A 461,373-nucleotide genomic window follows, 5' to 3' on the forward strand; every position below is an offset into this window, starting at 1 on the left:
TGCGCATGCGCGCATCTTCCAGTACCCGTCATTCGAATGTGGCGGGCTGTTCGGCAACGGCGTTCCGGGCAACAAGTTCCGCGGTGTCGAGATCGACTGGATCGCGGCCAGGGCGGACGTGCCGACCAACAGTGCCTATCTCGCCCGTTTCGACAAGGATTGCGCGCGCGAGCGCGAACAGGCCGCGAGCGACCATGGCGCCCCCGGCGTGCTGTATCTCTATCGCAGCAGCGACGATGTCGGCGCCTTCCTGATCGCCAGTGGCATCGACGCGCGTCAATGCGGCCTGCTCGATGACGTCGTGGTCTGCTCGCGTGACATGGACCTCGCCTTCCTGCATTGAGCGCGGCGATCTCGGCATGGCAAGGGCGCCCTGATCGAGCGCATCGCCGTCGGCGCCGCTGCCCACTGCAAGGAATCACGGTGAGATGGGCGAGTCCAGCCGCATGCGGGATCGATCAGGGTGGGTGCCGGCGCCCCGGCTCCAGGCGAGCGCCATCGTCGCCGACGCCTGGCACGCCGACACGAATGTCACGTGAGAACGTCGGGCTGGCGTCGGCGGCCTTTGCCCGGTCGTTGATGCGACCGCGTTCGCGCAGGTCGGCGAGCGCCACGCCAGGCACGAGGCCGCCAAGCCGCTCCAGGTATTCCGCCAGGTATCCGGTCCGCAACAGGCGGTGGTCGAGCGGCAGGTGTCCGAAGATCGGACGGGCGAGGTGGTAGACCAGGGTCGTGCAGTTGGTCGTGATGGTGTCATAGAAGCGCGGTGTGGCAGCGAGGCGGTTGGCTTCCCCGACATAGGCAAGGAAGAGGGCGCGCCGCTGCTGGGCATCCAGTCGCAGGCGATACAGCGTGACCTCCTCGCCGCGCACATTGCTGCGCACGCGCACGATGTCGCGCTCGTCGGCGGCGATGATGCTCAGCTCGTACTGCTTGAAGAATCCGGCGATCTCGGAGAACTCCTCGTGCTTCTCGCGACGGATCTCGACCGAGAAGGCGAGATGCTCGCCATCGTCGAAACCGAACGAAACGAGCATGTGTGCGATCGAGGGACGACCCCAGGTGGACAGCAGGATGTCGGTCGAGGCGAGCCGACGCAGGTCGTATTCGCGCGTTTCCCAACGCGCCGTATAGTCCTCGCGTGTGCGCCAGTCGAAGTTGCGCACGTCATCGAGGACGATGCGGTCGCCGTCGACCTGGCCGCGCAGCGTGCGCGCGACATCATCGGCCCAGACGCGCGCGTTCGATGGTTCGAGGCTTCGCCACCAGAGGCTGACCAGGACAAAGGCCAGCACGAACGCAAGCAGGGCGAGACGCGCATCGTGGCGCAACAGGATGACCAGTACGCCGAGCGTGAACGCAAGCCACAGCGTGACCATGACGCCGCGCGCAAGCATCGGGCCCGGCGCGCGGTATGCGATCGCGAACGCAGCCCATGCCGCCATCAGGACAACCAGCACGGCGGCAACGACGAGCAGGCTCATGCGCAAGCGGCGGCGCTTCGCGTCGCCTCCGTTGGCAGGCGTGTGCAGGTCGCCATTCCTCACTGCCCGGCCGGGGTGCCGGTGCTGCGCGGCAGGTTGGCGCCCTCGGCGCGCAGCTTTTCGTCTTCGAGCAGACGCTGGCGCATGTACAGGAAGCGGATCGTGTCGTACTCGAAGGCCGAGCCGGTCTCGTAGTAACGGAAATCGATGTGCGCACGCAGATCGATCGAATTGGCCACGCCGAACATCCACGAGTTCCGCGAGCTGCGGTAGAACCCGCCTGCGTCGATGCCCCAGGCGAGGCCGAAGTCACCGCCGAGGCCGGCCGTGTCGCGCAGCGTCGACGGCCCGATCAGCGGCAGCACGATGTACGGCCCCGGGCGCATGCCCCATTTCGCCAGCGTCGTGCCGAACCCGGTCGCGGCGCGCGGCAGTTTCATTCTCTTCGCCACGTCGATCAGGCCGCCGACACCGAGTGTGCTGTTGATGGCGAAGCGGCCGAGGGCACGCAGGCCGTAAACGGGGCGGCCCTGCAGGGCGAAGTTGAGCGTGCTGCCGATCTCGCCGAGGTTGCCGAAGAAGTTGTGCACGCCAGAACGCAGCGGCCGCGGCAGGCGGCGATAGCCGTTGGCCACTGGCAGGAACACGCTCTCGTCGAAGTGTGCGTTGAAGCGGTACATGGAGCGGTTGATGCGCTCGAATGGATCGTAGGTGCGCATCGATGGCGCATCGGCCGGGGTGACCGGTGGCGCCAACGCGGTTGGTTCCTCATCCGCTCGTGGCGCTTCGGCTTCCTGCGCGGCGGCGAGTCGTGCCGCTGCCTCGATCGCCATGGCCCGGCTTTCCGCCGGGCGGTCGTCGGGCAGGTCGCGCACGCGCACGTTGCCCGTCGACGTGCAGCCGGCGAGCATGGCTGCCGCGAACACGGCCGTGTACGCGCGCCTCATCGTCCACCTCCGGTCCAGCGGCCTTCGAGCATCGCCAGCATGTCGGCTACCTGTTCGCGGCTGCCGATGTTGCCCAGGTGTCCGCCGTGTTCGTACACGGCGATGCGGCCCGCGAAACCGTGTTCCAGCCAGGCCAGCTCGTCGCGGTCGAGGATGAGGTCGTCGCGATTGGTCTGGACGTAGCAGTCGAGGTCGGTGAGCAGTGCATCGCCGAGCGAATCGAGGCGGTTGCGCGCGACCAGCGCTTCCCGCGTCGTGCCGGCGCGCTGCTTGAGGTAGTACGGGGCGAACACCTCGTTGAAGTAGTCGGCAAAGGTCTTGCCGCGCAGGGTTGCCCAGGTCTGCTCAAGCGGGTCGCCGGGGCCGGGCGGATCTTTCGGATCGACCACTGCGCCGGCGCGCGTGTAGAGGTCGCCGGCAAAGAACATGTTGGCCAGGGCAAGGCGGAAGTTCAGCGCGATCGCCGCGGAGAACTCATCATCGCTGCGCAGGATGCCGGCGGCGGCGCCGTACAGGAAGGTCTCGTCGACCTGCACGGCATCCGATACCCGGTAGAGGTTGGCCAGTTCGGCGTACAGACGCTGATAGAGGTGTTCGAGACCGCTGTCGGCCGGACCGATCGCCTGCGCGAACAGGCGGTCGAGGCGGCCGATCGAACTGAACAGGCTGACCGGTGGATTGATCATGAGCACGCGGCGGATGCCGAGCTTGTGCTCGCGTGCATCGATCAGTTTCAGCGTTGCCGCGTTGGCGCCGCCGAGGCTGTAGCCGAGCGCATCGACATGGCTGATCCGCGGCGCATCCGGCAAGTGGGCGAGGATGCGCACGACCGCGCGGTAGAGATCCTCGCCGTCCTGACCCAGATCGCCGGCGACACCGGTGGACGAGGCCGCGCTGATGAAACCCGGGTGAGTCGGTGAGGGCAGGCTCAACACGTGGTAGCCGGCGCCGTACAGCGCACCGCGCAGCAGGCGGATGTTGCCGGCATTGCCGTCGGCGCCGGTACCGGCGATGACGATCGCCAGTGGTGCTTCACCCTCTTGCGGAGAGAACCACACACGCAGGCGTTCGTTGAACCACAGCACGCGCGGCAGCGGACGCATCCACGGCATGCGCACTTCGATCTCCTTGACCGGCACACGCTGGGGTCCGTCGGCGAGCTGGTCGGGCGGCGTGCCGAACACGGTCGCACGCAGCGCCGCGGAATCGGCAAGACCGCTGGCCGGACCGCGCGTGGTCGGCAGGCCCGACTGGTCGGCGGCGACCGGCATGGCGCCGGATATGGTCAGCCATGCCGCGAGCAGGGCGCCGAGGCGATGACGCGAAAGCAGGCGGATCGGGAGTTTCATCATGCGCGGGATGCGTGCGGCAACGGCTCGGGCCTGGCAGGGTGGAAGCATACTGGATGCCCTCGCCCTGGCCAGCGCGCAGCCCGGAGCGGCGTTGCCGATCGCCGGTTCCGCGCATCGCCTTCCCCGGGCGCTACAGGTGCCCTGCGCTATGCTTCGGCCCCGTCCAACCTGTCGGAAGGTCGATGTGAAATCACTGTTGCCGTTGCGCTACTGGCCGTTCGTACTTGTCGTCGTCGCCTGCATCGCCGGCATCGTGCTTTGGAACCATGGCTGGGCCTGGCGCTGGGTTGCCGTCGTCGCGGGCGTGCTTGCCGTGGTCGGCGTGTGGGACATCGCGCAGACGCGCAAGACCCTGCGTCGCAACTTTCCGATCCTCGCCCACGGGCGCTACTTCTTCGAAGCAATCCGGCCGATGCTGCGCCAGTATGTCGTCGAGGCCGACGACGACGAGGTGCCGTTCTCGCACGACCAGCGTGCGATCGTGTACCAGCGTGCCAAGCTCGCGCTGGAGACGCGTCCATTCGGCACCGAGCGCAGCGTCTATGCGAACGATTACGAGTGGATCAACCACTCGATGATGCCGGCGCACATCGACAGCCACGACTTCCGCGTGCCGATCGGCGGGCCGCAATGCACGCAGCCGTATTCGGCCAGCGTGTTCAATATCTCGGCGATGAGCTTCGGCTCGCTGTCGCCGAATGCGATCCGCGCGCTCAACGAAGGCGCGCGACGCGGCGGCTTCTACCACGACACCGGCGAGGGCTCGCTGTCACCCTACCACCGCGAGAACGGCGGCGACGTGGTCTGGGAGCTCGGCTCCGGCTACTTCGGGGCCTGCGAGCGTGCCGGCGTGTTCAGCGAAGAACGTTTCGTCGAGCGCGCGCGGCTGGACCAGGTGAAGATGATCGAGCTGAAGCTTTCGCAGGGCGCCAAGCCGGGCCACGGCGGCATGCTGCCGGGCGCGAAGGTGACGCGCGAGATCGCCGAGACGCGCGGCGTGCCGCAGGGCGAGGACTGCATTTCCCCGGCGCGCCATTCGGCCTTCGATTCGCCGGAAGGACTGCTGCGCTTCATCGCGCGCCTGCGCGAACTCTCGGGTGGCAAGCCGACCGGCTTCAAGCTCGCCATCGGCCATCCCTGGGAATGGTTCGGCATCGCCAAGGCGATGCGGGTGACCGGGATCCGCCCGGACTTCATCGTCGTGGACGGTGGCGAGGGTGGCACCGGCGCGGCGCCGATGGAGTTCGCCGACCACGTCGGCGCCCCGCTGCGCGAGGCCCTGATGCTGGTGCACAACACCCTGGTCGGCCTCGGTCTGCGCGAGGAGATCCGCATCGGCGCGGCCGGCAAGATCATCACTGCTTTCGACCTTGCGCGCACGCTCGCGCTCGGTGCCGACTGGTGCAATGCCGCGCGCGGTTTCATGTTTGCGCTTGGCTGCATCCAGTCGCAGAGCTGCCACACCGACCATTGCCCGACCGGTATCGCCACCCAGGACCGCACGCGCTGGCGCGGCCTCGATGTGCCGGACAAGGCCGAGCGTGTGAAGAACTTCCACGCCAACACCTTGCGCGCACTGAAAGAACTGATCGCTGCCGCCGGCCTGCATCATCCCGGCGAGCTCGGCCCCGAGCACATCATCCGTCGCGTATCCGGCAACGAGGTGCGCTCACTGGCGACGCTGTATGCCTTCGTCCGTCCCGGCGAACTGCTCGAGGGTCCGGCGGCACACGCGGTGTTCCAGCGCTTCTGGGCCGATGCGCGCAGCGACAGTTTCGCTCCGCCGCCCGGTGTCGCCGAGATGCGCTGGAGCAAGCTGGTCTGAGATTCCGCTGATTGCCGGCACGCGTGGAGTTGCATGTCGGGTCGCTGGTGAACGGATTTGCATGCGCGAAATCGTGGGAGACGAATTCCGCCGTGGTGCGATTTTCCGCTGACAGGTACGCCGCCGTCGAAGCCGCTTCCGGGAGACTGCGCGACGGCAATCGTCGCGCCCAGTTCGCTCAGGGCGCTTCACCTGTTGCGGCGAACTTGGCTTGCCATTCGTTCGCCTTGGCCTGTCGGCCCCAGGCCTGGTAGAGGGCGACGTATTCCTTCATGACGTCGCGTGCGCGTGAATGGGTTGGACCGAAGGCCGGGTGCTCGACGAGGATCTTCCAGGCGCGATCAAGTTCACGTTCGCTTTCGGTGTACTTGCCTGCGGCGGTGAGCACGCGCGCATAGGCGGTGACGAAGATTGCGCGGGCCGGATTGTCCGGACCGAAGGCCTTGTCCATGTGTGCGACGCTGCGCGCCGCGTGCTGCACGGCACCGTCGAGGTCGCCGAGGTCACGCAGCAGGCGTGCGTAGTTGCTTTCGGCAGAAACGCTCAGGTAGTGGTCAGGGCCGTGCAGGCGCAGATTCGCCTCGAGCACGCGCTCGTACCAGGGCCTTGCTTCCACGAGGCGCCCCTGGTTGCGGATCGCGCTGCCGAGGTTCGACACCACGATCAACGTGTTCGCATGGTCGGGGCCGAGCAGACTTTCGGCCGTGGCCAGGGCCGGCCGCAACAGGGTTTCGGCTTCGGCATAGCGCTCTTGTTCGAGGAACATGACCGCAAGTGCGGTGGTGGCGTCGAGCGTGCGCGAGTCGGCTTCGCCGTGGCGCGCGCGCATGCGGGCCAGGGTGTCCTCGAGCAGCGGTTGGGCTTCGGCGTAGCGGTCGACGCGCGTGAGGCTCGCGGCGAGTCCGCGCTGGCTTTCCAGAGTATCGTTGTCGTCGTCACCGAAGGCGGCGCGCTGGCGTGCGAGCACGTCGCTGTAGCGCGTGATCGCCGCATCGAGCTTGCCGGCACCTCGTTCGGCCCAGGCGACATGGCTTTCGGCGAACAGGCGCGCGCGGTCGGCGGCAGGCAGGCTGCGGGCGAGCCCGAGTACGGGCTCGGCGAGCGCAAGCGCATCATCGAAGCGGCCCTGGTTGACCACCGAATCGAGTTCGCCGACGGCCAGGCGCACACGCTCGGCGACCGGCGCGGAGGCGGCCAGGGTCGACGCTGCGCGATAGTGTGTCGCGGCCAGCACGGGTTCTCCGATGGCGGCATAGCTTTGCGCGATGGTGCGCTCGATGGCCAGATGCACTTCGGGTTCCCTCGCCAGTTCCTTGCCGGCGCGCTCGGCAGCCGAGTCGAGGACGAGCCGCATCAGCGCGCGATCCATGCCCTTGGCGCGATTCGGATCGATGCCACCGAGCATGTCCTGCACGAAGCCGGCGACCGTGCGCGCCTTGTCCGCCTCGATGCGCGCCTGCGCCGCAGCCTGTTCGGCACGACGCTGGCCTTCGAGGGCGAGCAGGGCACCGGCGACGATCGCAACCAGCACGAGGCTCGCGGCGGCGAGTGCCCAACGATGACGGACGATGAACTTGCGCGCGAAATAGGCGCGACTGGCCGGCATCGCGCGCAGGGGGCGCCTTTCACGGTAGTGTTCCAGATCCTCGGCCAGGGCCGTGGCCGAGGCGTAGCGTTCTTCGCGATCGACGGCGAGCGCGCGACGCAGCACGGCGCGCAGTTCGAGCGGCAATGAACGTGCCGCGGCGAGCACGTTCTCCGGGGCGAGAACTTCCGTGTCATTGTCGATCGCGGCCAGGGTTGCCTGCAGCGTCGCCGGCCGGCCCAGCTGCGAGCGGTAGGCCTGCGACGAGGTCAGTCCCATTGCATCGGTGCCGGTCAGCACCTCGAACAGCATGACCCCGAGCGAGTAGACATCGCTGCGGGTATCGATGTCGCGCGCTTCACGGCTGGCCTGCTCCGGGCTCATGTAGACGGCCGTACCGGCACGATTCGCGTATTCGGCGGTGGCCACGGCCATCGAGCCGGTCATGTCGCCACCGACGGCGATGCCGAAGTCGATGATCTTCGGTTGCGGCGTGCCGTCGATCGCGCGCACCAGCACGTTGCCCGGTTTGAGGTCGCGATGGATCACGCCTTTCTGGTGCGCGTGCTGTACGCCGAGGCAGATGCGGATGAACAGGGCGAGGCGTTCGTCGAGCGTCAGTGCGTGCGTGCGGCACCAGTCGGTCACCGGCTCGCCTTCGACGAACTCCATGGCCAGATACGGCTGTCCCTCCGGCGTGGTGCCGGCGTCGAACACCTGGGCGATCGCCGGATGCTGCATCTGGGCAAGGGCCTGACGCTCAACCTCGAACCAGGCCAGGGCGAGCGGCCCGGCAACCTGGTTGCCCATCAGCTTCAGCGCGACCTCGCGGCGGACCGGAGCGGTTTGTTCGGCGAGGTACACCTGGCCCATGCCGCCGGCGCCGAGCGGGCGGCGGATCAGGTAGGCGCCGAGGCGCGTTTGGGGTGCGAGCGTGGCGCCATCACCGACGCTGACGGCGATGCCGTCGATTTCTGTCGCGTCGGTGGCAGAAGGATCGGTCGGCGACATCGCGGCCCCTGTTGCGGTGACGTAGCGCGCCATTATGCGCACGAAGGCTCATGATTGTGCGATCCACTTTTTCCGGCTGTGGATGATCAGGCCCACTCACTCAGGCCTTCGATCGCGTACAGGCGTGACCAGGACGGCCGTGCCTTGACGCGCGCGGCGAGGGCGGCGAGGGCGGGCCAGCGGTCGGCCGGCTTCGGCATGTTGCGTGACCAGCGCATCAGCATGGTCGCATAGAAGTCGGCGATGCTCAGCTCCGCACCGAGTACATGCGGGCCGTTGGCAGCAAGGTGTGCGTCGAGACGATCCCAGCAGGCTTCGATGCGCCGGCGCGCATAGTCGCGCAGGGTCGTGTCATCCCCGGGCGGGCCGAAGTCGCCCGGATGGAACCACTGGCGGAATGCCGGTTGCAGGGTGTTGGCGAGATGCAGCATCCATTGCAGGTAGAGGCCGCGCGTGGTCGCGCCAGGTGCGGGTGCGAGGCCCGCCTCGGGATGGCGTTCGCCGAGCAGGAGCAGCAGGGCTGCACATTCGTAGACCGCCTGGCCGTCGACGATCAGGGTCGGCACCATGCCGTTCGGGTTCAGGCGCAGGTATTCGGGATCCTTCTGTGCACGCGTGTCGAAATCGATCAGGCGCAGGCTGTGCGGCGCACCGATCTCGAGCAGAGTCAGGTGCACGGCCATGCTGGCCGCGCCGGGCGAGTAGTAGAGCGTGTACATGCTGGCTCCGTGGGCAGTGATGGGGGCGCTCCGGTTCGTTCGATCGCGGCTGAAGCCGCCCCCTCAGGATCTTGATTCTGTGCGAGAACCTTCAATCGCGGAAGGGTCCAGTCGGGGCTTCCCTTGCGTGGATCAGGGTTTGCGTGCGAGCGGGATGCGCGCGCCACCCTGCTCGAGCGTGGCTGTCTGCACGGGGCCTTCGGCAGGATCGAAGATGACGCTCGCATCGACTTCGCGCAGGAAGAACCGGCGCGGTGTCTCGGCATGCAACTCGAACGCGGGTTGGCCCGGCACCTGCACGCGCAGCGTGCCGGCATCGTCGATGAACACCTTGAACGACAGCGCATCGCCGGCATAGTCGCCGACCACGGCTTGCCTGGCTGCGAGTGGCAGATCGACCGGCGTGCGCTCGATCGGTTTTTCGTCGGTGCGCCGCCACAGCTCACCGTCCTCGCCGTCAGGAAAGAAGTGCAGGCCATCCACCTTGCCATCCTTGCCGCGTTGCATCTCGATGCGGCTGAGCGTGTCGGGGAAGAGGAATCGTCCGCCACCGATCGGCGTCAGCACCAACGGCGAACCACCACTGCGCAGCGAGGTGAGCTTGCCGTCGACGACGCGCAGCGTGCGTTTGGTGTCGGCGTCGAGCCGGTAGATGCCTTCATACTCCGCCAGTTCGGCTGCATCGACCGGCACCGCCTTATCCGCTGGATACGCATCGCCCAGGGCGAAGGCGAGCAGGCGGCGATCGATCGGGAACGGGGCTCGGCTATCGGCATTGCGCAGCGCGACCGCGGTGAGTCCGCTGTCCGGCAGGTAGATGAGATTGGACAGGAAACCATGGATGCCGCCGCTGTGCGTGATCATGGTGTGGCCGCGCAGGGTCCGGCGCTGGATGCCGAAGCCGTAGTGGCCCGGCGCTTTGGCAGCGACGCCCTGCGGCGTGGTCATGCGCGCGTAGGTCGCCGGCTTCAGCACCTTGCCGCCGTGCAGGGCAAGGTTCCAGCGCCACAGATCGTCGAGTGTCGACACCATCGCCCCGGCCGCGTGCGGCTGGCTCATGCTGAGGAAGCCGGCACGCGTGACGCTGCCGTCGGCGGCCAGCGAATAGCCCTCGACATGGCCGCGGATGATCGCCTTGCCGTCGTCGGCGCGCGTGTGGGCGAGGCCGAGCGGACGGAACAGGGACTCGTCCAGATGCGTCCCCCACGGCTTGCCGGTGATCGCCTCGATGACCGCGCCGACGAGCACATAGCCCGAGTTGTTGTAGGCCCACTTGGTGCCGGGAGCGAAGTCCGGCTTCGCATCCTTGAACACGGCGACCAAGCCATGCGTGTCGAGGTCGCGGCGCACCGGTTCGCCCATGTAGCCGGGCAGGTCGGTGTAACTGCGGATGCCCGAGGTGTGATCGAGCAGCATGGTCAGCGTGATCGCCTGGCCATTCGGAAAGTCGGGCAGGTATTTCGACAAGGGATCGTCGAGGCGCGCCTTGCCTTCGTCGACCAGCTTGAGCAGGGCTGCGGCGGCGAACTGCTTGGTCACCGAGCCGATGCGGAAGACCTGGTCCGGCGACAGGGCGACGCCGAGTTCGATGCTGGCGCGCCCGCGCGCGCCGCGGAACAACACGGTGTCGCCGCGCGCGATGAGCAGGGCGACGCCGGGGCCGTCGACGTCGGGCACCGCTTCGGCGAGCAGGCGCTCGCCTTCGGCGGAAACGGCCTCGGCCGAGACCGGTTTTGTGGATGGGATTTCGGCCTGTGCAGGCAGGCCAAGACACAGCAGGACGCCGACCAGGCAGGTGGACAGTCGGATCATCGGATCGTCTCCGGAAGCAGGCGGGCTGCCGATCGGTTGCGCCGATCGGCAGGCACAGGGGATGGCGACACGACGCCCCTCACATCTTCAACTTGCGACTCATCGCATAGTAGGCGAGGTTGCCGAGGCCGGTCGCGCCGAACAGGATGGCGATGACGGCCGGCGAGAACTCGTCCCACGAGAACGCCTCGATGGCGAAGAAGCCGAGTGCGAGCGCGACGAAGATCACACCCCAGCGCAGCGAGGCATGGCGGCGGCGGATCTCGTCGCCCTCGATGATCGAGCGCACCAGTTCCTCCGAGACGTTGGCCGACACCAGCTGCTTGCGCACCCGCGCGTCGACGATTGCCTTGACCGCATAGGTGATGCAGACGAACAGCGAGATCGGGATGAAGGGCAGTAGGAAGTCGGGATTGTTCATGGCTGAGACCGTGGTTGGGAGGGTCGGCCGAGGAGATACGGGCCGGGCGCCATTGGTTGCAACGCATGGCCCTTGCAACCGCGGGCACGTCGGGCGTATCCCTCGTGGCGATGAATGTCGGCACCCCTGTGATGGAAGAACGCGAACTCGTCGCCGCCGTGCTCGCGCGCCGCGCGGGCGCGTTCGAGCGCCTCGTGCGCGACTACGAGAGGCTGTGCTGGCACGTCATCCAGCGCATGGTCCGACATCCAGAAGACACTCGCGAGTTGTGCCAGGAAGCCCTGCTGCGCGTGCACCAATGCCTGCACCAGTACCGCCACGAGAGCCCGCTGAAGTCGTGGATCGCCCAGGTCGCCTATTCGGTGGCCAAGCGTCATCTCGAGCGCCGGCGCATCCCGCTGGCCGAGCCGGCGCTCGGCGAGGACGGCCTGGCCATGGCCTTCGACGTCGCCGACGAGGCCGATGTCGAGCGCGATCGCGGCGAGGCCGAGGTCGGTGAGCACCTGCAGCGGTCGATCGAGGCACTGCCACCGCTGCAACGGACCGTACTCATGCTGTATCACCTCGAAGAGGTGCCGATCGGCGAGATCGCGCGCATCACCGGCCTCGCCGAAGGTACGATCAAGAGCCACCTGTTCCGCAGCCGCCAGCGGCTGCGCGAAACACTCGAACGCGGCGGAGTCACCAGCGCATGAACATCGACGAACGCGAATGGGAACGCCAGGAAGCCGCCTGGCGCGCAGTGCGCAGCGGCGCCGATGCGCCTGACGCGGAGTGGTCGCGCGTCATGCGCGCCCTGCGCGAGCCGCGCGTATCCGCGCCGCCACCCGGCTTCGCCGCCGCCGTCGCCCGCCGTGCGGAAGCCCAGGCAGCCGAGGACGCGCGCTTCGAGCGGATGCTCGGTCTCGGTCTCGGTGTGGCCATCGTCGTCGCCGTGATCATCGCCGCGGCGGTGTACAACCACCTTGGCACGCCGATGGCGGGCGGCGAGTGGATCGGTTCGCTGCGATGGGTGCTGGCCGCTCTGGGCTGCGTCGGCATTGCCGCGTTGATGCCGACGGCACGGGGCAGAGGTCAGGCGTGAGCCGTGCGCCTTGCCGCGTCGAGGTGCTCGCCGCTATTGCGCCGTGCCACCTTCGTCGCCAAGGAAATGCGGCACCACTTCGCCCTTCAACTTGACCGTCATCGGCTGGCCGCGGCGGTCGCGGGCGCGGCCGGCGGCGACGCGAATCCAGCCTTCGCTGACGCAGTATTCCTCGACGTCGTGACGTTCACGGCCGTTGAAGCGCACGCCGATCGGGCGTTCGAGCAGGTCGGCGTCGTAATACGGGCTGCGCGGGTCGACGCTGAGGCGGTCGGGCAGGGTGTCGGTCATCTCGAAACGGTCGCTGCGGGCGAGCAGGCTCGCGGAGCGCGCAAGCTTAGCGTCACGCTGCCCGTGCTGCGAGTCAGGTGTTCATGAAGCCCAGGTTCGCGCTGGCGAAACGGCCGAGGTTGGGGAACACCGTGGACATCTGTGCATCGGGCACGCCATACCAGCGCGACAGCGTGGCAGCGTACTGATCGACCGCAGTAGTCGGGATGATCTGGCCCCAGCCGGCATCGTCGGGGCCTTCGATGGTGAGGTTCGGGAGGGTGCCATAGATGCGCCGGCCGGCAACTGCGCCGCCAAGCACGAGGTGATGGCCGCCCCAGCCGTGGTCGGTGCCGTCGCCGTTGATGCTCGTGGTGCGGCCGAATTCGGAGGCGGTGAACGTCGTCACCGCATCGTCGATGCCGAGTTCGACCGTGGCGGCATGGAATGCGGCGAGTGCGCCATCGAGTTCACCGAGTTGGGCGGCGTGGTCCTCGAGCTGGCGGTCATGAGTGTCGAAGCCGCCGATCCCGACGAAGAAGATCTGCCGGCGCATCTGCAGGACGCCGCGCACCTGCATGAGCCGCGCGACCATGCGCAACTGCTGGCCGAGCGGGGTGTCGGGGAAGACCGTGGCCAGCGCACCGGCGCCATCGAGCGCGGAGTTGATCAACGTTCCGTTGGCCATCGAGCGGCGCATGACGGCGGCGTACTGGCGTTGCAGTGCGTGACCGTGCGGGGCGTCGCGCAGGGCGATGAAGGCCGCGCGGCGATCGGCATTCCAGCTTTCCTCGCCGACGAACGGGATCGACTCGGCGCCGTTCTGGCCGACGAAGTACGGCACCACGTTGTCGCCGGCCTGGAACACGTTCTCGCCGTCGACCGAGATGTTCATCGACAGGTCCTGATTCGGATTCGTGGCGAAGAACATGTCGGCGAGGCGACCGCCCCAGCCACGCCGCACGGCGAGGTCTGCGGCGGGCTTGTGCCAGGTCACGCTCTGGTCGCTGTGCGAGAACAGTTGTGCCGGCACCGGCACGCTGCCGGCCTCGTACTGGGCCTTGGTGATCGGGTACAGCAGCGGACCGATGTTGGCCACGATCGCCAGCGGCGATGGCGTGGCGGTGCGGTTGAACAGGGCGGCGAGCTGCGGCATGGCGTTGTGGAAACCATAGCTGCCGCCATCACCGGGGGCCACGACCGGGTTGAGCGCATGGGTCTGGGCAACCGGCAGGGCGAGGCCGCCGCGTGCGTTCTGGTAGGCCGTGCGCGGTGCGCCGCTGCGTGGCACGAGCATGTTGAACGAGTCGTTGCCGCCGTACAGGTACACGCAGACGAGGGCTCGGTAATCGGTGCCGAGCAGGCGGTCCTCGCTGATCGCCGCGGCATGCGCGATCGACAGCTTGCCGCTGAGAGCGCCGAACAGGGCCGAGCCGGCGGTGGCGCACAGGGCGCGCTGGATGAACTGGCGTCGTTTCATGGGATCAGCGCTCGATGGCGTATTCGGGGGAACTCTGGATCAGCCAGATCGCGTTCTGCACGCGTTCGCGGCGACCACTGTTCGTGTTCGGCATCGTCGAGATGTAGCCGGTGATCGTGTCGAACATGAAAGGTGACATCGTGCGACCCATGAACAGGAGGTCGTAGCGGTCGACCAGGCGCGCTGGATTGTGGGCGAGTGCGACTTCCGGACCGAGGTCGACGACGATGTCCTCCGGCGATTGCCCACCCTGACCACGCCAGGACCAGTACACCTTGGCGCCGAGGGCGCTGGCGACGCTGGCGATTGTGGTGTCGGTGGTGATCTGGAATTCCGGTGCGTCGAGGCCAAGGTTCGACAGCTCGCCGGGTGGACGATAGTCGGGCAGGAAGAAGTTGAACACGCTCGGTGAGCGCAACGCGGCCTGGCCGAACGAATACTCGGGATTCCATTCGCGGTAGCGGCCGTCGTCGGCGCGGCCGTCGAGCGCTCGCCAGAGCTGGGTCAGGCGCAGCAGCGGCTCGCGCAGCTTGCCGCGGTTGCTGGCCAGCGTCGGCAGGATGCGCGCTTCGCTGTCCATCAGCACCGCGCGCACGGTCGCGCCGAGGTCGCCACGTGCGCCCAGCCCGTTGTTGGCGAACACCGCGGCCACGCGCCCGACGTAGGCCGGGCTCGGATTGCTGCTGACCAGGCGCTTGATCAGATGGCGGGCGATGAACGGGGCGACGTTGGGGTGGTTGAACACATTGTCGAGCGCGGCCTGCAGGTTCGATTGCGCACTGCCACCGGCTGGCAGCACGCCGTTGGGCAGGGCCACGCCCGGATAGACGAGCAGTTGCTTGGTGCCTGCGCTTGCATGGTAGGCAGCCATCGGCGCCATCGGTTGCAACCAGTACGCATCCCAGCCCGGTTCCGGCCAATCGACCGGTCCGGAAGGACACCATTCCCAGTTGTTGGTCGGGCAATTCGCCCAGTTCCAGCCGGTGAATACGTGGGCGAAGCCACGGATCGTTTCCTGGTTGTAGGTCGGCACGGGCTGGCCGCCCGAGGAGATCACCGTGCCGTCCATGTTGAGCTGGACCAGGCCGACCGAGAACAGCTGCATGATCTCGCGCGCGTAGTTTTCGTCCGGCCGGATCCCGAGCGCGGTGTCCGGCTTGCGGTTCTTGAACATCGACAGGTAGTGGCCCATGACCGGGCTCAGCGTCACCTGTTCGAGCAGGCTGCGGTAGTTGCCGAATGCGCCTTCGACGAGGAGGTCGTAGTAGTTCGCCATGGCGATCGGATTGCCCTCGATCGCACCGCTCTGGTCGGAGACGACGAGCAGCTCGCTCAGGGCAAAGGCGACGCGCTGGCGCAACTGGTCCTGGCCGCGCACGGCATGCAGCCACCAGGCTTCCTGACGACTGTTCTGGTAGACATCAAGGCCGGCGGCGGCCTGGGCTTCCAGGTAGGGGCGATGCCGGCTCGGCGTGGCCGCGGCCTGTTCGGCGAGCCAGGTGTTGTAGCCGATCGCGCGCAGGCGTGCGATTTCCGCCAGCGTGGGCCCGAAGGTCGCCTGGGTCAGGAAACGTGCCGCGTCGGCATCGGAATATGGCCCTTCGTTGCGATGGTCGAAGCCAGAATCGAAAAGGTGCTCGCCGGCGTGCGCAGTGGCGCAGGCCAGAACCGACGCGGCGACCCCTGCGGCCATCCGCAGCGTGATTCTCATCTCGACGATCCCCGCCCTTTGACCGCCCGCCGCGGCGTTGGCCACACTAGCGGCTTCCGTCGCCGCCGCGTGTGCACTCATTCACACCATGAATTCCTTTCGGGCCGGGTTTGTGACCGTTCGTCCGCTGGCGCTGCTGGTGACCCTCGCCGCTGGTCCGGCGCTGGCGCTCAACAACTGCCTCGAAGTCGATTTCGCCGATCGCCGCGGCCTTGCCGAACTGGTCGTCGCCAACGACGACCCGACCAACCCGTTCCGCTACCGCCCGCGTTGCGCGACGGTGAGCGAAGGCACGCGCATCGTGTTCCGCGCGAATCCGAACTTCGGCATGCACCCGCTCTACGGCGGCCTCGTCAGCGGCGGCATGGCCACCATCGACCCGACAAGCCCGATCGGCTCGATCACCTCGGGCACCGAAGCCGTACGGATTCCGGTCGATGCGGGCGAGTACCCGTTCTTCTGCGATTTCCACTACACGCAGGGCATGCTCGGTTCGCTGCGCGTGGTGCCGCAGTTGTTCGCCGATGGCTTCGATCCAGCGCCGTAGCCTGCCGCGCATGAGCCACGACATCGCCGCCGAATACCGCCGCACCGGCCTGGCCGAGCACGCGACCGCCATGGGTGAACTCGCGCAGGGCGATCCCTTGCGCGCCGTCACCGCCTCGTACCGCCGCCACGAACGAATCTTCGATGCCGCGCTCGCCGAATCCGGTGCGAAGCTCGATTGCCGCGCCGGCTGTGCCTGGTGCTGCCACTACAAGGTCGATGTGCGCGCCGACGAGGCGCTGGCGATTGTCGAACACGTGCGCACCCGCCTCGATGCGGCCACGCGCGAGCGCGTCATCGATGCGGCGCGGCGCAACGCGGCGACGATCCGCGCGCTCACGCCCGCGCAGCACATGACCACCAACCTGGCCTGCTGCTTCCTTGTCGAAGGCGCCTGTTCGATCTATCCGGCGCGGCCGTTCGCCTGCCGCAACCACCACTCGACCGACGTCGAGATGTGCAGGGCCGAGTACGAATCACCGGGTCGAACCGATTTGCCCGATAGCTCGGTGCCCCTGCTCAAGGCGCGCTGCGGCGGGCATCGCGAGGGGCGCCAGTCGGCCGTGCTGCACAGCGGCCTCGACGTGCGCGCCTACGACCTGACCACCGCCTTCCTCGATGTGCTCGACAACGCCAGTGCATCGAGGCGCCTGCGTCAGGGCAAGCGTGCCCTGATCGAGGCGATCGTGGTCGACTGAGCTCGGGAGCCTGCGTGGCAGAGGCCAATCGGGCCGCGCAGGCGAAGGACATTCACGCTGCAGGGAGTCTTGCACGCCGGCCCCGTTCGAGCAGCGGCCGTTCGACCAGCACGAACGACGCCTGGGCGACGATGAGCGTCGCCGGCAGCACGATGGCGAGCAACACGGCGAGCTTCGTGGCCGCACCCCATGCCGCCGGGATATGGGGCAACACCGCCAGCACGATCGGCATATGCCACAGGTAGACGCCGAAACTGACGCGACCGAGATGCCGCAGCACGCGGCTGCCGAACAGCATGACGGCGGAACGATCACCCCAGGCCGCGGCGAGCAGCACCGGCAGCAGGCTGGCGCTGAACAGGCCATGCCAGACGAACAGCAGCGGATGACCGTCCCAGTAGTCGGCACGGACCACATACAGCGCCGCGAGCAGGAGCGTGCAGCCGGCAACGCCACCCCAGAACCACAAGGCCCGGCGACGCGGCCGCCAGCCGCTCGACAACGAGGCGACGAATGCCGCGCCGGCGAGCATGCCGATGACGAACTGGTCGATGCGGCCGGGCAGACGCTCGATCTCGACCACGCGGATGGGGACCGGTTCGGCGGCGACCAGTCCATAGGCAAGCACGCGCCAGCCGAGCGTGACCGCGACCGCACCGACGAGCAGCCAAGGCCAGCGACCGCGGTCGAGCATCGGCGCGAGGAATGGCAGCAGCAGATAGAACGCGAACTCGATCGGCAGGGTGAACCAGACACCGACCAGCGGTGCCACCCAGTCGCGGCCCATGTTGAACCAGAGGAACACATGCGCGACCAACTCGCGCAGGTCGAGCAGGCGTCCCTCGCCGGTCAGCGTGGCAATGCCGAGCAGGATGCCGAGTTGCAACAGATAGGCCGGGTAGATGCGCAGCGTGCGGCGCCACAGGTAACGGCCCGTATCCGGTCTTGGTGCACCGTCGTAACGCCAACGTGCGAACGGCATCGCCAGCAGGAAGGCCGACAGGCAGAAGAACACGTCTACACCGGCCCAGCCGAGATTGAAGAACGGACCGAACGCAGGACCGCCGGACCACAGCTGCAACGCCGGCTCGCCGGCGAAGAACCACACGTGCAACAACAGCACCCAGAGCGCGGCGAAGCCACGCAGACCGGTCAACGCGGGCAGTTCGGTAGATGGAGTGCGCATGCGGCCTCGACGTGGAAGCGCGCACGATAGTGCATCCGCGCGCAGGCGTCAGGTGTGCCCATGCATGCCTGCACGACGAACCCGGTCCGTACGATCGGGTCGGCCGCATGCACGCAGCGCTGCGACGGGAGGGTTCAGAACAGCGATCCCTGCGGCGAGGCGGAATTCGGTACGCGGAAGCGGGTTGCGTCGAGGCCGAGGTCGCGCGTGCGGTTGAGGCCGAGCCGGCGGCAGGCAAGTGCGAAGCGTTGACGGATCAGGTCGGCGAACACGCCACTGCCGCGCATGCGCGTGGCGAAGTCAGGGTCGTTGTCGCGACCGCCGCGTGACTGCCGGACCAGGCTCATCACGTGTTCGGCACGTTCCGGCAGGTGCAGGTCCAGCCATTCGCGGAACAGCCCGGCGAGTTCGTGCGGCAGGCGGATCAGGGTGTAGCCGGCATGGCGTGCACCGTTGGCGGCAGCACGTTCAAGAATCTCCTCGAGGAAGGCATCGGTCACCGCCGGGATGATCGGTGCGACGAGCACGCCGCATTGCACACCGGCTTCATTGAGCCTGGCGATGGCTTCCAGGCGGCGATGCGGCGCGCTCGCGCGCGGTTCGAGCGTGCTGGCCAGGCGGTTGTCGAGCGAGGTCACGGAGAGGAACACGTGCACCAGGCATTCGCGTGCCATCGGTACGAGCAGGTCGAGATCGCGCTCGACCAGCGCGTTCTTGGTCACGATGGTCAGCGGGTGGCGATGCTCGGCCAGCACTTCGAGGATCGCGCGCGTGATGCGGAGCTTGCGCTCGATCGGCTGGTAGGGATCGGTGTTGGCGCCGAGGTTGATCGGCGAGCAGGCGTAGCCGCGGCGGCCGAGTTCCTCGCGCAGGCGTTCGGCGGCATTGGTCTTGGCGAACAGCTTCGTCTCGAAATCGAGGCCGGACGATAGATTGAGATAGCCGTGTGATGGTCGCGCATAGCAGTAGATGCAGCCGTGTTCGCAGCCGCGATAAGGATTGATCGACTGCGTGAACGGCACGTCGGGCGAGTCGTTGCGGCTGATGATCGAGCGTGCGCGTTCGAGCGTGACCTCGGTCGGTGGGCGTGGCGATGCATCGGTCTCGCGATGCCAGCCGTCGTCCTCGATCGTCTTCGCGATCGCCTCGAAGCGGCCTTCGCGGTTCGAAGCGGCGCCGCGCCCCTTGATGCGGGTCGGGCGGGTCAGGTCGTCGGGATCGTGTGCGGACATGCGCTGATTGTCGCGCCGTGCATGCAAGCCGGAAACGGGGAACAGGGAACCGGGAATGGTGAAGCCTTGCCCTTGATCTTCCCCATGCCCTGCTTCCGAGCGGCCTTGGCCGCGTAAGGCCCTATTTCAATCGACGCCGCGATGCTTGCCGCGAAACGGCGCGTAGTACGCGCGCAGGGCGGCGATATCGGCGTCCATGTCCTCGCCGGGCATCAGCGGCGGGCCGAAGCCGATGGTGCGTTCCGGATAGTGGAAATGGATCGGCACGATCGGCACCCCGGCGGCGCGGGCGATGTGCCAGAAGCCGCTCTTCCATTTCGCCACGCGCTTGCGCGTGCCCTCGGGGGCGATGCCGACCCAGAGCTTGGGCTGTTCGCGCAGGCGCGCCGCCATCTGCTCGACCAGGCCATGCGTTGCGCTGCGTTCGATCGGGATGCCGCCGAGCTTGCGCAGCACCCAGCCGAGCGGACCGACGAACAGTTCGCGCTTGGCCATGAACGAGACGTCGGCGCCGATCGCGACCTTCATCAGCAGGCCCCACACGCCGTCCCACCACGAGCTGTGCGGCGCGCCGATCATCACCGCACGCGGCAGGTCGGGAATCGTGCCAGTGAGGCGCCAGCCGGCCAGCGTAAGCACCCAGCGCGCGAGGCGGCGCCCCGCGTGCTGCGGAAACTGTGGCATCGACGGCGGCAGGGCGGCCGGGAAACGGTCCGCGCTCAATCGCCGCTCCAGTCGCGCGCGCCGCGGCCCTGCTTGATCGAGGCACGCTTCTTCTTGGCGTCGATGCGGCGTTCCTTGGAGGCACGCGTCGGCTTGGTCGCGACGCGTTTCTTCGGCACGTGCTGGGCGGCGCGGATGACCTCGGCGAGACGCACGCGCGCGTCGTCGCGGTTCTTCGCCTGGTCGCGGAAGCGATTGGCCTGGATGACCAGCACGCCTTCGTCGGTCAGGCGGCGGTCGCGGCGCGCAAGCAGGCGCGCGCGCAATGGTTCCGGCAGGCTCGGCGAACTTGCCACGTCGAAGCGCAGTTCGACCGCGCTGGCGACCTTGTTGACGTTCTGCCCGCCCGGCCCCGACGCGCGTATGAAGCGTTCGACGAGTTCCTCGTCGGGGATGGACAGGCGGGCGTCGATCTCGAGCATGACGCGGATTCTAGGGATGCTCTGATCAATCCCACAACGGCGTCACCGTCCCGTGCGGGCGCAGCTCGGCCAGGCAACCAGCCTGCACTTCGCCACGCCCACCCCGCTGCGAACCTTGCGGATGTCATGACGCCATTGCGGGATTGATCAGAGCATCCGCGGCGGCAGCTCGCGATCGCCGAGCGCGATCCGCCGCCGTCAACGATTGGTCAGTTGCAACTCGATGCGCCGGTTGCGGGCATAGGCCGCTTCGCCGTCGCCGGAATCGAGCGGCTGGAACTGGCCGAAGCCGTTGGCCGACAGGCGATGGGCCGGGATGCCCTGCACGACGAGGTACTTGACGATCGCCACCGCGCGCGCGGTCGACAGTTCCCAGTTCGACGGGAAGCGTTCGGTGTGGATCGGCCGGCGGTCGGTGTGGCCATCGATGCGCAGCACCCAGTCGATGCTCGAGGGGATTTCGGCGGCGACTTCGCGCACGGTGTCGGCGAGCATGGCAAGGCGTTCCTGTCCGGCCGGGTCGAGTTCGGCCGAGCCGGACGGAAACAGGATGTCGGTCGGCACGATGAAGCGGTCGCCCGAGACCTGCACGTCGCTGCGGTTGCCGAGCGCTTCGCGCAGGCGGCCGAAGAATTCCGAGCGGTAGCGCTCGAGTTCGCCGACGCGCTCGGCCAAGGCGAGATTGAGGCGTTGGCCGAGGTCGGCGATCGTCGCGTCCTTCGTGTCGATATCCCGGTTGGCGACGTCGAGCGCGTTTTCGAGTCTTGCCAACTGTTCACGGATCGCGCTCATCTGCCGGTTCAGCAGTTCGATCTGTGCGGTCGCCGCGGCATTGGCTTCGGTCTGCACGGCGAGGTCCTTGTTCGAGGTGTCCAGCGCCGTGGCCAGGCGCGCAACCTCGGCTTCGAGCTGCGCCTTCAGTTCGTTGAGCAGGGCGATGTCGGTGCCGAGTCGCGCCGCCTCGCCGGTCGCTGCGTCGAGTGCGCCGCGCAGCGTGTCGCGATCGTCGCTGGCCCGGCCGAGCGAGGCGGCCAGTTCGGCCACGCGCGCATCGAGCGAACGCTTCTGTTCCTCGCTCAGCGACAGCGTGCGCGCGAGTTCGGCGACCTGGGCGTTCAGTGCATCGAGTGCACGGTTCTTGCCGGCCAGTGAATCGGAGAGCACGAATTGGCCAATCGCGAAGATCAGCAGCACGAACACGAACACCATGATCAGCGAGGTCAGCGCGTCGACGAAGCCGGGCCAGATGTCGAACGTGCGCCGCCGCCGGCGTGCAAGCGTGCTCACCGACGCGGCTCGCGCGGGCCGACTGCAGCGGCGATCGTGCGCGAGAGCAGGCGCAGCTCGGCTCGCAGATCGTCTGCCAGGCGCGACTCGGTCGGCGCCTCTGCGGCGAACTGGCGCAGCAGCTTGCGCAGTTCGTTCTGCGTCTCGGTCGCCGCTTGGCGTTCGCGCACATCGCGCGACAGCAGTTCGTTGAGGCGGCCGAGCTGGGTGGCGATCTCGGCGAACTGCTCGTTGCTGCCGCGGCGCTCGCGTTCGTTCTCGACAATCGCGCGCTGCATGCGTTCGAGGCCGTCGGCGGTCTGTTCGAGCAGGGCTTGCACGTAGGCCGGCACGGAGGCGTCGGCGTCGAGCGCGTGGCCAGAGGACAGATGGGTCATGCCGGACAACCATTCCTCCAGCTCGTTGTGGAAGCGGTTCTGTGCACCGCCGGCCTGCAGGTCGAGGAAGCCGATCACCAGCGAACTGGCGAGGCCGAACAGCGAGGTCGAAAAGCTCGTCGACATGCCGCCCAGCGGTTCCTTCAAGTGCTCCTTGAGCGCACCGAACATGGTCGCCGCATCGTTGCCGACGTCCAGCGAACCAATGATCCCGGTCACCGAGGCGATCGTCACCAGCAGGCCCCAGAAGGTGCCGAGCAGGCCGAGGAAGATGGCCAGCCCGATCAGATAGCGCGAGAGGTCGCGCGATTCCTCTAGGCGCAACTGCACGCTGTCGAGCAGGGTGCGCATCGATGCCGCCGACAAGGTTGCGCGTCCACGCTCGCGACCACCGAGCATGCGAGCCATCGGTGCGAGCAGGCGCGGGTTGCCGTGCGTGCCGCGTTCAGGGTTCGAGCGGCGGAACGATTCGATCCACTCGACCTCGCGCGACAGCACGAGCACCTGGCGGACGTTGACCAGGATGCCGGCGGCGAGCACGAGCACGATCACGCCGTTGAAGAACGGGTTGGCCATGAACATCGCGGCCAGGCGCGGCGCGACGAGGAAGGCCAACGTGGCAACGCCGGCGAGGAAGGCCGACATCCAGAGCAGCGCACGTGAAGGTCGGCTCATGCCCATTCAGGTTCTCCGCAAATCTCGTTGGATGCGAGTCGCATGCGACCGGTTGCACACGCGTTTGGTTCCATGTGCGGCACGCCGATGAAGCACACGCGGGGGAATCTCCGGAATCAACCCGACCGTTCGTTCCCGCCTGCACCAGGTCGAGGACCGTGCACGGGAATCCGTGAAAGGCGCTCATTGGGCGCGCGGCTTCGCCCGATGCGTCGGCGTTGCCGTCCACGGATCGTCCGGCCAGGGATGCTTCGGATAGCGGCCCTTGAGTTCCTTCTTCACCTCCGGATACGTGCGCTCCCAGAAGCTGGCGAGATCCTGGGTGACCTGGATCGGTCGTCCGCCTGGCGAGAGCAGGTGCAGGGTCAGGGCGACGCGGCCGCCGGCGATGCGCGGCGTATCGGCAAGGCCGAACAGTTCCTGCAGCTTGACCGCGAGCACGGGCGGTCCGTCGACGCTGTAGTCGATGCGTCGCTCGAGGCCGCTCGGCACGCGCACCGTGGTCGGTGCGTGCTCGTCGAGGGCACGCCGTTGCGCATGGTCGAAGTGCGCGGCCAGCGCTTCGCCGAGCACGCCGGCGCCGATCGCGTCGAGGCGGGTGACGCCGGCCAGATACGGCGCAAGCCAATCGTCGAGGCTCGCCAGCAGGCGCTCATCGGAGAGATCGGGTAGATCGAGCTCGGGCCACCATGTGCGCAGGCGGGTCGTGCGCAGACGCAGTGCACGTGCCGGCTCGCTCCAGGGCAGGACGTCGAGGCCGAGTTCGCGTACGGCGGCGATGAGCGCAGGCACGCTGTCCTCGGGTCGTGCGGCGGCACGATGGCGTTCGAGCACGATGGCGTCGAAGCGGCGCTGCTCCCAGGCTTCCACCGTGCGCGTTTCGCGGTTCCAACGCACCACCCGCTCACGCACGAACGTGTCGGCGAAATCGCGTTCGAGCAGTGCCGGATCGAGCGGCGCGGCGAGCCGGATCAGGCTGTCACGGACATCGGCACGCAGGTCGACGACGACCAGCCAGGGTTCGCCGATAAGTGCGCTTTCATCACCCAAGTGTGCGCCGCGACCGTTGGCCAGGGTGTAGCGGCGCGGATTGGCCGGATCCTGACGGGCGATGCGGTCGGGCCAGGCATGCGCGAGCACGTCGCCAACGGCAGTCGCCGGCACGACCTCGCTTTCACCGCGCACCAGGCCGGCCCGTCGACGCCAGGTCTCGGCCGCTTGCGCGATCGCGGCCAGTGCGCCGGCGTCGGCGTCGCCCACCGGGCGGCGCGCACGCCAGGCTGCGAGCGCCTGCACGCGGGTGCGCAGGTCGTCGTTGCGCACGCCGCCGCCGCGCAATGGATCGCGCGTCTCGACCAATGCGGCGAGGTCGCAGGCGAGCGCCTTCGCCTGACCGGCGCGCAACACCGCGGCGGCCAGGCGTGGATGTGCACCGAAGGCGAGCATGTCGCGGCCGAACCTGTCGATCCGTCCGCCACGGTCGAGCGCGCCGAGACGCACCAGCAGGTCACGCGCCTGGGCCAGCGCGCCCGGCGGTGGCGGATCGAGCCACGGCAGCACGTCGGAACCCCAGGCGGCGAGTTCGAGGGCGAGTTGGGCGAGTTCGACCTGGGCGATCTCGGGTGTACGCGCCGGTTCGAGGCGCCGGCTCTGCGGCCACAGGCGATGGCAGCGACCGGCGGCGACGCGTCCGGCACGTCCGGCGCGCTGTTCGGCCGAGGCCTGCGAGATGTTGACCACCGCCAGGCGCGTGAAGCCCGAGTTCGGATCGAAACGCGGTTCGCGCGCGAGACCGCTGTCGACGACGGTACGGATGCCGGGCAGGGTCACGCTCGATTCGGCGACATTGGTCGCCAGCACGACGCGGCGCCGGCCTGGCAGCGCCGGTGCGAGCGCCGCGCGCTGTTCGGCGAGGGTGAGTTCACCATGCAGGGCGACGAGATCGACCTTGGCGTCGAGCGAGGTCGCCAGCGCGTCGCGCGCGAGATCGATCTCGCGGCGGCCGGGCAGGAACACCAGCACGTCACCGTCATTGCCGGCCAGTGCGGCCTCGACCGTGCGCCGCACGTGCTGCGGCCAACCGCGTTCGGGCCAGGCTTCGCCGGCACGTGGCGGTGGCCAGTCGATGTCGACCGCGAAGCTGCGTCCTGCACTGGTCAGGCGTGGCGCATCGAACCAGTGCGCGATGCGTTCGCCGTCCAACGTCGCCGACATGATGACCAGGCGCAGGTCGGGCCGCAGGTTGGCCTGCACGTCGAGGGCGAGGGCGGCGCCGAGGTCGCCGTGCAGGTGACGCTCGTGGAACTCGTCGAACAGGATCGCGCCGACACCGGCCAGTTCGGGATCGTCCTGCAGCAGCCGTGTGAGGATGCCCTCGGTGAGCACTTCGATGCGTGTCGCCGCCGACACGCGCGCTTCGCCGCGGATGCGGAAACCGATGGTCGCGCCGATCTCCTCGCCACGCGCATCCGCCATGAAACCGGCGGCTGCGCGTGCGGCGATGCGGCGTGGTTCGAGCATGAGGATGCGCCGGCCCTGCAGCCATGGTTCGTCGAGCAGGGCGGGCGGCACGCGCGTGGTCTTGCCCGCGCCGGGGGGCGCTTCGAGCACGAGGCGCGGATGTCGGGCGAGGCTCTCGCGCAGCGCGGGCAACACCTCGTCGATCGGAAAGCGGGTAGCGTGCAAGCGAACGGCGTCCATGGATGAATCGTGCATTCTATGTGGCAGAGAATGCCGGGAATGGGCAATCGGGAATGGTGAATGGTCAAGAGCAGGACTCCTGATCCGATCATTCCCGTTGCCCATTCCCCGACGACATCCTGGAGTCACCACGCATGCACCTGATCGACATCGGCGCCAACCTCACCCACGAATCGTTCCGGCCCGATTTCGATGCCGTGCTGGCGCGTGCCCGGGCGCATGGTGTCGCCACGATGGTGGTGACCGGCGCAAGCGCCGGCGGCAGTCGCGCCGCCCTGCATCTGGCGAGGACGCATCCTGACCTGCTGCATGCCACCGCCGGCGTGCATCCGCACCATGCGATCGACTACGACGACGCCACCGACGCCCTGCTGCGCGAGCTCGTCGCCGACGAGCGCATCAAGGCGGTCGGCGAGACCGGCCTCGACTACCACCGCAACTACTCGCCGCAGGTCGCGCAGATCGAGGCTTTCGAACGCCAGCTCGCGATTGCGGCTGATTGCGGCAAGCCATTGTTCCTGCACCAGCGTGACGCACATGCCGACTTCATGGCGACGATGCGGCAGTTCAGCGGCCGCATCGGCAAGGCTGTCGTGCATTGCTTCACCGGCACCCGCGAGGAGCTGCATGACTACCTCGACGCCGGCTGGCACATCGGCATCACCGGTTGGCTCTGCGACGAGCGTCGCGGCACCCACCTGCGTGAACTCGTGCGCGACATCCCGGCCGATCGCCTGATGATCGAAACCGATGCTCCCTACCTGCTTCCACGCAGCGTACGTCCGCCGCCCTCGCACCGCCGCAACGAGCCGATGTACCTGCGTCACATCGTCGAGGAGCTCGCACGTGACCGTGGCGAGCCGGTCGAGGCCACCGCGGCGGCGACCACGGCGACCGCGCGCGCCTTCTTCGGTATCACCTGAGCTGCATTGCCGGCCTGCGGCATTTCGTCTACGCGTTCACGCGATGGTGCGCAGGTGATCGCATCGGCGCGATTGTGCTGGCATGCTCGGGGTGCCGTCGGCGGCAAGGCCTCCTTCGGTACCTGGCAGTTCCGCATGCAGGGGTACGACGAGGCCAGTCGGCTGCGGAGCACGCCCATCCCGGTGGCGATCACGGCCTTGGTCGCGCAAAGGAAAGGACCGCATGAAACCAATCCGTCATCGCCGCCCAGCGGCAATGCTGCTGGCCATCGCCATCGGCACAATCTCCGTCGGCGCGTCGGCGCAGCCGGAAAAACGCGACCCTGCTGCCGAGTTCAGGGTCGAGCGCGCGGTCGATGGCGCACAGACGCTGGTTGGGCCACCCTTGCCGGTCGGCGAACTGATCGCGCGCCACCTGCAGGACTGGAAACCCGGCGAGCCGCTGCGCTTTGCCGAACCGTTCGCGGTATCGATCGATCCGGCCAAGGCGGGCCGCTGGACTTCGGCGGCCGATGGCATCGACTCCTGGGAGCTGCGCATCCGCGTCCCTGGCGCGGTGTCACTGAACCTCGGCTTCAAGCGCTATGCCATGCCCAAGGGCGGCAGCCTGACGATCCACAACGCCGACCGCTCCGCGCACATCCGTCCGTTCACCGAGGTCGACAATCGCGAGCACCTCGAGCTGTGGACACCACTCCTCGAAGGCGAGGAGGTCGTGCTCACGGTGTCCGTGCCGAAGGAGCGCCGCGACTCGCTGCAGCTCGAACTTGGTTCGGTCAATGCGGGCTTCACCGATTTCAACAATCCACTGGCCATCCGCTCCGGTTCCTGCAACATCGATGTGGTCTGTCCGCAAGGCGATGGCTGGCGCGACCAGATCCGTTCGGTCGGTGCCTACTCGATCAGCGGCGTCGACTATTGCTCGGGTGCCCTCGTCAACAACGTGCGCGGCGATCGCAAGTCGTACTTCCTGACCGCCAATCACTGCTCGATCTCGTCCGGCAACCAGAACTCGGTCGTGATCTACTGGAACTACCAGAACTCGACCTGCCGTCCACCCGGCTCCTCGGCCAGCGGCAGCGCCGGTGACGGCAGTCGCGCACAGTTCAGCAGTGGCGTCACCCTGCGCGCCAACAGTGCGGCCTCGGACTTCGCCCTGGTCGAGACCCAGACACCGGTCGATCCGGCCTTCAACCTGTACTGGTCGGGTCTCGACGCGACGACCACGCTGCCCACCAGTACCGTCGGCATCCACCATCCGAGAGTCGAGGAGAAGCGCATCAGCTTCGCCCACGACCCGCTGACCGTGACCAGCTATCTCGGCACGACCTCGCCCGGCAACGGCACGCACCTGCGCGTGTTCACCTGGCAGGGAGGCACGACCGAGGGCGGCTCGTCGGGCTCGCCGATCTACAACCCGGCCAACAAGCGCATCGTCGGCCAGCTCCACGGCGGCTATGCCTCATGCACGGATACGCGCTCGGACTGGTATGGCTGGACCAATATCTCGTGGAACGGTGGCGGCAGCGCATCCAGCCAGCTCAAGGCCTGGCTCGACCCCGACGACACCGGCACGAACAGCTTCGACGGCCGGGGCCTGGCGCCGTTCACGCTCGCCGTCGACCCGGCCAGCATCGGCATCTGCGCATCGGCCGGCAGCGCGACGATCGACATCGATGTCGGCGCCGAGACCGGTTTCAGCGGCGCGGTCACTCTCGCGGCCAGCGGAGCACCAACCGGCAGCACGGTTGCCTTCTCGACCAATCCGGTCACCGCGCCCGGTAGTTCCGTGCTGACGGTGGGCAATCTCGCCTCGGCGCAGGCGGGCAACCATGCGCTGCTCATTACTGGCAGTGCCGGCGGCGACAGCCTGCAGAAAATCGTGCCGTTCGGCCTCAGCGTGGTCGCACCGGGTGCAGCGACGCCGAGCCTGCCGGCAAATGGCGCGGTCGGCATCGGCTACACGCCGACCCTGAGCTGGAGTGCCGGCAGCGATGCCCAGGAATATCGCCTCGAGGTGTCGACCGACCCGTTCTTCGCCACTACCCTGATCGACCAGCTCGTCACTGGCACCAGCTACACGGTCAGCACGCCATTGGCGGCCAACACCGTGCACTACTGGCGGGTCACCCCCGGCAACTTCTGCGGCACGGCACCCACCTCGGCCGAGTGGAGCTTCAAGACCGCGGTTGCCCCGGGCCAGTGCGACGACAGCCAGGCCGCGATCACGCTGTTCAGCGACGATGTCGAAGGCGGCGACAACGGTTGGACCACGACAGGCAGTGTCGGCGCGCAGACCTGGACACGCAGCCTCGCGCGACCGAATTCGGGCACTTATGCCTGGTATGCCGAGAACATCGCCGCGGCCAGCGACCAACGCCTGATATCGCCGGCGATCATTCTGCCGGGCGACCAGAACCCGCTCACCCTGAGCTTCCACAACTGGCGCCATATCGAGCGCAGCGGCAACACGGCCTGCTATGACGGCGGCATCCTCGAAGTATCGACCGATGGTGGTGCCAGCTTCACGCAAGTGCCGGCGGCGAACATCATCGGCGGCGCTTCCTACCGTGGCCCGATCAGCTCCTCGTTCGGCAACCCGCTGGCTGGCGCGCCGGCCTGGTGCGACGATCCTGCCCTGCCGTACTCGGCTGGTCCCGTACTGGTCGACCTCGGTCCGTATGCCGGGCAGACCATCAATCTGCGCTTCCGTCTGGGCACCGACAGCTCGGTGGCAAAGGAAGGCTGGTATGTCGACGACATCACGGTGAATGCCTGCGCGACGTTGACCGACGAGATCTTCGCCGACGGGTTCGACCCGGTCGATCCGTAATCGACAGCTTGCCTCATGGACCGGAGAAGGGGTGCCTCGGCACCCCTTCTTCGTTGTGTCGACCGGCGTGCCCCCGTGAATCAATCGGCAGCGGCTTCGATCCGCCATTCGTCGGCAGTGGTGAACACCTGCCACAGGTCGCGATCGAGGCCGGCGAAGGTCGTCCGGTAGCGTTCGGCATCGGCACCCTCGCCGCTGACATCGCGGATTGCGATGGCGGCGATCTGTTGTGCATGTGCACGCGCGAGATCCGCGTAGATTTCCGGATCCGCCTCCCCCGAATCGCCGACCAACACGAAGCGCCTGCGCGGGAAGTCACGCAGCAGGGATTCGATGGCCGCATGCTTGTGCGCGCGCGAATCACTGCGCCACAGGCGGGTCAGTGACGTCGTCTCGCGCAGGTGCAGGCTGCCGACCGGAAATCCTGCTTCGGCGAGAAACGTGTCGAGCGCAGGCAACAACTGCAACGGGCTCGCCGAGACATAGTGGAAGCGTGTCGATGGCGTCGCGGCCAGTTCGCGGTAGCGCGCGGCCATGCCGGGCGCGGCAATGAACCGGCGCAGAAAGGTGTTGAGCAGCAGTTCACGGCGATCGCGCACCTGCGAGTGCTTGATCGTGTCGTCGATGTCGGAGACGATCGAAAGGCCTTCTGCCGGCACGTGCAGGACACGGCCCGCGAGCCGACGCGCATCGCCCGGCGGCATGAGAACCTCGTACTCGATCCGCCCCCGCGCATCGACGAGCGCGGCGTCGATCTCGACCTCGGCGCGACTGCGCCCATCGCCGCGCGTGCGCGGCAACGTCGCTTCGCGACCATCGGCGAAGCCCACCCGCAGCACCTTGCCGCGTTCGGAATCGACGCGGAACAACTGCGTGCGCGCGGTGAAGCGTGCGCGCTCCTCGGCGGGAAGCTCGTCAAGGTCGAGGGCGAGGTAGCGCGCGAACAGGGCCATCGCGCCACGCCGCGGCTCGTGCTCGTGTACCCAGGCATCGACCGGCACGATGATGCGACCGTCACCCGCATCACGCGCGACCGTCGGCACCAACAGCACTTCCTCGTCGAGCTTGAGCGGAGCGGCGCACAGCGGCGTGGCCAACGCCAGCAGGCCAACGAAAGCGATAATGCGGGTCACGGCCGGATGTCCAAGGCTGGGGTGATGCCCGACAACGGGATGGATCAGGGCGAGTCTAACGAGTTTTGAACAATCGCCGGGGGCGTGGCCATTACATTCGCCGCGCCCGCGGCCCGCCGCCCGGGCAGTGCCCGATTGTTCGACCCGACCCGTGAGGCCCAAGCATGCCGACACGCCGCCTTGCCACGATCATCGCCATTGTTTTCGTCGCGGCTTCCGGCCTCGCTTGGGCTTCCAGCGTGCGTGCGCTCGAGGCGTTGGCGGAGTGGCGCGTCGATCCAGGCATTGCCGGTGTGGTCGCGCCGATTCCGCAGATCGCCGACGATGCGTTGCCTTCGTTCGCGCCGCGCGCGCTGATCACCAGCTTGGCCAAGGGGCTGCGCGACATCCGCTACCGCCGAGGCGGACGCGAACCGTCGACCGGGTTCGATTGCAGTGGCTTCGTGCGTTATGTGTTCCAGCAGGGCCTCGACGTCGAGTTGCCGGCGAGCTCGGCGGCGCAGTTCCAGGCAGGCCGCAAGGTCGACCGCGACAGGCTTGTCGAGGGCGATCTGGTGTTTTTCCGCACCGAGGGCAAGCGCGTCTCGCATGTCGGCATCTACCTGGGCGATGGTCGCTTCATCCATGCGCCATCGAGCGGCAAGCGGGTCAGCGTGAGCAGCCTGGCCGAGCGCTACTGGGCGAGGCGGTACGCGGGCGCGAAGCGACCGGAAGTGCTTGTCGGCGCCGACATCGAGGATGAGCTGAACGTACGGGGGTGACCGCGCGCTGATTCGTGGTCAGGGCATCCCGGGGGCTATCGTTCACGCAGCGCGAATCACGGCCTTCCTGCCATCAGCGCTTCGATCTCGTCCGGATCGCGCGGTACCGCCCCGGTCAGCACCTCCGGGTCGCCGTGGGTGACGACGACGTCGTCCTCGATGCGGATGCCGATGCCACGCCAACGCGCGGGCACCTGCTTGAGGTCGGGGGCGATGTAGATGCCGGGCTCGACCGTGACGACCATGCCGGGCTCGAGCAGGCGGAACTCGCCGTCGATCCGGTAGTCGCCGACATCGTGCACGTCGAGGCCGAGCCAGTGGCCTGTCTTGTGCATGTAGAAACTCCGGTAGCTGTGTTCGCGCAGCACCTTGTCGAGGGGGCCCTTGAGCAGGCCGAGCGCGATCAGGCCCTTGGCGATCACGCGCACCGCAGCCTCGTGGTAGGCATCGAAGGCGTGGCCGGGACGCACCGCCGCGATCGCCGCATCCTGCGCGGCGAGCACGATGTCATACAGCGCGCGTTGCTCGGGTGAGAAGCGGCCATTGACCGGCCAGGTGCGCGTGATGTCGGAGGCGTAGCAGGCGTATTCGGCGCCGGCGTCGACCAACAGCAAGTCGCCGTCCCTGAGTTGCGCATTGTTGGCGCGATAGTGCAGCACGCAGGCGTTGGCCCCGCCGCCGACGATCGGCTCGTAGCTCGGCACGGCGCCGTGGCGGCGGAACGTATGCAGCAGTTCGGCCTCGATCTCGTGTTCGTTGAGGCCGGGCCGCGTCACCTGCATCGCTCGCACATGCGCTTCGGCGGCGATCTTCGCGGAGCGGCGCATCAGGCGCAGTTCGGCCGGCGACTTGTACAGGCGCAGGTCGTGCAGCAGGTGTGACAAAGCAACGAATTCGTGCGGCGGCTTTGCGCCTTGGCGCACCATCGCGCGCACACGGTTGACCCAGCCGATCAGCTTGAGGTCGAAATCGGTATCGCGGCCGAAGTGGTAGTAGACGCGCGAGCGTCCTTCGATCATCCCGGGCAGGATGTCGTCGATGTCGGCGATCGGGAAGGCGTCGTCGAACCCGTATCGTTCGACTGCGCCTTCCGGGCCGGCGCGCGTACCGTCCCAGCGTTCGCGCTCGGGGTCGCGTTCGCGGCAGAACAGGATGGCCTCGCCTTGCTCCCGGCCGGGGATCAGGGCGAGCACGGCCTCGGCTTCGGGGAAGCCGGTGAGGTAGTGGAAGTCGCTGTCCTGCCGGTACGGATAGTGTGCGTCGTTGCTGCGCACGCGCTCCGGTGCGGCCGGCACAACGACGATGGCATCGCGGCCGGCCATACGCATGAGCTGGCGGCGACGGCGGGTGAATTCCCTGGCCTGGATCATCGGATGCGGAGACGTACGGCGTACCGGGCGCGGCACCGGCATTCTATCGACATCGCGCGCATCAATGCAGGCGCCTGCTGCTGGCCGCGGTGACGCCGCCACGTAGTGGTTCGCGCAGTTCGGCGTGCAGCAGCAGCACGCCGACGCGCACGAATTCGAGCACTTCGATCAGGGCCGCCTCGTCGCCCTCGCTGCCGTCGTAGTCGAAACGCGATGCGGCGATCGTGCCGAGGTCGCGCAGGATTTCGCTGGCATTGTCCGACAGGGATCGCGTTGCAGTCGCACCGGCGAGGCCGATGCCGCCAAGGAAGCCACGGCACCACTCGACCAGCGCATCGCCGCGTTCGCTGAGCGGACGCTCGTCAGCGGGCAACAGGGGTTCGAAGGCGAATTCATCGTCCTCGAGTTGCTGGCGGCACAGGTGGTAAAGGCGTCCGACGATGGGGTTGCCGTTCCAGCCATCGCCGTTCGGATCGAGTTCGAGTGCTTCCGGCCAGGCGCTGGCGCCGGCATCGCCTCCAGCGCACAGATAGCCAGTCAGCGAGCCGTGCAGGTCGCTGGCGCCAACACCGATGCGCAGGCGGGTGATCGTTTCGCCGAGTTCGTCGTGGGTCAGGTGTTCGGGCATGGAGTGTGAGCGCAAGGGCCGAGCGGATTCTGGCACATCGCGATGCAGCGATGGCGACCGAGCCGACCCGTGCCAAGGTCCTGGATGTGCGCCAGTGTGGGCGGCGGTGCCGTTGCGGGACGGATCGGACCATCCCTAAACTCGGAGGCGGGCGCGTGGGCGTCTTTCGGAGCAGGGGAAGCGCGCGCTGACATGAGCGACGGGCGGTGGCTACGGGGGGTGTGGCTCGTGTCGGCGCGATGGCTGCGCTGGTTCGGTTGCGTGCTGCTCGCCAGTGCAACCCTGCCGCTTGCCGCCCACGAGCGCGCATATTACTTCGACCGACTCGGCCAGGAATCGGGCCTGCTGCAGAACTCGATACGCGCCATCCATCAGGACCGCACCGGCTTCCTCTGGGTCAGCACGCAAGGCGCACTGCACCAGTACGACGGCTATCGCTTCCGCCGCTTCGAGCACGACGTCAACCGTACCGATAGCCTGCCGCACAGCATCATCGTCGCTATCGACGAGGATGCCGATGGTCGTGTGTGGGTCGGCACGTACTCGGCCGGAGTGGCGCAATTCGATCCGCGCAGCGGCCGTTTCGAGCGGTTCAGCCTGGCCGACGGCGAGCCCTCGCGCAACGAACGCGAGTCCGTGATGGCGGTCGATTTCGAACCGGGACGCGGGCTGTGGATCGGCAGTAGTGGCGGACTGGAGCTGCTCGACCCGGCCAGCGCGACGCGCTCGCGGATCGAGCTGCGTGCGGACATTGCCGTGCGGGCGTTGTTGCGCACCTCAGACGGCAATCTGTGGGTCGGCAGCTCCGATGGCTTGTGGCGTGTAGGCAAGGGCGAAACGCGTGCCGAGCGCGTTGGCAAGGGCATGATCGGTTTGGTCAATGCCTTGACCGTCGGACACGACCAGGTGCCGTATGTGGCGACGCCGGATGCGGTGTACAGGGTCGACACCAACGGTGCGGTTCGTCGGGTCTGGATGAACAGGGGCAAGGCACGCATCACCGCACTTGCCGAGGACCGGCTGGAGCGCCTGTGGGTTGGTACCGCCGGTGAAGGCCTCGTCGTGCTCGACCCGAATCGCCCCGGCGAGTACCGCATACGCTCCAGCCGCTATCTCGCCGGCAGCTTGCAGCAAGACGATGTGACCACGCTGTTCGTCGACAACTCCGGCCTGCTCTGGGTCGGCACCGACTCGCTTGGCATCAGTCGGGTCGACCCGGCCGGCGCCACGTTCCGCTATGTCGTCGACACCAATCCCGCGCGTACATCGGCGGCCTCGAACAATGTGCGTGCGATCGTGGAGGACGGCGAGGGGCATCTCTGGCTCGCCACCGACGGTGACGGGATCAAGCGCTACGACCGACGCCGGCATGAGTTCAAGTACTTCGACGAGCCGGTTGCGCACGCTTTCGGGCTCGCGCCCGACGTCGCTCAGTCGATCGAAGCCCTGGTGCTGATGCCGGGCAACCGCATCGGTTTTGCCGGTGCCATGGGCGTCGGCCTGCTCGATCCGGCGCGTGGCACGGTGGAAGTGCTGCCGGACGAGTTCGGCGACGAATCGATGGCCGGCGGTCGACCGCGCCGCGCGCTCCTGCTCGCCCGCGACGGCAGCCTGTGGCTCGCCACCAACGACCATGGCGTGGTGCGCTATGCCGCCGGAAGCCGTGCGGCGACCCGTTGGCGCCATCGCGATGGCGACCCGACCAGCCTCAGCCACGACCGCGTGCTCTCGTTGTTCGAGGACAGCCAGGGGCGCATTTGGGCGGGCAGCGCAGGCGGCCTGAACATCATCGATCCGGTGAGTGGCAGAGTGCGCGTGCTGCGCAACATTCCCGGCGACCCGCATTCGCTGAGCAGCGATATCGTGCGTAGCGTGCACGAGACTGCCGACGGCAGCTTCTGGGTCGGCACGCACAGTGGACTCAATCACCTCGCTGGCCTGACCGACGAAGCACCACGTTTCACTCGCTTCCTGCCCGCCGATGGCCTGCCGGATGCGACCATCTACGGCATTCTCGAGGACGCGATGGGGCGGCTCTGGCTGAGCTCGAATCGCGGCATCGCCTCGTTCGATCCGGCCAACAAGCAATTCAAGGATTTCGGTCTCAAGGATGGCCTTCAGGCCCTCGAGTTCAATGGTGCCGCAGTCCGCGCCCTGCGCAGCGGGGAGCTCGCGTTCGGCGGCATCGACGGCGTCAACCTGCTGACCCCGGGCAGGGTCGTCGCCAGCCGCTTCGTGCCGCCGGTGGTCATCACCGATGTACGGGCCGGACATGAGGGAGCGTCCAGGCGCGGCATCGACGGCACGGCCGTGCTCCGTGCGAACGATCGCAGCGTGCATTTCGAGTTCGTCGCACTCGACTTTGCCGACCCCGAACGCAACCGGTTCCGCTATCGCCTGGAAGGTTTCGACGAGCACTGGATCGATGCCGGCACTCGCCATGAGGCGACCTACACCAACCTTGATGCCGGCCGCTATCTGTTCCGCGTCAAGGCCAGCAACCACGATGGCTATTGGAACGAAGAAGGCGCCTCGGTGCCGTTGATGGTCACGCCGCCGCCATGGGCCTCCGGTCTCGCCAAGCTGACCTATGCCGTCGCCGCGATGCTGGTGTGCCTGCTGGGCTGGGCGGTGCTGCGCCGCCGTCGTGCCGACCGGGAACACCACCACCGTGAACTCCAGGAGAGCGAGAACCGCTTGCGCCTGGCCCTTTGGGGATCCGGCGACCGATTCTGGGATCTCGACATGGACAGCGGCGCGCTGACAGTCCTGAACGCCGACGTGACGCGTGGCTCCCAGCGTGAACAGAAGTTCCTGATCTACGATTGGCTGCGCACGTACGTGCATGCGGACGACCAGCGCGCGATGGCGCAGCGTCTCGATGACCACATCACTGGACGCACCGCGCTGTACGAATCCGAGTTGCGCTTGCGCATCGGAAGCGACGAATGGATCTGGATGCTCGTGCGCGGCAAGATCGTCGACCGCTCCGAGGCCGGGCGGCCGCTGCGCATCTGCGGCACTGCACGCAACATCACCTCCTCGCGCGAGGCCGAGCGTGAGCGTCGCATCGCCCAGGAAGTCATCCGCAGTATCGGCGAGGCGGTCACCGTCACCGATCTCGAGTTCCGTTTCATTTCGGTCAACCCAGCCTTCACCGCGATGACCGGCTGGAGCGAGGAGGAAGTGCGCGGCCGCTCGGCTGCCCTGCTCAACTGCGCGCAGCACTCACCCGAGCATTACCAGGCCCTGCGCGACGCGATCCTGCGCGAAGGCCACTGGCGTGGCGAGCTGTGGCAGCGGCGCAAGGATGGTGAGGAATTCCTGTCCTGGCTGCAGACCACCGAAGTACGCGACGCACATGGCAACCGCACGCATTTCGTGCAGGTGCTGACCGACATCACCGAGCGCAAGCGCAACGAGCAGGAACTGCGCTACCTGGCCAACTATGACACCCTGACCGGCCTGCCCAACCGTACCCTGCTGGCCGAACGCCTCGGCCACGCCGTGGTGCGCGCACGTCGCGGGGCGCGCAAGGTCGCCGTGCTGTTCCTCGATCTCGATCGCTTCAAGCATGTCAATGATTCGATGGGGCACGCCGCCGGCGACCGCATGCTCAAGGCCGCCGGCAGCCGTCTGCGCGACAGCGTGCGCGACGGCGACACCGTGGCGCGCATCGGCGGCGACGAGTTCACCGTGGTCCTCGAGGATCTGGTCGACGCCGCCGAGGCTGAACGCGTGGCGATGAAGCTGATCAGCGCTTTCGAGCGCCCGCTCGAACTCGACGACGGCCAGGACGTGACCATCTCGCCCTCGATCGGGGTGAGCCTGTACCCGGACCACGGGCAGACGCCGACCGACCTCATCAAGTACGCCGACACCGCGATGTATCAGGCCAAGGAGCGCGGGCGAAAGACCTACATGGTCTACACCGAATCGATGGATGCCGCGGCACGCCTGCGTGCGACCATGGTCGGTGCGCTGCGCCGCGCCCTCGATCGCCAGGAGTTCAGCCTCGTCTTCCAGCCCAAGCTGTCCCTGCTCGATGGCCGCATCACCGGTGTCGAGGCGCTGCTGCGCTGGCACAGCGACGAACTCGGTCAGGTCTCTCCGGCGACGTTCATCCCGATCGCCGAGGAAACCGGCATGATCATCGAGATAGGCGACTGGGTGCTGGTACAGGCCTGTGCCCAGCTCGCCGCCTGGCATCGGGCCGGCCTGCGTGACATCTCGATGTCGGTCAACGTTTCAGTGCCGCAGCTGCTGCGCGGCCAGTTGATCCAGCGTCTGTGCGACATCCTTGCCGCCAGCGACCTCGCGCCGAGCCAGCTCGAACTCGAACTGACCGAAAGCATGGTCATGGCCAATGCCGAACAGTCGATCACCACGCTGCGCCAGCTCAAGGCGGTGGGCGTGACCTTGGCCATCGACGACTTTGGCACCGGCTATTCCTCGCTCGCCTACCTCAAGCGCCTGCCGATCGATACCCTGAAGATCGACAAGGAATTCGTCGGTGACATCACCACCGACCCCGACGACGAGGCGATCACGGCGACCATCATCAACATGGCGCATTCGCTCGGCCTCAACGTCATCGCCGAGGGCGTCGAGATCGCCGAGCAGGTCGAGTACCTGCGCGAGCAAGGCTGCGACGAGATCCAGGGCCACTGGCTGGCCCGGCCGCTGTCGGCCGCCGACTGTTTCGCCTTCCTGTGCGCACGGCGCGGCATTCCTCTCTGATGGCTGGTTCCGGTATATATTCCCCGCCATGTCCGCGCCCGGTTCCGACAACCTGCCAGTCCTCGCCGAGATCAGCGAGCGCGTCGAGCGCCTGGTCGAGCTGTGCCGGCGTCTCGGCGAGGAGAACCGCAGCCTGCGCCACAGTCAGGAACAGCTCGCCAACGAGCGCGCCAGCCTGATTGCCCGCAATGAGCAGGCGCGCACACGCGTCGAGGCCATGATCAGCCGCCTGAAATCGCTGGAGCAGAACCAGGGATGAGTGAACCCGTCTCCGTCCGCATCCTCGACCGCGAGTACCTCATCGCCTGCGCGCCGGAGGAGCGGTCAAGTCTGCTCAACGCGGCGCTCTACCTCGACCGCAAGTTGCGTGAGTTGCGTGATGCCAGCGCCAACCGTGGCGGTGGACTGGACCGCATCGCCGTGCTTGCCGCCTTGAACATCGCCCACGAACTGCTCGACCTCAAGGCCAGTGTGGCCAGCGATTCGTCCTCGTTGTCGCAGCAGCTCGAACGCCTGCGTTCAAAGCTTGATGCCGGTTTGGGGCCGTCCCTACAATAGCTCCCGGTGTCCTCGGCGGTGTGCGACAGCGCATTCCAACATATTGCCTTGTTCCTGTAGCGACCCCGGGACCGCCTCGCGCCGGTCGGTGTGCAAGTCCGCCCCGAGCGGAAAGCCTGATGACCGCGCGTTGGCACTCCCACCTGAACCCATGGTTCAAGGTCGTTAGATGTGCATCGGCACAGCGGAGGACGCCACCCCTATTCCGAAGGCGTCGCGGGCGTGGATGACGAGCGTACGATCCTGCGCAGTGAACTGCGCGAGCGCCGCCGTCGCCTCGGTGCCGGCGAGCGCATGGCTGCGGCCGAGGGCTTGGTCCGCACGCTTGAAAACCTGCCCGAGTTCCTGACCGATCCACGCATCGCCGGTTACTGGGCGATCGACGGCGAATTGCCGCTGCACCATGTCGTCAACGCGCTGCGTGCCCGCGGCCAGCAGTTCTTCCTGCCCTGCATCAGCGCGCCCCGCCAGCTGCGTTTTGCCGCCTGGCGCCCCGGCATCGCCCTGGAGCCGAACCGCTACGGCATCCCCGAACCGTCTGGTGCCGACGTGGAAATCGTCGATGGCGGTACGCTCGACGTGGTGCTGGTGCCGCTGCTCGGGTTCGACCGTCATGGTGGTCGCCTTGGCTACGGCGGCGGCTACTACGACGCGACCTTCGCGGCGTTGCGCGAACGCAGCGAGGTCACGAGTCCCGTGCTGGTCGGCATTGGCTATGCCGCGCAGGAACTCGAACGTTTCGAGCCGACCGACTGGGACGTGCGCCTTGACTACGTCGCCACCGAACGGGAACTGATCGACTGCTGGTCGCGGGAACGCGAGCCGGCCGCCGGAAGCGGCGCATGAGCAGGCGCTATTGGCTGATGAAATCGGAGCCGGACGAGTTCTCGATCGAGAATCTCGCCAGGGTTGGCGTCGAACCCTGGAGCGGTGTGCGCAACTACCAGGCGCGAAACTACATGCGTGATGGCATGCGGATCGGCGACGGCGTGCTGTTCTACCACTCCAATTGCGACGAGCCCGGTGTCGTCGGTCTTGCCGAGGTCGCCAGCGGAGCGTATCCGGATCCGACCCAGTTCGATGCGAGCAGCGACTACCACGATCCGGCCAGCACGCGCGAAGCGCCGCGCTGGCTGCTGGTCGACGTGCGCTTCAAGCGCAGGCTCAGGCGCACGATCACGCTGGCCGAACTCAAGGCGAGTGCGGAACTCGAGGATTTCGCCCTCGTCCAGCGTGGCAACCGCCTGTCGGTCCTGCCGGTGACGAAGGCGCAATGGGACTTCATCCTGGCCCTGGAAAAGCGGAGTGCGGCATGAGCAACGAGGAAGGCAAGCGTCGAGCCGCGCGCGCGGCGATGCGCTACGTCGAGAATGGCATGATCGTCGGTGTGGGCACCGGCTCGACCGTGCGCCATTTCATCGATGCACTGGCCGAACGCCGGCATGACATCGAGGGCACGGTGTCGAGTTCGGAACAGTCCACGCGCTTGCTGAAGGAGCATGGCCTGCCTGTCCTCGACCTCAACGCAACAGGCCCGCTCGCCCTCTACGTCGACGGCGCCGACGAATGCGATCCTGCCGGTTGCCTGATCAAGGGCGGTGGCGCCGCGCTGACCCGCGAGAAGATCATCGCCGCCGCATCGAAGCGTTTCGTCTGCATCATCGACCCGGGCAAGAAGGTCGACGTGCTCGGCCGCTTTCCGTTGCCGATCGAGGTGATCCCGATGGCACGCAGCCACGTTGCCCGTGCCCTGGTCGAGATCGGCGGCCAGCCGGTATGGCGCGATGGCGTGGTCACCGACAACGGCAACTGGATCCTCGACGTGCACCACCTGCGCATCACCGACCCGGTCGCACTCGAAAGCGAGCTGAACCAGATCCCCGGCATCGTCACCGTCGGCCTGTTCGCTCGTCGGCGTGCGGATGTGGTGTTGACCGGAGAGGAAACATGATGCATCCCGGCAGGAGTCCGTTCACGGGCGATACTCCTGGTTTGTGATGCCGTCGAAACAAAGCATCGCCCGTGCACGGGCTCCTACGGCGAAGGGAGAGGAATCTCGCCCGCGCGCCGCAACAACCGATGCGTCCATTCCGCCGGCAGCAGGTGCGATTCGTCGCCGAGCGCGGCGACCTTGCCGCCCGTGAACGTCGCCACCGGCACACCGTCCTCGAACAGGATGCGCGTGCCGATCATGGCCGGGACGCGCGCACCGGGGGTGACAATGCCGGCGAGATTGAGCGGATCGGTTGCTGCAACGACCACGAGACGCCCGTTGCGTGGTTCCGCGCGAGCCTTGCGCAGCAGCGGGATTGCTTCAGGCAGGGCGAACTGTTCGCCCGAGAGTCCGTGGACGAAGCGACCGCCGCGGATCTCGCCACGCGCCTCGAGCCGCCGGTAGACACGCACCAGCTCGCGCCACGGCGGCAACCAGTCGGCTTCGCGCGCGAGCAGGCGCCAGGCGATCACCCCCCAGCGGCGCAGCAATGCACGCGCAATCGTCTCGATCGCCTCGTCGTCGGCTTCGTCTGCGCGCACGCGGGCCACGTGCGTGAGCACCCAGCGGCCGGCATCGCCGATGCCGAGCAGGCTCGCGCGACGTGCACGGCGCGCATGCGGGGAAGCGCGCCGCGAGGCCGGCACCAGCAGGGCGCGCAGGCCGGCGAAGGCATCCGAGGTCACCAGGCCGCGCGCGACCAGTTCGCCGAGTGCTTCCTCGAGTTCGGGGTCGAGCAGGCGCGTGGCCGCGGCGATCTCGTCGAAGAACGAGGCGCCCTCGCTTTGCAGGTGTTCGAGCACGGCACGTGCGCGCGATGAGGTCTGCACGGTGTCGGTGCGATGCGCACGCGAGCTCCAGGCCGATACCACGCGGCGTGGCAGCAGCACGATCGGAGTCGTCCGCACCGGCCCGGCCGCGCGCCCACGACCGGCGACTTCGGCATCGACGATGCGCGTCCACGTCGCGCGACCGCTGCGGCAGAGTTCGTCGAGCCACTCGAAACTGTAGTCGCTGATGCGCGCACCGAAGATCTCACCCTCCCATGCGCCGGCCGCCGCCTCATACCCTTCCAACTGTCCCAGCACCACCTGCAGGGACTCCGGTCCGCGCATGCGCGCATCCTCGGCCACGTGCTGCCAGGTGAACAGGAAACGCATGAAGTCGCGCGGTTCGACCGGCTCGATCTCGCGGCGCAGGCGCTTCAGCGTGTAGCGATGGATGCGCGCGAGCAGGTGGCGCTCGCACCATTCCTCGTGCGTGGCGCCTGGAGTGAAACTTCCGCGCATCACGCTGCCTTCGCGTTCGAGCGTGGCGAGGGCAAAGGCGATGTCGCCGACATCGACACCGAGCGTGTCGGCCAGTGTGGCCGCGGTGACCGGGCCGAGGGCACCGAGGCGCGCACGCGCCAGCTCGACCAGGGCATCCTCTCGCGTCCACGTCACTGCGGCGTACTCCGCCGGCGCAACGATCACGGGTTCGAGTCGGGCCTGTGCGTGGATCGTGCGCAGTACCGGCAGACGCTCGGCTGCACACCAGCACACGAGCATGGCCTGCGCCGCCATGGCGACTTCGACGCGCGTCGCCCGCGCCGCGCGCGCGAGTTGTTGCAGCCAGTGTTCCCAACCGGAGCCTGCGCTCGCTTCCTCGGCCGTGATGAAGCCGAGGCCGGTCAGCACCTCGTGCATCTCGTCGGCATCGCGCGCATCGGGCCAGGCTTCCTCGCGCACCGTATCGATCGCGGCGGCATCGAGTGCGCCGAGATCATCGGCCGTTTCCGGGTCGCTCCAACGACGCATCTGCACGGCCTGGGTGCGGCGTTCCTCCAGCGGCGCATCGTCGAGGAAGGCGTAAGGTCGCGCGGTCAGGATCTCGGCGGCGAGCGGCGAGGGCTCCGGCAGGTCGCGCGCGACGATGTCGATCGTGCCGCCTTCGAGGCCGCGCAGCACGTCGAGCCAGCCCTCGGCATCCATCGCTTCGTCCAGGCAATCGCGCAGGGTCTGCTCGACCAGCGGATGATCGGGAATCTGGCGGTCGCCGACGATGTTCTCGAGGCAGGCAACCTGGTCTGGGAACACCGAAGCGAGCAAATCCTCCGCCTTCATGCGTTGCAACTGCGGCGCGGTGCGCCGCCCGCCGCTGATGCGCGGCAGGGCCAGCGCCGTGGTTGCCGCCCAGCGCCAGCGCACGCCGAACAAGGGCGCGTCGAGCAGGGCCTGCACAAGCACATCCTTTGCCGTCGCCGAATCGAGATAACGCGAGACCTCGATCAGCGGGAAGCTGTGGCTGGTCGACAGCGACAGAATGATCGCATCCTCGGTCGCCGCCGCCTGCAGTTCGAAGTTGAAAGTACGGCAGAAGCGTTTGCGCAGGGCCAGGCCCCAGGCCTTGTTGATGCGACTGCCGAACGGCGAGTGCACGACCAGCTGGGTACCGCCCGATTCATCGAAGAAGCGTTCGAGCACGATGCGCTTCTGCGTCGGCAGGGCGCCCAGCGCGTTGCGCGCGCGTGCGAGGTAGTCGACGAGCTGTTGCGCGGCGGCTTCGTCGATGCCGACTTCGCGTACCAGCCACGCGCGTGCGGCGGCGATCCCTGCGGATGTCCCTGCAGGAGCCGGTTCATCGGCGATGCTTTTCGATGTGTCGTCCAGAAGCATCGCCCGTGAACGGGCTCCTGCGGAGGTGGCAAGGGAGGGCGCGGCCAGACGTGTCTCGATTTCCGCGCGTAGACGCGACACGCTGCCTGACAGGGCGGCACTGCGGCCCGGCGCTTCGGCGATCCAGAACGGGATGCTCGGCGGTTGACCCTCGGCGTCCTCCACGCTGAGCTTGCCGCGTTCGATGCGCAGGATGCGGTACGAGATGTTGCCGAGCTGGAAGATGTCGCCGGCCATGCTCTCGACGGCGAAATCCTCGTGTACGCTGCCGACGGGCTGGCCCTGCGGTTCGAGCACGACCGCGTAGTCGGCCGTATCGGGGATCGTGCCACCCGAGGTCAGGGCGACCAGGCGCGCATTGCGCCGGCCCTTGATGCGTCCGTGCACGGCGTCGCGGTGGACGTAGCCGGCGCGGGCACCGCGGCGGGTGGTGAAACCATCGGCGAGCATGCGTACGACCGCGTCGAAACGGGTGCGCGTGAGCGCGCGATACGGCCAGGCACGGCGGAACGCGTCGTAGAGGGCGGCCTCGTCCCACTCGCCTGCTCCGGTTTCGGCGACGATCTGCTGGGCGAGCACGTCCAGCGGCGCCTCGGGCACTTCGAGCCGGTCGAGTTCGCCGCGACGTACGGCGTCGAGCATGGCGGTGCATTCGACCAGGTCATCGCGCGAGAGCGGAAACAGGCGACCCTTGGGGATCGCCCCGATCGCATGTCCGGAACGGCCGACGCGCTGCAGGAAGGTCGCGATCGCGTGAGGCGAACCGAGCTGGCAGACCAGGTCGACGTCGCCGATGTCGATGCCGAGCTCGAGCGAGGCGGTGGCGACCAGCACCTTCAGCTCGCCGCGCTTGAGGCGTTGTTCGGCGTCGAGGCGCAGTTCCTTGGCCAACGACCCGTGGTGTGCGCCGACCTGCTCCTTGCCGAGTCGTTCGCCGAGATGGCGGGCGACGCGCTCGGTCATGCGCCGCGTGTTGGCGAACACCAGCGTCGTCGAATGTGTTTCGACGAGCTGGGCGATGCGGTCGTAGATCAATTCCCAGGCAGCGCCGGACATGACCGCCTCCAGTGGCACCGGCGGCATGTCCAGGGCGAGATCGCGCGTGCGTGCGTGGCCGCTGTCGATGATGGTGCAATCCGGCACGCCGTCGCGGTCGACGTGGCTGGTGCCGACGAGGAAACGTGCGACCTCGTCGATCGGTTCCTGGGTGGCCGACAGGCCGATCCGCACGAGGCGGCGCTGGCACAGCGTTTCGAGGCGTTCGAGGGTGAGGGCGAGATGACTGCCGCGCTTGTTGCCGACCAGGGCGTGGATCTCGTCGACGATGACCGTGCGGACACCGCCGAGCATGAGCCGACCCGACTCCGAGCCGAGCAGCACGTACAGCGATTCCGGCGTCGTCACCAGGATATGCGGCGGCTCCTTGAGCATGCGCTGGCGTTCCGCAGCCGGTGTGTCGCCGGTGCGCACTGCCGTGCGCAGGTCGATGTTGAGGTGGCCACGTTGCTCGAGTTCCTCGCGAATGCCGGCAAGCGGTGCCTCGAGATTGACCGCGATATCGTTCGACAGCGCCTTCAGTGGCGACACATAGACGACGAAGGTCTGCGCCGGCAGGCCGAAGCCGAGACCCTCGCGGACGAGTTCGTCGATCGTGGCGAGGAAGGCGGCCAGGGTCTTGCCCGAGCCGGTCGGCGCCGCGACCAGGGCATGCCGCCCGGCGCGGATCGCCGGCCAGGCTTCGAGCTGGGCCGGTGTGGGCGCGGCGAACGTGCGGGTGAACCAGGCAGCAACGGCCGGGTGGAAGGCAGCGAGGGCGGCAGCGTTCATGATGGCCATGCGGGCGAGACCCCCAGTTTAGGCGCAGCCGATCCATCCGCGCATGGCGAAGGACTGTGGCTGCCCGGCGTCTCGGATCCTGAGCCAGGCCGTCGTCGCGGAACTCGGAAAACCTCCGGGGCCGCAGGGTGACCCCGGGGCGGTTCAACCGTCGAAGCCGTTGACGAACAAGGTGTCGGAGATGATCGTGATCGGACCGTTCATTGCCGCGTGGTTGCCGCAGTTGTAGTGCAGGCTGTCTGGCGCAGCCTGCGGCACGCTGAAGCTGATGACAGTCGAGCCGGTCGCGCCATTGTTGGTGACGCCGTCGTTGTAGAGGTTGGCCGAACCTGTCGTATTCATCGTGTTGATGTTGAACGGATGCGCCGCGCTCACGCCCTGCAGGGCGAAGGCATAGGTCTTGCCGCGTTCCAGGGTCAGTGGAGGATTGTCCGTGCCATCGATCCTCCAGGCACCGAAACCATTGTTGGTGACATTGAAGGTGACGTCGGCTCCGCCGGCCTGGGCGAGGCCGGCGACGCACAGTGTGGACGCCGCGGCGAGGCACAGCAGCGGATTCAGCAGGGATCTGAAGCTCGACACGGATGGTTCCTCCTTGGCAGGGATGCGCGGGGGTACGCCGGCGCATGGCCGACGTTGCAAGGACTGTGTGCCGCCAGGCCGCATCGCGGTTGCATCCCGACATTGGGAATCATGACGATGGCCGGTTCCCGGCGCCCTGCACGAACGAAAACGGCCGCTTGCGCGGCCGTTTTCGCGGGAGCATGGAGTGGCGAGGAAGGCTTACTTCGCCTCCTTCTCCATCAGTTTGTCGACGAGATTGGCCGGCACTTCCTCGTAGTGATCGAAGGTCATCGAGAAGTTGCCGCGACCGCTGGTGGCCGAGCGCAGGAAGTTGATGTAGCCGAACATCTCGGCGAGCGGCACGAAGCCCTTCACGAAAGCCTGCGGGCCGCGCTGGCCCTGCTCGCTGACCGAGCCGCGACGACGGTTCATGTCGCCGATGACATCGCCGAGATAGTCGGCTTCGGTCACCACCTCGAGGCTCATGATCGGCTCGAGCAGCTTCGGCTTCGACAGCTTCTGCGCTTCACGGAAGCAGGCGCGCCCGGCGATCTCGAAGGCGAGCGCCGAGGAGTCGACGTCGTGGTACTTGCCGTCGACCAGGCTGGCCTTGAAATCGACGACTTCGTAGCCGGCGATCTGGCCTTCACGTGCCTCGACCTGGATGGCGTGCTGCACCGCCGGGATGTACTCGCGCGGCACGCGGCCACCGACGACCTCGTCCACGAAGACCACGCCCGAACCCGGCTCGCCCGGCTCGAACACGATCTTCACCTCGGCGAACTGACCGGAACCGCCGGACTGCTTCTTGTGCGTATAGGTGTGCTCGACGCGGCCACCGAAGGCCTCGCGGAAGCTGACCTTGGGCTTGCCCATGTTCGCTTCGACACCGAGCTCGGTGCGCATGCGGTCGATGGTGATCTCCAGGTGCAGCTCGCCCATGCCCTTGAGCACGGTCTCGCCGGTTTCCTTGTCGACTTCGAGCTTGAGCGAGGGGTCGGCCTTGACCATCTTGTAGAGCGCAGTCGACATCTTGTCGATGTCGTTGCGCGACTTCGGCTCGACCGAGACGCTGATGACCGGGTCCGGGAAGCGCATGCGCTCGAGCAGCACCGGCGAGTTCGGGTCGGTCAGGGTGTCGCCGGTCTCGGTTTCCTTCAGCGAAACGAAGGCGCAGATGTCGCCGGCGCGCACTTCCTCGATTTCCTTGGTCGAATCGGCATGCACCTCGACGATGCGGCCGATGCGTTCCTTCTTGCCGCGGGTGACGTTCTGCAGGGTGTCGCCCTTCTTGATCACGCCCGAATAGACGCGGGTGAAGGTCAGCGTGCCGAACTGGTCGTTGATGACCTTGAACGCGAGCGCGCGCGCCGGCGCGTCATCGGTCACTTCCTGCACGCCGACGACGTTGCCGTCCTCGTCGACCATCGAGATGCCGCCGTTCTCGCCCGGATAGGGCATGTAGTCGATGACACCGTCGAGCAGATGCTGCACGCCCTTGTTGCGGTAGGACGAGCCGCAGAAGATCGGCACCAGCTTGCCGGCCACGCAACCCTTGCGGATGCAGGCCTTGAGCGTTTCCAGCGAGGGCGCCTCGCCGGTCGAGAGATAGGCTTCCATCACATCGTCATCCATCTCGACAGCGCCTTCGATCGTCGCTTCGCGCAGCGAGGCGAGGTTGGCGACCCATTCCTTGTCGGCAGCGGTGGTGAACTTCTGCACCTTCGGGTGGTTGGCGACCTGGTCGAGCGGGATCGTCTCCCACTTGCTGTCCTTGTCGTCGCCAAGCCAGATGTAGCCGCAGTTGGCGACGAGGTCGGCGATGCCGATGAAGTCGTCATGGCTGCCGAGCGGAACTTCGCAGATCACCGCATTGGCACCGAGGCGGTTGCGGATGCCATCGACGGCATTCTTGAAGTTCGCGCCGATGCGGTCCATCTTGTTGATGTAGCACATGCGCGGCACGTTGTACTGGTCGGCCAGGCGCCAGTTCGTCTCGGTCTGCGGTTCCACGCCGGCAACGCCGTCGAAGACGACGACCGCACCGTCGAGCACGCGCAGCGAGCGGTTCACCTCGATGGTGAAGTCGACGTGCCCCGGGGTGTCGATGACGTTGACCTGGTAGCCCTTCCATTCTGCCGAGACCGCGGCCGACTGGATCGTGATGCCGCGCTTGCGCTCCTGCTCCATGTAGTCGGTCGTGGTCGAACCCTTGCCGTCCTTGGTGTCGTGCACGTCGACGATCTGGTGCTTCTTGCCGGTGTAGTACAGGATGCGCTCGGTCGTGGTCGTCTTGCCCGCGTCGATGTGGGCAATGATCCCGATGTTGCGATAGAGCTTGAGCTCTTTCTGCCGTGCCATGTGACTTCTCTCAGCGTAGGTGAATCATTCCCGCGGGCCGGCGAGTCGAGCGCCGCCCCGCGTACGAGGTCGTGGTGTTGTCATTCGGTGCGCACACCGCATCACGCTGCTGCGCAGCGGCAGTGGGCGTCATGGGGGAGCCGGATTGGGGGAGCCGAGCCAGCCGTTCCGGGCGCCGATCCCGGTACGCGTTCAGGTTCCGCCGTTTTCGGCGCGCGGCATTTTACACGACATTGGTCTGGGAGGGGCGAGGGACTGGGGTCGGAGACCGGGGTGCAGGGATGAGGGGTGGGACGTGCGGGCTCGACAACCGGATTCGGTTGGCTCGGACAGGTGGTCCAGCCGGCTCCGGTAGCGCCATCTCATGCTTGTTCCAGTCGTCGATTCCCGCGCCCGCGCCCGTCGTCGCTATCCGGGCAGAGAGGCTCAGCGCTGGGTTGCAAGAGCGCCAGCGGCCAGATGGCCACGCAGCCATTGCGCATCCGCCGCCAGCGCCGGCACGCCCCAGATCAGCTCGACCAGTCCCACGACGACGAAAAAGGCATAGGCACCACCGACCAGGGCGCCAGCGCCCAGGAAACCTCCGCCGATGCCTGTCAGGGCGAAAACCAGCACCAGCAGGCCCACGCCGCGCTGCCCGACCGCGAACACCGGCAGGGTTGTGCCGCCGCCCGGGCGGCGCGCGAGGCGGTTGCGCAGCGCCAGGACGAAACCGGCGAATGCGCACAGCAGCGCACCGAGCCACAGCCCGTTCGCCGCCATGCTGCCGGTCAGCAGGTCGACCCCGCTGCGGCCGAGCCCCTGTGCGAACAGCACGCTCGCCGTGCCACCGGCGACGGCATCGACGCAGATGCCGAGGACCAGACTCGGGTGGCCGCTACGCGCGGGCAGGTTGCGCAGTCGCCCGCGCCGGACCGCCACGTGATGCCAGACATGCATGTCGTCGGCGGCGTCGCGGTAGCTGGCGGCGAGGCCATGGCGGCGCAAGCACCACTGGACGATGTCGACCAGCCAGCCGAGCCAGAAGCCGAGGAACAGCAGCAACGCCGCTTCCACTGCCGACCATCCGAACACGAAGAGGCCGGCAATTCCGATCACGCCGCTCGCCACCCATTCGATCCACTGGCTACGGCGCGCACGCAGGAAGGCCGCATCGCGTCGCGCGAGTGCGAGCGGTGCATGGGTTTCGAACCACGTCTGCTCAGGAGCATCGTCGGCGCCGGAAGGTTGATCGTTACGCATGTGCGGTGTTCCGCGGGGCTGGTGGACAGCGTCGATGATCGGCGCCTGCGAATCCAGTGCAGTCCCAGTCCGGCCCCATGCGGGCCGGCCTCCCTGCCAGATCAAGAATCCCGTATTGCGGAATGGATCAGGCCTTCCTTGGCCGTGCCGCTGGAATACCGGGCATGGGCCGTCGAGTCGGCCGATCTCGGCACCAGCGCGGCCAGCCCGGGGCATTTCGGGGTCATACCAGCCGATCTCGCCGGGTTCGTGGTGGCGCACCGGCGCACCGGGCACTTGGGCCGGCAGTTGTGCGCCGAGGCAGATGCCGAGCACCGGCTTGTCCCGCCACGGAGCCTGCCCGATCACGCGCGGTTCGGTGGGCGGGTGGGCGCGATGATCGATTCCTCGGCGCGCGGAGCACGACCAGGCCGCGGTGGCGGTCGATGCTCGGCAGGGCTCTCGGCTGGCGCTGGAAGTTGACGAACGTGACCCGGTGCCCCGGCGCCGGCGGATCAGCGGATCGAGCGTGCCGAGCGGTCCGGCGGCGACATGCTGGAGGACGAGGATGCGCGACATCGCAGGCGATGGCGTCTTGCCTGCGGTCAGAACGCCCAGCTCGCCGACACGGCCAGGCGCGTGCGTGGCGCGCCGTTGCCGAAGTAGTCGGCGCCGCGTCGGCTGGCGTGCACGACCAGGGCGTGCAGGTGAATATCGCCGTAGGCAAAACCGAGGCCGGCGCTGGCATACGCGTAGTCGCGCAGTTCGATTTGCGGCTGGCGGGCATAGTGGACACCGCGGATGTCGGCATGGCCGAGGCCGACATGGAGTGCGAAGCCGCTACCGAGCGGTTGGTGCCAGCCGGATTCGACCCAGGTCGCGCGTGCGCGCCGGTAGCGGCCCGGCGCCTCCACCACGGGCAGATCGGGCGCGTGGCTGGCGAGGAGCGACCAACGTCCGCGCCAGCCGAGGCCGATGCTGGCCTCGTCGTAGCGCAACTCGTCGTTCCACAGGTTCCACGGCGATTCGTAGTGGACGAGGCCGGCGCGCAGCAGCCAGTCCTCGCCGAATCGCCAGCGCCGATCGAGATCGAGGGTGAGCTGGGCGCCACGCGACTGCAACGGCGGGTGCTCGGTGACGGCGCCGAGGCCGAGCGTCCAGCGGCCATTGTCGACGCGCAAATCGCCAAACCAGCCCGGTCGGCCGTCGGTCAGGCTGCGACCGTGCAGGAGGCTGTCACTGCCCCAGCCGACGAGGCCGCTCCATTCCGCGCCGACAGCCGATGACGAAACCGCAGCGAGCATCAACGCGCGCAGGCCGGCCCCGGCGCGCTGTCGGACCCATGCCCTGCTTCCCGCTGTTGCGCCCATTGCTGCTCCGTGGCCGTCACCGGCGTATCGTCGGCGCCGCACCTTCCGGCGATTCGCCGGCAAACGCAACCTTCGTGCGCGCTGGCGGCACCCAGGATGATCCCGCAAGGCATGACGAGCGATGACGAGTCCAGAGCCGATCGAATCCCCGCTGGTCGCCGAGCACGGCGCCGACGATACCCGCGATTTCGCCTGGCTGGCTGCGGTTGCGCGTGGCGACCGTGTCGCCTTCGAGCGCTTGTACCTGCATCATCATCCGCGACTCGCTCGTTTCATCGTGCGCCAGAGCGGGCGTCACGATCTCGTCGACGAAATCGTCAACGAGGCATTCTGGATCGTCTGGAGCCAGGCGGCACGTTTCCGCGGCGAGTCGAAGCCGAGCACCTGGATCATCGGCATCGCCTGGCGCTGCCTGATGAAGAGCTTGCGTCGACCGGCCGCTTGGGCAGCCTCCGAGCGCGCCGAACGGGGGTTCGACGATGCCGTTGCCGACGTCACCGACGATGCCCGACGCGACCTGCGTGACTGGCTGCATGCCGGCCTCGCCCTCCTGCCGCCGGATCAGCGCGCGACGATCGAGCTCGCCTACTTCCTCGGTCAGTCCTGCGAGGAGATCGCGACGATCATGGAATGCCCGGTCGGTACGGTGAAGGCGCGCCTCTTCCATGCCCGCGTGCGCCTGCGCAACAACCTGCCGGTGCTTGCCGGCGACACGGTCGGGAGGGCGCCATGAACGACGACGGCATCGATGATCCCGGCCAGCGCCATCGCGAGGTCTGGCAACTGATCCCGTGGCTGGTCAACGGCACGGCAAGTGCCGCCGAGCGGCAGCGCGCGGCAGAGCATATCGCCGGCTGCGCCGATTGCCGCGACGAGGTGGCGTTGCAGGAACAAATCCGCGACGGCTTCGCTGCTGCCGGCATCGGCAGCACGCAAGCCGCGCAGACGGCCTTCGCCGGTCTCGCCGCGCGTCTCGACGAAGCGGCGTCGACGGAAGCCCCGCTCAATGTGCCGCAGCCAACCCCTGTGCGCGCTACGGCATGGACATACGCGCTCGCCGTCGCCGTCATCGTGCAGGCCATAGGGCTCGTCGTGCTCGCGGGGCAGCTTGCCGGGCGTCCCGAGCCGGCCGACTATCGCACCTACAGCGACGGCCAGACTGCGCCGGCGGGCGGGTCGATCCGTCTCGTGGTGGCGCCCGAACTCGGCATCGGCGCCCTGCAGTCCCTGCTCGCCGGGCGCGGCCTGCGCATCGTCGACACCCATGCCGAGCAGCCGATCTTCGCCCTCGCGCCGACAGGTCCGATCGACGTCGAACAAACGCTGGCGGCCTTGCGCGCGCACCCTGATGTACTCCTTGCCGAGCCGATCCTGGCCGATGACGATGCGCACTGACCTGTTCATGCAGTGCCTGCGAAGTTTGCTCGTGGTGGGTCTGGCGATCAGCGCGATGGTGCATGCACAGGTACCGGACTGGAGTAACGACGGCGCCGATGCGCGGCGCATCGTCGTCGCCGTCGCCGAGAAACCCGATCCCTCGTTCGGTGTCGGCGCCACGCCGCGAGGCTACGGCGGCATGCCGGCCTATGCAGGCAGCGAACGCGGCGCCGCGCTGGCTGCGCGTGTCGCCCGTGAACACGGCCTGCGCGAACTCACCGCCTGGTCGATTGAAAGCCTGCGCCTGCGCTGCGCGGTCTACGAACTGCCCGATGCCGCGCGCCGTGACGATGTCCTCGCGCGCCTCACCGCCGACCGCCGCGTGCGCATCGCCCAACCCCTGCAGACTTTCGAGACGTTCGGCGCAGCACGTGCGCCAGCGCGGCACTACGACGATCCCTACCTGCGCCTGCAGCACAACTTCAGCGCGCTCGACGGCAGGGGCGCGCAGCGCTGGACCCGCGGCGAGGGCATTCGCGTTGCCGTCATCGACACCGGCATCGACCTTGCCCACCCGGACCTGGCCGGGCGCATCGCGGAGCACCGCGACTTCGTCGACGCGGCGGCGGAAAATTTTCCGGCCGAGCGCCATGGCACCGGTGTCGTCGGCACGATCGCCGCGCTGGGCGACAACGGCTTCGGCATCGTCGGCATCGCCCCGGCCTCGCGCGTGTCCGCCTACCGCGCCTGCTGGAGCCTGCGCGCCGAACCCGAGCGCGCGCAGTGCAATTCGTTCACGCTTGCGCTCGCCCTCGGCGCAGCGATCGGCGCACGCGTCGAAATCATCAACCTCAGTCTTGGCGGTCCGCGCGACGCCCTGCTCGAACTGCTCGTTGCCGACGCGCTCGCGCGCGGCATCGTCGTCGTCGGTGCGGTGCCGCCATCCGGTTCGGTCGATGGCTTCCCGTTGGTGGTGGCCGGTGTGCTCGCCGTGGCCGCGGCCGAGGACCGCGCATCCTCCCAGGTGCGGCTCGCCGCGCCGGGCCGCGACATCCTCACCCTGCAACCGGGCGGCAGCGTCGACTACCGCTCGGGCAGTTCGCTTGCCACCGCCCAGGTGAGCGGCGTGGTTGCCCTGCTGCGCAGCCTGCGTCCACGCCTCGATGCCGCCGCCATCGACGGCCTGCTCTCGCGTTCGCGCAGCGATGACGGCATCATCAACGCCTGCCGCGCGCTGGCCGAACTGCGCGGCGCGGACGATTGCGCCCAGCCACAGGGAACCTCGCCATGACTTGTCGCTGGTGAGCGGCCACGGAAAGCTCTGCTTGGGATGAACTGATCAATCCCGTTCGGGATTGATCGGAGCATCCCTCGCGTCGCCGCCTCTTTCCTTCGAGGGATCCTAGTGATGGCTCATTCCCGACTCGCATCCTGCGCATCCGCCTTGACCTTGATCGTCGCCCTGGCCGGCTGCGGGCGCGCGCCCGAATCCACCGAGCCCGTCGCCAAGGCCGAGCCGACCTCCATCACGAGGCCGTCGAAGTCCTACGCGATCGAGGACTTCATCGACACCACCGGCGTCAGTGGTGCGTCGTTCTCGCCAGACGAAACCCAGATCCTGTTCTCGTCTAACCGGACCGGCGTGTGGAATGCCTACACGATGCCGGTCGGCGGCGGCGAGTGGACCCCGGTTACGCAATCGACCACCGACAACGTCAACGCGGTCGGCTGGTTCCCGGCCGATGCGCGCAAGCTCGTCACCCGCGACCAGGGTGGCAACGAGCTGAACCATCTCTACGTGATCGAGGCCGACGGCAGCGAGCGCGACCTCACGCCGGGTGACAGGCTCAAGGCCGTGTTTGCCGGATTCAACCATGCCGGTGATGCGTTCTACGTGCAGACGAACGAACGTGATCCCAAGTTCTTCGACCTCTACCGCTATTCGACCAGGGACTATGCGCGCGAGCGCCTGTTCGAGAACACCGAAGGCTGGGCGGTCGGCCCGCTGTCAGCGGACGAGCGCTGGCTCGCGCTGGCCAGGACGCGCACGACCAACGACAACGACCTGTATCTGCATGACCTGCAAACCAGGAATCGCCTGCATCTGAGCCCGCACGAAGGCGATGCGCGGTACTCGGCCGCGGATTTTTCCCCCGATTCGAAGCATCTGCTCTACCTCACCAACGAAGGTGGCGAGTTCACCGGCCTGCGTCGCTACGACATCGAATCCGGCGCGCATGCGCGCGTGCAGGACGAGCCCTGGGACATCGTCCATGCGGCGTATTCGCACGATGGCAAGTTCCGCGTAAGCGCGATCAACGACGACGGCAGCACGCGGGTCAGCATCGTCGAGGTGGCGAGTGGCGCCCCGGTTGCACTACCGGTATTGCCGTCCGGCGAGATCCGCGGGCTGGTGATCGCGCGTTCCGAACAGCGCATCGCCTTCTACGTCAACGGCGATCGCCAACCGAGCGAGCTGTACACGCTCGAACTCGGCCAGTCTGAGGCGAAGCGCCTGACCACATCATTGAGCGCGAAGCTCGACGCGGCCGACCTGGTCGATTCGAGCGTGGTGCGTTTCCGCAGCTTCGATGGCCTCGAGATTCCGAACATCTTGTGGAAGCCGCACCAGGCCACGGCCACCGCGAAGGTTCCGGCGCTGGTACTCGTGCACGGCGGACCCGGTGGCCAGACCACGCGCGCCTACAACGTGCTCGCGCAGTACCTCGCCAATCGCGGCTACGTCGTGCTCGGCATCAACAACCGCGGCAGCTCGGGCTACGGCAAGACCTTCTTCGCCGCCGACGATCGCAAGCATGGCCGCGAGCCGCTGTGGGATTGTGTCGAGGCGAAGAAGTACCTGCAGACGCTCGACTACGTCGACGCCGACCGTATCGGCATCATGGGTGGCAGCTATGGCGGTTACATGACACTCGCCGCGCTTGCTTTCCAGCCTGACGAGTTCAAGGTCGGTGTCGACATCTTCGGCGTCAGCAACTGGCTGCGCACGCTGGAGAGCATCCCACCGTACTGGGAAAGCATGCGCGAGGCGCTCTACCAGGAGATCGGCAATCCGGCGACCGAGCGCGACATGCTGATCGAGATTTCGCCGGTGTTCCACGCCGACAGGATCACCAGGCCGCTGATGGTGCTTCAGGGCAAGAACGATCCGCGCGTGATCCTTGCCGAATCCGACGACATCGTTGCCGCGGTGGAGAAGAACGGCGTGCCGGTCGAATACGTCGTGTTCGACGACGAGGGCCATGGTTTCACCAAGAAGAAGAACCAGATCGAGGGCTACGGCAGGATGCTGGCTTTTCTCGACGCCCATCTGAAACGGAACTGAGGCGCCGACCCGGGCGCCAGCGCGACGGGCGTTGCCTGACTTGAGCATCGCCGGCTCGTCCGCGCGCTGTCCGCCGCCGCGCCGCGTCTGCATGCGACGCTGACGTCGTTGCCGGATCAGTCAGGGCACCCCGGTCTGCCTGCCCCGGCCGAAATCAAGGACGGCCCCTCATTCGTTGAATAGTGCCGCGAGCTTGGCGAGGTTCGATGCGGCGACGTCCTTGCGGTGGGCTTCGTCCTGCTCGGCATCACGGCCCGACCAGTGCAGGTCGGCGGCTGGCAGTTCGCCGAGGAAGCGGCTCGGTTCGTTGGCGTGGATCTCGCCGAAGCGGCGCTTGCGCCGCGCAAAACTCACGACGAGGTGTTCCTTCGCGCGCGTGATGCCGACGTACATGAGCCGGCGTTCCTCGTCGAGGCGGCCTTCCTCGAGGCTGCCCTCGTGCGGCAGCGAGCCGTCCTCTGCGCCTACGATGAAGACGTGGCGGAATTCGAGGCCCTTGGCCGAGTGCAGGGTCATCAGGCGCACGGCGTTGCCGCCGTCGTCGCGGTCGCCATGCGCGAGCAGGGCAAGCTGGGCGGCGAGGTCGCCGATACCGGCACCCTTCTGCATGGCGCGGAACCATTCCGCCAGTTCGGCGAGGTTGCCAAGCCGGCGTTCGCGCAGGGCGGGGTCGGTGGCCTGCGCGGCGACGTGGGCGGCGTAGCCGGTGCGTTCGATCAATTCAGCGACGAGTTCGGCGGCCGGCAGGCGCTCGGCCTTCTGCACGATGCCGTTGACGAGACCGGCGAAACCGACCAGGGCGCCGGCGGGGCGCGCACCGAGCTGGTTCAACACGCCGTCGTGCTGCGCGGCGCGGAACAGCGAGAGGTGGCGCGCGCCGGCCAGTTCGCCGAGTTTCTCGAGCGTGGTCGCGCCGATCTCACGGCGCGGCACATTGACGATGCGCAGGAAGGCCGCGTCGTCGTCGGGATTGCTGACCAGGCGCAGATACGCCAGCAGGTCCTTGACCTCGGCGCGTTCGAGGAAGGCGGTGCCACCGGACAGGTGGTACGGAATGCGCGCCAGGCGCAAGGCCTTTTCCAGCGGGCGTGACTGGTGGTTGCCGCGGTAGAGCACGGCGAATTCGCTCCACGGCGCCTTGTGGCGTTCGCCGAGATGGGAGATCTCGGCGGCGACACGCTCGGCCTCGTGCTCGTCGTCGCGGCATTCGAGTACACGGATCGGTGGACCCTCGTTGCCTTCGCTCCACAGGCGCTTCTCGAACAGGTGGCTGTTGTTGGCGATCAACGCATTGGCCGCGCGCAGGATACGTCGTGCGCAACGGTAGTTCTGTTCGAGCTTGATGACCTTGAGCGATGGATAGTCGCGCGCGAGTTCGGCGAGGTTTTCCGGGTTGGCGCCGCGCCAGGCATAGATGCTCTGGTCATCGTCGCCGACCGCGGTGAACGCGCCGCGCGGACCGGCCAGGGCCTTCACCAGCCGGTATTGCCCGGAGTTGGTGTCCTGGTATTCGTCGAGCAACAGGTAGCGGATGCGCTCCTGCCAGATCGCGCGGACCTCGGCATCCTGTTCGAGGATCGCCAGCGGCAGGCGGATGAGATCGTCGAAGTCGACCGCGTTGAATGCGGCGAGGCGCCGCTGATACGCAGCATAGATCGCCGCCGCCTCACGTTCGCGCGCGCTCGTTGCACGCTCGCCGGCCTGCTCCGGGGTGAGGCCGTCGTTCTTCAGGCGTGACAGCAGCGACTGCAGGGCGAACAACGCATCGTTCTTGATGCCTTTCGGTGCGAGGTCCTTGATGATGCCCTGGCTGTCATCGGCATCGAGCACGGAAAAGCCGCGACGCAGTCCCGCACGCGCGTGTTCGATCTGCAGGAACTTGAGCCCCAGCGCATGGAAGGTGCAGACAGTCAGCTCCTCGGCCGTGGCCGCAGTGACCAGCCGAGCAACGCGCTCGCGCATCTCGCGTGCCGCCTTGTTGGTGAAGGTGATCGCGGCGATCTTCGCCGCCGGCAGGTTCCGCCGCTTGACCAGGTGCGCGATTTTTTCGGTGATCACCCGCGTCTTGCCCGACCCGGCACCGGCGAGCACGAGCAGGGGGCCGTCGCAGTAGTCGATGGCAGCGCGTTGTTGGGGGTTCAACATGAGCAGGAGGAAGCGGGGTGCAAGGAGGCGCCGCCGGTAAGCCGCGCGTGCCGGAATGATTCGGAAGCAAGGTCGCGATATGCGAGCATTCCATGATATCCCCTGGCGACCGGTTTTCGCGCCCTCGCCCCCAACCCGTGCTCCCCCATGGCCAAGCTCTATTTCTACTATTCGGCGATGAACGCCGGAAAGACCACGACGTTGCTGCAGAGCGCGTACAACTACCACGAGCGTGGCATGCGCACGCTGATCCTGACGCCGCGCCTGGACCATCGCGCCGGCGAGGGCGTGGTCGCCTCGCGCATCGGCTTGCGTGCCAACGCACGCGCCTTCGAGCGCGATGACGACCTGCTCGCGATCGTCGACGCCGACATCGCCGCGCGCGGTGCGCTCGACTGCGTCCTGGTCGACGAGGCGCAGTTCCTCTGCAAGGCCCAGGTCTGGCAACTCACCGACGTGGTCGACCGCCGGCGCATCCCGGTTCTGGCTTATGGCCTGCGTACGGACTTCCGTGGCGAGCTGTTCGAGGGCAGCCAGTATCTGCTCGCCTGGGCCGACCACCTCGACGAGATCAAGACGATCTGCCACAGCGGCAGCAAAGCGACGATGGTCGTGCGCGTCGACGAACACGGCCGCGCCGTCACCGATGGTCCACAGGTCGAGATCGGAGGCAACGAGCGCTACGTTTCAGTCAGCCGCGCCGAGTACAAGAAGATCGTCGCCGGCGAAGGCCGCATCGAGTTGCAGCAGCCGGTGTTGCCGTTGTGAGCATCGAGGAGCGCGCGCAGAGCCTGCCCCGGACTCGATCCGGGGGCGCGCTCCGGCGGCATTCCTTTCTGCAGGAGCGCCTTCGGGCGCGATGCTTTTCCGCCACCCGATCGCCCGTGAACCGGCTCCTGCGGTCTTTCTTTCGCGCCCTGTGCGCCGCCCTCATCGCTGGCAGCGCGGGCAATAGAATGTCGAACGTTGGCCCAGCGTGACAGCGCGTACCGGCGTGCCGCAGGCGCGGCAGGGTTCACCGGCTCGACCGTAGACGAACAATTCCTGTTCGAAATAGCCGGGCACGCCGTCGGGCGAGATGAAGTCGCGCAGGGTGGTGCCGCCACGCCTGATCGCATGGGCGAGGATGTGCCTGATCGCATCGGCCAGGTGCGCGTAACGCGCGCGCGCGACCGCCCCTGCCGCGCGATTCGGATGGATGCGCGCGGCGAACAGCGCTTCGGCGGCGTAGATGTTGCCGACGCCGACAACGACGCCCTGGTCCATGATGAAGGTCTTCACGGCCGCCTTGCGCCCGCGCGACAACCTCCAGAGGTGATCGCCATCGAAGGCGTCCGACAGGGGCTCTGGACCGAGGTCGGCGAGCAGCTCGTGGGTGGTGCCCGTGCTCTGCCAAAGCAGGCAGCCGAAACGGCGCGGATCGGTGTAGCGCAGGATGCGTCCCGAACCGAGCCGCCAGTCGTAGTGGTCGTGCTTGCCGACCGCGACATCCGACGCAAGCACGCGCAGGCTGCCCGACATGCCGAGGTGGGCTATCGCGCTGCCGACCGCGGTGTGCACGAGCAGATACTTGGCGCGGCGCTCGACGGCTTCGATGCGCTGGCCCGGCAAGCGTGCGACGAGTTCGGCATCGATCGGCCAGCGCAGGTGCGGCTGGCGGATCACCAGTGCCTGCACGCGCCGCCCGACCAGGTACGGGGCGATGCCGTTGCGCGTGGTTTCGACTTCGGGCAGCTCCGGCATCAGGGCGTCGCCCCGGTGTCGAAGAGCGCGGCGACAGCGCTCGCATCGAGATGGTAGTCGAGCGCGGGTGACGCGCGCCGCGCGATCCAGGCATCGCCGCTGCGCACGAGCCGCCAGGTGATCGTTTCACCATCGGCGAGCGTGGCCCGGATCATGTGTGCCGTCGCACTCTCGTCCTCGCCACCGGCAGGGGTGATCCGGCTGACCGGCATGGCATGCCATGCGGCGAGTCTGGCTGAGGCATCCGCGTCGTCGATGCGCAGGGCCGTGATCGTCGCGCCGCGCGGCACGAGGCGGCGATCGAGCTCGCTTTCGGGCGCGGCCAACAGAAACGGGCTGAATCGGTCCGGCACGCGCGCGATATGCGTGCCGTCGCGCACGTAGCGGTCGCCGCGCAGGGCATCGGTGGTACCGATTTCGATGCGCTTCGCATCGAGTTCGAGCGTCATCTGGGGTGGATCGAGGCCGAGTCTGGCGAGGTCGTGGCCTTCGGCCGGTTCGCGCAGGCGCACCGGCGCGGCGGCGATCGCGAGCAGGCGGGCGATGGCGGCCGGATCGGCGTCGAGCGCATACGGCGAATGCATGCGCCAGCCGTCCGGACCGCGCCCGAAGCGACGTTCGACACAACCCGCGCAACCAACGCGCAGACTCGTCACCGTGCTCGTGTCGAGTGCACTCAATGGCGGTTCGAGTGCGGACATCTCATTGTGTACCTGCCACCAGACCAGCGCGCCGAGCAAAGCAGCGATCACGGCGAGGGTAAGGTTGATGCGCGCGGTCCGGCGCATCAGCGTCGCCGCCTGCGGTGCCAGATGACGAGGCCGGTGCCGGCAAGCAACGCGGGCAGGCCGATGAGGAAGCCAAAGCTGATCAGCGTGAGCAGGCCGTCACCGAGCACGAGCGTGCGGTCTGGCGCGGCATGGTCGCCGACCTCGACGAGACCATCGTCGGCGAGCAGCCAGTCGAACACGCGCGTGCCGAACTCGCGGTTGCCGCCGTTGGCGAGGAAGCTGTTCGAGAGGAAATCGCCGTCGCCGATCACGACCACGCGCTGCTCGCGCGCGCCCGGCCTCGGTGAAAGCCGGGTCAGCGCGAAGGCGAGGTCGAGTGGGCCGGCGATCTCGCCATCGGTGCCGTCGTAGCGCACCTGGCCCTCGGGCTCGCCGGCCTTCGGGATGTGCCCGGTCTCGTTCCAGGATTGCGCCGAACTCCGCACCAGCGGCTCGAATTTCCAGCGCGCCGGCACCAGCGCGGCGAGTGCGACCGGCTGCGGCAGCAGGATGGCAAGGTCGAAGCCTTCAGTGATCGCTTGTGGCGGATGGCGGTTGATGGCGACGAAGCTAGGGTCTTCGATGCCGAACTGCTGGCCGCCGCCATCGACGACGATGCCGGGCAGGATGCGCAGCGACAGTGCGGCAGCCAGCGCATCGAGGCCCACCGCTTCACCGGGTTCGAGGAACCACAGCAGATGACCGCCGCGCTCGACATGGTCGACCAGTTCCTTCACGGCCGCATCGGCGAAGGCCACGCGCGGATTGGCGACGACGACGAGGTCGACGTTGTCGGCGATGCGCGGCGTCGTCGCCAGGGCGAGATTGACCGTGCGCACGCCACGAGTTTCGAGAAGTTTGCCGAACTCGCCCAGGTCGGCATTGGCCTGACCATCGATGCGGCGTTCACCTTCGCCCTCGAGAAAGGCGACGATGCGCTCGCCGGCACGCGAGAGACGCAGCAAGGCGCTGCTGAGGGTCGCCTCGTCGAGCTGGCGCAGCCGCTCGCTGCGCGCGCCGAAATGAACGTCGATTTCCCCGTCGATGCGGATGCCGGCTTCACGGGCCGCGTTCGGGTCGGCATCGGGGTCGACGAAGCGCAGCACGATGTCGGGCTTGATCTCGCGGTAGCGCTCGACGAAGGCGCGAATCGCGGCCCGCAGTTCGCCTCCCGCGCGTGCCCACGAGACGATCTCGACCGGACCATCGAGGCGTTTCAGCAGGGCGACCGAGGCACGATCGAGGCTCGCGCGCTGGCCGTGGCTGAAGTCGTGCGTGAAGCGGTAGCGCGTGCCGAGAAAACCGATCAGCAGGACGAGCGCGACCAGCAACAGGGCGTAGAGCAGGTTGTCGAGGCGTTCGCGCACGGTCAGCCTCGCGAGCGCAACGTATCGAGACGGCGCGCGGCGAGCAGCAGCGCGAGCGTCGAGATGACGACGAAGTAGACCACCGCGCTGCTGTCGAGCACGCCGCGCAGGAACGGTTCGAGATGGCTCGACATCGCCAGCCAGTTGATCAGCGCATGGTCGACCGCGCGCAGGCGCGCCCCGACATCAAGCATGACCAACACGCTGCCGATGACCAGGGTGGCCGCGGCGGCCAGTGCTGGATGCGCGGTCCAGGCCGAACAGGCGATGCCGATCGCGGTCAGAGTGCCGGCGAACAGCAGAATGCCGATGGCGGCGGTGAACAGGCGCCCGCAGTCGAGCGTCGTGCCGGCGGCCAGCGACAGCGGCATGGCCACGGCCAGCGCGACCACTAGCGCGACCACGACGAACGCGCCAAGGAACTTGCCGAGCACGATGCGCAGGCTGCCTGCATCGGCGGCGAGCAGCAGCGGCAGCGTCTGCGCGCGGCGTTCGCCGACCAGGCTCTGCATGGTCAGCAGCGGGACGACGAAGAGCAGCACCGCCGAGGCATTGCGCAGCAACGGCAGGGCGACGAGGTCGGTCACGCCGGGTGCGTTCGCCAGGGTGGCGAGTTTCGGCATCGCCTGCAGGAAGGCATCCACGGCGACGAGGAATTGCCAGGCGAACAACGCACAGACGAGCGCGAGCAGCCCCCAGGCCAGCGGTTGCACGAACTGGCGGCGCAGGTCATTGCGCGCGATCAGGCCGATCGTGCTCATGCGGCCTTGCCTGCCGCATCATCCTCCGCGGCGATGGCGACGAACAGGTTCTCGAGCGCGCCATGTTCGGGGCGCAACTCGACCAGGCCCCAACCAAGCGCGCCGACCGCAGCCGCGAGCGCGCCCGCACCACTGCCCTCGCGCAGACGCACGCGCGCACTCGTGCCGTCGAGCGCCTGTGCTTCGGCGACGAGATCGAGCGCCTGCCATTCCTCGCGACCGATCGCCTGTTCGGTACGCACGTGCAGCCATGGGTTGCCATCCAGGCTGGCCAGCGTGCCGGTATGGCGCAGGCGGCCACGATGCAGGATCGCCACTTCGCCGCAGCAGGCGAGCACGTCGGACAGCACGTGCGTCGACAGCACCACCGCGTGCGCTGCGCCGAGCCCACGCACGAGTTCGCGCAGGCGCAGCGCCTGTATCGGGTCGAGGCCGGCGGCCGGCTCGTCGAGCACGACCAGGGCCGGTTCGTGGATGATCGCCTGGGCGATGCCGGTGCGCTGCCGATAGCCCTTCGACAGCAAGCCGCATAGGCGTCGACGCATCTCGCCGAGTCCGCAGTGTTCGATCGCGCGCTCCACGGCGGCGCCGACGCGGGCCGCGGCAATGCCGTGCAGGCGCGCGCAGAAGGAGAGGTACTCGCTGACGGTCAGTTCGGCATACAGCGGCGGCTCCTCGGGCAGATAGCCGATCGCACGTCGCGCGCGGCCGCCGCGTTCGCCGAGTTCGATGCCGTCGACGCGCACCGTGCCGCTGCTCGGCGCTAGCAGGCCGGCGATCATGCGCAGCGTGGTCGACTTGCCGGCGCCGTTGACGCCGAGCAGGCCGAGCACCGAACCCCGCGCGACGCTGAGGTCGATGCCATCGACGATCGTGCGGCCGCCGAGGCGGCGACTCACGGCCTGGAGCTCGAGGGCGGGGACGCGGTGGGTCATCGCGGGGATTGTTCCGGCTTGGCGCGGGCAGGGCAAGCCGCCGTACTTCCGCGCACGGCCGGCGGACGTGATGTCGCGGGCCGGGGTCGTGGTGGTCAGGGTAACGTCGTGGGGCGTATAGTCCGCCGACGTCCACCACCCGTGTTCCGCCCATGCCTGATTCACTGATTTCCTTCGTTGCGCGCGGGTGGTTCACCGACGCTTCCTGGGGCGTCTGGATTGCCTATTTCCTCGTCGTCACCCAGTTGACCATCTTCACCGTCACCCTTTACCTGCATCGCAGCCAGACCCACCGTGGTGTCGATTTCCATCCGGTCCTGGCGCATGCGTTCCGCCTGTGGTCATGGCTCAGCACGGCGATGGTCACCAAGCAGTGGGTCGCCGTCCACCGCAAGCACCACGCGAAGTGCGAGACCGCGGACGATCCGCACAGCCCGATGATCCACGGCATCGACAAGGTGCTGTGGGAGGGTGTCGACCTTTACCGCATCGCTGCGCGTGACATGGATGAGATCGAAAAGTACGGCCGCGGCACGCCGGACGACTGGATCGAGCGCAACGTCTACGCGCGCATGCCGTCGATGGGCCCGACCCTGCTGCTGCTGATCAACTTCTTCCTGTTCGGAGCCGTTGGTGTGGCGATCTGGGCCCTGCAGATGGTGTGGATCCCGTTCTGGGCCGCCGGCGTCGTCAATGGCCTTGGCCACTGGTGGGGCTATCGCAACTTCGAGAGCGCCGACACCTCTACCAACCTGTCACCGTGGGGCGTCTTCATTGGTGGCGAGGAACTGCACAACAATCATCATGCCTTCCCGAGCTCGGCCAAGTTCGCCCTGCGCCGCTTCGAGTTCGACATCGGCTGGGCAGCGATCCGATTCTTCGCGTTCCTGCGCCTGGCCAAGGTGTTGCGCGTCGCGCCGACGCTCGACGTGCGCGCGAACGTGCCGATTCCGGACAGCGACACGATCAGGGCCGTGCTCGCGCACAAGTTCCACGTCATGAGCGACTACTTCCGCGGGGTCATCGTGCCGGCCCTGCAGGAAGACGCCGCACGCGCCGGCGCCAGCCTCAAGGCGATGCCGCGCAAGCTGCGCAAGGCACTCGGCAGTGGCGGTCGCTGGCTCGATTCAGACGCACGCGAGCGCATGGGTCATTGGATCAGCCAGGCGCCGACCGTGAAGACGGTCATGGAATACCGCCACCGCCTGCATGAGATGCTCGAGAACCGCAACGGAGAAGCCATGCTCGAAGCCCTGCGCCAGTGGTGCCATGAGGCCGAGCGGTCCGGCATCCGTGCCCTGCAGGATTTCGCGGCGCGGTTGAAGGGATATCGGTTGAGCAGCGCGGCGGCCTGATCGCCAGCTTCGCGATTGGATAGACGAAAAACCCGCCGGAAGGCGGGTTTTTTGTTGGACGCGCGGCTCGCAGGAAATGTAGGAAACGGCTTTGGCCGTGATGCTTTGTCTGTACAAGGCCGCAAGGAAACGGCATCCCGCCTGAAGGCGTTTCCCACATCGCAGGAGCCCGTTTGAGGGTGATAGGCGAAGGCGCTGAAAAACATCGCCCCTGAAGCGGCTCCTGCGGTTCGGAAATGGGAGGCAACAAAAAACCCGCCTTGCGGCGGGTTCCTTGAAGGAGCTGGACCCAGGCCTGCGCCGGGGTGAAGCATCGACGTGCCGCGCGCTGCGCGTGCGGGCCGATGTTTCACTTGATCTTCGCTTCCTTGTAGGCCACGTGCTTGCGCACGACGGGATCGTACTTCTTGATCTCCATCTTTTCGGGCGTGGTCTTCTTGTTCTTGTCGGTCGTGTAGAAATGGCCGGTGCCGGCCGAGGACACGAGACGGATCTTGTCGCGCTTGGATGCCATGGTTCGTTACTCCTCAGATCTTCTCGCCGCGCGCACGCAGCTCGGCAACGACGACGTCGATGCCCTTCTTGTCGATGGTGCGCAGGCCGTGGCTCGACACGCGCAGCTTGATCCAGCGGTTCTCGCTGGCCACCCAGAAGCGGCGGTCGTGGAGGTTCGGCAGCCAGCGGCGCCGCGTCTTGTTGTTGGCGTGGGAAACATTGTTGCCGGACTGGAAACTCTTGCCGGTGACCTGGCAGACCTTGGACATGCGAACCTCGACTGATCTGGTAACCGACCTTGGCCAGGTCGGACGCGGCCCAGCGGCGACGATGCGCCACGCGGTGCTGGAGCGCCCAGGACGACGGCAGGACGAACCGCGTAGCGCGATCTGCCGGTCCCGAAAGGGACAGTGGAGCCAAGGCGAGCCGCGCTTTATAGCGGAATCGGCGAATTCCCGCAAGCAAATCCGGCCCAGACCGGGCTCAGACCTCCTCGCTGGCCGTGCGCTTCGAGCGCCGGATCAGCCAGGCCACGCCGCGCAGGTCGGCGATGCCGACCAGGGCACGATCGAGGTTATTGTATTTCGACACCCCGGCACCGCGCGGGCGATGGTTGACCGGCACGCTTCTCACTTGCCAGCCGGCGCGCTGCATCAGAGCCGGCAGGTAGCGGTGCATGTGGTCGAAGTACGGCAGGTCGAGGAAGACCGCGCGCTCGAACAACTTGATGCCGCAGCCGCTGTCGGGGGTGTCGTCGCGCAGCAGGCGCGAGCGGATCGCGTTGGCCCATTTCGAGGCCCGGCGTTTGCTGCCGGAGTCCCTGCGCTCGACGCGCCAGCCGGCGAACAGGCGCACCTCGGCCGGCGCGGCGTCGCGCATGGCGACGAGTTTCGGGATATCGGCCGGATCGTTCTGGCCGTCGCCGTCGAGGGTGGCGATCCAAGCCGCACGCGCGGCCTTGACGCCGGTGCGGATCGCCGTGCTCTGGCCGCTTTGCGTGGCGTGGTGGATCACGCGCAGTTCGGGCATGCGCGCCTTGGCCGCGCGCAACACGGCGAGGGTGTCGTCGCGGCTGGCATCGTCGACGAAGATGGCCTCGAAGTCGAAGCGTCCGCGCAGGGCGGCGGCGATCTCGTCGAGCAGGGCGTCGACATTGCCGCTCTCGTTGAAGACGGGGACGACGACGCTCAGTTCAGGCATGGTGGTGCTTGCAGCGCAAGGTGCGTCAGCGGATCTTTTCGAGGATGCCGTCAAGCTCGTCGAGGCTGTGGTAGTGGATGACCAGCTTGCCGCGGCCGTTGCGGCCGTGGCTGATGGCGACGCGCGTGCCGAGCCTCTCCGACAGCGAGGACTCCAGTGCGCTGATGTTTGCGTCGGCACGGGCCTTGGCCGGCGTGGCCTTTTTCGTCGGCGTACCCGCACGACGGACGGCGTCCTCCAGTTCGCGCACGCTCCAGTCCTTCGCCACGGTCTCGCGCGCAAGCGCGACCGCGCGCGGCGCGGCGAGCGAGAGCAGGGCGCGTGCATGGCCCATGTCGAGCTTGCGCTCGTCGAGCAGGCTGCGGATCTCGGCCGGCAGTTCGAGCAGGCGCAGCAGGTTCGACACGCTCGCGCGCGAGCGGCCGATCGCATCGGCGATCTGCTGGTGGGTCAGCTTGAATTCCTCGATCAGGCGCGCCAGCGACTGTGCTTCCTCGAGCGCGGACAGGTCCTCGCGCTGGATGTTCTCGATCAGAGCGATGGCGACCGCGGTGCGGTCGTCGATCGTGCGCACGAGGGCGGGAATCTCGGTCAGGCCGGCGCGTTGCGCGGCGCGCCAGCGGCGCTCGCCGGCGATCAGTTCGTGGCGGCCACGGCCGAGCGCGCGCACGATGACCGGCTCGATGACGCCCTGGGTGCGGATCGAGGCGGCCAGTTCGTCGAGCTTGCCTTCGTCGAACGTGCGGCGCGGCTGGTACTTGCCCGGCGCGATCGAGGTGATCGCGAGCTGCTGCAGCTCGCCTTCGCCGGCCTTCGCGTCGCCGCTGGTTTCCGGTTCCTGCGCGCCGAGCAGGACGTCGAGTCCGCGACCAAGTCCGAGTCCGCGCTTCTTCGTCGCCATCATGCGTGTTCCTGGGTGGTGGCCGCGGTGGCCGGGGCGCGTTCTCGGCGCAGCATTTCGCCGGCGAGGCCGAGGTAGGCGATCGCGCCGCGCGATTCGCGGTCGTAGAGGTTGATCGGCTTGCCGTGGCTCGGCGCTTCGGCGAGGCGGATGTTGCGTGGGATCACCGAGCGCAGCACCTTGTCGCCGAAATGCTTGACCAGCTGGGCGGAGACTTCGTTGCCGAGGTTGTTGCGCACGTCGTACATCGTGCGCAGCAGGCCATCGACTTCGAGACCGGGATTGAGTCGCTTGCGCACGGCCTTGATCGTGTCGAGCAGGCTCGACAACCCTTCCAGCGCAAAGTATTCGCATTGCACGGGAATCAGCACGCCGTCGGCCGCGGTCAGCGCGTTGAGCGTGAGCAGGTGCAGCGACGGCGGACAGTCGATCAGGATCACGTGGTAGCGCTCGGCGACGCGCGCGAGTTGTTCCTTTAGGCGCTGCTCGCGGGCGAGCGCATCCATCAGCTTGATCTCGGCGGCGGTCAGGTCGCCGTTGCCGGGCAGCAGGTCGAAGCCGGCCTCGGTGGTGACGATGGCCTGTTCGATCGGCACTTCCTCGAGCAGCACGTCGCAGCCATTCGGCTTGGCCTCGCGCTTGTCGACGCCGGCTGCCATGGTCGCGTTGCCCTGCGGGTCGAGGTCGACCAGCAGCACCTTGCGACGCGTCTCGGCGAGCGCGGCGGCGAGGTTGACGGCGGTGGTGGTCTTGCCGACGCCGCCCTTCTGGTTGGTGATCGCGATGATGCGCGTCATGAGCTTGATCCTGCGTCCGCCGCGCGGTCGCTGCGGCGGATTGTGACGAGATGGCGCTCGGCGTCCAGTCCGGGCACCTCGATGCGCCGCACGGATTCGACCTCGAAGCCGGGTGGCAGCGCGTCGAGTTCATCCTGCGGATGACGGCCCTTCAGCGCCAGCCAGCGCCCGCCGGGAGCGAGCAGATGGCCGCCGAGGGCGAGCATGTCGGCCAGTGTGGCGAACGCGCGCGCGGTGATGCAATCGAATCGTCCCTGCACGGCCTCGACACGCGACTCGGCGACGCTGGCCTCGGCGAGGCCGAGCTGGCGTACCGCTTCGCGCAGGAAGCGAGCCTTCTTGCCGTTCGAGTCGACCAGCAACACTGCCTCGAAACGCCGCGCCAGGGCCAGCGGGATGCCGGGCAGGCCCGCGCCGCTGCCGAGGTCGGCGAGAGTCGCGCCATCGACGTACGGCAAAACGGCCAGCGAATCGAGCAGGTGGCGCGTGACCATCTCGGCCGGATCGCGCACCGCAGTCAGGTTGTAGGCCGCGTTCCAGCGCACGAGCAGATCGACGTAATCGAGCAGGCGCTCGATCGTCGACTCGGTCAGCTCGAGCGAAAGCGCCGCGACGCCCGCACCGAGCCGCTTCCGCAGCGCTTCGCGCTCGGACATGGCCGGACCCGGAAACGAAAAGGGCGCCAAGTATCGGCGCCCGGACTGCTTAAATCCAGCCACGCAGGCCCGCGGAGGGCCTGCCACTCGATGCTCGGATGGACCAGCCATCCCCCACCGTACCTATCCTGACTGAGGATCAACTTCAAAGTTGAGGTTCTGTGCAAGTGGTGTTCGGTTCGCCGTTGCGATCGAACTTCTCAACTTCATGTTTTGAGCGCGATTTCAGCGCAAGGCGGTGACACCTTTGGGAGAACGGAATCAGACATATCCTTTGGGTGTCACTGCCGGTTCGACGTGCTGGAGTTCGACGCGCGTCACCAGCAGGCCGCGCTCGCGGACGTCCTCGTTGAGTGCCCGCTTGAGCCAGTCGCGACGCTGCGCGGCATCGGCCGGCACGCCGGCGCCGGCGAGCCGGTTCGCCGCGCATTCGCGCAGCAGGGTATCGACGGTTTCGATGATGCGGTCGGCGCGTTCCGGGTCGAGCACCTGGAAGTACAGCGCGCCGCGATAGCCCTCGCCCGCGGCGTCGGTGCCATCGAAGGCGAGCGCGCTGCCGGTCAGGCTGATCTCGTGGACGACGCGCTCGATCAGCGGCACGAGGAAGTGCGTGCCGGCGCCGACGATGCGCGTCTGTCCGCCCAAGCGACGCAGCGAGTAGACCTTGCCCTCCGGGATGCGACGCACCGAAGCCAGACCGAGACCGGCCAGGCAACAGAGCATGATCCATACCAGTTGGGCAGACATTTCCTCAATTCCTGCAAGAGGTTGCGAAACAAACCTCATCTTGCGCAAAGGATAGTCGCGCAAGCGTCACATAACAAGCGCTTAACAGTCTCAGGCCTGCGTCACAAACGGAGCCTGAACCGCGGCACGTTTGCGCAGGTTTTGGCTCGTCCCATTCAGCAAAAGCGATGAGAAACCCAAGCAACAAGCGTGCCGGCGGGGCTGTCGTGTCGGAACCCGGAACGGGCGTCGAGTGAGGAGTGGGGTGCTGCTTGCCCGCGATCGGCGCCAGGTCGGTCGCTCGGCGGAGCGAGTCCGCCTGGTCCGGTCGATCGCGTCGGGCGCGTGCGCGAAACCGCGCCTACGCGAATGCCGGCCTATTCGAAGCCTGACGCGAACAGGCTGCCAATGCCTCGCAACAGGAACGTGGCGCTGCCCGGCGGCGTGTTGCCGGCGATCTCCACCGAGGCCGCGTGCAGACCATGGCTTGTCGCCTTGAATACGACGTCGATGTCGCAGTTGCTGCCGGGCGCGATCTGGAACGGTGGCACGCCGCAGGTGCCCGGAAAGATCGTGAATACTGCCGGCATCGGATTGGGGGTGGGTACGTAGGTCAGGACCTGCCACGCCGCAGTACCTGCATTGCTGAGGTTGATCGTTGCTGTCGAGCTGGTCCCGATGTCGATGTTGCCCATGTCGATCGCGCTCGGCACAACAACCGGCAATGGTGCGCCAGCGGCGGACGCATTGAGGCGGATCATCCAGGTGCCGTCGCTGTTGCCGCCGTACAGCGCGTTGCGCACGCTGGCCACGGGCTGGTTGGCCCAAGCCAGATGGGCGGGATCGACCGGTGTCACTGTCCCCGGAGCGCTTGCCCAGTTGGAGGCAATGAAGCTGTGGTCGTTGGGCGGATACGGGTTGATGTCATCGGTGCCATCCGTATCGATGCTCGCCACCTGCGGGTTGCCCGTATAGGTGATGATCGCGCCGGCAAAAATGATGTCGCCGGCCTGGAGTGTCACCGCCTGGGACAAGGCATAGCTGGTGAGCAGGTTGCTACCCGTGCCGGTCACCGTGCCGGATCCCGAGGCCACGACCACGTCGTGGTCGGGGATGCCGTCCTGGTTCGAGTCGTACCAGATGTATACCGCCAGCGGCGTGCCGTTGGGGATGTTGTTGGCTGCGAAGCTGCCGCCGAAGGCGAGGTTGACCGCGTGGATGGTTTCGTGACCGGGCCGGATCACGAAGCGATTGAGCCAAGCGAAGGAGTAGCTGTTGGGCGGGTGCAGGCCGATGCCGGCTTCCTTGACGCCGTCATCGAGTCGATATTCGTCGACTGCGTCCGCGCCGCCGCACAACGCCAGCAGCAACGGGGCGGACCACCACGCAGGGGTACGTACCGCGATGCAGGACATGATGCCCTCCCGGCGACCGGCGCCGGCTGCGGGCGACCATGCCGGGCGCCCTTTGTCCGCGGATACGCCGATCCTGGGTGCCTGTCAATACGTGACGGTGGCGGCTCGAACCGGAATCAGGCGGGGCGCCGCGGACGATGTCCGGATCTGTCCACGGTTCCGGTATTCCTCTGGGTCCGGTCGCCAACCTGCGACTTTTCCGGAGGATCTTCGATGCGTACCGTGCTTTTCCTGTCCATGTTCGCGCTGGCGAGCGGTGTTCCGGCCCATGCGCAGACCCCTGACGACAGCAAGGCCATCCTTGTGCTCGATGCCTCAGGCTCGATGTGGGGCCAGATCGGAGGGAAGTCGAAAATCGCCATCGCGCGCGAGGCCGTGGGCACGATGCTCGATGGTTGGAAAGGCGGCGACCTGGGTTTGATGGCCTATGGTCACCGGCGCAAGGGCGATTGCCAGGACATCGAGCTGTTGATCGAGCCAGGGACAGCGGGTGCCGAGGCCATCGCCCGAAAGGTCAACGCCCTCAATCCCGTGGGCATGACACCGATCTCCGCCGCCGTGCGCCAGGCCGCCGAACACCTGCGGTTCACCGAACGCAAGGCCACCGTGATCCTGGTCAGCGACGGCGAGGAAACCTGCAACGCCGATCCGTGTGCGCTGGGCGAGGAGCTGGAGCGGCTCGGCATCGACTTCAGCGCGCATGTGGTGGGTTTCGACATTGCGCCAGGCAGCGCCGCCGATGAACAGTTGCGCTGTCTGGCCGAGCGCACCGGCGGGCGTTACGTCCAGGCCCGCGACGCCGGCGAACTCAATCAGGCCCTGGGGCAGATCGCCGGGCAGGCGACGGCCACCGTCGGCGCGCGTGAAGGCGCGGACTGGATGGTCGGTCGTGCGCTGGAGGCCGAAACGGGGATCTACATGAACCCGGATGGCCAGGAGTCGGCAGGCAATCACGATTTCACCGTCGAGCAGACCGCCGCCGATTGTCAGGCCCTGTGCATGGCCGATGCCGGCTGCGCCGGCTGGCACTACGAACCGGCCGGCAGCTACTTCGTCGATCACCCGCGTTGCCAGCTCAAGGGCCATCGTTTTGCGGTGCGTGCGGTGGTGCAGGGGGAAGGTTGGGTGGCTGGCATCAAGCCGGGCGTGAAACTGATCCTCGACGAACAAGCTGCGGAGTGAGCCATGCGTACCATCACGTTTCTTGTGCCTGTGCTTCTGAGTCTGGCTGCCTGTGGCGGTCAGGAATCCGCGCCTGCGACGTCCTCGCCTGCGCAGGGCATGCGCGAGGCGGTGGATGCCGCCGCCGCCAAGCTGCCGCCGCCGGAGACGGCGTTGCAGCCCGGCCAGAGCGTGCAGGGCACGATCGAGGCCAGCGTCGGGCGCGGCCCGCAATCGTTCCGTTCGCTGTCAACCAAGGTGGCCGATGACATCGGTGCGCAGATGGACGAAAGACTGGCCAGCGGTGAAGGCCGCAAGGCCATCGACGAGGCCAATCGCGCACTCGCAACTTCGGGCACCGGGCAAAAGGTCGATGCCGATACCGTGCGCGGTGTCGTGGCGGGAATGGCCGGCAAGTCACTTCATGATTCGCAGGTGCAGCATCTGGAGATGATCGGTTCGCTGCAGGTCTCGCTGAACGGCAAGGCCGCCGACGGCGGCGCGCTGGAGATCGGCCTGAGCTTCGACGATGCCAGCCTGGGCCTGACCGATGTCTCGCTGAGCTATCGGCCCGATCCAAGGTCGATGTTCGATAGCTTTGCAACCACGAAGGATGCCCCGCCGCAGGTGACGATCGAGCGTTTCGAGAAGAATGCCGACGGCAGCTATGCGCTTGCCGGCACGTTCCGCGCCGCAAACGTGCCCGCGGCGAAGATGGCGAAGAAACTGGTCGGCCAGACCCTGCCGCAGGCCGAAGGCCGCTTCGAGTTCGCCGCCCTGCCACTGAAGGCGATGCCCCGGTTCGGCCGCTGAGCTGCGCAGGCGCGATTGACGTCCGGCCGTCTGTGGCCGGGCGGTCGAGGCGGGGGGCGCGCAAGCGCTCAGGGCGATTTCTTCGCGATCTTTTCGTGCAGCTGGTTGACCGTCATCAGCGCGGCGCTGCCGTAGTACGTGTGCAGGTCCGCAACCATCTCGCCCTTTTCGATCACAGGATCGGTGGCGACGAGACGGCGGGCCTCCTCGATGGTTGCCACGTTCAACACGAAGATGCCACGTCGGCCATCCACGCCATCCAGCGGGCCGGCGAGCACGAGTTTTCCTTCGGCCGCCAGCCGCTTCATGTTGGCAAAGTGTCCCTGGAGCATCGCGGTGCGTTCCTCACCGGCAGGCACCGGCGTGGGGCCGGTGCGCAGAATCGCCAGCACGTAGGAACGCATGCCGTAGTCGTCCGCGCCGAGCGAGCGCGCCAGGGCATCGTCGTAGTCGGGTTTCGCGGCGCCGGTGGTGCGGATGGCGGTCTCCGCAGCCAAGCCGAAGCCGCAGCACAGCCAGGCCGCGATCAGTAGAAGAATCCTGTTCATTGCAAGACTCCCGTGCAAAGCCTATGGCGCTCAGCGCGCGCGCAATGCGTCGAGTCTGGCACGAAAGGGTTCGGCCGCCACGCCGAGCTGTGCCGACAGCGCTTCGGCCTCGTCCAGCGCCTGCCGCGTGGCATCGGCCTGGCTGCGCCGCTGATGGGTTTCGGCTCGCACCAGTGCGGCGCGCAATTGCAGGGAGGTCGGCAATGCGGTGGTGTCTTCCGCCGCGTAGGCGGCAAGCGCCTCGCCGGCATCATCGACGCGTTGCAAGGCGAGCAGCGATTCCGCACGGGTGATTCGCGTGGCCTGGGTGAGCGGGCTGCCCGAACCGGCGTGCTGCTGCGCCATCACCTCGGCCTCGCCGGCGTATTCCAGAGCTTCCCCATGACGTGCCAACCCCTGCAGCACGCGGGCGTAGTTGCCGATCAGCGCTGCGGTCGCGGCCGAGGGCCCAAACAGTTGCCGACGCAGGCGCAGGGCGTCGGCAAAGGTGGTTTCGGCGGAGGCCAGATCGCCCTTGCGGAACTGCGCAGCAGCGAGATTGTTGAGCGTGTTCAGCGCATCGTTGCCGGAGCTCAGATCGAGTGCCCGCCACAGCGTCATCGCCTCCTGCGAGGCGGCGATGCCTTCATCGAGCTTTCCGGCCTGCACATAAGCCACGCCCAGATTGGTGTAGAGCGCCGCCGATTCGAAATGCTCCCGGCCGGATCGCTGCAGGCGCTGCGGCAAGGCCGACTCCAGCGTGGCCAGCGCGCCGGCGGCATCTCCACTCTCCCGCTGCAGGCGCGCCTGCAGCATGCGCGAGGCCAGCAGCACGTCGGCATGGCGATCCGGGTCGGCTTGCCAGAACGCTTGCGCTTGTTGCAGCAGTTCCGTGGCTTCTTCACGCTGGCCCATGCGCAGCACGACCTCCGCAAGGGTGGCGCGCACTTCGGCCGCAGTGAGCGGATCGCCGATCACTGCCTCGTGCGCAAGCCAACGTCGCAGCAGCGGTTCGGCGGCCGCGTAATCGCCGATGTGGAAGTGCAGTTCGCCCAGCGCGTGCAGCACCTGGGCCGTGGTGGCCGGTTCATTGCCAAAATCCGAGGCCACGCGCGCGGCCGCCTGATCCAGCACCGCCTTGGCGGTGAGCGGCGTGCCCTCGTTCGCTCGTTGGCTGGCATCGCGAAACATCAGCGACAGGTAGTCGCGCACCGCACGGTTGCGGCGTGCTTCGGCCTGCGCGATATCGCGCTCACGCACGGCCTCCTGTTGCGCCATCGAGATCGCCATCACCGCCCCGACCAGCCCGACGAACACGAACAGCAGTACACCTGCCGCCAGCCAGTAGCGCCGCAGAAAACGCCGGGCGCGATAGCCGAACGCGCTGCCCCGTGCGGCCACCGGCTCGTGCGCGAGATACCGCCGCACGTCCTGCGCCAGCGCATCGGCGGAGTCGTAGCGTGACTCCGGCTCGGGCCGCAGCGCCTTGTGGACGATGGCATCCAGATCGCCACGCAATCGGATTGCGACAGCCTTCGATGTGGCCTGTGAACTGGGCGCAGGCGGTGGCCCGGCCTGGGCACGTTGCAGCAGCGCCAGCACGCCTGCGCCTGCAATTTCACCCCAGGGCGGGTGTTCCGTGAGCAGCTCGTGCAGCAACAGGCCCAGTGCATACACATCCGTGAGCGTGCTCTGTTCGCCGCCGGCAAGCTGTTCCGGTGCGGCGTACTGTGGCGTGAGGCGCAAATCACGCGTATGGCCTTGGTCGGCATCCAGCGGACGTGCGATGCCGAAATCAAGCAGCACCGGTTCGCCATCGGCGCGCACCAGGATGTTGTCCGGTTTCAGATCGCGGTGGACGATCAGGTGCCGATGCGCAAAAGCCACTACTTCGCAGATCCTGGCGAACAGCGCCAACCGCGCCGGCAGCTCCATCCCGCGTTCACGGCAATGGCGTAGCAAAGGCATGCCTTCGATGAGTTCCATCACCATGAAGGGGGTGCCATCGGGCAGGTTGCCGGCATCGATCAGGCGCGCGATGTTGGGATGTTGCAACCTCGCCAGCAGGCGTGCCTCGCGCAGGAAGCGCGGCGCATCATCCACGCCTTGGCGCAACAGCTTCACCGCAACCTGCTGCTCGAAGCGTCCATCGGCACGTTCGCCCAGCCAGACCTCGCCCATGCCGCCGCGCCCGATGCGGCGAACCAGCGTCCATGCGCCAGCACGATGTCCTTCGAGTTCGCTTGCCGGTGTGGCCGTGGCTTCGAGAAAACCTTCGGAAGCCGAAACCGCACACAGCAGTTCCAGCACTTCGGCACGGATCGACGCATCGGGCTCCTGCGTGAGCAGGAAGGTTTTGCGTTCGATCTCAGGCTGTTCCAGTGCCGCATCGAGCAAAGCCTCGACGCGGGCAAAACGTGCCGCGTCAATCGCATTCATCGGGCGCGCCTTCCCCCAGCTCGCGGTACAGCCAGGCCCGCGCCTTGATCCAATCGCGCCGCACGGTGCGATCGGTCAGGCCCAGGGCCTGCGCGGTTTCGACGTCGCTGTAGCCGGCGAAGAATCGACACTCCACCACCTGTGCCAGGCGCGGGCTCAGCAGCGCGAGTTTTTCCAGCGCATCGTTCACCTGCACGATCTGCTCATCGGCTGCATCCGGGGCGTCCACGGCGGCATCGGCAAGGCTGATCGGTGTCTTGCCCTCGCCACGCTTGGCGGCAAAGCGTGCCTGTGCGTCGTTCACCAGCACCTGGCGCATTGCCAGCGCGGCGGTGGCAAGAAAATGCCGTTGATCCTGCCAGGCGGGCGTGCGTTGCAGCTTCAGCCAGGCTTCGTTGACCAGCGCCGTGGTGCACAGCGTGGCCCCGGCGCCGACGCGAAACCGCTCGCGCCGGGCCATGCGGCGCAGATCGCCATAGAACAGGTCCATCAGGGCGCGCAGGTCCGGATCGTCGGGCGCCGGTCGTTCGATGGTGGGCATCGGGGCTTTGGACATCATGCGCGGAAGTCTAGCAATGCGGGCCTGTCCGGATTCAGCGCTGTTTCCTGTTCGTGTTCGTCATCGCTGAACCCGCGGAGCCTTTCCATGCGTCGTTTCCGACCTGCACTCATCGTCTTCCCGCTTGCGCTGCTGCTGGCCGCACAAGCGCATGCCACCACGTTCATGGTCACCAACACGGCCGACACTGGCGCAGGCTCGCTGCGACAGGCGCTGATCAATGCCAGCAGCGACCCGGCGACACCCCACGCCATCTGGTTCGATGCGTCCTTCCCGCAAGGCGGTGTCATCGAACTGCAAACCGCGTTGCCGGCATGGTCCAACAGTGCTCTGACGATCGACGGCCGTGGCCGTGCGCCGGTGCTGGATGGTCGCAACGCGGTACGCATCCTCACGGTGGCCGCTGGCGCCGTACAGGTCACGCTGAGGGAACTCAGCTTCCGGCGCGGGCGCAGCACTAGTGGTACGGGCGGTTGCGTCTGGCACAGCTCCACCGTGGCAGACACCAGCCTGTACGTGTATGACTCGCACTTCGAAAGTTGCAGGGCGGTCGGCAATCAGATCAACGCCAATGGCGGGGCCATTTCCTGGGTGGCCCCCGGCGCGTGGGTCTTCATTCGCGACAGCACGTTCTCCGGCAACGTTGGCGGGGTGATCGGCAACAGCTCTCGGAAGGTAATGTCTGGCGGTGCGGTGCACGTGTCCGCCCACAGGATCGAAATCACCGGCAGCCGTTTCTCCGCCAATGTGTTGGAGCGTGTCGGCGGCGTGGTGCAGGGCCTGGGTGGGGCTGTCTATGCATCGGCCACGCTCTCCACGCAGCTGCGCGACGTGGAGTTTCGATCCAATCGGGTGATCGATGCCGACGCCTCCGGCGTGTTTTCCGCCGGCGGAGCGGCAGCCCTGCTGTGCCTGGAAAACAGCTGTTCGAACAACATCGACAGGTCGGGATTCATCGACAACACCATTTCCGGCGACGATGTCGGCGGTGGTGCGCTTGCCACCCAGGGCGGCACGCTGGATTTGCTCAACGCCAGCTTCAGCAGCAACCGTGCCATTGGCAACTCCAGTTTCGGTGGCGCGATGATCTTGCTGACAGCGAGTGCGGCAGGTGCCTCGCATCTGAGCTTCAAGGACAATGGCGCTGCCTTCGGTGCGCATCTGGCGATGAGTGGCGTCGACGTCACGCGATGGGTCTGGTCGCTGCACGGTCCGGTTGCCGCAGGGGCGGGCGCGGCGTGCGAACTCGACGGCATCCAGTTGACCGGATTCAGCATGGCCAACCTGTTCGAGAGCGCGTGCGCCGCGCTCTCTGCCAGCGGTGGCAGCATCGGCCCGGTGGGACCCTTGGCGTTGGATGAAACGGTCTTCCCGGCCACCCTGGCCCCTGGCAGCGGATCCGCGGCGATCGATCCGCCCGGCTCGCAGGCATGGTGCGCGAGCGTTGATGCCCGTGGCCTGGCGCGCCCGCAGGATGGCGATGATGACGGCAGCACGCGATGTGACGTAGGTGCCTACGAAGTGCCGCCGGCGAAGCTGTTCGCCGATGGGTTCGATGGCGTGCCCTGATGTGGTGATGCGGCGGCGTTCGGCCGGAGCGTTGACCATGCGCAAGTCGATCAGGCGTTCGCCGCAGCCGCCGCGTTCCCGCTCGCAACCTGCGTCGCTGCCGCGGAACGCCGTTTCGTGCGCTCGTGCCGGTGTGTGGCCGCATCGGTACTTGACGCCCACGCCGGTGCCTGCGAGCGTTCGCCGCTCCCCTCGATGAACCGGAGCGACGATGAGCGAAGCCTTGCGCGACAACGACCCCGCGCCGTTCCCGCGCAGTGCGGACTTCCTCGGACATCCCAAGCCACTTTGGCTGCTGTTCGCGACCGAATTCTGGGAGCGCTTCGCCTACTACGGGATGCGCGCCCTGCTCGCGATCTACGTCGCGCAGACATTCTTCGGCCTGTTGCCGGACGGTGAGGCGAAAGCGCAGGCAAGCCTGACCTATGGCGCCTACACGGCGTTGATCTACGCGACCGGCATCTTCGGCGGCTTCATCGCCGACCGCTATCTTGGCTACCGGCCATCGATCCTGCTCGGCGGCACGATCATGGCGCTCGGCTTGTTCCTGCTGCTGGTTCCGGATCTCACCTGGTTCCTCGTCGGTCTCGCCGTGATCGTCGTCGGCAATGGCCTGTTCAAACCGAACATCTCGACCATGGTCGGCATGCTCTATGCGAAGCACGACGCGCGCCGCGATTCCGGCTTCACCATCTTCTACATGGGTATCAACGCCGGCGCGACGCTCGCGCCGCTGGTCTGCGGCACGATCGTCGGCAAGCATTTCGGCTACCAGTGGGGCTTCTTCACCGCCGGCCTCGGCATGATTCTCGGTCTTGTGCTGTTCCAGGCGTTGGTCGGCTGGATGGCCGGCGTCGGTCGTGCGCCGGCGCCGCAGCACAATCCCATGCGCGTGCTCAAGGTGACAGCCGGCTGCATTGCCGTCGTGCCGGTCGTGTTCCTGATGCTGAGCCAGGCGCGCATCGTCGGTTGGTTGCTGATGGGCCTGATGCTCGTGCTGACCGTGTATTTCATCGCCAGCGGCGCGCGCAGCGGCGACAAGGTGCAGTTGCACCGCTACATCGCGATGCTGCTGCTGTTCCTGGCCAAGATCCTGTTCTGGGGCATGTTCGAACAGGCCGGTTCGTCACTCAATTTCTTCGCCAAGGACCACGTCGACGCGCCGTTCGACTTCACCCTGTTCCAGTCGGCGAATCCGCTCTTCATCATTCTGCTTGCACCGGTGTTTGCCTGGCTGTGGCCGCGCCTGGAGGCGCGCAAGCTCAACCCGTCGATCCCGCGCAAGTTCGCCATCGCGCTGATCCTCGTCGCCATCGGCTTCACCACCCTGGTGCTGACCATCGGCGAGGCAATGAAAGGTGATGGCCGCATCGCCTGGCAGATGCTGATGCTGGCCTACATGATCAACACGATGGGCGAGCTGTGCCTGTCGCCGATCGGCCTGTCGATGGTCACCAAGCTTGCGGCACCGAAGGAAACCGGGTTGGCAATGGGTGCCTGGTTCCTGTGCACGGCGATCGGCAACTACGTCGCCGGCGCAGTCGCCTCGGTGGCCTCGGGAGGCGGCGTGGCTTCAGGGCTCGCGCAGTACGCAGAGACCTACACGCACATCGCCTGGGCCGGCTTCGGCTTCGGCATCGCGTTCCTGCTGTTTGCGCCGCTCATCAACAAGCTCATGCACGGCGTCCGCTGAGCATCCCCGCACGGAGGCGGAAGCTGGCCGCCAGAAGCGGCATCGGCGGGACAAAAAACAAACCGGACGGCGCGATGCCGTCCGGTTCAGGGTCAATGCGCGCGCAGGCGCGCACTGCGATGGAGCGCTCGCGTCAGGCCGCGGCGTCCTTGAGCTTCTTCAGCGGACGAACCTTGACCTTGACGGTCGCCGGCTTCGCCGCGAACCACTGCTCTTCCTTGGTGAACGGGTTGATGCCCTTGCGCTTCGGCTTGGCCGGCACCTTGACCGAAGTGATCTTGAGCAGGCCCGGCAGCGTGAACGAACCGATGCCCTTGCTGCTGATCGAACCGTGCACGGCGCCCTCGAGCGCGGCGAGCATTGCACGCACGTCCTTCGCGGCGACGCCGGCGGCGTCGGCGATGTGGGCAACGAGCCCGGACTTGCTCAGGGCTTCCTTGATCGCTTTCGGAGCGGCAGGTTTCGCGGCGGCTTTCTTTGCGGGTTTCTTGGCCATAACTTTCCCGATGGTCCTGTTGGATGGTTGGATGGTTTCGCTTGGGCGCGTGCATTGCAGGAAAACGCGCGGGCATGCCAAGCGTGCGCGAGCATAGCGTGTCCGCAGCCGCGTATCGACAGTTTTTCGGCGGAAAACGCAATAAAAATTCATCGTGCGGCGAGCCCGGCGGCTACGCTGCGGACGGCGGATCGAAGCGGGTTCATGCAGGGTGAACGGAAGCGGCGCCGGCGGAGCTGTATCGCCGCTGCGGATGCGCCGAGGCGAAAGTGCCTGATTTCAGGGTCTTGGCGCAGGGACCGAAGACTTTGCCGCAAATGGAATGACCAGCGAGCTCGGATGGCGCAGGTTGTGGTGCAGGGTCACGCGCACCGTTTTCGCCTGCTCACCGGACTCCGCGGCCACCACGCCGCCGGTGTTGTAGTTCTTCTCGGTATGCAGCGAATCGACCGGAGCGACGACCAGGCGCAGGCGGCTGCCCTTCGGGATGCGCCGGGCCACGAAGTCGAAGCCGTCGAACTCGTAGCGCTCGATGCGGTTGGGTGTCACCGGTTCGGGCGTGCGTGGGTCCTTGCGGTAGCGCGCACGCTTGAGGTCGTGGCCGATCAGGATGCTGCTGCCGTCGGGGCGGACCTCGTGGATGCTGACGCTGAAGTCGGTATCGACCTGGTCGATCTCGATGTAGGCGGTGAAGCTGAAGAAACCGGCGATGTCGATGTCGTGCCGGAGCGGTGGCGAGTGATAGACGAGCTGGCTGTCGCCGCCAAGCAGCACGCCGCGCTGGTCGACCAGGTCACCCGCCGGTTCGGGCAGGTCCTCGATGGCCAGCGAGGAGGTGTCGAGCGGATCGTGGACATAGCTGTCCGGCTTGCCGCCGTCGCCGGGGCGCCGGTCGAGCAGCACTCCCGAGCCGAACACGTCGTTGGCCTGGCCGTCGCGTGAGTCCAGATGCCACACCTGCACGCGCTGGGTGACTTTTTCGAGCGACGGCGCATAGCGCCAGGCTTCCTCGCCGACCATGTAGTAGGTCACGCGGTCCTTGAGGAACTCCGGTTTTGCACCCCCCTTCAACGTCCAGTCATACCACGCCTTGTGCAGGGCGTTCATGTCGATGAGCGAAGCCGGGCCGAACTTCAGGCCACCGAACTCGGCTTTCGGCGTGCGTGTGCCGGCGTGGTCCCAGGGGCCGATGACGAGGTAATGCCTGGCCTTCGCCGTCTCGCTGCCGTGACGCATGTGCTCGCGGTACAGCGTGATCGCGCCGGGCTGGTCGCCGTCGTATTGGCCAGTGATCGACAGGATCGGCAGATCGATTTTCGCGTACTGTTCGGTGGTCGGACTCATGCTGTCCCAGTACGCGTCGGGATGGGGATGCGCGAGCCAGGTCTGGAAGTGCTTGGACGGGTTGCCGACCACCGCATCGAGCGTGTTGAACGGCGCATGCGAGACGTACCAGCGGCGGAAGGCCGCTTTCCAGTACGCCTCGTCGGCGAAGATCGCGTCTTGCGGCGTGCGGCCGCTGACCAGGGTCAGCCAGGTCATGTCGTAGCTGTAGAAGATGTTGCCGCGCATCGGGAAGTCGACGCCGGGCTTGGGTGAGGCGACCGGCACGATGGTCGCCAGCGCGGGCGGAAATTCCTTTGCCGTCGCCCACTGGTTGTAGCCCGCATAGGAGCCACCCCACATCGTGACCTTGCTATTGCAGTACGGCTGCTTCGCGAACCATTCGACCGCATCGTGGCCGTCCTTCGCTTCCTGCAGCAGTGGCGTGAACTCGCCATCCGAGTTGCCGCGCCCGCGCACGTCGACAGTGGCGAACACGTAGCCGTTGGCGCCGAAATACATGCCACGTGCGTGGTAGCTCGAAGCGAGATACGGCGTCATCGTGATGACGCAGGGTAGTGCATCCTTCTGGCCGAGCGGACGGTACAGCGTCGCCGCCAGCTCCACGCCGTCGCGCATCGGCACGCGCACGCCCCACTCCAGCCGCACTTCGCTCGGCTTCGGGGCGTCGGCTGCGGTGGCGAGGGCGGCGATGAACAGCACGGGCACGGCAAGGAAACGGGTCGACATCGGATTCACCACGTACAGGGACCGTGTCGATGATGCGGCAAGGCGGGGCCCGTGTGCACTTTCGGCATGCAAATGCTCCCGCAGGAAACGGCTGAAGCCGTTTCCTGCGGAGGTCGGTCAATCCAGGCCGCGATGCTTCAGCAGCGGCGCGACGCTTGGCTCCTTGCCACGGAATGCCTTGTACATGGCGCCGAGGTCCTCGCTGCCGCCGCGCGAGAGCACCTGGTCGCGGAAGGCCTGGCCGTTCGCGCGGGACAAGCCACCGTGCTCGACGAACCACTGGAATGCGTCGTGGTCGATCACCTCGCTCCACAGGTAGGCGTAGTAGCCGGCCGAATAGCCACCGCCCCAGATGTGCGCGAAGTACGGCGTGCGGTAGCGCGGCGGTACTTCGGCGAGGTCGACCTTGAAGCGCTGCAGCGCCTCGGCCTCGAAACTGTCGACATCCTGCCGCGGCGCCCTGACCGGCAGCGCGTGCCATGCCTGGTCGAGCAGGGCGGCGGCGAGATATTCGACGGTCGCATAGCCTTGGTTGAAGCCGCGTGCCTTGACGATCCGGTCGACCAGCGCCTGCGGCATCGGCTCGCCGGTCTCGTGGTGCTTCGCGTAGTTGGCGAACACCTTCGGGTCGAGGGCCCAGTGCTCGTTGAACTGCGAGGGGAATTCGACGAAGTCGCGCGGCACGTTGGTGCCGGCGATGCTCGGATACTTCACGTCCGAGAACATGCCGTGCAGGGCATGACCGAACTCATGGAACATCGTCGTCACCTCGTCGAAGCTGAGCAGGGCGGACTGGCCCGCCGCCGGCTTGGTGTAGTTGCAGACGTTGAACACGACCGGCTTCGTGCCGGCGAGGCCGTCCTGCTCGACGAACACGTCCATCCAGGCGCCGCCGCCCTTGCTCGGGCGCGCGTAGTAGTCGGCGTAGAACAAGGCGAGCTGCGAGCCGTCGGCATCGAACACGTCGAACACGCGCACGTCGGGGTGGTAGACCGGCAGGTCCTTGCGCTCCCTGAAGCTCAGGCCGTAGAGCTGGCTGGCGGCGAAGAACACGCCGTCGTTGAGCACGCGGTCGAGCTCGAAGTAGGGCTTGATCGTTGCCTCATCGAGGTCGAATTCGGCCTTGCGCACCTGTTCCGCGTAGAGATCCCAGTCGGCCGCGCCGAGCGTGAAGCCGCGGTTCTGCGCGTCGATGAGCGCCTGGATCTTCTTCGCCTCGCCGCGCGCCTTCGCGGTCGCCGCCGGCACCATGTCGGTCATCAGCTTGATCGCCGCGGCCGGTGTCTTCGCCATCTGGTCCTCGAGCGCATAGGCGGCATAGCTCGGATAGCCGAGCAGGCCCGCGCGCTCGGCGCGCAGTTGCGCAAGGCGCTGGACCAACGTGCGCGTGTCGTTGCCATCGCCCTTGCTCGCGCGCTTTTCCGAGGCTTCGAGCAGGGCCAGGCGCGTGCCGCGATCAGTCAGTGAACCGAGGGCGGGCTGCTGGGTGGTGTTCTGCAGGGCCAGCAGCCACCGGCCATCGAGCTTGCGTTCCTTCGCCGCATCGGCGGCGGCTGCGATGCCGGCCTCGCCGAGGCCATCGAGTTTCGCCACGTCATCGACGACGAGCGCGCCGGCGTTGCTGGCCGCGAGCAGGCGGTTCTCGAAGTCGGTCGACAGCGTGGATTCTTCCTTGTTGAGTTCGCGCAGTGTCGCCTGGTCGGCCTCGCCGAGCAGGGCACCGGCACGCACGAAATCGCGGTAGGTCTTCTCGACGAGGAAACGCTGCTGGGCGTCGAGTCCGGCCGTGTCACGCGTCTCGTGCACGGCCTTCACGCGCGCGAACAGCTTCGGATCGAGATGGATCGCGTCGCTGTGCTCGGCGAGCAACGGCGCGAGTTCGATCTGGGCTTGCTGCAAGGTGTCGTTCGTATTGGCCTGAACGATCGCGAAGAACACGCGGCTTGCACGCGTCAGCAGCTCGCCGCTGCGCTCCATCGCCTCGATCGTGTTGGCGAAGGTGGGCGCCTCCGCACTGTCGGCGATCGCGCGGATCTCGGCCAGGTGCTCGCGCATGCCCTGCTCGATCGCGGGCTGATAGTCGGTGTCGCGGATGCGATCGAATGGTGGTGCCTGCAACGGCAGCGTGCTCGCAGTCAGCAGTGGATTCACGTGCGCGGGCTCCTTGGCGGTTGCGGGTGGTGCCTCGCTCGACTTCGGCGATTCGGGGGCGGGTGCGGAACAGGCGGACAACACGGCCAGCGCGAGCGCGGCGACGACGAGGCGGGGCATGGATGGCAATTCCTGCATTCGGGGGCGCGCACGATAGCGGCCAGGGCGCGGCATTTCATGTGCCATCCGGGGTGGAAGAAGCATCGTGGCTGGTTCTCGACAGCCGAACGGCTGGCCCGCTGCTTGCGCGAAAGCCGGGAATGGGGAATGGAGGATTGGGAGTGGGGAGATAAAACGCCCTGTTTCCGACCATACCCGATTCCCTGTTCCCCATTCCCGGCTATTGCGGAAACGGCCATCGCCTCCCTACGCTGCCGCCATGCCAGCGCCGATGCACGCCACCGACAGCCTGCGCTCGATCGATTTGCCGGCCACCGACCAATGCCTGCGCGACGACGTTGATCGGGTTGGCTCACTGGTTGGCGAAATCCTTGCCGAGCAGGAAAGCCCGGCCTTCCTCGACGAGGTCGAGCGCATCCGCATCGCCGCGATCCGGCGCCGCGAATCGGGTGCGGATACCGGCGCACTCGAAGACGAGCTGGCCGGTGCAGAGGTCGCCCATGCCGGTGCGCTGGTGCGTGCGTTCGCGACCTATTTCCAGGCCGTCAACGTTGCCGAGCGCGTGCATCGCATCCGCCGGCGTCGCGACTACGAGATGGCCGGCACCGCACCGCAGCCGGGCGGTCTGCGCGATGCCGTCGCACGCCTGCGTGCGCAGGGCGTTGATGACGACGAGCTGACCGCTTGTCTGGCACGTCTGCACATCGAGCCGGTTTTCACCGCGCATCCGACCGAGGCGGTGCGTCGCGCCCTCCTGGAAAAGGAAAGCGAGGTCGTGCGTGCACTGGTTGCCGACATCGACCGCAGGCGCACGCCGGTCGAGCGGCGCGGCGACCACGAGCGCATGCGCCTCGCCCTCACTGCGGCCTGGCAGACCGCCGAACTCGCACTGGAGAAACCCACTGTCGCCGACGAACTCGAACACGTCGGCTTCTACCTGACCGACGTGCTCTACCGCGTCGTTCCGGTGTTCCACGAAGTGCTGGCCGACGCGCTTGGTGCGGATGCGCAGGCACTGCCGGCACTGCTCGGTTTCGGCACCTGGGTCGGCGGCGACATGGATGGCAATCCGAATGTCGGTGCCGAAACGATCGCGGCCACGCTGGCCAGCCAGCGCGCGCAGGTGCTTGCGTTGTACCGCCGCGAGGCGCTTCGACTGGCCAGTCTGCTCAGCCAGTCGCTGTCGCGCGTGGCTTGTTCGGCCGAGGTGCTGGCGCGCATCGATGTCTATCGTGCCTTGCTGCCCGAAGCTGCGGCGAAACTCAAGGCACGCTACGGCGACATGCCGTATCGCCAGCTCATGCTGCTGGTGGCCGAACGCCTGGGCGAATCGGAGCGTGGCCGTGCAGGGGGCTATCCCGATGCGGCGACCTTCATCGCCGACATCCACCTCGTCGCCGACAGCCTGCGCCATCATCGTGGCCGGCACGCCGGCCTGTTCGCGGTCAATCGTCTGCTGCGCCGCGCGCAGGTCTTCGGATTCCATCTCGCCACGCTCGACCTGCGCCAGGATTCGGCACAGCACGATGCCACCCTTGCGGCCCTGCTCGACGATCCGGACTGGGCGACGCGACCGGTGGCCGAGCGCATCGCGCGCCTGGACGCCTTGCTCGCCGGAGGCAGTACCGTTGCCGCGAGCAGCGACGAAACCGCGCGACGCACCTTGGCGGTGTTCCGCACCGTCGCCGAACTGCGGCTGCGTCATGGCGAACGCGCCTTCGGCCCGTACATCGTCAGCATGAGCCGCAGCGCCGCCGATGCGCTCGCCGTGCTTGCGCTGGCGCGCATCGCCGGCTGCCTCGACGCGACCGGCAACGTCCCGCTCGATGTCGCGCCGCTGTTCGAAACCGTGGACGATCTCGATGCCGCCGAAGGCGTCGTGCGCGCGCTGTTCGCCGATCCGCGTTATCGCGCCCACCTCGCCGCGCGCGGTCAACGCCAGGTCGTCATGCTCGGCTACTCCGACAGCGCCAAGGATGGTGGTCTCGCCGCGTCGCGCTGGGCCCTGCAGCAAACCCAGATCGCCTTGTCGAAGCTCGCCCGCGAGGTCGGCATCCGCATCGTGTTCTTCCACGGCCGCGGCGGCTCGGCCAGCCGCGGCGGCGGCAAGACCGAGCGCGCCGTGATCGCCTCGCCGCGTGGCTCGGTCGATGCTCATCTGCGCCTGACCGAGCAGGGCGAGGTCATCCATCGCAAGTACGGCATCCGCGCCCTGGCCCTGCGCAACCTCGAGCAGATGACCGGCGCCGTGCTGCGCGCGACGCTGCGCCCGCGCCCGCCGGAACCGCGCGAAGCGACCTGGCGAGTCGCTGCCGGCGTGATCGCCGAAGCCTCGCGGCAGGTCTATCGCACCCTCGTGCACGAGGACATGCGCTTCCCGGACTACTTCCGCGCCGCTACGCCGATCGACGTGATCGAGCGCTTGCGCATCGGTTCGCGGCCATCGCGCCGCGGCGGCGAAGGCGGCATCGAACGCCTGCGCGCGATTCCGTGGGTATTCGCCTGGTCGCAGAATCGCGCCGGCCTCACCGCCTGGTATGGCGTCGGCAGCGGCATCGCCGCGGCGATCGCGCGCTGCGGCCGCGACACGCTCGCCGAAATGACGCGCGATTGGCCGTTCTTCGCCCAGCTCGTCGACGACGTCGAGATGGTGTTGGCGAAATCAGACCTCGGCATCTTCGAGCGCTATTCTCAACTGGCCGGCGAGCTGCACGCGCCGTTCTTCGCCACGCTCCGCGACGAGTTCGAGCGCACGCGCACGGCGATCCTCGACCTCAAGAACGAAAGCGAACTGCTCGCCGGCGACCTGCGCCTGCGCCAGTCGATCCGCCTGCGCAACCCCTATGTCGACCCGATCAGTCTGCTCCAGGTCGACCTGCTGCGCCGCTGGCGCACGGCCGGCCGCGATGACGACGATTTGCTGCGCGCGCTCATCACCACCGTCAACGGCATCTCCGCCGGGATCCAGAACACGGGCTGAGAGCCGGGAATGGGGAATCGGGAATGGTCGGATCAAAAGCCGGGCAACCGACCACCCTGGGTGCGCAGGAGCCCCTGCGGGGGCGATGCTTTTCGATGCATCGCACCCCCATCGCCCGTGAATGGGCTCCTACGCAGGAATGATCACGGCTGCACCGCGTCGCGCTTCACCGCCGCGCGGTAGAGCATCCAGGCGATGAAGGCGAGCACGGCGAGGCCCAACCATTTGCCGAAGTGCAGCGATGCGGGCAGGGCGAGCACGTCGCCGGTACCCGTGACGACGATCGGGATGGCGATGAAGATGCCCATCAACGCCTCGCCGGTGATCAGGCCGGCAGCGAACAGCATGCCCTTGCGATGCACGCGCGCATGTTCCTCGTCGTTGGTCGGGCGGCCGATGCGGCCCTCGACGATCCACGACAGCAGGCCGCCGAGGAAGATCGGCACCATCAGCTCGATCGGCAGATAGATGCCGATCGCACAGGCCAGCACCGGGATGCGGAACTTCCTGCCGCTGGCCTTGAGCCAGGAATCGACGGCGATGATGACTGCACCGATGGCCGCACCGATGCCGATCGTCGTCCATGGCAACTGGCCGCCGAAGATGCCCTTCGCCACCGATGCCATCAGGTTCGCCTGCGGCGCGAGCAGGGCGTTCGGATGTTCGGCCGTGCGCTCGCCGATGCCGTAGGCGGTCAGCAACAGGTTCAGCACCGGCGCCATCACCAACGCCGACGAGACCGCGCCGATCGCCAGCATGACCTGCTGCTTCCACGGCGTCGCGCCGACGATGTGGCCGGCCTTCAGATCCTGGAGGTTGTCCCCGCCGATGCAGGCCGCACAGCAGACCACCGCGCCGATCATGATCGCGGCGACCGCGCCGATGCTCGAATCACGGCCGAGCAACAGCACCAGAACCAGTGCCGCGAACAGGATCGTCGAGATGGTGATGCCCGAAACCGGATTGTTCGACGAGCCGACCAGACCGGCCATGTAGGCCGATACCGACACGAACAGGAAGCCGGCGACGATCATGATGACCGTCATCGGAATGCTCGCCGTCCACTGGTGCACGATGCTTTGGTACAGCGCGAGCAGCGGCAGGGTGAACAGGACGAGGCCGAGCGCGATGTACTTCATCGGGATGTCGCGTTCGGTCTCGGAAATCAGGGTCGCGCCACCGGAGCGGGTTGCCGCGAAACCGCTCTTGATGCCCGAGAACAGCGACTTGCGCAGCGAAATCAGGGTCCAGATGCCACCGATCAGCATCGCGCCGACGCCGAGATAGCGCACCTGCGCCGACCAGATCGCGCCGGCCGCGCACTCGGCATCACCGCCGATACCGCCGCAGTTGGTCGCAATCGCCTGCATCAGCGCAGGGTTGTTCTCCAGGAAGAAGCTGCTGTAGACCGGGATCGCGATGTTCCAGCCGATGATGCCGCCGAGCAGCACGACGATGCCGATGTTGAGGCCGACGATGTAGCCGACGCCGAGCAGGGCCGGTGACAGGTTCGTGCCCAGGTAGGCGATGCCCTTGCCGACCCAGGCTGCTCCGGCGGCGGCATCGGTGAACAGGCGCAGGCCGCTCTCGGCGCCGAGCTTGGCGAAACCGCCGAGCAGCGCGGCAGTGCCGAGCGTCTTGATGCCTTGACCCGGGTTCTCGCCGGTCTTGAGCACCTCTGCCGCGGCCTTGCCCTCGGGAAAGGCGAGGCCCTGGTCGACGATCAGCGAACGCCGCAGCGGCACCGAGAAGATCACGCCGAGCAGGCCGCCGAGGCCGGCGATGGCCAGCACCCAGGCGTATTCGAAGGTCTGCCAGTACCCGAGGATGACCAGCGCCGGGATCGTGAAGATCACGCCCGAGGCGATCGACGAGCCGGCCGAGGCGCCGGTCTGCACGATGTTGTTCTCGAGGATCGTGCCGCCGCCGAACAGGCGCAGCACGCCCATCGACACCACCGCAGCCGGGATCGCCGAGGCGATCGTCATGCCGGCGAACAGGCCGAGATAGGTGTTCGCGGCGGCAAGGATGACGACCAGCACGATCGCCAGGATCACGGCGCGCACGGTCAATTGCGGAACGGCATTGGTACTCATCGAATCTCCCCGGAGTGTTGCCGGTCCGTCGGCGCGGTGTTTGTCGAGGCCGGATGATATGACAGAGCGGCGACTCGGGATTGGGGATGACCAGCCTGCGGCTGTCGCGGAACTTTCCGGGCCTCGGAGCGGGGCGGGGGCCGGGATGTCCTGATTCCTCCGATCGCGGTTGAAGTCGTTGCCACGAAGACAAAGCCCTTGCAAGCGGCTTCAGCCGAGATCATTCATGCCGCCGTGAATGCCCAGGCGATGTTCCGATCGATCCCGAGAGGTTCCCGCCGCGCGCCCGGCCGGGCATAGTACGGTGCAACCCCCACCAGACGGACCCGCGATGACCGCACCGACGATGCCCGCCGATGCCGGCCGCATGCCGCGCCAGATTCCCTACATCATCGGCAACGAGGCCTGCGAGCGCTTCAGCTTCTACGGCATGCGCAACATCCTCACGCCGTTCCTCATCACATCCCTGCTGCTCTACGCCCCCGAGTTCGAACGCGACGGCATCGCCAAGGACGTTTTCCACACCTTCGTCATCGGCGTGTATTTCTTTCCGCTGCTCGGTGGCTGGCTGTCGGACCGCTTCTTCGGCAAGTACAACACCGTGCTGTGGCTGTCGATCGTCTACTGCATCGGCCACGCGTGCCTGGCGATCTTCGAGGACAACCGCACCGGCTTCTACACCGGCCTGTTCCTGATCGCGCTCGGCTCCGGCGGCATCAAACCGCTGGTCTCGGCCTTCGTCGGCGACCAGTTCGACCAGAGCAACAAGGCCCGCGCCAAGGTCGTCTACGACGCCTTCTACTGGACGATCAATTTCGGCTCGTTCTTCGCCTCGCTGCTGATGCCGCGCATCCTCAATGCATGGGGACCGGCCTGGGCCTTCGGCATCCCCGGCATCCTCATGGGCATCGCCACGCTGATCTTCTGGCTCGGCCGACACAAGTACGTGATCGTGGCACCGGCACCGCCGAATCCCGATTCATTCATGAACGTCGCGCGCAGCGCGCTGTTCGGCAAAGAACGCGGCCCCGGCACCGTGATCGCCACCGTCGGCCTCGGTGCCGCCATCCTCATGTTCGCCGCATGGGCTTTCGGCTTCGCCTGGTGGCCGCAGCACTTCGGTTTCGTCATCACCGCCTGCATGGCGCTCGGCATCGTCCTGCTGCTCGGCGGCATCGGCACTGCGATGCAGCTCGACCGCGCACGCGGCCGCCACCCCGAAGCGGCCATCGAAGGCGTGCGCGCCGTGCTGCGCATCCTCATCGTGTTTGCCTTGGTCACGCCGTTCTGGTCGCTGTTCGACCAGAAGGCCTCGACCTGGGTGCTGCAGGGCAATGCCATGCAGATGCCGCACGACACATGGTGGTGGCCGAGCTGGCTGGTGACGACCCCGGCGCAGATGCAGGCCCTGAACCCGCTGCTGGTCATGCTGCTGATCCCGTTCAACAATCTCGTGCTGTACCCGCTGCTGCGCCGCCTCGGCTTCGAACCGACCGCGCTGCGCCGCATGGGCTTCGGCATCGCCATCTCCGGCCTCGCCTGGATCGCCGCCGGCGCCATCCAGGTCTACATGGACGGCGGCAATGCCACATCGATCGCCTGGCAGATCCTGCCCTACGCCCTGCTGACCTTCGGCGAAGTGCTGGTCTCCGCGACCGGCCTCGAATTCGCCTACAGCCAGTCGCCGCCGTCGATGAAGGGCGTGATCATGAGTTTCTGGATGCTCTCGGTGACTTTCGGCAACCTCTGGGTGCTGCTCACCAACGCCGCCATCCGCAACGAAACGGTGACCCGCCACATCGCCGACACGGGCTTGAGCGAACCGGCCTTCCTCATGTTCCTCTTCGCCGCCTTCGCCCTTGTCGTATCCGCCGTCTTCGCCCTCTACGCGATGCGCTACAAGGAGACTGACAACTACCGCGCCGCATGAGCGAACCGCAGACATGCGACATGCGGCAGCCGGCAATCCGGCCCTCGCCCTGCATGGCATGGGCGTTGGTCGTTCGCCAAGCGGCGCTTCGCGTCAGCCCGCCCGGTCGAGCGGGCTGAGCACTCCTCGTCCCCCGCGGTTGAGGACGTGGGTGTAGATCTGCGTGGTCGACACGTCCTTGTGGCCGAGCAGTTCCTGGATCGTGCGCAGGTCATAGCCGGCTTCGAGCAGGTGCGTGGCGAAACTGTGGCGCAGCGTGTGCGCGCTGACCGGCTTGAGGATCCGGGCCTCGCCTCGCGCACGCTTCAACGCACGCGCAAGAATGGATTCGTCGAAGTGGTGGCGCCGCATCGTGCCGTCCAGTGGGTCGGCCGAACGATTCACCGAAGCGAACACGAACTGCCAGCCGGGGTCGCGCGCCGCACGCGGATACTTGCGTGCCAACGCGTGGGGCAGGCGTGCCTCGCCGAAACCATCGGCCAGATCGCGTCGATGGACCAGCAGCGCACGTTCGATTTCGCGCTGCAATGGCTCGACAAGGGAGCGCGGCAACATCGTGTGCCGGTCGTTGCCGCCCTTGCCATCGCGCACCAGAACTTCGTTGCGCATGAAGTCGACATCCTTGACGCGCAAACGCAGGCACTCCATCAGGCGCATGCCGGTGCCGTAGAGCAAGCTGGCGATCAGCCATGGGCGCCCTTCCATCGCCGCAAGCAACGCATGAACCTCGTCGCTCGAAAGTACCACCGGCAGCTTGCGCGGCCGCTTCGCCCTCACCACGCCTTCCAGCCATGGCAAGTCGATCCGAAGGACATTGCGGTACAGGAACAGGATCGCCGACAACGCCTGGTTCTGCGTGCTCGCCGCCACGCGACCCTGCATGGCCAGTCCGCTCAGGAAGGCTTCAACCTCCGCCGCCCCCAACTCCCGAGGGTGTCGACGGCCACTGGCAAGGATGAACCTGCGGATCCATCCGGTGTACGCCCTTTCGGTGTACAAGCTGTAGTGTTTGAGCCGCAATATGCGCCGAATCTCGTCGAACAGGCGCCGAGCGGGCCGGTCCGCCGCACCACTTGCTACCCCCTCCGATCCATCGTGATATTCCATAACGCCCCGCATCCGTCGACAACGCAGGTACGTTCAGTGAAATCCGTCGCCCCTGGAATCGGACAAAGGATTGATTTCATGTAGGAAAATCGCTTGACGCGCACCGCGCCGATGCTGAACGATCCATGCTACACCTCGGATTCGGGGTCTACTTGTAGTTAGGGCCCATGAGAGTTCTTCTCGCTGCCGTGACAGTTGCCGTTGCTCTTGGCGGTTGCGCAACATTGTCGCAACCTGCGAGTGAGCATCTGTCGCTGCATGTTGACTCCTACGAAGCAGGAAGCGGCGAGTTCAAACTGACGCTTCGGAACGACTCGTCGAGAGACGTGATGTTCTTGCACTACCTTGTGGCCTTCTCTGCAGATCTCCCGGCAAATCCTGTTTCCCGGCCATCCTTCCCGCCAGATGAGCCAATGATGCTTCACGACACACGCTTGGGACCGGGAGAGACATTTGAGATTATTGGCACTTGCTCCAGCAGTGGCACCTGTCGCGAGGCAGGTGTACACGCTGGCATCTACGCCTGCTGGTTCAACTCCAGGTGGGAGTGCAAAGAGTACTTGCGCATATGGTCGGAGACAGCGATAAATGAGCCCTAACAATTCATTCAAGCCGACGCCGCTTCGCGGCGCGGCTTAATTCAGGCGTTAGCTGCTAGGAGCAAGGACATCGCCATGTCCAGACTCATCTTCTCCCTTGCCCTTGCTGTGGCGCTTCTTCAGCCCGCTGCTGCGGCGGAGAACCTGCTTGTATTTGTCGGAGAGAAGATCTCCGTTGAAGAGTTCACGCCGGACTTGGGTCCGGACGAGATACTCATGGATGGAGCCTTCAAGGCAAAGTACCGCGTCATAGACGTGGTCTACGGTGAATACTCTGGACAAACAATAGAGTTTGAGGCCTACGATCACTATGGTCGCCCAGGATTTGAGCCCCACAAAAACGTCCTGCTATTCGTCTCAAAAGACGGGGGCCGCTACTTCCATCAGAAGTACCAGTACTTCCCAGTGTTCAGAACCTTGTCAGGCGTTTGGGCTGGCTGCGGGTCTCCGTACGCTTATGAGCCCGAGGTGCATCATGGCAACCTCAAGCCTCAAAAACTCGACTTTGGGAGTGACGCGTACTTCGACATCACTGGGCTAACTCGCAGAGATGTCCGCGAACGTTTTCCGCGTGCTCACTACCTCGTGAAAGATGGCCGCGCGTACTGCACGGAGGGCAATTCGGCTACCGAGCTGTTTGAGGTAAAGAAGCAAGGTGTCCTTAAGGCTCGCGGCCTGTTCAAAAGCGCAGCTAACAATTCGTTCAAGCCGAAACTGCTTCGCTCCGGCATCGGCGTGGCAGGTTAAGCTTGCCACGCCGCTACCTGCGCTACGCAGTTCGGCTTAACTCAGGTGTTAGCTTTCATGGCAAACGCTCTCGCGAGAGTTCTTTGGGTCCTAGCGCTCGTTGCGCCGTCGCAGGCGATGGGCTGCGAAGTTCTCGAAAAGCTTCCACATCCTGGCACTTTCAAGAGAGTGTGCCCGAACTTTCCATGTCCGCCGATGTATCCCAGAACTGCGGTTCGGGAGCGCTTGGAAGGTAATGTAGTCCTGAGAGTTCGAGTGGCAGCCGATGGATCGGTGCTCGGTGCTTCAATTCTCAAGGCGTCCGCCCACTCTGTGCTTGATGAGGCTGCGGTCCAATACGTTCGGGCAAGTCACTTCCCGGTCTACACTCCGCCTGGTTCCTCCGCACCAGCCTGCTACTTGGTGCGTGTGCCAATTGCGTTCCGCTTTGAGGGTTCTGTCGATAAAAGCTAACTATGTGTTCAAGCGGACCGCGCAGGACATGGCTTCTCAATCTGGTGGTCCGCGCGTGCGCGGCCGCTTAACACGGCGTTAGACCATTGGGATGAGCTCAGTGGAAAATGTGCAGCTTGCCAAGGTTGGCCCGTGGCAATTCGATATTCCGGAGGGCTGGCGTCACAAGGACAACGAGAGCAGCGAGTCGTACTTTGAGGCGCCCGATGGAGAAAAAGGGCTGTACGTAAAGTGCATCGAGTTACCCGATCCACAGGCCTCGCCGCAAGCTGTTGCGGAGTACGTGCAAGGCATTCACTTCAAGGCGTTCACCGAGCTCAGCGGCTCAAGGTGGACCGTGATGGGGCGTACGGTCGGAGAGCAAGAAGGCATTGTCCGGTCTGTCCTCGACCTCTACGACGCCCAAGCCAATTACCGTGTGCTTTCGCTGGTAGTTTGTGGCAAGCAACGGGCAGTTCAAATCACCGTGCACGACTACTGGTGTACCGACTATGGGGCAACTTGCAACGCTTTCGGCCCGTTGGTGGCGTCAGTCCATAACACGCAGCCAATGGTCTAACAACTCGGTCAAGCGGACCGTCGTCCCGCTACGCGGTCCGTCGGCCGCTTACCTCGGGCGTTAGCCCTCTTATCGAGATTCCACATGATTCGTTACATTCTTGCCATGACTCTCGCTTTTGGTTGCCTTGCGGCTTCTGCTGATGAGTCTTTGCCAAAAGAGCTACCGCCAGACCAAGAATCTGCCGCACTACAGGCGGCTGAAACCACCGGTTTGACCATTTACCGGCACGATCAGGCCGCTGCCGTTGCTACGGATGCCGCCCTTAAGCTACGTCAGTTCAAGAAGGACAAGCGCGTTAAGGGGTGGATCACCGAGGAGCATCAAGATCAAATTGTCGTCACCTTCATTGATCAAACACCAGCCGCCCTTTATCGGACTGTCGTTTCAAAAGATGGCGCTGCTGGCCCGGTAGCGGCAATGGAAACACCGGCTCCGCTTACCCTCTACGAGGCCGGCGCCGCAACTGCTCGCGCAGCCGCCTTGGCCTCCAAGTTTCAACCCTGTTCGGAGAACTACAACCCTGTGGTGCTGCCGACTACCGATTCTGGCAGCTGGGTTGTTTACCTGATTCCTGGAACAACCAAGAACAATGTTGTTCCAATAGGCGGCACCTATCGCGTCGCAGTAAGCGGCTCAAACGTCGTCTCGCAACGCGGCTTTACTCGCACCTGCATTGCATTGCAAACCGATCCACGTGCGGCAGGCCTCATGATTACTCACCTGCTAGATCCGATCCCCACAGAAGCTCATGTGTTCTGGAGCATCTGGGCCAAGAAACCTCTGTACGTTGCAACCCCGCCAAATGGAACCATCTGGGTCGTTGAGGGCAACAAGATCCGGCTGGTTGAGCGTAAGGCGGCAGAGGGCTAACAATTCGTTCAAGCCGAAACTACTTCGCTCCGGCATCGGCGTGGCAGGTTAAGCTTGCCACGCCGCTACCTGCGCTACGCAGTTCGGCTTAACTCAGGTGTTAGGCATCTGTGACAGAGAATCGCGTCCGCATAGTCTTACCAGAGCCGCATTACACGCTCTTCGACGCTAATCGCAACGACCTGCCAGAGGTCATTGTGGTCAATGACTCGCTCCTGACCTTCCGACACACCGAAATCTTCCCCTGGCACCTCGAGGTCAACATTCAGGCCCAGGACCTTGCTGAGGAAGGCATGCCTACCCCAGAAGAAAGCAAGCTTCTCTTCGAGATCGGCGACCGAATTGAGTCGGCCATTGAGGGGAACAACGCACTGTTCCTTGCACGTAGTACTTGGAATGGTCTCAGGCAATTGTCATTCCGCGTGCACAACCCAGAACTGGCCAATGACGCCCTGCAAGGACTCCTGGCAGAAAAGCCGCACACTCGGTTCTGGGAATTTCGCATGCACCATGACCCGGACTGGCATGACGCTGGCTACATCTTCAAGCTATTCCCGCTAGCAAGTGGAGCAGATGCCTAACAATTCGTTCAAGCCGAAACTGCTTCGCTCCGGCATCGGCGTGGCAGGTTAAGCTTGCCACGCCGCTACCTGCGCTACGCAGTTCGGCTTAACTCAGGTGTTAGAGGTAAAAATGAGACATTTCCCGCTCTCAATCATTGCACTCCTGGCATCGCTCGCCGTCGGCAACGCTTCCGCCGCCGAGCCTGCGACTAGCCCCTTAGTAGGCCGCTGGGTGCTTTGCGAAGACCCGGACGGCAGCCCAAAGGACTCTCTGGAGTTTTTCGCGGAGGGGTATGGGTTCAACCGCCGGCCCAACGCCCCTATGTCACCGTTCTTGTACAAAGAGGCGGCAGGCCAGCTACTTCTTATGGTCAACGCTCGCGGCAACCTCCTCAATATTTACCTCGGCGTGCCGGAAGACCACAGCCGCCTGACACTCAAGAGTGAGCGCACCGGCAATGAAGCGTCTTATGTGCGGGCGGGCGAAGAGCAAGAGCGCGGCTGCACAATCAAGTAGCTTTACCTCTAACAATTCGTTCAAGCCGAAATTGCTTCGTGGCACCGGCTGCGTGCTTACGCTACGCTAGCACGCAGCCGGTGCCACTACGCAATTCGGCTTAACTCAGGTGTTAGGTGCCATTGGGGAGCACGCCGCATGTCATGGATTTGGTTATTCGTTCTCGTGTTGGTCGTCTTCGTCGTTCTGGCTGCGCTCAAAGGCAAGACTGGCGGCTCAGGCGCCATCGGATTTCCGTACCAACTCGGCAAACCGCTCTTCTCGGCCGCAGAGCGTTCGTTCCTCGGCGTCCTGGATCAGGCCGTTGGTCCAGAGCACCGGGTCTTTGGCAAGGTGCGAGTGGCGGATATCGCCGCGGTCAAATCGGGCTTGGGCAATTCTGCTCGCCAAGGCGCGCTCAATCGTATTGCCGCCAAACACTTTGACTTTGTCGTTTGCCGCTCCGGCGATCTGTCGGTCATTTGCGCCGTTGAGCTCAATGACAAGTCGCACACTAGCCGCAAAGCGCAGTCCCGCGACGAGCTGCTGGCCAATGTGTGCCGCGCCATCGGCCTGCCGCTTCTCACCGTTCCGGCCAAGGCTGCATACTCGCTGCAAGATGTAAGGGCTCAGTTTCTGGCGTCGGTGGAGCCCGCACCCGTTGGTGTCAGGGTTGGCACCTAACAATGCGTTCAAGCCGAACCCGCTTCGTTACGCGAACCACATGGCAAAAAAAGCTTGCCATGTGGTTCGCTCCACTACGCAGGTCGGCTTAACTTAGGTGTTAGACCAATCATGGGAATTTTCATGCAACTTGTAAAACCAGCAATGGCATTAGCCATGTTACTAACCAGCACCACCGCGTTTGCTGGCGAGCACTCCGAGCGCCTATCAAAGTGCCTCATGGCGTCAACCACTGAAGAGGACAAGACCGCTCTCGTGCGTTGGATCTTTGGCGCCATATCCCGCTACCCTGAAGTCTCTGACATCGCCAATCTGTCACCTCAGACCTGGGATGAAATAACAAAAAGCAGCGCGCATGTACTCCAAAAGCTTATTGCGGACAAATGTGCAAGCGAGTCCCGAGACGCAATCCTCAACGAGGGCATGTCGGGCTACAAGAGCGCGTTCGAGACACTTGGCTCAACCGCTGTCGGCGGACTCATGTCTGATCCGGCCGTTGTGAAGGCATTCGCTGATCTTGAAACTCATATGAGCGAAGAAAAAATCATGAAAGCGCTCATGACCGGAACATCTCAAGGCGAGTGATTGGTCTAACAATTCGTTCAAGCCGAAACTGCTTCGCTCCGGCATCGGCGTGGCAGGTTAAGCTTGCCACACCGCTACCTGCGCTACGCAGTTCGGCTTAACTCAGGTGTTAGCCGCTATGCAGACGTACCCGCTCCATGACGCCGAGAATCGACTCTTCGCCTTCGAAGTGTCGAATCTCACGCTTGGACGGCGTGGGTTGTGCCGAATCGTCGAGACCATTCCGGGCGCCTCTCTTGTGCGGCGCCCGAAGGCGTTCTCGTGGCTGCGGGAAGACTCGTTCTGCGAGTGTCTGGTCGATGGGGAGCTATTCGAGGCCGAGGAGCCTTTCGGAGACAACAGCCGTTACTGGGTGGGGCCGCATCCGCCGCGGTGGATTGCGCAAACGGAGAGGGTGCATGACGCATTTCAGCGCTGGTAGTGCGGCTAACTATGCACTCCACCGGTCCTATTCCGCGCCGTGGCGCGCGCGTCCGTCGCACTCAAAAGCTTGCGCCTGCCGCGCGCGGCGAGCTCTGCCTGCGGCCGGTGAGCTCAATCGTTAGCTCAGCAAGGAGATCCACATGGGGTTGTTTGACATCTTTCGTAAGAAGCCAAAGAGCGTACTAGACGCGCTCAATGAGAACCCTCTGTTCAAGCAGCAGAAAGAACTCTATGAAGCCATGAGCCTCATGTGCCAGGACGGCGTTGATGCTGATGAAATGCCAAATGGGTACGGCGAATTTGGTATGACGCCATCCAACCCGATTCCTTGCAAGACTGTATTCGGCAGCACGTCATATCTCGCACGACTGCGCGCCCCTGACGGTGCAAAGGTTGTTTATGACCGTATTGGCTCGTTCGGTTCAGATGTAACCCCGCACCCCGTTGATGGATACGAAATTTCGCATCCCGATGGGCAAAAACTTGCGACCATTTACATATCACCTTATCAGCAACGTATTTCTCGTCGTGCCCCAAAAGGGTTCAACCTTGTTGATACGCCGCTGAGCTAACAATTCATTCAAGCCGACCGGCAACCCGCTGCGCGGGCTGCCAGCGGCTTAATTCAAGCGTTAGGCCACACACCATGCCATGTCGTACATCAACCATCTAATCAAGGGCGTCCCATACAGCCGCAACAAGAGTCGCGGCAATCTTGGCGCTGCGGATCAATGGTCGGAGCAGGTAAAGCTCCAGACCACGCACCTTCCGCGCGTAAAAGAGGCATGTGCGCTTAAAGTCACATTCCTACTCCCGCCCGACAAGTTCCCGGCGGACTTTCCACATGGCCCGGACCTGGATAACTTGCTCAAGCGGTTCATGGACGCCCTAAATGGCACAATCTTCGCTGACACACCCGGCGGAGATTCCTGTGTGGTCATGCTCACGGTCATGAAAACCAAGGTTTCTTCGCCTGCTGAGGCCGGTGCTCACCTTGAGGTTCTCCCCGTCAGTGTGGCCTAACAATTCGTTCAAGCCGAAACTGCTTCGCTCCGGCAACGGCGTGGCAGGTTAAGCTTGCCACGCCGTTACCTGCGCTACGCAGTTCGGCTTAAATCAGGTGTTAGGCGGCACAGGGAAGATTCTATGAAGTTTGAGTATCTGTTCTGGGTGTTCTTCGTAGGCGTTATCGCTCACTTGGCGTGGCGTTACTTCCGCAGTGGTCGCAGCCTTACCGGCGCCATGCTCGGTGGTCGTATCAGTAGAGAGATTGGCGAGATCTCATTGTCTCAAGGGTCATTCACTTCTCAGGTGCTGCGTGTCTTAGACATGGAGTCGCCTGAAGGTGAGCGCTTTATTGGACTCTCTGTAGTTTCAAAAGCCCCATTGGCTGCAAGCATGGTGTCATACCGTTTGAGTCGTGCCCAAGCTCAACAGCTCGTCTCGTTGCTACAGCGTGCAACAGGGTCGCAAGGTGCCGCCTAACAATTCGTTCAAGCCGAACCCGTGATCCTTTGTCGGCTTTGCCGCTGCTACCGTCTTTGCGTTAGCTGCCACAGGACAACTTGCGTTAGGGAGCAAGGCATTGTTGGCATGGCTACTCGGCGCGTTACTTGCCTCCATGGCGGCACGTCGGCTGAGGCCTAACAATTCGTTCAAGCCGAACCCGCTTCGCTCCGGCAACGGCGTGGCAGGTTAAGCTTGCCACGCAGTTGCCTGCGCTACGCAGTTCGGCTTAACTCAAGCGCTGGGCGCCCTTCCGCCCTGCAGTCAATATTCGAGGTAGGCTGTTTTTGGGGACGGTATGAACCCGCTACCACGCGATTACTCCGTTCTCTCCGTCGGCGCGATCGTGTTCGTGTCACTCATGGCGCCGATTGCGGCGTGTGCAGCGGAGCAGGCCTTCCCCGATGCCATCGAGAGCGACCCGGCAAGGCTTGGTTGGATGGTCGGCGCGCCGCCGCCGCCCGATCGGGTAGTGCGTTTCGACGATGGCAGCTATTTCCGCTTCCCGGCGATGCGCTGGAGCGTTTCCAACTTCCGTCAGCTGATGCCGACCGTCAACGTGTCCCGTGGCATCGGGCCGCCGAAAGCGCTGCCGAGGGCGATGCGCGACGACATTGACGGCGTGACGTTCACCCCACTCGGCGCCGATCGTCAGATGACCTGGGATGAATCCCTGCTGGCGAACTACACGGACGGTATTGTCATCCTGCACAAGGGCCGAGTTGTGCACGAGCGCTACTTCGGTGTCCTCCGCCCCGACGGGCAGCACGGCGCCATGTCCGTCACGAAGACCTTTGTTGGCACGTTGGCCGCGATGATGGTTGCCGAGGGAAAGCTGGATCCGGCGCGAAATGTCGCCGACTACGTTCCGGAGCTTGGAAGCTCTGCATTCGGTGACGCCACTGTACGTCAGGTCATGGACATGACGACCGGCATACGTTTCAGCGAAGACTACTCGGACCCGACCGCGGAAGTATGGGCGCACGCCGCAGCCGGCAACCCGCTTCCGAAGCCGCAGGACTACGCTGGCCCGCGGTCGTACTACGACTTTCTAAAGACCGTCGGGCCGGAAGGCAAGCACGGCCAAGCGTTCCACTACCGAACCGCCAACACCGATGCGCTCGGCTGGATCCTGGCGCGGGTAAGCGGGCGCTCGGTCGCGCAGCTTCTGTCCGAACGGATCTGGAGCAAGCTGGGCGCGGAGCAGGACGCCTACATGTCTGTCGATTCGACCGGGACGCCCTTTGCTGGCGGCGGCCTGAACATGGGGCTGCGCGACTTGGCGCGTTTTGGCGAGATGATCCGCAACGATGGTCGATACAACGGGCAGCAGATCGTCCCGAAGTCGGCAATCGACGACATTCGGCGTGGTGGCCACCGGGAGGCGTTCGCGAAGGCCGGCTATGATCTCCTCACTGGCTGGAGCTACCGCGCCATGTGGTGGGTCACTCACGACGAGGATGGCTCGATCATGGCCCGCGGGGTTCACGGCCAGGCGCTTTACATCAATCCAACAGCGCAGGTCGTCATCGCGCGCTTCGCCAGCCATCCAGTGGCGGGCAATGCCGCGAATGACCCGACCTCGCTGCCCGCATTTCGTGCCATGGCTCGGCACCTTATGCGGGCAAGCAGGTGAGGCGTTTGCAAGCAGCGCGCCCACCGGTAGTTGCAGCGGACCGCCTCCGGCGGCGGCTGCTGAACTCCGACGTTAGGCGCCGCACGCACATCGATTGGCTTTTCGATTCACGCGAAGGAGGACTGGGTAATGACTGATACATGGCTCACCACACTCATCACCGACACGCCTCAAGCTGGCTTCGAGCTGGCCATCACCCTGAGCAGACGCGGCGTCAAGTACACACAGCCCGACGTAGCCGTGCTCAAGAAGCTCCGTCCAGAGTATGCGGAGAGTGCTGAGGCTCTTACGGCCGCATCTCAGGTCGTTGCCACCAACTTTCAGACTATCGCCGCAGCAAACAACTACTGGCGCAGCTGATGTCAGTACCTCTCGCAACCTAGCCGGGTTGGCTGTCAGTCTCCCGCGTCAGCCGGAATCCTCTGCTACGGAGGGCGCTACGGGAAGTAACCGCGGCGGCGTCGAACAATTATTTGTTCAAGCCTAACCCGCTTCGCCTCAGCAACGGCGTGGCAGGTAAAGCTTGCCATGCTGCGTGTGCTGCGCAAGTCGGCATGACCCAGTGTTAGACATGGGGGGATATATTCGGTGCGTCTTGAAGGAAAAATAGCTCTTGTCACGGGCGCTGCGCGTGGAATTGGTGAAGCTATCGCAAGGGCCTTCGTTGCCGAGGGCGCGTTTGTCTACGTTACGGACATTGACCAGGATAACGGGAAGGCTGTTGTCCAATCCCTCAGTCATTCAGCCTCATTCGTGCTTCTCGACGTCCGCAGTGAGGAAATGTGGCGCGAAACCATTGAACTCATCATCCAGAAGCATGGCAGGCTTGATATCCTGGTCAACAATGCTGGCATCACAGGATTTGAGGAAACAGATGCACTTCATGATCCAGAAAATGCCTCCCTTGACGCTTGGCGCTCGGTACACCAGACAAATCTAGACGGCGTATTTCTTGGCTGCAAATATGCTATTCGCGCAATGCGCAGTACCGGCACAGGCTCCATTATTAATATATCCTCTCGTTCTGGACTCGTCGGCATACCTACCGCTGCAGCCTATGCGTCAAGCAAAGCTGCGGTTCGCAATCACACCAAGAGCGTTGCGCTGTATTGCGCCCAGCAAGGGATGAAAGTGCGTTGCAACTCAATCCACCCTGCGGCAATAATGACCCCCATGTGGGAGCCGATGCTGGGCAGCGGCCCGGATCGAGAGTCGAATATTGCTATGCTGGTTCAGGATACGCCACTGAGACGCTTTGGAATGCCCGAGGAAGTGGCTGCCGTGGCGGTCATGCTCGCCGCCGATGAATCCAGCTACATTACCGGTGCGGAAATCAATATTGACGGTGGCATTCTTGCCGGTTCTGCTGGCACACCTTCAAAGTAGGTTAGCCTTGTGTCTAACAGTTCATCCAAGCCGAGGCCGCTTCGCGACGCAACTTAACTCATGCATTAGTCACCATGGATACAGTTCGCCATGCCTCCATTCTTTGAACAGTTGAGCTTCATTAGCGCAATCCTGGCCGGGTTCGCCTTCACTGTCGTGGTTGGCTTGCTGCCGTTGCGCTCGACATCGCGTGTATTTCCTTTGGTATTTGCAGCCGCTCTTGCGGCGGCGCTCTCACTGATGATTGCGTCCGTTGCCGCAGTCCTTACCGGCCTGGGCGTCGCGGAGAAATTCATCGATAGCCAAAAGTCTCATGAAATGCTGGAAATTGTCTCTGAGGCGTTCTTGCTTGGCATTATCTCTCTGGTGGTCACCTTTGGCTGCTGTGGCTGGTTGCACAGCAAACGCGTTGGGATTATCGCAACTACGCTGGCATCACTCGCAGCCTGCGTTTTAGCCATCGTCATTATCCCGTTCCTGAGGTCATCGTGAAGTGGCCCAACAGTTCATTCCATGGGCTGATCGAAATTCGTGGCACTTCGATCGAGCACGACGAATGCGGAGCCCTTGTTCATGGGCTTGAATTTGGCAGGCTGCATTGACAGTGGATGTTCTGATCAATCCCACAACGGCGTCACCGTCCTGTGCGGGATTGATCAGGGCATCCCGAGCGGCAGAGGTTTGGCGCGGCAAGCGACGCTGATGTACGGCAACGTGTCCGGTGCGCATGTACGGATTGACACAATGCAGGTCCGGTCCACCCGCTCCACTGATCGGACTGTGTCTGGCCGGGCAGGGATGCATCACAATATGCGCGCCCGCACGTCGAGAGCGTCGCTGACCGCATGAGAGCGGAGTCGTATTTCATCCTGTACGTCGCTGATCAACAGCGGAGCACGGCGTTCTACACATCCGTTCTCGCGCGTGCGCCGCGCTTGTTCGTTCCCGGGATGAGCGAGTTTGATCTTCCTGGCGGCGGGGTCCTTGGGCTGATGCCCGAACATGGCATTCGCAAGCTGCTTGGTGCTGGCTTGCCTGACCCGGCGGCTGCGAACGGGGTTCCGCGTTGCGAGCTGTACGTTCTGGTCGCCGAACCGGATCGCTGGCATGGGCGGGCACTGCTGGCCGGCGCGCGCGAACTCAGTCCGCTTGCGCCACGCTCCTGGGGGCACGATGCCGCCTACTCGCTGGATCCGGATGGCCACGTACTCGCGTTTGCCGCGGATTCGGACGACACGCGCGCAGCGCTCTGACTATTTCGACCGGGGCGTTCCGTGGGCGCACCGCGCCCGGTGCGGTTGCCGTCGCCGGCGGGACAGGTTCACCGACGCGCCGGTCGAGGCTGCGGCACAGGAGGGAACTCTGCACGGATCGACCAATCCAGCGAGCCGGTCGGGCTGCTCTGGATCATGCGGGTTCCGGTTGCGGCGCAGGCTCGGTCTGATTGGGAATGGCCAGTTCCACGCGTACACGGTTCTCGCCGCGGGCGTGCCGCCACGCGAAGTGCTGCGTCAGGGCGCGCACCATGGCGATGCCAACTCCGCCGATGGCGGCATCGGCGAGCGTGGCTGGCTGGTCGGGACAGGCGTGCGTGGTCGGGTCGAATGCGTCGGCTCGGTAGCGCAGCAGCGCCGCGACCATGCCGCCACGACGGCGCACGATGACGTGCACGCAGCCGCGCGCGCGAACGGCATGCATGATGACGTTGGCGAGCAGCTCGTCGAGTACGGTTGCCAGGCCGTGCCGCGCTTCGGCGGCGATGCCAGCGGCGGCGAGATCGTTGTCGAGCCGATCGGCGAAGCGGCCGACCGCACTGCGCGCGCGCGCGACTCGATAGCGCCAGCGTCGCGTCGGCCCTGCCCCTGCCATCTGCTGCTGCATGCCCCGACCCTCCCACCTGCATCGTGGAACAGGTGCGGCGGCGAGGCAACGTGTGTGCTCGTGAAGGCAGTCAAGGGCGGTTGATGCCGGCGACTGGACGGCCGAGCCGGGCGACGGGGGAGCGAGTTCGGAGGGGGAAGCGGCGCCATGGCGCCTGCGGACCCGCGCCCCTTCACGGTTTGCGTGGTGGTGCTGCTACCGCTGGCTTGGGTGGCACACTCGGGCGCGGCGGCTTCAGCAGGGGGTGCGATTCGGCCCACGGACGGGTCGGCATCTGCTTGGCCTGGAAACGCTGGAACAGCTCGCGGTACTGCGCGGTCGCGACCTTGTCGCCGAGCGTCGCCGCTTCATAGATCGCGCTGCCTTGGGTTTCCGCGGCTTCGTCCCAGCGGCCATTCGCGGCCAAGGCGAGAGCATACGTCTCGGCGACCTGCGCGAGGTTCTTTTCCGGCGCCTGCCGATAGAGGGCTTCGGCTTGGCCAAGTACGGCCTTCTTCTGCTCGGGAGTGGCTGCCGGGCAGGTGCTGACCGCGCGGATGTGCAGGTCGGCGAACAGGGGATCGCGTGCGTGTTTCCTGGCGTTGTCGGCAGCCTCGCGCAGGCCGGTCGAACACTGTCCGGCGATGAACTCGGCGGCGAGCAGGTGAGCCCAGTTCTCGGCATCGTCGGGTTGGATCGTCGTGGCCGCGCGGTAGGCGGCAATGGCATCGGCGGCGCGGCCGCTGCGCAGGGCGAGGTTGCCGAGCGCGACTTGCGGACGCGGCGCTTTTGGATCGGCCACGGTCGCGCGCTCGTAGGCGTTGCGCGCACCGGCGTCGTCACCGGCGACCTCGGCGATGAAGCCTTGCGTCAACCAGGCCAGTACGGACTTGGGGGCGGCCCGCGTCGCGGCGGTCGCGCGTGCCTTTGCAGCTTCGACGCGGCCATCGGCTGCCTCGATACGCGCATAGGTCGACAGCAGGGCGACATCGTTGGCCTGCTTGGTCAGCGCCTTGTCGAGCACGCCACGCGCTTCGGCGTACTTGCCGTTCGCGGCAAGAAAATGCGCCTCGCCGATGGCTGCTTCTCGCGGATCGGACGTCGACTGCTCGGCCGGCACTCGTGCCGGACTTGCGGCGGTGGCGGCGAGGTTGCTGATGACCGGTGCCGGCAGCAGGCGCGCGAGCAACGGATCGCGCAGGAACGGCGGAACGTCGCCGATCTTGCCTTGGGCTTCGCGTGCCGCCTTGGTGTCGCCAGCGGCTTCGTGCGCGCGCGCGAGCGCGCCGTACAGTGCGGTTGCGCGCGGATCCAGGCGCAACGCCTCCTCAAGATAGGCGACCGCTTCCTTGTAGTGCTGTTTGCGATAGGCGACATCCGCGAGCATCGCGCGCAATGCGGGTTCGCGCTCATGGTCGGCGAGTGCCGCGGCAAGCAGCTTGCCGGCGCCGTCGACGTCATCGATGCGCAGCAGTTCCCCGGCCAGGGCGATGCGCGTGGGCAGGTACATGCCATTCAGCTTGAGCGATTTCTCGAACGCCGCGCGCGCCACCTCGTGCTTGCCCTGCATGCGTGCCAGTGCGCCCTGCAGGTAGGGCCAACGATCGTCGAGCGGGGCGGCGATGGCGGCGTTGTCGATCGCCACTCGGGTGGCATCGATCAGGCGCGCGCGCGCGTAGGCTGCACCAATGTCGCCATAGAGCTCCGCCAGGGCGACTCCGGACTTGCCGACGATGGCCTTGTCGAAATTGGCGCGCGCTTCGCGCAGTTGTGCAATCTCGGCCGCGTCGAGCTTCGAGAGATCGGGTTGCGGCAACGGCGTGTAGGTCTGCGCGAACGCGATTCCACCCGACAGCGCGAGGACGACCAGGGCGGAGAGCAGTCTGTGCTTCATGCGGAACACCGTGCGGCGAATTCGTTCGGGGCGCGCAGTGTAGCGGTTGCAGACCAGAGCCGGGTCGCGACCGCGTTTCCGCGGCGAAGTTCGGTCGTTGATCCGCGGGCCGCCGCCGCATCATGGCCTGGCCCTTGTGCCGCCGCTCCGACTGTCCCTACATTGACCCGCCGTGCCGGTTGCCGGCCCAGGAGTTGCGATGAACCCGGTGGTGCGCAGTTTTCACCACGCCGAGAGTGGCAGCTGGACGCACGTCATGGTCGATCCGGCGACCCGCCGCGCCGCGGTGGTCGATCCGGTGCTCGACTTTGATGCGGCCAGCGGTCGCGTGCACCCAGCCAGTGCGCGGCGCGTTCTCGAATACGTGGGCACGGCTGGACTCGTGGTCGACTGGATCCTCGAGACGCATGCGCATGCCGACCACCTGACCGCCGCGGCGTGGATGCAGCAGGCGATCGTGCCGCGGCCGCGCCTCGGCATTGGAGCCGGCATCGCCCGCGTGCAGGCGCACTTCTCGCGCGTATTCGATGTCGAGTTCGACGATGCGTCCTTCGATGCGCGTTTCGCCGACGGCGAGCGCTTCCAGATTGGCGACCTCGTCGCGCATGCATTGGCCACGCCGGGACATACCCCGGATGGGGTGAGCTATCTGGTCGGCGATGCCGTGTTCGTCGGCGACACGTTGTTCGCACCGCGCGCAGGCAGTGCGCGCTGCGATTTCCCGGGCGGCGATGCAGCATGTTTGCATGCCTCTATCCAGCGCCTGTATGCGCTGGCGCCGACGACGCGCGTGTTCCTCGCCCACGACTATCCGGCGGCGGGCGAAGCGCCGCTCGCCGAGACCACGATCGGCGCACAGATGGCCACCAACATCCATGTGCGCGCCGACACCAGCGAAGCGGAGTTCGTCAAACTGCGCACGACGCGTGATGCGGGCCTGGCGGTGCCGAAGCTGCTGTGGCCGGCCTTGCAGGTCAACCTGCGCGGCGGTCGCCTGCCGCCGGCCGCGGCGAACGGCACACGATATCTGAGGATTCCCCTGCGTGATGACTGCTGAAACCATGGCCTGCCTGCTGGGCCTTGCACGTGCCGCCCTTGTCGTGTTCGCCGTGCAGGCGGGCACTGCCATGGCCTGGTCGGAAGCCGGACATCGCATCGTCGCGGCAATGGCCGAGGCGCGTCTGTCGCCGGGTGTCGATGCGCAGGTGCGCGCATTGCTCGCCGTCAGTGGTGCACAGTCGATGGCCGACGTGGCCGGCTGGGCCGACGATGTGCGCAAGGATCCGCAGCAGCGCGAACTGGCGCGGGCGACCACGAAGCTCCACTTCATCAATTTCGCCGATGCGCGCTGTCGCTACGATGCGGCACGTGACTGCCCAGGTGGCCAATGCATCGTCGCCGGCATCGACCACTACACGGCGGTACTCGCCGACCGCAAACGACCGGATGCCGAGCGTGCCGAAGCACTGCGTTTCCTCGTCCATTTCGTCGGCGACGTGCACCAGCCGCTGCATGCCGGCTACCGCAGTGATCGTGGCGGCAACGACCACCAACTGCAATTCGACGGCAAGGGCACCAACCTGCATGCGATCTGGGACACCCAGGTTTTGCGCAGTCGCCGGCTCGGCTGGCGTGCCTATGCCGATGCGATCCAGCCACGCCCCGACCTGCGCGCCGCTGGAACGCCGCGCGACTGGGCCGAGGAATCCTGTCGCATCAGTCGCGACGACGGCCTCTATCCACGTTCGCGCAAGCTCCGCGAGGCCTATCTGGCGCGGATGCGTCCGCTCGCCGAGCGCCGCCTGCGCCTGGCGGCGGTGCGCCTGGCGGACCGGCTGGAGGCTGCGTTGGGGCGGGATTGAGGAGCGCTTCGTGGGAGCCCGTTTGCGGGCGATGCTTCCTGTGGGTGATCGTGTGGAAAAACATCGCCCGTGAACGGGCTCCTGCCGAAGCGAAGGCAAGGCCACAAAAAAACCCGCCGGGCATTGCTGCCACGGCGGGTTCTCCCTCCCCACGAGTCGATTCGCTCGACGGCGCGATATTAATGATTCGTTACGGAATGCCACGCCGCGGCGCAGCATGTGGCGGATTCAGCGGGCGGGGATCAATGCGGGGCGGTCGGCGAACCACTCGCGTGCGCGGCGCAGGTGGAACTCGCGGCGTTTGCCGTCGAGTTCGAGGCCGAGGGCGAGCTTGCGCCAGCCGAGCAGCAGGTCGCCGCGCGGGTTCGCACGGTCGACGTGCAGGCGTGCCTTCACGTCGAAGCGATTGTTGTTGGCCGCTACGCGGTCGAGCAGCAGGCGCCGGCCGTCGATGCGCACCGCGCCCCTGGCGTCGACGCGACCGGCATCGAGCAGGCCGAGCACCCAGGCCGGGTAGTCGCGGTGGCGGGTGTACAGGGCAAGCAGCAGGCCGATGTCCTGCAGGCCGATGCGCGCTTCCGCGTCGAGCCTGAACGGCCGGGACGCCTCGATGCGCGCACGCTCGGCAACGATCTCGGCCCACCAGGTCCGCCCGGCGGCGCGCTCGTCGTCGGGCAGGCTGAGGTTGCGCAGCGTGAGCTTGCTGCCGTCGAGGTCGAAATGGCGACTCTTGAGATCGCTGCCGCCGATGCGGGCGTCGAGGTCGAAGTCGCCGCCGAGCGTGGCCGCGCCGAACCGTGCGCGCATTTTTCGCGCGGCGAGGGTGATGCGGCCGCGCGTGATGCGGCCTTCGGAGTCGAGTTCGAGATCGCTGCCGACCTGCGCATTGCCGGAGGCGATGTCGAGCGCATCGCCAGGCAGCCAGGCATTGAGCGGACGCAGGTCGGGCACGTGGGCGTCGGCGAAGCGAAGGCGGGTCTTCGCCGACTCGCGGAAGTCGCGCAGGTCGCCGCCGGCATCGAGGTCGATGCGCAGGCCCTTGCCGTGCACGAGTCTCACGCTGGGCTGGTCGGCATCGGCGATATCGTAACGGTCGAGTTCGAGGGTGACGCTGGCACGCTGGTCATCCGTGCCCTTCGTCAAGGTGCCATTGGCGTGCGCGCGACCACCGAAGCGGTAGCCGCCGACCACCGCGACGAGCTCGACCTCGGGCACGCGTGCGTGCGAGCCCGGTTCGAGCCGGCCGTTGGCGATCTTCAGCGCCGCGTCGACGCGGCCGGCGCCTTCGAGTTGCAGCCATGGGGCCTTGACCAGCAAGGGCGTGAGCCACTCGAGCGAGGCGAAGTGCCAGTCGATGTCGAGCGTGCCGGAGGTCTTCGCCAGCAGGTTCGCGGGGGCGACGAGTTCACGCAGGTCGCGTTCGGTGACGCGCATCTGCCCGCGCACCTCACCGCTGTCGCCGGGTGGCGGCGGCAGGCGCAGGTTCACGTCGAGCCCTTCCTCGACCACGCCGAGGTGCAGCACGGCTTCGTCGTCGAGCTGCGCAGCGCCGCGGGTTGCGTGCAGTGGCAGGCGCAGGTCGATGGCGCCTTGCGGGGCGAGCGCGCCGCGCGCGAACGCGAGGTTCGCGTCGAGCCGGCCGCCGGCACCGTCATCGACGATCACACCATGCCACTGCCCGCCGGCGCCGAGATCGGCGGACAGGCTCGGCGTGCGTCCGCCGAGGCGAAGTTCGCCATCGGCCAGGCCTAGCCGGGCGAGGCCGGGTGCTTCCTCGCGGCGATGGCGCGCGATCGCGAAGCGCGCATCGAGCGTGCCCTCGCGCAGCAGCACGTGTTTTCCGGCGGCGACGCGCAGGTCGGTGAGTGCCGCGGTCGAGGGCAGCACTTCGAGTGGTCCGCCGCGCAGCTGCTTGGTGAAGGCAAAGCTCGCCTGGCCGCGCAGGTCGATGTCAAAGGCGCCGGCGCGCAGGTGGCGCGGCGACGTGGTGAAGATGCGCTCGAAGCGCATCAGCCAGCCGCCTTCGCGTGCCGGCGGTGGCGTCATTTCCTCGTCAACGCGATCGATCGTTGCGCTGACCTCGTCCGCCTCCACCCAGGGCAGGCGCAACTCGCGCGAGAACAGCGGCAGGATCGTGATGCGGCCTTTTGCGCGCTTCGCCTGAGCCGACCATTGCACATGGCGCACATGGCCTTTCAGCTCGACGTTCCACAACACGACATGGCCGGGCCAGGCGGTGAAGCCGCGCGACCACTCGAGCTGAAACCGCTCCGGCTTGCGGTTGATCGCCCACGATCCGAGCGGCGTGTTGAGGAACAGGTTGCCGGCGACCAGGTAGAGCACGGCGAGCGCAAGCAGGACGCCGGCGAGGCGACGGAACAGGCGCGGCATGGAAATCCCCCGTGGAAGGCCGATGGCCCGCACGATCGGCGATCCGGCGCGGCCGCGCAAGCCGCGGGGGTATCGCGGCTTGCGGTGGGTGAACCGTAGGAAACGCCTTCAGGCGTGATACTCGTTCTACGGGAGGTTGTACAGACAGGGCATCACGGCCGAAGCCGTTTCCCACGGTTCTTGTGCGTAGGTGATGCGTGGTGTTTCCTCAATGCACGTGCATGGTCCCCGACTTCGGGCAATGGCAGGGTGCGGTCGGACCGTATTCGAGGCCATAGGTGCGGCCGTCGCGGTGGCGCTGCCAATAGAACTCGGGGGCCTTGCGCCCAAGGCCACCGACTTCAGCCATGTCGGCCTCGACATCGAAGACGCGGCCGTTGACGGCCACGTAGCGCGTGTCGATGGTGGCACGGATGTTTTCCAGCGGATTCGTGTTGAGCACCACGAAGTCGGCGCGCTTGCCGACTTCGAGCGAACCGAGTTGCCGCGACAGGCCGATCAGGTCGGCGCCGTCGATCGTCGCCGCGCGCAGCGCCTCCCAGTTGCTGAACCCGCCCTGGGTCAGCGACCAGATCTCCCAGTTCGCCGACAACCCCTGCAGCTGGCCGTGGCCGCCGACAGTGATCTTCACGCCGGCGTCGCGCAGCTTCTTCGCGGCCTTGGCCACTTCGATGTGGTGGTAGTCCCAGTCCGGCGCGGTTTCGCGGCGCACCGAGCGCGCATCGAGCGTTTCGCGTGGGAAGAAGCGGTTGAGTTTCTTGTCTTCCCAGACGTTGTCACGCGCGTACCACCAGTACTCGCCGCTGAGGCCGCCGTAGCTGACGACCAAGGTCGGCGTGTTGAACACCTTGGTCTCCTTCCATAGATTGATGACGTCGGCGTAGAGCGGCGCGACCGGGATGTTGTGTTCGACGCTGGTCACGCCGTCGAGCACCATCGGCATGTTGTGGTTGAAGGTCGAGCCGCCTTCCTCGACGACGAGCATGCCGAGTTCGCGCGCGGCCTGGTTGATCTGCTGGTGCTGGTCGCGGCGCGGCTGGTTGTAGCTCTTTACGCTGAAGGCGCCGTGGGCCTTCATGCGGCGCAGGTGCGCACGCGCGTCGTCGATCGAGTTGACCACCGCCTTGAAGTCGCCGTCGGCGCCGTACAGGATCGTGCCGGTCGAGAAGATGCGCGGGCCGACCATGGCGCCACTCCTGACCAGTTCGGCCTGCGAGAACACGGTCTCGGTGGTCGCCGACGGATCGTGCGTGGTGGTGATGCCGAAGGCGAGGTTGGTGTAGTAGGCCCAGTTCTGCTGCGGCACGACGCCGCCGTTGAAGTGGTTCACGTGGGCGTGCACGTCGATGTAGCCGGGCACGATGGTCTTGCCGGTGACGTCGATGACGGTCGCGTTGGCCGGGATAGCCACGCTGCCGGACTTGCCGATCGCCTTGATCGTGTCGCCGTCCACGACGAGCACGCCGTCCTCGATGACCTCCTGCCTCGATTCGGCATCGCCCATCGTGACCAGGCGCGCGCCGGTGAAGGCGAACATGCCGGTCGGCGTGTCGACCTTCGCGCTCAGGCCGACGTCAATGCCCTTGTCGGTGCCGGGTTTCGGCAGTTCCTTCGGCGCGCCGGGCACGAAGGCGAAGCTGTCCTTGAGGTCGCGCGAGTGGTACTCGCGGCCGACCATCCAGTGCAGTGTCGAGGAATCATTCGACCAGTGCAGGTAGGAGCCGACGTCCCTGCTGATCGCGGTGACCGGGATCGCCTTGGTGTCCTTCGACAGTTCGATGCTGGCGCCGGTTTGCGGCATCGGTGCGACATACGCATTGAACAGTTCGGTGAAGGCCACCCACTTGCCATCGGGGCTGACGCTGACGAAGTCGACGTACTTGAGGTCGAACACGTCGCGCGGCTCGCTGCCGTCGATGGCGATGCTTTGCAGCTTCTTCTTGAGGCCGCCGCCGGTGAGGAACAGCACGCGTCGGCCGTCGGTCGAGAACTGCGGATCGGCACCGGATTTCGCCACGCGTCGGGCTTCGCCGCCGCTCGCCGGCATGACGTAGATGCCGGCTTCGCCGGAATTGAGGTTGCCGGTCAGCGAGGTGCCGGCGGTTTTCGCATAAACGATGCGGGTGCCGTCGCGCGAATACTTCGGTGCGTAGTAGAAGCCGGGCTTGGTGGTCAGCGTGCGCGTCTGGCCACTGCCGAGCTCGCGTTCGACGATCGCGCCCTGCGCGGCATCCGACCAGGTCGTGTAGAGCAGCTTGCGGCCGTCGGCACTGAACGCGGGCTGGTATTCGAAGTTCGCTGCGTCGCTGGTGAGGCGTTTCGGCACGCCGTTGGGCAGCGACTTGAGCCAGAGATGGCCGAGTGCATGGAAGACCAATGTGCGCCCATCCGGGCTGGTGGCGACGTCGCGGATCATCTTCGGCTGGAAGCTGCCCCGCTCGATGGTCTGCTCGAAATGCAGCGGCTGGGCGAGGCTCTGCTCGACCTCGGCCTTGAACGCGATCGCGGCCGGCGTGCCGCTGGCGGCATCGACACGCCAGAGCTTGCCCTGCGCCCAGATCACGATGGCCTTCGAGTCGGGCGTCCACGCGTAATTAGCGTACGGACCGAAGACCGCCCAGGCTTCCTGCATGTCGTGCGAGAGGCCGTCCCACAGCGGGCGCACCTCGCCGCTGTCGAGATCCTGCACGTGCAGGACGCTTTTCTCGCGCACGCGCTTGACGAAGGCCAGCGATCTGCCGTCCGGCGATGGCTGCGGGCGTACCGCGCCACCGGGCGTGGCGACGACGGTCTCGATGTCGCCGGTTTCGCGGTCGAGGCGCTTGATCGCGTAGATCGTGCCGTGCGGATCCTTGTTGTACTGGAAGAACGGGCCGGGGCTGACGTCCTCCGAGTAGTAGACGTGACGCCCGTCAGGGCTGACCGCCGGCTCGCCGAGATCCTGCTGGTCGTTCTTCTGCTTGGTCAATTGCAGTCCGGTGCCGCCCGAGCGGTGGTACATCCACAGCTCGCCGGCGCCGAGCGAGCGCTGGCCGGTGAAGTGCTTGCGGCCGACGAGGTACTGGCCATCCGGCGTCCACGCCGGGTTGTTGAGCAGGCGGAAGTCCTCCTTGGTGACCTGCACGGCGTCGCTGCCGTCGATCTTCACGCGCCACAGGTTGTTGCCGCCGCTGCGGTCCGAGGTGAAGGCGAGCTCGCGGCCATCGGGGGAAAATCGCGGCTGCACGTCCCAGGCTGCGCCGCGGGTCACGCGCTTGGCAGTGCCGCCGGCGATTGGCAACACATAAAGGTCGCCGAGCAGGCTGAAGGCGATGGTCTTGCCATCCGGGCTGACGTCAAGATCCATCCAGGTGCCCTCGTCGACGCTGAAGCGGACGGTCTTGGCCTGCGCCCCATGCGCGGTCTGCACGTCCCACTTCGGCGGTTCCTCCTTCTTCTTTTCGGCAGCGCCGGCGAAGGACGGCAGGAGCAGGCTGGCGGCGACGGCGAGCGCGAGCGGACGGATCGACATGGACGATTCTCCCCGGATGGAAGCCGGGATCGTATCCGTGGTGTCACGGGTGTGCACGTGAGGAAAGTCCTGCAGGCGAGCCGTCTGGGGCGCTGACGTGGCAACCGACGCGGTCGCCGCGATCGAGCAAGGCGCATGGGCACGTGCGCGTGGTGGCTTGCGCGTGGCTGGGCATTCGCGGAAGACTCGCCATTCCCTGCTGCGGAACCTGACGATGAAGTGGCCGGTCCAGCGGATCCTCGCGTGTGCATGCCTCGGTCTGGCCTGCCAGCCGACCCTGTGCGCAACCGCCTGCGTGGATGCGGAGGTCGTGATCGACATGCGTGTGGCGCCGGTCTTTGCCGAGGCAGTGCTGTCCGCGACGCTGCGCGGCACGCTCGTGCAGGCGGCCTTCGGCAGCCTCGACACCGAAGTCGCCGTCGGTGCAGGCGTCGACGGGGCTTTCACTGCGGCCGGCGCGCGCGAAACGGCGTTTCTCGTGCAGGCGATCGACCCGGCGGCGACGCCAGTCGATCCGATCCGCGCCGCGCTGGTGATCGTTGCCGGCGGCAAGCCGGTGCGTGTCTTCGAGACCGGACTCGGGCAACGCCTGGGGGGGGCGTTGCCTGGCCTTGGTACGGGTGGCAACGACGCACTGGTGGTGCTTGCGGAAAGCTACGGCATGGGGCAGTCGTCGCTGCGCCTCGCTGTCGTCGAGGTCGCCAGTACTGCCCTGGTTGAACGCGCAGGGTTCGATGCGGCACGCGTTGACGCCTGCGACGACGCGCGTTTTGGCGGCTTCGTCGAAGCCATTCGCGTCAGTCGCTGCGAAGGCGAAGCCGATCCCGCGCGCTGGCAGGCCGAACGCCTGCGGGCTGCCTGCGTCGATGGCCGGGCACCGCCTGCAGCGGCGTTCGGTCCGGCGGTCAAGGGTAAACCCTAGCTCGGGAAAGTCCCGGCTTACATCGCCGTGCGCGGCGCGCAAGATCGCCGCCACTGGCAGCGTTGGAACACCATCCGATGTTGCTGATCAAAGCCAACTGAAACCAAAACTCGGAGGTGGATCATGTCTATCGGTGGCGGCGGCAATTTCCTCAGCAGCATCGGCTCGATCGTCGGCGGCATCTTCGGCGGCCCCATCGGCGCCATGGTCGGTCAGCTCGCCGGTCAGCTGCTTTCCTCGGTGGTCGACCAGGTCATCGACCAGCTCCCGGTCGACCAGGCGTTCAAGGACCTCATCAGCGCGGGTTTCAAGGCCGGCATGGGCGATGTCGGCGGGGCGATCCAGGACGCCAACCAGTTCATCGAGGATCTCGGCCGCTCGATGGGCGGTTCGCAGTCCGACATTTCTTCGATGCAGCGCTCGCTCGAGGACTTCAGGAACGAGGTCCGCGACCTGTTCACCCAGGCACTGGCGCGCGAAGCCATCGAGAAGGAAGAGGAAGGTTCGGGCCAGTGCTCGGGCAAGACCACGCAGCGTGGCGGCACGGCTGGCGGCGGCGCGGGCTGGCTGCGCGCCATGGCCGAGGCGCTCGGCAAGCAGTGTGACCAGCTCGCCGACGAGCTGCAGGAAGCGGTCGACAACATCGACAAGGAAGACCCGAGCACGATGGTCGAGTTCCAGACGATCTCGCAGCAGTTCAGCATGCTGATGAACGCGACGACGACCGCCATCAAGACGATCGGCGAAGCGATGACCGCGGTGGGCCGCAAGCAGTAAGCGGTCGTTCCACGGATACGCGGGAACGGGCCGTTCGTCGGCCCGTTCTCGTTTTCGTCGGGAGTGAACCGCGTTTTTACGGATCGGTCACGTTTCGGCAACCGCACTTCCCGCAGTCTCGGCGCCGCGCCGTCGCAAGCAGATCCGGCGCACGGCCACATCGCCAGATGGCCTGGAGGAGGATGTCATGGCGAAATCAGTCGTCACCGCTTTCCTGAGTGCCCTCATGCTTGGGCTGTGCGCCGTCCGCGCGCAGGCGCAGATGATCGACGGCGCCCACATGGCCACGCCGGTGCCCGACTACGCGCAGTCGCTGATCTATGGCCAGACTTTTTCGAAGTCCTATCGCGATCGCGTGTCCGGCAAACGCGGTGTTGCCGCGCAGCGCAAGACAGCACACGGATCGGTGCCCCCGAGCTATCCGCGCGACGATTTCCGTGTGAGCTTTGCGCCGGAGGTCTCCTCGGCGGTCCGGCATGACTACATCGCCGCAATCGCCCGCTCGACCAACCCCAGAGTCGCCAGCGAGCTCGACAACTTCTATGCACGCAATCCGGTACGTTCGCAGTTCGAGATTGCGATTCGTCCGTACGGCTTGCGCAGCGATGACCTCGCCGACATCGCCGCGGCGCACCTGGTGGTCATGTGGATGACCGCCAACGACGCGGCGTTGCCGGACGTGCGCCAGGTGCGCGGCGTGCAGGCGCAGGTGCAGCGGCAAATGGCCTCGAGCGGTGCGGCCACGCCGCACGCCGACCAGCGCCAACGCATCGCCGAGGCGCTCATGTACCAGACCGTCACCCTCATCAAGGTCCGCGAGCAGGCGCAGGCTGAGCGGGCTGTCGCGCAGCTGGCCAGCCTGGCCGACTCGGCGCAGGCGACCATGGCACGGCAGGATGTCGACCTGCGTGGCATGGTCCTGACCGACGAGGGCCTGGTGCCGCGCGGATGAACACCATGGCTGCCGAACGGTCCACCACGATGCCTGCGCCGCGCCGGCGTGAACCGCGGCGGGACTATGCCGGTGCGGTCCTGCTGCGCACGCGCCGCTTGGTCCTGCGCGGACTGTGCCTGCGCGATGCCGAGGACATCAGCGCCCTGCATGCCGAGCCGCGTGTTCGTGAACACCTGCTCGAACAGGTGCCGATCAGCTTTCTCGAGACGATTGGCTTCATCGCTCAGGCCAACCATGTCTATGCCGACACGCCGGGTCTCGGCGTTTGGCATGCGAGTGCGCCCGACGGTTTCGTCGGCCTGTTCTCGTTGATGCCAGTGGTCGGCAACGAGCATGAGATCGAACTCGGCGCACGTCTGATGCCGGCATCGTTCGGCCGGTTGTATTCTCTCGAGGGCGCACGTGCCCTGCGCGACCACGCCTTCACCCGGCTCGGCCTGGTACGCCTGCGGGGTTTCTGTCACCCGCGCAATGCAGCCGTGCCACTGATCTTCCGCCGACTTGGGTTCGCCGACGCCGGCACGACCGAACATTTCGGGCGCGAGGCGCTCGCCTTCGTGCTTGAGCGCGAAGCCTGGAGCGCGCGCGCTGCCAGTCCATCCACAGCGAACCACCTGGAGACGCCATGAATGCACAGCCCGCCCCTGCGCCGACAACCGCATGGCCGATCGGCGACGATCCGGCGCTGTCGGCCGAGGTGCGTCGCGAACTCGTCGATTCGCTGGTCGCGCGCGGCGGCGTCGGTCGAGAGCAGGCCGAAGCGGAACTCGCCGCGCGCGATGTCGCTGCGGACTTCGAACGACGGTTCGCTCCGCTTGGGCTCGACCGTCGTGAACTGCCTGACGTGCTCGCCGCGCAGATCATCGGTATGTGGAGCATCGTCCACGACGCGGCCTTTCCCTCCGCCGACATCGCACGCGCGCTGAGCCGCCAGCTCGCAAGCTCGTTGCCGGGGCGTGCCGAAGCGGTCGATCCACGCAAGCGCCAGCTCGTCGGCGAGGCACTCATTCACGAAACCGTGCTGGCCCTCGAGGCGCGCGATGCCGCGCGCGCGGCCGGGCGTCGCAGTGAACTCAAGCAGATGGCCGAATCCGCACAACGCAACATGCTCAACCGCCAGGCGATCAATCTGCGCAAGACACAGTTGACGCCGCAAGGCATGCGGCGCGGCTGAGACCCCGCGGCAGGGCATGCGCCGGTCGCGCCAGAGGCACAACGGCGTTGCGCACGCACGCGGCCGGTGCTGCGGGCTTCGGGCTTGGCTGTCGCGGTCCTCTGTCCTGTGCGGGCGCAGCTCGGCGTTGCGCCGGCTCGACAGGCGGCCTGTCTGCCTTCGCCGTCGCGCCTTGATCTGCGCCCACACAGGACGGTGACGCCGTTGCGGGATTGATCAGGACATCCCTTGCGCGACCCATGCATGACGCACCTGGAATCAAAGATCGCGTACAACCCAGCCGCGTGGCACCTGACGCGGCTCGCCTCCGGCGGCGACCGCCGCAGCGGCGATCTCGTGCGGCGCACGGTTCGCCTTCCAGTTCGCGGCGAGGACGGCGAGGCGCTCGCGCGTGCCACGCATGTAGATGCCCTCGAGCTCGGTTTGTGTGTCGGCCTCGAGCTTGAGCGGGTACAGGGTACGCGCCTCCTCGTCGGCATTGACCAGCTCGATCAGGCGGGTCAGCGCCTGCACGCAGACGTCCGCGCCGAGCCGAGTCCGTTGCGTGCCCTGTGCATGCCAGACGATCAGATACTCGATCGGACCGAACGCGCGCTGCGGTGCCGACGAACCGAACATCTGTCCGGCCAACGCGCCGCTGATCGGCGTGCCGGCCTGCCACAGACGGCTCGCGCCCCAGGCCGTGAGCTGACCGCTCGGCAGGTCGTTGCGGCGCAGGCCGATGGCCAGGGTAGCGGCGAGCGCGCGCTGTGCGCCCGGCTCATGGCTTTCGGCGATCGTCACCAGCAGCTTGAGGAAGGTTGGATAGCCCTCGACTTCGCCAAGCCGGCGCGCGACGCGCTTGAGCAGGGCGAGACGGAAATCGGGATCGGCGTTGAACACCAGCGCACCGGCCAAGCGCCCGGCCGAAGCGACGACGGGATGCGCACCGGCGGCACTCATGCGCAGGCCTCAGCGCAGGCCGGCGAGGATCGTGTCGACGGCCTGATCGAGTGCGGCCGAACCGCCGGCCGCGGACACCGCGCCGGGCATGAGATCGAGGCGGCGCGCACCGTCGGCGGCACCGTTCCAGACGTCGCTGCCGAGCAAGGTCTCGCCGGGGTCGCGGGTCGGAGCGAGGGCTTCGGCGGGAGTTGCCTCGGCTGGTGCCAGTGCACCGCCATCGGCGAGCGGGCCGAGACCAAGCCGGCCCTGCTCGAGCGCACCCAGCGATTCCGCGTCGAGCGGCTTCAGCAGGGTCGATCCGATGTTGTCCGAAGGAATCTTCATGGCCTTTTCCGCAGTCCCGCATCAGGAGCGCACATGACCGCATGCGCATCCTATCGTCGTGACCGACGGGTGACACCTGGGGTTAACCCTTGCGTCGTCCGCGCCGAGTTGCGCCGATACTGGCACAAACCCGCGCGCGGCAGGCATCCTAGAACTCCATGAGCGGCCAGAAGAACGACAGCGGCGACCGTACCGAGAAGCCGACCACCAAGCGCCTGCGCGACGCACGCAAGGACGGTGACGTCCACAAGAGCACCGAGCTCAGCAGTACCGTGATCGTGCTGGCCTGGCTGCTCGCCATCGGGCTGCTCACGCCGGCCTATTACCGCACCCTGGCTGGCCTGTTCGGCGGCATGTTCGAGGCGATGACGCGGCCGGGCCCGGTCGCCCTGAGCCAGGCCATCGAGCAGGGCGGTATCGTGCTCATCCTGTTGACCGTGCCGGTGATGTTCGTGGTCGCGGCGGTCGGCCTGTTCACCGACTACATCCAGGTCGGCACGGTGTTCGCGCCCAAGCGGGTCAAACCGGACATCTCGCGGCTCAATCCGACCGAGGGCATCAAGAAGATGTTCTCCAAGGACAATCTCGTCGAACTGCTGAAGTCGATCCTCAAGACCAGCGCGATGGTGGGCATCTTCGTGGTCGTGCTGTGGTCTCTGCTGGCTGACTACATCGCCCTACCGCTTGGCCAGGTCGGCGATATCGCCAGCGCGCACTGGCAAGGCTTGTTGCGCATGTGTGCGTGGACGGTGTTCGTGTTCTTCTTCGTCTCGGCACTCGATGCGTTCTGGCAACGGCATTCGTTCATCAAGCGCCTGCGCATGAGCCGGCGCGACATCCGCCAGGAATCGAAGGAGAGCGAAGGTGATCCGCACATCAAAGGCCGGCGCCGCCAGCTGCATCAGGAATGGGCACAGCAGAACATGCTGCATTCGGTGCGCAAGTCGAGCGTCGTCGTGACCAACCCGACCCACGTCGCCGTCGCCTTGCTGTACGAACCCGGCGAGACCGACCTGCCGGTCGTGGTCGCCAAGGGCGAGGACCACGAGGCAGCGATGATCCGCGCCGCCGCGGAGGAGGCCGGTGTGCCGATCATGCAGAACGTTCCGCTTGCGCGCGGTCTCAACGAGAAGATCGAGATCGACGACTACATCACCGGCGAGTTCTTCCAGGCCGTCGCCGAAGTGCTGCGCTGGGCCGAGAGCGTGCGTGCGCAGCGCGAGGGGCGTTAGGCCCCGACCCTGCTGCAGCTGAAACCGCTCCCGCAATGGATTGATTTCGTGGGGACGGCCTCGGCCACGAGTGGCAGAATCAGGAACTCCCTGGCTGCCTGCCCCATGGAGCCGTCCCGTGCGAGCGCAGCTCGGCGTTGCGCCGGCTCGACAGACGGCCAGCCTGCCTTCGCCGTCGCGGGATTGATCAGAACATCCCCTATCCGAAAATGCCGCGCAGCACGCCGAGCAGGGTCTTGTTGGCGACGAGGTTCTGCAGGGTGACCTGCACGAGCACGCCAAGCATGAGCAGGACGATCCAGGTGGCGATCCAGGCCTTGATCGGCAGCGCCAGCTGGAACACGTTGAGCTGCTGCGCGTAGCGGTTGATGAGACCGAAGCCGACGTCGACCAGCGCCATGATGACCAATGCAGGCGCAGCGATGAGCAGGGCCATGGTCATCATCGTGCTGAACTGGCCGATGAAGTAGGCGCCGCCGGTCGCGTCGAGCCTGGGCAGGAAATCGCTCACCGGCCAGACCTGATAGCTGGTCAGCAGCAAGTCGAGGAACACCATGAACGCGCCACTGGCCATGAACAGCCAACCGGCGAACTGGGTCAGGAATGCTCCGGTCAGCGATGTCTGGTGGCCGGCGAGCGGATCGACCACGCTGGCGATCGTGGTGCCAACCTTGGCGTCGATCATGTTGCCGGCCGCACCGATCGCCCAGAACACGATGCCGAAGGCAAAGCCGATGGCGAGGCCGATGAAGATCTCCTTGACGATCACCACGGACCAGTGGCCATCGCCCATCTGCGCGTACGGCGAAGCCGCCGCGGCGATCGGGAAGACGACGATGGCGAGGCTGACGAAGAAACTGTTGCGCACAAGTGGCGGCATGCTGCTGCTCGACAGCAGCGGCAGGGCGAGGAAGGCTGCGGTGATGCGCGGCACGGTCAGGGCGATGCCGAGCACGTTGTTGCCGAGATCCTCGAACGGCATCAGTGTCGGGCCATGTCGGGGAAGTCGGTGAAGATGCGGTCGGAGAAATGAAAGAGCGTGCCGCCAATCATCGAAGTGGTGACAAACAACACGATGACGATGACGACGAACTTCACCGTGTAGCTGAAGGTCTGCTCCTGCAGTTGCGTGGCAGCCTGCAGGAAGGCGACCAGCAACCCGATGATTGACGCGGCGATGATCGGCGGCGCCGACAGCACCAGCACCAGCCAGAGCGCGTCCTGGGTCAGCCTGATGATGTCGAAGCCCATGCTGACGCTCTCAGGTGTAGGTGGCGATCAGGCCGTGCACGAGCTTGGCCCAGCCGTCGAGGAAGACGAACAGCAGCAGCTTGAACGGCAGCGATACCGTGGTTGGCGACAGCATCATCATGCCCATCGCAAGCAGGATGTTGGAGACCACGAGATCGATGATGAGGAACGGCAGGAATATCAGGAAGCCGATCTGGAACGCCGCAGTCAGTTCACTCACGGTGTAGGCCGGCACGATGACGATGTAGTCCGTTGCACTCACGCTGGCGCGGCGTTCCTCCGGTAGCAGGCGTTGCGCACCGTTGAGGAAGAAGGCGCGCTCCTTCTCGGTCGAGTGACGCACGAGGAACTCGCGCAATGGCTCCTTGCCCGCCTCGACCAGCTCGAGCATGCGCTCGACGTTCATCGGCGCTTCCGGATGCTGTTGCATTTTCGTGGTGATCGCGTCATGCGTGCTGAGCATCACCGGGTTCATCACGTAGGCAGAGAGGATGATGGCGAGGCCGTTGATGACGACGTTTGGCGGTACCTGCTGCAACCCGAGCGCATTGCGCAGCAGGCTCAACACGACCACGATCTTGGTGAACGACGTGACCATGACCGCAACGAACGGCGCCATCGCCAGGCCGACGACGGTGACGATGACGAGGGCAGGGCTGAAGCTACTGAAGTCCATCGGACTCCCAGCCCTCCAGTTGCACGCCGAGCGTTTCGCCGATCGCGACGAGGCGGCCGCTGCCCACGCGACGACCGTTGGCGCGAATGCCGATGCGCGCGTCGTCGAGGTTGCTGGTGAGGGTAAACACGTAACCGGGTTCGAGCTGACTCAGCTTGGCCAGGGGCAGTTCGAGTTCGCCGATCGTGAAGTCGATGCGTACCGGCAGCTGGGCGAGCGGGTCGGCGGGCGCGCCGGCGTCCTCCGCGGCGGCGGGCACGGGATCGTCGCTGTCGGTCATTGTCGGGCTCCGCAGGGAATCGATGGAAGGATCAAGGGGAGTATCGATACGCACGTGACCAGGCTGCCAGCTTGCTTGCCAGGCGCCGACGTGGCCGTCGCCGACGATGCGCACGTCGAGGCGAGAGAGAGCCTGCGTGCGTGTCCCGAGCACGATCACGTCGCCGGCTTCGAGGCCGCGCAGGTCGGATGCGGCCAGGGTGGGGCCGGCCAGGCCGATGCGCACGCGTACCGGCAGGCTCGCCAGCGCCACCGGCGATCGCGCGCAGCTGCCGGTGCCGGCGTGTGCGAGCAGGCGTCGTGCGATCGCCGGAGCCACCCGCAGCACGCCTTCGTCGCTGGTTTCCTCGCCGCGACCGAGACGGAACCCGAGCGTGACCAATCCGGCGGCTTCCTCGGCATCGTCATCGAGCAGGGCCTGGGGCAGCACGATGCCGCGGAACACGCGCGCGAGGCAGGTCATCGCGCGCCGGTGGCTGAGTGTCCAGGCGGTCAGGCGCGCGGTACCGGCATAGTCACTCCAATGCAGTTCGCCGATCGATGTGCTCGGCTGCGCGTGGTGCAGGGCAAGTTCGCCAGCACGACCGTCGACGACGATGGCGACGCGCTGCGCGCAGACGCGCCGCGGCGCAACCGTCGCCTCGAACCAGAACGGGTCGCCGTCGTCGAAGGCCCAACGTCGATGCTGCACGTGCAGCGCGCAGAGGATCTCGCTTGCCTCGGCCGACAGGCGGGCGAGGCGCTGCCGGAGCGGGGCGGGCGCGACCGCCGATCTTGACTCCATGCGCTGGCGCTTCATGCGGCCTCCAATGCGAGCCGGACGAGGTCGGGCAGGTTGTGCACGCCGAGCTTGCTCATCATGTTGGCGCGGTGCAGTTCGACGGTCTTGATGCTGATGCCAAGTTCATCGGCCACGACCTTGTTGAGCTTGCCGGCAACGACGAGTTGCATGACCTGGCGCTCGCGCGGGGTCAGAGTGGCCACGCGTTCCGCTGCTTCACGCGAGCTGCGCGCGACCGGCCGGTGTGCCAGCGCCAGTCGGACGGCGTTCACGAGCGTGGCTTCGTCGAACGGCTTTTCGATGAAATCGAGCGCGCCCTTGCGCATGGCTTCGACCGCCAGCGGGATGTCGCCGTGGGCGGTGATGAAGACCAGCGGCAACGTGCATTCGCGGCGCAGCAGTTCGTCGTGCAGCTCGATGCCACTCATGCCCGGCATGCGGATGTCGCTGACGATGCAGGCAGGGCAGTTTGTGTCGCGCGTGCGCGCGAGTGCAGTCAACAACTCGTGGCCGCCAGGATAGTCACGCACGGTGAACTCGGCCGTTTCGAGCAACCACGCAGTCGAGCGGCGGAATGATTCGTTGTCGTCGACGAGATGCACGATAGGACGCATGTGCGAAACCCTCAGTCGTTTCCGGGGGGCAGGGTGAACACGAACACGCTGCCGCCATCTGGATTGCGCTCGAAGTAGAGCCGGCCGTGGTGGTATTCGACGATCGACCGGCAGATCGCCAGGCCGATGCCCATGCCGTCGCTCTTGGTGGTGAAGAATGGCGTGAACAGGCGCGCTGCTTCCGTGTCGGACATCCCGCATCCGCGATCTGCTACGCGGAATTCGACCTGGTCGTCGAAGTTGCGATCGACGCGTATTGCGAGCTGGCGCCGCGACGGCGCTGCCTCGCGCATCGATTCGATGCCGTTCTTGATGAGGTTGAGCAGCACCTGTTCGAGCATGACCCGATCGACGTGCACATCGGGCAGATCGGCGGCGGCATCGACCTCGATGCGCACGCGATGTTTCTCCGCCTCGAGGGCGAGCAGGCGCAGCACGTTGTCAACCAGGTGCGCCGGTGCCTGCGGTTCGCGACGCGGCTCACGCGCGCGCACGAACTCGCGCAGGCGGGCGATGACCTGGCTGGCGTGCTCGGCCTGGTCGCGTGCATAGCCAAGCGCTTCGGCGAGGCGTTCGCGCGCGCTCTCGCCCTTGTCGAGCAGGCGCAGGCCGACGCCGACGTAGTTGACGATCGCGGCAAGCGGCTGGTTGAGTTCGTGGGCGAGTGTCGTCGCCATTTCGCCGACCGACATCGTGCGCGAGGTGAACAGCAGCTTCTCATGACGCTGCTTGTGCTCACTGAGGGTGCGCTGGCGCTCGCTGATGTCGAGCACGGTCAACACCGAATGGACGACCTGCCGACCACGCCATTCGCCGCGGGCCAGTTCGAACCAGCGTCCGCTCGGCATGTGCAAGGCTTCGCGCGTGGTTGCCGATGTGGCGACGGCACTGGTGAACTGCGCATCGAAGTCGTCACGCGTGAAACCATCGGTGGGCGCGAACGCCGCCTTGAACGCCGCATTGGCCGCAACCAGCACGCCATCGCGGTCACGAAACAGCGCACACGCGACCGGCAAGGCATCGATGAGTGCGGCATCGGTGCTCGCTTGACTGCTCGCCGTGCGGCGAGCCGGCGTGGCACGCTTGGGTCGGATATCCGTCGAGGTCGCCATGCCGCTGGAGCCTTCGCGTCGGTGGATCGTCGTTTGCTGGCGGTCTTGCTGCGCGCTGTGCTTTTCTTAGGAATACACAAACGAGGGGCACACATGCAATCGCAGAGATCTGTTTATCGAATTCTTCACGTCCCTGTCACAGTGATCGTGGGTGGATGCTTTCCGATGCAAGCATTTGCGGAAGAGGTTCCGTCGGTCGGCGGTACGCTGCTGTCAATGCTGGTGCCGCTCGTGCTCGTCGTTGCGGCGATGTTCGGCGCGCTCGTGCTGGTGCGCCGACGTTACGGACTCACTTCGAGCGACGGGCCGATGCGCATCCGCCAGATCCTCGCCGTGGGTCCGCGCGAACGCCTGCTGATCGTCGAAGCCGAGGGCCGGCGTCTCGTTGTCGGTGTCACCGCGACGACGATCACGCGGGTCGCCGAACTCGATGGTGACGACGAGCGCGGGCGGCCCACGACCGGCGAAACGTGATCGGCTTCGCATGATCGTCGTGAAGGTTTCGTTGTCATAAAAATACGCTTGTGTCGTACGTGACGAAAGAGCTAGGCTGAAAGAAGGATTACAGATAGAGCGATAGTCGACCGGCCATCGACTGAAACCAGCAGCCACGATTCGCACAGGGGCGGACGTGGCGAGAAACGAGACGAGCGCGTGGAGACGATGATTCCCGCGAGCGTCCGTGCAATCCGGCGTGTCCGTGCCGTTGTGCGCACGGGCAGTCCGTCGCCGGAGCGCACGGGCCCGAGCCCTGATGTGTCGCTGCCGTCATCGGCACGCGACATCCGAGTGCATGGAGGTCGCGCATGAGCGCCATTGCCTCCGGCCTCGTCGGCAAGCGCAGCTACAGTGACATCGTCCTCGCCTTCGGCGTGGTCGCGATCGTCGCGTTGATGATCCTGCCGCTGCCGATCCTGCTCATCGACATTCTCGTCGCGCTCAACATCCTGATCGGCGTCGGCCTGCTGCTGCTGGCGATCTACGTGCCGAATCCGGTCGCGTTCTCGAGCTTCCCGAGTGTGCTGCTGATCACCACGCTGTTCCGCCTGTCGCTGGCGATAGCGATCACGCGCAAGATCCTGCTCGAAGCCGATGGCGGCCACATCATCGATACCTTTGGCAACATGGTCGTCGGCGGCAACCTCGTCGTCGGTATCGTCATCTTCCTCATCATCACGGTCGTGCAGTTCATCGTCGTGGCCAAGGGCGCCGAGCGCGTCGCCGAGGTCGCCGCACGCTTCACTCTTGATGCAATGCCAGGCAAGCAACTGTCGATCGACTCCGACCTGCGCTCGGGCCTGATCGACAAGGACGAGGCGCGCCGGCGCCGGCGTCTGCTGGAAACCGAGAGCCAGCTGCACGGTTCGCTCGACGGTGCAATGAAGTTCGTCAAGGGCGACGCGATCGCCGGCATCGTCATCATCATCGTAAACCTGCTCGGTGGTCTGGCCGTTGGCATCATGCAAATGGGCATGGCGGTCGGCGAGGCCGTGCACACCTACAGCATCCTCACCATCGGTGACGGCCTGGTCTCGCAGATCCCGGCGCTGCTCGCCTCGATCTCGGCCGGCCTGTTGGTCACGCGCACGACCGGCGAGGAGGACCACAAGCACCTCGGTGAGGCGATCTCCAGGCAGATCGGCAAGGAACCGCGCGTCGCCCTTATCGCAGGTTGCGTGGCCTTGTTGCTGCTGTTCGTGCCGGGCTTTCCGAAACCGGCCTTTCTCGTCCTTGCTCTGGCGTTGCTCGGTTTCGCGGCTTGGCGGATGCGCGAGCGCGTGGCTTTCCTGCGTCGTCTGTTCCGCGTGCCGGAGGCGAACAACGAACTGGCCACACGCGCGCAGTCCCTGCTCGAAGGTGACTTCGTGCCGATGCCGGGCCTGCTTCTCGAGATCGAGCGCGGCACCGGCACAGCACTTGGCCCGGCGCGCGTCCGTGACGCGCTGCAACGCCTGGTCGCCGACCTGCGCGAGGAGTTCGGTGTGCCGGTGCCGGCGCCGACGATGCGTTCAAACGAACGCCTTCAGGACGGTGGCTACCGGCTCTATGCATTCGGTGTGCGTATCGGCGCCGGCGTGATTCGCGCCGATGGGCGCTTCCTTCCTGGCGCGGTCGCGGGCGGCGACGGCGCGCTGGTGCCGGCGCAGCCGAACTTCATGCCACCGTTCGAGGGCGCTTGGGTCGGTGCCGCGGGTGATGCTGCTGCCGACACGCGCAGCTTGGCCCCGCTCGAGGCTCTGACCACGCATGTGCGAACGGCCGTCGAGCGCCACCTCGGTTTGTTCATCGGCATCCAGGAAACGTCGAACCTGTTCACGCGCATGTCGCGCGACTACCCCGATCTGGTCAAGGAGATGCTGCGCGTGCTTGCGCCGCAGCGCGTCGCCGAGGTGCTCAAGCGCCTCGTCGACGAGGGCGTGCCGATTCGCAATCTGCGCGATGTGTTCGAGGCGATCGCCGATGCGGGCAGCCGCGAGAAGGACATAGTCATGCTGACCGAGTACGTGCGCGTCGCCTTGCGTCGGCACATCAGCGACCGCCATGCCGCGGAGGACCGCACGCTGAAGGTGCTGGTCGTGCATCCCGAATTGGAAGACAAGCTGCGCAGCTCGGTGCGAGTGACCAACGCCGGCGCCCAGCTCGCCGTCGATCCCGAGCTCGCCGCGCATGTGCTCGCGCAGATCGGCGAGTGGCGGCGTGCCGAGGGTGGTTTCGCCGGGACTGCACTGCTTGGTTCGCTGGATGTGCGCCGTCACCTGCGCAAGCTGACCGAAATTGAGTACTTCGAGCTCCCGGTGCTGTCGTTCCAGGAGCTCGTTCCGGACATCAAGCTCACGCCCCTTGGGCAGGTAACGGCGTGAGCGCGATGGGGCATCACATCGAAAACAACGTACGCAACGGGGTGAAGCAATGGGGTCATCAGGGCGACAGGGGTGGTGGTTTGCAGTAGTGCTGGCTTTGGCCGTGTGCGTGCCATGGTCGGTGGCGGCGGCACCGATTCCGTTCCAGCGCACGCAGGTCAACTACGAACTCAAGGGTGAGCCACTCCGGGAGTTTCTCACGCGATTCTTCGCCGAGCAGGGCATGCAGGTCGTGTTCAGTCCGCTCGTCGATGCGCAGTCGGCCACCCTCAATGGGCCGCGCGCGGGTTCGGCCGAACAGGTCTTCCGCAGCATCGCCAGTGCCAACCAGCTGAGTGCGTACTTCGACGGTTCGGCGGTCTACGTCTACAAGCTCAACGAGCGCATCACGCGCTACTACGCGGTGCCGACCAATCGCGTCGAGGACTTCGTGCGCGCGTTCCACGAGATGCGCCTCGGTGATTCCGCCAACACGTTCAATGCACGTGCTCAGAGCGGCCTCGTCGTCGTCAGCGGCGCGCCGCGCTTCGTGGAGCAGGTCAAGGAGCTGACGGATGCGCTCCGCCACCAGCAGGCGACCGCGACGGCAACGCTGCGCGTATTCGCGCTGAAGTACGCCTGGGCCTCGGACACCACATTCACGGCGGGTGCGCGCGAGATCACCGTGCCTGGCGTGGCGACGATCCTGCAACAGCTCATGTACGGTCCGGACCAGATGCCCAACTTCAGCGGCGCGCGCGAGCGTGCGCTGAGCACGACCTCGGTGTCGCTGAAGGGCCGCGGTCTGGCAGCCGGTTCGGACGACGGCACCCGCGCGGCGGGCGAGCTGCCGCCACCCGCCCGGCCGCCGTCGGCCGACGATGGTTCGGCGACACTGTTCGTCGACGAGTTCACCACGCCGAACTTCGGCGTGCGCAACGTCCGCTCCGGTGGCGATATCCGCATCGTCGCCGATCGCTACCGCAACGCCGTCATCGTGCGCGACTCGGCCGAGTCGATGAAACTCTACGAAGAACTGATCCGTCAGCTCGACGTAGAGCCGATGATCGTCCAGCTCGAGGCGACGATCATCGATGTCGACAAGCGCAAGCTGCGCGACATCGGTATCGACTGGCGCTGGAAGAATGGTCGCCACGAGGCCATGTTCGGCGCCGACGACAGCGTGCGTCAGCAGTTTCTCAATGCGCTCGGAGCCGACAACATCGACTACTTGCCGCAACGCACGCCAGGCCTCCATCTTGGCGCGATCATCGGCGATTCGTACAGCTTCATCGCGCGCGTCAATGCGCTTGCCGATCAGGGCGTGACCCACGTCGTCTCGCGCCCCCAGGTGGTCACGCTCAACGACGTCGAGGCAGTCATCGAGAACACGCGCACGTTGTACGTGCCGGTCAACGGTGCCTACGAAGTCGATCTCTTCAATGTCGTTGCCGGTACGATCCTGCGGGTGACGCCGCATCTCGTCTTCGACGGCGAACGCCAGCGCATCCGTCTGCTGGTAGGCATCGAGGACGGAGACGTGGCGATCAGCGCGGTCAATTCGCGCAACCAGATCGTCAACTACCCGAGCGTGACGCGTGCGGCGGTGAGCACCCAGGCGCTCATCAACGAGAACGAGAGCCTGCTCCTTGGTGGCCTGGTGCGCAATCTGAGCGGCAAGGATGTCGACAAGATCCCGGGCCTCGGTGACATTCCTGGCCTCGGCGCATTGTTCCGGCGTGAAGCCAAACGACTCGAACGCGTCGAGCGCCTGTTCCTGATCACGCCGCGCCTGGTGCCGTTGCAATCGATCGCCGGCCAGACCATGCAGCCGCGCCCGGCCGAAGCGATCACGGTGGAGGATCTGCAGAAGGATGACGCGCAGCGCGAAGCCGACGAGAAGAAGGCGCGCGCCGAGGCGCGCAGGAGCCGGCGCGCGGGTTAGGTGCAATGAGTCGGCGCCGCCTCGGCGGCGCTTCGTGCATTCCGTCAACGGAGGGGTCGACATGACCGCAACGACGACAGAGCGAAATCCCGACACGCGGCCACCTGTGCTGCGCATCGTGCGCGGCCTGCACCGGCGCGCGCAACGGCGCTGCGAGGCCGGTGGCCTGCTCGTGATCGGCCGTGCCGATGACTGCGACGTGATCCTGTCCGACGAGGCCGTGCAGGCACACCACGCCGTGATCGGCGGTGGTCCTGACGCATGGTCGCTACGTGCCCTGGATGGTCCACTGCAGGTCGGCGAGCGTGTGCTCGAACCAGGTGATGCGCTGGTTCTCGATCCGTTCGAGGCAGTCGTGCTCGGCACGGCGGCTTTCGCGGTCGGCAACGATGGCGATGCGCGCTGGGACGCGCTCGACGACTACCAGCCCCCGTCCGCCGGCGTTTCGCGTAGCGCGTGGCGCCGTCACCGGCTCGCCCTTGTCGCCATTGGCCTCACCGCATCGGTGGCCACCGCGATCGCCGCGGTCAGCCTGCAACCGGCGCCGCCACCGCCAGCACCGTCGCCGCGCGCAGTGCTCGAATCGAGCGTGCGCGGAGTCGCCCTGGAGCAGGCACAGATCGGCGAGGATGCCGGAGGCCGCCTGCGTGTGGTCGGCATCGCGCCGGACCAGCCGCGCATCGAACAACTGCGCAGCGAACTCGCCGCGCACGGAGTCAGGGCCGAGGTCGACGTGCGCAGCGGCAGCGACATCGCCAACGACGTCGCCGAGGTGCTGCGCCTGTCCAACCTGCCTGCAAAGGCCGAGTACCGCGGCAACGGTGAGGTCGGCATCAGCGGCCACTTCGGTGATGGCAAGGCATTGGATGCCGTCCTCGCCTCGCGCGCCGTGCGTGACATCAGGGGCTTGTCGCGCTTTGCCGTTTTCAACCTCGACGACGGCAACCGGCCGACACCTCCGCCGACCACCGGCGACGACGCGCGCCGGATCGTAGTTGCCGTCGGCGGCAACGATCCGTACGTCGTCATGGGTGATGGCGCGCGCTACTTCATTGGTGCCGAGTTGCCGTGCGGCGGCGTGCTGCACGCGATCGAAGGCCAGCAAGTTCTGGTCACGGTCGATGGCACGGTGCGCCCCGCAGCGTGCAGCGGCGCGACCGCTGCTGTGAAGTCCACCAACCAGGGGGAGCCGGCCGTTGCGGTTCCCGCGGAATCCGCCGCCGCGCCACGCGGCTGAAGCGGTCCACGGCCGGTCCACCGCGCCGGCCACCTTGCCAGGAGTCCGACATGTCCAACATCAACAACCTCAATCCGCGTCTCAACATGCTGGGTGTCGATGCGCTCACCCAGGCGAACAACGGCGTTGGCGCGAACGGGCGCCGCACGGTCGACGAGAAGGAGGCGTCGAGCTGGTTCGAGGCAATGGCCGGTGCTTGGGGCAAGGCGCTCGACCAGCAGGCGGCGACGATCGCCTCGATGTCCGAGCAGCTCAGCGCCGGTGGCGACACGCCCTCGACGATGGTCAAGCTGAGCGCCGAGAGCATGCGTATGCAGTTCATGTCGAACAGCGCGGCGACCTCGAACAACAGCGTCGGCCAGGCGCTCGAGACGCTCGGTCGCAAGCAGTGAGGCGATGCCTTGCGCCATGGCCGCAAGGCGATGGTCCCAGTCAACCGCAACCAGGAGTCTGCCCATGAGTCTCGAGATTTCCCCCACCGTGGTCGATCTCGCCGCGAAGGCTGCGGCGGCTGCACCGACCTCGAACGCACCCGCTGCAGTCGTCGACGTCGCCCACTTCCAGGCCGCCTATGCGCAATCGCAGCAGGAGGCTGCCGCGGTCGGTGCACCGGTCGTGCAGGCTACCGATTCGGAGAGCTTCCGCGCCGTGCTCGACGCATTGAATTCACTGAACGGCCGCGCCACTCAGCTCGGCGATCTGTCGAAGACTGCGACCGGCACGGCAGATCTGACCCCCGGCGACATGCTGATGTTGTCGGTGCGCTGCCACGAGTTCATGTTCCAGTGCGAACTGACCTCGAATGTCGCCAACCGCACCTCGGATGGTGTACAGCAGCTGTTCCGTCAGCAGTCCTGATCGAGGTAGCCGTCATGTCGATGCGTTGGCGTTGCCTGGTCGTTGCCCTCGTCGCGTTCGCGTTGGCCGCATGTGGGCGCACGCCGCTGTATGCGAACCTCGACGAGCAGCAGGCCAACCAGGTGCAGGGCGCTCTGCTCGAAGCTGGCATCGATGCCGACAAGCGTCCGGCCGACAACAAGAAGGGCTGGACCATCGAGGTAGCCAAGGACGATTTTCCACAGGCCATGCAGTTGCTCAAGGCAAAGGGCTTGCCGTCGGCGCCGTTCGAGTCCATGGGCAAGGTGTTTCGCAAGGAGGGCTTCGTGTCCTCGCCGCTCGAGGAACGTGCGCGTTATCTCTATGCGATCGCCCAGGAGCTTGAGCACACCATCGAGCAGATCGATGGCGTGGTGCGCGCGCGCGTGCACATCGCGCTGCCCGAGCCCGATCCGATCGGTGACAAGGGAAAGTCCTCGTCGGCGTCGGTGGTGATCATCGAGCGCGAGGGTGCACGCCTGAGAGACCGTGAAACCGACATCAAGGCGATCGTCACCGATGCGGTCGAGGGTCTTGAGAACGTGAACAAGGTTACCGTGAAGTTCTTCGAGCGCAGTGCCGGCGATGCCGGTACCAACGCCGCGCTGCTGCCACGCAAGCCGAAGGTGCAGATGCTGCCGGCGGCGGCGATGGTCGGCCTGCCGTTGCTGCTCGTTGCCGGTGCGGGATTTGGCGTGTGGGCCTGGCGCGGTCGGCGCAACCTGCCGGTACGCATGGACGTGGATGATCGCCGTGGCTGAGGCCATCTCCTGGGCCGAATTGCAGCGCCAGGCGCTTGATGGCGCGCACGCGGCATGGTTCGACGACCTGCCGCCGCAGTTGCTCGATGCCGCGCGAGACGATGCGGCCGGGCGTCGCCTGCTGGCACGTCGTCTGGCCGGAATCGCGCCGCAGCTCTTCGCCGGCTTCCCCGCGGTACTGCCGGCTGCGCTCGCTGCGAGCGCATGGTTGCGCACGTCGCGGCATTCGCTCGACGAGCAGGCACTCGACCTCGGCGCGCTCGCTTTCGCGCCGATGCTGCGGTTGATGATCGCGCGTGACGAAGTGGTGCGCCTGCGCCGCGTGCTTGGCGCGGCACGATATGCACGCACGCTGGCTGCAGCCGATCGTGGGCCAGCACCGCCGGCGTCGGCTGCGGCCGCGCTGGCCGAAGCCTGTGGTGCCGACGAAACGCTGCATCGCCTGTTTCTCGAACAGGGTCGCGCGGAATGGGCCGCGCATGCCAACGTGGTCCATCCAGCGGCACTCGAATGGCTGCGCCTGTGCCATGCGCCGGGCACGCTCGACGCCGCTGCCGCGGCTTGGCTCGACACAGCCAGCGTCGCACGTGCGTTGGCGATTTCCGAGGAGGAATCCCGTGACGACCGCCAAAGCCGCCATCATTGATCGCACGCAGTACACGCTGGCGCTCGCCGGTACCTTGATCCGGCGCGAGGCCTGGACTGCGCTCGGCGAGGTGTCGACCCTGCTCGACGAGGCCGAGGCAATCCGTCGCGGCGCGCGCGCGGAAGTCGATGACGAACGCGCTTGCGCACGTCGAGAAGGCATCGCCGCCGGGCGCATCGAGGGCCTTGCCCAGATCGCTGACGAACTCGTGCGCGTGCACAACGAGGCGCGCGCTTTCACAGTGCGCGAGGAGGCGCGCATCGCCGATCTCGCTTGCGCGGTCGTCGCACGCATCGCTCCGCGGATCGCCGGCCTCGTGCCCGCGCTGGTCGCCGAGGCGGTGCGCGAACTGGCAGCCGACCAGTTTCTGGTGGTGCGTGTGCATCCCGAACGGCTCGCCGAGGTCGAGGCCGAGGCTGGACGGCTGCGCGAACTGCAACCGGGTGTCGCGCAGATCCAGGTCGTCGCCGATGCCGAACTGGCGCCGACAGGCTGCGTGGTCGTTTCCGAGTCGGGCAAGGTCGAGGCTGGTCTCGACGAACAGCTTGCCGCGCTGCGCATCGCCCTGCGGCGTGCCGCAGTGCAGGGTGGCGAGGTGAATGGATGAACGCGCTGCCGGCCGCTGCCGACGGCGATCCGCTGCTTGCCGCAGTAGCGCGCAGCACCGCCGTGCGCCACGTCGGCCGCGTTGCCGAAGCGCTCGGCACCCTGATTCGTGTCACCGGCATCCACGCCAGCATCGGCGAGCTGTGCGAACTGCGCACGCCGGGTCAGGCGCGACGCCTGACTGCCGAAGTCGTCGGCGTGTCCGGCGCCCACACCCTGCTCACGCCGCTCGGTCCGCTGGAAGGCATCTCGACGGCGACCGAGGTCGTTGCCATCGGCCACCAGGCCAGTGTGCGCGTCGGTCCGGGCCTGCTTGGGCGCATCCTCGATCCGCTTGGTCACCCGATGGATGGGCTGGCGCCGTTCGACGGGGATGACGAGGTGCCGGTGCACCGCGAGTCGCCGAACCCTTTGCAGCGCACCCTGATTGCGAAGCCGTTCGCCTCCGGCGTGCGCGCGATCGATGCCGCCCTGACCGTCGGCGAGGGTCAGCGCGTCGGCATCTTTGCCGTCGCCGGTGGCGGCAAGAGCACCCTGCTCGGCATGCTCGCGCGCGGTGCCGATGCTGACGTCAACGTCATCGTGCTGGTCGGTGAGCGCGGTCGCGAAGTCAACGAGTTCATTCACGACAACCTCGGCGAAGCTGGCCTCGCGCGCAGCGTGCTGGTCGTCGCTACTTCGGATCGTCCGGCCTCGGAGCGTGCGCGCGCTGCCCATCTCGGCACCGCGATCGCCGAATATTTCCGCGACCAGGGCAAGCGCGTCCTGCTGATGATGGATTCAGCCACACGCTATGCGCGCGCGTTGCGCGACATTGGGCTGGCGGTCGGCGAGCCGCCGGCGCGACGTGGCTATCCACCCTCGGTGTTTTCCGAGCTGCCGCGCCTGTTCGAGCGTGCCGGCAACAACGAGCTCGGCTCGATCACCGCGTTCTACACGGTGCTGATGGAGGAAGAGGATGGGTCCGACCCGGTCGCCGAGGAAGTACGTTCGATCCTCGATGGCCACATCATCCTCTCGCGCAAGCTCGCCGCTGCGCACCATTACCCGGCGATCGACGTGCTGACCAGCGCAAGCCGCGTGATGACGCGCGTGGTCGACGCCGACCACGCGCGCGGCGCCGGCCAACTGCGCAAGTACCTGGCCAAACACCGTGAGATCGAGCTGCTGCTGCAGCTCGGCGAGTACAAGCATGGTTCCGACCCCGACGCCGATTTCGCGATCGCGCGTATCGAGGAGATGCGCGGCCTGCTGCGTCAGCCAGCGGAAATGCTGTCGAGCTTCGATGAGGCCCTGCAGGGCCTGAGGAGACTGTTCCCGTGAGTGCGTCTTGTCCGTTCGACCCGTTGATCGTGGCGCGTCGCGCGCGCCGCGATGCCGCGATGACCGTCGTCGTCCGCTGCCGTGCGCATGTCGCCGCCGCCGAAGCCGCGCGCGATGCGGCGGCGGCGCGCCTGGACGCCATCGTCGCGGAACGCCGCAGCTGCCGTGCGCGCCTGTACGCACAGATCGGCAGCGAAGGCGCGTCGCTGCAACCGGGTCGCGTCGCCGATCGCGTCGCCCTGCTGGATATGCACATCGGTGAGGCGAGCGCAGAACTCGCCGCCGCGGAGCGCGCGCTCGAGGCGGCACAGAGCGAACTCGGCGAAGCAGTGCGCGCCTTCCTGCAGGCCGAGAAGAAGCTGGACGCGCTGCTCTCGCAGCGAAGAAGCTGGTTGGCCGATGAACGCGCGCGCGAGGATTTGCGTGAGGAAGCCACCGCCGAGGACTTGAGCATGTTCCGCATGGCGACCGGGAGGTGACGATGCGTGCGAATGCGAACGAAGCGCGCCAGGAGGTTCGCCGTGAACACGAATCGGCGCTGCGCCGCGTGCGTGAACCGGCATCGAGCGAGGACATACAGCAGTTTCGTCATCTGCTTGAGCACCCGCAGGGCGAGGTTCGCCAGTCCGGCGATGATGCGCTGACCGCGCAGCATCCCAAAGCTGCGCTCGATGTGCGCAACGACTTGGTCTCGGCCGAGATGCTTGCCCTGTTGCACAGCCACCGTCTCGCGTTCGAGCCGTCGCCGCCGGTTGCACCCTCGTTGCCGCCGGCGGCACCGGGCCTCACCGACCTGATCGAGCGCCATGTGCGCCGCCTGCTGGTCAGCGACAGTACCGCGGCGCGAGGCGACGCGCGCGTCATGCTGCGCCTGTCCGACAGCCTGTTGCCCGGCACCGACCTCACCCTGACCCGCAGTGAGTCGGGTTGGGTATTGCGCGCTGAAGTCAATGACGCAGGTTCGCGTGAAGCGCTCGAACGCTGTTCGGACGAGCTGGTCGCGCGCTTCGCAAAGGGTGGTCTCGGAGCGATCAAGCTGGAGATGGGCGGGAGCGGATAGCCGGCGTCGCGGGATGTCGGAGCGAAGCGTGGACGCAGCGCACCGCCGTTCGTGTCCATCACTTGATGCCGCATTGCCCGGCTTGGGTCCGTGCAGCCCGACCCGGTGATGGCATCCGCATCACGTGCAGGCGTGGCAGGCCGAAGCGATCCGCGAGCATGTGGCCGCGCCGGTCGATCCCGGCGCAATGCCGGACTGCGCCCACACAGGACGGTGATGCCGTTGTGGGATTGATCGGAACATCCCTAGAACAGCAACAACGCCAGTGCGGTGAGGCTGCCGGCGGATTGCGTGCCGGCGGCGACCCAGTGGGCGAGCGCGCTGCGGTTGATCCGCGGGTCGAGGCTTACGCCGTCGGCGCTGAGTTCGCGCAGGTTCGCCACGGCGCGCGCCGCGCCGTAGCCGAGCATGGCACTGGCCGCCAGCAGCAGGAACGATCCCCCCATGCCCGATGCACCGGTGGCGACGCCGGCGCCAGCGGCGGCACCGCCGAGCAGGGCGGCCATGCCGGCGAAGGCGGGTGCGACGACCTTGAACAACAGGTCGTGGGTCGACAGCTCGCCGTGGTTGGCCATCGAGACTTGATCGATCTGTTTGGACAGCGCCGGATCGAGTGCGCCGATGCCGGCGTGCTCCTGCGCGCGCGTGACGAGCTTGCCGTCGGCGCTGAACACATAGCTGCGGCCGAGGATGTCACGTATGGATTCGCGCCCGTCGATGCCCTGCTCGCGGAACAGCGCAGAACTCGCGACGCCGTGCGTTTCCTCACCGGCGATTCCGGCCTGAGGCGCGACCATCAGGGTCAGCACTGTGGCCGAAGGTGCCAGCGCCTGCACTGCGTTGCCGGCCTGACGTGAGTTGGCGCCGGCGTTGTGCGCGGTGGTTGCCTGCGCGCCATCGTTCGCGGCACCGCTCTGGCCACGCCCTGCGGCCGCATGCGCGGGATCGACATTTGCCATGCGCGCGCCATTCGCGGGACCGACCGGTGATTCGGCGTTGCCGCTGCCGCGCACGATCGTTGTCGCGGGTGCTTGCACCGGCGGGTTCGCCGACACGGCAGCATGGCTTGCACTCATCGGGCTGGTTGCTGCGTGCGCGGTGGAAGCAGACGGGCGCGGCATGGCGCCCGGCATCGTAGTGCTGGCGCCGGCGGTGTGGTTGGATGGGACATGCGGCACAGCGGTCGGTGTCGACGGGTGCTGCGAAGGCTTCGCCTCCTGGGTCGTCTGCACTGGAACCTGCGCCAGATGCGAGGCCGGCGCACCGAGCGGAATCGGCGTGGCGTGCACGAGCACGTTGCCGAGGCCGCCCTGCGGTGTGGCATTGAGCATCGCCAGCGGCGTGGCCAGCACACCACCCCTGCCGATCAGGCCATGGGCGGGGTTGCCGAGCCCCTGGCGGAGGCCGATGCCGAAACCGCTGTCCGGGCCTGGGCTGATCCAGCCGTTGCCGTGGCCGTTCCAGCCATGGCCCTGGCCGTTCCCGGGCATGTTCGAATAGCCGGTACCGGGTGTGTTGCCAGGACCGGTGCCGGGCATCGTGCCAGGTTTCTGTGCGGCGTCCGCGCCGCTGCCGGGTCCGGCCAGGCGCTGACCGGTACCTTCGCCGCCGGGTGATGGCACACCATGGCCAGGGTTGGTGCTGGTGCCGGCAGGTGTGGCGTTGCCTGGATTCGTGCCGTTGCCGGAATTGACCGGCGTGCCGCCAGGCGCGCCATGGGCTTGTTGCATGCCTTGCGCGCTGCCGCCGCGTGGCGACCAGTGCTGATGCTCGTCGACCTCGACGAGTTCCGGGCCGTCAGCCAGCCCGTGCTGCGTATCGGAACCGTCTTCGGGCAACGATACGGTCGGTGGCTGGCCACCGGATGGCGAGATCGGGAACGTGCTCATGGGCGCCTCTCGTCGACGTCATGGTTGTCCCCCTGCGATAGTTCGGACGTTAGCGTGCCTGCAAAGACGATCCAACTGGGGCTTGCCCTATAGAGGCTCTGATCAATCCCACAACGGCGTCAAAGACGCCGTTGTGGGACAAGAACATCCCCGTGTGCCGGAGAATGGCGGAGCGGGGCGCGAGCCCTGTGGGCCTGTCCCTCTCCCGCGCCGCTCAGACGATCTGTGACAGGAAGCGTCCATCGATGGCCTGCAGCCAGCCGCCCGGATTGAGGCGCAGCCAGGGGCCGCCCTCGGTGTTCTCGTAGATCGACACGCCGTCGTCGACGGCCGCATCGACGAAGCCGCCACCGATGCGGGTCTGGCTGATCTGGAGATCGCCGAGGCGGTTCTGGTCGAGGCCAGTGATGCGCATCGCCTGGTTGCCCTGGGTGATGGTCAGCGTGCTCGACAGAGTGGTGCCGTTGCCGCCGCGTTCGTACGGCGTGGTGTTGATGGTGATCTTGGTGCCATCGGCGAGGTTCAGCGTGGTCGTGCCGTAGAAGTCACCGACGTGCGAGCCATTGTGCTCGAAGTGAGGGTCGCCCCAGATGCGCGTGCGCTCACCGGTTTCCTTGTTGGTGACGATGAACTCGGAATTGCGTTCGTTGAGGTCGATCGTGTAGTTGCCGAGGTCGATGTGGGCACGGCCGTTCTCGCCACGCTCGACGGTCCACTCGCCCGGTGTGCCGCCACAGCCGCACCCCTGGGCTTGGGCGAGATAGTCGCGGATCGCGCGTGATTCGAGCAGGCTGATGCGGCCATCTGCAGCGGCGAAGCCGATCATCGACAGCAGCTTGGCGCGCTCGTTCGGGTTGAGCTTGGACAGGTCGGCCGCGTCGAGCGCGCGCGCGACTGCGTCGCCGCCGTAGGTCGATTTGGCGCAACCGTCGATCATGCCTTGCGCAGCGCCGAGGAACAGCGCGTCCTTGAAGCCTTGCACGACGCTGTCGACCAACGAGCCGAGCAGGCTGCCGAACAGTGGGTTGCCAGGGTAGTTGACCAGGCTGGCGGCGGTGAACGGCAGGAACGAACCCGAGCTGCGCAAAGAACCGAGATTGCCGCCGGTCAGCGTGTCGAGCAGCTGCCCGGTCGATTCGAAGCGATCGATCATCGCCGTGATCGCATCGGCGTCGGCATTGCTGATTGCTCCGTCGGCACCGAGCACGTCGAGCGTCGCCAGCAGGGTGTTTTTCTCCTGCGTCGACAGGTTGCGCATGTCGACCGCATCGAGCGCGGCACGGACGCGCACGCTGCCGATGCTCGGATCGACGCCGGACAGCGAACGCCCGACTTCGCCGCGGAACTGGATGTTTTCGAGCACATTGCCGGAAAACATGTGGGGGTTGCCCTGGATGCTCATCGATCTCTCCTCCACGTTCGGGTATGACACGGGTCGGGCGGAGTTTGCGAACGCGTTCACGTGTGCGCCATAGGGATTGTCCCTGTCTCGGGTTAACCCGCATCCGTGGGCACGACCTCGGGAATACCCGAGCTGGGGAACGCCCCGATGGGCGCGTGGCCGGGGTGATGCTGCAATCGCCGCGTTGCATGCCTCCGAGTGCAGGCATGCGTTCCGGAATCCTGCGTGGAGGTGTGCGATGTCCCAGGTTCAGTCCGTATCGAATGGCACCACCGCGCTGGCGGCGTCAGGCCCGCAGTTTGCCGGCTATACGGTCGAGCGCGGCGACACGCTGTCGTCGATCGCACGTGAGCATGGCGTCTCGTTGTCCGACCTGATCGCGGCGAATCCACAGATCAACAACCCGAACGTCATCTACCCCGGCCAGCACGTCAACATCCCTGCGGGCTCGCGTGGCGCGGAGCCGGCGCCAACGGCGCCCGGGGGAAGCGCGCCGGGTGGTTCGTTCGACTACAGCCGCATCACCGGCGTGGCCGGCAATCCGAATGTGACGCCGCAGTTTCTTCGCGAGGTCGAGGCGATGGCCGCGCGCCTCGGCACGAAGCCGGAATACATCCTGGCGACCATGAGCTTCGAGACCGGCGGCACGTTCTCGCCGAGCATCAAGAACCCGACCAGCTCGGCGACCGGACTGATCCAGTTCCTCGACAGCACCGCACGGGGCCTCGGTACGTCGACTGCCGAACTTGCGCGCATGTCACCGGTCGAGCAGCTCAAGTACGTCGAGAAGTACTTCGCGCCGTTCGCCGGTCGGCTCGGCACGCTCGAAGCGGTGTACACCGCCGTGCTCTCCGGTAGCCCCAAGCCGGACCCGAACACCACGCTGTTCAGTGCCGGCTCGAACGCCTACAACGCCAACCGGGGTCTCGATCTAAACGGCGATGGCCGCATCACGGCTGGCGAAGCGACCAGCAAGGTGCGGGCGCGCATCAGCGGCAGCCTCGACAACACGCCGGCACCGGCGCCGCAGCCGGGCAACGGTGGTGGCACCGGAGCACCAGCGCCGGCGGCGGGTGACTACACCGTCCATCGCGGTGACACGCTGTCGGGCATCGCACAGCGGCATGGTGTTTCGCTGTCCTCGCTGATCGCCGCGAACCCGCAGATTGCCAATCCGAACCTGATCTACCCGGGCCAGCACATCCACCTGCCGGGAAGTGCCTCGTCGGCGCCGGCTTCGACGCACACCGTGCAGCGTGGCGACACGTTGTCCGGCATCGCGCAGCAACATGGTGTTTCGCTGTCCTCGCTGATCGCGGCGAACCCGCAGATCACCAATCCGAACCTGATCCATCCGGGCCAGCAAATCCACCTGCCGGGAAGTGCCTCGTCGGCGCCGGCTTCGACGCACACCGTACAGCGTGGCGACACGTTGTCCGGCATCGCGCAGCAACATGGTGTTTCGCTGTCCTCGCTGATCGCGGCGAACCCGCAGATTGCCAATCCGAACTTGATCCATCCGGGCCAGGAAGTACGCATTCCGGGCGGCGTCACGTCAGGTGGTGGACGTGTCGACGGACCTTCGCCGACTTCGCCGACCACACCGGTGTCGGGCAACAACCCGGCGCGCATCGCCGAGCGGTTTCTCGACCGCAATGCCTCGGAGCTCAAGCGCAGCGGCGACCTGCCGATGAACCCGAACGTGCCGAGCAATCTCTGTTGCGCGAACTTTGTCTCGGCCGTGCTCGAGAAAGCCGGGCTCATCAGCCACGGCCAGCGCAGCGACTCGGTCGCTCAGCTCAACACCAACCTGCGCAACGCCGGCTGGACACCGGTCAGCCTCGCCAACGCCAGACCGGGGGATGTCGTCATCATCCAGGGAGGTGGCATGTCGCACACCGAGATCGTCGCCAGCAACGATAACGGCAAGGTGACCTTCATCGGTTCGAACAATCGCAATGCCGACGGCACCCAGCGCATCACCTACGACAACGGCCGCTGGTTCACCAGCACCTCGCACTATACGATCCTGACGCCGCCACGCTGACGTCAGGCGAGGTTCGCAGCTTGGTGGGCGTGGCGAAGTGCAGGCTGGTTGCCTGGGCGAGCCGCGCACGCCGCGCCGCGGGCCTTGCGGATGTCACCCCGTCATTGGGAATCAGGAGGTTGGGGCCGCCCTGTGCGGGCGCAGCCCGGTGTTGCGCCGGCTCGACAGACCGCCAGTCTGCCTTCGCCATCGCGCCTTGATCTGCGCCCGCACAGGACGGTGACGCCGTTGTGGGATTGATCAGAACATCCCCGGTGGAACGGGCAGCATCCTCGAAGCATCGTTTCGTGGCGCATCGGCGCATGTGCGCGGCTTGTCCGCGCAGGGCAGGGCGACTGCATCTGACGGGTGGATTCAGAAGCCGAACAGGCTCGCCGGTGCACCGTACTTGCTCGGCCAGTTTTCCCAGGCGACGTCACTCGGACCGATGGCCTGCGTGACGAGGGTCCAGGCGTCGCCGCGCAGACGCAGCAGGCCCGCATAGGCGTTCGACACGCCACCTGCGGCTGCGGCTTCCTCGAGCGGTGTGCCGAGGTAGCGATACGCACGACCGTTGTCGTCGAGCAGCGCAGCGGTTACGAAGGCCCAGTCGCCGTTGCGCGTCACGGTGTCGATGTCGACGACGACGGCCTGACCGAGCTCGGCGCGCACACCGGAGACGACGACGGCGGCGAGGGCTTTGAATTCGGCGCTGTCGCCGGCCGGACGGTACTGTTGGGCTTGCGAAGGCATGTTCATGGAAACGAGTGCGAGTCCGATGAGCAACGAAGGAAGGGAATTCATGCGGATTCTCCGCGTGGTGGCGACGCATGTGCATCGCGCCGCGGCAATCGATGGAAGCAAAACCGAGAGCCGATGTCGAGCCGGGTTCTCCCGGGGGAGGCGATGCCGGAGGGCGCATTGGGCCTGGCATCGTCGCGGCTGCAGCCGCGACCGGGGAGAACACAATCCTCAGCTGACGTCGCGCAGCTTCCAGTGTGGGCCGATGAGCAGGTCGAGGCGGTGCTTGACGATCGCATGCGGCAATGTGGTCGCAATCTGCAACTCGGCACGAAGTGCCGCCAGCGAGCCGGTAACCGTCGCTGCCGCATCGGTCGCTCCTCCCGCCGGATCGACGGCATCGGGATCGTCCTGCATGTCGCGCCAGCGCTCCCACAGCGTCGGTTCGCGCAAGGCCGCCTGCAACTGCGCCGCCAGCGTTTCCGGCGATTCGCCGTCGAAGGCAAGCGCCGGCTCGTCGCCGTGCGCGATCGGTAGATCGTCGATGGTGATGAAGAAGTGCTTGGCCATGGGCATGGGTGGCTCCGGGTGGACAAAGCTCAAGTTTACCCGCGGCAGGCGCCAAAGCCGGTATCCCATGGAGCAGGGCAAGGCCTGACAAGGGAACCTCCAAGAACCACTCAATCCGTCATCCCGGCGGTTTGTTACAGCGACGCTGGCCACGCTGTCGGCGGTGCGCTGGGATCCGGCGATGCGGGCCCACTATCAGCAGCTGCGCGCCCGCGGAAAGGTTGCAAAGGTGGCGCTGGTGGCGTGCATGAGGAAGTTGCTGGCGATCATCAACGCGCGACGTCGGGACGAGCTGCGGATGGCGAATTGTTAGACCGATGCATCGCGAAATGCACGCAACACTGCGTTGATACGAGTCTGGTAGCCGGGGCCTTGGGTCTTGAACCACTCCAGTACGTCCTGATCTACGCGCAGCGAGATCGCGGACTTAGGTGGCTGAAGTTGGAGACCTCGACGAACGACGCCACGGACGATGTGCCGGACGTCAGCCTCCAGATGGTCGGGAGCCGGTATGCCTTTGGTAGATCGCAGGCGGGCGAAGTCAGTCTTGGACTTGGCTGAAGTAGATGCGCGCTTCACGTTGGGTCGCTTTTCTGAACGAGATGATGCGGATTTCACGGGCAGTCTCCGTATGAGCCATTGAGACGGGAATCCCAGCGAGCAGGCCGAGGGTGACAAAGCGCTGCTCCTGATCGGAAAAGCGGTCGTCCTCGAAGGTGAAGGTCAACCCGGCAAAGACGGTAGGTGCGTCAACGAAGTCCAGCCCATGCTGCTTCAGGTTGAGGGAGCGCTTACGCTCTGACCAGGTGAACTTCGTGGCCGTAGTGTATATACAGAACGCAACAACCGCAAGCGATGCTTGGGCAGCGGTCTAACACCTGAATTAAGCCGCGCCGCGAAGCGGGTTCGGCTTGAATGAATTGTTAGGCGCGAACTGCCGCCGAAACTCGAAGATGATCACCGCATACACGAGCAGGAAAGCAATACGCCCCTCGATGAAGCTGGCGTCACGATGGCTTCCTTCCGTGATTGCCGGCCCTGCGCGCACAGCGCTTCGGGCGTTCGGCGGATGCGCGGGCCAATGACCCGCAAACGCATCCGCTCACCCCTCCAGGCGCGCCATCTCATGAGATACCTGTCCGATCGAGCCGGGGCACAAGCGAGGTTGCCTGCGTGTCACTGACCGCGCCTATGGAGCCATTCCAGAATCGGTTTAAAGTCGCCACCGGATGATCGGCGTAATGGCTACCGCACGCCAAAGCAGTTCAACGACGAAGAGAAGCAGCGAAATCAAGCATCAACCCACCGAGGCAGCCCCAACTGATCGGTGTCCGAAAAAGTCAGGCAGGTCACCAAAGCCCGGCGCGATTCGCTACGGTCAGCAGGTCAGTGCGGCGGCTGGTGGCGAGAACGCGAGACGGTGCCCGCAGGCCCCCGGCTCAGCGGGCGTGTCGAGAATGTGGGCGTCCTAGTCTCGGCCGGTCTCGTCCGATCGTTTCAAAACCATCCCGAAAGAGCGGGTCCGGGACCGGCATGCCGTAGACCTCGGCACTTGCCGTCACCCCGTCGCGGCCCGAACCGCCAGCAATCAGCACGCCTCCGGCCTGCAGACGGACGGCTACATGGGATAAGCGTGCCGAGTGGAGTGACGGCCCGGGCTCCCAGCCTCCCGTCGCCGGCAGATAGAATTCAGACGCTTCAGGGAACTCAAGCGAATTTAAGCCACCGGCGATCAGCGCCCGACCATTTGCCAGCAAGGTGGCGGTATGGTCGTATCGAGCGTGTGTCATATCGGCGATCGGCGACCATTGGAAGGTCACGGGGTTGAACAGCAGGCTGCTGCGGAGGGAGTCAAAATTCCAACCGCCGGCCACCAACACCTGACCGGAAGACAACAAAGTGGCGGTATGGCTGCGCCTGGGCGGAGAGATGGGAGCGAGAGTCTCCCATTGGCCGGATATGGGGGAGTAAAGCTCAACGCTGCCCAGAATAGCGTCGCCAGCCCCTATGCCGGCGACCACCAGCACCTGGCCGGAATCCAGCAGGGTGGCGGTATGACCAAAACCGTGTGCGGTCGGCATGGATCCGGCCGGCTCCCAGGTTTCGGTCAGCGGGTCATACAGCTCGGCGCTGGAGTACACCGTGTTGCAGTTGTAGTTGCAGCCACCAAGCATCAGTACCTTGCCGGAATTCAACAATACCGCGGAGTGGTAGATGCGTGGTGTGTCGGGCGCTGTGGTTGCAGTCCAGATTTCCGTTGCCGGGTCATACAGTTCGGCGCCGCCGATGCCGCCACTTTCGCCGTTGAAGCCGCCAAGCACCAGCACCTTGCCGGATGGCAGCAGGGTTGCCGTGTGGTAAAAGTGCGGTCCCTGCATCGTCCCGCTGGCGGTCCAGCTACCGCTGGTGGGGTCATACAGTTCCGTACTGGCCAGTGCGCTCGCACCGCCTTCAAAGTTTTCCCCACCCGTCACCAGCACCTTTCCCGATGCGAGTAGGGTGACGGTGTGGAATCGGCGCGGCACCGTCATAGAGTCGATTGGGACCCAGCTCTCGCCGGCATGCGCCAGAGGAATGGCCGTCAGACCGATGGCGATCAGAGTCGCACAGAGGGTGTTTTGCCGCCTCATGAATTCTCCCGTGAAAGCCGCAGTGATCATGTCCATGATATGGGGATCGGGGACAGCAGCGGCATTTTCGGACGGACTATAGGAAATTCAAAAGCTATATTCTACCGGTCTTGCCGGGAGCTGGCGGTGGTGCTGCAAAGGGGCTGTGGACTTGCTCATCAAGGGAATCTCTGAACTGAACCGCCCCGGGAAACGTGGAGGCTCCAACTCTTGAGAGAATGGAGCCATGAACACGTCGAAGAAGTTTTTCCCTGAGGTCCGCGAGCGTGCAGTCCGGATGGTGCTGGAACATCGCGGAGAGTACCCGTCGCTGTGGACGGCCGTGGAGTCGATCGCCCCCAAGATCGGCTGTGTGCCGCAGACGCTGCTGACGTGGGTGAAGCAGCACGAGGTCGATGCGGGGATGCGCGATGGCGTGACGACCGCGGACGCCAAGCGGATGAAGGAGCTGGAGCGCGAGAACAGGGAGCTGCGCCGGGCCAACGAGATCCTGAAGCTGGCGAGTGCTTTTTTCGCCCAGGCGGAGCTCGACCGCCGGCTGAAGCCCTGAGGACGTTTGTCGCCACGCACCGGAGCACGTTCGGGGTCGAGCCGATCTGCAGGGCCTTGCAGATCGCCCCGTCCGGCTACCGGCGACACGCGGCCCGCCATCGCGAGCCTGAGCGACGCCCGGCGAGGGCGAAGCGCGACGAGGCCCTGATTCCCGAGATCCACCGGGTATGGCGGGCCAACCTGCAGGTCTATGGCACCAACAAAGTGTGGCGACAGCTCGGCCGTGAGGGCATCACGGTGGCTCGATGCACGGTCGAGCGACTGATGCGCCAGCAGGGCCTGCGCGGCGTGATGCGCGGAAAAGCGGTGCGAACGACGATCAGTGATCGCAACGTGCCGTGCCCACAGGACAAGGTGAACCGGCAGTTCCGCGCCGAACGGCCGAACCAGCTGTGGGTGTCGGACTTCACCTACGTTTCGACCTGGCAGGGCTGGCTGTACGTGGCCTTCGTCATCGACGTGTTCGCCCGCCGCATCGTGGGCTGGCGGGTCAGCGACTCGATGCGGACGGACTTCGTACTCGATGCGCTGGAGCAGGCGCTGTACGCACGCCAGCCGGAGCGTGACGGCACGCTGATCCATCACAGCGATCGGGGTTCGCAATACGTGTCGATTCGCTACAGCGAGCGGCTCGCCGAAGCGGGCATCGAGCCGTCCGTTGGCAGCCGAGGAGACAGCTATGACAACGCACTGGCCGAGACCATCAACGGGCTCTACAAGGCCGAACTGATCCACCGCCGTGGCCCCTGGAAGACGAAGGCGGCGGTGGAACTGGCGACGCTGGAATGGGTGTCGTGGTTCAACACCCAACGCCTCCTCGGATCGATCGGCTATATCCCGCCGGCCGAGGCTGAGGCAAACTACTACCGGCGACTCGCAGAAGCCAAGGTCGCTGAAACCGTGTGACTTAAACCAAACAGCCTCCACGAAAGCCGGGGCGGTTCATAACCGCCTTCGCTCGTTGCCGCAATGTGCTTTCTGAGATTGACATACGAAAATTTGTCTTGCGCAGCCTAACACCTAAGTTAAGCCGACCTGCGTAGTGGAGCGAACCACATGGCAAGCTTTTTTTGCCATGTGGTTCGCGTAACGAAGCGGGTTCGGCTTGAACGCATTGTTAGGTGCCAACCCTGACACCAACGGGTGCGGGCTCCACCGACGCCAGAAACTGAGCCCTTACATCTTGCAGCGAGTATGCAGCCTTGGCCGGAACGGTGAGAAGCGGCAGGCCGATGGCGCGGCACACATTGGCCAGCAGCTCGTCGCGGGACTGCGCTTTGCGGCTAGTGTGCGACTTGTCATTGAGCTCAACGGCGCAAATGACCGACAGATCGCCGGAGCGGCAAACGACAAAGTCAAAGTGTTTGGCGGCAATACGATTGAGCGCGCCTTGGCGAGCAGAATTGCCCAAGCCCGATTTGACCGCGGCGATATCCGCCACTCGCACCTTGCCAAAGACCCGGTGCTCTGGACCAACGGCCTGATCCAGGACGCCGAGGAACGAACGCTCTGCGGCCGAGAAGAGCGGTTTGCCGAGTTGGTACGGAAATCCGATGGCGCCTGAGCCGCCAGTCTTGCCTTTGAGCGCAGCCAGAACGACGAAGACGACCAACACGAGAACGAATAACCAAATCCATGACATGCGGCGTGCTCCCCAATGGCACCTAACGTCAAGTTCAGTGGTGACCGGAACGGAGCAGGTTTTTGCGCGACAAAATGTGCGAAGCACATTGCGCAAAAATCTGCGGAGTGTAGGGCATCCACTGCAACGCCGTGTTAGGCTTGCGATGCCTGTATAGAAAGCACATTTACTCAAGCTCTTTTGGTTTAAGTTCTGGATTTGCGCTGTACAGTGGGTTCATGACTTTAAGTAGCATGGCCCCCATTATTTCGCCGATGGCCCGCCGATACTGGTTAAATTCGTGCTCGCTACTTGTTGCCTGAACGAGTGCCACAGATTCGTCGAGCTTGGCCCCAACATCAAGCATCAGCTCACTTACTCTTCTAGCCGTAGTTTTGTCTGTGATCATGATGAAGCCTAACACCTGAGTTAAGCCGAATTGCGCAGTGGCAACGGCTGCGTGCTAGCGTAGCGTAAGCACGCAGACGGTGCCACGAAGCAATTTCGGCTTGAACGAATTGTTAGGCGCGTGCCGAGAGAAAACGAGCTATTCATCAGGATAGTACCAGCCGTCCTCATCTGAACGAGCCCAGTTCTCCTGATCCTCAATCATTTCTTCAGCGATCAGCTGGCGATCATCATCATGCTCGTATTCGTAATCATCCTCGCCTGGTTCGTACTCGCTCTCACTCTCTTGAGCTTGAAAAATGTCTCTAAGTGAGGTTGGTACTAACACATCCCAGCCGGTTTGACTGCGACGCAGAGCGGTTTCTTTTCTGTGACGCGTGGCAAGAGCGCGAGCGCGATAGGATGCACTCTGGAAGTCATTGTAGTGCTCAAGAAATACAAGGTCTGACATGATTTGTCCCTGCATGATCAGAGCTGGCTATTTGCTGAGGGCTTTCCAGTTGCTAGAGGAACATTTCGGACATTCGTATCCCTTGTTCGTAACCCATTCAACGATCTGATCTTTGAACACAAGCATTCCAACGCCACCAGTAATTATTGCTGCGACTATGGGGAGTGCAAAGCCAGTACCTGCAAAGAGATAGGCAGTCCAAGCCCAAAATCCACCAATTGGTGCGGCTCCTCCAATGATTTTTACGAATAATCCGAGATTTGTGATCTCGGCATGACCGCATTTCTTGCACTGGATCTTCATGATTCCCCCTGTAGCGCCTAACACCTGAGTTAAGCCGACCTGCGTAGCGCAGGCAACGGCGTGGCAAGCTTAACCTGCCACGCCGTTGCCGGAGCGAAGCGGGTTCGGCTTGAACGAATTGTTAGGTGTCACATGCCTGGCGTAGTACTGGCTGCCATTGGCGAAAGCTTTCTGGTGAACCTGGATGCCAAGGGAAGAGCCCATCCTTATTCGGCCAAACGATTTGGTAGAGCGGAAAGTCTTCCTCCGCGTAGAACCACAGGGCTGAGTACACATAGTCGTAGTACCGGTCGCGGGGGACGCGAACAAAGACGCATGGAAAATTGTTGATTAGGTCGTAGGAATGCTGTTCGAGGTCAAGTTGCTCGCCAGCCTCAAACTTGTTCGCACAGATCGATATGATCGAATGAGCTACGCCAGGGTCCAGGCCAAAGACAATGAATTCTGGCTGCTGGAATGAGTGATAGAGACCAACGCTGTAGGAAAATGGTGGTTCGTCGTTGTTGTTGTCTTCTGACTCAAAGACACTGGTGCAGTGCCAGCCGAACTCTTCTACGTTGCGCAGTACGCTGCGCTCGTAGTCATTCATGGGTGGCAAACGAGACTCTGTCATGTGACACCTAACGCCCCGGTTCAGCGGCGGGCCGCGCAGCGGACCGTCCGCTGCAATCGGTTGTTAGGGGTCATGCTGCATGATCCTCAGACCGCAGGCCGAGCATTGACCGCCCAATTTGGATCGAGTGTAAACGCTCTCACACTCAGGGCAGATGACCTTCTGCGCATTGGCTCCAAGCCGAATGAGCGTGATGATAAAGCCAAGAAAAGCGGTTCCGATCATCCATGGGAAGGCCGTCCCGAGCGTTTCATGCAACAACACAATCAAGACCACCACCAGAACCCAGGCAAGGATTGCGCCGAGCATACGCAAAGTTCCGCGAGCCTGAGATCTTGCGTACTCCTCCCAATATGCGGTGTGCTTGCCCATGACCCCTAACGCCCGAAATCAGCGGCGCGCGTAGCGCGTCCGCTGGATTGAGTTGTTAGGCGCCAACTCGCCCAACAGCCAGGCAGCAAGCTGACGTGGCCCCCTACGATTTTGGTTTGCCTCATTGGCCGCCTCGCCACACACCGAGAGAAAGAGCTGACCGACCGAGCGGACACTTGACTCGCCAAGTTCGTCGCGGAGCATGACACTTTGCTGTGCGAGAAGCAGCAGCCTTTCGTTACCTTGGCCGATTTGGTGCGGCTGCACGTAGGCCGGGTGGAACGCGGAGTTGAAGAAAAGCGTGTCGCCATGTTGCGCGGTGTGTGGCAGCGCCTCGGTGAGCAGCGCGACAAGCTCACCCTCCGTCGCCTCAAGCTGAGCATGTAGTTTCAATTGGCGAGATGCTTTCATTGGCGCCTAACACCTGAGTTAAGCCGAATTGCGCAGTGGCAACGGCTGCGTGCTAGCGTAGCGTAAGCACGCAGACGGTGCCACGAAGCAATTTCGGCTTGAACGAATTGTTAGGCATCAATCCCACCACGCAATAAGAGCGGAATCTCTGTCTGCTTGCGGTAACGAGTCACCAAGTGCATCTGAGTCCGCAGGCCCAATCTCATCGGGCTGAAGATCCGCAATAGCTGTGCGCAACGCTTCAGGCGTCACGTTGCCTGTAACTACTACGGTATCCGAGAACGGCCATGCGTCATCGCCTGGGTCGAGCTCAGTGATTAGGGCATACACCGCCGAAACATCAGGCCGTTGCAGGAGCCCCACCAATGTATCGCGGAACAACCCAATGCCTGGGTGAGGGTAAAGATTGCAGCCGATCGAGCCTTCATCGTCGTTTCCGTCAAAGAACTTGTCTATCGGAACTAACTGGGGTTCTGGCTGGCTCTCGAGCTGCTTCTTCAAGGCGTCGCTCTTTGCTTGGTCCACGGAAATCCCTCTATTGATGCCTAACGGTTGAAGTAACGGGCGGCTGCAAGCGGCGAAGCCAGCTTGCAGACGTCCCTGTTGACTGAGATGTTATGCCTAGCTTTTATTTGGTGAAAGTTCTTGTGCATATTTTTGAAAGACTTCGAACGCCCCATCTAATGAACCTAGCGTTGCGGTTCCTTTGTTCTTTCCACGAACAACCCATGGGCGAACACGTTTTCTAATATTTTCTTCGCGAAGCTCACCATCTAACCCCATAACGATATCCGAGGCATATTCCTCGTAGTTTAACGACACGTCGGAGCCCTTAAGTGGGGTTCCGTTCTTACGTTTTCTGTGAAGAGAAATCGCGTTTTCTTCGCGGTTTACGTGCCAACCAAGTTGAGCCCATGTATCAAGATTGCTTTGGAAGACGCCATCAAGGGTTGAGTAAAGTGGTTGTTGATGTTGTTTCGGCTGCCAAGTTGGGGAGGAAGACGGAATATCGCCATCTAAGATAGTGATCTTGGAAATGACAAAGGTCTTTACCGCATTTGACGTATAGCAGCGTGCACTGACCTTATCTCCCATCACTTGAATGGGAGCGATCTCGCGCGTGGCCCCAGGGGCGCTTCCCCCGAGATAAGAAACTTTAAGAACTTCCCCCGTCTCAATCGCGGCAAGCAATCTTTCGATCGTTTCCACGTCTCACCCTCCCATTAGTTCGACCTTAGCGAGGCATAACTACAAGTAGACCCCGAATCCGAGGCATAGCATGGATCGTTCAGCATCGACGCGGTGCGCGTCAAGCGGTTTTCCTGCATGAAATCAATCCTTTGTGCGATTCCAGGGGCGACGGATTTCACTGAACGTACCTGCGTTGTCGAGGGATGCGGGGTGTTATGGAATATCACGATGGATCGGAGGGGTAGCAAGTGGTGCGGCGGACCGGCCCGCTCGGCGCCTGTTCGACGAGATTCGGCGCATATTGCGGCTCAAACACTACAGCTTGCACACCGAACGGGCGTACACCGGATGGATCCGCAGGTTCATCCTTGCCGGTGGCCGTCGACACCCTCGGGAGTTGGGGGCGGCGGAGGTTGAAGCCTTCCTGAGCGGACTGGCCGTGCAGGGTCGCGTGGCGGCGAGCACGCAGAACCAGGCGTTGTCGGCGATCCTGTTCCTGCCCGAGATGACGTTGGCCTCGGGTGAGGGGGATTGTGCATAGCCATCGGTGATAGTCCCGTAGTCCAGGACATGGGTGTTTCCGTCCTTGAACTCGAACGTGACTCGCCAGTTGCCATCGACCGTAATTGACCAGCACCCTCGCAGCTCACCGTTGAGCGGGTGAAGGCGAGCCCCCGGGATGTTCATGTCCTCGATTGTCCGAGCCGTGTCCAAGGCGGCCAATTGCATCAATGTTGCAATGTGCCAAGAATGATTCTCATGGATCGGGTGTTCTTCGCGCGTCGGCGTTGCAGGCTCCCGCTTTCAGCATCGAATGCAGCAGCGCATCCGCGAGCGTGCCGGTTTCGGCATCGTCACCGTGGCCGACGATGCCGAGCAGGGGCGCGTCTATGCATGCGCGCAGGGTGTCGATGTTGTCGTCCACGCGGTCCATGGCCGGGTCGATGCGGTTGCCGATCCAGCCGGCGAGGCGGCAGCCGTCGGCAGTGATCGCGCGTGCGGTCAGGCGAGCGTGGCTGATGCAGCCGAGGCGCAGGCCGACGACGAGGATGACGTGGAGGTCGAGCGTGCGCACGAGGTCGGCCTGATCGAGTTGCGCGCCGAGTGGTGCCGCCCAGCCGCCGACCCCTTCGACGACGACGGCATCGGCGCGCGCGGCGAGCTGCGCATGTGCGGTGGCGATGCGAGAGGTTTCGACCGGCGTGCCGGCGTCGCTGGCGGCGAGGTGCGGGGCGATCGGTTCGCGGAACGCGTACGGGTTCAGTGTCGCGTAGTCGACGTCGAGGCCCGTAGCCATGCGCAAGGCCAGCGCATCCTCGTTGCGCAGGCCGTCAGGCGTGATCGCGCAGCCGCTCGCCACCGGCTTCATGCCGGCCACGACCAGCCCGCGCGCGCGCAGCGCGGCGATCAGCCGGCAGGCGACGCGGGTCTTGCCGATGCCGGTGTCGGTGCCGGTGACGTAGAGGTTCACGGTTTCGGCCGGCAGTGCCGGCATCACGGGCCGCTGCCGGTCGCGCGGACCATGAACGCGCCCGGCAGCGGGTTCACCGGCGTGATGTTCTGCGAACCGAACGGTGCCGAGGCGAGGTCATTGATCACCGCGGCGATGTCGGGCGCGTAGAAGAACCAGGAGTTGTTGCCCGGGTTGCTGCCGTCGACGCGCGCGGGACGGTCCTGGCCACCGAGCAGTTTCGCGCTGGCGCCGACGAAGAACGCACCGCTGACACGGGTCGGCGGGATCGTGACTTCGAAAAAGGTGTTGCCGCTGACGTTCGGCGTGGCCTGCACCGATGCCAGCGCGGTGGCGTTGCGCGGGTCGCCATCGGCATCAGGATCGTCGAGCAGCCAGAACGTCACCGGGCCGCTGGCGAGAGAGGGGAAGGTCGGACCGAAGGCGACCGCGAGGCGCGTGATGACCACGCCGTTCGGATCGGTCGTGTAGTAGTTGCCCCACAGCATGTCGGGGTCGAACGAACTCGGTGGGCCCATGTTCGAGCTGGCCTCGCCGTCGTCGAGTTGATAGATCACCGGCGGGTCGAAGCCGTCGAAGTACACGCCATCGGGTTGTGGTTCGCCGATGGCGATCTCGGCAATGGCAGAGGTTGAGAGGGTGGCCAGGAGCAGGCACGACAGCATCGTGCGGTTCGGGAAGGAGGGTCTGGACATGGCAGTGTCCTCGCGTGTGGTGATGGTCGATCAGGAACGGATCGATGATGGCAGCGGTGGCGCTCATGCGCCAAGCGGCATCGCAGCGATTGGGGCGTGTAGAATGCAGGTCCGTTCATTCCGGACGCCGCGATGAGTTTCGATGCCGCGCCGGTCCGTGCCACCAGCAAGGCCGGACTCTACGCCGAGCTGCTCGCCCAAGCCGAGAGCGTGCTCGCTGGCGAACATGATCGCATCGCCAACGCGGCCAACTTCGCCGCGCTGGTGTGGCATGCGCTGCCGGAGATCAACTGGTGCGGGTTTTATTTCTTCGATGGCCGTGAGCTCGTGGTCGGTCCGTTCCAGGGCAAGCCGGCCTGCGTACGCATTGCCCTCGGCAAGGGCGTATGCGGTACCGCAGCGGCGACGCGCACGACCCAGGTCGTCGTCGATGTCGATGACTTCCCTGGCCATATTGCCTGCGATTCAGCCTCTCGTTCGGAGATCGTGGTGCCGCTGCTGGCCGACGACGGCAGCCTGATCGGTGTGTGGGATGTCGACAGCCCCGAACCGGCACGGTTCGACGATGCGGACCGCGCCGGCATGGAAGCGCTGTGCATGGTTTTTATCCGTTCCCTGCGCGGGAACGCCGAACCCAGGAGAACGAGCGCATGAGCAGGGGTGTCGTGAAGATCCGCAATGTGGGTCCGAAGTCGGCCGCGTGGCTGCGCCAGGTCGGCGTGCGCACGCACGAGGATCTGGTGCGGATCGGCCCGGTTGAGGCCTTCCTCAAGATCAAGCGCGCCGGATTCCGGCCGAGCCTGAACCTGCTCTATTCGATGGCCGGTGCACTCGACGACTGCCACTGGACCGACCTGTCCGAGGAACGCCGCAGCGCCCTCATCCTCGAACTGGAAGCCGCCGAATCCGTCAATCCGATCAAGTCGCGCTGGGACAAGGCCGCCGATCGCAGCGCGCGCAACGACGGCGACGCAGGTGTTCCCGCGCAGGAGATCGACGACGGCGACGGTTTCGGCGACGGCGACAGCGGTGTGCGCGAGCTGACCGGCACCGCGAGCGATTTTGATTGAGAGCGGGGAATAGGGAATGGGAAGCAGGGATTGATCAGAACATCCCTGTGCTTCGGTCCATTCCCTATTTCCCATTCCCGGCTCTCACCACCGCAATCTCCCGCGCATCCTCGCGCCAGCGCGGCGTCGAGCGGATCGCCGGCAGCACGTCCTCGGGTTCGGCGACCAGGCTCCACATGGCGTGGTGTTCCTCGTTCATGAAGCGCTGCGCGATGACCTGATCCATGAAGTGCTGCAGCGGTGCATAGAAACCCTGTGTGTCGAGCAGGATGATCGGATTGAAGTACAGGCCGAGGCGCTTGAGCGTGATGGCCTCGAACAGTTCCTCGAGCGTGCCGCAGCCGCCGGGCAGGGCGATGACCGCGTCCGAGCCGGTCAGCAGGCGGTGCTTGCGTTCGCGCATGTCCTCGACCAGTTCGAGGCGGGTCAGGCCCGGATGACCCCATTCGAGGTCGGCCATGAATTTCGGCAGGATGCCGATGACCTCGCCGCCCTTCGACAGCGCACCGTTTGCCACCGCGCCCATCGAACCGGCCGAACCGCCGCCGTAGACCACGGTGCAACCGGCTTCGGCGAGCAGCGCACCGAGGCGGAACGCGGCGGCGTGGTAGAGCGGATCGCATTCCTGGCTTGAGGCGCAGTAGACGCAGATGCGCATGTCCGGCTTCCGATGATGCAGGGGTCGTATTGTAGGGCTGGCGGCGTGGCGCCGGCCGATCCCGGCCACGGTTCGCACGCCCAACCCGGACGCGTGGGGTTCCGTGACGCATTTTGCACTCATGTACCATCTGCCGCGACCTGCTTCCGCAGTCCTGGGGTGGTCGCCCGTGCTTCTTCGGTCCTGGCGGATGCACTGCACATTCTCGATCACGTGATGGCGAGGATCCCGGCTTGAACGGTGTCGCACTGTCCACCGGACCGGTGCGGGCCGAGCCAGGCGTGGCGGCCGGTACCCCGTGCGCATCGGCGCCGATCGGGCGGCGGACATTGCCGGGATGGACCACCGCATCGCGTTCTGGCGCGAAACGGCCGGCCATGGACATGGCGCCATGCACCGCACCGATTCGGGCGGTCTGGTCGGAAACCGCCGCGGCAATCGTCGTGTGCCCGATGGGCACGCCATGAGCCTGCACTGCCTCGCACCGCACCGCGATGGATCTCCGGTGAACCGTCGCCTTGCCGAGCTCGAATGCCATGCAGCTGCGGGAAATGCGATGGATTGCATGGGTGCCGGGTTCCAGCAGTCGCTTCCCTGCGACCCATTGACCACATGAACGGACCAGCTTCCGCTGCATCCGGTTCGTCGAGGTCACCTCAGCGCACGAGCTTCGTGCGCTGGCGCATCCTCGCCGTGCTCGGTGCGTTGAGCGTCAGCTCGTACCTGCTGCGCGGCAACCTGTCGATCGCTGCGCCGTCGATGATCGCGGACCTTGGGATTGATCAGGGCATCCACAATGCGTTGCTGCTGGCAGCCCTCGCCGAGCACTTCGGCTGGACGCTCGCGATTGCAGTTGGCGTCGCGTTCGCGTTGGCCGGCGCGGGACTGAACTTGCTGGTGCGCGCGGACCGCACGGTGGAGCAGCCGGGCTGAGCCGGTCCGCTGATTCCGCGTGCCGAGGCGCGCCATCGACGAAAGGCCCAGGCGACGCCGGTCAACGACTTGTGCAGAATGCACAATCCTCCCAGCACACCGAACCCGATGCCGATTCGATCCTTGCGCTTGTCCGCCCTCGTCGCCCTGGTCGTGCTCTCCGCCTGCGCGGGACGGCCGGCCAGCCACAGCGATCCGAAGCGATTGGTACCGATGCTGGCGGAGTCCGGCGTCGCCCATGTCGTCGTCGCCGAAGCCTTTGTCAGCGCGGCATCGCCGGGGCATGACGTCGATTCTCCGGCGGCCTGGCGGACCGACGACGGACGCGTCCTGTTGATCGCCACGGCGAAGAAGAGCGACACCCTCAAGGTTTACGATGGCGACAGCGGTACGACGCTCGCCGAGCATGGTGGCCCCGGCCTGGACACCGGTCGCTACGCTCGACCCAACGGCATCTTCACCATCGCCGACGTCGTCTTCGTCGTCGAGCGCGACAACCGTCGCGTGCAGGTGCTGCGCCTGCCCGGATTCGAGCCGATCGGCCAGTTCGGGGATGCCGAGCTGCGTGCGCCGTATGGGCTGTGGTTGCGCGAACTGGAGCCCGCGCGTTACGAAGTCATCGTCAGCGACAGCTACATCGATGGAATCGACGCCCGCGGCGAGGCGATTCCACCTCCACTTGCCGAACTCGACGGACGACTGCGGCGCTATGAGGTCTCGCTGGCCGATGGTAGCGTCGAGGCACGCCATCTCGCTGATTTCGGCGACACCACGGCACAAGGGGCGATCCGTCTGGCCGAGTCGGTCTGGGGCGATCCGGCGCACGATCGCCTGCTGGTGTCCGAGGAAGACGTGGCCACCGGCACCGCCCTGCGCGAATACGGTTTCGACGGGCGCTATCGCCGCACATTCGGCCTCGGCCTGTTCAAGGCACAATCCGAAGGCATTGCCTTGTGGGCCTGCGACGATGGCAGCGGCTACTGGATCGCCACCGACCAGTACAAGGATCACAGCCTGTTCCACGTGTTCGATCGCGCCAGCCTCGTCCATCTCGGCGCATTTGCCGGCAACACCATCGCCAACACGGATGGCGTGTGGCTGCACCAGGCGGCGACGGCGCGCTTTCCTGCCGGTGTGTTCTACGCCGTCCACGATGACCGTGCCGTCGGCGCCTTCGACTGGCGCGACATCGCGCGAGCCTTGCAGCTGCGTGAACGCTGCGAGTGAGTTGTGATGCGTTGGCGAAGAGCATCACGGCTAAAGCCGTTTCCTGTGCGTTGATGCTGCAGGAAACGCCTTCAGGCGTGATGCTCCGGCTTCACAGCGTCAACCCTCGCGGTAGTCGCGACCGCCATGGCGCAATCGCTCGACGAGGTTGCGCAGGCCGTTGGCGCCGAGCAGGAGGACGAAGGCGATGGCGAAGGGAGGCGGGAGACTTTGATCCCTGATTTCGCGGCTGGCTTTCAACAGCCGAAGCGCTTTTCAACAGCCGAATGGCTGGTCATGGCTGGTCAGCCGCTCCCACAGAAGCCGGGAATGGGGAATAGGGAATGGGAAGATCAAACGTCCTGCTTCTGACCATTCCCTATTCCCCATGCTCTATTCCCGGCTTGAAAACGGCCCGGCGATCTCGAAGGTGATGCCGCCGTCGCGCGCGCCCTTGCTGCCGCGCTGCGAGGAGAAATACAGGCGTGAACCATCCGGCGACAGGGCCGGGCCGGCGATTTCCGAGCGCTCGTGGCCGACGAGTTGCAGCAGAGGCAGTGCGTCGCCGTCCGGGGTCAGCACGACGATCTGCATGTCATCGCCGTCCTCGGCCACGAAGATCGCGCCACCGGCATCGGCGGCGAGGTTGTCGGGCTTGCGCAGTGGCGCTTCACGGCCGGCGGCGAAGCGTGCGTCGGCGTCATAGGCGATGCGGATCGTGCCGTCCGCACAGCGGTATTCCCACACGCGGTGGTCGGCGGTGGTTGAGAACCAGGCCGAGCCGCGGTGGAAGACCATGCCTTCGCCACGCTGGAAGTGGTACGCGGCGGCGACCTGGTGGCGGCAGGGCGTGTCCTTGGCGCCGGGGTTTGGTTCCGGCACGCGATGCCAGCGCACGCGCGCACCGACGCCGGTCGGGTCGCCGATGATCTCGGCGATCTCGAGCACGCCGGCGGAAAGATCGGGCCAGCGTTTCGGGCGGTAGCGATAGAAGCCGCTGTCGCTGCCGCGATCCTCGGTCATGTAGATGGAACGTCCGCGCGGATCGACCGCGCAGGCTTCGTGGGAAAAGCTGCCCATCGCCGGACGCGCGATGCCCTGGCCGGCCTTGAACGGATCACACTCCCAGACCATGCCACCGTCGTGTTCCTCGCAGGAAAGCCAGGTGTTCCACGGCGTTGGTCCGCCCGAACAGTTGGTGCGCGTGCCGGACAGGATGCGATAGGCGTCGACGATACGGCCCCGTGCATCGAAGCGCAGCGCGCCGACGCCGCCGGTGTCGGGCGTTTCGGCATTGCAGGCATAGACCCAGCCGCCGTCCGGCGTCGCAAAGCAGGCGCCGCCATCGGGTGCGTCGTGCCAGTCGTACGACGTGCCGGCCACGCGCTCGCCGCTGCGCGCGACGATGCGGCTGCTGAACCCCGTCGGCAGGCACAGGCCATCCGTGTTCGCGGCTTGCAAGCCGCCGCGCAGCGCATCAAAGAACGCGCGCTGTGTCTTGCCGCTGCGGGCGGCAACGCCGCGCGAAGCCTCGTTGAGCCCGGCCAGCACATCGCCACCGATTGCGAACAGGCCGGCGCCGCCGGCGAACGCGGACAGCAGGCGGCGGCGGTGGAGATCGATCGGCGTGTCGTTCATGCGGGTTCGTGGCGGTTGGCGTACGGGAGTGTCACGATAAACGACGCGCCTGTCGAATGCATGACAAGGCCATTGATCCGGTCGTTCAACGGAGACAACGCTCCAGCGGTTGCGTTTTCAGGCATTGAGCAGGTCATGCGCCGCGTGCGCGGCGATCCATTCCTCGTTGGTCGGTTCGATGCCGACGCGGACCGCGCTGTCCGTCGTCGAGATGACGGCGGCATCGGCGGTGTTGGCGGCTTCGTCGATGCGCAGGCCGAGATAGTCGAACGCAGCGCAGACACGCGTACGGATGAAGGCATTGTGCTCGCCGATGCCGGCGGTGAACACGAGCAGGTCGAGACCGCCGAGCACGGCGACGAGGGCGCCGATCTCGCGCACGACGCGGCGCACGAAAAGATCGAGCGCGATGCGCGCGCGTTCGCCGCTTTCGCCGTCGTCGCCTTCATGGGTGACGATGACGCGTGGTTCGGAGGAAATGCCCGATATGCCGAGCAAGCCGGACTCGTGGTAGAGCACGCGGCCGACCTCGGCGAGGCTCAGTTTTTCGATCTCCATCAGGTACAGCACCGCGCCCGGATCGAGTGCTCCGGTGCGCGTGCCCATCATCAGGCCATCGAGCGCGGAGAAGCCCATCGTCGTAGCGACGCTTTCGAGGTTGCGCATCGCGCACAGGCTGGCGCCGCTGCCGAGGTGGGCGACGATCGTGCGCCCGCGTGCGAGTTCGCCATGGCGTTCGGCCAGCGCGATGGCCATGTAGGCGTAGGACAGCCCGTGGAAGCCGTAGCGGCGCAAGCCACGCTGCCACGCCGCGTACGGCAACGGCAGGATCTGCTCGACCTTCGGCAGGGTGTGGTGAAAGCCGGTATCGAAACAGGCGACCTGCATGATGTCGGGGCGTTCGCGCAGCAGGATCGCGATGGCTTCGAGCGCGAACGGCTGGTGCAGCGGCGCCAGCGGAACGTAGCTCTCGAGATCGGCGAGCACCTGCGTGTCGACGCGCACCGGCTCGAAGTATTTGCTGCCGCCATGCACCACGCGATGCGCAATGGCGGCGACCTTGCGGCCGTCGAGGCGGGCGAGGATGCGCTCGCGGATCAGATCGAGTGCGGCGCGATACGGATGTTGCGCATCGAGCGTGATCGGGAACGGGGTGACGCCGGTCTCGCCGAACGTCGGTGACGGGCCACCGACGCCCTGCACCTTGCCGTTCCACAAGGGCTTGCGTGGCAGTGCATGGGCCGTGGCCTCGAACACGGCGAACTTGATGCTCGACGAGCCGCAATTGAGGACGACGATGACGCCGTCATGGAGGGCAGGCGTGCTCACGGAGGCGCAGTCCGGTAGTGGTGGGCGAGCATCAGCGCGATTGCGCATGAGGCGATGCGCGATTCGCGCGAGTCGGCACGGCTGGTCAGGATCACCGGCACCTTCGCGCCGAGCACGATGCCGGCGCTGGCCGCGCCGCCGAGGTACATGAGCTGCTTGGCGAGCATGTTGCCGCTCTCGAGGTCGGGCACGACCAGCACGTCGGCCTGGCCGGCGACGTCGGAGACGATGCCCTTGGTGCGCGCGGCAGCGATCGACACGGCGTTGTCGAAGGCCAGCGGGCCATCGAGCACGCCGCCTGCGATCTGGCCGCGATCGGCCATCTTGCACAGGGCGGCCGCATCGAGCGTGGCCGGCATCGACGGTGTGACCGTCTCCACCGCAGCGAGGATCGCGACCTTGGGGACATCGACGCCGATCACATGGGCGAGATCGATCGCATTGCGGATGATGTCGGCTTTCTGTTCGAGGTCCGGAGCGAGGTTGATCGCCGCGTCGGTGACGATGAACGGGCGCGGATAGGCCGGCGTCTGCAGGAGAAAGCAGTGGCTGATGCGGCGCTTGGTGCGCAGGCCGCCGCTGGAGGAAACCACGGCCGACATCAGCTCGTCGGTGTGCAGGCTGCCCTTCATGATCGCCTCGACCTGGCCGTCACGGGCCAGTTCGACGGCACGCGCCGCGGCGGCATGGCTGTGTGGCACGTCCTCGACGGAAAAGCCGGCGAGGTCGATACCGGCCTGCGCGGCAGCGGCTTCGAGCTTGGCTCGGGGCGCGATCAGCACCGGCTCGATGAGACCGCTGCCATGCGCGTCGAGCGCACCGGCGAGACTCAGTTCATCGCAGGGATGGACGACCGCGACACGGATTGCGGCCATCGGACGGACGTGGCTGAGCAGGCGTTCGAGGCCGTCATTGCCGCGCACGTCGAGGCGGATTTCCGGCAGCGCGGTACGCGCACGCTCGATGCGTTCGGTGGGCGCGACGACCTCGGCCTCACCGTCGATGACGAGCATGCCGTGCTGATTCGTGCAGGTGCAGGCCAGGCGTACGCGATGGTGTTCCTCCCTGGCGGTCACGCTGACGCGGACGAGGACACGGTCACCGACACGCACCGGCGCGTGGAAGCGCAGCGACTGTGAACGGTAAAGCGTGCCGGGGCCGGGCAGGCGCGTGCCGAGCACGGCCGAGATCAGCGCGCCGCCCCACATGCCGTGCGCGATCACGCCCTGGAAGCGGCTGGCATTGGCGAACTCGGGATCGATGTGGGCAGGGTTCAGGTCGCCCGAGAGCGCAGCGAATATCTGGATGTCCTCGAGTGTCAGCGTGCGCTCGATGCTGGCGCTGTCGCCGACCTGGAGTTCGTCCCAGGTGCGGTTGCGCAGGATGTTGAGATCGGAACCGGAGGCGTCGTTCATGGCGTCCCGTTGGGTATGGGTGGGAAGGCGCTGAACCAAGAGCTTGAAGCACAAATGAGGTGAGGAAAAGACTGTTCTCTGCCGACCTGGCTTCGCGCAGGAGCGCACATCGTTCCCTCTCCCCGTGCAAACGGGGAGAAGGAAAGCCTGTGGCTCAGGCGTGCACGAGCAGGGTGTCGATGCTCGAGCGCAGGGCGATGCCGCGTGCGACACTGCCGATGACGAGCTCGTACAGAGCGCCGTGGCCGTGGGTGCCGCAGGCGACCAGGTCCGGATCGAAGGTGTCGCAGTACATGCGCACCAGGCGCACCGGGTCGCCGTGTTCCACCACCACTTCGACCTCGCCGAGATCATCGACGAAGGCGCGCGCTTCGTCCTGCAGGCGCAGGCGCGCGCGAGCGACGGCCTCGTCGCGCGAATCGGCATCGAAGCCGAGCCGAGGTACTTCGAAAGCATGCAGCAAGGTCAGCCGCGCCTGCGGAGCCAGCGCGCGCGCGGCTTGCAGGGCGACTTTCGACGGCGCCGAGAAATCGGTGGCTACGACGACGTGGCGATAGGCCTGATGCGCCGGCTGCCGCACGATCAGCACGCGCGCGGCCGGCATGCGCAGCAGGCGATCGAGGATCGAGCCGAGCCGCACCGGATTGAGCACGCCTTCGCGCATCGGACCGCAGACGATCATGGTGTCGGCGCGTGCGGCCTCGTGCTCGAAGGTGGCGCGCCAGCGGCCATCGTCGTCATCGTCAACCACCTGCATGCGCCAGGCGATGCCGGTTGCTGCGAGCTCGCGGTGCAGTTCACGTTCCGCGCGCACGCGCGCAGACGGCGCGTGGTACCACGATGGAGGATCCTGCATCGCGGCAACTTCCTCGGCCAACGCGGAGGACTTCTCGACGACCGACACCGCCACCGCCTCCGCGCCGAACTCGCCGGCAAGGCGGGTGGCGCGGGCAAGGGCGCGATCGCAGCGCGCGCTGCGGTCGGTGGACAGGATCACGCGCGGGGGTGCGGTGAAGGCTGGATTCATCAGGGCGTCCTCGATGACGGTGGAACGGGATCTGCGGCGCGCAATTCCTCGAACACGCCCAGCGCGCGCAGCAGGCGCTTCTCGATTTCGAGCAGTACCAACAGGGCGACGCCGACGAGCACGATGACCAGGCCATCGCGCAACGGCACGGGTCGGCTGTCGAACACCGCATGAAACCACGGCAGATAAGTAAATGCGAACTGGGCGACGACCACGGCGACGACCGCCTTGAGCACCGCCGGCGTGCCGCGCAGGCCGCGCCAGGTGAACGAACTGCCATGCAGGTAGCGTACGTTGAACAGATAGAAGATTTCGAGCACACAGAAGGCGTTGACCACCATCGTGCGCGCGGTGGCGAGGTCGTGCCCGCGCGCTTCGGCAAAGGCGAACACGCCGAATGCGCCGACGCTGAAAAGCACCGAGACGAAGAGGATGCGCCAGAGCATGAACGGCGATACCAGCGGCGCATCCCGGCGGCGCGGAGGGCGCCGCATGATGCCGTCCTCGGGCGGTTCGAAGGCGAGCACGAGGCCGAGCGTGATGGTCAGCACCATGTTGATCCAGAGAATCTGTGCTGCAGTCATCGGTAGCGTCCAGCCGCAGACGATGGCAAGGATCACCGCGAGCGCCTCGCCGCCATTTGTCGGCAGGGTCCAGGCGATGACCTTGCGGATATTGTCGTAGACCGCGCGACCCTCGTGCACGGCGGCGGCGATCGACGCGAAGTTGTCGTCGGCCAGGACCATGCCGCTGGCTTCCTTGGCCGCTTCGGTGCCCTTGCGGCCCATGGCGATGCCGATGTCGGCCTGCTTGAGCGAAGGGGCGTCGTTGACGCCGTCGCCGGTCATGGCCACGGTGTGTCCGCGCGCCTGCAGTGCGCGCACGATGCGCAGCTTGTGCTCGGGCGTGGTGCGCGCGAACACGCTGGCCTTCTCGGCGACGCTCGGCAGATTACGGTCGTCGATCGCCTCGAGTTCCGCGCCGGTCAGCACCTCCAGCGTGTCGGCGAGGGCGAGCTGACCGGCGATCGCCGCGGCGGTCGTCGCGTGATCGCCGGTGATCATCTTCACCGCGATGCCGGCGCTGCGGCATTCGGCGACTGCACGCACAGCTTCCGCGCGCGGCGGATCGATGAAGCCGACCAGGCCGAGGAAGACGAGTCCGCCGACTTCATCGATGCTGAAGCCTTGCGGCGCATGCGCGAGCTTGCGGGCGGCAAAGCCGAGCACGCGCTGGCCCTCGGCACCGGCAGCGTCGATCGCCTGCCGCCAGAACGCGGCATCGACAGGCTCGGTGCCCGCCGCGCCGGCCTGTTCGCTGCTCAGCGCCAGGATCTGTTCCGGCGCGCCCTTGACGCAGACCAGCGCACCCTCGCCATCGACCTCGGCATGCAGGGTTGCCATGAAACGGTACGCCGCATCGAACGGCACCTCGTCGAGGCGCGGGTGGGCGCTGCGCACGGCGGTGGCCTCCATGCCGGCGCGGGCTGCCAGCGCGAGCAAGGCGCCTTCCATCGGATCGCCGTCGATGTGCCAGGCATCGCCTTTCTCGATCAATCGCGCGTCATTGCACAGCAGGCCGACGCGCGCAACGCGGTCGGCCGCAGCCAGTGCGGCATCGCCGCCGCTGCGTGCATCGAGTCGGCCGGTCGGTGCATAGCCTTCGCCACTGGCCTCTACCCGACCCAGGCGCGTGATGATCGTGCGCGCGCTCATTTCGTTGCGCGTCAGCGTGCCGGTCTTGTCCGAACAGATGACCGTGGTCGCGCCGAGCGTTTCGACCGCAGCCATGCGCCGCACGATGGCGTGACGCGCTGCCATGCGCCGCACGCCGATCGCCAGAGTGATCGTGATGACCGCCGGCAATCCCTCGGGGACGAAGCCGACGGCGATGGCGACGACGATCATCAGCGCGTCGAGCCAGGCATAGTCGCGCACGGCGATGGCGAACACGAACAAGACGGCTGCGGTGCCGATTGCGGCCATCGTGACAAGCTTGCCGAAGCGCGCGATCTGACGCAGCAGCGGTGTGGCCAACGTTTCCACCTGGCCGAGCAAGGTGCCGATGCGGCCGATTTCCGTGGATGCGCCGCTGGCGACCACGACGGCGCTGCCCTGGCCGGCGCTGACCAGGGTGCCCGAGTAGAGCATCGACTGGCGTTCGCCGAGTGCGGCATCGGCGGCAACCGGGCTGGCACCCTTGTCGACCGGTACCGATTCACCGGTCAGGATCGACTCGTCCAGGCGCAGGCCGCGCCCGCGCAGGAGGCGCGCATCGGCGGGCACGCGATCGCCCGCCTCCAGCACGATGACATCGCCCGGCACGAGGTCTTCGACCGCGATCGTTGCGCGCACGCCGTGGCGCAGCACGTGCGCGACCGGGGCGAGCATCGAGCGCAACGCGGACAAGGCTTGCTCGGCCCGCCCTTCCTGCACGAAACCGACGATGGCGTTGACCGTGACCACAGCGACGATCACCGCGGCATCGACCACGTGACCGAGTGCGAACGCAACCACTGCCGCCGAGAGCAGGAACAGGATCAACGGATCGTTGAACTGGCGCAGCAGACGTCGCCAGGCGGGGATTACCGGTGGTGCCGGCAGCGCGTTAGCCCCGTACTCGCCAAGTCGCCGCGCAGCTTCGTCACCATCGAGTCCCTGCACGGACGTCGCCAGGTGTGCGAGCACCGCGTCGACGTCGAGCGCATGCCAGTCGATCGGGCGCGCCGCTGCATTCGGGGTGGCGTCGGATGGGGCCATCGGCGCTCCTCGGAGAGTGGAAGATCGTGTCGCGCGACGCTGGGCGCCGGCGGAATCGTGCCTGGATCACGCGATTCTAGACGCCGCGTGGCAGCAAGAGGAGAAAGCTTCGCAGGTACGTCGTACGGGCAGGTTGACGTCGATCAAGCCATTTGATGCCGAGGATTGCGGGAAGAGCGCGCACCGGCCACCCATCGTGCTTTCGCGCCCGGGACGGCTGAAGTCCATACATTGGCCGCCCGTTTACGGGCGATGCTTCTCCGCCGCGTGTCGAAGCGCATCGCCCCCGAAGGGGCTCCTACGTCACCGATTACTCCACCGTCACCGACTTGGCGAGGTTGCGCGGCTGGTCGACGTCGGTGCCGCGCAGCACGGCGACGTGGTAGGCGAGGAGCTGCAGCGGCACGGTGAACACGGCCGGGGCGATCAGGTTGCCGCCGGAGTCGACCTTGATGACGGCGCCACGCACGCCATCGGCCTCGAGGTCGACGGTGTGGTCGGCGAACACGAACAGCTCGCCGCCGCGTGCGCGCACCTCCTCGAGATTGGACTTGAGTTTCTCGAGCAGCTGGTTGTTCGGGGCGACGGTGATCACCGGCATGTCCTCGTCGACGAGGGCGAGCGGGCCGTGCTTGAGTTCGCCGGCCGGGTAGGCCTCGGCGTGGATGTAGGAGATCTCCTTGAGCTTGAGCGCGCCTTCCAGTGCCACCGGATAGTTGACGCCACGGCCGAGGAACAGCGCGTGGTGCTTGTTGACGAAGCGCTCGGCGAGCTGTGCGATCTGCGGCTCGAGTTCGAGCGCGTCGGCGACGCGGCGCGGCAGTTCCGCGAGGTCGTTGACGAGGCGCGTGTAGCGCTCCGCGGCGAGGCCGTTCAGGCGCGCCAGCTCGAGCACGAGCAGGGCGAGCGCGCTCAACTGGGTAGTGAAGGCCTTGGTCGAAGCGACGCCGATCTCCGGGCCGGCGCGCGTCATCAGCACGAGATCGGATTCGCGCACGAGGCTCGACTCCGGCACGTTGCACACGGCGAACGAGCCGAGGTAGCCGCGCTGCTTGCCTTCGCGCAGCGCGGCGAGCGTGTCGGCGGTTTCGCCGGACTGCGAGATTGCGACGAACAGCGAATCGGCCGGCACGACGGCATGGCGATAGCGGTATTCGCTGGCCACCTCGATGCTGCAAGGGATGCCGGCGAGGCCCTCGAGCCAGTAGCGGGCGACGAGGCCGGCATGGTAGCTCGTGCCGCAGGCGACGATCTGCACGTGGCGTACGCGCGCGAGCAGGGCTTCGGCATCGACGCCGAAGATGTTCGGCAGGATGCGCCCGCCGGCGATGCGGCCTTCGAGTGTTTCGGCGACCGCACGCGGCTGCTCGAAGATCTCCTTCAGCATGTAGTGGCGGTACTCCCCGCGTTCGACCGCGTCGGCCGACAGCTCGCTGGTATGCAGGCGGCGCTCGACCGGCGAACCGTCGGCGTCGTACACCTGCATCGTCGTGCGCGTGATCTCGACGAGGTCGCCTTCGTCGAGGTAGACGAACTGGTTGGTCACCTTGATCAGCGCCTGCACGTCGGAGCCGAGGAAGTGTTCGCCGATGCCGATGCCGACGCAGAGCGGGCTGCCGCGGCGTGCGCCGATGACGTGGCCGGGCGCGTCGCTGCTGATCACGGCGATGGCGAAGGCGCCATGCAGGCGCGCGATCGCCGCCTGCACCGCTTCGCGCAGGCCGAGCCCGCCGCGCATCAGGTGGTGCACGAGATGGGCGATCACCTCGGTGTCGGTGTCGGAGTCGAAGCGGTAGCCGAGTGCCTGCAGTTCGCTGCGCAGCGGTGCGTGGTTCTCGATGATGCCGTTGTGCACCACGCTGACCGTTCCGGCCGACAGGTGCGGGTGGGCGTTCGTCTCATTCGGCACGCCGTGCGTGGCCCAACGCGTGTGGGCGATGCCGGTGTGCCCGGCAAGCGGTGCGGAGTCCAGGCGAAGCTCGAGCTCGCGAACCTTGCCGACCGTGCGCGCGCGGTGCAGTTCGCCGCTGCTGATGACGGACAGTCCGGCCGAGTCGTAGCCACGGTATTCAAGGGCCTTCAGGCCGGCAACGAGGATCGGGACAACATCACGCTCGGCCGCGGCGGCAACGATTCCACACATGGGGACTCCCGGGAGTTGCGCCGCGTCGGATCGGCGCCTGAGGCTCGCGATGATAGACGCTCCCTGTTGGCGCTGGCAGGGCTGGCCGATGGAAATTCTCGGGCGTGATGCGTCACATCCTGCCGCATACGGTCAACTTCTCCGCGACCGGGTCGACCCGGCAACCTGGGCGGCTGCGGCGTGCAATGCCTGTTGCAATGGCTACAATCTGCGGTTTGTGGACGTCGTGATGCGTCGCTGCGGTTCGATTTCCGCGTCCTCTGGATGGTGGCACGTGATTTGCTTCACAGATTTGTGCCCATCTCCCTGATACGGCCATGAACCAAAGCGACGCTCGAGCCGATTCCACGTATGGCGTGCCGAAGGCACGTTCCGGTCATGGTGTTCCGGTGGAGGGGGCAATGCTGCGTCTGGTGCGGGAGCAGGGAGCCCGCTGGCTGGCCCTGCTCGCGATTGGCGAGTGCCTGGTGCTGGCTGCGGCGATGGTGGCCGCGATGCACGTGCGATATGCGCACAACGCGGCGGAACTGGCGCTGCATTCGGCCTACCTGTATCCGCGCGCCCTGCTGTTCGGATTCGTCCTGGTGACGGCGTTTGCCGCACTCGGCCTCTACCAGCCACGCCTGCGGGATGGCTGGTTCGGCGTGTTCGCGCGGGTCGGCATCGGTTTCGTGCTTGGCGGCACGGCGTCGGTCATTCTCTACTACCTCGTGCCGCAGGCCTATGTCGGCCGTGGTGTGCTTGGCATCGCACTCGTCATCGGTTTTCCACTCGTGCTCGCGCTGCGTGCCGCGTTCATGCGTCTGGTCAATGTCGAGGCACTCAAGCGTCGCGTGCTCGTGCTCGGCAGCGGCGAGCGAGCGGCGATGATCAACTCGCGCATGCGCCGGCGCGTGGATCGGCGCGGTTTCAGCCTTGTTGGTTTCGTGCGGGCTGCCGAGGAGGTGTCGGCCGTGGCGGCGGAGCAGACCTTCGACGACGACGAATCCCTCGTCGATCGCGTCAGCCGCCTGCAGGTCAACGAGATCGTGATTGCGCTGGATGATCGCCGCGGCCAGTTGCCGATGGGCGAATTGCTCGAATGCAAGCAGCGCGGCGTGGCGGTGACCGATCTGATCACGTTCTTCGAGCGCGAGCTCGGCAAGGTCAAGCTCAGCCTGATCGACCCGTCGTGGATGGTCTTTTCCGACGGGTTCGACGCCTCGCCGCTGCGCCGCTTCAGCAAGCGCGCGTTCGACATCGTCGCTTCGGCGCTGGTACTGGTGCTGACCTGGCCGTTGATGCTCGGGGCGGCGATCGCGATCCGCCTCGAATCGGGGCGCGCCGCACCGATCCTGTACCGCCAGGAGCGGGTCGGCGAGAACGGTCGCACGTTCTCCCTGATCAAGTTCCGCAGCATGCGCACCGATGCCGAAAAGGACGGTGTGGCGCGCTGGGCTGGCAAGGACGATGATCGTGTCACTCGCACCGGTCGCTTCATCCGCAAGGTACGCATCGACGAGCTTCCGCAGTTGTGGAACATCCTGCGCGGAGACATGAGCCTGATCGGGCCGCGTCCGGAGCGTCCGCAGTTCGTCGCCGAATTGGCGAAGAAGATCCGCTACTACGAGCTGCGCCATTGCGTGAAGCCTGGCCTTGCCGGCTGGGCCCAGCTCAACTATCCGTACGGCGCCACCGTGGAGGATGCCGCCGAAAAGCTCAAATATGATCTCTTCTACGTCAAGAACCACGATTTCCTGCTCGATCTTCTGATCCTGATCCAGACCGTCGAGGTTGTGCTGTTCCGGCGCGGGGCACGCTGAACGCTTGCTGTCGGAATGGTGTTCATTCCGTGAAGTAGCGCAAAGTCCAGCGGCCACGAGTATGCTGGACGGCAGTCCATTGCCGAGCCGGTGCCGCCGTGTCCGTTCGCTCATTCCAGGACCTGCTGCTGGTCACCCTGGTCCTTCTGTGCTCCGCCCCGTGCCTGCGCGCCGAGATTCCGGCTGACCTGCACCTTGCCCCGTTCATCAGTTCGGGCCTCAGCGATCCGTTGGCGATCCGCAGTGCGAACGATGGCAGCGGTCGACTGTTTGTCGTCGAACGTGGCGGTACGATCCGTGTCGTCGTCAACGGTGTGCTGCAATCGACGCCCTACTACTCGCGCGCAGTCGATACCAGCGACGTCGAGCGTGGTCTGCTCGGCCTCGCATTCGACCCGGACTTTCGCATCAACGGTACGTTCTACATCGTCTACACCGCGAGTGGCAGCAACGGCGAGATCCTGCGCCGCCTCGTTGCCAGCAACCCGGCGGCCAACGTGTTCGCCGGCAGCGACAGCGAGGTCATGCGCATCCCGTTGTTCTACAACCACAACGGTGGCGACATCCATTTTGGCCAGGACAACTACCTGTACTGGAGCACCGGTTCGGGCACGGGTTCGTTCGATCCGAACGATCTCGCCCAGAATCTGTGGAAGAAGACGATCAGCGGCACGACCTATTTCCTGATGGGCAAGGTGCTGCGCCTCGACGTGCGTTCGGCTACGCCATCGGCCGCGGCCAACATGTGTGGCGCAAGCGCCGGCCAGGCCGCACCCTATGCGATCCCACCCGGCAATCCGTATGCGGGTGCGGCCAATACCTGTGCCGAAATTTGGGCATACGGGTTCCGCAATCCGTGGCGCATCAGCATCGACAGGCAGACCGGTGACCTGTGGGTTGCTGATGTCGGCGAGGGTTCCTGGGAGGAAGTCAGCCTGCGTACGGCCGCTGGTGCAGGCAATCGCAACTACGGCTATCCGCAATGCGAGGGCAACCATCATGGACGTCCTTCGGCACCGGGCGGGAACTGTCCGACGACGACCGGCACGGTCGCTCCGGTCATGGAGTACTCGCATGCCAACAGCCGCTGCTCGGTCACGGGCGGCGTCCGCTATCGCGGGCCAATCACACCTTTTCGCGGCCACTACGTCTTCGCCGATGCCTGTTCGAGCGAGCTGTTCATCGGTACCGAAGGCAGCGGCGGAAGCTGGAGCTTCGTCACACGATCGTCGGGTATCGCGCCGGGTTACGGCACGCTTTCGGGTTTCGGCGAGGACCAGAATGGCGACCTCTTCGTGGTCGATCATCAAAATGGCCGCATCTGGCGCTTCGCCTCGGCAGCGTCGGACCCGATCTTCGGGAACGGCTTCGACCCCTGAGCCGTCTCAGCGGCGGCCCCGGCCGAGCAGGCGCGAGACGGCACGCCGTACGACGAGCCGGGTGACTTCGCGCGCATCGGCGCGGACCTCGGGTGCGTTCGAAGTGCGCAGCGCCTTGCCGCGCCAGTGCCAAGCCTCGCGCCAGCGGTTGGCGAACAGCCTTCCACGGGCATTGCGCAGATAGGCCATCGCCAGCGCACGCATGCGTACCTGGTCGTCGACGATGCCCACCGCCTCCGCGACCGCGCGCTCGATGACGCGCGTGTAATCGTCATAAGTACTGGCCAGTGCCGACAGGCCGTCGTGACCACGGATCGCGCGGGCGAGTGGGGCATCGACCACGCCGATCGGCCAGCGACGTGCAACGCGCAGGTGGAAGTCGAGATCCTCGGCCGTGCGCAGTGACTCGTCGAATCCGCCGACGTCGGCGAACACCTCGCGGCGGAACATCGCTGACACCGGCGCCAGTGCCGGATTGAGCAGCACGCGGTCGAGTACCCATCCGTCCTCGGGCAGGATCGCGCGCCGACCGAGGAAATCGATCGTTCGGCGTTCGGCGTCGATGCGCTCAACATCGCACAACACCATGCCGAAGTTCGGATGTGCCTCGAGGAAAGCGACCTGGCGCGCGGTCTTTTCCGGCAGCCATTCGTCGTCGCTGTCGAGCAGCGCGAGGTAGCGCCCGCGTGCCAACGCCATACCGCGGTTGCGCGCGGCCGATACTCCGGCGTTGCCCTGGCGCACTATGGCGACGCGGTCGCCGAACTCGGCGTGAAGTGCGTCGGCGGTGCCGTCGGTCGAGCCATCGTCGACGACGATGATCTCATCGACCCTGTGCGTCTGCGCGAGAACGCTGCGCACTGCGTGCAGGACGAGCTCACGCCGGTTCCAGGTCGGTATGATGGCGGAAACCTCGGGAACCAGGCTCATGTTGTCCGATCTCGCCAAGAAGGTCCTCTATGGTAGCGGCTTGCTCGGCCTCTACCATCGCCTGCGCAACCGGCGCACGCTGACCGTGATCATGTTCCACCGCGTGCTCGATCCGGTCGATCCGCGCTGGGCGTCGTGCGATCCCGACTACACGCTCGACGCTGGCCTGCTCGAACGCTGCCTCGCCTTCTTCCGCCGCCACTACCGCCTCGTCTCGGTCGACGACGTGCTCGCCGCGCGCCGCGAAGGGCGTGCGTTGCCTGCGCGCGCGCTGCTCGTGACCTTCGACGACGGCTGGTCGGACAACGTCGACTTCGCCCTGCCTCGCCTCGCGCGCGCCGGCGTGCCGGGCCTGCTGTTCGTTGTCGCCGACGTGATCGGCCGCCGCCTCGCGTTCTTCCAGGAGCGCCTGGTCGGCGCCCTGCGCCTGGGCAAACTGCGGGTGGCCGATCTCGCCGCGGCCCTGCCATCCTCCGAACCTGCCGTCGAAGGCATCGGCGGCCTGCGCCGTGTGATCGGCCGGCTCGAATCGCTCGACGAGGAAAGCCGCGAACGCGTTCTCGCACCGTTCGCCACGGCGATGGACGACGGCTTGCGCCACATGGTTGTTGCCGGGGAACTGCGCACGCTCGAAAATGGCGGCATTGCCATCGGCCTGCACGGCAAGACGCACACGCCGATGACACGCGTGAACGACCTCGATGCCGAACTCGGCGGCGCACGCAGAGCCGTCGCTCCGCATCTGAGCGACGGACGTGCTCCAGTGACGATGTCGTTCCCGCACGGCCGCTACGACGCGGCGATCGCCGCGCGAGCGCGCGAGGCCGGGTATGAGCTCGTGTTCACCAGCGACCCGGTGTTGAATCCGACCGACCCGCAACCGGGCTGGCTGCTCGGTCGGGTCGGCTTCGAGCAGGCCGGCATCGTCGATGCGCGCGGCCGGTTCCGCGCGGATCACCTGGCCTTGCTGTTGTTTCGCACACGCCGGACACGCTTGGTCAAGGACTGAAGCGCGCGCGGCATGGTCGAAGGCATCAGCAAGGACATCGCTGCGGGAAACGGTTGTGGGAAACGACTGCAGGCCACGGCTGAGGCCGATTCCTACTCGTCTTCGTCGGCGGAGGTGAGGTGGAGAGAACGTTCGCGAGTGGCGGCATCAGCGCTCCAGCGACCGTATACGGGGCGCCGCGAGCGTTCGACGAACCCGCAGGTGGACCAGCCGCTGAATGCCGCCGAGCTGCCGCTGAACTCGACCGAAAGCGCTGCGTGTCCGGCGCGCCGCGCAGCGTGTACGAGCACGTCCACATGTGCACGGGAGACCCCGGCGGTGCCATGCTCGGACCAGAAATCCCGAACGTGCAGTAAGCCGTCGCCGGACTGGCAGGCGAACCAGGCGACCAAGCCGCCATTGTCGTCCTCGACGATCAGGAAGCGTGTTTCGGCAAACGGACATGCGTCGAATCGCCAACGTGCGAAAGCGGCATCGCGCACGGTGGTGATGGAGTGCTGGTGCGGCGAGCGCGCCCACAACAAATCAAAGCGTGGATCGGTGCATTCGCTCCAGTGCCATCGCGTGCGCGCATCTTCGCGTCGACGGAGCCACGCTTTCAGCGCATCAATGCCGTCGAGCATCCGGCCGAACGGTACCGCGAGGATCGGCGGCAGGCGTCGCTGCAAGTAGCCGGCATGACGCAGTACGCGCGCATGGCGGACCATTTCAGCGAGCTGCTCGTAGCCGACGCGCTTGAATACCGGTGCCGCCTTCGGGTTCGGAAAGCCGTAGAGCAGGTCGAAGCGCCGACCACCGGCCGCAACCAGTGCCGATTGCAGCATGAGCGCCGGGCCGAGCGAGCGGTGTTCGCCACGCACGGCGAGGTCAACGAGCACACCGGCCTCGATTCCACGCTCACCGTCGATCATGCGTCGCGGCCCGGCCGTGGCAGCGCCGACGACACACTTGTCGACGTCGAAGCGCAGCAGGCGCAGCAGCGGCTCGCCGAACGGGCATTGCACGTAGAACCAGTCGTACTTGGCCCGCATGCGCGCATCGTCGCCAAGGTTGCCGCGCCAGACATCGAGCACAGTCTCGCGGTCGCGCGCGACGTCACCTTCCTCGATGGCGTAGACGGATGAATCGCCGGCCATCAGTGCGGATCGAGCTCGGCCACTTCGCCGACGAGCACCGGACGTGCGTGCAGGTAGCGCGTCGTGCGTCGCTTTGTGCGGATGTCTTCGTAGACCGCATCGGCCTGCTGCGCGGTGATGGCCAGCACGCGTGCGAGTTCGGTGGCCGGCACATCGTGGTTGAGTGCCCACAGCGCAAGGTCCATCGAGCGGTACGGCAGGGCGAAGTAGAACTCGTCCTGGCCCTGCTCGAGGCTGTAGGTGTCGGTGGTCGGCACCGCCGCGCATACGCGCTCGGGCAGGCCGAGGAAGCGCGCCATGCCGTAGACCTGGCTCTTGTAGAGGTGCGCGATCGGCTTGACGTCGGCTGAGCCGTCGCCATTCTTGACGAAGAAGCCCTGGTCGTACTCGAGCCGATTCGGCGTGCCGACCACGGCGTAGTTGAGGCGATCGGCGTGGTAGTACTCGAGGGTCTTGCGGATGCGCTGCTTGAAGTTCGTCGCGGCGACGATCTGCAGGTATTCGGACAGGCCGAGTGGACGGTCGACGTTCTCGCCGGCTGGCGACACGGCGACGAGGCGGAAGCGGTTGATGCGGCCTTCGATGCCGCCGTCGATGACGATCTTGAAGCGCCAGCCGTCGCCGTACTCTGGCAGGGCGCGGCGCACGGCGGCGTCGCGTTCGGCATAGCAGCCGATTGCGGCGAGCGCGGGGGCGATGTCGACCATCTCGACGCGCACGCCGAGGTGTCCGGCGAGGATGCGCGCACGCGCGCCGCTGTCGTCAGAGGAATCGCGCTCGGGCAGGATCAGGGCGAACACCCGCTCGGGCCCGAGCGCGCGCACGGCGAGGGCGATGCTGCACGAGGAATCGATGCCGCCCGAGATGGCGACGACGAGGCCGCGTTTGTGCAGTTCGCGTGCAGTCACTTCACGCAGCCGCGTGGCGATCCGGTCCGCCTCCGCCGCATAGTCGATGTCGAGCACGCTCCAGTCCAGTGTGGTCACGAATCCTCCCGCCTTTCGTTGCTGGCCAACAGGGACCGCCGGATTTTGCCCGAAGCCGTTTTCGGCAGCTCGGTGGCGGCTTCGATGAACTTCGGAATCTTGTACGCGGCGAGTCGCTCGCGGCAATGTGCCTTGACGCGGTCGATCGAAGTGTCGGCGTCGTCGGCAAAGACGATGAACGCCTTGATGACCTGCCCGAGCACATCGTCGTCGACGCCGACCACGGCGACCTCCTCGACTTCGTCGAGCTCGGCGATGACTTCTTCTACGTCATTCGGGTGCACACGATGCGCACCGGTCTTGATCATGTCGCTGCGTCGGCCGGACAGGTACAGGAAGCCGTCGGCATCGATGTGACCCATGTCGCCGGTGCGCAGCCAGCCATCGGTGCCGAGTACCGTTGCAGTCAGCGCGGCGTCGCGCCAGTAACCCTGCATGACGTTGGGTCCGCGCGCATACACTTCGCCGACCGTGCCGGGTGCTGCGCTCGCACCGTGCTCGTCGCGCACCTCGAGTTCGACTCCCGGGATGGCCACTCCGACCGCGCCGGGCTTGTCGTCGAAGCATTCGGGAGGAAGCCAGGCCAGGCGTGCGGTCGCTTCGGTCTGCCCGTACATGACGAACAGGCGCGCCTGCGGGATCGCCGCGCGCAGGCGCGTGGCCAGCGCGGGCGCCATGGCGCCGCCGGCCTGGGTCAGGTAACGCAACGACGAAAGGTCGTACTCGCCGAGGCGCACGCGGTTGAGCAGCAAGGCAAAGGTTGACGGCACGCCGGAAAAGCCACTGACGCGTTCACGCGCCATGGTTTCGACCATGAGGTGCGGGAACACGAGGTTCTGCTCGATGACGAGGCGGGCACCGGCGGCGAGATGTGTGTGCAGGACCGAGGCGCCGTACGAATAGTAGAACGGTAGGATCGTCACCGTGCTGTCGTCGGCACCGAGGCCGAGGTAGGTGATGATCGATTGCACGTTGGCCGTGAGGTTGGCGTGACTCAGCATCACGCCTTTCGGCTGGCCGGTCGTGCCCGATGTGTAGACGATCGCTGCCAGTGCATCGGCGGCGACGGGCATGGGTCGCTCGATGCGAGCGCCGGCCGGCAACACCTGCCAGCGTAGACTGCCCCGCGCCGCCGCGTCGTCGACGAGAATGACCTGCGGGCGTGGATCGAGCGCTTCGATCGCTGCACGCGCATCGCGGTTGGAGACCTCATGCACGACCAGACGCGCACCGGAATGACGCAGCCACGGTTCGAAGTCGCGGGCCTTTGCCTGCGCGTTCAATGGGACCACGACTGCGTCGGCACGCCAGGCTGCGTAGGTGGCGACAACGGCCTCGATCGAATTCGGCAGGATCAGGGCGACGCGCTCGCCCGCCTGGACGCCAAGCGTACGAAGCGCTGCGGCAAATTCATTGACGTGTTCATCGAGTGCTGCGTAGTCGATGCGACGCTCGCCGTCGACGAGCGCCGTGCGCTCCGGCTGCGTGTGCACATGCTCGGCGAGGCGCTCGGCGAGCCAACTCATGGCGGCGTGCCGTCGTCGACTCAGGCGGCGAGCTTGCGCGCCACGAATGCGGCGATCGCGTCTATCGTCTCAAAATTGGCCGGTACCATTTCCTCGTCGGCCACCTTGAGCTTCCAGGTCTCCTCGATATGGAAAATCAGTTCGAGCATGCCGGTTGAATCGATCGTGCCACTGCGAATCAGCGAGTCGCCGTCGGCGAGCGCCGAATCGTCATCGGTGAACAGATAGTTCTTGAGCACGAACTGCTTGATCTGGCGCTTGTGGTCCATCGTGGTGTCTGCCCCTGGTTTCGATGCGGCCTGCGTTTCGGAATGCGCGGGTGCGCACGCGCCAGTTCCGGCTGCGGATTGTGCCATGCCGGCACGTGGGATGACGACGGCGCTCCGCTCCGGCTCCATGACACCAATGTTGTTTGCCGCTATGGTCGCCATCCATTGCCATGCCTGGGAGTCGCCGCGATGCCGTGTTTCGCCGCCCGTCTGTCAACTGCCGCTCTCGCGATGGCATTTTTTCTTGCTGCCTGCGGTGCGGCGAAGAGCCCACCACCGCGCGCCCAGTCCGTCGTCGCCGAATCGGGAAAGGTGCAGGAGTATGCCGCCGAAGGTGGCCGCCTCGTGGTCGAGGAACTCGCCCACGGATTCGAGTTCCCGTGGGCTCTGGTCTTCCTGCCGGACGCACGCATGCTCGTCACCGAAAAGCCGGGACGCCTCCTCCTGCTGGGCACGGATGCGAAACCCGAAGCCGAGATCAGCGGCCTGCCGAAGATTTTTGTCGACGGCCAGGCCGGCCTGCTGGATGTCGCCCTGTCGCCGAAGTTCGCCGAGGACCGACTGGTCTACATATCGTTCGCTGAACCGAACGCGCGGGGCAACCTTGCCGGCACCGCGGTCGCACGTGGCCGTCTCGACGGCCATGCGCTGCGTGAGGTCGAGGTGATCTACCGTCAGGAGCCGAAGCTGTCGAGTGGCACGCACGTAGGTTCTCGCCTCGTCTTCGATGACGCCGGTCATCTGTTCGTCACCCAGGGCGAGAACAACAAGCGCCCGACCGCGCAGGAACTCGACAAGCTGCAGGGCAAGCTCGTGCGCATCCATGCCGACGGCAGCGTGCCGCAGGACAACCCATTCTTCGGGCGGGACGGCGTGCGCCCCGAAATCTGGTCCTACGGGCACCGCAACATGCAGGGCGCCGCGCTGCACCCGGTCACGCGCAGGCTGTGGACGAGCGAGCACGGCCCCAAGGGTGGTGACGAGATCAACATCCCCGAGGCGGGAAAGAACTATGGCTGGCCGATCATCACCTGGGGCATCAACTACTCGGGCCTCACCATCCCAGAAGCCGAGGGCACGGCGAAGGACGGCATGGAGCAGCCGCACCATTACTGGCCGGTGTCGCCGGCACTGAGCGGCATGGCCTTCTATGCGGCCGATCGCATTCCCGCCTGGCGGCGCAGCCTGTTCCTCGGGGCGCTCGCTGGCACCAGCCTGATCCGCCTCGAACTCGATGGCGACCGCATCGTCGGCGAGGAACGCCTGCTCACACAACGCAACGAACGCATCCGTGACGTGCGCGTCGGCCCGGACGGGCGCGTCTACGTGCTGACCGACGCGCCGAACGGCAAGTTGCTGCGTCTGGACCTGAGAGTCCCGTGAGCGCCCCGGCGCGTGTGCCGGGGCCCGGGGCAGCAGATGTCTGCGTTCGAGCCCGGTATCTTCGATCCTGACATCGACGTACCTGTCGGACGTTCGTCCGATCGGATCGGCAACGTCGATGAACTGTCATGTTGGCCACGCGCCATGCCGCCGACATCCTTGTGATGGGCGTGCGGCTGCGCAGGCGAATCGGTTCGTTGCACACCTCGAGGCGGGGGTCACGCCGGTGGGGTTTGATCCCGTGAGTGCACGAAATGCTCGTCGAGCAGCATCGTCGAGAGGATGCCGACGAAGGCCTGGTTGTCGGCGAAGCCGGTAGCCTTGCCGGTGCGGCATTTGTCGACGAGGCGACCGACCATGCCGGCATCGAAGTATCCAGCCTTGCGCAGTCGTTCGGCGGAGAGCAGATCGTCGACATAGTCGGGAGCCTTGCCGTCGACGAAGAAGCTCGCGCTGTCGGGGGCACGATACGGTTGCTTGGTGCGCGCGACGATGTCGGCTGGCAGCAAATCGGCCAGCGCACGGCGCAGCAGGTATTTTTCGGTCATGCCGCGCACCTTGTAGTGCTCGGGCAGACGGTTGCCGAACTCGATGACGCGATGGTCGAGGTAGGGCACGCGCCCCTCGACCGAGTTGGCAGCGGCCACGCGATCGCCTTGGGCGGCGAGCAGGTAGGCGGCGAGCAGGGACTTCGCCTCGACATACTGGTCACGCGCAAGCGGACGCCAGTCGTCGATGTCCGGTGGCAGGCGTTGCTCGTAAAACGTGAGCGGATCCCATGGGCCGAGGCTGGCACGCAGCTCGGATGAAAGAAAATTGAGCGCGCGCTGTGAAGTGGTCCACCGCGGCACATGGGCGAAGATCGGACGATCGAGGTGTTCGAGGCCCTGGCCGAAGAATGACTGCGCGAAGGCCGGGTTGCGCACCGGTGAGTTTTCGAGGTAACCGTACAGCCGACCCAGGAGCAGCGGACGGAAGCGCGATTCGCGTTGGCGTGCCCAGAAGCGACGCACCTTTGCTTCGCGGAACAGGTCGTAACCGCCGAACACCTCGTCGGCGCCTTCGCCGGTCAGTACGACCTTGTAGCCTTCCGCACGCACGCGTGCCGACAGCAGCATCATCGGCACCGGTGCCGTACGCAGCACTGGAGCCTCGGCATGGCGCACGAGGCGCGGGAACGCTTCCCCGATCTCGACGCGCGACACCGTCAGCGTGGTGTGATCGGTGCCAAGATGACGCACCATCGCCTGCTGGTGCTCGCTCTCGTCGAACTCGGCATCCTCGAAGGCAACCGAGAACGTGCGCACCGGCGTGTCGGTGAAACCGCGGATCATGGCGACGATGCCGGACGAGTCGAGGCCACCACTCAGATAGGCTCCGACCGGCACGTCGGCGCGCAACTGCAGGCGCACGGCGTCGACGAGGAGGGCGCGCAACTCGGCAGTGGCGTCCTCGACCGAGGTGAAGGCCGGCGCGGCTCCACGCGCGGGGAAGCGCCAGTCCCAGTATTGCGTGAGCGTTTCCGTGCCGTCGGCCTCAATCGCGAGGCGATGACCGGGCGGCAGGCTGTGCACGCCGCTGAAGGCGGTGTCGGGGTCGGCCGGGGCCCAGTACGTCAACGCCTCGGCGAGGCCGCGCGGGTCGAGCGTGGCGCGTTCCGGCAGCACGGCGAGCAAGGTCTTGATCTCGGAGGCGAACCAGACGCGGCCGCGCGCGTGGGTGTGGAACAGCGGTCGGATGCCGGCGCGGTCGCGCGCGAGCACGAGGCGTCGACGACGTGCGTCCCATAGGGCGATGGCGAACTGGCCATTGAGGTGGTCGACGAAGTCGTCGCCGTAGCGATCGTACAGGTGCACGATCACTTCGGTGTCGGACTGCGTGTAGAACACGTGCCCCTGGGCAACGAGTGCCTCGCGCAGCTCGATGTAGTTGAAGATCTCGCCATTGAACACGGTCCACACGTCGCCTGCTTCGTTGTGGATGGGCTGATCGCCCGTGGCAAGGTCAATGATCGACAGCCGCGCATGGGCGAGGCCAATGCCGTCCGCGGCATGGAAGCCGTAGCCATCCGGACCGCGGTGGTGCAGGGTGTGGATCATCGTGTCGAGCACAGGACGCGCGGCATCGGCGCGCACATCGGGACCGCTGAAGCCGGCTATTCCACACACGTCGGGGGTTACTCCGGCTGCAGGATGGTCGAGGATGAATGCAAGGCGTGTGCTTCGCGGCACGCGCTGAGCGTGTCGCGGGCGACGTCGTCCCAACCACGCGAGAAGCGTGCCGACAGCGCGGTTTCGTCCCAGGCGCGATCAAGCGCGTTGCCCAGGCCCGCCGCGAGCGCGAGCGTGTCACGGGGTGGCACGAGGACCCCGCAGTCGGCATCGACGACCTCGGGCACGCCGCCGACTGGGCAGGACAGCACCGGTCGCCCGCAGGCGAGTGCCTCGACGAGTACGTTTGGATGGCCTTCCGACCAGCTCGGCAGGGCGATGAGGTTGGCTGCGGCCATCCATCGGGCGACTTCGGCGGGTGGCTGCGCGCCGGCGAGACGCAGGCCGTTGGCGGGGTCGGCGGCGAGCGTTTCGAGTTCGCCGCGCAGCGGGCCGTCGCCGACCAGGACGAGCTGCGCGCATGGATGCGTCATGCGCAACGCACGCACTGCTTCGACGAGTTCGCGCAGGCCTTTCTCGGCAACGAGGCGGCCGACGTAGAGCAGGAGCTCGGCATCGTCGGCGACGCCGTTCGCGGCGCGCGCCGGCCCACGCTCGCGGCGGTGGAACACGGTTGCATCGCAACCGTTGGCGATCACGCGCACGCGCGCCGGGTCGGCACCGTAGTCGGCCACGGCGAGACGACCAAGGTCGGTGCTGACCACGAGCAGGCGGTCAGCGTCGCGCACGACGGGCTTGGTCAGCGCGCGGCTGACGGCGTCGCGCACGCGGATGTCGGAGCCGCGAGCTCCGGCGACGAAGGCCGCGCCGATGCGCCGCGCGACGCGTCGCGCAGCCCAGGCATCGGGATACAGCCAGTACGCGAGCACGACGTCGGGGTGGAAGTGCGTCGCTGGTCGCGCGATCGCGTGTGCACAAAGGCGGCCGTTGAACGGGCGGCTCAACGCGGGCAAGGCCGGGTACGTCACGAACTCGACGTCGATGCCGGGGAGTTCGATGCCGGTGCCCGGATCGCGGAACAGGTAGCTACGCGGCTGCGCCCAGCGCGGATAGCGCGCCACTGGACTCAGCACGCGCACTTCGGCGAGACGCGACAGCTCGCGTACGGTCTGCAGGATCGGTCGCCCGCGTGTCGGTTCGCCGGCGATGGGGAACTGCGAGGTGACGACGAGGATGCGCATGCTTCGGCCGGGGCTGCGGTATGCGGGATTGTATCCGTTGCGGTCGCGGTCGTTCGCCATGCCCTGGATCGGTGGTCAGACACGGTACTGCGGCGGGGTACGGGTGGCGTTGTCGTTCGCGACATCCCCCGGTGCGGTGGCGCCCATGCTCCTGCCGTAGCGCAACATGCGTATGATGCCCTCCGCGCACGCGCAACCGTCCCGGGAGAGGTTCCATGCAAACCGATCCGTCGTCCGCACCACGCATGGTCGAACTCGATGCCTTGCGCGGGCTCGCCGCGCTGGCGGTCGTCGGCTTCCACTACACGACGCTGTACGACCAGTACTACGGCCACACCGGTGGGCCGCTGCCATCGCTCGCCTTTGGCAACTACGGCGTCCATCTGTTTTTCCTGATCAGCGGCTTCGTCATCTTCATGACGCTTGAGCGCACGCGCACGGCACTCGACTTCGTCGTCTCGCGGTTCTCGCGACTGTTCCCCGCCTACTGGGTCGCGATCCTGTTGAGCGCGGCGGTCGTCTACACGATCGGCATGCCATCGCAGCGCATACCGTGGGTGGACGTGATGCTCGACTTCACGATGATCCAGGACTTCCTGGGGGGCAAACACCTCGACGGTTCGTATTGGACCCTCGAGGTCGAACTGTTCTTTTACGTGCAGATGCTGTTCTGGTTCGTCGTCGGCCTGCTTCGGCGAATTCGCTGGATCATCGTCGGCTGGCTGCTGCTTGCCACGGCTTACGGGCTGGCCATGAAACATGGGGAGCACTTCTCGTACCTCGTGCGCGAACTGCTGATCCTGCGCTACATCCCGTTCTTCGCGCTCGGCATCCTGTTCTATCGGTTGCGCGTGTATCCCTCGGAAAGGCGAGTGGATGCCGTTCTGATCGTGCTCGCCCTGGTGGCGATTGCGCTCGCCTACCAACCGGTCTTCGCTGTCGTTGCGCTGGCCTGCACGGCCGTTTTCGCGGCGTTCATCTGCGGCTGGCTGCGTTGGCTGCGTTTCGCGCCGTTTGCCTTCCTCGGCACGATTTCCTATTCGCTCTACCTGTTGCATCAGGCGATCGGATTCAGCCTGATCTGGCAGTTCGAGCGGCTGGGCCTGCACGCGGGTCCTGCCTCGGTCCTCGCCGCCCTGCTGGTCAGCGGCCTCGCTGCACTGCTCACCTTCTGCGTCGAGCGGCCGGCGATGCGCCGGATCCGCGCCTGGTGGAAACGGCATCTCTCGGTCCCGGCAGGTGCGGATGCTGGCCTCGAGTCGTCGTCCAACTGACCAGGGTGCCCCGTCTCCCGCGCCGTCACCGCTCGTGCAACAACCCGTGGGAGGCAGGGGCTCAGGAGCCGAAGGTAAGGTCGAGGCCGCGGCGCACACCCACGCGCGGTGTCCAACCGAGGCGCGAACGCGCCGCAGTGTGGTCGAAGTTCGCCAACGGCCTCAGCGAGTGCACGCGGTAGCGCGTCAGCGGCACTTCGCGGCGCAGCAACCGGCCGAGCTGCTCGACACCGAACGCCAGCAGCAGGAAAAGCCTCTTCGGCACGCGCACCAGTTTCAGTTCAGCGCCCAGCTTGCGCTTGGCACGCTCGAGGTATTCGTGCTGGGTGATTTCAACTGGATCGACAATGTTGAACAGTTCGCCGGTGACGTTGGCTTCTCCGGCGAGCAGCAGGGCGTCGACGACATCGTCGACGTAAACCAGTGGCAAGGTCTGCGTGCCTTCGCCGATGGCCAGCCAGCGCCCGGCGAGGGCGACAACCGCATTCGGTGTGACCTTTTCGGCACCGGGGCCGAAGATCTGGCCGGGTCGGATGATCACGGCAGGAAGGCCGCGATCACGGATTGCCGCGCGCACGGCTTGTTCGGCAGCTAGCTTGGTCTGTGTGTAGGCGCCACGGCGCTGTGCCTGTGGCTCGTAGGCGGAGGCTTCGGTCAGTACTGAACCTTCGACGCGGCCGGCGTGGTCGAGCACACTCATCGAGCTCACGTAGACGAGTCGTGAGGTCGCGTGGGTGAGGCAGGCTTCGATGACATTGCGCGTTCCCCAAGTGGTGCCAGCCTCGAAGTCGCGTGGGCTGCCGCGCATCGCCGCACCGACGTGATACACGATGCCGGCTCCGGCTACCGCGTGATCGACCGCGCGTGGATCGCCGAGATCGCCGACTACCATCTGGATGCCTTCGTCGCCGACCCAGGCCGCGATCGGCCTGCGTACGAGCACACGGACGCGCTGTCCGCGTGCACGCAGCGCGGTGACGACGGCGCGGCCGACGAAACCGGCAGCGCCGGTGACCAGTGCATCGGCCGGCGCGAGCGGTGCGAAGCGCGCCTCGATCTCCGCGCTGCGCTCGGCATCGGCGTCGGTGCAGACGGGTTCGAGCAGGCGCATCATGCGCAGCGCGTCGTCGCCGCTGAACGGTGGGCGTGCGTTGTCGCGTGCGGCGTGGGCGAAATCGGCTGCGCCCTTCTGGATGCCGGGCGAGGGTTTCAGCAGTCCGGTGGCGAAGCGCACCACGTTCCATGGCACGCGGAACACGTCCGCGGCTGCGCCGAGGACGGTATTCAGCACGATGCCGACGAACTTCGGTCCGGGCAGCACGCGGTGGATACGGCAGACCTGCAGGAAACGGTCCACCTCGATGTGGCCGTGCGTGCCGCGCACGACGATACGGTTCTCCATCGGTCGTGCGTTCCACGACAGCAACAGGCGACCGAAGCCGCCTTCGCCTTCGACCCGGCCTTGCCATTCATCGAAGCGCAGGTTGGGGTCGCGACCACTGGATTGATACTGCACGCTGAGGTTGCGCAGCGGTCCGAGGAAGGCTTCGAGCGTGTACAGCGCGTGCACGCCGAGGTCGCGGAACGGATACGAACCCTGCGCGACCTGGCCCGGCAGGCGACCGCCCGCATAGGCCGGATATTCCGAACTGCGCAGGATATCGACCGAAACCACCTCGCCGATTCGCCCGGCGCGCACCGCAGCGAGTGCACGCATGACCACCGGGTCGAGCAGGTCGGAATGATTGACTCCGAGGATCAGCCCCTTTTCGCGTGCCTTGTCGATCATCGCTTCGCAGTCGGCGATGCTGTCGGCCATCGGCTTCTCGACCAGCACCCCGCAACCCATGTCGAGTGCAGCGAGGGCGAGTGTTGCGTGCGTGGCAGGCGGTGTAAGCACGTAGATGGCCTGTGGTCGCTGCTCGGCAAGGCCGGCAAGATCGTGTGTGACCGTGGTGATGCCGTGGCGCTGAGCGAGCGCCTTGGCAGCCTCCAGGTTGGCATCGCACAGGCCGACCACGTCGACGAAATCGAGACGCTTCAGTGCGGCGAGGTGGTGGCCGGCGACGTAGCCGGCACCGACGAGGGCGACGCGCAGGCGTGGAGAAGAGCTGGTGTTCATTGAGAGTCCATCACAGGGAATGCGGGGTGGAGCGTTGCCCAAGACCCTGTTCGACGCGCGCGACGATGGCATCGACGCGGCGGTCCCAGGTCTGGTCGGCGACCGCGGCACGGCGTGCCCGCGCGGCGTCGATGCTGTCGGATACGAGCGCGCTTTCGAGCGCTGCGAGAAACTCCTCGCGGGTATCGGCGATGCGCACGAGGTTGCCGAAGCGCTCGATCTCGGTGTTGCGCACGCTGACCACGGGTTTTCCGGTAGCGAGGTACTCGCGCAGCTTGAGTGGATTGGCGTTGGCAACCTGGCGATTGAGTCGATACGGAATGATGGCGACGTCGAAAGCCTTCGCCCATGACGGCAGGCTCGCGTACGGCTGTGCGCCGACGAGGTGGACATTGGCAAGGGTGTCCAGGTCGCCGACATCGGCAGCGACGTGTCCAACCAGCAGGAAGTTCCATTGCGGACGCTGTCGGGCTAGCCATTCGATGAGCCCAAAGTCGATCCATTCGTGCAGCGAGCCGAAGTAGCCGATGACCGGTGCAGCGAGCCCGCGTGCGCCTTCGGCGAGCGGCGTGTCCGCCTCGGCAGCGCGCGCGAACAGCTCGACGTCGACCCCATGCGGCGAGAACTCGGTGTTCGCATTGAGCGCGCGCCTGCTTTCGACCAGGGTCGGTGGAGCTACGAATACGAGATCGGCGTGCCGGCACAGTTCTGCATCGCGGTGGCCGATGCGCTCGGCGTCGACGCCGGGATGGGCGGCATAGTCATCGATGCAGTAGTAGACGCAATAGTCCTCGCCAAGGCGGCCGGCGAGGAAACCTGGGTGCGGCACGACGAACCAGGCGATGCGCGGTCCTATACCCGCCTTGCGCAGCGCGCGGCGCACGGCCCAGGCGCCGAACAGGCGGTTGAGCGTGTCGACGCCGGGCAGGCCGCGGAACGGCAATTGCGGCACCGTGCAATGCCACAGTCCGTCGGCGATGCGCTGGGGCGGCCTCAGGCTGGCGGCGAGCTTGCGCAGCAGGCGACGCAGGTCGCGCCCGCTGGCCTGTGGTGCACGCATCCCGGGAGAGCTCACGTAGAGCAAGGGCACGTGTCGGGCGAGACGCGCGGCGATGTGGTGGCTGCTCGTGCGGTTCTCGGCGAACCAGTCGTTGCCGAAATAGACGATGCCGCGCCCGCCGAACGGCGCCCGCGCCTCAGTCATTGTGCCACCAGGCGACCAGCCACACCGTGCCGCCGTGCCAGATCCAGTCCTTGCGCAGGCCCGGAATGCGGTCCAGGTGCGGACCAACACGGCGCGCGGCTGGGGCGAAGATCGTCACCAGGCAGGCGCGGCCGATCGTCGACATGCGTGCCAGCGTGGCCTCCACGTCACCAAGGTAGTAGAGCACCTCGCAGGCGGTGACCAGGTCGAAGCGCGCGACCTCGTCGCTCCACGGCTGGCCGAAGATGTCGGCGGCGGCGAAGTGAGCCTGCGGAAGGCGCAGACGCGCGCGCTCGACCGCCTTGGGACTGACATCGAGCCCGTAGCTGCATTCAGCCAGGCGGGAGAGATGCATGCTCTGATGGCCTTCTCCGCAGCCGAGTTCGAGCAGACTGCCAACGCGGCCGAATTCACGTTCGATGATGCGGTTGGTTGCCTCGAAGCGGGCCTGTTCGGTGGGTGAATCCATGTTCCATGGATCCTCGACTGCATAGGCAAGGTCGAGACGCTCGAAGTTGTCATTGCCGCCTACGCCGCGCAGCGCGTACTTCATCCACGAGCGGCGTTTGATCTTCCTGAGCAGCGCCTTGGCCTTGCCGAACATTGCAGGATCCTTGGATGGGGGAGGGCAAACCTGCGTGACTGGCGCCAGGTCCACCCCTGCCAGGCGCCATCTTATCGTGCTGTGGACTTTGTCGCAGTTCGGCGTGCATGCTTGCACGGATTCGTGCGTGGTATCCGGCCCGATCCGGCAGGGGGAGCGGCGCACGCGACGGAGATTTCCCGACATGCACACATTGCAGGGTGACGATCGGTCGTGTGGTCGCGCGATGGTCTTGCGCCAGAGTCCGGGTCGCGCATGGCTGCGCTGATGTCGGATCGTCACCTGCGTGTGGGGCGGTCGAGCCGGCGCCGTTTCGTCGCCGACACCCTGCACGCCCTGCGCCTGCTCGGGCCGTTGTCGCGCCTGCGCCATGCCCTCGCCGGTGATCTGTGCATCGTCGCCTATCACCGCGTGCTCGACGTCGACGACGAGGATGCGTTCGACTTCGACCTCGACCTGGTCAGCGCCTCGCGCACGGGTTTCCGCGCGCAAATGCGTCTGCTGCGTGAACGCTTCAACCCGGTGCGTTTTGCCGACGTGGCCGCGGCGCTGGATGGCGGTCCGCCATTGCCGCCGCGTGCAGTTATCGTCACCTTCGACGACGGCTATGACGACAACTATCGCTGCGCGTTCCCGATCCTGCGTGAACTCGGCGTTCCGGCGATGTTCTTCGTTTCCACCGGTCACATCGAAAGCGGTCTCGCCTATGCTTACGACTGGTTCGTGCACATGCTGCTCACGGTGCCCGTCCAGAACCTGCGCATCGATGAACTCGACCTCGACATCGACCTGCCGGAAACGCGCGTTCAGCGGCGCCTGCTCGGCGCGGCCGTGCTCGACCGCATGAAGGCAGTGCCGGCTGAGGTGCAGGGGGCGGTGATCGCCCGGCTCGAAGTGCAGTGGAACATCCCACGTGCGCGTGGCCACGCCGACTGCCGGCCGATGTCTTGGGATCAACTGCGCGAAATGCACGCAGCCGGCATGGAAGTCGGATCGCACGGCGTCTGGCACCACATGCTGGCACGCCTCGACGATGCGTCGATGCGGGCCGAAGTGATTGCCTCTCGGCAGGCGATCGGTGCGGCACTCGGCGCCCCGTGCGAGGTCATTTCCTATCCGGTCGGCGGCTTCGATGCCTATGACGGACAGGTGCTCGCAGCGGTACGCGAGGCAGGCTATGCACTTGGTTGCAGCTACGTGTCCGGCACCAACAGGCTGCCACCCGCCGAACCGTTCGCGTTGCGCCGCCTTGCTGTCGAGCGGCATATGGACGAGGCCTGGTTCGCCGCGCTGGTTGGCCTGCCGGAAGCGTTCAGCTATCCATCGCGGCGACGCGTCGGTTGAGTTGTCGCCGCGCATGTACTTCTTCATCCTCGTCTACATCATCCTCGTCCTGATTCGCCCGCAGGATTACCCGGAATGGGCAGGATCGGGCATCCCGTTCCAGCCGATTGCGCTGGTTCTCGCCTTCCTGTGCTGGCTGCCGGCGCGCGACAAGGATCTGTCTGCACCACAGAATCTGCTACTGCCCGCCTTTCTGCTCGCCCAGATGGCCTCCCATCTCGTCAATGGCTGGGCGGGTGGTGCACTTGAGGAGCTGACCACGTTCGGTCCGGCCGTGCTCGCCTTCTTCGTGTTGAGCCACGTCGCAGCGGGGCGCGAACGCCTGCTGATGCTTCTGGCCGTATTCGCGCTGTGCGGCCTGGTACTCGCGGCGCACGGTATCGAGCAGGCCGAGCTTGGCGAGGGCTGGACCGGCATCGGCCTGTCGCAGGGCACGCGCATCCAGTACGTCGGCATCTTCAACGATCCCAACGACCTCGGCATGCTGTTCCTGATTGTGCTGCCGATGGCCCTGTTCCTGTCGTCGCGCGGTGGCTGGGCTGGTCTAAGGCGCCTGTTTTGGTGGGGCGCGGCGGCCGCGATCGTGTATGCGGTCTATCTGACCGCCTCGCGCGGGGCCGCGGTTGCACTGCTGGTGGTGACCGGCGTCTGGGTCTGGAGGCGCCGCGGTATCGTCTGGGCCGGTGTCATCGGCGTGGCAGCACTCGCTGCACTGGTGGCCTTGCCATCGCGCCTTGGCGAGCTCGATGCCGGTGAATCCTCCGCGGCTGGACGCGTCGACGCCTGGTACACCGGCTTGGAGATGTTCCTCTCGCATCCGTTGTTCGGCATCGGCCCGGGCCTTTTCGCCGACAACAACGCCAACCTGACCGCACACAACTCGTTCGTGCTGGTGATCGCCGAGATGGGCATTGTCGGCTACGTGATCTGGTTGGCCTTCCTTGGCTACGGCCTGATGATGTCCCTGGCCGTGCTGCGCCATTCGCCGCAACCCAGCGACGATGCGCGCGTGACGGCTGAATGGAAATCCGAACGCGCGCTGGCGATGACCATGCTGCTGTCCCAGGTCGGTTATCTCGCTACTGCGTTCTTCCTCAGTCGCAGCTACGTGATCCTGCTGTATCTTCTCGCCGCAGTGGTCGTCGGCTGGTACACCGGCATGCGTCGCCGCTGGCCCGGTCTTCCGACCTTTTCCCTCGCGCGTGACCTCGTGCGTTGGCCCGCGTTGGCGGTGGCGAGCATCGTCGGCCTCTACATCATTGTGAAGCTCCTGCTGGCGACCTCATGAATACCCGCTCCAAGGCGCTGCGCAACACCCTGTTCTCGACGATCGGCATCTATACCGAGTACGTGCTCGGTATGCTGACGTCGATCTTCATTGCGCGCCATCTCGGCCCGGCTGATTTTGGCACTTACAGCGCGATCATCTGGCTGGTCGCTATGGGCGTTGCCATGACCAATTCGGGAACGGCGAGCGCGGTCATCAAGTTCGTCGCCGAACTTCGTGGCGGTGGGCAAGAAGAGCTGATCAAGCCGACGATAGCCTATCTGCGTCGTGCGCAACGTGGCTTCCTGTTCGTCGTGCTGGCGGCCGGCGCTGTACTGTTCGGTCTCGCAGGCGGGCACTTTGCACCAGGATTCAACCACCTTCTGTTGTACGCGTTCTTCGTCATCGCGATCGCCTTGCGCGCACAGTACATGCTCAACATCGGCGTGGCCAAAGGTTTCGAGGATTTTCGCGCGACCGCGGTCATCGCGCTGGTGGCGACGCCGTTGAACCTTGCTATGGTCGTCTTCGCCTGGTGGCTCGACGCGGAGGTCATGGCCTTGCTTGTCGTGTTCCTCGTTTCGAGCTTGGTGTTCTGGGGGATGTCGCACTCCCGCACGCGGCCGCTGATTCCGTCGGCACCGGCCGGGGTGATACTGCCGCAGGAGCTGCTGCGCCGCCTGCGTCGCCACATGCGACTGGTCGCGGTGACCGTCACGGTCGGCTTCCTCGTCGCCAGCGAGGTCGAAGTGTTCTTCCTCAACCTGTATTCCGATGCGGCGGCCGCTGGCCAGTTCAAGGTCGCCTACCAGCTCGCCGCGGGGGCGGCGATGCTCGTGCCGGGAGTGATCGGTGCGCTGCTGCTGCCGATGATGGCAAACGCCTTGAGTCGGGGGCGCGACATCGCCGCGCGCCGCTTCGTCGCCTCGACCAGCTACCTGATGCTGCTGGCTGCACCACTCGCAGCGTTCGGCGCGGTGTTCAGCGGGCCGATCATCGTGCTCATGTACGGCCAGGCCTACGCACCGGCGATCCCGGTATTCGCTGTCTGTCTCGCCGCATGCGCATTGACGACGGCATCGCAAGGCGGTTCGAGCCTGCTCGTCAGCGCGGATCGCCAGGGCACGATCCTTGCCCTCGTGGTTGCCTGCGGCGTGCTCAAGATCGCCCTCGACGTGGTGCTGATCCGCGCGTGGGGACTGCGTGGCGCGACCGTGGCCTATCTCGCCGTCGCCATCGTCAACGCTGCCGCGATCTTCGTCCTCGCGATCCGCTCGGTCGGCATGTCGCTGGAGTGGTGGCGCTTGTTGCGCATCCTCGCTGCCGCCGTGATTTCTGCGGCGATGCTGGTGCCGCTGCTCGGCCACTGGCGACCCCTGCCGACCTTACTCGTCGCGGGTTCGCTGATGGCCGCCATCTATGCATTGCTGAGCCTCGTGCTGCGCTGCTGGAGCAGCGGCGACATCGAACACCTGACACAGTTGCATCAGCGCTATGCACGCGGCCGTCCACGGGCGCTCGCGCGCCTGCTCGCCTGGTCGGGGCGCGAGCCGACCAATCAGGGTGTGCCATGAGCAGCGTGTACGAAGGCCTGTTTCGTCATGTCTTGTTCCCGCTCTACGAGAGCGTACTGCGCCGACGCAGCACCCTGGCCTACCTGGCCGAGGCCGAGCGCAACCAGTGGCTCTCGGCCGACGAGCTGGGGGCATTGCGCTGGAAGAAGCTCGAGCGCCTGCTGGCGCATTGCTGGGAGGAGGTCCCGTACTATCGGCGCCGCTGGCGCGAACTCGGGCTCGAGCCGGGCGATATCCGCGACGAGGCCGCGTTCGCGCGTCTGCCGGTGCTCGGCAAAGAGGAGATCCGCGCAAATTTCGACGACCTGCACGCCCGTTCCTGGCGCGGGTGCCTGAGTTACAAGACGACCGGTGGCTCGACCGGGGAGCCACTGCGGTTCGGCTACACGCGCGAGAGCTACGAAAGGCGTATCGCGGCGATGTGGCGTGGCTATTCCTGGGCGGGTGCACGCATGGGGCGGCGCACGCTGTATCTGTGGGGCGCGCCGATCACTCACGCGTCGGCGCGACGGGCATGGAAGGACCGCCTCTACCACGCAGCGTTCAATCGTCACATGCTCAACGCGTTCCTCATGAGTGCAGACAACCTGCCCGAGTACGCGGCGGCGATCGAACGTTCGCGACCCGAAATCATCGTCGGCTACGTCGGTCCACTCGTCCGTCTTGCCGAATGGCTGCGCGCACAGGGTCGCAAGCCGCATCGTCCACACGCCGTGCTCGGTGCCGCCGAGGCCCTGCATGCGCCGCAGCGTGCCCTGCTCGAGGAAGTATTCGGAGCGCCCGTCTACGATACGTACGGCTGCCGCGAGTTCATGCTTATCGCGAGCGAATGCGCACATCGAGAAGGCCTGCACACGACGGCGGACCACCTGCACGTCGAACTGGCCAACCTGCAAGCCCGCCATGCGGGTGGCGAATCAGGCGATGTCATCGTCACCGACTTGCACAACTTCGGCATGCCGCTGCTGCGCTACGCCAACGGCGACATGGCGACGCCATCGCGACGAACCTGCGCCTGCGGACGAGGCCTGCCCCTGCTCGAGCGCATCGACGGACGCCGGCTTGATACCTTGCGCACGCCGGCTGGTCATCTGCTGCCTGGCGAATACATCGTGTATGCATTCCTGGATGTGCTTTCGGTCAAGCGCTACCAGGTCGTGCAGCGTGAATCGGACGCGCTCGACATTCGGCTTGTGCCGGGCGATGGATTCGGTGAGGCGACGCTCGAGCAGATCCGCAGGCTGCTTGAAAACGTGATCGGCGAGTCGATGAAATTGCGCTTCCATGTCGTCGACGACATCCCGGCCAGTGCGAGCGGCAAGTACCGCGTCGCCATCTGCGAACTGCGGTGAGGTGCTGCGGCGCATGAAGATCATTCACGTCGTCGAAAATCTCGAGCGCGGGGGCCTCGAGCGCGCCGTGATCGATCTCGCCACCGCCCAGGTTGCACGCGGTGATCACGTGCGGATCGTCTGCCTGTTCGAACGTGGCCAGCTCGCTGACGAGGCCGAGGCGCACGGCGCGCCGGTACACGCCTGCGGCAAGCGCGGCGGCCTCGAACTCGGCGTGCTATGGCGCCTGCGCAGGCATCTGCGCGGAGCGCATGTCCTGCATACACACAATGCCACCGCGCACTACCATGCCATGGCTGCTGCCGCCGGCCTGGGTCTGCGCTGTCGCGTCAACACGCGCCACGGCATGGGCGCGCTGGATACGGCGAGCCGGCGCGAGAGGTTGTTTCGGCGAACGATGCCATACACCGACGCGGTGGCGACGGTCTGCGAGGCGGCGCGGATCGATCTCGAACGCAGCGGCGCGTTGCCCGGATCGAAGCTCGTGGCGGTGCCCAACGGTATTCGCGTCGAGCGTTTCGCGGCACGTTCCTACGAGGCGCGTGCGGCTCTGCTCGACACGCTCGGGCTCAGCAACGGCACTCGCTTGATCGGTACGGTCGGGCGGCTCAACCCGGTCAAGGACCATGTGGGTCTGATCCATGCCTTTGCGGACATGCGGGCGGATGGTGTCGATGCAGCCCTCGTCATCGCTGGCGACGGCGCCCTGCGCGGTGAGCTCGCGGCGCTGATCGCCGAGCGACGGCTTGAAGATCGCGTGTTCCTGCTCGGTGACCGCAGCGATGTCGATGTCCTGCTGCGCGGCTTGGATGTGTTTGTCCTGCCGTCCATGACCGAGGGCTACTCGATCGCCCTGCTCGAGGCCTGTGCAAGCGCGCTGCCGATTGTGGCAACGATGGTTGGTGGCAATGGTGAGATCGTGCGTGACGGCGTCAACGGCCTGCTCGTGCCACCGGGAGACCGACCTGCGCTTGCACGGGCACTGGTGCGCCTGCTCGGAGATGTCTCCTTCGCCACTAGGCTCGGTGCAGCGGGCCGGACTTGGGCGCTCGCCGACGCGTCGGTCGCTACCATGGCTCAACGTTATGACGCGCTGTATGCGTCGGTACGCCGCTGAGGGATGCTCGGATCGATCCCGCAGTGGCGTCATGACATCGGCAAGGTTCGCAGCGGGATGGGCGTGACGAAGTGCAGACTGGTTGCCTGGACGAGCCGCGCACGCCGCGCTGCAGGCCTTGCGGATGTCACCGCGTCTTTGGGAATCAAGAGGTTGGGGCCGTCCTGTGCGGGCGCGGCTCGGCCTTGCGCCGGTTCGACAGACGGGCAGTCTGTCTTCGCCATCGCGCCTTGACCTGCGCCCGCACAGGTCAGTGACGCCGTTGTGGGGTTGATCAGGGCATCCCTGCGACGATGCGCCATCGATGCCGGGTATCCTGCACCAGCGGTTGAGGGGGCGGCACGTGGTCGGCAGACTGGGTGATGACGGGGCGACGCGTGCAGGGGATCGCGGTGCCAACAACGGAGGAGAGCGATGAATCCCAGGCCGAGGAAGATCCTGCTGCTGCGCTGGCTGCCGGGGCGCCTCATGCTGACCAGGGCCCCGGCGACTGGCCAGTCCCTGTACCTGACCTTCGACGATGGCCCAAATCCCGGGCATACCCCAGCGGTGCTCGACCTGCTCGCACGTTACAAGGCGAAGGCGACGTTCTTTGTGCTCGGCAGCCAGGCCGAGCGGAATCCCGGGCTCATGCAGCGCATCGCCGACGAGGGGCATGCCTTCGGCAACCACTCCTGGGATCATCCATCGTTCCTGCGGATTCCACCGGCGGAGCAGTGCGAGCAGATCGAGCGCACTGATCGCGTGATCGGTGCGTACAACGGCGGTCGACCGATCTCCTTCCGGCCGCCATCCGGACGCTTTCCTCCAACCTTGTTGCTGCGTTTCCTGCGCCAGCGCCGGCGCATGGCCTACTGGTCCTACGATAGCCTGGACTACCGTCGCGAACCGCTCGAGCGCATGCTGGCGACGATCCGTGCACAGCCACCCGTTGCCGGTGACGTCGTGCTGATGCACGACGACAGCGACCTGACCACTCAGGCGCTCGCCGCCCTGCTGCCCGAATGGTGCGCCGCAGGCTTCGCGCTGCGCGCGCTGCCCGATTGAATCCGTGCCGATGACAAACAAGGTGCATTGCCGATGAACCTGCTGCTGGTCACCGTCGTGACCATCCTCGTGCTCGGCCTGGCCGGCACCGTCGCACTGTGGCTGGCCGTGCGCTCGCGCAACATGCATATCTGGTTGGGTGATTACTTCAGGCGCCCCGCGCGCCCGAGGGTGACTGAACCCACCCACGTCATGTTCTGCTTCGTCGACCACTACGAGCCGATGTGGGGCAAGGCTGACCTGGAGACCCAGCGTCGCCGCGTCGATCGCTGGTGTCGCGACTACCGGGCGATGGCCGGTCGCCACCGCGATGCCGATGGCCGCCACCCGCAGCATGGATTCTTCTATCCGGAAGAAGAGTATGTCGAGGAACACCTCGACAAGATTGCCGCGCTGTGCGCCGATGGCTTCGGCGAGATCGAGATCCACCTGCACCACGACAACGACACGGCGGAGAACTTTGCTGCCTCGATGCGACGCTTCTGCACGACGCTGCATGAGCGCCACGGCGCGCTGTCGCGAGATCCGCGCAGCGGAGAAATCGCGTTCGCGTTCATCCATGGCAATTGGTCGCTCGACAACTCGCGCGCGGACGGTCGCTGGTGTGGAATCAACAACGAACTCGTCTTGCTGCGTGAACTCGGCTGCTACGCCGACTTCACCCTGCCGTCGGCGCCGAGCGACACCCAGACCAGCATGATCAACTCGATCTACTATGCCACCGACGATCCGCAGCGACCGAAATCGCACGACCGTGGTGCACCAGTGCGCGTGTGCGGAGTGCCGGAGGGCGACCTCATGATCGTGCAGGGTCCGCTCGGGCTGAACTGGCGCGAGCGCCGTTTCGGCCTGGTGCCACGAATCGAGAATGCCGACGTGCGCAGGTCGTGCCCACCTACTCCGGCTCGTGTCGACGCTTGGGTGAAGACCGGCATCCACGTCGAAGGCCGCCCGGAATGGGTGTTCGTCAAGGTCCACACGCACGGCACCCAGGAGCGTGACATCGATACCCTGCTCGGGCCGGCGATAGATGCCATGCACGATCATCTCGAGCGTGTTTACAACGATGGCACGAACTACATCTTGCACTACGTGACCGCGCGCGAGGTCTACAACATCGTCAAGGCCGCCGAAGCCGGCAAGTGCGGCAACCCGAACGACTGGCGCGACTACATCCTGCCGCCACCGCCGCATCGCACATCGCGGGCTGACGCTTGAACGCGACGCAGTCGATCGATGAAGCTGGTGCCGACCTCGTCAGTGTCGTCATGCCGGCGTGGAATGCGGAGGCGACGATCGTTGCCTCGATCGAGTCGGTTCTCGCGCAGACGCATGCGCAGGTTGAGCTCGTCGTCGTCGACGATGGTTCGCGCGATGACACCGCAGCACTCGTCGCGAAGATCGCTGCGCGCGATGCACGCGTGAAGCTGCTGCGCCAAGCCAATGCTGGCGTTGCCGCTGCGCGCAATGCCGGCATCGATGCCGCGCGCGGTGGCGTGATCGCTTTCCTCGACAGCGATGACCGCTGGCATCCACGCAAGCTCGAGTGCCAGCTCGCGCGTATGCGTGCGAGCGGCGCACGGGTCAGTTACACGACTTACCGCAGGGTCGATGAGGACGGGCGCGAGCTGTCGGTGGTACGGCCGCCGGCGCGCATCGACCATGCTGCACTCCTGCGCAGCAACCATATTGGCAACCTGACCGGACTCTATGAGCGCAGTCTTGGTGAGGTGCGGTTTCGCCGCATCGGTCACGAGGACTATGTGTTCTGGCTTGAGCTCGTGCGCCGCGCGGGCGAAGCCGTGCGGGCCGACGAAGGCGAGCCGCTTGCCGACTACCTCGTGCGTTCGGACTCGGTGTCGGCCAACAAGTGGCGCGCCGCGCGCTGGCAATGGCGCATCTACCGGGAGGTCGAGGGCTTGTCGGCATTGCGGGCGGCGGGACTCATGGTGGCCTACGTCGCCCACGCCCTGGCCAAGCGGTGCTGACCACCGACAGCCCAGGCACCCCCGCGAGCGAATATGGATGGTCCCAAGGAGTTGCTGGTCCTGCCCATCGTGGCTCAAACCGCCCCCGCGAAATCAACCTCATGTGGGGGGCTTCAGCCGCGACAAGGTTGCATCTGGCCATCCCCAACTGGCGTCCCGCTTGCAGTTCCTGCCTGGCCCGATGATCGTTTTTGCCGCTGAATTGCGCCTTGCATCACATCTGGTGGATGGCAGACGCGGATTTTCGTGACTGGTCCGCATAATTCGTGGTGGGTCTTGCCTATCGTGCCGGCCGTTGTCTGCCTTGGCGTCATCCCTGTGGCGCCGGTTCGCCCGGAACCCTGTCCCATGATCCGCTCGCGCTTCATCGCTTCGTCCGCCCTGTGTCTTGTCGCATTCACCGCTTCGACCACCGGCACCGCCGAGGCGGCCATCACCATCGACCTGTCCTACGTCGATACGCAGGGCACCGCCTATACCCGGTTCCGTAACTGGGTCAACCAGGCGCTGGCTGGCAACCCCGGATACGAGTTCTCCGCGACCGATGCGGCGATGGCGGCGCGCATCAGCGGCCAGAGCAACTACTGCACGCTGGCCGTCTCGATGATCGAGACCCAGGTCAGTGCGGCCGAGGCGCGCATAGCCGCCGGCCAGAATCCCGCCGTCGCCGGCGACTCCTATCTGCAGGCCGGGCCCATGATTGGTGACCTGGCGTTGACCTACGACTGGTGTGCGGCTCAAGTCAGCGCAAGCCAGCGTTCACGCTGGGCGAACTATGCCGAGCGCACGGTCGCCAACATCTGGAGCCCGGCGCAGGCGCAGTGGGGTGGGCGAACCGCGAGCTGGAGCGGATGGGGGACGAACGATCCGGCCAACAATTACTACTACAGCTTCCTGCGCGCGACGATGTACTGGGGATTGGCCTCGAACAGTTCGACCTGGATCAATTTCCTGCAGACGCAGAAATTGCCACCCCTGCAGGCCTATTTTGCAATGTTGCATGGTGGTGGCAGCGAGGAAGGCACCGGATACGGGACGTCCCACCACAAGCTTTTCGAGCTGTACCGCGTGTGGCGCGATTCGACCGGTACAGATCTGGCCGGGGCCAGCCCGCATCTGACCGACACGATCTCGTACTGGCTGCATGCGACCGTGCCGACTCTCAACCGTTTCGCCCCGTATGGCGACCAGGCGCGCAATTCCAACCCGGAGTTCTTCGACTACCACCGCCACCTGCTGCTTGAGGCACGGCGCATGACCGGCAGTGCCGCAGCCCGCGATCTCGCTTCGTGGTGGCTCGGAAATAGTTCCGTGCCGGCGATGACGCAGGGCTTCAACTTCCGCGACGACCTGCTGCCGGCTGGTGTTGCCCCGGCCCAGCCCGGTGGCAACGCGCCGCTGACCTACATTGCCGAGGGCGTGGGTCACCTGTTCACCCGCACAGCCTGGAGCCCGACCGCGACCTGGCTGACGTTCTCGGCCGGCTCGTACAACCAGAGCCATGCCCATCAGGACCAGGGCTCGTTCACGTTATTCGCCGGCAACTGGCTGGCGGTGACCGAGAATATCTGGAGCCACAGCGGCATCCAGCAGGGCACCGAGGTACACAACGTGGTGCGCTTCGTACGCAACAATGCGAACGTTCGCCAGCGCGAGGGCACGCGTTCGACGATGACCGTGCACCAGCTCGGCCCGGGGCCCGGTGAAGTCCACGTCAGCGGCAACCTGGGTGCGGCCTACGCCGCGGGTTCCGGCGTCAACGCGTGGACACGTCGGCTCGACTTCACCGGCAACAAGCTCGTCATCGACGACCAGTTTGCCGTGATGGCCGGGACGCGCGCGATCTTCCAGATCAATACCCCCGCGCAACCCGTTGTCAGCGGCCGCGAGGCGACCGCCGGAGCTCTGAAGATCCGCGTGGTCGAGCCGATCCAGGCAAACCTGAGCGTGGTCAACTGGCGCAACGTTGCCAGCGACTTCAACTCGGGCTGGAAGCTCGAGGTCGAGGGTCCTGCCTCGAACACCCGCTTCATCGTTGAACTGACCACGGGCGAACAGATCTTCAAAGGCAGCTTCGAGCCGCTCTGATTGCCGGTCAAGGTCGCGCGTCGGACAGTGCTCCTGCATGGTGTGTCTGGCGTGAGTCGCTCATCGGCGTGCGTTGCGCCTGCGAGCGCTGGACGCGTGACATGCCGCCTCCCCATTCGACATCTCTCAGCGCGGACGTGGTGGAATGCCGGGCGGATCGGGTTCGTCGGCAGCCTTGCGCAGCCAGGGCACGACCGCGGCGCCGCGGTTGTTCCAGTTGAAGCGGCGTGCGGTCGAGCGTGTGCGCGCGCAGCTCGGCGCATATGAAGAACTGATCGCGTCGAGGCGGGCGTCGAGCGCACGTCGTCGTGCCGCATCGGTTTCGAAATAGCGCGCGAGCGCGACCGGCAGGCCGAGTTCGACCGTATGCGCATCGCTGTAGGCGCCGTCGCTGTCCTGCAGCGCGACGAGACGGTCGAGCGGCGCCTGCGAGGATGACCAATACCAGGCGATCTGGCCATTCGCACCGCTGCAGTCGTCACGCCATGGCGTGCCAGCGCGCGCCAGCGTGGCAGGCGCGATCCAGCCATGTCGTTCCAAGTACTGGCCAAAGCCGGTGAGCATCGGCGGGATGCGCAGATCGGCGGTGACCAGCCATGCGTGCCACAGCCCGTCGACGATGTTCTCGCTCATCCACGGTGAGGCGCCGCGGATGTCACTGAACGGGTCGTAGTCCGATCCTTCATGGCGTTGCCAGCTGTGCCGCCACGCGCCATCGTTGCCAAGACCGTCCGGATTCTCACGTTGGTGCTTGTCGAGCCAGCCGATGCGCTCGTCGATTCGCCCGCGCAGTGTGCGATCGCCCGTGAGCTCATAGGCACTTACCGTGGCGAGCAGTCCGAGCCCGGCATGACGCTCGGTAAAGGCCTGGTCGGCGTGCTCGTAGGGGCCATTGAGTCCGCTCCAGCCGCCGGTCTGCCAGATTGCCATCATCTGCGTGACTAGCTGGTCGTCGTGCAAGCTGTCATCACCAGTCAAGCCGAGTGCGAGCAGGATCGGTTCGACGTAGACATACTTGGCGTCGCAAGGGTTGGCCTTGCCGAACCGCCAGCCACCCGTACAGCGCGGACCGTTGCGCACGAGTTGGGCCATGTAGAAGCGATAGCTCTCGACCGCCGCGCGCAGATGCTCGATGCGGCCACTGCGCACGTAGAGCTTGAACAGAGTGCTCGGGCGATCGAACAGCCACGCTGTCGAATCCGTGGTAGGCAGGGCGCGTGCCCATTCGAACTGGGTCTCGACATAGCGGTCATAGGCGTTGCCGCGCTCTAGCGGCTGTTGTGGGCCGGCAATCAGCGAACGCGTCAGCCATTGCGGATCGAGCGTGGCCAGCACGGCCGGGATACGCAGATGGTGCGCACCATCCGAAAGGCTGTCTGCATACGGCACGGCATCGAGCGAGGCCGTACGCGGCTTGCCGACGGCAAAACGCAGCGGTGTCGGGGCATTGGCGTCGACCTGCACGCGCACGGAGCGAATACTGTTATCGCGGAAGTGCCAGCGCAGGGTAGGCTCCACGGCCGCCGCAACTTCGTTGCCGCTGGCGTCGAGAATGCGCACGTTGGCGGCATCGACCAGTTCTCCCGGCGGAAACGGAAGGCCGAAGCTGACCCGCGTTCCGGTAGAGGGCTTCGCGCCGGTGAAGTGCAGTTCGATTCGGGTCAGGTTGTCGTCGGTGGGTGCCGCGTGGGTGGGAGTGAACGTAGTGGTCGCGGCGAAGGCCATCAGCGCAAGTCGCCAGCAGTGAGGGCGGCACGGGCGGCGGGCGGCACCACATGAGTGAAGCGGGTCTGGTTGCATCGTACGACTCCTCGAACCTTCGTTCACGTCCTCGGCTTGCGCGCGATGAAATCGACACTTGTGATGCACAAGCGTTCGGCGGGAATCGAGCGGAACTGGGCGTGCACCGGCGTGGCTGCGAGTTCGCGCAGGCGTCTCTCGCTGGCCTTGGCCGTGTCGAGTTCTATGGCGAAACCTGCGGCCCGCGCGCGCTCGACGAAGGCGTGCGCGCGTAGGCGGTTCTGGTAGAGGAAGGCGTTGTTCCAGCGTTTCCACTCGGTATCCGAGTAGCGCAAGTAATGAAGTTGATCGATGCTGTGATCGACGTACGCATAGTGGTCGCCGCAGTTGACCGAATGGAACATCACGCCACCCGGCACGAGCACGCGCATGCCCTCGGCGTAGAGCGAATCGATGACATCGGGGGGCACGTGTTCGAGCACGCTATTGGAGAACATTGTGTCGACGCTCGCGTCGGCGAGCCCGCTACGCGTCGCATCGGTCGGTGCGTGGTAGGCGATGACGCCATCGCTCAGTGCACCGAGATCGAGAGTGTGCGATGCCCTTTCGAGGAGCCGCGCGTGTCGTTCGCGAACCGTGGTGGGGTCGGTGTCGGTCGCTGCGGCGATGATAGCGACTGCACTGCCCAGTCGTTCGATACAGGCGCGTAACAATTCGGGCTTGAGATGACGATTGAGGTCGACCGTGGTCACACGTCTCGCACCCGCCAGAGCCAACGCGAGTGGAAAGGTCGGGTACCAGCCCGTGCCGACCTCGAACAGATGGCGTCCCGTGACCGGCATTCCGGCAGCACGAAGGTGGAGCACCATGATGTGCCAATCCTCGATCTTGCTGTCGAACTCACTGGCGAAATTGCCGAGACCGCCGAAGCGGCGCTGCAGGGCGTAGTGGATGGCATGGCCGCCCGGCAACACGCCGAGCACCTTCTGCACGATTCCCTTCAATTTCCAGTGCATTGCAGTTCCGTGTGTTGGAAATGACAGGCCGACGTGCGCTCAGCGCTCGTCGTGGCTGAGTTCGACGACGAAGGTGTTGCCACTGCCCTCGACGTCCACGCGCCAACCGGAGCGGAACTCCGCAGCATCGAGTGTCGACCAGTCGAGAGCGGTCAACGTGGCGTCGGCTGGCTCGACGACCTCGATGCGCAGCTTGCCCGCACGGGCCTCACGGTCTCCGATGACGGGTTTGACTGGTACGTTGACCTGGAACACGGCGCGTGTTCCGGATACGGTCCTGAAGGTGTCGTGGACGCGCAGATGGCGACCGGAAAACTTGACTCTGCGTTGCCACGCGCTGACTCCGCTGCCTTGTCCATAGGCCGGTGTCAGGTCGGCTTCGGCCTCGACCTCGCCGGTGGCGGTATCAAGCTTGACAAGTTCCAGCTTGGACACGGTGCCTTCGCGCTGGCGGATCGTCTTGCCGTCACGTTCGAAGCGTACGACGTTGTGTACCTCGGTGCCCTGCTGGATGCCGCTGTGGGTCCAGATGTTCTCGGTGACGGCGAGCCAGTCGCGGGCGAACAGGGTGAACGCGCCCTGGTCCTGATGGGCATGGCTTTCGAGGTAGGGACCTGCACCGAAGCCGAACCACATCGCGTCGCGATCCCAGCCGGTGCGCGCGAACAGGCGTCCCACACCGCGCGCATGCCAGGCGAGTTCCGCCGGCGGGGTCTTCGATTCACCGGCCGGGAGCAGGTCGTAGCGATAGTTGAAACCGTGCATCATCTGCCGGATAGAGATCGCCCCGAGCCACCACGAGGCCATCGCGCGCGCGCCCTCGTCATTGCTGGAAATACGCGCTTCGAGGACCAGACGACGGTGGTAGTCATAGAGCTCCGGTTGCGAGACACGCGACTGGTCGCCGATCGGCGCGAAGCGATCCAGCGTCGGCATGGTTGCATGGACCCAGAAGCGGATGCTGTCGGAGAGATGTGTGCTGGCGTTGGCGAGATCTTCGCCGGTCGAATCCTTCCAAAGGCGATACAGGGCAAACAGACGCATGTGCGCCGCTCCGTAGCCGGTGCCTTCCAGGCTTCCGCCGCCGGGTAGCTCGGCGTAGTAGGCCTTCAGCGGTGGCAGCTTCTCGTTGCGCAGGTAGGCGAGCCAACTTGCATTGCCGCTGGCCAGCGCCCAGTTCATCGTCGCCTCGATGAAGCTGTAGTAGTAGTTGTTGCCAGGGTTGTCGATCGACCAACCGGTCCACGCAGCGGGCGTGTCGCCCCAGCGTGCCGCCTTGGGATTCCACACGTTGGCGATCGTACGGTCAGCATACGTCGTCCATTGCGCGCGCTGTCCGTCGGAGAGGCGTTCGCCGCAGGCCGCGAAGGTCTGGGCGAGCGCACCGATGCGGGGCCCGACCTCGAGATAGGAGTCCCCAGCCACGGCAGGTCGCTGTCCGTCGGCAATCCTTGCATCCGCCTCGTCGACTTCGGCTTGCACCATGCGCACGGCGCTGTCGCAGTAGCGGCCCAGGCCAGTGATGCGGAACATCGCCACCGCATCGAGTGCGGAGAACTCGTAGCCCGGATTGCCACCGACGGCTTGGTCGACCCAACCCTTGAAGCGCTTGTAGGCAGCCGATTTTTGGTCGACGTAGCCATAATCCAGTACGAGTCCATCTGCACCCGCCGACGACACTGCAAAGGCGAGGACGCAGGCAAGCAGGCTGGTGGCGGAGCGTGGCATGTGTGTCATCGGAACTACCCGGCGAATCAGGATGGCAGCCGACGTTCCCACGCCAGCGCGGTACGGACGATGAAATCGAGGTCGTCGTGGCGGGGCTTCCAGCCGAGCAGCGCGCGCAGGCGCCCGCTGCGCGCGACGAGACTCGGCGGATCGCCGGCGCGGCGCGGCTCCTCGACGAGGGCCAATGGATGACCGCAGGCGCGCTCGACCGCAGCGATGACCTCACGCACGCTGTAGCCATGGCCATAGCCGCAGTTGAGCGTCGCCGAGGCGCCGCCGTCGCGCAGATGATCGAGAGCACGCAGGTGTGCGTCGGCGAGATCGGAGACATGAATGTAGTCACGAATGCAGGTGCCATCCGGCGTGGCATAGTCGCTGCCGAACACGGACAGCGACGCACGCTTGCCAAGTGCCTGTTCGCAGGCGACCTTGATCAGAAGGGTGGCGTTGCGCGTCGACTGACCGATACGCCCGAGAGGGTCGCCGCCAGCGACGTTGAAGTAGCGCAGGATCACGTGACGCAAAGGCGTCGCCGCCGACAGGTCGCGCAGCATGTTCTCGCTCATGAGCTTGGACATGCCGTAAGGGTTGATCGGCTGGGTCGGCGTGTCCTCGTCGGCCTCGCCTGATTCAGGCATGCCGTATACCGCAGCAGTCGACGAGAACACGAACTCGCGCACACCGGCCGCGCTGCAACTCGCCAGCAACGCGCGTGTGGCACAGGTGTTGTTGCCGTAGTACTTGAGTGGATCACGAACTGACTCGGGCACGACCGTATGCGCGGCAAAATGCATCACGGTCTTGATGCCGCGTGCGCGAAGCAACGCTTCGACGAGGTTGCGGTCGCCGACATCAGCGTGCACGAGTTCGACACCGATCAGGGCGTCGCGGAATCCGCTGCACAGGTTGTCGAGGACGACGACCTGTTCGCCGCGTTCGACCAGTTGGAGTACGACGTGGCTGCCGATGTAGCCAGCGCCGCCGGTGACGAGGATCGGATTCATGTACTCATGCGGCAGTCGGCGAGTGCGTCATCGCGTGTAGGCAAAACGCAGGTACGCGGCATTCTCGTCGAACGAATCCGCACCTGTGCCGGCATGACGTTCGTTGCGGCTGAGGTCGATACGCCAGCGCCAGTGGCGACTGAGCTGCTGGCTGAGGTAGATTCCATAGCGGTAGTCGCGGTCGGTGACGCCATCATCGACGTAGCGCCGACGCAGCGCTTCGGCGGTCGCACCAAGCGTCAGCAGCGGTCGTAGCAGATATCCCACGTTGATTCCGGCTCCAATCTCGTTGCGATCGGCGGCGAGAACCACGGCTTCCTGCTCATAGCGGAAGCGTGCGGCGTGCACGGTCGAAGCGATGTTGAAGCGCGTGCTTTGATACAGGTAGTTCCCTTCGAGGCGACGCTCGCGGTAGACATCGGCGCCGATCGCTTCGCCGCCGATGTCGATACCGCCGAGTCCGAGGTCGAAGGCCGAGCCGCCAACAGCGAGCGCGCTGACAGCATCGGAATACTGCCAAGCGAACGCCATGCCGAAAGTGCTCCTTTCGCTTGCGCGCCAGTCCAGAGATGCGCGTGCCAGCGGACCGCTGACGTCGCCACCCGCATCGAAGTCAAGTCGTGTGTAGCCCAGAGCTACGCCGAAATCGAGGTGGGCGAGCGTTGCGTCGTAGTCGAGATAGGCGGCGTGGCGTCGGTAGTCACGTGCAACCAGGTCGTCGTCGAAATCGATGTCCTGGACTTCGAGGTTGGCATTGAGGCGGCGAGTCGGTGCCAGCTGCCACTGGAAGCGCTGGGCGAGGCCGAGGCGGCGCGAATCGAACGCGCCGGTTTCCTCGGCATAGCTGTCGATCCAACGCAGTTCGGTCTGGCCCTGTACGGTCGGTCCGACGCGAAAGCGCAGGGTAGGCCCGGTCGTGAACACATTGGTCTGTTGCAGGTTCCCCGGTACATCGGGATCGCGCAGGCTGATCGGGTACAGGCCGAGGTGGTCGGCAAACGTCCAGGCGAAGCGTTCCGGCACGATGTCCCAGTTGATGTTGCCGTTGAGCGTGCCGCGGAATTCGCTGCCGAAGGTTCCGTCGAGGTAGTTGCGGTATTCGAGCACGCCGGTCACCGCCGCCTGCACGTTCGAACCGGACTCGACGAGGCTGAAGTCCAGATGGGGGATCAGTACGGTCTCATCGATCGGATCGGTCGGCGACAGGGTGATGTTGTCGCTGCGCAGGAGGCCCAGCTCGACCGTGTAGTCAAGGCGCAGCGCAAAAGCGTCGGGGCAAGCCGCGATAAGCAGTGAGGCGACGGTCAGGCGAAAAACGGTACGCATCACGGAACCTCCCGAAGCCCCTCAGGGCAGTTGGTTGAGGACGATGCCAGCCAGCTTTCCGGGATCGAAGTTGGCCATGACCTTCTGGATCGTGCCGGGTGTGTCCCGGCCGCTGCCTGCAACCAAGACGACGAAATCGACGAGGTCGGCGAGGATGCGTGCGTCGGGCGAGCCCTTCACGGCCGGGCCATCGAGGAACAGGTAGCGGTCCGGGTAACGGCTGCGTAGCGAGTCGAGCAGGGCGCGCATGCGGAAAGACGAGAAGTACTCACCGCTCATCTCGCGTTCGCGTCCGGCCGGGATCAGGCGCAGTCGCGGAATGCCTGTGTGGTGGAGAATCTTCTCCACGCCGATTGCTGGGTGGTCGAGGTAGTCGATCAGGCCACTGCCGTTGGCGTCGATGCCAAGTGCGGTGTGTTGCGAGGGATGGCGCAGGTCGCAGTCGATCAGCAGGGCGGTTTTCGCTTCGTCGAAGGCGAAGGCGGCGGCGAGGTTGCGGGCGACGAAACTGCCGCCCGATTTCGAGCTGATGGGCGCGACCATGGTGACGAAATTGCGGTCGCCGCCGAGCGCGAGCAGGCGCGTGCGGATCTCGCGGAAGGCGTCGGCGTGGCGTCGCACTGATTCCTCGCGGTGGATCAGGCGACGCTCCTCGAGTACGCGCCGTGCCAGCGCATGCGGCTCGACGATCTTCGCGATCGAGCGCGAGGCGCTCGTGCGGCGAGCGATGTCTCCGGCGGCGGCATGCAGCGCATCACCGACGTGGTCGTGCATGTCGTCCGGCGATGTCATGGTCATGAGTTGTGCAGCCTGAACCAGTAGGTGATGGCGAACGCTGCCAGCACGCCGGTCACTACGAAGAAGGCAAAGCCGATGCGCGCGCGGTCACGGATGCGCTCGCGTGCGGTGGCATAGGTCGGGACGGTGGCGAGCACACTGATGCCGGTTGCCTGCTCCAGCTGGCGCGCCGAACGCACGCGAGGGTCCAGGCGCACGAGGGCAAGCAGTAGTCCGAGCGGTGTGGCCAGCGCGAGGGCGAGACCGGCCCCGGCGAAGTGCGCGAGGCGCAGACCTGACGGACGCAGCGGCAGGATTGCCGGATCCTGAATCCGGAAGGTCAGGCCGCGCTGTTCCTGGTCGAGCACCATCGATACACGCGCGTTCTCGCGCCGCCGCAGCAGATCCTGGTAGATGTCGCGATTGACTTCGTAGTCGCGCGTTAGTTCGGCCAGCGCGCCTTCGGAGGCGGCGATACGCCGGCTGCGGTCGAGTTCCGCGTTGAGCATGCCTTCGCTGCTCGACATGCGCGAGCGCGTGGCGGCGATCTCGCGGCGGAGCTCGCCGAGGCGCAGTTTGAGTTCCTGATAAAGCGGATTGAACTGCGCGTTGTCGAACGGACTCTGGCCGTCGTTCGCGCCGGGCTGCTGACGTCGGGCTTCTTCCGCGGCGAGCTGACGCTGGACATCCTGCATTTGCATGCGTGTGCGCACCACATCGGGATACTGCTCGGTATAGGTGAGCAGGAGGCGATCGAGCTGGGACTGCAACTCGATCAATTGTGCTCGATACAGGCCGGCCCGCGTCTGCACGGCGGTGACTTCCGACTCGCCGGAAAGCTGGGCTACCAGCGCAGCTTCTCGCGATTGCTGCTCCATGAGGGTCATGCGCGCCTGCTCGACCTGAGTGCGCAGCGCGCTAATGCGCGCATTGGCGTCGGTGGCGCTGCCGGGCTGCGCGTCCGCATGCGCAGAGCGGTACTTGAGCAGGCCGTCCTCGGCATCGGTGAGCTTCTTGTGGTAGTCGTTGACTTGGCTGTCGATGAACTCGAAGGCCTCGCGACTCTCGCGCTCCTTGGCGGCCTTGCTTTCGGCGATGAACTGTTCGGCAAAGTGTTGCGTAACTTCGTAGGTACGGTGCGGTTCGGAATCACGGTAGGTGATCTGCACCAGTTCAGGTCGTGGGCTGGTGACCGTCGTGCGGTCGCGGATCTGTTCCATCAACCGGTCCTGCTCGAGGGCACTCGGGTGGGTTTCCTGCCAGCCGCCGTGCTCCAGCACGCTCCCGAGGACCTTGCGACTGAACACGACCTGGCGAGCGATGCCCGCGTGGTCGGTCACGCTGGTCGGCACGGCACGGCCTTCGAGCAGCGGCTGGATGATGTCACTGCCTTGGGCGAGGATCGTCGTCGATGCCACATAGGTGCGCGGCCAGACGATGCCGATGACGAGGCCTGCGAGGGCAATCACGGCGAACAGGATCGACATCGTCACGCCATAGCGCCGCATCTCACGGACAAAAACCGGCAGCAACTCCGTGACCGGTGCAATCTCGTTGTTCATTGCCGGGACGACCTCGTGTCGTTCTCGTTCGACGCGTTCAGAACGAACGCTCGGGGACGGTGATGACATCCCCCGGCTGGACTTCGTAGTTCGTGCCGAGGTCGCCCTTGTGCAGGATGCGGTCGAGGCGCACGGCGAAGGCCTTGGTCGACGCACCGCTCTTGCGATAGAGCTCGGTGCGGTCGGAGGCGGCAAATTCGTTGGTGCCGCCAGCGGCGAGCACGGCGTCGAGCACGGTCATGCCCTGTCGGTAAGGTACCGAGATTGGTGTGCGCACCGCCCCGGTCACGCGTACGCGTGAGAGGTATTCGTGGCTGCGCAACTGGTCGACGATGACCGTGACCTGTGGGTTGCGCACGTAGGTTTCGAGCCGCGTACGGATCTCGGCCGCGACTTCCTCCGGAGTCTTGCCCCCGGCCTCGACGTCGCCGACGAGAGGTACCGAGATCTTGCCGTCCGGACGCACAGGGACGGTCACGTTCAGGTCGGGGTTTTGCCAGACCGCGACCCGAATGCTGTCGTCGACACCGATCCGGTAGGCCTCGACCGCCTGGGCCTGAAGGTTGACGGCCGGCGCATCACCAGGCCGGGGCCCGCTGGCGCAGCCCGTGAGCAGCAGGAACAAGCCGCCGATGAGCGGCAACCACGGCGCCTTCATGCCCAACCCTCCCCAGATCGTCTAATAATGTGAAACATATCACATTTTCCAGAGGTCCCGGACCAGCCTCGACAGTCCGCGATCCCGGAAACTCCTGACTTTGCCGATCATGGCCGAAGCTACCCGTACGAAATCAAGCTCTTGCTGGAGCGGCTCCAGCCGCGAACGGGTTGGATCAGACCAGGAACGCTCGGTTCGACAATGGCGCCATGACATCGCAAGGTCCGCAGCGTTGTGCGCTGACTTGAGAGATGGCCAGTCTGCCCTCGTCGTCACGCCTTGATCCGCACTCGCACAGGGCCGTGGCGCTGTTGTGGAACAGATCAGAGCATCTCTAGGCGCCGTAGTAGTGGCGATACCAGGTGACGAAGTTTGCCACACCGGTCTCCACGCTGGTCGACGGCGCGTAGCCGGTGTCGCGGGCCAGTTCCTCGACGTCGGCGCAGGTGTCCGGCACGTCACCGGGCTGCATCGGCAGCAGGATCTTCTCGGCCTTGCGCCCGAGGCATTCTTCGATCACCTCGATGTAGCGCGCCAGTTCGATCGGCTGGTGGTTGCCGATGTTGTAGACGCGATACGGCGCCGATGACGAACCGGGGTTCGGCTCGAGCGCGTCGAAGGCCGGGTCGGGCGCCGGCACGCGGTCGAGCGTGCGGATCACGCCCTCGACGATGTCGTCGATATAGGTGAAATCGCGCGTGTGCCGACCGTGGTTGAACACCTCGATCGGTTCGCCGGCGAGGATCTTTCGCGTGAACAGGAACAGGGCCATGTCGGGGCGGCCCCACGGTCCGTAGACCGTGAAGAAGCGCAGGCCGGTGGTCGGCAACCCGAACAGGTGGCTGTAGGTGTGTGCCATCAGCTCGTTGGCCTTCTTGGTCGCGGCGTACAGGCTGACCGGATGGTCGACCGCGTCACGCACCGAGAACGGCAGCTTGCGGTTGGCGCCGTAGACCGAACTCGACGAGGCATACACCAGATGCTCGACGCCGCCGTGGCGACAGGCCTCGAGGATGTTGGTGAAACCGACGAGGTTGCTGTCGATGTAGGCCTGTGGATTCTGCAGCGAATAGCGCACGCCGGCCTGGGCGGCGAGGTTGACCACGCGCTGCGGGCGGAAGTCGGCAAACGCCGCATTCATCGCATCGCGGTCCTCGAGCGAGGCACGCACGCAGCGGAAGCCTGCATGCGGCGTCAATCGCGCGAGGCGCGCCTCCTTCAGCGTCGGGTCGTAGTAGTCGTTGAGGTTGTCGTAGCCGAGCACCTCGTCGCCGCGCGCGAGCAGGCGTGCGCTGAGGGCCGAACCGATGAAACCGGCGGCGCCGGTGACGAGGATGCGCATGGGGTTGAAGCCGTGATTGGTGATTCGTGATGGGTGATTCGGAGAAGCGGCGGTTCGAGGTGGTGCATGTTAGCGGAAGCAGTTGGCCCGTCCGCACGAACAAGGGGCGCCGGTTTGCTATCGTCGTGGGCCACTTCAAGTTTCGAGAGAAGCATGCGTGCTGGTTCTTGATCTTGGCGCTTGGGGGGCGTCGCAAGAATCACGACCTTTCACAGCCGATCATCCACCGCCTCGCGCGGCAGCACGTTCTTGACGTCGAACAGAACGCAGCCGGGTTTGCCGAGCGCGCGGATGCGGGCCACGCCCATCTCGACGAACTGGCGGTGGGCGACGGCGAGCACGATCGCGTCGTACTTGCCGTTCTCCAGCGCCGGCACGAGCGCGAGCCCGTATTCGTGCTCGGCCTCGGCGGCATTGACCCACGGGTCGTGCACGTCGACGTTGGCGTGATAGCTCCTGAACTCGTCGACGACGTCGGTCACGCGCGTGTTGCGCAGGTCCGGGCAGTTTTCCTTGAAGGCCAGGCCGAGCACGAGGATGTTGGCGCCGGCGGCGTGGATGCGCCGCTGGGTCATCAGCTTGACCACGCGCTGGGCGACATGGCTGCCCATGCCGTCGTTGATGCGCCGTCCCGACAGGATCACCTCGGGGTGGTAGCCGATCTGCTGCGCCTTGTGGGTCAGGTAATACGGATCGACGCCGATGCAATGCCCGCCGACCAGGCCCGGGCGAAACGGCAGGAAGTTCCACTTGGTGCCGGCCGCGGCCAGCACTTCGCCGGTATCGATGCCGAGGCGGTGGAAGATCAGGGCGAGTTCGTTGACCAGGGCGATGTTGAGGTCGCGCTGGGTGTTCTCGATGACCTTGGCCGCTTCGGCGACGCGGATGCTCGAGGCCTTGTGCGTGCCGGCGGTGATCACGCGCCGGTACAGCGCGTCGACGAACTCGGCAGCCTCGGGCGTCGAACCCGAGGTCACCTTGAGGATCGTCTCGAGGCGGTGCTGCTTGTCGCCCGGATTGATGCGTTCGGGGCTGTAGCCGACGAAGAAGTCCTCGTTGCAGCGCAGGCCCGACTCGCGCTCGATGATCGGCACGCAGACTTCCTCGGTCGCGCCGGGGTAGACGGTCGACTCGAAGATGGCGACGCCACCGGGGCGGATCGCGCGACCGACCGTGCGGCTGGCGGACTCGAGTGGACGCAGGTCGGGGCGCTTGGCATCGTCGATCGGCGTCGGCACGGTGACGATGAAGACATTGCAGTCGTCCAATGCGGCGGGATCGGCGCTGAAGGTGAGCATCGGTGCGTCGCGCAGCTCCTCGGGCGAGACTTCGAGGGTGTGGTCGCGGTGCGCCGTCAGCTCGGCGATGCGTGCGGTATTGATGTCGAAGCCGAGAGTCGGCAGGACGCGACCGAAACCGACCGCGAGCGGCAGGCCGACATAGCCGAGGCCGATCACGCAGACCTTCGTATGCTCCGGGCGGGGCAGTGCAGCACTGGGCATCGATGACTCCCTGCGAGTGAGCGCGCGAGTCTAGCAGGCCACCGGAGGTCGGATCCCCGCGTCCGACGGGCGGATCCGGCTGTCGGATGCGCCCGCCGGCGGTCCGTCGAGGTGCGTCCGGCGGACCTGCGTCACGTTCGCGGTCGCTCCAAACGAGACCTGCGTCGGATATTCGGCAGCTCCAGAAAGTTTCACGTAAGCCTGTGATCCCATTCAAGAAGTTTCCATCAAGCCAAGGTCATGATTGCGCCCCCTGATGGAGTGCATGTCGTGATTCGCCTGTTCTTGCTGCTCGTTGTACTGTCTGTTTCCGCACCGGCTGCCGCCGTCGAAGCCTTCCTTGCCGGTCCGGTTCCTTCGGGGAGCCTCGAGGTGAAACTCGTGCCGACCGAAGCGGCGACACCCGGCACGTTGCGTCTAGTCACCTTCGGTGTGCCATTTCCGCGCGGATCGATCACCGCGGCCGGTCTCGCCACGCTGCGTGTCATGAAGGACGGCAGCGAGATTCCGGCCCACGTGCGCGAACTGACACCCTGGCGTCATCGCCTGAACCCTGCGCTGGACGGTACCTCCGTACGTGTCGCCCGCGTGCAGATCCGCTACAGCTTCGCCGGTACCGCGCCCGAGACCGTCACGGTCAGCTGGGGTGGTGCGCCGCGCCAGAACGACGTGCCGAGCCTCGAACCGGTGCGCAATGGCTGGCATACCGCCAGCAGTGGCAGTTTCATCGCCGCCGACAACGTGCAGGAACCGGACGTCCTGGCCGTCCTGCCGGCATCATGGTTGAGCCTTGGCGCCTTGCGCGGTTCGCGCAACCTGCCATTCGATGCCAGCAACACCGAGGGACGTGACAATCCGGCGACAAACGCTGCGATTCAGCATTGGTCCGGTCACACCGAGGCCGATCGAGCGATGAAGAACAACTTCTACGCGTCGATCAACCAGGACGATGCGCGTGTCACCGCGGCCAACCAGTGCAGGTACAAGACAGAGTACGAGCCCTGGTTGTACGACCGCGCCTCGACGATGTTCGCGCTGTATGTGCGCAGTGGTTTCGCCGGCGCGCTGCGCGAGGCTGTACGCGCTTCGGATTTCTATACCGACCATGTCAACACAAGCGGTCATTTCGACATGCGCAACGGCGACACCAAGTACGTGTATGCCGAGAATCTGGCCTATCGATACTGGCTGACCGGCGACGACAGCGCGCTCGATCGCCTCGCTGCGATCGTCTCGGCGCACGACGGCTTCAACGAGGCGTGGACGCCTTCGATGGGTTTTTGGACTGAACGCCACGTCGCGTACAAGTTGCTGGCCAATCAGGTCGCTTACGAACTGCTGGGTGGCAACCATGCTGCACGCGTCGGCACGATCGTCTCGCGGCTTGTCAGCCACCAGAATGGTGCCAACGGACAGATCCCGCAGCCCGCGGGCTACGTCGATGGTGGTCTATACCACTTCGGGTCGCAGCACGATGGTGACTGGGCCAGTGGATCGCTCGGCGCGTCTAGCTGGATGAGCGTGTTGATCGTTGACGCCATGCTGCGAGCCTATTCCACGTCGGAGGATCCGGCGATCGCGGACTTCGTGCGGCGCATGGGCAATTTTCTGCGCGCCTCGACCGTCCTGACAGCTGCGCACACCTACAGCAACCATGCCGGTGCACTCGCCTTGCCGCGCTATGCGATGCTTTGGAACGGCAGCAACGGCCAGATCAACGACGCCGATGTGGAGCACTCCCTCGATGTCGCCACTGGTCTTGCCTGGGCGCACTATTTCGCAGAATTGCTCGGACAGCACGACCCGCGTCTGGCCGAGACTGCCGAGGATCTCTATTTCACCTACGACGAGGGGGTGAACTTCTGGATCCGCCCGAATGGTCCGGCCAGCGGCCTGCCGGCCTACCGTACCTCGCCATGGCGCAAGTTCAGTTGGGAACATCGTGTCTCGGGTGGCATGGGTTGGGCCATGCAGGCCACGATCACGGTCGATCCGGTGTTCGCGAACGGCTTCGATTGAACGCGATCGGCCGCGTGGGCTCGGGGCTGTGACGAGCGACGGGATCATGAGCGTTGCGGGTGCCGGAGTCTTGCCGGATTTGGCAACGAGCGCACATGCATGCATCGCCCCTGGACACCCCAAATGGGGCGATGTGCCCAAATCAGCCCCGCGTATGCTTACTTCCCGGGTCTCCGCCAGCCTGGAACGGTGGCCTGGCGCACGCGCGCGATGGTGAGCTCGCCATCCGGCGCATTCCTGGTGACCACCGAACCGGCGCCGATGGTCGCGCCGCTGCCGATGCTGACCGGGGCAACGAGCGAGGTGTTCGAGCCGATGAAGGCGTTCTCGCCGATCACGGTACGGAACTTGTTCACGCCGTCGTAGTTGCAGGTGATGGTGCCGGCACCGATGTTGGCGCCGGCGCCGACTTCGGCGTCGCCGACGTAACTCAAATGATTGGCCTTGGCGCCGCTGGCGAAGGTGGCGTTCTTGGTTTCGACGAAGTTGCCGATGCGCGTGCCGGCGGCGAGTTCGCTGCCAGGACGCAGGCGCGCGAATGGGCCGATCACGCAGGGGCCGTGGGTGGTCACGCCTTCGAGGTCACAGTGGCCGCGCACGACGGTACCGGCGGCGAGGCGCGAATGCGCGATCCGGCAGAACGGCCCGATCGAGACCTCGTCACCGAGCATCACCTCACCTTCGAGGATGACATCGACGTCGATCTCCACGTCGCGTCCGGTCGTGACCTTGCCACGCAGGTCGAAGCGCACCGGGTCGGCGAAGCGCACGCCTGCCGCAGCCAGGGCGGTTGCTTGCAGGCGCTGGTAGAGGCGTTCGAGTGCGGCAAGTTGCCAGGGGTCGTTGGCGCCGAACACTTCCTGAGCATTCATGCACAGGCTTGCCTCGGCGGGTTCGCCTTCGTCGTTGGCCTGGGCGTAGATGTCGGTCAGGTAGTACTCGTGCTGGGCGTTGTCGTCGGACAGGTTGTTGATCCACACGCGCAGGCGGCGTGCATCGGCGGCGAGGATGCCGCTGTTGACCCAGGTGATGGCGCGCTGCTCGGCGGTGCAGTCCTTCTCCTCGACGATCGCGCGCACACGGCCGATGCCGTCGCGGATCACGCGACCGTAACCGTACGGTGTTTCGAGCTGGGTAACCAGCGCGCTCAGCGGAGAGCGGATGGCCAGCAGGTTGGCCAGCGTCTCCGCGCCGATCAGCGGCACGTCGCCGTACAGCACGAGCACGCGTGCATCTTCGGGGATGGCTGCCATGGCCAGGCGCACCGCATGGCCGGTGCCGCGCTGTTCGGATTGCAGCACCCAGGAAAGGTCGGGATCGGCGAACGTGGCACGCACCTGGTCGCCGCCATGCCCATAGACGATGTGGATCGCCGCCGGTTGCAGGCCGCGTGCGGTGGCCAGCACGTGGCCGAGCATTGGCCGGCCGGCGAGCGGCATCAGCACCTTCGGTCGCGCGGACTTCATGCGCTTGCCCTCGCCGGCGGCGAGGATGATGACGTGCAGCGGCACGGCGGACATGGGCGTTCTCCCCCGGATCAGGCGGGAAACCTTAGCGGAAATCCTCGGGGTGGAGAACACGCTGGATTGGCCAGCATGACGCAAGGCCGCGCGTGGCCGGCAGACGGTTCGGTAGGGTGGCCGGAAAGCACGACGCCGGCTCGTGGCCGGCGTCGTGGTGAAGCCCGTGGAGTGGGATCAGTGCTTGAGGTTGCGGCGCAGGCGTTCGAGCGCCTGCAGCTGCGCGGTGGCCTCGGCCAGGCGGGCCTGGGCCTCGGCGACTTCGAGCGCCTCGGAGCGGTTGGCGAGCGCGCGCTCGGCGTCGTCCTTGGCCTTGCGCGCCTGCGCCTCGTCGAGGTCGGCGGCGCGCACCACGGTATCGGCGAGCACGGTCACGACCTGCGGCTGCACCTCGAGGATGCCGCCGGAAACGTAGAAGAACTGCTCCTCGCCGTTGCCGAGGATGACGCGCACCTGGCCCGGCTTGAGGCGCGTGATCAGCGGGGCGTGGCGCGGCGCGATGCCGAGCTCGCCCATTTCGCCGGTGGCGACGACCATCTGGGCGTCGCCGTGGAAGATCTCGGCTTCGGCGCTGACGATGTCGCAGCGGATTGTGCTCATGGGTCTCTCTCGCTATCGCTCGTTCGATGGGAATGGGAAATCGGGAGTGGTCAGAGCGCGTTTCGTCGGCTTGCCGCTTCCGGCGATTCCCTGTCCCCGGTTCCAGGAAGGCAGCCGTCAGGCCGCCTTCTTGACGCCCATGTCCTCGGCCTTCTTGAAGGCCTCGTCGATGCCGCCGACCATGTAGAACGCCTGTTCGGGCAGGTGGTCGCATTCGCCGTCGCAGATCATCTTGAAGCCGCGGATGGTTTCCTTCAGCGACACGTACTTGCCGGGCGCGCCTGTGAACACCTGGGCGACCGTGAACGGCTGCGAGAAAAAGCGCTCGATCTTGCGCGCGCGCGAGACGGTGAGCTTGTCGTCTTCCGAAAGCTCATCCATGCCGAGGATCGCGATGATGTCCTTGAGCTCCTTGTAACGCTGCAGCATGCCCTGCACGCGGCGCGCGGTCTCGTAGTGCTCGGTGCCGATCACCAGCGGGTCGAGCTGACGGCTGGTCGAGGCCAGCGGGTCCACGGCCGGGTAGATGCCGAGCGAGGCGATGTCGCGCGATAGCGCCACGGTCGAGTCGAGGTGGGCGAAGGTGGTCGCCGGCGACGGGTCGGTGTAGTCGTCGGCGGGCACGTACACGGCCTGGATCGAGGTGATCGAGCCGGTCTTGGTCGAGGTGATGCGCTCCTGCAGCACGCCCATTTCCTCGGCCAGGGTCGGCTGGTAACCGACCGCCGAAGGCATGCGGCCGAGCAGCGCCGAGACCTCGGTGCCGGCCAGGGTGTAGCGGTAGATGTTGTCGACGAAGAACAGCACGTCCTTGCCCTTGCCGTGCTCGTCCTTCTCGTCGCGGAAGTATTCGGCCATGGTCAGGCCGGTCAGGGCGACGCGCAGGCGGTTGCCGGGCGGCTCATTCATCTGGCCGTACACCATCGCGACCTTCGACTGCGCCTTGTCGTCGAGCTTGACGACGCCGGCATCGATCATTTCGTGGTAGAAGTCGTTGCCTTCGCGCGTACGCTCGCCGACGCCGGCGAACACCGACAGGCCGGCGTGCTGGGTGGCGATGTTGTTGATCAGCTCGAGCATGTTGACGGTCTTGCCTACGCCGGCGCCGCCGAACAGGCCGACCTTGCCGCCCTTGGCGAACGGGCAGACCAGGTCGATGACCTTGATGCCGGTCTCCAGCAGCTCGTTGGCGGCGGCCTGCTCGTCATAGGCCGGTGCCTCGCGGTGGATGACCCACTGGTCCTTCTCGCCGATCGGGCCGGCCTCGTCGATAGGATTGCCGAGCACGTCCATGATGCGGCCGAGCGTCGCCTTGCCGACCGGCACCTTGATGCCTTCGCCGGTGTTGGTGACGACGAGGCCGCGCTTGAGGCCGTCGGTCGAACCGAGCGCGATCGTGCGCACGACGCCGTCGCCGAGCTGCTGCTGCACCTCAAGCGTGATCGCCATGCCCTCGATCTTGAGCGCGTCGTACACCTTCGGCACGGATTCGCGCGGGAACTCGACGTCTACGACGGCGCCGATGATTTGTACGACTTTGCCTTGGCTCATTGCGGGGAACTCCATGGAACTGTTTGGTTGTTTGGCTTTGGGATCCGAGATTCTGGATTCGCAAGAGCGCTCGCGGCGCATGCTGTTTCGAATCTCCAATCCCCAATCTCGAATCCCGGCTTCTCTATACCGCCGCCGCGCCGCCCACGATTTCCGAGATTTCCTGCGTGATCGCCGCCTGACGCGCCTTGTTGTAGATCAGCGTCAGCGAGCCGATCGCCTTGGTCGCGTTGTCCGACGCGCCCTTCATGGCGACCATGCGCGCGGCGTGCTCGCTGGCGAGGTTCTCGAGCGTCGCTTGGTACACCAGCGACTCGACGTAGCGCGTCAGCACGTGGTCGAGCACGGTCTCGGCGTCGGGTTCGTAGATGTAGTCCCAAGCATGCGTGGCGGCGAGCTCGGTCGACGGCGGCAGCGGCAGCAACTGGTCGATCGTCGCGCGCTGGGTCATCGTGTTGACGAAGTCGTTGTACACCAGTGAGACGCGATCGAGGCGCCCTTCCGTGTAGGCGTCGAGCATGACCTTGATGACACCAACCAGCTCGGTCACTTCCGGGCGCTCGCCAAGGTGTGTGACGCTGCCGACCATGTTGAGCTTGAGGCGCCGGAAGAAGGTGACCGCCTTCTGGCCGACGCAGACCAGTTCGACCTCGACGCCCTTGGCCTGCCACTCGCGGATCTCGGCGAGCAGGCGGCGGAACAGGTTCGAATTGAGGCCGCCGCAGAGGCCGCGGTCGGTCGATACCACGATGAAGCCGATGCGCTTGATCTCGTCACGCTCGACCATGAACGGGTGCTGGTATTCCGAGTTTGCGCGCGCGATGTGGCCGATGACCTGGCGCATCAGGCGTGCATACGGACGCGAGGCCTTCATCAGGTCCTGCGCCTTGCGGATCTTCGATGCCGAGACCATCTCGAGCGCACGCGTCACCTTGCGGGTGTTCTGCACGCTCTTGATCTTGGTTTTGATTTCTCTGCCGCCGGCCATTTGCTCGCTACGCTCGCTTGTGATTGGTGATTGACGATTGGTGATTCGCGCCCCGCTCTTGCCGATGCCGAATCACGAATGACGAATCACGGCATTACCAGTTGCCGGTGCGCTTGAACTCCTCGAGACCGTTCTTGAACACGGCTTCGATGTCGTTGTTCCAGTCGCCGGTGTCGACGATCTTCTTCATGAGGTCGCCGTGGTTGCTGTGGAAGAACGCGTGCAGGGCGGTTTCGAACGGCAGGATCTTCGCGATCGGCAGGTCATCGAGGAAGCCCTTCTCGGCGGCGTAGATCGACAGTGCGAGTTCGGCGATCGACAGCGGCGCGTACTGCTTCTGCTTCATCAGCTCGGTGACGCGCTGGCCGCGCTCGAGCTGGGCGCGTGTGGCGGCATCGAGGTCAGAAGCGAACTGGGCGAACGCGGCAAGCTCGCGGTACTGGGCAAGCGCCAGCTTCACGCCGCCGGAAAGCTTCTTGACGATCTTGGTCTGTGCGGCGCCACCCACGCGCGACACCGAGATGCCGGCGTTCACGGCCGGGCGGATGCCGGCGTTGAACAGGTCGGTTTCGAGGAAGATCTGGCCGTCGGTGATCGAGATCACGTTGGTCGGCACGAAGGCGGAGACGTCGCCGGCTTGGGTTTCGATGATCGGCAGCGCGGTCAGCGAGCCGGTCTTGCCCTTGACCGCACCCTTGGTGTGCTTCTCGACGTAGTCCTCGTTGACGCGCGCGGCGCGCTCGAGCAGACGCGAGTGCAGATAGAAGACGTCACCCGGATACGCTTCGCGGCCCGGCGGGCGCTTCAGCAGCAGCGAGATCTGGCGGTAGGCCCAGGCCTGCTTGGTCAGGTCGTCGTAGATGATCAGCGCGTCTTCGCCGTTGTCGCGGAAGAACTCGCCCATCGCGCAGCCCGAGTAGGCCGCGATGTACTGCATGGCGGCCGACTCCGACGCCGAGGCGGCGACGATGATCGTGTGCTTGAGCGCGTCATGTTCCTCGAGCTTGCGCACGACGTTGGCGATCGACGACTGCTTCTGGCCGATCGCCACGTACACGCATTTGATGCCCGAACCCTTCTGGTTGATGATCGTGTCGACGGCCAGGGCGGTCTTGCCGGTCTGACGGTCGCCGATGATCAGTTCGCGCTGGCCACGGCCGATCGGGATCATCGAGTCGACCGACTTGTAGCCGGTCTGCACCGGTTGATCGACTGACTTGCGCCAGATCACGCCCGGCGCGACCTTCTCGATCGGCGAGGTCAATGAGGCACCGATCGGGCCCTTGCCGTCGATCGGGTTGCCGAGCGCGTCGACCACGCGGCCGAGCAGTTCGCGGCCGACCGGCACCTCGAGGATGCGGCCGGTGGTCTTGGCGACGTCACCTTCGCGCAGGTGCTCGTAGGCACCGAGCACGACCGCGCCGACCGAGTCGCGCTCGAGGTTCAGCGCGAGCGCCACGGTATTGCCGGGCAGCTCGATCATCTCGCCCGACATCGCGTCGGTGAGTCCGTGGATGCGCACGATGCCGTCGGAGACGCTGGTGACCGTGCCTTCGTTGCGCGCGTCGGCACCAAGCTTGAACTTCTCGATGCGGCTCTTGATGAGGTCGCTGATTTCGGACGGGTTGATCTGGGTGGCCATGGTTGTCTTCCTGGAGGACGGGCCCGGCCCGTCCTGCGAGTGCGAATTCAGTGGGTAAGGGCGTGTTCGAGGCGTTCGAGGCGGCCGCGTACCGAGCCGTCGATGACGACGTCGCCGGCATCGATGACGGCACCGCCGAGCAGATCCGTGTCAACCGACTGGCTGATCTCGACCGCGCGGCCGAAGCGACGGCCGAGCGCGTCCTTGAGCTTGGCCAGCCCGGCATCGTCGATCGGCGTTGCCGCGCGCACGTCGACCTTGAGCACGCGCTCGGATTCGAGCTTGAGCTCCTCGAACAGTGCGGCGATCTCGGGTAGCACTGGCAGGCGGCGGTTGTCGGCCAGCAACTGGACGAAGGCATTGAAAGCGGATTCAGCCGCTTCGCCGGCCGGTACGCACAGCGCCGCGAGATCGCCCGCGCCGATGCGTGGGTCGCCGAACAGCGCGGTCACGCGCGGATCGGCGGCCACGTTCGCGGCAAAGGCGAGCTTGCCGGACCAGTCGGCGAGGGTGCCGCTCGCGCGTGCGCTTTCGAACGCGGCGCGGGCGTACGGGCGTGCCAGGGTCAGTGCGCTCGACATGGCGTCAGATCTCGGCGACGAGCTGATCGATCAGCGCCTTGTGGGCGTTGGCATCGATCTCGCGCTTGAGGATCTTCTGCGCGCCGGCAACGGCCAACGCGGCAACCTGCGAACGCAGTTCCTCGCGTGCCTTGTGTGCCTGCGCCTCGATGTCGGCCGCGGCGATCGCTTTCTGCTTGGTCGCCTCGACGATGGCGTCGTTGCGGGCCTTCTCGACGATCTGGTTGGCCTGCTGCTGCGCCTTGTCGACGATTGCCGCCGCTTCGGCACGCGCCTTGCGGATCTCGTCGGCGACGCGTGCATCGGCGTCGGCGAGTTCCTGGCGCGCGCGGTCGGCCGCGGCCAGGCCCTCGGCGATCTTCGCCTGGCGCTCCTCGATGGCCGCGATGATGTGCGGCCAGCCGAACTTCATGACGAGCCAGGCAACCAGGAAAAACGCAATTCCCTGGATGACCAGCGTGATGGTGATGCTCATCGCGGTACTCCTGCACGCGGCCACCCGCGGGTGGCCGCCGTCGATGCGGGTCGGGTGCGGCGCTTACTTGACGCCGAGCGTCGCCAGCAGCGGGTTGGCGAAGATCAGCAGCAGAGCGATGGCGACGCCGATGATCGGCACCGCGTCGAGCAGGCCGGCGATGATGAACATCTTGGTCTGCAGCATCGGGGTCAGTTCCGGCTGACGCGAAGCGCCTTCGAGGAACTTGCCGCCGAGCAGGGCGAAGCCGATCGCCGTGCCGAGGGCGCCGAGGCCGATCAGGAGGCCGGCGGCGATGACGGTCATGCTGAGCAGGTCGCCGATCTGGGCAACGTTGGCGATGGTTTCCATGGTTGTCTCCTGTTGAAGCTGGGATTGGGGATTGGGATTCGGAAAAGCGGGGAAACAAGCGTTACTCAAACAGTGCGGCCATGGATGGCCGCTTTTTGATTCTCGCGATCACGGACGATCGCACTAGTGATGCTCTGCAGCCATGCTCAGGTAGACGATGGTCAGCGTCATGAAGATGAAGGCCTGCAGGGTGATGACGAGCACGTGGAACGCCGTCCAGGCGAAGCCGGCAATGATCTGGCCGGCGCCGAGCAGATAGGTCGAGAAGTGGTCGAGCGTCGCGCCGAGGGTCATCACCGCGATAAGGATGAAGATCAGCTCGCCGGCGTACATGTTGCCGAACAGTCGCAGCGACAACGACACCGGGCGCACGGCTTCCTCGATCAGGCGCAGCAGCAGGTTCGGCGGGGCCAGCAGGATCTTGCCGAGTGCGCCGTGGGCATGGAACGGCGCGGTCAGGAACTCGCCGAAGAAGGTCTTGATGCCCTTGTGCTTGAGGCCGACGTACTGGATCAGCAGGAACACGGTCACGGCCATGCCGAGCGTGGTGTTGAGGTCGGCGGTCGGCACGACGCGCAGGTACGGGATGCCGGCGGCGGCACCGGCGGCGGGCAGCCAATCCACCGGGATCATGTCCATGAAGTTCATCAGGAACACGAGGCAGAAGATCGTCAACGACAGCGGCGCGATCATCTTGCTGCGGCCGTGGAAGGTCTCGCGCACGAGCCCGTCGACGAAGCCGACGATCATCTCGATTGCGCATTGCAGCTTGCCGGGCACGCCGGAAGTGGCGCGCCGGGCGACGCGCAGGAACAGGACGACGAACACGAGGGCGAGGACGAGCTTGACCAGCACGCTGTCGAGGTTGATCGTCCAGAACGCCCCATCTCCCACCTTGTACTCCAGATGATGGAGATGGTGCTTGATGTACTCGGTCATGTTGGCGGGGCCGTGTTCTTCGCTGGCCATCGGGTTACCTGATTGCAATTAGGGCGATCCAGAACGACAGCTGTGCCACCAGCACGCCGGCGATGAGGCCCGGGAAGGGCAGCTTCAGCACGGCGATGGACAGATAGAGCGCAGCACAGATCCACATCCACTTCAGTACTTCGGCGGCATACGCTGCACGCATCGCTGTCCGTACTGGCACCACACCCCGCCCGAACAGGCGCAACGCGAACAGCACGTTCCCCGCGGCGATGACGAGGCCACCGACGAAGGCGGCGAGCCCCGTGCGCCAACCCCAGGCCGCCGCGACCGCGGCGGCCACGCACGAGGCGCCGGACTGCAGCAGCGTGGTGCGGACAGCCACACGCCATCCGTGGGCGATCGAGTTGCGCACCTGGCCGGCCCCATCTGGCGGCATCGATGCCGCGGGAAAATGGCATCGACAAAGCCTGAAAATGATAGCAGCACGTTTTCACGCGCCGCAACACGATCGAGCCCGGAACCAGGGTGCCACCGAGGGCTTGTGCGTCGTTATGTCACAGGCGACGCGGGCCGGGTACAGCGGCGAAGTGACCGGGCCGGCGACCTTCACCCGCGGGCTTGCCCGGTTCGCGCCTGCGGTCTCGGCCGGGTTGCCGCCTTTGTCCGGCGCTCGGCATAATCAGAGGCCGAACGCCGGCTTTCGCCGCGCCCACAGTCCTCCGATGGAAATGCCCCTGGCTTCCACCCTCGATGTCCCTGCCGGCCAGTTCGTGTTCCGCGAGGGCGAAGCCGGGCAGGCCATGTTCATCGTCGAAAGTGGCGCGATCGAACTCCTGATCGCCGCGCGCGGCGCCGAGCCGGTCGCCGTGCTCGGTCCCGGCGAATTCTTCGGTGAAATGGCCATGCTCACGGATCTGCCGCGCTTCACCAGCGCACGTGCGCGCGGGACCGCGCGCCTGCTGCGCATCGAGCGTACCGAGCTCTCCGACCTGCTGCGCCAGAACGCCGCGATCGGCGAGTGCATGTTGCGCATGTTGTCGGCGCGGCACCGCAACAGCGAGCAGCGCCTGACCGAGGCGATGGCAGAAATCGCGCGCCTGCGCGGTCCGGCAGCGAAACCGGCCGCAGCGCCGAAACCCGCCAAGGCCCCACCCCCGGCGGCCGTCGAGGCGCCGGCGCCGACCTCGATCGGTGTCGAAGCCGCGGCCCCGGCGGCCCCGGTCCCGCCGTCGTCGGAACGCTGCCTGCTGCGCCATGCCGGCGGCGAGTCATTCCCACTCGATCCGGCGGTCGCGGAGTTCCTCATCGGCCGCCCCGATCCGGCTGCCGGCATCCGCCCCGAGATCGACCTCAGCGGCCTCGATGCCACGCGCAGCCTCAGCCGCCGCCATGCGAAACTCGTCCGCCAGGGGCGCCTTTACTTCGTGCGCGAGGAAACCAGTACGGTCAACGGCACCTTCGTCAATGGCACGCGCGTGACGACCGGCAACGACGTGCCGATCAAGCCCGGCGACACCTTGCGGTTCGGCGCCGTCGAAGTCCTGTTCACCGCCGCCTGAAGGCGGCCCGGAGGGAAACATGGTCAAGAACGCGGCAGCATCCGAAGCCCTGTCGGGCGTCGACCTCAGCGTCATCGATGCCCTTAAGGCGCTCAAGCAGGACGCCGATGTCCTGCGTGAACGCCTGTCCGGCCTCGATGCGGTCAAGGCCGACTTCGACCCGGCGGTCCATGCGCGCGTACGCGCGGACTATTCGTCGAAGCTGGCGGCACTGGAGACCGAGGCCGAGCCGCTGCGGCGCACCGCTCGTGAGACCTACGCGCGCCTGCGCGGCGTGCTCGCGGAGATCGACGCCGCCCATGAGGCAGTCAAGCTCGATCGTCAGGAAATCGAACTGCGCCACAAGCTCGGCGAGTTCGACGATGCCGCCTTCGCCGAGCGCATCAAGGCGATCGAAGCCCAGCTCGCCGAACGTGCCGCCGCGCACAAGCAGGGCGAGAAGCTGCGCGGGCGCTTCCTCGAGGTGTTCGACAGCGAAGAAGAGCTGCTGCACGGCGCGCCCGAGCTCGACATTCCGGGTCCGGCCAGCACGCAGGAGATGCCGATCGCCGAGCCGCCCGCCCCGCCGTCGTCGCAGGCAGCTCCGCTGCCGCCCGGCGTGCCGCCGACCGCGCAGACGCAGATCCTGCAGGTGCTCAAGCTGCCCGAACCGCCGCGCGTGCCGCCGCCTCCGGGCACTGGCACGGCCGCGCCGGCATTCGGCCCGAGCGCGACGATGTCGCTGCGCACCGCACGCCTGGTACCGCAGAACCCCGAGGCCGGCCGCACCGCGATCCCGCTGCCGCCGAAGCCGGTCTCGCTCGGTGCCGAAGCCGGCAACGACATCCGCATTGGCGGTCCCGGTGTCGATGCGCGCCACGCGCAGATCACCGTCGACAGCAAGGGCTACACGTTGAGCGATCTCGGCAGCAAGGCCGGCACGCGCGTCAATGCCGAAGTCGTCCAGCAGGCGGTATTGCGCCATGAGGACGTCATCCAGATCGGCATGGCGCGCTTCGTGTTCCGGGAAGGATAAATGGCGCTCGAGATCCGCGAGGAGAAGGCCGAGCCGTTCTGCGTGCTCGCCCTGGTCGGCCGTCTCGACACCGAGACCGCGGCCGACCTCGAACTCGCCGTGCAGGACCTGCTGCAGGCCGGGCAACGCCACCTCGTGCTCGATCTGGCCGGCATCGGCTATGTGAGCAGCGCCGGCCTGCGCGTCCTGCTTGCGTTGGCCAAGGCCGTCGAAGGCAATGGCAGCGTGCGCCTGGCCGGGCTCAACGCCGCGGTGCGCCAGGTGTTCGACGTCGCCGGCTTCACCCGCCTGTTCGTGATCCATCCGGACCGCAAGTCCGCGCTGGCCAATCCGCCGGTGGGCGTTGCGGCTGCCGCACCGGCGGCGGCTCCGACACCCACGGCTGCACCCGCCGCAGCATCCGCACCTGCTGCTGCACCGGCACCGGCGCCGCCCGAGCCCGCGGCCGGCATCGATCCCCTCACTGCCGCCGCGGCCCGCCTGCTCGGCGTCGACCGTGGCAAGGCCTCCACCGGCAGCGCCGATGCCGCCCTCGTGGCCTGCGCGGCGCAGTTGCTGGGTGCGAGGTCGTGATTCGTGACTCGGGAGAGGCGTAGCGCGTTTCGCTTCTGCTCGCAGTGGCTTTTGCCAATCACCAATCACCGATCACCGATCACCGATCACGAACGCTCCAAAACCACCAGGGTGAGATCATCCGCCGGATCGCTGGCGCCGGCATGCGCGGACACGGCCTGCTGGATCGCCTGCACGATCGCTCCGGCGCCGCGCGTGGTGGCGAGCACCGTCGTCACCGGATCGAGGCCGAGCAGGTTGTCGTCTGCATCCTGGGCTTCCTCGAGGCCGTCGGTGTGCAGCAGCATGGCTTCGCCGGGGGCTAGGCGCAGGCGCGTGGCGCGGAACGAGGTGCGCGCATCGACGCCGAGCGCCGAGGCTTCGTCGATGGCGAGCGGGGCCACCGTGCCGTCGCCACGACGTACCAGCGGCGGCGGATGGCCGGCATTGGAGAACTCGATGTCGCCGCCCTGCGGATCGAAGGCGAGTGCCTGCGCGGTGACGAACATGCCGGGTTCGAGTTCGTCGAGCAGCAGCAGGTTGAGCGACACCAGCAGGCTGGCCGGATCGGGCGCCTGGTTCGCAATCAGGCGCAACGCCATGCCGAAGCGCGCCATGACCAGCGCCGCCGACACGGCCTTGCCGGACACGTCGGCGATGACCAGGCCGAGGCGGCCGTCGGCGAAGCTGAACCAGTCGTAGAGATCGCCGCCGATCGTGCGCGCCGGCTCGTAGGCCTCGGCGAACGACCAGCCCTCGACAGTCGGTGTGTTCTGCGGCAGGAAATGTTGCTGGATGCGTCGCGCCAGCGCGAGGTCGCGTTCGGCGAGGCGGCGCTCCGGATGCTGGCTGCGCCGCGCGTCGAGCAGGACCGCAAGCGCCGCCGCGATGGCCTTGCCGAGACTGCGATCGGGATCGGCGAAGCAACCTTCGTGCAGTGATTCGACGACCAGCGCGCCGAGCGTTTCACCAGCGAACACCAACGGCAGCGCCAATGCACTCGCGACGTTGGCAACGCCGATCTGGGCGAACGTGGCAGCATCGCCGGCAAGGCCGTCGACATGGCGCAGGCTGGCTTCGGCCAGCGCCGCGCGCGCGTCGACAGGAGGCGTCTCGCGCACCTGCTCGTCCACCTGTGCGAGACGCGTCGTGCCGGTGCGCGTGACGAACAGCGTCACCCGGCCCGCCGCCGGGAACATGTCGAGGATCGTCGCCAGCGCCTGCGTGAGCAGACGCGCGGGCTCGTCACGCCGCGCCGGCAGGGTGGTCAGCGCCGAAAGCCCCTCGTAACGCGCCAGCCAGGCTTCGAGCACGCGCGGCGAGGACGCCGATACTTCCTTCACCTCGGCCTCGAAGCGCGCCGGCACTTCACCGAACAACAGCAGCGCGACCGGCCCGAGCACGGTTTCGCCGCTCAGCATGCGCGACTCGCAGGCCGTGCCGTTTGCACTGCCGAGATCGGCGAGGCGCCAGTTGCCTTCATCATCGCGGCGGATCTGCGCATGCCGGCGCGACACGGTTGAATCGTCGATGCGCACGTCGCAATAGGCGCCACGACCGATCGTCACGCTGTCGTCGAAGCTGTACTCGCGGCCGGCGAGCGGGCCGTCGGTGATGGTCAGGCGGGGCATGGCGGGAGTGTCGCATGCGCTGGCCGCGCAGGCACAAAAAAACCGGACGGCGGACCGTCCGGTTCTGAAGAGCGCTGCGAACTGTCGAAGGGGAGGGAGTGTCCGCAGCGCCTTGTCGCCTGTGGAACTTACTTGCCGGCGGCAGCCTTCTTGACCGCGCTGACCTGCTTGGCGACGGTCTCGTTGGTCGCCTCGAGCGAACCCTTGATCAGGTTGCCGAGCGCTTCGTTGGTCTTCAGCGTGACGCCGATGACTTCCTGGCCGGTGCTGTAGAGCTTCTCGGCCGACTGCTTGGCGAGCTGCACGCCCTTCGGCCAGATCGCCTTGGCGCCGTCGAAATCGCGCACTTCGGCGGCTTCCGACCAGAACGCGCTGGCCGCGCTGACCTGGCTCTCGATCGACTTGATCTGCAGGTCGGCGATGCGCTCGAAGCCTTCCAGCGTCACGCCCTGGGCCTTGACCGTCGCGTCGGCGAAGTTCTTGCCGAGCGCCAGGAGCTGGGAATTGAACTGCTCGTACATTGGATGTCTCCCTCGGTTGGTTGAACGATGGGCGCACCTTAGCAAAGGTTTTGTTGCGACGCAACAAGAATATGCCCGGACGGTTCATCCAGCGTTTGGATTCGGCAGTCTTTCCCCATTCCTGGTGACGCTGCGACGCAGCAGGAACGCGGCCCTCAGGGGCCCTGATAGATGCAGCCGGAGGTGCAGGTCTCACGCACCACCACGCGCGCCAGCAGCGGCAGGCGTGGCTGCAGGGCCTGCCAGATCCAGCGCGCGAGGTTCTCGCTGGTCGGGTTGTCGAGCCCTTCGATCTCGTTGAGGTAACGGTGGTCGAGGCGCTCGTGCACCGGGGCAAAGGCTGCGCCGATGTCGGCGAAGTCGGCGACCCAGCCCGTGTGCTCGCCGACCGGCCCGGCCAGATGCACTTCCACCTCGAACGAGTGCCCGTGCAGGCGCGCACACTTGTGCCCGGCGGGTACGTTGGGCAGGCGGTGGGCCGCTTCGATACGGAAAATCTTGAAGATCTGCATGGGCGATTGCCGGCTGCGGGTCAATTGGCACGGGACATTGCGCAGGTCGCAGGCAGCGGCTTCGACCCGCAATACGGCCTGGCCTGGCGACGGCAGCCGCCAACGATAGCACCGACGCAGTGCCGGGGATCGATCAGGGCGTCCCTTGCGTCGCCCCGCGGTCGGCGTCGGCTGCCGACGGGCTTGCCAGCGGGTTCGGCAGGAACGCATCGGAGAAGCAGGCATCGTCGCCGAGGCCGTGCGAGAGGAACTCGGGCACCGCGACCTCGACCATGCGCACCGAGCCGCAGACATAGACCTCCGAACCGCTCAGATCCGGGTGGTCTTCAAGCAGGGCGGCGTGGACCAGGCCGCGCCGTCCGTTCCAGTCGCCGTCCGCCGGCTCGTCGGACAGCACCGGCACGAAGCGGAAGTTGGCATGCTCGCGCGCCCAGCGTTCGACCAGATCGATCTGGTACAGGTCGCTGCGCCGGCGCACGCCCCAGTACAGCTGCATCGGCCGCTGGATGCCGCGCGCGAAAGCATCCTCGACGATGCTCTTGATCGGCGCGAAGCCGGTGGCGCCGGCGATCATCAGGATCGGCCGGTCACCCTCGTGCAGCACGAAGCGGCCGAACGGGCCTTCGATGCGCAGCACGTCACCAACCTGCATCTCGGTGAACACGTGCGTGGTGAAACGCCCACCCTCGACCAGACGCACGTGCACCTCGATCAAGGGATGGTCCGCGCTGCCACTCTCGTGCGGCGGGTTGGCGAACGAGAACGCGCGACGTTGGCCGTCGTCGAGGATGAAGTTGAAGTACTGGCCGGCGACGAATGGCATCCGTTCGCCGGGGGGCAGCGCCAGCATGAGGCGGATGACGTCGGCGGACAGGCGTTCCATGCTTTCGACCCGCGCGTCCATGCTGCGCACTGCCACTGCCATGTCAGGGTCGAGCGAGGCGACATCGATCGCGACGACGACATCCTCCAGCGCCGTCGCGCAGCACAGCAAGGTCTGGCCGCGCGCGCGCATCGATTCGGTCAAGGCGGCCGGCTGGTACGCGCCGTGGTCGACGCGGCCCTGCAGCACGGTGCAGACGCACACGCCACAGCCACCGTTACGGCAGTCGTAGGGCAGCGCGAGGCCGGCACGCAGGCCGGCATCGAGCAATGTCTCACCGGGATGGGCCGTGGCAGCGTGCGGGCCTGGATGCAACTCGATGCGACGCTCGCCGCGGCTGCCGCCGGCCAGACGCAGCCACGGAAGGACAAACAGCAATGCGGTCAGTCCGGCCACGAGCAGCCAGACCGTGCCGAGCGGCCAGCGATACAGCAGTGGGTACAGCGCGAGGTAGAACCAGTCGAGTTGCAGTGTGTCGACCGCGACGGCGAGATCGGCGACGCCGCCCTGGCTGGTCACCGGCAGCAGGACGGACAACGCTAGCAGCGCGACGAGCAGGGCAAGTCCGATGCTGCGTGGCGGCAGCGTGCTGGCCTTGGGCACTTTCTGGATGTGCACCCACATCAGCAGCAACATCAGCAGCGGACCACCGATGTGGACGAACACGAGCAACGAGAAGAAGCGGTCGGTGACGCTGTCGGCGTAGATAAAATTGCGCATCAACGCGCCGCCGAAGCCGGGCAGCCAGTCGATCCATTCGAATGTCGCGACCACGGTGAACTGGGCGAGACGGTCCCAAGGCAGCATGAAGCCGTTGACGCCGCAGATGTATACGAACCAGATCAGTGCGACACCGGTGACCCAGGCAAACCAGCGGTAGCCGTGGATGCGATCAAAGGCGAAGTGCCGCAGCATGTGCAGCAGCATGACGACGACGATGCCGTCGGAGGCGTAGCGATGCACGCTGCGCATGATGCCGCCGAGCCACCATTGGCGGTGGGTGATCGCCTCGACCGATTCGTAGGCGCCGGGGACGGCCGTATCGAAGAACGCGTACAGGTAGAGGCCGCTGGCCGCGACCAGCCAGAACAGATGAAAGGCGATCGCGCCGAGGTGATAGAACGGATTCAGCTTGTCGCCGAACGCGCGGTTGAACAGGCCTTCGACGAACATGAAGGCGGCACGCAGCGGTCGTTGCAGCCAGCCGATCATGCTGCCTCCGATGCCGCTGCCGAGCCGCGTGCGGCCCGCAGAACAACGACCACGAACAGCAGTCCGCCGATGATGGCGATCGCGCCGCCGAGTCCCATCAGGCCCATGCCGGCGATCTCCGATGGCGTGCGCAGAACTTGCTCGGCGCCGGCGACCTTGCGCTGCACGCCGTATCCACCGGACCAGACCAGGCCGACGATGTGCAGCAACTGGCCGAAACCGTACAGCACCGGCTGCCAGGTGGCGAGCCGCCCGGTCGGTGCGCGGTAGCCGAGCTTCGGCAGCAGCAGGTAGACCAGGCCCATCAACGCCAGCGTCACGCCGACGATGCAGCCGTGATAGTGGGCCGGGATCTTGACGTTGTTGCCGGAGATGAAAGCGCCGATCACGCCGCCCGCGGCGAACAGCAGCATCGAGCCCAGCAGTGCCGTGCGCAACGGTCCACCTGCCGGCGTGCGCGGCGCATCGCAGCGCAGCAGTGCGACGACGACGGCGAGACCGATCGGCACGATCGATACGCCACCACCCAGGCGCATTGCCCAGGTATGCAGGTGGCGATGCTCGATCGAGGTGATGTCGTGGGCCAAGTACGCATATGGCGTGACGAACACGCAGGCCAGGGCGAGCAGGAACATCAGCACGGTCAGGCGCGGACTGAGCGGCACGCGCGCGCCGAGTGCGCCGGCCAGCCACAGCCAGCCGACCAGCATCAGCAGCGTCCAGACGAACTGCAATGCGTGGCCGCCGCCCCAGAACAGGATCTCGAAGTAGGTCAGCGGATCGATCGTGGTCGGCACCAGAACCAGCGAGCCGATGAACGCCAGCAGCGCGACCGCCGTGGCGACCGCGGCTGCATTGAGACCGAAGTGCAGGGCACCGCCGCCATCGAACCCGGTGCCGAGGCGCGGCGCCGCCCACATGCTGCGCAAGGCCAGCAGCAGGGTTCCCGCGCCGAACACGGCCAGGCCCCCGAGGAACACCGGGCCGTCGAGCACCGGGATGTAGTTGGCCATGATCGGTGCGGCGCGGCCGCTGAATGGCGCGAGCACCATCAGTGCGGTGCCGGCCGCGCACAGCATCAGGGCGAGTCGGTTCGCCGCCGGTGCGCGCGACGAGCCGTTCAAGGTCCACAGCAGACCGGCGAGGGCGACGAACCAGACCAGCACGGAAAGATCGACATGCACGACCAGGGCGACGCGGAAGAAGTCGGCTACCGGCAGCCACTCGTTGAGCCGCGGCGTGCGCGACAGCACCAGCAGGATCGAGAACAGCCCGGACCCGATCAGGGCGAACATGCCGAGCCAGAGCCAGGCGCGTGCCTGCCGCCGCAGCTCCCCGGCCGGCAGGTCGAGCTCGTAGCGATGGCCGCGTGGGGGCGTGCGAACCGCGGCTGCAGCGAGCGGCAGGCTGTCGGGAGTGCTGTTCATCGAATCGTGATCTCGCGCTTGGCGGAGTCGAAATCGATGACGAGGATCTGCGCGGGACGCAGGTTCACGCTCGATTCGCGTTGATGGTCGAAGCCTTCGCTGCGCGCGCTGTCGCGCATCCGCACGGCGATGTGGTGCTGGCCGGCGGCGACCACGCGCCGCTCGTACATCGATGCGCTGCCGTCACGCGACAGTCCACCCGGCCGCGCGGTCTGGCGCAGCAGTGGCTGGCCGTCGAGGTCGATTTCGATGGCGAGCGGCGCACGTTCGCGGGGACAGCGACGGGGTGCACGCATGGTCGGCGGCAGTTTGGCGAGTTCTTCGGCGCTCGGCTCGACGCAGGCATGCAGGCGCTCGCCGAGATGCACGATGCTGAGCTTGAGCAGGGCGTCGTCCTTGCCGAGGTGGTGGTACGGCGGCCACTGCGAGAACAGCGCCAGCACGCCGACGAACAGGGCGTACAACAGGCCCTGCAGCAGCCAGGTGAACGCGCGCGGCAGGGTGCTCATGCGACCTCCGCGGTGGCAGGACGGCGCCTGCGGCTGCGCCACTCGCCGATGACGAAGATCAGGCCGGCAATGGCGAAGGTCACGCCGCCGGCGATTTCGATGTACAGCGTGTAGTCGGTTCGGTAGGTGCCGGTGATCGGGTCGTACACGGAACAGAGGATGCGCACCCGACCGAGCAAGTCGGCGAGACTGGTGGTGTCGCTGATCATCGTGCCGGTGACCAGTTGCTTGATCGGCTCGCCGAGTGAATCGGCGGCAAAGCCGTCGCCATGGACCTGCCGGTAGATGCGTCCGTCGCGATCGAGGATCGTCACCTGCAGGGTGTGGTCGAAGCCGGCCGGTGTCGCCGCAAAACGGAAACCGAAATCGGCGACCAATGCGTCCACGTCCTCCGCGCGCGGACTGAGGAACTCCCAGTTGCGGTCGTCGATGCGCTGCTGTCGCGCGAAGGCGGCCAGTGCCTGCGGCGAATCCTCGGGTTGGTTGAAGCCGATGCTGACCACGTTGAACTGGTCGTGGCCGAACCGGTCGCGCATCGCGCGCACGGCAGCGTGCAAGGCGCGCGAGCTGTTCGGGCAGATCTGGAAGCAGCTCGTATAGATGAAGTTGACCAGCAGCGGCTTGCCGCGGTAGCTCGACAGCGCGACCTCGCGTTCCTGGCGGTCGCGCAGCACGAAGTCGCCGGGGACCGTGCCGATCGTCGACCGGCTGAACGCGAATGCATCCTCCTGGTCGAGGCCGAACGTCGCGCGCGGCGCCGGCGACGCCTGTGCAGCCAGCGGGATCGCGAGGCAGGCGAGCAGCAAGGCGAGTAGCCGCGAGCCGCCGTCTGGAGGTTTGCCGCCCTTCATCACATCAGTGCATCGAGGCCCGCAGCCAGCAGCAGCAGGCTGAGTTGTACCAGCGAGGCAAGGAAGCAGGCGATGGCCGCCGATCGTTGTTCCGGCGCGCGGTTGAGCAGGATCGCCTTGTACACGAACCAGCCGCCGCCGCCGAGCGCGGCGATGGCGTAGACGATGCCCGCACCGAACAGCAGCGGCAGCAGCGAGGTCAGCACCAGCGCAAGCGTGGATGCCAGCACGATGCGGGCGGCACGCGGATTGCCCACCACCACCGGCAGCATCGGTACGCCGGCGGCCGCATAGTCCGCCTTGCCGGCGATCGCGAGCGACCAGAAGTGCGGCGGTGTCCACAGGAACAGCGACAGCGCCAGCAGCAACGGAATCGCCCCCGGCAGCGGATCGACCGCGGCAGCACCCGCGAGCACGGCGAAACTGCCAGCCAAGCCGCCGATGACGATGTTCCACGCGGTGCGTCGCTTGAGCCAGACGGTGTAGACCACGCCGTAGAAGAACGCACCGAGGAAAACGAACAGTGCGCTGACCGGATTGAGCACGATCGACGCCGTGGCCACCGCAGCAACCAGCATCACTGCCATCACGCCCAGCCAGAACGGCGAGGCGACCAGCGCGCCGGTGACGAAGGCGCGATTGCGTGTGCGCGCCATGAGTTGGTCGCTGGCGCGCTCGTAGTACTGGTTGAACGCGCCGGCGCTGGCCGATGCGGTCAGCACCGACAACGCCAGCACGAGCCATTGCAGCAGCGACAGCCGTGGGCCCGCCGTGACCATTGCACCAACCAGTGCGGTGACCATGATCAACACGCCGATGCGCAGCTTGAACAGGCCGAGCACGTCGCGCGCCCGGCTTGATGAAGCGGTCTGCACGATGCCGGTGGCAGTGGTCATGGCGGCACTCCCGTTGGTCGGCGGGGCGATCGATGCATGTCCAGGCTCAGCTCAGGCCCCACACCGTCGACAGGTATTTCCAGTTGACGAAGTAGTAGAGGACGAAGGCGACGAGGAACACCATCGCCAGCATGAAGGTACCCGGAGCGGCGAAGCCGAGCGAGCCATAGTTCTGCACGGCCGCGGCCGGCGCGGTCGGCGGGATCGGCGTCGGCGCATTGGCCTGCTTGCCGCTGTCCAGGCGCTTGCCCCACAGCAGCGAGCCGACCGTGATGTAGATGTAGAGCGCGCCGCCGACGATCGCGGCGATGCCGCCGATGCCGACCATGCCCATCATCAGGTAGGCAGCGCCCGGCCAGTCATAGGCCATGGCCGCACCACTGAACGCCATGTCCCAGTGGCGGCGGGCGACGCCGAGCGTACCGGCACCCATCATGACCAGGCAGAAGAAGTACATCGACAGCCCGAACAGATACGGCTGGATCTTGGCGAGCCCCGGATTGATCATCTCGCGCCGGAACAACGTGGGGATCAGGTAGTAGGTCAGGGCCATGAACGACAGTGTCGTGCCGACGACGACCGTGGCGTGGAAGTGGCCCGGCACGTAGATCGTGTTGTGGATGATCATGTTGAGCTGCTCGGTGCCCATCATCACGCCGGAGATGCCGCCGAGGAAGCCGAAGCCGATCAGTGCGATGAACACGCCCGAGAACACCGGATTGCCCCACGGTGCCTTGCGCAGCCATTCGAACAGGCCGCGCGTATAGCCCTTCTGCCGCTGCGCAACTTCCATTGCACCCGGGATGGTCAGGCCGTGGATCATCGAGGCGAGCACTGCGAAGTACATGAAGTAGCTCGTGTTGACGACCTTCCACTCCGTGCTCATGCCGGGGTCGGCGAGCAGGTGGTGCGCGCTCGCCAGCTGCAGGAACAGGATGTACAGCAGGAATGCGCCGCGGCTGACGCGCTCGGACATCGGTCGTGCGCCGAACACCACCGCTGCCACGAGATACCAGATCGAGATGTGCGCGGCCACGTTGATCTGCTGCGAAGAGTGGCCGAACGCCCACCAGACGGTGCGGTAGATCAGCGGATCGACGGCATCGATGATGTTCATCGACAGCAGCCAGGTCGGGATCAGGATCGCCGCACCCGAGGCGATCGTGAACACGGCGATGATTGCCGCGGTGATCGCGCCGAACGTGACCAGCGGCACCGAGCCCTGATAGGTGCGCTCGGCGCGCGCGACCACGAGCGTGCCAAAGAACACGAAGCACGCGATCAGCGCACCGACCGCGAACAGGATCAGGCCGAGGTAGAACGACGGTGCCGCCATCATCGGCACGTACGAGGTCATCATCACGCTCGAGCCGCCCTGGTAGACGGCGACGTTGTTGACGACCGCGCCGATCACCATGAGGGCGAAGGCGAGCCAGGCGATCCGCGGCGTCGCTATCCGGCAGCGCAACAGCGTCGAGGAGCAGAAGTACAGCACCGCGACCTCGAAGAAGATGATCCAGAACACGAGCATGTCGAGACCATGCGCGGTCAGCACCTGGTAGAAGGTGTGCGCCTCCAGCCAGTGCACGGCCGGCCAGCGGGTCAGCACGATGCCGATCGCGAGGATGCCGCCGATCAGCAGGAACACGACGGCGGCGACGGCATTCGCGAGCATCAGGCGCTCGGCCTGGCGCTCGAACTGCAGGCCCGAGCGCGGGCAGGTGCGGTAGTGGATGTTGCCGGCGGACTTGCCGGCCGGCGGCAGGATGGCTTCAGCGTTTGACATCGACCTGCTCCCCGTCGTTCACGTAGATGCGCCCGACCATCATGTGATGGCCGAGGCCGCAGAATTCGTTGCAGACCACCGAATAGGTACCGCTCTGGTTCGGCGTCACCGTGACCACATGCTCATAGCCGGGCACCATCTGGATGTTGATGTTGTTCGGCTGCAGCGAGAAACCGTGGTTGTAGTCCATCGCCGTCAGGTGCAGGCGATAGGTCTTGCCCTTCTCGAGTTCGAGGATCGGCCAGAACGCCCACAGTCTCGCCAGCATGTAGACATCACTGCCGGCCGGCGGAGCGACGACCGGCGTCTGCATGTCGGTCTCGGTGCGCACGGTGTACTTGTCGACCATCGCCTGCGCCTTCTCGGCGAAGGCTTCCGGCGTGGTCTTGTAGGTCTCCGTCGACAGGTTCTGTTTGCCGTAGATGTGCCAGAACACCATCATGAAGAACATGATCATGCACCAGACGAATGCGATCGCGATCCAGGTGCCTTCGACGCGATCGAGTGGATGTTTCCACCACAGCCGTTCTGACGGCGGCAGTATGGCGCTCATCGGAAATCCCCAAAGTTGGTGACGGGTCGGTGACTACTTCGCCAGCGGGATCGTCAGGATGTCGATGACACCCCACAGGATGTAGAGCACGGTCGGGAACAGCACGCCGATGAACAACAGGAGGAACGGGTTGTCCAGCAGCCGCTGCATGAAGGGGATCGGTTCGTTTTCGTCGTGCGCCTGGCTCATGCTTGCGTCCTCGCGGCGGTCTGCCGTGTATTTCCGTTTATTTCGCATCCGCCGGGCCTTGATCCAGGTCAATATCGATGCGATTGGTTGCGCGCCAGGCATTGCCGGCCGGCTTTGACACGATGCAACATCGCGGACTCGTCACTGGAGCGAACAGGTGCGGACGGACATGCTTGTGGAACGCGGTGTCGAAGCGGATGCGCGCGCGGTCGGTGTCTGGCTGCTGGCGTGCTGCGTGACCCTGTTCGCCCTCGTCATGCTCGGCGGCGCGACCCGGTTGACCGAGTCGGGCCTGTCGATCGTCGACTGGCGTCCGGTGACCGGCGTGCTGCCGCCGATCGGTGAGGCGGCCTGGCTGGCCGAGTTCGACCGCTATCGCGACAGCCCGCAGTACCAGCAGGTCAATCGCGGCATGTCGCTCGACGAGTTCCGCACGATCTTCTGGTTCGAGTACGGCCATCGGCTGCTCGCGCGCGCGCTCGGCCTGCTGTTCGCACTGCCGTTGGCCTGGTTCTGGTGGCGCCGACGCATCCCCGCAGGCACGCATGGGCCGCTGCTCGGCATCCTGCTGCTCGGCGCGGCACAGGGATACATGGGTTGGTACATGGTCAAGAGTGGCCTGGTCGACATGCCGCGGGTCAGTGCGTACCGGCTCGCCGCACACCTCGGTCTGGCATTGCTGATCTTCGCCGCGATGCTGCGGCTCGCCCTGCGCCTGCTGCGGCCGCGGCGGACCGCCGCGGACCATGATTCGGCCCTGCGCCGCTTCAGTCGTCTGCTGCTCGCCATGGTGGCGCTGACCATCCTGTATGGCGCCTTCGTTGCCGGCCAGCGCGCCGGCTATGCCTACAACACGTTTCCACTGATGGCCGGACGCTGGATACCGGAAGGTCTGCTGGTGCAGGAGCCGCTCTGGCGCAACCTGTTCGAGAACCCGACCTTCCTGCAGTTCGTGCATCGCTGCCTGGCCATTGCCACGCTGGCGATCGTGCTGGCCGGCTGGGGATCCTGGCGCTTCCGCGTCGCCGACAGCCGCCAGCGCCGCGCGCTCGACCTGTTGCTCGGCGCCGCCCTGCTGCAGGTTTCGCTCGGTATCGCCACGTTGCTGCTGTACGTGCCGGTCAGCCTCGGCACCCTGCACCAAGGCGGTGCCGTGCTGCTGCTCAGCGCCGTGCTGCTGCTCGCCCACGAGTGCGGGCGGCGGCCGACCCTCGGCTGACGCCGCCGCTCAACCGGTCAGGTGTGCGCGCAGGCGACGGTACTGGTCGAGCAGCCGCTGCGGTTCGGCCGGCATCGGCAGCGAGGCAACCACGTTCCCGTCCGGGTCGATGACGATGATCGAAGTGGTGTGATCCATGCTGCGCACGCTGCGGCTGTCGCGGCTTTCGGCGTACATGGCCGCAGCCGAACGGGCGAAACCGGCCAGTTGTGCATCGTCGCCGACCAGGCCGATGAAGGCCGGATCGAAATGGGCGAGGTAAGGTCCGAGCCGCTCGATGCTGTCATTGTGCGGATCGACGGTGACGAACAGGAAGCGCTCGTGCACCTTGCCGTCGGCCGTCGCCAGCAGGCCGCGCAGCTGCTTGAGCGTCTGCAAGGTGGTCGGGCAGACATCGGGGCATTGCAGGAAGCCGAACGCGACGAAGTTCCACTGCCCGAGCAGTTGTTCGCGGCCGAAGGGCTCGTCGTGCTGGGTGCGCATCGAGAACGGCGCAACCGGTCTTGCCACCGGCCAGAGCACACCCTGCACGTCCGCCGGCGCCGACTGCCAGCGATCGGTATCTACACGATCGCGGTCGCCGATGACACGCACCGCCAAGGCCGTCGAGCCGGCGACGGCCATCAGCAGCAGCCACTTCAAGCGGGTCGAGGCCATATCGGTCTCCTGCATTCCAGGGTGCAGCTTGCGATGCACCGTGCGCGCACTCCTTGATCCAGGTCATCAACGGCGTGGCCGGGCGCGGCGATCATCACGCGCGGTCGGCAATGGGCCGGCGTCACTGGGGCAGCGATGGATCCCGCCAATGTGCTTCCGCACGTCAATGCCACGCTCAACGCGATCAGCGGGGTGCTGCTGGTGGTCGCGCGCGTGCTGATCGCACAGCGCAGGATCGCCGCGCATCGCCGCGCCATGCTGGCGGCGCTCGTCGTCTCGGCATTGTTCCTGATCGGCTACATCGTCTACCACGTCACTTCGCCGATCTTCGTGTTCCGTGGCACCGGCCTCGTGCGCCCGGTCTACTACGCCCTTCTGATCAGCCACGTCGTGCTCGCCGCCGCCGCCCTGCCGATGATCCTCGTCACCGCCGTGCTCGGCCTGCGTCGGCGCGACGACCGCCATCGCCGCTGGGCGCGCTGGACCTGGCCGCTGTGGATGTACGTATCGCTGTCAGGTGTCGCGGTCTATCTGCTGCTGTACCAGATCTACCGCTGAGCGGCCGACGCCGATACGGCGTGCGGCGTGGCCATGCGCGGCTGGACCGGCTGTGCCGGCGAGCCTCGACGAGTGCACCTCGGTGGCCGCCCGCGCCGTTACTCGAAGCCGTGCGCGAAGATGCGTCCGGTGGCGACGTAGCTGCTGCTGCCGTTGCCGCCGCGCACCAGGCGCATGAAGCGCGGGATGTTATCGTCCTTGAGAATCAAGCCTGCGGAACCGAACTGTGTGTCGAATCTCCAGACCATCATCGGACTCTTGTCGTCGGTGGTCGAGGAGTAATGCGAGGCAGCCAGCGGCGCATTGGGAAACACGATGTTGTTGAGTGCCGGGGTATGGCGGCAGTTTTCACGGATCGATAGCCATTCCTTGATGTTGGGCACGCGCCAATCGACATGACCGGCGAAACCGGCGGCACCATCGCCATCCAGATCGGACACGCCCGCATTGATGTCACGCACGGCGCGCATACCCGCGCCCCATGAGGTGAATGTCGCGGAACTTCCGGCGCAGGTGGTGCCGGTCCAGGTCTGGCCCAGATCGCAACGCATCCACATCAGCCCCGTGGGCAGGTGCTGCGCGGTGCCGTCGGCGTCGATCTGGAAATCCTCGTCCGGAGTACTCGGCGTGACGTTCGAAGAACAAGACACGGCCTCCACGCTGCCCGGCAGCGCGAAGGCGACGATGGCGAGGAGCAGGGCTGCGGTGCGATGGATCATGACAGTGGCTTCCGTGGCGGACGGGATCGGATCGTGCGTGGTCATGGCGTTGTCCGGACCAGGCGCACCGAGGCGGAATAGGTCTTGTAGTTGTCAACGGCGAGGTAGCCGTGATCGAAATAGACCGAATGGGCGTAGCTGCTGGAATGGGCACTGGGCGATCCGGTCCAGGTCACGTTCGGAACCGAGATCTGCGGATTGCCGAAGTCACCGGGCGTGTTCGGGAAATGGCTCACGTCGATGGCTGGCCAGTGCCGGCCGAAGTGCACCAGTCCGTGCAATTCCTGCGCGCTGGGCATGCGCCAGTCGTTGGCGCCGCACAGGCCGACAGCGTTGACCGCCGCCACGAAGCCGGCGGTATCGCAATACGCGCCGCTGGGGTTGTCGTCCGGGTGGTATTTGTCCAGACAGGTGCCTCTGTTCGCCCCGCCGGCGTCGCCGCCGTTGTTGCCGTTGGCGGTGCCGTCCGGTCGCGCCAGGCTGCTGTACCAGCCATACGTCCACTCGCGGTCGTGCAGGTCCGGCGTGGGGCGATACGTCTTCACCTCCCAGGTCAGCCCGGTGACGTTGTCGCGCACGCAGCTCCAGCGCGTACCGGCGGCCTCGCTGCCGTTGTCGAACCCGTTGCCGTCGCGCGCCCAGGGCTGGTTCTGGATCGCCAGCGGCTGGCCGTCGGCACCGAGCTTGGTGAAGTCGAAACCGGCATCACCGCCGCCGGTTTTCACCAGCACACCATCCGCGTTCGCCGCATCGCGCCCGAAGCGCGCGTCCTGGCCGGGGAAATTGGGCGGTTCACCGCCCGGTGCATGCGCGGTTGCATCGTAGAAGCGGGTCTGGCCGGTGTCGTTGATCGCGTCGCTGGCCAGGCTCGCGTGCGGCGTCGTCGCCAGCGTGAGCGCGGTCAGGATCGTGCAGGCGAGCACGCTGGGCGGGTTTGGGCAGATGCGTGGCATGGCTCGGGTTCCGCTGCGGGGTACGCCGGACAAGAACGCAAGGTGGCGAGCGATCGGGCCAGGTCCGTTGCTGGCGGCTGCCGCGCGTCATTGGACCGCCACGCCCAGGCATCACTCGGGGCGTCGTCGAACCGCAAGGGACGTTCTGATCAATCCCACAACGGCGTCAGCATCCTGTGCGGGCGCAGATCCCTGCGCATGCGCCCGTGCTTCGCCCTGCCGGCGGCAGGTGCAGCTTCCGGCGGTACAAAGCGTGACGCAGGTCTGCTCGTGGCCGACGCGCAGCTGCGAGCATCGCGGCACTGGCGACACGGCACGGAACGGCCGGCATCCTCTGCCTGGGTGAGACAAAGGTCATGGGCATCCCACGTTTCTCCATTTCGCGCGGTGCCGGTTCACGGCTGCTTCGATCGACGCTCGCCGTGCTGATCGCGCTGCCGGGCGTGCCGGCGTTCGCACAGCTGCTGCCGGCCGAGCGTCAGGTGTTGATCGATCTCTACAACAGCACGAACGGCCCGGGATGGATCGACCGCACCGGCTGGGCGGCACCTGGTCCGGATTGCGGCGCGTTCGGCGTGGGCTGCAACGCAGCGGGCACCAACGTCACCTCGATCCAGCTGTACCAGAACGGACTGAGCGGAAGCTTGCCGGCCCTGGGAGCGCTGTCGCAGTTGCGTATCCTCGCGCTTTCCGGAAATCAGCTGAGTGGACCGATTCCCGACCTTTCCGGGCTGAGCCAACTGGCCAGCGTCGAGCTCGACATCAATCAGTTCACGGGATCACTGCCGGCGCTGGCCGGCCTGGACAACCTGCTCTTCTTCGGTGCTGCGCACAACCAGCTGACCGGGTCGATTCCGCCCTTGACCGGACTGGTCAACCTGCAGAGCTTCGCGGTCGGCTACAACGAGCTCAGTGGAACGCTGCCGTCGCTGAGTGGACTCAACGCGCTGCTGTACTTCGATGCCAGCAGCAACCAGCTGACCGGCACCCTGCCGACGCTGGCCGGATTGAGCAACCTGGAAAACTTCTCCGTCGGCGACAACCAGCTGAGCGGGACGATTCCGCCACTGACCGGGCTTGCCGCGATCCGGCGCCTGGATTTCAGTCGCAACCTGCTGACCGGCCCGCTGCCGTCGTTTCAGGGCCTGAGCCAGCTCGAAGCCTTCAGCGCGGCGCATAACGCGTTGACCGGACCGATCCCGTCGCTCGCCGGCTCGCCGCTGCTGCGCTCGTTGAATCTTGGCACCAACCTACTGTCGGGGACCTTGCCCGAGTTCAGCAGCTTTCCGAACCTCAACGTCGTCGGCTTGAGCAACAATCAGTTCAGCGGCGGCATTCCGGCGCTCACCGGGCTCGCTGAGCTGAACACGTTCCAGGTGGCGAACAATCGCCTGACCGGTCCGCTGCCCGCGTTGACCGGCCTGTCCTCGCTGGTCGTGTTCACGGTGGGCATCAATCAGTTGAGCGGCCCGCTGCCCGAGCCGCCATCGCCGAGCGCACTCGCGCCCGGTGGATCCAACCTGTGCCCTAACGCGTTCCCGTCCACGACCTTTGTTTCGCATCCGGCCTGGGACGTGGCGACGGCCAGCAACCCTTGGTTCCGGTCCTGCGTGATCTTCTTCGACGGCTTCGAGTAGCTGCCGGCACTTCGTCGCCTCGCACGCGAGCCGAGGCGCCAACCACACGCCGTCGCGGCCACGAGCCACGTGCCGCCTGCACGCAGGGCTAAGGTCGTCCGGTGCGGCGGCCGAAGCTTTGCTGACCACCCCGACCGCCGGCGCATGGGCGCGGCGGCCCGACCGGCCCGGGGACAAACACCAAACAGAAACAGCAGGTTGTTGGTGGCCACAGCGGGACTATCGTGGGCGTGCGGCATTTGGATGCCATGTCACGACTGCAGGGTCACACGAAAAGCCCTTGTTCCACCGACCCATGAAGCGATTCAACCCGGCAGGTAAGATCAAGGCTTCGTGGGAGAGGATCAGGGGACCTCAGCAATGGCCAAGGCGGCGGCGGCGGACATCCGCGCAGCGATACTCGACCTGTTGCCCGACGATGGCAGCGCCACCGGCAACGCGCGGCTGCGCGAGCAGATTGCCGCAAGGCTCGGCGCCGAGGTGGACGAAGGCGAGTATTTTCTTGCGCGTGACGCGCTGGTAGCGGACGGGCAGGTTCTCACCGGCCGCGGCCGCGGCGGATCCGTGCGTCGCGTACTCGACACCGCTCCGGCGTTGACGCTGGAAGCGCAGGCCATCCCCGAATCGGCCAAGGCCCCCAAACCGCAGCAGGCCGGCCTGCCGCTGCCGTCGCGCAAGCCCGGCGAGCCGACCAAGGCGCCGCGCAAGGGCGAAGAAGGCGCGAAGGTCATCGCCTACCAGCACGACCAGAAGCGCCGCAACAACCCGGACGTGGGCGTGGTGACGCCGGAAACCGACCCCGAGCAGCCCAAGACCACCCTGACCTACGACCCACACATCGACCCGGCGCTGCAGTTCGACAGCGCGCGCGCCACGGTCGAAACATTGATCGACGACGCGCTGGTCAGTGGCGATGCCGATACCCAGCGCGCCGCGCTGGAAACCTTGAAGCGCATGGCCGCGCCCTACCTCAACTGGGCCGGCAAGGCCGAGCGCACCCGTTTCGAGGTGGATACCGTCAGCCTGCACGTGCACGAACGCATCGACCCGGCCAGCCTGCTGGCCGTGGTGCGCAAGCGCATGCAGAAGGACAAGGGCGAACACGGCGGCACCGCGGACATGTTCCGCGCCTGGTTCGAGGAGCCGCTGCCCTACCGCGAGGCCATCGAGTTCTACAAGCACGACCGCGGCTGGGCCAACCGGCTGGTGGCCGGCGACTCGCTGCTGGTGATGAACTCACTGCTGCAGAAGGAGGGCATGGCAGGTCAGGTGCAGATGATCTACATCGACCCGCCCTACGGCATCAAATACGGCTCGAACTTCCAGCCCTTCGTCAACAAGCGCGACGTGAAGGACAGGAAGGACGAAGACCTGACGCAAGAGCCGGAGATGATCAAGGCGTTCCGGGACACCTGGGAGCTGGGCATCCATTCCTACCTGACCTATCTGCGCGACCGGCTGCTGCTGGCGAAGGAACTGCTGCATGAGTCGGGCAGCGTCTGTGTGCAGATCGGCGACGAGAATGTGCATCTGGCGCGAAATCTACTCGACGAGATATTCCTTCCACAGAATTGTTTTTCTCAGATTGCCGTCAAGAAGACGTCTGCACAGACAGCCGTTGGGTTGTCCGGTACGCTTGACTATGTCTTGGTGTACGCAAGGGAAATTTCGAGGATCAAATATCGGCAACTCTTCCGGGAGAAGGAAGTTGGAGGATTCGGTGCCGATAAATATCAGTACATTCTGAGAGATAACGGCAGCACAGCGCGGGCAACTTCGACCGACAACGCCAACGACCGAATCTTCTCAATAGACACATTGGTTTCTCAGCGACCCCCGGGAGATTTCCCGGTGCGTTTTCAAGGACAGGAGTTCAAGCCAAAAACCGGGTACTGGAAAACAGGCGAAGCTGGCTTCCCCAGACTTGTAAAGGCAGGCCGCATACTGCGAGGTGGTTCGGTGCTCATGTACCGCCGGTTCCTCCGGGATTTTCCGGCTGTCGCATACGCCAATTACTGGGAAGACACTAGTAGTGGCGCTAGCTCTACCGATCCGAAGGTATACGTTGTCCAGACTGCCGCGAAGATCGTTGAACGCTGCCTGCTAATGACCACCGACCCCGGCGACCTCGTGCTCGACCCCACCTGCGGTTCCGGTACCACCGCCTTTGTCGCCGAGAAGTGGGGCCGGCGTTGGATCACCTGCGACACCTCGCGCGTGGCGGTGACGCTGGCCAAGCAGCGGCTGATGACCGCGAGCTACGACTACTACGAACTCAAGTACCCGCATGAAGGCCTGCGCGGCGGCTTCATCTACAAGACCGTGCCGCATGTGACGCTGAAGTCGATCGCCAACAACCCGGATATCGACACCATCTTTGAAGCGATGCACCCGGCCATCGACGCGGCGCTGGGCAAGCTCAATGCCGCGCTGACATCCGCCGGCGCGCCGTTCAAGGTGGGCGAAGGCGGGCGCAAGGGGCAGGTGCTCGATTTCGCCAAGGGCGGCGCCCTGCTCGAATGGGAGGTGCCGTTCGACTTCCCCGCCGACTGGCAGGCGGGCGCACGCGCGGCCTTCGATGCCTTCCACGCCGCGCGTCAGGCCATGCAGCAGAAGATGGATGCCTCCATCGCCGCCCACGCCGAGCAGGAAACCCTGTACGACCAGCCCACGGTATCGAAGGACAAGCTGCGCATCACCGGCCCGTTCACGGTGGAGGCGGTGCCCTTCCCAAGCGTGCTGGCGCTGGAGACCCTCACCCCCAACCCCTCTCCCGCAGGCGGGAGAGGGGAGTTGAAGTGGGAAGCCGACGCCAGCGTGGCGCGCTCCGGCGAATCGCTGCGCCAGCACGGCTGGCGCGACGAACTGCTGAAAACCGGCATCCGCGGCAAGGGCGGGCAGATGCTCAAGTTCGCCGAGCTGCAAACCCTGCCCGACACCCGCTATCTGCACTGCTCCGGTCACCTGGACAGCGGCGAGCGCGTGGTGGTCAGCTTCGGCCCCGAGCACGCCGCGCTGGAGCAGCGCCAGGTGGAGCTGGCCATGCGCGAGGCCGGCGAGCTGTTCCCGCGGCCGAAGATGATCGTGTTCTGCGCCTTCACCTTCGACCCGGAAGCGGCCAAGGACATCGACGCCACCAAGGGCATCGTGGCGCTGAAGGCGCAGATGAACACCGATCTTTTGACCGAAGACCTCAAGAAGGCACGCTCCAGCAACCAGAGCTTCTGGCTGATGGGCCAGCCCGATGTGGAGCTGCGCCAGCGCAAGGACGGCAAGTGGGAGGTCGAGGTCAACGGCTTCGACTACTTCGACACCAGCACCGGCGAGCTGAAATCCGGCGGCAAGAACAAGATCGCCGCTTGGAGCCTGGATACCGACTACGACGAACGCAGCCTGTTCCCGCGCCAGGTGTTCTTCCCCATGGCCGGCGCCAAGGACGGCTGGCACAAGCTCAAGAAAGACATCAAGGCCGAACTCAACGAGGCCCTGCTGGACAAGCTGCACGGCACCGTCTCATTACCTTTTGAGATTGGCGAGAACCGCAAGGTGGCAGTGAAGATCGTGGACGACCGGGGCATCGAGTCGCTCAAAGTGCTCCCGGTGGATTGACTGGGTTAAGGTAGACTAACCATAATGGTTACCCAGCCCCCTGAGAGGAAGACCGATGCTGACTATTCACTCTCCCGAGTGTATGAGTTGGCCAGTCGCGAGTCGGTGCACTACGCAGGTACTCGTGTCCAAATCGACGTGGCCAATCTCGGCTACGGCCTGGAAGAAGTTTGCAAATGTCTGAGCTCACTCCGCCCGATCGATTTCTCGCACTCCGAGAGGTACACGCCTCGCGGTGCCTGGCATGACGTGTACAAGCTGTCCTGGGGATTGCCGGGACGTGCACCAGACAACCTTTACGTGAAGTTTCGGATGGACGATGACGTATTGGTCATCGAACTCTGCTCCTTCCATCAACACAGATAGCTATGACCCAGACCCTGACTTGCACCGAGTGTGGCAGCGGCACCTTGCACCCCGCGACCTGGGAAGGCGACTTCCGCCATGGCGACGTGATGCTTCACGTGGCCGACTTGGAGTGTTACCGCTGCGATGCGTGTGGAGCCGATCCGGTCTTCACCGATCAGATCCGGCGCAACCAGTTGAAAATCGCGGACACCAAGCGCGCCCATGATGGATTGCTGACGGGCGCACAGATCCGTGGCGTGCGCGAACGTCTTGGGTTGACCCAGTCGCAGGCATCGGAAGTCTTTGGCGGCGGAGCAAACGCATTCTCCAAGTACGAGCGTGGCGACGTGATGCAGAGTGTCGCGATGGATCGGCTGCTTAAGGTTGCCGATTTCGTTCCCGGAGTGATGGACTTCCTGCGAATCGAGGCCGGGATCGCTAACGGGGGCTGGGTCGCTGGCGCCGGGTACGTGCAGGGCGGGTCAATTGGGATTTCTCAGGTACAACTGCAATCCGCCCAGCTGAGTGGCCAGGGCGTATGCGTTCGTTTTGATGACTACCGGGAGCGTCGCTGCGCATGACTCCTGAAATCAAGGACCAGATTCGACAGGCCTCGGAGAATCTTAAGATTCAGGACATCGTCCTGTTCGAATGCCGCCTTGAACGGCCTGAGCGTGACCCGGCCAAGCTTGCTGCCACGGTCACGCAAGAGCACAAGCGCCAGGTGCGTTACTTCTCCGGAAGACCCGAGTCGGGAGGCGAGGAAGCCGCGATCCTGCAGGTGTTGGTGTCCCTTGGGACGCGATTGGTGCCCCCATCCAGTGAGGGCGAGGAGGAAACCGAACCCTTTTTCCTGATCGAGGCGGACTTCTTGGTCGTTTATGAGATGAAGGCAGACATCGACCAGGAATGCATCAAGGCGTTTGCCGACAACAATGCAGTGCACAACGTGTGGCCGTTCTGGCGGCAACATGTCTTCGACATGGTGTCCCGCGCCAGGCTGCCTCACCTTGAGATCCCCCTCTATTCGGGATTCAAGATGTGACGGCGCGCAAATCGCTGATCATCAATTCGCCGTATGAACCACCTGCCCGCCACTGGCAGCAGGGTGTCGGCACCACGCTCACGCTGGTCGAAGGCCGCCGTCCCGCGGCCTATGAAGTCTTCGACACCCGCAACAACACCAAGCGGGTGGAAGAGCTCAAGCTCGTCAACCGCATCCGCGAACGCGTGCAAGCCTGGCGCGAGGCGGACTATCCGGGCGTCACCCAGGTCACCCGCGGACTGCTGGAGCACTGGCAGGACCGTGGCGCGCGCACGCTGCCCTTCTATTACTGCCAGATCGAAGCCATCGAGACGCTGATTTGGTGGGTAGAGGCGACTGCAGAGTTCAAGCAGGGCATCTTCCTTGAAGGCGATGGCGGCCCGTGGGAGCGCATCTGCAACAAGATGGCCACCGGCAGCGGCAAGACCACGGTGATGGCGATGATCATCACCTGGCAGGTGCTCAACGCGCTCGCCTATCCCAAGCGCAACAAGGATTTTTCCAAGGCGGTCTTCATCGTTGCGCCGGGCTTGACCGTGCGCGAGCGCCTGCAGGTGCTGCTGCCGGGCCATCCGGCCAATGTGTATGACGAGTTTGGCCTGTGCCCATCCGAGGCACTGCGGCAAAAGCTCAATCAGGCGCAGGTGCTGATCGAGAACTGGCACACCCTGATGCCGCTGAAGCAGGCGGATCGCTCGGTGGTGAAAAAGGGCGCGGAAAGCGACGAGGCATTCACCCGACGGGTGCTCGGCAAGCTGGCGTCCTGCAAGGACATCATCGTCATCAATGACGAGGCCCATCACGCCTACCGCAAACCGGCCGACATCAAGATCAGCAAGAAGCAAGCCGAAGAGCGCGGCATCGATCTGGATGAGGCGACGCGCTGGATCGAGGGACTGGACCGGCTGCACAAGACCCGCCGCATCATTCGCTGCTTCGACTTGTCGGCCACGCCGTTCGCGCCCACCGGCAAGACCAATACCGACGAGGGGCTGTTCGGCTGGATCGTGTCCGATTTCGGATTGAACGATGCCATCGAGGGTGGCCTGGTCAAGACGCCGCGCGTGGTGGTACGCGACAGCGCCCTGCCCAACCGCGAGCTGCGCTCGAAGCTCTACCACCTCTACCGCGAAAAGGAGGTTTCAGACGACCTCAACCGCAAGGGCGCAAAGCCCGAGGACGCGCTGCCGCAGCTGGTCCAGGATGCGTACACCTTGCTGGGCGCGGACTGGCGTGAAGCCGCCAGTCAGTGGGCGCAGGCCGGCCACACTTCGCCGCCGGTGATGCTCACCGTCTGCAATCGCACCGAGACGGCGGCCCGCATCGAACGCTATTTCACCAGCGGTGATGCCTTCTGGCCCGAGCTGCACGCGCCGGAACGGACACTGCGCGTGGACTCTCGCGTGCTGGAAAAGGCGGAGATTGGCGAAACCGCCGCCGCCGACAAGGATTACGAGGAGCGGCTCCGTGCCATCGTCGAGTCGGCGGGGTTGCCGCCCGACCGTGAAGCTGACCTGCTGGCGCGAAAGAAAGAGGAAATCCTTCGCGAGATCGTGGACAACGTCGGCAAGCGCGGTACCGCCGGGCAGAGCCTGCAGAACGTGATTTCCGTGGCCATGCTGTCCGAAGGCTGGGACGCCAAGAACGTCACCCACATCATGGGATTGCGCGCCTTCACCAGTCAGCTGCTGTGCGAGCAGGTGATCGGCCGCGGCCTGCGCCGGGTCAGCTACGAAACCGACGAAAACGGCCTGTTCATTCCCGAGTACGTCAACGTGTTCGGCGTGCCGCTGTCGATCTTCCAGGACGCGGATGACGGCGGTGAGCCGCCGCCGCCGCCAAAACCCAGCGTCCAGGTTGAAGCCTTGCCGGAGCGCAACAGCCTGGAAATCCGCTGGCCCAACGTGCTGCGCGTGGATCCGGTGGTCAAGCCGGTGCTGGCGGTGCGCTGGGACGAGGTGACGCCGCTGGAACTCAAGCCGGAAGAAACTCCGATCTCGGCCGACATCGCGCCAGCCCTGGGCGGTGCCACGGATTGGAGCAGGATCCACGTCATCGACCTGGAGCTGCTGCCGGAGCATTTTCGCCTGCAGCGACTGATCTTCCTTGCGGCGCGCAAGGCCCACGACCGGATGCAGCACGGTTTCAGCGGCGGCCGCGAGTATCTGGTCCACCAGTTGATTCGCCTGGTCGAGCAGTTCATCGACTCCGAGCGGCTGGTGATACCGAGCCTGTTCCACCAGGAGCCGACGCGCAAGCGGATCCTGCTGACGCTCAACGTCGATCGCATCGTCGAGCACCTCCTGCGCCATGTGTACGAGCACAACACCGAGAAGGTGGAGCTGATCTTCGATGAGGACATGCCGATCGGATCAACCCGCTACATGCGCACCTGGTACACGACCAAGCCCAACGTACTAACGCAGAAGTCGCAGATCAGTCGTGTGGTGGGCGACAGCACCTGGGAGGGCTATGCCGCCAACGTGTTCGAGACCTCCGCGCTGGTAACGAGTTATGTCAAGAACGACCATCTCGGGTTCCAGATTCACTATCTGTGGAACGGCTCGAGGCGACGCTACCTGCCCGATTTCATCATCCGGCTGGCCAGCGGCACGACGCTGGTGCTGGAGATCAAGGGCGTGGACGATGAGCAGAACCGCGCCAAGCGGGCGGCGCTTGCGGCCTGGGTGGATGGGGTGAACCAGAAGGGCGGGTTCGGCGTGTGGGCGCAGGCGGTGGCCTACAGCCCCAGCGAGATTCCCGACCTGCTGGCGGAGGCTGCGAAGTAAAGCCTTCATGAGGCGGTGAGACCGCTCCGACCCGGGTGGATATTGAGGGCACAAAAAAACCCGCGACAAGGGCGGGCTTTTGATACGTAAGATACTGAAACCAAAGCGAATTCTGGTGGCTACGGGATTATGAGAGCGTGGCATCTGAGTGTCCTAGGACGACTACAAAGGCACATGAAATAACCTTATTTCACCGATATCAGGGGCTTGCGCTGCATCCATTTCGGTCGACAGAAGTCAATCAATAGGACATAAAGACTACAAACCTTGGCACATGCCTTGATAGCATCTTGACCCAAGCACTCTTGCAGGGTGGGGAGATGAATCTGGCACGCGACACGGATCGTGACGCGCTCGCGAGCGAGCTGATCGCCATCTTTCCTGCCCCTGGCCACATCGAGCGAGTGTGGCTCTACACCGAGCTCCAGGCGATCCTCAAGGCGGCGCCCTGGGTCCGTCCGCATGTCGGCGGTGACGCGATTGATCACGTTCTGGAGGAGCTTCGCCTTCAGGCCGATCGGCTGACGCCTTCAAGAGAGAAGGGCGCTTCGATCACGTTGCTAGTCGGCAAGTTTGGGAATGCAGGGGCGATCATCGGTCACGGGACGGCATCTGCGGCACTGCGCCGGTTGGCGGGACTGGTCTGGATTGCGTTGCGTCGTTGGTGGTCGGCGGGACACCTTCCGTGCACGGTATCCGACGAATTGACGTCTGCCGTTCGGGCAGCCATTCGAGACTTCCGATCAAAGGCATTTTGGGTGCTTGATCCGGTGCTGGCCGAGTTGAAGTCGGTGGAAGACATGCAGGGCGCGATTCGCGCCATGTCTCGACTCGAATCCAGTCCTCACCAATCCCTGCGCCATGCATGGAACAACGGGCTGCGCCAGATCCTTACCGACGAGCGATTCGATCGTGGGGTCTCGGAGCGCCCGATTGCGAAACGGACATCCGCGCCCGCACCGCCACGACCAAGTGACCGCGTCCACTCGTTGGCTCGTCCCATTGATCGCGGCGACATCCATACCTCGCGCCCAGCAGTCTTTCCTCTTCGCCGGCGGTTGCCGGCCGAGGACGCGACCCCCGGCGAGCCTTGCGAGGAGCTTGGTGTCACGACTGACCTGGTCATCGTGCCAGGGTATGGAACCGGGGCCGTTTCACGCAAAAGGGCGGAGTACGAAGCGCGGCAGGCGATCTGGAGTGACAACTTGTTGCTGCTGCCCAGCCATGTCGAGGCGTTGCCATCGGATGTCTTCGGTGCCGCCCTTCGAGCCTTGGTTGCCGCCCTTGAGCGAGACAATCCCCTCGCTCCTGGGCACCTTGTATGTCTACTCAAGGGACTGACCGGGCGTACAACGGCGGGTATTCGATGGCTTTGCGCTGGCCGACCTGACCTGGGAGGCGCGGGGATCGACCTTGATCGCGGCGTGATTGAGTTTCCTGCGTTCTGGAAGGTTGGGGCATCGACTCTTGCTCGCGAGGGTGCAGAGGGTTCCGAGGACGCGCTGGGGTACTTCAGCGCGCGAACAGTAGTCTGCGCGGAAAGGCTGGAGCCGGTTGAGAACCGCATCTGCTTGCCCATGCCTGCACCTATACAAGCTGTGCTGATACGGCATCGCAAGGTCCTGGGGCAACTGGCGCAGCTTGATGAGCTTGAGCTGGATCGCCTCGCCGCGGAAGCCGATGACCAGCTTGCGGCCTCGCTCGGCGTTCCGCTGACGGCCGCCAGTCTGCGGCGAAGCCTCGGACCGCAGGTCATGGAGGTGACGGGTGATCTTGCCCTCGCTCAACTTGTCTGTGGAGATTCCTTCGGCCGTCCGCTCGCGCTCCAGCACTATTACGCGCCACGCCGCTCCGATCTCGCCGATGCCTATGATCGGGTGGTCTCAGTACACCTCCAAGAGCACGTCCGTGCGCGCCGTCAGCGGCTGGGGGGTCGGGTTGGTTCGGAACTGTTGCTCACCCCGGAGGCAGCGCGCGAGCTTGCCCAATCCAGCAAGAAGCGGACTGCTGATGGCCTCTCAGAAGTGGTGGGCAGGCATCGTCACATGGTGGATCACTTGGCGCGGATGTTCTTCGTGACCACCGGACATCGCCCATCGGAGGCGATATTTGAACTGACCTTGCACGACTTGGACCTACAAACTGGTGCGGCGCTCTTTCGTGACAAGAAGATCGATGTCGCCCACGATCCGAGGCTTGCAGCCCTGCCGAAAGTGGTTTGCCAACAGCTGGAGGCATACCTTCGCCACCTCTCCGCTCTGTCCAATGAGAACGACGAATGCAGGGGGATGGTGGATGCGGTGCGCATTGGCGCAGCTCCGCTCCTGTTCGATCTCGACGAAGCAACCAAGCCGCAGCCGATGGCGTTGGCCACGCTCAAGGTGCGATCGCCCCCGGAATGGAATCAGCTTCCATGGAACTGGGGCCGAACCTATCTACGCACCTGTGGCATAGAGGCTGGCGCACCAGCCTTCCTCATGTCGTGTCAGCTCGGACATCTGGATGCGGTGGGTTACCCATACTCAAGCCAGTCACCAACCACTCCCGCCGAAGTCATCTGTGAGACCCGACCCTGGCTTGATCAGATCGCGCGAATCCAAGGCTGGCGCGTCATCCCGTTCGGGTCTAGCAAGCGTCAAGCGGCCGACCAGCTCCCGCATCCAGCGCTACGCGACTGGACGATGCAGCTCACGCAGATGGAGAAATCAGCGCTGGATGCCCATCGCCAGTGGGAACTTGCGCTTCGGCGCCACGCACGGCAGGCGCGTGACCGTGCGCTCCAGCAGGTGCTTGAACATCCAGACCTCGTCAGGGCGGGGGTTACGTCGTCATTCAACTCCGAATCTGCCTTACAGGCCGAACCACTCGACGGTGTGGCTACCCATCGCATTCATGCCGAGCTCGTCGACGCCGTGGGCGACGATGCGCCGGCTGCAATTGCCGTCACCCGGGCGTTGCGCAGGGTGCTTGCCACCGTTAGCCGAAAGACAGGGCAGGCCTACCCTGCCATTCCGCTCCCGATCGCCATTCGGCGCCCGCTCGACAATCCCTTCCTTCCCGGAGCCTGCCTGGCGATGCAACAGATGCATGCGCTGCGTGGGCATGTCGCGGCCAGGTCCTCCGAGAAGAAGCCAGAGCGACCATTCCTGATGCAGTTGGCACGAACCGCCGAGGCGCTTGCCTTGTTTGGGTTTGTTGAAGATGCGGACCGCTTGGTGGCCATCCTTGGGGCGCGTGCCAATGCCGTGCCTTCAAGCCGCCTAGTGGATTGCCTGTTGGTGCCCCTTGGGGACGGCCAAGTGGTGATCTTGAGGGGCAATGCTGCACTCGCGCTGGCCAACCTTGCACGGTGTTATCCATCCGACCCCATGCCGCCGCGTGACGAACTCGGCAGGGCGCTGCACAAGATCCTTCCGTCGTGGGTAACCAGTGCTACTGATTCGGACAAGACCATCCTGACCAGGCTCTGCAGCACCGCCGCCATTGCCAATCGCTTTGAGCTCTCTCCCGCAGCTCGCTTTGCCGTGGACAGGACCTTCGGTTCAACCCATGCCTCGCTGGCCGAGCAACTAGCCTATATCGACAGCGATCCAGTCGGGCCAGAGCGTGCCCCGTCGGATGCGGAACAAGAGGAAGCAGGCCAGCCAGAGAGGACGTTAAACCACGGCCTCCGCCCGGATGGCTCTGAAACACCGAGGTTCCAGTATCGGCGCCTGTGCCGCGCGATTCCGTCTCCCTATCAGGACACGCATCTGCCGCTGACTCGACGACGGATCCGCGCGACGGAACGCAACACGGCCTCGGCGCGCGTGGCCATCATGGAGGAATTGGATTGCCAACTTAGACAAGACCGGCTCTTCCCGATCGTGCGCATGCTGGGCAGTTGGATTCGTGCCGAGGCACAGCGTTCAGGCGGCACCGCCAAGCCGCTCGCCTATCGCACGATCGAAACCTACTTGACCCGGATCGGCGGCGCGCTGGTGGAAATGCTTGGCGATCCCAGCGTGGCGACTTGGACCGAAGAGCGGCTGGAGGATGCATACCTGTATGCACTCGATGCTTCGAAGAAGGCGCGTCACAAGGTGGCCGCGGCGTTGTTGTCATTCCATCGCCATTGCAGCCGACACTGGGACTTGCCTGACATGGATCTGTCGATCCTCTACTCGGAACTGGGGCCGCGCCGACAAAGCTCAGATGCGCACCTGATACTCCCTGTTGAGCTCAACCGTGCCCTGGAGGCGATACGGCGTCGCGCGTGGGAATCGGCGAACGAAGAACCTGCGCAAGTCAGGATGGCGCGTAGTGCGGATTGGGTTTCCTACTTCCTCGCATGGGGTGGAGCACGCCTGTCTGAGTCGCTTGGCTTGCAGGCGCGCGACGTTGGGATGCGACCCGGAGGACTCGCATGGACAACGATTCGTCCCAACCGGATGCGTCCGCTGAAAACTCGGGCTGCCACGCGAGCCCTGGAGTTTGAGGTGTGTGCGTTGGAAGTCGCGCATCGAGAGCGAGTGCTACAACGCGTCAACGATGTACGGCTTGGCGCGGGCGCGCGGAGACCCGGTTCGACGTACTTGCTTCACGACGGCAATGCACGTGGAATCGACGAGGGCGTGTCGGCGGACGCCGTGGCCCAATGGATCAGACGTGCGCTTGCCGAGGCCACGGGGCGGCGATCCGAACGCCTCCATCGCCTCAGACATCTTGCTGCGTCACAGCGGATCCTGAAGGTGATGCTCGACCATCGAGATCAAGAAGCAATGGGTCTGGAGCCTGCCCAGGCCGTATGCGGCAGGGTGTTGATGCCGAGGGACCTTCATGGGGTGAGCATCGCCATGGGCCACGCACATTGGCGGACCACGCTGCAGTGGTATATGCACTTGCCCGCCCTTCTGCAATCCAGGGCCGCATCTTCAATGCGTGACACCTATTTTTCCAGACAGTTCGTTGCGGGCACCCTGGGTATCACCGCGGCGGGTGTAGATTTCGTGCTCCGGGAGCGCCATGCCGACAAGGTCTCGGCATGGTTCAGCCATTTTGGTTTGAACCCGCGAAACGTACCTGAAGCCACGCGTGCCACGGAGTCTCCCAGCGATCAACACGATTTGGATCACTGGACATCGGAGCGGATTGGCCGCTTGGTCAAACTTGCAGCGTCCATGAGGAATCTGGAGGCGGCAGCAAGGCTCGTAGGTGCTCCGCTTTTTGATCTTGAGCTCATTGTGGAGTGCGCAGAACGCTGGGAAGCAAAGCTCGGGATGCGACTGCTTCCCAAATCCTACGGTGGCAAAAATCGTCGATGCCCACCACGGGCGATACGCAACGTCGAAGGCGATGGGATTCTCGAGGGGCTATGGAAAGAGGTGGATGAAGCGAGGGATGAAGCACCATACCGTTCAGTTGTTGACGCGTTCTTTGTCTGGGCCCACCCGGGCAGTGACCACGCCATCAGTCTGCCCGCGGGGACGGCTCACGAATTGGAGGAATGGTTGATGCGATCAGGAATAAACGCCGACCAAATCGAGACGACGCCGGGGCCTGGTGGCCTTCTCAGGATCCAGGTACTGCGCCGGACACGGGGAGGGACCAAAAATGTCTTTCACGACATGGGACTTCGCTTGGTTCTAGCGGCAACCGGCATGGCACTGGAGTTGCGTGGCAGAGCGAAGCAGGGCTATCCGTCATGAGGATCGCACTCGTCAAAGAGCGCTCCCTGCTTGACGACGCCACCTGCATCGACGATGCGGACTTTGGATCGATGCGCATTGAACACCTCAATTCTCATACCCTGGATGATCCCAGATGGAACACAGTCTCCTGGCGCAACGATACGCGTGCGTGGCGCCAGAAAATGCTGCTCCAGATCTCCGGTAAGCTCAACGAGCAATCGAACTTCACCCGGCAGGTGACCCAAAGTGCTTAACGCTCTCTTTGGTCGCGAGGCGATAGGGATACCATTGATCAACACATGGCCCAGTTCTTGTGCGGGTAGGAGGGCAACGTTTTGGGCAATCGCTGGAGCGACGTCCTCCATGCTTATGGAGTCGGATTGTTCAGCTTGCGATTGATGCGCCAACGCATCGTGATTGTCAGGGCGTGACACCTGATCCGTTTTCGCGTCAAGCATTGGGTTGGCTGCTCGACTGTTGCGCGGCAGCCTGTAGTGAATGTATCCGGCACTCAACTGCGCTGGCGCTGGCATCGGTCGCTCGACTCTCGCTGCACAATGATCAACCCAGAGGCGATGGTGTGAACCGCCCCGGGAAACGTGGAGGCTCCAACTCTTGAGAGAATGGAGCCATGAACAAGTCGAAGAAGTTTTCCCCTGAGGTCCGCGAGCGTGCAGTCCGGATGGTGCTGGAGCATCGCGGGGAGTACCCGTCGCTGTGGACGGCCGTGGCGTCGATCGCCCCCAAGATCGGCTGTGTGCCGCAGACGCTGCTGACGTGGGTGAAGCAGCACGAGGTCGATGCGGGGACGCGCGATGGCGTGACGACCGCGGACGCCAAGCGGATGAAGGAACTGGAGCGCGAGATCAAGGAACTGCGCCGGGCCAATGAGATCCTGAAGCTGGCGAGTGCTTTTTTCGCCCAGGCGGAGCTCGACCGCCGGCTGAAGCCCTGAGGACGTTTGTCGCCACGCACCGGAGCACGTTCGGGGTCGAGCCGATCTGCAGGGCCTTGCAGATCGCCCCGTCCGGCTACCGGCGACACGCGGCCCGCCATCGCGAGCCTGAGCGACGCCCGGCGAGGGCGAAGCGCGACGAGGCCCTGATTCCCGAGATCCACCGGGTATGGCGGGCCAACCTGCAGGTCTATGGCACCAACAAAGTGTGGCGACAGCTCGGCCGTGAGGGCATCACGGTGGCTCGATGCACGGTCGAGCGACTGATGCGCCAGCAGGGCCTGCGCGGCGTGATGCGCGGAAAAGCGGTGCGAACGACGATCAGTGATCGCAACGTGCCGTGCCCACAGGACAAGGTGAACCGGCAGTTCCGCGCCGAACGGCCGAACCAGCTGTGGGTGTCGGACTTCACCTACGTTTCGACCTGGCAGGGCTGGCTGTACGTGGCCTTCGTCATCGACGTGTTCGCCCGCCGCATCGTGGGCTGGCGGGTCAGCGACTCGATGCGGACGGACTTCGTACTCGATGCGCTGGAGCAGGCGCTGTACGCACGCCAGCCGGAGCGTGACGGCACGCTGATCCATCACAGCGATCGGGGTTCGCAGTACGTGTCGATTCGCTACAGCGAGCGGCTCGCCGAAGCGGGCATCGAGCCGTCCGTTGGCAGCCGAGGAGACAGCTATGACAACGCGCTGGCCGAGACCATCAACGGGCTCTACAAGGCCGAACTGATCCACCGCCGTGGCCCCTGGAAGACGAAGGCGGCGGTGGAACTGGCGACGCTGGAATGGGTGTCGTGGTTCAACACCCAACGCCTCCTCGGATCGATCGGCTATATCCCGCCGGCCGAGGCTGAGGCAAACTACTACCGGCGACTCGCAGAAGCCAAGGTCGCTGAAACCGTGTGACTTAAACCAAACAGCCTCCACGAAAGCCGGGGCGGTTCAGTGTGCCATGCATTCACGGTATGTCATTGCGATCTCGCCGTTGATCATCCGGAAGGTTGCAGGAACGGCGACATCGTCGTATTCGGTATTCACGATGGGGTTACTCCTTTTCCACTCGTATGGCCCGAACAATCTGTGCGGATACGCGTCGAGTCGAGGCCGCGGCGATCTCGATTTTTGCCCCTGCGCTTGCCGCTCTAGGCATGATGCTTGTCGGTATATGGAATACATCTCCCGAGGTTGAGACGGCAACCTGATGCTCCACTACGCTATTCACTACCACGACATCTCGAGCCGAAAGGCTCGTGGAATTCGGCGAGAGCGCCTCCTTGGGAGGGATTCTCAGTTCGCCGGTTCGACCAACGAGGGACTCAATAGTTAGGATCTGGTCCCGTGACATGGCGACCGATTTTGTCATTGCCCTCGCCAGGAACCGGACATGACCCTGTTCTATGCCATGGCGTAGCGCCCAGGCCGGGCATAGGTCAGGCGTGCGGTCTGCATTCAAACTCCATTCCTGCAGCCAGGCGTTGATGGCCGGCAGTTCATCAAGGAAGCAGTCAAGCGAAGGGAAGGGTGGCGTGTCGATGGTTGGAACAATTGGGAAATAGGCAAACGTCGCGCCGAATCGAATCGCCGCTTGATCGTCTGCACCTAGAAATAGAACGAGTGCCGTTATGAGTGGGCGCCGCCACGCCTCAAGTACGCGAGAAATGTCCAAGCATGTGCCGCCGCACAGGGGCTGCTGCTCGCTAGGGGCTAAGCGGTAGAGGACCACTCCTTCGATCTCAGTCGCTCTTGCAGTGGATGGTGGCTTCGGAGATGTCATGGCTTCCTCGCTCCGAGGCAGAATCGAATGCAATGCTCACCTTTGGGCAAGCATTCACGGCAATGGTCCGTGGGTGGTGCAAGCTGCTCGATAGCAGGTCTACCGATCCCCGGAAGGGGTGGACACAGTGGTTCGGCTAGTGGTGAATGAGGCATGGATCGGCTCCTTGGGGATTTCCGACAGCCTGCACTATCCGCGCAGCAAGAGGGGACCAAACTGCAGGCGTAACGCCGTCAAAAACGCGGATTACGTTCAAAACCCCAAGATTTTTTGCCGTGTCGGCCCCCGGACAGACTTTGAGGACCCTTCACAGATGCAATTGAGTGGCATTTGCGCCTGAGTGCGAGACTCAGTTCGAACACCGGACGGCAGCCACGATTAGAGTCTGGATTGCGGTTTGCATGCTCAATTAACCCGCCTGTGACCGGAGTACTTATCCAGCAGTGAGAAGGGAGGCAATACGGACACACGTGTGCCCTTGCGAGGAACACCGAGCAAAACAACAAGCCTCTGCATCGATATGCGTGGCACGCTGAAACCTGATTGATCGTCGAGCGCTGACAGGGACCATGCGCTAAGTAGCTCGGTAAGAACAGATTTGCTCTTCCCAAAGGAGCGTGCTGTGTTCGAGTTCGTCAGCGGAATGGCGCTGGCAGATGACGATTGCAGTGCCGGTCTGCCCGCAAGCGAGCGTCCGGTTCTCAAGGGACGGAGATGCGATGCGGGTATGGCGAACGGTTTTTGCATTAGGTCAAGATATCGTCCGCGAGGACACCGATCTGAGCCCCGATGATAGTGGTACTCCATAACAGATGGCGGGAGTTGAGTGCAGCTCCTGGCGACTCAAGGGTCCAAATTTTTCACGAACTCACTAGACGTACTGTCTTGGTATCAACTAATGCCTGCAAATGTGCGTGAATCAATGCTGGCACGTGACCGCCGGTGAGAAGAACGCCAGCTTCAATGTTCTGCTCCATGGCGTGACTCGTAAGGTTGGCGCTCGTCACAAAGCACATCTGTCCATCGGCGACAACGAGCTTTGCATGAACCCGCCCGTTGGCGAACTCGGCGGAACGCTCGCACCAGGCATAGAGTTCTGCGGAAGGGACCAACGAACGCATCTTGCGAAACACGTCGAAAGTTATGCTGCCGCCCTGGTCCTGAGGCAGTTCGAGCAGCATTGAGACATTTACTCCTTGTGTGACGGCATTGTTCAATGCCCTCACGATGGTCGAAACGTCGTAAGCAACGAAGCTGGTAATAAATAGACTGTGCTTGGCCGCGCCGATGACTTGCAGCATTGCCTGTTCCGTTCGGCGAGCAGAGACGAAGGGCGTCGTCGGCCCCGTCCACACGAGTTCCGTGGACTGGTGCTTCGATACGTTCTCGAAGGCATGGCCTGCGGCGATCAGCATCGAGGCCAGCTCACCGGAATCGACCGACGTGGCACGCCATGCCTCGACGAGCCGTTCGACGACGGTTTTGGCCGCAGCCGTCCCGACGACATCCGACAGGGTGGCGATCGCCCTCGTGCCTTCGATTTTCCGAATCGCGTTCGCCAGCGCCCGTACCTTCTCCGGCGACACGAGACAGACCACGGCTGTGACGGCTTCCAGCAACCTTTCCATGTCACAGCCCCGCGAAAAATGCAGCATCGCCTCGGTCGAGGGTCTGCACCAGCAACGATCTGTCGAGGTATCGGTTGCCCCGTTCGCACGAGGTTTCTGCGACCAGACTGCACGCATGGCAGGCCGCCGCGTGCAAAGAACGGTCTTTACTCGGATCGTGTTCCGAACACAGCGGGTCGGATGAACAGATCTTCGACCGGTTTAGCGTCTGCCGGAGCAGCCGACCGAGGTTCTCAGGCTTGCCGAGATCGACGAGGCCACCCAACGTCCCATCGGAATCAGCGGCCGCCGTGTAGATGAGGATGCCCGCCTGCGGATTCGTGCTCGACACGTCGGCGTAGATGCGTTCGCGGATGCTCGCCGCGTTGTAGCCGCATTCCAGCGCCAGTTCTCGGATGAGCAGGTGCGAGAGCGTGTGGAGCATGGCGTAGCGGATGCAAGGGTAGCCCTCGTTCGGATTCAGGTGGCGCGAATTGCGCCATCCGCCATGACCGGCCTTTAGCATTCCGTCCACGCGCTTTACGCCATCCTGCGCCTCCCACGCCCGCAGTGCCGCTTCATCGAACTGGATGAAGATACCCTCGCCGTGAACCTGATTCGCGGGCACCCAATCCGCCTTGCGGCGCGCGAGGCTTGCCATCTGCGGGCGCTCGCTCGGGTCGCTCGATTCCTCGGGCGCTTCCACACGAGTGAAGCCCAACAAGGCATTGACCTCGCGCAGCCGCTCCAGCAACAACACTCTGGCGACCCGGTTCTCGAAGCCTGTGGGTGTGCCCACCTTCTTGCTCATGAAGTGCGGGTAATCGGCGGGCGGGTTGGCCGCTGTCAGCACATCCCACTCCGGTCCCTTGATGTCAGCTTCCCCGATCGTGTCCTGACCGCGGCCGTTGCGGTAAGCCTCAATGGCCGCCCAGATGTCCGACGCCGCGTACTTGTCGATGCCCGGCAAGGCTCCGGTCTTCTTCAAGGTTTTCACCGTCACCGCGACAGCGGCTTCTGAATCCAAGTCGTCGAAGAACTCCCAGCCATCCTGAATCAGTTGGCCGAGAGGGTCTTGGGCCTGAGGGATGGCAAGCGCCGACAGCGTGATCGGAAACCAACTGTTTGTCGAACCAAGCAGGACTGCCCGCGCCACTTCGTTGCACTCGTCGTCGAAATGATCGAGTTGGGGATGCCTACCTCGGCAGCTCGGCAAGTTTTCCTTCCCGGCCTCGCCGAAGGCGTGGGCCATACTGCGCGATGCGCCGCAGGCATCGCACTTCACCCACAGATTCTCGGTCTGCAACGAAGCCCCGCTCTCGAAGAAGCGCAGCGTTCCCTTGCACGAGCTGTTGCCACTGTGGACGAAATAATGCCAAGGGAAATCGTCGAGGTGACCGTCGCGGCAAGCCAAGAGGAAACGCGCCGGAACGGCATCGGCGTCTTTCGCAGGCTGGTCGCCCTTGGAGCCACGGCATCCCTTGTGGACGAAGCGAGTTCGTTCCGGGCGGAAGCGGTTTTCCTTGATCTCGAACAGCCCCGCGTCGAAAGGAGACAGCAGACCGCACTTTACGCAGCGCATCCAGCGCGGAAACGGGCGCACGGGGACACCGATGTTAGCCTCCGCCGACCACGGATCGACGAGTTCACTCTTCTGGAATGGCGGCACACGCAGGTTCTCCACCTGCGCCCCGAGAACCTTGCGCACGGCGGTGAGCAGGCGCGGCTCGGCGATGGGCTGGCAACGATCCTTCTCCCACTGGTCGATGCCCAGTGTCACCACCGAGAGGCTCGGCAGGTCGATCAGCGCTCCCGGCCCGTATGTCCAGAGCAGTTGACTGGGGCGGACTTCGCCGACGGGTGTCTTGTTGGTGGTCATGGTCAGTCCTCGTCCTTGGGCACCGGGCGCGGCTTCCACCCGTGGTCGTCCGATATGTGCCCCGTGTTCATGATCAGGCGCACGCCCGGCTCCACCTCGCGCATCGACATCGGAACCGTCCAGTTGTCCCACGCATGGATACCCGGCGACTTGACCAGGCCAACCATCGTCGCCGCCTGTGCGCCGCGCTTTTCATAAGCCAGTGTGCGGCCGGGCACGCTCACCTCCTTCGCCCATTCGTCCGCGCGCTCCTTCAATTCACGCTCGGCCAGATTTTTGATGGTGGTCGTCTCGCTGACGTTCCAAGCCCGCCTCACCAGCACGTCGATGGCCTCGGTGATCTCGGGCTTGTCGGGCTTGTCCAGCTCGCCCGCGCCCACGTTCGGGCTGAAGGTTTCGTTCTCCAGACGCATCAGGGAGAGCAAGGCACCGGTCAGGCCGCGATCCATCGCGCGCGGCGAGAACGGCGTCACCGACTGCGCTTCCACATGCTTGTAGAAGGTCGCGTGGTAATGCTCGAAAGTCTCGTAGTGCGAGAGGTCGCGCGGGCGTGCCCATGTGAGCACCGTGCAAACCAAGCCGGGGAAGGAACGGCCCACGCGGCTGGTGGCTTGGATGTATTCTGCCGTGCCCTTGGGCTGGCCGTTCACCGCCATTAGGCCGAGCCGGTTCACGTCCACACCGACCGACAGCATGTTGGTCGCCAGCACCACGTCGATGGCGCGGGTGTCGCCCTCGTTCCATTTCGTCACGTACTTCCCGGTGGCCGCGTCGAACGTGGCCTTGAACTTGACCTCCAGATCGTCGAGGTATTTCGGGATGTCCTGACTGGAGACGCGCGAGGTTAGCTCGCGGATGTTGTTGACGCTGCGCTGAGCGAGCGCGGGCCGTTCGACCATGCTCATCTGCACACGGTAGGAACGCGTCTGCACATCGTCCTCTGCCAAGCGCCGCATCCCGCCCAACTCGCGCAGCGAATTGAAGTAGCCGACCATCGTCATGTACGGGTCGGCGGGCTCGCCGAAGCGATCGAACAGGGCTTGGGCGGCGGTGAGGAAGGCGGTATAGACGCGGATCAACATCGCGGGCCGCGAGCTGCCCGGAGAACACACGCCCAGATAGCGCCGTCCGGGTCGCTCTTCGATCGGACGCTGCACCGAGAAGTAGTTGTCCTCCACGTCCAAGCCATGCGGTGGGAACACCGACACGCGCCGCATGAACACGTTGTTCACCTGCTCCTTGGCTTTGCGCACCGTCGCCGTGGAGGCGACGATCTTCGGCTTGACCGTCTTTCCATCTAGCGACCATCCGCACAGTTCATCGACGGCGGACTCGTACAGACCGACCATCGTGCCCAGCGGCCCGCTGATAAGGTGGAACTCGTCCTGGATGATCAGGTCGGGCGGTCGAATGGGGGGAACGGGCCTCACGGCTGCAGCTGGCAACCCCTTGGTCGCCCGGTGTCCGGTATTGCATTCGCAGTCAGGCCATAGCAAACCGTGGCGCTCGCATTCCTGACTCACCCGACCGAACAGTGTGCGCACCTGCCCGCGCCACGCCATCATGGCGAACTTGTCCACGGTGGCGATCATCATCGTCGGGGGGCGGTGGTAGATCTCCTCGTCCACCGTCAGCACCGGAATGCCCGGATACGGCGAACTGCTCGACCTGCCACGAGAGAACGTGCAACTGCTTTTCTTGTCGCCGCAGTACACGATCGTCCTACCGCGATCCTTGTCGACGACGACGTCTTTCCCAGGATCAATCGCAGAGCCACACCAAGGACAACTGGTGAGCTGAAGTGGTGAAGTACGTCCTGCTTTGTTCTTTCCCGAATCACGCAGAGCTTGAATGGCGTAGTGACTTTCCTCGGTCGTCCCCGGCGTCACCTTGTTGCCGACCCAAAGGCCGATGGTGAAAGGCTCCTTGCCGAGCGACTCATCACCTTGAACGAGAGCATCCCGCCGGAGTTTTTCCATCGAGCAGATCAATGCGGTGGCGCGCTGGAATTGCTGCAAGGTCAGCAGGCGCAGCGTGTAGCGCATGATCACGGCCAGACCACGAGAGGCGTCGTAGCCACCGAGCTTGCCTTGCAGACGTCGGATCGCCATGGTGAACGCCGCCACGCCCAGGTAGGCCTCGGTCTTGCCACCACCGGTGGGGAACCACAGCAGATCGGCATGGGCTTCCATCGGTTGCACGCGATCCGGATGCATGGGGTCGGCCAGCGATGGAATCGACAGCAGCAGGAACGCCAACTGGAAAGGACGCCAGCTACGGTTCTTCGGCAGGTCGAACTGATCTACGGAGACGACCCGGCCTCGCCGTACTTCGAGCGCGTACTGGCTGCGCACACGCTGGATCGCCATCGCCTTGTTGGCGAAGCGGAAAGCCGCCAATGCCTTTTCATCGCTCTTTAGCGTGTCGATGCCCTGCTGTAGACGCTTCTGGATTTCCTGACACCGATCCAACGCCTGTACCGCCGATGTGTCGTATCCGATCACGTCCTTGCCGATGCGCCCGCGCTGCTCGGCGATCCAAGCTGCGTAGTCCTTCGTCAGCACGTTTAGGGCATCGACCAACTCGTCCACTCCCAAGGTGGCGAGCCGCTGCATGTCGAGCAGGCCGCTTTCCACCATCTGCTTCATTGCCGGACGGTCGGCAGGGTCGAGACCCGGCGTCTCCGTGACCTGCACTTCGTATTGCGGCAAGACGGTGGTGCGCACTTCGGTGGCCAGCGTCACGTCGTCCGCCGTCTCGGCATGGACGGCGACACCGTGCCCGACCGCGAACTCCACGCGATTGCGATAGATCATCTCCAGCGACTCACGCTCCGGGTCGTTCCCGTCGGCGTCCAGAACCGGGCGGCGGCGGAAGATGGCGCGCTTGGATGCTTCTGCTTCCGCGCGCACGATCAGTTCCGGCTGGAACAACCATGCCGTGTCGCGGTTGGTGTCGGGTTCTTCCTGCGTGTTGATCAAGAACAGCGTCACCAAGCGGTCGCCGTTGGCGTTCTTGCCGCGGATGGAGCCTTGAATCCGCACTGCTGGACGGTTCGCGTCCGGTGCCTGATGGGGAATCACACCCTCGGCGAGCGGCAGCACCAGCTTCCCGCCGCAGGGAATGCGCCGCCAGACCTTGGCCTTCTGTCCATTGGGCCGCATCAGCTCGTGTTCTTCGTTGGGCACGCGCTCGTAACTGCCCCAACGCGCCTCGACCTCGATGCGCTCGGCATCGCCATCCACGCAGAAGGTCATGCCGAAGCTGCTGGGCACCAGCGATTGATTACTGGCGGCGTCGATCTCGTCGGAGGAATCCGATTCCGGTTCCACCCGCCCAGTCGCCGTGCCGAATTCGGCACCGGGTTCGTGCTGGCCGGGCACGATGGGGTCGGTAGGCTCCTCGACATCCTCTTCGGCCAGCGGACCTTCCAGTCCTTCGATGCCGCCCTGGGCATCATCGCGCGGTGCCAGTTTGCCAACCAGATAGCGGTCTCGCACGCTCATGTCCACGATGCGTTCGTGCGGGCCACCCGCCGGGCCGAGTAGATCATCTACCACGGCCAGTTGCAGCAGCTCGCGGATGTAGGCCCGATCCTCGACCGGCGGCACGCCACCCACGGTCTGATGCAGCGCCGAAGACAGGGCCGCGACGAACTCGTCCCACTGGATGCGCCCGACGTTGCCCGACGACGGCGGAGCCAACGAAACGCTGGCGACCGGCACTGGCGTATCGGCGACGGACAGCCGGTCGAAGAAGACCGTGGTCGTTTCGAGGTCGGAGCGGAGCTGCAACACGCGCCCGGCACGCACGATCTCTCCGGCAGGGTTCAGCACGAGCACCCAATCGTCCTCGGCGATGGCTTGATACAGGGAACGATCACCCTTCAAGACCAACGTATAGGGCGCGAGCCTGCAATCGGTGCCGAGACCGTGGTCGACGGCGATCCATGCGTTAGGAACGAAAGCCGTGCCGGCATTCGAATCATTTTTCATCATCGGTCTCCATACAGTTCCGTGTGATCGACACGTTCCTGCGTGCCATATGTGATCGGCTCGATGTCCCGGTGTGGGACGACGCGAGCGACGTTTTCGGCATCCTCCGTCAGCCCGAGTGCCACGGTCAGCCTGTCGCCCGCCTCGATTTGTCGTGCATTGCCGGAAGTTGGGTTCAATTCGATGAGTCGGAAATGCGTCGAAGAATCCGGCCGCCGATCCACGCGCAAACTCAATTCCTTTTGCGCTACCCCGATGGCTTGGCGATACAAGACGCAATTCGCCCCACCACCAGTGACGAATATCGGCAAACCCTCTCGCCAAGCCGCACTTCGCGGGTCTCCCCGTGCGCTGGTGCGCGTTCCATCGATGACGCCGACGATGCAGCGGACGACTTGTTCCACGAAGTCCTTATCGACTTTGACGACCTCGTCCAGAGGCTCGCCACTTCGTTGCCCGAAGTCATCGGACGATTCGACGGGTGCTGCATCGTCCCACGAAAGATCGAGGCCGAGTCTGGAATGACGGTTGTGACGTAGATAGTGTGTTCCGAGGGGGCGAACCGCAGAAAAGAAGATGGGTATGCGCGGCGGAGATGCCCGATCATTTCGCAAAACGACGTTGAACGTCGCCACGTCTAGGGTGGCCGCACCGACGTCGATCAGCGCGTGCAGACCTTCCTTCACCTGCGGCGACCCCAGATATCCCGCGATTTGGGCGACGAACTCCGGCACGACACCCGGTTCTGCTTCGAGGTCTATTGCAGAATCGGCCAAAGACCATGCAGCCAGGACGTCCTGCTCTGCGAGCCGATCTTCCGCCGCCAACAGCCACGCAGTTCGGGCGATGCGCCGGAATACATCGACGACCTTCGGGTTCTCGTGTGGCTCGGTGGGGCAGCCGATGTTCAGCTCCCAGCGCAGCGAACGCCCCACGAGTTTGCGTCCAATTTCCGCGTTCCGGTACAAGAACGCCCTCGCGTAGCGGATGACCAACGCCAGATATGCCACGGTGGCTATTGGGCATTCATCCGTCCCGACCATCTCGATGACCGGGAGCTTGAGGTTCCCTCGAACATCGGCTTCGGTGAGACGCCGCCAGCAGAATTCGCCATCTGGCGCACGCACGACGAAACCGGGAACCACGTAGCGCCCCGTTTCCGAATCGTCTCCCGTGACGGCAGACCATTCGACAGGCACCAGATCGACACCTGCGCGAATCGCCACCTTCGTGAAAGCGGTTCCAAAATCGACGCCGACCCTGACAACCATCGGTGCCGAGCGTTCACTGCGATGCTCGGGATGCTGCAACGATCTGCCGACGTCGCTCCACGCCGGCATGTTCAGCACACATCCGTCGTCGATGCGGGGTTTGAATGGCGGTGGGGTTGGAACCGCTGGGGGTGGCGGCGGCTTGGTGGCTGGGGCTACGACTGTGGCGACCGGAGCGGCCGGTTTCGGAACGGGATTCCGTGCTGGCGGCTTCTTCGGAGTCGGCTGACCACCAGCCAGCCACGCTGGCGGTGGATCGAAGTCGATCTTGGGCGGTTCATCACCTCGTTCCTTGCCGCGTCCCGACCCACGCAGTCCGTTCTTGAGATCCCGCAGCTGATCTTTCCAACTCTTCATGGACGACCTCCCGCCCGCACCACGTCCACGAGCAAGACGCAGATGTCGCGCGTCTCGGCCGAAAAGGCCTGACTTTTGCGCTCCAGCGTCGCCCGACGGGTTTCCATCCGGGCCAGAAAATCCTCCATCTTCTTGCGTTCGGCATTCGCCAAGCCCTTGCGCCGCTTGCCATCCGGGCTACTTCCATATAGCGATGCAGCGTATTCGTGATTGCTGATCCGTTTCTCGAACCCCTCGCGTTTCTTTCGGATGTGGTCATCCAATAGTTGGGAAAGCACGTCGGCGCGGTCTCTGTTCTCGCGCCATTTCTCATCCTTGATCGCCTTGTACCGATCCCTGAGCATTTCCTCGCTCCGCTCTGCGGCGGCTACCCCGGCATCCGCAAGGACATCCACCGCCACCGTCGGCCAGTCGTTCCCCGACTTCCTGACCGAGTCGAGCAAGGCTTCCGCCACCCGGTCGTCGAGGGATGGCTCACCGTCGAGAGGGACGGCAGCGACCAAGAGGTGTTCTTCTTCCTTCACGCCGGAAAAGCTCGCCAGCCGAGTCATCAGCGCATATCGGCCCGCCTCGATGCCTTCGGCAGCGACTCTGGCGGCGTAGAGCGGAAAGCGATCCGCCGACCCGTCGGCATTGCGCGACAGGAAGCGAACGATCGGATGGAAGCGATGGACGATCTCCTCGCCGGGTTTCGGCTTGTCGGTGATCCTGTCGGTGAAGCGGCAACGCTTCGTCTGGCCGGAGGCAAGACCCGTCTTCCCGACCAGATTCTCCCGCCTCACGAACTCGTCCAGTTCCGCAGCAAAGCCAGGGCTCAAGCCGATGTCGAACGTGTCGGCATCACCGTGCGCAGCATTGATCCGACAACCGGGAACGTTTCTGAGGCACCCATCGACGTAACGAATCAGATCGTGCCGGGTGACGATCTTTCCATCGCCGCGCGCGGCTTCGATCTGCGCCAGCAGTTGCTGACCGTGTGCCACCAGTTGGATCGCCTCTCGCTCCAGCTCTTCCTGTTTGCGTTTGGCGTTCTCGATCGCCAGCGCCACTTCCTCGATCAAGCGCGCTTCTTCGTCGGTGGTCAGATGCTTCGACAACAAGACGTCTTCGAGCTTGCGCACTTGACCGAGGATTTCCTCCGTTTCCCCCAAAGTGCTCTCGAAAACACCGATGCGCTTGGCCAGCCTCGCAATGATGAGTGCATCGATCGTGTCCTTGTGGACGAAGTTCCACACCAAGATGCGCTTGGATTGTTGACCGATGCGATCGATACGACCGATCCGCTGCTCGATGCGCATCGGGTTCCATGGCAGATCGTAGTTGACGACGAGGCGGCAGAACTGCAAATCCACGCCTTCGGCGGCCACGTCCGTGCAGACCAACACGCGGCAGTTCCTGTCCTCGCGGAAACCAGACACCACGGCTTCCTTGTCGAACTCCGCCCCACCCATCAGCAACCCGGCCTCCACGTTTTCGGCGGAAAGCCGCTCGACGAGATAGCGCGCCGTGCCGCGAAAGGTGGTGAACACGATGGCCTTGGCGTCTCGATCCTCGGTCATGAATCGCTTGAACGCCTTGGAAAGCTCGGCGAATTTCGAGTCGTTCCTGCTCAGGTCGCCGAAGCCGAACTGGGGCAGTGTTCTGCTCGCCAGCCACTGTTTGAGGCCAGATGTCCGTTCGGCCAGCTGTTCCTCGTCTTCGTCGATTTCGTCCATCGCCGCCGCGAGGGCGTCGGCGTCGAGGCCGTCGTCGCGCCACGTCCGCAGCAAGGCGGCCGGACTGGACGCAACCATGCGTTGCGGCGTGGAGAGCAGGAAACCGTGCTCGATGCCATTGGCCAGTGCATACTCCCGCGTTCCGTCGGTGATCGCCTGATAAAGCTCCCGCTCCACGGGCGACATTTCCGCCTCGAACACCGTGACGTCACGCAACACGCGGTCGGACTGCACCTCCCGTTTGCGCGTGCGGCTGACGATGTGCGCGAGCAAGTTGAGCCGTTCGAGTTTCGCGGCGATGTCGATACGCCTGTCGTTCGTCCAGTCCTCGATCGCCTCCGCTTCCTCGATCAAGCGATCGACGCGCTTGGATCGCTCGAACCATCGTGACGACTCGATTTCGCGTATCGCCGCCATAATCTGGTCGGCATCGCTCGTCGGATCACGCACGACGTCGCTCGCGGCGATCACCGGACGATTGGCGAGGACGACGTTTCGGAAGTCCTCCGGATATTCGAAATGATCCGGGTCGAGTAGCCGCAACACATTGAACAAGTCATCCGAACCGAGATTGATCGGCGTCGCCGAAAGCATCAACTGGTGTGTGCTGACATCCCTCAGCAAGCTGCCCGTCCGCCATGCGCCCGTTTCTTCGTTGCGCATGTAGTGCGCTTCATCGAAGATCACCAAGTCCAGCAGGGGTTCTTGATCGGCGTGCTGGTAGAGCAAGTCGGCGAGCCGGGCGCGAACCGATCGCTTGGGGTTGTCGCTCTCGTTGGCGTCCCAATCACTCGGAACGCGGATGCCTTGGTAGCTGACGATCCACGCGCGTTCCCGGTGTTCGGTCGAACTCAGTTCTTGTCGCAACGTTTCCGCATCGACGACACGGGCATCTAGACCGAAGCGAGACGAAAGCTCGAACCGCCACTTCTCCCGCAGCATGGCGGGGCACACCACCAATAGGCGGCGCATGTCGTAGCGGGCACGCAGTTCAGTCCAGATCAGTCCCGCCTCGATCGTCTTGCCCAGACCCACCTCGTCAGCGATCAGCAGGCCATTGATGGGCGAGTCCAGCAGGGTGAGCAACGGCTTGTATTGATGCGGGTAGAAGTCGGTCTGGGTCAGACCCATCGCATAGACGACGTTCGACAGCCGCCCGGCCAGATGGATGTGCGTCAGCAACTGGCGCAGGTCATCCACGCGTCCGTAACGCCCTTCACGGATCAATTCCAGAGGATCGTCGCCACCCGCATCGGCCGCGACCAACTCCTCCTCGTAGTGCCAATCCAGCCGGCCGTTCCAGTTCACGCGATACTGCTGGCCAGATGCGCGCGCCCGAGTTTGATCCGTGACCGTGCCGATCTTGGCTGGATCATCGATATGGCGAACGAGTTGTCCTGGACTCCACGGCATACGGGTCGCTCCTTGCTATTCGATCAGTCGGTATCGGGTTCCGCGCCGCTCGCCTTGGCGTTCGACTTTGCCGCTGGAGGTCAGCTCGCTGATGGCGGTGTTCCACTGGCCATCCGTGATATCAGTGGCAGCGAGAATGTCGGACTTGGCGTGCCAGCCGGGGTGGGCTTTCAGGTGTTCGACGATGGCGTGGGCGGGGCCGGCGCGGTAGTCGGGGCGTGGATCGGCGGCTTTGAGGTATTGGCCTTCATTGGTGGGTAAGGTGCCGAAGTCGAGCGATGGTTGCGGAACGTCGGTGCTAGTACGGTGGCGTTTGCTGGACGGCGTTTGCGCACCACCGTTGGCTTTAGCCGCTGCCTCGAAGCGTTCACGGTTGAGCGTCACGAGCCTGTCCAACAGCGTTGCCGTGGAATCGGCGGACAACGCCCACCGCCATTTGTCGTTCGCGGAGCCGCCGTCGAACTCACGGAAGTCATAGGTCACGTCCACATCGCTCCAGCCGTAGGCGGCTGCGACTTCGGCGTCGATGCTGGACAGCAGACGCCGCAATTCAGCGATGGTTGCATCGGAGTTGTTCGGTGAATGGATGGCGTTCATTACGTCAGTCAAGCCAGAACTGTGTGCCGAACTGAACTCGACCGCGAGACGGTTGAACTGCGTTGCCGCTTCCACGCCAGCCGATGCCACGCTTCGTTCTGGAACCGGATACTTGGCAACCGACTCGCTGATCGAAAGCCGGAAGACGTTGCTGAGGTGCCGGCTGGAGAAACTCTCAAGCCAGACACGGAAGAGTGAGCTCAAAGTAATCGCTGGCTCATCGCCTCGCTGTATTGCAATGAGCAGAACGCTGTTTATGTAAATCCAGTTCGTGGGAACGATCATCCCGAACGGATGCTTTGTATGTTTCGAATAGGCGATACATGTTTCACGAACGCGGAGCTTGGCTAATAGCGCGACTCTGTTGTTCCAGAACTGCCACCAGCGGTCGATCAGTCCCTTGTAGCTCTTGAGCGCCGCGACCGTGCGGGTCGGCTGCACTTCCTCGACGATGAAGCGATGCGCCACGGGCCATCTGTGAGCGATCTCATCCAATCCCAAATCACCGATATCGAGCGCCCATCGTTCGATTCGATTCAGCGCCGAACTGGTGATGTCGTCGCCGGTGATGTAGGGCCGCAGCAGACTGCCAGGCTCGTTCTTGAGCCGGTCGAACCACGGGCTGGTCGGAGTAATGACGAAGGCCAGTCCCTTGCTGTTGTTTACGCCCTCGAAAGCAAAAGGAGCGTCGGTCAAGGCCTGCGGCGCCCAGACGTCCGCCGCCTCCGGTTCCAGCCTCGGCCCAATGCGCGGGCAGCTTCGTCCATCGGCATCGCAGTCGGCCTGCCACTCGCCCTTGTAGAAGCCGACTATGGCGACGACGACCGACGCCGCACCCGGCCACGGCATCCCTTTTCTGGCGAAATGGATGTCACCGTTCTGGACGATGACGCCCAAGCCGACCTCTATCGCGCTGCCTTCCGCGATGTTGCTGGTCGCCAGCATCCCATAGCAGCCATCGGGTCGAAGCAGGTCGACTGCCCGTCGATGGAAAACGACACAAAGGTCGATCTTGCCCGGCGACGCGCCAAGCACCATCTGACATTGCCACTGCAATCTATCGCCCAGCGCGCCTTTCCACAGACGGTTGCCGAGGAATGGCGGATTGCCGACCAAAGCATCGAACCCGGATGATGTTCTGGCGAATACTTCAGGGAACTCCAACGGCCAATGGAATGGGGTGCGAGTGGGCTTGCCCAGCGGCAGATCGACGCTCAAAGTTTCCCCCGCACGCTTCAAGATGGCATCGAGGGCGTTGCGGTCGCCCGCCACCGCTTGACCGGCTTGGATGGTTAGTATCGTGGCCGCGCTTTCGATTGCGGTCGCGTTACCGCCTAAAGCCAACATTTCCCCGATAAATGCATCAGCGATGCTTTCCGGCGCTGCCAGCCTGCGGCGCGCGTCGGCGTCCAGATGCGCCATCGCCTCCACATCTCGAATGTCGCGAATGGGCATTTCGCGCAGCTGTTGTCGCAGTTCGATGGCCTCGCGCACGGCCTGTTCGATGTTCTGGCCGAACAGGCGCAGTTGCCCTTGACCCGTGGGGTTCATCGAAAGCTGGGTGAGCTGATCCAGCCGGTGGATGCCGAGCAGGCTGTCGCCACAGCGCAGGTTGTGATCGAGGAAGCCGAAGGGGCGACCCTTGGCCAGCGTCACCAGCCAGATGGAGAGCTTGGCCAACTCGACTGCGAGCGGATTCAGGTCGACGCCGTAGAGGCAGCGTTCGGCGATGAGACGTCGGGCGACGATGGTGCGCGCCTCGGTGTCACGCGGCAGCGGCTCGATGCTGGCGTCTGCGGTCATCACACGCCCGTCGATACCGACCGTGTGCCCCTGCTTCTCGGCCTGTGTCCACGATTCCACCAAACGGTCGGCCAACCAGCGGCAGGCTTGCACCAGGAATGCGCCCGAACCCATCGCCGGGTCGCAGATCTTTAGGTCGAGCAGTTCGGCGGGTGATTTCAGTACCCAATCCGCGCGCGGTGTGCCCTGCGCGGGGCCGACGTAGGCGACGGGCGTGAGCGTCTCGGTGACGATGGCCTCGGTGAGCGACTTCGGCGTGTAGTGGGTGCCGGTTTCACGCCGGTCGGAGCCGGTGGTGACGATGAAGGCACCAGTGGGATAGACCAGCGGGTAGCCCCACGGGTCGGTGCGCACCAGATGGCCGAAGGGTTTGATGCGGTCGCGCAGTGCCGTGTCGCCGTGGCAAGCCGTCAGCAGGCGGTCAGCAAGCGCATCGTCCACGGTGCGGGCCAGATCGTTGCGCACGCGGCTGGCGGAGCTGCCAGAGCGCTGCTGGAGCAGTTCAGTCAAGCGCTCGGTGCCATCCAGTCGCGCGGATTCGAGTTCGGCCAGCGTAACCCACGGCGAGTGCGCGCTCTTGGTGGCGTCGAGTTCCAGCGTGACATCCAAGGTGCGCTTGACAGTGCGCTCCAGCAAGCCCTCATAGACGTAGCCGATCTGCTCCACTTCCAGCGCCCGGTAGGACAGCGTGCGCCCCTGGAATTGCTGGATGGCTTCGAGCAACAACAGGACGGTGCGGTTGTCGATGGGCAGCGGTTTGGCGACATCAATGCGCCAATCGGAACCCTTCGCGCGGCCTTCGAGGAAGGGGAAGCGATCCGGGTCGAACAACGAGCCGCCCAGCGCGGGCAGGCGCAGGTTTTCGTGCTCGATGCCGCCATACACGGCGCGGAACACGGCCAGCAGGCGCGACCACGCATCCCAGCGGCGCTCCAGAATCTCATCCGATTCGGCGCGCAGTTGCATGCGCAGGGTCGAGAGCGCGTAGTTGGCTTCGTAGCGTTCGTCGCCCAGGAGCAGCAGACCGCGCTCCTCGGCGGAGAGCAGGAAGACCAGCCGCATCATCACCGTCAGCGCGGCCTCGTAGAGCTCGGCGGGCTTCACGTCACGCAGCAGTTCGCGGTCGCGGTCTTGGTCGGCCTTGTCGAGCGCCTGGATCAGCACTTCGACCGCACGCCGCACCTGCTCGCCAAGGGCGTCGGTCACTTCGTCCTGGAACTTCAGCGAACGGTCGAGCAGCGCGGGCAGCCGCTCGGACTCGTCCACGAAGAAGCGCCGGATGCCCAAGAGGTGGACGAAGGCTTGCAGGGTGACGGGTTCCTGGCCCCAGATGCGTGCATACCAACTGGCGAAGGTGGTGACCGCGCCCACCGGCGCATCGACCAGCATCCAGCGTTCGCCGTTGGTGACCAGCCCGAGGCGACAACCCTTGGCACGGCAGAGCGTCACCATGCGTTCCGCCGGTGTGCTGGCCCAACCATCCAGCTTCTGGGTGGCATCGAGATCGATGTCCGGCCCGTAGGCGTGGACGAGCATCAGCGGCTGGTCGCCATTGCCGACGACGGCGAAGTCCGGCGACAGGCTCACGCCGTGTTCCGGCAGCGCGACGGTCAGGTGATTGGCGCACCAGTCTTTGCGTTTGAGTACGTCGCCACGACCGTCCTCGTCGAGTTCCAGTCCGCGTGACAGCACCTCGTCGATCCACGCCGTGTGCAGGTCTTCGAGCCGGGGATCGTCGGTTTCCTGCGCGTCACGCCATTCATCATAGGCCTGCCGCAGCCGCTTGCGTTTGGCTGCGTCGAGTTCTTCCAGCCCTTGCGGGAAGGCTTCCTTCAGTACGGGGACGGCGAGGAAGGGGCCGGAAATCTCGATCAGCGAGAGCCATTCGTGGTGATGATTCGTTTGGCTCATGCTTGAGCCCTTTTGAAATCTGGTCGAAGCTCTGGCACTCCTGCTGCCTCAAGTAACGTTTGAACTCGGTCGAATCTGGCCGGATCAAGGGTCGAGTCAATGGCTTTGCCCGGTGGTATCCAGATGACCATACCGAGACGTGCGCGTGTAAGCAGTACGCGGTAGCGATTGCGTACATAGGTTCGCTCAATGTCGCTACGCACCTGATGCCAGGTACTGCCGCGGAACTTGCGGTACTCCCAGGCACCAGGCTTGAATGGTGTCAAATCGCCACCCCAACACAGACCTACCCAGTCGAGCTCAAGCCCTTGGCATTCGAACTCCGATGCCGCCACCTCAAGGGCATGACTCGACCGGACGTCCGCAGGCGGCATCAAGAACCACTTCTCGAACGAATAATCCAGTCGGAAGGCGCTGGATCGCTCCAAACCATAGGCGCGCAAGCGTTGATCCTCCGACGTGGCGATCAAGCCGGAGCGCTGGCCGTTGTCCGGTTCGCTTCTTGCACGCAACCATGCCTTGGCGATCTTGAGATCGCGAGTGAAATAGAATGGGAACTCCCGGCAATCCGGCATGAGCGACCGCGCACATTCGGTATCAAGGGAGAGCACTGCATCGACCCACTCTGCTAGCCGTTGCGCGCGAAAGCTCCTGACTCCGACACCAAGGTGGGCCAATGGCTCAGGTCGGAACTCAATGCCAGAGGGAATGCCATCAGCAAACAAGCGGTGTCCGGATACGCTGGCCCCTCCGGAGACGACTTCGGGAGAGGCGACGACTCGCCAATCCGGCCGAACCGCAACTGCTCGTCCCCATTCCTCCAGACCTGCCTCGCCGAGAAATATCTCCTGCCCACCGCCGACGAGCGCGATGATTACGGCCCATCCGTTCAGTCGATCCATCACGTCGAAGAGTTCGGCAGCCTCCGAACGATCCACCCCTTGTTTGCGCAGCATCTGTTTCTGATCCCATGCGCGTTGGGCCTCGTCGAAGACGACGACGTGCTCGTGCGGCAATGCCGTTGGATGTTCGCGGTGGTAGCGCAAGAACTGGTGAACGTTCTGGATGAAGGTCGAGACTTCATGAGCGCTATCCTGGCGCCGACGCCCCGCGCGCTGTTGACTCAACACCAAAGCCTCTCGTACGACTTTGACCAGGGGGCCGTTGCCGGACAAGAAGATGCCTGACGGGCCGCCTTCCGCACGCAGAGATGGATCGTGGACGAGGTTGAGCCCTGTCAACGTTTTGCCGGCCCCAGGAACGCCGGTAACGAAGCACACATAACGTCGGTTCTGCGTACGTGCATCCCTGATTACCTCCGCCAGCAGGTCCGTCGTAGCATCCAAGTTGCTGGCGTAGCTGTGGCTGATCTCGCGAACGTCGTGGTTCTCGTAAAGGCGCTCAGCTGCCTCGATGACTGATAGCGTGGGACGATACGGTGCGTCGACCCAGGTGTCGGCATCGATGGGTGCGCCGTGAGGATCGTGTTGCGCCGAGTAAGCCGACAGCAGCACGTTTGCTAGGTCGTCTGCATTGGTGAGCCGTATGGGGGCGACACGCGAGTTCGAAATTGGGGGCGAGCTGGTGACAATTGGCGCGGCAGTGGAGCAAAGCACCGGCACGATCGCTCGCCCGGAACTGCCGCCGTGGAAGTCACGTAAGTTCAAGCAATAGTCTTCTACTTGCCAGCGGGACGATGCGTCGTGAGACGTGGCTCCGACCTTGAACTCGATTACCAGAATAACGTCATCAGCAAGCAAGATCGCATCGGGGCGCTTCTGTCGGCGCGGCAGTTCATATTCGAGGATCAGGTGCCAGTCTTTGGCCGCCCCGTACCTCTGTATCAGTTCCGACGCACAGCGTTGCAGGAGCATGACCTGAGTCTTCCACGTCTCAATCTGGGTCGTGCGTGTGACTTGTATGCCGGTCGATGCAACCGCGTCGGTGAGTTCGCCCAGCAACTGGACATCATCGACAAGCATGAAGTCTGATAACGGGTATCGAACGCCACGACTCATCTCGTGCCTCCCTCCGGCACGACGAAGATCACCGCGACCGGGAAGGTGCGGTCGTCGAGTTTGGCGTAGCGGGCTTCTATGGCTTGTATCTCCATTTGGCGTTCATCGGGGATGCGTGCGATGCGCGCTTCCAGCGCGGCGATGTCGCGCCGGAGCTGCGTGCGCTCGTCTTCGGTGAAGAGCGAGAGCTGTTCGGGTTGCTGCTCTTTCTTCAACTCGGACCGGATGGCCTGCTCCAGTTCATCCAGCACGGTGCCGATGTCGTCGATTTCCTGCTGCTTGCGGGTCTGGAGCGTGTTGGTCAGGTAGCGGAGACGTTCTTTGGAACGGGCATCCACCGCTTTCAGGATGGCTTCCTGCTGGCGATCGAAGCGGGTGCGAAGCGCATCGAACAAGGATGGGGCTGCGGTGATGGGCTTTGTCTCATCCAGCCATTGCTGGACACGGGTGACGCCTTCTTCGCGGCGGAAGGACTGGTCACGCAGATAGCCACCCGAGACCGTCAGCTCTTCGTGCAGCCGATGATGGTTGCCACCGGTGACGACCAGCCGCGAGACGACGACCACGGCGGGGCCATCGACGAGCGCATCCGGCACGGTGCGGACGGTAACGCGGTGCAGCTTCTTCACATCGTCCTGCGCCCAGATTTCGGCGCGCAGCAGGCGTAGGCACATCTGCACCAGGCGATGGTTCAAATGGACGAGCACCACGTCGTCGCGGCCACTGGCGATGGCGTGGTCGAAGGTGATGGGCCGTATCTTCTGGGTGTGCGGGTGGCGCAGCCCTTCCAGGCAGCGTGCCCACGAGCCGGATAGCGCGGGCATGCGGAAGACGGTGCCCGAGGGTGTGCCCGCCAGTTCGACGGGTTCCAGCGGCGGACGGCCCGCCAGCGCGAGGCCGGTCTTCACGGCCATTAGGACGTGGTCGGGCGTGAGGTGGAAGTCCTGTTTTGTGGTGAGCAGGCACTCATGGAGTTTGGCGACCCGCTCCTTCAATTCGCGCTCGGCGCGCACGAAGTTCTTGGCCCGGGCGATCCGCGCCTCGGCCATGCGGGTGTCCAAGTCCTTCAGCGAGCCTTCAATGAGGCCGGACATCTGCGGCGCGATGACTGGATTGACGCTGCCCATGTCGGCGCGCATCGAATCCAGCTTGCGCAGGGCACGCAGGATGTCCTCGCCGTGGCCACCGACCGGTGTGCCGTTCGCACCGCCGCCATCGACCGGGTGCCAGATCAGCACTTCCTTCTCACGCTGGCCGTGGCGGTCGATACGCCCGTTGCGCTGCTCCATCACGTTGGGGTTGTAGGGAATCTCCAGGTGGATGAGCCGATTGCAGTGGTTCTGCAAGTCGATGCCTTCGGACGCCGCATCGGTGGCGAGCAGGATGCGCACGGGCGAATCCTGCGGCGAGGCTTGGAACGCCGCCTTGATGGGTTCGCGCTCTTCTTGGGAGAGGCCACCGTGCAGCAGGCCGAGACGCTCGCCGCCGAAGCCGTGGCTGGCGAGAATTTGATGCATCCACTGATGCGTAGTGCGGTATTCGGTGAACAGGATTACCCGGCGGTTGTTCCACTGGCCATCCGACTTGAGGTTGGCCGTGAGCCAGTCGAGGATGGCCTTGGCCTTGGAGTCGGCCTGATTGCGGGCACGTTGCGCCCACGCGCGCAAATCGTCCAGCAGCGCCTGCTGCTCCGCCGTCAGCGGCATTGAGCGGCGCGTGGCTTCCTCAATGGCTTCGGCTTGGGCGTTCTCGACTTCGCTGTCGTCGGCGTAGTCCTCGTCGGCCTTCAGGATGGCCTTGTGCAGGATGCGCTCGGCCATCGCGTCCGGCTTCGCGGGCCGGGCTTCGGACAGCGATGCGACGTGCTTTTCGAGCGTGGACGCGAACGCCGCTGGCGACGAGAGCAGACGCTTCTTGAGGAGCCGGTTGACGAAGGCCGTGCCGAAGCCGTTGCCTGATTTCTCGGCGTCCTTTTCGCGGCTGGCGCAGTAGTCGTCCAGCTTGCGATGAATCTCGCGCTCCTCCGCCGTGTACGGAACTTCGAGCGCCTGCAAGGTACGGCGGGCATACAAAGGGTTGCCCTGCGCATCGACCAGATCGCTTTTCAGGCGACGGATCATCACCTGACTCAGGCGCTTCTCATCGGGGAGGATATTGCGCGCGAAACGCTGGTCGTCGAGCAGTTCCAGCAGCGAGGTGAACGACTCGGTGTAGCCGTTGTGCGGCGTTGCGGTCAGGAACAGGCGATGCTGGAAGTGCGGCCCGATGGCGCGGACGAAGCGTGTGCGCTGGCTCTCCAGCGCGTAGTGCGCGCCTGCGGCGGGCGCGACGTTGTGGGCTTCGTCCACGACCAGCAGGTCGAACTTGCGCAGATGGCCGACGTGCGGTGGAATCACGTCGCGCATGGCGCGCAAGCCCTCGCCGCTCTTGGCCCAATCCATCGACGTGATGAGGCGCGGATGCGACGTCCACGGGTTGGCGTGGATGCCGCGCTCGCGCCGCAGTCGCTTGATGTAGTCGGTATCGACCACGCGGAAGTCGAGGCCGAACTTCTCCAGCATCTCGACGCGCCACTTCTCCTGAAGCGACGCGGGGCAGACGATCAGGACGGCGCGCGCGCGATGCCGCAGCAGCAGTTCCTGAATGACCAGACCGGCTTCGATGGTTTTGCCGAGGCCGACGTCGTCGGCAATGAGCAGGTTGACGCGCGCCATGTCGATGGCGCGCACCAGGGGATCGAGTTGGAAGTCCTCGATGCTGACGCCGCTACGGAACGGGGCTTGGAGAAATCCACGATCGGCATTGGTGGCCGCACCCCACCGCACGGCATCGAGGAAAGCGTCGAGCGTATCGGAGTCGTCCTGCCCTGTGACCGAAGGCAGGCCAGCTCGCTCGATGACCTGAGCGCCCGGCTCGATCTCCCAGACGACTTGCAGTTCTTCGCCGAGACCGTCCTCGTCGATCGACGACAACGTCAGGCAGTGTTGAGGCGTACCGGTATCGAGTCCGGCGGCATTGACGTCCGCCACCACCCACTGACGGCGGCGCACTTCGACGAGTTGCCCTGGCTCGGGGCGAGCGCGATATGTCTGAGGTTGCTGTTCGCTTGCGATGTCCATGCGGTGGTCATCTTCCTTTTCAGTTCTTCGCGTCGACCTTGGCGACCACGCTGGCGACCGTCGCGGCGGCCTTGGCTGGCGACTCGTGCAACCAGAAGCGCAGCGCCGTCCAACCGGCGGCCTCAAGCCGCGCGTTTGTGTCCGCGTCCCGCTGGCGGTTGGTCTCGATCTTCTGCCTCCAGAACTCCGCGTTTCGCTTTACGTAGCATGTTCTGGGCAACCGTGCCAGAAGCAGCCATCGACGAAGACGGCGATCTTGCGACCGGGCAACGCCACGTCCGCGACGCGGCGCGGTTTCTTCAGCACCTCGTAGCCGACCCGGTAGCGCAGGCCGATGCGATACATCTCCCGCCGTAGCGCCCGCCCTGCGTTCGTACCCGTCTGCCTGACCTTCGCCATGCGGTGACTGGCATGGGATGGCGAAGGTAGAGGGCTAGGCAACGGGCGCTCCACGTCAGCCCATCACCGTGCGACCAGGGCGAGGTGCCGATTGATGCTGCGGGCGATGGCGCGACCGAGATCGACGGGCACCGCGTTGCCGATGAGCCGTCCGAGTACCTTGAAGCTGACCTCACCACGCTTCGGGATGAATTTGTAGTCACGCGGAAAGCTCTGCAAGATCGCCGCTTCACGCAGCGAGATGGCCCGATCCTGCTCGGGGTGGCCAAAGCGGCCATTGCCGAATCCAAAGCACTGGGTCGTCATCGTCGGCGCGGGCTTGTCCCACTCCATGCGTCCATAGACGCCCGGATAAGTGCGCCCGCTGTCTGCGCGGTGGCAATCGGCGACGAGGTTCTTCGGCCAATCGCGCCAAGTGCCGCCGGGTTTGGACGCCTTGATCCGCTTGAGATTCGTTTCGGAGAGCGTCGAGGTGACGTGCAGTTTGTCCTTGGGAGCGGATTCACCGGCGCTGAGATGACGCAGGCGACCGATGGCTTGCTTCACCGTCTTGGGTTTCTTGCGCGTCGGCTCGATCATCTCGATCTTGCCGTGCTTGGATGCCAACAACACCATCCGACGTCGCATCTGCGGGACGCCATAGAGGGAACTATCGACGACGTCGTGCCAGACCTCGTAGCCGAGCCGTTTCAGCGTATCCACGAAATCGTGAAAGACCTCGTGCTTGGCGACGGTTGGCACGTTCTCCATCGTGATCACATCGGGATTGGCGCCCTTCGCGAGGCGAGCGAACTCGTACAGGAGACCCCACTTGCCATCTTTAGCGTTTAGTTCGTAGCGCTGCGCGTAGGTCGAGAAGGGTTGGCATGGCGCGCAACCAGCTAATACAGTGATTTCTGCGCCGGAAAACATTCCTTTAAGTTCTCGGGCAGAAAATCTTCTGATGTCGCGCTCAATGAACTTGGCCTTCGCGTTGTTCTGTTCGTAAGGAAATCGACAAGCGGGATCAAGATCAATTCCCGCGACGACGTTAAGCCCCTCCAGGATAAATCCATGCGTAAGTCCACCTGCTCCGCAAAATAGATCAATGCATGCAATAGTGTTCTTCATTAAACGTCCACATGTCTACAGAAGTTGTAGCACTCACTTCATGTCATCATCAATCTTCGAGCATCAAATCTTGGCTAAGATTGATCTCAAAATGTGAGTTGACACGGCTTAGCCAATTCTGGGCGAAAGGTCGATTAAAAGCCAATTCGAGCTTGGTCGAATTCCTCGGCGCATGGGTGCTGTGAGGTCGGTCGTTCCTTTCCAGTCGAACCCGAGCCATATCGCTTCGGAGAGAACGTTGATTGGGAGCTGAGAAGAACGCCAAACCGGTACTCCTGCGGATTGGCTTTCCATCCTGATGCTGGATGACATAGGTGCTGGGAGTCGTCATTGCCCAATGCAAACCGAACATGTTTCATTCCCCGTTTACCGTCTCTAACACCGACCGAGTTGATGGATTGATCCTGCCCCCGTTTCACGGACACCCGCCTAAGCGACGTTTGCCTTCTCGAACTGCTCCGGACTGAGATAGCCAAGAGTCGAGTGCAGGCGGTTTCGATTGTAGTCAACCTCGATGTACTCGAACACGTGCGCACGCGCCTGCTCGCGCGTGGCGAAGCGTTCGCCGTGGATCGCCTTGATCTTGCCCCCGTTTCACGGACACCCGCCTAAGCAGCGTTTGCCTGCTCGAACTGCTCCGGACTGAGATAGCCAAGAGTTGAGTGCAGGCGGTTTCGATTGTAGTCAACCTCGATGTACTCGAACACGTGCGCACGCGCCTGCTCGCGCGTGGCGAAGCGTTCGCCGTGGATCGCCTCGACCTTGAGGCTGTGGTTCCAGCTTTCCATCGCCGCGTTGTCGTAGCAGTTGCCCTTGGCGCTCATGCTGGCGATCAGGCCATGCTGGTCGAGGAGGTCGCGGTGCTCGTGCGAGCAGTACTGGCTGCCGCGATCGGTGTGCATGAGGACGCCGCGCGGCATCCTGCGGTTGAACAGCGCCATGCGCAGCGCGTCGCACACCAGCGAGGCCGGCATGCGATCGCCCATCGACCAGCCCACGATCCGACGCGAGTACAGGTCCATCACCACCGCCAGGTACAGCCAGCCTTCGTCCGTTCCGATGAACGTGATGTCGCCCACCCATGCCTGATTGGCCCGCTCCACCGTGAAGTTCTGCTGCAGCCGGTTCTCCGCCACCGGCAGCGCGTGGTTCGAGTTCGTCGTCGCCGTGAACTTCCGCGCGGCCTTGGCACGCAGGCCCTGACGACGCAGGCTCATCGCCACCTGCCGACGTCCTCGATGCAGGTGACGCGACAGCCGCGGCGAACCGGCGCGGCCCTTGTGGGCCTTGAACTCCGCTTCCGCCTGCGCATCCAGCGCGGCTCGCGCCTGTGCCCGCTTCGATGCGCCCCGCTTGCGCCAGTCGTAGTACCCGCTCGCCGACACCGACAGCACCCGGCACATCAACCGCACCGCGAACTCGCCCTCGTGTTCCCTCATCGTTGCGTACTTCACTTCGGCTGCTTCGCGAAGTACGCCGCCGCCATTTTTAGGAAGGCGTTCTCCTCTTCCACCCGCGCCAGCTCACGCCGCAGCCGCGCCAGCTCTGACTGCTGCAGCCGCTGCGCTTCGTCGTTCTGGCCCTGCTGCTGCGCCTTGGATCGCCACGCGTACAGCTGCGCCGGCGCCAGGCCCGGCTCCTGCGCCGCCGCCGGCACCCCGTCCTTCACCGCCCTCAGCAATGCCTGCTGCTTGAACTCCGCGCTGAAGCGCGACCGCCGCGCCTTCCGTCCTGCCGTCTTCGTTGCCATGATGTCCGCCTCGGTTTGCGATAGTGAATCGCTTAACCGGGTGTCCGTCGAGCGGGAGCAAGATCAGATCAGCATTCGTATGGAGGTGCGCGCCCAGCCAGCAAAGCTTCGACTTTCAGGACACGTCCCATCGCCAAGGCCTGAATCGGCGATTGTCCCAATGCATTGTTCCATTCCGTCAGGAATTCGCCTAGCCGTTGGTGGTGGAACGGTCCACCAGCGGGTCCGGCACTGAAAGCGCGCGCCGAGAGTTCGTACAGATCGGGATAGAGTTGCCGGAGAGTTTCGATCGCGAGCGAACGGGCTTGCATCACCGCGCGTACGACGGTGTTCATGTCGGATGTTGTGTCCATGGGATCGTCCTGTTGGGGGCTCGAAATGTGAATGCGCTGTCTGCGTTGGCATGTGCACTTAGCCGACCGAATGGAACTCGCGCCCTCGGAGCAGACGGGCATATGCCGATCCGCGCTCTTGGACATCAGGACCGTACACCTTGCCCTTCTCATGGATTGCGACGCATGACGTTGGTGTGTGGCCGCCGATGGATGACAGCTGGGCGAGTAGAGCGGGACTACCGAGGGAGGGCTTGATGTTTACGGCGTCCGAACCGGTGCATTCGCTTCGTACGGATTGAGGGGGGCGCGGTCCGGGCTGCTCGGCGACCACGGCCGGTGCGGGTGGCGATTTCGCGAGCGCAGGTCGCGTTCAGCGCTGGACTGATCGAAGGCGCGCACCAGGCTTGCGACAGCCATGAGCGGCTTGCCGCCCAGGTGCTTCCATTGCCCTGACAACAGCGAGCGCATCGCGACGGCGCCGTCAGGCCAGCGCTTAGCCAGCCGTTCCAGCGCAGGATGCAGTTGGGCCAGGCCGACCAGCTCGTGCCCCATGGGGTGCATGTGCGATGTGTCCGGGGCGTAGCACCAGAGCTTGCCCACATCGTGCAGCAGGGCAAATGCGATTCCTACGTCGCGCTCCAGGTTGCTCAGGCGCGGGGTATCGCGGACGTTTTCAGCCATCTCGATGGAGTGCTGTGCGAGCCCGCCAGGGAACGCGTGGTGATGCGCGCGCGACGCCGGACAGGTCCAGAAATCGTGGTACACCGATGACATGGAGAAGACGTCACTGAGGAAGCGGCGCAGGGGATTGGTTTTACAGGCATCCACGACTTCCCGGCACCGTTCCACGATGTCGCTGGGTTGGCCAAATGCATCGGGGATGAGCTCGAACACGTCCATGTCCGGGTCCGGCGTAATCCGTGTCACCACATGCGTGGTGCCGTTTCGAGTGTCCAACGGCAGCGCGCGAACTTCCGCCTTGAGCACGCGATCCGGATGCGCCGGCAGTGGCGGCAGCCAGGACACAGCATCGATCTGTTCGTACTCGTGCAGCAGGCGGACGTGATGCACGCCGGTCTCGAACGTGGCCACATGCGTGACGACGGCACGGATGAGGATGGTGTGGATGTCAGGAATCGAGGTTTCCATGGCGCACTCCGTGGTTCAGTTGGAGGGTGTGGCTAGCAACTGGCGCAGGGCCGCGCGCAGTTCCTTGGCGGACATCGCCGATACCTGTTCGGGCGTGATGGGTGTTGCTGCTTCGGTTTGCGATTGACTGCGGGAGTTCAGGAAGCCGGTGATCGCCAACCCGTCCTGGCGCGTGAGGTTGGGTACGAACCGCGAGTACACCGTGAACAGCATCTGGGTGTTCGCGTGTCCCATTAGCTTGGCAATCCACTCCGGGTTTTCGCCTGCGGCCAGCATCAGCGTCGCGGTGGTGTGGCGCGTCTGGTAGGGACGCCGCTTTTCGACGTCGAGGTATCTCAGCAGCGGATACCAGATTCGGTTCGCGAAGTTGTGCGCATCGATCGGTGCGCCATCCCGCGAGCAAAAGACGAACTCGCTGTCCGGATGGCGCGTGCTCCATTGCGCATCCAGTGCCTCGCGCACGATGGGCAACATCGGGATGTCGCGCAGCGAGGTTTCGGTCTTCGCGTTCTCCTCCAGCTCACCGGCGGAGAAGACCTCGCGTACCAGGATCAAGCCCCGTTCGAAGTCCACGTTTTTCCATTTGAGCCCGTTGATCTCACCCGTCCGCATGCCGGTGAAGAAGCGCACGGTGATGTAGTTGCGATAATCGGCGCGGATCGTGGTGCGAATGCGCTCCACCTCGTCCATCGCGAAGGGTTGCACCTCGGATTTCTTGCCCTTCAGCCGCTTGATGCCCTTGAACGCATCCGGCAGGTCGAAACGATCGGCGGCCTCGGCCATCATCTGGCGCAGGATGACCATGACCTTGTTGATGGTGGCCGAGGAGAGCGTCTTGTTGCCGCGACCCGGAAGGTCCGCCAGCCGTGCACGAAACGAGAGCACCTCGGCCTTGGTGATCTGATCGAGGGGCCTTGGTCCGAAGTTCGGAAGCAAGTGCCTGTCGAAGATCACATCCACGGCGATCCGATGCAGGCGCCTCCACTGGGGCGCCATCTCAGCACGCCACGTTGCGGAAAACTCGCCAAAGAGCGGCACGTTGGCTGCGGTGTGTGCCGATGGCAGGCGCATCGAGCGGGCGGGAACGCTCAAAGCGCCATTCGACGACTCGAACCGTGCAGCGCGCGGGCTGGCGGGGAAGGTGGCCGCGTAGTCGAAGGTCCCTTGGCGGATTTCCTTCTCGATTCGATTCAAGAGGGCCTGAACCGAGCGTCGATTCGCGGCCGTATCCTCAAGTGCGGTTTGCTCCCTGCAGCGCACGCCCCGATAGAAGAAATCCAGGTAGAGCGTCCCCGTCTCGGGGCGAGTGCGGACCTTAGCCATGGGCCACCCGACCGTTGGCCATTGGGATGGAAGTTGCGTGCATCACTTCGTTCGGAGCCATCCGGGCAGAAGCGCTGCCGATGTCGCGTTGTATCGCCTCCCAGATGAAGAGCAGCTTCCGCCCGCCGAACGGACGGATGTAGTGGACCCCCTCCAGCAGCACAGCGTCCTTCAGGCGCGTCCGAATCGTTCTTGCGTCGTAGTGGATCAAGCTGGCGAGTTGATCCGTAGTCAGGTATGTTTCCACGTGCGCCTCCGTTGTTTCTGATCGACGTACGTCGCGTATAGGCGACGCTTGTTGTCGATAATAGGCGACTAACGGCGCTTGTCAACAGCTTATGTCGCGTATTGGCGACGCCATTCAGGAAACATTAAGCGTGATCCGCTTTCGGCTGACAGAGTTGATTGCCGACAAGGCGTTCAAGGAACGCCGGGTCATTCCATTGAGCGAGGTCGCGGCAGCCACGGGGATTCATCGCGCCACCCTTTCCAAGATCGCGAATCAGCCTGGCGCCAATATCAGCACGGACCTCGTCGACAAGCTTTGTCGGTACTTTGAGTGCCAACCCGGCAGCCTGATGACGTATCTCAAGGACGATCTGATCGAATTTGGTGATGGGGCCAGCGGGCGATGAAGATGTCTAGCGCCAGGGTAGGGTGGCGTGATTTGGGTTGTCCGGTTGTCGGGCACGAAGGCGAACGTTATGCACTATGTCGGTCGCGACTCGCGCGATTAAGCGTGCCACGTCAGTGCGAGGATGCGCGAATGCATCCAGAAAGTTTCCGGCTCGTTTCGACGACGGGCCGGCACCTGATTCAGAACGCCGCATAGGGTTCCTGTTGGCGTTGCAGACCACGGCACGATTGCCGCTCTAAAGAGAGGCGGTCTACCGCAGTATTTTGTGGCTTTGCGAGTCTGCGAGCCATGGAAGTTCGATCTTGTTTCGAGATGGAGCGAGACCCTATTTTGCTCTAACGCTGGCTAACATTGCCGGTAGCCCGGCACCCTTCTCGGTAGCGGGAGCAACCCAAGAACGGCCCGTTGCGCCCGCTCTTCTGTTGGATGACTCCTTGTTGACAAACAGGACACTGATCGCCGGATTTGATAGCGGCAGGAAGTCGCGATGAACGCCCTGCGGGTCGAGCGCGTCTGCCTGCACCTTGGTTGGCATTGCGCTTGAAGTCGCAAGCTGGAAAGCGGCTGCATCCATGGAAGGCACCGTAATGCCCGTCTCGCACCTGGAGCACGCCGTTGCCGCACTTGGGGCAGGCCTCCAGTGGTTCGCCGTCAACCGGCTCAATCTGGAGATGTCCCTGGTTGACCAACTCAACCAGGAACTGGGAAGGCTGGGCAAGCATGGTGTAGAAGCGCACCTGCTTGCGAGCGCGGGTCATGGCAACGTAGAACAATCGGCGCTCTTCTGCGAAGGGGTGCGGATCTGGCGTCGGCATTGCCAGCTGCAAGGCGGGGTCGTCCTGGATTTGGCTGGGGAAGCCTCGCGTTTCCTGGATGACGTTCAGCACGAACACATACTCGGCTTCCAAGCCCTTGGAGCCGTGTACCGTGCGGAACTCAATGTTCAGCCGGTCGCCGAACCTGTTCTGCCAAGAGGCCAGCGAGCCTGGCTTGTCGTCGTGATACCTGCCCAAGAGCATGATCGTGATATGCGACCCCTTGGCAGGCTTCAGCTTGCCCTCGGCAACGAACTTATGCATGAGCGCCAGCTGTTGCTCAACATGTGGTGCAATGCTTTCCTTGCTCGAAAACCCATAAGCCAAAAGCGGCGTCTTGGTCAGCGGATTGGTGGTCTGGACTCTCTTCTTGATCTGCGCCGGATTAGCTTGGATGAACTCACTAGATACGTCGCACAGCTCCTGCGGACACCGAAAGGTGGTGTTCAAGGTCAATCGTGTGGCGTGATCGAAGGTCTTCTCAAACTCGGTCATGACCGAAATATCCGAACCGGCGAATCGATTGATACCCTGCCAGTCGTCTCCGACCACGCACAGATGGGTCTGTGAATCTGGGTTTGCAGCCAACGCCTTCAACAGACGGATGCGTGCACGGGAACAATCTTGGAACTCGTCGGCCAGGATGACGGTATAGGGGCTTTTGTACTTCCCGGATTCAACGTGTTCGGCCGCCCGAATCAGCATGTCCTCGAAGTCGATGAACTTGCCTTCCCGAAGCCGGCGCTCCCACTCTGCGGCGACTCGTTCGTACAGCGACAGATAGATCCTCAGTCGAGCTGCAAACCCCTCCTTGGACTGCATCTTCAACGCTGCGTGCAGCTGGCGATGCGACAGACCATTGTTCTTCACGTGTTGCTGGAACACGCGGAACGAGCGAGCCAGCTCCTCTTGGGACACTGGCGGTAAGCCAGGCACTTCCCGGTTGGGATCGAATACAGGCTGGACGCCTCGCTCGACCAATGCTTTTTCCAGATCGGCCATCCATTGACCGGTGGACAACGTGTGGGAGGTTGTCTCCACTAGCGCCGTTTTCATTTCCAGATGTTTTCCGCGTTTCCACTGGACTCCTTCCAAGTAGTTCTTGAACTCCTTGGGGGACTCGCCTTTCGCATTGAGCGCGAAGTGCTCGTGGTACAGCTTGGCGGCTGGATAGTAGAAGTCTGGGAAATACTGGCGATGGTTCTCGTCGGCCGTTTCGTGTTCGTAAGCGCGCTCGTAGGCGTAATCCACGCCGCAGTAAAACAGCCAGTCGGCGATGACGCGTTCTTCCTTGCTTTTGACAACCTCACCCTTGGCAGTGAGAAAGCCGCGCACGCCGTCGACGTAAGCGTCAGGTTCCTGCCGTTGCCCCCACCTCCCCACGTCGCGACCGTAGACAGTGCGGAACAAATCCCACTCGCGCTTGAACGCCGCGTCCTGGCAGAGTGTGTCGATGATATTGCCAACCTCGCGGATGTCTGCCCCAGGGTTGTCCGGGCTTACCCAAGGCGCAAGTGACGGCCGCTTGCCCGTTGCCATGCCAATTACCTCAATGCCGAAGGCATGGAAGGTGTTGGACTTCACCTTGTCTACGTCAGGCACGCCTTTTAGCTGCTCGGCAATGCGTTCGCCCACTTCATCGGCGGTGGCCCGGTTGAACGCTAGCAACAGGATCTGCTCGGGCGTGGCCAGGGACTCGCGGAGGACGTAGCCGGTCTTGGCCACCATCGTAGAAGTTTTTCCTGAGCCAGCCGCGGCGACCACCATGACCGCGTCATCCATGCACACGCACGCATGGATCTGCTCGTCGGTCAGCGGGTTCTTCTCCACCTCGTCGAAGAACGGCTTGCGGGCCACGCGTTGGCGCGCCAGATGCTTCTCATTCTGTTCGTCGAAGATCTTCTTCAATGTCGCTAGCGGTGTCGCGTCGCCAACAGCTTGCTTCCATTTCCTTCCAGGCCATTCGGGTACTGGAAACATTGCAAGGATCCGCTTCGGTGTTCCTTTCGGTATCCACTGCCCCTTGGGGATCATGGGCATCATCGCGGCGAACCACTGATCCATTGCTGCCCCAAATGCCGCCTCGTCATGTGAGTGGAGCCGGTTAGCCAACTCAATGCTGGGAGGGTCTTTCCACGAGGGCCAGGCTTTGCCCTTTTTGCGTGCGTTCGTCGCTTGGTCGTGCCACAGGATGGCACCCCAAGAAACGTTGCCCGGTGTAGCCGGTGCCTTGACGTTGGCCAGGGCCTCTTGAATCTCGTCGTCACCCACGAACCTGCCGGGTTCCAGTTTCAACCTTGCCATCGCCTGGTCCAGCCAGGACTCAAGGTCACGAGTGTTGGCGCCAACGAAGGTAGCCAAGGCGTTTGCGGTGGCTTCTGCTATAGCGCGCTGCATCTGGATGGCCTGCTCGTTGGGAATGCCATCCACTGCACGGCGGACCTTCTCTTCTCCTTGAAGGAAGTCGAAGTGGCAGGTGGCCCACACCATGCCGGTGGACACCTGGATGGACCGCACCTGGATTAGGTGGACTGAAGTATTGGGCTGGCTATCCACCCACAGCGAAAGTCGGTCGCCCTTGATCTCGGCCTGCCAGCGATTGTTGCCGGTAAAGATTTCACCTGCCTTGGTTGAGCCCCACTTCATTCCCACAATCCCTGCCCCCTTCGGGCCATATTGCCACGGGCGTGCGGAAAGTGATGTTCAAGGGCGTACTGGCACCGGGGCTTTGCGCGGCGGTGAACAAGGCAATGGAGTTGGCCAGGGCGGCGGCAAAGGCGGCGGTCAGGGAAAGAGGACGCCCGGCCACGCAGGCGCGCGGCCATTCATTTCCTACGTAAGCACGCATCCCGATGATGATGGCCCCGATCCCGATGGCCTCGATGAGGCGGCACGGATGCATATCGAGGGGCGTGCAATTGACCTGATCATTGGTCTTGAACCGGCGCTGCGCCGCACTCCGGAAGGCAACCCGGGTTTTGACCTCTTCGAAGCCGACAGTGGTGGCAGGCAGATGCGCTGGGTCGAAGTGAAGTCGATGACGGGCACGTTGGAAGATCGCCCCGTGGGTCTGTCACACACACAATTCGACTGCGCGCGCGAAAAGGGCGATGCGTACTGGTTGTATGTGGTCGAGCACGCAACCGATCCGGCACAAGCCCGCGTGCTCAGAATCCAGAACCCCGTTGGCCACGCCCGGACGTTCACGTTCGACCATGGCTGGAGCGGGATCGCTCGAACTGATCCGCCCCAATCGCCGTGACAGTGATGTTGCCTTCCCCAAATAGAATCGAGCCCCTCACCGGCGTAACAAGTGCCCGGAAATCAGCGCTCTGCCTCTCACCCGCCGGGTAATCGGACGTGGCCTTGGTGCGGTTGGACAAATCTCGACAACTAGATGAGCACAGAGTGCTTTGGTCAAGAGGCCGCAGTTCCTGCTTCCTGGGACAAGTCTGACTGTCACAGTACCTGTCACATGCGGAAAGTGCCCATGCTGGGAGGCGCCTTCGGCACAAAGGGCAGGGATTCGACTCCGGCGATGAAATGGGACAAAAAAAACCCGCGACAAGGGCGGGCTTTTGATCCGTAAGATGCTGAAATCAAAGCGAATTCTGGTGGCTACGGGTGGACTCGAACCACCGACCCCGGCATTATGAGTGCCGTGCTCTAACCGGCTGAGCTACGTAGCCAGAACTCTGAATTGTACTGCCTTGACCCTGGCATTATGAGTGCCGTGCTCTAACCGGCTGAGCTACGTAGCCAGGAACGCGGATTGTACTGCGATGCCCTCGGCGGCATGGGCGCCACGCACTGATCGACGGTGCGACGCAGCGGCAAGGGGCGCGCATTGTAGCGGATCGGCGCGGCTGGACAACTGCGTGACGGGTGGCCGCGCCCGGCGCGCTGTCGCAGCGATGCCGGCGTGCCGCCGATGCCCTGGTCGATCACCATCGCGGCTTCAGCCGCGATGCGCCGCATCGGACCATCCCTGGATCGAACTGCCGCCGCCGGACGGCGGGCGCGGCGCGTTCTCGGACGAGGATTTCTGCGGATAGGTGAGCTTTTCCGGTTCACCGTGCCAGCGCCGGGTCGCGCGCTGGAAGAACAGGCTGTTGGGCAGGCGCAGCACGCTGCTGCCGCCCTGCGGATGCTGCTCTTCGACGGTGACGTAGATCAGGTTCATGTCGATCACGCGACCGCCGATGCCGGGCTTGTCGGCGGCGTCGACCAGTTCGATGTGGTCGTGGAGGCGGAACGGGCGCGTGACCAGGATCAGGAGCGCGCAGAAGATGTTGGAAAGCACGCTCCATGCGGCGAAGAAGGCCACCGCGGCCACGGCGGCAAAGCCGGTGAACGCGGTCCAAAGCACCGCGCCGGACACGCCGAGGCGTTCAAGGATCAGGAGCAATGCGGCCGATCCGATCAGGATCCCGGCCAGGCGACGCGCACTGCCGGCGACTTCGGCCGACAGCTCGTAGCGCCGGGTGGTGCGCTCGATCAGCCGGCGCAGCAGTGTGCGCAACAGCCAGGCGACGAGCAGGATCAGGGCGACCTGGCCGGCGAGGGTCATCTCGGGCGTCCAGGCCTGCGACCAGGACGGCAACCATTCGTTCATCACGCGATCCACGTGGGAAAAGGTTGGGGCGGCATGGTGGCGCCGACGCCGGCAGGCATTCTATCCGCGACTGTCCAACGGATCAGGGCATAGGGGATTTCCCTGATACCGCCGCCGCCGCGGAATGCGCAGGATCGCCTCGACATCCCGACGAGGTTGGCCGGTCATGACGTTCGATACGCGAATCGGTGCGGAGAGCCAGGTTTCCAGCACGTACTGGCAGGATGCGGCGAGCATCGGCAGCGGCGTGCAGGCGCAGCCGGCATCGCCGACGCCGGTCGGTGACGGTCGGTTCAGCACGGAAGCGGCCGGCACGGCGCCGCAGCGCGACCTCGACCTGCATCTGGCCATGATGGCGAACGACTCGTACACGTTGCAGGATGCCAACGGCATCACCGGTACCGAGTCGGGCAGGGAACTAGCGGCAGCCGGCTGGACGCGCCTGGAGCCGAACGGCGACCACCTTGTCGGCGTCGATGGCCAGCGCATCGAGATCGATCCGGCCGCGCTCGAGGACAGCGCCTCGGGTTTCCGCGCGTCGATCTACCAGAATGCTGATGGCCAGGTCGTGGTTGCCTATGCCGGTACCGACCCGTCGGAAATGCCGGATATCGGTGCCGACGCCGCGCAGGCCTTCGGTCTGGAGACCGCGCAGTACAACAAGGCGGTCGATCTCGCCAAGAAGGCCGAGATCGCTTTCGGCGACGGCAACGTGATCTTCACCGGGCATTCGCTCGGTGGTGGCCTCGCCTCGACGGCGGCGCTGTCGGTCGGCGCGACAGCGGTGACGTTCAACGCCGCCGGGCCGAGCAATGACACCCTGCGCGACCTCGGCTTCAGTCCCAACGAGACGCGCAACGAGCTCGAGGACAGTGGCCAGATCCGTCACTACATCGTCGACGGCGATCCGCTCAACCTCGCCCAGAGCGATATCCCGGCATTGCCGCTGCCCCTGGTCGGCCCGTTGTCGCCGCCCGACGCGGTCGGCCATGCGCTGCGCATCGAGTTGCCTGCCGGCATGCGTCCGCTCATTGACTCGCATGGTGGCGGCGGTGACCACACTTCGTACGTCGAGGCGCTGCGCAACAATGTGCCATATGCCTCGGGGTCGAACGACGGCCTTGCCGCCGACGTGCTGGGGCACATCGGCGACTACCGCCTGAACGTGATCGGCTCGGTTGCCGAAACGCTCATTGGCGCCGGCACTGGCGTGGCCAACGAGGCGAAGGAAACGGTCGCCGACGTCCGCGAGACGCTGGCCGGCGATGGCAGTGTGCTCGAAAAGGCGACCGGCGTGATCGGCGATGTCGCCGACGGCGTTCTCGATACAGCCGGTGGCTTGCTCGACCGCGCCGCCGATGGCGCCGGCGACATCGTCCAGGAGAGCACCGACTTCGTCGGCAACCTGATCCGTGACGCGGGCAAGGCGGTCGGTCTCGAAGGCGCCGGCGCATTCGTCGCGCGGGGTGTCGAAGGGCTCGGCGACCTCGCCAACGCGGGTGCCGATGCGCTCGGCAAGGGTGCAAACTGGCTGGCCGACAAGGCCGGCGACGTCGTCGAGAACCTGAGTGACGTCGCTGGCACGGCGACACAGGCCGTGGTCGACGGAACCGTCGAAGTGGCCAAGGCGGTTGGCCATGCCAGTGTTGAAGTCGCCAAGGTGGTCGGCGCGACTGCGGTGGTTGTCGCCCATGCCACGGTCGACGTGGCGAAGGCGGTCGGCAATGCAGCCGTCGATGCGGCCAGGGCGACTGGCAACGCCATCGCCGATGGTGCCAAGGCGGTCGGTGGCGCGATCGCCGATGGTGCCGGGTGGGTCGTCGACAAGATCAAGTTCTGGTAAGCGCTGTGGTATGAAGGCATTCCGTAGTCACGCCCCCTGTACGTGACAGGACGGAACGGCCAATGAGCCTTCTGCTGCGCAAACCGGCGGCAAGCCCCCGTTTCGGGGGCTTGCTGTTTTCCCTGACCCTGCTGATGGCCACGGCGGCATGCGCCGGGCCGGGATCGGATTCCATGAGCAAATCCCCGTTCACGGGCACGGCTGGCGCCGCGCTCGCCGCTGCCGTGCGTGCCGATGATGCGGCCCTGATCAAGACCCTGGTCGCCGAAGGCGGCAACCCGAACGCCGAGGGCGAGAAGGGCATGACCTTGCTGCAATGGGCGATGTTCTCGCAGAACCGCACGGCCTTCCTGACCCTGCTCGATGCCGGTGCCGATCCGGCCCGTGGCAACCAGGATGGACTGACTGCCGTGCATCTGGCGGCCATGGCCGACACGAAGTGGTGGCTCGAGAAGCTGCTCGAGCGCAGGTTCGGTGCGGATACACCGAACACGGTGACGGCGGCAACGCCACTGATGGCGGCGCTGCTCGCCGAACGCGCCGACAACGTCGACCGGCTGTTGGCCGCCGGCGCCGATCCAAACGCGAAGGACCGCAAGGGCGACACTGCGCTGCACCTTGCTGCCTCGATCAACGAGGCCGGGCGCGTGCTGCAGTTGCTCGAAGCCGGGGCCGACCCGCTGGCGCGGAATGCGCAGGGCGCCACCTTCCAGCGTTACCTGTTCATGACCCCCGAGCGCAACCTGGATACGCGCACGCGCGCAGCGCGGGAGCGCGTGCGCGCCTGGCTGGTCGCCCACAACATCGCGGTCGAGGATCCCGGCGCCGGCTGAGCCCCCGTCCGGCGGTGCCTTGATGCCGTTGCCGGGCCTGTGGACAATCGGTCGCAGTCATTTTTCGGTGCGGCGCGGACGTCCCATCCCCGGCGCGCCCTGCGAGGCAGCGTGATCGATCCGGACGGTTATCGTCCCAACGTGGGCATCATCCTGATCCGCGACGACGGGCGCGTGTTCTGGGCACGGCGCATCTCGCGTGACGGCTGGCAGTTCCCGCAGGGCGGCATGCGCAGCGACGAGACTCCGCTCGAGGCGATGTACCGCGAACTCGAGGAGGAGGTCGGCCTGCGTCCGGAGCATGTCGAAGTGCTCGGCGCAACGCCGGGCTGGCTGCGTTACCGCCTGCCGAACCGCTTCGTGCGGCGCAACCACCGGCCGACCTGCGTCGGCCAGAAGCAGGTGTGGTTCCTGCTGCGCTTCGTCGGCGAGGAACGACACCTGCGCCTCGATGCCAACGAGCGCCCGGAGTTCGACATCTGGCGCTGGGTCGACTTCTGGTATCCGACCCACCACGTGGTGCCGTTCAAGCGCCGCGTCTACGAGCAGGCGCTGCGCCACCTCGAGCCGCTGGCCGAGGCGCTGTGCAGCCTGTCGCTGTCGGAGCAGCGCCTGGCCCTGGCCGCCGAGGTCGAGGCGGCTGGATCATCTGGTTGACAATCATTCTCATTTGCAATTCAATGGCGGCGTGCCATCCGGAGCCGCCCATGTACGTCTGCGTCTGCAATGCCGTGACCGACCGCGACATCCACGAAGCCGCCGCCAGCGGTGTGGAGACGCTGGCCGAGCTGAGCCTGCGCACGGGTTGCTCGGACTGCTGCGGCACCTGTGCCGACCTGGCCGGCGAGATCCTCGCCGAGGCGCGCGCCAAGCATGTGCGCGTCGTCCCGTTCGGGCTGGCGATCGCCGCCTGATGCGTATGCGCCGCGCGCGCGGACTTCCCTCCGGTTTCGTCACGCCGCGCACGGCGCGTGCGGAAAATGCGTGCGATTCGCGTTCCCTCGCGCATGGGCCCGTCTCGCTATAGTCGCGCCCCGCTGGATGCCGCGTCGGCGTCCGTTGGCACGGAGACAGGGCGATGAAGGGCGATCCCAAAGTCATCGAGATCCTCAACAAGGTGCTCTACAACGAGCTGACCGCGATCAACCAGTATTTCCTGCATTACCGCATGTATCGGAACTGGGGTTTCAAGGCGCTCGCGAAACACGAGTACGAGGAGTCGATCGACGAGATGAAGCATGCGGACAGGCTGATCGACCGCATCCTCTTCCTCGATGGCCTGCCCAATCTGCAACACCTCGGCAAGCTGCTGATCGCCGAGACGCCGATCGAGGCGCTGTCCTGCGACCTGCGCCTCGAACAGGCTGCGTTGCCCGACCTCAAGGCCGGCATCGCCTTGTGCGAAAGCGTCGGCGACTACGTCAGCCGCGAACTGCTCGAGGACATCCTCGAATCCGAGGAGGAGCACGTCGACTGGCTGGAAACCCAGCTCGGACTGGTCGACCAGCTCGGCGAGGCGAACTACCTGCAAGCGCAGTTGGGCGACTGAGGCGGGTTGCGGCATCGGCACACGCCGCTGCCGAAGCAACGGCGCGGCATCCGCAGCGCATGCCGCGGCCTGCGTTCCGGCCTTTCTCGAACCCAGGGTTTACCCCAGCTCGGGCAAGCCCCGGCTGGCAGTGTCGTGTCCGGCGCGTAGCCTCGCGTGCATCGTGACCCTGCCAGCGAGGTTCGCCATGTCCTCCATCGAGGCCCGCAGCGCCACCAACGATCCAGGCCTGTCCGGCTACTGGAACAATCCGCCCGGCGCGGAACAGTTCGACAAGGCGCTCGACCTCGGGCAGGCCGGCCGCGTCGAACCGACTTGGCGTGCAGCCACCGACGATGCCACGCTGATCGATGGCAACGCGACGAACGCCGGTGGACGCAGCACGCGGCAGACACCCGATGGCAAGACGATCGCGGTCGATCCGATCGCCTCCGACCGTGACCTGAGCATCACCCGCGAACGCACGATCGGCGATGCCGGTGGCGGACGCCAGTACGTCACCTCGGACCAGCTCGTGTTCAGCACGGGTGCCGGCAACGATGAAGTTCGCGTCACGCGCAACGACGACGGCAGCCTTGCCCTCGATGCCAACGGCCAGCGTTACCGGCTGGAACTGGCCAGTGGCCAGGAGCTCACGATCCGCACCGGCGACGGCAACGATGTGATCGACGTGGCCCCCGACGTCGAGGTCAACATCATCGTCGACGCTGGCGCAGGCGACGACACCATCCGTACCGGTGCCGGCAACGACCGCGTCGACGGCGGGGCCGGCAACGACACGATCTACACCGGCGCCGGGGACGACTACGTGTTCGGAAACTCGGGCAACGACCGCATCTCGGCCGGTGCCGGCAACGACGTCGTCTATGGCGGCGATGGCGACGATCGCCTCTATGGCCAGAATGGCAACGATTTCCTCGATGGCGGCGCCGGCAACGACGTCATCTATGGCGGCGCCGGCAACGACATCCTCTCCGGCGGGCTCGGCGACGACCGCCTCGAAGGTCACAGCGGCGACGACCGCATCTACGCAGGTGCCGGCAACGACATCATCAGCAACACCGGAGGCAGCAATGCCGTCTACGCCCAGGTCGGGATCGACCAGGTTTCGGCATCGCGCGGTGCCACCAACTCGGTCATCAACGTCGACCTGACCGGCACGCCGGGCAGCATCGGCGTGCGCGTGGAAGGTTCGGACGGCTTCCGGCAGCGCATGGAATCGGACCTCGAATTCCTGCGCTCGTCGCCGAATGGCCGCCTCATGCTCGCCGAGTTCGATGCCGCCGCCGCGCGTGGCAACACGGTGACGATCCGCGAACTGGCCAATGAGCAGAACGGTTACGCGATGAGCAGCGGCGACGAGATCCGGAACGGTCGCCCCGGGCGTGGCTCGGATGTCGGGATCGCCTACAACCCCGAGTTCTTCATGTCCGCGTTCCCGGCGCCGGCCGTGGTCCTGTTCCACGAGATGTCGCATGCCTGGAATGGCGTCAACGGCACCTTCCTGCCCGGTGTCTACAGCGGCAGCGACGTCCGCGATCGCAGCGCCGGCGTGCCCAATGCCGAGCGTCAGGCGGTGGGCCTCGAAACCACCGCGCCGGCCTACGATTTCGATGGCGATCCATCCACGCCAGCGACCACGCACAACCCGTACGCACTCACCGAGAACGGCCTGCGCAGCGAACTCGGGCTGCCGCTGCGCCTGCACTACGCACTCTGAGCGGGTGGCGCTCGGCGTCGATCCGTCGGTACGGGCGAAGCGTTCGGCGATCCCGTCCGCGCGACTCGCCACGTGCCGGCGGTGGCCGAGCGAGCCTTGCGGATGACGAGCGGCCATTGCAGGATTGCGCGGAGCATCCCAGCCCCATGAACCCGATCGACCGCCCATCGTTGCGCGTCCGCCTCGTCGCGGTCCTGGTCGCCATCTGCCTGTCTGCCGAGGGAGCGTCGATGCCATCCGCCACGACCACATTGCGCATCGAGGGTGTAGAACTCGAGGTCGGCATCCAGGCGGGTGCATCACCGACCCGGCTCGCGTTCCGCTATCGCCTGCACAATGGCACCGGCGTGGCGCTCGCGGTGTTCGACCGCGGCGACTCGCATGCCGTTGCCACGCGACGCTTGAAGGCCGGGGCGGTTGCGCCACCAGCGTTCGAGGTCTCCGCTACCGACCTCACCCTGAGTCACGTCGCCGCGGCGCTGGCGGAGCCGACGCCAACGGTGCCGCGCATCGCGCTGGCCGTGCGTGTCGACGCCGGCGCCACGCTGGACGGGCGCTTCGACTACAGCATCGACGCCGATGTCCGGCGTTTGCGCTGGTGTCTGGGCACACTGCCGTTCGATGCCGCGACCTTCATTGCCGTGGATGGCAGTGAGCCGCCGGTGTGGCGCGCGCCGCTTGCGGCCGCGCAGACGCAACGGTTGCTGTGCACGCCGTGGTACCTGGTCGAGGAACGGCGTTTCAGCGCCGATTGAGGCGTTTCAGAAGCCCAGCGCGCGGAAGGCTTCGCGGGCCCGGCCGAACGCATCCTCGATCGCCTGCGCGCTGGCGTCGAGGTCGATCTCGCGGCCTTCGCGGGTGGCCTGCTCGGCTTGGCGCGCCAGTTCGGCGAGCATGCGTGCTCCGAGGTTGGCGCTGGAGGACTTGAGTGAGTGCGCGGTCACGCCGAAGGTGTCGACATCGCCGCGCAGCGCCGCGCCACGCAGGGCGCCGATGAGACGTGGAGCGTCCTCGAGATAGACGCGCACGAGGTCGCCGAATTCGTTGCCCATGACGTCGACCAGCTCGCGAATGACCGCCTCGTCGAGTGCGGTCGCCGCGTCCTGTGCAGGCGATGCGGATGCCGTCGTCGCGGCGACGGGCGTGGTTGCGGCGGCTGGACCCGGCGCATCGGCCAGCCAACGCGCCAAGGTGCTTTCGAGCAGGCTGCGGTCGAGGGGCTTGCTGAGGTATTCGTCCATGCCGGCAGCGAGGCACTTCTCGCGGTCACCGGCCATGGCGTTGGCGGTCATGGCGATGATCGGCAGACGAGGCAGGCCGTTCGCGGCTTCCGCTTCACGGCGCTGGCGCGTGGCCGTATAGCCGTCCATCACCGGCATCTGGCAGTCCATCAGGACGAGGTCGTAGTGTGCGTCGGCCAGGCAGTCGAGTGCGACGCGGCCATTGCCGGCGGTATCGATCTCGAGGCCGGCGAGGCTCAGCAGGCGGCGCGCGACCTGCAGGTTGACCGGGTTGTCCTCGACGAGCAGCACGCGTCCGCGCAGGCGTGGCGGCCCGGCGGCAGTCGGTGCCGCCACGGTGGCCGGCAGGTCGAACAGTGGCGCCTCGCGCTCGGCAGGCGCGTCGTCGATGCCGAGCAGCTGGTACAGCACGCTGCGCAGTTCGCGCTCATCGAAGCGTGCTCCCAGCGTGCCCGTGCGCGCAGGGCCGCGCAGATCCTCGATCGCCTCGTCGGAGCCGCAGGCGAGCATGCGCACGTGGTTCAAGGCCGGATCACGCAGCACGTTGCGTGCAAATGCGACTGCTGCCTGGCGGATCGTCTCGGCGTCGAGCACGACCAGCTCATAACCCCAGCGTTCATTGTTCGAGCCGGCACGCAGGCGGTTGAGCGCTTCGGCCGCGAGTGTGATCGGCGTCACGCTGACTCCGAGGTTGCCGAGCAGGCCGCTGCAGCGGCGTACGAAGCCTTCGTCGGGCGAGACCACCAGCGCGCGCACGCCATTGAGGTCGCGGCGCACGCGAATGTCGCCGACCGCCTTCAGCAACGGCACGTTGAACCAGAACAGCGAGCCACGGCCCGGCTCCGAGCGCACACCGATCTTGCCGCCCATGAGGTCGACCAGGCGCTTGCAGATGGTCAGTCCGAGACCGGTGCCACCGTACAGGCGCGTGGTCGAGGCATCGGCCTGCGAGAACGGTGCGAACAGCCGGGCGGCGGCTTTCTCGTCGAGACCGATGCCGGTGTCGCGCACGCCGAACACGGTTTCGTAGTGGCTGCGCGACTCGCCGCGCTTGCCGACCTGGATCGTCACGCTGCCGCGCTCGGTGAACTTGATCGCGTTGCTGACCAGGTTGGTCAGCACCTGGCGCAAGCGTACCGGGTCGCCGCGCACGGCGAGCCGCACGGAAGGGTCGATGGCGACACTGAGGCGCAAGCCTTTTGCGGTCGCGCTGCCCTCCATCAGCATCGCCACCGAGTCGACCAGTTCCTTGAGATTCAGGCCGACGCTTTCGAGTTCGAGCTTGCTGGCTTCGAGCTTGGAGTAGTCGAGGATGTCGTCGACGATGCGCAGCAGTTCGCCGGCCGATTCGCGCGCGGTCGCGAGGTACTCGCGCTGGTCGGCCTGCAACGGTGTCGAAAGCAGCAGGTCGAGCAGGGGGATGATGCCGTTGAGCGGCGTGCGGATCTCATGGCTCATCGTGGCGAGGAACTCGCCCTTGGCCATGGTCGCTGCTTCGGCCGCCTGTTTGGCGGCAATGAGGTCGTGCTGCATGGTGCGCAGCGAAGCGAGCTCGCGCTCGGTTTCGTCCGCAGGCTTGGGGGCAGTCTGTGTCGACGCGATGCCGTGGTTGCCCGCACCGGTCCGGCGCAGGCCGATGCCGGACAGCAGCGCGATCAGCAGGCCGGTGCCGCCGACGATCGCCCCGGCCGGCAGGGGCAGCAGGAACGGTGCGGCGAGTGCCGCGGCGAGGGTGATGCCGAACGCCGCCATCGTTGCCGTGCGCGCGCCGCGCGCGGGTTCGGAGCGGGTCGGCAGTGGAATCATGTGCGGCCCGCCTCACATCGCCGCGGCGTGGAAGTCGTAGCTCAGGTCGCGGTCGGCCTGGCGGACGAAATTGCCCTGGATCAGATCGACGCCGTCGGACCACAGCGCCGCGGTGGCGCGCGCATCCTCGACCCGTGGTGCGATCACGCGGCGCCCGCCGGCATGCGCGAGCTTGACCAGCTCGCGCAGTTCCTTGCGCAGCGCCTCGTCGCCGGCGCGGGCGAAGCGCGCGGTCAGCTTGATGTAGTCGATCGGCAGGTGGCTGAGCATCTCGTAGCCACGCGCGCCGCCATCGAAACCGGATATCGCCACACCGGTGCCGATCTGCTTCATGGCCAGGGCGAACGCGACGGTGTGGGAAAGCGCGGCAAATGCTTCCTCGGCACGCAGTTCGAGGATGAGCTGCGAAGCCGGAACGCGATGCTGTTCGAGCTGCCGGCGCAGCCATTCGGCGCGGTCGGTTTCGCGCGCGCTGGCCATCGACTGGCTGACGAACAGGCGCACGGCATGGCCCAGGCGCGCCCGTTCGCCGAGCGTGCGGATGCAGTCACCGAGCACCCAGCGGTCGATGTCTGCGATCAGGCCGGCGCGCTCGGCGACGGGCACGAGTTCGCCCGCCGCGTAGGTGCGGCCTTCGACAGCGGGCAAGCGGAGCAGGGCCTGGAAGCGCTCGTCTTCGTCGCCGCGCAGCGACACGATCGGCTGGAACACGATGCGGAAGCCGCCATTGTCGAGGGCCTGACGGAGCGCCGTGACGGCCACTTCGTCGCTGACGCGATCAGGTACCGCGGGTTCCGGCACGGCCGCAGGTGGCTGGCGCGGTGCGGGTGCGGCCGCGCGGTTCGTCGGCGTGTCATTGGCAGACGTGGCGCGGAACGGATCGTGCGCGGCCGGGCCGCGCCGGCGCTCGAGCGCGCGCGCGCGGCGCACGCGGCTGCCGACTGCGGCGACCAGGTGCTTGGGCGCGATCGGCTTGGACAGGAAGTCGTCGCCACCAGCGCTGAGCGCGGCGAAGTGGCGGTCGGTGTCGTTGTCGCCGGAGAGGAACACGATCGGCGTCGATACGAAGGCTTCGCGCTCGCGGATCAGCGCGGTCAGCTCGATGCCGTCGCAGACCGGCATGTGCAGGTCCATCAGGATCAGGTCGGGACGGAAGGCATCGAGCTGGTCGAGTACGGCGACTGCCTCGGCGACGATCAGCGTCTGCATGCCGTTCTTGCGCAGGATCGACTCGGCGAACATTGCCTGCGAGCGGTCGTCCTCGACGATCATGACGCGGTATGGATCCGCTGCGGCCGACTCGCCGAGTTCCTCGATGCGTGCGCTGACGTCGTCGGCACTGGCCGAGTCCGCCATCAGCGCATCGCAACCGGCACGCATGACACGCAGGCGCGCGGCGAGGTCGGCTGCCGGCGCGATGGTCAGCCAGGTCAGCCGGTGGCTGCTGCGCGCCCGTGCGGCTTGCACGATCGCGCCGAGCTCGTCGATCGCATCGAGGTTGCGTGTGTGCACGATGACGAGACGGGGCGTGGTGCCGCCGAGGTGGGCCTTGAGCGTGGCGAGGTCGGCGACCGAGTGCAGCGTGCAGCCCTGCGCGCGCAGTCGGGTTTCGACTTCGACGGCAAGCGGGCTGCCATCACTGAGCTGCAGGGCGACCTGACGGGCGGGCTCGTCATCGTTCTCGGCACTGGCGGATGCCGGCAGGGCTGCGGCCGCTGCGACTGGCGCATGGGCCGGTTCGACCGCTGGTGCCGGAGCCGGGTCATTCGCGGGGACCACGCTCGCCGGTACGACTGCTGGCGTTTCGATCGGCTTCGCGCGTGCGGGAAAGCGTTGCCAGTAGTGCGGCGGTGGCCGCAGCAGCAAGGGGAAACCGTTGTCGTCGTTCGCCGCATAGCCGAACAGGGTGGCTTCGTCGCCCGGCATCGTTGGCGTCGTTTCGCTTGCCTCTGCGCCGACGAGGGCGGCCAGGATCTCACCGATGCGTGCCGAACTGGCTTCGTCCGGCAGCGCCGGTTGGTCGAGCAGTGGCCACAGGCATTCGGCCAGTTCGACCAGATGGCGTGCGCCAGCCTCGTCGCCGAGCCGCGCACTGGTGTCGGCGAGCGTCTCGGCATCGCTGGCGAGCAGCCACATGGCGTTGATGTCCCAGCCGTTCCGGGTGAGTTGCTCGCCGCGCCGGCCCAGTTCGCCGAGCCGCAGTGGCAGTTGCGCGAGCAGCGCCGATCGGCTGGGCTGACGACGGCCGGCCTGGGCGATGTTCATGCGCTGATCGCCGGGAGTGTGAACGGGGCGCCGGGTCTGGGCTGGCTGGGCTGCATGGGATTACGCCTGCGCTGCGCGGCCGAATATACCGTGGCCGCTATCAGAACGGCTTGACCACGACCAGCACGACGATGGCGATGAGCAGCAGCGCCGGTGCTTCGTTGTAGATGCGCAGCCAGCGGCTCGAGCGCGTGTTGGCGTCGCGCGCGAACACCCGCACGAAGCGGGCGAGGCTGGCGTGGTAGGCGATCAGGGCAACCACGAGCAGCAACTTGAGGTGGAACCAGCCGCCCTGGCGCAGCATCTCCGGCGCGTTGGCCAACCACCAGGCGGTCAGGGCAAGACCCGAGGCCAGCGCAAGCGCCCCGCCGATGTGGGTGATGCCGAGGAGGCGTCGCTCCATCGTCTTCAGGCGTTCGCGCACAACCGGCTCGCCGGCCTCGGTGTGGTAGACGAACAGGCGCGGCAGGTAGAACAGGCCGGCGAACCAGGTGACGACGAAAACGATATGGAATGCCTTGAGCCACAGCATGCGATGCACCCCCCGTGCAGGACGGCGAGTATAACGGTCCGCGGAGGTGGAGCTGGAAACTGGGGAATGGTTGGAGCCGCTCTGCGCTTCGCCCCCCATTCCCCGCGCCCACGCGAGGCGGCTTGACTCTGCCGGCCTGCCGATGGCAATAAGCCCGTTTGCTTCACCCGGCCGCTCCCCGTGAATTCTCCGCAGTTCGTCGTACGCCCGTTCGATCCCGCGCGTGCGCGCCGTGTCCGCCTGTTCCTCGTCATGGCCTGGCTCGGTTCGCTGGCGATCACGGCCGCGCTTGCAGCCTGGCTGGTGATGCGCCACGAGCGCGCCCAGGTCCGCGGCGATCAGCCGAACCCGGAAGTCGAGGCACTGAAATCGCGCATCGTCGTGCTCGAGCGCTCCGAGCAGGTCGCCAAGGCTGCACTCGGCGAGTTGCAGTCGACCCTGCGCGACCGTGAGGAGGAGATCGCCGGCGTGCGCGCCGATCTCGCCTTCTATGGCCGGCTGGTTGGAGGTGCCCGACGCGAAGGCATCGCCGTGCATGCGCTGAGCCTGCAACCGGTGCCCGGCTCGCAGGCATGGAACTTCGATGTGACCCTCACCCAGAATTTCCGCCGCGGCAGTGAAACGCGCGGGCGACTCACGCTGTCGGTGTCGGGCATTGCCGATGACAAGCTGGTCACCCTCGCCTGGTCCGACTTGGCCGGAGCGCCCGAGAGCTCCGGAATCGGGTATGCGTTCAAGTATTTCCAGCAGGTCAAGGGCACCATCATGCTGCCGGCCGGTTTCGAGCCGAATCGCGTGCGTGCGCTCGCGGAAGGCGAAGGTGGGCGTGCAGACCAGGAATTCCCGTGGAACGAAGCGGCCAAGGCCGGGGAGACGAATGATGTTCGGCAGTGACAAGCGCAACGGGCGGACGACCACCACGATCACCACCCTGATCGCGCATGGCACGGTGATCCGCGGCGATGTCGAGTACACCGGCGGTCTGCACCTCGACGGTGTCGTCGAGGGTTCGCTGATCGCGCAGGGCGAGCAGGCGGTGCTCACGGTCAGCGAGAAGGGGCGCGTCGCCGGCTCGATCCGCGCGGCCAATGCCTGCATCAATGGCGAAGTGATCGGCGACATCTTCGTCAGCGGGCGCCTCGAACTCGCCGCCCAGGCGCGCATCGACGGCAATGTGCACTACAAGGTGCTCGAAATGACGGCTGGCGCGCAGGTCAACGGCAAGATGGTCCATGAATCCGACGTGCCGCGGCAGCTCACCGGCCCGGCGGGCAGCGAGACGGCCGAAGCAGCCGATGCTTGAATCGACGGCATCCGCTACGATCTTGGCCGGGCCGGCAGCCCGGCCCCGTGCAGGAACCGTGATGGAAACCCCCACCCCGACATATCTGGATGCCGCCGAGGCACCGTTGGTGTTCACTCACGCCGCTGCAAGCAAGGTGGGCGAACTGATTGCCGAGGAAGGCAATCCGGCGCTCAAGCTGCGCGTCTACATCACCGGCGGCGGCTGCTCCGGTTTCCAGTACGGCTTCACCTTCGACGAGGAGCGTGCCGAGGATGACCTTGCCGTCGAGCGTGATGGCGTGATCCTGCTGGTCGACCCGCTGAGCCTGCAATACCTGGACGGTGCGGAGATCGACTACGCCGAATCACTGAGCGGCGCGCAGTTCGTAATCCGCAACCCCAATGCCAAGACGACCTGCGGCTGCGGCTCGTCGTTCGCGGTCTGACCGGTACCGGCGTGAGCGCCGCGCTGCGCAGCCGCAATAACGTCTTTTCCGCACTGGCACTCGATCGCTGCGCCGAGCGGCGCGGCGACGCCGGCTTCATCGCCGATCTGCGTGCCAGCGCCACGGCGCGCTTTCTCGTGCTGAGCGCCGAAGGCAAAGCGATCGTCGACACGCAGCATGCGCATCTGCGCCTGTTCGAGCTGGGTGAGCTCGCGGGCGCGGACGAATCCTGCTTTCTCGGCTGCGACGAGGCCGGGCGGCCGTACTTCGCACTCGCCGCGGCAGCCGATGCCGCCGCGCGGCTGGCCGCCGATGCGGATTTCCTCGACCTGCGCCGTGCCGGGTTGGCCCTGCCGTCGTTCGAAGCCGGCCTGTTCGCCTATGCGCGCGCACTTGTCCATTGGCAGTCGCGCACGCAGTTTTGCAGCGCCTGCGGTGGCGCACTGGTGCTTGAATGGTCCGGTCACCGCGCCAAATGCACGAACCCGGACTGCGCCATCGAGCACTATCCGCGCACCGACCCGGCGATCATCGTCATCGTCACCTGGCGCGATGCCTGTCTGCTTGGGCGCCAGCCGAGCTGGCCGCCCGGGCGCTGGTCGACCCTGGCCGGCTTCGTCGAACCGGGTGAAACGCTCGAGGATGCCGTGCGTCGCGAAGTCGCCGAGGAAGCCGGCGTGAACGTGGTCGACTGCGACTATCACTCCTCGCAGCCGTGGCCGTTTCCGGCCTCGCTGATGCTCGGTTTCACTGCGCGGGCGGATGATCCGGCGATCCGCGTCGGTGCCGAACTCGCCGACGCGCGCTGGTTCGAGGTCGATGCCTTCATCGACGGCTTGCGCTCGGGCGAGCTGCTGCTGCCGCCACCGGTGTCCGTGTCGTACCGCCTGATCGAACATTGGCTGCGCAATGCCGGCGGCCTGGAACTCGGCGACTACGCTGATCCGCTGGCGTGGCGCTGAGCGACGTTGCCGGCTGCGCCAGCGCGGGGTTCTTCGTAGGAAACGGTTTGGGTCGCTATGCTTGTTCTTTGGGGGGTTGTACAGCAGGAGCATCACGGCTGAAGCCGTTTCCTACAGCCGTTTCCTACAGCCGTTTCCGGCGGCTGGTTCCCGCAGTCGTTTCCCGCAGCTGATTCCTGCAGCCGTTTCCGACGGCCGCTTCCCGGCGGCTGATTCCCGCAGCCGTTTCCTGCGGCCGTATCCGGCAGCCTATTCCTGCGCGGGTTTGGATCACCCGCGCTTCATCGAGTTGAAGAACTCGTCATTCGACTTGGTGTTCTTCATCTTGTCGAGCATGAACTCCATGGCCGCGAGTTCGTCCATCGGGTGCAGCAGTTTGCGCAGGATCCAGATCTTCTGCAGCATGTCCGGGTCGATCAACAGTTCTTCGCGACGCGTGCCGGAGCGATTGATGTCGATGGCAGGGTAGACACGCTTCTCGGCGATGCGGCGGTTGAGGTGCACTTCCATGTTGCCGGTGCCCTTGAACTCCTCGTAGATCACCTCGTCCATCTTCGAGCCGGTGTCGATGAGGGCGGTGGCGATGATCGTCAGCGAGCCGCCTTCTTCGACATTGCGGGCGGCGCCGAAGAAACGCTTCGGGCGCTGCAGGGCGTTGGCGTCGACGCCGCCGGTCAGCACCTTGCCCGAGGACGGGATCACCGTGTTGTAGGCGCGCGCGAGGCGGGTGATCGAGTCGAGCAGGATGACCACGTCCTTCTTGTGCTCGACCAGGCGCTTGGCGCGTTCGATCACCATCTCGGCGACCTGCACGTGGCGCGTGGCCGGTTCGTCGAAGGTCGAGCTGATGACCTCGGCACGCACGCCGCGCTGCATCTCGGTCACTTCCTCGGGGCGCTCGTCGATCAGCAGGATGATCAGGTGCACGTCCGGATGGTTGTGCACGATCGCCTGGGCGACGTTCTGCAGCATCATCGTCTTGCCGGCCTTCGGTTGCGAGACGATGAGGCCGCGCTGGCCGCGGCCGATCGGTGCGACCAGATCGAGGATGCGGCCGGTTATGTCTTCGGTCGAGCCATTGCCGCGCTCGAGGCGGAAGGCCTTGCGCGGGAACAGCGCCGTGAGATTCTCGAACAGCGCCTTGTTCTTCGAGGCTTCCGGCGGCTCGCCGTTGATGTGGTCGACCTTGAGCAAGGCGAAGTAGCGCTCGCCTTCCTTCGGATGGCGGATGCGGCCGGCGATGTAGTCGCCGGTGCGCAGGTTGAAGCGGCGGATCTGCGACGGCGACACGTAGATGTCGTCGGGGCCGGCGAGGTAGGACTGGTCGGGGCCACGCAGGAAACCGAAACCGTCCTGCAGGATCTCGAGCACGCCCTCGCCGTAGATGCCGCCACCGGCACGTGCATGTGCCTTGAGGATGTTGAAGATGACGTCCTGCTTGCGCGCGCGGGCGACGCCTTCCTGGATGCCGAGCTGCTCGGCCATGGCGAGCAGGTCGTAGGCGTTCTTGCGCTTGAGCTCGTTGAGGTCGATCAGCGGGCCGGTCTCGCGGCCTTCGACCCATTCCTCGTCGACCTGCGGCAGGCCGCGATGCTGCGGATTCTGGAACCGGTTTCCGCCGCCGCGGCGGTCGCGGTCACGGCGGTTGCGGCCTTGGCGCTGCTGGCCGCCATGCTGATTGTTGTTGCCCTGCTGTGGATGCTGGCGTTGCTGGCCGCCCTGGCCCTGCTCGCCGCCAGCCCCGTCACCGGCACCATCGCCGTCGCCGGCCGGGGCCATCGGTGGCGGTGGCGTGTAGTCGGTGTTCGGTGGCACGTAGTCGGCCTGTTGCTCGGCCGGGGTCGGTTGCGGCGGCGGCGCGTCTTCGCGCGGCGCATTGCGCGGGCTGCGCGGAGGACGTGCGCGCGCTTCGGTGCGCGCCGGGGGCGTGGCGCTGCCGCCACTCTCGGGATTGTCGATATCGGACACGGACGGACCTCGATGGGGTGCCGTTGGGGAGGGAAAGGAATGCGGGGGGATGTCCGCTCGCGGGAGCGGATGCGCTCCTTCGGACTGCGGCTAACTTAGCATCGGGTGACGGCAGGGCGCAATCGCCCGGAGATTTCCGGTTGACCTCGTCCGTGCAGGGGCGCTTTCACGAGGAAACTTCAATGTGCACGCGGGAGCCCCTTGCAGGAGCCCCTGCAGGTGCTCGCGCGCGCCGACACGGGTGATGATCAGATCGTGCGGTCGATCAACTGCGCAAGCTGGGACTTGCTGACCGCGCCGATCTGCGTCGCCTCGACCTTGCCATCCTTGAAGATCATCAGGGTCGGGATGCCGCGCACGTTGTAGTTGCGCGGGGTCTTCGGGTTCTGGTCGATGTTGACCTTGGCCACCTTGAGGCGGCCTTCGTAGGTCGCGGCGAGTTCGTCGAGGATCGGCGAGATCATCTTGCATGGGCCGCACCACTCGGCCCAGAAGTCCACCAGCACGGGCTGGCTGGCATGGAGCACTTCGGTGTCGAACTGGTCGTCGTTGACGTGGGCAATCTGCTGGCTCACGCGGGGTCTCCAAAGGGGAAGGGGCGGGGCCTGCCGAGCGCATGCCGGCATCATCCGCTACACTGTCAAGGTTTGATTCGATGCGGACCGGACACGGTGCAATCCCGCTCGCTGGTCCATTTCAGCCCATGTCGGCTGTCCCGCGCAAGTTGGGGGCATTCCCGCCCCGACACAAGTCCGCGGCTCCCGCAGTTCCACGAGATCGCATACGAATGCCACACCAGCAACCCCTGACCGACATCGTCTTCGAGAGTTTCGACCTGCACCCGAGCCTGCTCGCGGGCCTCACCGAGGCCGGATTCCTGCGTTGCACGCCGATCCAGTCGCTGACCCTTCCGGTCGCGCTGCAGGGCCTCGACGTCGCCGGCCAGGCGCAGACCGGCACCGGCAAGACCGCCGCCTTCCTCGTCGCCGTGCTGAACCGCCTGCTGACGAAGCCGGCCCTGGTCGAGCGCCGCACCGGTGATCCACGTGCGGTCATCCTCGCGCCGACCCGCGAGCTGGCGATCCAGATCGAGAAGGATTTCCGCAACATCGGCCGTCACACCGGACTGACCTCGGCGCTGATCTACGGCGGCGTCGACTACGACAAGCAGCGCGACATGCTCAAGGCCGGCGTCGACATCGTCATCGCCACGCCCGGTCGCCTGATCGATTACCTCAAGCAGCATGTGGTCTCGTTCCGTGGCGTCGATGCGGTCGTCCTCGACGAGGCCGACCGCATGTTCGACCTCGGCTTCATCGCCGACATCCGCTTCCTGCTGCGGCGCATGCCGCCGCGCGAGCAGCGCCAGGGCATGCTGTTCTCGGCCACCCTCAGCCTGCGCGTGCTCGAACTCGCCTACGAGCACATGAACAGCCCGCAGAAGGTCACCGCCGAGAGCGAAACGGTGACCGCCTCGCGCGTGCGCCAGGTCGTCTATTTTCCGGCCAACGAAGAGAAGATGCCGCTGCTGCTCAATCTGCTCGGCAAGCTCGAGGACCACCGCAGCATCGTCTTCATCAACACCAAGGCCATGGCTGAGCGCGTCACCCGCGCGCTCGAACGCCAGGGCTACCGCGTCGCCACGCTCTCGGGCGACGTGCCGCAGGCCAAGCGCGAGCGCCTGCTCGGCAAATTCCAGCGCGGCGAGATCGAACTGCTGGTCGCCACCGACGTCGCCGCGCGCGGCCTGCACATCCCGGCCGTCTCGCACGTATTCAACTTCGACCTGCCGCAGGATGCCGAGGACTACGTGCACCGCATCGGCCGCACCGCGCGTCTCGGCGCCGAGGGCGACGCGATCAGCTTCGCCTGCGACCGCTACGCGATCGGCCTGCCCGACATCGAGGCCTACATCGAGCAGAAGATCCCGACCGCGCCGGTGACTGCCGACCTGCTGGTCGTGCCGCCGCCGAAGCCGCGCGCAGACGGCACGGTCAGCGTCTACGACGAGGCCGAGGACGCCGCCGACGATGCGCGCAACACGGCTGGACCGCCGCCGAAATCCGGTCCGCGTCGCGGCAGTGGCGGACCGCCTTCGCGCGGAGGGCGTGGTGATTCGCGTCGTGGTGGTCCGCGCCGCGACGGCGAGCGCCGCGAAGGTCCGCGTCCACCGCGTCCGGCGGCTGCCACACCGGCCGCAGCACAATCCGTGGCGGATACGCCGGCGCCGGCATCGCCGCATCCGGCCATTGATCCCGCCACTGGTGAACCGATGAAGAAGCGCCGCCGCCGCGGTGGCCGTGGCCGGCGCAAGCACGAGGGCGGCGAAGCTCCCGCCACAGTCGCGACCAACGGCAGCGGCAACCACGAGCCCGGCGAACGCAAGCCGCGCCGTGAACGCTCGCGCGGCGAAGCGACCACGCCGCCTGCCGAATCTGCCGCACCGGCTGCGCACAAGAAGCCGGGTTTCTTTCATCGCATCGCACGCTTCTTCGGCGCACGCTGACGTCGATCAGAGGTGTTCGTAGGAGCGCACCCTGTGCGCGATTCAGGCGTTGCGGAAAAGCGATCGCGCGCAGGGTACGCTCCTACGGCGTTTCTTTCCGGTCGGATTCTTCCTGCGGCCGTTTCCTAGAGCCGCACGAGTTCAACGCGCCGATTCTTCGCCCGCCCTTCCTCGCTGTCATTCGCAGCAACCGGCTGGTCGGCGCCGGCGCCGCGCGGTTTCAGGCGCGTGGTGTCGATGCCGTGGTCGTTGGCGAGTGCGCGCACGACGCTGGCGGCGCGGCGTTGCGAGAGGTCGCGGTTGTAGGCGACGCCGCCCTGGTTGTCGGTGTGGCCGACCACGGCGAGGCGCAGGTCCGGTTGGTTGCGCAGCACCTTGGCGATTTCGGCCAGCGTCTCGCGCGAATCCTCGCGCACCACGTCCTTGTCGAAGTCGAAATGGATGCCGTACAGGCTGATGCGGCCGTCCGCGGCGATGCGCTGGCTCATCTCGTCGGCGCCGACGAAGCCGATCTTGCCGCTGTCCATCTCCTTCGTTTCGACGACGCGGATGATCGCGTGGTTGCCCATGGCGTGCTCGGCCAGCGAGATGCTCACGTAGACCGTGCCGTCGCCACCCGCGCGTCTGGCCAGCAGATGGCGCGCGTTGGTGCCGAAATGGTTGCGCACGAAGTCGCCGGAGAGCTTCGGTAGCTCGGGATTGGCATCGAGGGCGAGGGCGAACGAATAGGGGTCGGTGCGCGGCGTGCGCCCCGCAGGCGTCTCGTAGCACGAGCCGTTGCTGGTCGCGCAGGTGAACGCGATCGCGAAGCCCTTGGCTTCGAGGCTGGCCTGGTAGTTGCGCAACACCTCGAGCGAGGAGCGGCCTTCCGGCAGGCGATAGTAGAGCAGGGTGATGCGGCCTTCGACGCGCATCCAGCCGGGCGCGCCGATACCGCGGTCGCCGGTGATCGGGCCGTTCATCAGTTCGACTTCGTCGAAAGCGCTGACATGACGGCCGACGAGCTCGGAACTCTCGTAGCGGCCGACCAGCGGATGATCGCCGCCACCGGCGGCGAATGCGGTGGTTGCGGCGACGCAGACGCACAGGCCGGCGGCCAGGCGGAACAGGATCGGGTGAATGGACATGACGGGTCTCCTTGGAGCGATGGGGGATGGGGCAACAAGGGAACCTCTGCGCGAACTGCATCTTGCTCGTCATTCCGGCGAAGGCCGGAATCCAGTGCCTTTGCTTTCAAGTGAATGAAAGGCACTGGTTCCCGGCCTCCGCCGGGACGACGGGGTTGTGCAGGGTTTCCCAAGGGATACGCGGAAACCCGCCACGAGCGGACATGGGCGATCGCCCGTCAGCGCAGTTTCATGTAGGCCACGATGTCGGCCTTGTCCTGCGCGCTCAGCTCGATGCGGCTGGCCGGTTGGGTGAAACCGAAACCGGCGCGGAAGAAGCGGTCGTAGTGGTCGACGACTTCCTCGAGGGTTGCCGCGGAGTTGTCGTGGAAGTACGGCGACGTGTGACCGATGAAGCGCAGCGAGTTGATCTTGAAGATGTTGGCGCGCAGGGCCGGCGGCACGTTGCCGCAGCGTTCCGGGATGCCGACCACGACGGGGGCGAGGGCGAAGCCGATGTCGGGGCTCTCGATCGGTATCCACTGGTCGCCCGGCGCCAGCAGCAGCCGCTTCCTGACCGGCAGTCCGGCGCGGTTCTCCTCGACGCTGCCGTTGGTGAACATGCGCCAGCCGGCGCCCGGATCGAAGGGGATCTCGATGCCAGGCACGCGGATCGCCGGGAACGGCCCGGCGATGTGCTCGTTGGTCGTGTCGAGCAGCGGACCGCTGTGGCAGATCGCGCAAATGCCGTGGCCGGTCCTGAAATCGACCGGCTGGTCGACGAAGAACGCGCGCCCGCGCATTTCAGATTCGGTGGTGCCTTCCGGCAGGCCCGCATCGGGTCGTTCAAGTGGGGGTACGCGAAAAGGCGCCGCCAGCGGGCATGGCTGCCGTCAACGTTTGCCCGCCCGTGCGTCCAACTCCTTGAGCAGGGGATCCAGGGTCGGCAGATAGACCTCGCCACCCCGGCCCATGCGCTCGAACACGGCACGGGCCTCGGCCAGGTCGGCGCGGGCTTCGGCATCGCGATGTTGGGCGATGCGCAGGCGGCCACGCGCGCGCCAGGCCGTGCCGGTGGCCAGGCTGGTGTCGCCGTGATGCGCTTTCGCGATGCCAAGACCCTCCTCGGCCAGCGGCTCGGCCTCCGCCAGACGCCCGCCGCGCACATAGGTTTCGGCGAGTGCGTTTCTTATCATCACGGTGAGGCGACCGGTGTCGCCGGTGAACTCGCGGGCCATCGCATAGCCTTCCTCCAGCAGCAGGATCGAATCTGCGATTTCCTGCGCGGTTTCAAGCCTTCCACTGCCCGATGCGGCGTGCGACTTCGCCCACGGCGGTCACACGCGCCGCCTCGGCGATGGCGGCATCGCGCTGGATGCGTTCTTTCCATGCCGCGTGCAACGCGAACACGCTGGTGGCGATGAGGCCGAGTGTGAGTACGGCCGCGATGCCCACCGCCACGCGGTTGCGCCGAATGAACTTGCCGATGCGATAGCCGCGGCCGTTTCCGGAGACGCGCACCGGCGCGCCGGCCAGCCAGCGCGCGAGGTCGTCGGCGAAGGCTTCGACCGAGGCATAGCGGCGCTCCGGTTCCTTGGCCAGCGCCTTGCCGAGGATGCGCGAGAGATCGCCGCGCACGATCGTGCGGTATGCATGCATGCTGGTGCTGCGTGCGTCGAGTCGCTCGCTGGCATCCGGCTTGTCGATTTCATTGCGTGTGATCGCCTACGTCGGCGGCTCCGGCGGGTGGTCGCGCACCGTGCGCTCGGCTGCGGCGAGGTCGTGTCGGTCGAGCGTGTACGGCAGCACCCCGGTGACGAGCTCGTAGAGGATCACGCCAAGTGAATAGACATCCGCACCCACGCCGGCTGCGGTGCGTGCGAACTGCTCGGGCGCGGCGTACTCGGGCGTCAGCGCGTAGCAGGAGGCGAGCGTGGTCACGGCGCGCGTCGCATCGTCGTTGCCTTCGAGCAAACCGGCGATGCCGAAATCGAGCAGGCGCACGCTGCCGTCCGCGCCGACGAGAATGTTGCTGGGCTTGAGATCACGGTGCACGACGAGCTGCGAGTGCGCGTACTGCACGGCCGCGCAGACGTCGAGGAACAGGCGCACGCGCTCGCGCACGGCGAGGTGCTCGGCATCGCACCAGCGCGTGATCGCCTTGCCGTCGACGAATTCCAGGGCGAACCACGGGCGTCCGTCCGGCGCGACGCCGCCATCGATGAAGCGGGCGAGATTCGGGTGGTTGAGTTTGGCGAGGATGCGCCGCTCGCGCAGGAAGCGCGCCTGCACGTCGTCGAAGTCGAAGCCGCGCCGGATCAGCTTGATGGCGACAATCTGGATGAAATCGGCATCTTCGCGCTCGCCGCGATAGACCATGCCCATGCCGCCACGGCCGATGCGCTCGATGACGCGGAACGGGCCGAGGCGTTCGCCGAGCAGGGGGTCGACAGGTTCGGCAGCGGCAGCCGATTCGCGTTCCGGGCATTCGTCTTCGCTGTCGCCGACCACGATCAGCGCCTTGACGTCGCTGTAGCTGGCCGAGTTGCTCTTCGGATAGACGATGTATTCGCCCCCGACATGCGCATAGCTGCCGCCGTTGGGCCAGAGCACGCGCTGGGTGCCGGCGGCGTTGTAGCGCACCAGGCCGATGTTCCAGTAGCCGTTGGTCTGGTTCTGGTTCGGGTTCTTCACCAGGGCGGCGACGACGATGTCGCCGTTGTCCAGGCGCACGACCTTCCTGCCGGCGAAGTAGTTGTTCGAGTCGTTCGGATTCGAGTAGAACTCGTCGGTGAAGTAGTTGCCGTTGTGGAAGCCGGGATCGGGTGCGTAGGGCCAGTCGGACAGGGCGGTGATGATGGTGGGCTCCCAAGGGGAGGCCATGGGCGCGTTGCCGCCGCGGCCGTCCGGGTCGCCGAAGTCGGCCATGGCCGGCAGGCCGGTGGCGGCCAGGACGACGCTCAGCAACACCTTGGCCCGGCGAAAGAGGCCACTGCATGGGCGGAAACGTGGTTGTGCCGCGGCCGCGTCTGCCGTGGCGTGATTGATTCGATTCATGGCGCGGGTCTCCCTTCGTGGATGACGGCCGAGGGGCCGTCTCATCGGGGGATACGCGGAAACCGCCGGCCAGCAGACATGGATCGCGAAAGAATTTCGCTTGCCCCCCGGGGGTGTTTCCGGGCGCGTCGCGCCGATTTGGTACATTGCGCGGCGATCCGGCGGCGTGGGCGGCAACGTGATGGCAATCGGCGGTGCGGGCATGCAGGTGCTGCGTTCGGGGCGGAATTCCGGGCGGCTGGCGATGGTCGCCTGTGCGCTGCTCGTGCTGGTCATCGTCTGGCAGCTCGCACGCCTGGCTTGGCTGTTCGTGCCGGCCGACGATGCGAGCCTCGCCGCGCCCTTGCGTTCGGCCGGCACCGCGCCGGCGACACCGGCGGTGGCCGTGTCGAAATGGCATCTGTTCGGTGCGCCGCCGCAGCGCGCCGCCGCTGCCGGGCCGGGCGCGCCGATGACCACCCTCGCCCTGAGCCTGCGCGGCACCCTGGCCGAAAGCGATCCGCGCAGCGGGCTCGCCGTCATTGCCGGTGCCGATGGCAGCGAGCGCGCCTGGCGCGTCGGCGACGAGGTCGCGCCGGGCGTCACCCTGGAAGAAGTGCATGCCGACCGCGTGATCCTGCGCCACGGCGGCGTGCAGGAAGTGCTCGCGCTGGAACGCCACGAGGTGCCGGCCGTCGCTTCCGCGAAACCGGGGCCGGCCGGCGCGTCGCTGCGCAACACCGCGCCCGGTACCCCGGCACATGTCGCGACAGCACCGATCAGCTTCGCGCCTCCGAACATTGCGCATGGCGCGGCCGGAAACTGGCAGCAGACGATGGATCGCGCCACCGGCAGCGACATGGCCGCGCTGGCGAGGAACGTGCAGGTCACGCCGGTCATCGACAATGGCCGCATTGCCGGGGTGCGCGTGGGCGCGGCGGGTGACGGTGCCCTGCTCGGTCGCCTCGGCCTGCGCCCGAGCGACATCGTCACCGCGGTCAACGGGGTGCCGGTCGACTCGGTCGAGCGCGGCCGGCAGATCCTCGAGAGCCTCGGCAACGCCGGCGAGGTGCGCGTCACCGTGACCCGCGACGGCATGCCGACGGTGGTGAGCGTCAAGCTGCGGTGAGGCCGCGCATCGGCGCCCACATCGTCCTGCAACCCGTGATCCCGCGCACCGGCGCGCTTTGCTACGCTTGCGCGCCACCCGCCTTCCGTACCGAGTCCCGCCGATGATGCGTGCCCCGATCCGCTGCGTCCTCCTTGCCCTTGCCTGTGCCGTCGGCGCCGCCCAGGCGCAGGCACCCGCGCAGACGGCGACCGCCGATGGCCGCCATACGCTCAACCTCAAGGATGCCGACATCCAGGCGTTGATTGCCACGGTCTCGGAGATCACCGGCCGCAACTTCATCCTCGGCCCGAACGTGCAGGGCAAGGTCACGGTCATCTCGGCCAAGCCGATGCTGCCTGACGAGATCTACGACGTGTTCCTGTCGGTGCTGCGCGTGCACGGCTACGCGGCGGTCCCGCAGGGCAGCATGATCAAGATCGTGCCCGAGGCGATGGCTCAGCAGGACGGTTCCGCCGGGCTCAACGGCCAGCGCGCGCACGCGCCAGACGAACTGGTCACCCAGATCGTGCCGGTGCGTCACGTGTCGGCCAATGAACTGATCCAGATCCTGCGTCCACTGATGCCGCAGGGCAGTCAGCTCATCGCGCATGGCACCTCGAATTCGCTGGTCGTCTCCGATCGCGCCGGCAACGTCGCGCGCCTGGCGTCGATCATCCAACGCATCGACACCGCGTCCGACGCCGAGGTCGAGGTGATTCCGCTCGCGCATGCCAATGCGGCGGAACTCGCGCGCACGCTGACCGTGCTGGCCGAGGACAAGAGCGCGCCACCCGGTGAAGTGCCGCGCGTGTTCGCCGATGCGCGCACGAACTCGATCCTCGTTGCCGGTGCGAAGAATGCGCGCCTCAAGCTGCGCGCGCTGATCGCGCACCTCGACACGCCGCTGGAAAGCGGTGGAGATACCCAGGTGATCTACCTGCGCAATGCCAGCGCCAAAGACCTTGTCGGCATCCTGCAGGGCGTGGCGGCCACGCTGTCCGGCATGGCGCCGCCTACCGCCACGCCTGGCGAGGGCAGCACGGCCGCCGGTGCCTCGCCGGCGACGATCCAGGCCCACGAGCAGACCAATGCACTGGTCATCAGCGCGCCACCGGCGGTGTTCCGTTCGCTCGCCGCAGTCGTGCGCCAGCTCGACGTGCGGCGCGCCCAGGTCCTGATCGAGGCGATCATCGCCGAAGTCGCCGACACCACGGCCAGCGAGATCGGCGTGCAGTGGTTCACTGCCCCGCAGCGTGGCGACGGCTCGCTCGGCCAGGGCATCATCGGCGGCACCAGCTTCACCGGCCCGAACGGCAATTCGAGCCTGGTCGGCCTCGCCGCCAATCCGCTCGGCCTCGGCGGCCTCGGCGGGCTGTCGCTCGGTTACATCGACGGCACGATCAAGATCCCTGGCACCGACAAGGAGATCCTCAACCTCGGTGCGCTGGTGCGCGCACTGCGCGGCGACGGCAAGACCAACATCCTGTCGACGCCTTCGATCCTCACCCTCGACAACCAGGAAGCCGAGATCAAGGTCGCCCAGGAAGTGCCGTTCCTGACCGGCTCGTACACGAACACCGCGAGCACCGGGCAGAACGGCGCGGTCACCAATCCGTTCCAGACCATCGAGCGCAAGGACGTCGGCCTCGTGCTCAAGGTCACTCCGCACGTCAACGAAGGCGACGCGGTGCGCATGGAGATCCATCAGGAAGTCTCCTCGCTGGCCCCGCCGGTCAGCGGCGCGGTCGATCTGGTCACCAACAAGCGCGAACTGACCACCAGCGTGCTGGTTGCCGACAATGCGTTGCTCGTGCTCGGCGGCCTCATCGACACCAATGTTTCGGACAGCAATTCGAAGGTTCCTGGCCTCGGCAGCATCCCGCTCATCGGTAACCTGTTCCGCTACCGCTCGAACAAGAACGAGAAACGCGACCTGATGGTATTCCTGCGCCCGCAGATCCTGCGCGATGCGGCCACCGAGGCGGCGGTGTCGAGCGAGAAGTACAACTACATGCGCACCGAGCAGCTGCGCATGCGCCAGGATCCGGCGCCGCTGACGCCGCGTTCGCAGCGTCCGCTACTGCCGGAGACGCACGACTTCCTGCGCAACCCGGCACCCGGCGGCAAGCCATGAGCGCAGCGGTGCCGGCAGCCGCGCGCCCGGCGCGTCCGGGCTTCGGCTTCGCGCGTCGCCATGGCGTTACCGTCACCGGCTGGCGCGACGACGGCGTCGACATCGCGCACCGCCCCGGCGTGCGTCCCGAGATCCTCGCCGAGCTGCGGCGCCATCTCGGCGCCGACCTGCACCTGACGTCCCACGAGCCGGCCGCGTTCGAACGCCTGTTGCGCGACCTCTACGAACAGGGCGACGACGCGCGCGCGATGGTCTCCGACCTCGACGAGCGCATGGACCTGAAGGCACTCGCCGACGAACTGCCCGAGCCGGAAGACCTGCTTGAAAGCGACGACGACGCGCCGATCATCCGCCTGCTCAACGCGCTGCTGACCGAGGCGGTCAAGGAAGGCGCTTCCGACATCCACGTCGAGCCGTTCGAGAACCGCCTGGTCGTGCGCTTTCGCATCGACGGCGTGCTGCGCGAAGTGCTCAGTCCGCAGAAGGGCATCGCCAACGCCGTGGTCAGCCGCATCAAGGTCATGGCCAAGCTGGACATCGCCGAGAAGCGCCTGCCGCAAGACGGTCGTATCGGCCTGCGCATCGCCGGTCGCCCGGTCGACGTGCGCGTGTCGACGATCCCGGCCGGCCATGGCGAGCGCGTCGTGCTGCGCCTGCTCGACAAGCAGGCCGGCCGCCTCGACCTCGGCCAGCTCGGCATGGACGCGGCCACGCGTGAACGCCTCGAAGGCATGATCGAACGCCCGCACGGCATCCTGCTCGTCACCGGCCCGACCGGCTCGGGCAAGACCACCACGCTGTACGGTGCCCTGCTCAAGCTCAACGACTCCTCGCGCAACATCATGACCGTGGAGGATCCGATCGAGTACTACATCGACGGCATCGGCCAGACCCAGGTCAATGCGCGCGTCGACATGACCTTCGCGCGCGGCCTGCGTGCGATCCTGCGCCAGGATCCGGATGTGGTGATGGTCGGCGAGATCCGCGACCTCGAAACTGCCGAGATCGCCGTGCAGGCCAGTCTCACCGGCCACCTCGTACTGTCGACCCTGCACACCAACTCGGCGGTCGGCGCGGTCACGCGCCTGCGCGACATGGGGGTGGAACCGTTCCTGCTGTCGTCAAGCCTGGTCGGTGTGCTCGCCCAGCGACTGGTGCGCGCGCTGGACCCGGCCACGCGCGAGGCCTATCCAGCCACCCCGGCCGAACTCGCCGCCTTCGGCCAGCCGCCCGATACCGTCGCCACCCTGTACCGCCCGCGCGCCGACCTCGGCCGCCACGGCGGCTACAAGGGCCGCACCGGCATCTACGAATTGGTCGCCGTCGACGACGCCATGCGCCGCCTCGTCCACGAAGGGGCGTCGGAAGCCGAACTGGAGAAACACGCGCGCACGCGCTCGCCCGGCATCCTCGAAGACGGCTGGCGCAAATGCCTGGCCGGTGTCACGTCAGCCGAGGAAGTGCTGCGGGTGACGCGGGAGGAGTGAGGCAAGGTCATCAGCCTGCGCGAGGCTGTCGTGGGGCCGGCTGGCCAGCTTGGCTGGCGAAAACCGGAGATCGCGCACCGTGTGTGCCAATCGCAGGCTGCGCGAGTCGGAGCCATGCGTCCGCCGTGAATCCAGGGGCAGGTTGTCATACGCCGCCGGTGCTGCCAGCACGGGTTCGCCGTGCCGCCGGACAGGTCGTTGGTCATACCTGTCCGGGCTCGGCAGGCCGGTGCCTTTGCGTGGCGGATGGGTACGCGCGTATCGCCCGTGAACGGACTCCCGCGGCGCATGTGCTTCGTAGGGGCCGCTCCAGGGGCGCTGCCGTGCGTGCTCAGCGCTTGCCGAGCATGCCGAGCAGGCCGGCGCCGGCCTGCATCATCTCGTCGAGGCCGATTTCGCCGTCACCATCGCGGTCGAGAACGCCGGTCAGCAGGCTGCCGACGCCGCCCTGCTGCAGGCGGTTGCGCTCCTGGCCGAGCACGCCGCTCAGGCCGTTGGCGTCGAGGCCTTGCTTGCGCGTCATGTTGCCGAGCACGGCCATGACCAGCGGGGCGAGCATCGCCAGCAACTGGCCGGCGCCGGCGCCACCGAGCCCGGTGGTCTGGCCGAGTCCCTGCTGGGCCTGGCCGAGGCGGCCACCGAAGATGTGACTGAGGATGCCCGCGCCATTGCTCGCCGGAGACCCGCCACCACCGAGCACGGCGCCGAGGATGTCGCCCATTCCGCCACCCGCCGTCCGCCCGCCCGCACTGCCGCCGAGCACGGCGCCGAGCACGGCGCCGATGTCGGCGCTGGATGAACGCGCGCTGCCGCCGCCCCCGCCGAAAATCGAACCGAGCAGGCCGCCGACATCGATGCCGGCATGGTTGCGCTGGAGCGCGCCGAACAGCGATTCGGCACCCTGCGGCGTGTTGCTGTTGCGGGCCAGCCCGCCGATCAGCAACGGCAAGGCCTGCTGGATCGCATCGCCGGCCTGGCCGGGGTCGATGCCGAGCTGACCGGCAATCGATTCGATGTGGGACTGGTCAAGTTGCTGGAAGATGCTGTTGGTGAGGTCGCTCATGGCATGGGCTCCGAAAGGAAGGCTAGGTTGGGGATGCTCTGATCCATTCCACAATGGCGTCATGACTTCGCGAGGTCCGCAGCGCGGCGTGCGCCGGCTCGACAGACGACCAGTCTGCCTTCGCCGTCGCGCCTTGACCTGCGCCGGCACGGGACGGTGACGCCGTTGTGGAATGGATCAGAGCATCTTTAGCACGCGCCACGGCGCCCGGCGGGTGGCGGCTTGTGAACTTTGTGCGCACTGCCAAACATCGTCACACGGGCCGCTGGCTGCCGGCGCGACGCGGTAGGCTGCATGTCGGATCGAATCCATCCGGTGGCAGATCATGAATTCCGACCAAGGCCTGGCCCGGCTGCGTGAGCGCTATCAAGGTTCGCTGCCGGAAAAGCGCGAGCTGTTGCAGCGGACTTGGGTCAACTTCCGCGAGCAGCCGGGCAGCGATGCCACGCGTGATGAGCTGTGCACGCTGCTGCATCGCCTGGCCGGTTCGGCCTCGTCGTACGGGTATGCGCGGCTTGGCGCTGCCGCCCGCGCTGCCGATGACTGCATTGCCACCTTCCCTGATTCCGCCGATCTGGTCGGCGAACTCGCCCCGCACGTCGATGCGGTCCTGGCCCAGCTCTCCGCCGCGATCGATGCAACGGACGCGGTCGTCGAGCGTGGCCTGCGCGTGATCCTCGTCGAGGATGACCTCGAACAGGCCTTGATGACCCGCGCGGGCCTCGAAGGCCTGGGCTGCGAGGTCATGCACATCCAGCGTGTGGAATCTTTCCGGCAAGCGGCCGCCGCCTGGCCCTGCGATGCGATCGTGATCGACTATCACCTCGGCACGCACACCGCGCACGACATCCTCGACCTGGTGCGCGAAGAGCCGGGATTCACGCGCACGGTCCTGATCTGCTATTCGAGCGAAGAGGACGCCACGATCCGGCGCCGGCTGAGCGAGCGCGGCTGCGACGCCTGTCTGTGCAAGCGCGAACCGGTGCGACGTCTGCATGCGGTCCTGCGCGATTGCGTCGAGGCGCGGCGGCGCGAGGAACGCTGCGGGTGATCCCGCCCAGGCCGGTGATGCCACTGCGGGATTGATCGGAACATCCCAAGGCCTTGATGCAGCGGGCGCGGCGCGCGAGATCGTGGCATCGACGCGCGGCAATCGTGCACCAGCCGCGCTATCCTCGGCGCCTTTCGCAACCACGGAGGCGCCATGCAGCGTTTTCCACCCGTTTCCCTGGTCGGCGCACCGACCGATATCGGTGCCGGCCATCGCGGCGCGTCGATGGGGCCCGAGGCGCTGCGCGTTGCCGGGCTCGAAGCGGCCTTGCGCCAGCGCGGACTCGATGTCGTGGATCGCGGCAACCTCGGCGGGCCTTTGAATCCGTGGACGCCACCGCAGGCCGGCTATCGCCATCTGGTCGAGGTCGAGATCTGGAACCGCCAGGTCATGCAGGCAGTGCGGCGCGAGCTCGATGACGCGCGCCTGCCGATCCTGCTTGGTGGCGACCATTGCCTGGCGATCGGTTCGATCACCGCGGTTGCCCAGCATTGCCGCGAACACGGCAAGCGCCTGCTCGTGCTCTGGCTCGATGCACATGCGGATTTCAACACCAGCGCGATAACGCCCTCGGGCAACATCCACGGCATGCCGGTCGCCTGCCTGTGCGGGCTCGGTCCGCGCGAGCTGACCGAACTCGGCGGCAGCGCGCCGGCGATGCTGCCTTCCAATATCCGCCAGATCGGCATCCGCTCGGTCGACGCCGACGAGAAGCGCCTCGTGCGCGATCACGGCCTCGACATCTACGACATGCGCTACATCGACGAGATCGGCATGAAGCGCGTGATGGAGGAAGCCCTCGCCGACATTGACGACAACACCCACGTGCATGTGAGTTTCGACGTCGACTTCCTCGATCCCGGCATCGCGCCGGGCGTCGGCACGACGATTCCCGGCGGCCCGAACTATCGCGAGGCCCAGCTCTGCATGGAGATGATCGCCGACCGTGGCCGCCTCGGCTCGCTCGACATCATGGAACTCAACCCGGCCTTCGACGACCACAACCGCACCGCGATCCTCGCCGTCGACCTCGTCGAGAGCCTGTTCGGCAAGAGCACCCTGATGCGGGACTGATGCATGTCGACGCGAGGAGTTTGATGCTCCGCAGGAAACGCCTTCAGGCGTGATGCTCCTTCCTTGAGGGGTTGTGCAGAAGGAGCATCGCGGCTGAAGCGGTTTCCCGTACGCGTTTCCTATTGGAACCCGTTGGCGAAGATCACCTCGGACACGAGGCAGCTCGGCGTGTTCGCCGTGATGCGCGCGCGTACCTGGGTCACATGGGTCGGATGGAACTGCAACACGTTCGACATGCAGCCTGACGGCGAGATGTGGCAATAGCTCATCAGCGTGCCTTTCGGCGCGCCGGGGCCGGAGCTTGGGCAACTGGTGGCGCCGCCGTAGCAGCCCTGGCCCGATTCGCCGGCATAGCACTGGTCGATCGTGTTCGTCGCGGTCGGATAGGCCCCTGTCGTAGCGTTCGAGCAATGCGTGTGCGAGGCGCCGAAGTTGTGGCCCAGTTCGTGGGCGACGAGGAAAGTATTCGAGGCCGCTCCGATGTCCGGATTCCAGAACACCTGGTTGACGCTGTAGCTGCCGCCGTTCCCGGAGGTTGCGCAATAGCGGTTTACCCAGGCGATGCCCGAGGCCGAATTGCCGCTCGAGGACTTGCCCGAGAGCAGGGTGGCGAACGAGCGCGGCACCGCCCCCTGGTTGGCCGACCACCAGTTGCCGAACTCGATCAGCTGGGCCTGGCTCGCCGGCGTGTCCGTGTTCGAAAACGGATCGGTGCCGACGCGCAACAGGGTCGTGCCCTGCAGGAGCAGGACATCGAGGTCGTTGCGGTAGATCAGGTTGATCTGCACGAGCAGCGTCGCGATCCAGTCGACCGCCTGCGCGGTGTTGTTGGAAAAGCGCTTTTCCAGAAACTCGGTGTCGGTATCGATGGCCAGCACCGCAAGCCTGGCCGGCGTGCTGGCGGCCGTGGTCGGCGGCGCGCCGAGGTGGTCGAGGAACGAGACTTCGGCATCGGGCGCCGAGACATGATCGACGTTGTCGGCGTAGTCGAGGACGACACCGGGCGGCAATGCGGCCTTGGTATCGATCGCCTCGAAGGCGTAGCCGCCGCCGGCCTTCGTCGAGCGCAGTACGAAACCACCGCTTGCCGTGCTGCTGCCGAGGCTGTCGTACAGCGCGCCGGTCGCCGGATCGATGCTGAGCGCGATGCGTGCGCTGCCGTCGAGGCTGGCGCCGATCAGTTGGACGTGCTTGCTGCGTGGCAGTTCGCGTTCGCCGGAGGCGCTCATCTCGATGATGCGTGCGCCAGGTGCATAGATGTCGACGCGCTCAAAGCGCACCGCTGCGAGCAGGCCGGGCCCGACCGGGAACTCGGCGAGTTCCACGCTGGTACCGATCGGTGCGCGCGTCAGGCGCGCGATGTCGCTGGCGCCGAGGGTGACCGTGCCGGGCGCGGCAAGCGCCTCCAGTGCAAACAAGGTAAGCAGCAATGTGGCGAAGACCCTTTTCATGGCGTTCTCCAGACGAGTCCGCAAGCCTGGGCGAGGCGTTGCCCGCGGAAGATGCAGGGGTTCACGGTACTTTCCGATCTTCCATCAAATGCGCGCCGCGTTCCACCAACCAGGCCTTGCTGCTGCTGTGAGCGACTTCACTCGCGATGGTTTCGGGTTGGATTCCGGTGCGGGGGTGGGAAGGATCGCGATTGAAGTCGCTCCGACAGAAGGTTCTCACACAAGGAAGATTGGAGCGCGACGCGGGCTCAGGAAAGCCGCTGCCCATCCCTGAACAGCACCCACCGCCGCGCTGCGAGTTCGACGGAGTCGCCGACCGCAACGGGCGCGGCGGCGAGGCGGTCGCGTTCGATGCTGGCGACGATCGGGCGTTCGAGGTCACGGTGGCGCGCTTCGATGCGCAGGGCCGGGCCGAGGTCGCGCACGCTGTCGATGCGCAGGCCCGAATCGCCGTGCGCGCGCACGAAGCCGAGGTCGTGCGGGCGCACGAAGGCGGTCGTGGAAGCGTCGGTGACTCCACTCCACGCCGCGTGCAGGGTTGCGGGCAACTCGTTGACCTCGCCTAGGAAACGACAGACGAAAGGATTGGCCGGCTGCGTGTACAGCGTTTCGGGGTCGGCGAGCTGGACGATGCGCCCGGCGTCCATCACGGCGATGCGATCGGCGAGTTCGAAGGCTTCTTCCTGGTCGTGGGTGACGAACACGCTGGTGACGTGGATGCGGTCGTGCAGGCCGCGCAGCCAGCGCCGCAGTTCGCCGCGCACGCGCGCGTCGAGTGCGCCGAAGGGTTCGTCGAGGAGCAGGATCTCCGGCTGAACGGCGAGTGCACGGGCGAGGGCGACGCGCTGGCGCTGGCCGCCGGAAAGCTGCGCCGGATAGCGGCGGGCGAAATCACCGAGCTGGACGAGGTCGAGCAGCTCGCTCACCTTGCGCGCGATCTCGGCGCGCTTGTCGCGCCGCCAGAACGGCTTGACGCGCAGGCCGAAGGCGACGTTGTCGAACACCGTCATGTGGCGGAACAGTGCGTAGTGCTGGAACATGAAGCCGACGTGGCGCTCGCGCGCGCCGAGCCGGCTGACGTCGCGGCCCTCGAAATGCACCGAGCCGGCATCGGGGAACTCGAGGCCGGCAATCACGCGCAGCAGCGTGGTCTTGCCGCAGCCCGAAGGGCCGAGCAGGGCGAGCAGTTCACCGGATTCGACGGTGAGATCCACGCCGTCGAGGGCGGCAGCCGAGCCGTAGCGGTGGTGGATGTGGCGCGCCTCGATGCTCATGTGTCCTGCCCCGGGTCGGTGGTCGCGCGGTGGATGCGCCAGCCGATCACCTGCTTGAGCACCAGCGTCACCAGGGCGAGCACGGCCAGCAGGGCGGCGACCGCGAAGGCCGCGGTTGCCTGATATTCGTTGTAGAGGATCTCGACGTGCAGCGGCATGGTGTTGGTGAGGCCGCGGATATGGCCGGAGACGACCGACACCGCGCCGAATTCGCCCATCGCGCGCGCATTGCACAGGACCACGCCGTAGAGCAGGCCCCAGCCGATCTTCGGCAGGGTCACGCGCAGGAACATGGCGAGCCCCGAGGCGCCGAGCGTGCGTGCGGCCTGTTCCTCCTCGTCGCCCTGCGCCTGCATCAGCGGGATCAGCTCGCGAGCAACGATCGGAAAGGTGACGAACACGGTCGCCAGCACGATGCCCGGCACGGCGAAAACGACGTGCAGGTCGCGTTCGGCGAGCCATTCGCCGAACCAGCCGTGCAGGCCGTACAGGAGCACGCAGACCAGGCCGGCGATGACCGGCGACACCGCGAACGGCAGGTCGATCAGTGACACCAGCACGCCCTTGCCGCGGAACTCGAAGCGCGTCACCAGCCAGGCCGCGGCCACGCCGAAGACCAGATTGGCCGGTACGCTGATCGCCGCAACCAGCAGGGTCAGGCGGATCGCCGCGCGTGCGTCGGCATCGCCGATCGCGGCGGCGAACACGCCCCAGCCCTTCTCGAAGGCATAGCCGAACACGGCGACCAGCGGCAGCAGCAGGAACAGTGCGACGAAGGCGAGTGCGACGGTAACGAGAGGCAGCGCCAGCCACCATGGATCGCGCAGCGCGGGCACCCGTTTTGCGGCGGGCCTCATCGTCCCCCCTTTGCGGAGCGCCGGCGCACCAGCCACAACTGGGCGAGATTGAGTGCCAGCAGCGTTGCGAACGAAGCGGCGAGCACGACCACGGCGATCGCCGAAGCACCGCCGTAGTCGCGCTGGTCGAGCCGGGCGACGATCAGCAGCGGCGCGATCTCCGAGACCATCGGCATGTTGCCGGCGATGAAGATCACCGAACCGTACTCGCCGATCGCACGCGCGAAGGCCAGCGCGAAACCGGCCAGGATCGCCGGCCACAAGGCCGGCAGCACGACCTTGCGCAGCACGGTGAGGCGGCCGGCGCCGAGTGTCGCCGCGGCTTCCTCGATTTCCGGTTCCAGCGTTTCCAGCACCGGCTGCACGCTGCGCACGATGAACGGCAGGCTGACGAAGACGAGGGCGACGACGATGCCGCTCGGCGTGTAGGCGACCTGCCAGCCGGCGGCCTCAGTCCAGCGGCCAAGCGGGCCATTCGCGGCGTAGAGCGCGGTCAGGGTGATGCCGGCAACTGCCGTCGGCAAGGCAAACGGCAGGTCGACGAGGGCATCGATGAGGGTGCGGCCGGGGAAGCGGTAGCGCACCAGCACCCAGGCGAGCAGGGTGCCGAACACGAGGTTGACCAGGCCGGCCAGCGCGGCCGAGCCGAACGTCACGCGATAGGCCGCGAGCGCACGCGGCGAGGTTACCGCCGCCCAGAACTCGTGCGGGCCGATGCTTGCCGACTTCAGCACGAGCGCGGCCAACGGCAGCAGCACGATCAGTCCGAGCCAGCTCAGCACGAGGCCGAGGGTCAGGCCGAAACCGGGCAGGGCCTGGCGTCGGACGAGGCGCATGTGGGGCGTGCGTCGAGGGTCATGGGGGGCATTGTGCGGGATCATGGGCCCCGGGTGGCGCAGCGGATTGTCGCGAGGCCTGCGCTGTGGTTCGGCAAGGCATCGCCCGTGAACGGGCTCCTATCGGCCCGGCAGATAGATGCGGTCGAACGAAGCGCCGTCGGCGAAATGGTCCCGGTGTGCCTGCGACCAGCCACCGAAGGCTTCGTCCACGGTCAGCAGTGTCAGCGGCGGAAAATCGGCGATGTACTTTGCGGCGATCTCGGCATCGCGCGGGCGGTAGTGGTTCTTCGCGGCGAGTTCCTGGCCCGGTTTCGTGTAGAGGAAGCGCAGATACGCCTCGGCCACCGTGCGCGTGCCGCGCCGGTCGACGACCTTGTCGACCACGCTGACCGATGGCTCGGCGAGGATGCTGAGCGAGGGCACCACGATCTCGAAGCGGTCCTGGCCGAGCTCACGCGCGGCGAGCAGGGCCTCGTTCTCCCAGGCCAGGAGCACGTCGCCCTGGCCGCGCTCGACGAAGGTGGTGGTTGCCGCGCGTGCGCCGGTGTCGAGCACGGGCACGTTGCGGTAGAGCCTGGCCACGAAATCGCGCGCCGCCTCGTCGCTGCCCAACCGATGCCTCGCCCAGGCCCAGGCGGCGAGGTAGTTCCAGCGCGCGCCGCCGCTGGTCTTCGGGTTCGGCGTGATCACGCGGATGCCGTCGCCGACGAGGTCATCCCAGTCGCGCAGATGCTTCGGATTGCCCTTGCGCACGAGAAACACGATCGTCGAGGTGTACGGCGCGCTGTTGTCGGGCAGGCGCTGTTGCCAGTCGGCGGCGACCAGGCCGCCGTGTTCGTGCAGGCCGTCGATGTCGTAGGAAAGCGCCAGCGTGACGACATCGGCCTGCAGGCCATCGATGACGCTGCGCGCCTGCTTGCCCGAGCCGCCGTGCGACTGGTGGATCGTCACGCGGTCGCCGTGCTCCTGCTGCCACTGCGCGGCGAATGCGGCATTGACGCCGCGATAAAACTCACGGGTCGGATCGTAGGACGCGTTGAGCAGGGTGATGTCGGCGGCCGACGCCGTCGTTGCGAGGATGGCAAACGCCAGCACGTGGCGGAAGGTTCGGAACATTCGCATGGCGCCCTGTCGTGACGTCGGCTGCCGATTGTGCGCGCCCGGAGGTTGGCAAAAGGTTAGGGTTGTTCCGAGCAACCCCGTCATTGGGAATCAAAAGGTTGGGGTCGTCCTGTACGGGCGCAGCTCGGCCTTGCGCCGGCTCGACAGACGGCCAGTCTGCCTTCGCCGTCGCGCCTTGATCTGCGCCCGCACAGGGCGGTGACGCCGTTGTGGGATTGATCGGAACATCCCCACGTGATGGCCCGCGCCAGCGCGTTTTCCCGTGATATGCATGGCCGACGTGGCGTGGCAGCTGCTGCACGCTCCGTGTCCCGATCCTGAGGCCCATCATGAGCTTGCATCGCCTGTTCGCCCTTGCCCTGAGCGCTGTCGTCGCATGTGGCGCACAAGCGGCTGGTTCGGCTGTTCCCGATTGCGTCCACGGCGGCAATGGCACGCTGTACGAAGTCGGCCCCGGCCAAGCCTACGCGAGTATCGGCGCGGTGCCGTGGGAGGGCTTGAACGCAGGCGACACGGTGCGCATCCACTGGCGCGCCGAGCCGTACCGGGAAAAGTTGCTGCTGCGCCGACAGGGCACTGCCGTACAGCCCATCATGGTCTGCGGAGTGTCCGGTCCGGGCGGCCAGCGCCCGGTGCTGGATGGCGAAAACGCCACCACGCGCCCGACGATGGGTTATCGCCCGGCCAATGGCGAAGGCGAAGTACGCGGATTGATCCACGTGAGCTGGGGCATCGGTGATGACTGGGGTTACAAGCCGCGCCACATCGTGATCGCCGGCCTGCATATCCGTCACGCCTTCCACGAATACACGTTCACGGCATCCACGGGTAACGTGCGCAGCTATGCTGCCAATGCCGCCGGCATCTTCGTCGAGCGTGGCGAGCACATCACCGTGCGTGACGTGGTCCTGGAGGGCAACGGCAACGGCCTCTTCGTGGCGTCCGGCGGCGAGGAGCAGACACTTTCGCGCAACATCCTTGTCGAGTATTCCCATCTGTACGGCAACGGAACCGTCAGCGTGGCCTACGACCGGCACCACAACCTCTATACCGAGGCGGTGGGCATGACCATCCAGTTCAACCGTTTCGGCCCGCTGCGTACCGGTTCGGGCGGTGGCAATCTGAAGGACCGTTCAACCGGCACCGTGGTGCGATACAACTTCTTCGAGGGCGGTGCACGCAGCATCGATCTGGTGGAGGCGCAGGAGAGCTGGCCGATGGTCGGGAACCTTCCGGAATACCGCCGCGCTTTCGTCTACGGCAATGTCATCATCAGCGATCCGGACGGCCCCGGGTATCTGGTGCACTACGGCGGTGACAGCGGCTGCTACATCGACGGCAACTACGATCCCGCCCTGACCTGTTATCGCAAGGGCACGCTGTACTTCTTCCACAACACGGTGGTCGTGCGCACAAACCAGGCAGGACCGGGTGGTGCGTGGCGCAAGATACTGTTCGACATTTCCACCAACGACGAGCGGGTGGATGCACGCAACAACCTCGTGTACCTGCGCGCCTGGACGCCTGCTGCGGCACCGACCGATTTTTCCTGGATGCACCAGTCCGGCGAACTGCATCTGGGCGTGAATTGGGCCTCGCCCACGCTCTCGCTGTGGCGCGACAACATCACCCCGGATGGCACGATCACCGGCCTGGGCAATGTGATGACCAACCCTGCCAACGCTCCCGGTTTCGTCGATGAAACGGGCAACGGGTTCATGCCCGACGCTGGCAGCGATGCGCTTGATGTCGGCATGGCCCTGCATCCCGACGTGATCGCCGCCGGCCACGGCGTCAGCGCGCAGTACCTGTACCCCGCCTCCGGCCAGCCGCGCCCCGACGATGGCGCACCGGACCTCGGTGCGTTCGAGCGCAACGACATCGTGTTTGCTGATGGCTTCGAGACTGTCGTTCCATGAGCGCGCGTCGAGTCATCGCGGGTCTCGCCCCGGCAATCGCCGCGCTGCCGCTCGCCGTATCGGCCTACTTCGGCAAGGGCCCGGACGGGCATGACAACGGACAGGCCCACGCCTGCACCGGCACCAGCGCCACCCTCGCCGCCGTGCTGTGCGTGCGTGCCGGTGCCGCGCCAGGTGGCAATGGTTCGACGGCAGCACCCTACGCCGGCATCAATGCCGCGATCGCCGCCGCCAAGGCCGGCGACATCGTGCAGGTGGCGGCCGGAACGTACGCGGAGAATGTCGCGCTGGGATCACTCAACAACGGATCGGGCAAGCACCTGACCCTGCTCGGTGGCTTCAATGCCGATTTTTCCGTCCGTGATGCCGGAAGCCATGTCTCGATCATCGACGGCGGCCTCGCCAACCCTGCCGTGCAACTGCATCTGGACTCCGGCCAGACCAGCGTGCTCGACGGCTTCACCATCACCCGCGGACGCGGCCTGGGCAATGACTGGAGCAACGGTTACGGCCACGGCGGCGGTGTCTACGCCACGCTGCACGGCAATGGCGGCATCGTCATCTCGCACAACCTGATCCACGGCAACTTCAGCAACCAGCACACCAGCGCCGATACGCGCGGCGGCGGCATCCATACCTACACGCAAAGCTGGGGCAGCGCGACCGGCACCATCCGCATCGAGCACAACACCGTGCGCGAGAACCAGGCCGGCAAGGGTGCGGGCATCAACGTTACTGGACGGCAGGCCGAACTGCGCCGCAACCTGGTGGAAAACAACATAGGCCACCACGACCACGGCGGCGGCATCTACGTCTCGGCGAGCACCGTGCTCGCCGACAACATCGTGCGCGGCAACGTCACCGGCGCGACCCAGGGCTACGGCTGGGGCGGCGGCGTACTGGTGGCTGCGGCCGATGCGCAGATGCAGGGCAACGTCATCACCGGCAACTACGCTCCGACCACCGGTGCCGGCGTGTTCTGGGACGAAGGTGCGACCGGCACGATGCGCAACGATCTGATCCATCGCAACCTGTGTCCCAATGGCGGGCGCTCGGGCGCGGCGATCTACATCGATGGCGGTCCCGGCGGGCCGTCGATGATCGCCATCGACAACGTCACGGTGGCCGACCACCTGTGTCCGGATACCGCGCCGGACGGTGCGGCGGTGGTGATCGAGGACGGCTCGCAGGCCAGCTTCCGCAACGCCATCTTTCACGGCAACAGCCGCGAATTCAGCACGCTCTCCGGTGGCGGCTTCAGCATCACCTGGTCGATCACGCAGGTGCCGGGCAACGGCAACTTCAGCGCCGATCCGCTGTTTGCCGATGCTTCCACGGGCGATTACCACCTGCGCTCGACGGCCGGCCGTTTCACTCCGGGTGGCTGGGTGACCGATGCCGTGGACAGCCCGGGCATCGATGCCGGCGATCCCATGTCCGACCATGCGTGGGAAACCGCTCCCAACGGTGGACGCATCAACCTCGGCGCCTACGGCAACACGCCGCAGGCCAGTCGCAGTCCGGGGAGTGACCGGATATTCGCGGACGGGTTCGAGGTGGTGATGCGCTGATCCATCCCCATTGCGGCTCCGGCGTGGAAGATTTCGGATGCAGGAGCCCGTTCACGGGCGATGCTCTTGTTTTCCGGATCGTATCGACAGGCATCACCCCTGAAGGGTCTCCTATGCGCGCTCCCGTGGAGGGAGGAATGCCGCAGCAGCACCCCGTGCGCGATTGTTCGTTTCACAAGCACCCGCGCAAATCCGCTCCCGCAAAAAGACCGAAGGCCGGGGTTGCCCCCGGCCTTCGCTTTGCTTCGCTCCAGCCTGGACGCGAACGTCCCGGCTGGAGTTGGTGGGTGCTACTGGCGGACCGAGCCGAAATCGGCGGTGTGTGCCCTCGGGTCGCCGTACTCGCTGCCCGTCAGCCCCTCCAGGCGCGGCGCGGCGCGCCCGGAACCGCAGCCGCCGGTCTCGGTGTTGTCGATCACCACGCTGTCGAAATCCATCGTACTGCCGGCAGAGCCAGATTCCATCGCGCTGATGATGGCGACGTTGCGGGTATCCCGGGCGTCGACCATCGTGCTGATCGCCGTGCCGGTGAAGATCGAGGTGCCGTCCAGGCAGATCTGCATCTCGCCATCGGACCGCCGCGTAATCACCTTGATGTCGAATGGCGTGGCATCCGGCCAGGTCACCGACGGGATCGTCACAAAGGCGGACGGATTGCCCTGCAGCACCTCGATTGCATGCGTGCCGCGCACGAACCGCACGCGAGTGATCACGAGGCCGACGCCGGTGTCCTGCGGCGCGAACTGCCAGGTCGATCCGGTACCGGTGTTGCTGATGGCGATGCGCGCGCTGGCGTACGAATAGGCTTCGGTGCCGGCGGGCTGGGTTGGCGAGAGCGAGAACGACTCGCCAAAGCCATCGGACAGGCCACGCACGGACTGGGCGTCGGCCAGCGGGTTGGCCGTCGACACCAGCCAGTTGCCGAACTGGCCGCCCCAACCCTGCTGGGTATTGAGGTTGCCGACACTGTAGTCCGGCGCCTCGAAGCCGGTGGCGTAGTCCGGCGGTTCCACCGGATCGCAGCCTTCCGTCTCGATGCCGCCACGACCGACCGTGCAGTCGAAACCGTTGCGGAACAGCACGACCGCAGCCGACCAGGTGTCGGTGTTGTTGCCGAGGTTCGGGTCGAGTACGCCGCCGCCGACGGTGGCGGTCGCCGAGAAGCCGACGTTGCCACTGGCATCCTCGGACACCACCTTGCCTTGCACCGTGTAGATCGCGCTGGCGCCGGCCGGCAGACTGGCGGTCGTGTTGAATGCGCCGATGCCGCTGGCGGCACCGCAGGAACCCCCCGAAAGACCGATGCAGTTCCAGCTGAAGAAGCCCAGTTCCGGCGGAACAGTGCCGGCGATCGCCACCGATGAGGCTGCACTCGGTCCCGCGTTCTGCACGATCACGGTCAGGCTCACCACGTCGCCGATCTGGACGTAGTCGAGATCGTTGAGGATCAGCAACTCGACGTTGGCCGAGGGCTGCACCGAGTCGCTGTCAGTCGCGCTGTTGTTGCCGCTCGGGTCGGTGTAGCCGGCCGGGGCTGCGATGGTCGCGGTGTTGGTCACTGTTCCAGTGGCACTCGGCGACACCGTGCAGGTGGCAAGGAAGGTGACCGAACCACCCGGCGGCAGGTCGACCGATTCGCTGATGTTGCCCGATCCACTTGCGCTACAGCTGCCACCGTTGCTGCCGGAGCAGGTCCAGGTACAACCGGTCAGGTCGGCCGGGAAGGTGTCGGTCACCGTTGCACCGGTCACGTCCGACGGTCCGGCACTGCTGGCGACGATCGTATAGGTCGTGCTCTGGCCTGGCGCAACGGAGTTGACGCCGTCGTTCTTGGTGATCGACAGGTCGGCCTCGGGTGGCAGGATCGTGTCGGTATCGGTGGCGGTGTTGTTGCTCGAGTTCGCATCGACGGCGCCGGTCGGGAGCGCGATCGTGGCGGTGTTCTCCAGACTCCCCGTTGCCGCGGCGTCGACCGCGCAGACCGCGGTATAGGTCACCGCAGCGCCGACCGGCAGGTTCACCGTGTCGTTGATATCGCCCGAACCACTGGCCGTGCAGGTGCCGCCATCCGTGCCGACGCAGGTCCAGGTGCAGGTGATGTCTGCCGGGAGCGTGTCCTCGACCGTGGCGCCGATCATGTCCTGCGGCCCGTTCGGGTTGCTGGCGACGATCGTGTAGGTGGTCAACGTGCCGGCCATGACGTCACTGGTACCGTTGGTCTTGGTGATCTGCAGGTCGGCCTGGTCGACCGAGGTCACTCCATCCAGCGCAAGGGTGAACACGCCGAAGTCGTCGACAGCGGTCACGGCAGCGGTGTTGGCCGTCGTGTTGATCGTGCCGCCGAGGTTGGTGAACGCATTGCCGTCGCGGCGATGAACCAGCAGGTCGGCCTCGGTGGTGCTGCCGAGGTCGGTCGGATCGAGGTAGCTGAAGGTCAGGTCGGCCTCGTCGATGTCGTCGGCAGTGATCTGCCAATGGCGGGTGATTGCATCTTCGGGCGGGAAGATCGTCGGCGCCACGCCCTGGATCGCGCTGACCGTGACATCGGCCGGGAACGTGCCGGTGGTCGCATTCACCACGACCGGCGAGTAGCCGTTGGCCGTGCCGACCTCGAAGGTCTTGCTGCCGGCTGCGGCGTAGGCCTTCTTGAAGTTGCCGATGACGCGGCCGGCGAGCGTGCGCGTGACAGTGCCGGCGGTGGTGTTGAAATACAGCGTATTGGCGCCTGTCGTGACGGGGGCGTCGGTCAGGGCCAGCGCGCCGGCTCCGGTGCCGACGATCGTGAGGTCGCCGCCGTCGATCGTCACGCCGTTCGTGTTCGACACGTTCAAGGTCGTCAGCGTGCGCGAGGGTGGCAATTCCACGCCCGTCGTGCGTGCGGAGATCTCCTGGGCATAGATGTTGATGACGCCGCCGCTACCCGGGTTGAACACCGGCGCCACGTCGAAGCCGAGCACCGGCTGCGACGCAGCGGCCACGCCGAGTTGGACCACGGCCGTGGTGGTGCCGCCATTGCCGAGGGTGAGCTTGCCCGAGCCGGTGAGGCCGCCGCTGAAGTTGTTGAAGCGTGTCGCGATGATCGGGTTGACCGCAGGATCGATCGTCACGCCGTCGACGTTGTCGAGTTCGAATGCCGTCAACGGCGCGGTGACCGTGCCGCTGCCTGCGTAGGTCGTCGCTCCCTGCCCGCCGAGGAAGTAGAAACGCGTTGCTGCGGCGGTACCGGTCAGCGTGCCGTTGTTGGTGAACGTCGGCCCTAAGACGAGGCAGACCTGGCCGTTGATGACCAGGGTCGAACCAGTGCTGATCGTCGTCGCGCCTCGCAGATTGACCTGTCCAATTGCCGTCGCGGTCTTCGGATTCGACGTGTTGTCGATCACGACGTTGGGCACGTTGCCGAGGATGCGGAAGTTGAAGTTGGTGGCCGTCGCCCCCGTGCCGATGTTGATGACGCCGCCGGTGGACGCGAACGAGCCCGACCGGACCTGCAAATCGGTGGGACTGCTCGCGGCAGCCGAGGCTTGCACGAGATTGATCGTGCCGCCGCTCATGTTGAACGACGACGTCGAGGAAAATAGCTCGAACGTGCCGTACAAACCCCGGGTGTTCGCCACCACGCCGACATTGACCGTACCGCCCGACTGGTTCCAGCTCACTGCGCTCTGCGGATCGATGCGGGTCGCGTTGATCGTGCCACCCTCGATGATGAACGCGGCGCCGGCGCCACCGCCCATGCCGTCCGCACCGGTCACACCGATGTTGTAGGTGCCGTTGCTGATGCGCAGCAGGCCATTGTTGTTGGTGGTCGTACCGGACGCGGTGGCGGCGACGGTGAAGTTGGGATTGTCGAGCCACAAGCCGCCAGTGGCCGGAATGGTGTAGGTGGCCGTGGTGAACAGGCGGTTGGTGGCGGTGAAGGTGCCGGCGATGTGCAGCGTACCGCTGGTCAGGGTGAGGAAGCCGGCGACGTCGGTGTCGACCCCGCGCACACTGAGGTTGGCCGGATTCAGGGTCAGCTCGTTGGCGATCGCGCCCTTGGCGACGGTGACGGCGCGCACGTCGGTGGTGGTGCCGCTGCCGCCGAAGCTGGCGCTGTTGGCGCCCGTGAACGAGATGCCCGCGCCCGCGGTATTGCCGTTGGTGCTGAAATCGAGCTCACCGTCGTTGATGAGGTTGCCGGCCAGTGACAGCGAGTGCGCGGTAATGGCGCCGGTTTCCTGCGTGGCGAAGCGGCCGTTCGAGGCGATCGTCACGTTGGCGCCAACGGTCAGCGTGCGGGCGGTGGCGGAATCCCACTGCAGCAGGGCCGACGGCGTGCCGCCGGTGCCGACATTGACGTTGAGCGCCACGGCGGCGGTGTCGATGGTGACGGTGGCGCCGTTGGCGATCGTGGCGTTGTCACCGTCGGTCGGAACGGAACTGCCGACCCAGGTCGCCGGATCGCTCCAGTTGCCGCCGGCGGCGGTCGAGACGATGTTGCCGGGTGGATTGGTGGCCTGCGAGCCGGAGAGCGGTGCGCTTGCGTTGCCTTCCGAGTAGGCGACGACCTGCCAGAAATAGGTCGTGTTCGGGGCGAGCCCTGTCGCGATGAAACTCGTGCCATCCTGCGCGACCGTGCCGGCGGACGTGTAGTTCGTGCCGTCGGTCGAACGGAAGATCTCGTACGAGAGTTCATTCGGCGAATCATCCCACTGCAGCGTCATTCCCGTCGCGGTGACCGCGCTGAAGCTGAGGTTGGTTGGTGCGGCAGCCACGGGTGGCGTGAAGCTGAAGGTGCGTCGCGAGCCGTCGGCAGCCGAGGTCAGCACGGTGATGGGGCCAGCCGTGTACAGGTTGTTGACCGGCGTCGCCGAGGCGCCGTTGAAGGTCGGGTCCGGCGTGCCGCTCTGTGCCGCAGTCACCGAGCCGACGGTACCGGCGGTGTTGCTCGACGAAAAACCGAACTGCGGATCATTGGAGTCGCCGTTGCTGGCGCCGGCAGTGCTCATGTTCATGGCACCGTAGACGTAATCGATGACGCCGCTACTCTCGTGCAGGTGCACCTGGTAGGTGAGGTCCGCCGTGCCGCCGGCGTTCCAGTTCGACTGCATGTTGAGGTATTCGATCACCAGCACGCGGTTCGGCGCCGTGCCGTCGAGCCTGTAGTGAACCTTGCCGCTCAAATGAACGCGCTGGTCGGCACCGTAGGCGGTGAGCCTGGCCTGGTTTGCCACGGCCAGGGGCTGGTATGGCGAACCGCCGGGTATGGCCGTAGGGCCCAGGCGGATCGCGCCGTTCGAGTTGGTGGAGAACTGCGTGTAGCGCACACCCTGGAAGATGAAATCGAAGCCGATGCTGGTCACTGCGGAGGCGGTGTCGTCCGCGTTGGGCGCAACCACTTGGGTCGTGCCCGTGCTCATGTCGGTCAGCGAACCCGTCGTCGTGGTCGCGAACGCATAGTTCGACGCGACCATCACGGCATCGGGCGCGCTGGCGCTGGCTGCCTGCGCCTCGGGTTCGATGACCTTGCCCGCGGTTTCAGGCAGGATGCTGCCCTGCTTGCCGATCGCCTCGGCGATTTCAACGCCCTGCGCCCATGCGCCGGCGCTGCCGAGCAGGCACGACAAGGCCAGGCCGACGGCGGCCTTCAGTGAACTTCTCATTCGATATTCCCCTTGGCTGTTTGGTGACGGCAGTCGCGTGCATGCGTCGCGCAAGTCGACGCAGGGCCGGAGGACTCCCCTTGGAGCAGATGCGCATCATCGTTGCCGGACATGGCCGGGCTGACCCGGCGTGTCGTGGCGTATGCCTGACGGTGCACGGCGAGAATCATGGATATGTGCCCCCAAGACCCGACGAAACGCTGAAGGGAGCGTGTGGCGCAGGCCACGGGTCGTTCGTTCCCCTGGCGGTGCTGCCCGCCTGACCGCGGTGCCCCCATCGCGCGCGTCAGGCAACCCGTGTCGGTGACGCGGGTTGGTGATCATAGGCTCAGCCACGTGGCGAACGCCATAGCCGCCAACCGTGTCGTGAAGCCATCAAGGGATGCTCTGTTCCATTCCGCGACGGCGTCAGCGTCCTTTGCGGGCACAGGTCAAGGCGCGACGGCGAAGACAGGCTGGTCGTCCGCCGAGCCGGCGCAACACCGGGCTGCGCCCGCACAGGGCGGCCCCAACCTTTCGGTTTCCAATGGCAGGGTGACATCCGCAAGGTCCGCAACGCGGCGTGAGTCGCACGCACGTACCGTTGCAAAGCCCACACCGCAAACCGGTGGCATGCCAGTTCGCGCACTGAATTGATTGTGCGATGCGGCATCCGTGTGGCGAACGAGCAATGTCCCGATCGAGTTCCTTCGCGATGGTCGTCGCCCGCACAAGGGGGCTGAGTATCGTGCCCATCACGGAGTCGCCGAGGTGCCGACGCCCGGGGGCGGCCCCGATTGCGCCCAGTGTCGCAGTGGCGCCGAGGATGGTCGTGGTGTCACGGAGGTGCTGCGCACCTGACGCCGATGCTGCGGACGGGGTCGTCGCCGTTACCGAACCGCTTGCGCCCCAACCTTGCCGCGTACCGAGCGGACTGGCGGCGAAACCTGCCCGAAGCCGGTGTCGAGGTTCGGTTGGCCGGCGGCAAGCGAACGGAGGCTCGCCGTTGCCGCCGGGAGGTCGTTGCCGGCCGACGCGGTCTTCACCGCACCGCGCGGGCACGTCGTCGCCTGGTTCGGCGTCGGCCGTGACCGCGCGTCCGGTCGGCAGGGCGTTGGTCGAGTTCGCCGTCAGCGTGTGATTGGCGTCACCGGCCAGGCAAGCTCGGGTGCGGACGTGCAGGTCGAACCCACCAGGTTCACGTTGCCCGGGCCGTTGATGCCCGTGTAGTACGGGCCGACCGCCTGGCCGTTCGTGCCCGTGCCCACATAGGTCGTCGCCCGGTAACTGGTATTGACCACGATGTAGGTCGTCCCTGTCGCCAGCGTCTGCACGATGCGCGAACCCGGCTGCGCACCCGAGAAGCCCGTCGTCGTCGCCGTGATCGTGCCCGTATACGGACCCGGCAACACGGTGAGCGTGCCGGAGAAGTCGTCATTGGACGCCACGATGCCGGTGGCTGGCGTGCCCGGGTCGAACGCGTTCGCATACAGGCGCAGGAAGGTGTCGAGTGCGTTCGACGGCGTGCCGCTGGTGTTGGGCGACGTCGTTTCGATCGTGTAGCTGCCGTTGGCGTCCACCGTGAACTGCTGCGCACAGTAGTACTGCAGGCCCGTGGCGCCTTGCGGGTTGTCGAACGTCGGGCTGGCCGTCGTCAGCGCGCTGTTGAAGAACGCCGGCAAAGGCGTCGCTCCGGTGACCGTCAGCGTCGCATTCGCCGCCGAGGCGTTGTCGCCGACATCGGTCTGCAGCGCGCCAGCGGCGATCGTGTTTGCGTAACTGCCCACGGTGGCGGACTCGACATCGACCGTGACCGTGCAGTTGCCGGAGGCCGGAATCTGCGCGCCGGCGGCGAGTGTGACCGAGCCACTGGTGGTCGACACCGAGCCGGACATGCACGTGGTGGCGGCGTTCGGGGTCGTGGCGACGACCAGGTCGGTCGGGAAGGTGTCGGTCAGCGCCGCGGTCAGCGTGGCGACGGTCGCGTTCGGGTTGGCGAGCGTGATCGTCAGCGTGCTCGGCGTGCCGGTTGCCACCGAGGCCGGTGCGAAGGCCTTGGCCAGGGTCGGCGGGTCGAACGGCACGAAGCCGGTTTCGAAACCGTCGGCGAAGATCAGGTCCTCGCCGAGGATGGTGAAGTTGCCCGGGTTCAGTGCAAAGAAGATATTGTCCGAGCAGCGCACGCGCACGCGTGCCGTGGTCGATGCGACATTCGGGATATTGACGGTCGCGCTGCCGCTGTTCGGCACGCCGGTGGCGAGCACCGCCGTGCTGCTGGCGTAGTCGCCGCCGGTGTGGATGTCGATGTCGACGTTCGCGCAGTTGACTGGCGCCGCATTGGTGTTGGCTACGTTCCAGGTGACGGTGGCGGTGCCGCTGCCGCCGGCATGATCCCAGGTCACGGCCGCGGGCGGATTGGTGACCGCGAACGGGCCGGCGCTGTTGTTGACCGTCAGCACCATGTCGCTGCTTTCCGAGGTGCCGCCACCCGGTGCGTTGTCGCGCACGGTCAGGCGGAAGCTCAGGTTGCGGTTGGTCGTCGGCAGGATCTCGCCGACGTTCGAGGTGCCGGCCAGCAGGTTCGAAAAGCGCGGCACGGTGCGCACCGGCGACTCGGTGGGCATGAACGAGCGGATGATCGGGCCATTGCCCGGGTCGACGTTGATGTCGACTGTCGCCGAGCCGAGGTCGTACTGCTCCCAGGCGAAGGTCAGTGGGCTGCCGAAGCCGCTGGTGGCGCTGCCGGTCAGGGCGAACGGCGTGCTCGCGGGGATCGTGTACGGGCTCAGCGGGTCAAGCACCGGCGCGGCGTGGTTGGCCGTATTGGCCGAGCATGTGCTGCCCGAGCCGGTGGTCGTGAAATTGCCTATCTCGAGCAGGCTGCGCGCGTGGAAATAGGCGTCGGAACTGGACTGCAGGTTCGGTGAGCAGATGCCGGCGTAGGCCATGATCGTCGAGCCGCTGCCGGTCTCGTAGGCGGAACTGGCCGAGCGGTTGCCGCCGCAACTGTTGTTGAAGGTGTGGTTGGCGCCGAACTGGTGGCCCATCTCGTGGGCGACATAGTCGATGTAGAAGATGTCGCTGACGAGTTCGGCCGGGTTGCTGAGGCCGGTCGTGCCGCGACCCTTGCTGCTGGTACAGACCACGCCGAGGCCGGCGACGCCGCCGCTGCCGGTCGTGAAGACGTGGCCGATGTCATAGTTCGCCGCACCGATGACGGTGTTGAGGTTGCCGGTGTTCTGGTTGAGCGCGCCGGTGCCGTTCGAGTACGGATCGCTGGCGGCGTCGGGATAGATGATGAGGTCGTTGTTCGGTACCAGGCTCATGTGGATCGAAAGGTCGTTCTCGTAGACCTCGTTGACGCGGTTCATCGCAGCGACGACGCCGGCGAGACCGATCGCCACGGTCGGCGGATTGGCGCCGGCGAGCGCCTGCACGTAGAAACGGTTCGCGGCCACGGCGGCGCGGTAGCTGCGCTTGGTTGTGCCGGTGGTCGTGGCGATCTCGTCGGGACTGTAGGCATGCGCGGCATCGAAGTTGTGCACGTCGCAGTCGAACGGCTCGCGCTGCGAGGCGACATCGGTGCGCTTGAAGCTGATGTAGTCGCCGCCGTCGCCGAACTGGACCGGACGCACCAGCCAGATGCCGGCCTTGGCGAACACCATGGCGTTGACGCCGAGCGGGGAAATATCGACGCGCACGCGCGTACCGTCGCTGTGCTGGCCGCGGAAACTGCGGATCTGCGGGTACCGAGCCGCCAGTTCGGGCGGCATGACGCCGGAATCCTCCAGCGTGACCTCGATGAACCCGCCATCCGGCACCGGCAGTGCGAGCCGGGTTTCGCCCTGTGCGACCGCCCTCTTCAGGCCGGTCACGTCGAGATCGAGCAGGCGGTATTGGTCTGGTGCGGACACGCCGGGAGGCAGGGGGCGCGCTGGGACATCCTGCCAGTAGCCTTGCGTGGCGGAAGTGGCGTGACCGGTGGCGGCGCACGACAGAAACAGAAGCACGGCGAAGACCGCCGTCGCGGTAATCCGGGTTTGCATGATGTCCCCTGCAGCGGTTGCGTCATGCAATCCGTGCTCCCCACGGTTGCAAGACAGGTAGAGGTCGCGCACGACTCGATCGCACGCCACCGCCTGGCGTGGCACAGGATTCATCGGCAAACCAGTTCGATTCCGTACTGCATAGCGACATCGACCGCCTGGTGAGGCAGGTCGCGAGCGGGATGCGCCCACCCGCGACCATCTGGCCCGTCGCTCAGCGCCAGCGCGGCGGATCGGCGACGAAGCCGTTGGGGAACGGGTCCGGTGCGCGCTGCGCGATCGGGTGCTGCGGAAGAATGCCGCGGGCGACGAGGTTGGTGCGGCTGTCGTATTCGATGGCAATGCGCTCGGCCGGTTGCAGGGTGGCACGCTGGAAGGTGGTGGTGGCCACGCGCGACCACTCGCGTTCACCGTGACCGGTGCCCAGTCGTTCGCGCGGTGCTGCAGGGCGCGCCGCCGGCGGCGCCCCGGCGGCGTGCGATTCCTGTGCCGACTCGGCCTTGGCCAGGCCTTCGACGGCAGAGTCACGTGCGGCCATGGGGGGCGCCGGCTGCGCGATGGCCGGATGGCGCGGTGGCGGCGGCCGACGCACGATGCGTTCCTCGAACACGGCCACGCCGATCACGCCGACATTGGCCGGGCGGCCGGTGCGCGCGGCATAGCTGTCGGGCAGGGCGGTGAAGTTGAACTGGGCGATTTCGTCGAGACTCTTGCGCCAGCCGTTGATCTCGGTCGATTCCCATGGATCGAGCACGTAACCGTTCTGCATCGGCGAGGCGGTTTCGCCGGTGACGGCATTGACGCCATCGACCGAGAGCACGGTCAGCACACGTCCGCCGGTGCGATTGACCAGGCGCACCGCATAACGATGGCCGGGCTTGCCGGCAATGTAGGAGCGCCCGTCGTGGCGCACGGTCGGCAGGGTCATGCCGGTGTCGCGGTCGACGATCTCGACATCGACGAGGCGCCCGGCCAGTGCCGGCAGCGGCGCGGCGAGGACGAGGGCAAGGGCGGCAGCACGGATCAGGGCACGCATGGGACACCTCCGGATTGGGTCGGGTTGGGCGAGGTGTTCAACGCCTGATCGTGTGCTGCGGGGTTAGACTGCGCGCCCCACAAACCCGATTCGTCATGTCCACGAAGATCCGCACCCTGACCGGCATCACCACGACCGGCACCCCGCACCTCGGCAATTACGTCGGCGCGATCCGCCCGGCGATCGCGGCGAGCCGGCGCGACGACGTCGAGTCGTTCTACTTCCTCGCCGACTACCACGCGCTGGTGAAATGCGAGGACCCGGCGCGCGTCGCCCGTTCGCGCCTCGAGATCGCCGCGACCTGGCTCGCCCTCGGCCTCGACACCGACCGCGCGTTCTTCTATCGGCAGTCCGACATCCCCGAGATCCCCGAACTGACCTGGCTTTTGACCTGCGTGACCGGCAAGGGCCTGCTCAACCGCGCGCATGCCTACAAGGCCGCGGTCGACCGCAACGCGGCCGAAGGCATCGACGCCGACGCCGGCATCAGCGCCGGCCTGTTCATGTACCCGGTGCTGATGGCCGCCGACATCCTCGTGTTCAACGCGCATTCGGTGCCGGTCGGGCGCGACCAGGTGCAGCACATCGAGATGGCGCGCGACATCGCGCAGCGCTTCAACCATCTGTACGGCGATGCCTTCCGCACGGCGACCGGCACGAAGGGCGAACCGTTCGTGCTGCCCGAGGCGGCCGTCGACGACAACGTCGCGACCCTGCCCGGCCTCGACGGCCGCAAGATGTCGAAGAGCTACGACAACACGATCCCGCTGTGGCTGCCGCCGAAGGACTTGAAGAAGGCGATCGCCGGCATCATCACCGACTCGCGCGCACCCGGCGAGCCGAAGGATGCCGACACGTCGAACCTGTTCGCGATCTACCAGGCCTTCGCCAGCGAGGAGTCGGCCCGGTCCATGCGCGAGGCTCTTGCGGGTGGAGTCGGCTGGGCTTTCGTCAAGCAGAAGCTTTTCGAGGAAATTGACCACGAACTCGGTGCGCCGCGCGAGCGTTACGAAGCGTTGATGGCAAAGCCAGACGAGATCGAGGACCGTCTGCAGGATGGGGCACGCAAGGCACGTCAACGCAGCGCCCCCCTCCTTGAGGCCCTGCGGGCAACCGTCGGAATCGGGCGACCGCTTGCGCAGATCTCGATCTCATCCTCGGAGAAACCTGCTGTCACGAAAGCGAAGAAGCGTCCGCAGTGGAAGCGGTATCTCGAGAATGGATTGGCTCACGCTCGCCTCGTCGACGAGGAGGGCACGACCCTGATAGAAACCAGAGGACTGGACGTCAAGACGATGTCCGCTTTGATCGATGCGGTTAACTCCTTTGCGACGGACGCGAACTGGATTGGTGTTCGAGGTGATCTAGTGAGCTATCAGGCGAAACCGGATGAGATTCGCCGGGCAATCCAGTTGATTGCGGCGGCAGAAGCCGAGAAACGGTCGAAGAAGTCCTGATGCGCTGGCTCGCCATCGTCCTGTTCGCGCCGTGGTTCGCGATCCTGCTGTGGGCCTACTGGTCGTTCCCGCGCAGGCTGCCGCGCACGCGTGCGCGGCGACTGTACGACCTCGTCGTGATGATCGGTGCGCTCGCCGCCTGCATCGCCGCGATGCTGCACTGGCACGACATCAACGAGGGTATCGGCAGCTCGATCTGGAAGCAGGTCGCCGCATCCACCGCGATCTACGGCGCCTTTCTCGGCGTGCTGCTGGTCGCCGTGCTGGTGCGTGCGCGCCTGTGGTCGCGCTGAGTGGGTCCGCTCAGGGTTTCGAAGCGGACTTCAGGACCGGCGCGATGCGCTCGATCCAGACCGCGTAGCCAGCGCGGTTCATGTGCAGGCGATCCGGGCCGTACAGGTCCTCGCGTGGCCGTCCCTCGCCGTCCAGCATCGGCGTGAAGATGTCGATGACCTGCGCGTCGCGCACGGTCTTCGTCCACGCGGCAACCAGCGCATTCGCCTCGCGCGCGGCATCGAGCAGGTTCGCGCGCGCCGGGCTCGGCTTGATCGTGATCCAGGCGAAGGCGACCTGCGGCAGGTCCTCGCGGATGCGCGCGACGAAGGCGGTGACGTCGTCGCACACCTGCTTCGGCGTGCGCCCCTCGGCGAGGTCGTTGTCGCCGGCGTACATCACGACGAGGCGCGGTCGGTGTGGAACGACGATGCGCGCGGCGTAGCGGGTGGCGTCGCGCACTTCGGAGCCGCCGAAGCCGCGGCGCACGACCGCCATGCCGGGAAAGTCGGTCTCCAGCGTGTCCCAGAAGCGGATCGACGAGCTGCCGACGAAGAGCACGCCACCCGCTACCGGCGGCCGCACACGGTCGGCCTCCTCGAAGGCGGCGATGTCCGTTTCCCAGCCGTCGTTCACCGCACGCTGCGCCAGCGCGTCCGTGCCGCCCGCGGCGAACAGAACGAGAACGAATGCGCGCAGCAATGCCTGCGTCATGCGCCCAGTCTCCGCTCGCTGGCGGAATCGAACAGGTGCAGGCGTGCCGGATCGAAGGCCAGGGTCATCATCGTGCCGGCGGCGGGCAGGGCCTGCGGCGGTACGCGTGCGACCAGGGCGTCATTGCCGCAGCGCAGGTTGAGGAAGACCTCGTTGCCGACCGGCTCGACCAGTTCGAGTTCGGCGCGCAGCGAAGCGGCGGGCGCGTCGCCATGCGCGGGCACGAGATCCTCCGGGCGCAGGCCGGCGACGAGTTCGCCGCCGGCACCGCGAGCGAGCACTGCGAGTTCCGGCGTGCCGTCGAGCGGCAGGCGCGTGTGACCGGTGTCCAGCCAGAGTCGGTGGTCCGCGACGACGCGCCCACGCAGCAGGTTCATCGCCGGGCTGCCGAGGAAGCCGGCGACGAACAGGTTGTCCGGCTTTGCGTAGAGATTCATGGGTGTGTCGATTTGCTGGATCTCGCCATCCTTCATGACCACGATGCGCTGGCCGAGCGTCATCGCCTCGATCTGGTCGTGGGTGACGTAGATCATGGTCGTGCCAAGCTGGCGATGCAGGCGTGCAAGCTCGACGCGCATGCCGAGGCGCAGGCGTGCATCGAGGTTCGACAGCGGTTCGTCGAGCAGGAACACGCTCGGATCGCGCACGAGCGCTCGGCCCAAGGCTACGCGCTGACGCTGGCCACCGGAGAGTTGGCCGGGCTTGCGTTCGAGCATCGCCGCCAGTTCCAGCGTGTGTGCGGCGGCGCGCACGCGCCGGTCGATCTCCGCGCGCGGCACGTCGCGCAGACGCAGGCCGAAGGCGAGGTTTTCGTACACGCTCATGTGCGGATAGAGCGCGTAGTTCTGGAACACCATGGCGATGTCGCGATCTTTCGGCGCGACGTCGTTGACCGGGCGGCCGCCGATCGCGAGCGTACCCGAGCTGATCGACTCGAGCCCGGCGATCATGCGCAGCAGGGTGGATTTTCCGCAGCCCGACGGACCGACCAGGACGAGGAACTCGCCGTCCGCGACGGCGAAAGTGGCGCCGGCGACGGCGACGTGGCCGTTGTCGTAGACCTTGCGCACCGCATCGAGTCGTAGTTCGGCCATCAGTGCGGTCCGGTTGGTGTTGCGGTGCGGAACGGGTCGTCCTGACAATCGCGCAACGCTTGAGATATCCTGAATGTAATCGTTTTCATCCGTTCACTTCCAGCCCCAGCCGAGTATCCATGAGCGCCAACAGATCGAACTTCGCGTTTCCCGACAAATTCCTCTGGGGTTGCGCGACCGCCGCCTACCAGATCGAAGGATCGCCACTCGCCGATGGCGCCGGTCCGAGCATCTGGCAGCGCTTCGTGCATACGCCCGGCATGACCGTGAACGGCGACACCGGAGACGTGGCCTGCGATCACTACCGACGCTGGCACGGCGACATCGCGCTGATGCAGCAACTCGGCCTCAATGCCTACCGCTTCAGCATCTCGTGGAGCCGGATCTTTCCCGAGGGCAGGGGGCGCATCAACCCGAAGGGGCTCGACTTCTACTCGCGGCTCGTCGACGGCCTGCTCGAGGCCGGCATCGAGCCGACCGCGACCTTGTTCCACTGGGATCTGCCGGCCGCGCTGGACGATCGTGGCGGCTGGCTCAATCCGGACATCGCCGAGTGGTTCGGCGACTATGCGGCAACGATGTATCGCGCGCTCGACGGGCGCGTGAAGATGTGGGCGACGCTGAATGAGCCATGGGTCGTCACCGATGGCGGCTACCTGCACGGTGCGCTCGCGCCGGGCCACCGCAACCGCTTCGAGGCGCCGATCGCCTCGCACAACCTCATGCGTTCGCATGGCCGTGCAGTGCAGGCCTACCGTGCCGAGGGCAGGCACCGCATCGGCCTCGTGGTCAACATCGAGCCCAAGTATCCGGCCTCGGACTCGCCCGAGGACCTCGCTGCCACGCAGCGCGCGGACGCCTACATGAACCGGCAGTATCTCGACCCGGCGTTCTTCGGCACGTATCCGCAGGAACTGCGCGAGATCTTCGGCGAAGCCTGGCCGGAATGGCCCGACGAGGACATGGCCCTGATCCGCCAGCCGATCGATTTCGTTGGCCTCAACTGGTACACGCGCAACGTCACGCGCCATGACGAGCGCGCCTGGCCGCTGAAGGCCGGACCGGTAAGGCAGAAGTCGGCGACCTACACGGAGACCGGTTGGGAAGTGTTTCCGCAGGGCCTCACCGACACGCTCGTGTGGATCAAGGAACGCTACGGCAATCCGCCGATCTACATCACCGAGAACGGTTCGGCCTTCTTCGATCCGCCGGTCGCGGAGAACGGCGTCATTCACGACCCGTTGCGCGTCGACTACCTGCGCAAGCACCTTCGGGCCGCGCACGCCGCGCTCGCCGCCGGTGTCGACCTGCGCGGTTACTTCGCCTGGTCACTGCTCGACAACCTTGAATGGTCGCTCGGTTACTCGAAGCGCTTCGGCATCATCCACGTCGATTTCGAGACGCAGACGCGAACGCTCAAGGACAGTGCGAAGCTCTACGCGAAGATCATCGCGAGCAATGGGTGCGAGCTCGGAAACGACGGCACCTGACGCGGAATCGCCGATTGGCCCGGGCGATCCGCACGCCGGCGGCGATCTCGCGATGAATCCGAACGAGGAGCCGTTGCAACAGCCCCCGCACAGGCTACGTTGACAGGCGCGCGCGGAGCTGCGCCGACTTTCAGGTCCGAAGCGGCGTCGGCTTCGTTTCGCTGTGGCGGGAACGAAACCGGTTTCATGAGAAGGAACCCCGAGTGCACGACACCCTGCTCTTGTTCGGCGCCACCGGCGACCTCGCCGTCCGCATGCTGTTCCCCTCGATCGCGCACCTGCTGCGCGACCGCCTCTTGCCGGTCGACTTCCGCGTCATCGCCATCGGTCGCCAGGACTATTCGGCCGAGCAGTTCCGCCAATGGCTCGGTCCACGCATGCAGGAAATCGCTGCGAAGGAGCTGCGCGGGGGCGACCTCGAACTGCTGCTGCCGCGCGTCGACTACATCTGCGCCGACCTCACCGACCCCACTTCGATCCCGCGCCAGCTGGGCTTCGCGCGTGGCCGCCATTGCGTGAGCTACCTGGCGACTCCGCCCGGCTTGTTCATCGCGATCACCCAGGGCCTCAAGGCGGCCGGCCTGCTCGACACACCGTCGCGACTCGTGCTCGAAAAACCGCTCGGCCACGACCTCGCCTCGGCGCGGGAGATCAACGCGGCGATCCGCGACTGCGTCAGCGAGGACCGCGTATTCCGCATCGACCACTACCTCGGCAAGGCGGCCGTACAGAACCTGCTCGCGCTGCGCTTCGGCAATACCCTGCTCGAGGCAGTGTGGAACCACCAGTGGATCGAGTCGGTCGACATCCTCATTGCCGAGACCGCCGGCGTCGATGGACGTGACGGCTACTACGCGACCTCGGGCGCGTTGCGCGACATGGTGCAGAACCACGTGCTGCAACTGCTCTGCCTGATTGCGATGGAGCCGCCGTCGTCGCTCGGCGCCGACAGCGTGCGCGACGAGAAGCTCAAGGTTCTGCGTGCACTGCGGCCGATGCGCGTCGACGAGGCCGCGCGTGATTCGGTGCGTGGGCGCTACGCCTCTGGCGTGGTCGAGAGCCGTGCCGTGTCGGGCTACGCGCCGCCCGACGGCCAGGACACAGAAACCTTCGTCGCCGTGCGCGCGGAAGTCGATAACTGGCGCTGGTCAGGCGTGCCATTCCGCCTGTGCACCGGCAAGCGCCTGAGCGAACGCGTGACCCAGATCGTCGTCTCGTTCCGGCCGGTCTCGCACTGGTTGTTCGAGAATCCACGACGCGAGCGGGCCGCGCCGAACCGCCTGTTGATCCGCCTGCAGCCCGAGGAGGACATCGAACTCGGCCTGATGAGCAGCCTCGCCGGTTCCGAATGGGGCGCGCTCGAACTGCAGCCGCTGTCGCTCGACCTGTCGATGCCGCGCGGCGGGCAGCGGCGCATCGCCTACGAGCGCCTGCTGCTCGATGCGCTCAACGGCAACACCGCGCTGTTCGTGCGCAGCGACGAAGTCGAGGCGGCTTGGGCCTGGGTCGACAGCATCGTTGCCGCGTGGTCGCAGGCACAACTGCCGGTACTGTCGTATCCGGCTGGCTCGTGGGGACCGGACGAAGCCGCCGATTTCCTGCCCGGTACGCTGACTGCGCCGTGCCGTACCGATCGGAGCAGGCGGTGAACACCCTGCTCGCCGACGTCGGCGGCACCAACGTGCGCTTCGCGCTCGCCGACACGGCGGCGCGGGATCCATTGCTGACGGCGACGATCCGCCGCTATCGCGTCGCCGATTTCGCCGATTTCAGTGCCGCCGCGCGCCGGTACCTCACCGACCAGAATGCACGTCCGAGACATGCGGTGTTCGCCTTTGCCGGGCCGGTCGGTGGCGATCTCGTGCACATCACCAACCATCCGTGGAGCATCGACCTGTCGCGCCTGCGCGCCGAACTCGAACTCGCGGACGGTCTGCGAGCGATCAACGACTTTGCCGCGATGAGCCACGCCGTATGCCTGCTCCGCGACGATGACACCGCGCGCATCGGCGTGCCGGCGCCGGCCGCCGTCGGTGCCGCCGCGCAGCAGACCTTCGCCGTCGTCGGTCCGGGTACCGGACTCGGCGTCGGTGCGTTGGTCGCGCGCGAGGGCCATGTCGACGCGCTGTCGAGCGAAGGCGGTCACCTCAGCTTTGCGCCGCGCAACGAGCACGAGATCGACCTGTTGCGCCGCCTCGCTGCGCGCTTCGGCCGTGTCTCGAACGAGCGCCTGCTGTGCGGCGCCGGCCTCGTCAACCTGTATTCGGTGCTGGCCGAGATCGATGGTGTGCGCCCCGATGTCATGCAACCGGAGGACATCACGGCGCGCGCCGACGCCGGCAGCGACCCGCGCAGCGTGCGCACGGTCGAACTGTTCTGTGAACTGCTCGGTGCGGTCGCCGGCGACGTCGTGCTCGCTTTCGCCGCCTGGGATGGCGTGTACCTGACCGGCGGCCTGACACCGCGGTTACGGCCCTGGCTCGAACGTGGCGCGTTCCGCGCACGTTTTGAGGACAAGGGTCGTTTTGCCGCGCGCCTGGCCGAGGTGCCGACCGTCGCCGTGTTGCATGCCGACGCTGGCCTGCTCGGCTGCGCCGCGCGTGCCGTGCTCGATGCCGGCGGCCGTCCGCAGCGCGCGCCGGTGCACGGAGCCGGCGCATGAACGCGCAGGACGATCCGCGCATCCTCTTCGAGGAATACGCCGGGGAGGTGGCCTGGGTGGCGCACAGCGTCGCCGTGATCGCCGCCGCGCTCGTGGAGCGTCTGGAACGCGAAGCTCGCGCCCGGTTGCTGCTGTCGGGCGGGTCGACACCGTTGCCGGTGTACAAGGCGCTCGGTGCTGCTCCCCTCGACTGGTCGCGCATCGACATCGGTCTGGTCGACGAGCGCGATGTCGGTGCCGATGACGATGGCAGCAATGCGCGCCTCGTGCGCACGACGCTGGTCGCTGCCTTGGCCGAACGCGGTCTCGACACGAACTTCCATCCGCTGCGCGAACGCGCAGCCGTCGCCGCCACCGCGATCGACCGCGCGAACGCCGATCCGCGCGTCGATCCGGCTGGTGCGGTCCTGGTCCTCGGCATGGGTGACGACGGCCACACCGCTTCGCTGTTCCCGGGTTCGCGCGACCTCGCTGCCGCATTCGCCACCCGGCAGCCGTATGCCCTTCTCGATGCAAGCGGTTGTGGTGCGGCCGGGCGCTGGCCGCAGCGGCTCACCCTGACCCGTGCCGGTCTCGTCGCGGCTGCCGCGCGCATCCTGCTGCTGCGCGGCACCGCCAAGCGCACCGTACTCGAACGCGCGCTCGATGCGGGTTCGCACGAGGCGTTGCCGATCTGCTGTGCGATCGACGCACCCAACGCGCCGCTGCGCGTGATCGCGTGTCGCGAGTGAAACAGGAGCTGCCCCATGAACCTCGATCCGCGCGTCGAAGCTGTCACCGAACGCATCCGTGCGCGCAGTCGACGTACGCGTACCGCCTACCTCGCCCTCGTCGATGCAAAACGCGAGGCGCCGTCGCGTGCGCGCATGAGCTGCGCCAACCTCGCCCACGCCTTCGCCGCCTGCAATGCGCACGACAAGGCCGCGCTGCGTGGTGTACGCGGGCCGAACCTCGGCATCGTGACCGCCTTCAACGACATGCTCTCGGCGCACCAGCCGTTCGAGCGCTACCCTGATCTGATCCGCGAGGCTGCGCGTCGCTGCGGTGCGACCGCCCAGGTCGCCGGGGGCGTGCCGGCGATGTGCGACGGCGTGACCCAGGGTCGCATCGGCATGGAACTGTCGCTGTTCAGTCGCGACGTCATCGCCCAGGCGACCGCAATCGCGCTCTGCCACGACATGTTCGATGCCGCACTCTGCCTTGGCGTGTGCGACAAGATCGTGCCGGGGCTGCTGATTGGGGCGCTTGCCTTCGGCCACCTGCCGACCGTGTTCGTGCCGGCTGGGCCGATGACGCCTGGCATCTCCAACGCGGCCAAGGTCGAGGTACGCGAGCGCTATGCCGCCGGAGAGGCCACGCGCGAGGAGTTGCTAGCGGTCGAGGAAGGCTCGTACCACGGCGCCGGTACTTGTACGTTCTACGGCACCGCCAATTCGAACCAGATCCTGCTCGAGGCGATGGGTCTGCAATTGCCGGGCGCCTCGTTCGTCAATCCCGGCACCGCGCTGCGTGAGGCGTTGACCATTGCCGCAGTCGAGCGCGCCGCCGCGATCACTGCGCTCGGCGACGACTTCCGTCCGCTCGGCCACCTGGTTGACGAACGTGCCCTGGTCAACGCAATCGTCGCCCTGCTCGCCACTGGCGGTTCGACCAACCACACGATCCACTTCGTCGCCGTCGCACGCGCCGCCGGCTTGCTCGTCACCTGGGACGATTTCGACGCGCTCGCGCAATGCGTGCCGCTGCTCGCGCGCGTCTATCCAAATGGCGACGCCGACGTGAACCAGTTCCACGCCGCCGGCGGCACCGCCTTCGTGTTTCGTGAACTGCTCGAAGCGGGCCTGATGCACGATCTCCCGACGATCGTCGACGGCGGCCTGCGCGCCTACACGCGCGAGCCGCGTCTCGACGGCGGAACCCTGAGCTGGGTCGATGGCGCAGCGAAGAGTGCCGACGCGAGCGTCGTGCGCGCTGTCGCCGATGCGTTCGAGCCGACCGGTGGCCTGCGCCTGGTCGACGGCAACCTCGGCCGGGCCCTGGTCAAGGTGTCGGCGGTGAAACCCGAGCGACGACGCATCGATGCCGTCGCCGTCGTCGTCGACGATCCGGCCGAACTGCGCGCTCGCCACAAGGCCGGTCGGCTGCCGCGCGACTTCGTTGCCGTGCTGCGCTGGCAGGGGCCGCGCGCGAACGGCATGCCCGAGCAGCACAGCCTGATGCCGTTGCTCGGCATGTTGCAGAACCAGGGGCGCCACGTCGCCCTGGTCACGGATGGGCGCCTGTCGGGCGCGTCCGGAAAGGTGCTGTCGGCGATCCATGTCACGCCCGAGGCCGCGCTCGGCGGTCCACTCGCGCGCGTACGCGACGGCGACCGCATCATCCTCGATGGCGACGCCGGTGTGCTGCACGTCGACGTCGACGTGCAGGAATGGAACACGCGCCTGCCGGCGCCGAGCACCGCGCCGCCCGGCGACGATCTCGGCCGCGTGCTGTTCGGCGCGAACCGCGCGCTGGCCGGCCCGGCCGACGAGGGCGCGCTGTCGATCACGTGCGGCGTGCCGTTCGCGGCCGGCGGTGGTGATGGTGCGCCGCATGAATCCGAATACGATATCGGTCGCATCGCCGCTCACGTACCGACCGAAGCGAAGGACGCCTGATGACCGCAACGCCCGTCGTGCAGCCACTGTTCCGTCAGGCGACCGAACTGCTGCGTGGCGCCGGCATCATGCCGGTCGTCACGGTCGAGCGGGCCGGGCAGGGTCGCTCGATCGCCCTGGCGCTCGCCGAAGGCGGTCTCGGCGCGATCGAAATCACCCTGCGCACGCCAGCCGCACTGGCCGCGATCTCGGCGGCCAAGCGCGACGTGCCAGGCATGCTGGTCGGCGCCGGCACCATCCTCGACCCGGCGCAGGCGCAGGACGCGCTCGCCGCCGGCGCCGATTTCATCGTCACGCCAGGTACGACGCCGGCGCTGGCCGAGGCACTCGCCGCCTTGCCGATCCCGTGCATCCCCGGCGCGGCGACGATCAGCGAGATGCTTGCCCTCGCCGCACTCGGCTTCGAATCGCTGAAGCTGTTCCCGGCCGTGCCGATTGGCGGCATCGCTCTGCTCAACTCCGTCGCCGGCCCGCTGCCGCAACTGCGCTTCTGCCCGACCGGTGGCATCGACGAAGCGAGTGCTCCGGCCTTCCTCGCCCTGCCGAACGTGGTCTGCGTCGGTGGCTCGTGGATGGTGTCGAAGGAATGGATTGCCGCCGGCCGCTTCGACGCGGTCACCGAATCCGCCGCCCGCGCCCGCGCCCTCATCGACGCCCGCCCGTCCGCGTAGGCAGCGCTCCGGGGCGAGTCTGATGGTGGCGATCCATGGCAACATCGCTGCTACGCCGAAGTTCGTCGCGCTCGATGATGAAGAAGTTCCTGCAACGTGCCTCCATGATGGCTATGCTGCTCGCTGCATCCGTGCAGGGGGCGACCACGGTGCAGTTGCCGGGTTGGGTCTGCACGCATCCCGACGCACTGTTCGTCGACGGCTTCCAGGGCGCGGCGGCGGTCACGCGCCTGCCGTCGAACGGCAGCGGCGGTGCGACCGGCAACTCGACTCGCACCGCGACTGCAGCCGGTTTCGGCACGCGTACGGTCTACGCCTACGTGCCGCCCGTGTATTCGCCGACGCAACCGATGCCGCTGGTGCTCGCCCTGCACGGCCAGGCCGGCAGCCAGGCGGCGGCCGATGCGCAGGCGCAGGCCGTGCGCAATGCCTGGGCGACGGTCGCCGCGACGCAGGGCTTCATCGTAATCGCCCCGGTGGCGTCAGGCGCGAGCGGTGGCTGGATCGTTCCGGGCGTTCCCGACGAGCCGAGCGACTACGCCATCTTCGCCGCCGCCATTGCCGATGCCGAGGCGGCTTGGAACATCGACCGCTCGCGGCGCATCGGCTGGGGCTTCTCGGCCGGTGGCCACGTCATGCACGACCTCGTCCTCAACCACTACAGCACGCAGGTGACGATCGACACCTTCGCCGCCTATGCGGTCAGCGCGGGCGCGCTGGCCGGCCTCGCTTGCAGCGGCCTATCGAGCGCGCAATGCAGCGCGCTCGTCGCCGCCGCGCCGCGGCGCATCCCGGTCGACTTTCATGTCGGCAATGGTGATCCACTCGTCACCCAGGTGCTCGATGACAGCAACCGCTTCCTCGCCAGCGGCTGGGCCAACACCATCGACACCTGGCTCACGCTGTTCGTCGGCAATCACACCTACAGCAGCACGCATGCGGCACAGATCTGGACCAACCTCTGTCCGTTCCAGGTCGTGCCATGACCACGCTCCCCTGCGCGACGGCGTTCCTGCCGAGGCGCTCTCCAAGGGCGGCGCAATCCGATCTTCGCCATCGCTGCGTCGACTCCGAAGGTGGCCGCGAATAGCCTCTCGTTCTCTCGTCGTCGCGGCGCAAGCCGGACAGCGTGCAGCGCGGGGAACGTTCGACGGATGACCCCGCCCCCTGATTTCCGATCACGAGGCGTCGGCCCGGACCGCACTGGTGAGCACCACCGCGGCGATGGCGGCTGTCGGGATTGTGGATGGCATCCTGATGGGTGTTGCCGGCACCTGGATCAGCGCCGCGATCCCGACGGCGGACGCTGGCCGCCGATCCAGCCTACGAGGTCATCGAAGGCGCCGGCGATTTCGTCCGCGCGTAGCGTGCAATGACCTTCGCGTTCGACCCACTGCTGCACGAAGTTCGCGCCGCGGCCGGCCGTGCGCGTGCGTAGTGCATAACCGTTCGGCCAGCTCACCGGCACCAACGGATCGGCCAGCGTGTGCAGGGCCAGCACGGGTCTTTCGAGCTTTCCGCTCGGCGTGTACCAGCGCGCGAGGTAAGGCATCGCTGCCGCGTCGCCGCTGTAACGCCGCACGCGCGCGTTGAGGTTCGCGTCGTCGCCGGTGCCCACGTAGGCGAAGTCGCGGTTGTCGAACGGATTGGCGCCGGTCCGCTGCTGCACTTCCTTGACGACATAGCCGAGGAAGGCGATCACGTCGGGCAGGTTGTCGTCGGTCGAGCCGGGTTGCAGGGAGCGCAGCGCCGCAGCCGCAGTCGGATTCGAGCGCAGCGCCTCGGCGATGCGCTCGCCCACGAGTCGGTCGGGCATGTAGTCGGCCGGTACCGGCACGAGCGGACCGAGCAGGTCGGGGAAGTAGGCGTCGAATGCCGCGCGCACGTCGAAGGCATGCTGGACGAGGTCGCCGGCCGCGCCGAGTGCGCCGCACAGGGCAAGGCCGCCGGCATAGACCTGCGGCATCGTTTCGACCGCATGCACGGTCAGCAGGCCGCCCATCGACGCACCCATCGCCAGCGTGCGCGTCGGCTTGCCGTGGCGCTTCACGAAGAACCGGCGCAGCCGCTCGCTGTCGGCAACGGCCTGCTCCACCGCCCAGCCGCTGCGCGAGTAGCCCGACTGCGCGACGGCATAGCCGCGCTCGACGAGCTTGCCCAGCGAGTCCGGCAGCGGGCGCCCGGCATCGAAGCGCACGTCACCGATCGAGTAGCCGTGGAAATAGACCACCAGCCCGCGGTTCCACTGCGCCGGCACGTCGATGCGGTAGTGCGCGCCATCGAGTGTGCCGGTATCGACGCGTGCCGCGTCGGCTTGGGCCAGGCTCGCCAGCAGCAGACCGGCGAGGAAGATCAGGATGCGCATGACGGGCTCCGCGAAGGAAGTGTGCGCAGCGTAGCGGCCGATGAGGGAATGCGGAACGTGTCAGCGACGGGTGGACTGCCGTGCGGTGGCGGGTTTCGCCAGCGCGACGCGCACCTTCGCCGCGGGTTTTCGGATGCGCAGCTCGTGGCCCTGCCAGGTCGCCCTGCGGCCGTCGATGTGCGTGCGGCCTGGGGTGAGGTCGTCGGCGAGGCTCAGCACGTAGCCGCCGGGCGGCTGGCGGGCGGGGTCGGCGCGCAGGTCGAGGAGGAGGGCGTCGCCGTCCCGGCGCAGCGTGTAGCCGAGCGCGCCGTACGGGGTGTGCAGGCCGTCGATCGAGACGCCGTCGCCGTCGAGCCAGGCCGACGGGATGCCGGCGCCGAGGACGAGCGCGCGGTCGGATTCGCGTTCGTAGGCGAACAGGTCGAGCGCGGCGCGGATATAGTCCGACGCGACCCAGCCGTGCGGCATGTCGCCGATAAAGCGCGGTTCGCGGTAGGCCTTGCCGATGACTTCGGCCCACTGGTTCCAGGCTTCGGGGCGGCGGTCGCGGAAGAAGAAGTCGATCGCCTCGTGCGCGCGTTCGCGCCAGCCGAGGCGGATGAAGGCGGACACGTTGCGCCATTCGTACGGCGTGTAGTCCTTCCATTCGCGCTGACCGTCGCGACGCTGCACGAACTCGCGCCAGTAGCGCTCGAAGGTCGCTTCGAGCATCGCCTGCGGCAGGTGTTCGCGTTCGCCGCCGGGCGACAGCGCGATCGTGGTCGAGGTCGCGTCGAAGTCGCCGAGATCGGCGGCGCCGGGGATGTAGTCGATGCCGAACTGCTTCGCACTGGTATCGAGCGAAGCGAGGATGTCGGTGCGGAACTGGTCGCGTGCGGCGGCGAGGCGGCGTGCGTCGTCGTCGCGGCCGAGCTGTTGCGCCAGCGCGATCGCGCTCCTGTAGCCGACCAGGCCCCAGAAATTGTCCCAGTGCGAGTACGCCGGCTTGGCCGAATAGCCTTCGTGGCTGATCGATGGTGGCAACAGGCCGAACTTCGGCGTACCGCGGTTCGCTTCGATGCGTTCGCTCGCGCGCAGTTCACCGAGGTAACGCGTGGCCTTGTCGACATGCGGCCACATCGCCTCGGCCAGGGCGAGGTCCTGCGTGTAGCGCGCCACTTCCGCGGCAAGGAAGACCAGTTCGCCGTGGCTGTCGTTCTCCGGCACCGGATCCGAGCCGCGCGCGTCGACGCAGCACGGCACCTTGCCGTTGGCGAACTGGAACGGTGCATACCACTGGAGAAAGGCGCGCGCCTCGTCCGCATGGCCCATGCGCAGCAGCGCTTCCGAAGTCATCGCGCCGTCGCGGATCCACGAGCGCGCGTACGAACGCGTGCCGGGTCGGATCTTCACGCCGTCGCGGTTCACGAGGACATGCGCCAGCGCCGTGCGCAGCGTGTCGACGATCGGTTGCGCCGATGCCGGCACGCGGATCGCTACGCGGCCGAGCTTGGCGCGCCATTCGTCGACGACCGCCGCCTGCTGCAGGCTGACCCAGGTCGCCATCGCCTCGGCAGGCAGCTTCGGCGTGCGCGGCTCGCCGTCGAGTGGAATGCCGAGCGTAACCGTGCGCGACTCGCGTGGACCGAGCTCGAGGCGGTAGACCAGCGCGCCCGAGGCGAGGCCGCTGGCATCGCGCACGTACTGCGCGGTCGGCCACACGCTGTAGGCGAGGTGCTGCGCGGCCATGTCGTTGTCGAACGGCGTGGCAAAGAACGCGCTCGGCGGCTGGTGTGCCCATACGCGCGGCTTGCCGTTGACGCTGACGACGTGGCCATCGAAACCGAGTTCATCGATCGGGCTGACCCCGCCCGGCGTGGTCAGGAACTGCACCGGCGGATTGACCTGGAACGGCTGGATGGCGAGTGCCAGCGTCAGCGTGCGCGAGGTGTCGCTGTCATTGGTCAGCGTGTAGACGCCGAACAGGCGCGAATCGCCGGGTTCGCCCTGGGCGAAGGCGTCGATGGCGAGGTGCCAGGGATGGGGCATCGGACCGTGAAGATTGCCGGATGTCCGCGGGCATCCATGACGGGCACCGGCGCCTCCTTCAGACGTCCAGGTCACCGATGGCATCGGCAGATGGTTTGAGTGCAGCTTCTGCTTGATGTCGACCTGCGCCCAACTGTTGAGCGATCCAGGCATGTGGTCGCTGCCGCACGCCGTCTGCGGAACGCCTGCAGCGCTCAGGTGTGTGCCATCCACGACGAAAGGCGTGACCGAGAACCCGCCGCGCGCCACCTCGAGCGCACCATCCTCGCCGAGCAGGCCGCTCTCGTGGCCGCCGTCGATGCCGACCACGGTCCAGTAGGTCTGCTGGCCGGAAAATCCGCGTGGAAAGCGTCCAGGCGGCGAATCGAGAGCGATACGCTGAAGGAACGCGTTGTCGCTGGCGCCTGCTTCGAGATCGCGGACCTCGATCGCTTCGAGGGAGTAGTGAGTGCCTGGGCCGTCATGCAGGACCAGCCTCAGGTAGCGTGTCTCCGATTCCGTCAGCAGCAGATGGTCGATGCTGCCGTTGCCGCCGTCGACGCGCCGGACGACACGCCACACGCGACCGTCATCAGAGTATTCGATGTCGTAGCGACTGGCGTGCTCACCACGGGTCCAGCGCAACGCGAGTGCACCGAACTCGCGTTGCCGTGTGAAATCGATCTCAAGGCGGCGCGCGCCGTGGACAGGTCTGCTGCTGCGCCAGGAATCGACGGATCCGGGTTTCGGCGGGTTGCGTGGCCATGTCTGCACGGCCGGTGCGAACAGCGTCGCCGGCACACACCCGGTATCAGCCTTCGTCCTCGGTTCCGGCCACGCCGCGGGCTGCGGCTCGCGCTCGGCGAAACGCAGGTTGCGGATGCATGCTTCGCCCTTGCCACCCGCGTTCGCGTAGATCGTGAACTCGACGAACCGAGTCTGGCGCAGAGTCTTGTCGGCGAGCGGGCCCCAGGCCGGCGCGATGTGGCGCTTCTTGTAGCGTACCGGTGTCCAGTCGCGGGCGAACACGGTCTTCGGCTTGTTGACCCACCAGACGTTCTCGCCGCTGGCGTCGATCAGCTTGAACTCGAACTGGTTGGCCGGGCCGTGCCCGCGCACGTCGAAGTCGAAGGCATAGTCGGCCGGGAACGTGATCGGCAGCGTGCGTCGCATCGCCGCGTGACCGGAAACGCCGTTGAAATCGTAGGCGAGGCAGAGACCGTCGGTCGCCTTCGCGCCGGCACCATGCAGCGAGGCCGAGACCTGGTCCGACGCGGCGGCCTGCCACACAGAGGCGTCGTGGAAGTCGTCGAGGACCTCGGCTGCGGCGGCCATCGGCGCAGCCCACAGAATGAGCGTGGCGAGGGCCCGGCGGGGTGAAGCGTGTCCGGTGGATGTGCGCATGCGAGGTTTTCCCGATCGAAGCATCGCGGCTGGAGCCGCTCCCACGGAATCTGTCCGGGGATGCGGTGCTGGTGTGGACGCGGCTCCGGCCGAGATGGCTGTTCCCTGCGTCAAGGCTCAGCCCTTCACGCTGCCGAGCAGCAGGCCCTGGATGTAGTGGCGCTGCAGGGCGAGGAACAGCAGCAGCACCGGCAGCACGGTAACGACTGCGCCGGACATCATCAGTTCATTGTCCATGACGTGCTCACGCGACAGCGAGGCGAGCGCGACCGGCAGGGTGTGGTGGCTCTGGTCGCCGAGCACGATCAGCGGCCACATGAAGTCGTTCCAGCTGGCCAGAAAGGTGAAGATCGTCAGGGTGACGATGATCGGCTTGAGCAGCGGCAGCACGATGCGCACGAAGATGCGCAGTTCGCCGGCGCCGTCGATGCGCGCGGCCTCGAGCAGTTCGTCCGGGATCGTGCGCGCGTACTGGCGCACGAGGAAGATGCCGAAGATGCCGGCCATCGCCGGCACGATGACGCCGCCGTAGCTGTTGACCAGGCCGAGCGACTTCATCAGCAGGAACAACGGGATCATCGCCACTTGGGCGGGAATCACCAGCGCGCCGAGCAGGGCCTGGAACAGGCGTTCGCGCCCGGCGAAGCGCAGCTTGGCGAAGGCGTAGCCGGCAGCGAGGTTGAAGGCCATGGACAGCACGGTGATCGCCGTCGCGACAAGCATGCTGTTGGCGAAGTAGCGGCCCATGCCGTCGCGGCCGAACAACTGGCGGTAGTTGTCGAGCGTCGGTGCGCTCGGCAGCAGCGGCGGCGGGAACGCGCTGGCCTCGCCGTGCGCCATGAACGAGACTGACAGCATCCATGCGAGCGGGAACAAGGCGACGACGGCGAGGCCGATCAGCGCGCCGTTGACCAGGGCGGCAGCAAGGCGCGTGTTCATGCCGATTCCCCGCGCCGGCCGAGCCGCAGCATCAGTGCGGTCACGCCGAGGATCAGGACGAACAACAGGAACGCGACGGCCGAGGCGCGGCCGAGGTTCCACCACTTGAAACCTTCCTCGAACATGAAGTACAGCACGCTCGTCGTGCTCTGCAGCGGCCCGCCGCGCGTCATCACATACGGCTCTGCGAACAGCTGGAAATAGCCCGAGGTGGTGATGATCGCGACCAGCAGCAGGGTCGGCTTCAGCAGCGGCAAGGTGATGTGGCGCAGTCGCTGCAGGAACGAGGCGCCGTCGATGCGCGCAGCCTCGTGCAACTCCTCCGGGACCGCCTGCAGGCCGGCCAGCAGGATGATCATGTTGTAGCCGAAGTTCTTCCACACCGCGAACAGGATGATCGTCGGCATCGACCAGTCGGCGCTGCCGAGCCAATCGATCGGCTCGATGCCGACCAGGCCGAGCACGTAGTTCACGAAGCCGTAGCGGGTGTGGAAGAAATAGCGCCAGATCACCGCGACGGCGACGATCGTGGTCACCACCGGAGCGAACAGCGCGGTACGGAAGAAGCCCTTGAAGCGCGCCAGCTTCGAGTCGAGCAGCAGGGCTGCGGCGAGCGAGACGGCGATCGACAGCGGTACGCCAACCGCGACGAAGTACAGCGTGTTGCTGAGCGATGTCCAGAACAGCGGTGTGCGCAGCAGGTCGAGGTAGTTGCCGAAACCAACGAAGCGCAGGTTGTCGCGATCGGCGAGCGCGTAGAGGTCGAAGTCGGTCAGGCTAAGCGCGAACGCGGCGAACACCGGCAGCAGGAAGAACACGCCGATGACGACCAGGGCGGGGGTGACGAACAGCCAGGCAGCGCGCGTCGAGTTCATGGCGTGGCCAGCTTGCGGTTGATGATCCAGCGTCGCTTCTCGAGGATCGCATCGACTTCGGTATCGAGCGCACGCAGGGTGGCATCGCGGTCGGCACCAGCGCGGGCGACGCGTTCGGCGGCACGTTGCATCTCGATGACGATGCGCTCCCACTCGGCGACCTTCGGTGTCGGCTTGACGCGCTCGAGCTGGTTGAGGAACGCGCGCGACGGCTCGTCGCCGGCGAGTGCCGGATCGGCCCAGGTGCTGCGCCGCGGTGGCAGGTCGCCGGTCAGCGCATGGAAGTGCAGTTGCACGGCCGGATCGGACAGGTACTCGACGAGTTTCCACGCGGCCTCGTGTTTTTCGCCGCCGCGGAACAGCACGAGGCTGGTGCCACCGGCCACACTCGCGCCTTCACCGCGCGGGCCAGGCAGTGGCGCCGTGGTCCACAGTGCATCCGAGCCTGGCGGCAGGCGGCGGCGCAGCTCGCCGATGTTCCACGGGCCGTTGATGTAGAACACGAAGAAGCCGTTGGCGAACTCGTTCCAGACGTTCGAGATCTGCGTGTCGCTCATGCGCGGCGCCCAATCGCGCTCGAACATCGAGGTGTAGAAATCGAAAGCTGCGCGGAAACCGGCGCTTTCGAAGTTGCCTCGCGTGTCGCCGTCACGCAGGAGTGGTTCGTCCTGCTGGACGGCGAGCGAGAGCAGCGGACCGAACTCGTCGAGCGGAAGCAGGATGGCGTACTTGCCGGTGCCGGCGCGCTGCTTGACAGTAGCCATTGCGCGCCGCCATTCGTCCCAGTCGCGTGGTGGATCCTGGAAGCCGGCAGCGGCGAGCAGGTCGCGGCGATAGAACATCAGGCGCGTGTCGACGTACCACGGAACGCCGAGCACGTGGCCGTCGATGACATTGGTGTCCCAGATGCCGTCGAAATAGTCGGCGCGCTCGATCGACGGCGACGCGGCGAGGCGCGCATCGAGCGGCTCCAGCGCGTCGAGAGCGGCGAACTCGGCCACCCAGCTGTTGCCGAGTTGGGCGATGTCAGGCAGGGCATCGCCGGCATAGGCGGTCAGCAGCTTCTCGTGCACGGCCGTCCACGGCAGCTGCTGCAGGCTGACGCGGATATCGGGATTGCGCCGTTCGAAGTCCGGCAGCAGTTCGGCGACGACCTCTCCCTCGCGGCCCATTGCCCAGAACGTGATCGTCGTGCGCGGGTCGGCATCGCGTGTACAGCCGGCAAACACGCAGGCGAGTGCGGCGAGCATGGCGCAGACGAGGAGCGTCGACCACCGCGCAACCGGCCGACCAGCCCTTCGGCTGTGGAAGACAGGTTGCGATGCTCCGCGATGCAGTCGGAAAGATCGCGGCCCAGGCCACTCCCATGAGCTTCCCGTCCGCACCTGCGCGCTCATTTCGTCGGCACCGGCTGGTCGAGCCAGCCGCCGCTGAACCCTGCGCGTTCGAGGCCCTTGCGGATGTAGGGGTTGCGCTTCATCACGTCCCAGACGAAACCGTTGCGATGGTTCTCGATCATGAGCACGATAGGGCCCTGGTCGATGCCGATGAAGTTGTCGTCGATCCAGCCGAGTTGTGGGTCGATGTATCCGGTCTGGGCCGGTTCATCATTCCAGGTGAAGCTCGGGTTGAAGGCGTCGATGAAGCCATGTTCGCGCCAGATCGCCTCGCCGTAGCGTGCGTGCATTGCCTCGATCGCTGGAATCACGATCTCCGGCGCGAACGCGATCGAGGCCGCCGCGGCCGTGGGTGCGAGCGTGCCGTCGTCGAAGGCATCGGCGATGCCGGCACCGCGCGCCGAATAGTGGCGGAACTGGCGCGGCTGCAGGTTGTAGATCCTGTTCGTGACACGCGGCCCGTCGCTGGCGGTAAGGCCCCAGACGTCGCCGCCGTAGCCCTTCCAGCCCATCGGGTTGGCGATCGCGTAGGCGCGCTGGGCGAGCGTGGCGCGACGGCTGTTCTCGAAATAGTCGAAGCCCTCCTTGCGCATCCACTCGTCCTGGATGCCGCGGAAGTCGATCCAGGCGTGCGAGTACTGGTGGCCGAAATGCGGGGCGAACGACAGGTACTTGTGGCCGTGGAATTCGCCGTAGCTGCGTGCATAGGTGCGCGTCCATGCCGACCACGCGCTCGGATCGACCGGATGCGTCGGTGAGCCGAGGGCGAGGATGTAGACGATCATCGCTTCGTTGTAACCCTCCCAGTCGTGACTGATGATGCCATTCTCGGGCACCCAGCCCATCGATATCAGCGGCGGGCGTTCCTGCAGCCACGGCCACTCGACTGCGCGGTAGAGCTGGTCGGCGAGGTCGCGGATCTCGCCTTCGGCTGGATCCTCGCGATCGTAGTACGACTGCGCGAATAGCACGCCGCCGAGCAGCAGCGCGGTGTCGACCGAAGACACCTCGACCCAGCGCGCATAGCGGCGGCCGTTGGCGAGGCCGAGAAAGTGATAGAAGAAGCCATGGTAGCCGGCATCGTCCTCGAAGCTCGCGCCCTGCGGCAGCGAGCGCAGGTAGCGCAGCACCCTGAGCGTGTGATCGCGGGCCTGTTGTCGCGTGATCCAGCCGCGCTCGACGCCGATCGCGTATGCGGTCAGGCCGAAACCGATCGCGGCGATGCTCGAGAACGGTTCGGTATGCGGCGTACGGTCCGGGATGAGTCCGTTGTCCTCGCGCGTGTGCTCCCAGAACCAGCGGAACGTGCGCTGTTGCAAGTCGTCGACGAGCGGCGGCAGGGCCCTCGATGGGGCCGGGTCCGGTGCGGGTGCCGGCGGTGGCGAGGCGCCGCAGCCGGCGACAACGAGGCTGGCGGTGAGCATCGAGCAGGCAAGGAAACGCGACATCGGTGATCTCTCGGAAGGTGAAGAATCCGGTCACCGCGCCGAGACGCGGCGGCCAGGCTGGTGGGCTTGGGATGCCCGGAGCCGCCCCATTCGCGGCTTCAACCGCGAATGGGCTGGTGTTTCCCGCAGCCGCGCCCGTTGCGGGCGCGGCCGTGTCACGTCATCAGAAGCTGATACCCAGCGACAACTTGAACGTGCGCGTCGGTGTGGTGATGCCATTGCCGTTGCGGTTGCCGAAGTTGGCGTTCGGCGAGCCTGGGCCGCCTCGCCAAGTTTCATAATTGTCCCAGTTGTAGGTGTTGAGCACGTTGAGCACGTCGGCACGCAGGCGGATGGCGATGCCTTCGCCGAGGTCCCAGTACTTCGTCGCGGCCAGATCGATCTGTTTCGTGCCGAACGTGCCGTCAGGCGTGTACGGGTCGAAGAAACAACCGTTGAAGCTGGTGGCGTCGTAGCAGTTGACCGCTTCCTTCGGCACCGGGCTCGCGAACGTCGCCTTGGCCGAGTACATCACGCCCCCCGGGCCGTCGAGGATGCCGGTGACGACGAGACGGTGGCGTGGGATGCCGAGCGAGCGCAGGAAGCCCTGACCATCCGGGTTCGGATAGTCGAAAACATAGTGTTCGTCATTGAGTGCGGCATTGAGCCGGTTCTCGCGTGCATGGGTGTATGTGTAGGCGAAGGTCACGCCCCAGCCCGAATCTTCCGTGTAGGGTTTTTCGAGCGAGAACAGCGCCGATTTGGTGCGTGTCTCGATGCCATTGTCGGCAATGATCAGCGTGCCGAAGCCGGGAATGGGCTGGCCCCAGGGCTGGCCGCCCCAAGTCCACGCGGGATTTTCGCGGAAGCTGCCGTTCGGCCAGCGGTTGCCGAGCGCGAAGTAGATGCCGTCCTTGCTCTCGACGTAGGAGAGCGTGGCCGAGGTATTCCAGTCGATGCCACCCATCGTCACGGTGTTGCGCATGCCGAGACTGAACTGGTCCGAGTACGGCGTCTTGAGGTCGTTGCTGAGGAGATTGACCTCGCCGCCGATATTCGGGTTGGTTGCGACCAGCGCGGCGAGACTGGCCCGGTTGAAATATGCGGGATCCCAGGCCAGGCAGTTGCCGACACCGACTTCGCAGGGACGGCTCACGGTGTCGAAGTTGAACACATAGCGCGGATACGAGCCTTTCGAGCGTTCGAGCGCGAGGTAGTCGAACAGGTTGCGGTCGTAGGCGCGTCCGGCACCGCCGAAGATCACGTGGCGCTGATCCTCGAACAGATCGTACGAGAAGCCGAGTCGCGGCTGCCAGGCGTCCTTGAATGCCTTTCGGTTGCTGCCGTTGCCGATGAAGTTCTCGATGTCGTAGTCGGCGTTCTGGAGGTTGGCCCAGCTGCGCAGCGCGGAGGCGAGCTCGGCGCTCGGGCGATAGTCGAGATAGCTTGGCACCTTCTCGTAGTCCCAACGCAGGCCGAGGTTGAGCGTCAGCTTGCTGTTGACTTCCCAGTCGTCCTGGAAATAGATGCCGAACTGCTTGGAGGTGGTCACCACGTTCGGATCGCGCCCGGGGACCGGTTCGCCGAACTGGACCTGGAACGGGATGCTGAGGCTGCCGTAGACGTCGAAAAAGTATTGCGGGCTGTAGGGCTGTCGCTCAAAGGCCCTGATCTCGATTTCCTTGTACTTGAATCCACCCTTGAACACATGGTTGCCGGCCCACTCGAGGCCCGACCAGGTCAGATCGTCCTGGATCGCCCAGCCTTTCTGGCCCTTGTTCTGGTAGTTCTCGCCGGCGCCGACATTGAGCAGGCTGCGCTGCTGGTTGTCGCTCGGACGGAAGAACACGTAGTGCGATCCGTAGCCGTCTAGGGTCAGAGGCTTCGGTTCGTAGGTCGAGTCCTCGAAGGTGATGTGGGCGTCGTTGAGCCAGTTGCCCGAGATGAACTGCCAGCGCAGGTCGGTGCGCGTTTCCTCCTGGTGCTTGGTGCTGGCGAAGGAATAGGCATTGGCACCCGTGTTGCCCTGTATATCGTCCTCGACGCGGTGCTTGCCGGAGAGTTCGAACAGGTTGTTCTCGTCGGGTGTCCAGGTCAGCTTGGCGAAGTAGAGATCTTCTTCGAAGGGTGTCGACGTTGGGCCGAGTTCGGCCTGTGCCGCCGGCGGCAGCAGCGAGATCGGCACCGAGTTGTCGCCGATCGCCACCTCGCCAGGGGTGATGATTTCCTTGTATTCGTATGAGGCGAAGAAGAACAGCGTGTCCTTGATGATCGGGCCGCCGAGCGAGGCGCCGTACTGCTTGTCCATGGTCTCGATCTTCTTGCCGCCGGCGCGTTCGGCGGGACGGATCGCGCGCCAGCCTTCATGCGTGTAGTCGAAGAACGCGTCACCGTGCAGTTCGTTGCTGCCGGACTTGGTCAGCGCGACGATCGCCGCGCTGCTGATCTGGTCGAACTCGGCCTTGTAGTTCTGCGTGATGACCTTGTATTCGCCGATCGCCGACTGCGGGAATGGATTGCCGCGCGAACCGTCCTGGCCGCTGATGCCGCCCTTGAGGACGTAGTTCTTCTGGCCGACGCCGTCGATGAAGACATTGATGCCGTTCGAGTTCTGGCCGCCGCTGCGCAGCTTGGTCGTGCCATCGCTGTTCTGCGAGAAGATCACGCCCGGCACGGTGTCGGCGAAGGCGAGGAAGTTGCGGTTGATCTGCGGGATCGCGTCGATCTGTTTCTGCGAGATGTAGGTGGCGATTTCCGAAGTCTTCGTTTCAGCGATCGCCTGTGCGGTCACCGTTACCGTGTCCATCGTCGCCGTGTCGATCGGTGCGCCTCCGTCGACGGCGAGGTCGAGGGTTGCGACCTGACCGACCTGGAGGATGATGGTCCGCGAACTCGTCGCGCCGTCGGCGGTCACGTCGATGCGCCAGGTGCCGGGCGGCAGGCCGGCCAGTGAATAGGCGCCATTGGCGTTGCTCTGCACGCGGCGGACAAGGCCGGTGGCGATGTTCGTCGCCGTGATCTCGGCGCTACCGGCGGGGCCGGTGGCGTTGGTGACCTGGCCGCGTACGCTGGCTGCCGTGGCTTGTGCGAACGCGGCGGGGACGGCGGTGAGCAGGCACGTCGCCAGTGCGGCTGCAAGCAGCCGTGGTTGCGGGAATCGTGTGGCTGAAGCGGTACGGTGACTCATGGCTTCTCCCCTCCGAGGGTGAGCGTGTTTGTTGGACAGCGGTCGGTTGACGCGTGGTGCGTGGAATCTCTTGTCAGCGGGAATGGCCTGGGGTGCACGCGACGGGCTGCGCGCCGCAGGATTCGCGGACGATCAGTTCGGGGGCGCCGATCGCGTGCGGCTGGACGTCGTCGCCGGCCAGCGTGGCGATCAGCGTGCGTGCTGCGCGTTCGCCGAGCTCGGCGATCTTGACGCGCATGGTGGTCAGTGGCGGTGTGACGAAGCGCGCCATCGGGATGTCGTCGAAGCCGGCCAGGGCAATGTCTCGTGGTACCGAGATGCCGGCGACCTGCAGCGCAAACAGGCAACCGAGCGCCATCATGTCGTTGGCGGCAAACACGGCGTCGGGTCGCTGCACCATGCGGTTGATCTCGATGCCGGCGAAGTACCCGGACTTTTCGCTGAAGTCGCCGCGCAACACGATCAGTTCGCTGTCGTTACGACCGGCGAGTGTGTCGCGCACGCCGCGCAGGCGCTCGTCGGCGTCGAAGTTGTGTTCGGGGCCGGCGATCATGACGATGCGGTGGTGACCGCAGCCGAGCAGGTGCTCGACCATCGTGCGTGCGCCGCCGTAGTTGTCGATCGCCAGCGTGTGGTGGTCGCCGTCGCCGGCACGTGTGTTCATCAGCACGGTCGGCACGCCCGGTGGCAGGTTCTTCGCGAGCAGTTCGGCATCGGCGTGCGGCGACATCACCAGCAGGCCGTCGACGCGTCCGCTGAGCGCGCGCAGTGCGTCGGCAGTTTCCTCGGCCGATCCGTGCGAACTCGACACCAGCAGGTGCAGGTTGTGTTCGCGCGCGGCCACGTCCATGCCGCGCATCAGTTCGGAAAAGAACTCGCCGTACAGGTCGGGCACGATTACGCCGATCGTCTGCGTACGGCGCGTGATGAGGCTGCGCGCGGCGCCATGCGGCATGTAACGCAGACGCGCCGCGATCTCGAGGATGCGGCTGCGCATCGCAGGGGTGACGTTGGTGTGGCCGTTGAGCGCACGCGAGACGGTCGCGACCGACACGTTCGCTTCGCGTGCAACGTCTTTGATCGTCACCGGCATGCCCACCAGCCCCTTGGCCATCACGGTCGCAGTCCGCGATGTAATCGTTTACATGGTGCGGTGTCGGATCTGGGTTTGTCATGCTGCAACACAGCAGTAGGCTGCGGTGGCGCCGTCCGATCAGGCAGCCAACGCTTGCTGGTCGGCCAGGCGAGCGAAGTAGTCGCGGGTCAGGCGCAGTTGCAGGCCGGCATCCTCGGCGGCGTTGACGACCTGGCGGAAGCCGGCGTTCTCGGGGCGGTCCTTCGCGTACCAGCCGAGGTGCTTGCGCGCGATGCGCACGCCCTGGTGTTCGCCGTAGAAGGCGTACAGCGATTCGAGGTGTTCGACCAGGATCGTGCCGACTTCGGCCGGTGTCGGCGCTGCCGGTTCGCGGCCGTCGGCAAGAAAGCTCGCGATCTCGCCGAGGATCCAGGGCCGCCCCTGCGCGGCCCGCCCGACCATGACCGCGTCGGCGCCGGTGGCGTCGAGCACGGCACGTGCCTTGCGCGGCGAGTCGATGTCGCCGTTGGCGAGCACGGGGATGTGCACGGCGCGCTTGATCGCGGCGATCGTCGCGTATTCGGCTTCGCCGGCGTAGAGGTCGGCGCGCGTGCGTCCGTGCACGGCCAGCGCGGCGATGCCGGCGGCCTCGGCAATGCGCGCGATGGCGACGCCGTTGCGGTTGTCTCGGTTCCAGCCGGTGCGAATCTTCAGCGTGACCGGCACGTCGACGGCGGCGACGACGGCTTCGAGGATGCGCGCGACCAGGGCCTCGTCCTGCAGCAGAGCCGAGCCCGCCCAGACATTGCAGACCTTCTTGGCCGGGCAACCCATGTTGATGTCGACGATCTGCGCTCCGTGATCGACGTTGTAGCGTGCGGCATCGGCGAGCATGGCCGGGTCGTGACCGGCGATCTGTACCGACACCGGTGCCGGTTCGCCGACATGGTCCATGCGCTGCAGCGATTTGCGCGTATGCCACAAACGCGGATCGGAAGCGGTCATTTCCGACACTGCCAAGCCCGCGCCGAGCCGCTTGCACAGCTGGCGGAACGGCTTGTCGGTGACGCCTGCCATCGGCGCGAGCACGACAGGCGGATCGATGAGGTAGGGGCCGATGTGCATGTGCGGCAGTTTAGGGATGACCTGATCAATCCCACAATGGCGTCATGACATCCGCAAGGTTCGCAGCGGCGTGGGCGTGGCGAGGCGCAGGCTGGTTGCCTGGGCTTGCCGCGCACGCCGCGCTGCGGGCCTTGCGGATGTCACCCCGTCATGGGGAATCAAAAGGTTGGGGCCGTCCTGTGCGGGCGCAGCTCGGCGTTGCACCGGGATCTGCGCCCGCACAGGACGGTGACGCCGTTGTGGGATCGATCAGGGCGTCCCCAGACCCTGGCCCCCAAAGCGCCCTGCTAAACTGCACGCCGCTCAACGCCACCTACGCGCCGCGCCGATGCCGATTCGCCCACGCATCGATCGATCGCCGCGCCGATGCCCGCATCGGTGTCGCCGCTGATGGATCTGCTCGACACCCTGATCCGCTTCTTCACCGAGAACGGCTACATGGCTGTGTTCGTGGTGTTGCTGATCTGTGGTTTCGGCGTGCCGATTCCCGAGGACATCACCCTCGTCGCCGGCGGCGTCATCGCCGGACTCGAATACGCCAACGTGCATGTGATGTGCGCGGTCGGTCTGGTCGGCGTGCTCGCCGGCGATTCGCTGATGTTCATCGTTGGTCGAGTGTTCGGCACGCGCGCGCTGCGTCTGCGCTGGGTCGCCTACCTGCTCACGCCGCGTCGCTACGCACGCGTGCAGGCGAAGTTCAGCCGCCACGGGACGCGCCTGATGTTCGTCGCGCGCTTCCTCCCCGGCCTGCGCTCGCCGATCTATCTCACCGCCGGCATGACGCGGCGCGTGTCGTTCCTCAAGTTCCTCGCGCTCGACGGCCTGGCCGCGCTCATCAGCGTGCCGCTGTGGGTCTACCTCGGCTACTACGGCGCGCAAAACCACGAGTGGCTGCTGACCTGGTTGCGCCGCGGCAAGTTCGTCGTGTTCGCCGTGCTGGCCGTGCTGGCGGCGATCGTCTTCATCTACTACAGGCGGCGCATCCTCAGGCGCCGCAGCCTGCTACGCCTGCGCGAGTTGCGTCGGCAGCAGCGTGCCGGCTGATCTCCGGGCCGAAACGATCGAGGTGCCCCGTGGCGCCCTGCGCCACGTTTTCTCGTTATTGTGGAATCGTGACACGGTGCCCTGATCGGCGGGCATGCTCGTGCACAGTATGCGCCGGCCGTTCGCTTCGGGCTTGCGCGCGGGTACATGGACTTCCGGGGGTGGGAACGTGATGAAGAATGCCTGGCTTGAGACACTCGGTGCGGCGCTGCTGGGCCTGGCCTGCGCGGCGCAGGCGCAGGCGCAGGGACCCACGCTGGCGAATCCGGTGATGTTCGTCACCCAGTTTCCGATCAGCGACGACTTCGCCTCGATCGGTGCGGTGTTCGCCAACCATCGCGGCGCGATGAACTCGGCCGGTCGCGGCGGCGACCTGTACATCCGCTATCCGAATGGCAGCCTGCGCAACCTGACCCAGGAAGCCGGCTACGGCATGAGCGGGTTGCAGGGCGCCAACGCGATCGCGGTGCGTGACCCGGCCGTGCACTGGAGCGGCACCAAGGCCATCTTCAGCATGGTCGTTGGCGCGCCGACGCAGTACCAGTGGAACAGCTACTACTGGCAACTCTACGAAGTCACCGGTTTCGGCCAGGGGCAGACGGTAACGATAACAAGGGTGCCCAACCAGCCCGCCGACACCAACAACGTCGAGCCGGCCTATCTGTCGAACGGCGACATCGTCTTCGTCAGTGACCGTACCCGCGATGGTTCGCGTCACCTGTATCCGCAGCATGACGAATACGAATCCACGCCGACCCCGACCGGCCTGTGGAAGCTGGTGCCCGCGACCGGCGCGCTGAGCCTGCTCCAGCATTCGCCCTCGGGCTCGTTCAGGCCGTTGGTCGACCGCTACGGCCGCATCATCTTCACGCGCTGGGACCACCTGCAGCGCGACCAGCAGGCCGACGCCGGCAACCACGGCAACTTCAACTGGGCCTCCGAGGCAGCCGACGCCCCGCGTCTGGCGACCACGGCTGAGGTGTTTCCCGAGTCACGCTACGACACCGCGACCAGCTACGGTCACACGATCAACCTGTTCCTGCCGTGGATGCTCAACCAGGACGGCAGCGGCGAGGAGACGATCAACCACATTGGTCGCCATGAGCTGGTCGGCTACTTCAACCGCAGCCTGCGCAACGATCCGAACCTCGTCGAGTTCAGTCCGGGCGCGCGGCCGAACCAGAACGTCACCGAGAACTGGCTGCAACTGGCCGAGGACCCGACTGTGCCGGGCCGCTACGTAGCCATCGACGCGCCGGAGTTCTACACGCACGCGTCCGGGCAGATCGTCGCCATGACCGCGCCACCGGACCGCAATGCCGACACGATCACGGTCGACTACCTCACGCCGCGCAGCACGCGCGGCATTCATGCCGGCACTCCGCCGGCCGACTTCAGTGGTCACTACCGCAATGCGATCGTGCTCGCCGACGGCAAGCTCATTGCCGCACGCAGCACCCATCCGGGCGCAGCCGGCAACGACGGCACGCGTCCCAATCCAAACCCACGCTACAAGTTCCGCCTGCATCTGCTGACCCCCTCGGGCGGCAGTTACGTGCCGGCTGCCGGCGGCGAGCTGACCGCCGGCATCAGCAAGAACATTTCCTATTGGGATCCTGACGTGCTGGTCAGCTACAACGGTCCGTTGTGGGAGCTCTCACCGGTCGAAGTGCGCGCACGAGCGGTGCCACCAGCGCCGACCACGCCGCTGGAAGCGCCGGAGCAGGCAGTGTTCGCGCAGACCGGTGTTGCCGCTGCCGACTTCAAGGACTTCCTCGCCCGCAACGACCTCGCCGCCCTGGTCGTGCGCGATGCAACCACGCGTGACGATGCCGACCGCCAGCAGCCGTTCAACCTGCGCGTGCCGGGCGGCGTGCAGCATGTCGGCGCCGGCGGGCAGGTCTATGACATCGTCTGGATGCAGTTCATGCAGGCCGACCAGATCCGCGGCATCGGTGGCATCGACACGCCGACCGCGGGTCGGCGCGTGCTCGCCCAACCCCTGCACGACGCGGCCGCGCTGCGTTTCATGCCGGCGGCCAGCGGCGCACCGGCCGGCGCCGTGCGCATCGCCGGTGATGGCTCGGTGGCCGCCCTCGTGCCGGCGCGTCGCGCGCTGGTCTGGCAGAGCACCTCCGCGGACGGCACGCCGGTCGTGCGTGAGCGCTACTGGATCTCGGCGCAGCCAGGCGACATCCGCGTCTGCGATGGCTGCCACGGCGTCAACCAGACCAACCAGGCCGGCGGTGGACCTGCCCAGAACAGCCCGCTCGCCCTGCGCGACCTGTTGATCCACTGGCGCGACAACATCGACGTGATTTTCCGCAATGGGTTCCAGTAGGAGACGGCTGACCAGCCGTTCGGCTGTTGAAAACCAGCCGTGATGCTTTTGCATTTGCGGCGCGTCGTGCCCCGATAGGAGCCCGTTCACGGGCGATGCTCTCGTCGATCGCGCCGACAAGCATCGCCCGTGAACGCGCTCCTAGGACAGCAGCGTTGAGGTGCGTGCGCGGCGTCATTCCTCGCCGAAGCGTGCGACCACATCGGCACGGGTCGGCATCGCGATCGAGGCGCCGATCTTCTCGGTGCTCAGGGCGGCGACGCGGTTGGCGTGGCGGATCTTGCGCTTGAACGCAGCGTCGACGTTGCGGGCAAGGGCGGCGGCGAGCGCGCCGTTGAAGGCGTCGCCGGCGCCGACCGTGTCGATGGCCTTCACGCGCTCGGCGGCGACGCGGTAGTACGGCGCCTCGTCGCCGCGCGTGTCCTCGCCGTGCGAGACGAAGCAGCCGGCCACGCCGAGCGTAACGACCACGGTCGGCACGCCGAGCTTGCGGCACAGCGCGTGCAGGCGTGCCTGGTCGAGCAGGCCAAGGTCGTCGGACTTCACGCGCTCGCCGACCAGCCGCTCGAGCAGCTGCACGAACTCATGCTCGTTCGGCGTGATGACGTCGCAGGCTTCGAGCAGGGCCGCGTCGACGTCGCGATGCACCGGCGCCGGATTGAGCACGCGCAGCAGGCCGTGCTGACCACCGAGGGTGAGTGCGGCGCGCACCGCGGTGAGGTCGTTTTCGAGCTGGCACAGCAGCACGCGCGCCTGCGCGAAGGCATCGGCCTGTGCCGCGACGAAGGCTTCTTCGAGTTCGAGGTTGGCGGCGAGGTTGACCAGGATGCGGTTCGCCCCGCGCGGATCGACGGCGATGCTGGCCGCCGCGGTCGGTGCGGTCGGGCAGGTCTGCCAGCGCGCATCGAGCGCCTCGCGCGCGGCGAAATCGCGGGCGAACGCACCGAGATGGTCGTCGCCGAGTGCGCCGATGAAGGCCACCCGTGCATCCTGGCGGCGGCAGGCGACGGCTTGGTTGAAGCCCTTGCCACCCGGTCCGGTGGTGAAGCCGTTGGCGGCGAGCGTCTCGCCGGTTTCCGGAAAGCGGTCGGCCAGCCAGACGTGGTCCTGCACATAGCTGCCGACGACGACGACCTCGAGGCGATTCGATGACATGGTGGACCTGCGGCTCCCTGCGGGCTGTGCATCGTAGCAGGCGCATGGATCGCGGCGCGCCGGCTATGCTCTGATCCTGCCCCCTGCGGCACCTCACCGATGACCCGCGCCGCCCGCGTCCTGCACCTGCTTGGGATGCTCTGATCAGAGCATCCCTTGGTGCCTCCCCGGTGCATTGGCTGCCGTGGAGTGTTAGCTTCCGGCTTCCACTGCATCCTGCCCGGGGGGGCTCCATGCATCCGTTCATCCGTCTGCGGGGTCGTACGGCCCTGTTCACCGCGTGCGCTTGTGCTTCACTGGCTGTCCAGGCCGAGACGATCTCGGTTCGCGTCGACGACATCGGGGCCGTTACTGCGGCCGGCATCACGCCGATCTATGCGACCGCTTACGAAGGTTTCCACTGGTTGCAGCTCGATGCGCAACAGTACGAGCGCCTGCAGGCCGCAGGCCTCAAGGCCACCATCGCCGAGGACGCGAATCGCATTCGCTTCGGCCGCGTGGATTTCGATCCGCTGGCCGACATCGTGCCGGCAGCAGGTTCTGCCTGGTCGACCACGCTCAAGCAGCAGGGCCTGCGCATCGTGCAGTTCAAAGGCCCGACCAAGGCCGAGTGGCTCGATGACCTGAAGCAGCGTGGGCTGACGCCGTTGCAGTACTACCCGCACAACGCCGTGCTCGTGTGGGGTGCGGTCAGCGCCAGCGAAAGTGCCGGTGCCGCCGACCATGTGCGCTGGCAGGGAGCCTTCCTCGACGACTGGAAGATGGACGACGACCTCGCCGCACGCAGCGGGCTGATCCGCAACGTCGACGTGCATTTCCACAACGACGGCGATGTTGGCGCCGTCATCGCTGCCCTCGAGGCGGCCGGTGCGCGCGTGCTGACGAAGGCGCCGGCACAACCCGACAAGGCATTCTTCGACGCCTGGATCGAGATCGACCGCGCCAACCTGGCACGCATCGCGCAGATCCCGCAGGTGCTGTGGTTCGGCTATGCCAGCCCTGAACCCAAGCTCGATGACGAACTGGCCACGCAAACCCTCGCCGGCAACTACAACGCCAGCAACGTGCCGCAGACGGGCTACCTGCCGTGGCTCGCTTCGATCAACTACAACGGCAGCGGCGTCACTTGGGCGGTGATCGACACCGGTGTCGATCTCACCCATCCCGATCTCGCACCGGTCATTGCCGGCGGCTTCTCATATCCCGGCTGCAGCACGACCGGCGGCAACGACTTCTCGGGTGGCGGCCACGGCACGCATGTGGCCGGCATCATCGTCGGCCAGGGTGTCGGCAACGGTTCGGGTGACATCGCCGACACCGGCGGCTTCCTCTATGGCCTGGGCGCGGCACCCGGCGCGCGTGTCTACGCGTTCTCGACTGTGGATTGCGGCGCGCCCTGGCCACCGGCCGGAGGTTGGCAGGAACTCAGCAAACGCGGCATCGCCGCTGGCACGCAGGGCGCCAACGCGAGCTGGACGACCGGCGAAGGCACTGCGCACGGCTACAAGGCCTCCGAGCGCACCTTCGACACGATGATCCGCGACGGTGATTTCGACACGCCGGCCGCCGAGCCGTACATCTTCGTGTTCTCGGCCGGCAACTCGGGACCGAACGCGACCACGCTGACCGCGCCGAAGGAAGCGAAGAACCCGATCATCGTCGCCAGCAGCCGCAACTATCGGGTGGGTGCGATCAACACGATCTCGTCATTCAGCAGCCGCGGACCGGCGGTCGATGGCCGCACGCTGCCGAACGTCGCCGCGCCCGGCGAATCGATCGCCTCGACCAAGCGCGTGGCCGGAGCATCGAGCTGTGCCACCTCGATTGCCGGCACCGCCAATCTCTATGCGCTGTGCAGCGGCACCAGCATGGCTGCGCCGTCGGTGTCCGGCTCGGCGGCCCTGCTGATCGAGAAATGGCGCACCGCGAACGGCGGCGCCACGCCGAGCCCGGCCATGGTCAAGGCCCTGCTCGTCAACGGTGCAGTGCCGAGCGACACGACGCCGATCCCGAACAACAATCAGGGTTGGGGGCGCGTCCATCTCGGCAACAGCCTCGCCCTCAACAGCAACGCCCACTACATCGACCAGACCGAACTGCTGACTGCAACCGGTACCACGCACGAGCTCGTCGTCGGTGTCGTCGACACCAGCAAGCCGCTGCGCGTGACGCTGACCTGGACGGATGCCCCGGGCGCGATCAACGCCAACCCGGCCCTCGTCAACAACCTCGACCTCGAGGTGGTGGACGGTGCCAACACCTACCTCGGCAATGTCTTCAACAATGGTGCCTCGGTCACTGGCGGCACGGCCGATGCGAAGAACAACGTCGAGAACGTCTACATCACCAATCCCGGCGGCGCGGTGACCATCCGCGTCAAGGGCACGGCGATCGTCGGCGATGGCGTGCCCGGCAACGCCACACCACTCGATCAGGATTTCGCCCTCGTCTGCACGAACTGCGTGCAGCAGCCGACCTATACGCTGACAGTCGATCCAACCTCGGCGGCCATCTGCGCCCCCGCCGATGGCAGCTTCGACATCGACACCAGTTCGGTGCTCGGCTACGCGGATCCGATCACGCTGGCCGCCGGCAACCTGCCTGGCGGTGCGAACGCGACGTTCAGTGCGAATCCGCTGAACCCGGGTGACAGCGCCACGCTGACTCTCGGCAACACGGCAGCCGTCACGCCAGGCACCTACACGTTCCAGGTCAACGCGACCTCGACCAGCGGTCCGCAGTCACGCAACGTCGGCGTGCACATCGCCGGTAGCGTTGCCGCTGCGCCGGCGCTGACGGCACCGGCTGACAATGCCGGCAACGTCGCAGCAATGCCGACCTTCACCTGGGCAGCCGATCCGCAGGCGCAGGACTACACCATCGAAATCGCCAGCGATGCGGCGTTCACCACGATTCTCGCCACTGCCACCGTCAGTGCCACCACCTACTCGCTCAGCGCGCCGCTGGCGACGAGCACGCGCTACTGGTGGCGCGTGCGCGGCAACAATGGCTGCGGCACGGGCACCTACGGTACGGCATTCTCGTTCACGACCATCCCGGCACCGGGTGATTGCCCGCTCGATGCCTTTGCCGTCACTGTCTTCGAGGACTCGATCGAGAATGGAACCAACGGCTGGTCGACGAGTTCGCTGATCGGTACCAATACCTGGTCGATCACGGCCGCGCAGTCGCTCAGCCCGACCCATTCGTGGTTCGCGCCGGACGTTGCCGCGACGAGCGATACCGTGCTGGTCTCGCCGACGATCGCCGTACCGGATGCCGCCTCGGCCCCGCAGACCCTCGAGTTCCACAGTCGGCACACGATGGAGGCGAGCGGTACGTCGGCCTGCTACGACGGTGGTCTCCTCGAAGTTTCCGTCGCCGGTGGCGCATTCAACCCGGTGCTGGACGCGCAGTTGCTGACCAATCCGTACACCGGCGCAATCTCGTCGAGCTTCAGCAATCCGCTTGCCGGCCGCCGTGCCTGGTGTGGAACCAAGCCTTTCACGCGCACCATCGTCGACCTCTCCTCGTATGCGGGCCAGAACGTACAGTTCCGTTTCCGCATCGGCACCGACAGCTCGGTCGGCGCCGAAGGTTGGTACATCGACGACGTCAAGGTAAAGGGTTGCGCCACGACCGACGTGATCTTCGCCGACGGCTTCGACGACTGATCCGATCCACCACCCGCCCCGCATGTGCGGGGTGGGTGGTTCGCGGCTCACCCCGCCCCCTCCAATCCAAACCCGCAGGCCCGGCCCCAGTGGATCGAACGTATCCAGGCCAAGGGGTCGTGCTGCCGTGGTCATCGCGGCGTCGAGGGTCAACATGGTGGCGCCTGCGCCCAGCAGCCCAGCAGGGAACAGGTTGCCAGGTGGATGACATCCAGCGATTTGACGTGGTGTTCGATGGCGGCGACACAATGCAGCATTCCGTCATCGATGCTGATCTGGTCGAGACGGTCGAGTAGCGGCCGTACCGGTGCGGGATCAAGCCGTTCGTGCCGCAGGGCGCGGGTCGGCTCAAGATTCAACAAGGCCGGGGAGATCACCTCCCCGCCATCGCTGCGCGTTGCCTCCGGCCAGCGCCGGACACGCGGATCGCCCGCGGCAAGCAAGGGATTGATCAGAACATCCCAAGGGCATGCAGGGCGATTGCAGCGTCGACATACCAGCGCGTCAGCACTCGCCCCGCGAGTCGGAAAGCAAGGGGTCGATCTTGGCGGGCGTGTAACGTGCCTTGCCCGACGGCCAGGAAGCGGCCGGGTCTTGGCCGCGACGATGTGACCCTCCCGCGCGCATTCGCTCCGCCGGGTCGGGATTGCCTTCGACGGCTTCGAGTCGCCAGCGCGTCATGCTGCGCTCGGTGACCAGCAACGGATTGCCGGAAATCACCTGGGCCAGCACCTGGACCGTTTGCTGATCGTCTTCATGGCGACGCTGTACCACACTTGCCAGACACACTCGGGTCGCCAACTGCAAGAGGGGGTGTGCTGCCAGCTGGTGGCCGGGATCAATCGGGATACAGTTGCGCTCCCGATCGATGCAGAGGATGCCCTCCGTGCTCCGATTGTTTCCGCCGGCGCTTTCCCCGGTCATCCGCCATGACGGTGCGCGGCAATGAAGCTCGTCCGCCTCATCGCCAATCTCGGCTACGGCAGTCGCCGCGAGGTGCAGGCGATGTTCCGTGAGGGGCGCATCACCGATGCTGCTGGCGAGGTGTTGTATGCCGACGACGTGGTCGCGCACGAGTGCGTGCGCGTCGATGGCGAGCCGCTCGATCCGGCGCCGGGGCTGGTCGTCATGCTCAACAAGCCGCTCGGCGCCACCTGTTCGACGCGCGATGCCGGGCGCATCGTCTACGACCTGCTGCCGTCGCGCTGGCGTGCGCGCGATCCGATGCTTTCGACGGTCGGCCGGCTCGATCGCGACACCAGCGGCCTGCTGCTGCTGACCGACAACGGTGCGCTGCTGCACAGGATCATCTCGCCGCGCCAGCACGTGCCGAAGGTGTACCAGGCCGAACTGGCCGAGGACCTGCGCGGCGACGAGGCGGCGCTGTTCGCCAGCGGTACGCTGATGCTCGATTCGGAAACCACGCCGCTTGCGCCGGCGATGCTCGAAGTGCTCGGTCCGCGGTGTGCGCGCCTGACCGTCACCGAAGGTCGCTACCACCAGGTGCGGCGCATGTTCGCGGCGACCGGCAATCGCGTCGAACGCCTGCACCGCTCGCGCGTCGGCGCGCTCGATCTTGGCGATCTCGAGCCGGGCGCATGGCGGGTGCTCGACGACGGCGAGGTCGCGCGGGTGTTCGCGGAGGGGTCGTCGGTTGCATGAGGCGCGCGATCCGCATTCTTGTTCCGCAGGAGTCCGTTCACGGGTGATGCTCTTCGTCACGACCAGCAAAATGCATCGCCCCAGAAGGGGCTCCTGCGCAAGCGCAGGGTGCATCAACGCGCGAGCACGAGCCCTTCGGGCAGGGTCAGCGTCGCCGCGATGGGCAGGTGATCGGAGACGAGGTGGGGCAGGGTGCGCAACTCGTCGACCTTCAGCGAATCCGAGACGAGGATATGGTCGATCGCGCGTTTCGGTGCCCAGCTCGGGAAGGTCGGCGGTGGTGCGTCGGGCGTGACCAGGGCGGTGCGCGCAAACAGGTTGCTCAGTTCGGGGCTCTCGATGGGCGTGTTGAGATCGCCCATCAGCACGGCGTTCGGATGGCCTTCGAGCAGTTCGGTGATGAAGCCGAGCTGGGCCGCGCGCGCGACGGGACCGAGTGAAAGATGGGCGATGACGACGATCAGCGAGTCGCTGCCTTCGCCGAAGCGCGCCCACAGCGCGCCACGCCCGCGGATGCGGCCGGGCAGCGGATAGTCGATGATCTCGCTCGGCTTGAGGCGGGCAAGCAGGCCATTGCTGGAAGCGGCGACTTTGGCCATGCGCCGGTTCGGCTGGTGCGTCCAGTAAGGGAAGCCTGCCGTTTCGGCGAGGTACTGGGTCTGGTTCATGAAGCCCGAGCGCAGGCTGCCGAAATCCGCTTCCTGCAGGCCGACCACGTCGAACTCGCCGAGCAGGCCGGCAAGGCCATCGAGGTTGGCACGTTTGCCGACCGGCACGACGTGCTTCCAGCTATGGGTGACGTACTCGCGATAGCGCTTGACGCTGCCGCCAGCAAGAATATTGCAGCTCAGCAGGCGCAATTGCGTCGGCGGTGCAGGGGCGATCGTGGCGGGGGCGTCGGTCATCGGATCAATAGTCGGATTGCCAGCCGTTGCATGAACGAAAAGGCCGCCCGCGGGCGGCCTTGCGCGGCAACCATGCGCGTCGTTTCACTCACTTCTTCTTTGCCTTGGCGTCGAGTTCCTGCTTGACGAGCATTTCCACCAGGGCGACCAGTTGCGGATACCCACCCGCCGAGGCGCCGGTAATGCGGTACTTGCCGTTGACGATGACCGTCGGCGTGCCGTCGACACCGAGCTTCGGCACCAGGTCTTTCGAGCGTGCGACCTTGCTCTCGACTTCGAACGAGGTCGACGCGGCCTTGAACTTCGCCACATCGACGCCGTGCTCGCCATACAGCGCGGCGATGTCGTCGAACGAGCGCAGCGGGCGCCGGTCGCGGTGCACCGCATCGAACACGGCCTGGTGGGTCTTGTCGAGCACGCCGAGCGACTGCGCCGCGTAGAACGCGCGCGCATAGGCTTCCCACTGCGCATTGAACACCGCCGGCATGTAAGCGAACGCGGCACCCTGCGGAAGCTTGGTCTTGAGCTCGTCGGCATAGGGCTGGAAATGCGCGCAGTGGATGCAGGCGTAGCTGAACACCTCGAGCACTTCGACGCGATCGCCCGACGAGGTTGGCTGTGGCGGGTCGACAAGGAAGTAGTTCTTGCCCACTTCGGCGGCGCCGGGTGTGGCAGCAGGGCCATGATCGTGGCCGGCATGATCTTCCGCCATGGCGGAGAAGGCGCAGGCCATCAGCAGCGCGGCGAAGGCGAGGGTGAGGCGCTTGAACATCGAAGGCTCTCCGGGATTCGAGGGGCGAGTCGGGCGGTCGCTTGCGCCGGCGTCAGCGGCCGGCGCTTTCCTTCGCGACGAGATGGTTGATCAGCGCGCCGAGCTTGTCGTAGCCACCGGCCGAACGACCGCTGACGCGGTACTTGCCGTTGACGACGAAGGCCGGCGTGCCGTCGATGCCGAGTGCCTTGACCAGGGCCTCGTTGCGCTTGAGCTTGGTCTCGATCGCAAACGACTTCGATGTGGCGAGGAAATCGGCGGCGCTGACGCCGTAGTTGGCGTAGAAGGCGGCCAGCGCATCCATGGTCGGCGCCGAGCTGTTGATCTTCTTGTCGAGGTAGATCGCACGGAACAGGTCAGCGTGTGCCTTCTCGGCGATGCCGAGCGCCTGCGCGGTGTAGAAGCCGCGCGCGAAGGTCTTCCAGGCATCAGAGGCGAACTGCACCGGCAGATAGACGAACTCGGCGTTGGCCGGCAGTGCCTTCTTGATGTCGGCGACGATCGGCACGGCCTGGTTGCAGGCCGGGCATGCGTAGGAGAACGCCTCGAGTACTTCGACCTTGTCGCCGGTGGTGGTCGCCTGCGGCGTTGCCACGAGCTCGTAGTGCTTGCCTTCCTGCCATTCGCCCATGTCTTGCGCATGCGCGGCGCAGGCCAGGCTCAGGCCGAACACGAGGGCACTCAGGAACTTCGACATCGTCAGTACTCCGGGGACGGGCGTGGTCAACGCGGGGAAAGGAAACGCATGCCGCCCTCGGACAGCAGATGCCGCGAAAGATTCACTTCGCGGCGTCGGCCGTGTGCAGGCCCTGGGCGTACGAGGCGAGGTCGGCGATGTCCTTGTCGGAGAGGCGCTTGGCGATCTCGGGCATGATCTTGGCGTGCTCGTCGTCGCCCCAGGACACGTCGCCGCGCCATTCGGTCAGCTTGGCCTGCACGTAGTCGGCCCACTGGCCGGCCAGTTGCGGATAGGCCGAACCGGCCATGCCGCGACCATCCGGGCCGTGGCAGGCCATGCAGGCGGGCACGCCGAGCTTGGCATCACCGGCACGGTAGAGCTGCTGGGCGCGTTCGACGGAGGCCGAGTCGGCCAGGTCCGACGTCGGCAGCTTGCTGGCGAAGAATGCGCCGAGATCGTTCATGTCCTGCGCCGACAGCGTCGCCGCGAACGGCGCCATGATCGCGTTGTCGCGCTGGCCGGACTTGAACTGGGCGAGCTGACGGGCGATGTAGGCCTCGTTCTGGCCGGCCAGCTTCGGGTACATGGCGATGGCGGAATTGCCGTCGGCGGCGTGGCAGGCGGCGCAGACGGCGGACTTCGCCTCGCCGGCCTTGGCATCGCCAGGTCCGGCGCGTTCGACCGACTCGGCCTGGGCCAGGCCCGCGGTGGCGAGCATCAGCAGAGCAAAAACGGGCCGAAAAACCATACACTGACTCCGCTAGGGGACTGGGGATGCGTCGGCTCGGGGCACAAGGCACCGACGCCGGCGGAAACCGCCGGATTATCCGCGCCCGTCGAAGGCCGGTCAAACCGGCCGGCCGGTCGATCCCGTGCGCAGCGCCCGTTCGCGGGTGGGCGACGGACCCGGAGCATCGCCACCGCAACCGCCTCGGACATCCATGCACATCCTGCACACGGTCAAGTTCTCCAAGAGTGCCAACGCAATGCGCGACCTGCCGCCCGACAGCGGTGCCGAGGTTGCCTTTGCCGGGCGCTCCAATGCCGGCAAGTCGAGCGCGCTCAATGCGCTGGCCGCGCACAAGGGCCTGGCCCGCGTGTCGAAGACGCCCGGTCGCACCCAGCTCATCAACATCTTCTCCCTCGACGATGCGCGCCGCCTGGTCGACCTGCCCGGTTATGGTTACGCCAAGGTTCCGGTCGGTGTGCGCGACCACTGGCGCGAGCTGGTCGACACCTATCTCAAGCAACGCAAGGCCTTGAAGGGCGTCGTCCTCATCATCGACTCGCGCCATCCGCTCAAGGAGTTCGATCGGCAGATGCTCGCCTATGCCGAGGCGATCGACCTGCCGTGTCATGTGGTGCTGACCAAGTCCGACAAGCTCTCGCGCAGCGAGGCCGCGCGCACACTCGCGCTGGTGCGCGCCGAACTCGGCGCCGACGGCAGCGCCGATGCGCGCGTCAGCGTGCAGCTGTTCTCGGCCACCGCCAAGGTCGGACTCGACGAAGCACGCGACGTGGTCATGCGCTGGCTCGGCAGCGCCTGATCGAAACCCGTGCGAGTGGCGGTCAACCGCGAAGCGGGGCCGCCGCTGCCACAAGCATCCTGAGTTGGTGGGTGCGCTTTCCGCCCTCATGCGGAATGCCGCCGGCCATCCGCCGGTGGGGTCGCCGCAGCGCTTGCATGAACCCGCGGCAACCCCATATCGCCGGGTCAACCCAGAGGAATCCCGCCATGTCCGGACCCAGTTCCGCCAAGGACGAGCCGATCACGCAGCGCGGGCAACTGGTCGAGTCGATCGCCTCCGGCGCGCGGCCGCCGGCCGATTGGCGCATCGGCACCGAGCACGAGAAGTTCGGCTTTCGCATCCCCGACGCGACGACGTCGGCCGATGAAGCCTTGCGCCCGCCGACCTGGGAGGGTCCGCACGGCATCGGCGCCCTGCTCGAAGGGCTGACCCGCTTTGGCTGGGAACGCGTCGAGGAGAACGGCAGGCTCATCGCGTTGCTGCGCGACCAGGCTTCGGTCACGCTCGAACCGGCTGGCCAGCTGGAGCTGTCCGGGGCACCGCTGGTGTCGATCCATGAAACCTGTCGCGAGGTCGGCGGCCACCTCAAGGAGGTCAAGTCCGTCGCCGATGCCCTCGGCATCGGTTTCCTCGGCATGGGCTTCCAGCCGAAGTGGTCGCGCGCCGACATGCCGTGGATGCCGAAGGGGCGCTACAAGATCATGCGCGAGTACATGCCCAAGGTCGGCTCGCTCGGCCTCGACATGATGACGCGCACCTGCACGGTGCAGGTCAATCTGGACTTCGCCAACGAAGCGGACATGGTGAAGAAGTTCCGCGTATCGCTCGCCCTGCAGCCGATTGCCACCGCACTGTTCGCCGATTCGCCATTCACCGAAGGCAGGCCGAACGGTTATCTCAGCTACCGCTCGCACATCTGGACCGATACCGACCCCGACCGCACAGGCATGCTCGATTTCGTCTTCGAGGACGGTTTCGGCTACGAGCGCTACGTCGACTACCTGCTCGACGTGCCGATGTATTTCAGCTATCGCGATGGCGTCTACCACGACCTGGCCGGTCGTTCGTTCCGCCGTTTCCTGCGCGGCGAACTCGACGAACTGCCCGGTGTGGTGCCGACGCTCAAGGACTGGGCCGACCACATGACCACCGCCTTTCCCGAGGTCCGCCTCAAGCGATACCTCGAGATGCGTGGCGCCGACGGCGGGCCGTGGAACCGCCTGTGCGCGCTGCCGGCCTTCTGGGTCGGCCTGCTCTACGACGACGCCGCGCTCGATGCCGCCTGGGATCTGGTCAAGGACTACACCAGCGACGAACGCCACGCCTTGCGCGATGGCGTGCCGAAGCATGCGCTGAAGCTGCCGTTCCGCGGCGGCACGGTGCGCGACGTGGCCGGCGAGGTCCTGAAGATCTCCTCCGCCGGTCTCGCCCGCCGCGCACGCACGAACCACAAGGGCGCCGACGAATCGATCTTTCTCGAACCCCTGCTCGAGATCGTCGCCACCAACCAGACACCCGCAGAGCGCAAGCTCGAATTGTTCCACGGTGCATGGAACGGCAGCGTCGATCCGGTGTTCACGGAGTTTGCCTTTTGAGTGCCACGCTGCGCCTGCGGCTCGCTCTCGTTACCCTGGTGGCGTGCGCGACTGCCGGCTCGGATGGTCACGGCAATGCGACATCGAGTACCTGCCACGGCAGCGTGTCGCGCGGCTCGCTCGACGGCGGCGTGCCCCTGCCGGTAAGCGGCTCCAACTTTTCGGCATACACGTCACTGGCACGCATGCTCGGCCGGACCTACGTCCATGCGCGCGTCCGCGACATCGTCGTCGATGCGTACGCGCGACTCGAACGCGACCACCCGGATCTCGTTTTCGTCTATGGCGAAACGGGTTTCGCCGAAGGCGGGCGCTTCTACCCACATCGCACGCACCAGAACGGCCTCTCGGTCGATTTCTTCGTGCCGGTCCGCGATGCAGGCGGGCGCGCCGTGACGCTGCCGACGACGGTGGCGAATCGCTATGGCTACTCGATCGAATTCGACCGCGATGGCCGCTGGCAGGAATACACGCTCGATTTCGAGGCGTTGGCGGCACATCTCATCGCATTGGATGCCGCGGCGAAAGCGCACGACGCCGGTATTGCACTCGTCATCTTCGAGCCGGCGTGGCTGCCGCGCCTGTATGCGACCCGACATGGCAATGCACTGCGCAGCAACCTCAGGTTCATGAGCCGGCCCGCCTGGGTCCGTCACGACGAGCACTATCACGTCGACTTTGCGGTCAGGTGCCGGCCGTTGCGTTGATCGGATCAGTCGCGTTGTTTTCGCTGGCCGAAACTGAATTGCCGAGGAGGAGAGGTGAGCGATGGAGCGGATCGCGAGATCGACAGCATCGGGCCACGATTCACGGTGACCCAAGCAAACACAGTGCGCACCCTGTACAGGGTTTGCCCGGCACAGGCGAATGGCATCGTCCTGGCGAAACCGGCTCCTTGCGCATCAATGCAGTGCGCGCACGAACGCCGTGTACTCCGCATCGATTGGCTCGGCCTGCGCCGGTCGGGCGAGCAGTTCGGCCAGCGCGGGCGGCACGGCGACGGCATGACCGAGCAGCGGTTCGACCACCTGGTCGAACTTGGCCGGATGTGCGGTCGCGGCGATGGCCCAGTCGCCGCCGATGCCACGCGCACGCAGGCGCTCGAACACTGCGATGGCGCAGGCGGTGTGCGGGCAGAAGGTCTCGCCGTAGTCGGCTTCACCGCGTGCGATGACGGTGCGGATCGTCGCGTCGTCGACCGATTCGGCGAGGAAGGTCTGGCGTAGCTGTGCCGCGTCGGGATACAGCCAGCGCAGGCGCTCGAAGTTGCTCGGTGCGCCCACGTCCATCGCGTTGGCGAGCGTGGCGATGCTGGCCTGCGGGGCGTAGTCGGCGCCGGCGAAGAAGTCGGGCAGAACGGCGTTCGCGTTGGTCGCCAGCGCGATCTGGCCGATCGGCAGGCCGCAAGCGCGTGCGAGGATCGCGGCGAAGGCGTTGCCGAGGTTGCCGGTCGGCACGATGAGGTTGAGCGGTGCACCATGCCGGCGTGTGTGTGTGAGCGCGGCGTGTGCGTGATAGGTCATCTGCGGCAGCAGGCGGCCGAGACTGATGCTGTTGGCCGAGCTGAGCGGCAGGCGTGCCTGCAGGGTGGTGTCGCCGAGCGCCTGCTTGGCAAGGCGCTGGCAGTCGTCGAAGCTGCCGGCCACGCGCAGCGCGCGCACGTTGTCGCCGAAGCAGCCAAGCTGATGGGCCTGGCGCGGCGATACGCGGCCATCGGGATAGAGGATGACGACGCGCAGGCCCGGCCGACGATGAAAGGCTGCGGCGACTGCGGCACCCGTATCACCCGAAGTCGCAACGACGATCGTCAGCGGCGCATCGTCGGGCTTGCGCAGGCGTTGCATGCAGGCGGCAAGGAAGCGTGCACCAAAGTCCTTGAACGCGGCGGTAGGGCCGTGGAACAACTCGAGCACGGCGCAACCGTCGATGCGGGTCGGCTTCAGCGGTGCCTCGAAGGCGAACGCTTCGGCGCAGATCGTGGCCAGGTCGGCGGCGAGTGGGTCGTCGGCGAAGAACGGGGCGAGCAGGTGCGAGGCAACCTCGGCCAGGGTGTTGGCGCCATCGAAATCGGCCTGGCCATAACGTGGCAGGGCATCGGGCACGTAAAGGCCGCCATCGGGCGCGAGGCCGGCGACGAGGGCGGCACTCAACGACGTCGGTGGTGTGCCGCCACGCGTGCTGATGAACTTCATGCGAGTACTCCGGCGGCCGGGCCGTTGATCGGCGAAACGAAGGCGTCGCTGGCCAAGCCGGCATCGGCGAATGCAGCTTGCATCGCCTGCGCGCCGATGTCCGCTTGTGCACGGTCCGCGAACCATGCAAATACGCTCGGGCCGGCGCCCGAGATGCTCGCGCCGAAAGCCTCGCTGGCGAGCGCGGCCCGCTTGACCGCATCGAAACCGGCGATCAGGGGCGCGCGGCGTGGTTCCACCAGCACGTCGGCGAGTCCTGCGCGCACCAGGTCGGCATCGCCACGATGGCAGCCGGTGAGGACGAGGGCGAGGTTGGCGCTTTGCGCGACGAAATCGCCGAGGGCATAGGCGCCGGCGAGCGCCTCGCGCGCGCGGCGTGTTTCCAGCACGGCATCGGGATGTACGACCGCGCAATGCCACGCATCGGGTACCGGTATGCGCACGAGACGGTCCTTCGTGGCCAGCACCAGGCCACCCAGCAGCATGGGTCCGACGTTGTCGCCGTGGCGGCTGCCGCTGGCGACGGCTTCGCCGGCGAGCGCGAACGGGTATAGCGCTTCCGGCGCGAGCGGCGTGTCGAGCAAGGCATTCGCTGCGACCAGCGCGGCCACGCACGAGGCGGCCGAGCCGCCCATGCCGGAACCGAGCGCAATGCCCTTTTGTAGTTCGACGGCAAAGCCGAACGGCAGCGCCAGCGCCTCGCGCAAGGCGATCAATGCGCGCCCGGCCGTATTGCGCTCCGCCTCGAGCGGCAGCGCGGTCACGCAACCGTGGATCGCCTCGATGCGCACCAGCGGTTCGTCGATGCGTGTGACCGTGGCGACGTCGCCGGCCCCGGCCAGGCTCTGCCCGAGGATGTCGAAGCCGACGGCGACATTGCCGATGCTGGCTGGGGCATGCGCGCACGCAGCACGCCGGGAATGAGCAATGGGGAATGCGGAGGAGTCGGGATTGGCGTTGGCAGCAGCCGTCATCGACTTGGCATTCGATACCGGGTCAAGGTTTCGCGAAACGGTCGAGCCATCCGCCTTGGACGAGTCCCCATTCCCCATTCCCGATTCCCGGTTTCTCACAGCTTCGCCCCCAGTCCCGCGCCCACGCGCAGCAGATCGGCGAACACGCCGGCAGCGGTGACTTCACGACCGGCACCGGGGCCGCGCACGATCAGCGGGTTGTCGGCATAGCGGCGCGTCGTGTATTGCACGATGTTGTCGGTGAGACTCAGGTGTGCGAATGCGTGCGTGGCCGGCAGTTCGACGAGGCTGACACGCGCCGTGCCGTCGCGGTCGAGACGGGCGACGTAGCGCAGCACGCAACCCTTCGCGTGCGCCGCGGCGTGCTGCGCGGCGAGATCGGCATCGAGCGATTCGAGGGCAGCGAGGGCGGCGTCGCGGTCGAGCGCGAGCAGCGCCGGCGGCACCAGGCCGCGCACGTCGACGTCGGCGAGTTCAAGCGCGAGTCCGGCTTCGCGGGCGAGGATGACGAGCTTGCGTGCGACGTCGAGGCCGGACAGGTCATCGCGCGGATCGGGTTCGGTGTAGCCGAGCGCAAGTGCTTCGCGTACCAGTTTCGAGAACGGCTCGCGGCCGTCGTAGCGGTTGAACAGCCAGGCCAGGGTGCCGGAGAAGATGCCTTCGACGGCGAGCAGTTCGTCGCCGGTATCGATGAGGTCGCGCAGGGTCTGGATCACCGGCAGGCCGGCGCCGACGGTGGCCTCGTAACGCCAGCGCGCACCGCTCTGCGCGCAGGCCCTGCGGATGTCCTGCCAGCGCGCGAGCGGTCCGGCACCGGCCTGCTTGTTCGGCGTGATGACGTGGATGCCGGCAGCGAGCCAGCCGGCATAGCGCGCGGCGACCGCGTCGCTTGCACTACAGTCGACGATGACCGCGTGTGGCAGGTGCGTGGCGTGCACCTGTGCGGTGAAGGTGTCGAGATCGGCCGGTGTTTCGCTCGCGGCCAGGCGCTCGGCCCAGTCATCCGGGAGTTCGCCGAGCTCGCTGGTCCACAGCCGGCGGGTCGAGGCGATTGCCCGCACGCGCAGATCGAGGTGGGCGTCGCGGCGCAGGCGCGGCAGTGCCTCGCGCAGCTGTTCGATGAGCTCGCGGCCGACGTTGCCGGGTCCGATGATGCCGACCGAGATCGTCTGCGCTGACAGCCAGAAGCCGGCATGCACGGCGCGCAGGGCGCGCGCCGCATCGCGGCTGTCGAGGGCGACTGAGATGTTGCGTTCGGACGCGCCCTGGGCGATCGCCCGGATGTTCACGCGCGCGCGGCCCAGGGTGCCGAACAACTGGGCGGACACACCTGGCGTTCCGGCCATGCCGTCGCCGACGGCGGCGAGCACGCTGATGCCCGGCGTCACCGTGATCGCCTGGATCTGGCCCAGCGCCAGTTCGCGTGCGAACACGGCATCGAGCGCGACTTCGGCGCGTTCGGCATCGGTGGCACGCACCACGCAGCAGATCGAGTGTTCCGACGATCCCTGCGAGATCATCACCACCGACACGCGCGCGTCGCGCAGCGCTGCGAACACGCGTTCGGCGGTGCCCGGCACGCCGATCATGCCGGCACCCTCGACGTTGACGAGGGCCAGATCGTTGGCCAGCGACAGTCCGCGCACGGGTCCGGCGTCGGCGCCGCCCTGGCTGGCGATGCGGGTACCGGGATGGTCGGGGCGGAACGTGTTGCGGATGTGGATCGGCAGGCCGAGCGCCATCGCCGGCAACATGGTCTGTGGATGGATGACCTTGGCGCCGAAATAGGCGAGTTCGCAGGCTTCCTCGTAAGACAGGCCATCGAGTGCGACCGCTTCCGGCACCAGGCGCGGATCCGCCGAGAGCACGCCGTCCACATCGGTCCAGATGTGCAGTTCACGTGCATCGAACAGGGCAGCGAAGATCGCGCCGGAGAAGTCGCTGCCGTTGCGGCCAAGGATGGTGGCGCGGCCATCGGCGGTACGGGCGACGAAGCCGGTGACGACGATGCGCCGCGCGTCGTGGGCGCGGCGCCAGTCGGCCAGGCGCGCGGCACTCGCTTCCCAGTCGACGGCGACGCCGAGTTCGCCGTGGGCGACCACCAGCACCTCGCGCGCATCCAGCACGGCGCAATCCCCGCCCAGGGCGTGGAGATGCGTGCGCAGCAGGTTGGCCGAGAACACCTCACCGAGGCCCTGCACTGATTCGACTGCCTCGCGTGCCGGAATGCCGAGCACGGCGAGGGCGTTGAGCACGTCGGCGAGTGCGTTGAACTGCGCATCGAGCCAGGCGACGAACGCGCTCGCTGCATCGCCGAGCAGGGCCTCGGCCGTCTGTACATGACGCGCCCGCAAGGCCTGCCAGGGCGTGCGCCAGTCCTCGCGCCGCGCCGCCGCCGAGGCCAGGCCGATCAGCGCATCGGTGACACCCTGCATGGCCGAAACCACGCTGACCTGGTGCTGGTCGTCACGCGCGAGCAGCAGCTTGCCGACATGGCGGTAACGCCCGGCATCGGCCAGCGAGGAACCACCGAATTTGTGCGCGATCGTCGGCGGCGCATCGGCGTCCGGGTTGCGTGCCGAGGCGAGGGTGGCGGACAGCTTGGCAAGCGGACTCATCGGGTCTCCCGTGATGGCCCCGCGCGCTTCGGAAGGGGGGAGTGCCCGCTTCCTCGTCGAGGAGCGGGTTCGTTCGTGGATTTCAGCTGCGCACGATCGACCGCTCCGGTGACGGAGTGGTAATGGTCGTGGTCGTACCGTATGTGCGCATGCAGCAAGTGGAGCCGATGGCGCGTCGTCGTGTCAAGGATGCGGCGATGGTTTCATGCGCAAGCGCTTGTGGCGCGCGCGCAGCGGGGCGCAGACCACGGTCGCCACGATGGCACAAGCGTGATGTCGCCCACCCGTCAGGCGCGTCGATGCGCCGGTTTGCTGACCAGCAGGCGGCGCAGTTCGTCGAGTTCCTCGGGCGTGAGGCCGGACGCTTTCCGCTTCGCGTCGAGGTCGTCCAGGCGCTGCTGCATGGTCTGCACGTCGAGCTGGGCGATCGCGCCGAGGAAGTCGGCGCGGGCCTGGGCTTCGTCGCTGGCGAGGGCTTCGAGCGTGGCGAGCTTGTTGAGCGCGGCGGCTTCCTCGCGGTCGGCGAAGTGTTCGAGCAGGGCGCCGGTGGTCAGGTTTGGGCGTTCGCGGCACAGTTTGACCAGCTCGACCAGCAGCGGCACGCCGGGCTGACGCAGCACGGCGAAGCTCCATGGCGGTTCGATCGCCGGGCCGAGCGAGGGATATTGCACGAGCAGGGTGATGGCCGTGCGTACCAGCGAGCGTTGCGGCGGGCGTCCGCGTGCGGCGTTCGCGCGCGCGTGCTGCACGTTGGCGGTGCTGGCGGTGATCGTGCGCGCGCCGCTGCGGCGTTCGAGTTCGGCCGCCATCAGGTCGCGGAAGGCGCCGTCGGGAATCTGCGCGAGCATCGGCCGTGCGCGTTCGGCCAGGCGCGCCTTGCCGTCGATGCTGGCGAGATTGACGTCGCGCGAGTGTTCGGTGAAGAAGAACTCGCTGAGCGGAGTCGCCGCAGCGAGGCGCTGCTCGAATCCTTCCACGCCTTCCTTGCGCACGAGCGAGTCGGGATCCTCGCCATCGGGCAGGAACAGGAACCACGCCTGCCGACCGTCGCGCATGCGCGGCAGCACCGATTCGACCGCGCGCCATGCGGCCTGGCGGCCGGCGCGGTCGCCGTCGAAACAGAAGTAGACGTCGGCGGCGTTGCGGAACAACAGTTCGGCATGGTCGCTGGTGGTCGCCGTGCCGAGCGTCGCCACCGCCTGGGTGATGCCGACCTGGTGCAGGGCGATCACGTCCATGTAGCCCTCGACCACGAGCAGGCGCGCGATCTTCGTGTGGGCGGCGCGTACCTGCCACAGGCCGAACAGTTCGCGGCCCTTGTGGAACAGGGGAGTCTCGGGGGAGTTGAGGTATTTCGGGCCGTCGGATTTGTTCTGTCCCTTGCCCACTTCCTCGGCGACGGCGGCTTCGCCGAGCGGTGACTTCGCCTTCTGCGGTGCCAGGATGCGTCCGCCGAAGGCGATCGTGCGCCCGCGGCGGTCGAGGATGGGGAACATCACGCGGTCGCGGAAGCGGTCGTAGCGGCTGCCGCGGTCGCCGCTGGCGAGCAGGCCGGCCTTGTCGAGCAGGGCGAGGCGCTGCGGCGTGGTGCCGAGCGCGTTCTTCAGTGCGTCCCAGGCATCGGGTGCATAGCCCAGGTTGAAGCGTTCGAGGATCGCCTCGTCGAGGCCGCGGCCGGCGAAATAGGCCTGCGCCGCCGGGCTGCGTGCGAGCTGGGTACGGAAGAACGAGGCGGCCTGCTCGAGCACCGAATAGAGGTCGGTGCTGTCCTCGCGCGGCACCGCGCGCTGGCCGCCTTCGTATTCGACCTTGAGGCCGGCGCGCGCGGCGAGCTCCTCGATCGCATCGGGGAACTCGAGGCGGTCGTAGTCCATCAGGAAGCGGATCGCGCTGCCGTGCGCGCCGCAGCCGAAGCAGTGGTAGAACTGCTTGTTCTGACTGACCGTGAACGACGGCGAACGCTCGTCATGGAATGGACAGCGCGCGCTCCAGTCGCGCCCGGCCTTCTTCAACGGCACGCGCTCGCCGATCACCTCGACGATGTCGATGCGTGTCAGCAGTTCGTCGATGAAGCGCTCGGGGATGCGGCCGGCCATCCGGCTAGTTTACGGCGTGGCGCAGCGAAACCCTGCGTTCTTGCGCGTAGTAGCCCGATCACGGGCGATGCTTTTCGACGCGATGCAAGAAGGCATCGCCCGTGAACGGGCTACTACGGCTACCGTCAATCCGCGTCCGCACCCCAGACGACATCGCCGAACACGGCCATCGGCGTGCCGGCGTCGACACGCACGTAGACGTGCAGCTCGCGCTCGAAGCGCAGCGGTTCGGCAAAGCCGAAGCTGGCACGGGCGCGGCCACCGAGGTCCTTGGCGTAGGCGACGCCGACACCGGAATTGACGTTGCCGCCGAATGCGGCATCGGCGGCGTTGAGCGAGCCCAGCATGATGACCCGGCCGTCGATGGCGACGTAGGCGGTAGTCTGCGTCGCGTCGATGCCAAGGCCGACCACGCTGGCGCCGACGAAGACGCCGGGGCCGCGCACCGCGGCGATCTTGTATTGGCCGACCGTCGGCGAGGTGTGCAGCTGGCGGATGTGGTCCGGTTCCTTGACCGCGGCGGCCGCGGGCAGGGCGGCGCCGAAGGCGAGGGTGAGGGTGAGGGTGCAGGCAAGCAGGGACGTGCGGATCATGCGGGTGACCTCCTTCGTGGGTGTTCCTCAAAACGACGAAAACCGAAAAAGGGGGCCAAGCCGAACGCAGCCGCGCGGATCCGGGTGCGGCCGCGGTTCAGCCGGCGAGCTTGCGCTTCACCAGCTCCGAAACCTGGCCCATGTCGGCGCGCCCTGCGACCTGCGGGCGCACCAGGCCGATGACCTTGCCCATGTCCTTCGGGCCGCTGGCGCCGGCTTCGGCGATCGTGCGGGTGACGATGGCCTCGATCTCGGCCTCGTCGAGCGGCGCCGGCAGGTAGAGCTGGATCACCGCCACTTCGGCACGCTCGACGGCGGCGAGGTCATCGCGGCCGGCGGCGGTGTACTGCTCGATCGAGTCCTTGCGCTGCTTGAGCATCTTCTCGAGCACGGCGGTGACCTGGGCGTCGTCGAGGACGATGCGCTCGTCGACTTCGCGCTGCTTGAGCGCGGCGAGGATCAGGCGGATCACGCCGAGGCGGTCCTTCTCGCCGCCTTTCATCGCGGCCTTCATGTCATCGGTGATGCGGTTCTTGAGCGACATGGATGGGAATCCGGTTGGATGGCGACGCGGGTCGCCGGGGAACGGTGCAGACGCAAAAAGCCGGCGCTGCTTGCGCAACGCCGGCCTCGAAGATCGCCCGGGTGCGGAAGACGGCCGCGGCCGCCTTCGCTGCGGGGCAGGACGCCTGAGCGAACCTGCCGCCGACTGGATCAGTACATCCGCTGGCGCTTGGTCACGTCGCGCGAGACGCGGCGCAGATGGCGCTTGACCGCAGCCGCACGCTTGCGCTTGCGCTCCTGGGTCGGCTTTTCGTAGAACTCGCGCTTGCGCACTTCGGCCAGCACGCCGGCCTTTTCGCAGGTGCGCTTGAAGCGGCGCAGGGCAAATTCGAAGGGTTCGTTTTCGCGAACTTTGACGCTGGGCATGGGATCTCCGCGGTAGACTCGTCACCCGGGCTCTTGGGCGAGCCGCGCATTCTATCGTGATGACTTTGCCGTTTGCAAAGCCGGGCCCCGTGCTCGGCATCGAAACTTCCTGCGACGAGACCGGGGTGGCTGTCTATGACCCGGCCCGCGGCCTGCTCGCGCACGCCCTGTACAGCCAGGTGGACCTGCACGCCGAGTACGGCGGGGTCGTGCCCGAACTGGCCTCGCGTGACCACGTGCGCAAGCTGCTGCCCCTGGTCCGCGAGACGCTGGGGCGCGCCGGGCTGGGGGTCGATGATCTCGGCGGCGTTGCCTACACCGCCGGTCCAGGCCTGGTCGGTGCCCTGCTGGTGGGTGCTGCCGCCGCGCGCGCCTTGGCCTGGGCGCTGGAGATCCCAGCCATCGGCGTGCACCACATGGAAGGGCACCTGCTCGCGCCGATGCTCGAAGCGGACCCGCCAGAACCGCCCTACGTTGCCCTGCTCGTCTCCGGCGGTCATTCCATGTTGATCGAAGTGGCCGCGATCGGCCGCTACCGCCTGCTCGGCGACACCCTCGACGATGCCGCTGGGGAGGCCTTCGACAAGACCGCCAAGCTGATGGGCCTGCCGTATCCGGGCGGTCCGGCGCTGGCGAAGCTGGCTGAGGCCGGCACGCCGGGCCGCTTCCGCTTCACCCGGCCGATGACCGACCGTCCCGGCCTCGACTTCAGTTTCTCCGGCCTCAAGACCCAGGTCCTGCTGGCCTGGCAGCGCAGCGACCAGGGCGAAGGCGCGCGCGCCGACATCGCCCGCGCCTTCGAGGAAGCCATCGTCGAGACGCTGGTGATCAAGTGTCGTCGCGCGCTGGCCGAGACCGGTGCGCGCCGCCTCGTCGTCGCCGGCGGTGTCGGCGCCAACCGTCGCCTGCGCGCCGAGCTTGCCGAGGCTGCGCAGGCGGAAGGTTTCACGGTGCACTTCCCGCGTCTGGAGTTCTGCACCGACAACGGCGCCATGATTGCCATGGCCGGCGCCCTGCGCCTGCAGGCCGGGCAGCTCAGCGATGCACAGATCCAGGTGCGTCCACGCTGGGATCTCGAAAGCCTGCCGGCGCTGGTCGCCTGAATCGGCACACTACTCACATCCGGATCGCACAGCATCCATGGACACCGTATTCATCGAAGACCTGCGCATCGACACCGTCATCGGCATCTACGATTGGGAGCGACGCATCCGCCAGACCGTCGCCCTCGACATCGAGATGCGCTTCGACAACACCAAGCCGGCCGCCACCGACCGCATCGAGGACACGCTCGACTACAAGGCCGTGGCGAAACGCCTGATCGCCTTCGTCGAGGCTGCCGAGTTCCAGCTCGTCGAAGCCCTCGCCGAGCGTTGCGCCGCGATCATCCTCGATGAATTCGCTGTCGACCACGTCAGCCTGCGCTTGGCCAAGCCTGGTGCCGTGCGCGGTTCGCGTGCGGTCGGCGTGCGCATCGAGCGCAGTCGTGGGCGTGCAGATCGCGCCTGATGCATGCGCGGCAGCGCATGTTGCGCAAGGGATGCCCTGATCAATCCCGTCGTTGGGAATCAAAAGGTTGGGGCCGTCCTGTGCGGGCGCAGCTCGGCGCCCGCACAGGACGGTGACGCCGTCGTGGGATTGCTCAGGGCGTCTCAAGCCATGCCTGGACCCGCAGCCGTCGTTCACGGTGCCGGCCCACGTCGAAACTTGACCGGCGAGCGCGAGGCATGCGCGAATCGCGCATGGCCCGCGCCTATCTCAGCCTCGGCTCCAACATCGAACCGTGCACCCACCTGCGTGCCGCGCTCGACGAGCTGCGCGCACGCTTCGGTCACATCGTGGTTTCGCCGGCGTACCTCATGCCGGCGCTGGGCATGACCGGCGCGGATTTCGTCAATCTGGCCGCACGCATCGACACCGACCTCGCGCCGGGCGAACTCAACGACTGGCTGCATGCACTTGAGGACCGCCACGGCCGCCGCCGTGACGTGCCGCGCTGGTCCAGCCGCACGCTCGACGTCGATATCGTGCTGTACGACGACCTCGTGCTGACCGGGCCCGGCCATCTCGAGATTCCGCGCGGCGAGCTGCGCCATGCCTTCGTGCTCAAGCCGCTCGTCGACATCGCTGCCGATGTCCGCCACCCGGTAGAGGGAGAAACCCTCGGCGCGCTGTGGCGGCGGCATGCCGAGCATGACCGGGTGTTCGAGATCGTCGCATTGCCGCCCGCATCGTGATTGCGCAGTCGTGCTGCGCCTGCCCGCACGGCAGCGCGATCGCACATGCGCGATGTTCCGACTGGTCAAGCGGGACATCCCGGGAGCGGGAGCGGCGCATCCTGCATCCCTGATCGCCAAGGCCGCGGCATCGGCCACAATGCTTCCGATGCCCCCGCCGCCGACTTGCGCGATACTGCCGGTCCTGTCCCACTGTCCGCGAGAGGTGACTCCATGTTCGCCCGCTTTGCGCAGAGCTGGTCGCTGATCAAGGCCAGTGCCTCGGTGCTGCGTTCCGACAAGGAACTGCTGCTGTTTCCGTTGCTGTCGGCGATCGCGAGCATGGTGGTCGCCGCGAGCTTCATCGTGCCCGCCGTGCTCGGCGGTGCGGTCACCACGCTGGGCGACGGCGGGCATGTCTCGCCCACGCTCTATCTGGGTTTGTTCGCGTTCTACGTCGTGCAGTATTTCGTCATCATCTTCTTCAACACAGCGCTTGTCGGTGCGGCGATGATCCGCTTGCGTGGCGGCGACCCAACCGTGGCCGACGGTTTCCGCATCGCGTTGTCGAAACTTCCGGCGATCCTCGGATACGCGGTCATCTCGGCCACCGTCGGCGTGCTGCTGCGGGCGTTGCAGGAGCGCGCGGGCTTCATCGGGCGGTACGTCGTCGGGCTGATCGGCTTGGCCTGGACGGTCGCCTCGTTCCTGGTCGTGCCGGTGCTGGCCAACCACGACGTCGGCCCGATCGACGCGGTCAAGCGCAGCGCCGAGCTGCTGAAGAAGACCTGGGGCGAGAACCTGATCGGCAACACCGGCATCGGCCTCGTGTTCGGCTTCATCGTGTTCGCCACCGTACTCGTAGGCGGTGGCCTCATCGTGCTCGCCGCGACAACCAAGACGGTCGCGCTGATCGTGGCGGCGGCGCTGCTGGTCGGGGTCGCCGTGCTGATGCTGGTGCTTGTGCAGGCGGCGTTGCAGGGCATCTACTCGGCTGCGCTGTACCGCTATGCGGCTGAAGGGGATGCCGGTAGCGCATTCCAGTCGGCGCTGGTCGCCGACGCTTTCCGCGTCAAGGCCTGAGTCGTCCGCCGCCGGACCGTGCGCCCCGGCGGCGTCAGACGAACAGCGTGCGTCCGCCGTCGACGCGGATGACCTCGCCGGTGGTGAACCCGGCATCGCGCAACAGCCAGAGTACCGCTGCGGCGACGTCGTCGGCGCTGCCGGCGCGTGCAAGTGGCGTGCGCGCGATGATGTCCGTGGGCGGCGCGTAGGGCTTGCCATCCTCGGGCCACATCACGGCACCGGGGGCGACGCCGTTGACGCGCACCTGCGGGGCCAGTTCGCGGGCCAGTGCGCGCGTCATCGCCAGCAGTGCGGCCTTGGCCATGCAGTAGACGCTGTAGCCCGGCAATGGGCGTTCGGCATAGATGTCGACCAGGTTGACGATCGCGCCGTGACGCGCGCGCAAGGCGGGTGCCGCGGCCTGGGTCAGGAACAGCGGCCCGCGCGCGTTGGAATCGAACAGCGCGCTCCAGTCGCCCTGATCGATGCGGCCCAGGGGGGTCGGGAAGAACGCCGAGGCATTGTTGATCAGTGCATCGAGATGACCGAAGCGTGTCACCGTCGCCTCGACCAGTCCTGGCAGGTGCGCGACGTCGGCAAGATCGGCTTCGAGCGCGAGCGTGCTGCCGGGGCGCACCTGTTCGAGTTCCGCGATCAGGGCATCGAGCTCGCTGCGCGAGGTGCGGCAGTGCAGGGCCAGGTCGTAGCCGGCTTCGTGCAGGCGCCGCGCGATCACCGCGCCGACACGGCGCGCGGCACCGGTGACCAGGGCGACCGGGCGCGAGGCGGGTTCTTCCATCGATGGCATCCCCGAGCCGCTGTTATCCTGCACAGAGTGCCGCAAGCCGGCGTCATGAGCCAGCCGTGTCGATTGCCCTGCCACCCCCCGATGCCGATGAACGCGCGCACTCGGCGCGCCTGGTCGCGTTGCTGCGCGAGGAGATCGAACGCCAGGGGCCGATGCCTTTCTCACGCTTCATGGAGCGCTGCCTGTACGCGCCAGGACTCGGCTACTACAGCGCGGGTCGCACCAAGTTCGGCGCGGCGGGTGATTTCGTCACGGCACCCGAGCTCGGCCATCTGTTCGCCGCGAGTCTCGCCGACGCATTCGCGCCGGCGCTGCACGCGGCCGGCAACGAAGCCTGCTTCGTCGAACTCGGCGGCGGCAGCGGCGCCTTTGCCGAAAACGCCCTGCGCGCCTGGATGGATGCGGGCGAACTGCCGGCCCGCTACCGCATCCTCGAACCGAGCGCCGATCTGCGCGAGCGTCAGCGCGAGCGTCTAGCCGCCGTTCTGCCGGCCGAAGTGTTCGCCCGCGTCGACTGGCTCGAACGTCCGCCCGAGGATGCCTGGCGCGGCGTGCTGTTCGCCAACGAGGTCGTCGACGCGCTGCCGGCGACGCGTTTCGCGCTGCGCGATGGCGAGGTGTTCGAGGAGCACGTCGCCGTGGTCGACGATGCCTTCGTGATCGTTGACCGACCAGCCGACGCCCTCGTAACCGCTGCCGTGCGTCACCTTGAGCGCGATCTGGGTGAGTCGTTCGCCGATGGCTATCGCTCCGAGGTGCTGCCGCAGTTGCCGTACTGGATGCAGGCTGTGCTCGGCTCGCTCGAAGCGGGGCTCGCCGTGTTCATCGACTACGGCTATCCGCGTCGCGTCTGCTATCACGCCCAGCGCAGCGACGGCACCCTGGTCTGCCACTATCGCCATCGCGCGCACGCCGATGCCTTGCTGTGGCCGGGCCTGCAGGACATCACCGCCTCGGTCGACTTCACTGCGTTGGCGGAAGCCGGCAACGCTGCCGGTTTCGGCGTCGCCGGCTATGCGCGACAGGGAGCCTTCCTGCTCGCGACCGGCCTCGAGGCGCGTTTCGTGGCCGCCTGCGCGCAGGCCGACGAAGTCACGCGCTACCGCCTCGCCCAAGAGGTCAAGCGTCTGACCCTGCCGGGCGAGATGGGCGAGCGATTCCAGCTCATGCTGTTCGCGCGTGACCTGCCGATCGAAGCCTTGCCACAGGGATTGGCCGCGATCGATGAGCGACGACGCCTGTGAGCGGGATCGTTCGATGCTGAGCTCGCTCGTCTCGCCACTGCGCTTCGGCGTGTTGTTTGCGCTGCTCGCGCTGTTGCTCTGGCGCTGGCTGCCAAGGCCGCTGCGCATGCTGGTGATCATCGTGTCGGTCGGCTGCCTCGCCCTGACCACACCACTGGTCGCCAACACGCTGGTCGGCTGGCAGGAGGCGCGCGTGCCGGCCATGGGCTGTCCGGCGGGGACAGGATCGACGATCGTCGTGCTCGGTGGCGGCGTCAGCCGCGAAGCACGCGGCGATGACGACTTCTCGGCACTGACCGAGGCCAGCCTGCGCCGTTTGTTCGCCGGCGTCGCACTTGCGCGTGCGCAGCCGGATGCGCTGCTGTTGATCTCCGGTGGCGTCAGCCGTTTTGCATTCAGCGAGAGTGGTTTGATGGGTGCGCTTGCGCGCCAGCTCGGCGTCGCGCCGGAACGTCTGCGCCTCGAACACCGGTCGCGCACGACCTGGCAGAACGCGCGCTACTCCTCCGAAATGCAACCGCCGATTGCGCGCCACATCGTGCTGGTGACGTCGGCCCTGCACATGCCGCGGGCGCGTTACGCCTTCGAGCAGGCCGGCTTCGAGGTCTGCGCATGGCCGGTCGACTATCGCCACGCACCCTTCGGCGGCGTTGGCTATTTCCTGCCATCGACGACCGGTCTTCTCAAGGCCGATCTCGTGCTGCACGAACTCGTCGGCGAAGCAGCCTATCGGCTGGGTTGGCTGCGCGACACCACCCGTGACCCGCATCGTGATGCAGGTGAAGGTTGAGCACGTGACGCGGCATTCGCCGCTTTCGACAAACGCCCCCGTGGCACCAGCGGTCAGGGGGCCTTGCGTGCGTCGGCGGTGAGTTCGTTGCGCAGCCACTCATCGAGCAGGCGCTTCTCGTAGCGCAGCGGGTCGCTGGTATTGGCGATCGTGCGGGTGAGGAAGCCGGGGTCGCGCAGCTTGCGCTCGCCTTCGGCGATGACCCGCCCATCGGCGCCGCTCAGAACGAACTTCAGGTCGATTCGCGGCGGATAGATGTCCTTGACGATGCGAACGTCGTCGTAACGCGAGCCGCGCCATGGTTCATACGCACCGGCAAGCTTGATGTCGGTGATGGTCACGTCGAGGCGGTCTCCGGGCGGCAGCACGCGCTCTGCGCTGCGTTGGAGGTGCTTGCGCAGGTCGACGAGCCAGGCTTCGCCGCGTTGCCAGCCGCGGCCGTGCGCTTCCTTCGTCTCGGACAACGAGGCCACGTCTGACCATTCGACACTGACGCGTGAGGGCGGGGCTTCTGCGGCAGCGATGGTGAGCGATGCGGCAGCGAGGCCGGCGAAAAGGAAAGGGCGGAGCAGTGAATATGCAGGGTTCATGTGGGTCACTCTGGGCGGAATGCGGTCAGCGGTGTCGCCTGCAGGGACGCCGCAGGGTACGGCTTCGTCGCAGCCTGTGCCCAACAAAGGGTTCAGGCCAATTGCGGTGACGGCGCAGCGAACGCTCCGCGCGTCAGGTTTTCCGGTTCGCCATCGGTGCAGGCGACGTCGTCCTCGATGCGGATACCGCCGTAGCGGCGGAACCTGTCGACCTTGACCCAGTCGATGTCGCGCGCGGCCGGCTTGTCCTTCAGCGTCGCCAGCAGCATGTCGATGAAGTACAGGCCAGGTTCGATCGTCACCACCATGCCCGGCTCGAGCCTGCGCGTGAGGCGCAGGTAGGGATGTCCGTCAGGTCTGGCGATCGTGCCACCGCGATCGTCGGCGGCGAAGCCGGCGACGTCGTGCACTTGCAAGCCGATGCCGTGACCAAGGCCGTGCGGGAAAAACACCGACGAGATCCCGGTTTCGACTGCCGCCTCCGGCGACAGGCGGATGAATCCGTTGTCGCGCAGGATGCCGGCGAGGGCGAGATGCGCCTGCACGTGCAGGTCACGGTAGTCCTGGCCCGCGCGCACCCTCGCGCACAAGTTCCGCTGGGCGGCGTCGACCGCTTCGACGAGAACCTGGAACTCGTCGTTGCGGTCGTGTGCGTAGGTGCGCGTGATGTCGGCGGCATAGCCGTGGAACGAGGCGCCGGCGTCGATCAGGAACGACAGCGGTCGTGCCGGCGGAGCGTGGTCGAGGTGCATGTAGTGCAACACCGCGGCGTGCTCGTTGAGGCCAATGATGTTCGTGTACGGCAGCTCGTTGTCGGTCTGGCGGGTCGCCTGCACATAGGCGACGTGGATGCCGAACTCCGATTCGCCGGCCCGGAACGCGGCTTCGGCGGCGCGGTGGCCGCGCACGGCGATGCGGTTCGCCACGCGCAGCATCGCCAGTTCGTATGGCGTCTTGCAGGCCCGCTGGTAGTGAAGGTAGTCGATGACGGCCTGCGGATTGTTCGGCACGAAGTCGTCGACCGCGGCATTGGCCTCACCGATGACCGCGCAGTGCACCAGGTTCTTCGGCAGGTGTGCACGCGCCTCCTCGGCCGTGCGGATCAGCGTGATGTCGAAATGCTCGACCCAGTAGCCGGCGGGTGCCTCGGGCACCACATGCCAGTAGTCGTGCGGCTGCAGGTAGATGAGTCTGGGGCGCTGGCCCGGCGTGTACACCAGCCACGAGCCCGGCGCCTTGGTCACCGGCAGCCAGTGTTTGAAATGCGGGTTGACGCAGAACGGATAGTCGCGGTCGTCGAGGAACTGGTAGTGCAGTTGGCCGCTCGGCACGACGAGATGATCGAAGCCGCCGCGCTCGAGCGCGGCCTCGCTGCGCCGCTCCAGCGTGGCGAGGTGGTCGGCGTACAGCGGATGCAGGTCAGGGTGCTGGGTGTCCATCGGGATTCCTCGCGGCAGGCCGATATTGTGCCGCGCTGGCATCGGCAAGGCGATGCGCATGGGCGCATCCTCCGCAACAATCCCGGGCTCGAGCCATCGCCGCCGTTGCTGCCGAGCGCGGCGCGGCGTTGCGCAGCTCGACGGACGGCCAGCCTGCCTTCGCCCTCGGCCATGATCTGCGCTCGCACGGGACGGTGGCGCCGTTGTGGGATTGATCGGAACCACCTTGGTGGCGGACGGGAAACGTCGTGTGCAGTCACCACTGCGCGCCGACTCAACGCTCGATCGGCATGCGGTTGGCGTAGTAGCTGGCGAGTTGGCTGGCCACCGGCGGGTCGAGGTTCGACAACGCGACGATGATCGTGCCGGCTCTTGGGACGACGATCAGTTCGCCGTTCATGCCCGGCGCGCCACCGCCGTGGCCGAAGCGGCGCAGCGGTCCGTTGCCGGCAACGCCGAAACCGAAGCCGTAGCCGCCTTCCGGTGCCTGCGCCATCGTCGCCTGTTCGAACAGGCGCTTCGACAGCAGGCGGCCGTCCATGAGTGCGGCGGCGAAGCGCGCGAGGTCGCCGCTCGTCGACAGGCCGCCGCCGGCAGCCGTACCGCGCCAGGGCAGGGTATCGGCGTTCGACACCCAGGCTTCGCCTTGGCGCATGTAGCCCTTGGCGCGACGCGGCTCGACTTCGGTTTCGGTCGGTGAGGCGGTGTCGCGCATGCCGGCGGGGATGAACACTTTCGCCTTCACGTGTTCGTAGTAACTGGTGCCCGACAGCTTCTCGATGACCGCGCCGAGCAGGACGAAGCCGTAGTTCGAATAGCGTTGTTGCGAGCCCGGATCGAAATCGAGCCCACGCTTGCCGTACAGGCGCAGGTAATCGGCATGGGTCTTCAGCTCGAGGCGGTGGTCGTCGAACTCGGGGCCGAAGATGTCACCGGTGCCACCTGTATGGGTGAGCAGGTGGCGGATGCGTACCTTGTCGGCGACATCGCGGTTCGGGTAGTCGGTCAGCACTTCGCCGACACGAGTGTCCAGGTTGAGCTTGCCGGCATCGACGAACTGCAGGATCGCCACCGCGGTGAACATCTTGTTCATCGAGCCGATGCGGAACCGGGTGTCCGCGACCACCGGCGTGCCGGCTGCGCGATCGGCGAGGCCGACGTTGCGTTCGAAAGCGGTTTCGCCGTCGCGCACGACGAGCACGCGACCACTGAAGCGGTCGGCCGCGGCGAGTGCATCGATGCGCATGTCGAGCGCCCTGGCCGCGCCCTCGGCATCGAGACGCGGGATGGCCAGGTCGGCCGGGCGATCGATCAGTTCGACGCCGAGTTTCAGGCTGGCCGGCTTGCCGGGTTCGAGGCTGGCATCGAGGCGTGCAAGGCCATCGCCCTCGCGCTCGGCTACGAGCAGGCTGATCGATTGCGGTTCGCTGCGCTCGATGCGTACGACGTCGAAGCCGCCGGTGTTCTCGCGCAGTTCGAGCAGGCCCTCGATCGGTGCCTTGCGTTCATAGCGCTCCCTGAACGCCTGCAAGAGCGCGCGATCGCCGGAATTGACCGCTGCGATCCATTCGCCGGCGGCCTTCCCGGCCGGCGTGTCCGGCAGCGGTGTCGCGGCGAGGCCGGTGGTGCCGGCGAGCGTGAGCAGGGCAATGGCGAGAATGCGCAGCATCGGGATGCTCCTGAGTCAGAGAGTTTCCGCAGGGGATGCCATGCAGGCGGATTTGGTTGCAGCCCGCCAACGTGGTTGAATGCGCCCACGCAAGCGGGGGTGCCGGTCGGATGACCGGCTGAGAGAGTCCCTTTGAACCTGATCCGGCCAGTACCGGCGTAGGGAGCTTCGTTGCACAGGTCGAGGTGACTGTGCCGCGCCCGCTTCGTTCCATCCGTCCACGAGGATCGAAGCCGATGAATGCCATTCCGAACTCGCCGTTGCTGCGCGAAGCCGAAACGCTCTCCGCGACCGTCACCGCGCCGATCCCAGGCTCACGCAAGGTCCACGTCGAGGGTTCGCGGGCCGACATCCGCGTGCCGATGCGCGAGATCGTGCTCGAGGACACGCCCAGCGTGTTCGGCGCCGAGAAGAATGCACCGTTCACCGTCTACGACACTTCGGGGCCGTATACCGATCCGGCCCATCGCGTCGACCTGGCCGCCGGCCTGCCCGCCCTGCGCGCACGCTGGATCGACGAGCGCGGTGACACGCAGCGCCTCGCCGATTTCTCCTCGCCATTCACGCGCCGCCACGCCACTGCGGCGCAACTCGATGCAGTGCGTTTCCCGAACGTGCCGAAGCCGCGCATCGCCCGCGCCGGCGCGAACGTCAGCCAGATGCACTATGCGCGCAAGGGCATCGTCACCCCGGAAATGGAATACGTGGCGATCCGCGAGAACCAGAAGCTCGACGCGATCCGCGAGCTGCACCTGCTCAGGCAGCACGCCGGGCAATCATTCGGCGCGGCGATTCCGAAGCTCATCACGCCTGAGTTCGTGCGCGACGAGATCGCACGCGGTCGCGCGATCATTCCGAACAACATCAATCACCCGGAAAGCGAGCCGATGATCATCGGCCGCAACTTCCTCGTGAAGATCAACGCCAACATCGGCAATTCCGCAGTGACGAGTTCGATTGCCGAGGAGGTCGAGAAGATGGTGTGGGCGATCCGGTGGGGCGCCGACACGGTCATGGATCTCTCCACCGGCAAGCACATCCACGAGACGCGCGAGTGGATCATCCGCAACGCACCGGTGCCGATCGGCACGGTGCCGATCTACCAGGCGCTGGAAAAGGTCGGCGGTGTCGCCGAGGATCTCACCTGGGAACTGTTCCGCGACACCCTGATCGAGCAGGCCGAGCAGGGCGTGGACTATTTCACCATCCACGCCGGCGTGCGTTTGCCGTTCATCCCGCTGACCGCGAAGCGTGTCACCGGCATCGTCAGCCGCGGCGGCTCGATCATGGCCAAGTGGTGCCTCGCCCATCACCGCGAGTCGTTCCTGTATGAACGCTTCGAGGAGATCTGCGAGATCATGAAGGCCTATGACGTCGCCTTCTCGCTCGGCGACGGCCTGCGCCCCGGTTCGATCGCCGACGCCAACGACGAGGCGCAGTTCGCCGAGCTCGACACGCTCGGCGAGCTGACCCGGACGGCGTGGAAGCACGACGTGCAGGTCATGATCGAAGGCCCCGGTCACGTGCCGATGCACCTCATCAGGGAGAACATGGAGCGGCAACTGGAGAAGTGCCACGAGGCGCCGTTCTACACACTCGGGCCGCTGACCACCGACATTGCGCCCGGCTACGACCACATCACCAGCGCGATCGGCGCGGCCATGATCGGCTGGTATGGCACGGCCATGCTCTGCTACGTCACGCCGAAGGAGCACCTGGGGCTGCCCGACAAGCAGGACGTGCGCGACGGCATCATCACCTACAAGCTCGCCGCCCACGCCGCCGACCTCGGCAAGGGTCATCCCGGCGCGCAGGCACGTGACAACGCGCTCAGCAAGGCGCGCTTCGAGTTCCGCTGGCAGGACCAGTTCAACCTCGGCCTCGATCCCGAGAAGGCCAGGGAGTTCCACGACGAAACCCTGCCCAAGGACGCCCACAAGACCGCCCATTTCTGCTCGATGTGCGGCCCGAAATTCTGCTCGATGAAGATCACCCAGGACGTGCGTGACTATGCGAAGGAACACGGGCTCGGCGAGACGCAGGCTCTCGATGCCGGCATGGCGGAGAAGGCCAGGGAATTCCGCGCGCAGGGTGGCGAGGTGTATCGGGCAGGCTAGTGCATCCCTGGTCAGAGCATCCCCGGTCACGCGCGATCGCGCCACGGGCCGCAAGCGGGCGGGTCTTCGGCGGATCCGGCGCCGTTGCAGGGCGCGAGGCGGCACTGACGCGCGTACGGCACGCATTCCGGGCGCTGCGGCTTTGCATGGCGTCGCGGGATCGACGAAGCTAGCAGTCGACCAGAGATTCCCTGGCCGCCCCTTTGGATGCCTGCCATGAACGCTGCCGTCGCCTCCGCCCGCAAGCCGCGTCCGCGCGTGGTCCTGATCCTCGGCCTGCTCGGCGTTTACGTGCTCGCCGTGCTCGCGTTGATGTGGTGGTGGGATACCGAGCCGGATCATTTCGATGTGGCGCGCGCGGCGCAGGAACGTGCGGCGGCGCGCAACCAGCAGGTCGTGGTCGGCTCGGCCACGGCTGCCGCGTTGGCCGTTTCGGCCGGACACATGCTCGACAAGCGTGGCGGCTATCTCAGCAACGACCGCTTCCCGCCGGGCGTGCTGATGGACAACCTGCCGAACTGGGAATTCGGCGTGTTGACCGCGACCCGCGACCTGACACGGGCGCTGCGCAACGAGTTCAGCCGCTCGCAGACGCAATCGGTCGAGGACAAGGATCTGATGGAGGCCGACCCGCTGTTCAGTTCGCCGAACGACCGCTGGTTGTTGCCGAGTTCGGAGAGTCAATACCGCAAGGCGATCGCGCGCATCGACGCCTATGCGCAGCGGCTTGCCGACAGTGATCCGCTTGATGCGCAGTTCTACGCGCGCGCCGACAATCTCGCCGACTACCTGCAGGTCGTCTCGACGCGGCTCGGCTCGCTGTCGCAGCGGCTGTCGGCCAGCGTCGGCCAGGTGCGCGTCGACACCGACCTCGCCAATGACCCGACCGCGCAGCAGTCCAAACCCGGCGAGAGCCCGCGCATGGTCAGGACGCCGTGGCTGAAGATCGACGACAACTTCTACGAGGCACGCGGCTACACCTGGGCGTTGCGCCAGCACCTCGAGGCGATCCGCATCGACTTCGCGCCGGTGCTGGTGAACAAGGCGGCGGCGGTCAGCCTCGACCAGGTGATCCGCGAGCTGGAGGAGGCGCAGACCTCACTCGGCAGCCCGATCGTGCTGAACGGCTCGCCTTTCGGTTTCTTCGCCAACCATTCGCTGGTGCTGGCGAACTACGTGTCGCGTGCGAACGCGGCGGTCATCGAACTGCGCGAACTGCTGCGCCGCGGTTGAACGGAGTGAGCGACATGAGCATCGAAGTGAACCACGACCGCGCCGCACAGGCGTTCGTCGCCAGCGTCGACGGGCATCGTTGCGCAATCGACTATGCGCTGTCGGGCAAGACCATGACGATAACGCATACGCGCGTGCCGGAAGCGGTCGGTGGGCGCGGCATCGCCGCCGATCTCACGCGTGCGGCACTCGCAGCGGTGCGTGCGGAGGGCTGGAAGGTCGTGCCGGCATGTTCCTATGTGAGCAGTTTCATCGAACGCCATGCGGAATACGCCGATCTGTTGGCGTGATGGGTGGGCGAGGATGAATCCCCCGGTGCCGTCGCAGGAAACCCTGGTCGGAATCGCCCTACGGGGTGGTTCATACGGGAAGCATCACGGCTGAAGCCGTTTCCTACGGGGCGGTTCATACGGGAAGCATCACCGCTGAAGCCGTTTCCTACGGGGTGGTTCATACGGGAAGCATCACGGCTGAAGCCGTTTCCTACGGGGCGGTTCATACGGGAAGCTCACGCCCGTAGACGTTTCCTGCAACGCTCTTGCATGCACGCCGCGCTTCCCGGCCAGCCCATGTCCCGCCTCAGAACGTCGACGCCGAAAGCGCCACATCGGCGTGGCGCCATGCATCGTCGTAGTCCTTGCGCACCTGCAGCGCCTCGGCATGGCGGTTCTGCGCTTCGAGGCTTTGCGCAAGGCCATGCAGCGACCAGCCGTTGGCCGGGTTGCGGCGCAGTTCGTCACGGTAGACGGCTTCGGCCGCGCCGGCCTGACCGCTGGTCAGCAGCGCGACGCCGAGCGAATGGCGGGTCGGTGCATGCCAGCCCGGTGGTTCGTCGTAGGGGATGCGGTCCTCGAGTTCGACCGCCTCGCGCAGCGCCGCGATTGCCGCTGCGGAGTCTCTCCGCGCCAAGGCGAGTTCGGCATGCAGGGTGCGCTCGGCAATGCGCGCCGCATACGACAGCGGATAGCGTTCCCACATCAGCTTCTTTTCCATCTCCGGATCGGCGGCCAGCGGCGCCAGTGCGTCGAGATGCGCTTTCGCATCGTCGAGCCGCTGCTGGCGTACGGCGGCCATGCCCTGCGCATAGCGCCAGATCGCGCTGACGTAGGCGAGGTCCGGCGCCGGATTCGGCAGCGCGGCGATCTCGTCCCAGCGGCCGAAGCGCACGCGGTCGAACCACGGCGTCATCCAGTAATGCTGCATGGCGTCGTAGCCCGGTTCCCGCATCAGTTCCGGCAAGTCGGTCCGTTCGGCGGTCAGCGCGGCTGCCTGGCGGGCGATTTCGCTGGCCCCTGCCATGCTTGCGGCGAACCACAGGAAATGCGGGTTGTGCGGCACGTAGCCGAGCGGATAGACGCCGCTGGCATTGCCGCGACAGGCAGCGAGGTAGGCATCATCGGCCTCGATCGCGCGTTGGTTTGCGATGACCGCGTCGTGCCAGCGGCCGACGCGCGCATAGATGTGGGCGGGCATGTGCACGAGATGTCCTGAGCCCGGAACCAGCGTGCGCAGGCGGTCGGCCGCTTCGACGCCGCGCTGTGGCTGGTCGGAGGCTTCGACCGCGTGCACGTACAGATGCAGGGCACCGGCATGATCCGGCTTGCGCGCGATCACCGATTCGAGCGCGGCGACGATCGTGGCGGTGTGGCCCTTGGGTTTGAAATCGGCGTCGTAGTAGTCCCAGGGTTGCAGGTTCATCAGCGACTCGGCGTAAAGGGTGGCTGCGTCGAGGTCGTCGGGCGTGCGCGCGGCCAGTTCGCCCATCGCCGCGGCATAGGCCTCGTCGAGCGCGCGCCGGTCCTCGGGCGGGTTTTCGGCATAGCGTGCTTCGAGCGCGCGGATGTAGCCGCGCTCACGTTCGCTGGCCTGTGCGGCGAGCGCTCGGGCCTTCTGCAGGCGCTGCCAGGCCTTGCCGTTGCTCGCCGGGTCCATGCCGGCGTTGACATGTGGCCCGAGCACGAGCGCCGCACCCCACCAGCACATCGTGCAAGCCGGATCGAGCTCGACGGCCTTCAGGAACGAGCGTTCGGCGGCGTCGTGGTTGAAGCCATAGGTCAACATGAGACCCTGGTCGAACCAGCGCTGCACGTCGGAGTGGCTGCTGGTGACGGCAAAGCGGTGTCCGCCGAGGCCGTCGAGCAGGGTGGCGCCAACCAGTTCGCGTGGCGTGTCGGCAGGCGCCGGTCCGGCCGGCGCCGGGACATCATTGGTGCGGCGCGAATAGAGGATGCCGGCGACGACACCAGCGAGCAGCAGGGCGAGGATGAGGGCACGTTGCACGGGGGTGCTCCTGCGCGTTTCCGAACAGGCGTCATACGCTCGTGCAGGGGACGGTGCAAGTCGTCGGTGAGTGGTGCGTGCCGGTTCCGTGCCCGGCCATGGCCGGGCCGAGCCCGACCTCTGCGTGGCCGAAGCCGTTCCCGTGGCAGCCGGGAGCGGAGCAACGGGAATGGGCAACGGGAAAGTGGCCGGCACCGCGCTCGGTGGCCTCATCCGGAATCCGGCTTGCGTCGGAACGCCATCAGCCGCGATCGGATGGGCCAGGGCGTCCCGTCACGCGTTGCGGGTGGTGCGATAGCGCTCGACGCCGGCGAGGATCTCCGCCTTCGCTTCGTCTGCACTGGCCCAACCATCGACGCGCACCCACTTGCCTTTCTCGAGGTCCTTGTAGTGCTCGAAGAAATGGCCGATGCGCTCGAGCCAGTGGCGCGACACCTGGCTGATGTCGGTGATGTGGCCGTAGCCGTCGAACACCTTCGGGATCGGCACGGCGACGAGCTTCTCGTCGCTGCCGGCCTCATCGGTCATGCGCAGCACGCCGACCGGCGTGCAGCGGATCGCCGCGCCCGGCACCAGCGGCAGCGGCAGGATGACCAGCACGTCGAGCGGATCGCCGTCGCCGCCGAGCGTCTCCGGCACGTAGCCGTAGTTGCACGGGTAGCGCATCGGCGTCGACAGCACGCGGTCGACGAAGATCGCGCCGCTGGCCTTGTCGACCTCGTACTTGACCGGCTCGGCATCCTTCGGGATCTCGATGATGACGTTGATCTCGTTCGGCACGTCCCGGCCGGTGGGGATGCGATCGAAAGCCATGGCTGCTCCACTGGAGCCCCGCCTGGGCGGGGCGTATCAAACAAGGGCCACCATGATACGGCAGGATTTGTTGCATTGCAGCAGCGACATCTCCCGTGATTGGGAGTCGAAAGATCGGAGCCGTCCTGTGCGGGCGCAGATCAAGGCGGGACGGCGAAGCCAGACCGGCCTTCTGTCGAGCCGACGCAACGCCGAGCTGCGCCCGCACAGGACGGTGACGCCGTATTGGGATTGATCAGAACCTCCGTACGCCCGGCCTGCTCAACGCTGCTCGAAGTCGCCGTGGAAGAACGCGTCACCACGAAATTCGTAGGCGCCGATGTCGGCCTTCGAATTGACCGGATCGTTGCGATAGGCGGGGTCGCTCCAGGCACGCGCGAATCCGGTACCGCGCTGGTCCCAGGCGAGAGTGCCGGGGTTGGCGCCGCGGTCGATCGCCGGGCTGGTGCGTGCGAGCGGATGCACCGGCACGAAGCCACCGCCGTCGGTGGTGGTCAGCGGTTTCAGTTGCGCGACGGTGGCGAACTGGTTGCGCTGGTTCGTGCCGTTGATCTCGACTGCGCCCGGCATCGTGCGGAACAGCGAATCGCTGGCGTTGACGATGCTCGGATTGCTCGGTGAACTCGATTCGTGGGCGAGATCGTTCGGCGTCGCCGCCGTGCCGCTGGTGTTGTCGTCGAACAGCGTCGAGACGATGTCGACCGTGGTGCCGGTCGATGCCACCCACAGCGCGCCGTTCCTTGGTGCCGGGTTCGCCGAGAGCGGTGCGACGCGATTTGCCGCGAATGTCGAATTGCGCAGGATCGTGTGGCCGCCGCTGATCGCCAGCGCGCTGGCGACACCGGCCGGATGGCGTGTCACGTTGGCCGAGAACGTCGTGTTCTCGATGATCGAGCCATCGGCGGAGGCGTCGTTCGAGCCGGCGTAGTTGATGGCGCCGCCGTAGGGTTCGCCGGTCGAATTGCCGACGAAGGCACTGCCGGAGACGCGGAATGCGCTCATCGTGCCGGCATCGATGGCGCCACCGGTATGCGCGGCCGTGTTGTCCTGGAACAAGGTGTCGGTGATGAGCGCGCGTGCACGCGGCGAGGAAATGCGCACGGCGCCACCGAAGTTTGCGCTGTTGCCGGCGAGGTAGCTGCGCGCGATCGTCAGCGTGCCGGCACTGAACTGGATCGCTCCGCCCGCGCCCTGGCCGGTCGACGGCGCGCGATTGTTGGTGAGGATCACCGAATCGAGATCGAGGTCGGCTTCCGAGAAGTGGATCGCGCCGCCACGGTAGGTCGCTTCATTGTCGCTGAAGATCGTGGCGATGACGCTCAGGTCGTCGTCGTAGCCCAGGATCGCTGCACCGCTCTCGGCGCGGCCGCGCGCGAGCGTGAGCCCGCTGATGACGACGATGCGCGGGCTGCCGCCGGTGCGCTCGACGCGCAGCAGACGGGTCGCGTTGCCGCCGTCCAGGGTGAGCAGGTATGCGCCGGGCCCGGCGATCGTCATGCTGTTGGTGATGCGGAGCTCGCTGGCCAGTGCGATCGTACCGGTCAGGCCCGGCTGGAAGGCGACGACATGTGGCGCTCCTGCCGCGCCATTGGCCTGTTCGATGGCCGCGCGCAGACTGCCCGCGCCGCTGTCGGCCAACGAAGTAACGTTGAAGGTGGCGGCCCGTGCCGGTACGGCCAGGCTGGAGAGGACGGCAAGGCAGATGGGGATGATGCGGTTCATTGCGGGCTCCGGCAGTGGAAGCCGGCGGCGTCATCGCCGCGGCATCCTTCACGACGCGGCGCGGTGATGATTGCTATCACCGGTCGGTCGGCGCGGGGATGACATTGGGGGCTTGCCGGGCCGGCGCGCTTGCGATTGACTGCGTGCACCCCCGCCAATGTCCGATCGTCATGGATTCCGCGCCGCCCGAGAGCGTCACCTGCCAGGACGTCACCGTGCTCCTGCATGCCTGGGGCAGTGGCGATGCGGCCGCGGCCGAGCGGCTGACCGAGATCGTCTACGCGCAGGTGCGCGCAATGGCCGGCAAGCATCTGCGCCGCAACGCCGCCGGTGCGACCCTCCAGGCCACGGAACTCGCCCATGAGACCTTCGTGCGTCTGCTCGAGGCCGGCATCGCCTGGCGCGACCGCCGTCATTTCTATGGCGTGGTCGGAGCGGCGCTGCGCAACATCCTCATCGACAGCGCGCGTGCGCGCGGCGCGGAAAAGCGCGGCGGTGGCCAGGTGCACGTGACCCTGTCGGCCGCCGACGAGGTGATCGGCGCAGGCAACGAGGTCGACGCGCTCGCCGAAGCCCTGCAGCGTCTGCGTGAGCTCGACGCGCGCAAGGGCGAGATCGTCGAGTTCCACTACCTGCTGGGCCTGAAGCGCGAGGAGATCGCGGCAGTCGTTGGCGTGTCGGTGCCGACCGTCGACCGCGACCTGCGCTTCGCCAAGGCCTGGTTGCGCGAGCAGTTGCAGGCATGAGCGACGCGCGCTGGCGACGCCTGCAGGAGTTGTTCGAGATGCTGGTGGCAATGCCATCCGGCGAACGCGAGGCCTGGCTGGCCGATCATGAAGCTGATGCCGCGCTGCGTGCCGAGGCGCTGGCCCTGGTCGCGCATGACCAAGGCGATAGTGTATTGACCGCGCGCCTCGCCGATGCTGCCGAAGGAATGTCCGCTGGCGATGCGGTTGCGGGCACGCGTCTCGGCCCGTACCGCCTGCGCGAGGAGATCGGCAGCGGCGGCATGGGTACGGTGTTCCTCGCCGAGCGTGTCGATGCCGAATTCGATCGCCTCGTCGCGATCAAGCTGATCCGCGGCATCGCCACGCGCGACGCCAGTCAGCGCCTGCGCCGCGAGCGCCAGATCCTCGCCGACCTTGCCCATCCGAACATCGCGCGCCTGCTCGACGGCGGCACCAACGACTCGGGCCAGCCCTACCTGGTGATGGAGTACATCGAGGGCGCCAGCATCACCGACTATGCGCGCGCGCAGCGCCTGCCGCGCGTGCGTCGCCTGCGCCTGCTGCAACAGGTCTGCCGGGCCGTGCACTACGCGCACCAGCGTCTGGTCATCCACCGTGACCTCAAGCCTGCCAACGTGCTCGTGCGCGCCGACGGCGCGCCGGTGCTGCTCGATTTCGGCATCGCCAAGCTGCTAGATGCCGAAAGCTCAGGTCCACAGCAGACGCAGACCGGCATGCCGTGGTTCACGCCCGCCTATGCCAGCCCCGAGCAGCGCGCCGGCAAGCGCGTCAGCACGGCCACCGACATCTACGGCCTCGGTGCGCTGATGTTCCAGTTGTTGACCGATGAGGTACCCGCGCCGGATGCCGAAGGCCGCCTGCCACCGCCGAGCACGCGCCGCAACGACACCGGTGAGCGCGGCGGCGACCGTGACCTCGACATCATCGTCGGCAAGGCCGCGCATGCGGACCCGGATCGCCGCTATGCTTCGGCCGAGGCGCTTGCCAACGACATCGAACGCTACCTGCGCGGACGCCCGATCCAGGCCGCGCCGGACAGCGTCGGCTACCGCATCGCCAAGTTCGTCGGCCGGCATCGCTGGGCTACCGCGGCCAGCGTGTTGCTGGTGCTGCTTGCATTCGCTTTCGTGTGGAAGCTGTCGGTCGAAAACGAACGCGCACGCCGCGCCGAAGAACGCGCGCAACGCGAGTCGCTGACCGCCGGGCGCGTCGTCGAGACGATGATCGGCCTGTTCGACGCGGCTTCGCCGGAGAAGGTTGGCCTGCGCCCGATCACCGCCCTGGAACTCGTCGACACCGGCATGCAGAACCTCGACGCCCGGCTCGCCGAGGAGGCGCAGCCGAAGGCACGCCTGACCGCGGCGCTCGCCGAGATCTACGGCAGGCTCGGCCAGAACGAGAAGGGCCTCACCGCCATCGCCGAGGCGATCGCGCTGCAACGCACCCTCGATGACGCGCGCTGGCTCGCGCGCTATCTGCAGGTGCAGGGTGCTCTGCTCAATGCCAGTGCTCGTTATGCGCAGGCCTCCGCCGTGCTCGACGAAGGCATCGCCCTGCTCGAAGGCGATCCCGGGGCCGATCCCGCCACCATGGCCGAATTGCTGACCACGCGCTCACTCGTGCGCAGCCGCGTCGGCCAGGTGGTTGCCGGCATTGCCGATGCCGAACGCGCGACCGCGTTCGCGCGTACCGCCGGCGAACGTTCCGCGAACCTGCTCGGCGAAGCCGGCAACGCCCTCAGCGAAGGCTATCTGCGCAACGGCGAGGCCGAACGCGCGATCTCGATCTCGCGTGCCAACGTCACCATGCTCGAAGGCGCGCCCGATCCCGGCAACACATTGTCCCTGGCACGCGAATACCTCGCCGCCGCACTGGCCGAACACGGCGAACTGGCCGAAGCGGAAGCGCTCATGCGCGCCCAGCTCGAGGAGCGCGGCAAGCACCTCGATCCCGGCAGCGACTGGCTCATCACCCAGCGCAACCAGCTCGCGGCGATCGTGCGCAACCTCGGCCGGCCGCTTGAGGCCGCGCAGTTGCTGAGCGAGAACGTCACGGCGATGCGTGCGCGTGGCGAAACGACCACACCGTCGTACATGGTCGCGTTGAACAACCTCGGCTCGGTCGCCGAGCACGTCGGCGACTACGCCACCGCCGAACCCTTGCTGCGCGAGGCGTTGCGCCTGGCGCTGGCCGAGAACGATCCATCGAGTTCGCGCCCCGACATCTACCGGCAGAACCTGGCGCGTGTGTTGCTGTTCTCGGGGCGCTACAAGGAGGCGCTGCCGTTGCTCGAGCCCGAGATCGTCGACGATGGCTCGGTCGAGCGGCGAGTCGATCGTCTGCGCCGCCTCATCCACCTCGCCGAATGGCACCGTCGCAATGGTCAGCTCGAAACGGCGGAGCAGTGGATCGCCCAGGCCGAACGCAACCTCGAGGAGAACTTCGGTCCCGAGCATGTGCGCGCCGGCGCGGTATTGCGCGCAAAGGCCCTCGTTGCGCGCGATCGCGGCGACCTTGCCTCTGCCGAATCCGATCTGCGCCGCGCGCTCGCCGTGGTCGAGAAGGGTCTGGGCGCCGAGTCGAACCCGGTGACCGAACTGCGCCTCGACCTCGCCGACGTGCTGCTGCGTGCCGGTCAGCGCGATGAGGCGCGGGTCCTGATCGAACGCGTGCACACCAACGTCTACACGAAGTTCATGCTCGACTCGCCGCCGTGCGTGCAGTTCGAAACCCTCGCCGCGAAACTCGACGTGAAGACCACCTTGTCGGAACGGCGCAGGGCGGCAGATCCGGGCTGAGTCCGCCTCGCGCGGTACGCGTTGTCGATCCGCGCGCAGTCGCGCCATCCCCATGGTGGCGCGGAGCGCGTGCCGGCCGCTGGCAGCGCCACGAAAAAGGCCCCGCTTTCGCGGGGCCTTCGTTTCGACGCGGACTTTCGATCAGAGCAGCGGTACGAGCAGCTTGCCCTCACCCCATCCCTCTCCCGCAAGCGGGAGAGGGGGAGCCGGTGCCGTGCGGGTTCGTCTTCGGCCATGTTGCGAAGACGTGCACGGCGCTGCCTACAGCAAGGGCACGAGCAGCAGGGCAACGATGTTGATGATCTTGATCAGTGGATTCACCGCCGGACCGGCAGTGTCCTTGTACGGATCGCCGACGGTGTCGCCGGTGACGGCTGCCTTGTGCGCGTCGGAGCCCTTGCCGCCGAAGTTGCCATCTTCGATGTACTTCTTGGCATTGTCCCAGGCACCGCCGCCGGTGGTCATCGAGATCGCCACGAACAGGCCGGTGACGATGGTGCCGATCAGCATGCCGCCGAGCGCCTGCGCGCCGGCGAGCGGGCCGGCGACGAAGCCGATGCCGAAACCGATGACGACCGGTACCAGCACGGGCAGCAGCGAGGGCAGCATCATTTCGCGGATCGCCGAGCGCGTCAGCAGGTCGACCGCGCGCGAGTAGTCGGGCTTGGCCTTGCCTTCCATGATGCCCTTGATCTCGCGGAACTGGCGGCGCACTTCCTCGACCACCGAGCCGGCTGCACGGCCGACCGCCTCCATCGCCATCGCTCCGAACAGGTACGGGATCAGGCCGCCGATCAGAAGGCCGATGATCACGTAGTGGTTGGAGATGTCGAAGGTGTAGATCTGGTTCGGGTGCTCGACGGCAAGCTTGTGCGTGTAGTCGGCGAACAGGACCAATGCGGCAAGGCCGGCCGAACCGATCGCATAGCCCTTGGTGACCGCCTTGGTGGTGTTGCCGACGGCGTCGAGCGGATCGGTCACGGCACGCACCTCGCTCGGCAGCTCGGCCATCTCGGCGATGCCGCCGGCGTTGTCGGTGATCGGGCCGTAGGCGTCGAGGGCGACGATCATGCCGGTCATCGACAGCATCGCGGTCGCGGCGACGGCGATGCCGTAGAGGCCGCCGAAGTGGTAGGCCGCCCAGATCGCGATGCACACTGCGATCACCGGCCAGGCCGTCGACTTCATCGACACGCCGATGCCGGCGATGATGTTGGTCGCATGGCCAGTGGTTGAGGCTTGGGCGACATGGCGCACCGGCTTGTACTCGGTGGCCGTGTAGTACTCGGTGATGACGACCATCGCGCCGGTCAGCAGCAGGCCGATCAGGCCGCACCAGAACAGGTTGATGGACGGGATCACGCTGCCCGCGGCGACTTCGAGCCCGCCCGGGAACAGTTCGCGGGTGACGAACCAGAACGCCACCGCCGAGAGCAGGGCCGAGACGATCACGCCCTTGTACAGCGCGTTCATGATTTTCGCGCCCGGCTTGGTGGTGACGAAGAACGTGCCGATGATCGAGGCGACGATCGACACGCCGCCGAGCAGGATCGGGTAGAGCACGGCGTTGGCATTGCCGGCAAACATCACGCCGCCGAGCAGCATCGTCGCAATCAGGGTGACCGCGTAGGTCTCGAACAGGTCGGCCGCCATGCCGGCGCAGTCGCCGACGTTGTCGCCGACGTTGTCGGCGATCACCGCCGGATTGCGCGGATCGTCCTCGGGAATGCCCGCCTCGACCTTGCCGACCAGGTCCGCGCCGACGTCGGCACCCTTGGTGAAGATGCCGCCGCCGAGGCGCGCGAAGATCGAGATCAGCGAGGAGCCGAAGGCGAGGCCGACCAGCGCGTGCAGGGCCTGGTCCGGCGTGTGGCCGAGGCGGGCGAGCGCGACGTAGTAGCCGGCCACGCCGAGCAGGCCGAGGCCGACCACGAGCATGCCGGTGATCGCGCCGCCGCGGAAGGCGACCGCGAGTGCCGCGCCGAGGCCGCTGCGCGCCGCCTCCGCCGTGCGCACGTTGGCACGCACCGAGACGTTCATGCCGATGTAGCCGGCCAGGCCGGACAGTGCCGCGCCGACCGCGAAGCCGACCGCCGTGCTCCAGTCGAGGCCGAAGCCCATGACCACGAACAGGACCGCACCGACGATGCCGATCGTCGTGTACTGGCGATTCAGATAGGCCTTGGCGCCGACCTGGATCGCCGAGGCGATCTCCTGCATGCGCTCGTTGCCGGCCGACTTGGCCATGATCCAGCGGATCGACCAGATGCCATACAGGATCGCCAGGGCCGCGCAGATCAGCGAAATGAGCAAACCGTGTTGCTGCAACATCTATTCCTCCCCGAAGAACAGGCTAGAGAATCCGAAGGCGGTTGGGATTGCGAGCCGGAGAAACCCTGATACTTCTGATCACGACCGAAGCCGCTCCCATGAATCCAAGCCCTGTGCGAGCGGCGTGGGCAGCGAAAGGCTTGATCAGGGGTTCCCCAAAGCTGGTCGAGTATAGCCATCCACGGCTGCGACCGGATGGTGCGTTGCAATAACCGACTGCGTCAGGTCGCCGCGGCGCGGTTCCCGGACGTGGCGTCGGCTGTTGTGCCGGCGCCCAGGGCGAGCAGCAGGGCCATTGGCGCGAACACGATCGGCCAGGTCAGATAGCGCGTCTCCGCGCCAGGCGCGATCAAGGCGAAGCCGGCCGCATGCAGCAGCAGGCTTCCCGCAAACAGGCCGGCCAGATGCGCCATGAACCGGGTCCGCCGTCGCCAGGAGACGATCAGGGCGAGGCCGGCCAGCGCCAGCGCAGGCCACGCGCTCGACCAAAAGCCACCCCCACGCAGCTGCGCGCCGACGTCGAGCAGGCGCGCATGCATGGCCGCAGCGAGCGGCGCGGCCACCGGCGGATTGTCGGCCCAGGCGTGGTATTCGATGAAATACGGAATGCCGCGACGCCCGTCGACCTCGATGCCCGCCATCAGGGCGAACGTGCGCAGACGGTGTCGTGCGTAGGCGAGCGGGTGTCGCAGCACGGCCCTGGACCAGGCTGCACGGATCGCCGCCAGTTGCCCTGGCGCGTACTCGCTTCCTTTCTGTAGCCCGCTCTTCATGCCCGAGCGCGAACGCGCGAACAGGAAGGTATTGCTGGTCGGATCAAAGGCGCCGGTGTCGACGAGCTCGGCGACATCGAGTCCGGGCCCATGGCTGAAGGGCGGCAGCAGCAGTTCGCCGCTCGCGACCGAGAGCGCGGCCAGATCCCACAGGGCGATCGACGGCCACACCGTGTGGCGCTGGCTGACGAAGGCGCGATCGAGCGCGAACGAGGTCGCGAACGTGAGCGCGAGCAGCGCAGTGACGAAGGCCGCGCGCGCACGCCTCGGCGCCAGCACCACGGCCAGCGCCGGCATCAGCGGCAAGGTCGCCAGGATCGCGTTGTGGCGGATGCATCCGGCATACACGATCAGGATCGCCGCGCACCAGGCACTCCAGCGTCGACCGCGGGTCGCGGCATGCGCGACCAGTCCGCAGGCGCAGGTGAGCACGGCGGCGAGATGCGCGTCGGACAGCAGGTGACCGAGCTGCAGGAGGGTCAGCGGCTGCAGGCCGATCGCAAGCATCGCCAGCGCGCGCCATCCCGCCGGCCCGCGTAGCACCGCGGCACACAGGCCGAGCCCGCACCAGAACAACGCGAGGTTCAGCACGAGCAGGCTCGCCGCATCACCGCCGAGGGAAAGCAGCAGCGACCAGATGAGCGGCATCGCCACTGGCGTCGTGTTCCAGAACTGCCCGGTGCGCGCCTGCCAGAGTTGCGTCGCCGCATCGAACGGATACTGGCCCGGGTGGACGAGCAGCAGGGCGATGGCGAAGCCAAGCATGGCAGCACCGGCGACGAGCCAGTCGTGCCTTTGCGGCGGAGACATGCGTGGCGCGGACGGCAATTGAGTATTCGACGTCATCGCGCCGGATGGTAGCCGCATCGCAGGTTGAGGGATGCCTTGGTCCTTTCAGCGAAGATGTCACGACCTCCGCAAGGTAGCGGCTGCCGCTTTCCGGCTTTCCCGCCCTGCTCCCGGCTTCGATGGTCCCTGGACTCGCGATCGGCGTCGCCCTGTTGCAAGCATCCGCCAAGCGGCGCAGGTTCGCGCCCTCGCGTTGCAAGAGGTTCTGCGGCACGACATTCCAGGGCGCCGATCCACGGCACGGGAATGAAACAGGACTCCGGGGAACAGGGGCTCCGGGGTGTGACGGGATCGTCCATCGCTATCCAAGGGAAGGCGCCATGCAAGGCATTCACTCCGCGCGCTCGCGCGCATCGGTTTTTCTCTCTTTTTCTCCCTATGTTTCGGTTCATCGCGCCTTCCCCGGAAAGGCGCGATGAACCTTCTTCAAGGCCCGTCGAAGCCCGCTGCGTTGCAGGCGCGCAGGTCGCGCGGCACGTGGCTCGGGTAGCCGCCGAAGGAGTCGAGGTTGAGGATCGCTTGTTCGGCACGCGGATCGAAGGCGAGGGCACAGAGCCAGGCATCGCGTGCGCGGGTGTTGTCGCCGGCTTGTTGCCAGGCGTAGCCGAGGTTGGTCCAGGCACGCGCGTTGGCCGGGGCGGTGACGAGGCTGGCCGTCCACAGGGCGATCTCGCTGCGGTAGTCGAACGTGCGCAGCCAGGTGGCGATGCCGAGCACGCCAAGGAGGAGGGCGGTGAGCGCATGCGCGGGTTGCGGTCGGCGCCATGTCGACAGCAGGCCGACCAGCAGCCAGGCCGGGCCGAGCAGGGCCAGGTAGAGATGGCGGTCATTGGCGGCGTCGAGGCGCGGCAGCAGTGAGTTCGAAGGCGCCAGCATCAGGAAATACCAGCCGATCGCGAAGGCGAACCACGGCCAGTGTCGACGCAGACGCAAGGCCGCGAGTGCGAGTGTGGCCAGCAGCACGGCGACGACGATCGGCGAAGCGACCGCCCCGACCGCCTGCACCGGCGGATCGATGTTGGTGCGCAAGCCGAGCAGCGGATGCACGAACAGATAGGCCTGGGCTTCGAGTTGCAGCGCGATCTGGGTGGCGAGGCCGCGCGTGCCGAGGCTGACTTCGAAGAAGTGCTGGTAGCCGGGCAAGGCGAGGAACGCACCGAGTGCAGTCAGCACCACGAGGACATGACCGGCATGACGGCGCACGAGCGCGTCGCGGGTTTCGCCGGATGGCGCACAGATCGCGAGCAGCACAAAGGCGAGCGGCACGACCAGGCTGGTCTCGCGCACGCCGAGCGCCAGCGCGAACAGCAGCGGCGAGGCGATCGACCAGCGTTGCCGCGTAGTGTCGAAACGCGCATCGGCCAGCCAGGCGGCGAGCATGAAGGTCGCCGCCAGCGAGATCGAACGTCCGCTTGCGTAGGCGACGGCCTCGGTGGTGGCCGGGTGCAGGGCGAACAGCAGGGCGGCCAGCGCCGCCGCATTCGGTGCATGCAGCCCGAGTCGCGGCAGCCAATGCTCGGCGAGGCGCCACGCGAGCAGGCTGTTGAGGAGGTGGATGCCGAGGTTGACCGCATGGAAGCCAAGCGGGCCTGGCCATGCCACATGGTTGAGGGCATACGAGAGCTTCAACAGCGGGCGGATGCCCGGCATCGACGCCCACCACGCGACCAGCGACCGGACGGCGGGATTGTCGACGATGACCGCGTAGTCATCGAACTGGAATGCGGCTGACAGCGCCGGCGCGTGCGCGGCGCCGACGAGTGCCGCCAGGCAGGCCGCGACCGCGAGCATGGCCACGCCATCGCGGCGTCGTGGTGCGGACTCAGCGAGCGGGGTCGCCATCGTCGAAGGCTCGCTCGATCAGTCCCGCGCTGTCCCACCAGCGGTCGGGTGCGGCCAGCAGCACGGCGAGCACGCGGCGGCCGTCACGCTCGGCGTAGACGATGAGGCAGCGTGCTGCTCGTGGCGTCCAGCCGGTCTTGACGCCACGCACACCAGCGAGTGTGCCGAGCAGGGCGTTGGTGTTGCGCATCACATGGCGCCGACCGCGTTGCGTGCTGAAGGTGAAGGATTCGCGGGCGACGTCGGTGGCGATAGTCTCGATCGAGAGTGCGGTGCGTGTCAGCGTGGCGAGGTCGCGTGCACTGGCGTGGTTGTCGTCGTGATCGTGGCCGCAGGCATTGGCAAAGCGTGTGCGCGTCAGGCCAAGTTCCGCCGCGCGTGCGTTCATGCGTGCGACGAAGCGCGCCTCGTCGCCACCGATTGCATCGGCGAGTGCGCGGCAGGCGTCGTTGGCCGAGCGCACCAGCATCGCCGCAAGCAGGTCGCCGCGGCGTGCGCGGTCGCCGGCTTGCAAGCCGAGCCGCGTGCCGGTTTCGGCCGCGGCTGTTTGCGTGATCGTGATTTCGTCGTCGGCCCGGCCTGATTCGGCCACCAGCACGGCGGTCATCAGCTTGGTCAGGCTGGCGATCGGCAAGGCGTCGTCGGCACGTCCGCCCCAGCGCGGCACACCGTCGATCTCGACGTAGTAGGCACGCGCGATGTCGGGATAGGGATCGGGCAGCGGCGCCGGTGCGCCCGCCGCAAGCGCAAGGCCTGCGGCGAGCAGCGCGAACGGTGCCGCTGTCATGACCACGATGTCATCAGTTGCGTTCGCCGAGGCGTTGGCTCGCATGGCGTGTGCAGAAGTCGCGGTACGGCGAAGCACGCATCGCCGTGTAGCCGCGGCCGGCACACTGTTGGGCGGCCAGTGCACGCGCCTGGTCAGGGCAGTGGCGGGCAACGAAACCGGGCTGCGTGCGCGCATCGGCCGCCGCGCAGGCCGGCGCCACCAGTTCCGGGCATCTTGCGCCGATGAAGTCGAGATTGCCGCTGGCCTTGGCCGCGTTGCAGGCCTTGGCGAGGATCGTCGCGCGTGGCCGTCCGCAGGCTTCGTAGCCTTCCCACGGGAAGCCGATTTCCTGCTTGGGGAACTTCGCCGGGTCGACCAGCGCATCGGCCTGACGCACGATATTTGCGCAGAATTTCTGCTTGAACGCCGCGCACGTGGCCTCGGTGCCAACGAACATCTGCCAGGACAGAGCCGAGTCGATCTGCGATTCGCAGGTCTGCGCGAGCATGGCGTTGCCGATCGCCTCGGGCGATTCGCTGGCGTAGTCGCAGCCGCCGATGCGCGTGCCCTCGAAGCGGATCGTCATCTCCATCGGCTGGCCTTCCACGCGCGTGGATGCGCGGATGCTGCCGCGGTAGGCATCGGGGCCGAGTTGCTCGGTCTCGCCTTCGCCACTCATCGCATCCTTGCCGGTGCATTCCATGCGGAACGTGTTGCGGTTGCCGTTGCGCGCAAAGCCGGTGATGCGGCAGTTGTCGTCGTGCGGGATCATCGAGCTGCTGCCGCCCTGCCTGGAGGTGCACACCTCGCTGGTCTGCGCCGGCATCTGGAATGGCATGCCCTTCATGTCGATGGTGGTCTTGACGCGGTATCGGTCACCGCTTTGTTCGGCGGCGCCGACACTGGCGGCAAGCACGAGGCAGAGGGCCGCGATCAGGCCGCGGCGGCTGTGGAGGTCGGTCATCGGTAGTGGCTCCGGGCAGGGGATGTCGGGCGCGGGCGCGGCACCCGTTGCCACACCTTACGCGGTTTCGCGGCCGATCCAATCAATCGGCGATCACATACTCCGGCAACTTGCGCGCGACTACGATGTTTTTCAGGCGCACGTATTTCGGCAGGCCGTCGCGGCCGTACGGCGGGGACGCCTCGCCACGGACCAGTGGTTCGAGGTAGCGCCGCGCGGCGGCGGTGATGCCGTAGCCATCGCGGCTGATGAAGCCTTTCGGCAGTTTCTTCTCGTGGTTGGCGACCCTGGCCAACGGCACGGCCTCGATCTTCCAGCGATACGGTGCATCGGAAGTACGGATGATCGCCGGCATGACCGCGTTGCGCCCGGCCAGGGCGAGTTCGACGCCGGCCTTGCCGACCGCACAGGCGTGGTCGAGGTCGGTCTTGGAGGCGATGTGGCGCGCCGAGCGCTGCAGGTAGTCCGGCAAGGCCCAGTGGTACTTGTAGCCGAGCCGGTCCTTGACCAGCTGGGCGACCAGCGGGGCGACGCCGCCGAGCTGGGCATGGCCGAAGGCGTCGCGCGTGCCGACTTCCGAGAGGAACCGGCCTTCCTTGTCGCGCACGCCTTCGGAGACGACGACCGTGCACCAGCCGACGCGCTCGACGGTGGCCCTGACGCGGGCGAGGAAAGCGTCCTCGTCGAAGGCGATCTCGGGGAACAGGATCACGTGCGGCGCCTCGTCGGCGCTCTTGCCGGCGAGGCCGGCGGCGGCGGCGATCCAGCCGGCGTGGCGGCCCATCACTTCGATGACGAAGACCTTGGTCGAGGATTCGGCCATCGAGGCGACATCGAGGCTGGCTTCGAGCACGGACACGGCCGTGTACTTCGCCACCGAGCCGAAGCCGGGGCAGCAGTCGGTCACGGCGAGGTCGTTGTCGACGGTCTTGGGTACGCCGACCACGGTGACGTCGTAGCCGAGCGCCTTGCCGACCTGCGAGATCTTGAGCGAGGTGTCGGCCGAGTCGTTGCCGCCGTTGTAGAGGAACCAGCGGATGTCGTGCGCGCGGAACACCTCGATCAGGCGCTCGTAGCGCGCGCGGTCCTGCTCGATCGACTTGAGCTTGAAGCGGCACGAGCCGAACGCGCCGCCCGGGGTGTGGCGCAATGCCGCGATCGCCGCGGCCGATTCCTTCGAGGTGTCGATCAGGTCCTCGCGCAGCGCGCCGATGATGCCGTTGCGCGCGGCCAGCACGCGCACGCCGTGCTTGCGCGCGGTCTCGATCACGGCGCCGGCCGTGGCATTGATGACGGCGGTGACGCCGCCGGATTGCGCGTACAGCAGCTTGCCCTGCATGGATGGTTCCTCGTCGTTCGTTGCCGCGCCACGGTTTGACTGTATCGGCGTCTGCGGCTAGCGTTGCCGAGTCTAGCGCAGCACTGCTTTCGTCCACGCTGCCGTCAACCCAAGGACCACTATGCGACTCGTGCTGCTCGGTGCACCCGGTTCGGGCAAGGGGACTCAGGCTGCCTCGTTGAAGACCTCGCTCGGCGTTCCGCATGTTTCCACCGGCGACCTGCTGCGCGCGGCAGTCAAGGCCGGCACGCCGCTCGGCCTCAAGGCCAAGGCGGTCATGGAGGCCGGCCAGCTCGTCTCCGACGACATCGTCCTCGGCATGCTCGAGGAGCGCCTCGCCGAAGCCGACGCCAAGGCCGGTTTCATCCTCGACGGCTATCCGCGCAACGTCGCCCAGTGCACCGCGCTCGAGGCGCTGCTCGCGCGCATCGGCCAGCCGCTCGACGTGGCGGTCAAGCTGGAAGTGCCAAATGAACTGATCGTCGAGCGCATCGCTGGCCGTGCCGCCGCCGAGGGGCGCAAGGACGACACCCCCGAGACCGTGCGCGAGCGCCTGCGTGTGTATGCCGAACAGACCGAGCCGGTCGCGGGCTACTTCGCCGAGCACGGCAAGCTGGTCGTCGTCGACGGCGTCGGCTCGCTCGACGAGGTGTTCGCGCGCATCACCGCCGCCTTGCCGAAGCACTGATGCGCGCCGCCGCGCGGGCCGCGGCCGGCGGGGACTCCGCGCGATGAAACTGCACATCCTCGGCATCTGCGGCACCTTCATGGGCGGCATCGCCGCGCTCGCGCGCGAACTCGGCCACGAGGTCGATGGCTCGGACGCGAATGTCTATCCGCCGATGTCGACCCAGCTCGAAGCGCTCGGCATCGCCCTGAAATCCGGCTACGCCGCGGCCCATCTCGAACCGGCGCCCGATCTCGTCGTCGTCGGCAACGCGCTTTCGCGCGGCAATCCGGCGGTCGAACATCTGCTCGACACGCGCCTGCCCTACATCTCCGGTCCGCAATGGCTCGGCGAACAGGTGCTCGCCGGCCGCCGCGTGCTCGCCGTCGCCGGCACACATGGCAAGACCACCACCACCTCGCTGCTGGCCTGGCTGCTCGAATCGGCCGGGCGCGCGCCGGGTTTCCTCGTCGGCGGCGTGCCGGCGAACTTTGGGGTGTCGGCCAGGCTGGGGCCGGGATTGGAGATTGGGGATTGGGGAACGGAAAGAGCAGGTCGCGGGAGCCTGCCCGGCGGTGTCGAATCCCCGGTCCCGAATCCCGAATCCCCGCTCTTCGTCATCGAAGCCGACGAATACGACACGGCCTTCTTCGACAAGCGTTCGAAGTTCGTGCACTACCGGCCGAGCGTGGCGATCCTGAACAACCTCGAATACGACCACGCCGACATCTTCCCTGATGTCGCCGCGATCCAGCGCCAGTTCCATCACCTGGTGCGCATCGTGCCGGGCAACGGCTGCCTGGTCGTCAATGCCGAGGACGCGCGCCTCGCCGAGGTGCTGGCGATGGGCTGCTGGTCGCCGGTCGAGAGTTTCGGCATCGATGCCGGCGACTGGCGTGCCGAACTCGTCGAAGCCGATGGCTCGGTGTTCCGCGTGAGCCAGCGCGGCGAGGCGATCGGCGAAGTGCGCTGGTCGATGCTCGGTCGCCACAACGTGATGAACGCGCTCGCCGCGCTGGTCGCCGCTCATGCGGTCGGCATCGACGTGCGCACGCTGCTGCCGGCGTTTGCCGGTTTCGGCAGCGTGAAGCGTCGCCTCGAACGCATCGGCGAGCATGCCGGCATCGTCGTGCTCGACGACTTCGCCCATCATCCGACCGCCATCGCCACCACGCTGGCCGGCCTGCGTGCGCGCGTCGGCGCGGGCCGTCTCGTCGTCGCCCTCGAGCCGCGCTCGAACTCGATGCGGCTTGGTGCGCATGCCGAAGAACTCGCGCCCTCACTGGCTGACGCTGATCGCGTCGTCTTCCTGCATCGCCCCGAACTGCCGTGGGATGCACAGCGCGTGATCGGCGCGCTGGGTGGACGCGGCACGACGGCATCGAGCGTCGATGCCCTGCTCGGCGCGTTGGCCGGCGAGGTGCGGAGTGGCGACCATGTCGTCTTCATGTCCAACGGCGGCTTCGAGGACGCGCCGCGCCGGTTCTTCGCGCGCCTGCGCGGCCAGTGAGCCCGGCGCCGATGCGATTCCGGCGCGAGGCTGTTCCGCCTGTGCTGCGTGCCGCATCGTTGTTGGCCTGGCTGCTGCTCGCGCTGGCAGCGTTGCGCGGCATCCTGTTCATCGCCGCCGAGCCGATGCTGGCCGTCGCCAACAATTTCGACATGATCCGCGTGCAGGCCTGCATCGACGTCTTTCCGGCGCGGGCCGATGATGTGCCGATCGAGGCGTCCAGTCATCGCGCGCCCCTCGAACGCTACCGTTTCGCGCACTCGGACAGTCCATGCTTCATCACCTCTGAACTGTTGTTCGCCGCCCTGGCCGTGCCGGGAATGTGGGTGGAACAGGCGATCCGCGACGACGCGACGTTCTCGTTGCGCTGGCAGGGCTGGATCAAGCTCGCGCTGCTGCTCGCGTTCGCCGCCGCAGTGACGCATCGTCTGCTTGCCCTTGGCCGTGCGGACCTGGCCGTGGGTCACGCGGCCCTGGTTGCGCTGGTGCTGTGTGATCCGGGCAACCTGGTCTACTTCAACACGTTCTATGCGCAGGCTGCCGCCGTGTTGTTCCTGTATGCGCTGCTGGCAGGAACCGTGGTCGTGGTCGCCACGGACGCCGAGCCATCGCGCATCGCGTTGGTCGCGCTGGGACTGTGTGCGGCACTGCTGGCCTTGACCAAGCTCCAGCATGCCGTCTTGCCGCTGGCGATCGTCGTCCTGCTGCTTCCGTTGGCGTGGCGGCATCCGCAACGCTGGCGGCGCCCCCTGCTGGCGATGGTCATCGGTGGAGTGGTCGGCGGTGGCGTGCAGGTCGTGCAGATGAATTCGGCGCACACGGTGGGCATCGCACGGGCCAATATCGTCAATACGGTTTTCCCGACCATGCTCCCCGAGTCCGCGGACGTCGCGCGCACCATGGCCGAACTCGGCCTGTCGGAACGTTGCCTGCAGGCGGTCGGCAAGAGCTGGTACATGCGCGGCATGCAGGACGGAAGCCTGTGCCCGGAGTCGCTGGAGCTTTCGCGTGGTCGCGTGACCCGGGTATTGCTGGCGAACCCGATGATCATCTGGCGCATGGTCAACGGCGCCATCGAGCGCATGCGGCCGTGGTTGTCGCCGCATCTTGGCATGGTGGCCGGTCTCGATCTCGCACCACTGCCCGCCGGTGTGCCGACGCTTGCACGAATCATCGAGGCGATGCCGATGGCTGTCTGGAAATTCGGCCTGCTCGGTTTGCCCCTGCTGGCTTGCGTGATGGCTCTGCGGCGAACACACGGCGCGCAGGTGGCCGGGAACGCGCTGCTGATGACCTGTTGCGTGCTGCCGCTGTTCATCACCGGCGTAGCGGTATACGGCGACGGCTATGTGGACCTGCACGCGCACACGCACTTGGCGTTTCCGCTGTCGATGGTCGCCCTCGTGCTGGTGGCATGGATGCTGGCAATGGATCTCGTCGCCGGGCTGCGCGCCTTGCGGATGTCATGACGCCATTGCGGGATTGATTGCAGCATCCCTAGACTCCCGCGGTGGAATCGACCGACCTCCCGCTGTTTCCGCTGTCCACCGTGCTGTTTCCCGGCGGGCAGTTGCAGTTGCGCATCTTCGAGGCGCGCTATCTCGACCTGGTGCGCGACTGCGCGCGCGACGGCTCGGGTTTCGGCGTGTGTCTGATTCTCGAAGGCGGCGAAGTCGGCGAGCCGGCGATTCCCGCCGCCTTCGGCACGCTCGCGCGCATCAGCGATTTCCACACCCTGCCTGGTGGTCTGCTCGGTATCCAGGTGAGGGGTGGCGAGCGCTTCCATGTCGAGGAGACTCGCGTGCGCAGCAACGGGCTCGTGCACGCACGGGTGCGTTTCCTGCCCGACGAACCGGTCGTCACCGTGCCGGCCGAACATGGCCTGCTGGCGACGATCCTCGAGCGTCTGCTCGAACGCATTGGCGGTGCGCCTGCCCGTGTCGAACGTGCGCGCTACGACGACGCGAGCTGGCTCGGGTTCCGTCTCGCCGAAACCTTGCCGCTGGAGGCGCACGAACGCCAGGAGTTGTTGCAGATGACCGATCCGCTCGCCCGTCTCGGGCGCCTGACCCACCATATCCCGCGCTTCCAGCGCGCATGAAGGAATCCGCATGAGCACGCTTGCCGGCAAGACCCTGTTCATCACCGGTGCCTCGCGAGGCATCGGCCTCGCCATCGCCGAGCGCGCGGCACGCGACGGCGCCAATATCGTCATCGCCGCAAAGAGCAACGTCGCCAACCCGAAGCTGCCCGGGACAATCCATACCGCCGCTGCGGCCATCGAGGCGGCCGGCGGGCGGGCGTTGGCGTTGCAGGTCGACATCCGCGAGGAGGAGCAGGTCGTCGCCGCCGTCGCGCGCACGGTCGAGCAGTTCGGCGGCATTGACATCCTCGTCAACAATGCCAGTGCGATCTGGTTGCGCGGCACGCTCGATACGCCGATGAAGCGCTGGGATCTCATGCACCAGGTCAATGCGCGTGGCAGCTTCCTGTGCTCACAGGCCTGCCTGCCGTACCTGCGCAAGGCGGAGAATCCGCACATCCTCATGCTCGCGCCACCGCCGAGTCTCGATCCAAAATGGTTCGGGCCGCATGTCGCCTACACGATCGCCAAGTACGGCATGAGCTTGTGCGTGCTCGGCATGGCCGAAGAGTTCCGCGCCGAGGGCATCGCCGTCAATGCGCTGTGGCCGCGCACGCTGATCGCAACGGACGCGTTGAACATGATCCCGGGTGTCTCCACCGCGAACGCGCGTACCCCGGCCATCGTCGCCGATGCCGCGCACGCGATCCTGGTCACGCCGAGCCGCGAGCGCACTGGGCAGTTCCTGATCGACGACGAAGTCCTCGCCGCGGCCGGCGTCAGCGACTTCGATCGCTATGCCGTCGCGCCGGGCCAGCCATTGCTGCCCGATCTATTCCTCGACGCTTCGCGCTAGGATCGCCGGCACACAGGGGAGACATCATGTCGAAGCCGTCGTTCGTTCTCGTTCTCGGTTTGTTGGTCGCCTCGTCCGCGCAGGCCGACCTCGTGTTCCACCAGGGTTTCGAGACCTGCTGGTCGTCCGCCTTGACCAAGGCCGATTTCCTCGCCCGCCTGCGCAACCAGGTCGACGGACGCACAGCCTGCCTGCCACCGCAGTCGGGCAACCAGTCCGGCATCGCCTACACGATCTGCAACACGCCGGACGGCTGCGGCAGCGGCGTGCCGGGTTGCGCGGTCACGGTGCAGTCGCAGGACTTTGCCGGTGACTTCATTGCCGGCCAGTTCAGCGCGCCGGGAACGGCGAGCGACATCGCCGTACCGTTGACGACGAGCCTGTTCGGCAACTGCACGATCAACATCACCGGCGTCACCCTGACGACCACGGTCGACTACCTCATGCGCCTCGACGGCATCGACGGCGTCCACGTCGAAGACATGCAGACGCCGCTGGTCGACATCACCAATTACTCGACCAGCAACAACTGCAACCCGGTCGTGGGGGCGCTCATCGCGAGCTACATCCCGCAGGCCGTCACCAGCGCCGAGGAAAATGCCGCAGCGGCCATCGAGCCGGGTCTGCGTGCGGACACGGTCGGCCAGTCGGTCTGTCCCTTGACTCCATGAAACCGGTATCCGATCCGTGAGCATCACATCCGACCTCATCGCAGCGGCGCGCCGTTGCAGTATGCCGGTGTACCGCCCGCGCGAGCTGGTCCTCGAGCGCGGCCAGGGTTCGCGCCTGTGGGATATCGAGGGCCGCGAGTACATCGACTTCGCCGCCGGCATCGCGGTCAGTTCGCTCGGCCATGGTGATCCCGACATCCTCGCCGCCCTGCACGATCAGGCCGCGCGGCTGTGGCACACCAGCAACGTCTTCTACAGCGAACCGCCGATCCATCTCGCCGCGGAACTGGTCGCGGCCAGCGGATTCGCCAGACACGTGTTCCTGTGCAATTCAGGCGCAGAGGCCAACGAAGCCGCGATCAAGCTGGTGCGCAAGTTCGCCGCCGAGGCCGGGCGTCCACCCGAACGACGCACGATCCTCACATTCGAGGGCTCGTTCCATGGCCGTACCCTCGCCACGGTCACCGCCACCGCGCAGCCGAAGTACCAGCAGGGTTACGAGCCCCTGCCGGGCGGCTTCCGCTACGGGCGCTTCAACGACATCGACGCGCTCGATGCCGTGCTCGACGGCGACGTCTGCGCCGTGCTGGTCGAGCCGATCCAGGGCGAGAGCGGCGTCGTTCCGGCCACGCCGGAGTTCCTGCGCGCGCTGCGCGAACGCTGCGACGCGCTCGGCGCCCTGCTCGTGTTCGACGAGATCCAGTGCGGGTTGGGTCGTACCGGGCGCTTGTGGGCGCACGACTGGGTCGGGGTGAAGCCCGACGTGATGACCCTGGCCAAGGCGCTTGGCGCCGGTTTTCCCATCGGTGCCATGCTGGTTGGCGAGAAGGCCAGCGAGACGATGCAGTTCGGTGCACACGGCTCGACCTTCGGCGGCAATCCACTCGCCGCCGCAGTTGCGCGCGTCGCCCTGCGCAAGCTGTCCTCAGCCGAACTGCTGGCCAATGTCGAGCGCCAGTCGGTCACGCTGCGGATCGGGCTTGAGCGCCTCGGCAACGCCAGTGGCGTGTTCTCGCAGGTGCGCGGCCGCGGTCTGATGCTCGGCGCCGTGCTCGCGCCGGACCATGCCGGCCGCGCCGGAGAAATCCTCGACCACGCCGCGCACGAAGGCCTGCTCCTGCTGCAGGCCGGTCCCGACGTGCTGCGCTTCGTGCCGGCGTTGAACATCGGCGCCGAGGATGTCGCCGAAGGCCTGGCGCGGCTCGAGGCCGCGCTGGCCACTTTCACGGCATGAGGGCATCGCAGCGAGCCGTTCGCCGCGCAGGCTCCTGGTCTCAGGGTGAATCGAAGCCGTTGGCAAAGATGACGTCGCTGACCTGGTAGAGGCGGCAGCGGCCGAACTCCGAGGTGCCGAGGTTCCGTGGTGGCACCAGCGGATTGTTCGGCGGGCCGGACAGGCGCGTGGCCGTGGCCATGATCTGCCGCGTGCTGTCGAAGTAGTTGCCGGACAGGCCGGTGATGCCGCCCTGGAAGGTCACGTTGCCGTCGCTGCTGCTGGTGCCGTTGCTGATCTGCACGAAGCTGGAGCCGAGCCAGTCTTCGCCCTGGCCCCAGAAGCCCTGTGGTTGTGCGCCGACGAAGACCAGCGTGCATTGCGGCGCGGCGTAGAAGTCGATGCGGTACCAGCCATTGCGCGAGGTCAGCGTGCCGGTGGCGGTGCCCTGGGCGGAGGTGCCGATGGCGTTGCTGATGGTTGGGTTGTTCTGATTCCCGTTGGCGGCATTGGCCGGCGGCTGGGTGTTGTTGCCGTTGACCAGGTCGCGGCCATCGTCCCCGAGATCGATACCGATGCCGGCGTTGTCGTGGAAGCGGTTGCGCCGGATCGTGTTGAGGTTGGCGTTGACGATGGCTGCGCCGTCCAGGCCATTGAAGGCGATGCGATTGCCCTCGACGCGCTGGCCGGCGGCGCCGTTGGCGATGCGGATGCCGTGGCCGCCATTGCCGCGGTTGGCGCAGGTGCCCACGCATAGGGCCGGGATGCCGATGCGGTTGTCGAGGATGCGGCTGTCGATGGCATTGCCACCGGTCAGTTCGATGCCGTGCGAGGCATTGTTGGAGATGACGTTGCCGCGGATGACATGGTTGCTGCCTCCGGTGATGCGGATGCCGATGTCGTTGCCACGCAGGTCGCCGCCGCTGCGCGTGCCGATGTAGTTGTTCTCGACTACTGCGCCGAGCGGATGGGTGCTGCCTGAACCGCCGATGCCGATGCCGTTGCCGAGGGCATGCACGATGACGTTGCGTTCACCCGCTTCAGGGCCGCCGATGCGTACGCCCTCGGTTGCGCCACCGATGCGCACGCCGGTGCCGCTGGGCAGGGCGGTGAAGCTGCCGAACGCGCCGCCGACCTGCACGCCGGCCAGGCGGTGATCGCGCCCGCCGGCAAACTGCACCGCGGCGATGGAATGGCCGGAGAACCCCAGGCCCTCGATGCTGACTGTGGCATCGGGCGAAGCGTTGGTGGCGACATTCAGGCCATAGGCACCGGTGATCTGATTGGCACCGTCGATGACCACGCAGATGTTTGCATTGTTGCCGGCGACGGTGCTGTTGCGGCTGGCGCCGGGCTGGGTGTAGCCGTCGATGATGACCGGATGGGCGATGGTGGGCAGCAGCGAGGCGAGTGTGATGACGCGCGGGCAGGCGCCGGGGATGTTGAAGTGGATGTGGTTGAGATTGGGCGCGGCGTTGGCGTCGATCAGCGCCTGGCGCAGCGAGCCGGGGCCGCTGTCGTTGCTGTTGCTGACGCTGAGCACCGTGGTGGTGGAGCCGACATTGCTTTCGAATGCGCCCCGATCCGGGGCAGTGCCGAACCAGCGTGGATTTCCGGCGAAGTCTTTCTGGGTGTTCAGGTTGATTTCCACGCGACCGGAGTTGATCGCCGGTGATCCGCCGGCGGGCCGCCAGTCGTTTGCCGCCGGGTTGACGAACTGCGGGTCGGTCGTCAGCGTCGCCACGGCTACCGGGAAGACAGGCCGATTGGCGGAGATGCCGTTGCCGAAGATGTTGTTGAAGGCATGGACCTCGATGTTCGGCACCGAGTTGCGCTTGCGCAGACGCACGTCCTGGGTGTTGTCCCAGAACACGTTGCTGTACAACCGCAGGAGCCAGTTGTCGGTTTCCGGAAGGTCATCTCGGGCGAGGCACAGGGCACCGTCGCCAACGTTGCTGGCGAACGTGGTGTGTTCGACGCGCATCGACTCCAGGTTGTAGGTGTTCACTTCGATGGCGCAGTTGCCAAAGCCGCCCTGGGTGCCGCCGCTGAGCGTGACCAGACTGTTGCGCACGACAACTCTGTCGCCGGTCAGGAGCGACGTGCCGACCAGATCGAACCAGAGGCGCTCCAGAGTTATGCTGCCGTTGCCGCTCCAAATCCGCAGATGTGGCACGTTGCGGAAGGTCAGCCGTTCAATCGCTATACTGGAGCCGTCAAAGCCGACATCGATGTCCAGGGCGGCGCCGGTCAGGACGGTGGCAGCCGGATCTTCGCTGCGCGCTGCGCACCCGGGCAAGTAGCCGCCCTGGATACGCACGGGCTCGAGGTCGGTGAGCAGGTTGCCATTATCGGAGTCGATCCCGCTGCCGCTCATGTTCCAGATGCCGGTGGTCATCTTGATGACCACCGGTTCTACCTGGGCCTTGCTCCAGGCGGTATTGAACTGGGCGACGGTGCTGACGCAGTACTCTTCCTGCGCCGCCGCTGACGGAGCGACGAACGCGAGCAGCAGGGCCGCGAGGCATGCGGGTGCGGTGGCAGCAGGGGTCCGGCGAAGGCGGCCGGTGGTGCTGATCGAAGGCATGGCGGAGCCCTTGGCGAAAGAGGATTGCCGGCAACAACGCAGTTCGACCACAAATCGGGCCACCGCGGCCGAGGTGGCACTCAGGATCCGAATGCCATGGGGGCGGATCAGGCCGCGATGGCGGTGGGCCTGCATCGTCCCGGCCTGCGGCGCTGCCTACTCGAAGCCGTTCGCGAACAGTCTCCAAAGCTCGAATGCGCCGATGTCCACCGCCGGCCCGACCTGGCGCGGGTTGCCGTCGAAATCGGTTACCAGCAGACCGCCCTGCGGATTGTTCACACCGGCGTCGACCATCGGCGAGGAGCGCTTGAGTGGCTTGCGGAAGCAGAGAAAGCCGCAGTTGTCGAACTGCGGATCGACCGACAGGTTGCCGCCGCTGGCCGGGCCGAGTGGGACGTTGGTGTGGCGACCGATATTGTTGTGGACCAGATTGATCGTGCCTTGGCCGAACAGATAGACGTCGCCATAGCTGTCGTTGTCCCAAAGGATGTTGTTGCTCAGCCACAGGTTCGAGGAGGTCGAGGTCGGGTTGGTGTAGAGCACCCAGCCTTCGCCATCGGTGTTCGAGTTTCCGGTGATGGTGTTGTTGCTCAGGTAGTTGTTGCCGTTCAGGTTGATCGACCCGACAGCGTAGTTCGGGGCACTGTTCCCGGTGATCAGATTGTTGCGGATACGCAGCGTTCCCCACCCGGAGATGTCCAAGGCACCGCTGGCTGTTTGCGCACTGCCAAGCAGGATGGCGTTGTTGTCGATGCGCAGACTTGCTCCGCCACCTTGGTCGAAGAGGCGGACATACAGGTTGCCGCCGAAGTTGGAGTAACCCGAGAGCAAGGTCAGGTGCTCGACGACAAGCGACTGCGGGCCGAAAAGCTGCAGATCGAGCACGCGCACGCTGTTGTTGCCATTCAGAACGGTTGAGCCCGTGCGCTGCGTGCAGTCGGCGTTGAAACCGCCGGTGAGTGTCAGTGCAAGGTGGTCGGCGCCGCCCCCGGCGGTGCTGAAAACCAGGCCTTGGGTCAGCGTGATGGTGCCGCTGCGAAAGCGGATGATGTCGGCTTGACCATTGGTGGCTGCTGTCGTGAGCGCCGCCTGGGCGGTGGCTTCCGAATTGACGCAGAACGTCGCTGCCGCGGCGGTTCGCGTCATCGATAGTGCGGGTAGCGCAAGCAGCAGGGCCAACAGCTGTGCCCGTAGCGGATTGGGGCGGGCAAGACGGCGGATGGACATGGCGTGATCTTCCGTTGGCGTGGGTCACGCGCAAAAACGCAAAAGGCCGAATCAACGTGCCAACTTTTCCGCCTGGGCAGCGTCAATGCGGCTGAAGCGATACCGTGTGGTTCAGCGCGAGCGCCGATGTGCCGCCCGCGTGCGCGGGTGGTCGGGGCCGAGCAGCGTGGTGAGTGCGCCGATTTCCCGCTCGCGCCACTGTGCCGCATCGTCATGCCCGAGCAGGGCAGCGGCTTGCGCACGCAGGGTGAGGGTTTCAGCCAGTGCGTTGCTCGGGCCCGGGTGGCGGCGGGTGAGTTCTTCCAGTGCCTCGTCCAGCAGGGCAAGCGCTTCGGCGTCGCCGTTGCGGATGCGCGTGAACGCGAGGGCGGCGCGGATCAGGAAATAGTCGGGTTCCTCGCGGTTGCTGCGAGTGGCGAAGTGGTCTTCCGCGGCGATGAGAACGGGCAATGCCTGCGCGTTCTGTCCCAGATCCAGGAGGGCCAGACCGAGTTGAGCCTCGGTCCAGCCCAGCTGGATGGCGTTGGCTGCGCTGAAGGTGGCGCGGGCGCGCTGTGCGGCGTCCACGGCGTCATCGGGCCGGTTGGTGTACCGGTACAGCCGGGCGAGCATGGTGCGGACGTTGGCCGTCATCGGGTGATCAGGATTCAGGGTGCGCTCGGCGACTTCCAGTGCGGCAAGCCCGGCGGTTTCAGCCTCGTCGAATCGGCCCAGACCGATCAGTGCGGAGGCTCGACCCAGGTGCAGCCAGGCTTGTCGCGATTCGGGCGCTTGCGGGTCCAGTGCCATCAGGCGGCTGGCTTGTGCATAGGCGTGTTCGGCATCGGCGTAGCGGTCGCGCCGGCTGGCGGTGGCGCCGAGGTTGTTCCAGTCCACGGCCAGGCGTGGGTCGTCAGGACCGAGCAGGGCGGAGCGTTCGGACAGGATGCGTTCGTAGAGTTGCTGGCTGGCGGCCAGATCGCCTCGGAACAGGGTGTTCTTGGCTAGCGTTGTGAGGGTGGCGATACGGCCCAGTGCGAGGTCGGGACGATCGAGGCGGTCGTAGATCGCCAGCGATTCCTCGCCTGCGCGGCGGGCTTCGTCGAGCTTTCCGGTGGCGGTGTCGTGCATGGCCTGGATCTGCAGCGCATCGGCGAGCGATGGCCAGGCATCCGGGCCGAGGGTACGCAACTGTGCGATGCCGGTCTCCACGCGCGCTCGGCCTTCCTCGGCTGCGCCCAGGCTGATCAGTCCGTTGCCGATGGCAACCTGCAGTTCGGCTTGCGTATCGGGCGCATCGTCCAGCCCGTCCACGCGGGTGGCGGCGTCGCGGATCAGCGCGATGGCACTGGTCTGCACGCCCTCACGGGAGAGCTCGGGGTTGCTGGACTTGAGCAGCGAGACGACGAAGCGTTTGGTTTCCTCGGCGCGACGCGCCTGCGTCTGGGCCTGGGCGAGATGAGTTTCGGCCAGCGTGCGCTGGCGATCGGCTTCGGCGGCCTGTTCGCGTGCCAGGCGCGCCTGCCACAGCGCGGTGCCGAAGCCGGCGATCAGGGCGATCAGTACGAGTGCGGTGGCGGCGCTGGCGAAACGATGCCGCAGTACGAACTTGCGCAGGCGATAACCGGATGAATCCGGGCGCGCGTTGATCGGACGGCCATCGAGGTACAGGCCGAGGTCGGTGCCGAGCGCGGCGGCGTTGGCGTAGCGGTGCGCGGGTTCGGGTTGCAGGGCGGTCAGCACGATGCGGTCGAGGTCGCCGGCAACGAGCCGGGCGAGGCGCGCCGGTTCCGGTGCCGCCGCGCCCCAGCGCTGCGTCATCTGGCTGTCGTCGAGGCGCCGCAGCGCCTGGCTCGGACGCACCAGCGAATCGTATTCGGCGGAGGTCGCGCTGCCGGTGGTCAGCGCACGATCGCGGCGGTACGGCAACTGCCCGGTCAGAAGTTCGTAGAGCACGACGCCGAGCGCATGGACGTCGGTCGCGGTGCTGATCGGATCGCCCTGGATCTGCTCGGGAGCCGCCCAGGCAGGCGACAGCACGCGCAGGCCGGTGCGGGTTTCGTGGACGTTGCGGGCATCGCCGTCCTGGGCGTCGCCGAGCAGCTTGGCGATGCCGAAGTCCAGCAGGTGCGGTTCGCCCTGCGCGTCGACCAGGATGTTCGACGGCTTGAGGTCGCGATGCACGATCAGGTGGCTTTGCGCATGCGCGACGGCGTCGCAGACCTTGCGCATCAGGGAGAGTCGCTCGCGCAGCGGCAGGGCCTGCGTGCGCGCCCATTCGGTGATCGGCGTGCCCTCGACGTACTCCATGACGAAGTAGGGGCGATCGGAAGCGTCGAGGCCGCCATCGAGCAGGCGGGCGATGTTCGGATGGGTCAGGCCGGCGAGGATGCGGCGTTCCTGCACGAAGCGTTGCAGGATGTCCTCGCTGTCCATGCCGCGCTTGAGGCGCTTGAGCGCGGCCTGCTGGACGAAGCCGCCGTCGCAGCGCTCGGCCAGGAATACTTCGCCCATGCCGCCGCGCCCGATTGGGCGGAGGATGCGCCAGTGGCCGACCTGTTCACAGTCCGCGCGCGTGGGCTCCGCTTCGGCATCGGCCAAGGCCTGTTGCGCGAGCATGCCGAGGCCGTGATCGAGCAGGCCGTCGCCGGCATCGGCGGCGGCGAGCAGCTCGGACAGTTCGGCGGCGAGCGCCGGCTCCTGCTGCTCGATGGCGGCCAGGCGTTCGTGGCGTGCGAGTGGATCGAGGTCGAGCAGCTCGTCGAGCGCGGCGGATTGGCGATGCCAGCGCGCGATGTCATCCGGCGTGGGGGTCGTCATGGGCGAGGTCGCGGTAGAGGAAGGCCTTGGCCTTGGCCCAGTCGCGCTTGAGTGAACGCTCCGCGCGGCCGAGCACTTCGGCCAGCTCGACGAAACCGAGTCCGCCGTAGAAATGCAGTTCGACGAGGCGCGCCAGACCCTCGTCGAACCGCTCGAGGCGTCCGAGCGCGGCGTCGAGACCGAGCAGTTCGTCGTCGCGTCCGGCAATGAGGGCGGTCAGGGCAGGTTCGGGCACTTCGTCCAGCGACAGCGCCGCCTGCCCGTCGCCGCGCTTGATCGCGCCGCGCTTGCGCACGTGGTCGACGACGATCTGGCGCATCGCGCGCGAGGCGAGGGCAAAGAAGTGCTGGCGGTCGTTCGGGCCGGCATCGGCGCCGGCCATGCGCAGGTAGACCTCGTGGACCAGCGACTGCGCGCGCGCGATGTCCGCGCCGCTGCGCAGGAGATGCCGCTGCGCCATGCGATGCAGGTCTTCATAGGTGGCCTTGAACAGCCGGGCCTCGGCGGCCTTGTCGCCGGCACGCGCCGCTGCGATCAACTGGGTTGTTTCCAACGCCCCGCTCCGCTGGATGTCAGCATCACCAAGAATGCCCTGATTCTACCGATCGCGGCTGAGACCGCTCCCACGGGATCAAACCGCTTCGGTGAACGCCCCGCGTGCCGCTTCGAGCGTGTCGGCGATGACCTGCTCGGTGTGCGCGATCGACATGAAGCCGGCCTCGTAGGCCGACGGCGCGAGGAACACGCCGCGCGCGAGCATGGCCTGGAAGAAGCGGTTGAAGCGCGCGGTGTCGGCGCGTGTCGCCTGCGTGTAGGTCTCGACTTTTTCGGCGCTGAAGAACAGGCCGAACATCGCGCCTACACGTGTCGTCGAGAAGGCGATGCCGGCGCCATCGGCGATGGCCTGCAGTCCGTCGGTGAGCAGGCGCGTGCGGCGCGCGAGCTCGTCGTGGAAACCCGGCGTCTGGATCAGTTCGAGCATGGCCAGGCCGGCAGCCATCGCCACCGGGTTGCCGCTCAGGGTGCCGGCCTGGTAGATCGGCCCGGCCGGAGCGATCTGCTGCATGATGTCGCGGCGGCCGCCATAGGCGCCGACCGGCATGCCGCCGCCGATGATCTTGCCGAGCGTGGTCAAGTCCGGCGTGATGCCGTAGTGCGCCTGCGCGCCGCCGAGGGCGACGCGGAAGCCGGTCATCACCTCGTCGAAGATCAGCAGTGCGCCATGTTTCGTGCACAGCGCGCGCAGGTGCGCGAGATAGCCTTCGCGCGGCGGAATGCAGTTCATGTTGCCCGGCACGGGTTCGACGATGAGGCCGGCGATGTCGGCTCCCGCTTCGTCGAACAGGCGCGTCGCCGCGTCGAAGTCGTTGAACGGCAGGGTCAGGGTGAGATCGGCCAGTGCTCCGGGCACGCCGGGCGAGGTCGGCGTGCCGAAGGTCAGCGCGCCGGAGCCGGCTTTCACGAGGAAGGCGTCGCCATGGCCGTGGTAGCAGCCCTCGAACTTGACGATGCGCGAACGCCCGGTGAAGCCGCGTGCGAGGCGGATCGCCGACATCGTCGCCTCGGTGCCCGAATTGACCATGCGCACCATCTCGATCGACGGCATGAGGCGCGTGATCGTCTCTGCCATCGTGACTTCGGCCGCGCATGGCGTGCCAAACGAAAGGCCATCGGCGATCGCGCGTTCGACCGCGGCGCGCACGGTCGGGTGGTTGTGGCCGACGATCATCGGTCCCCACGAGCCGACGTAGTCGATGTAGCGCTTGCCTTCGACGTCCCAGAGATACGGGCCTTCGGCGCGCGCGGTGAAGAACGGTTCGCCACCGACCGACTTGAAGGCGCGCACCGGCGAATTGACGCCACCGGGGAGCAGGGGCAGCGCGCGCTGGAACAGTTCGGAGTTGGTTGCCATCGTTCTTGGGTCCGTCGTCGGTCAGGTGAAACGGGAAGCGAGTTCGCGCGTCGCCGCCGTGATGTCGGCGGCGCCGAACACCGCGGAGATCACGGCCAGATAGTCGGCGCCGGCGTCCACGAGCAGGCGCGCATTGTCGGCGTTGATGCCGCCGATCGCCACCAGCGGCAAGCCGAGCATGCGCGCCTCGCACAGTACGCCAGGGTCCGCAGGCCGCGCGGTCGGCTTGCTCGGCGACGGAAAGAAGGCACCGAAGGCGAGATAGTCCGCGCCTGCCCCGGCAAGCTGGCGCGCACGTTCGATCGAGTTGTAGCACGACACGCCGATGATCGCCCGTGGCCCGAGCCGTGCGCGCGCCTCGATCACGCTCGCGTCACCGGCGCCGACATGCACGCCATCGGCGCCGACCGCATGTGCGAGTTCGACGTCGTCGTTGACGATCAGCGGCGCGCCATGGTCGCGGCAGAGTGACGCGAGCGCACGCGCTTCGGTCTCGCGCCGGGCACGATCCGTGCCTTTGTCGCGATACTGCACAAGGCGCGCTCCGCCGGCGAGCGCCGCGCGCACGGCTTCGACGAGGTCGTCGCGTGGACCGTCGGTGATGGCGTACACGCCGTGGTCGGGGAGTCTGCTCATGTCGATGTGGTCGGGAATGTTCTGATTTTGCCCTTCACGGCTGAAGTCGCTTCCACGAAATCAAGGCCTTGTGGGAGCGGCTGACCAGCCATGACCAGCCATTCGGCTGTTGAAACACGCTTCGGCTGTTGAAAACCAGCCGCGAAGGGATTTCCCTAGGTTTCGGATGGGCAAGCTGCGAGAATGCCGCGCTTGTCTCCACAAGGTCAGCATGATTGTTTCCGCAATGAGCCAGAACGAAGCACCTTTCCGCTCCTTCATGTGTGTGGTCTGCGGACTCATCTACAGCGAGGCTGATGGCTGGCCAGACGACAACATCGCCCCCGGCACGCGCTGGGAGGATGTGCCTGACACTTGGACCTGTCCGGATTGTGGTGTCACCAAGTCCGATTTCGAGATGGTCGAGATCTGATCTCCGGTACGACGCGCCAGCGTTTCGCCCTATTCCACCACGCTCCAGCCCGATATCGGCAGTCGTTCCGACCCATGGCATTGCTCGAATGCAGCCAGGCGATCAGGCCTGATGCAGGAGTCCGTGCGATGCGAATCTTCGTCCCCGTGGAAGACGCCCCATTCGATGCGCGCGTCGGCGCGCTCGTGCCTTACCGCTGTGGCCTGGACTGCGAACACGCGCTGCGCGCTCGTGCCGGCGACACCGATGTCGAGGCGCCATCGTGGTGGTGGCTCGAGCCATCGGCCCCGTCGGCAGGCGAGGCTGCTCTGCCCGCCCTGCAGCGGCGCTGAAAACCGGCGCGCGACATCCTGCCGCGTGCCGCCGGTGCTTCCCATGCGCGGGTCGAGCCGCTAGGATTCGCGCCCCCTCGGAGGAGGGGTCTGCAGGGCGATGGTCTGGAAGGCTGTGAACGTCGATGCCGAGTGTTTTTGGGTGTTGACGGCCCTGAAATTGGTTGTATGATGTCGGGCTCCCTTGGACGAAAGGTCCTCGGGTGCGGGATGAAGGTTATCCTGCAAGTCCTTGATCTTTGAAAGTATGCGCAAGTGTTTTGTGTGGGCGCCTCGGGTTGGATGGAAGTCCAAGAGATCGAGCGTCCAAGCAAACGTCAAAGCAGCGCTTTAGCGAGCTTGGGTTTCACGCTCAAAAGAAATGTCCGTGGGAAGCCACGGGCGACAGGTTCAACTGAAGAGTTTGATCCTGGCTCAGAGTGAACGCTGGCGGCAGGCCTAACACATGCAAGTCGAGCGGCAGCGCGGGGGCAACCCTGGCGGCGAGCGGCGGACGGGTGAGGAATGCATCGGAATCTACCTCGTTGTGGGGGATAACGTAGGGAAACTTACGCTAATACCGCATGAGACCGAGAGGTGAAAGTGGGGGACCCGCGAGGGCCTCACGCGATGAGATGAGCCGATGCCGGATTAGCTAGTTGGCGGGGTAAAGGCCCACCAAGGCGACGATCCGTAGCTGGTCTGAGAGGATGATCAGCCACACTGGAACTGAGACACGGTCCAGACTCCTACGGGAGGCAGCAGTGGGGAATATTGGACAATGGGCGCAAGCCTGATCCAGCCATGCCGCGTGTGTGAAGAAGGCCTTCGGGTTGTAAAGCACTTTTGTTGGGGAAGAAAACCTGCCGGTTAATACCTGGCGGGAATGACGGTACCCAAAGAATAAGCACCGGCTAACTTCGTGCCAGCAGCCGCGGTAATACGAAGGGTGCAAGCGTTACTCGGAATTACTGGGCGTAAAGCGTGCGTAGGCGGTTGGTTAAGTCTGCTGTGAAAGCCCTGGGCTCAACCTGGGAACTGCAGTGGAAACTGGCCAGCTAGAGTGTGTCAGAGGATGGTGGAATTCCCGGTGTAGCGGTGAAATGCGTAGAGATCGGGAGGAACACCAGTGGCGAAGGCGGCCATCTGGGGCAACACTGACGCTGAGGCACGAAAGCGTGGGGAGCAAACAGGATTAGATACCCTGGTAGTCCACGCCCTAAACGATGCGAACTGGACGTTGGGCACACTTAGGTGCTCAGTGTCGAAGCTAACGCGTTAAGTTCGCCGCCTGGGGAGTACGGTCGCAAGACTGAAACTCAAAGGAATTGACGGGGGCCCGCACAAGCGGTGGAGTATGTGGTTTAATTCGATGCAACGCGAAGAACCTTACCTGGCCTTGACATGTCCGGAATCCTGCAGAGATGCGGGAGTGCCTTCGGGAATCGGAACACAGGTGCTGCATGGCTGTCGTCAGCTCGTGTCGTGAGATGTTGGGTTAAGTCCCGCAACGAGCGCAACCCTTGTCCTTAGTTGCCAGCGAGTAAAGTCGGGAACTCTAAGGAGACTGCCGGTGACAAACCGGAGGAAGGTGGGGATGACGTCAAGTCATCATGGCCCTTACGGCCAGGGCTACACACGTACTACAATGGTCGGTACAGAGGGTTGCGAAGCCGCGAGGTGGAGCCAATCCCAGAAAGCCGATCTCAGTCCGGATCGGAGTCTGCAACTCGACTCCGTGAAGTCGGAATCGCTAGTAATCGCGGATCAGCATTGTCGCGGTGAATACGTTCCCGGGCCTTGTACACACCGCCCGTCACACCATGGGAGTGGGTTGCTCCAGAAGCAGGTAGCGTAACCGCAAGGGGCGCGCTTGCCACGGAGTGGTTCATGACTGGGGTGAAGTCGTAACAAGGTAGCCGTATCGGAAGGTGCGGCTGGATCACCTCCTTTAGAGCATGGCTTCGCCGATTCGAGGCGTCCACACAAGGCACTTGCACGTTCAGAGTAAAGCCGGCAGCGGCGAGCTGATCGGACGGTCCGGGAGGGCGGTTCGTATTTGGCGTCCTTGCCATACGGGTCTGTAGCTCAGGTGGTTAGAGCGCACCCCTGATAAGGGTGAGGCCGGTGGTTCGAGTCCTCCCAGACCCACCATTGTCTTCAGGCGAGTCGCTTCGCGGAGAGCGAAAGTCAAAAGGCGCACATCCGAGTGCGCGCTCTTCACGGAAGAGCTTCGGCTTCGGGTGAGGCAGTCGGGAGGCCCGCTGGTTATCCCATGGGGCCATAGCTCAGCTGGGAGAGCACCTGCTTTGCAAGCAGGGGGTCGTCGGTTCGAACCCGACTGGCTCCACCAGACTTCTGGACGTAGCGCATACGAATTGATGATTTGAAGCGGACCGGTGTTGAGGCCGGGTTCGTGTTCTTTGAAAACTTGGGACGTAACAAGCGTTTTGGCTCAATCGAGTCGAACGTGTCGTTGAGGCAAGTAGGCGAAGAAGTTGGTTGTTTGCGTGTGGCCCCGAGGCTTCTTGGGGTTATATGGTCAAGCGACTAAGCGCATACGGTGGATGCCTTGGCGGTCAGAGGCGATGAAGGACGTGGCAGCCTGCGAAAAGGGCCGGGGAGCTGGCAACGAGCATTGATCCGGTCATGTCCGAATGGGGAAACCCACCGCGCAAGCGGTATCCCACGCTGAATACATAGGTGTGGGAGGCGAACCCGGGGAACTGAAATATCTCAGTACCCGGAGGAAAAGAAATCAACCGAGATTCCCTGAGTAGTGACGAGCGAACGGGGAACAGCCCAAAAGTCGTGCAAGTTCTAGGAGAACGGTCTGGAAAGGCCGGCCATAGACGGTGATAGCCCAGTATCCGAAAGGGCTTGCACGATGAAAGTGAGTAGGGCGGGGCACGTGAAACCCTGTCTGAACATGGGGGGACCATCCTCCAAGGCTAAATACTCCTGACCGACCGATAGCGAACCAGTACCGTGAGGGAAAGGCGAAAAGAACCCCGGAGAGGGGAGTGAAATAGAACCTGAAACCGTATGCGTACAAGCAGTCAGAGCCCGAAAGGGTGATGGCGTACCTTTTGTATAATGGGTCAGCGACTTACGTTGTGTGGCGAGCTTAACCGTCTAGGGGAGGCGAAGGGAAACCGAGTCTGAATAGGGCGCATAGTCGCACGGCGTAGACCCGAAACCGGGTGATCTATCCATGCCCAGGGTGAAGGTCCGGTAACACGGACTGGAGGCCCGAACCCACTCCCGTTGCAAAGGTAGGGGATGAGGTGTGGATAGGAGTGAAAAGCTAATCGAACCCGGAGATAGCTGGTTCTCCTCGAAAGCTATTTAGGTAGCGCCTCGTGTATCACTGCTGGGGGTAGAGCACTGTTATGGCTAGCGGGTCATCGCGACTTAGCAAACCATGGCAAACTCCGAATACCAGCACGTGCGAGCACGGGAGACACACGGCGGGTGCTAACGTCCGTCGTGAAAAGGGAAACAACCCAGACCCGCAGCTAAGGTCCCAAAATCATGGCTAAGTGGTGAACGAAGTGGGAAGGCATAGACAGCCAGGAGGTTGGCTTAGAAGCAGCCACCCTTTAAAGAAAGCGTAATAGCTCACTGGTCGAGTCGGCCCGCGCGGAAGATTTAACGGGGCTCAAGCCATGTACCGAAGCTCGGGGTGTATCCACTCCACTTGAACACATTCGACGCTTGGCGGCGCAGCCGCACAGGCGTTCCCACCGTAGGTGGGGGAGAGGGAAAGAGTGTGTTGAAGGGAGTGGATACGCGGTAGAGGAGCGTTCCGTACGCCTGTGAAGGTGGATCGTAAGGTCTGCTGGAGGTATCGGAAGTGCGAATGCTGACATGAGTAACGATAAGGGGGGTGAAAAGCCTCCCCGCCGAAAGCCCAAGGTTTCCTAGCGCAACGTTCATCGGCGCAGGGTGAGTCGGTCCCTAAGGCGAGGCGGAAACGCGTAGTCGATGGGAAGCTGGTTAATATTCCAGCACTTCATTGCAGTGCGATGGGGGGACGGAGAAGGGTAGGTGTACCGGGCGTTGGTTGTCCCGGAGAAAGGCGGTAGGCATGAGGGTTAGGCAAATCCGGCCCTCTTTATGCCGAGCACCGAGACGAGTCCTTTTTGGACGAAGTCACTGATCCCACGCTTCCAGGAAAAGCCCCTAAGCTTCAGCTGCAATGGAACCGTACCGTAATCCGACACAGGTAGGCAGGGTGAGAATCCCAAGGCGCTTGAGAGAACTCGGGTGAAGGAACTAGGCAACATAGCACCGTAACTTCGGGAGAAGGTGCGCCCGGAGGCGTGGCTCCATGCGGAGCTGAGCGTTTCCGGGCCGCAGTGACCAGGCCGCTGCGACTGTTTATCAAAAACACAGCACTCTGCAAACACGAAAGTGGACGTATAGGGTGTGACACCTGCCCGGTGCCGGAAGGTTAATTGATGGGGTCAGCCGCAAGGCGAAGCTCTTGATCGAAGCCCCGGTAAACGGCGGCCGTAACTATAACGGTCCTAAGGTAGCGAAATTCCTTGTCGGGTAAGTTCCGACCTGCACGAATGGTGTAACGACAGCGGCGCTGTCTCCACCCGAGACTCAGTGAAATTGAAATCGCTGTGAAGATGCAGCGTTCCCGCGGCAAGACGGAGAGACCCCGTGAACCTTTACTATAGCTTTACACTGAACGTTGAGTTCGTCTGTGTAGGATAGGTGGGAGGCTATGAAACCAGGACGCCAGTTTTGGTGGAGCCATCCTTGAAATACCACCCTGATGTGCTTGACGTTCTAACCTGGGCCCGTGATCCGGGTCGGGGACCGTGTATGGTGGGTAGTTTGACTGGGGCGGTCTCCTCCCAAAGAGTAACGGAGGAGCACGAAGGTGCGCTCAGCACGGTCGGACATCGTGCAGTGTGTGTAAGGGCATAAGCGCGCTTGACTGCGAGATCGACGGATCAAGCAGGTACGAAAGTAGGTCCTAGTGATCCGGTGGTTCTGTATGGAAGGGCCATCGCTCAACGGATAAAAGGTACTCCGGGGATAACAGGCTGATACCGCCCAAGAGTTCATATCGACGGCGGTGTTTGGCACCTCGATGTCGGCTCATCACATCCTGGGGCTGTAGCCGGTCCCAAGGGTATGGCTGTTCGCCATTTAAAGTGGTACGCGAGCTGGGTTCAGAACGTCGTGAGACAGTTCGGTCCCTATCTGTCGTGGGCGTTGGAGATTTGAGAGGGGCTGCTCCTAGTACGAGAGGACCGGAGTGGACGAACCTCTGGTGTTCCGGTTGTCACGCCAGTGGCACTGCCGGGTAGCTACGTTCGGAAGCGATAACCGCTGAAAGCATCTAAGCGGGAAGCGCGCCTCAAGATGAGATCTCCCGGGACACAAGTCCCCTGAAGGAACCATCAAGACTAGGTGGTTGATAGGTCGGGTGTGTATCGCAGTAATGCCGAGCTAACCGATACTAATGATCCGTGCGGCTTGACCATATAACTCCAAGTGGCTTTGCCCAATGCTTGGCTCGACAACACGTCGACCGAAAAGCTGAACCTTGTTACGTCCCAAGACCCCATGCGAGACCGGCGCATCCGTGCGCTGTCTCCACCGCTTGCTCAGTGAACATAGCGCTGTGGAACCACCCGATCCCATCCCGAACTCGGAAGTGAAACGCAGTTGCGCCGATGGTAGTGTGGCTCAAGCCATGCAAGAGTAGGTCAACGCTGAGCATCCAACCCGAACCCCCGCTCGACCGAGCGGGGGTTTTTTATTGCGCCTCGCCAAGCGCAGAATCGCACCCTGACCCACGTTCATGTGGGCGACTTCCGGTGTGATGCTTCGCATGCAGAACGAACCGATCAGTTTCACTGACGGCAGTGCCTACGAGCGCTACATGGGCCGGTGGAGCCGGCTCGCCGGGGACATCTTCCTCGACTGGCTCGCCCCGGACCCCGGTTGGCGGTGGCTGGATGTCGGTTGTGGCAACGGCGCCTTCACCGAGCGTCTGCTTGAACGCTGTGAGCCGGCATCCGTGCATGGCGTTGACCCCTCTGCCGAACAACTGGCCCATGCGCGTGCGCAGGCGTGCCTGAAGGCAGTCAGGTTCGTCGAAGCGGATGCCATGGCGCTTCCGTATCCCGACGACGCCTTCGATGCCGCGGTGATGCCGTTGGTGATCTTCTTCGTGCCCGATCCGGGCAGGGGTGTCGCCGAGATGCGGCGTGTGGTCCGTGCGGGGGGGCTCGTTGCGGCCTACGCATGGGACATGACTGGGGGTGGCTTTCCGTATGAGCTGCTGCATGCCGAGATGCGTGCGCTCGGCATCGCGGTTCCGATGCCACCCAGTCCAGAGGCATCGCGGTTGTCTGCCTTGCGCGACTTGTGGACGCAGGCGGGTCTGCAGGCTGTGGAGACGCATGAGATCAGCGTGTCGCGTCGATTTGCCGATTTCGAGGATTTCTGGGAGACCGCACGTGGTGCGCCGAGCGCCGGATCCTTGCTGACCGCGATGCCGGCCGCGCAGCGCGCCGCACTCAGGGATCGCATTCGGGCGCTCCTGCCGGTGCAGGGCTCCGGCGAGATCATCTGCAGCGCCCGCGCCAATGCGGTGAAAGGGCGGGTGTCGGGCTGATGCTCCGTTGACCGGAGCGGCGAACGACGGGGCTGTCGCACCGAGGCGGAATGGGTGCCGACGAGTCAGTCGTGCCTGGTGTAGTCGACGAAGCGGAACGCGTACGCATGCCGGGAGTCGGCGGCATGCGCGACATCGTCGGTCACACGCCAGATGGCGGTATCGAAGCGGGGAAAATGCGCATCGGCGTCGGCAACCTGCGTGTCGACCCAGGTCAGGTGGAGATGTGTCGCCAGTGGCAGCGCGAGGGCGTAGACCTCGCCGCCGCCGATCACCATGAGCGCGGCATCGCCAACGTGCGCGACCGCTTCGTCGATCGAGCCTACCGCCGTCTGTCCCGCATACGGCGCATCGCCCGAGCGTGTCAGCACGAGATTCACGCGGCCGGGCAGCGCGAAACCGATCGCTCGAGCGGTACGGCTGCCCATCAGGACAGGTTTGCCGAGGGTCAGCGCCTTGAAGCGGCGAAGATCGTCCGGCAGATGCCATGGCATGGTGTTGTCGCGACCGATCGCGAGATTCCGGTCAAGGGCGGCAACGAGGGCGATGCGTGCCATCAGACGGCCACCGGCGCCTTGATGGCCTTTTCCGCGACATAGTCTTCGATCGTGATGTCCTCGTAGCGGAAATCCTCGAGCGCACGCACTTCCGGGTTGAGGCGAAGGCGTGGCAGCGCGTGCGGTGTTCGCGCGAGTTGCTCGCGTGCCTGCTCGAAATGGTTCAGGTAGAGATGCGCATCGCCCAGTGTGTGCACGAAGTCGCCGACGCCGAGGCCGCAGACCTGCGCGATCATGTGCGTGAGCAGGGCGTAGCTCGCTATATTGAACGGCACACCAAGGAAAATGTCGCCCGAGCGCTGGTAGAGCTGGCACGACAGCCTGCCATCGGCAATGTGGAACTGGAACATCGTGTGACAGGGTTGCAGGGCCATGCGCGGCAGGTCGCCGACGTTCCATGCGCTGACGACGAGGCGGCGCGAGTCGGGATTGCGGCGAATCTCATCGACCACCCAGGCGATCTGGTCGATGCTGCGGCCATCGACGCAGTCCCACGAACGCCATTGCTTGCCGTAGACCGGACCAAGGTTGCCATCGGCATCGGCCCACTCATCCCAAATGCCGACACCGTTGTCCTTGAGGTAGCCGATGTTGGTGTCGCCACGCAGGAACCAGATCAGCTCGTGAATGATCGAGCGCAGGTGCAGTTTTTTCGTGGTGACGAGTGGAAATCCCTGACCCAGGTCGAACCGCATCTGCCAGCCGAACACGCTGTGCGTGCCGGTGCCGGTGCGGTCGGCCTTCGGCGTGCCGCGCTCGAGCACGTGGCGCAGCAGTTCGAGGTATTGGCGCATCAGCCCTGCTCCTTCGACTTCGCGGCCCTGGGTGGATCGTTGACGATGCGTGGCTGGAGCACGGGTGCGCGTCGTGACATCGCGACGAGCGCGAGGCCGAGCACGATGAGTGGCAGCGACAGCAACTGGCCCATCGTCAGCCAGCCGCCGGCGAGAAACCCGAGGTGAACGTCCGGCTCACGCACGAACTCGACGAGGAAACGAAATGCACCATAGAGCAGGGCGAACAGTCCGGAGATGCAATAGCGTCGACGTGGTTTCATCGAAACGACGTAGAGGATGCCGAACAGGATGATGCCCTCCAACACCATCTGGTACAGCTGCGAGGGATGGCGCACCTCGGCGGCGAGTTGGCCGGCACGAGCCATCGCCTCGAGCTGTTCGATCGAGGCCGTGTGTTCGAACGCACGCGGGAAGATCATGCCCCAGGCCACATCCGTGTGCCGACCCCACAGCTCTCCACCGATGAAGTTGCCGAAGCGGCCGACACCGAGGCCGATCGGCACCAGTGGAGCAACGAAATCCATGACGTCGAAGAAATGCAGCCGATGCTTGCGGGCCCATAGCCAGGCCACGAACAGTACGCCGAGGAATCCGCCGTGGAAGGACATGCCGCCTTCCCACACGCGGAAAATCGACAGCGGGTCAGCCACGATCTCGGACCAGCCGTAGAACAGCATGTAGCCGAGTCGGCCGCCGAGAATGACGCCAAACATGCCGTAGGAGGCGAGGTCGAAAAACGCCGTCGGCCCGACCGGCAGGCGACCATGGCGTCGACGTCGCTCGCCGAGCCACCAGAACAATGCGCCCGCGATCACGTACATGATGGCGTACCAACGCACGGCGACCGGGCCGATATGAAATGCGACGGGATCGAAGGCGACGACGTAGGGATGCATCGGGGTTCCGTGGAACGGGACGCGCCGCGGGACGCGTCGGCAAAGGCGACATTATGCCGGTTCGGAACGCCCGCGGATGCCCCGAGCGATCCAGCAACGGATGGATTCGACGGTCCGGGCCTGGATCACGGTCAAGGCGTGCTCGAGAAATCAGGGCGTTGCACGAGGGTGGAGCCGGCCGTGACGGACGTTGTTGCGAGCAGCATGGGTGGTCACGCCGCCGGCAGCACGCGCAGGATGAAACCTTTGAGGTAGTCGGTTTCCGGGATTGCCGGATGTACCGGATGGTCGGGGCCTTGGTGCAGCGGGAACAGCAGCTGCACCTGTCGATCGAGGTGGCGCGCACCCTGCTGCACGGCGTCGAGCAGGACGACGCGCGGCATGTGCCACGAACACGAGCAGGTGACGAGGATGCCATCGCGGGCGAGCACCTGCATGCCGAGTTCGTTGAGGCGTCGGTAGGCGATACGGCCCTCGGCAAGATCCTTCTTGCGCTTGACGAAGGCCGGCGGGTCGAGCACGACGATGTCGAAATGCTCGCGCTGCTCGCGCAGGGCCTTGAGATGGTCGAAGGCATCGGCACGCACGGCAGTCACGCGGTCGCTGAAACCGTTGCGCGCGGCGTTGCGCGAGATTGCATCGACGGCGTCCTGCGAGGCATCGACACAGACGATCTCGCGTGCGCCGTACGCGGCGGCGCGCAGTCCCCAGCCACCGAGGTAGCTGAACATGTCGAGCACGCGTTTGCCTGTGCAGAGCTTCGCGAGGTGGTCGCGATTGAAACGCTGGTCGTAGAACCAGCCGGTCTTCTGTCCGCCGACTGGATCGCATTCGAATTCGAGGCCGGCTTCGCGTACGAGCAGCGCCTGTGTGGCCGGCTCGCCGTGGCCAAGGTCGACGTATTCGGGCAGATGCTCCATCGCCCGGATCCCGGCGTCGTTCTTCCACCAGAGCTGACGCGGCGCCAGCACCTTGACCACGGCCGCAGTGATCTCGTCCTTCAGGCGCTCCATGCCGGCCGTGGTCGTCTGGGCGACGAGCACGTCGCCGAAGCGGTCGATGGTCAGGCCGGGCAGGCCATCAGATTCGCCATAGACGAGGCGGTACCACGGTTCGTCGAACAGGCGCTCGCGCAGCGACAGCGCGACCTTGAGCCGGTGCACGATCAGCGAGCGGTCCAGCGCATGCGCGATGCCGCGCTGGACCAGGCGCGCGCAGATCAGCGAGTTTGGATTGACGTAGCCGACGCCGATCGGCTTGCCGCGATGGTCGGCAATGACGCAGGGGTCGCCGGGGGCGAACGCGGACAGGGGCGAGCGGGTGACGTCGACCTCATTGGAGAACACCCACAGGTGCCCGGCGCGCAATCGCGCCTCCTCACCGCGCTTGAGCACGAGCGCGGGATAGGCCAGTTCGTCGGTCACGATGGTTTCCGCTGGAAATGGGATCGGGATTCTACGCGCAGGCGGCACGCTGCAACCGCCTTTGCGCGAGCTCCACGGCGAGCCGGACCGCGGCAAGGAGGCTGCCGGGATCGGCGCGACCGCTGCCGGCGAGGTCGAGGGCGGTGCCATGGTCGACCGATGTGCGCACGTATGGCAGGCCGAGGGTGACGTTGACCGCATGACCGAAGCCGGCGTGCTTGAGCACGGGCAGACCTTGGTCGTGGTACATCGCGAACACGGCATCGAAGCGCGCGAGCTGGTTTGGCACGAAGGCGGTGTCGGCAGGCAGCGGGCCTTCAAGTTGAAGGTCCTCCCCGCGTGCGGTTTCGATTGCGGGGAGGATCGTGTCGATCTCCTCGCGACCGAGATGGCCGCCTTCGCCGGCGTGTGGATTGAGGCCGAGCACGGCGATGCGCGGCGCGCTGATGCCGAAGTGGTGGCGCAGGTCACGATCGAGGATGCGCAGCTTGCGCACCAGATCGTCGTGGGTGATCGCGGTTGGCACGGCAGCGAGCGGCAAGTGGGTCGTGGCCAGGGCGACACGCAAGTCCCCGGCGACGAGCATCATGACGACTTCGCTTTGCGCACGCGCAGCGAAGAATTCGGTGTGACCGCTGAACGACACGCCGGCATCGTTGATGACGCCCTTGTGCACGGGGGCGGTGACGATGGCATCGAACAGGCCGGCCTGCGCGCCGTCGGCGGCACGTGCGAGCGTTTCGAGCACGTAGCTCGCGTTGGCGGGGGCGAGCTTTCCCGGCTGTGAAGGCACGGCCAACCGGCAGTCGAGCACGGCCAGCGTTCCCGGTGGGCTTGAGGCGGTGGTGGAGTCCCACGGCACCAGCGTCGGGGCGACGTCGATCAGGCGCGCGCGTGCCGCAACGAGATCGTGGTCGGCGATGACGACAAGGTCGGCCCCGACATCGACGCCGGCGAGGTGCGCGACGAGTTCGGGACCGATGCCGGCAGGTTCACCGGCGGTCAGCGCGATGCGCGGTCGGCGCGCGCGCGGGTCCACCGTCAGCCGGCGCCGCTCGCGCCCGGCAGGCGGATGTCGATGAAGGCCTCTGAGCGCATCTGACGCAGGAAGCTCTCATATTCCTCTTCGGCCTTGCGTGCCCCGAGCGTCTGCCGCGCCTTGTCGCGCTCGGCTTCATTCGTGCGGTCCTCGGTACGCGTGGCAATTCGCTGCAGGATGTGCCAGCCGACGTCAGTCTCGAAGGGTTCGCTGATCTGGCCATCAGCATTGTCCTGCAAGGCCTCGGCTACACGTGTGCCATAGGCGTTGAGCACGAACCAGCCCATGTCGCCGCCGATGTTCGCGGTCGGTGCGTCCTCGGAGTATTCGCGTGCGAGCGTGCCGAAATCCTCGCCAGCGAGTGCACGGCGGCGGATGTCTTCGATTTTGGACCGCGCCTGGTCATTGGAGACGAGCTCGGTTTTCTTGATGAGGATGTGGCGTGCGTGATACTCGGTGACGAGTTGTTGCCCGCCGCTGCGGCGTTCGACCAACTTGATGATGTGGAAGCCGTTCGGTCCACGCACCGGTGCAGCGGTCTCGCCCGGCGACAGCCTCTCGGCGATTTCGGCAAAGGCAGGCGGTACCTCGTTCGCGCTACGCCAGCCCAGGTCGCCGCCTTCGAGGGCATTCTGCGCATCCGAATAGCGGATCGCGGCAGCGGTGAAATCGAGGCCTTCCGCGATCTGGCGGCTGACATCTTCGGCCTTCGCCCGGGCCACATCGATCTGTCCGGCGGTGGCGCCATCGGGCAGGGTGATGAGGATGTGGCCAAGGTGCAGTTCGAGACTCGACACGCCGCCGTTCTTGAGCATGAGGTCGATCTCGGTGTCGCTGACCTGCACACGGCTCTGTACGACGCGCTGGCGCAGGCGCTGCACGATCGTCTCGTCGTGCACGTTCTTGCGGAACGCCTCCCACGACAGGCCCTGTTGCTGCACGGCCTGGCGCAGCTGGCCGACGTCGAGGCGGTTCTGCCGGGCGATCTGGGTGATGGTTTGATCGACATCGGCGTCGGACAGCTTGATTCCGGTGCCATCGGCCCGGTCGACCTGCAGCTTCACCATGATCAGGCGGTCGAGCACCTGGCGCTCGAGCTCGGCGCGCGGCGGCAACTGCTGGGGGTTGCGTGCGTACTGGGTGATGATTGCCTCGACCGAGCGCTCGAGTTCGCTGCGCAGGATGACGTCCTCGTCGACCACCGCGACGATGCCGTCGAGTGGTTCGCTCGGCATCAACTGCGCATGTGCGGCCGGCAGGGCCATGGATAGGGCGAGAACGGCGAGGACGAACGGCTTGTTCATGCGCGTCGGGGTTCCTGGAAGGATGTGGGGAGCCGGGGCGGATTCTAGGGATGTTCTGATCAATCCCACAACGGCGTCACCGTCCTGTGCGGGCGCAGATCAAGGCGCGACGGCGAAGGCAGACTGGCCGTCTGTCGAGCCGGCGCAAGGCCGAGCTGCGCCCGTACAGGACAGACCCAACCCTTTGATCCCCAATGACGGGGTGATCAGAACACTTCCAGGCGGGCGCCGCGCCGGCGGCGTCAGGATTCCGTTGGTGGCAGGGTGGTTCGGCGCCGTGCTCCTACTGGTAGCCGAGGATAGCACGGCGCAGGAAATCGCCGGTTTTCTGCCCGATCGAGCCGATTCCCTTGAATTCGACCTCGAAGTACAGCGCATTCGTCGCGTCGCCTTCGATGTTGTGCACATAGCGGCGGCCGAGCACGCGCCACGCCGTGCAGCAACTGTCGTGCTCGATACCGGCGAAGGCTTCGAGGGTGGTGTTGTCGCGCAGCGAATAATTCCAGCGCGCGACGAAGCGCCACGCGCCACTGATCGGCACCAGCACTGAGCCGTCGACGTATTCGAGGAAATCGCGGCGGAAGCGATAGGACAGATTGGCCACGCCCTCGCGGCCGAAGCGGTTCTGGATGCCGATCGACGACAGGTCGGTGCGGTCGCTGTTCGGGTTCCACTGGTTGGCCAGGGTGGCGCGCCAGCGGTCGCTGATGCGCAGGTCGAGCTCGCCGATGTATGCCGAGCCGGAGAAATCGGTGGCTGGGCGGCCCGGCAACTGCACGCGCTGGTCGTCGAAATGGCGGATCTGGCCGATGCTCGCGCTGAGGCGCTCGGTGCCATCGCCGTCGAGCAGGCGTGAGGTCAGGGCAAGGGTCAGGTTGTTTGCATCCATCTGACGGTCGGCGCCGACGAAGCGGTTTGTGCGGAACAACTGGCCGAAGCTGAATGGCGTTTCCTGGGTGTCGAACAGCGGCAGGTCGTCCTGGTCGCGATACGGCACGTGCAGGTAGTAGAGGCGCGGTTCGAGGGTCTGCGTCCAGTCGCCGCCGGCGAGGTTCAGGGCGCGCTCGAAACGCAGGCCGGCATCGAGACTGGCGATCGGCATGCCGCGGTCGGGGTGGCGGTTGCCGTCGCGGTCGATGTCGTAGCGCGTGTAGCGGTAGCCGATCTCTGGTCGCATGAAGTACGCCGCAGCGTCGATCGGATACGCGAGATAGGGATGCAGGTCGAGACGGCGGCCATCGACCGCGTCGTCGTTGGAGAAGGCAACGAACTCCGAGCGGATGCCGCCGTCGATCCCGCCGAACAGGTTCCGCTCGGCGTCGAAGGTCACGCGCGGCAGGCGACGGTAGGGTTCGGCGGCACCAGGCAGGGTCGGGTCGGTGATCTGGTATTCATCGCCGCCGATGCGCGCGTTCCACCAGGTGCCGTTGCCGACCACGTAGGCGCGTGACGGCAACAGGCTGGTCGCGGCGATGTTGAGGCTGCGGCCGAAGTCCTCGAACCAGCGGTCGTCGGAGGCGCGGTTGATGTCGATTTCCGCGCCCCAGTGACGGCTGAAGCGTGAGCGGTTGTCCCAGTGGAACAGGCGGCGGCTGCCATCGTCCTTGCGGTCGTCGGGCAGCAGGTTCAGTTCGACGCTGCCACGGCTGGAATCGGTGAGGTATCTGAACTCACCGCCGAGCATGAGGCCGCGGTGGCTCATCAGGCGCGGCGTCAGGGTGAGATCGTAGTTCGGTGCGAGATTGAGGTAGTACGGCAGGCTGAAGTCGAAACCGCGCCGATCGTTGTAACCGAACTCGGGGAACAGGAAGCCGCTCTTGCGCCGGTCGTCGAGCGGGAAGGTCGCGTACGGCAGCCAGAATACCGGCACGTCGGCGATGCGGAAGCTCAGGTCGCGGGCGACACCGACACCTTCGGCTTGGTCGAGTTGCATCTCGCGCGCACGGAACTCCCAGCCTGGCGAGTCGAGCGGGCAGGTGCTGAAGCTCGTGTCGGTCAGTTCGGCGTGGTCGGTGTCCTTCAAGACAGCGGCGCCGGCTCGACCGTTGCCGCGCGAGGACAGCAGCTGGTAGCGCACGCCATCGAGGCTGCCGCTTGCCGGAGCGGTCGTGCCGCGTCCGCTCTTGGCCGACATCAGCAGGTTGCGGTCCTGGTAGCGCACCGCGCCTTCGGCGCTCCATGCCGTCGACGACTGCGTATAGGTGAAGCGGTCGGCGCGGATGAGCTGATCGAGCTGACGGATGCTGGCATCGCCTTCGAGCACATAGGTGTCGCCGTCTGCGGAGCTGCCGTAGCGCGCCTCGACCTCGGTGTCAGCAGCCGTGCGCTCGCCGCTGGTCGGCAGTCCCGGCACGTGGAACTCGAGCAGATCATTCGGAGGGCACTGCGACCAGTCGGCACTCGGGCGCGGACAGGCATGGATACCGATCGGACAGATCGGTGCATCGCTCTCGGCCGCCAGGCCGGGCATGCACAGCGCGCACAGGATGGCTGCGGCGAGCGGTCGCCGCAGGCGGATAGAGCGGGTCGAGTGGATCACGGTCGATGAGGCGCCGGCGGCGAGGACGCGATAGCTTGCCGAATCGGACCGGCGGCGGCAAACCCGGTATGCAGGGTTTGCCGCGCGATCGGCATCAGGTGGTGCGGTCAATCACCCCAGACCCGCCACAGGCCCGAGCGGTGGTAGGCATATCCGTCGCGGATCTGCTGCTGGTCGCGTGGGTCGTCGCCGTAGCTGCCGCCGAAATCGAGCGGGCCGCCCCATTCCGGGCGCGAGGTACCGCTCTGCTGCTGCTTCCAGCCCGCGGCACGCAGGGCGACGTCCTCGGGAATGCCGGCCGCAGCGGCGGTCATGCCGTAGTTGAAGTTGCCGAAGTTCTCGTATTGCGCGCCTTGCTGCTTGTAGTCCCAGGGCGCATGGCTGTCGACCTGGTCCTTGAACCACGGCAGGTTCAGCGGAAAGTCCCGGTGTTGCGAGGCAAGTTCGATGTTGGCGGTCGGCGATGCCGTCGGTGGATGCTCGGGCACGATGCCGATGCCGGCGGCAATTGCCTCGTCGCGGCCGAGCAGACCGGAAAGGGCCTTGGCCGTGTTGTCTGCCGTGGCGTCCAGGCGCGGATCGCCGCCGGGCGTGGAGCTGATCGCCGACTGCATGGCGCCGAGCGCCTCGGCTGCCGATTCGAACACCGTCGTGCGCAGGGCGAGATCGCCACCCTGGGCGGCGCCGATGATGCGATCGAGCGTCGCCGGCTGGAAATCATGCAAGGTGACCGGTGGCAGCATTGCGCCGGTCGAAATCGTCGTGCTGGCATGGCCGGACGCCGCCTCAAGCACGCCATCGAGCTTGCCGGCCTGATCGAGCCTGCGCACCGCGTCGGCGAATGCATTCGGCGAATCGGCCAAGCTGGCCAGCACGTCGGCGGCGGCGTGTGCCTCGGCGTTGCCGTAGTGGGTGGTCATGCTGCCGAAGTTCGCCGTGAACGCCTGCGGGCCACCCTGGATTTGGCTGCCGAGCGCATCGAGGTATTCGACCTTCTGCGTCGCATCGCCCGCGCGGATCACCGCGGCGGTGGTTGGCTCGACGCCGAAGGCATCGGCGACGCGGGCCAGCTGTGTGCCGTCGAGCGCGCCGGCAAGCGTGTTGAGCAGGGCATCGCGGTCACCGGCGCTGAGGCCGTTGACCCAGCTGTTGGCCTCGTCTGCCCAGTGTTGCAGTTCCTCGTCGCCCAGCTGCGCGACGACATCGTTGATTTCGCTCGGTGAAACGCTGGCGAGCGTGGAATGGATGTCCTTGAGATCGTCCTCGGTGACATCCCAGTCGGTGAGCGATTCGGCGAGCCTGTCGCGGACGGTATCGAGGGTGTCGGTCATGGCAGTGTCACACAGGCGGACAGGCGGCCATGCTGGATCGCGAGGCCAGCGGCAGGAACTGGGGAAAACCCCGGGCTGCCGTGATTCAGCGGGCGTCGGCCTTCGCGCGTTCGATGTTGTGGCGCATGCCGCCGGGTGGTGCGCCAGGATCGGTGCGGCCGGGTGCGAATGCGAGGTCGAAGCCGGCACCGACGGCGGTCACGCCAGCGGCGTCCCGGCGCGTCGTGTAGGCGTCGAGGTAGCGGATCTCGAGCCGGCGGGGAGACGTCCATGCCAGGCTGGCGCCATAGGCCTGCCGGTTGCGCGTCGCGCCGACCAGTTCGGCAACCGGATCGCCATGCACGGCCGCGCCGGCGGCGACGACGTGGACGTGGTAGACGAAGGTGGTCGTCGCACCGCCGTTTGACTCGGCCAGTACCGCGTCGAGGCGGCCATCCGGCGAGGTCGCGCGCGCGACCTCGTCCCAGCGTGTCGGCGGCGAACACCCGGCCAGTGCGAACAGGGCGGACAGGAGCGTGGCGAAAGGGAGACGATTCATGCGCACAGTGTGGATGCGGGCGCGTGGATCGTCGAGGGTGTGGCGGCGGATGGGTGAACGCGAAGCGTTCAGTCCGGATCACAGCCGTGGAGCAACTCCGTGACATGCACCGCCACAGTCTCGCGCAAGGCGGTCAGGCTGTAGCCGCCCTCGAGTGTGGACACGATTCGGCCCTGTGCATGGCGTTCGGCCAGTTCGACCAGGCGGCGCGTGATCCAGGCGTAGTCGTCGCTGTCAAGGTCGAGGTTGGCGAGTGGGTCGAGCCGGTGCGCATCGAAACCGGCCGAGACGAGCACGAGCTGAGGGGCGAAGGCATCGACCGCCGGCAGCACGAGGTCAGTCATCGCCGCGCGGAATCCAGCCGAACCGGTGCCCGGCGGCAGCGGTGCGTTGATGATGTTGCCGACGCCGCGTTCGCGTGCGCTGCCGCTGCCTGGATACAGCGGCGACTGGTGCGTCGAGGCAAACAGCACGCGTGCCTCGGACCAGAAGATGTCCTGCGTGCCATTGCCGTGGTGGACGTCGAAGTCGACGATGGCGATGCGCGCAAGGCCGTGTTCGGCCAGCGCATGCATGGCGCCGACGGCGATATTGTTGAACAGGCAGAACCCCATCACCGCCTGTGCGGTGGCATGATGGCCCGGCGGGCGCACCGCGCAGAACGCGCGGCGGGTGTCGCCTTGCATGACACGGTCGACTGCCGCACAGACCGCACCGGCCGCGCGCAGCGCTGCTTCCTTGGAGCCGGTCGACATCACTGTGTCGGCATCGAGACGGCGACCGTCGACGTCGGGCGCATCGAGTACGCCGGCGAGGTGTCCGGCGTGGTGTGCGCGCAGCAGTTGCGCGCGTGTCGCGCGCGGCGCTTCGATGCGTTCGAGCGTGGCGAAACGATCGTCATCGAGCGCCTGCAGGACGGCGGTCAGGCGCGCGGGCGATTCGGGATGGCCGGGACCGGGGACGTGGTCGAGGCAGGCCCGATGCGTGTACAGGGCGACGCCCATTGGCCGTTCAGCGGCGCACTCGCTCGTGTTGCCACAGCACCTCGCCGTGCGCCGAGGCGCGGGCAAGCACGCGGGCGATGACGAACAGCAGGTCGGACAATCGATTGAGATAACGCATCGCCTCGGCGCGCACGCTCTCCGTGCGCGATAGTGCGACCACTTCGCGCTCGGCGCGCCGGCAGATCGTGCGGGCCAAGTGGCATTGCGCCGCGGCCATGCCGCCGCCCGGCAGGATGAAATCCTTGAGTGGCGGCAGATCCTCGTTGAAGCCATCGAGCTCGCGTTCGAGGCGCTCGATCTCGGCGGCGTGCACAAGCGCCATGCCAGGAATGCACAGTTCACCGCCGAGATTGAACAACTCGTGCTGCACGCGCGTCAGCACGTCGCGCACGGCCTCGGGCACCTCGCAGGCGAGGACGACGCCGAGCGCGCTGTTGAGTTCGTCGACCGCGCCGTAGGCACCGACGCGCGGGTTGTCCTTGCCGACGCGGCTGCCATCGCCGAGGCCGGTCGAACCGTCGTCGCCGGTGCGTGTATAGATCTTCGAGAGGCGGTTGCCCACGCCAGGCTCAGCGTGTCGCGCGCACCGCGCCGGGCAGGGCCAGCGCGGCGATCGTGTGGAACGCTGCGGCGATACCGGCATAGGTCGCCGTGGTGCCGACGAAGGTGAGGTACCAGTCACCGAGGTTCTTGAACCAGCCGCCGAAGCTGCGCTCGGTCACCATTGGGCTCAGCCAGTAGAAGCTGCCGTTGCTGACCAGATAACAGAGCGTCGCCGCCACGAGCAGCGAGGAAACGAAGCGGCCGAGCGTGGCGAGGGTGATGCCGTCGTAGCGGCTGCGCAGCCATGAACCGCCGAACCACAGCACGGCATAGGCCGGCAGCAGCATCCAGTAGGCCGGCGACACGCAATAATGCGTCCAGAAGTCGAGTCCCTGGCCGGTGACGACGAGGATGTCGACGGCCACCGCCAGCGCCATCAGCAGCGGGAACGCCCAGCGCACCGAACCGCGCAGATAGAAGCCGGCGACGAAGAACACCGCCCACGAGGCATCGGGCACGGCGGCGAAATGGTGGAAGCGCGTCGCCACCATGGCGATGGCAAGAACGGTGAAGATCGCGATGCGCTGCGGCGTGCTGAGGCTCATGTCGGGCTACCGGGTGGACCAGACGCGCATCTTAGCCCATGCGCCTCGTTCAGTCCGCCGGGAACACGGCGCTGTTGACGCAGGCGACGTCGAACTGGCCGTTGCGCCAGCACACCCGCGTGACCTTCGCCGGTTCGACCGCGAGCGCGGTCGCGCGTGCCGGCGGCAGGCCGAGCGCATGGCAGAGCAGGGCGCGGATCGAGCCGGGGTGAGCTACGGCGAGCACGCGGTCGTTGCCCTGCGTGGTGCCGAGCAGGGCCGACAGCCAGACTGCGGTCCGGCGCAGGACGTCGGCGAAGCTCTCGCCGTCCGGAGCCGGCTGGATCACCCAGTTGTCCAGCCAGTGCCGGTATGCCAGCGCATCCTCGCGCGCGATCTGGTCCCAGCGCCTGCCCTCCCATCGGCCGAAATCGAACTCGCGCAGGCGCTCGTCGACCAAGGGCTCGATTGCAAAGCGCGCGGCGAACACCTGTGCCGATTGCTGCGCGCGGCGCAGGTCGCTGCTGAACAGGAAGCGCGGCGCCGCCCCGGTCCAG

At 66.0% G+C, this 461,373-nt stretch carries 378 protein-coding genes, 3 tRNA genes, 3 rRNA genes, 1 other RNA gene, 6 pseudogenes, 1 riboswitch and 2 other annotated features (2 of these 394 cut by a window edge); of the genes and pseudogenes, 166 read left to right on the forward strand and 225 right to left on the reverse strand.

Features of this window, described 5'->3' with window-relative positions; translation table 11 throughout:
* Nucleotides 1–343: the end of a DUF6311 domain-containing protein gene (locus KF907_RS04900; RefSeq protein WP_291218753.1), read on the forward strand. 1,379 nt of this gene lie to the left of the window's left edge; the window shows 343 of its 1,722 coding nt (coding positions 1,380–1,722); its start codon lies beyond the left edge, outside the window; its stop codon occupies nt 341–343.
* A gap of 115 nt (nt 344–458) precedes the next feature.
* Here KF907_RS04900 and KF907_RS04905 read toward each other — a convergent pair whose 3' ends face one another.
* Genes KF907_RS04905 through KF907_RS04915 form a run of 3 tightly spaced genes read right to left on the reverse strand, consistent with a single transcriptional unit; the run spans nt 459 to nt 3,783 of the window.
* On the reverse strand, nt 459–1,484 hold the full coding sequence (locus KF907_RS04905) for an Lnb N-terminal periplasmic domain-containing protein (RefSeq protein WP_291218754.1): 1,026 nt from the start codon (nt 1,482–1,484) through the stop codon (nt 459–461).
* A 59-nt stretch (nt 1,485–1,543) separates the two neighbouring features.
* Nucleotides 1,544–2,431 (reverse strand): MlaA family lipoprotein, encoded by an 888-nt coding sequence (locus KF907_RS04910; protein WP_291218755.1) that lies wholly within the window; start codon nt 2,429–2,431, stop codon nt 1,544–1,546.
* Nucleotides 2,428–3,783, reverse strand: a complete 1,356-nt coding sequence (locus tag KF907_RS04915; RefSeq protein WP_291218756.1) for an alpha/beta fold hydrolase family protein — start codon at nt 3,781–3,783, stop codon at nt 2,428–2,430. The genes KF907_RS04910 and KF907_RS04915 overlap by 4 nt, the downstream gene beginning before the upstream one ends.
* 193 nt (nt 3,784–3,976) lie before the next feature.
* On the opposite strand from KF907_RS04915, the gene KF907_RS04920 reads away from it, so the two are divergent.
* Nucleotides 3,977–5,608: an FMN-binding glutamate synthase family protein gene (locus KF907_RS04920; protein WP_472843855.1), complete on the forward strand. Its 1,632-nt coding sequence runs from the start codon at nt 3,977–3,979 to the stop codon at nt 5,606–5,608.
* 178 nt (nt 5,609–5,786) lie between these two features.
* Here the strand turns inward: KF907_RS04920 and KF907_RS04925 are convergent, their stop codons facing one another.
* From KF907_RS04925 to KF907_RS04940, 4 genes are all read right to left on the reverse strand, one after another.
* Nucleotides 5,787–8,204: a serine/threonine-protein kinase gene (locus KF907_RS04925; RefSeq protein ID WP_291218757.1), complete on the reverse strand. Its 2,418-nt coding sequence runs from the start codon at nt 8,202–8,204 to the stop codon at nt 5,787–5,789.
* A gap of 86 nt (nt 8,205–8,290) precedes the next feature.
* On the reverse strand, nt 8,291–8,923 hold the full coding sequence (locus KF907_RS04930; protein WP_291218758.1) for a glutathione S-transferase family protein: 633 nt from the start codon (nt 8,921–8,923) through the stop codon (nt 8,291–8,293).
* Nucleotides 8,924–9,055: 132 nt separating this feature from the next.
* On the reverse strand, nt 9,056–10,735 hold the full coding sequence (locus tag KF907_RS04935; protein WP_291218759.1) for a serine hydrolase domain-containing protein: 1,680 nt from the start codon (nt 10,733–10,735) through the stop codon (nt 9,056–9,058).
* Nucleotides 10,736–10,814: 79 nt separating this feature from the next.
* Complete coding sequence (locus tag KF907_RS04940; RefSeq protein WP_291218761.1) at nt 10,815–11,156, reverse strand: DUF6249 domain-containing protein; 342 nt, start codon at nt 11,154–11,156, stop codon at nt 10,815–10,817.
* A 110-nt stretch (nt 11,157–11,266) separates the two neighbouring features.
* Here KF907_RS04940 and KF907_RS04945 point away from each other — a divergent pair, with 110 nt between their 5' ends.
* Nucleotides 11,267–11,851, forward strand: a complete 585-nt coding sequence (locus KF907_RS04945) for an RNA polymerase sigma factor (RefSeq protein ID WP_472843856.1) — start codon at nt 11,267–11,269, stop codon at nt 11,849–11,851.
* Nucleotides 11,848–12,240: a hypothetical protein gene (locus tag KF907_RS04950; protein WP_291218763.1), complete on the forward strand. Its 393-nt coding sequence runs from the start codon at nt 11,848–11,850 to the stop codon at nt 12,238–12,240. The genes KF907_RS04945 and KF907_RS04950 overlap by 4 nt, the downstream gene beginning before the upstream one ends.
* Before the next feature lie 33 nt (nt 12,241–12,273).
* On the opposite strand, the gene KF907_RS04955 is transcribed toward KF907_RS04950, so the two are convergent.
* The 3 genes from KF907_RS04955 to KF907_RS04965 all read right to left on the reverse strand — a co-directional run bounded on the left by KF907_RS04955 (nt 12,274) and on the right by KF907_RS04965 (nt 15,701).
* Nucleotides 12,274–12,531 (reverse strand): DUF3297 family protein, encoded by a 258-nt coding sequence (locus tag KF907_RS04955; protein ID WP_291218764.1) that lies wholly within the window; start codon nt 12,529–12,531, stop codon nt 12,274–12,276.
* A gap of 73 nt (nt 12,532–12,604) precedes the next feature.
* Nucleotides 12,605–13,990 carry a DUF1501 domain-containing protein gene (locus KF907_RS04960; RefSeq protein WP_291218765.1) on the reverse strand — a complete coding sequence of 462 codons (1,386 nt, stop codon included), beginning with the start codon at nt 13,988–13,990 and terminating at the stop codon, nt 12,605–12,607.
* A gap of 4 nt (nt 13,991–13,994) precedes the next feature.
* Nucleotides 13,995–15,701, reverse strand: a complete 1,707-nt coding sequence (locus tag KF907_RS04965; protein WP_291218766.1) for a DUF1800 domain-containing protein — start codon at nt 15,699–15,701, stop codon at nt 13,995–13,997.
* Nucleotides 15,702–15,813: 112 nt separating this feature from the next.
* On the opposite strand from KF907_RS04965, the gene KF907_RS04970 reads away from it, so the two are divergent.
* Together KF907_RS04970 and KF907_RS04975 are read left to right on the forward strand one after the other, a co-directional pair.
* Nucleotides 15,814–16,248, forward strand: coding sequence for a cupredoxin domain-containing protein (locus KF907_RS04970; RefSeq protein WP_291218767.1), 435 nt, complete (start codon nt 15,814–15,816; stop codon nt 16,246–16,248).
* Nucleotides 16,226–16,945, forward strand: coding sequence for a YkgJ family cysteine cluster protein (locus tag KF907_RS04975; RefSeq protein WP_291218768.1), 720 nt, complete (start codon nt 16,226–16,228; stop codon nt 16,943–16,945). Before KF907_RS04970 ends, KF907_RS04975 begins: the two co-directional genes overlap by 23 nt.
* Nucleotides 16,946–16,997: 52 nt before the next feature.
* On the opposite strand, the gene KF907_RS04980 is transcribed toward KF907_RS04975, so the two are convergent.
* The 7 genes from KF907_RS04980 to hrpB all read right to left on the reverse strand — a co-directional run bounded on the left by KF907_RS04980 (nt 16,998) and on the right by hrpB (nt 25,547).
* On the reverse strand, nt 16,998–18,131 hold the full coding sequence (locus tag KF907_RS04980) for an acyltransferase family protein (protein ID WP_291218769.1): 1,134 nt from the start codon (nt 18,129–18,131) through the stop codon (nt 16,998–17,000).
* Between the two features lie 134 nt (nt 18,132–18,265).
* Entirely contained in the window at nt 18,266–19,363 is a 1,098-nt protein-coding gene (locus KF907_RS04985) for a PA0069 family radical SAM protein (RefSeq protein WP_291218770.1), read from the reverse strand.
* A gap of 126 nt (nt 19,364–19,489) precedes the next feature.
* Nucleotides 19,490–20,086 (reverse strand): lysophospholipid acyltransferase family protein, encoded by a 597-nt coding sequence (locus tag KF907_RS04990; RefSeq protein ID WP_291218771.1) that lies wholly within the window; start codon nt 20,084–20,086, stop codon nt 19,490–19,492.
* A complete protein-coding gene (arfB, locus tag KF907_RS04995; protein WP_291218772.1) occupies nt 20,083–20,508 on the reverse strand; it encodes an alternative ribosome rescue aminoacyl-tRNA hydrolase ArfB in 426 nt (141 codons plus the stop codon). The genes KF907_RS04990 and arfB overlap by 4 nt, the downstream gene beginning before the upstream one ends.
* 198 nt (nt 20,509–20,706) lie before the next feature.
* The gene (locus KF907_RS05000; RefSeq protein WP_291218773.1) at nt 20,707–21,795 is read right to left on the reverse strand and encodes a peptidoglycan -binding protein; all 1,089 of its coding nucleotides are present in this window, start codon (nt 21,793–21,795) and stop codon (nt 20,707–20,709) included.
* Nucleotides 21,792–22,847: a flagellar motor protein MotA gene (locus KF907_RS05005; protein ID WP_291218774.1), complete on the reverse strand. Its 1,056-nt coding sequence runs from the start codon at nt 22,845–22,847 to the stop codon at nt 21,792–21,794. Before KF907_RS05005 ends, KF907_RS05000 begins: the two co-directional genes overlap by 4 nt.
* 183 nt (nt 22,848–23,030) lie before the next feature.
* Entirely contained in the window at nt 23,031–25,547 is a 2,517-nt protein-coding gene (hrpB, locus tag KF907_RS05010; protein ID WP_291218775.1) for an ATP-dependent helicase HrpB, read from the reverse strand.
* A gap of 134 nt (nt 25,548–25,681) precedes the next feature.
* Between hrpB and KF907_RS05015 the strand changes: the two genes are divergently transcribed.
* Nucleotides 25,682–26,470 carry a TatD family hydrolase gene (locus tag KF907_RS05015; protein ID WP_291218776.1) on the forward strand — a complete coding sequence of 263 codons (789 nt, stop codon included), beginning with the start codon at nt 25,682–25,684 and terminating at the stop codon, nt 26,468–26,470.
* A gap of 223 nt (nt 26,471–26,693) precedes the next feature.
* The gene (locus tag KF907_RS05020) at nt 26,694–29,303 is read left to right on the forward strand and encodes an immune inhibitor A domain-containing protein (RefSeq protein ID WP_291218778.1); all 2,610 of its coding nucleotides are present in this window, start codon (nt 26,694–26,696) and stop codon (nt 29,301–29,303) included.
* Between the two features lie 80 nt (nt 29,304–29,383).
* Here the strand turns inward: KF907_RS05020 and KF907_RS05025 are convergent, their stop codons facing one another.
* Entirely contained in the window at nt 29,384–30,436 is a 1,053-nt protein-coding gene (locus tag KF907_RS05025; RefSeq protein WP_291218779.1) for an App1 family protein, read from the reverse strand.
* Between the two features lie 164 nt (nt 30,437–30,600).
* Between KF907_RS05025 and KF907_RS05030 the strand changes: the two genes are divergently transcribed.
* A complete protein-coding gene (locus tag KF907_RS05030; RefSeq protein WP_291218780.1) occupies nt 30,601–31,197 on the forward strand; it encodes a C40 family peptidase in 597 nt (198 codons plus the stop codon).
* 56 nt (nt 31,198–31,253) lie between these two features.
* Here KF907_RS05030 and pepP read toward each other — a convergent pair whose 3' ends face one another.
* Nucleotides 31,254–32,567, reverse strand: coding sequence for a Xaa-Pro aminopeptidase (gene pepP, locus KF907_RS05035; RefSeq protein ID WP_291218781.1), 1,314 nt, complete (start codon nt 32,565–32,567; stop codon nt 31,254–31,256).
* Between the two features lie 61 nt (nt 32,568–32,628).
* Nucleotides 32,629–33,210 (reverse strand): UPF0149 family protein, encoded by a 582-nt coding sequence (locus KF907_RS05040; RefSeq protein ID WP_291218783.1) that lies wholly within the window; start codon nt 33,208–33,210, stop codon nt 32,629–32,631.
* A 213-nt stretch (nt 33,211–33,423) separates the two neighbouring features.
* Between KF907_RS05040 and KF907_RS05045 the strand changes: the two genes are divergently transcribed.
* The 7 genes from KF907_RS05045 to rpiA all read left to right on the forward strand — a co-directional run bounded on the left by KF907_RS05045 (nt 33,424) and on the right by rpiA (nt 40,444).
* Complete coding sequence (locus tag KF907_RS05045; RefSeq protein ID WP_291218784.1) at nt 33,424–37,935, forward strand: EAL domain-containing protein; 4,512 nt, start codon at nt 33,424–33,426, stop codon at nt 37,933–37,935.
* A 28-nt stretch (nt 37,936–37,963) separates the two neighbouring features.
* On the forward strand, nt 37,964–38,194 hold the full coding sequence (locus KF907_RS05050) for a TIGR02449 family protein (protein ID WP_291218785.1): 231 nt from the start codon (nt 37,964–37,966) through the stop codon (nt 38,192–38,194).
* Nucleotides 38,191–38,493, forward strand: coding sequence for a cell division protein ZapA (locus KF907_RS05055; protein WP_291218787.1), 303 nt, complete (start codon nt 38,191–38,193; stop codon nt 38,491–38,493). The genes KF907_RS05050 and KF907_RS05055 overlap by 4 nt, the downstream gene beginning before the upstream one ends.
* A gap of 7 nt (nt 38,494–38,500) precedes the next feature.
* Nucleotides 38,501–38,688, forward strand: a non-coding RNA gene (gene ssrS / locus KF907_RS05060) — 6S RNA.
* Between the two features lie 27 nt (nt 38,689–38,715).
* Nucleotides 38,716–39,339 (forward strand): 5-formyltetrahydrofolate cyclo-ligase, encoded by a 624-nt coding sequence (locus KF907_RS05065; protein WP_291218788.1) that lies wholly within the window; start codon nt 38,716–38,718, stop codon nt 39,337–39,339.
* Nucleotides 39,336–39,809 (forward strand): EVE domain-containing protein, encoded by a 474-nt coding sequence (locus tag KF907_RS05070; protein ID WP_291218789.1) that lies wholly within the window; start codon nt 39,336–39,338, stop codon nt 39,807–39,809. Before KF907_RS05065 ends, KF907_RS05070 begins: the two co-directional genes overlap by 4 nt.
* Nucleotides 39,806–40,444 carry a ribose-5-phosphate isomerase RpiA gene (gene rpiA, locus KF907_RS05075; protein ID WP_291218790.1) on the forward strand — a complete coding sequence of 213 codons (639 nt, stop codon included), beginning with the start codon at nt 39,806–39,808 and terminating at the stop codon, nt 40,442–40,444. Before KF907_RS05070 ends, rpiA begins: the two co-directional genes overlap by 4 nt.
* An 83-nt stretch (nt 40,445–40,527) precedes the next feature.
* On the opposite strand, the gene KF907_RS05080 is transcribed toward rpiA, so the two are convergent.
* From KF907_RS05080 to KF907_RS05100, 5 genes are all read right to left on the reverse strand, one after another.
* Nucleotides 40,528–44,970, reverse strand: a complete 4,443-nt coding sequence (locus tag KF907_RS05080; protein WP_291218791.1) for a DEAD/DEAH box helicase — start codon at nt 44,968–44,970, stop codon at nt 40,528–40,530.
* 153 nt (nt 44,971–45,123) lie between these two features.
* Complete coding sequence (locus KF907_RS05085; protein WP_291218793.1) at nt 45,124–45,561, reverse strand: hypothetical protein; 438 nt, start codon at nt 45,559–45,561, stop codon at nt 45,124–45,126.
* A 201-nt stretch (nt 45,562–45,762) separates the two neighbouring features.
* Nucleotides 45,763–47,904: an elongation factor G gene (fusA, locus tag KF907_RS05090; protein ID WP_291218795.1), complete on the reverse strand. Its 2,142-nt coding sequence runs from the start codon at nt 47,902–47,904 to the stop codon at nt 45,763–45,765.
* A gap of 426 nt (nt 47,905–48,330) precedes the next feature.
* Nucleotides 48,331–49,146, reverse strand: coding sequence for a hypothetical protein (locus tag KF907_RS05095; RefSeq protein ID WP_291218796.1), 816 nt, complete (start codon nt 49,144–49,146; stop codon nt 48,331–48,333).
* Between the two features lie 584 nt (nt 49,147–49,730).
* A complete protein-coding gene (locus tag KF907_RS05100) occupies nt 49,731–50,495 on the reverse strand; it encodes a hypothetical protein (RefSeq protein ID WP_291218797.1) in 765 nt (254 codons plus the stop codon).
* Between the two features lie 121 nt (nt 50,496–50,616).
* On the opposite strand from KF907_RS05100, the gene KF907_RS05105 reads away from it, so the two are divergent.
* From KF907_RS05105 to KF907_RS05120, 4 genes are all read left to right on the forward strand, one after another.
* Nucleotides 50,617–51,228 carry an RNA polymerase sigma factor gene (locus KF907_RS05105; protein ID WP_291218798.1) on the forward strand — a complete coding sequence of 204 codons (612 nt, stop codon included), beginning with the start codon at nt 50,617–50,619 and terminating at the stop codon, nt 51,226–51,228.
* A complete protein-coding gene (locus KF907_RS05110; protein WP_291218799.1) occupies nt 51,225–51,890 on the forward strand; it encodes a zf-HC2 domain-containing protein in 666 nt (221 codons plus the stop codon). Before KF907_RS05105 ends, KF907_RS05110 begins: the two co-directional genes overlap by 4 nt.
* The gene (locus KF907_RS05115) at nt 51,874–53,163 is read left to right on the forward strand and encodes a S8 family peptidase (protein ID WP_291218800.1); all 1,290 of its coding nucleotides are present in this window, start codon (nt 51,874–51,876) and stop codon (nt 53,161–53,163) included. Before KF907_RS05110 ends, KF907_RS05115 begins: the two co-directional genes overlap by 17 nt.
* A 153-nt stretch (nt 53,164–53,316) precedes the next feature.
* Nucleotides 53,317–55,218, forward strand: a complete 1,902-nt coding sequence (locus KF907_RS05120) for a S9 family peptidase (RefSeq protein WP_291218802.1) — start codon at nt 53,317–53,319, stop codon at nt 55,216–55,218.
* A 168-nt stretch (nt 55,219–55,386) separates the two neighbouring features.
* Here the strand turns inward: KF907_RS05120 and KF907_RS05125 are convergent, their stop codons facing one another.
* On the reverse strand, nt 55,387–57,363 hold the full coding sequence (locus KF907_RS05125) for a UvrD-helicase domain-containing protein (protein WP_291218804.1): 1,977 nt from the start codon (nt 57,361–57,363) through the stop codon (nt 55,387–55,389).
* Nucleotides 57,364–57,510: 147 nt separating this feature from the next.
* On the opposite strand from KF907_RS05125, the gene KF907_RS05130 reads away from it, so the two are divergent.
* Complete coding sequence (locus KF907_RS05130) at nt 57,511–58,131, forward strand: thymidine kinase (protein WP_291218806.1); 621 nt, start codon at nt 57,511–57,513, stop codon at nt 58,129–58,131.
* Between the two features lie 162 nt (nt 58,132–58,293).
* Here the strand turns inward: KF907_RS05130 and mutM are convergent, their stop codons facing one another.
* Genes mutM through KF907_RS05155 form a run of 5 tightly spaced genes read right to left on the reverse strand, consistent with a single transcriptional unit; the run spans nt 58,294 to nt 62,939 of the window.
* Entirely contained in the window at nt 58,294–59,106 is an 813-nt protein-coding gene (mutM, locus tag KF907_RS05135) for a bifunctional DNA-formamidopyrimidine glycosylase/DNA-(apurinic or apyrimidinic site) lyase (RefSeq protein ID WP_291218808.1), read from the reverse strand.
* The gene (locus tag KF907_RS05140) at nt 59,106–59,894 is read right to left on the reverse strand and encodes a DUF4340 domain-containing protein (RefSeq protein WP_291218809.1); all 789 of its coding nucleotides are present in this window, start codon (nt 59,892–59,894) and stop codon (nt 59,106–59,108) included. Before KF907_RS05140 ends, mutM begins: the two co-directional genes overlap by 1 nt.
* Complete coding sequence (locus tag KF907_RS05145; protein WP_291218810.1) at nt 59,894–61,243, reverse strand: GldG family protein; 1,350 nt, start codon at nt 61,241–61,243, stop codon at nt 59,894–59,896. Before KF907_RS05145 ends, KF907_RS05140 begins: the two co-directional genes overlap by 1 nt.
* A 2-nt stretch (nt 61,244–61,245) precedes the next feature.
* A complete protein-coding gene (locus KF907_RS05150; protein WP_291218811.1) occupies nt 61,246–62,004 on the reverse strand; it encodes an ABC transporter permease in 759 nt (252 codons plus the stop codon).
* Nucleotides 62,001–62,939 carry an ABC transporter ATP-binding protein gene (locus tag KF907_RS05155; RefSeq protein ID WP_291218813.1) on the reverse strand — a complete coding sequence of 313 codons (939 nt, stop codon included), beginning with the start codon at nt 62,937–62,939 and terminating at the stop codon, nt 62,001–62,003. The genes KF907_RS05150 and KF907_RS05155 overlap by 4 nt, the downstream gene beginning before the upstream one ends.
* Nucleotides 62,940–63,091: 152 nt before the next feature.
* On the opposite strand from KF907_RS05155, the gene KF907_RS05160 reads away from it, so the two are divergent.
* Nucleotides 63,092–64,294, forward strand: coding sequence for a DesA family fatty acid desaturase (locus KF907_RS05160; RefSeq protein ID WP_291218814.1), 1,203 nt, complete (start codon nt 63,092–63,094; stop codon nt 64,292–64,294).
* A 349-nt stretch (nt 64,295–64,643) separates the two neighbouring features.
* Here the strand turns inward: KF907_RS05160 and rpmG are convergent, their stop codons facing one another.
* The 8 genes from rpmG to KF907_RS05200 form a co-directional block, all read right to left on the reverse strand.
* Nucleotides 64,644–64,808 carry a 50S ribosomal protein L33 gene (gene rpmG / locus KF907_RS05165; protein WP_291218815.1) on the reverse strand — a complete coding sequence of 55 codons (165 nt, stop codon included), beginning with the start codon at nt 64,806–64,808 and terminating at the stop codon, nt 64,644–64,646.
* Between the two features lie 13 nt (nt 64,809–64,821).
* The gene (gene rpmB, locus KF907_RS05170) at nt 64,822–65,058 is read right to left on the reverse strand and encodes a 50S ribosomal protein L28 (RefSeq protein ID WP_291218816.1); all 237 of its coding nucleotides are present in this window, start codon (nt 65,056–65,058) and stop codon (nt 64,822–64,824) included.
* 214 nt (nt 65,059–65,272) lie between these two features.
* Nucleotides 65,273–65,989: a glycosyltransferase family 2 protein gene (locus KF907_RS05175; protein ID WP_291218818.1), complete on the reverse strand. Its 717-nt coding sequence runs from the start codon at nt 65,987–65,989 to the stop codon at nt 65,273–65,275.
* Nucleotides 65,990–66,014: 25 nt separating this feature from the next.
* Nucleotides 66,015–66,893, reverse strand: coding sequence for a ParB/RepB/Spo0J family partition protein (locus KF907_RS05180; protein ID WP_291218819.1), 879 nt, complete (start codon nt 66,891–66,893; stop codon nt 66,015–66,017).
* Nucleotides 66,890–67,687, reverse strand: coding sequence for a ParA family protein (locus KF907_RS05185; RefSeq protein WP_291218820.1), 798 nt, complete (start codon nt 67,685–67,687; stop codon nt 66,890–66,892). The genes KF907_RS05180 and KF907_RS05185 overlap by 4 nt, the downstream gene beginning before the upstream one ends.
* Nucleotides 67,684–68,343 carry a 16S rRNA (guanine(527)-N(7))-methyltransferase RsmG gene (gene rsmG, locus KF907_RS05190; protein ID WP_291218821.1) on the reverse strand — a complete coding sequence of 220 codons (660 nt, stop codon included), beginning with the start codon at nt 68,341–68,343 and terminating at the stop codon, nt 67,684–67,686. Before rsmG ends, KF907_RS05185 begins: the two co-directional genes overlap by 4 nt.
* A 261-nt stretch (nt 68,344–68,604) precedes the next feature.
* Nucleotides 68,605–69,090: an SPFH domain-containing protein gene (locus KF907_RS05195; RefSeq protein WP_291218822.1), complete on the reverse strand. Its 486-nt coding sequence runs from the start codon at nt 69,088–69,090 to the stop codon at nt 68,605–68,607.
* A gap of 356 nt (nt 69,091–69,446) precedes the next feature.
* Nucleotides 69,447–70,484, reverse strand: coding sequence for a choice-of-anchor D domain-containing protein (locus KF907_RS05200; protein WP_291218823.1), 1,038 nt, complete (start codon nt 70,482–70,484; stop codon nt 69,447–69,449).
* A 213-nt stretch (nt 70,485–70,697) separates the two neighbouring features.
* Between KF907_RS05200 and KF907_RS05205 the strand changes: the two genes are divergently transcribed.
* Nucleotides 70,698–71,666: a VWA domain-containing protein gene (locus KF907_RS05205; RefSeq protein WP_291218824.1), complete on the forward strand. Its 969-nt coding sequence runs from the start codon at nt 70,698–70,700 to the stop codon at nt 71,664–71,666.
* Nucleotides 71,667–71,669: 3 nt separating this feature from the next.
* Complete coding sequence (locus KF907_RS05210) at nt 71,670–72,458, forward strand: hypothetical protein (protein WP_291218825.1); 789 nt, start codon at nt 71,670–71,672, stop codon at nt 72,456–72,458.
* Between the two features lie 68 nt (nt 72,459–72,526).
* Here the strand turns inward: KF907_RS05210 and KF907_RS05215 are convergent, their stop codons facing one another.
* From KF907_RS05215 to KF907_RS05225, 3 genes are read right to left on the reverse strand one after another with little or no spacing between them, the layout of a single operon-like run.
* Nucleotides 72,527–73,006, reverse strand: a complete 480-nt coding sequence (locus KF907_RS05215) for a YciI family protein (protein WP_291218826.1) — start codon at nt 73,004–73,006, stop codon at nt 72,527–72,529.
* A gap of 30 nt (nt 73,007–73,036) precedes the next feature.
* Nucleotides 73,037–75,424: a serine/threonine-protein kinase gene (locus tag KF907_RS05220; RefSeq protein ID WP_291218827.1), complete on the reverse strand. Its 2,388-nt coding sequence runs from the start codon at nt 75,422–75,424 to the stop codon at nt 73,037–73,039.
* Nucleotides 75,411–75,884 carry an ECF-type sigma factor gene (locus tag KF907_RS05225; protein WP_291218828.1) on the reverse strand — a complete coding sequence of 158 codons (474 nt, stop codon included), beginning with the start codon at nt 75,882–75,884 and terminating at the stop codon, nt 75,411–75,413. The genes KF907_RS05220 and KF907_RS05225 overlap by 14 nt, the downstream gene beginning before the upstream one ends.
* Between KF907_RS05225 and KF907_RS05230 the strand changes: the two genes are divergently transcribed.
* Complete coding sequence (locus KF907_RS05230; protein ID WP_291218829.1) at nt 75,768–77,552, forward strand: choice-of-anchor Q domain-containing protein; 1,785 nt, start codon at nt 75,768–75,770, stop codon at nt 77,550–77,552. The genes KF907_RS05225 and KF907_RS05230 overlap by 117 nt on opposite strands.
* Before the next feature lie 211 nt (nt 77,553–77,763).
* Nucleotides 77,764–79,245 (forward strand): peptide MFS transporter, encoded by a 1,482-nt coding sequence (locus KF907_RS05235; RefSeq protein WP_291218831.1) that lies wholly within the window; start codon nt 77,764–77,766, stop codon nt 79,243–79,245.
* Between the two features lie 133 nt (nt 79,246–79,378).
* Here the strand turns inward: KF907_RS05235 and KF907_RS05240 are convergent, their stop codons facing one another.
* From KF907_RS05240 to dcp, 3 genes are all read right to left on the reverse strand, one after another.
* Complete coding sequence (locus KF907_RS05240) at nt 79,379–79,741, reverse strand: HU family DNA-binding protein (protein ID WP_291218832.1); 363 nt, start codon at nt 79,739–79,741, stop codon at nt 79,379–79,381.
* Nucleotides 79,742–80,020: 279 nt separating this feature from the next.
* Nucleotides 80,021–81,814 (reverse strand): CocE/NonD family hydrolase, encoded by a 1,794-nt coding sequence (locus KF907_RS05245; protein ID WP_291218833.1) that lies wholly within the window; start codon nt 81,812–81,814, stop codon nt 80,021–80,023.
* A 117-nt stretch (nt 81,815–81,931) separates the two neighbouring features.
* A complete protein-coding gene (gene dcp, locus KF907_RS05250) occupies nt 81,932–84,085 on the reverse strand; it encodes a peptidyl-dipeptidase Dcp (RefSeq protein WP_291218834.1) in 2,154 nt (717 codons plus the stop codon).
* Nucleotides 84,086–84,344: 259 nt separating this feature from the next.
* On the opposite strand from dcp, the gene ppc reads away from it, so the two are divergent.
* Complete coding sequence (gene ppc / locus KF907_RS05255; RefSeq protein WP_472843825.1) at nt 84,345–87,065, forward strand: phosphoenolpyruvate carboxylase; 2,721 nt, start codon at nt 84,345–84,347, stop codon at nt 87,063–87,065.
* Nucleotides 87,066–87,208: 143 nt separating this feature from the next.
* Here the strand turns inward: ppc and KF907_RS05260 are convergent, their stop codons facing one another.
* Entirely contained in the window at nt 87,209–89,161 is a 1,953-nt protein-coding gene (locus tag KF907_RS05260) for an OPT family oligopeptide transporter (protein ID WP_291218835.1), read from the reverse strand.
* Between the two features lie 331 nt (nt 89,162–89,492).
* Here KF907_RS05260 and KF907_RS05265 point away from each other — a divergent pair, with 331 nt between their 5' ends.
* Complete coding sequence (locus KF907_RS05265; RefSeq protein ID WP_291218836.1) at nt 89,493–91,091, forward strand: POT-type proton-dependent oligopeptide transporter; 1,599 nt, start codon at nt 89,493–89,495, stop codon at nt 91,089–91,091.
* Nucleotides 91,092–91,184: 93 nt separating this feature from the next.
* On the opposite strand, the gene KF907_RS05270 is transcribed toward KF907_RS05265, so the two are convergent.
* Nucleotides 91,185–92,198 carry an integron integrase gene (locus KF907_RS05270; RefSeq protein WP_291218837.1) on the reverse strand — a complete coding sequence of 338 codons (1,014 nt, stop codon included), beginning with the start codon at nt 92,196–92,198 and terminating at the stop codon, nt 91,185–91,187.
* 674 nt (nt 92,199–92,872) lie between these two features.
* On the opposite strand from KF907_RS05270, the gene KF907_RS05275 reads away from it, so the two are divergent.
* From KF907_RS05275 to KF907_RS05350, 16 genes are all read left to right on the forward strand, one after another.
* On the forward strand, nt 92,873–93,544 hold the full coding sequence (locus KF907_RS05275) for a hypothetical protein (protein ID WP_291218838.1): 672 nt from the start codon (nt 92,873–92,875) through the stop codon (nt 93,542–93,544).
* Between the two features lie 195 nt (nt 93,545–93,739).
* Nucleotides 93,740–93,997, forward strand: coding sequence for an energy transducer TonB (locus KF907_RS05280; RefSeq protein ID WP_291220255.1), 258 nt, complete (start codon nt 93,740–93,742; stop codon nt 93,995–93,997).
* Nucleotides 93,998–94,097: 100 nt separating this feature from the next.
* Nucleotides 94,098–94,556: a hypothetical protein gene (locus KF907_RS05285; protein ID WP_291218839.1), complete on the forward strand. Its 459-nt coding sequence runs from the start codon at nt 94,098–94,100 to the stop codon at nt 94,554–94,556.
* 84 nt (nt 94,557–94,640) lie between these two features.
* The gene (locus KF907_RS05290) at nt 94,641–95,429 is read left to right on the forward strand and encodes a hypothetical protein (protein WP_291218841.1); all 789 of its coding nucleotides are present in this window, start codon (nt 94,641–94,643) and stop codon (nt 95,427–95,429) included.
* Between the two features lie 110 nt (nt 95,430–95,539).
* Entirely contained in the window at nt 95,540–96,010 is a 471-nt protein-coding gene (locus KF907_RS05295) for a DUF695 domain-containing protein (RefSeq protein WP_291217692.1), read from the forward strand.
* A 112-nt stretch (nt 96,011–96,122) separates the two neighbouring features.
* The gene (locus KF907_RS05300; RefSeq protein WP_291218842.1) at nt 96,123–96,509 is read left to right on the forward strand and encodes a hypothetical protein; all 387 of its coding nucleotides are present in this window, start codon (nt 96,123–96,125) and stop codon (nt 96,507–96,509) included.
* Nucleotides 96,510–96,647: 138 nt separating this feature from the next.
* Nucleotides 96,648–97,172: a DUF2726 domain-containing protein gene (locus KF907_RS05305; RefSeq protein WP_291218843.1), complete on the forward strand. Its 525-nt coding sequence runs from the start codon at nt 96,648–96,650 to the stop codon at nt 97,170–97,172.
* A 123-nt stretch (nt 97,173–97,295) separates the two neighbouring features.
* The gene (locus tag KF907_RS05310; protein WP_291218844.1) at nt 97,296–97,757 is read left to right on the forward strand and encodes a hypothetical protein; all 462 of its coding nucleotides are present in this window, start codon (nt 97,296–97,298) and stop codon (nt 97,755–97,757) included.
* A 563-nt stretch (nt 97,758–98,320) separates the two neighbouring features.
* A complete protein-coding gene (locus KF907_RS05315; protein ID WP_291218845.1) occupies nt 98,321–98,752 on the forward strand; it encodes a hypothetical protein in 432 nt (143 codons plus the stop codon).
* A 79-nt stretch (nt 98,753–98,831) separates the two neighbouring features.
* Complete coding sequence (locus tag KF907_RS05320) at nt 98,832–99,203, forward strand: RusA family crossover junction endodeoxyribonuclease (RefSeq protein WP_291218846.1); 372 nt, start codon at nt 98,832–98,834, stop codon at nt 99,201–99,203.
* A 123-nt stretch (nt 99,204–99,326) separates the two neighbouring features.
* Nucleotides 99,327–99,665: a hypothetical protein gene (locus KF907_RS05325; RefSeq protein ID WP_291218847.1), complete on the forward strand. Its 339-nt coding sequence runs from the start codon at nt 99,327–99,329 to the stop codon at nt 99,663–99,665.
* Between the two features lie 319 nt (nt 99,666–99,984).
* On the forward strand, nt 99,985–101,322 hold the full coding sequence (locus tag KF907_RS05330) for a serine hydrolase domain-containing protein (RefSeq protein WP_291218848.1): 1,338 nt from the start codon (nt 99,985–99,987) through the stop codon (nt 101,320–101,322).
* A gap of 129 nt (nt 101,323–101,451) precedes the next feature.
* Nucleotides 101,452–101,682, forward strand: coding sequence for a hexameric tyrosine-coordinated heme protein (locus KF907_RS05335; protein ID WP_291218849.1), 231 nt, complete (start codon nt 101,452–101,454; stop codon nt 101,680–101,682).
* Between the two features lie 228 nt (nt 101,683–101,910).
* Nucleotides 101,911–102,708: a glucose 1-dehydrogenase gene (locus tag KF907_RS05340; RefSeq protein ID WP_291218851.1), complete on the forward strand. Its 798-nt coding sequence runs from the start codon at nt 101,911–101,913 to the stop codon at nt 102,706–102,708.
* Between the two features lie 90 nt (nt 102,709–102,798).
* Nucleotides 102,799–103,200: a hypothetical protein gene (locus KF907_RS05345; protein WP_291218852.1), complete on the forward strand. Its 402-nt coding sequence runs from the start codon at nt 102,799–102,801 to the stop codon at nt 103,198–103,200.
* 500 nt (nt 103,201–103,700) lie between these two features.
* Complete coding sequence (locus KF907_RS05350) at nt 103,701–103,961, forward strand: VOC family protein (RefSeq protein ID WP_291218853.1); 261 nt, start codon at nt 103,701–103,703, stop codon at nt 103,959–103,961.
* Nucleotides 103,962–104,115: 154 nt separating this feature from the next.
* On the opposite strand, the gene KF907_RS05355 is transcribed toward KF907_RS05350, so the two are convergent.
* Nucleotides 104,116–104,589, reverse strand: coding sequence for an ATP-binding protein (locus KF907_RS05355; protein ID WP_291218854.1), 474 nt, complete (start codon nt 104,587–104,589; stop codon nt 104,116–104,118).
* Between the two features lie 172 nt (nt 104,590–104,761).
* A complete protein-coding gene (locus tag KF907_RS05360) occupies nt 104,762–106,462 on the reverse strand; it encodes a tetratricopeptide repeat protein (protein WP_291218855.1) in 1,701 nt (566 codons plus the stop codon).
* Between the two features lie 199 nt (nt 106,463–106,661).
* Between KF907_RS05360 and KF907_RS05365 the strand changes: the two genes are divergently transcribed.
* Entirely contained in the window at nt 106,662–107,519 is an 858-nt protein-coding gene (locus KF907_RS05365) for an MBL fold metallo-hydrolase (RefSeq protein ID WP_291218856.1), read from the forward strand.
* Nucleotides 107,509–108,324, forward strand: coding sequence for a S1/P1 nuclease (locus KF907_RS05370; RefSeq protein ID WP_291218857.1), 816 nt, complete (start codon nt 107,509–107,511; stop codon nt 108,322–108,324). The genes KF907_RS05365 and KF907_RS05370 overlap by 11 nt, the downstream gene beginning before the upstream one ends.
* Nucleotides 108,325–108,552: 228 nt before the next feature.
* On the opposite strand, the gene KF907_RS05375 is transcribed toward KF907_RS05370, so the two are convergent.
* Entirely contained in the window at nt 108,553–110,715 is a 2,163-nt protein-coding gene (locus tag KF907_RS05375) for a hypothetical protein (protein ID WP_291218858.1), read from the reverse strand.
* A gap of 208 nt (nt 110,716–110,923) precedes the next feature.
* On the reverse strand, nt 110,924–114,226 hold the full coding sequence (locus KF907_RS05380; protein WP_291218859.1) for an amidohydrolase family protein: 3,303 nt from the start codon (nt 114,224–114,226) through the stop codon (nt 110,924–110,926).
* A gap of 214 nt (nt 114,227–114,440) precedes the next feature.
* Between KF907_RS05380 and KF907_RS05385 the strand changes: the two genes are divergently transcribed.
* The 5 genes from KF907_RS05385 to KF907_RS05405 all read left to right on the forward strand — a co-directional run bounded on the left by KF907_RS05385 (nt 114,441) and on the right by KF907_RS05405 (nt 118,054).
* Nucleotides 114,441–115,148, forward strand: coding sequence for a hypothetical protein (locus KF907_RS05385; protein ID WP_291218861.1), 708 nt, complete (start codon nt 114,441–114,443; stop codon nt 115,146–115,148).
* A gap of 123 nt (nt 115,149–115,271) precedes the next feature.
* Nucleotides 115,272–115,925, forward strand: a complete 654-nt coding sequence (locus KF907_RS05390) for an EscF/YscF/HrpA family type III secretion system needle major subunit (RefSeq protein ID WP_291218863.1) — start codon at nt 115,272–115,274, stop codon at nt 115,923–115,925.
* Nucleotides 115,926–116,112: 187 nt separating this feature from the next.
* Complete coding sequence (locus KF907_RS05395) at nt 116,113–116,877, forward strand: hypothetical protein (RefSeq protein ID WP_291218865.1); 765 nt, start codon at nt 116,113–116,115, stop codon at nt 116,875–116,877.
* Between the two features lie 5 nt (nt 116,878–116,882).
* Complete coding sequence (locus tag KF907_RS05400; protein WP_291218866.1) at nt 116,883–117,509, forward strand: GNAT family N-acetyltransferase; 627 nt, start codon at nt 116,883–116,885, stop codon at nt 117,507–117,509.
* The gene (locus tag KF907_RS05405) at nt 117,506–118,054 is read left to right on the forward strand and encodes a hypothetical protein (protein ID WP_291218867.1); all 549 of its coding nucleotides are present in this window, start codon (nt 117,506–117,508) and stop codon (nt 118,052–118,054) included. Before KF907_RS05400 ends, KF907_RS05405 begins: the two co-directional genes overlap by 4 nt.
* A 258-nt stretch (nt 118,055–118,312) precedes the next feature.
* Here KF907_RS05405 and KF907_RS05410 read toward each other — a convergent pair whose 3' ends face one another.
* Together KF907_RS05410 and KF907_RS05415 are read right to left on the reverse strand one after the other, a co-directional pair.
* Nucleotides 118,313–118,996: a hypothetical protein gene (locus tag KF907_RS05410; RefSeq protein WP_291218869.1), complete on the reverse strand. Its 684-nt coding sequence runs from the start codon at nt 118,994–118,996 to the stop codon at nt 118,313–118,315.
* Nucleotides 118,997–119,005: 9 nt separating this feature from the next.
* Entirely contained in the window at nt 119,006–119,323 is a 318-nt protein-coding gene (locus KF907_RS05415) for a hypothetical protein (RefSeq protein ID WP_291218870.1), read from the reverse strand.
* 158 nt (nt 119,324–119,481) lie between these two features.
* Here KF907_RS05415 and sctU point away from each other — a divergent pair, with 158 nt between their 5' ends.
* Nucleotides 119,482–120,555 carry a type III secretion system export apparatus subunit SctU gene (gene sctU, locus KF907_RS05420; RefSeq protein ID WP_291218872.1) on the forward strand — a complete coding sequence of 358 codons (1,074 nt, stop codon included), beginning with the start codon at nt 119,482–119,484 and terminating at the stop codon, nt 120,553–120,555.
* A 199-nt stretch (nt 120,556–120,754) separates the two neighbouring features.
* On the opposite strand, the gene sctT is transcribed toward sctU, so the two are convergent.
* The 6 genes from sctT to KF907_RS05450 are packed head-to-tail and all read right to left on the reverse strand — an operon-like array spanning nt 120,755 to nt 125,268.
* Complete coding sequence (gene sctT, locus KF907_RS05425) at nt 120,755–121,537, reverse strand: type III secretion system export apparatus subunit SctT (protein ID WP_291218874.1); 783 nt, start codon at nt 121,535–121,537, stop codon at nt 120,755–120,757.
* Nucleotides 121,537–121,806, reverse strand: a complete 270-nt coding sequence (sctS, locus tag KF907_RS05430; RefSeq protein WP_291218876.1) for a type III secretion system export apparatus subunit SctS — start codon at nt 121,804–121,806, stop codon at nt 121,537–121,539. Before sctS ends, sctT begins: the two co-directional genes overlap by 1 nt.
* Nucleotides 121,807–121,816: 10 nt before the next feature.
* On the reverse strand, nt 121,817–122,482 hold the full coding sequence (sctR, locus tag KF907_RS05435) for a type III secretion system export apparatus subunit SctR (protein ID WP_291218878.1): 666 nt from the start codon (nt 122,480–122,482) through the stop codon (nt 121,817–121,819).
* Nucleotides 122,469–123,545, reverse strand: a complete 1,077-nt coding sequence (gene sctQ / locus KF907_RS05440) for a type III secretion system cytoplasmic ring protein SctQ (RefSeq protein WP_291218879.1) — start codon at nt 123,543–123,545, stop codon at nt 122,469–122,471. Before sctQ ends, sctR begins: the two co-directional genes overlap by 14 nt.
* Before the next feature lie 11 nt (nt 123,546–123,556).
* Nucleotides 123,557–124,156 carry a response regulator transcription factor gene (locus tag KF907_RS05445; RefSeq protein ID WP_291218880.1) on the reverse strand — a complete coding sequence of 200 codons (600 nt, stop codon included), beginning with the start codon at nt 124,154–124,156 and terminating at the stop codon, nt 123,557–123,559.
* Between the two features lie 11 nt (nt 124,157–124,167).
* Nucleotides 124,168–125,268: a sensor histidine kinase gene (locus tag KF907_RS05450; protein ID WP_291218881.1), complete on the reverse strand. Its 1,101-nt coding sequence runs from the start codon at nt 125,266–125,268 to the stop codon at nt 124,168–124,170.
* Nucleotides 125,269–125,433: 165 nt separating this feature from the next.
* Between KF907_RS05450 and KF907_RS05455 the strand changes: the two genes are divergently transcribed.
* The 12 genes from KF907_RS05455 (at nt 125,434) to KF907_RS05510 (ending at nt 136,562) form a co-directional block, all read left to right on the forward strand.
* Complete coding sequence (locus KF907_RS05455; protein ID WP_291218882.1) at nt 125,434–125,742, forward strand: FliO/MopB family protein; 309 nt, start codon at nt 125,434–125,436, stop codon at nt 125,740–125,742.
* Between the two features lie 332 nt (nt 125,743–126,074).
* Complete coding sequence (gene sctV / locus KF907_RS05460) at nt 126,075–128,129, forward strand: type III secretion system export apparatus subunit SctV (protein ID WP_291218884.1); 2,055 nt, start codon at nt 126,075–126,077, stop codon at nt 128,127–128,129.
* 88 nt (nt 128,130–128,217) lie between these two features.
* Nucleotides 128,218–130,053, forward strand: a complete 1,836-nt coding sequence (sctC, locus tag KF907_RS05465; RefSeq protein WP_291218885.1) for a type III secretion system outer membrane ring subunit SctC — start codon at nt 128,218–128,220, stop codon at nt 130,051–130,053.
* Nucleotides 130,054–130,114: 61 nt separating this feature from the next.
* A complete protein-coding gene (locus KF907_RS05470) occupies nt 130,115–131,290 on the forward strand; it encodes an FHA domain-containing protein (RefSeq protein WP_291218887.1) in 1,176 nt (391 codons plus the stop codon).
* Between the two features lie 50 nt (nt 131,291–131,340).
* Nucleotides 131,341–131,682: a globin family protein gene (locus tag KF907_RS05475; RefSeq protein ID WP_291218889.1), complete on the forward strand. Its 342-nt coding sequence runs from the start codon at nt 131,341–131,343 to the stop codon at nt 131,680–131,682.
* 64 nt (nt 131,683–131,746) lie between these two features.
* Nucleotides 131,747–132,148, forward strand: a complete 402-nt coding sequence (locus KF907_RS05480) for a hypothetical protein (protein ID WP_291218891.1) — start codon at nt 131,747–131,749, stop codon at nt 132,146–132,148.
* 14 nt (nt 132,149–132,162) lie between these two features.
* On the forward strand, nt 132,163–132,927 hold the full coding sequence (gene sctJ / locus KF907_RS05485; RefSeq protein ID WP_291218893.1) for a type III secretion system inner membrane ring lipoprotein SctJ: 765 nt from the start codon (nt 132,163–132,165) through the stop codon (nt 132,925–132,927).
* Nucleotides 132,920–133,573: a hypothetical protein gene (locus tag KF907_RS05490; protein ID WP_291218895.1), complete on the forward strand. Its 654-nt coding sequence runs from the start codon at nt 132,920–132,922 to the stop codon at nt 133,571–133,573. Before sctJ ends, KF907_RS05490 begins: the two co-directional genes overlap by 8 nt.
* Entirely contained in the window at nt 133,545–134,180 is a 636-nt protein-coding gene (locus KF907_RS05495) for a FliH/SctL family protein (protein WP_291218897.1), read from the forward strand. The genes KF907_RS05490 and KF907_RS05495 overlap by 29 nt, the downstream gene beginning before the upstream one ends.
* The gene (locus tag KF907_RS05500) at nt 134,177–135,502 is read left to right on the forward strand and encodes a FliI/YscN family ATPase (RefSeq protein WP_291218899.1); all 1,326 of its coding nucleotides are present in this window, start codon (nt 134,177–134,179) and stop codon (nt 135,500–135,502) included. The genes KF907_RS05495 and KF907_RS05500 overlap by 4 nt, the downstream gene beginning before the upstream one ends.
* Complete coding sequence (gene sctO / locus KF907_RS05505) at nt 135,499–135,981, forward strand: type III secretion system stalk subunit SctO (RefSeq protein ID WP_291218900.1); 483 nt, start codon at nt 135,499–135,501, stop codon at nt 135,979–135,981. The genes KF907_RS05500 and sctO overlap by 4 nt, the downstream gene beginning before the upstream one ends.
* A gap of 2 nt (nt 135,982–135,983) precedes the next feature.
* Entirely contained in the window at nt 135,984–136,562 is a 579-nt protein-coding gene (locus KF907_RS05510; RefSeq protein WP_291218901.1) for a type III secretion HpaP family protein, read from the forward strand.
* Nucleotides 136,563–136,807: 245 nt separating this feature from the next.
* Here the strand turns inward: KF907_RS05510 and KF907_RS05515 are convergent, their stop codons facing one another.
* The gene (locus tag KF907_RS05515) at nt 136,808–138,451 is read right to left on the reverse strand and encodes a hypothetical protein (protein ID WP_291218902.1); all 1,644 of its coding nucleotides are present in this window, start codon (nt 138,449–138,451) and stop codon (nt 136,808–136,810) included.
* A gap of 214 nt (nt 138,452–138,665) precedes the next feature.
* Nucleotides 138,666–139,853: a DUF1521 domain-containing protein gene (locus KF907_RS05520; RefSeq protein ID WP_291218904.1), complete on the reverse strand. Its 1,188-nt coding sequence runs from the start codon at nt 139,851–139,853 to the stop codon at nt 138,666–138,668.
* Between the two features lie 238 nt (nt 139,854–140,091).
* On the opposite strand from KF907_RS05520, the gene KF907_RS05525 reads away from it, so the two are divergent.
* Nucleotides 140,092–141,900, forward strand: coding sequence for a LysM peptidoglycan-binding domain-containing protein (locus tag KF907_RS05525; RefSeq protein WP_291218905.1), 1,809 nt, complete (start codon nt 140,092–140,094; stop codon nt 141,898–141,900).
* Nucleotides 141,901–142,254: 354 nt separating this feature from the next.
* On the opposite strand, the gene KF907_RS05530 is transcribed toward KF907_RS05525, so the two are convergent.
* Nucleotides 142,255–142,683 carry a hypothetical protein gene (locus tag KF907_RS05530; protein ID WP_291218907.1) on the reverse strand — a complete coding sequence of 143 codons (429 nt, stop codon included), beginning with the start codon at nt 142,681–142,683 and terminating at the stop codon, nt 142,255–142,257.
* A 168-nt stretch (nt 142,684–142,851) separates the two neighbouring features.
* On the reverse strand, nt 142,852–143,196 hold the full coding sequence (locus KF907_RS05535; protein ID WP_291218909.1) for a hypothetical protein: 345 nt from the start codon (nt 143,194–143,196) through the stop codon (nt 142,852–142,854).
* A 139-nt stretch (nt 143,197–143,335) separates the two neighbouring features.
* Here KF907_RS05535 and KF907_RS05540 point away from each other — a divergent pair.
* Nucleotides 143,336–143,503: pseudogene (locus KF907_RS05540) on the forward strand (IS110 family transposase); the annotation flags it as partial.
* On the opposite strand, the gene KF907_RS05545 reads toward KF907_RS05540, so the two are convergent.
* From KF907_RS05545 to KF907_RS05555, 3 genes are all read right to left on the reverse strand, one after another.
* Entirely contained in the window at nt 143,500–143,808 is a 309-nt protein-coding gene (locus tag KF907_RS05545) for a BrnA antitoxin family protein (RefSeq protein ID WP_343214752.1), read from the reverse strand. The pseudogene KF907_RS05540 and the gene KF907_RS05545 overlap by 4 nt on opposite strands.
* Nucleotides 143,732–144,022: a BrnT family toxin gene (locus KF907_RS05550; RefSeq protein ID WP_291220259.1), complete on the reverse strand. Its 291-nt coding sequence runs from the start codon at nt 144,020–144,022 to the stop codon at nt 143,732–143,734. The genes KF907_RS05545 and KF907_RS05550 overlap by 77 nt, the downstream gene beginning before the upstream one ends.
* 607 nt (nt 144,023–144,629) lie before the next feature.
* A complete protein-coding gene (locus KF907_RS05555; protein ID WP_291218911.1) occupies nt 144,630–145,856 on the reverse strand; it encodes a Kelch repeat-containing protein in 1,227 nt (408 codons plus the stop codon).
* A gap of 190 nt (nt 145,857–146,046) precedes the next feature.
* On the opposite strand from KF907_RS05555, the gene KF907_RS05560 reads away from it, so the two are divergent.
* Nucleotides 146,047–147,278 (forward strand): IS3 family transposase gene (locus tag KF907_RS05560; RefSeq protein WP_291218913.1). Its coding sequence is split into 2 segments (ribosomal slippage): nt 146,047–146,335 and nt 146,335–147,278, totalling 1,233 coding nucleotides; the frame shifts between segments, so codons are not numbered across the junction.
* Nucleotides 146,325–146,441 (forward strand) — a sequence feature (AL1L pseudoknot). (Overlaps the previous gene by 117 nt.)
* Before the next feature lie 211 nt (nt 147,279–147,489).
* On the opposite strand, the gene KF907_RS05565 is transcribed toward KF907_RS05560, so the two are convergent.
* The 9 genes from KF907_RS05565 to KF907_RS05605 all read right to left on the reverse strand — a co-directional run bounded on the left by KF907_RS05565 (nt 147,490) and on the right by KF907_RS05605 (nt 151,760).
* On the reverse strand, nt 147,490–148,014 hold the full coding sequence (locus KF907_RS05565; protein WP_291218843.1) for a DUF2726 domain-containing protein: 525 nt from the start codon (nt 148,012–148,014) through the stop codon (nt 147,490–147,492).
* 166 nt (nt 148,015–148,180) lie between these two features.
* On the reverse strand, nt 148,181–148,402 hold the full coding sequence (locus tag KF907_RS05570) for a hypothetical protein (protein ID WP_291218915.1): 222 nt from the start codon (nt 148,400–148,402) through the stop codon (nt 148,181–148,183).
* Nucleotides 148,403–148,540: 138 nt separating this feature from the next.
* A complete protein-coding gene (locus tag KF907_RS05575) occupies nt 148,541–148,852 on the reverse strand; it encodes a hypothetical protein (RefSeq protein ID WP_291218916.1) in 312 nt (103 codons plus the stop codon).
* Nucleotides 148,853–148,879: 27 nt separating this feature from the next.
* The gene (locus KF907_RS05580) at nt 148,880–149,155 is read right to left on the reverse strand and encodes a hypothetical protein (RefSeq protein ID WP_291218918.1); all 276 of its coding nucleotides are present in this window, start codon (nt 149,153–149,155) and stop codon (nt 148,880–148,882) included.
* 121 nt (nt 149,156–149,276) lie between these two features.
* On the reverse strand, nt 149,277–149,744 hold the full coding sequence (locus KF907_RS05585) for a DUF4262 domain-containing protein (RefSeq protein ID WP_291218920.1): 468 nt from the start codon (nt 149,742–149,744) through the stop codon (nt 149,277–149,279).
* Between the two features lie 87 nt (nt 149,745–149,831).
* Nucleotides 149,832–150,140, reverse strand: a complete 309-nt coding sequence (locus tag KF907_RS05590) for a hypothetical protein (protein WP_291218921.1) — start codon at nt 150,138–150,140, stop codon at nt 149,832–149,834.
* A gap of 18 nt (nt 150,141–150,158) precedes the next feature.
* Nucleotides 150,159–150,551: a hypothetical protein gene (locus tag KF907_RS05595; RefSeq protein WP_291218923.1), complete on the reverse strand. Its 393-nt coding sequence runs from the start codon at nt 150,549–150,551 to the stop codon at nt 150,159–150,161.
* A gap of 117 nt (nt 150,552–150,668) precedes the next feature.
* Complete coding sequence (locus KF907_RS05600; protein WP_291216954.1) at nt 150,669–151,052, reverse strand: hypothetical protein; 384 nt, start codon at nt 151,050–151,052, stop codon at nt 150,669–150,671.
* Nucleotides 151,053–151,172: 120 nt separating this feature from the next.
* The gene (locus KF907_RS05605) at nt 151,173–151,760 is read right to left on the reverse strand and encodes a WYL domain-containing protein (protein ID WP_291218925.1); all 588 of its coding nucleotides are present in this window, start codon (nt 151,758–151,760) and stop codon (nt 151,173–151,175) included.
* Between the two features lie 259 nt (nt 151,761–152,019).
* Between KF907_RS05605 and KF907_RS05610 the strand changes: the two are divergent.
* Nucleotides 152,020–152,241, forward strand: a pseudogene (locus tag KF907_RS05610) (phage integrase N-terminal SAM-like domain-containing protein); the annotation flags it as partial.
* A gap of 74 nt (nt 152,242–152,315) precedes the next feature.
* Here the strand turns inward: KF907_RS05610 and KF907_RS05615 are convergent.
* The 3 genes and pseudogenes from KF907_RS05615 to KF907_RS05625 form a co-directional block, all read right to left on the reverse strand.
* Nucleotides 152,316–152,471 (reverse strand): annotated as a pseudogene (locus KF907_RS05615) (type II toxin-antitoxin system RelE/ParE family toxin); the annotation flags it as partial.
* A gap of 28 nt (nt 152,472–152,499) precedes the next feature.
* Nucleotides 152,500–153,237 (reverse strand): dethiobiotin synthase, encoded by a 738-nt coding sequence (gene bioD, locus KF907_RS05620; protein ID WP_291218926.1) that lies wholly within the window; start codon nt 153,235–153,237, stop codon nt 152,500–152,502.
* Entirely contained in the window at nt 153,237–153,908 is a 672-nt protein-coding gene (locus tag KF907_RS05625; protein ID WP_291218928.1) for a hypothetical protein, read from the reverse strand. Before KF907_RS05625 ends, bioD begins: the two co-directional genes overlap by 1 nt.
* A gap of 132 nt (nt 153,909–154,040) precedes the next feature.
* Here KF907_RS05625 and KF907_RS05630 point away from each other — a divergent pair, with 132 nt between their 5' ends.
* A complete protein-coding gene (locus KF907_RS05630) occupies nt 154,041–154,562 on the forward strand; it encodes a GAF domain-containing protein (RefSeq protein ID WP_291218930.1) in 522 nt (173 codons plus the stop codon).
* Complete coding sequence (locus KF907_RS05635; protein ID WP_291218932.1) at nt 154,559–154,978, forward strand: TfoX/Sxy family protein; 420 nt, start codon at nt 154,559–154,561, stop codon at nt 154,976–154,978. Before KF907_RS05630 ends, KF907_RS05635 begins: the two co-directional genes overlap by 4 nt.
* Before the next feature lie 64 nt (nt 154,979–155,042).
* Here KF907_RS05635 and KF907_RS05640 read toward each other — a convergent pair whose 3' ends face one another.
* Nucleotides 155,043–155,636 carry an LOG family protein gene (locus KF907_RS05640; RefSeq protein ID WP_291218934.1) on the reverse strand — a complete coding sequence of 198 codons (594 nt, stop codon included), beginning with the start codon at nt 155,634–155,636 and terminating at the stop codon, nt 155,043–155,045.
* 298 nt (nt 155,637–155,934) lie between these two features.
* On the opposite strand from KF907_RS05640, the gene KF907_RS05645 reads away from it, so the two are divergent.
* The 4 genes from KF907_RS05645 (at nt 155,935) to KF907_RS05660 (ending at nt 158,147) form a co-directional block, all read left to right on the forward strand.
* Nucleotides 155,935–156,252 (forward strand): hypothetical protein, encoded by a 318-nt coding sequence (locus tag KF907_RS05645; protein ID WP_291218936.1) that lies wholly within the window; start codon nt 155,935–155,937, stop codon nt 156,250–156,252.
* 56 nt (nt 156,253–156,308) lie between these two features.
* Entirely contained in the window at nt 156,309–156,569 is a 261-nt protein-coding gene (locus KF907_RS05650) for a hypothetical protein (RefSeq protein ID WP_291218937.1), read from the forward strand.
* 108 nt (nt 156,570–156,677) lie between these two features.
* A complete protein-coding gene (locus KF907_RS05655) occupies nt 156,678–157,796 on the forward strand; it encodes a phytase (RefSeq protein WP_291218938.1) in 1,119 nt (372 codons plus the stop codon).
* Between the two features lie 126 nt (nt 157,797–157,922).
* A complete protein-coding gene (locus tag KF907_RS05660) occupies nt 157,923–158,147 on the forward strand; it encodes a hypothetical protein (RefSeq protein WP_291218939.1) in 225 nt (74 codons plus the stop codon).
* Nucleotides 158,148–158,168: 21 nt separating this feature from the next.
* On the opposite strand, the gene KF907_RS05665 is transcribed toward KF907_RS05660, so the two are convergent.
* The 6 genes from KF907_RS05665 to glmS form a co-directional block, all read right to left on the reverse strand.
* Nucleotides 158,169–159,413 (reverse strand): alkaline phosphatase PhoX, encoded by a 1,245-nt coding sequence (locus KF907_RS05665; protein ID WP_291218941.1) that lies wholly within the window; start codon nt 159,411–159,413, stop codon nt 158,169–158,171.
* A 117-nt stretch (nt 159,414–159,530) separates the two neighbouring features.
* Nucleotides 159,531–160,742, reverse strand: a complete 1,212-nt coding sequence (locus KF907_RS05670; protein ID WP_291218943.1) for an acetate/propionate family kinase — start codon at nt 160,740–160,742, stop codon at nt 159,531–159,533.
* Nucleotides 160,739–162,157: a bifunctional enoyl-CoA hydratase/phosphate acetyltransferase gene (locus KF907_RS05675; RefSeq protein ID WP_291218945.1), complete on the reverse strand. Its 1,419-nt coding sequence runs from the start codon at nt 162,155–162,157 to the stop codon at nt 160,739–160,741. Before KF907_RS05675 ends, KF907_RS05670 begins: the two co-directional genes overlap by 4 nt.
* Nucleotides 162,158–162,311: 154 nt before the next feature.
* The gene (locus tag KF907_RS05680; RefSeq protein ID WP_291218947.1) at nt 162,312–163,184 is read right to left on the reverse strand and encodes a universal stress protein; all 873 of its coding nucleotides are present in this window, start codon (nt 163,182–163,184) and stop codon (nt 162,312–162,314) included.
* Entirely contained in the window at nt 163,184–165,943 is a 2,760-nt protein-coding gene (locus KF907_RS05685) for an HAD-IC family P-type ATPase (protein ID WP_291218949.1), read from the reverse strand. The genes KF907_RS05680 and KF907_RS05685 overlap by 1 nt, the downstream gene beginning before the upstream one ends.
* Nucleotides 165,944–166,253: 310 nt before the next feature.
* Nucleotides 166,254–168,086 carry a glutamine--fructose-6-phosphate transaminase (isomerizing) gene (glmS, locus tag KF907_RS05690; RefSeq protein WP_291218950.1) on the reverse strand — a complete coding sequence of 611 codons (1,833 nt, stop codon included), beginning with the start codon at nt 168,084–168,086 and terminating at the stop codon, nt 166,254–166,256.
* A gap of 317 nt (nt 168,087–168,403) precedes the next feature.
* Between glmS and KF907_RS05695 the strand changes: the two genes are divergently transcribed.
* Together KF907_RS05695 and KF907_RS05700 are read left to right on the forward strand one after the other, a co-directional pair.
* The gene (locus KF907_RS05695) at nt 168,404–169,888 is read left to right on the forward strand and encodes a TIGR03013 family XrtA/PEP-CTERM system glycosyltransferase (RefSeq protein ID WP_291218952.1); all 1,485 of its coding nucleotides are present in this window, start codon (nt 168,404–168,406) and stop codon (nt 169,886–169,888) included.
* Between the two features lie 98 nt (nt 169,889–169,986).
* Complete coding sequence (locus KF907_RS05700; protein ID WP_291218953.1) at nt 169,987–171,267, forward strand: PQQ-dependent sugar dehydrogenase; 1,281 nt, start codon at nt 169,987–169,989, stop codon at nt 171,265–171,267.
* 6 nt (nt 171,268–171,273) lie between these two features.
* Here KF907_RS05700 and KF907_RS05705 read toward each other — a convergent pair whose 3' ends face one another.
* Nucleotides 171,274–172,197, reverse strand: coding sequence for a glycosyltransferase family 2 protein (locus tag KF907_RS05705; protein WP_291218954.1), 924 nt, complete (start codon nt 172,195–172,197; stop codon nt 171,274–171,276).
* Between KF907_RS05705 and KF907_RS05710 the strand changes: the two genes are divergently transcribed.
* A complete protein-coding gene (locus KF907_RS05710; RefSeq protein WP_291218955.1) occupies nt 172,196–173,206 on the forward strand; it encodes a polysaccharide deacetylase family protein in 1,011 nt (336 codons plus the stop codon). The two genes, KF907_RS05705 and KF907_RS05710, sit on opposite strands and share 2 nt — an antisense overlap.
* Nucleotides 173,207–173,298: 92 nt before the next feature.
* Here the strand turns inward: KF907_RS05710 and KF907_RS05715 are convergent, their stop codons facing one another.
* Genes KF907_RS05715 through KF907_RS05730 form a run of 4 tightly spaced genes read right to left on the reverse strand, consistent with a single transcriptional unit; the run spans nt 173,299 to nt 177,123 of the window.
* Nucleotides 173,299–174,342: a hypothetical protein gene (locus KF907_RS05715; RefSeq protein ID WP_291218957.1), complete on the reverse strand. Its 1,044-nt coding sequence runs from the start codon at nt 174,340–174,342 to the stop codon at nt 173,299–173,301.
* The gene (gene nadE / locus KF907_RS05720; protein ID WP_291218959.1) at nt 174,342–175,328 is read right to left on the reverse strand and encodes an NAD(+) synthase; all 987 of its coding nucleotides are present in this window, start codon (nt 175,326–175,328) and stop codon (nt 174,342–174,344) included. Before nadE ends, KF907_RS05715 begins: the two co-directional genes overlap by 1 nt.
* Entirely contained in the window at nt 175,325–176,854 is a 1,530-nt protein-coding gene (locus KF907_RS05725) for a class I adenylate-forming enzyme family protein (protein ID WP_291218960.1), read from the reverse strand. The genes nadE and KF907_RS05725 overlap by 4 nt, the downstream gene beginning before the upstream one ends.
* Nucleotides 176,855–176,874: 20 nt before the next feature.
* Nucleotides 176,875–177,123, reverse strand: a complete 249-nt coding sequence (locus tag KF907_RS05730) for an acyl carrier protein (RefSeq protein ID WP_291218962.1) — start codon at nt 177,121–177,123, stop codon at nt 176,875–176,877.
* A 231-nt stretch (nt 177,124–177,354) separates the two neighbouring features.
* Here KF907_RS05730 and KF907_RS05735 point away from each other — a divergent pair, with 231 nt between their 5' ends.
* Nucleotides 177,355–178,506, forward strand: coding sequence for a PQQ-dependent sugar dehydrogenase (locus tag KF907_RS05735; RefSeq protein WP_291218963.1), 1,152 nt, complete (start codon nt 177,355–177,357; stop codon nt 178,504–178,506).
* A gap of 218 nt (nt 178,507–178,724) precedes the next feature.
* On the opposite strand, the gene asnB is transcribed toward KF907_RS05735, so the two are convergent.
* Nucleotides 178,725–180,674 (reverse strand): asparagine synthase (glutamine-hydrolyzing), encoded by a 1,950-nt coding sequence (gene asnB, locus KF907_RS05740; protein ID WP_291218965.1) that lies wholly within the window; start codon nt 180,672–180,674, stop codon nt 178,725–178,727.
* 8 nt (nt 180,675–180,682) lie between these two features.
* The gene (locus KF907_RS05745; RefSeq protein ID WP_291218966.1) at nt 180,683–181,858 is read right to left on the reverse strand and encodes a glycosyltransferase; all 1,176 of its coding nucleotides are present in this window, start codon (nt 181,856–181,858) and stop codon (nt 180,683–180,685) included.
* A 215-nt stretch (nt 181,859–182,073) separates the two neighbouring features.
* Here KF907_RS05745 and KF907_RS05750 point away from each other — a divergent pair, with 215 nt between their 5' ends.
* Nucleotides 182,074–183,132 (forward strand): acyltransferase family protein, encoded by a 1,059-nt coding sequence (locus tag KF907_RS05750; RefSeq protein ID WP_291218968.1) that lies wholly within the window; start codon nt 182,074–182,076, stop codon nt 183,130–183,132.
* A 61-nt stretch (nt 183,133–183,193) separates the two neighbouring features.
* Here KF907_RS05750 and KF907_RS05755 read toward each other — a convergent pair whose 3' ends face one another.
* Genes KF907_RS05755 through KF907_RS05765 form a run of 3 tightly spaced genes read right to left on the reverse strand, consistent with a single transcriptional unit; the run spans nt 183,194 to nt 187,062 of the window.
* Nucleotides 183,194–185,254 carry an NAD-dependent epimerase/dehydratase family protein gene (locus KF907_RS05755; protein ID WP_291218970.1) on the reverse strand — a complete coding sequence of 687 codons (2,061 nt, stop codon included), beginning with the start codon at nt 185,252–185,254 and terminating at the stop codon, nt 183,194–183,196.
* Between the two features lie 10 nt (nt 185,255–185,264).
* Nucleotides 185,265–186,458, reverse strand: a complete 1,194-nt coding sequence (locus tag KF907_RS05760) for a glycosyltransferase (RefSeq protein WP_291218971.1) — start codon at nt 186,456–186,458, stop codon at nt 185,265–185,267.
* A complete protein-coding gene (locus KF907_RS05765; protein ID WP_291218972.1) occupies nt 186,451–187,062 on the reverse strand; it encodes a class I SAM-dependent methyltransferase in 612 nt (203 codons plus the stop codon). The genes KF907_RS05760 and KF907_RS05765 overlap by 8 nt, the downstream gene beginning before the upstream one ends.
* A gap of 267 nt (nt 187,063–187,329) precedes the next feature.
* On the opposite strand from KF907_RS05765, the gene KF907_RS05770 reads away from it, so the two are divergent.
* The 9 genes from KF907_RS05770 to KF907_RS05810 all read left to right on the forward strand — a co-directional run bounded on the left by KF907_RS05770 (nt 187,330) and on the right by KF907_RS05810 (nt 198,839).
* Entirely contained in the window at nt 187,330–188,406 is a 1,077-nt protein-coding gene (locus KF907_RS05770; protein ID WP_291218973.1) for a polysaccharide deacetylase family protein, read from the forward strand.
* A 13-nt stretch (nt 188,407–188,419) separates the two neighbouring features.
* Nucleotides 188,420–189,694 (forward strand): O-antigen ligase family protein, encoded by a 1,275-nt coding sequence (locus KF907_RS05775; protein ID WP_291218974.1) that lies wholly within the window; start codon nt 188,420–188,422, stop codon nt 189,692–189,694.
* Nucleotides 189,691–191,247, forward strand: coding sequence for an oligosaccharide flippase family protein (locus KF907_RS05780; protein ID WP_291218975.1), 1,557 nt, complete (start codon nt 189,691–189,693; stop codon nt 191,245–191,247). The genes KF907_RS05775 and KF907_RS05780 overlap by 4 nt, the downstream gene beginning before the upstream one ends.
* Entirely contained in the window at nt 191,244–192,599 is a 1,356-nt protein-coding gene (locus KF907_RS05785) for a phenylacetate--CoA ligase family protein (RefSeq protein ID WP_291218976.1), read from the forward strand. Before KF907_RS05780 ends, KF907_RS05785 begins: the two co-directional genes overlap by 4 nt.
* Nucleotides 192,600–192,612: 13 nt before the next feature.
* Nucleotides 192,613–193,716 (forward strand): glycosyltransferase, encoded by a 1,104-nt coding sequence (locus KF907_RS05790; RefSeq protein ID WP_291218978.1) that lies wholly within the window; start codon nt 192,613–192,615, stop codon nt 193,714–193,716.
* Nucleotides 193,717–194,130: 414 nt separating this feature from the next.
* On the forward strand, nt 194,131–194,763 hold the full coding sequence (locus tag KF907_RS05795) for a polysaccharide deacetylase family protein (RefSeq protein ID WP_291218979.1): 633 nt from the start codon (nt 194,131–194,133) through the stop codon (nt 194,761–194,763).
* A 33-nt stretch (nt 194,764–194,796) separates the two neighbouring features.
* Nucleotides 194,797–195,981: a hypothetical protein gene (locus tag KF907_RS05800; RefSeq protein ID WP_291218980.1), complete on the forward strand. Its 1,185-nt coding sequence runs from the start codon at nt 194,797–194,799 to the stop codon at nt 195,979–195,981.
* Nucleotides 195,978–196,751 (forward strand): glycosyltransferase family 2 protein, encoded by a 774-nt coding sequence (locus tag KF907_RS05805; RefSeq protein WP_291218981.1) that lies wholly within the window; start codon nt 195,978–195,980, stop codon nt 196,749–196,751. The genes KF907_RS05800 and KF907_RS05805 overlap by 4 nt, the downstream gene beginning before the upstream one ends.
* Before the next feature lie 348 nt (nt 196,752–197,099).
* A complete protein-coding gene (locus KF907_RS05810; RefSeq protein WP_291218982.1) occupies nt 197,100–198,839 on the forward strand; it encodes a heparinase II/III family protein in 1,740 nt (579 codons plus the stop codon).
* Between the two features lie 126 nt (nt 198,840–198,965).
* Here the strand turns inward: KF907_RS05810 and KF907_RS05815 are convergent, their stop codons facing one another.
* The 10 genes from KF907_RS05815 to KF907_RS05860 all read right to left on the reverse strand — a co-directional run bounded on the left by KF907_RS05815 (nt 198,966) and on the right by KF907_RS05860 (nt 211,494).
* Entirely contained in the window at nt 198,966–200,564 is a 1,599-nt protein-coding gene (locus KF907_RS05815; protein ID WP_291218984.1) for a hypothetical protein, read from the reverse strand.
* A gap of 98 nt (nt 200,565–200,662) precedes the next feature.
* Nucleotides 200,663–201,595, reverse strand: a complete 933-nt coding sequence (locus KF907_RS05820) for a class I SAM-dependent methyltransferase (RefSeq protein WP_291218985.1) — start codon at nt 201,593–201,595, stop codon at nt 200,663–200,665.
* A gap of 39 nt (nt 201,596–201,634) precedes the next feature.
* The gene (locus tag KF907_RS05825) at nt 201,635–203,323 is read right to left on the reverse strand and encodes a heparinase II/III family protein (RefSeq protein WP_291218986.1); all 1,689 of its coding nucleotides are present in this window, start codon (nt 203,321–203,323) and stop codon (nt 201,635–201,637) included.
* A gap of 26 nt (nt 203,324–203,349) precedes the next feature.
* Entirely contained in the window at nt 203,350–204,327 is a 978-nt protein-coding gene (galE, locus tag KF907_RS05830; protein ID WP_291218987.1) for a UDP-glucose 4-epimerase GalE, read from the reverse strand.
* A gap of 27 nt (nt 204,328–204,354) precedes the next feature.
* Entirely contained in the window at nt 204,355–205,653 is a 1,299-nt protein-coding gene (locus KF907_RS05835) for a porin family protein (protein WP_291218988.1), read from the reverse strand.
* 21 nt (nt 205,654–205,674) lie between these two features.
* On the reverse strand, nt 205,675–206,451 hold the full coding sequence (locus KF907_RS05840; protein WP_291218989.1) for a P-loop NTPase family protein: 777 nt from the start codon (nt 206,449–206,451) through the stop codon (nt 205,675–205,677).
* On the reverse strand, nt 206,448–207,992 hold the full coding sequence (locus tag KF907_RS05845; protein WP_291218991.1) for an XrtA system polysaccharide chain length determinant: 1,545 nt from the start codon (nt 207,990–207,992) through the stop codon (nt 206,448–206,450). Before KF907_RS05845 ends, KF907_RS05840 begins: the two co-directional genes overlap by 4 nt.
* 37 nt (nt 207,993–208,029) lie before the next feature.
* Nucleotides 208,030–208,650, reverse strand: a complete 621-nt coding sequence (locus KF907_RS05850) for an XrtA/PEP-CTERM system exopolysaccharide export protein (RefSeq protein ID WP_291218992.1) — start codon at nt 208,648–208,650, stop codon at nt 208,030–208,032.
* Between the two features lie 334 nt (nt 208,651–208,984).
* Nucleotides 208,985–209,992 (reverse strand): NAD-dependent epimerase, encoded by a 1,008-nt coding sequence (locus KF907_RS05855; protein ID WP_291218993.1) that lies wholly within the window; start codon nt 209,990–209,992, stop codon nt 208,985–208,987.
* 209 nt (nt 209,993–210,201) lie between these two features.
* Complete coding sequence (locus KF907_RS05860) at nt 210,202–211,494, reverse strand: nucleotide sugar dehydrogenase (RefSeq protein ID WP_291218994.1); 1,293 nt, start codon at nt 211,492–211,494, stop codon at nt 210,202–210,204.
* 270 nt (nt 211,495–211,764) lie between these two features.
* Between KF907_RS05860 and KF907_RS05865 the strand changes: the two genes are divergently transcribed.
* Nucleotides 211,765–213,513 carry a hypothetical protein gene (locus tag KF907_RS05865; protein WP_291218995.1) on the forward strand — a complete coding sequence of 583 codons (1,749 nt, stop codon included), beginning with the start codon at nt 211,765–211,767 and terminating at the stop codon, nt 213,511–213,513.
* 158 nt (nt 213,514–213,671) lie between these two features.
* On the opposite strand, the gene glmU is transcribed toward KF907_RS05865, so the two are convergent.
* From glmU to KF907_RS05915, 10 genes are all read right to left on the reverse strand, one after another.
* Nucleotides 213,672–215,033, reverse strand: coding sequence for a bifunctional UDP-N-acetylglucosamine diphosphorylase/glucosamine-1-phosphate N-acetyltransferase GlmU (glmU, locus tag KF907_RS05870; RefSeq protein WP_291218996.1), 1,362 nt, complete (start codon nt 215,031–215,033; stop codon nt 213,672–213,674).
* Between the two features lie 177 nt (nt 215,034–215,210).
* Nucleotides 215,211–215,633, reverse strand: a complete 423-nt coding sequence (locus KF907_RS05875; RefSeq protein ID WP_291218997.1) for a F0F1 ATP synthase subunit epsilon — start codon at nt 215,631–215,633, stop codon at nt 215,211–215,213.
* Between the two features lie 117 nt (nt 215,634–215,750).
* On the reverse strand, nt 215,751–217,184 hold the full coding sequence (gene atpD / locus KF907_RS05880) for a F0F1 ATP synthase subunit beta (RefSeq protein WP_291218998.1): 1,434 nt from the start codon (nt 217,182–217,184) through the stop codon (nt 215,751–215,753).
* 124 nt (nt 217,185–217,308) lie between these two features.
* Nucleotides 217,309–218,172 carry a F0F1 ATP synthase subunit gamma gene (gene atpG, locus KF907_RS05885; RefSeq protein WP_291218999.1) on the reverse strand — a complete coding sequence of 288 codons (864 nt, stop codon included), beginning with the start codon at nt 218,170–218,172 and terminating at the stop codon, nt 217,309–217,311.
* Between the two features lie 94 nt (nt 218,173–218,266).
* Complete coding sequence (atpA, locus tag KF907_RS05890; RefSeq protein WP_291219000.1) at nt 218,267–219,814, reverse strand: F0F1 ATP synthase subunit alpha; 1,548 nt, start codon at nt 219,812–219,814, stop codon at nt 218,267–218,269.
* Between the two features lie 47 nt (nt 219,815–219,861).
* Nucleotides 219,862–220,395, reverse strand: coding sequence for a F0F1 ATP synthase subunit delta (locus KF907_RS05895; protein ID WP_291219001.1), 534 nt, complete (start codon nt 220,393–220,395; stop codon nt 219,862–219,864).
* A 4-nt stretch (nt 220,396–220,399) separates the two neighbouring features.
* Complete coding sequence (locus tag KF907_RS05900; RefSeq protein ID WP_291219003.1) at nt 220,400–220,870, reverse strand: F0F1 ATP synthase subunit B; 471 nt, start codon at nt 220,868–220,870, stop codon at nt 220,400–220,402.
* A gap of 63 nt (nt 220,871–220,933) precedes the next feature.
* A complete protein-coding gene (gene atpE / locus KF907_RS05905) occupies nt 220,934–221,221 on the reverse strand; it encodes a F0F1 ATP synthase subunit C (RefSeq protein WP_343214753.1) in 288 nt (95 codons plus the stop codon).
* 123 nt (nt 221,222–221,344) lie between these two features.
* The gene (atpB, locus tag KF907_RS05910) at nt 221,345–222,190 is read right to left on the reverse strand and encodes a F0F1 ATP synthase subunit A (RefSeq protein ID WP_291219004.1); all 846 of its coding nucleotides are present in this window, start codon (nt 222,188–222,190) and stop codon (nt 221,345–221,347) included.
* Nucleotides 222,191–222,194: 4 nt separating this feature from the next.
* Nucleotides 222,195–222,533, reverse strand: a complete 339-nt coding sequence (locus tag KF907_RS05915) for an ATP synthase subunit I (protein WP_291219005.1) — start codon at nt 222,531–222,533, stop codon at nt 222,195–222,197.
* Nucleotides 222,534–222,879: 346 nt separating this feature from the next.
* On the opposite strand from KF907_RS05915, the gene KF907_RS05920 reads away from it, so the two are divergent.
* The 3 genes from KF907_RS05920 to KF907_RS05930 are packed head-to-tail and all read left to right on the forward strand — an operon-like array spanning nt 222,880 to nt 225,298.
* Nucleotides 222,880–223,710 (forward strand): cyclic nucleotide-binding domain-containing protein, encoded by an 831-nt coding sequence (locus KF907_RS05920; protein WP_291219006.1) that lies wholly within the window; start codon nt 222,880–222,882, stop codon nt 223,708–223,710.
* Nucleotides 223,711–223,729: 19 nt separating this feature from the next.
* Complete coding sequence (locus tag KF907_RS05925; protein ID WP_291219007.1) at nt 223,730–224,725, forward strand: FHA domain-containing protein; 996 nt, start codon at nt 223,730–223,732, stop codon at nt 224,723–224,725.
* A complete protein-coding gene (locus KF907_RS05930; protein WP_291219008.1) occupies nt 224,726–225,298 on the forward strand; it encodes an STAS domain-containing protein in 573 nt (190 codons plus the stop codon). It begins immediately after the preceding gene.
* Between the two features lie 86 nt (nt 225,299–225,384).
* Here the strand turns inward: KF907_RS05930 and KF907_RS05935 are convergent, their stop codons facing one another.
* The 11 genes from KF907_RS05935 to KF907_RS05985 form a co-directional block, all read right to left on the reverse strand.
* Nucleotides 225,385–226,908: a SpoIIE family protein phosphatase gene (locus KF907_RS05935; RefSeq protein WP_291219010.1), complete on the reverse strand. Its 1,524-nt coding sequence runs from the start codon at nt 226,906–226,908 to the stop codon at nt 225,385–225,387.
* Between the two features lie 128 nt (nt 226,909–227,036).
* Nucleotides 227,037–227,429: a phasin family protein gene (locus tag KF907_RS05940; RefSeq protein WP_291219011.1), complete on the reverse strand. Its 393-nt coding sequence runs from the start codon at nt 227,427–227,429 to the stop codon at nt 227,037–227,039.
* Nucleotides 227,430–227,584: 155 nt separating this feature from the next.
* The gene (gene queD, locus KF907_RS05945) at nt 227,585–227,941 is read right to left on the reverse strand and encodes a 6-carboxytetrahydropterin synthase QueD (protein ID WP_291219012.1); all 357 of its coding nucleotides are present in this window, start codon (nt 227,939–227,941) and stop codon (nt 227,585–227,587) included.
* Nucleotides 227,942–228,074: 133 nt separating this feature from the next.
* On the reverse strand, nt 228,075–230,036 hold the full coding sequence (locus KF907_RS05950) for a 2Fe-2S iron-sulfur cluster-binding protein (RefSeq protein WP_291219013.1): 1,962 nt from the start codon (nt 230,034–230,036) through the stop codon (nt 228,075–228,077).
* Nucleotides 230,033–231,463 carry a cbb3-type cytochrome c oxidase subunit I gene (locus KF907_RS05955; RefSeq protein WP_291219014.1) on the reverse strand — a complete coding sequence of 477 codons (1,431 nt, stop codon included), beginning with the start codon at nt 231,461–231,463 and terminating at the stop codon, nt 230,033–230,035. The genes KF907_RS05950 and KF907_RS05955 overlap by 4 nt, the downstream gene beginning before the upstream one ends.
* Nucleotides 231,460–231,972 (reverse strand): hypothetical protein, encoded by a 513-nt coding sequence (locus KF907_RS05960; protein ID WP_291219015.1) that lies wholly within the window; start codon nt 231,970–231,972, stop codon nt 231,460–231,462. Before KF907_RS05960 ends, KF907_RS05955 begins: the two co-directional genes overlap by 4 nt.
* A complete protein-coding gene (locus KF907_RS05965; RefSeq protein ID WP_291219017.1) occupies nt 231,969–232,823 on the reverse strand; it encodes an SCO family protein in 855 nt (284 codons plus the stop codon). Before KF907_RS05965 ends, KF907_RS05960 begins: the two co-directional genes overlap by 4 nt.
* The gene (cyoE, locus tag KF907_RS05970; RefSeq protein ID WP_291219018.1) at nt 232,823–233,719 is read right to left on the reverse strand and encodes a heme o synthase; all 897 of its coding nucleotides are present in this window, start codon (nt 233,717–233,719) and stop codon (nt 232,823–232,825) included. The genes KF907_RS05965 and cyoE overlap by 1 nt, the downstream gene beginning before the upstream one ends.
* A gap of 46 nt (nt 233,720–233,765) precedes the next feature.
* A complete protein-coding gene (locus KF907_RS05975) occupies nt 233,766–235,505 on the reverse strand; it encodes a cytochrome c oxidase subunit I (protein ID WP_291219019.1) in 1,740 nt (579 codons plus the stop codon).
* A complete protein-coding gene (locus KF907_RS05980) occupies nt 235,492–236,058 on the reverse strand; it encodes a cupredoxin domain-containing protein (protein WP_291219020.1) in 567 nt (188 codons plus the stop codon). The genes KF907_RS05975 and KF907_RS05980 overlap by 14 nt, the downstream gene beginning before the upstream one ends.
* A gap of 33 nt (nt 236,059–236,091) precedes the next feature.
* Nucleotides 236,092–236,247: a hypothetical protein gene (locus KF907_RS05985; protein WP_291219021.1), complete on the reverse strand. Its 156-nt coding sequence runs from the start codon at nt 236,245–236,247 to the stop codon at nt 236,092–236,094.
* 169 nt (nt 236,248–236,416) lie between these two features.
* On the opposite strand from KF907_RS05985, the gene KF907_RS05990 reads away from it, so the two are divergent.
* Nucleotides 236,417–237,466 carry a COX15/CtaA family protein gene (locus tag KF907_RS05990; protein ID WP_291219022.1) on the forward strand — a complete coding sequence of 350 codons (1,050 nt, stop codon included), beginning with the start codon at nt 236,417–236,419 and terminating at the stop codon, nt 237,464–237,466.
* A 9-nt stretch (nt 237,467–237,475) separates the two neighbouring features.
* Here KF907_RS05990 and KF907_RS05995 read toward each other — a convergent pair whose 3' ends face one another.
* Nucleotides 237,476–238,123, reverse strand: coding sequence for an SCO family protein (locus KF907_RS05995; protein ID WP_291219023.1), 648 nt, complete (start codon nt 238,121–238,123; stop codon nt 237,476–237,478).
* Between the two features lie 135 nt (nt 238,124–238,258).
* Here KF907_RS05995 and KF907_RS06000 point away from each other — a divergent pair, with 135 nt between their 5' ends.
* On the forward strand, nt 238,259–238,681 hold the full coding sequence (locus tag KF907_RS06000; protein ID WP_291219024.1) for a DUF420 domain-containing protein: 423 nt from the start codon (nt 238,259–238,261) through the stop codon (nt 238,679–238,681).
* Nucleotides 238,682–238,779: 98 nt separating this feature from the next.
* Here KF907_RS06000 and KF907_RS06005 read toward each other — a convergent pair whose 3' ends face one another.
* Nucleotides 238,780–239,445, reverse strand: coding sequence for an Lcl C-terminal domain-containing protein (locus KF907_RS06005; protein ID WP_291219025.1), 666 nt, complete (start codon nt 239,443–239,445; stop codon nt 238,780–238,782).
* Nucleotides 239,442–240,353, reverse strand: coding sequence for an Lcl C-terminal domain-containing protein (locus tag KF907_RS06010; RefSeq protein WP_291219026.1), 912 nt, complete (start codon nt 240,351–240,353; stop codon nt 239,442–239,444). Before KF907_RS06010 ends, KF907_RS06005 begins: the two co-directional genes overlap by 4 nt.
* 356 nt (nt 240,354–240,709) lie before the next feature.
* Here KF907_RS06010 and KF907_RS06015 point away from each other — a divergent pair, with 356 nt between their 5' ends.
* The 9 genes from KF907_RS06015 (at nt 240,710) to KF907_RS06050 (ending at nt 257,313) form a co-directional block, all read left to right on the forward strand.
* On the forward strand, nt 240,710–241,990 hold the full coding sequence (locus KF907_RS06015; protein WP_291219028.1) for a leucine-rich repeat domain-containing protein: 1,281 nt from the start codon (nt 240,710–240,712) through the stop codon (nt 241,988–241,990).
* Nucleotides 241,991–242,350: 360 nt separating this feature from the next.
* Complete coding sequence (locus KF907_RS06020) at nt 242,351–245,599, forward strand: site-specific DNA-methyltransferase (protein ID WP_291219029.1); 3,249 nt, start codon at nt 242,351–242,353, stop codon at nt 245,597–245,599.
* Nucleotides 245,600–245,623: 24 nt separating this feature from the next.
* Nucleotides 245,624–245,965, forward strand: a complete 342-nt coding sequence (locus KF907_RS15425) for a type II toxin-antitoxin system MqsR family toxin (RefSeq protein ID WP_472843826.1) — start codon at nt 245,624–245,626, stop codon at nt 245,963–245,965.
* Nucleotides 245,966–245,967: 2 nt separating this feature from the next.
* Nucleotides 245,968–246,528 carry a type II toxin-antitoxin system MqsA family antitoxin gene (locus KF907_RS06025; protein ID WP_291219030.1) on the forward strand — a complete coding sequence of 187 codons (561 nt, stop codon included), beginning with the start codon at nt 245,968–245,970 and terminating at the stop codon, nt 246,526–246,528.
* Complete coding sequence (locus KF907_RS06030; protein ID WP_291219031.1) at nt 246,525–246,992, forward strand: hypothetical protein; 468 nt, start codon at nt 246,525–246,527, stop codon at nt 246,990–246,992. The genes KF907_RS06025 and KF907_RS06030 overlap by 4 nt, the downstream gene beginning before the upstream one ends.
* Nucleotides 246,989–249,781: a BPTD_3080 family restriction endonuclease gene (locus KF907_RS06035; RefSeq protein WP_291219033.1), complete on the forward strand. Its 2,793-nt coding sequence runs from the start codon at nt 246,989–246,991 to the stop codon at nt 249,779–249,781. The genes KF907_RS06030 and KF907_RS06035 overlap by 4 nt, the downstream gene beginning before the upstream one ends.
* 320 nt (nt 249,782–250,101) lie before the next feature.
* Nucleotides 250,102–255,468: a hypothetical protein gene (locus tag KF907_RS06040; RefSeq protein ID WP_291219035.1), complete on the forward strand. Its 5,367-nt coding sequence runs from the start codon at nt 250,102–250,104 to the stop codon at nt 255,466–255,468.
* Nucleotides 255,465–255,704: a hypothetical protein gene (locus KF907_RS06045; RefSeq protein WP_291219036.1), complete on the forward strand. Its 240-nt coding sequence runs from the start codon at nt 255,465–255,467 to the stop codon at nt 255,702–255,704. The genes KF907_RS06040 and KF907_RS06045 overlap by 4 nt, the downstream gene beginning before the upstream one ends.
* A gap of 377 nt (nt 255,705–256,081) precedes the next feature.
* Nucleotides 256,082–257,313, forward strand: a protein-coding gene (locus KF907_RS06050) for an IS3 family transposase (RefSeq protein ID WP_472843823.1) whose coding sequence is annotated in 2 segments (ribosomal slippage) — nt 256,082–256,361 and nt 256,361–257,313 — 1,233 coding nt in all. Because the reading frame shifts where the segments join, the coding sequence is not laid out codon by codon here.
* Nucleotides 256,360–256,476: a sequence feature (AL1L pseudoknot), on the forward strand. It overlaps the preceding gene by 117 nt.
* Nucleotides 257,314–259,041: 1,728 nt before the next feature.
* On the opposite strand, the gene drmC is transcribed toward KF907_RS06050, so the two are convergent.
* From drmC to KF907_RS06135, 17 genes and pseudogenes are all read right to left on the reverse strand, one after another.
* Nucleotides 259,042–259,809 carry a DISARM system phospholipase D-like protein DrmC gene (gene drmC / locus KF907_RS06055; protein ID WP_291219038.1) on the reverse strand — a complete coding sequence of 256 codons (768 nt, stop codon included), beginning with the start codon at nt 259,807–259,809 and terminating at the stop codon, nt 259,042–259,044.
* A 1-nt stretch (nt 259,810) separates the two neighbouring features.
* Nucleotides 259,811–261,667: a DUF1998 domain-containing protein gene (drmB, locus tag KF907_RS06060; RefSeq protein ID WP_291219039.1), complete on the reverse strand. Its 1,857-nt coding sequence runs from the start codon at nt 261,665–261,667 to the stop codon at nt 259,811–259,813.
* A 2-nt stretch (nt 261,668–261,669) separates the two neighbouring features.
* The gene (drmA, locus tag KF907_RS06065) at nt 261,670–265,662 is read right to left on the reverse strand and encodes a DISARM system helicase DrmA (protein WP_291219040.1); all 3,993 of its coding nucleotides are present in this window, start codon (nt 265,660–265,662) and stop codon (nt 261,670–261,672) included.
* Nucleotides 265,662–267,290, reverse strand: a complete 1,629-nt coding sequence (locus KF907_RS06070) for a hypothetical protein (RefSeq protein ID WP_291219041.1) — start codon at nt 267,288–267,290, stop codon at nt 265,662–265,664. The genes drmA and KF907_RS06070 overlap by 1 nt, the downstream gene beginning before the upstream one ends.
* Nucleotides 267,287–270,418, reverse strand: coding sequence for a DISARM system SNF2-like helicase DrmD (gene drmD / locus KF907_RS06075; RefSeq protein WP_291219042.1), 3,132 nt, complete (start codon nt 270,416–270,418; stop codon nt 267,287–267,289). The genes KF907_RS06070 and drmD (KF907_RS06075) overlap by 4 nt, the downstream gene beginning before the upstream one ends.
* 15 nt (nt 270,419–270,433) lie before the next feature.
* Nucleotides 270,434–274,729 carry an Eco57I restriction-modification methylase domain-containing protein gene (locus tag KF907_RS06080; RefSeq protein ID WP_291219043.1) on the reverse strand — a complete coding sequence of 1,432 codons (4,296 nt, stop codon included), beginning with the start codon at nt 274,727–274,729 and terminating at the stop codon, nt 270,434–270,436.
* Nucleotides 274,726–276,747 carry a DUF2075 domain-containing protein gene (locus KF907_RS06085; RefSeq protein WP_291219044.1) on the reverse strand — a complete coding sequence of 674 codons (2,022 nt, stop codon included), beginning with the start codon at nt 276,745–276,747 and terminating at the stop codon, nt 274,726–274,728. Before KF907_RS06085 ends, KF907_RS06080 begins: the two co-directional genes overlap by 4 nt.
* Nucleotides 276,744–279,866, reverse strand: a complete 3,123-nt coding sequence (drmD, locus tag KF907_RS06090) for a DISARM system SNF2-like helicase DrmD (RefSeq protein WP_291219045.1) — start codon at nt 279,864–279,866, stop codon at nt 276,744–276,746. Before drmD (KF907_RS06090) ends, KF907_RS06085 begins: the two co-directional genes overlap by 4 nt.
* A 19-nt stretch (nt 279,867–279,885) precedes the next feature.
* The gene (locus KF907_RS06095) at nt 279,886–280,086 is read right to left on the reverse strand and encodes a PDDEXK family nuclease (RefSeq protein ID WP_291220327.1); all 201 of its coding nucleotides are present in this window, start codon (nt 280,084–280,086) and stop codon (nt 279,886–279,888) included.
* On the reverse strand, nt 280,065–280,265 hold the full coding sequence (locus KF907_RS06100; protein WP_291219046.1) for a PDDEXK family nuclease: 201 nt from the start codon (nt 280,263–280,265) through the stop codon (nt 280,065–280,067). The genes KF907_RS06095 and KF907_RS06100 overlap by 22 nt, the downstream gene beginning before the upstream one ends.
* A 63-nt stretch (nt 280,266–280,328) precedes the next feature.
* Complete coding sequence (locus tag KF907_RS06105) at nt 280,329–281,375, reverse strand: DNA cytosine methyltransferase (RefSeq protein WP_291219047.1); 1,047 nt, start codon at nt 281,373–281,375, stop codon at nt 280,329–280,331.
* Nucleotides 281,376–281,804: 429 nt separating this feature from the next.
* Nucleotides 281,805–281,960 (reverse strand): annotated as a pseudogene (locus tag KF907_RS06110) (IS3 family transposase); the annotation flags it as partial.
* Between the two features lie 23 nt (nt 281,961–281,983).
* A protein-coding gene (locus tag KF907_RS06115) for an IS3 family transposase (protein ID WP_291219048.1) occupies nt 281,984–283,125 on the reverse strand; the annotation gives its coding sequence in 2 pieces (ribosomal slippage) (nt 281,984–282,861 and nt 282,861–283,125; 1,143 coding nt in all).
* Nucleotides 283,126–283,193: 68 nt separating this feature from the next.
* Nucleotides 283,194–283,478 carry a hypothetical protein gene (locus KF907_RS06120; RefSeq protein ID WP_291219050.1) on the reverse strand — a complete coding sequence of 95 codons (285 nt, stop codon included), beginning with the start codon at nt 283,476–283,478 and terminating at the stop codon, nt 283,194–283,196.
* Between the two features lie 240 nt (nt 283,479–283,718).
* Nucleotides 283,719–284,609, reverse strand: a complete 891-nt coding sequence (locus tag KF907_RS06125) for a TraI domain-containing protein (protein WP_291219051.1) — start codon at nt 284,607–284,609, stop codon at nt 283,719–283,721.
* A gap of 15 nt (nt 284,610–284,624) precedes the next feature.
* On the reverse strand, nt 284,625–285,932 hold the full coding sequence (locus KF907_RS06130) for an Arm DNA-binding domain-containing protein (RefSeq protein ID WP_291219052.1): 1,308 nt from the start codon (nt 285,930–285,932) through the stop codon (nt 284,625–284,627).
* The gene (locus KF907_RS06135) at nt 285,925–286,179 is read right to left on the reverse strand and encodes a hypothetical protein (protein WP_291219053.1); all 255 of its coding nucleotides are present in this window, start codon (nt 286,177–286,179) and stop codon (nt 285,925–285,927) included. The genes KF907_RS06130 and KF907_RS06135 overlap by 8 nt, the downstream gene beginning before the upstream one ends.
* 91 nt (nt 286,180–286,270) lie before the next feature.
* Here KF907_RS06135 and KF907_RS06140 point away from each other — a divergent pair, with 91 nt between their 5' ends.
* Nucleotides 286,271–286,567 (forward strand): helix-turn-helix domain-containing protein, encoded by a 297-nt coding sequence (locus tag KF907_RS06140; RefSeq protein WP_291219054.1) that lies wholly within the window; start codon nt 286,271–286,273, stop codon nt 286,565–286,567.
* Nucleotides 286,568–286,904: 337 nt separating this feature from the next.
* Here the strand turns inward: KF907_RS06140 and KF907_RS06145 are convergent, their stop codons facing one another.
* Nucleotides 286,905–290,030, reverse strand: coding sequence for a UvrD-helicase domain-containing protein (locus KF907_RS06145; RefSeq protein ID WP_291219055.1), 3,126 nt, complete (start codon nt 290,028–290,030; stop codon nt 286,905–286,907).
* 82 nt (nt 290,031–290,112) lie between these two features.
* Here KF907_RS06145 and KF907_RS06150 point away from each other — a divergent pair, with 82 nt between their 5' ends.
* On the forward strand, nt 290,113–290,646 hold the full coding sequence (locus tag KF907_RS06150; RefSeq protein ID WP_291219056.1) for a protein NO VEIN domain-containing protein: 534 nt from the start codon (nt 290,113–290,115) through the stop codon (nt 290,644–290,646).
* 350 nt (nt 290,647–290,996) lie between these two features.
* On the opposite strand, the gene KF907_RS06155 is transcribed toward KF907_RS06150, so the two are convergent.
* Nucleotides 290,997–291,073 (reverse strand) — tRNA-Met (locus KF907_RS06155).
* 389 nt (nt 291,074–291,462) lie between these two features.
* Nucleotides 291,463–291,999, reverse strand: a pseudogene (locus KF907_RS06160) (mechanosensitive ion channel domain-containing protein); the annotation flags it as partial.
* Between the two features lie 166 nt (nt 292,000–292,165).
* Here KF907_RS06160 and KF907_RS06165 point away from each other — a divergent pair.
* The 7 genes from KF907_RS06165 to KF907_RS06195 all read left to right on the forward strand — a co-directional run bounded on the left by KF907_RS06165 (nt 292,166) and on the right by KF907_RS06195 (nt 298,699).
* A complete protein-coding gene (locus tag KF907_RS06165; RefSeq protein WP_291219058.1) occupies nt 292,166–293,842 on the forward strand; it encodes a Tle-like phospholipase domain-containing protein in 1,677 nt (558 codons plus the stop codon).
* A gap of 173 nt (nt 293,843–294,015) precedes the next feature.
* Nucleotides 294,016–294,675, forward strand: a complete 660-nt coding sequence (locus tag KF907_RS06170) for an ankyrin repeat domain-containing protein (RefSeq protein WP_291219059.1) — start codon at nt 294,016–294,018, stop codon at nt 294,673–294,675.
* Nucleotides 294,676–294,786: 111 nt separating this feature from the next.
* Entirely contained in the window at nt 294,787–295,332 is a 546-nt protein-coding gene (locus tag KF907_RS06175; protein ID WP_291219061.1) for an RNA pyrophosphohydrolase, read from the forward strand.
* A gap of 50 nt (nt 295,333–295,382) precedes the next feature.
* On the forward strand, nt 295,383–295,589 hold the full coding sequence (locus KF907_RS06180; protein ID WP_291219062.1) for a (2Fe-2S)-binding protein: 207 nt from the start codon (nt 295,383–295,385) through the stop codon (nt 295,587–295,589).
* A 164-nt stretch (nt 295,590–295,753) separates the two neighbouring features.
* Complete coding sequence (bfr, locus tag KF907_RS06185) at nt 295,754–296,224, forward strand: bacterioferritin (RefSeq protein ID WP_291219064.1); 471 nt, start codon at nt 295,754–295,756, stop codon at nt 296,222–296,224.
* Between the two features lie 187 nt (nt 296,225–296,411).
* Complete coding sequence (locus KF907_RS06190) at nt 296,412–297,944, forward strand: M91 family zinc metallopeptidase (RefSeq protein WP_291219066.1); 1,533 nt, start codon at nt 296,412–296,414, stop codon at nt 297,942–297,944.
* A 146-nt stretch (nt 297,945–298,090) separates the two neighbouring features.
* On the forward strand, nt 298,091–298,699 hold the full coding sequence (locus KF907_RS06195) for a hypothetical protein (RefSeq protein ID WP_291219068.1): 609 nt from the start codon (nt 298,091–298,093) through the stop codon (nt 298,697–298,699).
* Nucleotides 298,700–298,705: 6 nt separating this feature from the next.
* On the opposite strand, the gene KF907_RS06200 is transcribed toward KF907_RS06195, so the two are convergent.
* The 3 genes from KF907_RS06200 to KF907_RS06210 all read right to left on the reverse strand — a co-directional run bounded on the left by KF907_RS06200 (nt 298,706) and on the right by KF907_RS06210 (nt 303,788).
* Nucleotides 298,706–300,991: an ATP-binding protein gene (locus KF907_RS06200; protein ID WP_291219070.1), complete on the reverse strand. Its 2,286-nt coding sequence runs from the start codon at nt 300,989–300,991 to the stop codon at nt 298,706–298,708.
* 12 nt (nt 300,992–301,003) lie between these two features.
* Nucleotides 301,004–303,256 carry an EAL domain-containing protein gene (locus tag KF907_RS06205; RefSeq protein ID WP_291219072.1) on the reverse strand — a complete coding sequence of 751 codons (2,253 nt, stop codon included), beginning with the start codon at nt 303,254–303,256 and terminating at the stop codon, nt 301,004–301,006.
* 100 nt (nt 303,257–303,356) lie between these two features.
* Nucleotides 303,357–303,788, reverse strand: coding sequence for a CopD family protein (locus KF907_RS06210; protein WP_291219073.1), 432 nt, complete (start codon nt 303,786–303,788; stop codon nt 303,357–303,359).
* 180 nt (nt 303,789–303,968) lie between these two features.
* On the opposite strand from KF907_RS06210, the gene KF907_RS06215 reads away from it, so the two are divergent.
* From KF907_RS06215 to nudC, 4 genes are all read left to right on the forward strand, one after another.
* A complete protein-coding gene (locus tag KF907_RS06215; protein WP_291219074.1) occupies nt 303,969–304,682 on the forward strand; it encodes a DUF6776 family protein in 714 nt (237 codons plus the stop codon).
* Nucleotides 304,669–305,091 carry a bactofilin family protein gene (locus tag KF907_RS06220; RefSeq protein ID WP_291219076.1) on the forward strand — a complete coding sequence of 141 codons (423 nt, stop codon included), beginning with the start codon at nt 304,669–304,671 and terminating at the stop codon, nt 305,089–305,091. Before KF907_RS06215 ends, KF907_RS06220 begins: the two co-directional genes overlap by 14 nt.
* 61 nt (nt 305,092–305,152) lie before the next feature.
* Nucleotides 305,153–305,518, forward strand: coding sequence for an iron-sulfur cluster insertion protein ErpA (erpA, locus tag KF907_RS06225; protein WP_291219078.1), 366 nt, complete (start codon nt 305,153–305,155; stop codon nt 305,516–305,518).
* 11 nt (nt 305,519–305,529) lie between these two features.
* Nucleotides 305,530–306,480 (forward strand): NAD(+) diphosphatase, encoded by a 951-nt coding sequence (nudC, locus tag KF907_RS06230; RefSeq protein WP_291219079.1) that lies wholly within the window; start codon nt 305,530–305,532, stop codon nt 306,478–306,480.
* A 270-nt stretch (nt 306,481–306,750) separates the two neighbouring features.
* Here the strand turns inward: nudC and rho are convergent, their stop codons facing one another.
* Both rho and trxA read right to left on the reverse strand, forming a co-directional pair.
* Nucleotides 306,751–308,448: a transcription termination factor Rho gene (gene rho / locus KF907_RS06235; RefSeq protein ID WP_291219080.1), complete on the reverse strand. Its 1,698-nt coding sequence runs from the start codon at nt 308,446–308,448 to the stop codon at nt 306,751–306,753.
* Nucleotides 308,449–308,696: 248 nt separating this feature from the next.
* Nucleotides 308,697–309,023: a thioredoxin TrxA gene (trxA, locus tag KF907_RS06240; protein ID WP_291219082.1), complete on the reverse strand. Its 327-nt coding sequence runs from the start codon at nt 309,021–309,023 to the stop codon at nt 308,697–308,699.
* A gap of 212 nt (nt 309,024–309,235) precedes the next feature.
* Here trxA and rhlB point away from each other — a divergent pair, with 212 nt between their 5' ends.
* Nucleotides 309,236–310,954: an ATP-dependent RNA helicase RhlB gene (gene rhlB, locus KF907_RS06245; protein WP_343214754.1), complete on the forward strand. Its 1,719-nt coding sequence runs from the start codon at nt 309,236–309,238 to the stop codon at nt 310,952–310,954.
* 125 nt (nt 310,955–311,079) lie between these two features.
* Here the strand turns inward: rhlB and KF907_RS06250 are convergent, their stop codons facing one another.
* The 5 genes from KF907_RS06250 to KF907_RS06270 all read right to left on the reverse strand — a co-directional run bounded on the left by KF907_RS06250 (nt 311,080) and on the right by KF907_RS06270 (nt 315,117).
* Nucleotides 311,080–312,081 (reverse strand): OmpA family protein, encoded by a 1,002-nt coding sequence (locus KF907_RS06250; RefSeq protein ID WP_291219084.1) that lies wholly within the window; start codon nt 312,079–312,081, stop codon nt 311,080–311,082.
* Nucleotides 312,082–312,299: 218 nt separating this feature from the next.
* Nucleotides 312,300–312,863, reverse strand: a complete 564-nt coding sequence (locus KF907_RS06255) for a hypothetical protein (RefSeq protein WP_291219086.1) — start codon at nt 312,861–312,863, stop codon at nt 312,300–312,302.
* Between the two features lie 90 nt (nt 312,864–312,953).
* Nucleotides 312,954–313,298 (reverse strand): tetratricopeptide repeat protein, encoded by a 345-nt coding sequence (locus KF907_RS06260; protein WP_291219088.1) that lies wholly within the window; start codon nt 313,296–313,298, stop codon nt 312,954–312,956.
* A 52-nt stretch (nt 313,299–313,350) separates the two neighbouring features.
* The gene (locus KF907_RS06265) at nt 313,351–313,719 is read right to left on the reverse strand and encodes a serine/threonine-protein kinase (RefSeq protein WP_291219090.1); all 369 of its coding nucleotides are present in this window, start codon (nt 313,717–313,719) and stop codon (nt 313,351–313,353) included.
* 66 nt (nt 313,720–313,785) lie between these two features.
* Entirely contained in the window at nt 313,786–315,117 is a 1,332-nt protein-coding gene (locus KF907_RS06270; RefSeq protein WP_291219092.1) for a serine/threonine-protein kinase, read from the reverse strand.
* A 166-nt stretch (nt 315,118–315,283) separates the two neighbouring features.
* Between KF907_RS06270 and KF907_RS06275 the strand changes: the two genes are divergently transcribed.
* The 3 genes from KF907_RS06275 (at nt 315,284) to gspE (ending at nt 319,828) form a co-directional block, all read left to right on the forward strand.
* Nucleotides 315,284–316,225 carry a type II secretion system protein N gene (locus KF907_RS06275; protein ID WP_291219094.1) on the forward strand — a complete coding sequence of 314 codons (942 nt, stop codon included), beginning with the start codon at nt 315,284–315,286 and terminating at the stop codon, nt 316,223–316,225.
* 103 nt (nt 316,226–316,328) lie between these two features.
* Nucleotides 316,329–318,341, forward strand: a complete 2,013-nt coding sequence (gene gspD, locus KF907_RS06280) for a type II secretion system secretin GspD (RefSeq protein WP_291219096.1) — start codon at nt 316,329–316,331, stop codon at nt 318,339–318,341.
* On the forward strand, nt 318,338–319,828 hold the full coding sequence (gspE, locus tag KF907_RS06285) for a type II secretion system ATPase GspE (RefSeq protein ID WP_291219097.1): 1,491 nt from the start codon (nt 318,338–318,340) through the stop codon (nt 319,826–319,828). Before gspD ends, gspE begins: the two co-directional genes overlap by 4 nt.
* Nucleotides 319,829–320,159: 331 nt before the next feature.
* Here gspE and KF907_RS06290 read toward each other — a convergent pair whose 3' ends face one another.
* Nucleotides 320,160–320,891: a DUF937 domain-containing protein gene (locus KF907_RS06290; RefSeq protein WP_291219099.1), complete on the reverse strand. Its 732-nt coding sequence runs from the start codon at nt 320,889–320,891 to the stop codon at nt 320,160–320,162.
* A 325-nt stretch (nt 320,892–321,216) separates the two neighbouring features.
* Between KF907_RS06290 and KF907_RS06295 the strand changes: the two genes are divergently transcribed.
* On the forward strand, nt 321,217–321,942 hold the full coding sequence (locus KF907_RS06295) for a response regulator (protein WP_291219100.1): 726 nt from the start codon (nt 321,217–321,219) through the stop codon (nt 321,940–321,942).
* Between the two features lie 153 nt (nt 321,943–322,095).
* Nucleotides 322,096–323,016: an arginase gene (gene rocF / locus KF907_RS06300; protein ID WP_291219101.1), complete on the forward strand. Its 921-nt coding sequence runs from the start codon at nt 322,096–322,098 to the stop codon at nt 323,014–323,016.
* 119 nt (nt 323,017–323,135) lie between these two features.
* Here the strand turns inward: rocF and KF907_RS06305 are convergent, their stop codons facing one another.
* The 5 genes from KF907_RS06305 to KF907_RS06325 all read right to left on the reverse strand — a co-directional run bounded on the left by KF907_RS06305 (nt 323,136) and on the right by KF907_RS06325 (nt 328,559).
* On the reverse strand, nt 323,136–324,467 hold the full coding sequence (locus KF907_RS06305; protein ID WP_291219102.1) for a M12 family metallo-peptidase: 1,332 nt from the start codon (nt 324,465–324,467) through the stop codon (nt 323,136–323,138).
* Between the two features lie 248 nt (nt 324,468–324,715).
* On the reverse strand, nt 324,716–325,741 hold the full coding sequence (locus KF907_RS06310) for a sulfate/molybdate ABC transporter ATP-binding protein (protein WP_291219103.1): 1,026 nt from the start codon (nt 325,739–325,741) through the stop codon (nt 324,716–324,718).
* A complete protein-coding gene (gene cysW / locus KF907_RS06315) occupies nt 325,738–326,598 on the reverse strand; it encodes a sulfate ABC transporter permease subunit CysW (protein WP_291219105.1) in 861 nt (286 codons plus the stop codon). Before cysW ends, KF907_RS06310 begins: the two co-directional genes overlap by 4 nt.
* Entirely contained in the window at nt 326,595–327,434 is an 840-nt protein-coding gene (cysT, locus tag KF907_RS06320; RefSeq protein WP_291219106.1) for a sulfate ABC transporter permease subunit CysT, read from the reverse strand. Before cysT ends, cysW begins: the two co-directional genes overlap by 4 nt.
* Before the next feature lie 120 nt (nt 327,435–327,554).
* Complete coding sequence (locus KF907_RS06325) at nt 327,555–328,559, reverse strand: sulfate ABC transporter substrate-binding protein (protein WP_291219108.1); 1,005 nt, start codon at nt 328,557–328,559, stop codon at nt 327,555–327,557.
* A gap of 329 nt (nt 328,560–328,888) precedes the next feature.
* Between KF907_RS06325 and KF907_RS06330 the strand changes: the two genes are divergently transcribed.
* Together KF907_RS06330 and KF907_RS06335 are read left to right on the forward strand one after the other, a co-directional pair.
* Nucleotides 328,889–330,478 (forward strand): right-handed parallel beta-helix repeat-containing protein, encoded by a 1,590-nt coding sequence (locus tag KF907_RS06330; protein ID WP_291219110.1) that lies wholly within the window; start codon nt 328,889–328,891, stop codon nt 330,476–330,478.
* Entirely contained in the window at nt 330,475–332,049 is a 1,575-nt protein-coding gene (locus tag KF907_RS06335; RefSeq protein WP_291219112.1) for a DUF1565 domain-containing protein, read from the forward strand. Before KF907_RS06330 ends, KF907_RS06335 begins: the two co-directional genes overlap by 4 nt.
* Nucleotides 332,050–332,339: 290 nt before the next feature.
* Here KF907_RS06335 and KF907_RS06340 read toward each other — a convergent pair whose 3' ends face one another.
* The 3 genes from KF907_RS06340 to KF907_RS06350 all read right to left on the reverse strand — a co-directional run bounded on the left by KF907_RS06340 (nt 332,340) and on the right by KF907_RS06350 (nt 342,752).
* A complete protein-coding gene (locus tag KF907_RS06340; RefSeq protein ID WP_291219113.1) occupies nt 332,340–337,691 on the reverse strand; it encodes a beta strand repeat-containing protein in 5,352 nt (1,783 codons plus the stop codon).
* Nucleotides 337,692–338,800: 1,109 nt separating this feature from the next.
* Complete coding sequence (locus KF907_RS06345; protein ID WP_291219114.1) at nt 338,801–341,584, reverse strand: DUF7933 domain-containing protein; 2,784 nt, start codon at nt 341,582–341,584, stop codon at nt 338,801–338,803.
* A 346-nt stretch (nt 341,585–341,930) separates the two neighbouring features.
* Entirely contained in the window at nt 341,931–342,752 is an 822-nt protein-coding gene (locus tag KF907_RS06350; RefSeq protein WP_291219115.1) for a hypothetical protein, read from the reverse strand.
* Nucleotides 342,753–342,847: 95 nt separating this feature from the next.
* Between KF907_RS06350 and KF907_RS06355 the strand changes: the two genes are divergently transcribed.
* Both KF907_RS06355 and KF907_RS06360 read left to right on the forward strand, forming a co-directional pair.
* Nucleotides 342,848–344,209, forward strand: a complete 1,362-nt coding sequence (locus tag KF907_RS06355) for a tryptophan--tRNA ligase (RefSeq protein ID WP_291219117.1) — start codon at nt 342,848–342,850, stop codon at nt 344,207–344,209.
* A complete protein-coding gene (locus KF907_RS06360) occupies nt 344,209–344,502 on the forward strand; it encodes a hypothetical protein (protein ID WP_291219119.1) in 294 nt (97 codons plus the stop codon). Before KF907_RS06355 ends, KF907_RS06360 begins: the two co-directional genes overlap by 1 nt.
* Before the next feature lie 10 nt (nt 344,503–344,512).
* Here KF907_RS06360 and KF907_RS06365 read toward each other — a convergent pair whose 3' ends face one another.
* Both KF907_RS06365 and KF907_RS06370 read right to left on the reverse strand, forming a co-directional pair.
* Nucleotides 344,513–345,196 carry an SGNH/GDSL hydrolase family protein gene (locus KF907_RS06365; RefSeq protein WP_291219121.1) on the reverse strand — a complete coding sequence of 228 codons (684 nt, stop codon included), beginning with the start codon at nt 345,194–345,196 and terminating at the stop codon, nt 344,513–344,515.
* Entirely contained in the window at nt 345,193–346,290 is a 1,098-nt protein-coding gene (locus tag KF907_RS06370; RefSeq protein ID WP_291219123.1) for an ABC transporter ATP-binding protein, read from the reverse strand. Before KF907_RS06370 ends, KF907_RS06365 begins: the two co-directional genes overlap by 4 nt.
* 119 nt (nt 346,291–346,409) lie before the next feature.
* On the opposite strand from KF907_RS06370, the gene KF907_RS06375 reads away from it, so the two are divergent.
* The 7 genes from KF907_RS06375 to KF907_RS06405 all read left to right on the forward strand — a co-directional run bounded on the left by KF907_RS06375 (nt 346,410) and on the right by KF907_RS06405 (nt 354,756).
* Complete coding sequence (locus KF907_RS06375) at nt 346,410–347,780, forward strand: GH1 family beta-glucosidase (protein WP_291219125.1); 1,371 nt, start codon at nt 346,410–346,412, stop codon at nt 347,778–347,780.
* Between the two features lie 203 nt (nt 347,781–347,983).
* Nucleotides 347,984–349,429 carry a glucose-6-phosphate dehydrogenase gene (zwf, locus tag KF907_RS06380; protein ID WP_291219126.1) on the forward strand — a complete coding sequence of 482 codons (1,446 nt, stop codon included), beginning with the start codon at nt 347,984–347,986 and terminating at the stop codon, nt 349,427–349,429.
* Entirely contained in the window at nt 349,426–350,442 is a 1,017-nt protein-coding gene (glk, locus tag KF907_RS06385) for a glucokinase (RefSeq protein ID WP_291219127.1), read from the forward strand. The genes zwf and glk overlap by 4 nt, the downstream gene beginning before the upstream one ends.
* A complete protein-coding gene (gene pgl / locus KF907_RS06390; RefSeq protein ID WP_291219128.1) occupies nt 350,439–351,173 on the forward strand; it encodes a 6-phosphogluconolactonase in 735 nt (244 codons plus the stop codon). Before glk ends, pgl begins: the two co-directional genes overlap by 4 nt.
* Before the next feature lie 15 nt (nt 351,174–351,188).
* Nucleotides 351,189–353,099 (forward strand): phosphogluconate dehydratase, encoded by a 1,911-nt coding sequence (gene edd / locus KF907_RS06395; protein WP_291219129.1) that lies wholly within the window; start codon nt 351,189–351,191, stop codon nt 353,097–353,099.
* Entirely contained in the window at nt 353,099–353,770 is a 672-nt protein-coding gene (gene eda / locus KF907_RS06400; RefSeq protein WP_291219130.1) for a bifunctional 4-hydroxy-2-oxoglutarate aldolase/2-dehydro-3-deoxy-phosphogluconate aldolase, read from the forward strand. The genes edd and eda overlap by 1 nt, the downstream gene beginning before the upstream one ends.
* 35 nt (nt 353,771–353,805) lie before the next feature.
* Complete coding sequence (locus KF907_RS06405; RefSeq protein ID WP_291219131.1) at nt 353,806–354,756, forward strand: alpha/beta hydrolase family protein; 951 nt, start codon at nt 353,806–353,808, stop codon at nt 354,754–354,756.
* Between the two features lie 293 nt (nt 354,757–355,049).
* On the opposite strand, the gene KF907_RS06410 is transcribed toward KF907_RS06405, so the two are convergent.
* The 9 genes from KF907_RS06410 to dusB all read right to left on the reverse strand — a co-directional run bounded on the left by KF907_RS06410 (nt 355,050) and on the right by dusB (nt 369,571).
* Nucleotides 355,050–356,135, reverse strand: coding sequence for an alpha/beta fold hydrolase (locus KF907_RS06410; RefSeq protein ID WP_291219133.1), 1,086 nt, complete (start codon nt 356,133–356,135; stop codon nt 355,050–355,052).
* Nucleotides 356,136–356,195: 60 nt separating this feature from the next.
* Complete coding sequence (locus tag KF907_RS06415; RefSeq protein ID WP_291219135.1) at nt 356,196–359,546, reverse strand: discoidin domain-containing protein; 3,351 nt, start codon at nt 359,544–359,546, stop codon at nt 356,196–356,198.
* A 117-nt stretch (nt 359,547–359,663) separates the two neighbouring features.
* Nucleotides 359,664–360,485, reverse strand: a complete 822-nt coding sequence (locus tag KF907_RS06420; RefSeq protein WP_291219136.1) for a carbohydrate ABC transporter permease — start codon at nt 360,483–360,485, stop codon at nt 359,664–359,666.
* Nucleotides 360,482–361,360 carry a carbohydrate ABC transporter permease gene (locus KF907_RS06425; protein ID WP_291219138.1) on the reverse strand — a complete coding sequence of 293 codons (879 nt, stop codon included), beginning with the start codon at nt 361,358–361,360 and terminating at the stop codon, nt 360,482–360,484. The genes KF907_RS06420 and KF907_RS06425 overlap by 4 nt, the downstream gene beginning before the upstream one ends.
* On the reverse strand, nt 361,357–362,610 hold the full coding sequence (locus KF907_RS06430) for a sugar ABC transporter substrate-binding protein (protein ID WP_291219139.1): 1,254 nt from the start codon (nt 362,608–362,610) through the stop codon (nt 361,357–361,359). Before KF907_RS06430 ends, KF907_RS06425 begins: the two co-directional genes overlap by 4 nt.
* Before the next feature lie 143 nt (nt 362,611–362,753).
* Nucleotides 362,754–364,205: a glucoamylase family protein gene (locus KF907_RS06435; protein WP_291219140.1), complete on the reverse strand. Its 1,452-nt coding sequence runs from the start codon at nt 364,203–364,205 to the stop codon at nt 362,754–362,756.
* A gap of 163 nt (nt 364,206–364,368) precedes the next feature.
* Nucleotides 364,369–367,371 (reverse strand): TonB-dependent receptor, encoded by a 3,003-nt coding sequence (locus tag KF907_RS06440; RefSeq protein ID WP_291219141.1) that lies wholly within the window; start codon nt 367,369–367,371, stop codon nt 364,369–364,371.
* A 73-nt stretch (nt 367,372–367,444) separates the two neighbouring features.
* Nucleotides 367,445–368,485, reverse strand: coding sequence for a LacI family DNA-binding transcriptional regulator (locus tag KF907_RS06445; protein WP_291219142.1), 1,041 nt, complete (start codon nt 368,483–368,485; stop codon nt 367,445–367,447).
* 99 nt (nt 368,486–368,584) lie between these two features.
* Nucleotides 368,585–369,571, reverse strand: coding sequence for a tRNA dihydrouridine synthase DusB (gene dusB, locus KF907_RS06450; RefSeq protein ID WP_291219143.1), 987 nt, complete (start codon nt 369,569–369,571; stop codon nt 368,585–368,587).
* 366 nt (nt 369,572–369,937) lie between these two features.
* Between dusB and KF907_RS06455 the strand changes: the two genes are divergently transcribed.
* Both KF907_RS06455 and KF907_RS06460 read left to right on the forward strand, forming a co-directional pair.
* On the forward strand, nt 369,938–370,615 hold the full coding sequence (locus KF907_RS06455) for a DedA family protein (RefSeq protein WP_291219144.1): 678 nt from the start codon (nt 369,938–369,940) through the stop codon (nt 370,613–370,615).
* Nucleotides 370,616–370,787: 172 nt separating this feature from the next.
* The gene (locus KF907_RS06460) at nt 370,788–372,956 is read left to right on the forward strand and encodes an HzsA-related protein (protein WP_291219146.1); all 2,169 of its coding nucleotides are present in this window, start codon (nt 370,788–370,790) and stop codon (nt 372,954–372,956) included.
* A 174-nt stretch (nt 372,957–373,130) separates the two neighbouring features.
* Here the strand turns inward: KF907_RS06460 and KF907_RS06465 are convergent, their stop codons facing one another.
* A complete protein-coding gene (locus KF907_RS06465; protein WP_291219147.1) occupies nt 373,131–374,111 on the reverse strand; it encodes a ribokinase in 981 nt (326 codons plus the stop codon).
* A gap of 233 nt (nt 374,112–374,344) precedes the next feature.
* Here KF907_RS06465 and KF907_RS06470 point away from each other — a divergent pair, with 233 nt between their 5' ends.
* A complete protein-coding gene (locus tag KF907_RS06470) occupies nt 374,345–377,785 on the forward strand; it encodes a S8 family serine peptidase (protein WP_291219148.1) in 3,441 nt (1,146 codons plus the stop codon).
* 149 nt (nt 377,786–377,934) lie between these two features.
* On the opposite strand, the gene KF907_RS06475 is transcribed toward KF907_RS06470, so the two are convergent.
* Nucleotides 377,935–378,228, reverse strand: a complete 294-nt coding sequence (locus KF907_RS06475; protein WP_291219149.1) for a hypothetical protein — start codon at nt 378,226–378,228, stop codon at nt 377,935–377,937.
* 61 nt (nt 378,229–378,289) lie between these two features.
* Nucleotides 378,290–378,709, reverse strand: a complete 420-nt coding sequence (locus KF907_RS06480) for a hypothetical protein (protein WP_291219151.1) — start codon at nt 378,707–378,709, stop codon at nt 378,290–378,292.
* Between the two features lie 21 nt (nt 378,710–378,730).
* On the opposite strand from KF907_RS06480, the gene KF907_RS06485 reads away from it, so the two are divergent.
* The gene (locus tag KF907_RS06485) at nt 378,731–379,447 is read left to right on the forward strand and encodes a pseudouridine synthase (protein ID WP_291219152.1); all 717 of its coding nucleotides are present in this window, start codon (nt 378,731–378,733) and stop codon (nt 379,445–379,447) included.
* Nucleotides 379,448–379,560: 113 nt separating this feature from the next.
* Here KF907_RS06485 and KF907_RS06490 read toward each other — a convergent pair whose 3' ends face one another.
* The 4 genes from KF907_RS06490 to KF907_RS06505 all read right to left on the reverse strand — a co-directional run bounded on the left by KF907_RS06490 (nt 379,561) and on the right by KF907_RS06505 (nt 382,551).
* Nucleotides 379,561–380,352 carry an endonuclease/exonuclease/phosphatase family protein gene (locus KF907_RS06490; RefSeq protein WP_291219154.1) on the reverse strand — a complete coding sequence of 264 codons (792 nt, stop codon included), beginning with the start codon at nt 380,350–380,352 and terminating at the stop codon, nt 379,561–379,563.
* Between the two features lie 88 nt (nt 380,353–380,440).
* Entirely contained in the window at nt 380,441–381,124 is a 684-nt protein-coding gene (locus KF907_RS06495) for a thiol:disulfide interchange protein DsbA/DsbL (RefSeq protein WP_291219156.1), read from the reverse strand.
* A gap of 52 nt (nt 381,125–381,176) precedes the next feature.
* Nucleotides 381,177–381,821, reverse strand: coding sequence for a thiol:disulfide interchange protein DsbA/DsbL (locus KF907_RS06500; RefSeq protein WP_291219158.1), 645 nt, complete (start codon nt 381,819–381,821; stop codon nt 381,177–381,179).
* 82 nt (nt 381,822–381,903) lie between these two features.
* Nucleotides 381,904–382,551 (reverse strand): c-type cytochrome, encoded by a 648-nt coding sequence (locus KF907_RS06505; protein WP_291219160.1) that lies wholly within the window; start codon nt 382,549–382,551, stop codon nt 381,904–381,906.
* Nucleotides 382,552–382,744: 193 nt separating this feature from the next.
* Between KF907_RS06505 and yihA the strand changes: the two genes are divergently transcribed.
* The 3 genes from yihA (at nt 382,745) to KF907_RS06520 (ending at nt 385,634) form a co-directional block, all read left to right on the forward strand.
* Nucleotides 382,745–383,350 carry a ribosome biogenesis GTP-binding protein YihA/YsxC gene (gene yihA / locus KF907_RS06510; RefSeq protein ID WP_291219162.1) on the forward strand — a complete coding sequence of 202 codons (606 nt, stop codon included), beginning with the start codon at nt 382,745–382,747 and terminating at the stop codon, nt 383,348–383,350.
* Nucleotides 383,351–383,538: 188 nt separating this feature from the next.
* Nucleotides 383,539–384,927, forward strand: a complete 1,389-nt coding sequence (locus tag KF907_RS06515; RefSeq protein WP_291219164.1) for a glutamate--cysteine ligase — start codon at nt 383,539–383,541, stop codon at nt 384,925–384,927.
* Nucleotides 384,924–385,634 carry a penicillin-insensitive murein endopeptidase gene (locus KF907_RS06520; RefSeq protein WP_291219166.1) on the forward strand — a complete coding sequence of 237 codons (711 nt, stop codon included), beginning with the start codon at nt 384,924–384,926 and terminating at the stop codon, nt 385,632–385,634. The genes KF907_RS06515 and KF907_RS06520 overlap by 4 nt, the downstream gene beginning before the upstream one ends.
* A 195-nt stretch (nt 385,635–385,829) precedes the next feature.
* On the opposite strand, the gene thrC is transcribed toward KF907_RS06520, so the two are convergent.
* From thrC to rpsU, 7 genes are all read right to left on the reverse strand, one after another.
* Nucleotides 385,830–387,119: a threonine synthase gene (gene thrC / locus KF907_RS06525; protein WP_291219168.1), complete on the reverse strand. Its 1,290-nt coding sequence runs from the start codon at nt 387,117–387,119 to the stop codon at nt 385,830–385,832.
* Nucleotides 387,116–388,093, reverse strand: a complete 978-nt coding sequence (locus KF907_RS06530; RefSeq protein ID WP_291219170.1) for a homoserine kinase — start codon at nt 388,091–388,093, stop codon at nt 387,116–387,118. The genes thrC and KF907_RS06530 overlap by 4 nt, the downstream gene beginning before the upstream one ends.
* Before the next feature lie 95 nt (nt 388,094–388,188).
* Entirely contained in the window at nt 388,189–390,711 is a 2,523-nt protein-coding gene (thrA, locus tag KF907_RS06535; protein WP_291219172.1) for a bifunctional aspartate kinase/homoserine dehydrogenase I, read from the reverse strand.
* A gap of 287 nt (nt 390,712–390,998) precedes the next feature.
* A complete protein-coding gene (locus KF907_RS06540) occupies nt 390,999–392,807 on the reverse strand; it encodes a DNA primase (protein WP_291219174.1) in 1,809 nt (602 codons plus the stop codon).
* A 125-nt stretch (nt 392,808–392,932) separates the two neighbouring features.
* On the reverse strand, nt 392,933–393,400 hold the full coding sequence (locus KF907_RS06545) for a hypothetical protein (RefSeq protein WP_291219175.1): 468 nt from the start codon (nt 393,398–393,400) through the stop codon (nt 392,933–392,935).
* 97 nt (nt 393,401–393,497) lie between these two features.
* A complete protein-coding gene (locus tag KF907_RS06550; protein WP_291219176.1) occupies nt 393,498–393,944 on the reverse strand; it encodes a GatB/YqeY domain-containing protein in 447 nt (148 codons plus the stop codon).
* 170 nt (nt 393,945–394,114) lie between these two features.
* On the reverse strand, nt 394,115–394,330 hold the full coding sequence (gene rpsU, locus KF907_RS06555) for a 30S ribosomal protein S21 (RefSeq protein WP_092405488.1): 216 nt from the start codon (nt 394,328–394,330) through the stop codon (nt 394,115–394,117).
* A gap of 59 nt (nt 394,331–394,389) precedes the next feature.
* On the opposite strand from rpsU, the gene tsaD reads away from it, so the two are divergent.
* The 4 genes from tsaD to KF907_RS06575 all read left to right on the forward strand — a co-directional run bounded on the left by tsaD (nt 394,390) and on the right by KF907_RS06575 (nt 397,629).
* Nucleotides 394,390–395,433 carry a tRNA (adenosine(37)-N6)-threonylcarbamoyltransferase complex transferase subunit TsaD gene (gene tsaD / locus KF907_RS06560; protein WP_291219178.1) on the forward strand — a complete coding sequence of 348 codons (1,044 nt, stop codon included), beginning with the start codon at nt 394,390–394,392 and terminating at the stop codon, nt 395,431–395,433.
* A gap of 37 nt (nt 395,434–395,470) precedes the next feature.
* Entirely contained in the window at nt 395,471–395,839 is a 369-nt protein-coding gene (gene folB / locus KF907_RS06565) for a dihydroneopterin aldolase (RefSeq protein ID WP_291219179.1), read from the forward strand.
* Nucleotides 395,840–396,072: 233 nt separating this feature from the next.
* Entirely contained in the window at nt 396,073–396,567 is a 495-nt protein-coding gene (folK, locus tag KF907_RS06570) for a 2-amino-4-hydroxy-6-hydroxymethyldihydropteridine diphosphokinase (protein WP_291220262.1), read from the forward strand.
* Nucleotides 396,568–396,780: 213 nt separating this feature from the next.
* The gene (locus KF907_RS06575; protein WP_291219180.1) at nt 396,781–397,629 is read left to right on the forward strand and encodes a DUF6159 family protein; all 849 of its coding nucleotides are present in this window, start codon (nt 396,781–396,783) and stop codon (nt 397,627–397,629) included.
* A 34-nt stretch (nt 397,630–397,663) separates the two neighbouring features.
* Here KF907_RS06575 and KF907_RS06580 read toward each other — a convergent pair whose 3' ends face one another.
* Nucleotides 397,664–398,410, reverse strand: coding sequence for a pteridine reductase (locus KF907_RS06580; protein ID WP_291219181.1), 747 nt, complete (start codon nt 398,408–398,410; stop codon nt 397,664–397,666).
* Between the two features lie 65 nt (nt 398,411–398,475).
* Here KF907_RS06580 and KF907_RS06585 point away from each other — a divergent pair, with 65 nt between their 5' ends.
* Complete coding sequence (locus KF907_RS06585) at nt 398,476–399,663, forward strand: class I SAM-dependent methyltransferase (protein WP_291219182.1); 1,188 nt, start codon at nt 398,476–398,478, stop codon at nt 399,661–399,663.
* Between the two features lie 13 nt (nt 399,664–399,676).
* A complete protein-coding gene (locus tag KF907_RS06590) occupies nt 399,677–400,453 on the forward strand; it encodes a YdcF family protein (RefSeq protein WP_291219183.1) in 777 nt (258 codons plus the stop codon).
* Nucleotides 400,454–400,506: 53 nt separating this feature from the next.
* On the opposite strand, the gene KF907_RS06595 is transcribed toward KF907_RS06590, so the two are convergent.
* The 3 genes from KF907_RS06595 to KF907_RS06605 form a co-directional block, all read right to left on the reverse strand.
* Entirely contained in the window at nt 400,507–401,043 is a 537-nt protein-coding gene (locus KF907_RS06595) for a DUF3016 domain-containing protein (RefSeq protein ID WP_291219185.1), read from the reverse strand.
* 92 nt (nt 401,044–401,135) lie between these two features.
* Nucleotides 401,136–402,482 carry a Xaa-Pro dipeptidase gene (pepQ, locus tag KF907_RS06600; RefSeq protein ID WP_291220263.1) on the reverse strand — a complete coding sequence of 449 codons (1,347 nt, stop codon included), beginning with the start codon at nt 402,480–402,482 and terminating at the stop codon, nt 401,136–401,138.
* Nucleotides 402,483–402,756: 274 nt separating this feature from the next.
* On the reverse strand, nt 402,757–404,151 hold the full coding sequence (locus KF907_RS06605; RefSeq protein WP_291219186.1) for a serine hydrolase domain-containing protein: 1,395 nt from the start codon (nt 404,149–404,151) through the stop codon (nt 402,757–402,759).
* Nucleotides 404,152–404,236: 85 nt separating this feature from the next.
* Nucleotides 404,237–404,333: riboswitch (TPP riboswitch) on the forward strand.
* A gap of 54 nt (nt 404,334–404,387) precedes the next feature.
* On the opposite strand from KF907_RS06605, the gene thiC reads away from it, so the two are divergent.
* The 3 genes from thiC (at nt 404,388) to KF907_RS06620 (ending at nt 407,791) form a co-directional block, all read left to right on the forward strand.
* Nucleotides 404,388–406,268 (forward strand): phosphomethylpyrimidine synthase ThiC, encoded by a 1,881-nt coding sequence (gene thiC, locus KF907_RS06610; protein WP_291219187.1) that lies wholly within the window; start codon nt 404,388–404,390, stop codon nt 406,266–406,268.
* A gap of 216 nt (nt 406,269–406,484) precedes the next feature.
* Nucleotides 406,485–407,501, forward strand: a complete 1,017-nt coding sequence (locus tag KF907_RS06615; protein ID WP_291219188.1) for a DUF2333 family protein — start codon at nt 406,485–406,487, stop codon at nt 407,499–407,501.
* Between the two features lie 14 nt (nt 407,502–407,515).
* Entirely contained in the window at nt 407,516–407,791 is a 276-nt protein-coding gene (locus tag KF907_RS06620; RefSeq protein WP_291219189.1) for a GNAT family N-acetyltransferase, read from the forward strand.
* 289 nt (nt 407,792–408,080) lie between these two features.
* Here the strand turns inward: KF907_RS06620 and KF907_RS06625 are convergent, their stop codons facing one another.
* The 3 genes from KF907_RS06625 to KF907_RS06635 all read right to left on the reverse strand — a co-directional run bounded on the left by KF907_RS06625 (nt 408,081) and on the right by KF907_RS06635 (nt 412,316).
* Nucleotides 408,081–409,781, reverse strand: coding sequence for a tetratricopeptide repeat protein (locus tag KF907_RS06625; RefSeq protein WP_291219191.1), 1,701 nt, complete (start codon nt 409,779–409,781; stop codon nt 408,081–408,083).
* A gap of 273 nt (nt 409,782–410,054) precedes the next feature.
* Nucleotides 410,055–410,594, reverse strand: a complete 540-nt coding sequence (gene ppa, locus KF907_RS06630) for an inorganic diphosphatase (RefSeq protein WP_291219193.1) — start codon at nt 410,592–410,594, stop codon at nt 410,055–410,057.
* A gap of 261 nt (nt 410,595–410,855) precedes the next feature.
* A complete protein-coding gene (locus KF907_RS06635; RefSeq protein ID WP_291219195.1) occupies nt 410,856–412,316 on the reverse strand; it encodes a choice-of-anchor Q domain-containing protein in 1,461 nt (486 codons plus the stop codon).
* Nucleotides 412,317–412,486: 170 nt separating this feature from the next.
* On the opposite strand from KF907_RS06635, the gene KF907_RS06640 reads away from it, so the two are divergent.
* Together KF907_RS06640 and KF907_RS06645 are read left to right on the forward strand one after the other, a co-directional pair.
* Nucleotides 412,487–413,062, forward strand: a complete 576-nt coding sequence (locus tag KF907_RS06640; RefSeq protein WP_291219197.1) for an ECF-type sigma factor — start codon at nt 412,487–412,489, stop codon at nt 413,060–413,062.
* The gene (locus KF907_RS06645) at nt 413,059–415,863 is read left to right on the forward strand and encodes a serine/threonine-protein kinase (RefSeq protein ID WP_291219198.1); all 2,805 of its coding nucleotides are present in this window, start codon (nt 413,059–413,061) and stop codon (nt 415,861–415,863) included. Before KF907_RS06640 ends, KF907_RS06645 begins: the two co-directional genes overlap by 4 nt.
* A 261-nt stretch (nt 415,864–416,124) precedes the next feature.
* Here the strand turns inward: KF907_RS06645 and KF907_RS06650 are convergent, their stop codons facing one another.
* The 6 genes from KF907_RS06650 to KF907_RS06675 all read right to left on the reverse strand — a co-directional run bounded on the left by KF907_RS06650 (nt 416,125) and on the right by KF907_RS06675 (nt 424,730).
* The gene (locus KF907_RS06650) at nt 416,125–418,194 is read right to left on the reverse strand and encodes a sodium-translocating pyrophosphatase (RefSeq protein ID WP_291219200.1); all 2,070 of its coding nucleotides are present in this window, start codon (nt 418,192–418,194) and stop codon (nt 416,125–416,127) included.
* 221 nt (nt 418,195–418,415) lie between these two features.
* Nucleotides 418,416–419,777: a hypothetical protein gene (locus KF907_RS06655; RefSeq protein ID WP_291219202.1), complete on the reverse strand. Its 1,362-nt coding sequence runs from the start codon at nt 419,775–419,777 to the stop codon at nt 418,416–418,418.
* A gap of 465 nt (nt 419,778–420,242) precedes the next feature.
* Entirely contained in the window at nt 420,243–421,658 is a 1,416-nt protein-coding gene (locus KF907_RS06660; RefSeq protein ID WP_291219203.1) for a tetratricopeptide repeat protein, read from the reverse strand.
* Nucleotides 421,639–422,490, reverse strand: a complete 852-nt coding sequence (locus KF907_RS06665; protein ID WP_291219205.1) for a D-alanyl-D-alanine carboxypeptidase family protein — start codon at nt 422,488–422,490, stop codon at nt 421,639–421,641. Before KF907_RS06665 ends, KF907_RS06660 begins: the two co-directional genes overlap by 20 nt.
* Nucleotides 422,459–423,391 (reverse strand): DUF3617 domain-containing protein, encoded by a 933-nt coding sequence (locus tag KF907_RS06670; protein ID WP_291219206.1) that lies wholly within the window; start codon nt 423,389–423,391, stop codon nt 422,459–422,461. The genes KF907_RS06665 and KF907_RS06670 overlap by 32 nt, the downstream gene beginning before the upstream one ends.
* 82 nt (nt 423,392–423,473) lie before the next feature.
* Nucleotides 423,474–424,730 carry a 6-phosphofructokinase gene (locus KF907_RS06675; protein ID WP_291219207.1) on the reverse strand — a complete coding sequence of 419 codons (1,257 nt, stop codon included), beginning with the start codon at nt 424,728–424,730 and terminating at the stop codon, nt 423,474–423,476.
* A 121-nt stretch (nt 424,731–424,851) separates the two neighbouring features.
* Between KF907_RS06675 and KF907_RS06680 the strand changes: the two genes are divergently transcribed.
* From KF907_RS06680 to KF907_RS06710, 7 genes are all read left to right on the forward strand, one after another.
* Entirely contained in the window at nt 424,852–425,418 is a 567-nt protein-coding gene (locus KF907_RS06680; RefSeq protein WP_291219208.1) for an adenylate kinase, read from the forward strand.
* A 43-nt stretch (nt 425,419–425,461) separates the two neighbouring features.
* Nucleotides 425,462–426,907, forward strand: coding sequence for a UDP-N-acetylmuramate:L-alanyl-gamma-D-glutamyl-meso-diaminopimelate ligase (mpl, locus tag KF907_RS06685; protein ID WP_291219210.1), 1,446 nt, complete (start codon nt 425,462–425,464; stop codon nt 426,905–426,907).
* Nucleotides 426,908–426,969: 62 nt separating this feature from the next.
* Nucleotides 426,970–428,376, forward strand: coding sequence for a glycan biosynthesis hexose transferase WsfD (gene wsfD / locus KF907_RS06690; RefSeq protein ID WP_291219211.1), 1,407 nt, complete (start codon nt 426,970–426,972; stop codon nt 428,374–428,376).
* 41 nt (nt 428,377–428,417) lie between these two features.
* Nucleotides 428,418–429,008: an LON peptidase substrate-binding domain-containing protein gene (locus KF907_RS06695; RefSeq protein ID WP_291219212.1), complete on the forward strand. Its 591-nt coding sequence runs from the start codon at nt 428,418–428,420 to the stop codon at nt 429,006–429,008.
* Nucleotides 429,009–429,018: 10 nt separating this feature from the next.
* The gene (locus KF907_RS06700) at nt 429,019–429,846 is read left to right on the forward strand and encodes an SDR family oxidoreductase (RefSeq protein ID WP_291219213.1); all 828 of its coding nucleotides are present in this window, start codon (nt 429,019–429,021) and stop codon (nt 429,844–429,846) included.
* A 26-nt stretch (nt 429,847–429,872) separates the two neighbouring features.
* Nucleotides 429,873–430,517 (forward strand): hypothetical protein, encoded by a 645-nt coding sequence (locus KF907_RS06705; RefSeq protein WP_291219215.1) that lies wholly within the window; start codon nt 429,873–429,875, stop codon nt 430,515–430,517.
* A gap of 16 nt (nt 430,518–430,533) precedes the next feature.
* Nucleotides 430,534–431,751, forward strand: a complete 1,218-nt coding sequence (locus KF907_RS06710) for an acetylornithine/succinylornithine family transaminase (RefSeq protein WP_472843827.1) — start codon at nt 430,534–430,536, stop codon at nt 431,749–431,751.
* A gap of 40 nt (nt 431,752–431,791) precedes the next feature.
* On the opposite strand, the gene KF907_RS06715 is transcribed toward KF907_RS06710, so the two are convergent.
* The 6 genes and pseudogenes from KF907_RS06715 to thiE form a co-directional block, all read right to left on the reverse strand.
* Nucleotides 431,792–434,317, reverse strand: a complete 2,526-nt coding sequence (locus tag KF907_RS06715; RefSeq protein WP_291219217.1) for a choice-of-anchor Q domain-containing protein — start codon at nt 434,315–434,317, stop codon at nt 431,792–431,794.
* A 156-nt stretch (nt 434,318–434,473) separates the two neighbouring features.
* Nucleotides 434,474–435,544: a choice-of-anchor Q domain-containing protein gene (locus KF907_RS06720; protein WP_291219218.1), complete on the reverse strand. Its 1,071-nt coding sequence runs from the start codon at nt 435,542–435,544 to the stop codon at nt 434,474–434,476.
* Between the two features lie 549 nt (nt 435,545–436,093).
* Nucleotides 436,094–438,343, reverse strand: a pseudogene (locus KF907_RS06725) (serine/threonine-protein kinase); the annotation flags it as partial.
* Nucleotides 438,321–438,896, reverse strand: a complete 576-nt coding sequence (locus tag KF907_RS06730) for an ECF-type sigma factor (protein ID WP_291219222.1) — start codon at nt 438,894–438,896, stop codon at nt 438,321–438,323. The pseudogene KF907_RS06725 and the gene KF907_RS06730, both read right to left, overlap by 23 nt.
* 78 nt (nt 438,897–438,974) lie before the next feature.
* Entirely contained in the window at nt 438,975–440,255 is a 1,281-nt protein-coding gene (gene hemL / locus KF907_RS06735) for a glutamate-1-semialdehyde 2,1-aminomutase (protein WP_291219223.1), read from the reverse strand.
* Nucleotides 440,256–440,276: 21 nt separating this feature from the next.
* Nucleotides 440,277–440,891 carry a thiamine phosphate synthase gene (thiE, locus tag KF907_RS06740; RefSeq protein WP_291219225.1) on the reverse strand — a complete coding sequence of 205 codons (615 nt, stop codon included), beginning with the start codon at nt 440,889–440,891 and terminating at the stop codon, nt 440,277–440,279.
* Nucleotides 440,892–441,102: 211 nt separating this feature from the next.
* Between thiE and KF907_RS06745 the strand changes: the two genes are divergently transcribed.
* The 8 genes from KF907_RS06745 to KF907_RS06780 all read left to right on the forward strand — a co-directional run bounded on the left by KF907_RS06745 (nt 441,103) and on the right by KF907_RS06780 (nt 448,260).
* Nucleotides 441,103–441,303 carry a rubredoxin gene (locus KF907_RS06745; RefSeq protein WP_472843828.1) on the forward strand — a complete coding sequence of 67 codons (201 nt, stop codon included), beginning with the start codon at nt 441,103–441,105 and terminating at the stop codon, nt 441,301–441,303.
* A 128-nt stretch (nt 441,304–441,431) separates the two neighbouring features.
* Complete coding sequence (locus KF907_RS06750; protein ID WP_291219227.1) at nt 441,432–441,635, forward strand: hypothetical protein; 204 nt, start codon at nt 441,432–441,434, stop codon at nt 441,633–441,635.
* A 391-nt stretch (nt 441,636–442,026) separates the two neighbouring features.
* Nucleotides 442,027–443,567: ribosomal RNA gene (locus KF907_RS06755) — 16S ribosomal RNA — on the forward strand.
* A gap of 124 nt (nt 443,568–443,691) precedes the next feature.
* A tRNA-Ile gene (locus KF907_RS06760) sits at nt 443,692–443,768 on the forward strand.
* Nucleotides 443,769–443,891: 123 nt separating this feature from the next.
* Nucleotides 443,892–443,967, forward strand: a tRNA-Ala gene (locus KF907_RS06765).
* Nucleotides 443,968–444,154: 187 nt separating this feature from the next.
* A 23S ribosomal RNA gene (locus tag KF907_RS06770) occupies nt 444,155–447,121 on the forward strand.
* 122 nt (nt 447,122–447,243) lie between these two features.
* Nucleotides 447,244–447,358, forward strand: a 5S ribosomal RNA gene (gene rrf, locus KF907_RS06775).
* Together the 16S, 23S and 5S rRNA genes with 2 tRNA genes alongside form the textbook arrangement of a ribosomal RNA operon.
* A gap of 113 nt (nt 447,359–447,471) precedes the next feature.
* Nucleotides 447,472–448,260: a class I SAM-dependent methyltransferase gene (locus KF907_RS06780; protein ID WP_291219229.1), complete on the forward strand. Its 789-nt coding sequence runs from the start codon at nt 447,472–447,474 to the stop codon at nt 448,258–448,260.
* A 65-nt stretch (nt 448,261–448,325) separates the two neighbouring features.
* Here the strand turns inward: KF907_RS06780 and KF907_RS06785 are convergent, their stop codons facing one another.
* The 13 genes from KF907_RS06785 to KF907_RS06845 form a co-directional block, all read right to left on the reverse strand.
* Nucleotides 448,326–448,817: a dihydrofolate reductase gene (locus KF907_RS06785; protein WP_291219231.1), complete on the reverse strand. Its 492-nt coding sequence runs from the start codon at nt 448,815–448,817 to the stop codon at nt 448,326–448,328.
* Nucleotides 448,817–449,611 (reverse strand): thymidylate synthase, encoded by a 795-nt coding sequence (locus tag KF907_RS06790; protein ID WP_291219233.1) that lies wholly within the window; start codon nt 449,609–449,611, stop codon nt 448,817–448,819. The genes KF907_RS06785 and KF907_RS06790 overlap by 1 nt, the downstream gene beginning before the upstream one ends.
* Entirely contained in the window at nt 449,611–450,510 is a 900-nt protein-coding gene (gene lgt, locus KF907_RS06795) for a prolipoprotein diacylglyceryl transferase (protein WP_291219235.1), read from the reverse strand. The genes KF907_RS06790 and lgt overlap by 1 nt, the downstream gene beginning before the upstream one ends.
* A 212-nt stretch (nt 450,511–450,722) precedes the next feature.
* Nucleotides 450,723–451,934: a class I SAM-dependent rRNA methyltransferase gene (locus tag KF907_RS06800; RefSeq protein WP_291219237.1), complete on the reverse strand. Its 1,212-nt coding sequence runs from the start codon at nt 451,932–451,934 to the stop codon at nt 450,723–450,725.
* A gap of 31 nt (nt 451,935–451,965) precedes the next feature.
* Nucleotides 451,966–452,973 carry a 4-hydroxythreonine-4-phosphate dehydrogenase PdxA gene (gene pdxA, locus KF907_RS06805; protein ID WP_291219238.1) on the reverse strand — a complete coding sequence of 336 codons (1,008 nt, stop codon included), beginning with the start codon at nt 452,971–452,973 and terminating at the stop codon, nt 451,966–451,968.
* Nucleotides 452,974–452,975: 2 nt separating this feature from the next.
* On the reverse strand, nt 452,976–454,277 hold the full coding sequence (locus tag KF907_RS06810; RefSeq protein WP_291219239.1) for a peptidylprolyl isomerase: 1,302 nt from the start codon (nt 454,275–454,277) through the stop codon (nt 452,976–452,978).
* 283 nt (nt 454,278–454,560) lie between these two features.
* The gene (locus KF907_RS06815; protein ID WP_291219241.1) at nt 454,561–456,816 is read right to left on the reverse strand and encodes an LPS-assembly protein LptD; all 2,256 of its coding nucleotides are present in this window, start codon (nt 456,814–456,816) and stop codon (nt 454,561–454,563) included.
* 107 nt (nt 456,817–456,923) lie between these two features.
* Nucleotides 456,924–458,147, reverse strand: a complete 1,224-nt coding sequence (locus KF907_RS06820; RefSeq protein WP_291219243.1) for a polymorphic toxin type 44 domain-containing protein — start codon at nt 458,145–458,147, stop codon at nt 456,924–456,926.
* Nucleotides 458,148–458,232: 85 nt separating this feature from the next.
* Nucleotides 458,233–458,685, reverse strand: a complete 453-nt coding sequence (locus KF907_RS06825) for a hypothetical protein (RefSeq protein WP_291219245.1) — start codon at nt 458,683–458,685, stop codon at nt 458,233–458,235.
* A 68-nt stretch (nt 458,686–458,753) separates the two neighbouring features.
* Entirely contained in the window at nt 458,754–459,689 is a 936-nt protein-coding gene (locus KF907_RS06830) for a histone deacetylase family protein (protein ID WP_291219246.1), read from the reverse strand.
* Nucleotides 459,690–459,696: 7 nt separating this feature from the next.
* Nucleotides 459,697–460,251, reverse strand: a complete 555-nt coding sequence (locus KF907_RS06835; protein WP_291219248.1) for a cob(I)yrinic acid a,c-diamide adenosyltransferase — start codon at nt 460,249–460,251, stop codon at nt 459,697–459,699.
* Between the two features lie 7 nt (nt 460,252–460,258).
* Nucleotides 460,259–460,837 carry a hypothetical protein gene (locus KF907_RS06840; RefSeq protein WP_291219249.1) on the reverse strand — a complete coding sequence of 193 codons (579 nt, stop codon included), beginning with the start codon at nt 460,835–460,837 and terminating at the stop codon, nt 460,259–460,261.
* Nucleotides 460,838–460,886: 49 nt separating this feature from the next.
* A protein-coding gene (locus KF907_RS06845) for a histidine phosphatase family protein (RefSeq protein ID WP_291219250.1) crosses the window boundary here: on the reverse strand, nt 460,887–461,373 show its 3' portion. Its footprint extends 119 nt past the window's final position; 487 of the gene's 606 nt are visible here — the last part of the coding sequence; the start codon falls outside the window, past its right edge; the stop codon is at nt 460,887–460,889.

It is taken from the genome of Dokdonella sp., from assembly GCF_019634775.1.
GTDB lineage: Bacteria > Pseudomonadota > Gammaproteobacteria > Xanthomonadales > Rhodanobacteraceae > Dokdonella.

Excerpts from the sequence above, each read along its gene's own strand:
- KF907_RS06545 (WP_291219175.1), bottom strand. The coding sequence starts at position 393,400 with ATGATCCGCACGTCCCTGCTTGCCTGCACCCTCACCCTCACCCTCGCC.
- edd (WP_291219129.1), top strand. The coding sequence starts at position 351,189 with ATGAACCTCGATCCGCGCGTCGAAGCTGTCACCGAACGCATCCGTGCG.
- atpA (WP_291219000.1), bottom strand. The coding sequence starts at position 219,814 with ATGGCCACCCAGATCAACCCGTCCGAAATCAGCGACCTCATCAAGAGC.
- KF907_RS04905 (WP_291218754.1), bottom strand. The coding sequence starts at position 1,484 with ATGAGCCTGCTCGTCGTTGCCGCCGTGCTGGTTGTCCTGATGGCGGCA.
- KF907_RS06665 (WP_291219205.1), bottom strand. The coding sequence starts at position 422,490 with ATGCGAGCCAACGCCTCGGCGAACGCAACTGATGACATCGTGGTCATG.
- KF907_RS06305 (WP_291219102.1), bottom strand. The coding sequence starts at position 324,467 with ATGAAAAGGGTCTTCGCCACATTGCTGCTTACCTTGTTTGCACTGGAG.
- KF907_RS05710 (WP_291218955.1), top strand. The coding sequence starts at position 172,196 with ATGTTGTCCGATCTCGCCAAGAAGGTCCTCTATGGTAGCGGCTTGCTC.
- KF907_RS05980 (WP_291219020.1), bottom strand. The coding sequence starts at position 236,058 with ATGAGCGCCATACTGCCGCCGTCAGAACGGCTGTGGTGGAAACATCCA.
- drmA (WP_291219040.1), bottom strand. The coding sequence starts at position 265,662 with ATGAAAAATGATTCGAATGCCGGCACGGCTTTCGTTCCTAACGCATGG.
- KF907_RS05665 (WP_291218941.1), bottom strand. The coding sequence starts at position 159,413 with ATGAACGACACGCCGATCGATCTCCACCGCCGCCGCCTGCTGTCCGCG.
- KF907_RS05795 (WP_291218979.1), top strand. The coding sequence starts at position 194,131 with ATGAATCCCAGGCCGAGGAAGATCCTGCTGCTGCGCTGGCTGCCGGGG.
- KF907_RS06045 (WP_291219036.1), top strand. The coding sequence starts at position 255,465 with ATGAGGATCGCACTCGTCAAAGAGCGCTCCCTGCTTGACGACGCCACC.
- KF907_RS05810 (WP_291218982.1), top strand. The coding sequence starts at position 197,100 with ATGATCCGCTCGCGCTTCATCGCTTCGTCCGCCCTGTGTCTTGTCGCA.
- hemL (WP_291219223.1), bottom strand. The coding sequence starts at position 440,255 with ATGGCAACCAACTCCGAACTGTTCCAGCGCGCGCTGCCCCTGCTCCCC.
- KF907_RS05695 (WP_291218952.1), top strand. The coding sequence starts at position 168,404 with ATGAACCAAAGCGACGCTCGAGCCGATTCCACGTATGGCGTGCCGAAG.
- KF907_RS05950 (WP_291219013.1), bottom strand. The coding sequence starts at position 230,036 with ATGATCGGCTGGCTGCAACGACCGCTGCGTGCCGCCTTCATGTTCGTC.
- KF907_RS06405 (WP_291219131.1), top strand. The coding sequence starts at position 353,806 with ATGGCAACATCGCTGCTACGCCGAAGTTCGTCGCGCTCGATGATGAAG.
- KF907_RS06715 (WP_291219217.1), bottom strand. The coding sequence starts at position 434,317 with ATGCCTTCGATCAGCACCACCGGCCGCCTTCGCCGGACCCCTGCTGCC.
- KF907_RS05940 (WP_291219011.1), bottom strand. The coding sequence starts at position 227,429 with ATGTACGAGCAGTTCAATTCCCAGCTCCTGGCGCTCGGCAAGAACTTC.
- KF907_RS05745 (WP_291218966.1), bottom strand. The coding sequence starts at position 181,858 with ATGCGCATCCTCGTCGTCACCTCGCAGTTCCCCATCGCCGGCGAACCG.
- KF907_RS06030 (WP_291219031.1), top strand. The coding sequence starts at position 246,525 with ATGACTCCTGAAATCAAGGACCAGATTCGACAGGCCTCGGAGAATCTT.
- sctS (WP_291218876.1), bottom strand. The coding sequence starts at position 121,806 with ATGGGCTTCGACATCATCAGGCTGACCCAGGACGCGCTCTGGCTGGTG.
- KF907_RS06810 (WP_291219239.1), bottom strand. The coding sequence starts at position 454,277 with ATGAACAAGCCGTTCGTCCTCGCCGTTCTCGCCCTATCCATGGCCCTG.
- KF907_RS06265 (WP_291219090.1), bottom strand. The coding sequence starts at position 313,719 with ATGCATGCATACCGCACGATCGTGCGCGGCGATCTCTCGCGCATCCTC.
- thiE (WP_291219225.1), bottom strand. The coding sequence starts at position 440,891 with ATGAGCAGACTCCCCGACCACGGCGTGTACGCCATCACCGACGGTCCA.
- KF907_RS06500 (WP_291219158.1), bottom strand. The coding sequence starts at position 381,821 with ATGTCGAAGTTCCTGAGTGCCCTCGTGTTCGGCCTGAGCCTGGCCTGC.
- KF907_RS06575 (WP_291219180.1), top strand. The coding sequence starts at position 396,781 with ATGTTCGCCCGCTTTGCGCAGAGCTGGTCGCTGATCAAGGCCAGTGCC.
- KF907_RS05225 (WP_291218828.1), bottom strand. The coding sequence starts at position 75,884 with ATGGCCCGGCGCGAGCGGTTTCGCGTCGGCGCCGGGGCCACGCTGTGC.
- KF907_RS06595 (WP_291219185.1), bottom strand. The coding sequence starts at position 401,043 with ATGAACCCTGCATATTCACTGCTCCGCCCTTTCCTTTTCGCCGGCCTC.
- KF907_RS05480 (WP_291218891.1), top strand. The coding sequence starts at position 131,747 with ATGAGTCTCGAGATTTCCCCCACCGTGGTCGATCTCGCCGCGAAGGCT.
- KF907_RS04980 (WP_291218769.1), bottom strand. The coding sequence starts at position 18,131 with ATGCGCACTCCATCTACCGAACTGCCCGCGTTGACCGGTCTGCGTGGC.
- KF907_RS05565 (WP_291218843.1), bottom strand. The coding sequence starts at position 148,014 with ATGTCATGGATTTGGTTATTCGTTCTCGTGTTGGTCGTCTTCGTCGTT.
- KF907_RS05215 (WP_291218826.1), bottom strand. The coding sequence starts at position 73,006 with ATGAACAGGATTCTTCTACTGATCGCGGCCTGGCTGTGCTGCGGCTTC.
- KF907_RS05335 (WP_291218849.1), top strand. The coding sequence starts at position 101,452 with ATGACTGATACATGGCTCACCACACTCATCACCGACACGCCTCAAGCT.
- rocF (WP_291219101.1), top strand. The coding sequence starts at position 322,096 with ATGCAGCGTTTTCCACCCGTTTCCCTGGTCGGCGCACCGACCGATATC.
- thiC (WP_291219187.1), top strand. The coding sequence starts at position 404,388 with ATGAATGCCATTCCGAACTCGCCGTTGCTGCGCGAAGCCGAAACGCTC.
- sctT (WP_291218874.1), bottom strand. The coding sequence starts at position 121,537 with ATGCCGTTCGAGGATCTCGGCAACAACGTGCTCGGCATCGCCCTGACC.
- KF907_RS06440 (WP_291219141.1), bottom strand. The coding sequence starts at position 367,371 with ATGAGTCACCGTACCGCTTCAGCCACACGATTCCCGCAACCACGGCTG.
- KF907_RS06490 (WP_291219154.1), bottom strand. The coding sequence starts at position 380,352 with ATGACCGACGCCCCCGCCACGATCGCCCCTGCACCGCCGACGCAATTG.
- thrA (WP_291219172.1), bottom strand. The coding sequence starts at position 390,711 with ATGAGTCCGCTTGCCAAGCTGTCCGCCACCCTCGCCTCGGCACGCAAC.
- KF907_RS06480 (WP_291219151.1), bottom strand. The coding sequence starts at position 378,709 with ATGACCGGGGAAAGCGCCGGCGGAAACAATCGGAGCACGGAGGGCATC.
- KF907_RS05965 (WP_291219017.1), bottom strand. The coding sequence starts at position 232,823 with ATGAAGGGCGGCAAACCTCCAGACGGCGGCTCGCGGCTACTCGCCTTG.
- KF907_RS05595 (WP_291218923.1), bottom strand. The coding sequence starts at position 150,551 with ATGAAAGCATCTCGCCAATTGAAACTACATGCTCAGCTTGAGGCGACG.
- KF907_RS05375 (WP_291218858.1), bottom strand. The coding sequence starts at position 110,715 with ATGCCGCGCCTGTTCCGTCGCCTCGCCGGCGTCCTGCTTGCGCTCGCC.
- KF907_RS05020 (WP_291218778.1), top strand. The coding sequence starts at position 26,694 with ATGAAACCAATCCGTCATCGCCGCCCAGCGGCAATGCTGCTGGCCATC.
- rsmG (WP_291218821.1), bottom strand. The coding sequence starts at position 68,343 with ATGTCCGAGCGCGAAGCGCTGCGGAAGCGGCTCGGTGCGGGCGTCGCG.
- KF907_RS06070 (WP_291219041.1), bottom strand. The coding sequence starts at position 267,290 with ATGAAGAGTTGGAAAGATCAGCTGCGGGATCTCAAGAACGGACTGCGT.
- KF907_RS06445 (WP_291219142.1), bottom strand. The coding sequence starts at position 368,485 with ATGGCCAAGGGGCTGGTGGGCATGCCGGTGACGATCAAAGACGTTGCA.
- rpmG (WP_291218815.1), bottom strand. The coding sequence starts at position 64,808 with ATGGCATCCAAGCGCGACAAGATCCGTCTCGTGTCCTCGGCCGGCACC.
- KF907_RS06105 (WP_291219047.1), bottom strand. The coding sequence starts at position 281,375 with ATGAAGAACACTATTGCATGCATTGATCTATTTTGCGGAGCAGGTGGA.
- erpA (WP_291219078.1), top strand. The coding sequence starts at position 305,153 with ATGGAAACCCCCACCCCGACATATCTGGATGCCGCCGAGGCACCGTTG.
- KF907_RS05935 (WP_291219010.1), bottom strand. The coding sequence starts at position 226,908 with ATGCCCCGCCTGACCATCACCGACGGCCCGCTCGCCGGCCGCGAGTAC.
- KF907_RS05630 (WP_291218930.1), top strand. The coding sequence starts at position 154,041 with ATGAGTTTCGATGCCGCGCCGGTCCGTGCCACCAGCAAGGCCGGACTC.
- yihA (WP_291219162.1), top strand. The coding sequence starts at position 382,745 with ATGCACATCCTGCACACGGTCAAGTTCTCCAAGAGTGCCAACGCAATG.
- KF907_RS05580 (WP_291218918.1), bottom strand. The coding sequence starts at position 149,155 with ATGAAGATCCAGTGCAAGAAATGCGGTCATGCCGAGATCACAAATCTC.
- lgt (WP_291219235.1), bottom strand. The coding sequence starts at position 450,510 with ATGCATCCCTACGTCGTCGCCTTCGATCCCGTCGCATTTCATATCGGC.
- KF907_RS05920 (WP_291219006.1), top strand. The coding sequence starts at position 222,880 with ATGCCCCTGGCTTCCACCCTCGATGTCCCTGCCGGCCAGTTCGTGTTC.
- KF907_RS05370 (WP_291218857.1), top strand. The coding sequence starts at position 107,509 with ATGACTGCTGAAACCATGGCCTGCCTGCTGGGCCTTGCACGTGCCGCC.
- KF907_RS06430 (WP_291219139.1), bottom strand. The coding sequence starts at position 362,610 with ATGCTCGCCGCACTCGCCTGCGTGTTTGCCGGCTGTACACGCGATGCC.
- KF907_RS04985 (WP_291218770.1), bottom strand. The coding sequence starts at position 19,363 with ATGTCCGCACACGATCCCGACGACCTGACCCGCCCGACCCGCATCAAG.
- rpmB (WP_291218816.1), bottom strand. The coding sequence starts at position 65,058 with ATGTCCAAGGTCTGCCAGGTCACCGGCAAGAGTTTCCAGTCCGGCAAC.
- KF907_RS06125 (WP_291219051.1), bottom strand. The coding sequence starts at position 284,609 with ATGGAAACCTCGATTCCTGACATCCACACCATCCTCATCCGTGCCGTC.
- KF907_RS05235 (WP_291218831.1), top strand. The coding sequence starts at position 77,764 with ATGAGCGAAGCCTTGCGCGACAACGACCCCGCGCCGTTCCCGCGCAGT.
- KF907_RS05220 (WP_291218827.1), bottom strand. The coding sequence starts at position 75,424 with ATGAATGCGATTGACGCGGCACGTTTTGCCCGCGTCGAGGCTTTGCTC.
- KF907_RS05155 (WP_291218813.1), bottom strand. The coding sequence starts at position 62,939 with ATGACCCACCGCGTCCCCGCCCTCGAGCTCCAGGCCGTGAGTCGCCGC.
- KF907_RS05205 (WP_291218824.1), top strand. The coding sequence starts at position 70,698 with ATGCGTACCGTGCTTTTCCTGTCCATGTTCGCGCTGGCGAGCGGTGTT.
- KF907_RS05175 (WP_291218818.1), bottom strand. The coding sequence starts at position 65,989 with ATGCCTGAACTGAGCGTCGTCGTCCCCGTCTTCAACGAGAGCGGCAAT.
- KF907_RS06540 (WP_291219174.1), bottom strand. The coding sequence starts at position 392,807 with ATGGCCGGCCGCATCCCCGAGCGCTTCATCGACGAACTGCTGACACGC.
- KF907_RS06425 (WP_291219138.1), bottom strand. The coding sequence starts at position 361,360 with ATGAACTCGACGCGCGCTGCCTGGCTGTTCGTCACCCCCGCCCTGGTC.
- KF907_RS05395 (WP_291218865.1), top strand. The coding sequence starts at position 116,113 with ATGGCGAAATCAGTCGTCACCGCTTTCCTGAGTGCCCTCATGCTTGGG.
- KF907_RS05050 (WP_291218785.1), top strand. The coding sequence starts at position 37,964 with ATGTCCGCGCCCGGTTCCGACAACCTGCCAGTCCTCGCCGAGATCAGC.
- KF907_RS05855 (WP_291218993.1), bottom strand. The coding sequence starts at position 209,992 with ATGCGCATCCTCGTCACCGGCGCCGCCGGTTTCATCGGTTCGGCCCTC.
- KF907_RS05240 (WP_291218832.1), bottom strand. The coding sequence starts at position 79,741 with ATGGCCAAGAAACCCGCAAAGAAAGCCGCCGCGAAACCTGCCGCTCCG.
- KF907_RS06550 (WP_291219176.1), bottom strand. The coding sequence starts at position 393,944 with ATGTCGCTCAAGAACCGCATCACCGATGACATGAAGGCCGCGATGAAA.
- KF907_RS05640 (WP_291218934.1), bottom strand. The coding sequence starts at position 155,636 with ATGCGCATCTGCGTCTACTGCGCCTCAAGCCAGGAATGCGATCCGCTC.
- KF907_RS05530 (WP_291218907.1), bottom strand. The coding sequence starts at position 142,683 with ATGAATTCCCTTCCTTCGTTGCTCATCGGACTCGCACTCGTTTCCATG.
- atpG (WP_291218999.1), bottom strand. The coding sequence starts at position 218,172 with ATGGCCGGCGGCAGAGAAATCAAAACCAAGATCAAGAGCGTGCAGAAC.
- pepQ (WP_291220263.1), bottom strand. The coding sequence starts at position 402,482 with ATGGACACCCAGCACCCTGACCTGCATCCGCTGTACGCCGACCACCTC.
- KF907_RS05925 (WP_291219007.1), top strand. The coding sequence starts at position 223,730 with ATGGTCAAGAACGCGGCAGCATCCGAAGCCCTGTCGGGCGTCGACCTC.
- KF907_RS05185 (WP_291218820.1), bottom strand. The coding sequence starts at position 67,687 with ATGACGCGCATCATCGCGATCACCAACCAGAAGGGCGGCGTCGGCAAG.
- KF907_RS06000 (WP_291219024.1), top strand. The coding sequence starts at position 238,259 with ATGGATCCCGCCAATGTGCTTCCGCACGTCAATGCCACGCTCAACGCG.
- KF907_RS05365 (WP_291218856.1), top strand. The coding sequence starts at position 106,662 with ATGAACCCGGTGGTGCGCAGTTTTCACCACGCCGAGAGTGGCAGCTGG.
- KF907_RS06785 (WP_291219231.1), bottom strand. The coding sequence starts at position 448,817 with ATGGCACGCATCGCCCTCGTTGCCGCCCTTGACCGGAATCTCGCGATC.
- drmD (WP_291219045.1), bottom strand. The coding sequence starts at position 279,866 with ATGGACATCGCAAGCGAACAGCAACCTCAGACATATCGCGCTCGCCCC.
- KF907_RS06650 (WP_291219200.1), bottom strand. The coding sequence starts at position 418,194 with ATGTTGCAGCAACACGGTTTGCTCATTTCGCTGATCTGCGCGGCCCTG.
- KF907_RS06290 (WP_291219099.1), bottom strand. The coding sequence starts at position 320,891 with ATGAGCGACCTCACCAACAGCATCTTCCAGCAACTTGACCAGTCCCAC.
- KF907_RS06180 (WP_291219062.1), top strand. The coding sequence starts at position 295,383 with ATGTACGTCTGCGTCTGCAATGCCGTGACCGACCGCGACATCCACGAA.
- KF907_RS06580 (WP_291219181.1), bottom strand. The coding sequence starts at position 398,410 with ATGGAAGAACCCGCCTCGCGCCCGGTCGCCCTGGTCACCGGTGCCGCG.
- KF907_RS06325 (WP_291219108.1), bottom strand. The coding sequence starts at position 328,559 with ATGCGAATGTTCCGAACCTTCCGCCACGTGCTGGCGTTTGCCATCCTC.
- bioD (WP_291218926.1), bottom strand. The coding sequence starts at position 153,237 with ATGCCGGCACTGCCGGCCGAAACCGTGAACCTCTACGTCACCGGCACC.
- KF907_RS05755 (WP_291218970.1), bottom strand. The coding sequence starts at position 185,254 with ATGAACACCAGCTCTTCTCCACGCCTGCGCGTCGCCCTCGTCGGTGCC.
- folB (WP_291219179.1), top strand. The coding sequence starts at position 395,471 with ATGGACACCGTATTCATCGAAGACCTGCGCATCGACACCGTCATCGGC.
- KF907_RS06750 (WP_291219227.1), top strand. The coding sequence starts at position 441,432 with ATGCGAATCTTCGTCCCCGTGGAAGACGCCCCATTCGATGCGCGCGTC.
- KF907_RS06310 (WP_291219103.1), bottom strand. The coding sequence starts at position 325,741 with ATGAGCATCGAGGCGCGCCACATCCACCACCGCTACGGCTCGGCTGCC.
- KF907_RS05975 (WP_291219019.1), bottom strand. The coding sequence starts at position 235,505 with ATGTCAAACGCTGAAGCCATCCTGCCGCCGGCCGGCAAGTCCGCCGGC.
- KF907_RS05835 (WP_291218988.1), bottom strand. The coding sequence starts at position 205,653 with ATGCGTACCGTTTTTCGCCTGACCGTCGCCTCACTGCTTATCGCGGCT.
- KF907_RS05800 (WP_291218980.1), top strand. The coding sequence starts at position 194,797 with ATGAACCTGCTGCTGGTCACCGTCGTGACCATCCTCGTGCTCGGCCTG.
- KF907_RS05860 (WP_291218994.1), bottom strand. The coding sequence starts at position 211,494 with ATGCCCAGTGCTGCACTGCCCCGCCCGGAGCATACGAAGGTCTGCGTG.
- KF907_RS06660 (WP_291219203.1), bottom strand. The coding sequence starts at position 421,658 with ATGGCGACCCCGCTCGCTGAGTCCGCACCACGACGCCGCGATGGCGTG.
- KF907_RS06015 (WP_291219028.1), top strand. The coding sequence starts at position 240,710 with ATGGGCATCCCACGTTTCTCCATTTCGCGCGGTGCCGGTTCACGGCTG.
- atpB (WP_291219004.1), bottom strand. The coding sequence starts at position 222,190 with ATGGCCAGCGAAGAACACGGCCCCGCCAACATGACCGAGTACATCAAG.
- KF907_RS06145 (WP_291219055.1), bottom strand. The coding sequence starts at position 290,030 with ATGAAGTGGGGCTCAACCAAGGCAGGTGAAATCTTTACCGGCAACAAT.
- KF907_RS06205 (WP_291219072.1), bottom strand. The coding sequence starts at position 303,256 with ATGAACATCGCCCAGGCCGGCCGTCGTCAGCCCAGCCGATCGGCGCTG.
- KF907_RS05765 (WP_291218972.1), bottom strand. The coding sequence starts at position 187,062 with ATGTTCGGCAAGGCCAAGGCGCTGCTCAGGAAGATCAAACGCCGCTCG.
- KF907_RS05270 (WP_291218837.1), bottom strand. The coding sequence starts at position 92,198 with ATGGAATATCACGATGGATCGGAGGGGGTAGCAAGTGGTGCGGCGGAC.
- KF907_RS05260 (WP_291218835.1), bottom strand. The coding sequence starts at position 89,161 with ATGAGTACCAATGCCGTTCCGCAATTGACCGTGCGCGCCGTGATCCTG.
- drmB (WP_291219039.1), bottom strand. The coding sequence starts at position 261,667 with ATGACCACCAACAAGACACCCGTCGGCGAAGTCCGCCCCAGTCAACTG.
- ppa (WP_291219193.1), bottom strand. The coding sequence starts at position 410,594 with ATGGCTTTCGATCGCATCCCCACCGGCCGGGACGTGCCGAACGAGATC.
- KF907_RS06505 (WP_291219160.1), bottom strand. The coding sequence starts at position 382,551 with ATGGTTTTTCGGCCCGTTTTTGCTCTGCTGATGCTCGCCACCGCGGGC.
- KF907_RS06635 (WP_291219195.1), bottom strand. The coding sequence starts at position 412,316 with ATGAACCGCATCATCCCCATCTGCCTTGCCGTCCTCTCCAGCCTGGCC.
- KF907_RS06165 (WP_291219058.1), top strand. The coding sequence starts at position 292,166 with ATGACGTTCGATACGCGAATCGGTGCGGAGAGCCAGGTTTCCAGCACG.
- KF907_RS05625 (WP_291218928.1), bottom strand. The coding sequence starts at position 153,908 with ATGTCCAGACCCTCCTTCCCGAACCGCACGATGCTGTCGTGCCTGCTC.
- KF907_RS05125 (WP_291218804.1), bottom strand. The coding sequence starts at position 57,363 with ATGTTGAACCCCCAACAACGCGCTGCCATCGACTACTGCGACGGCCCC.
- KF907_RS05895 (WP_291219001.1), bottom strand. The coding sequence starts at position 220,395 with ATGTCGAGCGCACTGACCCTGGCACGCCCGTACGCCCGCGCCGCGTTC.
- KF907_RS05265 (WP_291218836.1), top strand. The coding sequence starts at position 89,493 with ATGACCGCACCGACGATGCCCGCCGATGCCGGCCGCATGCCGCGCCAG.
- KF907_RS05015 (WP_291218776.1), top strand. The coding sequence starts at position 25,682 with ATGCACCTGATCGACATCGGCGCCAACCTCACCCACGAATCGTTCCGG.
- KF907_RS06780 (WP_291219229.1), top strand. The coding sequence starts at position 447,472 with ATGCAGAACGAACCGATCAGTTTCACTGACGGCAGTGCCTACGAGCGC.
- sctV (WP_291218884.1), top strand. The coding sequence starts at position 126,075 with ATGAGCGCCATTGCCTCCGGCCTCGTCGGCAAGCGCAGCTACAGTGAC.
- KF907_RS05100 (WP_291218797.1), bottom strand. The coding sequence starts at position 50,495 with ATGGGCGCAACAGCGGGAAGCAGGGCATGGGTCCGACAGCGCGCCGGG.
- glmS (WP_291218950.1), bottom strand. The coding sequence starts at position 168,086 with ATGTGTGGAATCGTTGCCGCCGCGGCCGAGCGTGATGTTGTCCCGATC.
- mutM (WP_291218808.1), bottom strand. The coding sequence starts at position 59,106 with ATGCCGGAGCTGCCCGAAGTCGAAACCACGCGCAACGGCATCGCCCCG.
- cysT (WP_291219106.1), bottom strand. The coding sequence starts at position 327,434 with ATGCGCCTCGTCCGACGCCAGGCCCTGCCCGGTTTCGGCCTGACCCTC.
- KF907_RS05405 (WP_291218867.1), top strand. The coding sequence starts at position 117,506 with ATGAATGCACAGCCCGCCCCTGCGCCGACAACCGCATGGCCGATCGGC.
- KF907_RS05380 (WP_291218859.1), bottom strand. The coding sequence starts at position 114,226 with ATGTCGATCCGTCCGCTCGCGCTCGCCGTCGCCGCCAGCCTGCTCCTG.
- KF907_RS05515 (WP_291218902.1), bottom strand. The coding sequence starts at position 138,451 with ATGAGCACGTTCCCGATCTCGCCATCCGGTGGCCAGCCACCGACCGTA.
- KF907_RS05750 (WP_291218968.1), top strand. The coding sequence starts at position 182,074 with ATGCAAACCGATCCGTCGTCCGCACCACGCATGGTCGAACTCGATGCC.
- KF907_RS05355 (WP_291218854.1), bottom strand. The coding sequence starts at position 104,589 with ATGCAGCAGCAGATGGCAGGGGCAGGGCCGACGCGACGCTGGCGCTAT.
- atpD (WP_291218998.1), bottom strand. The coding sequence starts at position 217,184 with ATGAGCCAAGGCAAAGTCGTACAAATCATCGGCGCCGTCGTAGACGTC.
- pgl (WP_291219128.1), top strand. The coding sequence starts at position 350,439 with ATGAACGCGCAGGACGATCCGCGCATCCTCTTCGAGGAATACGCCGGG.
- gspE (WP_291219097.1), top strand. The coding sequence starts at position 318,338 with ATGAGCGCAGCGGTGCCGGCAGCCGCGCGCCCGGCGCGTCCGGGCTTC.
- KF907_RS06085 (WP_291219044.1), bottom strand. The coding sequence starts at position 276,747 with ATGAGTCGTGGCGTTCGATACCCGTTATCAGACTTCATGCTTGTCGAT.
- KF907_RS05775 (WP_291218974.1), top strand. The coding sequence starts at position 188,420 with ATGTACTTCTTCATCCTCGTCTACATCATCCTCGTCCTGATTCGCCCG.
- KF907_RS05820 (WP_291218985.1), bottom strand. The coding sequence starts at position 201,595 with ATGCACTGGAAATTGAAGGGAATCGTGCAGAAGGTGCTCGGCGTGTTG.
- KF907_RS06720 (WP_291219218.1), bottom strand. The coding sequence starts at position 435,544 with ATGTCCATCCGCCGTCTTGCCCGCCCCAATCCGCTACGGGCACAGCTG.
- KF907_RS04925 (WP_291218757.1), bottom strand. The coding sequence starts at position 8,204 with ATGTCGCCGACCGATCCTTCTGCCACCGACGCGACAGAAATCGACGGC.
- KF907_RS05030 (WP_291218780.1), top strand. The coding sequence starts at position 30,601 with ATGCCGACACGCCGCCTTGCCACGATCATCGCCATTGTTTTCGTCGCG.
- KF907_RS06340 (WP_291219113.1), bottom strand. The coding sequence starts at position 337,691 with ATGAGAAGTTCACTGAAGGCCGCCGTCGGCCTGGCCTTGTCGTGCCTG.
- KF907_RS06825 (WP_291219245.1), bottom strand. The coding sequence starts at position 458,685 with ATGAATCGTCTCCCTTTCGCCACGCTCCTGTCCGCCCTGTTCGCACTG.
- KF907_RS06655 (WP_291219202.1), bottom strand. The coding sequence starts at position 419,777 with ATGTCTCCGCCGCAAAGGCACGACTGGCTCGTCGCCGGTGCTGCCATG.
- KF907_RS04975 (WP_291218768.1), top strand. The coding sequence starts at position 16,226 with ATGGCTTCGATCCAGCGCCGTAGCCTGCCGCGCATGAGCCACGACATC.
- KF907_RS06020 (WP_291219029.1), top strand. The coding sequence starts at position 242,351 with ATGGCCAAGGCGGCGGCGGCGGACATCCGCGCAGCGATACTCGACCTG.
- KF907_RS05385 (WP_291218861.1), top strand. The coding sequence starts at position 114,441 with ATGAAGTGGCCGGTCCAGCGGATCCTCGCGTGTGCATGCCTCGGTCTG.
- KF907_RS06415 (WP_291219135.1), bottom strand. The coding sequence starts at position 359,546 with ATGCGCACATCCACCGGACACGCTTCACCCCGCCGGGCCCTCGCCACG.
- KF907_RS05200 (WP_291218823.1), bottom strand. The coding sequence starts at position 70,484 with ATGTCCTGCATCGCGGTACGTACCCCTGCGTGGTGGTCCGCCCCGTTG.
- KF907_RS05660 (WP_291218939.1), top strand. The coding sequence starts at position 157,923 with ATGGCGCAATCGCTCGACGAGGTTGCGCAGGCCGTTGGCGCCGAGCAG.
- cysW (WP_291219105.1), bottom strand. The coding sequence starts at position 326,598 with ATGAGGCCCGCCGCAAAACGGGTGCCCGCGCTGCGCGATCCATGGTGG.
- KF907_RS06365 (WP_291219121.1), bottom strand. The coding sequence starts at position 345,196 with ATGACGCAGGCATTGCTGCGCGCATTCGTTCTCGTTCTGTTCGCCGCG.
- KF907_RS05095 (WP_291218796.1), bottom strand. The coding sequence starts at position 49,146 with ATGCGTAACGATCAACCTTCCGGCGCCGACGATGCTCCTGAGCAGACG.
- KF907_RS04910 (WP_291218755.1), bottom strand. The coding sequence starts at position 2,431 with ATGAGGCGCGCGTACACGGCCGTGTTCGCGGCAGCCATGCTCGCCGGC.
- KF907_RS05985 (WP_291219021.1), bottom strand. The coding sequence starts at position 236,247 with ATGAGCCAGGCGCACGACGAAAACGAACCGATCCCCTTCATGCAGCGG.
- gspD (WP_291219096.1), top strand. The coding sequence starts at position 316,329 with ATGATGCGTGCCCCGATCCGCTGCGTCCTCCTTGCCCTTGCCTGTGCC.
- KF907_RS05475 (WP_291218889.1), top strand. The coding sequence starts at position 131,341 with ATGTCCAACATCAACAACCTCAATCCGCGTCTCAACATGCTGGGTGTC.
- KF907_RS05310 (WP_291218844.1), top strand. The coding sequence starts at position 97,296 with ATGCAACTTGTAAAACCAGCAATGGCATTAGCCATGTTACTAACCAGC.
- KF907_RS05815 (WP_291218984.1), bottom strand. The coding sequence starts at position 200,564 with ATGGCCTTCGCCGCGACCACTACGTTCACTCCCACCCACGCGGCACCC.
- KF907_RS05635 (WP_291218932.1), top strand. The coding sequence starts at position 154,559 with ATGAGCAGGGGTGTCGTGAAGATCCGCAATGTGGGTCCGAAGTCGGCC.
- KF907_RS05445 (WP_291218880.1), bottom strand. The coding sequence starts at position 124,156 with ATGCGTCCTATCGTGCATCTCGTCGACGACAACGAATCATTCCGCCGC.
- KF907_RS05725 (WP_291218960.1), bottom strand. The coding sequence starts at position 176,854 with ATGAGTTGGCTCGCCGAGCGCCTCGCCGAGCATGTGCACACGCAGCCG.
- KF907_RS05320 (WP_291218846.1), top strand. The coding sequence starts at position 98,832 with ATGTCGTACATCAACCATCTAATCAAGGGCGTCCCATACAGCCGCAAC.
- KF907_RS05150 (WP_291218811.1), bottom strand. The coding sequence starts at position 62,004 with ATGAGCACGATCGGCCTGATCGCGCGCAATGACCTGCGCCGCCAGTTC.
- KF907_RS06025 (WP_291219030.1), top strand. The coding sequence starts at position 245,968 with ATGACCCAGACCCTGACTTGCACCGAGTGTGGCAGCGGCACCTTGCAC.
- KF907_RS06515 (WP_291219164.1), top strand. The coding sequence starts at position 383,539 with ATGTCCGGACCCAGTTCCGCCAAGGACGAGCCGATCACGCAGCGCGGG.
- KF907_RS04965 (WP_291218766.1), bottom strand. The coding sequence starts at position 15,701 with ATGAGAATCACGCTGCGGATGGCCGCAGGGGTCGCCGCGTCGGTTCTG.
- KF907_RS06820 (WP_291219243.1), bottom strand. The coding sequence starts at position 458,147 with ATGACCGACACCCTCGATACCGTCCGCGACAGGCTCGCCGAATCGCTC.
- KF907_RS06200 (WP_291219070.1), bottom strand. The coding sequence starts at position 300,991 with ATGATTCCACTGCCGACCCGCTCCGAACCCGCGCGCGGCGCGCGCACG.
- KF907_RS06190 (WP_291219066.1), top strand. The coding sequence starts at position 296,412 with ATGTCCTCCATCGAGGCCCGCAGCGCCACCAACGATCCAGGCCTGTCC.
- KF907_RS06840 (WP_291219249.1), bottom strand. The coding sequence starts at position 460,837 with ATGAGCCTCAGCACGCCGCAGCGCATCGCGATCTTCACCGTTCTTGCC.
- thrC (WP_291219168.1), bottom strand. The coding sequence starts at position 387,119 with ATGAAGTTCATCAGCACGCGTGGCGGCACACCACCGACGTCGTTGAGT.
- sctU (WP_291218872.1), top strand. The coding sequence starts at position 119,482 with ATGAGCGGCCAGAAGAACGACAGCGGCGACCGTACCGAGAAGCCGACC.
- KF907_RS05675 (WP_291218945.1), bottom strand. The coding sequence starts at position 162,157 with ATGAACGACGCCTCCGGTTCCGATCTCAACATCCTGCGCAACCGCACC.
- KF907_RS05275 (WP_291218838.1), top strand. The coding sequence starts at position 92,873 with ATGTCCAGACTCATCTTCTCCCTTGCCCTTGCTGTGGCGCTTCTTCAG.
- KF907_RS06670 (WP_291219206.1), bottom strand. The coding sequence starts at position 423,391 with ATGACCGACCTCCACAGCCGCCGCGGCCTGATCGCGGCCCTCTGCCTC.
- folK (WP_291220262.1), top strand. The coding sequence starts at position 396,073 with ATGGCCCGCGCCTATCTCAGCCTCGGCTCCAACATCGAACCGTGCACC.
- KF907_RS05520 (WP_291218904.1), bottom strand. The coding sequence starts at position 139,853 with ATGAGCATCCAGGGCAACCCCCACATGTTTTCCGGCAATGTGCTCGAA.
- KF907_RS05415 (WP_291218870.1), bottom strand. The coding sequence starts at position 119,323 with ATGAAGATTCCTTCGGACAACATCGGATCGACCCTGCTGAAGCCGCTC.
- arfB (WP_291218772.1), bottom strand. The coding sequence starts at position 20,508 with ATGCTCGAGATCGACGCCCGCCTGTCCATCCCCGACGAGGAACTCGTC.
- dcp (WP_291218834.1), bottom strand. The coding sequence starts at position 84,085 with ATGCCCCGCCTCGTCGTCGCCGCGCTCGCGCTGGCCGTGTTGTCCGCC.
- KF907_RS05070 (WP_291218789.1), top strand. The coding sequence starts at position 39,336 with ATGAGCAGGCGCTATTGGCTGATGAAATCGGAGCCGGACGAGTTCTCG.
- KF907_RS05210 (WP_291218825.1), top strand. The coding sequence starts at position 71,670 with ATGCGTACCATCACGTTTCTTGTGCCTGTGCTTCTGAGTCTGGCTGCC.
- KF907_RS05245 (WP_291218833.1), bottom strand. The coding sequence starts at position 81,814 with ATGTCGACCCGTTTCCTTGCCGTGCCCGTGCTGTTCATCGCCGCCCTC.
- KF907_RS06745 (WP_472843828.1), top strand. The coding sequence starts at position 441,103 with ATGATTGTTTCCGCAATGAGCCAGAACGAAGCACCTTTCCGCTCCTTC.
- KF907_RS05845 (WP_291218991.1), bottom strand. The coding sequence starts at position 207,992 with ATGAACAACGAGATTGCACCGGTCACGGAGTTGCTGCCGGTTTTTGTC.
- KF907_RS05130 (WP_291218806.1), top strand. The coding sequence starts at position 57,511 with ATGGCCAAGCTCTATTTCTACTATTCGGCGATGAACGCCGGAAAGACC.
- KF907_RS05995 (WP_291219023.1), bottom strand. The coding sequence starts at position 238,123 with ATGGCCTCGACCCGCTTGAAGTGGCTGCTGCTGATGGCCGTCGCCGGC.
- KF907_RS06100 (WP_291219046.1), bottom strand. The coding sequence starts at position 280,265 with ATGGCGAAGGTCAGGCAGACGGGTACGAACGCAGGGCGGGCGCTACGG.
- KF907_RS05230 (WP_291218829.1), top strand. The coding sequence starts at position 75,768 with ATGCCGTTGATCCTGCCAGGCGGGCGTGCGTTGCAGCTTCAGCCAGGC.
- KF907_RS06675 (WP_291219207.1), bottom strand. The coding sequence starts at position 424,730 with ATGCAGGGCAAGCTGCTGTACGCGCAATCCGGCGGCGTCACCGCCGTC.
- KF907_RS06410 (WP_291219133.1), bottom strand. The coding sequence starts at position 356,135 with ATGCGCATCCTGATCTTCCTCGCCGGTCTGCTGCTGGCGAGCCTGGCC.
- KF907_RS05105 (WP_291218798.1), top strand. The coding sequence starts at position 50,617 with ATGACGAGTCCAGAGCCGATCGAATCCCCGCTGGTCGCCGAGCACGGC.
- KF907_RS06460 (WP_291219146.1), top strand. The coding sequence starts at position 370,788 with ATGAAGAATGCCTGGCTTGAGACACTCGGTGCGGCGCTGCTGGGCCTG.
- KF907_RS04960 (WP_291218765.1), bottom strand. The coding sequence starts at position 13,990 with ATGAAACGACGCCAGTTCATCCAGCGCGCCCTGTGCGCCACCGCCGGC.
- KF907_RS06700 (WP_291219213.1), top strand. The coding sequence starts at position 429,019 with ATGAGCACGCTTGCCGGCAAGACCCTGTTCATCACCGGTGCCTCGCGA.
- KF907_RS06465 (WP_291219147.1), bottom strand. The coding sequence starts at position 374,111 with ATGTCATCGAATCGCCTCGAGGTCGTCGTCGTCGGCAGCTATGTGCAG.
- KF907_RS06615 (WP_291219188.1), top strand. The coding sequence starts at position 406,485 with ATGAACGCTGCCGTCGCCTCCGCCCGCAAGCCGCGTCCGCGCGTGGTC.
- KF907_RS06210 (WP_291219073.1), bottom strand. The coding sequence starts at position 303,788 with ATGCTGTGGCTCAAGGCATTCCATATCGTTTTCGTCGTCACCTGGTTC.
- KF907_RS06640 (WP_291219197.1), top strand. The coding sequence starts at position 412,487 with ATGGATTCCGCGCCGCCCGAGAGCGTCACCTGCCAGGACGTCACCGTG.
- KF907_RS06195 (WP_291219068.1), top strand. The coding sequence starts at position 298,091 with ATGAACCCGATCGACCGCCCATCGTTGCGCGTCCGCCTCGTCGCGGTC.
- rpiA (WP_291218790.1), top strand. The coding sequence starts at position 39,806 with ATGAGCAACGAGGAAGGCAAGCGTCGAGCCGCGCGCGCGGCGATGCGC.
- KF907_RS06040 (WP_291219035.1), top strand. The coding sequence starts at position 250,102 with ATGAATCTGGCACGCGACACGGATCGTGACGCGCTCGCGAGCGAGCTG.
- KF907_RS06140 (WP_291219054.1), top strand. The coding sequence starts at position 286,271 with ATGTCGCGTATTGGCGACGCCATTCAGGAAACATTAAGCGTGATCCGC.
- KF907_RS05825 (WP_291218986.1), bottom strand. The coding sequence starts at position 203,323 with ATGCCACGCTCCGCCACCAGCCTGCTTGCCTGCGTCCTCGCCTTTGCA.
- KF907_RS05500 (WP_291218899.1), top strand. The coding sequence starts at position 134,177 with ATGAACGCGCTGCCGGCCGCTGCCGACGGCGATCCGCTGCTTGCCGCA.
- KF907_RS05290 (WP_291218841.1), top strand. The coding sequence starts at position 94,641 with ATGATTCGTTACATTCTTGCCATGACTCTCGCTTTTGGTTGCCTTGCG.
- KF907_RS06330 (WP_291219110.1), top strand. The coding sequence starts at position 328,889 with ATGAGCTTGCATCGCCTGTTCGCCCTTGCCCTGAGCGCTGTCGTCGCA.
- KF907_RS06705 (WP_291219215.1), top strand. The coding sequence starts at position 429,873 with ATGTCGAAGCCGTCGTTCGTTCTCGTTCTCGGTTTGTTGGTCGCCTCG.
- cyoE (WP_291219018.1), bottom strand. The coding sequence starts at position 233,719 with ATGACCACTGCCACCGGCATCGTGCAGACCGCTTCATCAAGCCGGGCG.
- KF907_RS05585 (WP_291218920.1), bottom strand. The coding sequence starts at position 149,744 with ATGAATGACTACGAGCGCAGCGTACTGCGCAACGTAGAAGAGTTCGGC.
- KF907_RS06080 (WP_291219043.1), bottom strand. The coding sequence starts at position 274,729 with ATGAGCCAAACGAATCATCACCACGAATGGCTCTCGCTGATCGAGATT.
- KF907_RS05400 (WP_291218866.1), top strand. The coding sequence starts at position 116,883 with ATGGCTGCCGAACGGTCCACCACGATGCCTGCGCCGCGCCGGCGTGAA.
- KF907_RS06355 (WP_291219117.1), top strand. The coding sequence starts at position 342,848 with ATGTCCACGAAGATCCGCACCCTGACCGGCATCACCACGACCGGCACC.
- KF907_RS06645 (WP_291219198.1), top strand. The coding sequence starts at position 413,059 with ATGAGCGACGCGCGCTGGCGACGCCTGCAGGAGTTGTTCGAGATGCTG.
- KF907_RS05315 (WP_291218845.1), top strand. The coding sequence starts at position 98,321 with ATGGGGTTGTTTGACATCTTTCGTAAGAAGCCAAAGAGCGTACTAGAC.
- KF907_RS05715 (WP_291218957.1), bottom strand. The coding sequence starts at position 174,342 with ATGGCCGGCGATTCATCCGTCTACGCCATCGAGGAAGGTGACGTCGCG.
- KF907_RS06530 (WP_291219170.1), bottom strand. The coding sequence starts at position 388,093 with ATGACGGCTGCTGCCAACGCCAATCCCGACTCCTCCGCATTCCCCATT.
- bfr (WP_291219064.1), top strand. The coding sequence starts at position 295,754 with ATGAAGGGCGATCCCAAAGTCATCGAGATCCTCAACAAGGTGCTCTAC.
- KF907_RS06010 (WP_291219026.1), bottom strand. The coding sequence starts at position 240,353 with ATGCCACGCATCTGCCCAAACCCGCCCAGCGTGCTCGCCTGCACGATC.
- KF907_RS06170 (WP_291219059.1), top strand. The coding sequence starts at position 294,016 with ATGAGCAAATCCCCGTTCACGGGCACGGCTGGCGCCGCGCTCGCCGCT.
- KF907_RS06350 (WP_291219115.1), bottom strand. The coding sequence starts at position 342,752 with ATGCGTGCCCTGATCCGTGCTGCCGCCCTTGCCCTCGTCCTCGCCGCG.
- KF907_RS05680 (WP_291218947.1), bottom strand. The coding sequence starts at position 163,184 with ATGAATCCAGCCTTCACCGCACCCCCGCGCGTGATCCTGTCCACCGAC.
- KF907_RS06590 (WP_291219183.1), top strand. The coding sequence starts at position 399,677 with ATGCTGAGCTCGCTCGTCTCGCCACTGCGCTTCGGCGTGTTGTTTGCG.
- rhlB (WP_343214754.1), top strand. The coding sequence starts at position 309,236 with ATGCCACACCAGCAACCCCTGACCGACATCGTCTTCGAGAGTTTCGAC.
- KF907_RS06605 (WP_291219186.1), bottom strand. The coding sequence starts at position 404,151 with ATGCTGCGCATTCTCGCCATTGCCCTGCTCACGCTCGCCGGCACCACC.
- KF907_RS05785 (WP_291218976.1), top strand. The coding sequence starts at position 191,244 with ATGAGCAGCGTGTACGAAGGCCTGTTTCGTCATGTCTTGTTCCCGCTC.
- KF907_RS05735 (WP_291218963.1), top strand. The coding sequence starts at position 177,355 with ATGGCATTTTTTCTTGCTGCCTGCGGTGCGGCGAAGAGCCCACCACCG.
- KF907_RS06495 (WP_291219156.1), bottom strand. The coding sequence starts at position 381,124 with ATGTTCAAGCGCCTCACCCTCGCCTTCGCCGCGCTGCTGATGGCCTGC.
- KF907_RS05180 (WP_291218819.1), bottom strand. The coding sequence starts at position 66,893 with ATGATGGCGACGAAGAAGCGCGGACTCGGACTTGGTCGCGGACTCGAC.
- KF907_RS05510 (WP_291218901.1), top strand. The coding sequence starts at position 135,984 with ATGCGTGCGAATGCGAACGAAGCGCGCCAGGAGGTTCGCCGTGAACAC.
- KF907_RS06250 (WP_291219084.1), bottom strand. The coding sequence starts at position 312,081 with ATGTCCATTCACCCGATCCTGTTCCGCCTGGCCGCCGGCCTGTGCGTC.
- drmC (WP_291219038.1), bottom strand. The coding sequence starts at position 259,809 with ATGGAAAGGTTGCTGGAAGCCGTCACAGCCGTGGTCTGTCTCGTGTCG.
- glmU (WP_291218996.1), bottom strand. The coding sequence starts at position 215,033 with ATGTCCGCCGTGCCGCTGCACGTCATCATCCTCGCCGCCGGCGAGGGC.
- KF907_RS04945 (WP_472843856.1), top strand. The coding sequence starts at position 11,267 with ATGAATGTCGGCACCCCTGTGATGGAAGAACGCGAACTCGTCGCCGCC.
- KF907_RS05960 (WP_291219015.1), bottom strand. The coding sequence starts at position 231,972 with ATGAGCACCCTGCCGCGCGCGTTCACCTGGCTGCTGCAGGGCCTGTTG.
- KF907_RS05305 (WP_291218843.1), top strand. The coding sequence starts at position 96,648 with ATGTCATGGATTTGGTTATTCGTTCTCGTGTTGGTCGTCTTCGTCGTT.
- KF907_RS05110 (WP_291218799.1), top strand. The coding sequence starts at position 51,225 with ATGAACGACGACGGCATCGATGATCCCGGCCAGCGCCATCGCGAGGTC.
- KF907_RS05345 (WP_291218852.1), top strand. The coding sequence starts at position 102,799 with ATGCCTCCATTCTTTGAACAGTTGAGCTTCATTAGCGCAATCCTGGCC.
- eda (WP_291219130.1), top strand. The coding sequence starts at position 353,099 with ATGACCGCAACGCCCGTCGTGCAGCCACTGTTCCGTCAGGCGACCGAA.
- KF907_RS05055 (WP_291218787.1), top strand. The coding sequence starts at position 38,191 with ATGAGTGAACCCGTCTCCGTCCGCATCCTCGACCGCGAGTACCTCATC.
- KF907_RS06295 (WP_291219100.1), top strand. The coding sequence starts at position 321,217 with ATGAATTCCGACCAAGGCCTGGCCCGGCTGCGTGAGCGCTATCAAGGT.
- KF907_RS06680 (WP_291219208.1), top strand. The coding sequence starts at position 424,852 with ATGCGACTCGTGCTGCTCGGTGCACCCGGTTCGGGCAAGGGGACTCAG.
- KF907_RS04930 (WP_291218758.1), bottom strand. The coding sequence starts at position 8,923 with ATGTACACGCTCTACTACTCGCCCGGCGCGGCCAGCATGGCCGTGCAC.
- KF907_RS05160 (WP_291218814.1), top strand. The coding sequence starts at position 63,092 with ATGCCTGATTCACTGATTTCCTTCGTTGCGCGCGGGTGGTTCACCGAC.
- KF907_RS06485 (WP_291219152.1), top strand. The coding sequence starts at position 378,731 with ATGAAGCTCGTCCGCCTCATCGCCAATCTCGGCTACGGCAGTCGCCGC.
- hrpB (WP_291218775.1), bottom strand. The coding sequence starts at position 25,547 with ATGGACGCCGTTCGCTTGCACGCTACCCGCTTTCCGATCGACGAGGTG.
- KF907_RS05080 (WP_291218791.1), bottom strand. The coding sequence starts at position 44,970 with ATGAACGCTGCCGCCCTCGCTGCCTTCCACCCGGCCGTTGCTGCCTGG.
- dusB (WP_291219143.1), bottom strand. The coding sequence starts at position 369,571 with ATGCACATCGGCCCCTACCTCATCGATCCGCCTGTCGTGCTCGCGCCG.
- KF907_RS15425 (WP_472843826.1), top strand. The coding sequence starts at position 245,624 with ATGGTTACCCAGCCCCCTGAGAGGAAGACCGATGCTGACTATTCACTC.
- KF907_RS04955 (WP_291218764.1), bottom strand. The coding sequence starts at position 12,531 with ATGACCGACACCCTGCCCGACCGCCTCAGCGTCGACCCGCGCAGCCCG.
- KF907_RS06270 (WP_291219092.1), bottom strand. The coding sequence starts at position 315,117 with ATGAATCGAATCAATCACGCCACGGCAGACGCGGCCGCGGCACAACCA.
- sctQ (WP_291218879.1), bottom strand. The coding sequence starts at position 123,545 with ATGGAGTCAAGATCGGCGGTCGCGCCCGCCCCGCTCCGGCAGCGCCTC.
- KF907_RS06620 (WP_291219189.1), top strand. The coding sequence starts at position 407,516 with ATGAGCATCGAAGTGAACCACGACCGCGCCGCACAGGCGTTCGTCGCC.
- KF907_RS05930 (WP_291219008.1), top strand. The coding sequence starts at position 224,726 with ATGGCGCTCGAGATCCGCGAGGAGAAGGCCGAGCCGTTCTGCGTGCTC.
- tsaD (WP_291219178.1), top strand. The coding sequence starts at position 394,390 with ATGACTTTGCCGTTTGCAAAGCCGGGCCCCGTGCTCGGCATCGAAACT.
- KF907_RS06455 (WP_291219144.1), top strand. The coding sequence starts at position 369,938 with ATGCCCGCATCGGTGTCGCCGCTGATGGATCTGCTCGACACCCTGATC.
- KF907_RS06420 (WP_291219136.1), bottom strand. The coding sequence starts at position 360,485 with ATGAACACGCGCCTTGCTGCCGCCCTGGTCAACGGCGCGCTGATCGGC.
- galE (WP_291218987.1), bottom strand. The coding sequence starts at position 204,327 with ATGAATCCGATCCTCGTCACCGGCGGCGCTGGCTACATCGGCAGCCAC.
- KF907_RS05850 (WP_291218992.1), bottom strand. The coding sequence starts at position 208,650 with ATGAAGGCGCCGTGGTTGCCGCTCATCGGCGGCTTGTTCCTGCTGCTC.
- KF907_RS05325 (WP_291218847.1), top strand. The coding sequence starts at position 99,327 with ATGAAGTTTGAGTATCTGTTCTGGGTGTTCTTCGTAGGCGTTATCGCT.
- KF907_RS05555 (WP_291218911.1), bottom strand. The coding sequence starts at position 145,856 with ATGGACATGATCACTGCGGCTTTCACGGGAGAATTCATGAGGCGGCAA.
- KF907_RS06360 (WP_291219119.1), top strand. The coding sequence starts at position 344,209 with ATGCGCTGGCTCGCCATCGTCCTGTTCGCGCCGTGGTTCGCGATCCTG.
- KF907_RS05140 (WP_291218809.1), bottom strand. The coding sequence starts at position 59,894 with ATGCGCCGGACCGCGCGCATCAACCTTACCCTCGCCGTGATCGCTGCT.
- KF907_RS05195 (WP_291218822.1), bottom strand. The coding sequence starts at position 69,090 with ATGTCTGCCCAACTGGTATGGATCATGCTCTGTTGCCTGGCCGGTCTC.
- KF907_RS05570 (WP_291218915.1), bottom strand. The coding sequence starts at position 148,402 with ATGATCACAGACAAAACTACGGCTAGAAGAGTAAGTGAGCTGATGCTT.
- KF907_RS04950 (WP_291218763.1), top strand. The coding sequence starts at position 11,848 with ATGAACATCGACGAACGCGAATGGGAACGCCAGGAAGCCGCCTGGCGC.
- KF907_RS05780 (WP_291218975.1), top strand. The coding sequence starts at position 189,691 with ATGAATACCCGCTCCAAGGCGCTGCGCAACACCCTGTTCTCGACGATC.
- KF907_RS06435 (WP_291219140.1), bottom strand. The coding sequence starts at position 364,205 with ATGTCGCGTTTCCTTGCCTGCTCGATGCTCACCGCCAGCCTCGTTGTC.
- sctR (WP_291218878.1), bottom strand. The coding sequence starts at position 122,482 with ATGGACTTCAGTAGCTTCAGCCCTGCCCTCGTCATCGTCACCGTCGTC.
- drmD (WP_291219042.1), bottom strand. The coding sequence starts at position 270,418 with ATGCCGTGGAGTCCAGGACAACTCGTTCGCCATATCGATGATCCAGCC.
- KF907_RS06470 (WP_291219148.1), top strand. The coding sequence starts at position 374,345 with ATGCATCCGTTCATCCGTCTGCGGGGTCGTACGGCCCTGTTCACCGCG.
- KF907_RS05790 (WP_291218978.1), top strand. The coding sequence starts at position 192,613 with ATGAAGATCATTCACGTCGTCGAAAATCTCGAGCGCGGGGGCCTCGAG.
- KF907_RS05990 (WP_291219022.1), top strand. The coding sequence starts at position 236,417 with ATGCTTGTGGAACGCGGTGTCGAAGCGGATGCGCGCGCGGTCGGTGTC.
- KF907_RS06375 (WP_291219125.1), top strand. The coding sequence starts at position 346,410 with ATGAGCGCCAACAGATCGAACTTCGCGTTTCCCGACAAATTCCTCTGG.
- KF907_RS06220 (WP_291219076.1), top strand. The coding sequence starts at position 304,669 with ATGTTCGGCAGTGACAAGCGCAACGGGCGGACGACCACCACGATCACC.
- KF907_RS06255 (WP_291219086.1), bottom strand. The coding sequence starts at position 312,863 with ATGCGCGGGCGCGCGTTCTTCGTCGACCAGCCGGTCGATTTCAGGACC.
- KF907_RS05410 (WP_291218869.1), bottom strand. The coding sequence starts at position 118,996 with ATGAGTGCCGCCGGTGCGCATCCCGTCGTCGCTTCGGCCGGGCGCTTG.
- KF907_RS06335 (WP_291219112.1), top strand. The coding sequence starts at position 330,475 with ATGAGCGCGCGTCGAGTCATCGCGGGTCTCGCCCCGGCAATCGCCGCG.
- KF907_RS05360 (WP_291218855.1), bottom strand. The coding sequence starts at position 106,462 with ATGAAGCACAGACTGCTCTCCGCCCTGGTCGTCCTCGCGCTGTCGGGT.
- queD (WP_291219012.1), bottom strand. The coding sequence starts at position 227,941 with ATGCAGATCTTCAAGATTTTCCGTATCGAAGCGGCCCACCGCCTGCCC.
- ppc (WP_472843825.1), top strand. The coding sequence starts at position 84,345 with ATGCCAGCGCCGATGCACGCCACCGACAGCCTGCGCTCGATCGATTTG.
- KF907_RS05875 (WP_291218997.1), bottom strand. The coding sequence starts at position 215,633 with ATGAGCACAATCCGCTGCGACATCGTCAGCGCCGAAGCCGAGATCTTC.
- KF907_RS05330 (WP_291218848.1), top strand. The coding sequence starts at position 99,985 with ATGAACCCGCTACCACGCGATTACTCCGTTCTCTCCGTCGGCGCGATC.
- KF907_RS05005 (WP_291218774.1), bottom strand. The coding sequence starts at position 22,847 with ATGAGCCGACCTTCACGTGCGCTGCTCTGGATGTCGGCCTTCCTCGCC.
- KF907_RS05300 (WP_291218842.1), top strand. The coding sequence starts at position 96,123 with ATGAGACATTTCCCGCTCTCAATCATTGCACTCCTGGCATCGCTCGCC.
- KF907_RS05280 (WP_291220255.1), top strand. The coding sequence starts at position 93,740 with ATGTATCCCAGAACTGCGGTTCGGGAGCGCTTGGAAGGTAATGTAGTC.
- KF907_RS04940 (WP_291218761.1), bottom strand. The coding sequence starts at position 11,156 with ATGAACAATCCCGACTTCCTACTGCCCTTCATCCCGATCTCGCTGTTC.
- atpE (WP_343214753.1), bottom strand. The coding sequence starts at position 221,221 with ATGGAAACCATCGCCAACGTTGCCCAGATCGGCGACCTGCTCAGCATG.
- KF907_RS05655 (WP_291218938.1), top strand. The coding sequence starts at position 156,678 with ATGCCGATTCGATCCTTGCGCTTGTCCGCCCTCGTCGCCCTGGTCGTG.
- KF907_RS05705 (WP_291218954.1), bottom strand. The coding sequence starts at position 172,197 with ATGAGCCTGGTTCCCGAGGTTTCCGCCATCATACCGACCTGGAACCGG.
- KF907_RS05770 (WP_291218973.1), top strand. The coding sequence starts at position 187,330 with ATGTCGGATCGTCACCTGCGTGTGGGGCGGTCGAGCCGGCGCCGTTTC.
- KF907_RS06120 (WP_291219050.1), bottom strand. The coding sequence starts at position 283,478 with ATGGACACAACATCCGACATGAACACCGTCGTACGCGCGGTGATGCAA.
- KF907_RS06260 (WP_291219088.1), bottom strand. The coding sequence starts at position 313,298 with ATGGCCCGCGAGTTCACCGGCGACACCGGTCGCCTCACCGTGATGATA.
- fusA (WP_291218795.1), bottom strand. The coding sequence starts at position 47,904 with ATGGCACGGCAGAAAGAGCTCAAGCTCTATCGCAACATCGGGATCATT.
- KF907_RS05955 (WP_291219014.1), bottom strand. The coding sequence starts at position 231,463 with ATGAACAGCACTCCCGACAGCCTGCCGCTCGCTGCAGCCGCGGTTCGC.
- sctJ (WP_291218893.1), top strand. The coding sequence starts at position 132,163 with ATGTCGATGCGTTGGCGTTGCCTGGTCGTTGCCCTCGTCGCGTTCGCG.
- KF907_RS05390 (WP_291218863.1), top strand. The coding sequence starts at position 115,272 with ATGTCTATCGGTGGCGGCGGCAATTTCCTCAGCAGCATCGGCTCGATC.
- KF907_RS06830 (WP_291219246.1), bottom strand. The coding sequence starts at position 459,689 with ATGGGCGTCGCCCTGTACACGCATCGGGCCTGCCTCGACCACGTCCCC.
- KF907_RS05685 (WP_291218949.1), bottom strand. The coding sequence starts at position 165,943 with ATGGCCCCATCCGACGCCACCCCGAATGCAGCGGCGCGCCCGATCGAC.
- KF907_RS05455 (WP_291218882.1), top strand. The coding sequence starts at position 125,434 with ATGCAAGCATTTGCGGAAGAGGTTCCGTCGGTCGGCGGTACGCTGCTG.
- KF907_RS05840 (WP_291218989.1), bottom strand. The coding sequence starts at position 206,451 with ATGACCATGACATCGCCGGACGACATGCACGACCACGTCGGTGATGCG.
- KF907_RS04915 (WP_291218756.1), bottom strand. The coding sequence starts at position 3,783 with ATGATGAAACTCCCGATCCGCCTGCTTTCGCGTCATCGCCTCGGCGCC.
- KF907_RS06790 (WP_291219233.1), bottom strand. The coding sequence starts at position 449,611 with ATGCGCCAATACCTCGAACTGCTGCGCCACGTGCTCGAGCGCGGCACG.
- KF907_RS05575 (WP_291218916.1), bottom strand. The coding sequence starts at position 148,852 with ATGTCAGACCTTGTATTTCTTGAGCACTACAATGACTTCCAGAGTGCA.
- KF907_RS05535 (WP_291218909.1), bottom strand. The coding sequence starts at position 143,196 with ATGCCCATGGCCAAGCACTTCTTCATCACCATCGACGATCTACCGATC.
- KF907_RS05730 (WP_291218962.1), bottom strand. The coding sequence starts at position 177,123 with ATGGACCACAAGCGCCAGATCAAGCAGTTCGTGCTCAAGAACTATCTG.
- rpsU (WP_092405488.1), bottom strand. The coding sequence starts at position 394,330 with ATGCCCAGCGTCAAAGTTCGCGAAAACGAACCCTTCGAATTTGCCCTG.
- KF907_RS05350 (WP_291218853.1), top strand. The coding sequence starts at position 103,701 with ATGCCCGAACATGGCATTCGCAAGCTGCTTGGTGCTGGCTTGCCTGAC.
- KF907_RS06370 (WP_291219123.1), bottom strand. The coding sequence starts at position 346,290 with ATGGCCGAACTACGACTCGATGCGGTGCGCAAGGTCTACGACAACGGC.
- KF907_RS05760 (WP_291218971.1), bottom strand. The coding sequence starts at position 186,458 with ATGACTGAGGCGCGGGCGCCGTTCGGCGGGCGCGGCATCGTCTATTTC.
- KF907_RS04935 (WP_291218759.1), bottom strand. The coding sequence starts at position 10,735 with ATGATCCGACTGTCCACCTGCCTGGTCGGCGTCCTGCTGTGTCTTGGC.
- KF907_RS05450 (WP_291218881.1), bottom strand. The coding sequence starts at position 125,268 with ATGGCGACCTCGACGGATATCCGACCCAAGCGTGCCACGCCGGCTCGC.
- KF907_RS05900 (WP_291219003.1), bottom strand. The coding sequence starts at position 220,870 with ATGAGCATCACCATCACGCTGGTCATCCAGGGAATTGCGTTTTTCCTG.
- mpl (WP_291219210.1), top strand. The coding sequence starts at position 425,462 with ATGAAACTGCACATCCTCGGCATCTGCGGCACCTTCATGGGCGGCATC.
- KF907_RS05525 (WP_291218905.1), top strand. The coding sequence starts at position 140,092 with ATGTCCCAGGTTCAGTCCGTATCGAATGGCACCACCGCGCTGGCGGCG.
- pepP (WP_291218781.1), bottom strand. The coding sequence starts at position 32,567 with ATGATCCAGGCCAGGGAATTCACCCGCCGTCGCCGCCAGCTCATGCGT.
- KF907_RS05470 (WP_291218887.1), top strand. The coding sequence starts at position 130,115 with ATGACCGCAACGACGACAGAGCGAAATCCCGACACGCGGCCACCTGTG.
- KF907_RS06130 (WP_291219052.1), bottom strand. The coding sequence starts at position 285,932 with ATGGCTAAGGTCCGCACTCGCCCCGAGACGGGGACGCTCTACCTGGAT.
- KF907_RS05590 (WP_291218921.1), bottom strand. The coding sequence starts at position 150,140 with ATGGGCAAGCACACCGCATATTGGGAGGAGTACGCAAGATCTCAGGCT.
- KF907_RS06005 (WP_291219025.1), bottom strand. The coding sequence starts at position 239,445 with ATGACCACGCACGATCCGATCCCGTCCGCCACGGAAGCCACTGTCATG.
- KF907_RS05115 (WP_291218800.1), top strand. The coding sequence starts at position 51,874 with ATGACGATGCGCACTGACCTGTTCATGCAGTGCCTGCGAAGTTTGCTC.